Annotated in this window: 433 protein-coding genes, 9 pseudogenes and 1 other annotated feature (1 of these 443 running past the window's edge); of the genes and pseudogenes, 232 read left to right on the top strand and 210 right to left on the bottom strand. The window is 59.0% G+C overall.

Annotated elements, in window-relative coordinates; all coding sequences use genetic code 11:
* Window positions 1–333: 333 nt before the first annotated feature.
* From ACR809_RS15230 to ACR809_RS15205, 6 genes are read right to left on the bottom strand one after another with little or no spacing between them, the layout of a single operon-like run.
* Window positions 334–807 (bottom strand): phage tail protein, encoded by a 474-nt coding sequence (locus ACR809_RS15230; protein ID WP_040181415.1) that lies wholly within the window; start codon window positions 805–807, stop codon window positions 334–336.
* Window positions 808–822: 15 nt separating this feature from the next.
* Window positions 823–3,798, bottom strand: a complete 2,976-nt coding sequence (locus ACR809_RS15225; protein WP_122051406.1) for a phage tail tape measure protein — start codon at window positions 3,796–3,798, stop codon at window positions 823–825.
* Window positions 3,785–3,943 carry a GpE family phage tail protein gene (locus ACR809_RS15220; protein ID WP_075604421.1) on the bottom strand — a complete coding sequence of 53 codons (159 nt, stop codon included), beginning with the start codon at window positions 3,941–3,943 and terminating at the stop codon, window positions 3,785–3,787. Before ACR809_RS15220 ends, ACR809_RS15225 begins: the two co-directional genes overlap by 14 nt.
* Window positions 3,943–4,260: a hypothetical protein gene (locus ACR809_RS15215; RefSeq protein WP_004131585.1), complete on the bottom strand. Its 318-nt coding sequence runs from the start codon at window positions 4,258–4,260 to the stop codon at window positions 3,943–3,945. Before ACR809_RS15215 ends, ACR809_RS15220 begins: the two co-directional genes overlap by 1 nt.
* Before the next feature lie 45 nt (window positions 4,261–4,305).
* Entirely contained in the window at window positions 4,306–4,821 is a 516-nt protein-coding gene (locus ACR809_RS15210) for a phage major tail tube protein (protein WP_004216461.1), read from the bottom strand.
* The gene (locus tag ACR809_RS15205; protein ID WP_040181409.1) at window positions 4,821–5,993 is read right to left on the bottom strand and encodes a phage tail sheath subtilisin-like domain-containing protein; all 1,173 of its coding nucleotides are present in this window, start codon (window positions 5,991–5,993) and stop codon (window positions 4,821–4,823) included. Before ACR809_RS15205 ends, ACR809_RS15210 begins: the two co-directional genes overlap by 1 nt.
* 154 nt (window positions 5,994–6,147) lie before the next feature.
* On the opposite strand from ACR809_RS15205, the gene ACR809_RS15200 reads away from it, so the two are divergent.
* From ACR809_RS15200 to ACR809_RS15190, 3 genes are all read left to right on the top strand, one after another.
* The gene (locus tag ACR809_RS15200; RefSeq protein ID WP_040181406.1) at window positions 6,148–7,287 is read left to right on the top strand and encodes a phage late control D family protein; all 1,140 of its coding nucleotides are present in this window, start codon (window positions 6,148–6,150) and stop codon (window positions 7,285–7,287) included.
* Between the two features lie 43 nt (window positions 7,288–7,330).
* The gene (locus tag ACR809_RS15195) at window positions 7,331–7,582 is read left to right on the top strand and encodes an ogr/Delta-like zinc finger family protein (protein WP_004213128.1); all 252 of its coding nucleotides are present in this window, start codon (window positions 7,331–7,333) and stop codon (window positions 7,580–7,582) included.
* A gap of 265 nt (window positions 7,583–7,847) precedes the next feature.
* Entirely contained in the window at window positions 7,848–8,087 is a 240-nt protein-coding gene (locus ACR809_RS15190) for a putative hemolysin (protein WP_004179368.1), read from the top strand.
* On the opposite strand, the gene ACR809_RS15185 is transcribed toward ACR809_RS15190, so the two are convergent.
* Window positions 8,077–8,433, bottom strand: coding sequence for a DUF488 domain-containing protein (locus ACR809_RS15185; protein ID WP_004150779.1), 357 nt, complete (start codon window positions 8,431–8,433; stop codon window positions 8,077–8,079). The genes ACR809_RS15190 and ACR809_RS15185 overlap by 11 nt on opposite strands.
* Window positions 8,420–8,929 (bottom strand): DUF523 domain-containing protein, encoded by a 510-nt coding sequence (locus ACR809_RS15180; RefSeq protein WP_004176547.1) that lies wholly within the window; start codon window positions 8,927–8,929, stop codon window positions 8,420–8,422. The genes ACR809_RS15185 and ACR809_RS15180 overlap by 14 nt, the downstream gene beginning before the upstream one ends.
* A 145-nt stretch (window positions 8,930–9,074) precedes the next feature.
* Between ACR809_RS15180 and ACR809_RS15175 the strand changes: the two genes are divergently transcribed.
* Window positions 9,075–9,767 (top strand): CTP synthase C-terminal region-related (seleno)protein, encoded by a 693-nt coding sequence (locus ACR809_RS15175; protein ID WP_004140471.1) that lies wholly within the window; start codon window positions 9,075–9,077, stop codon window positions 9,765–9,767.
* Window positions 9,768–9,798: 31 nt separating this feature from the next.
* On the opposite strand, the gene ACR809_RS15170 is transcribed toward ACR809_RS15175, so the two are convergent.
* On the bottom strand, window positions 9,799–10,974 hold the full coding sequence (locus ACR809_RS15170; RefSeq protein ID WP_020324105.1) for a CynX/NimT family MFS transporter: 1,176 nt from the start codon (window positions 10,972–10,974) through the stop codon (window positions 9,799–9,801).
* A 107-nt stretch (window positions 10,975–11,081) separates the two neighbouring features.
* Here ACR809_RS15170 and ACR809_RS15165 point away from each other — a divergent pair, with 107 nt between their 5' ends.
* Entirely contained in the window at window positions 11,082–11,876 is a 795-nt protein-coding gene (locus ACR809_RS15165; protein WP_162992552.1) for an AraC family transcriptional regulator, read from the top strand.
* On the opposite strand, the gene ACR809_RS15160 is transcribed toward ACR809_RS15165, so the two are convergent.
* The 3 genes and pseudogenes from ACR809_RS15160 to ACR809_RS15150 all read right to left on the bottom strand — a co-directional run bounded on the left by ACR809_RS15160 (window position 11,860) and on the right by ACR809_RS15150 (window position 13,176).
* On the bottom strand, window positions 11,860–12,306 hold the full coding sequence (locus ACR809_RS15160; protein WP_002901080.1) for a DUF441 domain-containing protein: 447 nt from the start codon (window positions 12,304–12,306) through the stop codon (window positions 11,860–11,862). The two genes, ACR809_RS15165 and ACR809_RS15160, sit on opposite strands and share 17 nt — an antisense overlap.
* A 117-nt stretch (window positions 12,307–12,423) precedes the next feature.
* A complete protein-coding gene (locus ACR809_RS15155) occupies window positions 12,424–12,924 on the bottom strand; it encodes a YbaK/prolyl-tRNA synthetase associated domain-containing protein (protein ID WP_122051405.1) in 501 nt (166 codons plus the stop codon).
* 95 nt (window positions 12,925–13,019) lie between these two features.
* A pseudogene (locus ACR809_RS15150) lies at window positions 13,020–13,176 on the bottom strand (hypothetical protein).
* Between ACR809_RS15150 and ACR809_RS15145 the strand changes: the two are divergent.
* Window positions 13,171–14,307 (top strand): glycosyltransferase family 9 protein, encoded by a 1,137-nt coding sequence (locus ACR809_RS15145; protein WP_014907796.1) that lies wholly within the window; start codon window positions 13,171–13,173, stop codon window positions 14,305–14,307. The pseudogene ACR809_RS15150 and the gene ACR809_RS15145 sit on opposite strands and share 6 nt — an antisense overlap.
* Window positions 14,308–14,477: 170 nt before the next feature.
* Here the strand turns inward: ACR809_RS15145 and ACR809_RS15140 are convergent, their stop codons facing one another.
* A complete protein-coding gene (locus ACR809_RS15140) occupies window positions 14,478–14,720 on the bottom strand; it encodes a DinI family protein (RefSeq protein ID WP_002901096.1) in 243 nt (80 codons plus the stop codon).
* A 270-nt stretch (window positions 14,721–14,990) separates the two neighbouring features.
* On the opposite strand from ACR809_RS15140, the gene ACR809_RS15135 reads away from it, so the two are divergent.
* Window positions 14,991–15,410: a translesion error-prone DNA polymerase V autoproteolytic subunit gene (locus ACR809_RS15135; RefSeq protein ID WP_002901192.1), complete on the top strand. Its 420-nt coding sequence runs from the start codon at window positions 14,991–14,993 to the stop codon at window positions 15,408–15,410.
* 2 nt (window positions 15,411–15,412) lie between these two features.
* The gene (locus ACR809_RS15130) at window positions 15,413–16,678 is read left to right on the top strand and encodes a Y-family DNA polymerase (RefSeq protein WP_122051404.1); all 1,266 of its coding nucleotides are present in this window, start codon (window positions 15,413–15,415) and stop codon (window positions 16,676–16,678) included.
* Window positions 16,679–16,684: 6 nt separating this feature from the next.
* On the opposite strand, the gene ACR809_RS15125 is transcribed toward ACR809_RS15130, so the two are convergent.
* Window positions 16,685–17,590 carry a LysR family transcriptional regulator gene (locus ACR809_RS15125; protein ID WP_004140447.1) on the bottom strand — a complete coding sequence of 302 codons (906 nt, stop codon included), beginning with the start codon at window positions 17,588–17,590 and terminating at the stop codon, window positions 16,685–16,687.
* A gap of 166 nt (window positions 17,591–17,756) precedes the next feature.
* On the opposite strand from ACR809_RS15125, the gene ACR809_RS15120 reads away from it, so the two are divergent.
* Entirely contained in the window at window positions 17,757–18,506 is a 750-nt protein-coding gene (locus tag ACR809_RS15120; RefSeq protein WP_002901225.1) for an SDR family oxidoreductase, read from the top strand.
* Here ACR809_RS15120 and ACR809_RS15115 read toward each other — a convergent pair.
* Window positions 18,503–19,720, bottom strand: coding sequence for an MFS transporter (locus ACR809_RS15115; protein WP_023284999.1), 1,218 nt, complete (start codon window positions 19,718–19,720; stop codon window positions 18,503–18,505). The genes ACR809_RS15120 and ACR809_RS15115 overlap by 4 nt on opposite strands.
* 175 nt (window positions 19,721–19,895) lie before the next feature.
* On the opposite strand from ACR809_RS15115, the gene ACR809_RS15110 reads away from it, so the two are divergent.
* Complete coding sequence (locus ACR809_RS15110; RefSeq protein WP_040174341.1) at window positions 19,896–20,777, top strand: LysR family transcriptional regulator; 882 nt, start codon at window positions 19,896–19,898, stop codon at window positions 20,775–20,777.
* Window positions 20,778–20,847: 70 nt separating this feature from the next.
* Here ACR809_RS15110 and ACR809_RS15105 read toward each other — a convergent pair whose 3' ends face one another.
* Entirely contained in the window at window positions 20,848–20,967 is a 120-nt protein-coding gene (locus ACR809_RS15105; RefSeq protein ID WP_004140436.1) for a hypothetical protein, read from the bottom strand.
* Window positions 20,968–21,034: 67 nt separating this feature from the next.
* On the opposite strand from ACR809_RS15105, the gene ACR809_RS15100 reads away from it, so the two are divergent.
* The 3 genes from ACR809_RS15100 (at window position 21,035) to ACR809_RS15090 (ending at window position 22,571) form a co-directional block, all read left to right on the top strand.
* Complete coding sequence (locus ACR809_RS15100) at window positions 21,035–21,346, top strand: hypothetical protein (protein WP_122051403.1); 312 nt, start codon at window positions 21,035–21,037, stop codon at window positions 21,344–21,346.
* A 291-nt stretch (window positions 21,347–21,637) separates the two neighbouring features.
* Complete coding sequence (locus ACR809_RS15095; protein WP_095221630.1) at window positions 21,638–22,186, top strand: AAA family ATPase; 549 nt, start codon at window positions 21,638–21,640, stop codon at window positions 22,184–22,186.
* 13 nt (window positions 22,187–22,199) lie between these two features.
* Window positions 22,200–22,571, top strand: coding sequence for a hypothetical protein (locus ACR809_RS15090; protein ID WP_129111253.1), 372 nt, complete (start codon window positions 22,200–22,202; stop codon window positions 22,569–22,571).
* Here ACR809_RS15090 and ACR809_RS15085 read toward each other — a convergent pair.
* Together ACR809_RS15085 and yeaG are read right to left on the bottom strand one after the other, a co-directional pair.
* A complete protein-coding gene (locus ACR809_RS15085) occupies window positions 22,568–23,851 on the bottom strand; it encodes a YeaH/YhbH family protein (protein WP_004140429.1) in 1,284 nt (427 codons plus the stop codon). The two genes, ACR809_RS15090 and ACR809_RS15085, sit on opposite strands and share 4 nt — an antisense overlap.
* An 85-nt stretch (window positions 23,852–23,936) precedes the next feature.
* Window positions 23,937–25,871: a protein kinase YeaG gene (gene yeaG / locus ACR809_RS15080; RefSeq protein ID WP_002901234.1), complete on the bottom strand. Its 1,935-nt coding sequence runs from the start codon at window positions 25,869–25,871 to the stop codon at window positions 23,937–23,939.
* Window positions 25,872–26,287: 416 nt separating this feature from the next.
* On the opposite strand from yeaG, the gene ACR809_RS15075 reads away from it, so the two are divergent.
* On the top strand, window positions 26,288–27,034 hold the full coding sequence (locus ACR809_RS15075; protein ID WP_002901236.1) for a MipA/OmpV family protein: 747 nt from the start codon (window positions 26,288–26,290) through the stop codon (window positions 27,032–27,034).
* Window positions 27,035–27,125: 91 nt separating this feature from the next.
* Entirely contained in the window at window positions 27,126–27,980 is an 855-nt protein-coding gene (locus tag ACR809_RS15070; RefSeq protein ID WP_122051402.1) for an aldo/keto reductase, read from the top strand.
* Between the two features lie 56 nt (window positions 27,981–28,036).
* Here ACR809_RS15070 and ACR809_RS15065 read toward each other — a convergent pair whose 3' ends face one another.
* Together ACR809_RS15065 and gapA are read right to left on the bottom strand one after the other, a co-directional pair.
* Window positions 28,037–28,921, bottom strand: a complete 885-nt coding sequence (locus ACR809_RS15065) for a D-hexose-6-phosphate mutarotase (protein ID WP_002901240.1) — start codon at window positions 28,919–28,921, stop codon at window positions 28,037–28,039.
* A gap of 74 nt (window positions 28,922–28,995) precedes the next feature.
* Complete coding sequence (gapA, locus tag ACR809_RS15060) at window positions 28,996–29,991, bottom strand: glyceraldehyde-3-phosphate dehydrogenase (RefSeq protein WP_002901243.1); 996 nt, start codon at window positions 29,989–29,991, stop codon at window positions 28,996–28,998.
* Between the two features lie 338 nt (window positions 29,992–30,329).
* Here gapA and msrB point away from each other — a divergent pair, with 338 nt between their 5' ends.
* Together msrB and ACR809_RS15050 are read left to right on the top strand one after the other, a co-directional pair.
* A complete protein-coding gene (gene msrB, locus ACR809_RS15055; RefSeq protein ID WP_002901246.1) occupies window positions 30,330–30,743 on the top strand; it encodes a peptide-methionine (R)-S-oxide reductase MsrB in 414 nt (137 codons plus the stop codon).
* A gap of 43 nt (window positions 30,744–30,786) precedes the next feature.
* On the top strand, window positions 30,787–31,065 hold the full coding sequence (locus ACR809_RS15050) for a YeaC family protein (protein WP_002901249.1): 279 nt from the start codon (window positions 30,787–30,789) through the stop codon (window positions 31,063–31,065).
* Between the two features lie 94 nt (window positions 31,066–31,159).
* Here the strand turns inward: ACR809_RS15050 and yajD are convergent, their stop codons facing one another.
* The 5 genes from yajD to sppA all read right to left on the bottom strand — a co-directional run bounded on the left by yajD (window position 31,160) and on the right by sppA (window position 36,751).
* Window positions 31,160–31,504: an HNH nuclease YajD gene (gene yajD / locus ACR809_RS15045; protein WP_002901254.1), complete on the bottom strand. Its 345-nt coding sequence runs from the start codon at window positions 31,502–31,504 to the stop codon at window positions 31,160–31,162.
* 160 nt (window positions 31,505–31,664) lie between these two features.
* Complete coding sequence (locus ACR809_RS15040; protein ID WP_122051401.1) at window positions 31,665–32,918, bottom strand: glycoside hydrolase family 18 protein; 1,254 nt, start codon at window positions 32,916–32,918, stop codon at window positions 31,665–31,667.
* A gap of 170 nt (window positions 32,919–33,088) precedes the next feature.
* Window positions 33,089–33,730, bottom strand: coding sequence for a bifunctional nicotinamidase/pyrazinamidase (gene pncA, locus ACR809_RS15035; protein WP_023312962.1), 642 nt, complete (start codon window positions 33,728–33,730; stop codon window positions 33,089–33,091).
* 9 nt (window positions 33,731–33,739) lie between these two features.
* A complete protein-coding gene (gene ansA, locus ACR809_RS15030; RefSeq protein WP_004176535.1) occupies window positions 33,740–34,759 on the bottom strand; it encodes an asparaginase in 1,020 nt (339 codons plus the stop codon).
* A 138-nt stretch (window positions 34,760–34,897) separates the two neighbouring features.
* The gene (gene sppA / locus ACR809_RS15025; protein WP_004140411.1) at window positions 34,898–36,751 is read right to left on the bottom strand and encodes a signal peptide peptidase SppA; all 1,854 of its coding nucleotides are present in this window, start codon (window positions 36,749–36,751) and stop codon (window positions 34,898–34,900) included.
* Between the two features lie 165 nt (window positions 36,752–36,916).
* Here sppA and ACR809_RS15020 point away from each other — a divergent pair, with 165 nt between their 5' ends.
* On the top strand, window positions 36,917–37,468 hold the full coding sequence (locus ACR809_RS15020; RefSeq protein WP_004176531.1) for an NAD(P)H nitroreductase: 552 nt from the start codon (window positions 36,917–36,919) through the stop codon (window positions 37,466–37,468).
* 736 nt (window positions 37,469–38,204) lie between these two features.
* On the opposite strand, the gene phoC is transcribed toward ACR809_RS15020, so the two are convergent.
* Entirely contained in the window at window positions 38,205–38,951 is a 747-nt protein-coding gene (phoC, locus tag ACR809_RS15015; protein ID WP_122051400.1) for an acid phosphatase PhoC, read from the bottom strand.
* 225 nt (window positions 38,952–39,176) lie between these two features.
* Between phoC and selD the strand changes: the two genes are divergently transcribed.
* The 3 genes from selD to ACR809_RS15000 all read left to right on the top strand — a co-directional run bounded on the left by selD (window position 39,177) and on the right by ACR809_RS15000 (window position 43,331).
* Complete coding sequence (gene selD, locus ACR809_RS15010) at window positions 39,177–40,220, top strand: selenide, water dikinase SelD (RefSeq protein ID WP_004176528.1); 1,044 nt, start codon at window positions 39,177–39,179, stop codon at window positions 40,218–40,220.
* A 4-nt stretch (window positions 40,221–40,224) separates the two neighbouring features.
* Window positions 40,225–42,171, top strand: coding sequence for a DNA topoisomerase III (locus ACR809_RS15005; protein ID WP_032414799.1), 1,947 nt, complete (start codon window positions 40,225–40,227; stop codon window positions 42,169–42,171).
* Window positions 42,172–42,350: 179 nt separating this feature from the next.
* Window positions 42,351–43,331: an NAD(P)H-quinone oxidoreductase gene (locus tag ACR809_RS15000; RefSeq protein WP_032419856.1), complete on the top strand. Its 981-nt coding sequence runs from the start codon at window positions 42,351–42,353 to the stop codon at window positions 43,329–43,331.
* Between the two features lie 43 nt (window positions 43,332–43,374).
* Here ACR809_RS15000 and gdhA read toward each other — a convergent pair whose 3' ends face one another.
* The gene (gene gdhA, locus ACR809_RS14995) at window positions 43,375–44,718 is read right to left on the bottom strand and encodes an NADP-specific glutamate dehydrogenase (protein WP_004176526.1); all 1,344 of its coding nucleotides are present in this window, start codon (window positions 44,716–44,718) and stop codon (window positions 43,375–43,377) included.
* 182 nt (window positions 44,719–44,900) lie between these two features.
* On the bottom strand, window positions 44,901–45,311 hold the full coding sequence (locus ACR809_RS14990; protein WP_004176525.1) for a pyrimidine (deoxy)nucleoside triphosphate diphosphatase: 411 nt from the start codon (window positions 45,309–45,311) through the stop codon (window positions 44,901–44,903).
* A gap of 86 nt (window positions 45,312–45,397) precedes the next feature.
* On the opposite strand from ACR809_RS14990, the gene ACR809_RS14985 reads away from it, so the two are divergent.
* Window positions 45,398–46,021: a CDP-alcohol phosphatidyltransferase family protein gene (locus ACR809_RS14985; RefSeq protein ID WP_002901398.1), complete on the top strand. Its 624-nt coding sequence runs from the start codon at window positions 45,398–45,400 to the stop codon at window positions 46,019–46,021.
* Window positions 46,022–46,072: 51 nt separating this feature from the next.
* Here the strand turns inward: ACR809_RS14985 and ACR809_RS14980 are convergent, their stop codons facing one another.
* The 8 genes from ACR809_RS14980 to xthA form a co-directional block, all read right to left on the bottom strand.
* A complete protein-coding gene (locus tag ACR809_RS14980) occupies window positions 46,073–47,380 on the bottom strand; it encodes a sulfurtransferase (RefSeq protein WP_032439875.1) in 1,308 nt (435 codons plus the stop codon).
* A 93-nt stretch (window positions 47,381–47,473) separates the two neighbouring features.
* A complete protein-coding gene (locus ACR809_RS14975; protein ID WP_122051399.1) occupies window positions 47,474–48,106 on the bottom strand; it encodes an ATP-binding cassette domain-containing protein in 633 nt (210 codons plus the stop codon).
* Window positions 48,106–49,641 (bottom strand): ABC transporter permease subunit, encoded by a 1,536-nt coding sequence (locus ACR809_RS14970; protein ID WP_071068002.1) that lies wholly within the window; start codon window positions 49,639–49,641, stop codon window positions 48,106–48,108. Before ACR809_RS14970 ends, ACR809_RS14975 begins: the two co-directional genes overlap by 1 nt.
* Complete coding sequence (locus tag ACR809_RS14965; RefSeq protein ID WP_032419074.1) at window positions 49,614–50,792, bottom strand: ABC transporter substrate-binding protein; 1,179 nt, start codon at window positions 50,790–50,792, stop codon at window positions 49,614–49,616. Before ACR809_RS14965 ends, ACR809_RS14970 begins: the two co-directional genes overlap by 28 nt.
* Before the next feature lie 2 nt (window positions 50,793–50,794).
* Window positions 50,795–51,355: a carboxymuconolactone decarboxylase family protein gene (locus ACR809_RS14960; protein ID WP_004176519.1), complete on the bottom strand. Its 561-nt coding sequence runs from the start codon at window positions 51,353–51,355 to the stop codon at window positions 50,795–50,797.
* Complete coding sequence (locus ACR809_RS14955) at window positions 51,352–52,062, bottom strand: TVP38/TMEM64 family protein (RefSeq protein ID WP_004151923.1); 711 nt, start codon at window positions 52,060–52,062, stop codon at window positions 51,352–51,354. Before ACR809_RS14955 ends, ACR809_RS14960 begins: the two co-directional genes overlap by 4 nt.
* Complete coding sequence (locus ACR809_RS14950) at window positions 52,049–52,705, bottom strand: TVP38/TMEM64 family protein (protein WP_021441584.1); 657 nt, start codon at window positions 52,703–52,705, stop codon at window positions 52,049–52,051. Before ACR809_RS14950 ends, ACR809_RS14955 begins: the two co-directional genes overlap by 14 nt.
* Window positions 52,706–52,918: 213 nt before the next feature.
* Window positions 52,919–53,725: an exodeoxyribonuclease III gene (xthA, locus tag ACR809_RS14945; RefSeq protein WP_002901486.1), complete on the bottom strand. Its 807-nt coding sequence runs from the start codon at window positions 53,723–53,725 to the stop codon at window positions 52,919–52,921.
* Window positions 53,726–54,163: 438 nt separating this feature from the next.
* Here xthA and astC point away from each other — a divergent pair, with 438 nt between their 5' ends.
* The 6 genes from astC to spy all read left to right on the top strand — a co-directional run bounded on the left by astC (window position 54,164) and on the right by spy (window position 61,016).
* Window positions 54,164–55,384 (top strand): succinylornithine/acetylornithine transaminase, encoded by a 1,221-nt coding sequence (gene astC / locus ACR809_RS14940; RefSeq protein WP_122051398.1) that lies wholly within the window; start codon window positions 54,164–54,166, stop codon window positions 55,382–55,384.
* Complete coding sequence (gene astA, locus ACR809_RS14935) at window positions 55,381–56,415, top strand: arginine N-succinyltransferase (RefSeq protein WP_002901491.1); 1,035 nt, start codon at window positions 55,381–55,383, stop codon at window positions 56,413–56,415. Before astC ends, astA (ACR809_RS14935) begins: the two co-directional genes overlap by 4 nt.
* Window positions 56,412–57,890, top strand: coding sequence for a succinylglutamate-semialdehyde dehydrogenase (gene astD / locus ACR809_RS14930; protein ID WP_064159128.1), 1,479 nt, complete (start codon window positions 56,412–56,414; stop codon window positions 57,888–57,890). Before astA (ACR809_RS14935) ends, astD (ACR809_RS14930) begins: the two co-directional genes overlap by 4 nt.
* Window positions 57,887–59,212: an N-succinylarginine dihydrolase gene (astB, locus tag ACR809_RS14925; protein WP_122051397.1), complete on the top strand. Its 1,326-nt coding sequence runs from the start codon at window positions 57,887–57,889 to the stop codon at window positions 59,210–59,212. Before astD (ACR809_RS14930) ends, astB (ACR809_RS14925) begins: the two co-directional genes overlap by 4 nt.
* 9 nt (window positions 59,213–59,221) lie before the next feature.
* Window positions 59,222–60,187, top strand: coding sequence for a succinylglutamate desuccinylase (gene astE / locus ACR809_RS14920; RefSeq protein ID WP_004224242.1), 966 nt, complete (start codon window positions 59,222–59,224; stop codon window positions 60,185–60,187).
* Between the two features lie 343 nt (window positions 60,188–60,530).
* Window positions 60,531–61,016 (top strand): ATP-independent periplasmic protein-refolding chaperone Spy, encoded by a 486-nt coding sequence (gene spy, locus ACR809_RS14915; RefSeq protein ID WP_004217130.1) that lies wholly within the window; start codon window positions 60,531–60,533, stop codon window positions 61,014–61,016.
* 87 nt (window positions 61,017–61,103) lie between these two features.
* On the opposite strand, the gene cho is transcribed toward spy, so the two are convergent.
* The gene (gene cho / locus ACR809_RS14910; protein WP_122051396.1) at window positions 61,104–61,967 is read right to left on the bottom strand and encodes an excinuclease Cho; all 864 of its coding nucleotides are present in this window, start codon (window positions 61,965–61,967) and stop codon (window positions 61,104–61,106) included.
* A 100-nt stretch (window positions 61,968–62,067) separates the two neighbouring features.
* Window positions 62,068–62,895, bottom strand: coding sequence for an ammonia-dependent NAD(+) synthetase (gene nadE, locus ACR809_RS14905; RefSeq protein WP_004151921.1), 828 nt, complete (start codon window positions 62,893–62,895; stop codon window positions 62,068–62,070).
* 282 nt (window positions 62,896–63,177) lie between these two features.
* Here nadE and osmE point away from each other — a divergent pair, with 282 nt between their 5' ends.
* From osmE to chbG, 8 genes are all read left to right on the top strand, one after another.
* The gene (osmE, locus tag ACR809_RS14900) at window positions 63,178–63,516 is read left to right on the top strand and encodes an osmotically-inducible lipoprotein OsmE (protein WP_002901544.1); all 339 of its coding nucleotides are present in this window, start codon (window positions 63,178–63,180) and stop codon (window positions 63,514–63,516) included.
* A gap of 278 nt (window positions 63,517–63,794) precedes the next feature.
* A complete protein-coding gene (chbB, locus tag ACR809_RS14895; RefSeq protein WP_002901547.1) occupies window positions 63,795–64,115 on the top strand; it encodes a PTS N,N'-diacetylchitobiose transporter subunit IIB in 321 nt (106 codons plus the stop codon).
* A 19-nt stretch (window positions 64,116–64,134) separates the two neighbouring features.
* Window positions 64,135–64,251, top strand: a complete 117-nt coding sequence (locus ACR809_RS14890; RefSeq protein WP_014907779.1) for a hypothetical protein — start codon at window positions 64,135–64,137, stop codon at window positions 64,249–64,251.
* A gap of 11 nt (window positions 64,252–64,262) precedes the next feature.
* On the top strand, window positions 64,263–65,621 hold the full coding sequence (gene chbC, locus ACR809_RS14885; protein ID WP_004148091.1) for a PTS N,N'-diacetylchitobiose transporter subunit IIC: 1,359 nt from the start codon (window positions 64,263–64,265) through the stop codon (window positions 65,619–65,621).
* Between the two features lie 53 nt (window positions 65,622–65,674).
* Window positions 65,675–66,022 (top strand): PTS N,N'-diacetylchitobiose transporter subunit IIA, encoded by a 348-nt coding sequence (gene chbA, locus ACR809_RS14880; protein WP_004140356.1) that lies wholly within the window; start codon window positions 65,675–65,677, stop codon window positions 66,020–66,022.
* Window positions 66,023–66,049: 27 nt separating this feature from the next.
* Window positions 66,050–66,874: a transcriptional regulator ChbR gene (chbR, locus tag ACR809_RS14875; RefSeq protein WP_002901552.1), complete on the top strand. Its 825-nt coding sequence runs from the start codon at window positions 66,050–66,052 to the stop codon at window positions 66,872–66,874.
* Window positions 66,875–66,984: 110 nt separating this feature from the next.
* A complete protein-coding gene (locus ACR809_RS14870) occupies window positions 66,985–68,331 on the top strand; it encodes a 6-phospho-beta-glucosidase (RefSeq protein WP_004148093.1) in 1,347 nt (448 codons plus the stop codon).
* Window positions 68,332–68,343: 12 nt separating this feature from the next.
* The gene (gene chbG / locus ACR809_RS14865; RefSeq protein ID WP_004183684.1) at window positions 68,344–69,102 is read left to right on the top strand and encodes a chitin disaccharide deacetylase; all 759 of its coding nucleotides are present in this window, start codon (window positions 68,344–68,346) and stop codon (window positions 69,100–69,102) included.
* Window positions 69,103–69,159: 57 nt separating this feature from the next.
* Here the strand turns inward: chbG and katE are convergent, their stop codons facing one another.
* On the bottom strand, window positions 69,160–71,418 hold the full coding sequence (gene katE / locus ACR809_RS14860; RefSeq protein ID WP_004140344.1) for a catalase HPII: 2,259 nt from the start codon (window positions 71,416–71,418) through the stop codon (window positions 69,160–69,162).
* A gap of 190 nt (window positions 71,419–71,608) precedes the next feature.
* Between katE and cedA the strand changes: the two genes are divergently transcribed.
* Window positions 71,609–71,863, top strand: coding sequence for a cell division activator CedA (cedA, locus tag ACR809_RS14855; protein ID WP_008807754.1), 255 nt, complete (start codon window positions 71,609–71,611; stop codon window positions 71,861–71,863).
* 58 nt (window positions 71,864–71,921) lie between these two features.
* On the opposite strand, the gene ACR809_RS14850 is transcribed toward cedA, so the two are convergent.
* The 4 genes from ACR809_RS14850 to hxpB form a co-directional block, all read right to left on the bottom strand.
* Window positions 71,922–73,313 carry an L-cystine transporter gene (locus ACR809_RS14850; protein WP_004151918.1) on the bottom strand — a complete coding sequence of 464 codons (1,392 nt, stop codon included), beginning with the start codon at window positions 73,311–73,313 and terminating at the stop codon, window positions 71,922–71,924.
* Window positions 73,314–73,448: 135 nt separating this feature from the next.
* Window positions 73,449–74,039, bottom strand: a complete 591-nt coding sequence (locus ACR809_RS14845) for a metal-dependent hydrolase (RefSeq protein WP_002901611.1) — start codon at window positions 74,037–74,039, stop codon at window positions 73,449–73,451.
* 91 nt (window positions 74,040–74,130) lie between these two features.
* Window positions 74,131–74,892, bottom strand: coding sequence for a 2-dehydro-3-deoxy-D-gluconate 5-dehydrogenase KduD (gene kduD, locus ACR809_RS14840; protein WP_004176511.1), 762 nt, complete (start codon window positions 74,890–74,892; stop codon window positions 74,131–74,133).
* A gap of 149 nt (window positions 74,893–75,041) precedes the next feature.
* Entirely contained in the window at window positions 75,042–75,710 is a 669-nt protein-coding gene (hxpB, locus tag ACR809_RS14835; RefSeq protein WP_004140335.1) for a hexitol phosphatase HxpB, read from the bottom strand.
* Window positions 75,711–75,898: 188 nt separating this feature from the next.
* On the opposite strand from hxpB, the gene ACR809_RS14830 reads away from it, so the two are divergent.
* On the top strand, window positions 75,899–76,435 hold the full coding sequence (locus ACR809_RS14830) for a YniB family protein (protein ID WP_002901627.1): 537 nt from the start codon (window positions 75,899–75,901) through the stop codon (window positions 76,433–76,435).
* Between the two features lie 29 nt (window positions 76,436–76,464).
* Here ACR809_RS14830 and yciA read toward each other — a convergent pair whose 3' ends face one another.
* The 5 genes from yciA to ACR809_RS14805 all read right to left on the bottom strand — a co-directional run bounded on the left by yciA (window position 76,465) and on the right by ACR809_RS14805 (window position 81,195).
* Window positions 76,465–76,863: an acyl-CoA thioester hydrolase YciA gene (gene yciA, locus ACR809_RS14825; RefSeq protein ID WP_002901629.1), complete on the bottom strand. Its 399-nt coding sequence runs from the start codon at window positions 76,861–76,863 to the stop codon at window positions 76,465–76,467.
* A gap of 99 nt (window positions 76,864–76,962) precedes the next feature.
* A complete protein-coding gene (locus ACR809_RS14820; protein WP_023283572.1) occupies window positions 76,963–79,146 on the bottom strand; it encodes a TonB-dependent siderophore receptor in 2,184 nt (727 codons plus the stop codon).
* 272 nt (window positions 79,147–79,418) lie between these two features.
* Window positions 79,419–79,958 (bottom strand): septation protein A, encoded by a 540-nt coding sequence (locus tag ACR809_RS14815; RefSeq protein ID WP_002901631.1) that lies wholly within the window; start codon window positions 79,956–79,958, stop codon window positions 79,419–79,421.
* A 54-nt stretch (window positions 79,959–80,012) separates the two neighbouring features.
* On the bottom strand, window positions 80,013–80,756 hold the full coding sequence (locus ACR809_RS14810) for a YciC family protein (RefSeq protein WP_002901632.1): 744 nt from the start codon (window positions 80,754–80,756) through the stop codon (window positions 80,013–80,015).
* A 25-nt stretch (window positions 80,757–80,781) separates the two neighbouring features.
* Complete coding sequence (locus tag ACR809_RS14805) at window positions 80,782–81,195, bottom strand: YkgJ family cysteine cluster protein (protein WP_122051395.1); 414 nt, start codon at window positions 81,193–81,195, stop codon at window positions 80,782–80,784.
* Window positions 81,196–81,464: 269 nt separating this feature from the next.
* Here ACR809_RS14805 and ompW point away from each other — a divergent pair, with 269 nt between their 5' ends.
* Window positions 81,465–82,103, top strand: a complete 639-nt coding sequence (gene ompW, locus ACR809_RS14800) for an outer membrane protein OmpW (protein WP_002901634.1) — start codon at window positions 81,465–81,467, stop codon at window positions 82,101–82,103.
* 84 nt (window positions 82,104–82,187) lie between these two features.
* Here the strand turns inward: ompW and ybiX are convergent, their stop codons facing one another.
* The 3 genes from ybiX to ACR809_RS14785 form a co-directional block, all read right to left on the bottom strand.
* Complete coding sequence (gene ybiX / locus ACR809_RS14795) at window positions 82,188–82,865, bottom strand: PKHD-type hydroxylase YbiX (protein WP_004140326.1); 678 nt, start codon at window positions 82,863–82,865, stop codon at window positions 82,188–82,190.
* A 48-nt stretch (window positions 82,866–82,913) separates the two neighbouring features.
* Complete coding sequence (locus ACR809_RS14790; protein WP_004176501.1) at window positions 82,914–85,199, bottom strand: catecholate siderophore receptor Fiu; 2,286 nt, start codon at window positions 85,197–85,199, stop codon at window positions 82,914–82,916.
* Between the two features lie 309 nt (window positions 85,200–85,508).
* Entirely contained in the window at window positions 85,509–86,216 is a 708-nt protein-coding gene (locus ACR809_RS14785) for an SDR family NAD(P)-dependent oxidoreductase (RefSeq protein WP_004183694.1), read from the bottom strand.
* Window positions 86,217–86,334: 118 nt separating this feature from the next.
* Between ACR809_RS14785 and ACR809_RS14780 the strand changes: the two genes are divergently transcribed.
* On the top strand, window positions 86,335–86,535 hold the full coding sequence (locus ACR809_RS14780) for a hypothetical protein (RefSeq protein ID WP_122051394.1): 201 nt from the start codon (window positions 86,335–86,337) through the stop codon (window positions 86,533–86,535).
* A 108-nt stretch (window positions 86,536–86,643) separates the two neighbouring features.
* Here the strand turns inward: ACR809_RS14780 and ACR809_RS14775 are convergent, their stop codons facing one another.
* Entirely contained in the window at window positions 86,644–87,591 is a 948-nt protein-coding gene (locus ACR809_RS14775; protein ID WP_122051393.1) for a quinone oxidoreductase family protein, read from the bottom strand.
* A gap of 74 nt (window positions 87,592–87,665) precedes the next feature.
* Between ACR809_RS14775 and ACR809_RS14770 the strand changes: the two genes are divergently transcribed.
* Window positions 87,666–88,148, top strand: a complete 483-nt coding sequence (locus tag ACR809_RS14770) for a MarR family winged helix-turn-helix transcriptional regulator (RefSeq protein WP_023279917.1) — start codon at window positions 87,666–87,668, stop codon at window positions 88,146–88,148.
* A gap of 3 nt (window positions 88,149–88,151) precedes the next feature.
* Here the strand turns inward: ACR809_RS14770 and trpA are convergent, their stop codons facing one another.
* The 5 genes from trpA to ACR809_RS14745 are packed head-to-tail and all read right to left on the bottom strand — an operon-like array spanning window position 88,152 to window position 94,683.
* On the bottom strand, window positions 88,152–88,961 hold the full coding sequence (gene trpA, locus ACR809_RS14765) for a tryptophan synthase subunit alpha (RefSeq protein ID WP_114271196.1): 810 nt from the start codon (window positions 88,959–88,961) through the stop codon (window positions 88,152–88,154).
* Window positions 88,961–90,154, bottom strand: a complete 1,194-nt coding sequence (gene trpB, locus ACR809_RS14760) for a tryptophan synthase subunit beta (protein WP_002901730.1) — start codon at window positions 90,152–90,154, stop codon at window positions 88,961–88,963. The genes trpA and trpB overlap by 1 nt, the downstream gene beginning before the upstream one ends.
* A gap of 9 nt (window positions 90,155–90,163) precedes the next feature.
* Entirely contained in the window at window positions 90,164–91,522 is a 1,359-nt protein-coding gene (gene trpCF / locus ACR809_RS14755; RefSeq protein ID WP_082229238.1) for a bifunctional indole-3-glycerol-phosphate synthase TrpC/phosphoribosylanthranilate isomerase TrpF, read from the bottom strand.
* 3 nt (window positions 91,523–91,525) lie between these two features.
* Complete coding sequence (trpD, locus tag ACR809_RS14750) at window positions 91,526–93,121, bottom strand: bifunctional anthranilate synthase glutamate amidotransferase component TrpG/anthranilate phosphoribosyltransferase TrpD (RefSeq protein ID WP_004148109.1); 1,596 nt, start codon at window positions 93,119–93,121, stop codon at window positions 91,526–91,528.
* A complete protein-coding gene (locus tag ACR809_RS14745; RefSeq protein WP_101970386.1) occupies window positions 93,121–94,683 on the bottom strand; it encodes an anthranilate synthase component 1 in 1,563 nt (520 codons plus the stop codon). The genes trpD and ACR809_RS14745 overlap by 1 nt, the downstream gene beginning before the upstream one ends.
* Before the next feature lie 33 nt (window positions 94,684–94,716).
* Window positions 94,717–94,812 (bottom strand) — a sequence feature (Trp leader region).
* 159 nt (window positions 94,813–94,971) lie between these two features.
* On the opposite strand from ACR809_RS14745, the gene rnm reads away from it, so the two are divergent.
* Together rnm and ACR809_RS14735 are read left to right on the top strand one after the other, a co-directional pair.
* Window positions 94,972–95,835, top strand: a complete 864-nt coding sequence (gene rnm / locus ACR809_RS14740) for an RNase RNM (protein WP_002901735.1) — start codon at window positions 94,972–94,974, stop codon at window positions 95,833–95,835.
* A 16-nt stretch (window positions 95,836–95,851) separates the two neighbouring features.
* Window positions 95,852–96,472, top strand: coding sequence for an L-threonylcarbamoyladenylate synthase (locus ACR809_RS14735; RefSeq protein ID WP_002901738.1), 621 nt, complete (start codon window positions 95,852–95,854; stop codon window positions 96,470–96,472).
* Between the two features lie 21 nt (window positions 96,473–96,493).
* On the opposite strand, the gene ACR809_RS14730 is transcribed toward ACR809_RS14735, so the two are convergent.
* The gene (locus ACR809_RS14730) at window positions 96,494–97,402 is read right to left on the bottom strand and encodes a DMT family transporter (RefSeq protein WP_004179459.1); all 909 of its coding nucleotides are present in this window, start codon (window positions 97,400–97,402) and stop codon (window positions 96,494–96,496) included.
* Window positions 97,403–97,513: 111 nt separating this feature from the next.
* Here ACR809_RS14730 and gcvA point away from each other — a divergent pair, with 111 nt between their 5' ends.
* Window positions 97,514–98,410, top strand: coding sequence for a transcriptional regulator GcvA (gcvA, locus tag ACR809_RS14725; RefSeq protein WP_032411355.1), 897 nt, complete (start codon window positions 97,514–97,516; stop codon window positions 98,408–98,410).
* A gap of 280 nt (window positions 98,411–98,690) precedes the next feature.
* Window positions 98,691–99,593 (top strand): 23S rRNA pseudouridine(2605) synthase RluB, encoded by a 903-nt coding sequence (gene rluB / locus ACR809_RS14720; protein ID WP_002901746.1) that lies wholly within the window; start codon window positions 98,691–98,693, stop codon window positions 99,591–99,593.
* 60 nt (window positions 99,594–99,653) lie between these two features.
* On the opposite strand, the gene cobO is transcribed toward rluB, so the two are convergent.
* Together cobO and ACR809_RS14710 are read right to left on the bottom strand one after the other, a co-directional pair.
* Window positions 99,654–100,244, bottom strand: a complete 591-nt coding sequence (gene cobO / locus ACR809_RS14715) for a cob(I)yrinic acid a,c-diamide adenosyltransferase (RefSeq protein ID WP_002901749.1) — start codon at window positions 100,242–100,244, stop codon at window positions 99,654–99,656.
* Window positions 100,241–101,002: a YciK family oxidoreductase gene (locus tag ACR809_RS14710; protein WP_004196459.1), complete on the bottom strand. Its 762-nt coding sequence runs from the start codon at window positions 101,000–101,002 to the stop codon at window positions 100,241–100,243. Before ACR809_RS14710 ends, cobO begins: the two co-directional genes overlap by 4 nt.
* Between ACR809_RS14710 and ACR809_RS14705 the strand changes: the two genes are divergently transcribed.
* On the top strand, window positions 100,997–101,212 hold the full coding sequence (locus ACR809_RS14705) for a hypothetical protein (RefSeq protein WP_004148112.1): 216 nt from the start codon (window positions 100,997–100,999) through the stop codon (window positions 101,210–101,212). The two genes, ACR809_RS14710 and ACR809_RS14705, sit on opposite strands and share 6 nt — an antisense overlap.
* A 44-nt stretch (window positions 101,213–101,256) precedes the next feature.
* On the top strand, window positions 101,257–102,303 hold the full coding sequence (gene sohB / locus ACR809_RS14700; protein ID WP_032419875.1) for a protease SohB: 1,047 nt from the start codon (window positions 101,257–101,259) through the stop codon (window positions 102,301–102,303).
* A 47-nt stretch (window positions 102,304–102,350) separates the two neighbouring features.
* Here sohB and ACR809_RS14695 read toward each other — a convergent pair whose 3' ends face one another.
* Window positions 102,351–102,602 (bottom strand): YciN family protein, encoded by a 252-nt coding sequence (locus tag ACR809_RS14695; RefSeq protein WP_002901761.1) that lies wholly within the window; start codon window positions 102,600–102,602, stop codon window positions 102,351–102,353.
* A gap of 406 nt (window positions 102,603–103,008) precedes the next feature.
* On the opposite strand from ACR809_RS14695, the gene topA reads away from it, so the two are divergent.
* The 4 genes from topA (at window position 103,009) to acnA (ending at window position 110,400) form a co-directional block, all read left to right on the top strand.
* Window positions 103,009–105,606, top strand: coding sequence for a type I DNA topoisomerase (gene topA / locus ACR809_RS14690; protein ID WP_122051392.1), 2,598 nt, complete (start codon window positions 103,009–103,011; stop codon window positions 105,604–105,606).
* A gap of 345 nt (window positions 105,607–105,951) precedes the next feature.
* Window positions 105,952–106,926: an HTH-type transcriptional regulator CysB gene (gene cysB / locus ACR809_RS14685; protein WP_002901772.1), complete on the top strand. Its 975-nt coding sequence runs from the start codon at window positions 105,952–105,954 to the stop codon at window positions 106,924–106,926.
* A gap of 245 nt (window positions 106,927–107,171) precedes the next feature.
* Window positions 107,172–107,339 carry a YmiA family putative membrane protein gene (locus tag ACR809_RS14680; RefSeq protein WP_002901776.1) on the top strand — a complete coding sequence of 56 codons (168 nt, stop codon included), beginning with the start codon at window positions 107,172–107,174 and terminating at the stop codon, window positions 107,337–107,339.
* 388 nt (window positions 107,340–107,727) lie between these two features.
* Window positions 107,728–110,400, top strand: coding sequence for an aconitate hydratase AcnA (acnA, locus tag ACR809_RS14675; RefSeq protein WP_122051391.1), 2,673 nt, complete (start codon window positions 107,728–107,730; stop codon window positions 110,398–110,400).
* A gap of 46 nt (window positions 110,401–110,446) precedes the next feature.
* On the opposite strand, the gene ribA is transcribed toward acnA, so the two are convergent.
* A complete protein-coding gene (ribA, locus tag ACR809_RS14670; protein WP_002901778.1) occupies window positions 110,447–111,049 on the bottom strand; it encodes a GTP cyclohydrolase II in 603 nt (200 codons plus the stop codon).
* A gap of 163 nt (window positions 111,050–111,212) precedes the next feature.
* Between ribA and pgpB the strand changes: the two genes are divergently transcribed.
* The 5 genes from pgpB to yciH all read left to right on the top strand — a co-directional run bounded on the left by pgpB (window position 111,213) and on the right by yciH (window position 114,855).
* Window positions 111,213–111,980, top strand: coding sequence for a phosphatidylglycerophosphatase B (pgpB, locus tag ACR809_RS14665; protein ID WP_002901779.1), 768 nt, complete (start codon window positions 111,213–111,215; stop codon window positions 111,978–111,980).
* 135 nt (window positions 111,981–112,115) lie between these two features.
* Complete coding sequence (locus ACR809_RS14660) at window positions 112,116–112,424, top strand: LapA family protein (protein WP_002901780.1); 309 nt, start codon at window positions 112,116–112,118, stop codon at window positions 112,422–112,424.
* A 6-nt stretch (window positions 112,425–112,430) separates the two neighbouring features.
* Window positions 112,431–113,600: a lipopolysaccharide assembly protein LapB gene (gene lapB / locus ACR809_RS14655; RefSeq protein ID WP_004140292.1), complete on the top strand. Its 1,170-nt coding sequence runs from the start codon at window positions 112,431–112,433 to the stop codon at window positions 113,598–113,600.
* A 191-nt stretch (window positions 113,601–113,791) separates the two neighbouring features.
* Entirely contained in the window at window positions 113,792–114,529 is a 738-nt protein-coding gene (gene pyrF, locus ACR809_RS14650) for an orotidine-5'-phosphate decarboxylase (protein ID WP_004151907.1), read from the top strand.
* Window positions 114,529–114,855 (top strand): stress response translation initiation inhibitor YciH, encoded by a 327-nt coding sequence (gene yciH / locus ACR809_RS14645; protein ID WP_004190739.1) that lies wholly within the window; start codon window positions 114,529–114,531, stop codon window positions 114,853–114,855. Before pyrF ends, yciH begins: the two co-directional genes overlap by 1 nt.
* A 131-nt stretch (window positions 114,856–114,986) precedes the next feature.
* Here the strand turns inward: yciH and osmB are convergent, their stop codons facing one another.
* The 7 genes from osmB to ACR809_RS14610 form a co-directional block, all read right to left on the bottom strand.
* Window positions 114,987–115,205, bottom strand: coding sequence for an osmotically-inducible lipoprotein OsmB (osmB, locus tag ACR809_RS14640; protein WP_002901783.1), 219 nt, complete (start codon window positions 115,203–115,205; stop codon window positions 114,987–114,989).
* Window positions 115,206–115,480: 275 nt separating this feature from the next.
* Complete coding sequence (gene yciT, locus ACR809_RS14635) at window positions 115,481–116,230, bottom strand: DNA-binding transcriptional regulator YciT (protein ID WP_002901785.1); 750 nt, start codon at window positions 116,228–116,230, stop codon at window positions 115,481–115,483.
* 71 nt (window positions 116,231–116,301) lie between these two features.
* Complete coding sequence (locus tag ACR809_RS14630; RefSeq protein WP_002901786.1) at window positions 116,302–116,481, bottom strand: YciZ family protein; 180 nt, start codon at window positions 116,479–116,481, stop codon at window positions 116,302–116,304.
* A 158-nt stretch (window positions 116,482–116,639) separates the two neighbouring features.
* The gene (locus tag ACR809_RS14625; protein ID WP_002901787.1) at window positions 116,640–118,574 is read right to left on the bottom strand and encodes an exoribonuclease II; all 1,935 of its coding nucleotides are present in this window, start codon (window positions 118,572–118,574) and stop codon (window positions 116,640–116,642) included.
* An 81-nt stretch (window positions 118,575–118,655) separates the two neighbouring features.
* Window positions 118,656–119,813 carry a CMD domain-containing protein gene (locus ACR809_RS14620; protein WP_122051390.1) on the bottom strand — a complete coding sequence of 386 codons (1,158 nt, stop codon included), beginning with the start codon at window positions 119,811–119,813 and terminating at the stop codon, window positions 118,656–118,658.
* Between the two features lie 190 nt (window positions 119,814–120,003).
* A complete protein-coding gene (gene fabI, locus ACR809_RS14615; RefSeq protein ID WP_004140277.1) occupies window positions 120,004–120,792 on the bottom strand; it encodes an enoyl-ACP reductase FabI in 789 nt (262 codons plus the stop codon).
* A gap of 198 nt (window positions 120,793–120,990) precedes the next feature.
* Window positions 120,991–121,533, bottom strand: coding sequence for a HutD/Ves family protein (locus ACR809_RS14610; RefSeq protein ID WP_014907760.1), 543 nt, complete (start codon window positions 121,531–121,533; stop codon window positions 120,991–120,993).
* 247 nt (window positions 121,534–121,780) lie between these two features.
* On the opposite strand from ACR809_RS14610, the gene ACR809_RS14605 reads away from it, so the two are divergent.
* The gene (locus tag ACR809_RS14605; protein ID WP_162992551.1) at window positions 121,781–123,160 is read left to right on the top strand and encodes a purine-cytosine permease family protein; all 1,380 of its coding nucleotides are present in this window, start codon (window positions 121,781–121,783) and stop codon (window positions 123,158–123,160) included.
* A gap of 44 nt (window positions 123,161–123,204) precedes the next feature.
* On the opposite strand, the gene sapF is transcribed toward ACR809_RS14605, so the two are convergent.
* The 6 genes from sapF to ACR809_RS14575 all read right to left on the bottom strand — a co-directional run bounded on the left by sapF (window position 123,205) and on the right by ACR809_RS14575 (window position 129,732).
* Window positions 123,205–124,014, bottom strand: a complete 810-nt coding sequence (gene sapF / locus ACR809_RS14600) for a putrescine export ABC transporter ATP-binding protein SapF (RefSeq protein WP_004140269.1) — start codon at window positions 124,012–124,014, stop codon at window positions 123,205–123,207.
* A gap of 1 nt (window position 124,015) precedes the next feature.
* Window positions 124,016–125,008 (bottom strand): putrescine export ABC transporter ATP-binding protein SapD, encoded by a 993-nt coding sequence (gene sapD, locus ACR809_RS14595; RefSeq protein ID WP_004140266.1) that lies wholly within the window; start codon window positions 125,006–125,008, stop codon window positions 124,016–124,018.
* Window positions 125,008–125,898 carry a putrescine export ABC transporter permease SapC gene (sapC, locus tag ACR809_RS14590; RefSeq protein ID WP_004151901.1) on the bottom strand — a complete coding sequence of 297 codons (891 nt, stop codon included), beginning with the start codon at window positions 125,896–125,898 and terminating at the stop codon, window positions 125,008–125,010. Before sapC ends, sapD begins: the two co-directional genes overlap by 1 nt.
* Entirely contained in the window at window positions 125,885–126,850 is a 966-nt protein-coding gene (gene sapB, locus ACR809_RS14585) for a putrescine export ABC transporter permease SapB (protein WP_122051388.1), read from the bottom strand. The genes sapC and sapB overlap by 14 nt, the downstream gene beginning before the upstream one ends.
* Window positions 126,847–128,490: an ABC transporter substrate-binding protein SapA gene (gene sapA / locus ACR809_RS14580; RefSeq protein ID WP_002901817.1), complete on the bottom strand. Its 1,644-nt coding sequence runs from the start codon at window positions 128,488–128,490 to the stop codon at window positions 126,847–126,849. The genes sapB and sapA overlap by 4 nt, the downstream gene beginning before the upstream one ends.
* Before the next feature lie 333 nt (window positions 128,491–128,823).
* Window positions 128,824–129,732: an SDR family oxidoreductase gene (locus ACR809_RS14575; protein WP_162992550.1), complete on the bottom strand. Its 909-nt coding sequence runs from the start codon at window positions 129,730–129,732 to the stop codon at window positions 128,824–128,826.
* A 107-nt stretch (window positions 129,733–129,839) separates the two neighbouring features.
* Here ACR809_RS14575 and ACR809_RS14570 point away from each other — a divergent pair, with 107 nt between their 5' ends.
* Window positions 129,840–130,670: a helix-turn-helix transcriptional regulator gene (locus ACR809_RS14570; RefSeq protein ID WP_122051386.1), complete on the top strand. Its 831-nt coding sequence runs from the start codon at window positions 129,840–129,842 to the stop codon at window positions 130,668–130,670.
* On the opposite strand, the pseudogene ACR809_RS14565 reads toward ACR809_RS14570, so the two are convergent.
* Window positions 130,649–132,958, bottom strand: a pseudogene (locus ACR809_RS14565) (helix-turn-helix domain-containing protein). The gene ACR809_RS14570 and the pseudogene ACR809_RS14565 overlap by 22 nt on opposite strands.
* 171 nt (window positions 132,959–133,129) lie before the next feature.
* On the opposite strand from ACR809_RS14565, the gene ACR809_RS14560 reads away from it, so the two are divergent.
* Both ACR809_RS14560 and ACR809_RS14555 read left to right on the top strand, forming a co-directional pair.
* Window positions 133,130–134,299: a M20 aminoacylase family protein gene (locus tag ACR809_RS14560; RefSeq protein WP_122051385.1), complete on the top strand. Its 1,170-nt coding sequence runs from the start codon at window positions 133,130–133,132 to the stop codon at window positions 134,297–134,299.
* Window positions 134,300–134,324: 25 nt separating this feature from the next.
* Window positions 134,325–135,716, top strand: a complete 1,392-nt coding sequence (locus ACR809_RS14555; RefSeq protein WP_020324879.1) for an MFS transporter — start codon at window positions 134,325–134,327, stop codon at window positions 135,714–135,716.
* On the opposite strand, the gene pspF is transcribed toward ACR809_RS14555, so the two are convergent.
* Complete coding sequence (gene pspF / locus ACR809_RS14550) at window positions 135,707–136,696, bottom strand: phage shock protein operon transcriptional activator (protein WP_004148137.1); 990 nt, start codon at window positions 136,694–136,696, stop codon at window positions 135,707–135,709. The two genes, ACR809_RS14555 and pspF, sit on opposite strands and share 10 nt — an antisense overlap.
* Before the next feature lie 152 nt (window positions 136,697–136,848).
* Here pspF and pspA point away from each other — a divergent pair, with 152 nt between their 5' ends.
* The 6 genes from pspA (at window position 136,849) to ACR809_RS14520 (ending at window position 140,961) form a co-directional block, all read left to right on the top strand.
* Window positions 136,849–137,517, top strand: coding sequence for a phage shock protein PspA (pspA, locus tag ACR809_RS14545; protein ID WP_002901908.1), 669 nt, complete (start codon window positions 136,849–136,851; stop codon window positions 137,515–137,517).
* 55 nt (window positions 137,518–137,572) lie between these two features.
* The gene (gene pspB / locus ACR809_RS14540) at window positions 137,573–137,797 is read left to right on the top strand and encodes an envelope stress response membrane protein PspB (protein WP_002901911.1); all 225 of its coding nucleotides are present in this window, start codon (window positions 137,573–137,575) and stop codon (window positions 137,795–137,797) included.
* Window positions 137,797–138,156 carry an envelope stress response membrane protein PspC gene (pspC, locus tag ACR809_RS14535; protein WP_002901913.1) on the top strand — a complete coding sequence of 120 codons (360 nt, stop codon included), beginning with the start codon at window positions 137,797–137,799 and terminating at the stop codon, window positions 138,154–138,156. Before pspB ends, pspC begins: the two co-directional genes overlap by 1 nt.
* Before the next feature lie 28 nt (window positions 138,157–138,184).
* A complete protein-coding gene (pspD, locus tag ACR809_RS14530; protein ID WP_002901915.1) occupies window positions 138,185–138,403 on the top strand; it encodes a phage shock protein PspD in 219 nt (72 codons plus the stop codon).
* A 102-nt stretch (window positions 138,404–138,505) separates the two neighbouring features.
* Window positions 138,506–139,903, top strand: a complete 1,398-nt coding sequence (locus tag ACR809_RS14525) for a YcjX family protein (protein ID WP_002901917.1) — start codon at window positions 138,506–138,508, stop codon at window positions 139,901–139,903.
* On the top strand, window positions 139,900–140,961 hold the full coding sequence (locus tag ACR809_RS14520; RefSeq protein ID WP_014907753.1) for a TIGR01620 family protein: 1,062 nt from the start codon (window positions 139,900–139,902) through the stop codon (window positions 140,959–140,961). Before ACR809_RS14525 ends, ACR809_RS14520 begins: the two co-directional genes overlap by 4 nt.
* An 89-nt stretch (window positions 140,962–141,050) precedes the next feature.
* On the opposite strand, the gene ACR809_RS14515 is transcribed toward ACR809_RS14520, so the two are convergent.
* On the bottom strand, window positions 141,051–141,920 hold the full coding sequence (locus ACR809_RS14515; RefSeq protein WP_223174612.1) for a LysR substrate-binding domain-containing protein: 870 nt from the start codon (window positions 141,918–141,920) through the stop codon (window positions 141,051–141,053).
* 143 nt (window positions 141,921–142,063) lie between these two features.
* On the opposite strand from ACR809_RS14515, the gene ACR809_RS14510 reads away from it, so the two are divergent.
* The 3 genes from ACR809_RS14510 to ACR809_RS14500 all read left to right on the top strand — a co-directional run bounded on the left by ACR809_RS14510 (window position 142,064) and on the right by ACR809_RS14500 (window position 146,245).
* The gene (locus ACR809_RS14510) at window positions 142,064–143,377 is read left to right on the top strand and encodes a 6-phospho-beta-glucosidase (RefSeq protein ID WP_002901977.1); all 1,314 of its coding nucleotides are present in this window, start codon (window positions 142,064–142,066) and stop codon (window positions 143,375–143,377) included.
* A gap of 172 nt (window positions 143,378–143,549) precedes the next feature.
* Window positions 143,550–145,091, top strand: coding sequence for a transcriptional regulator TyrR (gene tyrR / locus ACR809_RS14505; RefSeq protein WP_002901979.1), 1,542 nt, complete (start codon window positions 143,550–143,552; stop codon window positions 145,089–145,091).
* A gap of 101 nt (window positions 145,092–145,192) precedes the next feature.
* Window positions 145,193–146,245 (top strand): AbrB family transcriptional regulator, encoded by a 1,053-nt coding sequence (locus ACR809_RS14500; protein ID WP_004183734.1) that lies wholly within the window; start codon window positions 145,193–145,195, stop codon window positions 146,243–146,245.
* Window positions 146,246–146,315: 70 nt separating this feature from the next.
* On the opposite strand, the gene tpx is transcribed toward ACR809_RS14500, so the two are convergent.
* Complete coding sequence (gene tpx / locus ACR809_RS14495) at window positions 146,316–146,822, bottom strand: thiol peroxidase (RefSeq protein ID WP_004152131.1); 507 nt, start codon at window positions 146,820–146,822, stop codon at window positions 146,316–146,318.
* A 102-nt stretch (window positions 146,823–146,924) separates the two neighbouring features.
* On the opposite strand from tpx, the gene ycjG reads away from it, so the two are divergent.
* Window positions 146,925–147,890: an L-Ala-D/L-Glu epimerase gene (gene ycjG / locus ACR809_RS14490; RefSeq protein ID WP_023279944.1), complete on the top strand. Its 966-nt coding sequence runs from the start codon at window positions 146,925–146,927 to the stop codon at window positions 147,888–147,890.
* On the opposite strand, the gene mpaA is transcribed toward ycjG, so the two are convergent.
* A complete protein-coding gene (gene mpaA, locus ACR809_RS14485; protein ID WP_004152134.1) occupies window positions 147,887–148,594 on the bottom strand; it encodes a murein tripeptide amidase MpaA in 708 nt (235 codons plus the stop codon). The genes ycjG and mpaA overlap by 4 nt on opposite strands.
* A gap of 72 nt (window positions 148,595–148,666) precedes the next feature.
* Here mpaA and ACR809_RS14480 point away from each other — a divergent pair, with 72 nt between their 5' ends.
* On the top strand, window positions 148,667–148,783 hold the full coding sequence (locus tag ACR809_RS14480; protein ID WP_004148146.1) for a hypothetical protein: 117 nt from the start codon (window positions 148,667–148,669) through the stop codon (window positions 148,781–148,783).
* Complete coding sequence (locus tag ACR809_RS14475) at window positions 148,780–150,396, top strand: peptide ABC transporter substrate-binding protein (protein WP_004176446.1); 1,617 nt, start codon at window positions 148,780–148,782, stop codon at window positions 150,394–150,396. The genes ACR809_RS14480 and ACR809_RS14475 overlap by 4 nt, the downstream gene beginning before the upstream one ends.
* A 167-nt stretch (window positions 150,397–150,563) precedes the next feature.
* Here ACR809_RS14475 and ACR809_RS14470 read toward each other — a convergent pair whose 3' ends face one another.
* On the bottom strand, window positions 150,564–150,950 hold the full coding sequence (locus ACR809_RS14470; RefSeq protein WP_040244216.1) for a VOC family protein: 387 nt from the start codon (window positions 150,948–150,950) through the stop codon (window positions 150,564–150,566).
* 230 nt (window positions 150,951–151,180) lie between these two features.
* Here ACR809_RS14470 and ACR809_RS14465 point away from each other — a divergent pair, with 230 nt between their 5' ends.
* Entirely contained in the window at window positions 151,181–152,014 is an 834-nt protein-coding gene (locus ACR809_RS14465) for a DUF6216 family protein (protein WP_101970403.1), read from the top strand.
* Window positions 152,015–152,138: 124 nt separating this feature from the next.
* Here the strand turns inward: ACR809_RS14465 and ACR809_RS14460 are convergent, their stop codons facing one another.
* Window positions 152,139–153,023, bottom strand: coding sequence for a LysR family transcriptional regulator (locus ACR809_RS14460; protein ID WP_048333592.1), 885 nt, complete (start codon window positions 153,021–153,023; stop codon window positions 152,139–152,141).
* 172 nt (window positions 153,024–153,195) lie between these two features.
* On the opposite strand from ACR809_RS14460, the gene ACR809_RS14455 reads away from it, so the two are divergent.
* The 3 genes from ACR809_RS14455 to ACR809_RS14445 all read left to right on the top strand — a co-directional run bounded on the left by ACR809_RS14455 (window position 153,196) and on the right by ACR809_RS14445 (window position 156,555).
* Complete coding sequence (locus ACR809_RS14455; RefSeq protein WP_122051383.1) at window positions 153,196–154,332, top strand: alpha/beta hydrolase; 1,137 nt, start codon at window positions 153,196–153,198, stop codon at window positions 154,330–154,332.
* Window positions 154,333–154,404: 72 nt separating this feature from the next.
* Window positions 154,405–155,607 (top strand): MFS transporter, encoded by a 1,203-nt coding sequence (locus ACR809_RS14450; protein WP_122051382.1) that lies wholly within the window; start codon window positions 154,405–154,407, stop codon window positions 155,605–155,607.
* 78 nt (window positions 155,608–155,685) lie between these two features.
* On the top strand, window positions 155,686–156,555 hold the full coding sequence (locus ACR809_RS14445; RefSeq protein WP_004152141.1) for an aldo/keto reductase: 870 nt from the start codon (window positions 155,686–155,688) through the stop codon (window positions 156,553–156,555).
* Between the two features lie 24 nt (window positions 156,556–156,579).
* Here ACR809_RS14445 and ACR809_RS14440 read toward each other — a convergent pair whose 3' ends face one another.
* The 7 genes from ACR809_RS14440 to ACR809_RS14410 are packed head-to-tail and all read right to left on the bottom strand — an operon-like array spanning window position 156,580 to window position 167,960.
* Window positions 156,580–158,778, bottom strand: a complete 2,199-nt coding sequence (locus ACR809_RS14440) for a glycoside hydrolase family 2 protein (RefSeq protein ID WP_032445940.1) — start codon at window positions 158,776–158,778, stop codon at window positions 156,580–156,582.
* Window positions 158,768–161,458: a hybrid sensor histidine kinase/response regulator gene (locus ACR809_RS14435; protein WP_122051381.1), complete on the bottom strand. Its 2,691-nt coding sequence runs from the start codon at window positions 161,456–161,458 to the stop codon at window positions 158,768–158,770. The genes ACR809_RS14440 and ACR809_RS14435 overlap by 11 nt, the downstream gene beginning before the upstream one ends.
* Window positions 161,459–161,460: 2 nt before the next feature.
* Window positions 161,461–161,895, bottom strand: coding sequence for a globin (locus ACR809_RS14430; protein WP_117047065.1), 435 nt, complete (start codon window positions 161,893–161,895; stop codon window positions 161,461–161,463).
* Complete coding sequence (locus ACR809_RS14425; protein WP_117607340.1) at window positions 161,892–163,286, bottom strand: DUF3131 domain-containing protein; 1,395 nt, start codon at window positions 163,284–163,286, stop codon at window positions 161,892–161,894. Before ACR809_RS14425 ends, ACR809_RS14430 begins: the two co-directional genes overlap by 4 nt.
* A complete protein-coding gene (locus ACR809_RS14420) occupies window positions 163,271–164,818 on the bottom strand; it encodes a DUF3131 domain-containing protein (protein WP_117607339.1) in 1,548 nt (515 codons plus the stop codon). Before ACR809_RS14420 ends, ACR809_RS14425 begins: the two co-directional genes overlap by 16 nt.
* A complete protein-coding gene (locus ACR809_RS14415) occupies window positions 164,815–166,146 on the bottom strand; it encodes a DUF3131 domain-containing protein (protein WP_032445944.1) in 1,332 nt (443 codons plus the stop codon). The genes ACR809_RS14420 and ACR809_RS14415 overlap by 4 nt, the downstream gene beginning before the upstream one ends.
* Window positions 166,143–167,960, bottom strand: coding sequence for a glycosyltransferase (locus ACR809_RS14410; RefSeq protein ID WP_004179513.1), 1,818 nt, complete (start codon window positions 167,958–167,960; stop codon window positions 166,143–166,145). The genes ACR809_RS14415 and ACR809_RS14410 overlap by 4 nt, the downstream gene beginning before the upstream one ends.
* 276 nt (window positions 167,961–168,236) lie before the next feature.
* Between ACR809_RS14410 and opgC the strand changes: the two genes are divergently transcribed.
* From opgC to ACR809_RS14385, 5 genes are read left to right on the top strand one after another with little or no spacing between them, the layout of a single operon-like run.
* Window positions 168,237–169,454: an OpgC domain-containing protein gene (gene opgC, locus ACR809_RS14405; protein WP_117607337.1), complete on the top strand. Its 1,218-nt coding sequence runs from the start codon at window positions 168,237–168,239 to the stop codon at window positions 169,452–169,454.
* A gap of 10 nt (window positions 169,455–169,464) precedes the next feature.
* Window positions 169,465–170,364 (top strand): hypothetical protein, encoded by a 900-nt coding sequence (locus ACR809_RS14400; protein ID WP_004892665.1) that lies wholly within the window; start codon window positions 169,465–169,467, stop codon window positions 170,362–170,364.
* A gap of 8 nt (window positions 170,365–170,372) precedes the next feature.
* Entirely contained in the window at window positions 170,373–171,587 is a 1,215-nt protein-coding gene (locus ACR809_RS14395) for a PP2C family protein-serine/threonine phosphatase (RefSeq protein WP_004179521.1), read from the top strand.
* Entirely contained in the window at window positions 171,577–171,915 is a 339-nt protein-coding gene (locus ACR809_RS14390; RefSeq protein WP_004179523.1) for an STAS domain-containing protein, read from the top strand. The genes ACR809_RS14395 and ACR809_RS14390 overlap by 11 nt, the downstream gene beginning before the upstream one ends.
* Entirely contained in the window at window positions 171,908–172,378 is a 471-nt protein-coding gene (locus tag ACR809_RS14385) for an ATP-binding protein (protein ID WP_017880145.1), read from the top strand. The genes ACR809_RS14390 and ACR809_RS14385 overlap by 8 nt, the downstream gene beginning before the upstream one ends.
* Before the next feature lie 53 nt (window positions 172,379–172,431).
* Here the strand turns inward: ACR809_RS14385 and ymcF are convergent, their stop codons facing one another.
* Both ymcF and ACR809_RS14375 read right to left on the bottom strand, forming a co-directional pair.
* Complete coding sequence (gene ymcF / locus ACR809_RS14380) at window positions 172,432–172,620, bottom strand: cold shock small protein YmcF (protein ID WP_117076657.1); 189 nt, start codon at window positions 172,618–172,620, stop codon at window positions 172,432–172,434.
* 302 nt (window positions 172,621–172,922) lie between these two features.
* A complete protein-coding gene (locus ACR809_RS14375; protein ID WP_122051380.1) occupies window positions 172,923–173,837 on the bottom strand; it encodes a LysR family transcriptional regulator in 915 nt (304 codons plus the stop codon).
* A 108-nt stretch (window positions 173,838–173,945) separates the two neighbouring features.
* Between ACR809_RS14375 and ACR809_RS14370 the strand changes: the two genes are divergently transcribed.
* Together ACR809_RS14370 and ACR809_RS14365 are read left to right on the top strand one after the other, a co-directional pair.
* The gene (locus ACR809_RS14370) at window positions 173,946–174,707 is read left to right on the top strand and encodes an SDR family NAD(P)-dependent oxidoreductase (protein WP_004176437.1); all 762 of its coding nucleotides are present in this window, start codon (window positions 173,946–173,948) and stop codon (window positions 174,705–174,707) included.
* A 216-nt stretch (window positions 174,708–174,923) separates the two neighbouring features.
* Window positions 174,924–176,456 (top strand): HD domain-containing protein, encoded by a 1,533-nt coding sequence (locus tag ACR809_RS14365; RefSeq protein ID WP_004224331.1) that lies wholly within the window; start codon window positions 174,924–174,926, stop codon window positions 176,454–176,456.
* 198 nt (window positions 176,457–176,654) lie between these two features.
* On the opposite strand, the gene ACR809_RS14360 is transcribed toward ACR809_RS14365, so the two are convergent.
* Window positions 176,655–177,221 carry a DJ-1/PfpI family protein gene (locus ACR809_RS14360; protein ID WP_004179538.1) on the bottom strand — a complete coding sequence of 189 codons (567 nt, stop codon included), beginning with the start codon at window positions 177,219–177,221 and terminating at the stop codon, window positions 176,655–176,657.
* A gap of 640 nt (window positions 177,222–177,861) precedes the next feature.
* Here ACR809_RS14360 and tssB point away from each other — a divergent pair.
* The 30 genes from tssB (at window position 177,862) to ACR809_RS14210 (ending at window position 212,089) form a co-directional block, all read left to right on the top strand.
* Window positions 177,862–178,353 carry a type VI secretion system contractile sheath small subunit gene (tssB, locus tag ACR809_RS14355; protein WP_004176434.1) on the top strand — a complete coding sequence of 164 codons (492 nt, stop codon included), beginning with the start codon at window positions 177,862–177,864 and terminating at the stop codon, window positions 178,351–178,353.
* Window positions 178,354–178,395: 42 nt separating this feature from the next.
* On the top strand, window positions 178,396–179,940 hold the full coding sequence (tssC, locus tag ACR809_RS14350) for a type VI secretion system contractile sheath large subunit (protein WP_004892641.1): 1,545 nt from the start codon (window positions 178,396–178,398) through the stop codon (window positions 179,938–179,940).
* 9 nt (window positions 179,941–179,949) lie between these two features.
* The gene (gene tssK / locus ACR809_RS14345) at window positions 179,950–181,293 is read left to right on the top strand and encodes a type VI secretion system baseplate subunit TssK (RefSeq protein WP_004179544.1); all 1,344 of its coding nucleotides are present in this window, start codon (window positions 179,950–179,952) and stop codon (window positions 181,291–181,293) included.
* Entirely contained in the window at window positions 181,290–181,979 is a 690-nt protein-coding gene (gene tssL, locus ACR809_RS14340) for a type VI secretion system protein TssL, short form (protein ID WP_122051379.1), read from the top strand. Before tssK ends, tssL begins: the two co-directional genes overlap by 4 nt.
* The gene (locus ACR809_RS14335; RefSeq protein ID WP_122051378.1) at window positions 181,976–183,682 is read left to right on the top strand and encodes an OmpA family protein; all 1,707 of its coding nucleotides are present in this window, start codon (window positions 181,976–181,978) and stop codon (window positions 183,680–183,682) included. Before tssL ends, ACR809_RS14335 begins: the two co-directional genes overlap by 4 nt.
* A gap of 4 nt (window positions 183,683–183,686) precedes the next feature.
* Window positions 183,687–184,178 (top strand): type VI secretion system effector Hcp, encoded by a 492-nt coding sequence (gene hcp / locus ACR809_RS14330; protein WP_002902160.1) that lies wholly within the window; start codon window positions 183,687–183,689, stop codon window positions 184,176–184,178.
* 264 nt (window positions 184,179–184,442) lie between these two features.
* Window positions 184,443–187,097: a type VI secretion system ATPase TssH gene (tssH, locus tag ACR809_RS14325; RefSeq protein WP_122051377.1), complete on the top strand. Its 2,655-nt coding sequence runs from the start codon at window positions 184,443–184,445 to the stop codon at window positions 187,095–187,097.
* A 1-nt stretch (window position 187,098) separates the two neighbouring features.
* The gene (locus ACR809_RS14320) at window positions 187,099–189,468 is read left to right on the top strand and encodes a type VI secretion system Vgr family protein (RefSeq protein ID WP_162992582.1); all 2,370 of its coding nucleotides are present in this window, start codon (window positions 187,099–187,101) and stop codon (window positions 189,466–189,468) included.
* A complete protein-coding gene (locus tag ACR809_RS14315; RefSeq protein ID WP_023341394.1) occupies window positions 189,469–190,248 on the top strand; it encodes a DUF4123 domain-containing protein in 780 nt (259 codons plus the stop codon).
* Between the two features lie 63 nt (window positions 190,249–190,311).
* Window positions 190,312–190,842: a T6SS immunity phospholipase A1-binding lipoprotein Tli1-KP gene (gene tli1 / locus ACR809_RS14310; protein WP_440310703.1), complete on the top strand. Its 531-nt coding sequence runs from the start codon at window positions 190,312–190,314 to the stop codon at window positions 190,840–190,842.
* 68 nt (window positions 190,843–190,910) lie between these two features.
* Window positions 190,911–191,432 (top strand): T6SS immunity phospholipase A1-binding lipoprotein Tli1-KP, encoded by a 522-nt coding sequence (gene tli1 / locus ACR809_RS14305; protein ID WP_122051372.1) that lies wholly within the window; start codon window positions 190,911–190,913, stop codon window positions 191,430–191,432.
* A gap of 68 nt (window positions 191,433–191,500) precedes the next feature.
* Window positions 191,501–192,031, top strand: coding sequence for a T6SS immunity phospholipase A1-binding lipoprotein Tli1-KP (gene tli1 / locus ACR809_RS14300; RefSeq protein WP_122051375.1), 531 nt, complete (start codon window positions 191,501–191,503; stop codon window positions 192,029–192,031).
* Complete coding sequence (locus ACR809_RS14295) at window positions 192,019–194,460, top strand: T6SS phospholipase effector Tle1-like catalytic domain-containing protein (protein WP_122051374.1); 2,442 nt, start codon at window positions 192,019–192,021, stop codon at window positions 194,458–194,460. Before tli1 (ACR809_RS14300) ends, ACR809_RS14295 begins: the two co-directional genes overlap by 13 nt.
* A gap of 38 nt (window positions 194,461–194,498) precedes the next feature.
* Window positions 194,499–195,029, top strand: coding sequence for a T6SS immunity phospholipase A1-binding lipoprotein Tli1-KP (tli1, locus tag ACR809_RS14290; protein WP_122051373.1), 531 nt, complete (start codon window positions 194,499–194,501; stop codon window positions 195,027–195,029).
* A 68-nt stretch (window positions 195,030–195,097) separates the two neighbouring features.
* Complete coding sequence (gene tli1, locus ACR809_RS14285; RefSeq protein WP_122051372.1) at window positions 195,098–195,619, top strand: T6SS immunity phospholipase A1-binding lipoprotein Tli1-KP; 522 nt, start codon at window positions 195,098–195,100, stop codon at window positions 195,617–195,619.
* A 68-nt stretch (window positions 195,620–195,687) separates the two neighbouring features.
* Entirely contained in the window at window positions 195,688–196,218 is a 531-nt protein-coding gene (gene tli1 / locus ACR809_RS14280) for a T6SS immunity phospholipase A1-binding lipoprotein Tli1-KP (RefSeq protein ID WP_122051371.1), read from the top strand.
* A gap of 68 nt (window positions 196,219–196,286) precedes the next feature.
* Window positions 196,287–196,817 (top strand): T6SS immunity phospholipase A1-binding lipoprotein Tli1-KP, encoded by a 531-nt coding sequence (gene tli1, locus ACR809_RS14275; RefSeq protein WP_122051370.1) that lies wholly within the window; start codon window positions 196,287–196,289, stop codon window positions 196,815–196,817.
* Between the two features lie 67 nt (window positions 196,818–196,884).
* The gene (gene tli1 / locus ACR809_RS14270; protein WP_122051369.1) at window positions 196,885–197,421 is read left to right on the top strand and encodes a T6SS immunity phospholipase A1-binding lipoprotein Tli1-KP; all 537 of its coding nucleotides are present in this window, start codon (window positions 196,885–196,887) and stop codon (window positions 197,419–197,421) included.
* A gap of 68 nt (window positions 197,422–197,489) precedes the next feature.
* Window positions 197,490–198,017, top strand: coding sequence for a T6SS immunity phospholipase A1-binding lipoprotein Tli1-KP (tli1, locus tag ACR809_RS14265; RefSeq protein ID WP_122051368.1), 528 nt, complete (start codon window positions 197,490–197,492; stop codon window positions 198,015–198,017).
* A 67-nt stretch (window positions 198,018–198,084) separates the two neighbouring features.
* Window positions 198,085–198,615 carry a T6SS immunity phospholipase A1-binding lipoprotein Tli1-KP gene (gene tli1, locus ACR809_RS14260; protein WP_117108301.1) on the top strand — a complete coding sequence of 177 codons (531 nt, stop codon included), beginning with the start codon at window positions 198,085–198,087 and terminating at the stop codon, window positions 198,613–198,615.
* A gap of 68 nt (window positions 198,616–198,683) precedes the next feature.
* A complete protein-coding gene (tli1, locus tag ACR809_RS14255; RefSeq protein ID WP_025862318.1) occupies window positions 198,684–199,208 on the top strand; it encodes a T6SS immunity phospholipase A1-binding lipoprotein Tli1-KP in 525 nt (174 codons plus the stop codon).
* Window positions 199,196–201,649, top strand: coding sequence for a T6SS phospholipase effector Tle1-like catalytic domain-containing protein (locus ACR809_RS14250; RefSeq protein ID WP_122051367.1), 2,454 nt, complete (start codon window positions 199,196–199,198; stop codon window positions 201,647–201,649). The genes tli1 (ACR809_RS14255) and ACR809_RS14250 overlap by 13 nt, the downstream gene beginning before the upstream one ends.
* A gap of 20 nt (window positions 201,650–201,669) precedes the next feature.
* Window positions 201,670–201,927: a PAAR domain-containing protein gene (locus ACR809_RS14245; RefSeq protein WP_002902252.1), complete on the top strand. Its 258-nt coding sequence runs from the start codon at window positions 201,670–201,672 to the stop codon at window positions 201,925–201,927.
* Window positions 201,924–203,063, top strand: coding sequence for a hypothetical protein (locus ACR809_RS14240; RefSeq protein WP_122051366.1), 1,140 nt, complete (start codon window positions 201,924–201,926; stop codon window positions 203,061–203,063). Before ACR809_RS14245 ends, ACR809_RS14240 begins: the two co-directional genes overlap by 4 nt.
* Window positions 203,047–206,475 (top strand): ImcF-related family protein, encoded by a 3,429-nt coding sequence (locus ACR809_RS14235; RefSeq protein ID WP_122051365.1) that lies wholly within the window; start codon window positions 203,047–203,049, stop codon window positions 206,473–206,475. The genes ACR809_RS14240 and ACR809_RS14235 overlap by 17 nt, the downstream gene beginning before the upstream one ends.
* The gene (gene tssA, locus ACR809_RS14230; RefSeq protein ID WP_122051364.1) at window positions 206,472–208,064 is read left to right on the top strand and encodes a type VI secretion system protein TssA; all 1,593 of its coding nucleotides are present in this window, start codon (window positions 206,472–206,474) and stop codon (window positions 208,062–208,064) included. The genes ACR809_RS14235 and tssA overlap by 4 nt, the downstream gene beginning before the upstream one ends.
* Window positions 208,065–208,143: 79 nt before the next feature.
* Window positions 208,144–209,898, top strand: a complete 1,755-nt coding sequence (gene tssF / locus ACR809_RS14225; RefSeq protein ID WP_122051363.1) for a type VI secretion system baseplate subunit TssF — start codon at window positions 208,144–208,146, stop codon at window positions 209,896–209,898.
* Window positions 209,862–210,947: a type VI secretion system baseplate subunit TssG gene (tssG, locus tag ACR809_RS14220; RefSeq protein WP_023283613.1), complete on the top strand. Its 1,086-nt coding sequence runs from the start codon at window positions 209,862–209,864 to the stop codon at window positions 210,945–210,947. Before tssF ends, tssG begins: the two co-directional genes overlap by 37 nt.
* Window positions 210,925–211,467 (top strand): type VI secretion system lipoprotein TssJ, encoded by a 543-nt coding sequence (gene tssJ, locus ACR809_RS14215; RefSeq protein ID WP_004176417.1) that lies wholly within the window; start codon window positions 210,925–210,927, stop codon window positions 211,465–211,467. Before tssG ends, tssJ begins: the two co-directional genes overlap by 23 nt.
* A gap of 127 nt (window positions 211,468–211,594) precedes the next feature.
* Complete coding sequence (locus ACR809_RS14210; protein ID WP_004179572.1) at window positions 211,595–212,089, top strand: hypothetical protein; 495 nt, start codon at window positions 211,595–211,597, stop codon at window positions 212,087–212,089.
* A 66-nt stretch (window positions 212,090–212,155) separates the two neighbouring features.
* Here the strand turns inward: ACR809_RS14210 and bdcA are convergent, their stop codons facing one another.
* Window positions 212,156–212,869, bottom strand: coding sequence for an SDR family oxidoreductase (gene bdcA / locus ACR809_RS14205; RefSeq protein WP_048265466.1), 714 nt, complete (start codon window positions 212,867–212,869; stop codon window positions 212,156–212,158).
* 73 nt (window positions 212,870–212,942) lie between these two features.
* Here bdcA and ACR809_RS14200 point away from each other — a divergent pair, with 73 nt between their 5' ends.
* On the top strand, window positions 212,943–213,536 hold the full coding sequence (locus tag ACR809_RS14200; RefSeq protein WP_032419042.1) for a TetR/AcrR family transcriptional regulator: 594 nt from the start codon (window positions 212,943–212,945) through the stop codon (window positions 213,534–213,536).
* A gap of 4 nt (window positions 213,537–213,540) precedes the next feature.
* On the opposite strand, the gene ACR809_RS14195 is transcribed toward ACR809_RS14200, so the two are convergent.
* Window positions 213,541–214,296, bottom strand: a complete 756-nt coding sequence (locus ACR809_RS14195) for an SDR family NAD(P)-dependent oxidoreductase (protein ID WP_004151596.1) — start codon at window positions 214,294–214,296, stop codon at window positions 213,541–213,543.
* Window positions 214,297–214,454: 158 nt separating this feature from the next.
* On the opposite strand from ACR809_RS14195, the gene ACR809_RS14190 reads away from it, so the two are divergent.
* Complete coding sequence (locus tag ACR809_RS14190; protein ID WP_032102814.1) at window positions 214,455–215,333, top strand: AraC family transcriptional regulator; 879 nt, start codon at window positions 214,455–214,457, stop codon at window positions 215,331–215,333.
* A gap of 50 nt (window positions 215,334–215,383) precedes the next feature.
* On the opposite strand, the gene ACR809_RS14185 is transcribed toward ACR809_RS14190, so the two are convergent.
* On the bottom strand, window positions 215,384–215,590 hold the full coding sequence (locus ACR809_RS14185) for a YdgH/BhsA/McbA-like domain containing protein (protein ID WP_004176413.1): 207 nt from the start codon (window positions 215,588–215,590) through the stop codon (window positions 215,384–215,386).
* Window positions 215,591–215,615: 25 nt separating this feature from the next.
* Window positions 215,616–216,545 (bottom strand): aromatic alcohol reductase, encoded by a 930-nt coding sequence (locus ACR809_RS14180; protein ID WP_004179577.1) that lies wholly within the window; start codon window positions 216,543–216,545, stop codon window positions 215,616–215,618.
* Between the two features lie 139 nt (window positions 216,546–216,684).
* Here ACR809_RS14180 and ACR809_RS14175 point away from each other — a divergent pair, with 139 nt between their 5' ends.
* Window positions 216,685–217,590, top strand: coding sequence for a LysR family transcriptional regulator (locus ACR809_RS14175; RefSeq protein ID WP_004190483.1), 906 nt, complete (start codon window positions 216,685–216,687; stop codon window positions 217,588–217,590).
* Between the two features lie 19 nt (window positions 217,591–217,609).
* Here ACR809_RS14175 and ACR809_RS14170 read toward each other — a convergent pair whose 3' ends face one another.
* Window positions 217,610–218,533, bottom strand: coding sequence for a LysR family transcriptional regulator (locus tag ACR809_RS14170; protein WP_102096347.1), 924 nt, complete (start codon window positions 218,531–218,533; stop codon window positions 217,610–217,612).
* A gap of 87 nt (window positions 218,534–218,620) precedes the next feature.
* Here ACR809_RS14170 and ACR809_RS14165 point away from each other — a divergent pair, with 87 nt between their 5' ends.
* Together ACR809_RS14165 and ACR809_RS14160 are read left to right on the top strand one after the other, a co-directional pair.
* Window positions 218,621–219,490 carry an MBL fold metallo-hydrolase gene (locus ACR809_RS14165; protein ID WP_020324664.1) on the top strand — a complete coding sequence of 290 codons (870 nt, stop codon included), beginning with the start codon at window positions 218,621–218,623 and terminating at the stop codon, window positions 219,488–219,490.
* Entirely contained in the window at window positions 219,483–220,394 is a 912-nt protein-coding gene (locus tag ACR809_RS14160; RefSeq protein WP_032417074.1) for an NmrA/HSCARG family protein, read from the top strand. The genes ACR809_RS14165 and ACR809_RS14160 overlap by 8 nt, the downstream gene beginning before the upstream one ends.
* Window positions 220,395–220,450: 56 nt before the next feature.
* Here ACR809_RS14160 and ACR809_RS14155 read toward each other — a convergent pair whose 3' ends face one another.
* Complete coding sequence (locus ACR809_RS14155) at window positions 220,451–220,999, bottom strand: TetR/AcrR family transcriptional regulator (RefSeq protein ID WP_100111671.1); 549 nt, start codon at window positions 220,997–220,999, stop codon at window positions 220,451–220,453.
* A gap of 88 nt (window positions 221,000–221,087) precedes the next feature.
* On the opposite strand from ACR809_RS14155, the gene ACR809_RS14150 reads away from it, so the two are divergent.
* Window positions 221,088–222,122 carry an NADP-dependent oxidoreductase gene (locus ACR809_RS14150; protein WP_122051362.1) on the top strand — a complete coding sequence of 345 codons (1,035 nt, stop codon included), beginning with the start codon at window positions 221,088–221,090 and terminating at the stop codon, window positions 222,120–222,122.
* 44 nt (window positions 222,123–222,166) lie between these two features.
* Here ACR809_RS14150 and ACR809_RS14145 read toward each other — a convergent pair whose 3' ends face one another.
* Window positions 222,167–223,342 (bottom strand): aminotransferase class I/II-fold pyridoxal phosphate-dependent enzyme, encoded by a 1,176-nt coding sequence (locus ACR809_RS14145; protein WP_016532114.1) that lies wholly within the window; start codon window positions 223,340–223,342, stop codon window positions 222,167–222,169.
* A 220-nt stretch (window positions 223,343–223,562) separates the two neighbouring features.
* Here ACR809_RS14145 and ACR809_RS14140 point away from each other — a divergent pair, with 220 nt between their 5' ends.
* The 4 genes from ACR809_RS14140 (at window position 223,563) to ACR809_RS14125 (ending at window position 227,089) form a co-directional block, all read left to right on the top strand.
* On the top strand, window positions 223,563–224,369 hold the full coding sequence (locus tag ACR809_RS14140) for a MetQ/NlpA family ABC transporter substrate-binding protein (protein ID WP_002902393.1): 807 nt from the start codon (window positions 223,563–223,565) through the stop codon (window positions 224,367–224,369).
* A gap of 8 nt (window positions 224,370–224,377) precedes the next feature.
* Window positions 224,378–225,391 carry a methionine ABC transporter ATP-binding protein gene (locus ACR809_RS14135; RefSeq protein WP_122051361.1) on the top strand — a complete coding sequence of 338 codons (1,014 nt, stop codon included), beginning with the start codon at window positions 224,378–224,380 and terminating at the stop codon, window positions 225,389–225,391.
* Entirely contained in the window at window positions 225,384–226,052 is a 669-nt protein-coding gene (locus ACR809_RS14130; RefSeq protein WP_064177255.1) for a methionine ABC transporter permease, read from the top strand. Before ACR809_RS14135 ends, ACR809_RS14130 begins: the two co-directional genes overlap by 8 nt.
* Before the next feature lie 290 nt (window positions 226,053–226,342).
* Window positions 226,343–227,089 carry a hypothetical protein gene (locus ACR809_RS14125; RefSeq protein WP_014907697.1) on the top strand — a complete coding sequence of 249 codons (747 nt, stop codon included), beginning with the start codon at window positions 226,343–226,345 and terminating at the stop codon, window positions 227,087–227,089.
* 111 nt (window positions 227,090–227,200) lie between these two features.
* Here ACR809_RS14125 and ACR809_RS14120 read toward each other — a convergent pair whose 3' ends face one another.
* From ACR809_RS14120 to ACR809_RS14110, 3 genes are all read right to left on the bottom strand, one after another.
* On the bottom strand, window positions 227,201–227,395 hold the full coding sequence (locus ACR809_RS14120; RefSeq protein ID WP_004176404.1) for a hypothetical protein: 195 nt from the start codon (window positions 227,393–227,395) through the stop codon (window positions 227,201–227,203).
* A gap of 236 nt (window positions 227,396–227,631) precedes the next feature.
* Window positions 227,632–228,750, bottom strand: a complete 1,119-nt coding sequence (locus ACR809_RS14115; protein WP_004176403.1) for an oxidoreductase — start codon at window positions 228,748–228,750, stop codon at window positions 227,632–227,634.
* A complete protein-coding gene (locus ACR809_RS14110) occupies window positions 228,713–229,456 on the bottom strand; it encodes a DeoR/GlpR family DNA-binding transcription regulator (protein WP_038433330.1) in 744 nt (247 codons plus the stop codon). Before ACR809_RS14110 ends, ACR809_RS14115 begins: the two co-directional genes overlap by 38 nt.
* 279 nt (window positions 229,457–229,735) lie before the next feature.
* On the opposite strand from ACR809_RS14110, the gene zntB reads away from it, so the two are divergent.
* From zntB to dbpA, 3 genes are all read left to right on the top strand, one after another.
* On the top strand, window positions 229,736–230,719 hold the full coding sequence (zntB, locus tag ACR809_RS14105) for a zinc transporter ZntB (protein WP_004148192.1): 984 nt from the start codon (window positions 229,736–229,738) through the stop codon (window positions 230,717–230,719).
* Between the two features lie 315 nt (window positions 230,720–231,034).
* The gene (ynaL, locus tag ACR809_RS14100; RefSeq protein ID WP_049245346.1) at window positions 231,035–231,229 is read left to right on the top strand and encodes a proline-rich small protein YnaL; all 195 of its coding nucleotides are present in this window, start codon (window positions 231,035–231,037) and stop codon (window positions 231,227–231,229) included.
* 14 nt (window positions 231,230–231,243) lie between these two features.
* On the top strand, window positions 231,244–232,617 hold the full coding sequence (gene dbpA / locus ACR809_RS14095) for an ATP-dependent RNA helicase DbpA (protein ID WP_004151591.1): 1,374 nt from the start codon (window positions 231,244–231,246) through the stop codon (window positions 232,615–232,617).
* A 45-nt stretch (window positions 232,618–232,662) separates the two neighbouring features.
* Here dbpA and ttcA read toward each other — a convergent pair whose 3' ends face one another.
* The 5 genes from ttcA to nifJ form a co-directional block, all read right to left on the bottom strand.
* The gene (gene ttcA / locus ACR809_RS14090; protein WP_032414841.1) at window positions 232,663–233,598 is read right to left on the bottom strand and encodes a tRNA 2-thiocytidine(32) synthetase TtcA; all 936 of its coding nucleotides are present in this window, start codon (window positions 233,596–233,598) and stop codon (window positions 232,663–232,665) included.
* A 233-nt stretch (window positions 233,599–233,831) separates the two neighbouring features.
* Window positions 233,832–234,266, bottom strand: coding sequence for a universal stress protein UspF (gene uspF / locus ACR809_RS14085; protein ID WP_004140161.1), 435 nt, complete (start codon window positions 234,264–234,266; stop codon window positions 233,832–233,834).
* Between the two features lie 81 nt (window positions 234,267–234,347).
* Window positions 234,348–234,560 (bottom strand): KTSC domain-containing protein, encoded by a 213-nt coding sequence (locus tag ACR809_RS14080; protein WP_002902432.1) that lies wholly within the window; start codon window positions 234,558–234,560, stop codon window positions 234,348–234,350.
* Between the two features lie 143 nt (window positions 234,561–234,703).
* Entirely contained in the window at window positions 234,704–235,828 is a 1,125-nt protein-coding gene (gene ompK37 / locus ACR809_RS14075) for a porin OmpK37 (RefSeq protein ID WP_004176397.1), read from the bottom strand.
* 356 nt (window positions 235,829–236,184) lie between these two features.
* Entirely contained in the window at window positions 236,185–239,712 is a 3,528-nt protein-coding gene (gene nifJ, locus ACR809_RS14070) for a pyruvate:ferredoxin (flavodoxin) oxidoreductase (RefSeq protein WP_020324683.1), read from the bottom strand.
* Between the two features lie 362 nt (window positions 239,713–240,074).
* Here nifJ and ACR809_RS14065 point away from each other — a divergent pair, with 362 nt between their 5' ends.
* Entirely contained in the window at window positions 240,075–240,338 is a 264-nt protein-coding gene (locus ACR809_RS14065) for a putative hemolysin (protein WP_004140155.1), read from the top strand.
* A gap of 45 nt (window positions 240,339–240,383) precedes the next feature.
* Here ACR809_RS14065 and hslJ read toward each other — a convergent pair whose 3' ends face one another.
* The 3 genes from hslJ to ACR809_RS14050 form a co-directional block, all read right to left on the bottom strand.
* Window positions 240,384–240,824, bottom strand: coding sequence for a heat shock protein HslJ (hslJ, locus tag ACR809_RS14060; protein ID WP_002902513.1), 441 nt, complete (start codon window positions 240,822–240,824; stop codon window positions 240,384–240,386).
* A gap of 122 nt (window positions 240,825–240,946) precedes the next feature.
* Window positions 240,947–241,936 (bottom strand): 2-hydroxyacid dehydrogenase, encoded by a 990-nt coding sequence (locus ACR809_RS14055; protein WP_002902515.1) that lies wholly within the window; start codon window positions 241,934–241,936, stop codon window positions 240,947–240,949.
* Window positions 241,937–242,083: 147 nt separating this feature from the next.
* Window positions 242,084–242,584 (bottom strand): DedA family protein, encoded by a 501-nt coding sequence (locus ACR809_RS14050; RefSeq protein WP_002902516.1) that lies wholly within the window; start codon window positions 242,582–242,584, stop codon window positions 242,084–242,086.
* Window positions 242,585–242,790: 206 nt separating this feature from the next.
* Between ACR809_RS14050 and ACR809_RS14045 the strand changes: the two genes are divergently transcribed.
* The 3 genes from ACR809_RS14045 to ACR809_RS14035 are packed head-to-tail and all read left to right on the top strand — an operon-like array spanning window position 242,791 to window position 245,943.
* Complete coding sequence (locus tag ACR809_RS14045) at window positions 242,791–245,430, top strand: YdbH family protein (protein WP_122051360.1); 2,640 nt, start codon at window positions 242,791–242,793, stop codon at window positions 245,428–245,430.
* Window positions 245,427–245,612, top strand: a complete 186-nt coding sequence (locus ACR809_RS14040) for a YnbE family lipoprotein (RefSeq protein WP_004140145.1) — start codon at window positions 245,427–245,429, stop codon at window positions 245,610–245,612. The genes ACR809_RS14045 and ACR809_RS14040 overlap by 4 nt, the downstream gene beginning before the upstream one ends.
* A gap of 7 nt (window positions 245,613–245,619) precedes the next feature.
* Window positions 245,620–245,943, top strand: a complete 324-nt coding sequence (locus tag ACR809_RS14035) for a YdbL family protein (RefSeq protein WP_002902522.1) — start codon at window positions 245,620–245,622, stop codon at window positions 245,941–245,943.
* Here the strand turns inward: ACR809_RS14035 and feaR are convergent, their stop codons facing one another.
* Window positions 245,944–246,846, bottom strand: coding sequence for a transcriptional regulator FeaR (gene feaR / locus ACR809_RS14030; protein WP_038431747.1), 903 nt, complete (start codon window positions 246,844–246,846; stop codon window positions 245,944–245,946).
* Window positions 246,847–247,081: 235 nt separating this feature from the next.
* On the opposite strand from feaR, the gene ACR809_RS14025 reads away from it, so the two are divergent.
* The 3 genes from ACR809_RS14025 (at window position 247,082) to ACR809_RS14015 (ending at window position 250,621) form a co-directional block, all read left to right on the top strand.
* Window positions 247,082–248,581: an aldehyde dehydrogenase family protein gene (locus ACR809_RS14025; RefSeq protein WP_004140136.1), complete on the top strand. Its 1,500-nt coding sequence runs from the start codon at window positions 247,082–247,084 to the stop codon at window positions 248,579–248,581.
* Between the two features lie 122 nt (window positions 248,582–248,703).
* Window positions 248,704–249,594: an oxidoreductase gene (locus ACR809_RS14020; RefSeq protein ID WP_122051654.1), complete on the top strand. Its 891-nt coding sequence runs from the start codon at window positions 248,704–248,706 to the stop codon at window positions 249,592–249,594.
* A gap of 43 nt (window positions 249,595–249,637) precedes the next feature.
* Complete coding sequence (locus ACR809_RS14015; RefSeq protein WP_073557828.1) at window positions 249,638–250,621, top strand: zinc-dependent alcohol dehydrogenase family protein; 984 nt, start codon at window positions 249,638–249,640, stop codon at window positions 250,619–250,621.
* Window positions 250,622–250,623: 2 nt separating this feature from the next.
* Here the strand turns inward: ACR809_RS14015 and tynA are convergent, their stop codons facing one another.
* Together tynA and paaZ are read right to left on the bottom strand one after the other, a co-directional pair.
* Complete coding sequence (tynA, locus tag ACR809_RS14010) at window positions 250,624–252,891, bottom strand: primary-amine oxidase (protein WP_122051359.1); 2,268 nt, start codon at window positions 252,889–252,891, stop codon at window positions 250,624–250,626.
* A gap of 183 nt (window positions 252,892–253,074) precedes the next feature.
* The gene (gene paaZ / locus ACR809_RS14005) at window positions 253,075–255,120 is read right to left on the bottom strand and encodes a phenylacetic acid degradation bifunctional protein PaaZ (protein ID WP_122051358.1); all 2,046 of its coding nucleotides are present in this window, start codon (window positions 255,118–255,120) and stop codon (window positions 253,075–253,077) included.
* Window positions 255,121–255,406: 286 nt separating this feature from the next.
* Between paaZ and paaA the strand changes: the two genes are divergently transcribed.
* The 14 genes from paaA (at window position 255,407) to ACR809_RS13935 (ending at window position 266,995) form a co-directional block, all read left to right on the top strand.
* The gene (gene paaA / locus ACR809_RS14000; protein WP_004176377.1) at window positions 255,407–256,336 is read left to right on the top strand and encodes a 1,2-phenylacetyl-CoA epoxidase subunit PaaA; all 930 of its coding nucleotides are present in this window, start codon (window positions 255,407–255,409) and stop codon (window positions 256,334–256,336) included.
* An 11-nt stretch (window positions 256,337–256,347) separates the two neighbouring features.
* The gene (gene paaB, locus ACR809_RS13995; RefSeq protein ID WP_122051357.1) at window positions 256,348–256,635 is read left to right on the top strand and encodes a 1,2-phenylacetyl-CoA epoxidase subunit PaaB; all 288 of its coding nucleotides are present in this window, start codon (window positions 256,348–256,350) and stop codon (window positions 256,633–256,635) included.
* Window positions 256,636–256,642: 7 nt separating this feature from the next.
* Window positions 256,643–257,398, top strand: a complete 756-nt coding sequence (gene paaC / locus ACR809_RS13990; RefSeq protein WP_122051356.1) for a 1,2-phenylacetyl-CoA epoxidase subunit PaaC — start codon at window positions 256,643–256,645, stop codon at window positions 257,396–257,398.
* Between the two features lie 11 nt (window positions 257,399–257,409).
* Window positions 257,410–257,907, top strand: coding sequence for a 1,2-phenylacetyl-CoA epoxidase subunit PaaD (gene paaD / locus ACR809_RS13985; protein ID WP_004892417.1), 498 nt, complete (start codon window positions 257,410–257,412; stop codon window positions 257,905–257,907).
* 7 nt (window positions 257,908–257,914) lie between these two features.
* The gene (gene paaE / locus ACR809_RS13980; RefSeq protein WP_122051355.1) at window positions 257,915–258,985 is read left to right on the top strand and encodes a 1,2-phenylacetyl-CoA epoxidase subunit PaaE; all 1,071 of its coding nucleotides are present in this window, start codon (window positions 257,915–257,917) and stop codon (window positions 258,983–258,985) included.
* Window positions 258,982–259,749, top strand: coding sequence for a 2,3-dehydroadipyl-CoA hydratase PaaF (gene paaF, locus ACR809_RS13975; protein WP_122051354.1), 768 nt, complete (start codon window positions 258,982–258,984; stop codon window positions 259,747–259,749). Before paaE ends, paaF begins: the two co-directional genes overlap by 4 nt.
* A gap of 2 nt (window positions 259,750–259,751) precedes the next feature.
* Entirely contained in the window at window positions 259,752–260,540 is a 789-nt protein-coding gene (gene paaG, locus ACR809_RS13970) for a 2-(1,2-epoxy-1,2-dihydrophenyl)acetyl-CoA isomerase PaaG (protein ID WP_122051353.1), read from the top strand.
* Window positions 260,541–261,965 carry a 3-hydroxyacyl-CoA dehydrogenase PaaH gene (gene paaH / locus ACR809_RS13965; protein WP_162992548.1) on the top strand — a complete coding sequence of 475 codons (1,425 nt, stop codon included), beginning with the start codon at window positions 260,541–260,543 and terminating at the stop codon, window positions 261,963–261,965.
* Window positions 261,955–262,377 (top strand): hydroxyphenylacetyl-CoA thioesterase PaaI, encoded by a 423-nt coding sequence (paaI, locus tag ACR809_RS13960; RefSeq protein ID WP_002902876.1) that lies wholly within the window; start codon window positions 261,955–261,957, stop codon window positions 262,375–262,377. Before paaH ends, paaI begins: the two co-directional genes overlap by 11 nt.
* Window positions 262,377–263,582, top strand: a complete 1,206-nt coding sequence (gene pcaF / locus ACR809_RS13955) for a 3-oxoadipyl-CoA thiolase (protein WP_023286359.1) — start codon at window positions 262,377–262,379, stop codon at window positions 263,580–263,582. The genes paaI and pcaF (ACR809_RS13955) overlap by 1 nt, the downstream gene beginning before the upstream one ends.
* Before the next feature lie 26 nt (window positions 263,583–263,608).
* On the top strand, window positions 263,609–264,925 hold the full coding sequence (paaK, locus tag ACR809_RS13950; protein ID WP_004148224.1) for a phenylacetate--CoA ligase PaaK: 1,317 nt from the start codon (window positions 263,609–263,611) through the stop codon (window positions 264,923–264,925).
* Between the two features lie 118 nt (window positions 264,926–265,043).
* Window positions 265,044–265,970, top strand: a complete 927-nt coding sequence (gene paaX / locus ACR809_RS13945; protein WP_004194367.1) for a phenylacetic acid degradation operon negative regulatory protein PaaX — start codon at window positions 265,044–265,046, stop codon at window positions 265,968–265,970.
* Between the two features lie 9 nt (window positions 265,971–265,979).
* The gene (gene paaY, locus ACR809_RS13940) at window positions 265,980–266,576 is read left to right on the top strand and encodes a phenylacetic acid degradation protein PaaY (protein WP_002902883.1); all 597 of its coding nucleotides are present in this window, start codon (window positions 265,980–265,982) and stop codon (window positions 266,574–266,576) included.
* A gap of 8 nt (window positions 266,577–266,584) precedes the next feature.
* Window positions 266,585–266,995 carry a GFA family protein gene (locus ACR809_RS13935; protein ID WP_024940864.1) on the top strand — a complete coding sequence of 137 codons (411 nt, stop codon included), beginning with the start codon at window positions 266,585–266,587 and terminating at the stop codon, window positions 266,993–266,995.
* A gap of 36 nt (window positions 266,996–267,031) precedes the next feature.
* Here ACR809_RS13935 and azoR read toward each other — a convergent pair whose 3' ends face one another.
* Window positions 267,032–267,637: an FMN-dependent NADH-azoreductase gene (azoR, locus tag ACR809_RS13930; RefSeq protein ID WP_002902889.1), complete on the bottom strand. Its 606-nt coding sequence runs from the start codon at window positions 267,635–267,637 to the stop codon at window positions 267,032–267,034.
* Between the two features lie 204 nt (window positions 267,638–267,841).
* Here azoR and hrpA point away from each other — a divergent pair, with 204 nt between their 5' ends.
* Window positions 267,842–271,744 (top strand): ATP-dependent RNA helicase HrpA, encoded by a 3,903-nt coding sequence (gene hrpA / locus ACR809_RS13925; protein ID WP_021469856.1) that lies wholly within the window; start codon window positions 267,842–267,844, stop codon window positions 271,742–271,744.
* Window positions 271,745–271,804: 60 nt separating this feature from the next.
* On the opposite strand, the gene ACR809_RS13920 is transcribed toward hrpA, so the two are convergent.
* The 6 genes and pseudogenes from ACR809_RS13920 to ACR809_RS13895 form a co-directional block, all read right to left on the bottom strand.
* Window positions 271,805–272,479, bottom strand: coding sequence for an O-methyltransferase (locus tag ACR809_RS13920; RefSeq protein ID WP_020324670.1), 675 nt, complete (start codon window positions 272,477–272,479; stop codon window positions 271,805–271,807).
* Complete coding sequence (locus tag ACR809_RS13915) at window positions 272,480–273,859, bottom strand: efflux transporter outer membrane subunit (RefSeq protein ID WP_023279991.1); 1,380 nt, start codon at window positions 273,857–273,859, stop codon at window positions 272,480–272,482. It lies immediately after the preceding gene.
* Window positions 273,856–274,941, bottom strand: coding sequence for an HlyD family secretion protein (locus tag ACR809_RS13910; RefSeq protein WP_122051352.1), 1,086 nt, complete (start codon window positions 274,939–274,941; stop codon window positions 273,856–273,858). The genes ACR809_RS13915 and ACR809_RS13910 overlap by 4 nt, the downstream gene beginning before the upstream one ends.
* 28 nt (window positions 274,942–274,969) lie before the next feature.
* Window positions 274,970–276,622, bottom strand: a pseudogene (locus tag ACR809_RS13905) (MFS transporter).
* Window positions 276,622–277,053: a MarR family winged helix-turn-helix transcriptional regulator gene (locus tag ACR809_RS13900; RefSeq protein WP_002902969.1), complete on the bottom strand. Its 432-nt coding sequence runs from the start codon at window positions 277,051–277,053 to the stop codon at window positions 276,622–276,624. Before ACR809_RS13900 ends, ACR809_RS13905 begins: the two are co-directional and overlap by 1 nt.
* Before the next feature lie 107 nt (window positions 277,054–277,160).
* Window positions 277,161–278,109 (bottom strand): annotated as a pseudogene (locus ACR809_RS13895) (LysR family transcriptional regulator).
* Between the two features lie 100 nt (window positions 278,110–278,209).
* On the opposite strand from ACR809_RS13895, the gene ACR809_RS13890 reads away from it, so the two are divergent.
* Window positions 278,210–279,208 (top strand): aldo/keto reductase, encoded by a 999-nt coding sequence (locus ACR809_RS13890; protein WP_122051351.1) that lies wholly within the window; start codon window positions 278,210–278,212, stop codon window positions 279,206–279,208.
* Between the two features lie 155 nt (window positions 279,209–279,363).
* Here ACR809_RS13890 and ACR809_RS13885 read toward each other — a convergent pair whose 3' ends face one another.
* Together ACR809_RS13885 and ACR809_RS13880 are read right to left on the bottom strand one after the other, a co-directional pair.
* On the bottom strand, window positions 279,364–280,638 hold the full coding sequence (locus ACR809_RS13885; RefSeq protein WP_004151574.1) for a Glu/Leu/Phe/Val family dehydrogenase: 1,275 nt from the start codon (window positions 280,636–280,638) through the stop codon (window positions 279,364–279,366).
* Between the two features lie 212 nt (window positions 280,639–280,850).
* Complete coding sequence (locus ACR809_RS13880) at window positions 280,851–280,997, bottom strand: hypothetical protein (protein WP_004224524.1); 147 nt, start codon at window positions 280,995–280,997, stop codon at window positions 280,851–280,853.
* A gap of 169 nt (window positions 280,998–281,166) precedes the next feature.
* On the opposite strand from ACR809_RS13880, the gene ACR809_RS13875 reads away from it, so the two are divergent.
* Genes ACR809_RS13875 through ACR809_RS13850 form a run of 6 tightly spaced genes read left to right on the top strand, consistent with a single transcriptional unit; the run spans window position 281,167 to window position 288,678 of the window.
* Complete coding sequence (locus tag ACR809_RS13875) at window positions 281,167–282,372, top strand: aspartate aminotransferase family protein (protein ID WP_004176366.1); 1,206 nt, start codon at window positions 281,167–281,169, stop codon at window positions 282,370–282,372.
* A gap of 18 nt (window positions 282,373–282,390) precedes the next feature.
* Entirely contained in the window at window positions 282,391–283,413 is a 1,023-nt protein-coding gene (gene astA / locus ACR809_RS13870; RefSeq protein ID WP_004140076.1) for an arginine N-succinyltransferase, read from the top strand.
* Window positions 283,404–284,870 carry a succinylglutamate-semialdehyde dehydrogenase gene (gene astD, locus ACR809_RS13865; protein WP_004210329.1) on the top strand — a complete coding sequence of 489 codons (1,467 nt, stop codon included), beginning with the start codon at window positions 283,404–283,406 and terminating at the stop codon, window positions 284,868–284,870. The genes astA (ACR809_RS13870) and astD (ACR809_RS13865) overlap by 10 nt, the downstream gene beginning before the upstream one ends.
* A gap of 21 nt (window positions 284,871–284,891) precedes the next feature.
* Window positions 284,892–286,232, top strand: a complete 1,341-nt coding sequence (gene astB, locus ACR809_RS13860) for an N-succinylarginine dihydrolase (RefSeq protein WP_004148240.1) — start codon at window positions 284,892–284,894, stop codon at window positions 286,230–286,232.
* Window positions 286,233–286,242: 10 nt separating this feature from the next.
* On the top strand, window positions 286,243–287,238 hold the full coding sequence (astE, locus tag ACR809_RS13855; RefSeq protein ID WP_004176358.1) for a succinylglutamate desuccinylase: 996 nt from the start codon (window positions 286,243–286,245) through the stop codon (window positions 287,236–287,238).
* 9 nt (window positions 287,239–287,247) lie between these two features.
* Entirely contained in the window at window positions 287,248–288,678 is a 1,431-nt protein-coding gene (locus tag ACR809_RS13850) for an amino acid permease (protein ID WP_122051350.1), read from the top strand.
* A gap of 208 nt (window positions 288,679–288,886) precedes the next feature.
* On the opposite strand, the gene ACR809_RS13845 is transcribed toward ACR809_RS13850, so the two are convergent.
* Window positions 288,887–290,212, bottom strand: a complete 1,326-nt coding sequence (locus tag ACR809_RS13845; protein WP_122051349.1) for an MFS transporter — start codon at window positions 290,210–290,212, stop codon at window positions 288,887–288,889.
* A gap of 380 nt (window positions 290,213–290,592) precedes the next feature.
* Between ACR809_RS13845 and ACR809_RS13840 the strand changes: the two genes are divergently transcribed.
* Window positions 290,593–291,393, top strand: coding sequence for a YdcF family protein (locus tag ACR809_RS13840; protein WP_004210336.1), 801 nt, complete (start codon window positions 290,593–290,595; stop codon window positions 291,391–291,393).
* Between the two features lie 61 nt (window positions 291,394–291,454).
* Here ACR809_RS13840 and ACR809_RS13835 read toward each other — a convergent pair whose 3' ends face one another.
* Window positions 291,455–291,592: a hypothetical protein gene (locus ACR809_RS13835; RefSeq protein WP_004140057.1), complete on the bottom strand. Its 138-nt coding sequence runs from the start codon at window positions 291,590–291,592 to the stop codon at window positions 291,455–291,457.
* Between ACR809_RS13835 and aldA the strand changes: the two genes are divergently transcribed.
* On the top strand, window positions 291,591–293,030 hold the full coding sequence (gene aldA / locus ACR809_RS13830; protein WP_004151568.1) for an aldehyde dehydrogenase: 1,440 nt from the start codon (window positions 291,591–291,593) through the stop codon (window positions 293,028–293,030). The two genes, ACR809_RS13835 and aldA, sit on opposite strands and share 2 nt — an antisense overlap.
* A gap of 48 nt (window positions 293,031–293,078) precedes the next feature.
* Here aldA and gap read toward each other — a convergent pair whose 3' ends face one another.
* Window positions 293,079–294,077 carry a type I glyceraldehyde-3-phosphate dehydrogenase gene (gene gap, locus ACR809_RS13825; protein ID WP_040242139.1) on the bottom strand — a complete coding sequence of 333 codons (999 nt, stop codon included), beginning with the start codon at window positions 294,075–294,077 and terminating at the stop codon, window positions 293,079–293,081.
* 282 nt (window positions 294,078–294,359) lie between these two features.
* Here gap and ACR809_RS13820 point away from each other — a divergent pair, with 282 nt between their 5' ends.
* Window positions 294,360–294,518 (top strand): YqaE/Pmp3 family membrane protein, encoded by a 159-nt coding sequence (locus tag ACR809_RS13820; protein ID WP_002903230.1) that lies wholly within the window; start codon window positions 294,360–294,362, stop codon window positions 294,516–294,518.
* A 34-nt stretch (window positions 294,519–294,552) separates the two neighbouring features.
* Here the strand turns inward: ACR809_RS13820 and ACR809_RS13815 are convergent, their stop codons facing one another.
* From ACR809_RS13815 to ACR809_RS13800, 4 genes are all read right to left on the bottom strand, one after another.
* On the bottom strand, window positions 294,553–294,945 hold the full coding sequence (locus ACR809_RS13815) for a DUF1398 domain-containing protein (protein ID WP_002903231.1): 393 nt from the start codon (window positions 294,943–294,945) through the stop codon (window positions 294,553–294,555).
* Between the two features lie 250 nt (window positions 294,946–295,195).
* On the bottom strand, window positions 295,196–295,429 hold the full coding sequence (gene yedF, locus ACR809_RS13810; RefSeq protein WP_122051348.1) for a sulfurtransferase-like selenium metabolism protein YedF: 234 nt from the start codon (window positions 295,427–295,429) through the stop codon (window positions 295,196–295,198).
* Entirely contained in the window at window positions 295,426–296,634 is a 1,209-nt protein-coding gene (gene yedE, locus ACR809_RS13805; protein WP_015958353.1) for a selenium metabolism membrane protein YedE/FdhT, read from the bottom strand. Before yedE ends, yedF begins: the two co-directional genes overlap by 4 nt.
* Before the next feature lie 103 nt (window positions 296,635–296,737).
* Window positions 296,738–297,091 (bottom strand): DUF1304 domain-containing protein, encoded by a 354-nt coding sequence (locus tag ACR809_RS13800; RefSeq protein ID WP_004179665.1) that lies wholly within the window; start codon window positions 297,089–297,091, stop codon window positions 296,738–296,740.
* 236 nt (window positions 297,092–297,327) lie between these two features.
* Between ACR809_RS13800 and ACR809_RS13795 the strand changes: the two genes are divergently transcribed.
* On the top strand, window positions 297,328–297,807 hold the full coding sequence (locus ACR809_RS13795) for a hypothetical protein (RefSeq protein WP_004151567.1): 480 nt from the start codon (window positions 297,328–297,330) through the stop codon (window positions 297,805–297,807).
* A gap of 69 nt (window positions 297,808–297,876) precedes the next feature.
* Here ACR809_RS13795 and ydfZ read toward each other — a convergent pair whose 3' ends face one another.
* Entirely contained in the window at window positions 297,877–298,080 is a 204-nt protein-coding gene (gene ydfZ, locus ACR809_RS13790; RefSeq protein ID WP_004151566.1) for a putative selenium delivery protein YdfZ, read from the bottom strand.
* A gap of 311 nt (window positions 298,081–298,391) precedes the next feature.
* Between ydfZ and ACR809_RS13785 the strand changes: the two genes are divergently transcribed.
* Window positions 298,392–299,420, top strand: coding sequence for a CorA family divalent cation transporter (locus tag ACR809_RS13785; RefSeq protein WP_004179669.1), 1,029 nt, complete (start codon window positions 298,392–298,394; stop codon window positions 299,418–299,420).
* Between the two features lie 13 nt (window positions 299,421–299,433).
* On the opposite strand, the gene ACR809_RS13780 is transcribed toward ACR809_RS13785, so the two are convergent.
* Both ACR809_RS13780 and malX read right to left on the bottom strand, forming a co-directional pair.
* On the bottom strand, window positions 299,434–300,606 hold the full coding sequence (locus tag ACR809_RS13780; protein ID WP_122051347.1) for a MalY/PatB family protein: 1,173 nt from the start codon (window positions 300,604–300,606) through the stop codon (window positions 299,434–299,436).
* Between the two features lie 51 nt (window positions 300,607–300,657).
* Entirely contained in the window at window positions 300,658–302,250 is a 1,593-nt protein-coding gene (gene malX / locus ACR809_RS13775; RefSeq protein WP_122051346.1) for a maltose/glucose-specific PTS transporter subunit IIBC, read from the bottom strand.
* 172 nt (window positions 302,251–302,422) lie between these two features.
* On the opposite strand from malX, the gene ACR809_RS13770 reads away from it, so the two are divergent.
* A complete protein-coding gene (locus tag ACR809_RS13770) occupies window positions 302,423–303,451 on the top strand; it encodes a Mal regulon transcriptional regulator MalI (protein ID WP_122051345.1) in 1,029 nt (342 codons plus the stop codon).
* 39 nt (window positions 303,452–303,490) lie between these two features.
* Here ACR809_RS13770 and ACR809_RS13765 read toward each other — a convergent pair whose 3' ends face one another.
* Complete coding sequence (locus ACR809_RS13765; protein WP_046043190.1) at window positions 303,491–305,068, bottom strand: YdgA family protein; 1,578 nt, start codon at window positions 305,066–305,068, stop codon at window positions 303,491–303,493.
* A gap of 86 nt (window positions 305,069–305,154) precedes the next feature.
* Window positions 305,155–306,333 (bottom strand): mannose-6-phosphate isomerase, encoded by a 1,179-nt coding sequence (gene manA / locus ACR809_RS13760; RefSeq protein WP_040248830.1) that lies wholly within the window; start codon window positions 306,331–306,333, stop codon window positions 305,155–305,157.
* A 201-nt stretch (window positions 306,334–306,534) separates the two neighbouring features.
* Here manA and fumA (ACR809_RS13755) point away from each other — a divergent pair, with 201 nt between their 5' ends.
* Entirely contained in the window at window positions 306,535–308,181 is a 1,647-nt protein-coding gene (gene fumA / locus ACR809_RS13755) for a class I fumarate hydratase FumA (protein WP_002903313.1), read from the top strand.
* Between the two features lie 339 nt (window positions 308,182–308,520).
* Window positions 308,521–309,921 carry a class II fumarate hydratase gene (fumC, locus tag ACR809_RS13750; protein ID WP_002903315.1) on the top strand — a complete coding sequence of 467 codons (1,401 nt, stop codon included), beginning with the start codon at window positions 308,521–308,523 and terminating at the stop codon, window positions 309,919–309,921.
* On the opposite strand, the gene tus is transcribed toward fumC, so the two are convergent.
* The 4 genes from tus to rstA form a co-directional block, all read right to left on the bottom strand.
* Window positions 309,911–310,843 carry a DNA replication terminus site-binding protein gene (tus, locus tag ACR809_RS13745; RefSeq protein ID WP_004183886.1) on the bottom strand — a complete coding sequence of 311 codons (933 nt, stop codon included), beginning with the start codon at window positions 310,841–310,843 and terminating at the stop codon, window positions 309,911–309,913. The two genes, fumC and tus, sit on opposite strands and share 11 nt — an antisense overlap.
* Window positions 310,844–310,918: 75 nt before the next feature.
* Entirely contained in the window at window positions 310,919–312,220 is a 1,302-nt protein-coding gene (rstB, locus tag ACR809_RS13740; protein WP_110229001.1) for a two-component system sensor histidine kinase RstB, read from the bottom strand.
* Between the two features lie 256 nt (window positions 312,221–312,476).
* A complete protein-coding gene (locus ACR809_RS13735) occupies window positions 312,477–312,839 on the bottom strand; it encodes a hypothetical protein (RefSeq protein ID WP_002903374.1) in 363 nt (120 codons plus the stop codon).
* Window positions 312,840–313,081: 242 nt separating this feature from the next.
* Window positions 313,082–313,801 carry a two-component system response regulator RstA gene (gene rstA, locus ACR809_RS13730; protein WP_002903377.1) on the bottom strand — a complete coding sequence of 240 codons (720 nt, stop codon included), beginning with the start codon at window positions 313,799–313,801 and terminating at the stop codon, window positions 313,082–313,084.
* 128 nt (window positions 313,802–313,929) lie between these two features.
* Between rstA and ACR809_RS13725 the strand changes: the two genes are divergently transcribed.
* Window positions 313,930–314,265 (top strand): GlpM family protein, encoded by a 336-nt coding sequence (locus ACR809_RS13725; RefSeq protein ID WP_002903379.1) that lies wholly within the window; start codon window positions 313,930–313,932, stop codon window positions 314,263–314,265.
* Here the strand turns inward: ACR809_RS13725 and folM are convergent.
* The 3 genes from folM to ydgH all read right to left on the bottom strand — a co-directional run bounded on the left by folM (window position 314,262) and on the right by ydgH (window position 317,531).
* Window positions 314,262–314,984: a dihydromonapterin reductase gene (gene folM / locus ACR809_RS13720; protein ID WP_004140019.1), complete on the bottom strand. Its 723-nt coding sequence runs from the start codon at window positions 314,982–314,984 to the stop codon at window positions 314,262–314,264. The genes ACR809_RS13725 and folM overlap by 4 nt on opposite strands.
* A gap of 36 nt (window positions 314,985–315,020) precedes the next feature.
* The gene (locus ACR809_RS13715) at window positions 315,021–316,403 is read right to left on the bottom strand and encodes an amino acid permease (RefSeq protein WP_004183892.1); all 1,383 of its coding nucleotides are present in this window, start codon (window positions 316,401–316,403) and stop codon (window positions 315,021–315,023) included.
* Window positions 316,404–316,580: 177 nt separating this feature from the next.
* Complete coding sequence (gene ydgH / locus ACR809_RS13710) at window positions 316,581–317,531, bottom strand: DUF1471 family protein YdgH (protein WP_002903384.1); 951 nt, start codon at window positions 317,529–317,531, stop codon at window positions 316,581–316,583.
* A 521-nt stretch (window positions 317,532–318,052) separates the two neighbouring features.
* On the opposite strand from ydgH, the gene pntA reads away from it, so the two are divergent.
* From pntA to ACR809_RS13695, 3 genes are all read left to right on the top strand, one after another.
* A complete protein-coding gene (pntA, locus tag ACR809_RS13705; RefSeq protein ID WP_004148265.1) occupies window positions 318,053–319,582 on the top strand; it encodes a Re/Si-specific NAD(P)(+) transhydrogenase subunit alpha in 1,530 nt (509 codons plus the stop codon).
* Window positions 319,583–319,592: 10 nt separating this feature from the next.
* Window positions 319,593–320,981, top strand: coding sequence for a Re/Si-specific NAD(P)(+) transhydrogenase subunit beta (gene pntB / locus ACR809_RS13700; RefSeq protein WP_002903386.1), 1,389 nt, complete (start codon window positions 319,593–319,595; stop codon window positions 320,979–320,981).
* A 148-nt stretch (window positions 320,982–321,129) separates the two neighbouring features.
* Entirely contained in the window at window positions 321,130–321,318 is a 189-nt protein-coding gene (locus tag ACR809_RS13695) for a YdiH family protein (protein WP_004887037.1), read from the top strand.
* A 109-nt stretch (window positions 321,319–321,427) separates the two neighbouring features.
* Here the strand turns inward: ACR809_RS13695 and uspE are convergent, their stop codons facing one another.
* The 3 genes from uspE to ogt all read right to left on the bottom strand — a co-directional run bounded on the left by uspE (window position 321,428) and on the right by ogt (window position 323,979).
* Window positions 321,428–322,378 carry a universal stress protein UspE gene (gene uspE, locus ACR809_RS13690; RefSeq protein WP_002903391.1) on the bottom strand — a complete coding sequence of 317 codons (951 nt, stop codon included), beginning with the start codon at window positions 322,376–322,378 and terminating at the stop codon, window positions 321,428–321,430.
* A gap of 138 nt (window positions 322,379–322,516) precedes the next feature.
* Complete coding sequence (fnr, locus tag ACR809_RS13685; protein WP_002903394.1) at window positions 322,517–323,269, bottom strand: fumarate/nitrate reduction transcriptional regulator Fnr; 753 nt, start codon at window positions 323,267–323,269, stop codon at window positions 322,517–322,519.
* Window positions 323,270–323,463: 194 nt separating this feature from the next.
* Complete coding sequence (ogt, locus tag ACR809_RS13680) at window positions 323,464–323,979, bottom strand: methylated-DNA--[protein]-cysteine S-methyltransferase (protein WP_004224598.1); 516 nt, start codon at window positions 323,977–323,979, stop codon at window positions 323,464–323,466.
* A gap of 292 nt (window positions 323,980–324,271) precedes the next feature.
* Between ogt and ACR809_RS13675 the strand changes: the two genes are divergently transcribed.
* Complete coding sequence (locus tag ACR809_RS13675) at window positions 324,272–324,430, top strand: hypothetical protein (RefSeq protein WP_002903398.1); 159 nt, start codon at window positions 324,272–324,274, stop codon at window positions 324,428–324,430.
* Between the two features lie 32 nt (window positions 324,431–324,462).
* On the opposite strand, the gene abgT is transcribed toward ACR809_RS13675, so the two are convergent.
* From abgT to ACR809_RS13660, 3 genes are all read right to left on the bottom strand, one after another.
* Complete coding sequence (abgT, locus tag ACR809_RS13670) at window positions 324,463–325,989, bottom strand: p-aminobenzoyl-glutamate transporter (protein WP_122051344.1); 1,527 nt, start codon at window positions 325,987–325,989, stop codon at window positions 324,463–324,465.
* A 119-nt stretch (window positions 325,990–326,108) separates the two neighbouring features.
* The gene (locus ACR809_RS13665; RefSeq protein ID WP_004176321.1) at window positions 326,109–327,554 is read right to left on the bottom strand and encodes a M20 family metallopeptidase; all 1,446 of its coding nucleotides are present in this window, start codon (window positions 327,552–327,554) and stop codon (window positions 326,109–326,111) included.
* Window positions 327,554–328,864, bottom strand: coding sequence for a M20 family metallo-hydrolase (locus tag ACR809_RS13660; protein WP_009760675.1), 1,311 nt, complete (start codon window positions 328,862–328,864; stop codon window positions 327,554–327,556). Before ACR809_RS13660 ends, ACR809_RS13665 begins: the two co-directional genes overlap by 1 nt.
* 166 nt (window positions 328,865–329,030) lie before the next feature.
* On the opposite strand from ACR809_RS13660, the gene ACR809_RS13655 reads away from it, so the two are divergent.
* A complete protein-coding gene (locus ACR809_RS13655) occupies window positions 329,031–329,939 on the top strand; it encodes a LysR family transcriptional regulator (protein WP_004148273.1) in 909 nt (302 codons plus the stop codon).
* A 101-nt stretch (window positions 329,940–330,040) separates the two neighbouring features.
* On the top strand, window positions 330,041–330,604 hold the full coding sequence (gene smrA / locus ACR809_RS13650) for a DNA endonuclease SmrA (RefSeq protein ID WP_004143055.1): 564 nt from the start codon (window positions 330,041–330,043) through the stop codon (window positions 330,602–330,604).
* Here smrA and ACR809_RS13645 read toward each other — a convergent pair.
* Window positions 330,601–331,407, bottom strand: coding sequence for an IclR family transcriptional regulator domain-containing protein (locus ACR809_RS13645; RefSeq protein ID WP_122051343.1), 807 nt, complete (start codon window positions 331,405–331,407; stop codon window positions 330,601–330,603). The genes smrA and ACR809_RS13645 overlap by 4 nt on opposite strands.
* Before the next feature lie 169 nt (window positions 331,408–331,576).
* Between ACR809_RS13645 and ACR809_RS13640 the strand changes: the two genes are divergently transcribed.
* The 6 genes from ACR809_RS13640 to pcaC are packed head-to-tail and all read left to right on the top strand — an operon-like array spanning window position 331,577 to window position 336,641.
* Window positions 331,577–332,263: a 3-oxoacid CoA-transferase subunit A gene (locus ACR809_RS13640; protein WP_002903522.1), complete on the top strand. Its 687-nt coding sequence runs from the start codon at window positions 331,577–331,579 to the stop codon at window positions 332,261–332,263.
* A 10-nt stretch (window positions 332,264–332,273) separates the two neighbouring features.
* A complete protein-coding gene (locus ACR809_RS13635; protein WP_004151559.1) occupies window positions 332,274–332,930 on the top strand; it encodes a 3-oxoacid CoA-transferase subunit B in 657 nt (218 codons plus the stop codon).
* A 10-nt stretch (window positions 332,931–332,940) separates the two neighbouring features.
* Entirely contained in the window at window positions 332,941–334,143 is a 1,203-nt protein-coding gene (pcaF, locus tag ACR809_RS13630; protein ID WP_004179693.1) for a 3-oxoadipyl-CoA thiolase, read from the top strand.
* Between the two features lie 9 nt (window positions 334,144–334,152).
* Window positions 334,153–335,505 (top strand): 3-carboxy-cis,cis-muconate cycloisomerase, encoded by a 1,353-nt coding sequence (locus ACR809_RS13625; RefSeq protein ID WP_019705898.1) that lies wholly within the window; start codon window positions 334,153–334,155, stop codon window positions 335,503–335,505.
* Window positions 335,495–336,259: a 3-oxoadipate enol-lactonase gene (pcaD, locus tag ACR809_RS13620; RefSeq protein WP_122051342.1), complete on the top strand. Its 765-nt coding sequence runs from the start codon at window positions 335,495–335,497 to the stop codon at window positions 336,257–336,259. Before ACR809_RS13625 ends, pcaD begins: the two co-directional genes overlap by 11 nt.
* Window positions 336,252–336,641 carry a 4-carboxymuconolactone decarboxylase gene (gene pcaC, locus ACR809_RS13615; protein WP_004143067.1) on the top strand — a complete coding sequence of 130 codons (390 nt, stop codon included), beginning with the start codon at window positions 336,252–336,254 and terminating at the stop codon, window positions 336,639–336,641. Before pcaD ends, pcaC begins: the two co-directional genes overlap by 8 nt.
* 1,141 nt (window positions 336,642–337,782) lie before the next feature.
* Here the strand turns inward: pcaC and ACR809_RS13610 are convergent.
* From ACR809_RS13610 to ACR809_RS13600, 3 genes are all read right to left on the bottom strand, one after another.
* On the bottom strand, window positions 337,783–339,399 hold the full coding sequence (locus ACR809_RS13610; protein ID WP_064176760.1) for a mechanosensitive ion channel family protein: 1,617 nt from the start codon (window positions 339,397–339,399) through the stop codon (window positions 337,783–337,785).
* Between the two features lie 163 nt (window positions 339,400–339,562).
* Window positions 339,563–341,215, bottom strand: a complete 1,653-nt coding sequence (fumA, locus tag ACR809_RS13605) for a class I fumarate hydratase FumA (protein ID WP_004152246.1) — start codon at window positions 341,213–341,215, stop codon at window positions 339,563–339,565.
* A gap of 54 nt (window positions 341,216–341,269) precedes the next feature.
* A complete protein-coding gene (locus ACR809_RS13600; RefSeq protein WP_004148278.1) occupies window positions 341,270–342,781 on the bottom strand; it encodes an anion permease in 1,512 nt (503 codons plus the stop codon).
* A gap of 642 nt (window positions 342,782–343,423) precedes the next feature.
* On the opposite strand from ACR809_RS13600, the gene ACR809_RS13595 reads away from it, so the two are divergent.
* On the top strand, window positions 343,424–346,201 hold the full coding sequence (locus ACR809_RS13595) for a flavocytochrome c (RefSeq protein WP_086519560.1): 2,778 nt from the start codon (window positions 343,424–343,426) through the stop codon (window positions 346,199–346,201).
* Window positions 346,202–346,268: 67 nt separating this feature from the next.
* Window positions 346,269–347,219 (top strand): FAD:protein FMN transferase, encoded by a 951-nt coding sequence (locus ACR809_RS13590; RefSeq protein ID WP_040225942.1) that lies wholly within the window; start codon window positions 346,269–346,271, stop codon window positions 347,217–347,219.
* Here ACR809_RS13590 and dcuR read toward each other — a convergent pair.
* Window positions 347,200–347,919 (bottom strand): two-component system response regulator DcuR, encoded by a 720-nt coding sequence (gene dcuR, locus ACR809_RS13585; protein WP_122051341.1) that lies wholly within the window; start codon window positions 347,917–347,919, stop codon window positions 347,200–347,202. The genes ACR809_RS13590 and dcuR overlap by 20 nt on opposite strands.
* Window positions 347,916–349,532 carry a sensor histidine kinase gene (locus tag ACR809_RS13580; protein WP_004183910.1) on the bottom strand — a complete coding sequence of 539 codons (1,617 nt, stop codon included), beginning with the start codon at window positions 349,530–349,532 and terminating at the stop codon, window positions 347,916–347,918. Before ACR809_RS13580 ends, dcuR begins: the two co-directional genes overlap by 4 nt.
* Window positions 349,533–349,687: 155 nt before the next feature.
* Between ACR809_RS13580 and ACR809_RS13575 the strand changes: the two genes are divergently transcribed.
* From ACR809_RS13575 to ACR809_RS13560, 4 genes are all read left to right on the top strand, one after another.
* Window positions 349,688–350,044 (top strand): hypothetical protein, encoded by a 357-nt coding sequence (locus ACR809_RS13575; RefSeq protein WP_004176301.1) that lies wholly within the window; start codon window positions 349,688–349,690, stop codon window positions 350,042–350,044.
* Between the two features lie 163 nt (window positions 350,045–350,207).
* Entirely contained in the window at window positions 350,208–351,128 is a 921-nt protein-coding gene (locus ACR809_RS13570; RefSeq protein ID WP_021469324.1) for an N-acetylmuramic acid 6-phosphate etherase, read from the top strand.
* A gap of 309 nt (window positions 351,129–351,437) precedes the next feature.
* Window positions 351,438–353,048, top strand: a complete 1,611-nt coding sequence (gene mqo, locus ACR809_RS13565; protein WP_076750587.1) for a malate dehydrogenase (quinone) — start codon at window positions 351,438–351,440, stop codon at window positions 353,046–353,048.
* Window positions 353,049–353,205: 157 nt separating this feature from the next.
* Window positions 353,206–354,132 (top strand): LysR family transcriptional regulator, encoded by a 927-nt coding sequence (locus ACR809_RS13560; RefSeq protein ID WP_002903632.1) that lies wholly within the window; start codon window positions 353,206–353,208, stop codon window positions 354,130–354,132.
* On the opposite strand, the gene mdcH is transcribed toward ACR809_RS13560, so the two are convergent.
* The 9 genes from mdcH to ACR809_RS13515 form a co-directional block, all read right to left on the bottom strand.
* Window positions 354,122–355,024: a malonate decarboxylase subunit epsilon gene (mdcH, locus tag ACR809_RS13555; RefSeq protein ID WP_122051340.1), complete on the bottom strand. Its 903-nt coding sequence runs from the start codon at window positions 355,022–355,024 to the stop codon at window positions 354,122–354,124. The genes ACR809_RS13560 and mdcH overlap by 11 nt on opposite strands.
* Window positions 355,024–355,641 (bottom strand): malonate decarboxylase holo-ACP synthase, encoded by a 618-nt coding sequence (locus ACR809_RS13550; RefSeq protein WP_117076967.1) that lies wholly within the window; start codon window positions 355,639–355,641, stop codon window positions 355,024–355,026. Before ACR809_RS13550 ends, mdcH begins: the two co-directional genes overlap by 1 nt.
* A 3-nt stretch (window positions 355,642–355,644) precedes the next feature.
* Window positions 355,645–356,604 carry an AEC family transporter gene (locus ACR809_RS13545; RefSeq protein WP_004148291.1) on the bottom strand — a complete coding sequence of 320 codons (960 nt, stop codon included), beginning with the start codon at window positions 356,602–356,604 and terminating at the stop codon, window positions 355,645–355,647.
* Window positions 356,605–356,740: 136 nt separating this feature from the next.
* On the bottom strand, window positions 356,741–357,541 hold the full coding sequence (gene mdcE, locus ACR809_RS13540) for a biotin-independent malonate decarboxylase subunit gamma (protein ID WP_020317020.1): 801 nt from the start codon (window positions 357,539–357,541) through the stop codon (window positions 356,741–356,743).
* On the bottom strand, window positions 357,541–358,374 hold the full coding sequence (locus ACR809_RS13535; RefSeq protein ID WP_004143105.1) for a biotin-independent malonate decarboxylase subunit beta: 834 nt from the start codon (window positions 358,372–358,374) through the stop codon (window positions 357,541–357,543). Before ACR809_RS13535 ends, mdcE begins: the two co-directional genes overlap by 1 nt.
* Window positions 358,367–358,666 carry a malonate decarboxylase acyl carrier protein gene (mdcC, locus tag ACR809_RS13530; RefSeq protein WP_004143106.1) on the bottom strand — a complete coding sequence of 100 codons (300 nt, stop codon included), beginning with the start codon at window positions 358,664–358,666 and terminating at the stop codon, window positions 358,367–358,369. The genes ACR809_RS13535 and mdcC overlap by 8 nt, the downstream gene beginning before the upstream one ends.
* 17 nt (window positions 358,667–358,683) lie before the next feature.
* Window positions 358,684–359,526, bottom strand: coding sequence for a triphosphoribosyl-dephospho-CoA synthase (locus ACR809_RS13525; RefSeq protein ID WP_009486289.1), 843 nt, complete (start codon window positions 359,524–359,526; stop codon window positions 358,684–358,686).
* Complete coding sequence (gene mdcA / locus ACR809_RS13520; protein ID WP_004176297.1) at window positions 359,526–361,181, bottom strand: malonate decarboxylase subunit alpha; 1,656 nt, start codon at window positions 361,179–361,181, stop codon at window positions 359,526–359,528. Before mdcA ends, ACR809_RS13525 begins: the two co-directional genes overlap by 1 nt.
* Window positions 361,182–361,405: 224 nt before the next feature.
* Window positions 361,406–362,440, bottom strand: coding sequence for an AI-2E family transporter (locus ACR809_RS13515; RefSeq protein ID WP_002903679.1), 1,035 nt, complete (start codon window positions 362,438–362,440; stop codon window positions 361,406–361,408).
* A gap of 442 nt (window positions 362,441–362,882) precedes the next feature.
* Between ACR809_RS13515 and kpnE the strand changes: the two genes are divergently transcribed.
* Together kpnE and kpnF are read left to right on the top strand one after the other, a co-directional pair.
* Window positions 362,883–363,245, top strand: coding sequence for a multidrug efflux SMR transporter subunit KpnE (gene kpnE, locus ACR809_RS13510; RefSeq protein ID WP_002903681.1), 363 nt, complete (start codon window positions 362,883–362,885; stop codon window positions 363,243–363,245).
* On the top strand, window positions 363,232–363,561 hold the full coding sequence (gene kpnF, locus ACR809_RS13505; RefSeq protein ID WP_002903683.1) for a multidrug efflux SMR transporter subunit KpnF: 330 nt from the start codon (window positions 363,232–363,234) through the stop codon (window positions 363,559–363,561). Before kpnE ends, kpnF begins: the two co-directional genes overlap by 14 nt.
* Before the next feature lie 43 nt (window positions 363,562–363,604).
* On the opposite strand, the gene ACR809_RS13500 is transcribed toward kpnF, so the two are convergent.
* The 4 genes from ACR809_RS13500 to ACR809_RS13485 all read right to left on the bottom strand — a co-directional run bounded on the left by ACR809_RS13500 (window position 363,605) and on the right by ACR809_RS13485 (window position 367,503).
* Window positions 363,605–363,721: a hypothetical protein gene (locus tag ACR809_RS13500; RefSeq protein ID WP_002903685.1), complete on the bottom strand. Its 117-nt coding sequence runs from the start codon at window positions 363,719–363,721 to the stop codon at window positions 363,605–363,607.
* Between the two features lie 13 nt (window positions 363,722–363,734).
* Entirely contained in the window at window positions 363,735–364,547 is an 813-nt protein-coding gene (locus tag ACR809_RS13495) for a trypsin-like serine peptidase (protein ID WP_002903687.1), read from the bottom strand.
* 938 nt (window positions 364,548–365,485) lie between these two features.
* Complete coding sequence (gene asr, locus ACR809_RS13490; protein ID WP_122051339.1) at window positions 365,486–365,851, bottom strand: acid resistance repetitive basic protein Asr; 366 nt, start codon at window positions 365,849–365,851, stop codon at window positions 365,486–365,488.
* 164 nt (window positions 365,852–366,015) lie between these two features.
* Complete coding sequence (locus ACR809_RS13485) at window positions 366,016–367,503, bottom strand: carboxypeptidase M32 (protein ID WP_122051338.1); 1,488 nt, start codon at window positions 367,501–367,503, stop codon at window positions 366,016–366,018.
* 216 nt (window positions 367,504–367,719) lie between these two features.
* Between ACR809_RS13485 and ACR809_RS13480 the strand changes: the two genes are divergently transcribed.
* Complete coding sequence (locus tag ACR809_RS13480) at window positions 367,720–367,812, top strand: KPN_01571 family protein (protein ID WP_004206050.1); 93 nt, start codon at window positions 367,720–367,722, stop codon at window positions 367,810–367,812.
* Window positions 367,813–367,842: 30 nt separating this feature from the next.
* On the opposite strand, the gene ACR809_RS13475 is transcribed toward ACR809_RS13480, so the two are convergent.
* The gene (locus tag ACR809_RS13475; protein ID WP_002903698.1) at window positions 367,843–369,093 is read right to left on the bottom strand and encodes an MFS transporter; all 1,251 of its coding nucleotides are present in this window, start codon (window positions 369,091–369,093) and stop codon (window positions 367,843–367,845) included.
* Between the two features lie 130 nt (window positions 369,094–369,223).
* Between ACR809_RS13475 and ACR809_RS13470 the strand changes: the two genes are divergently transcribed.
* From ACR809_RS13470 to bioD, 3 genes are all read left to right on the top strand, one after another.
* Window positions 369,224–370,126, top strand: coding sequence for a LysR family transcriptional regulator (locus tag ACR809_RS13470; protein ID WP_002903700.1), 903 nt, complete (start codon window positions 369,224–369,226; stop codon window positions 370,124–370,126).
* Window positions 370,127–370,249: 123 nt separating this feature from the next.
* The gene (gene mlc, locus ACR809_RS13465; RefSeq protein ID WP_032433865.1) at window positions 370,250–371,470 is read left to right on the top strand and encodes a sugar metabolism global transcriptional regulator Mlc; all 1,221 of its coding nucleotides are present in this window, start codon (window positions 370,250–370,252) and stop codon (window positions 371,468–371,470) included.
* A 127-nt stretch (window positions 371,471–371,597) separates the two neighbouring features.
* Window positions 371,598–372,293 carry a dethiobiotin synthase gene (gene bioD / locus ACR809_RS13460; protein WP_002903703.1) on the top strand — a complete coding sequence of 232 codons (696 nt, stop codon included), beginning with the start codon at window positions 371,598–371,600 and terminating at the stop codon, window positions 372,291–372,293.
* Here the strand turns inward: bioD and clcB are convergent.
* The 6 genes from clcB to ACR809_RS13430 form a co-directional block, all read right to left on the bottom strand.
* Window positions 372,246–373,541, bottom strand: coding sequence for a voltage-gated ClC-type chloride channel ClcB (gene clcB, locus ACR809_RS13455; protein WP_122051337.1), 1,296 nt, complete (start codon window positions 373,539–373,541; stop codon window positions 372,246–372,248). The two genes, bioD and clcB, sit on opposite strands and share 48 nt — an antisense overlap.
* 133 nt (window positions 373,542–373,674) lie before the next feature.
* A complete protein-coding gene (dmsD, locus tag ACR809_RS13450) occupies window positions 373,675–374,283 on the bottom strand; it encodes a Tat proofreading chaperone DmsD (protein ID WP_040188183.1) in 609 nt (202 codons plus the stop codon).
* A 41-nt stretch (window positions 374,284–374,324) separates the two neighbouring features.
* The gene (locus tag ACR809_RS13445) at window positions 374,325–375,182 is read right to left on the bottom strand and encodes a DmsC/YnfH family molybdoenzyme membrane anchor subunit (RefSeq protein ID WP_002903710.1); all 858 of its coding nucleotides are present in this window, start codon (window positions 375,180–375,182) and stop codon (window positions 374,325–374,327) included.
* A 1-nt stretch (window position 375,183) separates the two neighbouring features.
* On the bottom strand, window positions 375,184–375,801 hold the full coding sequence (locus tag ACR809_RS13440) for a DMSO/selenate family reductase complex B subunit (RefSeq protein WP_004152235.1): 618 nt from the start codon (window positions 375,799–375,801) through the stop codon (window positions 375,184–375,186).
* A 10-nt stretch (window positions 375,802–375,811) separates the two neighbouring features.
* A complete protein-coding gene (gene ynfE / locus ACR809_RS13435; protein WP_122051336.1) occupies window positions 375,812–378,247 on the bottom strand; it encodes a selenate/tellurate reductase subunit YnfE in 2,436 nt (811 codons plus the stop codon).
* A 150-nt stretch (window positions 378,248–378,397) separates the two neighbouring features.
* Entirely contained in the window at window positions 378,398–378,667 is a 270-nt protein-coding gene (locus ACR809_RS13430; RefSeq protein ID WP_002903714.1) for a DUF1161 domain-containing protein, read from the bottom strand.
* A 101-nt stretch (window positions 378,668–378,768) separates the two neighbouring features.
* On the opposite strand from ACR809_RS13430, the gene ACR809_RS13425 reads away from it, so the two are divergent.
* Window positions 378,769–379,479 (top strand): YnfC family lipoprotein, encoded by a 711-nt coding sequence (locus ACR809_RS13425; RefSeq protein ID WP_014907649.1) that lies wholly within the window; start codon window positions 378,769–378,771, stop codon window positions 379,477–379,479.
* Here ACR809_RS13425 and speG read toward each other — a convergent pair.
* Together speG and ACR809_RS13415 are read right to left on the bottom strand one after the other, a co-directional pair.
* Complete coding sequence (speG, locus tag ACR809_RS13420; protein WP_004179730.1) at window positions 379,473–380,033, bottom strand: spermidine N1-acetyltransferase; 561 nt, start codon at window positions 380,031–380,033, stop codon at window positions 379,473–379,475. The genes ACR809_RS13425 and speG overlap by 7 nt on opposite strands.
* 78 nt (window positions 380,034–380,111) lie before the next feature.
* On the bottom strand, window positions 380,112–380,453 hold the full coding sequence (locus ACR809_RS13415) for a DUF1283 family protein (RefSeq protein ID WP_002903720.1): 342 nt from the start codon (window positions 380,451–380,453) through the stop codon (window positions 380,112–380,114).
* A 108-nt stretch (window positions 380,454–380,561) separates the two neighbouring features.
* On the opposite strand from ACR809_RS13415, the gene ACR809_RS13410 reads away from it, so the two are divergent.
* The 4 genes from ACR809_RS13410 (at window position 380,562) to ACR809_RS13395 (ending at window position 384,743) form a co-directional block, all read left to right on the top strand.
* Window positions 380,562–380,924, top strand: coding sequence for a YnfA family protein (locus tag ACR809_RS13410; protein ID WP_072143281.1), 363 nt, complete (start codon window positions 380,562–380,564; stop codon window positions 380,922–380,924).
* A gap of 112 nt (window positions 380,925–381,036) precedes the next feature.
* A complete protein-coding gene (locus ACR809_RS13405; protein WP_002903724.1) occupies window positions 381,037–382,320 on the top strand; it encodes an MFS transporter in 1,284 nt (427 codons plus the stop codon).
* 263 nt (window positions 382,321–382,583) lie between these two features.
* Window positions 382,584–384,047, top strand: coding sequence for a mannitol dehydrogenase family protein (locus tag ACR809_RS13400; RefSeq protein ID WP_122051335.1), 1,464 nt, complete (start codon window positions 382,584–382,586; stop codon window positions 384,045–384,047).
* Between the two features lie 264 nt (window positions 384,048–384,311).
* Window positions 384,312–384,743, top strand: a complete 432-nt coding sequence (locus ACR809_RS13395) for a universal stress protein (RefSeq protein WP_002903728.1) — start codon at window positions 384,312–384,314, stop codon at window positions 384,741–384,743.
* 50 nt (window positions 384,744–384,793) lie between these two features.
* Here the strand turns inward: ACR809_RS13395 and ACR809_RS13390 are convergent, their stop codons facing one another.
* The gene (locus ACR809_RS13390) at window positions 384,794–385,480 is read right to left on the bottom strand and encodes a GntR family transcriptional regulator (protein WP_002903730.1); all 687 of its coding nucleotides are present in this window, start codon (window positions 385,478–385,480) and stop codon (window positions 384,794–384,796) included.
* A gap of 91 nt (window positions 385,481–385,571) precedes the next feature.
* The gene (gene ydfG / locus ACR809_RS13385; RefSeq protein ID WP_002903733.1) at window positions 385,572–386,321 is read right to left on the bottom strand and encodes a bifunctional NADP-dependent 3-hydroxy acid dehydrogenase/3-hydroxypropionate dehydrogenase YdfG; all 750 of its coding nucleotides are present in this window, start codon (window positions 386,319–386,321) and stop codon (window positions 385,572–385,574) included.
* A 130-nt stretch (window positions 386,322–386,451) separates the two neighbouring features.
* On the opposite strand from ydfG, the gene dcp reads away from it, so the two are divergent.
* Entirely contained in the window at window positions 386,452–388,497 is a 2,046-nt protein-coding gene (gene dcp, locus ACR809_RS13380) for a peptidyl-dipeptidase Dcp (protein WP_122051334.1), read from the top strand.
* A gap of 77 nt (window positions 388,498–388,574) precedes the next feature.
* Here the strand turns inward: dcp and ACR809_RS13375 are convergent, their stop codons facing one another.
* Complete coding sequence (locus ACR809_RS13375) at window positions 388,575–388,961, bottom strand: nuclear transport factor 2 family protein (protein WP_002903735.1); 387 nt, start codon at window positions 388,959–388,961, stop codon at window positions 388,575–388,577.
* A 27-nt stretch (window positions 388,962–388,988) separates the two neighbouring features.
* Here ACR809_RS13375 and ACR809_RS13370 point away from each other — a divergent pair.
* A pseudogene (locus ACR809_RS13370) lies at window positions 388,989–389,830 on the top strand (AraC family transcriptional regulator).
* 50 nt (window positions 389,831–389,880) lie between these two features.
* Here ACR809_RS13370 and ACR809_RS13365 read toward each other — a convergent pair.
* Window positions 389,881–390,555, bottom strand: a complete 675-nt coding sequence (locus ACR809_RS13365) for an SOS response-associated peptidase (RefSeq protein WP_032419006.1) — start codon at window positions 390,553–390,555, stop codon at window positions 389,881–389,883.
* Window positions 390,556–390,726: 171 nt separating this feature from the next.
* Between ACR809_RS13365 and ACR809_RS13360 the strand changes: the two genes are divergently transcribed.
* Window positions 390,727–390,855 carry a hypothetical protein gene (locus tag ACR809_RS13360; RefSeq protein ID WP_162992547.1) on the top strand — a complete coding sequence of 43 codons (129 nt, stop codon included), beginning with the start codon at window positions 390,727–390,729 and terminating at the stop codon, window positions 390,853–390,855.
* Between the two features lie 54 nt (window positions 390,856–390,909).
* Window positions 390,910–391,032, top strand: coding sequence for a small membrane protein (locus ACR809_RS13355; RefSeq protein ID WP_004143611.1), 123 nt, complete (start codon window positions 390,910–390,912; stop codon window positions 391,030–391,032).
* On the opposite strand, the gene ACR809_RS13350 is transcribed toward ACR809_RS13355, so the two are convergent.
* From ACR809_RS13350 to ACR809_RS13340, 3 genes are all read right to left on the bottom strand, one after another.
* Window positions 391,029–391,664, bottom strand: a complete 636-nt coding sequence (locus ACR809_RS13350; RefSeq protein ID WP_042937503.1) for a helix-turn-helix transcriptional regulator — start codon at window positions 391,662–391,664, stop codon at window positions 391,029–391,031. The two genes, ACR809_RS13355 and ACR809_RS13350, sit on opposite strands and share 4 nt — an antisense overlap.
* 67 nt (window positions 391,665–391,731) lie before the next feature.
* Window positions 391,732–391,854 carry a hypothetical protein gene (locus ACR809_RS13345; protein ID WP_004225117.1) on the bottom strand — a complete coding sequence of 41 codons (123 nt, stop codon included), beginning with the start codon at window positions 391,852–391,854 and terminating at the stop codon, window positions 391,732–391,734.
* Window positions 391,855–392,073: 219 nt separating this feature from the next.
* A complete protein-coding gene (locus tag ACR809_RS13340) occupies window positions 392,074–392,169 on the bottom strand; it encodes a YnaM/YnfT family protein (protein ID WP_271229884.1) in 96 nt (31 codons plus the stop codon).
* On the opposite strand from ACR809_RS13340, the gene ACR809_RS13335 reads away from it, so the two are divergent.
* The 3 genes from ACR809_RS13335 (at window position 392,129) to ACR809_RS13325 (ending at window position 393,827) form a co-directional block, all read left to right on the top strand.
* A complete protein-coding gene (locus ACR809_RS13335) occupies window positions 392,129–392,230 on the top strand; it encodes a hypothetical protein (protein ID WP_223174880.1) in 102 nt (33 codons plus the stop codon). The two genes, ACR809_RS13340 and ACR809_RS13335, sit on opposite strands and share 41 nt — an antisense overlap.
* Before the next feature lie 445 nt (window positions 392,231–392,675).
* Window positions 392,676–393,149: an Hsp20 family protein gene (locus tag ACR809_RS13330; protein WP_004183942.1), complete on the top strand. Its 474-nt coding sequence runs from the start codon at window positions 392,676–392,678 to the stop codon at window positions 393,147–393,149.
* 165 nt (window positions 393,150–393,314) lie between these two features.
* The gene (locus tag ACR809_RS13325) at window positions 393,315–393,827 is read left to right on the top strand and encodes a 2-oxo-tetronate isomerase (RefSeq protein WP_002903810.1); all 513 of its coding nucleotides are present in this window, start codon (window positions 393,315–393,317) and stop codon (window positions 393,825–393,827) included.
* 20 nt (window positions 393,828–393,847) lie between these two features.
* On the opposite strand, the gene ACR809_RS13320 is transcribed toward ACR809_RS13325, so the two are convergent.
* Window positions 393,848–395,065 carry a diguanylate phosphodiesterase gene (locus ACR809_RS13320; protein WP_004143607.1) on the bottom strand — a complete coding sequence of 406 codons (1,218 nt, stop codon included), beginning with the start codon at window positions 395,063–395,065 and terminating at the stop codon, window positions 393,848–393,850.
* A 401-nt stretch (window positions 395,066–395,466) separates the two neighbouring features.
* Between ACR809_RS13320 and ACR809_RS13315 the strand changes: the two genes are divergently transcribed.
* A complete protein-coding gene (locus tag ACR809_RS13315) occupies window positions 395,467–395,586 on the top strand; it encodes a small membrane protein (RefSeq protein ID WP_004195995.1) in 120 nt (39 codons plus the stop codon).
* Between the two features lie 30 nt (window positions 395,587–395,616).
* On the opposite strand, the gene kbvR is transcribed toward ACR809_RS13315, so the two are convergent.
* The gene (gene kbvR, locus ACR809_RS13310) at window positions 395,617–396,228 is read right to left on the bottom strand and encodes a LuxR family transcriptional regulator KbvR (RefSeq protein ID WP_002903816.1); all 612 of its coding nucleotides are present in this window, start codon (window positions 396,226–396,228) and stop codon (window positions 395,617–395,619) included.
* A gap of 310 nt (window positions 396,229–396,538) precedes the next feature.
* Between kbvR and ACR809_RS13305 the strand changes: the two genes are divergently transcribed.
* Window positions 396,539–397,465, top strand: coding sequence for a helix-turn-helix domain-containing protein (locus ACR809_RS13305; protein ID WP_032103266.1), 927 nt, complete (start codon window positions 396,539–396,541; stop codon window positions 397,463–397,465).
* A 26-nt stretch (window positions 397,466–397,491) separates the two neighbouring features.
* Here ACR809_RS13305 and ACR809_RS13300 read toward each other — a convergent pair whose 3' ends face one another.
* The 5 genes from ACR809_RS13300 to ltnD are packed head-to-tail and all read right to left on the bottom strand — an operon-like array spanning window position 397,492 to window position 402,493.
* Window positions 397,492–398,856 (bottom strand): GntP family transporter, encoded by a 1,365-nt coding sequence (locus tag ACR809_RS13300; protein ID WP_002903916.1) that lies wholly within the window; start codon window positions 398,854–398,856, stop codon window positions 397,492–397,494.
* Between the two features lie 57 nt (window positions 398,857–398,913).
* Complete coding sequence (locus ACR809_RS13295) at window positions 398,914–399,696, bottom strand: HPr family phosphocarrier protein (protein ID WP_004183945.1); 783 nt, start codon at window positions 399,694–399,696, stop codon at window positions 398,914–398,916.
* A gap of 4 nt (window positions 399,697–399,700) precedes the next feature.
* Window positions 399,701–400,321: a 3-oxo-tetronate 4-phosphate decarboxylase gene (gene otnC, locus ACR809_RS13290; RefSeq protein ID WP_002210516.1), complete on the bottom strand. Its 621-nt coding sequence runs from the start codon at window positions 400,319–400,321 to the stop codon at window positions 399,701–399,703.
* On the bottom strand, window positions 400,314–401,579 hold the full coding sequence (otnK, locus tag ACR809_RS13285) for a 3-oxo-tetronate kinase (RefSeq protein WP_004190239.1): 1,266 nt from the start codon (window positions 401,577–401,579) through the stop codon (window positions 400,314–400,316). Before otnK ends, otnC begins: the two co-directional genes overlap by 8 nt.
* 11 nt (window positions 401,580–401,590) lie before the next feature.
* The gene (gene ltnD / locus ACR809_RS13280) at window positions 401,591–402,493 is read right to left on the bottom strand and encodes an L-threonate dehydrogenase (protein WP_002903955.1); all 903 of its coding nucleotides are present in this window, start codon (window positions 402,491–402,493) and stop codon (window positions 401,591–401,593) included.
* A 260-nt stretch (window positions 402,494–402,753) separates the two neighbouring features.
* Here ltnD and ACR809_RS13275 point away from each other — a divergent pair, with 260 nt between their 5' ends.
* Window positions 402,754–403,515 carry a DeoR/GlpR family DNA-binding transcription regulator gene (locus tag ACR809_RS13275; protein ID WP_002210513.1) on the top strand — a complete coding sequence of 254 codons (762 nt, stop codon included), beginning with the start codon at window positions 402,754–402,756 and terminating at the stop codon, window positions 403,513–403,515.
* A 20-nt stretch (window positions 403,516–403,535) separates the two neighbouring features.
* On the opposite strand, the gene ACR809_RS13270 is transcribed toward ACR809_RS13275, so the two are convergent.
* Window positions 403,536–404,396, bottom strand: coding sequence for a broad-spectrum class A beta-lactamase SHV-1 (locus ACR809_RS13270; protein WP_001620095.1), 861 nt, complete (start codon window positions 404,394–404,396; stop codon window positions 403,536–403,538).
* Window positions 404,397–404,693: 297 nt separating this feature from the next.
* Here ACR809_RS13270 and ACR809_RS13265 point away from each other — a divergent pair, with 297 nt between their 5' ends.
* Window positions 404,694–404,954: a hypothetical protein gene (locus tag ACR809_RS13265; RefSeq protein WP_004176262.1), complete on the top strand. Its 261-nt coding sequence runs from the start codon at window positions 404,694–404,696 to the stop codon at window positions 404,952–404,954.
* A gap of 86 nt (window positions 404,955–405,040) precedes the next feature.
* On the top strand, window positions 405,041–406,129 hold the full coding sequence (locus ACR809_RS13260) for an AAA family ATPase (protein WP_112089310.1): 1,089 nt from the start codon (window positions 405,041–405,043) through the stop codon (window positions 406,127–406,129).
* A gap of 30 nt (window positions 406,130–406,159) precedes the next feature.
* Here ACR809_RS13260 and ACR809_RS13255 read toward each other — a convergent pair whose 3' ends face one another.
* Both ACR809_RS13255 and ACR809_RS13250 read right to left on the bottom strand, forming a co-directional pair.
* Window positions 406,160–407,425: an MFS transporter gene (locus tag ACR809_RS13255; protein WP_004176258.1), complete on the bottom strand. Its 1,266-nt coding sequence runs from the start codon at window positions 407,423–407,425 to the stop codon at window positions 406,160–406,162.
* Between the two features lie 54 nt (window positions 407,426–407,479).
* A complete protein-coding gene (locus ACR809_RS13250; protein ID WP_122051332.1) occupies window positions 407,480–410,587 on the bottom strand; it encodes a beta-galactosidase in 3,108 nt (1,035 codons plus the stop codon).
* A gap of 196 nt (window positions 410,588–410,783) precedes the next feature.
* Between ACR809_RS13250 and ACR809_RS13245 the strand changes: the two genes are divergently transcribed.
* Entirely contained in the window at window positions 410,784–411,848 is a 1,065-nt protein-coding gene (locus ACR809_RS13245; protein WP_004183956.1) for a LacI family DNA-binding transcriptional regulator, read from the top strand.
* Window positions 411,849–412,102: 254 nt separating this feature from the next.
* A complete protein-coding gene (locus tag ACR809_RS13240; protein ID WP_004176252.1) occupies window positions 412,103–412,543 on the top strand; it encodes a GNAT family N-acetyltransferase in 441 nt (146 codons plus the stop codon).
* A gap of 52 nt (window positions 412,544–412,595) precedes the next feature.
* On the opposite strand, the gene ACR809_RS13235 is transcribed toward ACR809_RS13240, so the two are convergent.
* Together ACR809_RS13235 and ftrA are read right to left on the bottom strand one after the other, a co-directional pair.
* Window positions 412,596–412,811: a DUF4177 domain-containing protein gene (locus tag ACR809_RS13235; RefSeq protein ID WP_004205985.1), complete on the bottom strand. Its 216-nt coding sequence runs from the start codon at window positions 412,809–412,811 to the stop codon at window positions 412,596–412,598.
* Complete coding sequence (gene ftrA / locus ACR809_RS13230) at window positions 412,780–413,877, bottom strand: transcriptional regulator FtrA (RefSeq protein WP_040225970.1); 1,098 nt, start codon at window positions 413,875–413,877, stop codon at window positions 412,780–412,782. Before ftrA ends, ACR809_RS13235 begins: the two co-directional genes overlap by 32 nt.
* A 67-nt stretch (window positions 413,878–413,944) precedes the next feature.
* Between ftrA and ACR809_RS13225 the strand changes: the two genes are divergently transcribed.
* The 7 genes from ACR809_RS13225 to urtE all read left to right on the top strand — a co-directional run bounded on the left by ACR809_RS13225 (window position 413,945) and on the right by urtE (window position 421,252).
* Window positions 413,945–414,343, top strand: coding sequence for a rhodanese-like domain-containing protein (locus tag ACR809_RS13225; protein ID WP_122051331.1), 399 nt, complete (start codon window positions 413,945–413,947; stop codon window positions 414,341–414,343).
* Between the two features lie 148 nt (window positions 414,344–414,491).
* The gene (locus tag ACR809_RS13220) at window positions 414,492–415,595 is read left to right on the top strand and encodes a cobalamin-independent methionine synthase II family protein (protein WP_002904248.1); all 1,104 of its coding nucleotides are present in this window, start codon (window positions 414,492–414,494) and stop codon (window positions 415,593–415,595) included.
* A 171-nt stretch (window positions 415,596–415,766) separates the two neighbouring features.
* Entirely contained in the window at window positions 415,767–417,038 is a 1,272-nt protein-coding gene (gene urtA / locus ACR809_RS13215) for an urea ABC transporter substrate-binding protein (protein ID WP_004224704.1), read from the top strand.
* A 61-nt stretch (window positions 417,039–417,099) separates the two neighbouring features.
* On the top strand, window positions 417,100–418,674 hold the full coding sequence (gene urtB / locus ACR809_RS13210) for an urea ABC transporter permease subunit UrtB (protein ID WP_048969034.1): 1,575 nt from the start codon (window positions 417,100–417,102) through the stop codon (window positions 418,672–418,674).
* Window positions 418,674–419,747 (top strand): urea ABC transporter permease subunit UrtC, encoded by a 1,074-nt coding sequence (gene urtC / locus ACR809_RS13205; protein WP_004151617.1) that lies wholly within the window; start codon window positions 418,674–418,676, stop codon window positions 419,745–419,747. The genes urtB and urtC overlap by 1 nt, the downstream gene beginning before the upstream one ends.
* Window positions 419,747–420,544, top strand: a complete 798-nt coding sequence (urtD, locus tag ACR809_RS13200; RefSeq protein ID WP_004190223.1) for an urea ABC transporter ATP-binding protein UrtD — start codon at window positions 419,747–419,749, stop codon at window positions 420,542–420,544. The genes urtC and urtD overlap by 1 nt, the downstream gene beginning before the upstream one ends.
* 9 nt (window positions 420,545–420,553) lie before the next feature.
* The gene (gene urtE / locus ACR809_RS13195; protein WP_004176246.1) at window positions 420,554–421,252 is read left to right on the top strand and encodes an urea ABC transporter ATP-binding subunit UrtE; all 699 of its coding nucleotides are present in this window, start codon (window positions 420,554–420,556) and stop codon (window positions 421,250–421,252) included.
* 35 nt (window positions 421,253–421,287) lie between these two features.
* On the opposite strand, the gene ACR809_RS13190 is transcribed toward urtE, so the two are convergent.
* Window positions 421,288–421,770: a helix-turn-helix domain-containing protein gene (locus tag ACR809_RS13190; RefSeq protein ID WP_025368136.1), complete on the bottom strand. Its 483-nt coding sequence runs from the start codon at window positions 421,768–421,770 to the stop codon at window positions 421,288–421,290.
* A gap of 118 nt (window positions 421,771–421,888) precedes the next feature.
* A complete protein-coding gene (gene ydeE / locus ACR809_RS13185; protein ID WP_004176243.1) occupies window positions 421,889–423,085 on the bottom strand; it encodes an efflux MFS transporter YdeE in 1,197 nt (398 codons plus the stop codon).
* 195 nt (window positions 423,086–423,280) lie between these two features.
* Between ydeE and eamA the strand changes: the two genes are divergently transcribed.
* Window positions 423,281–424,180 (top strand): O-acetylserine/cysteine exporter, encoded by a 900-nt coding sequence (gene eamA / locus ACR809_RS13180; RefSeq protein WP_004143566.1) that lies wholly within the window; start codon window positions 423,281–423,283, stop codon window positions 424,178–424,180.
* Between the two features lie 48 nt (window positions 424,181–424,228).
* Here the strand turns inward: eamA and marB are convergent, their stop codons facing one another.
* From marB to marR, 3 genes are read right to left on the bottom strand one after another with little or no spacing between them, the layout of a single operon-like run.
* Window positions 424,229–424,447, bottom strand: a complete 219-nt coding sequence (gene marB / locus ACR809_RS13175; RefSeq protein ID WP_002904394.1) for a multiple antibiotic resistance protein MarB — start codon at window positions 424,445–424,447, stop codon at window positions 424,229–424,231.
* 40 nt (window positions 424,448–424,487) lie between these two features.
* A complete protein-coding gene (gene marA / locus ACR809_RS13170) occupies window positions 424,488–424,862 on the bottom strand; it encodes an MDR efflux pump AcrAB transcriptional activator MarA (RefSeq protein ID WP_002904397.1) in 375 nt (124 codons plus the stop codon).
* A 20-nt stretch (window positions 424,863–424,882) separates the two neighbouring features.
* Complete coding sequence (gene marR / locus ACR809_RS13165; RefSeq protein WP_004143563.1) at window positions 424,883–425,317, bottom strand: multiple antibiotic resistance transcriptional regulator MarR; 435 nt, start codon at window positions 425,315–425,317, stop codon at window positions 424,883–424,885.
* Window positions 425,318–425,406: 89 nt separating this feature from the next.
* On the opposite strand from marR, the gene ACR809_RS13160 reads away from it, so the two are divergent.
* Window positions 425,407–425,535, top strand: coding sequence for a hypothetical protein (locus ACR809_RS13160; RefSeq protein ID WP_004217987.1), 129 nt, complete (start codon window positions 425,407–425,409; stop codon window positions 425,533–425,535).
* A gap of 43 nt (window positions 425,536–425,578) precedes the next feature.
* Window positions 425,579–426,247 carry a MarC family NAAT transporter gene (locus ACR809_RS13155; RefSeq protein WP_002904403.1) on the top strand — a complete coding sequence of 223 codons (669 nt, stop codon included), beginning with the start codon at window positions 425,579–425,581 and terminating at the stop codon, window positions 426,245–426,247.
* 68 nt (window positions 426,248–426,315) lie between these two features.
* Here the strand turns inward: ACR809_RS13155 and ACR809_RS13150 are convergent, their stop codons facing one another.
* Window positions 426,316–427,515: a sugar transporter gene (locus tag ACR809_RS13150; protein ID WP_122051330.1), complete on the bottom strand. Its 1,200-nt coding sequence runs from the start codon at window positions 427,513–427,515 to the stop codon at window positions 426,316–426,318.
* Between the two features lie 201 nt (window positions 427,516–427,716).
* On the opposite strand from ACR809_RS13150, the gene ACR809_RS13145 reads away from it, so the two are divergent.
* The gene (locus ACR809_RS13145) at window positions 427,717–428,511 is read left to right on the top strand and encodes a PhzF family phenazine biosynthesis protein (RefSeq protein WP_023280050.1); all 795 of its coding nucleotides are present in this window, start codon (window positions 427,717–427,719) and stop codon (window positions 428,509–428,511) included.
* 45 nt (window positions 428,512–428,556) lie between these two features.
* Here the strand turns inward: ACR809_RS13145 and ACR809_RS13140 are convergent, their stop codons facing one another.
* The 4 genes from ACR809_RS13140 to ACR809_RS13125 all read right to left on the bottom strand — a co-directional run bounded on the left by ACR809_RS13140 (window position 428,557) and on the right by ACR809_RS13125 (window position 433,023).
* Window positions 428,557–429,876: an MFS transporter gene (locus ACR809_RS13140; RefSeq protein ID WP_122051329.1), complete on the bottom strand. Its 1,320-nt coding sequence runs from the start codon at window positions 429,874–429,876 to the stop codon at window positions 428,557–428,559.
* A 63-nt stretch (window positions 429,877–429,939) separates the two neighbouring features.
* The gene (locus ACR809_RS13135) at window positions 429,940–430,890 is read right to left on the bottom strand and encodes a phosphoglycerate dehydrogenase (RefSeq protein WP_020802418.1); all 951 of its coding nucleotides are present in this window, start codon (window positions 430,888–430,890) and stop codon (window positions 429,940–429,942) included.
* A gap of 85 nt (window positions 430,891–430,975) precedes the next feature.
* Window positions 430,976–431,860, bottom strand: coding sequence for a dihydrodipicolinate synthase family protein (locus ACR809_RS13130; RefSeq protein ID WP_004179772.1), 885 nt, complete (start codon window positions 431,858–431,860; stop codon window positions 430,976–430,978).
* Between the two features lie 14 nt (window positions 431,861–431,874).
* Window positions 431,875–433,023 carry an iron-containing alcohol dehydrogenase gene (locus tag ACR809_RS13125; protein ID WP_064151573.1) on the bottom strand — a complete coding sequence of 383 codons (1,149 nt, stop codon included), beginning with the start codon at window positions 433,021–433,023 and terminating at the stop codon, window positions 431,875–431,877.
* A 174-nt stretch (window positions 433,024–433,197) separates the two neighbouring features.
* On the opposite strand from ACR809_RS13125, the gene dtnK reads away from it, so the two are divergent.
* Genes dtnK through ACR809_RS13110 form a run of 3 tightly spaced genes read left to right on the top strand, consistent with a single transcriptional unit; the run spans window position 433,198 to window position 436,175 of the window.
* A complete protein-coding gene (dtnK, locus tag ACR809_RS13120) occupies window positions 433,198–434,433 on the top strand; it encodes a D-threonate kinase (protein WP_064162072.1) in 1,236 nt (411 codons plus the stop codon).
* Entirely contained in the window at window positions 434,426–435,412 is a 987-nt protein-coding gene (locus ACR809_RS13115; RefSeq protein ID WP_004151623.1) for a D-threonate 4-phosphate dehydrogenase, read from the top strand. Before dtnK ends, ACR809_RS13115 begins: the two co-directional genes overlap by 8 nt.
* 1 nt (window position 435,413) lies before the next feature.
* The gene (locus ACR809_RS13110; RefSeq protein WP_002904489.1) at window positions 435,414–436,175 is read left to right on the top strand and encodes a DeoR/GlpR family DNA-binding transcription regulator; all 762 of its coding nucleotides are present in this window, start codon (window positions 435,414–435,416) and stop codon (window positions 436,173–436,175) included.
* A 14-nt stretch (window positions 436,176–436,189) separates the two neighbouring features.
* On the opposite strand, the gene ACR809_RS13105 is transcribed toward ACR809_RS13110, so the two are convergent.
* Complete coding sequence (locus ACR809_RS13105) at window positions 436,190–437,134, bottom strand: L-lactate dehydrogenase (protein ID WP_122051328.1); 945 nt, start codon at window positions 437,132–437,134, stop codon at window positions 436,190–436,192.
* A gap of 144 nt (window positions 437,135–437,278) precedes the next feature.
* Here ACR809_RS13105 and ACR809_RS13100 point away from each other — a divergent pair, with 144 nt between their 5' ends.
* Window positions 437,279–437,761: a GNAT family N-acetyltransferase gene (locus ACR809_RS13100; protein ID WP_002904493.1), complete on the top strand. Its 483-nt coding sequence runs from the start codon at window positions 437,279–437,281 to the stop codon at window positions 437,759–437,761.
* Here the strand turns inward: ACR809_RS13100 and ptrR are convergent.
* Window positions 437,715–438,593 carry a putrescine utilization regulator PtrR gene (gene ptrR, locus ACR809_RS13095; protein ID WP_002904495.1) on the bottom strand — a complete coding sequence of 293 codons (879 nt, stop codon included), beginning with the start codon at window positions 438,591–438,593 and terminating at the stop codon, window positions 437,715–437,717. The genes ACR809_RS13100 and ptrR overlap by 47 nt on opposite strands.
* A 101-nt stretch (window positions 438,594–438,694) precedes the next feature.
* Here ptrR and sad point away from each other — a divergent pair, with 101 nt between their 5' ends.
* The 7 genes and pseudogenes from sad to ACR809_RS13060 all read left to right on the top strand — a co-directional run bounded on the left by sad (window position 438,695) and on the right by ACR809_RS13060 (window position 445,869).
* Window positions 438,695–440,083 (top strand): succinate-semialdehyde dehydrogenase, encoded by a 1,389-nt coding sequence (gene sad, locus ACR809_RS13090; protein WP_162992545.1) that lies wholly within the window; start codon window positions 438,695–438,697, stop codon window positions 440,081–440,083.
* An 80-nt stretch (window positions 440,084–440,163) separates the two neighbouring features.
* Entirely contained in the window at window positions 440,164–441,090 is a 927-nt protein-coding gene (gene glsB / locus ACR809_RS13085; RefSeq protein WP_004179782.1) for a glutaminase B, read from the top strand.
* Window positions 441,090–441,457: pseudogene (locus ACR809_RS13080) on the top strand (DUF4186 domain-containing protein). Before glsB ends, ACR809_RS13080 begins: the two are co-directional and overlap by 1 nt.
* Before the next feature lie 114 nt (window positions 441,458–441,571).
* Complete coding sequence (locus tag ACR809_RS13075; protein WP_004148352.1) at window positions 441,572–442,996, top strand: GGDEF domain-containing protein; 1,425 nt, start codon at window positions 441,572–441,574, stop codon at window positions 442,994–442,996.
* 77 nt (window positions 442,997–443,073) lie between these two features.
* Complete coding sequence (locus tag ACR809_RS13070) at window positions 443,074–443,604, top strand: GNAT family N-acetyltransferase (protein WP_122051327.1); 531 nt, start codon at window positions 443,074–443,076, stop codon at window positions 443,602–443,604.
* Window positions 443,605–443,717: 113 nt separating this feature from the next.
* The gene (locus tag ACR809_RS13065) at window positions 443,718–445,169 is read left to right on the top strand and encodes a tagaturonate reductase (RefSeq protein ID WP_117076627.1); all 1,452 of its coding nucleotides are present in this window, start codon (window positions 443,718–443,720) and stop codon (window positions 445,167–445,169) included.
* 253 nt (window positions 445,170–445,422) lie between these two features.
* The gene (locus ACR809_RS13060) at window positions 445,423–445,869 is read left to right on the top strand and encodes a GNAT family N-acetyltransferase (RefSeq protein ID WP_064838922.1); all 447 of its coding nucleotides are present in this window, start codon (window positions 445,423–445,425) and stop codon (window positions 445,867–445,869) included.
* Window positions 445,870–446,079: 210 nt separating this feature from the next.
* On the opposite strand, the pseudogene ACR809_RS13055 reads toward ACR809_RS13060, so the two are convergent.
* Window positions 446,080–446,265, bottom strand: a pseudogene (locus ACR809_RS13055) (tautomerase family protein); the annotation flags it as partial.
* Between the two features lie 158 nt (window positions 446,266–446,423).
* On the opposite strand from ACR809_RS13055, the pseudogene ACR809_RS13050 reads away from it, so the two are divergent.
* The 3 genes and pseudogenes from ACR809_RS13050 to ACR809_RS13040 form a co-directional block, all read left to right on the top strand.
* Window positions 446,424–446,507 (top strand): annotated as a pseudogene (locus ACR809_RS13050) (hypothetical protein); the annotation flags it as partial.
* A 4-nt stretch (window positions 446,508–446,511) separates the two neighbouring features.
* A complete protein-coding gene (locus ACR809_RS13045) occupies window positions 446,512–446,706 on the top strand; it encodes a hypothetical protein (protein ID WP_117076626.1) in 195 nt (64 codons plus the stop codon).
* An 18-nt stretch (window positions 446,707–446,724) separates the two neighbouring features.
* Window positions 446,725–447,207, top strand: a pseudogene (locus ACR809_RS13040) (Hcp family type VI secretion system effector).
* 48 nt (window positions 447,208–447,255) lie between these two features.
* Here ACR809_RS13040 and ACR809_RS13035 read toward each other — a convergent pair.
* The 3 genes from ACR809_RS13035 to tam form a co-directional block, all read right to left on the bottom strand.
* Complete coding sequence (locus ACR809_RS13035) at window positions 447,256–447,636, bottom strand: tautomerase family protein (protein ID WP_002904617.1); 381 nt, start codon at window positions 447,634–447,636, stop codon at window positions 447,256–447,258.
* Window positions 447,627–447,947 (bottom strand): carboxymuconolactone decarboxylase family protein, encoded by a 321-nt coding sequence (locus ACR809_RS13030; RefSeq protein WP_065908363.1) that lies wholly within the window; start codon window positions 447,945–447,947, stop codon window positions 447,627–447,629. The genes ACR809_RS13035 and ACR809_RS13030 overlap by 10 nt, the downstream gene beginning before the upstream one ends.
* A gap of 160 nt (window positions 447,948–448,107) precedes the next feature.
* Window positions 448,108–448,607, bottom strand: the 3' portion of a protein-coding gene (gene tam / locus ACR809_RS13025; RefSeq protein ID WP_122051326.1) for a trans-aconitate 2-methyltransferase. Its footprint extends 262 nt past the window's final position; only the last 500 of its 762 coding nucleotides appear in the window; the start codon falls outside the window, past its right edge — the gene reads right to left on this strand; the stop codon is at window positions 448,108–448,110.

Raw genomic sequence — 448,607 nt, 5'->3', positions numbered from 1 at the left:
ATTTGGCAGAGTTCTTCGAAGTAAATATATAGACTATGCATGATTTGTCTTTTGGTTGCTGGATATATCTCACTTTATTTGTAAGTTTTTTTTGCTAACCTTAATTATGGGGTGGTGTGATTTTTGTTGACCGATGTGTAAAAATGTTTGTGTTTTTAGAAGCTGTGGTAATTGTAAGTATTCAGTGTTTGCAGATTATTGGATTCTATCTATTTGGAGTGGGAATAATCTCTATGGTCAGGTCTGAGCTTATGTGAAATACGTTCAGTAATGACTGTTTTTGTCTATGTCTAGTACCATAATAATTATTTTCTGCATTGAATATGAGGTCACCTAGCGTATTTTAGTTACATCTGATACCGTTTTGGCTCCATCCTTCAGTATTGCCATCATGTCGCTGACGGAAGAACTATGCAACCTCTCCCTGATATCCTCATCAACCCGCTGCAACGAGAGTGTGAACTCTATTTTTTTAGCTTTACCGTAACGATCCAACTCCTGATGCGTCTCCTGTAAACCCGTGATGACATACATCCCGTAAATCGAGCCAACCCCATCAATCAACGGCCAGGCAAGCCCGGTGTAAGCCATTGTCGAGACCGCACCCAAAGACAGGTTGTCTCCAGTGATTTCAGGGTACAGCAGCCCACCCAACGTCAACTGGTTCTCGCCGGCGCCAACGTACTGCCATTTTGCGCTCCGGCCCACCCGGTCATTCTTAACGTGCCGCCAGTTACGTGACAGCTGCAATTGCTGATAGGGCAGCGTCCTGAGTTCAAATACAAAGAGACCGAATACCATCATCATAGTTATTACTCCTAATTAATCGTTATCCCGGAACGAACCCCGGGCAGCGCGTTGCTTTTTATCAATTTCCGCGCGGACAGCCTCGCCAACAAGTCGCGCCAGTTCGCGCGGATTGCTGCTCTGAATGCCGTGCAGATGGACGTGAATATCACCGGGAAAACTACCACCTGAAGCTGTAGCCGCCGTGTGGGTGCTTTGATTTCGGCGTACCGGTTGCCATGCCTGCGTCTGTTTTATCGATGGCTCGCCAGCGGCAATAACCGGGCGAGCGCTGACAGACTGGCGGACAAGCTTCGACTCCTGCCATTCACCACGTACTGCAAGGGCTGGAGGGAGATTTTTAAATACAATGTCACCCGGCCCGATACGTTTGCGTTTTTCCTCATCTAAAAGGCCTTTGGTGTTATCCGCGATTTGGCCCAGCCGCCGCTCTGTTCCAGAGTTGCCCCCGAGCACATTGGGCGGCGGGGCGCTGCCTTTGCTTGCAGGCTTTTCAGATGACCATTGCCACTCCCTTTTAACCATGCGCCCGGATTTTTCATCCCATTCCCACATAACCGGAATAGCCCTGAGTCTGGCCGCTTCCAACCTGGCTCTTTCAATGCCATCGGGGATGAGATCGAGCTTCTCCAGTAACCAGCCGACGCCTTCCATTAACTTCTGAAGCGGCCAAAGCAGAACGCTAAGTGCGGTCCCCAGGACTTCGCCAAAAGTCTGCCCGGCGCTGGCGCATTTGTTTAGCGCCTCGCGACTCTCCTCAACGGGCGTTAATACTTTTTTAAACCAGTTCCAGACGTTTTTGACGCCATCCCCAATGACCCCGAAAACGGGCGCCAGCCGGGAAAATGCGTTATAAACTGGCGCTAACCCCTGGATGACGCCTGTAAAAAAACCGCTAAAGAAGGCCTTAATTGGTCCCCAGTATTTCCAGATCAGTACTCCCGCAGCTACAAACGCAGCACCCACTAAACCGATTGGGCTCAAGAGCATTGATAATCCGCCGCCCAGTGCAGCAATACCGCCTTTTACAATGCCGAAGAGAGCAGGGATCCCGGTTAGCTGCAATGCCAGCCCGCCAATGCTTTTTGACAGGGCGCTGATAGCAGTCCCCAGAGAGGTAAAGGCACCAAGTAACGCACCGCGCAGGGGTACCATCATTCTGGTTAATACGCCGATGCGTCCTGCCAGGCCGCTGAGTAAAGCACGCCATCCGCTAATTTTTACCAGTGAGCTACCGCCCGCAGCACTCAACATGCGGAACGCTGATACCGTACCTCCGATTCCGCTCCCGCCGGACAGCAGCGCAAACCCCAGTCTGAGCTTCGCCAGCGGACCTATCAGCAGACCAGCAGCTAATGACATACCGCCAATTACTGCGGTCAGTGCCAGTACAGTCCCGCCGGCGAGTAACAACGTTTGTGAAAGTCTGGGGTTTTCTTCTACCCAGCTTTGAACAGTGCCAATAACCCGGCTAAGCCCCTGTGTCAGTCTGCGCAATGGGCCGTCCACTGTCTCAGCTACAGAAATGCGGAACGCCTCCCACGCGCTGTCCAGCTCCTTCAAATCGCCGCCAAGGTTGTCTTTTTTCTTGTTAGCGACGGCGAAGGCCTCCTGATTTTTATGCGCTTCAGCAATTTGTCCATAGAGTGACTGGAGGTAGCCATCACCTGCGCCGTTGACCAAAGACTGGAGACTCGTAAAACCCTCTTCTCCGGCGATATCTTTGAAAAATGAAACCTGATCCACCTCGCCAAAGCGGGAAACGCGTTTTTGTAGATCGAGAAGAATATCGAACGGACGTCGCATTTTTCCGCTCGCGTCGGCAGTTTCCACTCCCAGCTCTTTGAGTGCCTTTTTGGCTGCCGTAGTAGGGGAGGCCAGGCGGGAGAGGGAGCGACGCATTGCAGTACCGGCCTCGCTACCGCGAATACCCACGCGCGCCAGCGTGCCGGTCATCGCTGCGGCTTCTTCCAGGCTAATCCCTAGTCCCGCGGCTACCGGTCCGACAACTTTCATTGTCTCGCCGAGGCTGCTAAGCGTGGTGTTGGTACGGGTAAATGTACCTGTCAGCACATCGCTGACGCGGTCCATTTCCCCGGCATCGAGGGCGAACTGTGAAAGAATATTTGAGCCGATGTCTGCCGTTTCACCCAATTCCATACTGCCCGCTAGTGCCATATTGAGTACGCCGGGCAGTGCGGCACGGATAGCATCTGGCGTGAAGCCCGCCATTGCCAGAAAGGCCTGGCCGCTGGCGGCGTCACGTGTGGTGAAGGCGGTTTCAGCACCGAGTTTTTTTGCCTGAGTGCGCAAGGCGGCCAGCTGCGAATCGCTTTTATCGAGTCGCGTCAGCGCCTGGACGTTTGACATTTCCTCATCAAAACCAACCGCAGGCGACAGGAAGCGTCCGGCGCCATACCCGGTAGCGGTTGCTGTACCTAATGCTATGGCACCACCAGAGCGCAACTTCCCGGCCATCTGCTGTGCACCCTCGTAACGTTTACGAGCTTGAGTGACCGCAGCAAGTTGCCGTTTTTCCCGTTCAAGGGATTGGTTGTATTGTTCTGTGCGGCGTATCGCGTTACCGATGGTGGCGCTACTACCGGAAAGCATGACGCCATGCTGGCGCAGGGCTGATGCACTCTCACGGAGGCGGGCCACTTCCGTCACGCGTTTTGCGGTCAACCGATCAAGCCGCTCACCCAATCGGGACATCAGTATTTGCTGTTTTTCCGTCAGAGTTCCGTTTTTACGTTGCGCTTCTGACAAGCCATCAAAGCGGGCACGGGCACGTGAGATGGAACGGTCGGTTTTGCCGACGGCCGCGGTCATTCGCTGAAAAGTGGCACTGCTCTTATCGAGTCCTTTCAGGGTGGATTGTGTTTTTCTGAGGGAGTCGGATAGGCCGCCCGCACTCTGGCGGGCAGCATTAACGGGGCGGGTAAATCTGTTGATCGCGCTGAAAGCAACGCGGATATCAAGGCTCTTCATCACTGGCACCACTTCGAAGCGCCGCCCGCTTGCGCCAGGCTATCACCTCGCCAAGATCCATGCCGAAAACTTCAGAGGGCGGCCAGTTAAAAATAACGGCAATATCAGCAACCAGATCGTCTATCTGGTCAAACGCAACGGTGATTACTCGCTCTCCGTCTCCGCCACGTTCGACGCTCCAGGCTCCGGCGGATTCAAGAAAGGGACCAGAAGCTCTGCCAGCCCGATAAAGTCCAGGGTGTGCATTTCGTTGATTTCTTTTTGTGTCAGCGCAGGCGCGGTGACTCGCGTCAACAGCGTGGCAATTGAGTCTGCATCCATATTGGCAACGCGGATAAGATTCAGGCCGCGCAACGATCCGGCCTGACTGATGGCGCCAGTGATTTCCACCTGACCGATCTCACTGTCTTTACGAACTACCGGCTGCATCAGCGTGAACAGGTTTTTAGTTTTTTTAGCCATGTTTAAAATCTCCGGGCGGCATCGTTGCCACCCTCTTAAAGGTTATCAATTGCCCATGCCAAGGGCAGAGGTGATGCGGTCCGGGAACATGTTCTGACCGTTCTTTTTGTAGATGAAATTCAGCAGATCGATTTCGATAATGGGCTGATCATCTATGGAGAATTTGTAGTAGGTGGATTTAAAGGTGTAGCTTTCCTCGGTGTCTTCTCCCTGTTTTGAATCTCCACCGTCGAGTTCAGTAAATCGCCCGCGCAGCTCCACCTCGACAAGCTGGCTTTCGCCATCAGTGAAATATTCACCCGCAAAGCGCAGCCGCGTGCCGTCAATTTCTGCTCCGTATTCGAGAAACAGAGCCTTAATGACGCCGCCAAAAACAATGGTGGAATCCAGCGCGCCAGCCTCAAGGCCGAGATCAACACCGACCGCACCCAGCATGCCACCGCCCTGATAGTCCTCTACCTTTCGTGACAGTTTGGGGCGAGTGAAAGAGGTCACTTTTCCCAGATAGTTGTCGCCGTTAACAAAGCAGCTAAAAAGCCGCAGTTTGTGAGGAATAGCCATTATTCACCCCCGAGCGACGCGAACGCCGGTTCGTAAAAATCATCAGTAAAGGTCTGGTATAGCGTCAGATCTTCAAGCGGTGGGACCGGGCTGTAGCTATAGCGCACAATCAGTTTTCCCTGGCGCAAATCCGTGGTGCCGTTATCCAGCGTGTCATACCAGCAGTCAGCGCCGATAAGCTGGCCGGCAGTGACTTTTTTGCTGAGAGCAGAGCGGATGCCGCTTACCACATCTTTCACGTTGGCCGGAGTGAGCGGGCTGTCAACAGAGGTAAATTGCGCCTCCGCAATACTGTCCGCCAGGATCTGCGCGGTACGGGTAAACACCTCAAAAGTGTAGGTTTCGGTGTCCGTGGTGCGGTTACCCCAGAAGCGGAAACCGTCACGCTTGATAAGCGTCGTGATTTCGTTGTTGTTCAGCTCGTTAGCGTCGCTGTCTTCTGCCTGCAATGCCCAGAACACATCTTTCGAAATACCCAGAACGTTATTCACCACAACATTCGACAGCGATTTGTGCCAGCCCTGGCTGTTATCGATAGCGGCGCGCAGGCCGCAGGCGTAAGCCGGGGCAGGAAACGTTTCGTTATCATCCGTCAGGGGGTTGTAAGCGATGAAGTCCGGCCAGATCAGCATCAGCTCGCGGTAAGCGAAGGTTTTGCGATAAGCAATAGCCTCCGCCATGGTCGCGCAGCCGTTACAACCGGCATAAACAAAAGCCCGAAGATTCTGGGCAATCACGCAAAGCTGTGACGTTACCTCCTCGGTGTCGTAGTCCGGTACCGCCAGGATGCGCGGACGATAGCCGGTTTTGGCTTCCGCCGTCAGCAGGGCATACATTCCCGTATAGCTGTCGCCATCTGTTCCACCAATAACGGCCTGGGACTGGCTGGCACCGTTACCGGAAGCCTCTTTCACCCGGACAATTACAACGCGCGAGCTGCACTGATCGGAAATGGCTTTGAGAGCTTTGTAAAGTGACCCGGTTTTACCTGCCTTGCCGAGGACGTTACGCACCCGAGTCAGCAGAACCGGCGTATTGAGCGGGAAGGTTTCCGGATCGGCGTCATCAGCAACCGCGACAATACCGATCACGCTGGAATCAATGTCATTGATTGCCTGCTGTAGGTCGGTATTTTCGCGAGAGCGGACGCCGTGAAAACGAGTTTCAGACATAAGTTCACCATCATGTTGCTCTTTGAGTTCAGGGCCATATTCAACGTTAAGTCTGCTGGCGTCGCCTGGTTGCCGGTCTGCCCGTTCGCTGACAACAAAAAGGGATTCAGCCCCGCGCGCGGGCATGGAATCATCAGCAAAAAACGGGGGAGTTATGTCGATAGCAGACACGCTAACAACAGCAGCCGAAGGGTATTTAGAAAAATTAAGTGAGGTCGTAAAGACACCGGATTTTAGTATCACGTTGGGTGGGGTCGCCCTGACTGAACTGGCCGACCGCATCACCTCGCTATCTGTTACAGATAACAACGGTTTTGATGCTGATCAGCTAACTTTGTCAGTAGATGACTCCGACGGAGTAACGGATTTACCCCCACGCGGTGCGGAGCTGGCGGTGTCCATCGGCTGGCTGGGTGAGGCGTTGATCTACAAAGGTCTCTACACCGTTGACGAGGTGGGGCATAGCGGGCCGCCGGATGTAATCGACATCACCGCGCACAGCGCTGATTTTCGCGAAGAGATGAACGTCAGGCGGGAGGTGTCCTGGCATGATGTGACGGTAGAGCGGGTGGTATCGGCCATAGCCCGGCGTTATGACCTGAAGCCGATGATTAGCGAGGCCCTGATCGACATTGAGATCGACCATGCGGATCAGACCGAAGAGAGCGACATGTCGTTTTTAACGCGCATGGCGGAGATGTTGGGGGCCATTGCCACCGTGAAAAATGGCTGTCTGCTGTTTATCCTGCCTGGGGGCGGCGTCAGTGCATCCGGTAGGGCGCTGCCATCGGCTGAGATAACCCGTGCCAGCGGAGATCGTCACAGGTTCCGCATTGCCGATCGTGATGCTTACACTGGTGTGCGGGCGTACTGGCTGGATCTTAATTTCGGCAAGAAAAAACCGGTCAAGGTCACTAAGCGCAAAACAAATACTGCCAGAAAAAAGGCTGAGGAGAAAAGCAGCCGGCCGGAGGGGGATTACTTGGAAGGCGCTGAAGGTAACGTGTATGTTTTGCGTAAAACCTATCAGAACGAAACGGCGGCCAGGCGCGCAGCTGCGGCAAAATGGATACAACTCCAGAAAGGCGCAGCACAGTTTTCGATAACCCTGGCGCGCGGCCGCGCCGATTTATACCCGGGTATGCATCTGACCGTGTCGGGCTTTAAGCCTGAAATCGATACTCAGGATTGGATCATTGCCAGAGCGGAACATGTAATCGGTGATAACGGATTTACCACGAAAATGGAGCTTGAAGCGAAAATAAGCGACTGGATTGCAGAAACTGAACAGTAGCGGCCATAATAGCCGTGAGTTCAACTCCCTATGGGAGATCATCATGTTTGTTTGTCCCTACTGCGGCGCAAACGCCCGCACCCGCACCAGCCGCCGGTTAAGCGAGTTCACCATCCGGCAATATCATCAATGCCAGAATCTTGAATGCAGCGAGTCATTCACGACACTTAACACCGTAGAGCGCAGAGTAACGAAGCGCTCAACCAGCGCAGATCCTTTGCCGCCAGGATTTATCCCCGGCGATGCTTTCCCGGCTTCTCATTACGGGAACAGTCAACTTAGTCTTGCAGTATAAAAATAGCCCCCTGGAAAGGGGGCTATTCTTGTCAATGTGGTCGATATGTGGACATTTTTGAAATAAATCCTTTTATTTCAATTTATTAAATCCCAAAAAAAAGCCCCGTCGGGGGCGACGGGGAAAAACTCATTGATTATGGAATGATCTGTTCTCTGGTCAGTTCGAGAACAGGGGCTACTCTACGGGGGAAAAGTGCAGGCAAGATGGAGAAAACGTGGAGATTCAGGCTAAAATCCCCGGGCATTCAGGAAAGGGAGGAACAATGAAAAAGCTACTGGCTATTCTGCCACTGTTATTAGCCGGCTGTGCCCAGCCGCAGCCCACAGCGCCGACAAAAACCATCGGCATGCCCAACCCCGCGGCGGTATACTGTCAGCAATCCGGCGGCACCCGGGTGCCGGTGCAAACGCCGCAGGGCGTCAGCACTCAGTGCAAACTACCCAGCGGCGAAACCCTCGACGAGTGGGCGCTGTGGCGCCGGGATCATCCGGCTAAATCGTAACCGGCAGGGCCGCCAGCCAGGCGGCCAGCACCCGGGCATGATTCTGCTCGGTGTTCTTCGCGGCGTACAGCAGCGTCAGCGGCTGGCGTTGCGCCAGCGCCGCCAGCCGCAGGCCCGTTTCGCGATGGGCGTCGAGCTCCTGACGATAGCGCTGGCTGAAGTGGGCGAAATCGATCGCCTCGCCGTGAAAGGCTTTGCGCAGCTCAGCGGAAGGCGTTAACTCCTTACACCACTCATCACAGGCCAGCGCCTCTTTTTTAATCCCCCGCGGCCAGAGACGGTCGACCAGCACCCGATAGCCGTCGCTGCTTTCCTGCGGGTCATACACCCGTTTACACTGAATCATCATCCTGCTCCTTCTGTGCCATCCAGGCGAGCAACTGCGGGATTTGCCCGTCGGAAAATACCGTGATGCCGTGGGCGCGGAGTAGGTCGGCGGCCACGCCGGCGCCCGCTTTGCGCCGTCCGCGAAAGGAACCGTCATAGACAAACTGGCTGCCGCAGGTAGGGCTGCCGTCGGTGAGTAACGCTGCCTGACAGCCCGCTTCCCGGGCGGCGCTGAGCGCCAGCCAGGCGGCCAGCTGATAATGTCCGGTGACGTCGCGGCCGTCGCTTTCCACGATCCGCGCCCGTCCGGCAAGCACATCGCCGCCCGTGCCGCCGAGGATCTCCGCCGGCAGTCGGGGCGTAGGCAGACCGGCAGCCAGCTCCGGGCAGTGGATCACCAGCCGCCCCGCCTGCTGCCAGCGGGACAGCGTCGCCGCCAGCTGTGCCTTCTCGCTACCGTTATACCGCACCTGGAATCCCATCAGGCAGGCGCTGACCAAAAGCTTATTTTTCATTCTCTCTCCCTTACGCGCTTTTTCCAGTATACCTCACCCGTCGGCCACGGCGGTGGGGTGAAAATAAGGATTGTGTTCCACAGGTGGGATCGCTATTCTGACGTGCCTTGTGCTGTCCGTCTCGTCCAGACATAAGGAACCTGCTATGAAAACTCCTTTACGCCTCGCCCTTGTCGGCGATTATCACCCCGATATTGTTGCCCATCAGGCCATTCCCCTGGCGATAGACGATGCCGCCGCCGTGCTGGAGCAGCCGGTGAAATATGACTGGCTCGCCACCCCGTCGATCGCCTCCGGCGAGGCGCTGGCGGAGTACGATGCCATCTGGGTCGTTCCCGGCAGCCCGTATCGTCACCCGGAAGGCGCGTTTACCGCGATCCGCTATGCCCGGGAAAACAGCATTCCTTTCCTCGGCACCTGCGGCGGCTTTCAGCACGCGGTGATTGAATACGCCCGCAACGTGCTCGGCTGGCAGGACGCCGGACATGCGGAAACCGACAGCGAAGGGCGGATGGTGATCGCTCCCCTCAGCTGCTCGCTGGTGGAGACCTCTGCCGTCGTCGAGCTGCGGGCGAATACGCTGATTGCCCGCGCCTATGGCCGGGAGAGCATTGAAGAGGGCTACCACTGCCGGTACGGCGTGAGCAGCGCGTTTGCGGCGGAGCTGGAGCAGGGCGATCTGCGCGTCACCGGCTGGGATGAAGAGGGTGAGATCCGCGCCGTCGAGCTGGTGACGCACCCGTTTTTTGTCGCCACCTTGTTCCAGCATGAGCGTCACGCGCTGGACGGGCGTCCCGCGCCGCTGGTGCAGGCGTTTCTCCGCGCCGCGGCACAATAATTCCACCGGCAGCGGGCGCTGCCGGTCATCTTCAGGGGTGAATTTCCCGGTCACGTCCGGCGAGCGCGCCGCAGACCGCCATCACCAGCGAAATCAGCGCCACCGCCAGCAGCGGAATATGCCAGTCGCCATTGGCATCATGGATCCTGCCCATCAGCGGCGGCCCGCAGGCGGCCAGCAGATAGCCGACGCTCTGCGCCATCCCTGACAGCGCCGCGGCCTGATGCGCCGAGCTGGCGCGCAGGCCGATAAACGTCAGGCCGAGGATCATAGTGGCTCCGGAGCCAAAGCCGAACAGCAGCGTCCAGCCGATCGCCAGCTCAGGCAACAGCCACAGCCCGGCGGCGCTGATGGCGCACATCAGGGCGACCAGCACCGCGATCCCGCGCTGGTCGCGCAGCCGATGCAGGATCAGCGGTATCGCCAGGCCGGGCGCGGCGGTCGCCAGCTGCAGCAGGCCATGCAGCGAGCCGGCCTGCGCTTCGCTATAGCCCATACTCTGCAGAATCGACGGCAGCCAGCCGATAATCACGTAATAGACCAGCGAGTTGATGCCGAGGAACAGCGTCACCTGCCAGGCCAGCGCCGACCGCCAGATCCCCCGGTTATGCATAGCGCCTGAGCCGGTCAATGGCGTCTCCGCCCGGCGCCGGGACTGCGGCAGCCAGCTGAGGAGCGCCAATAGCGGGAAGACCATCAGCAGCAGCAGCGCCCCGCGCCAGCCGAATCCGGCCATCGCCACGGGGACCACCAGCGCCGAACCAAGCGCCGCCGCGCCGCCCATCGTCAGGGAATAGGCGCCGGTCATCCGCGCGACATGTTGCGAGAAATCCCGTTTAATCAGCCCGGGCAGCAGCACGTTACCCAGCGCAATGCCGCAGCCGATTACCGCCGTGCCGATAAACAGCAGCGCAGCGGAGGGCAGGGAGCGCAGGGCAATGCCGGCGCAGATCAGCAGCATCGCCAGCAGCAGGCTGCGTTCCATGCCGAACCGGCGGGCAACCCCTGCCGCCAGCGGCGAGACAAGGCCAAAGGCCAGCAGCGGCAGGGTAGTGAGCAGCCCGGTCTGCGCGGTGGTCAGGCCATAGTCGCTACGAATCGCGTCCAGCAGCGGCGCCGCGCCGGTGAAGACCACGCGCAGGGTGGTGGCGATGAGCAGGATACCGGCAATCAGCAGCGCGGGGCGGCGGCCGGTAGAGGAGATCACAGAAGACATATCATTCTCAAGGTAACTAACGAGGGGAGTTACGATAGCGGCTTTGTCCCTCGTTTAAATCAAGCTAAAATGACAGATTATCGCTAATATCGGACAATATGATGATTGGACTGGGGCTGGATGGCTATGAACCGGACAGTGGCCACGAATCGGCCATTGCCTTTCGTATCCGGGTGGTGGAGGCGGAGCAGTATATTCCGGCGCATTCCCACCGTAAGGGGCAGCTGATCCTTGCCCTGCACGGCGCCTTGACCTGCGAGGTGGAGAACGCAATGTGGATGGTGCCGCCGCAGTATGCGGTGTGGGTTCCGGGGCAGCTGTCCCACAGTAACCGCGCTACCCCCGGCGCCCAGGTATGCTTCCTGTTCATCGAGCCGGGCGCCGCGCCGATGCCGGATCGCTGCTGTACGCTAAAGATTTCCCCGCTGGTGCGAGAGCTGATCCTTACTCTGGCGGAGCGCGGCGGAGAGTCCCTGGCCGCCCCCGCCACGGCCCGGCTGGTGCAGGTTCTGTTTGATGAGCTGCCCCGCCAGCCGCAGGAGCACCTGCAGCTGCCGGTATCAAACCACCCGAAAATTCGTCAAATGGTGACGATGATGGCTGAGTATCCGGCGCGCTGGCAGACCCTGAGCCAGTGGGCGGCGGTGTTTGCGATGAGCGAGCGGAATCTGGCCCGCCTGGTAGTGCGCGAAACGGGGCTGAGCTTTCGCCGCTGGCGCCATCAGCTGCAGCTGATCCTCGCGCTGCAGCTGCTGATCCGCGGGCAGACGGTGCAGCAGACGGCTCAGGCGCTGGGCTACGATTCCACCACCGCCTTCATCACCATGTTTAAAAAAGGGCTCGGGCAGACACCGGGCCGCTATCACGGTAGCCTGGCTACGACTTCCCAATAAACAATGAGATGATCCCGGCGGCAATCAGCGGCCCGACCGGGACGCCGCGAAACAGGGCGACGCCGAGTACTGTACCGACCAGCAGCCCGGCCACCAGATGCGGCTGGGAGCCCATCAGGGAGACGCCGCGCCCGCCGAGCCACGAAACAAACACCCCGACCGCTATCGCCAGCAGCGATTTCCAGTTCATAAAGGAGTGGATCAGCGTCGAGGGCGGCAGCGTGCCGCTGGCGATAGGCGCCATCACGCCGATGGTCAGAATAATGATCCCGACGGTCAGTCCCTGTTTCTCAACCCAGGGAAAGAAGGCGTTCAGCGGCGTGACGCGCACGATAATCAGCACGAGGATGGAGATCGCCACGGTGGTGTTATGACTGATAAAGCCGAGCGCCGCCAGACCCAGCAGGATCAACAGGGTGGTATCAAACATGTACAGAGGTCCTTGCCAAAATAAGAATGCCAAAAAATATCCCGCTTACTCTACGCATCGTGGCGTGAATAAACAGGATTTTTACGCCATGCGGCGGAAATCTGGGCGGATGCCCGGTTAGCTAAGACGGCGAAAGGTCGCGATCTCTGGTCGGGCGATATGTAAATAGTCTTCGGTGTCGAGAATGATCGACCGGTCCAGGCGCCCGGCGTTAAAGGCGATTTGTGGAAAGCGTTCAAACAGCAGCGGGTCCGCCACCAGCCGCAGCGCCGGATGGAAACTGAAGGGGGGAATGGCACCGAACACGCAGGCGGTGAGGGCCTCCACCTCCGCCGGGCTGGCCAGCGAGGCTTTGCTGCCGCCGATATGCCGGGCCAGGCTGGCGAGATCGGCCTGCCGATCGGCGGTGAGGATCGCCAGCACATGCTGGTTGACGCCGTTTCCTTTCACTTTACAGACTAACGCTTTCGCGCCCTGGCCAAGCGCGGTGCCGCGGATTGCCGAGACGGCTTCGCACTGACCGACCGCCTCGTGCGCCATCACCCGGTAGCGGGCCCGGTGCTCGTCGAGCAGCGCGCACAGCCGCTGGTGGATATTACCTTCTACTGCTTCAAGCATAGCGTCCTCCTGACATCATAAAGCAGCCAGCTTAGCGCTGTTGCGCCGGCCTGCCAACGGTGGGCCGGGAAATTCACCATTCGCTCATTATTACTTCACAGTGCTGTGGTGCAATCCCGCAGGCGCAGATGAGTTTTGTAAATAAAAAAAAGAATGATTTTCATTTTCAATCGAACTTTTTTTATTTCGCTCAGTCTCTATCGGACGACACAGAATATTAATAATTGCCGTAATGAGGTTAGGATGATGCACGATGCAACCATGCAGGGTTCCCCACGCAAGAAATTTAATAAAATAAGGGAGCTCAACAGACGGCGGAATTACTTTACTAAGAAAGTACGTAATGCCCTGCGGGTGGGGGTGGCGAAAGCGCTCTGGGATCGCCGACGCCGTCAGCCGGTAGATTTGTCGTCTGCGAAAACCGTCCTGTTGATGCGCAATGAGGGGGCGGTCGGCGATGTAGTGGTGGATTCCGCGCTGGTGAAATGCCTGCATCAGTCAGGCTATATCGTTGATTTTTTGCTGACGACCTCTAACAGCCAGGTGATGCGTTATAACCCGCGGATCCGCCATATTTATGAAGCTGACCCGGTCACGTCCGCCGATTTTTTGCGTAAATTTAATCATAACGTTCCTCGCGACGTTATTAATGAACTGGCTAATAATAAGTACGATATTATTATTGATCCTTCGCTGTTCGATATTCCCGTGCATCGCCTGCGGCTTTTCCGACAAATAAAAGCCAAATCAGTGCTCGGGTTTAATAAATGGCCATCGATTAAGCACTACTCCCACTCTTTTGATTTTGACTGCCAGCGCTGGCACGTGACGAAAACGTTCGAGCTGATCGCCGATTATCTCCAACTGGACACCCGCGGGCTGGACGCTTACGACCTGGCGGTGCCCGGGCCGATTATGCAGGAGGTGGCGCAGTATCTGGCGTCGCTAAGCGGAAAAGCGGTGGTGATTAATATTTTTGCCGGCCATGCCGACCGCAGTCTCTCGCAGACGCAGCTGGCGGAACTGCTCGACAAACTGCTGGCCCGCCACCCGGGGAGCGCGGTTATTCTGCTCGATCACCGGCGCGAGATCCGCATCCCGCTGCCGCCGGAGGTGGTGATTAACCCATTTAACACGTTACACCATGCGATGGCGCTGATCGCCCAGGCGGAGCTGATTATCTCCCCGGACACCTCGGTGGTGCACATGGCGGCGGCGTGGAACAAACCGCTGATCGCGGTCTATAAGGACGTTCTGCTTAATAACCGGCTGTGGGCCCCGGGCTATGACAACGCCAGGCAGATCATTGTTAAATGCGGGAAGGTCCATCAGCATCGCGGGCTAGTGGATAGAATTATAGCGGCGCTACCGGAGACGCTGTGAGGCGATGAGGGGAGACAGGTAGGGCTCACCTGCTGGCCGTATGCAAGAGCCAGCAGGTGAGCGAAGGTTGCATTGCCAGTCTGCAACCGCCGCTATTGTACTGTTGCCCGCGGCTCTGCCACATCCGGGAAAGCTCTTAAAGAGGTGGTCGCCGCGACTGACGGGCGGGATCACTCTTCAGTGAGCCACATATCCGCCTCTTCAAACATCTCCTGCACCGTGCGGCTGATCAGCTCTTTTTCATGCTTGCTGGCGTCGGTGTTGATCGCCGGCAGCGTCATCATCGGCTTCACCCGCACTTCCGCCTCCGGGAAAATGCGCTGCATGCGTTTGGTCAGCTCGTTAAGAATGGCCTCTCTGGCGCCCGGCAGCCCGGCAAAATTGCGCTTGTCATAAATCAGTTCCACAAACATCTTCTGTCCTCTGTATGCTGATCGCGGGCGATAGTTTTACTGTATTAATGTACAGTGTCAAGCGAATGCCGCGGCGCTGCGCATCTACCACCTCGCGCGGCGGGCGGGCTGCGCGCAAAAGCAGCAAACGGTTCGCTGGTGCTGAAGAAGACCCCTATTGACATCAAGGAGTTATTTCAGTGCTGGCGATTGATAGCTGGAGCCGATATTGACCGGTAAAATTGGCAAAACTACTGTATATATATTCAGTATTGTGTGGTGGGTTGAAAAATGAACGTTTACACGCCGGTTGAGCTACGTCAGATTGTCTCCTTTCCCTTTTTTGCCGACCTGGTGCAGTGCGGCTTTCCCAGCCCGGCTCAGGACTATGTTGAGAAGCGAATCGACCTCAACGAGCTGCTGGTGCAGCATCCCAGCGCGACCTATTTTGTCAAAGCCGCTGGCGACAGCATGATCGATGCCGGCATTGACGAAGGCGATTTGCTGGTGGTGGACAGCGCGCGTAAAGCGGAGCATGGCGATATCGTGATTGCCGCCGTCGGCGGCGAGTTTACGGTAAAGAAGCTGCAGCTTCTGCCGCGGGTGCAGCTTAACCCGATGAACCCGGCCTATTCGCCCATCGTGGTCGGCCGCGAGGAGACGCTCGATATTTTCGGCGTCGTAACCTACATCATCAAGGCGGCGGGCTGATCATGTTCGCGCATTGTGATGTGAACGCCTTCTATGCCAGCTGTCAGACCGCCTTCCGGCCAGACCTGAAGGGGCGGCCGGTGGTGGTGCTGTCGAACAACGACGGCTGCGTGATCGCCCGCTCGGCGGAGGCGAAGCCGTTTGTGAAAATGGGCGAACCCTACTTTAAGCAGAAGGCTGCGTTTCTTCGCTACGGCGTCGTGGCGTTTAGCAGTAATTATGAGCTGTATGCCGACATGTCCAGCCGGGTGATGGCCACCCTGGAAGAGCTCACCCCGCGCTGCGAAATTTACAGTATCGATGAGGCCTTTTGCGATGTCAGCGGTGTGCGTCATTGCAGAGATCTGACCGATTTTGGCCGCGAAATCCGTGCCACGGTGCTGCAGCGTACCCATCTGACGCTGGGCGTTGGCATCGCCCCGACCAAAACCCTGGCGAAGCTGGCCAACCACGCGGCGAAGCAGTGGCCGCGGCAGACGGGCGGGGTAGTGGACTTGTCCTGCCCGCAGCGGCAGCGAAAGCTGATGGCGCTGCTGCCGGTGAGCGAGGTCTGGGGCATCGGGCGGCGGATCGGCAAAAAGCTTGAAGCGATGGGGATCGGCACGGTACTCCAGCTGGCGGAGAGCGATATCCGCTTTATCCGCAAGCACTTCACGGTGGTGCTCGAACGAACGGTACGGGAGCTGCGCGGCGAGCCTTGCCTGGCGCTGGAGGAGTTTGCCCCCGCTAAGCAGGAAATTATCTGCAGCCGCTCGTTCGGGAATCGGATTACGGCCTATGAGGATATGCGCCAGGCGATCTGCAGCTATGCCGCGCGGGCAGCAGAAAAGCTGCGCGGTGAGCATCAGTACTGCCGGTTCGTCTCCGCCTTTGTCAAAACCAGCCCCTTCGCGCTGAATGAACCCTATTACGGCAACAGCGCCTCGCTAAAGCTGCTGACGCCGACCCAGGACTCCCGGGATATTATCGCCGCGGCGACGAGCTGTCTGGATGCCATCTGGAAAGCGGGGCATCGCTATCAGAAGGCCGGCGTGATGCTCGGCGATTTCTACAGCCAGGGCGTCGCCCAGCTGAATCTGTTCGACGAGCTTGCTCCGCGGCAAAACAGCGCCAGACTGATGCAGGTTCTCGATCAGCTGAATGCGAAAAACGGCAGGGGGGCGCTCTATTTTGCCGGCCAGGGGATCCAGCAGCAGTGGCAGATGAAGCGAGAGATGCTCTCGCCGCGCTACACCACGCGATACGGCGACCTGCTCCGCGTCAGATAACGCGCGCTATCCCTGCACCGCGGCCGGAAAAACCGCCGCCAGCCAGTCAATAAAGACGCGGAGCCGGGGCGGGACGTGCCGGTGCCGGGCATAGACAACGTGAAAAGGATAGGGGGCCGGGCGCCAGGCGCTGAGGATCTCCACCAGTTCGCCGCTCGCCAGCGCCGGTTTCAGCGAATAGGTAAAGGTCTGCACAATGCCTAAGCCCGCCTCGCCGGCGGCAATATGCGCGTTGCTCTCATTGATGCCGAGATGGGGCTCTGTCTTCAGCTCGGTGCTGACGCCGTGACGCGTAAAGCGAAACGGAAACGCTCTGCCGCTGGCCGGCGACAGATAGCTGATGAGCCGGTGGCCATGATGTAGTTCATCCGGCGAGGCGGGGGTGCCGTAGCGCTGAAGATAGCCAGGGGTGGCGCAGGTGACCAGCGTCGCCTCGCCGATTTTACGGGCGATCAGCGTCGAGTCTTCCATCGGACCGCCGCGGATGGCGCAGTCAATATTGCCGCTGATGAGGTCCGCGGGCTTATCGGCCACCTGCAAATCGATACGGATATCCGGCCAGGAGGTCATAAAGTCCGCCAGCAGCGGGATCAGCACATCGCACGCGGTCGACCCGCCGATGGCGATCCGTAGATGGCCCTTCGGCTTATTGCGGGCGGTATTGAAAGACGCGTCGATCTCTTCCAGGTCTTCCAGCAGACAGCGGGCTTTTTCATAGTACTCCCGTCCTTCCGGCGTCACGGTAATACGCCGCGTGGTGCGCTGCAGGAGGGAAACCCCAAGATGCGCTTCCAGTTGCTGAATGGTTTTGCTGAGGGTGGCGTTGGGCATATTCAGCGAGTCCGCGGCGCGGGTAAAGCTGCCGGCTTCGACAACGCGAGTGAAGGCTTTGAGAGCTGAAAACCGGTCCATTATTCGCTTTATCCTGGTTACTGGAGGTCATTATCCACCGAGGGGAAGAGTGTTTTTCAGATTAGGCCATTTTTCCGCCTCGCCGGGACGATTACAGTGCTTTCCATACCCGGCGGGGCGCGTTCGCGTGCCTGGCCTGTTTATACTCTAACCAAGGAAATGCACCATGAGCAAAAAACTTGCGGATAAAGTGGCGTTAGTCACCGGCGGCAGCGCCGGGATTGGCCTGGCGTCGGCGAAAGCACTGGCGGAGCAGGGCGCGAAGGTGTACATCACCGGCCGCCGTCAGGAGGAGCTGGATGCGGCGGTAAGATTCATCGGGCCCGCCGCCCGCGGGATCCGCGCCGACGCCGCCGTGTTAAGCGACCTTGACGCGGTATTTGCGACCATTGCCGAAGAGTCCGGCCGGCTGGATGTGCTGTTCGCCAATGCCGGCGGCGGAGACATGCTGCCGCTGAGCGCCATCACCGAAGCACACGTCGACCGGATTTTCGCCACCAACGTGCGCGGGGTGGTGTTCACCGTGCAAAAAGCGCTGCCGCTGCTCGCCGATGGCGCCTCGGTGATTTTGACCGGCTCTACGGCGGCGGTAAAAGGGACGGCTAACTTCAGCATCTATAGCGCCAGTAAGGCCGCGGTACGCAGCCTGGCGCGCTCCTGGGCGCTGGAGGTTAGCGACCGCGGGATCCGCATCAATGTGGTCAGCCCGGGGCCGGTACGTACCCCGGGTCTGGGAGGGCTGGTGGCGGAGGCGGACCGCCAGGGCTTGTTCGATGCTCTGGCGGCCGGCGTACCACTCGGGCGGCTGGGCGAGCCGGAGGAGATTGGCCGGACGGTGGTATTTTTAGCGTCGGATGAGTCGAGCTTTATTAACGCCGCGGAGATCTATGTCGACGGCGGGCTGGCGCAAATCTAAGCGCCTGCCGTCGCCGCACTGACCTGACCGGGCAGAGGCGCTTTCAGCAGGGCGATCAGCAGCGTACTGCCCACCATGATCCCCGCCGCCAGCCACACCATTCCCGACAGGCCAGCTGAGGCGATCAGCTGGCCGCCGACAAACGCCCCGGTGCCGATGGCGGCATTAAAAATGGCCACATAAATGGCTGACGCCGGCTGGGCGACAGCGCCCGCGCTGCGCAGCAGCCAGGTCTGTAAGCCTACGAACACAATCGCGATGCCGGCGCCCCACAGGGCTAACAGTAGCCCGCTAAAACAGAACGGCAGTGGCGCAAGACGGGCGGCGCCAAGGAGCGCCAGCGCGCCCCCGCTCAGCAGCAGCGCAGCGAAAATCAGCCCCTTCAGATGACGATCGATAAGCTTACCCGCGATAACGTTACCCAGCAGCCCGGAAACCCCTGACAGCAGCAGCAGGCCGGAGAGGGCGGTCGCCGGGACTCCCTGCAGATTTATCAGCAGCGGTTCAATGTAGGTGAAGGCGGCAAAGTGAGCGGTAATGATGCAGGCCGTGGCGCCATACAGGCCACCGAGCAGCGGATTGCGGAAGATATCGCGATAAACACGCAGCCTGACGGGGGCAGGGGCGGCCAGCGGGGGCAGCGTCGAGCACAGCACCGCAGCGGCGGCTAGTGACAACAGGGCCATCGACATAAACGCGAGCCGCCAGCCCGCCAGGGTGGCGATAAAGCTCGCCAGCGGCACCCCCACTACGCTTGCCGCTGACACGCCGCCAAAAATGATCGCCGTGGCCAGCCCCAGCCGGTGCGGCGGCACCAGCTGCGCGGCGACAATGCCAATTAAGGCCCAGAAGGCGCCATGCGCCAGGGCGCCAATCATGCGGGCGCTCATCAGGGCGAACATCGAATAAGACCGGGTTGCGGCGAGGCAGGAAAGCGCGAGGATCAGCATCAGCCCGACCAGCAGCGCCTTGCGGGAAATACGCGCCGGCATTGCGCCGGAAAGCAGAGCCGCCAGGGCGCCTACCCAGCCATAGGCGGTGACGGCGAGGCCCACGCCGGATTCCGTCTGGTGAAAATCCGCCGCCAGGGCGCTGAGCATGCCCACCGGCGCCAGTTCGCTGGTGACGATCGAAAAGGCGCAGATCCCGAGCGCAACGACGGCAATCCAGACGCGCGCCGGCGCCGGGTGGAGGGGTAAAGCAATCTCTTTCATATCAGGCGTATCCTTAGGAAAGGAGCGTTCCGCGCGGTGCACGGACGTTCAGGTGAGGAGAGAGCAGGCGACCGGATGGCCTGGTTGTCTCCGCGAATGGCGTGCAGTATCATCTCTGCGAAACTGATAAAAAAGAGCGGAAAACGGAGAGTCGTTTTCCATATATGGAAAATAGATGACCGCAGAATTTCACTGGGATGATGCTCGCATATTCCTCGCCATCGCCCGGGCGGGAACGCTGAGCGGCGCCGCCGACAAGATGAACATGGGAATTGCCACCGTGTCCCGCCGGCTGGATCGGCTGGAGCAGGCGTTGAACGTTCCGCTCTTCAGCCGCCATCAGAGCGGCTACCGCCTGACCGACGATGGCGAAGCCCTGTTCGCGCGGGCGGAGGCGCTGGAATACGCTGGCCTGGCGTTCGGCGAAGCGGCGCAACTGCAGGGGCATGTCGCCGGGCTTGTCCGTCTGGCCACCTCGGATAACCTGGCCACGCATTTTATTCTGCCCTCCCTGAAAGGGCTCCTGGACCATTATCCCGAGCTGCGGGTGGAGGTGCTGAGCGGCGTGCAGCCGGTGAACCTGCACCGTCGGGATGCCGATCTGGCGATCCGCATGGTCAAGCCTGAGGCCGGGCATCTGACGTTAAAGCGGCTGGGGACGGTGGGGTTTGGCGTCTATGGCGCCGCCGACTGTCTGGTCGGCGCGGACGGCCTGTCGCTGAGCGAGGCGGACTTTGTGGGGTGGCCGGAAACTCACCAGCACCTGCCGGCCGCCCAATGGATCACGCGCACCCTGCGCGGCCGGCCGTGTAAAGTCGAAGCCAATACGCTCGTGGCCCAGGTTTCCGCAGTATCCGCGGGCCTCGGATTGGGCGTCCTGCCGCACTTTATGGCGCGGGCCAGCGGCCTGCAGTGCCTGCAGCCGGAGATCGGCGCGGATCAGACCCTCTGGCTGGTGATGCATTCTGACCTGGCCGGATCCAGACGCGTGCGGGTTCTCGCCGACCATCTCATCGCTCTCTTTGCGGACCATCAAGATCGGCTGGCGATGCCCTGAAGGGGCGCGGCTTGGGCGTGTATCGATAAGACTGCCCGAGGCTGACGAGCCACGATTTTTTCCGCGCCAGCTAACAGTGATACTCGCCGCGCAATATTCGGCCCAATGCTGCCCCGCAGTCGAAAATACTGCAGAGTGAGAGGATATCCCCGTCCGGCAAAATAATTTTGTGTTGTGGCCAGCGCGGCATTGTTGCGCTCCCCCAGAAATGCCTGTCGATGTTAGGGTGAGACGTTTATCACCACAGGAGAACGCAAATGATTGTCAGGACCTGGCACGGCTGTGTGCCATTGCAACATGCTGAGGGGTTTGTCCGCCATCTCGAGCGGACCGGCGTGGAACACGCTCAGAGCATCGCCGGCAACCGGGGGGCGCTGGTGCGCCAGGAAAACCAGGGCGAATGGGCGCATTTCTTTCTTGCCACCTACTGGCAGGATCTCGCGGCGGTCAAAGCCTTCGCTGGCGAAGACTATCACGTCGCGGTCACCTATCCGGACGACGAAGCATTCGAACTCCTCTCCGACCCCTATGTGTTTCAGCATGAAGTCGAGGCCGTGTCGCCGCTGTAGGCTGATGACCGGGCAGGTGGAAGATTGGCCAGCAGCAGGCGGTTGCTGGCTGCGCGAGATCTACTGAGGTCGCGTGTTAATTAACCAGGAACAGATCAACTGCGCCAGCGTTAGCAGGGCGGCCTATGCCGGAGCCGCCGGCGCTGCCCCAACTTTTATATTGCCTATCTGCGCGATCCTGACGGAAATAAGCCGGCATGCGTTTGTCAGCATTATTCTCCCGCTGCAGATAGGTGCGTAACCAGAAACAGGCGCTTCGCTTGTCGCATCTTACATGTCCAGGAGGATTTAATGTCTGTATCTTTTCAACACCGTTTTATTCTTACAGGTGGCCCAGGGTCAGGCAAAAGCGCGATAATTGATTCGATGATAAAACGAGGTTTTTGGTGTTCTAAAGAGGCTGGAAGAGGCGTTATTCAAGATCAGGTAAACATCGACGGTGATGCACTACCATGGGCCAATCAGCGTGCATTTGCAGAGCTTATGCTATCCTGGGAAATGCGCTCGTGGCACGAAGCGGAGGGGCAAAAATCACTATGCTTCTTCGACCGTGGCGTTCCTGATGTTTTAGGTTATTTACGTCTTTCTGAACTTACCATACCGAGGCATCTGGAAAACGCTATCGCGAAATTTCGCTATAACCGAACCGTATTTATTGCACCGCCCTGGCGTGAGATATATGTACAGGATGCCGAGCGCAAACAATCTTATGATGTTGCCGTTGCGACATATCATGCAATGGTGAAAACGTACCGTCTGTATGACTATCAGTTGATTGAATTGCCATGCGTTTCAGTTGAAGAACGTGTGGATTTTATTCTTTCCAGAGTCGTACTTTGATAAAACAGCAACTATGCGTAATGGTGAATCACCATACCTGAATCTCACGTATTCTGGTGAACATACCACACCCGTTTCTACCACCTTGCGGGCGTCGTCAGCGCTATCATTTTTTGAAAGTCTCAGTCCATTGCGCGGCCCAATGCTTCACTGGTCATCGCTACATTCAAACCAGACTCCTTTGCGTTCAGCAACGTTAACGCAAACAGGAGTTGATGCAGGATTTGAATATAAAAACCAACGGGCAAGTGGCGTGTTGCGAAGAAGCCGTTTTGTCTTCCCTAAAATGAAATTTAATACATTGAGTATCGCGCAAATAAAGCGTTTACAAAGGCAGGAAAATCAGCCAGGAAGTCATGCTAACTGGCTGATTTTATTTAATTAGGCTTCGTTTTTAGATGACTGCTTATGAAACAGTTCGCGGAATACCGGGTAGATATCCTCCTGGTCGCGAATATGCTGCATGGCGAAATTATCAAAGGTCGCCTGCAGGTGTTCATACTCGCGCCACAGGGTCTGATGCGCCCGGCGGGTAATTTCGATATAGCTGTAATAACGCACCACCGGCAGAATTTTCTTCGCCAGCAGTTCGTGGCACAGCGGGGAGTCATCGGCCCAGTTGTCGCCATCCGACGCCTGGGCGGCGTAGATGTTCCACTGCGCCGGATCATAGCGGGCCTGCACTACTTCATCCATCAGCTTCAGGGCGCTGGAGACAATGGTGCCGCCGGTTTCCTGAGAATAGAAGAATTCGTGCTCATCCACCTCTTTTGCCTGGGTATGGTGGCGGATATAGACCACGTCGACGTTTTTATAAGTCCGGCTGAGGAACAGATACAGCAGGATATAAAAGCGCTTGGCCATGTCTTTGGTGGCCTGGTCCATCGAGCCTGAGACGTCCATCAGACAGAACATCACCGCCTGGCTGGAAGGCTCCGGCCGTTTTTCGTAATTTTTGTAGCGTAAATCAAAGGTGTCGATAAACGGCACCCGCTCTATTTTAGCCCGCAGTTCGGCAATCTCTTTGCGCAGGCGCTCCTCCTCCAGCAGTTGCACCGGTTCGCTGCGGCTGATGGCTTCCAGATCCTCCTCCAGGGCGCGCAGTTCACGACGCTTGCCGGCGGTCATCGCCGTACGGCGGGCCAGCGAGTTCTGCAGTGAACGTACCACGCTGATGTTGGCTGGCACCCCATTGGAGGTAAAACCCGCGCGATGGGTTTTAAACTCATTCAGCTGCCGGTGCTGGTTTTTCTTCAGGTTCGGCAGGGCCAGATCTTCAAATAACAGATCCAGGTATTCATCTTTCGAGATCTGGAAGACAAACTCATCCTTTCCTTCACCATCGGCGCTGGCTTGCCCCTGACCGCTACCGCCGCCGCCGCCACCGCCCTGCGGGCGCTCAATGCGGTCGTTTTGCACAAAATGGTCGTTGCCCGGGTGGACGCGGTTGCGCAGGCCGCCGCGACCCTGATGAAACATCGGCTCGTTGATATCGTCCGTCGGGATCGAGACGGATTCTCCGCTCTCAATATCGGTCACCGAGCGCTTGTTGATGGCCTCGGAGATCGACTGTTTAATCTGCGCCTTATAACGGCGCAAAAAGCGCTGGCGGTTGACGGCGCTTTTGTTTTTCCCGTTCAGGCGTCGGTCTATGAACCAGGTCATATGCCCTCCTGTACTGCATTAGCCAACTTTACTTATCATCATTCAGCTGCAGTTGACCCGGCGGCGTGCCGCCGGGTTGGACGCATCAGGACGATTTACGAACCCGCAGGTACCACTCGCACAGCAGGCGAACCTGTTTGCGGGTGTAGCCTTTCTCCATCATGCGGTCGACAAAGTCGTCGTGTTTTTTCTGCTCATCGGTTGAGGTTTTGGCATTAAACGAAATGACCGGCAACAGCTCTTCGGTATTGGAGAACATTTTCTTCTCAATAACCGTGCGCAGTTTCTCATAGCTGGTCCAGTTCGGATTACGTCCGCTGTTGTTGGCTCTGGCGCGCAGCACAAAGTTGACGATTTCGTTACGGAAGTCTTTCGGGTTGCTAATCCCGGCTGGCTTCTCAATTTTCTCCAGCTCGGCATTCAACGATTCACGGTCAAACAGCTGCCCGGTGTCCGGATCGCGGTATTCCTGATCCTGGATCCAGAAGTCAGCGTAGGTGACATAGCGATCGAAAATGTTCTGTCCATACTCGGAGTAGGATTCCAGATAAGCGGTCTGGATCTCTTTGCCGATAAACTCGGCGTATTTCGGGATCAGATAGCCTTTGAGGAATTCCAGATAGCGCTCGGCCTGCTCCTGTGGGAACTGTTCACGCTCAATCTGCTGCTCCAGCACATAGAACAAATGCACCGGGTTAGCGGCCACCTCGACGTGGTCGAAGTTAAATACCCGAGACAGGATCTTAAAGGCAAAGCGGGTGGAGAGCCCGTTCATCCCTTCATCAACCCCGGCGTAATCGCGATACTCCTGATAGGACTTCGCTTTCGGGTCGGTATCTTTCAGACTTTCGCCGTCATAGACCCGCATCTTCGAGTAGATGCTCGAGTTCTCCGGCTCTTTCAGGCGCGACAGAATCGAAAAGCGCGCCAGGGTTTCCAGGGTGCCCGGGGCGCAGGGCGCATGGGTCAGCTCACTGTTGTTGAGCAGTTTTTCATAGATGCGGATCTCTTCGGAGATACGCAGGCAATAAGGCACCTTGACGATATAGACGCGGTCGAGGAAGGCCTCATTGTTCTTGTTATTACGGAAGGTCACCCATTCCGATTCGTTGGAGTGAGCAAGGATGATCCCGTTAAACGGCAGGGCGGAGATCCCTTCGGTGCCGTTATAGTTACCTTCCTGGGTGGCGGTCAGCAGCGGATGCAGCACCTTAATCGGCGCTTTAAACATCTCGACGAACTCCATAATCCCCTGGTTGGCGCGGCACAGCGCACCGGAGTAGCCGTAGGCGTCCGGGTCGTTCTGCGCATAGTGTTCCAGCTTACGGATATCCACCTTACCGACCAGCGCTGAAATATCCTGGTTGTTTTCATCACCCGGTTCGGTTTTGGCGATGGCAACCTGCTCGAGAATCGATGGCCAGACTTTAACCACGCGGAATTTAGTGATATCGCCGCCAAACTCGTGCAGGCGCTTGGCCGCCCACGGCGACATAATGGTGCCGAGATAGCGGGTCGGGATGCCATACTCTTTCTGGAGGATCTGCGCATCTTCCTGCGGATTGAACAGGCACAGCGGGTGATCGTTGACCGGACTGCGTTCGCCGTTGGCGCTCAGCACATAGATGGGCACGCGCTGCATCAGCGCTTTCAGCCGTTCAGCCAGCGACGATTTACCACCGCCCACCGGCCCCAGCAGATAGAGGATCTGTTTCTTCTCTTCCAGCCCCTGGGCGGCATGCTTGAGGTAGGAAACGATCTGCTCAATGGCGTCTTCCATACCGTAAAACTCTTCAAATGCCGGATAGCGTGCGATAACCCGGTTTGAAAAGAGACGGGATAGCCGCGGCTCGAGAGCCGTATCAACCATGACGGGTTCACCAATGGCCATCAACAGACGTTCTGCCGCATTGGCATAGGCACTGCGATCTTGCCGGCAGATGGTAAGAAACTCCTGCAGTGTGAACTCTTCGTCCTTGGCAGCTTCGTAGCGCTGGCGATAGTGATCGAATATATTCATGGCATGCCGTCCTTTCGTTTTTTAGCACAGGTTGAGAGCCGTTCATATGAATAGTGGGGGCCCCCGGAAGACATAAGCTGAACATCGCTCTCCTGGTATCCAGCAACCCTTATGCCAGGTTGCGGGTGGGGTAGCGTGAATGTGCCCGGCAATTACACCTTCTAAATTTAAGCGTAGATGCATTTAGAAATCTTGCATGGCGCAGAAAATCAATTTCAATGACATATCAATAACTCATCCTGAACATGACGCTTTTTGATTCGTTGGGACGCAAATTTGTCATCGGGCTGTCACCGGATGGTAAGAGAAGGGTGGCAAAGTGAACGATTTGTGTCATATCGGGTAAAGAATTTGAGGCATGAGACCTACGACGGTACACTGCACGGGCTGATTATTTGACAACGGGAATATGGATTGTGACTAAAATCAAACTTCTGGCACTCGGCGTGCTGATAGCGACGTCCGCCAGCGCGGCGCATGCCGACGGGAAGTTCACTCTTGGGGCTGGCGTAGGGGTCGTTGAGCATCCGTATAAGCAATATGATGCGGATGTCTATCCGGTGCCGGTCATTAGTTATGAGAGCGAAAACTTCTGGTTCCACGGTCTGGGCGGGGGTTACTACCTGTGGAATGACACCAACGATAAACTGTCGATTACGGCCTACTGGTCGCCAATGTACTTCAAGCCGGGCGACAGCGACAGCGAGCAGATGCGTCGACTGGATAAACGTAAATCGACCGTGATGGCCGGTCTTTCTTATGTCCACAACACGCCCTATGGCTTCCTGCGCACGACGATTGCCGGCGATACGCTGGATAACAGCAACGGTATTAACTGGGATCTCGCCTGGCTGTACCGTTACACCAACGGTAACCTGACGCTGACGCCGGGTATTGGCGTGGAGTGGAACAGCGACAATCAGAACGAATACTACTATGGTGTCTCCCGGCACGAGTCGCGCCGCAGCGGCATGCGCAGCTATGACCCGGACAGTAGCTGGAACCCATATCTGGAACTGTCGGCTAACTATCGCTTCCTCGGTGACTGGAGCGTTTACGGCGTGGCGCGCTACACGCGTCTGTCGGATGAAATTACCGACAGTCCGATGGTGGATAAATCCTGGAGCGGTCTGATCTCCACCGGGATCACCTACACCTTCTGATTGTGCATTCTTACAGTGCGCTTCATGCATCAAAACAGGGCCTTGCGCCCTGTTTTGCTTTATGGTGGTGCATACGTTTAAGGAGGAGAAGATGGTGAAAAAAACAGTACGCTTCGGCGAGCAGGCGGCAGTGCCGGCCATCGGGCTGGGCACCTGGTATATGGGCGAACTTGCGGCGCAGCGTCAGCAGGAAGTGGCTGCACTGCGTGCGGGCATCGACCATGGACTGACGGTGATCGATACGGCGGAAATGTACGCCGACGGCGGGGCGGAGGAAGTGGTGGGCCAGGCGATCCGCGGTCTGCGCGACCGGGTAGTGCTGGTCTCCAAAGTCTATCCCTGGCATGCCGGCAAAGCGGCGATGCACCGCGCCTGTGAAAACAGCCTGCGCCGGCTGCAGACCGACTATCTCGATATGTATCTCCTGCACTGGCGCGGGGATATCCCGCTGCAGGAGACGGTTGAGGCGATGGAAAGGCTGGTGGCCGAGGGCAAGATCCGCCGCTGGGGCGTCTCTAATCTGGACACCGAGGATATGCAGGCGCTGTGGCGGACGGCGGATGGCGAGCACTGTGCAACCAACCAGGTGCTCTACCATCTCGCATCGCGGGGCATTGAATACGATCTCCTGCCCTGGTGCCAGCAGCACAGTCTGCCGGTGATGGCCTACTGCCCGCTGGCGCAGGCGGGGCGCTTACGCGATGGACTTTTTCAGCATAGCGATATCATTAATATGGCTAACGCGCGGGGGATTACGGTAGCGCAACTGCTGCTCGCTTGGGTGATTCGTCATCCGGGAGTGCTGGCGATCCCGAAAGCGGCCAGTATTGAGCATGTGGTGCAGAATGCCGCAGCGCTCGACATCGTCCTTAGTGGGGAAGAGCTCGCGCACCTGGACCGCCTCTATCCGCCGCCGCAGCGAAAAACCCGGCTGGATATGGTTTAACCCATCGTTCACGGCAAAGAAAAACAAAAGCCCCGTTACCAACGGGGCTTTTGCTATTAGCGTTTTTTCACGCTGATGGTTTGCGCCAGGCGAGAGGGCGTCTCTTCGCTGGCTTTCTGCGGCTGGGTTACGCAGCAGGTTTCGACGCAAACGAAGGTTTTGTAGCCATCGTCCGGCATATCGCCCATGCTGACGGACAGCGCCGGGCCCGGGTTCCAGGCCACCACATTGTGCTGATGATGATGCACCACGTCGATAGTGCGGTTTAGCGCGTCGTCATGGATCACGCTGCAGCTGTCGGCGTTGAGATAGACGCGATCGGTGCGGTCAGGGAAGGTCTGCACGCCGTTGCTCAGAACGCCTTCTTCGGCATTGTTCACTTTATCGATATAGCGCTCGCCAAGACCGCTCACCTTCACCGCCGCGATATCGCCGACGTTGAAATAGCTGTGCAGGGCAGAGGTGGTCTCGAATTCACCGTGGGCTTCCAGCTCGATTTCACAGGTCTTACCCAGCTTAAAGCGGGCATAGAGGGTGAACTCGTGCGGCCAGAGCTTCATGGTTTCAGCGCTGTGCTGGAGCGCAAAGGTCAACATTACGCCGCTGTCGTCTTCGTCATGACCTTCCAGGGTCCATGGCAGATTGCGGGCAAAGCCGTGCGACGGCAGACCTTGCTGCGCAGAAGGACCAAACCAGGGCCAGCAAATCGGCACGCCGCCGCGCAGGGCGACGCCCTGTTTAAACGGGGTGTTGTTGCTCAGCCACAGAACTTCTTCTTCACCGGCGGGTTTCCAGGAGAGCAGGTGCGCCCCCTGCAGCGCCACAGAGGCTTTCACCTGCGGATGGTCGATGACAATCAGCTCCAGGTCGTCCAGCTGGCGACGGGAGATCACGGGAGAAATGGTTTCATTCACCGGGAGAGCAAAAATTTTATTTATCATTGTGCAATCCTATCTCTGCAGACAAAAAAAAGAGCGACCGAAGTCGCTCTTACAGATTACTTTTTCATCTCAACTTATTTGGAGATGTGGGCAATCAGATCCAGAACTTTGTTGGAGTAGCCGGTTTCGTTGTCGTACCAGGAAACCAGTTTCACGAAGTTGTCGTTCAGTGCGATACCCGCTTTAGCATCGAACACGGAAGTGCAAACTTCGCCGTTGAAGTCGGTAGAAACAACGTCGTCTTCGGTGTAACCCAGAACGCCTTTCATAGCGCCTTCAGAAGCGGCTTTGATGGCTTTCTTGATTTCTTCGTAGGACGCAGCTTTTTCCAGACGAACGGTCAGGTCAACAACAGATACGTTCGGAGTCGGAACGCGGAACGCCATACCGGTCAGTTTGCCGTTCAGTTCTGGCAGTACTTTACCTACTGCTTTAGCAGCGCCGGTAGAGGACGGGATGATGTTCTGAGCTGCGCCGCGGCCGCCGCGCCAGTCTTTGTGAGACGGGCCATCAACGGTTTTCTGAGTAGCGGTGGTAGCGTGAACGGTGGTCATCAGGCCTTCAACGATACCGAAGTTGTCGTTGATAACTTTAGCCAGCGGCGCCAGGCAGTTGGTGGTGCAGGAAGCGTTGGAAACGATGTCCTGGCCAGCGTAAGCGTCGAAGTTAGCGCCGCGAACGAACATCGGAGTGTTGTCTTTGGACGGGCCAGTCAGAACGACTTTTTTCGCGCCAGCGGTGATGTGTTTACGAGCGGTTTCGTCGGTCAGGAAGATACCGGTTGCTTCAGCAACAACGTCAACACCAACTTCGTCCCACTTCAGGTTAGCCGGGTCACGTTCAGCGGTAACACGGATTTTTTTACCGTTAACGACCAGATGACCGTCTTTCACTTCAACGGTACCGTCGAAACGACCGTGAGTGGAGTCATACTTCAGCATGTAAGCCATGTACTCTGCGTCTAACAGGTCGTTGATTGCAACGATCTCGATGTCAGAACGTTTCTGAGCAGCACGGAAAACAATGCGACCGATACGGCCAAAACCGTTGATACCTACTTTGATAGTCATATATTCCACCAGCTATTTGTTAGTGAATAAAAGGTTGCCTGTAAAATTACAAAAACCTTACGCAGCGTCAAGCGGAATCGTGTCAATCATTGCGACAAATCAATCCTGAGCAGACCTTTGCGCGATTGATTTGCCTCACTTTCCCTTTGAGCCCAATTCCATATGGGGGCTGCGCGCGGAATTTTAAAGGGCATTTAAGATAAAAACGTGATTTAAGTCACAATTATCTGGCTGCCTGTGGGCACCGGATAAGTTTAGAACAAAAGTGTACGCTTCATTGTTAATGTTTTGTTAGAATTGGAGCGAAAGTAGTCCATTGCAAAGCGAGATGTAAGCCCATGGCGAATAAACCCACCCCGGAAGAGCTGAAAAATGGCTTGAGCGAAATGCAGTTTTACGTGACGCAGCATCATGGCACCGAACCGCCTTTCACCGGACGGCTGTTGCACAACAAGAAAAATGGCGTGTACCACTGCCTGGTGTGCGATGCGCCGCTGTTTAACTCCCAGACTAAATACGACTCCGGCTGCGGCTGGCCGAGCTTCTACGAGCCGGTAAGCGCGGAGGCCATTCGCTATCTGACCGACAATTCGCACGGCATGCAGCGCATTGAGATCCGTTGCGGAAACTGTGATGCCCATCTCGGCCACGTGTTTCCGGATGGTCCGCAGCCGACCGGCGAGCGCTATTGTGTCAACTCGGCATCGCTGAGCTTCACCGATGAGCAAAATGGCGAGCAAATCAAGGGTTGAAGAAACGATTCAGCAAATTATTCCAGGCGGAGGTGAGCGGAAGATGGATATTGAGCAAATTATCGACAGTATGACGCCGGAAGTGTATCAGCGTCTGGCGACGGCGGTAGAGCTGGGAAAATGGCCGGATGGCGTCGCGCTGACGCCGGAGCAGAAGGAAAATAGCCTGCAGCTGGTGATGCTCTGGCAGGCCCGGTATAACACCGACGCCCAGCACATGACCATCGACACCAGCGGGCAGATGGTAATGAAGAGCAAACAGCAGCTGAAAGAGGATTTTGGCATCGTGCCGAAGCCGATCGCCACCGTTAAACTGCAATAAACCGCCGGCCGGCGGTGAGACGTTCCGGCGTCGGGTAACCGCGCGCCGGATGGCGTCATGTTGAATGACCGCGTCCGGCGGTCAGCCGCTTCGCTTACTTTTTGTTCATCATCGCTTTCAGATCGGCAAACGGGTTGTAAGTGGCCTCGCCGACGCTCTTTTGCGCATCTTCCCCTGCCACCACCGTGGAGCCATACTGATCGGCTTCGGTGTACTTGGAATGTTCGTGATCGTGACAGTACAGGCACAACATCTCCCAGTTGCTGCCATCTTCCGGGTTATTGGAGTGGTCGTGATCGATGTGGTGCACCGTCAGCTCGCGCAGATTGGAGTAGACAAACTCCCGTGAGCAGCGTCCGCACACCCAGGGAAAAAGCTTGAGCGCCTTTTCGCGGTAACCCACTTCCAGACGTGCGTAATTTTTGGGGATATAGGCCATGGCCCCCTGCCTCCTGTCAAACGGTTAAGCTGCGCCAGCCCCTGGCGCAGCGGATAACAGGCATCATAACCTATCCCGGGCGGCGCGATATACCTGCATTGCAGGCGATGCTGCCTGCGTCACGCCTCCCGGTGCCGACGATGCGGCGGAACAGCCATGATTAGTGTTTGATCCCCAGCGATTCCGCCAGCTGACGGGCCAGCTGATTCTGGTCATCGGCGCCATATTCCCAGAACATGGCCCCGGCGAGGCCCTTCGCCTTGATATAGTCCGCCTTAATGGCTACCGAGCGCGGGTTCTCATAGGAGAGGGCGAACAGCGACTTACCCTCCGCGGACTGCACCGACAGCCACGGAACCTTCGCCTCATCGTCCCAGTGCTCGGTAAAACGCTTTTGCGGATCGTTGAGCAGTTTGCCCACGATATCATTGTATTTCACGTAGGTGTCTTTGCTCAGGTCATAGCCCAGCGAGGCAAACAGCGCGATCTGTTGTGGCCCAAAATAGGGCTGGGTGACCGGATTGTTTTGCGCATCCGCTTTCGTCCAGTCAATCCCCGGCTCGACCGCCCGTTTCGGTACCCGGCCATAAAAACCAATCCCGAGGTTCATCTGGCTGGGTTTAAGCCCGGCGGCCAGGTAATTGTTGACCACAAAATCGGCGCTGTATTTATCCGCTGCGGCGACCGTCGGCCAGTGGCTGGAGTCATACAGATTCGAGTTGAAGTACTGCGTGCCGTAGGCCATGTCGTAGGTCATCAGGTTGATGTAGTTCAGCACTAGGGCCACCGCTTTGACGTCCACCCAGCTTTTCGGGCTCTCGGCATTGGCGCCTACGGCGATAGTCACCAGCTTTTGCTCACCGACTGCCTCACGCAGCGATTTCAGCAGGGCAGTGAAGTTGTCGCGGTCAGCCGGCTGGCTGGCCACCAGTCCCCAGGCGCCGTTGACCGGAAACTCCCAGTCGAGGTCAATGCCGTCCAGACCATATTGCTGGATGATTTTCTGCGCGGAACGAATAAAGACGGCGCGACTTTCTGCGGTCGCCGCCGCGCCGGAGAAACCACGCGCGCCCCAGCCGCCGACCGACAGCAGGACTTTGAGGTCCGGATTCTGTTTACGCAGGGCGGGGAGCTTTTGCAGATCCGCCTGCACCTTCGGCGACAGCCAGATCTCGTGCAGATGAGCAGGATCCTTCAGGGCCGCATTGGTCTCGTCTTTTTCATCGTTATAGATAAGGCCAAACGAGTAGTTGAGATGGGTGATCTGCCGGACGTCCAGCTTATCGATATCACCGCCCGGCCCGGCGGTGACGTCGCCGCCGCCGTTAAAATAGCCGACGGACATCAGCGGTTGGGCAGAGAGCGCGGAAGCGCAAAGCAAGGGCAAGGCTGCCAGCAAGGGCAAACGTTTCATAGTGGTTCCTCTTTGACATAAAAATAACCACGCCACGGAAATGGCGTGGCGAAAAAACAGCCTTGCCAGACTAGCAGCAATAACCTGTTGAAACTGCGAGAGAGTTCAATTTATGGACAATAGCGAGGCGGCAGAAGAAGACCCGGCGCGGGGGCGCCGGGGGGGAGGGATCAGGCCTGAGTTTCCCGCCAGTCGTCGAGGGTATAGAGCGTGGCGCCCGCGGCGGCCATCTCCATAAACGCCTGGCTGCTGTCCTGCGGCTGTAGATTTACGCCGCGACAGCCGTCGGTGATGACGTTGACCGCGTAGCCCAGCGCCAGGGCATCCAGCACGGTGAACTTAACGCAGTAATCGGTGGCGAGGCCGAGAACGGTCAGCTCCACGATCCCCTGACCACGCAGCCAGCCGTCCAGTTCGGTTTTCTGCCGGTGACCGTTGTCAAAGAAAGCGCTATAGCTGTCGATGCTCCGGCTTTGCCCTTTGTGGAACACAGCGGCGATCGCCTGCTGCTTGAGCAGCGGATGCAGCGCCGCGCCTTCGCTGTGCTGCACGCAGTGATCCGGCCAGAAAGTTTGCGCCAGGCCGTCCAGCTCGCCCTCGGTGTAGGGTTCCACCTGGTGCTGGCTGGCGAAACTGCCGTGATCCGCCGGATGCCAGTCCTGGCTGGCGACGATGGGCTCGCCGCGCGCCAGGCTCCAGTCGATAAGCGCATTGGCTACGTCGACGGTACTGTCGCCTTCAGGAACCGCCAGCGCGCCGCCGGCGCAAAAGTCGTTCTGCAAATCAACCAGTAACAGCGCTCGATGTGCCATACGTCCTCCTTAAGCCTCGTCGGGGGTGAGTTCGCCACGCAGATTTTGCTGCATCGCCGCGCGAATGGCGTCAACGTCCAGCTGCTGGCTAAGCAGATAGTGTAGCTTGGTCAGCGTCGCTTCCACCGTCATATCGAAACCACTGATGACCCCCGCCTGGGCGAGGGCGTTGCCGGTGGCATAGCCGCCCATGTTCACCTTTCCAGACATGCACTGCGTCAGATTGACCACCACAATACCGCGCTGGCTGGCTTCCGCCAGCACCTGAATAAACTCGCCATTCTGTGGGGCATTGCCGACGCCATAGGAGCGGAGGATCAGCGCTTTCACCGGTTGGCGCAGAAAATTACGCACCACGTCGGCGGAGATGCCGGGGTAAATCGTCACCACGCCAATCGGCTGCGGAGTGATGGGGTGCACGATAAGCTCTCCGCTGCCCTGCGGCGCCGGCGGAGTTCCGAGACGGCGAATATGGATCCCGGCCTCCAGCAGCGGGGCAAGGTTTGGCGAGGCGAAAGCGTCGAAGCCGTCGGCATGGGCTTTGGTGGTGCGGTTGCCGCGGAACAGTCGATTGTTGAAGAACAGTGCCACTTCGTTAATCGGATAGTTGGCGGCGACGTACAGGGCGTTGAGCAGGTTAATCTGACCATCGGAACGCAGCTCGGCCAGCGGAATTTGTGACCCTGTCACAATGACCGGCTTGCCAAGGTTTTCCAGCATGAACGACAGCGCCGAGGCGGTAAACGCCATGGTGTCGGTTCCGTGGAGGATCACAAAGCCATCATACTCCTCATAATGGCTGCGGATATCGTCGGCGATGTGCTGCCAGTCCTCGGGGGTCATATCGGATGAATCCATCAGCGGATGGTATTCATGGATCGTGAAGTCCGGCATCTCCGGACGATGGAACTCCGGCATCAGCGCCAGCTGACGCTGCAGATGGCCGGAAACGGGTACATAGCCGTGTTCAGAGCGCTGCATACCGATGGTCCCACCGGTGTAGGCAACGTAAATCGATTTTTTTTGCATAGCATCGCTTAGGTTGGTCGTAGACAGGCGCAGTATAAAGAGACGCAGGAAAAAATACAGCGTCGGTCGCGGGCTTTGTGGCAGTGTTGGCAGGAGAGGGAAAAAGGCTGCCCCGGGAGACGGGGCAGCCGCTGCGTATTAACGGATGTTAGCGCAGGTCAGGCAGAAGGCATAGCGATTCTGCGGGTCGTTAAACGCCGCCAGCTTGTCGCTCTCCGCTTTCACCGTCTCGGCCGCCGCGGCGACCGGCGCAGGCAGCCAGGCCTGAATGGCCGCCGGCAGCGAGGCGCGTACCGAGCCGGTCAGGCTGTCCAGCACCATCGAGAAGAAGGTCGGCTCTTCCTGATAGTAGTTGAGGTGCCAGGTTTTCAGCTTCGCCAGCTCGGCGGCTTTGGCCACCGCGTCGTCGAAGTCGCCGAGGCTGTCGACCAGGCCGTTGGCTTTAGCATCTTCCCCGGTCCAGACGTGGCCCTGGGCGATCTGGTCGATTTTCTCCGGCGTGCTCTTACGGGCGTTAGCCACCAGGGTGATAAAGCGCTGATAGCCATTCTCAATGCTCAACTGCATCAGCTGCTGCACTTCCGGCGGCAGCGCTTTGGTGCTGGAGACATCCGCCAGCGGCGACGTGGCGACGCCGTCGGTGTGGACGCCAATCGACCCGAGGGTATTTTCCACGGTGTTGATCACCCCAAAGATGCCAATGGAGCCGGTGAGGGTGCTTGGGTTCGCCACGATGTAATCCGCTGGGGTGGAGATCCAGTAGCCGCCGGACGCCGCCATGCCGCCCATCGAGACCACTACCGGTTTACCGGCGGCTTTGGCTGCCGCCAGCTCTTCACGAATGATTTCCGAAGCGGTTACGCTGCCGCCCGGGCTGTTTACGCGCAGAACGATGGCCTTAATTTTCGGATCGAGGCGCGCATCGCGAATTTGCGCTGCGGTGGTGTCGCCGCCGACGTTGCCCGGGGTCTCTTCACCGTCCATGATGGCGCCGTTGGCGAAGATTACCGCGATGGCGGAACCCTGGTCAGACGGCGTCTTCACGTTGTAGTCGTAATAGCTGATTGCCCGGTAATTGTTATCCGCTTTGCTCCAGCCAAACTGTTTGGTCAGCGCCTTTTCCACTTCCGTGGAGGTCGCCAGCTCATCCACCAGCTTATTGTCCAGCGCATATTTCGCCGTATCGCCGCCCACCTTACGCAGGCCATCGATAATGCCCTGGGCGCCCGGGAAGAGCTGCTGGGCGGTGATCTGGCGGTTGGCGGCAATGGTGTTGAGGTAGTTCTGCCACAGTTCGCCAATCCAGCGGCTATCCGCTTCGCGGGCGGCAGGGGACATATCATCGCGGATGAATGGTTCGACGGCGGATTTATAGGTGCCGACGCGGAAGACATGGGTGGAGACCTTCAGCTTATCCAGCAGCGATTTGTAATATAGCCCGTTGGTAGCGAAGCCGTGCAGGTCTACCTCGCCCTGCGGCGAGAGCCAGATTTTGTTGGCGAAGCTCGCCAGGTAGTACTGGCCCTGGCTGTAGCTGCTGCCGACGGCATACACCGGTTTGCCGCTATCGCGGAATTCGCGCAGCGCTTTGCCGATGTACTGCATGGATGGCTGGTCGCCGCCGACGAAGTTTTTCAAATCCAGCACAATACCGGTGATATTGCGGTCATCCTTCGCCTGGCGAATGGTCTGCACGATATCGAACAGGGAATTCTCCTGCAGACGGTCCGAGCTGGCGCCAAACAGCTGGCGGCCAATCACGCCGAGCTTGCTGCTGGCGGATGGTTTATCCACCACCACGCCGGTAATATCCAGCAACAGCGCGCCGCGCGCGGCATGTTCGCTGGTGGTACTGCTGAACTGGCTCCAGATGCCGATACACACCAGCACCAGCACCAGGAAGATCGCATTGAGGGCCAGTTTGCGAATAAAGTTGAGTATCCGCCACGTCCATTTAAAAAAGCTGGCAATCAGTCGCCAAAGGGTTCGCATGTCTTCTCCCTAACGTTATCTAAAAAGGGCAGGCCGCAGGGGCCGCCGCGTCTGGCTATCCTAAAGAGTGAGCCGTCGGTTGTCAGCAGGAATCACCGACCGCGCTGTAACAAAATCCTTGTGCATGTTAATTTTATGAAAAATGACATCACAGGAGTTATACAGATGGATGCTCTCGATCTACTGCTTAATCGCCGGAGCGCTTCCCGCCTGGCGGAACCTGCCCCGGCGGGCGAACAGCTGGAAAACATTCTGCGCGCCGGGCTGCGCGCCCCGGATCATGGCACCCTGCAGCCGTGGCGCTTCTTTATTATCGCCGATGACGGCCGCGAGCGCTTCAGCCAGTTGCTGGAAAAAGGGGCCAGAGAGGCCGGCCAGGATGAGAAGGGAATTGAGAAAGCCCGCAATGCGCCGTTCCGCGCGCCGCTGATTATTACCGTGGTCGCGCGCTGTGAAGACCACCCTAAGGTGCCGCGCTGGGAGCAGGAAATGTCCGCTGGCTGCGCGGTGATGGCGATGCAGATGGCGGCCCTGGCTCAGGGATTCAACGGTATCTGGCGCAGCGGAGCATTGACCGAGAGTCCGGTGGTGCGGGCCGGCTTCGAGTGCCGCGAACAGGATAAAATTGTCGGCTTCCTCTATCTGGGGACGCCGCAGCTAAAAGCCTCAACCACCATTGCCCTGCCGGATACCGCGCCGTTTGTGACGCGATTCTGAGTCCGCGTGTGTTATGCCGGGTGGCGGCTTATGCCTTACCCGGCCAACGCATCCGGCTCTGATTGTCTGTAGGCCCGCGCAAGCGCAGCGCCGCCGGGCAAGGACAGCGGGCACAGAGCCGATTTTGTGCCGGGTGGCGGCTGTCGCCTTACCCGGCCTACGTTCGTACGACCTGTCGTTAATTTATTCACTTTTCTTGCTGAAACTGCCGGTGCTGACGGCCTCAAAATCGCTGAGACGTTCCCGGCAGGCCGGGGCAGCCCGCATGGATGCGGGCTGAGGGCCGTGTTTTGCACGGACGCTGCCTCGGCCCGACCCGAAGCCTGCAGGGATAAGTCGAAGGGACCGCGCAGCGGCGATTTTGCTGGCCGGAGCCCGGGGGTACAGGGGGCGGCGGCGACTGGCCGCCCCCTATGCGCTCCCGGCGCCATGAGTGATATAACGCAGACGATTAACCGGGAGCGCAAACTACGCTGAAGCCACAGATAACATAAACAACCACACTGCAGTGCTTCCCCTCACCCTGGCCCTCTCCCGGAGGGAGAGGGAACCGTCCGGCTGGCCGCGCAAGCGCAGCGCCGCCGGGCGATGGCAGCAGGCTCGGAGCCGCATCTATGCCGGGTGGCGGCTCGCGCCTTACCCGGCCTACACCCCCTACCATTCGAATCAATCGCGGTTTTTGTAGCCCGGACAAAGCGCGCCAGGCGCCGCATCCGGGAATGCAACGGCGATGACGTTACTTCTGCCTTTTCGCGAATTCATCTTTGGCTTTCTGCAACTGCTGCTGGAAGGCCGGGTTGGTGTGCAGCGTAGCGACCACCGCGGAGCCGACGATGCGCGCCGCATCGACATCGCTCTGCCAGTGATAGCCGCAGATCACCCGGCTCTCGCCGAGCTCATAGCCGCGCTTCAAAATTTCGTTTTGCCGCTGCGGGTTGATCTCCGCCAGCACCAGGGCGGTGGCCCAGCCGATAGAGGTATGCCCGGACGGGTAAGAGCCGTTTTTCGCCAGCTTGTCCTGTTCGGTGGTGTTGCAGGTGGAGACGCCATAGAACGCAAACGGGCGAATGCGCATGTATTTCTCTTTCGCGCTGCGGGTCGCCAGGTCGCCGGCGTCTTCAATCATATTGGTCAGCAGTTTGTGAAGCTGCGGCGCGTCTTTCTCGGTGATCGGCGAACCAAAGGCGCTGGAGAAGGCGTTGGCTACGCCGCCCGCGCTGAGGTTGGCATCCTCTGCCGCCAGCTTCCCGCGCTCGGTATTGCGCAGCAGACGTCCTTGCTCATACATCGCCTGATCGTTTAAAAATGCGATACTGCCCACCGCCGGCGGTGGTGGCAACAGCGCCAGGCTGTCGATGGCCTGGGCATTGGTCAGATAGTAGAGATCGGGCTTGGTGGTGACATCGTTCCCGGGGGGAACCAGAGCAAAGGCGTCAACGGAGAAGAAACTGGCCAGGCAAAGGGCAAGAACACGCTTTTTCATTAGAATTTCCTTACGTCATAATCATTCCAGAGAAGACAGTCCTGTGCTGTCACATTTCTGTCATCTTTAAGTAAAAGTGAAAATGGTCGGGAAAAAATTGCCGTGTCTCGCAAAAACGGCTTTTTGTCTGCTTAATGAGCAACCATACGCGATTTCAGACTGTCGTACTTACCACCCTGGCGTTTGGGCGCTAACATAGCGGGATTGCAATGACAGGAGATGTCCATGAGCGAGCAAGCCATTCGTTTAACGCAATACAGCCACGGAGCCGGTTGTGGTTGTAAAATTTCCCCGAAAGTGCTGGAAACTATCCTGCATAGCGAGCAGGCGAAGTTTGTCGACCCAAACCTGCTTGTCGGCAACGAAACCAGCGATGATGCCGCCGTTTACGATCTCGGTAATGGCACCTCGATCGTCAGCACCACCGATTTCTTTATGCCGATTGTCGATAACCCGTTCGACTTTGGCCGCATCGCCGCCACCAACGCCATCAGCGATATTTTCGCTATGGGCGGGAAACCGATTATGGCGATTGCCATCCTCGGCTGGCCGATCAACACCCTGGCGCCGGAAATCGCCCGCGAAGTGGTGGAGGGCGGGCGCTTTGCCTGCCAGCAGGCGGGGATCGCGCTGGCGGGCGGCCACTCCATTGACGCCCCGGAGCCGATCTTCGGTCTGGCGGTCACCGGCGTGGTGCCCACCGAGCGCATCAAGAAAAACAGCACCGCCCAGGCGGGTTGCAAACTGTATCTTACTAAACCGCTGGGGATCGGCGTACTGACCACTGCAGAGAAAAAATCGCTGCTCAAGCCAGAGCATCAGGGACTGGCGACGGAGACCATGTGCCAGATGAACCTCGCCGGCGCCGCGTTTGCCGCCATCGACGGGGTGAAGGCGATGACCGACGTCACCGGCTTTGGCCTGCTCGGCCATCTCAGCGAGGTGTGCCGCGGGGCCGGCGTGCAGGCGCAGCTGCGCTATGCCGATATCCCAAAACTGCCGGGGGTGGAGGACTATATCGCCGCCGGCGCGGTGCCGGGCGGCACCGGGCGCAACTTTGCCAGCTACGGCCATCTCATGGGCGAGATGCCGACGGAGTGGCGGGATCTGCTGTGCGATCCGCAGACCTCCGGCGGTCTGCTGCTGGCGGTGACCCCGGAGGCGGAGGCGGAAGTTCAGGCCGCCGCGGCGGAGTTCGGCATTAAGCTGGCCGCCATCGGCGAGCTGGTGACCGCCCGCGGCGGGCGACCCATGATCGAGATCCGTTGATTCGATGCGGTTGTTTATTGCAGAAAAACCGAGTCTCGGTCGGGCTATCGCCGATGTGTTGCCTAAACCGCACCGCAAAGGCGATGGCTATATTGAGTGCGGCAACGGGCAGGTGGTCACCTGGTGTATCGGCCACCTGCTGGAGCAGGCGCAGCCGGACATCTACGACAGCCGCTATGCCCGGTGGAATCTCAACGATCTGCCGATTGTGCCGGAGAAATGGCAGCTGCAGCCAAAGCCCTCGGTCACCAAACAGCTGAATGTCATCAAGCGCCTGCTCGGCGACGCCGAGGAGGTTATCCACGCCGGCGACCCGGACAGAGAAGGGCAGCTGCTGGTGGACGAAGTACTCGACTACCTGCAGCTGGCGCCGGAGAAGCGTCAGCAGGTGCAGCGCTGTCTGATTAACGATCTCAACCCGCAGGCGGTGGAGCGGGCGATCAACCGTCTGCGCGCCAACAGCGAGTTCGTGCCGCTCTGCGTGTCGGCGCTGGCGCGGGCCCGCGCCGACTGGCTGTACGGCATCAATATGACCCGCGCCTACACCCTGCTGGGGCGCAACGCCGGCTATCAGGGGGTGCTCTCGGTGGGGCGGGTGCAGACCCCGGTACTTGGCCTGGTGGTCCGTCGCGATGAAGAGATTGAAAATTTCGTCGCCAAAGATTTCTTCGACGTGAAGGCGCATATCGTCACGCCGCAGGAGGAGCGTTTTGTCGCCACCTGGGTGCCGAGCGAAGCCTGCGAACCTTACCAGGATGAAGAAGGGCGCCTGCTGCATCGTCCGCTGGCCGAGCATGTGGTTAAGCGCATCGAAGGCCAGCCGGCAAGCGTCACCGGCTATAACGATAAGCGCGATTCCGAACCCGCGCCGCTGCCGTTCTCGCTGTCGGCGCTGCAGATTGAGGCGGCCAAACGTTTCGGCTTCAGCGCGCAGAACGTGCTGGATATCTGCCAGAAGCTGTACGAAACCCACAAACTCATCACCTATCCGCGTTCGGACAGCCGCTATCTGCCGGAAGAGCACTTCGCTGGCCGCCATGCGGTGTTGAATGCGATTGCCGTCCATGCGGCGGACCTGCTGCCGCAGCCGGTAGTGGATCCGGAGATCCGCAACCGCTGCTGGGATGATAAAAAGGTCGACGCGCACCATGCGATTATCCCAACCGCCCGCAGCAGCCAGGTGAAGCTCACCGATAACGAAGCGAAGGTGTACACCCTGATCGCCCGCCAGTATCTGATGCAGTTCTGCCCTGACGCAGTGTTCCGCAAATGCCAGATTGATCTTGAGATCGCCAACGGCAAGTTTGTCGCCAAGGCGCGTTTTCTGGCCGAGGCGGGCTGGCGGACGCTGCTTGGCAGCAAAGAGCGCGATGAAGAGAACGACGGCACGCCGCTGCCGGTGGTGGCCAAAGGCGATGAACTGCTGTGCGAGAGGGGCGAGGTGGTGGAGCGTCAGACCCAGCCGCCGCGCCACTTTACCGACGCCACGCTGCTGTCGGCGATGACCGGGATTGCCCGCTTCGTGCAGGATAAAGATTTGAAGAAGATCCTCCGCGCCACCGACGGCCTCGGCACGGAAGCGACCCGCGCAGGGATTATCGAGCTGCTGTTCAAGCGTGGTTTCCTGAGCAAAAAGGGGCGCTATATCCACTCTTCGGAGGCCGGCAGGGCGCTCATTCATTCCCTGCCGGAGATGGCCGGGCGACCGGACATGACCGCCCACTGGGAGTCGGTGTTGACGCAGATCAGCGAGAAACAGTGCCGCTATCAGGACTTTATGCAGCCGCTGGTGGGGACGCTGTATCAACTGATCGATCAGGCGCGCAGCACGCCGGTGCGTCAGTTCCGCGGCCTGGTGGCGCCGGGCGGGGCGAAGAAGTCGTTCAGCAAAGGTAAAGGGAAGCCGAAAGGCAAAAAAGCGGCAGACGATACCGCGCCGCCGCCGCAGTAACCCGCCGGTGGTCGCGAGGATGCGTTATCCCGCGGCCACCGCTTCTCCGCCAGTCAGGCCAATGGTCTACACTAAACAGCCGGGAAGAGCCTGGACGCGGGGCCCCTGAGCAGGGGATGCCCGCTGCGCTTTTCCTGAGGCCGATGCCCCATTTCTCTCACAGGCGATAAGGAGGACCCGTGAAATATATTGCTATCAGCCAACCGGGCGGCCCGGAGGTATTGCAGATCCGCGAAGGGGAGATTCCCACCATCGGGGAGCATGAGGTGCTCATTGAGGTGAAGGCGGCGGGCGTCAACCGGCCGGATATTCTGCAGCGCCAGGGTCTGTATCCCATGCCTGAGGGCGTCACCCCCGTGCCCGGCCTCGAGGTGGCGGGCGTGGTTGTTAAGGTCGGCGCGCAGGTCACAGCGTTTACGCCCGGCGATCGCGTTTGCGCGCTGACCAACGGCGGCGGCTATGCCGAATACTGCGCCGTGCCGGCAGGCCAGACGTTGCCGATCCCGGCGGGCCTCAGCTTTAGCGAAGCGGCCGCCATTCCGGAAACCTTCTTCACCGTCTGGGCGAACGTCTTCCAGCTGGGTAAGCTGCAGCCTGGCGAAAGCATTCTGGTCCACGGCGGCGCCAGCGGGATTGGCACCACCGCGGTCCAGCTGTGCCACGCGCTGGGGATGACCGTCTATGCCACCGTCGGCCAGGACGAAAAAATTGCTGCGCTACGTCCCTATGCTACGGCGATTAACTACAAAACCGATGATTTTGCCGAGAAAATCGGCCAGCTGACCAACGATGAAGGGGTGGACGTCATTCTGGATATTGTTGGCGGCCCTTACTTTAACCGCAACCTTGGGCTACTGAAAAAGGATGGACGACTGGTCATCATCGGCTTTATGGGCGGGCGAATCGCTCATGAGGTTGATATTCAGACTCTGATGCTCAAGCGAGCCACCGTCACCGGCTCGACCATGCGCGGCCGGACGGCGGCGGAGAAACAACAGATTGCCGAGGCGCTGCGCCGCCACGTCTGGCCGCTGCTAGAGGCAGGGAAATGCAAGCCGCTGATCTACGCCAGCTACCCGATGGCGGAGATTGCCGAGGCCCATGCCTGTCTGGACAGTGGTCAGCATCTGGGGAAAGTGGTGATCACGATGACGTCGTGAGACGCATCCCGGCGGGCTGCCGCCGGGATGGAGTTAGGGGTGGTTAAATCACGCCCTGGGCCAGCATGGCATCTGCAACCTTCACGAAACCGGCGATATTCGCGCCGCGCACGTAGTTGGTCTGCTTCGCTTCGCCGCCGTACTGCACGCAAGCGTGGTGGATATCCAGCATGATGTGATGCAGGCGGGCATCCACTTTTTCCGCTTTCCAGCCCATGCGCGCGGCGTTCTGCGCCATCTCCAGACCGGAAGTCGCCACGCCGCCGGCGTTGGCCGCTTTGCCCGGGGCAAACAGCACGCCAGCTTCCAGGAACAGGTCGGTTGCGGCGATGGTGGTCGGCATGTTGGCGCCTTCCGCCACGGCCTTGACGCCATTGGCAATCAGCTGGCGGGCGGCATCGACGTCCAGTTCGTTCTGGGTCGCGCAAGGCAGGGCAATATCCACCGGCACTGACCACGGCTGCTGGCCTTCAAGATAGGTGAGGCCAAATTCGCGGGCGTAATCGGCCACGCGGCCGTGGGCACGCTCTTTAATGTCGATCAGGCGGGCCAGTTTTTCTTTGGTGAAGCCCGCTTCGTCAACGACGGTGCCGTTGGAGTCGGAGGCCGTCACCACCCGCGCGCCAAGCTCCATCGCTTTCTCAATGGCGTATTGCGCGACGTTGCCGGAGCCGGAGACCGCCACGCGAGCGCCTTCGAAGCCGAGGCCGTGACGTTTGAGCATCGCTTCGGTGAAGTAGATCAGGCCGTAACCAGTGGCTTCCGGACGGATCAAGCTGCCGCCAAAGGAGAGTCCTTTACCGGTGAAGACGCAGGCGCTGTTGTTGGAGAGCTTGCGCATCATTCCGGCCATAAAGCCGACTTCGCGACCGCCGACGCCGATATCGCCCGCCGGTACGTCGGTATCCGGGCCAAGGTGGCGATAGAGTTCGGTCATCAGCGCCTGGCAGAAACGCATCACTTCGCCATCGCTCTTGCCTTTAGGATCGAAATCGCTGCCGCCTTTCCCGCCGCCCATCGGCAGAGTGGTCAGGGCGTTTTTGAAGGTCTGCTCGAAGCCAAGGAATTTGAGAATCGACAGGTTAACCGACGGGTGAAAACGCATCCCGCCTTTATACGGGCCGATGGCCGAGTTGAACTGCACGCGCCACGCGCGGTTGACCTGGACCTGATTGCGGTCGTCCACCCACACCACGCGGAACTGGATCACGCGCTCCGGTTCCACCAGACGTTCCAGCAAAGCAAGCTGACGATAGCGCGGATTTTCCTCAAGGAAAGGCCACAGGGTGGTCATCACCTCCCGGACGGCTTGAGCAAATTCGGTTTGATGAGGATCGCGCTGTTGAACGCGGGTGAGAAAGCCTTCCAGAGTGCACGTCTGATCCATAGATATCAGTTCCCCTTATGGTTGTGGTTGCATGTATTTATTATGATTCGGTCCTTGAAAAAACCGATTTTCCGACTATAACACCGCTAATCCTTAGGCAAGCAAGGAAAAATTGAGCCGACAACAAAATTTATAATTGCCCGCTCGTCATAACTAAAAGCGATGACGAGGCGGCGGGCGGATCAGCGGACGGAAAGGGTAGGGCGCTGGGCGATAAAGGCGTGCAGCAGAGGAATATCGGCCGGGGCGAGATCGAGGGCCAGCGCTTCTGTGGGAAGGCACCAGCGCAGCTGAGTGTGATAGTGGGCCAGCGGCGTGCCCTGAAAGTGCGGCACCCACCAGGCGTGCAGATGGATCCGGCGGCCGGAGACCTCCCGCTGATGACTGGCGATATAGCAAGCCGGGCGGGCGATGATGCCCATCTCCTCCTGCAGTTCGCGGGCCAGCGCCTGCGGCTGGCTTTCACCCGGCTCCACTTTGCCGCCGGCGAACTCCCACATCCCCGGCTGGTCGGCGTGGGGCGGACGCTGCGCCAGCAGAATCTGGCCATCCTGTTCAATAATGGCGGCGACAACATCAATCATTTTTAGCATAAGCATCAAGGTTAATAAGACGAATATGGCCTATTATCACCGCCATAGACCGTAACTGACAACCGCCAACCCTGCTGGAGACCTTCGTGCTTGATAGCCACCTGCATCCGCGCCTTAAACCCCTGCTAAACGCTGTCGCCGGCGCCCTTGACCGCCCCGGCATCTCACCGGACGGGCTGACGCTGGTCGGTTTTGCCATCGGCGTGCTGGCTCTGCCCTTTCTGGCTCTGGGGTGGTATGGCGCGGCGCTGGCGGCCATTCTCCTTAACCGCCTGCTGGATGGCCTGGACGGCGCTCTGGCGCGGCGGCGCGGGCTCACGGACGCGGGCGGCTTTCTCGATATTGCGCTGGATTTTCTCTTTTACGCCCTGGTGCCGTTCGGCTTTATTCTGGCGGATCCGCTGAACAATGCCCTGGCGGGCGGCTGGCTGCTGTTTGCCTTTATCGGCACCGGCAGCAGCTTTCTCGCTTTTGCCGCCCTGGCGGCCAGGCACCAGATCGCTAATCCCGGCTACGCCCATAAATCGCTGTACTATCTCGGGGGACTGACGGAGGGGACGGAGACCATCCTGTTGTTTGTCCTCGGCTGCCTGTTTCCGGCGCATTTCGCCTGGCTGGCGTGGCTGTTTGGCGCGCTGTGCTGGCTGACGACGGCGACGCGCATCTGCAGTGGCTACCAGACCTTAAAGCGGGTAACGACCACAGCGTAAACGGGGTATCGCGCGTCGCCGACAAAGGGCGACGCGCTGAGGCGGGGCGAGTTACTGACTGCTTTCCGGGCCGCGCTCTCCGCGGGCCACCGGATTGTGCGGGTTGCTGCTCCATTCGTACCAGCCGCCGTCGTACACCGCGACGTGCGGCCAGCCCATGGCGCGGGCATACATAAAGGTTTCCGAGGCCCGCCAGCCGGTCCCGCAATAGAACGCCACTTGCTGGCTCGGCAGAATGTTCCACTGGCGCCACAGGGCAGCGATATCGTCGGCGCTGCGCATGGTGCCATCCGGGTTATGGAAATCCTCCATGTGCGTGGAGTCGCTCCCGGCGTGGCCCCAGCGGGCGCCAGCGATGTCGCCCTTCGGCTTGATATAGCTGTAGCCGCTGGTGGTGCCGATAAACTCCGGCCATGAGCGGACGCTGACCAGCGAGGCGTCCTGACGATGCAGCAGCCCGCGGGCTTGTTCGGTATCCAGCATCAGCTGCGGCTGGCCGGGGATCGGCGCGCCGAAATCAGGCGCCGGCTGCTGCGCCGGCGGCATGCCGCGCTCTACCGGCAGCCCGGCGTCGGACCAGGTCTGCCAGCCGCCGTCAAGCAGGCGCACGTCTTTGACCCCGGCGTACAGCATGATCTGCGCCACCCGCGCTGCGGCGTAGACGTCGCGACCATAGAGGATCACCGTGGTGTCATGCCGGATGCCGTGCTTCGCCAGCATCGCCTTCAGCTGCGCGTCGGACACTTTATTCCACAGCGGTTCGCTCTCCACCTCATTGGTATCGATATAGCCCGCGCCAGGGATATGGCTCAGCAGATAGAGCTTCGGCGCTCCCCAGGCGGCTTCAAACACTTTCCAGTCGCCTGCCGGGGCGGCGGCGACCGCTTTCCCTTGCTGTAGGTCGTGCAGCCACTGGGGGTAGACCAACTGTTCAAAGTGCGGCAGCTTTTGCAGACGGTCGGTCTGGCTCAGCGCATCGCTCAGGGTGCTGAGCCGGGTGAAACCCGTTTGTTTCAGCCGCGCCGCGACGCGGACGTTATCCTCCGGGCTGCCGTACAGCGCGATGGGGGTATCGGACTGGAGCTGGTGCTGCTTAGCCCAGGCGCGCAGCTGATCGTCGCTCATGGCGCCGAGCCAGCGGGCGGAAAGATTGAGGGCCTGCGGCTCATGGCCTTCCGGGCCGTTGGCGCGCTGCGGCCAGCCGTTGTAATAAGCGCTCAGCCGGGTGTCGATGGCCACGCCGTGCTGCTGTTGCAGGTGGGAGAGAGTGAGCGCTGGCATGGTTTCAGCGGCGCAGGTAGTGGAAGCAGCAAGCCCCATGAGCAGGGCGAGTGCGGTCAATTGAGAAACACGTTTCATCGAAATGCCCGACGGTAAAAAGTGGAGGGCGTATTCTCCGCTCGCCAGGCGCCGATTTCTTTGCGGTAACGCAGGTTTGCACGCTATTGTCCTTCATTGCCAGCGCTCCATCGCCAGGCAGCGCCCCGTCGGCGGGCAGTCCTCGCGATCGTGGGTCACCAGGATCGCCGGAATGGCCTGGCGGGCCAGTTCTTCAAAGACCCAGCGGCGGAACCCGGCGCGCAGGCTGGCATCCAGGCGGCTGAAGGGTTCATCGAGCAGCAGCGCCTCGGGGCGCGCCAGCAGGGCGCGCAGCAGGCTCACCCGCGCCCGCTGCCCGCCGGAGAGCGTGGCCGGATCGCGCGGGGCGAAGCCCGCCAGCCCGGCGCGGCTAAGCGCTTCCTCCACCGCGGCTTTTCGCGCCTCGCCGCGCACGTTCTCCGGCAGCGCCAGCTGTAAATTTTGCCCGACGCTGAAATGGTCGAACAGTAACGGGTCCTGAAACAGAATGCCGATGCGCCGATGCTCTGTCGGCAGCGTATCGCAACGCCGTTCGTTGAGCCACAGCTCGCCTCGGGCGCGAAAATCGCCGGCCAGGGCGCCAATCATCCAGGCAAACAGCGTCGATTTTCCGCTACCGGAGGGGCCCATCAGCGTCAGCACCTCCCCCGGGGCTACCGAAAAGGCGACCTCCCGCAGCAGCGGCTGGCGTCTCACGCTCAGGGTCAGATGGTTTACGGTTAGCACTAGCGAAGTCCTCGTCGATAGCGGCCTGCCAGCCAGGCCAGCAGAGCCGTCAGGGTAAAGCATACCGCCGGCAGCAGTAATTGCCACAGCGCCTGAGCGGCGAGCGTCTGCGCCTCGCCGCCGCTGCTGAGCGCCACCGCCTGGCTGGTGAGCGTCGGAATTCGGCCAGCCCCCAGCCATAGCGTTGGCAGATACTGCGCGATGCTCACTGAGAAGCCCACCGCCAGGGCGGTCAGCAGCGGGCGGGTCAGCGAGGGCAGGGTCAGCAACCAGAAAATACGCGTGGATCCCCAGCCGAGCGTGCGGGCGACAACCGTCAGCCGCGGATCGCGCTGGCGCCAGGCCGGGCGCAAAATAAACAGCATCCATGGCACCACCCACAGCAGATGGCCCCACAGGACGGTCCACCATTCGCCGTCAAGCCAGGCGTACAGCACCAACCGGTACTGGCCGTCGGCCAGCGGCAGGGCAGGCAGGACCAGCGGTAGCCAGACCCAGCCATCGCCTCGCGCCGGGCCGCAGGCCAGCCACAGCAGGCAGACAGCCGCGCCGAGGGCGCAGGCCGCCAGCGCCAGCCCAAGGCTGTTGCCGAGGGCATCCATCTGCGGCGGCGCCGAGCGCGCCAGCCCCGCCAGCAATAGCGCGCCCAGCAGACCGCTCAGCGGCAGCAGCGCCGCCAGCAGGCGGCCGGGCAGGGCATGAGGATGCGGGTGACGAACACCGCGCAGATCGGGCTGGTACTGGCGCTGTAGCCGCCATCCGCCCCAGGCGACCAGCGCCAGCCCGCCGAGGATCGCCATCAGCAGCAGGCTGGCCAGCGCCCCTTTGGCCTGCTGCAGCTCATCGCCCTGGCTTAACCATTGCCACGCCAGCACGGCGAGGGTGGGCGGATTGCCGGGCCCCAGCACCAGGGCGACGTCTACCGCCGACAGGCTCCAGGCGGTGGTGGCCAGCAGCACCATGCCGAGGGCGGGCAGCAGGGCGGGCAGCACCAGCCAGCGCAGGCACTGCCAGCGGCCGTAGCCGAGGCTCTTCAGGGCGGTCGCCTGGTCGGCGAGGCGTTTCTCTCCCAGCAGGCCATAGATCACCCACAGCACAAAGGCGCTCTCTTTCAGGGCCATCGTCAGGCCAAGCCCGATGCCGTACCGGTCAACCGGCGGCGTCAGAAACGGCAACTGCTGCCAGAGCCAGCCCCCTTCGGCGAACAGCAGCAGCGCCGCCGTCGCCAGGGCGAGATGGGGCACCGCCAGCAGCAGCGGCAGACGGGAAGCCAGCCGCCGCCAGCGGGCCGAAGGCCAGAGGGCGGCGACGATGGTCAGGGCGATCAGCAGCGCGCCGCCGACGGATAACAGCGTGGAGACGAGCGTGGCGGCCAGCGCCTGGCCCAGCTGCGGGTCGGCGAACAGTGCCCGCCAGTGGGCCGGGAAGCGCGCAGCGCCCACCAGTTCTCCGGCGGCGGGGAGCAGCGGCAGATAGATCGCCGCCATCGCCCCCCAGGCCAGCAGGATCAGTGGGTACCGTAGCGGCGCAGCCATTCCTGCTCCAGCGCGTCAACCCATGCCGCGTGAGGCTCGGCAAGCACCGGCGGCAGATCCTGCGGCAGGGCTGCCGCCAGCGCCTGGCGCTGGCCGTCAGGCAGACGCTGCGGATCCAGTACGCTCGGATCGCCCCAGACGGCGGCATCGGCCTTGCGCAATTGCGCCTCAGGGGAGAGCAGGAAATTGGCCACTACTTTGGCGCCAGCGATAGCGCGGGCGTTAGCCGGGATGGTAACGAAATGGACGTTGCCGAGGGTCCCCACGGTAAAGCCGAAGCTGTAGCTGTCCGTCGGTAATTCGCCGCTGGCGGCTTTCTGCCGGGCGTGCAGCGGGTTAAACGTCAGCGACAGGCGGAGGGTGCCCTGGTTGAGCATGGCGTCCATCCGCGCCGGCGACGCCGGGAAATCCTTGCCCGCCCGCCACAGGGCCGGGTGCAGCGCATCGAGATAGCGCCACAGCGGGGCGGTGACCGCCGCGAAGGTCGCCGGCTGCGGCGGCTGGCGCAGGGCGGCTGGCTGGTCGGTGAGCGCGATCAGCAGTTGCTCCAGCAGGGCGGTACCGGTGAAGTCCGGCGGCCGCGGGTAGGTTACGCTGCCCGGATGGGCTCTGGCGAAGGCCAGCAGCGCCTGCGGGCTGGTGGGCGGCTGCGGCGTTTGTCCGCGGCGGGCGATAAACGTCAGCTGGGCGCTGCCCCACGGCGACTCCGCGCCCTCGGTGGCGACTGAAAAATCTTCCCGTACCGGCTTTTGCAGATCGACATAGCGCCAGTTGGGCAGCGATTCGGCCCAGCCGGTGAGCAGCAGGTTGGCCTGTTTAAGCGTGCGAAAGTTTTCGCCGTTGATCCACAGCAGATCCACTGACCCGCCCTGGCGACGACCGGCCTGCGCCTCGGTCTGGATGCGTTTCACTGCGTCGGCGGCGTCGGCGACAGGCACAATACGCAGGTCGATTGCGTAATAGCGTTTGACCTCTTCGCTGACCCACGCCAGATAGCGATTGACGGCCGGATCGCCGCCCCAGGCGTTAAACCAGACGGTCTGTCCGCGAGCTTCCGTCTGAATCTGCCGCCAGCTGTCGTCGGCATTAACCGCCAGCGGCCAGAGCAGCAGCAGGCACAGACAGAGGCTGTAATCACGCAAACGGCGCATCGTTACTCCTTATTCTGCGAGGAAGAGGTGGGTATCTGGCACAACCCCTGAGCCGGGATCGCCATCGCGGCATTGAACCGCGCTGATAAATTTTGCAGGCCGATCAGGGCGGTCAGCTCGGTGAGCGCCCGGGCGTCAAAATGCGCGGCCATCGCGCTACGCAGGGCATCATCCACCGCCGGCGGCGTCTGGGTGGCGGCTTCGGCATAGGCCAGCGCCAGGCGCTCTTTTTCGCTGAACAGCGTACTGCTGCGCCAGTCGGCGACCGCCAGCAGCTTGTCCTGGCTCCCGCTCCGCGCCGCGAGGGTCATGCTGGTGATATCGATACAGAATTCGCAGTGGCACAGCTGGGCGATGCGGGCGCTGACCAGCGAGCGCAGCACCGGATCCAGCGGCGAGCGGCGGCGTTCAATATAGCCCACGAACAGCGAAACCAGGTAAAACAGCCACGGGATCCGACCCCACCAGCGAATGGGGCTCAGCACCTGGCCGTAATGCCGGCGGTGCAGCCAGGCCTGCGGACGAAGGATCAGGGGGACAGAATCCAGCGGGGGTAAGCTCATGGCGACGATCTCTTATGACGTTCACGGTAAATATTTTTGGCGATAGAGATGACCACCGCCAGGGCAAAAAGCAGCGAAAGCCCGGTGGCCAGCCAGAAGGTGCCCCCGGTGAGCAGACTCCCGGCCCAGGAATAAACGATAGTCGCCGGGAGCTGGCCCACGCCGGTGGCCAGCATAAAGGGCCAGAAGCGCAGCGAGGTTAGTCCGGCGGCATAGCTGACCGGGTCAAACGGGACAAACGGCAGCAGGCGGCAGACCAGGATCGTCTGCGGCCCAAAGCGGGTGAAATAGCCGTCGGCACTGCGCAGCACCGCGCGGCCGGTGAGTTTCTCCACCACTTCGCGCCCCAGCGCTCTGGCGATGCAGAAGCAGAGCCCGGCCCCGACCATGGCGCTGAACCACGACAGCGCCCCGCCCCAGAAGGCGCCGAACAGGGCGGCGTTCGCCAGGGTAATCAGGAAAGCCGGCAGCGGAGCGACGATCGCCTGGAGGATCATCAGCGCAAATGAGACCAGCGCGGCCTGCGGCCCCCAGGCGGCGATAAACCCTCTGACCTGCTGCGGATCCAGGGAGGCTAACGCCGTCAGACTCTGCTGCAGAAAGGTACGCCCGCCAGGGAACCACAGCCAGGCGGCCAGAGCGGCGGCGACCACGACGGCAAGGGCCAGCCGGGCGCGGCGCAGGTGACGGCGATCAGGTTGGGTCATGGCGCACCTCCTCACTGCACGCCGCCACGCGACGGGCGCGGGCAAACCGTTTACCTATCTGCACCAGGGCAAACAGCAGCCCGCCGGCGAGACTCAGTTTGAGCGCGAAGGCGAGGGTTACCCCCTCGCGGGCCAGTTCGCTGGCCATTACCGAATAGATGACCAGACCCGGCAGGGTGGTCACGGCCGAGATCAGGGTAAAGGGCCAGAAGCGGATCGCCGTCAGGCCGTAGGCGTAATTCTGAATATTGTAGGGAAAGAGCGGCACCAGGCGGGTGAGGATCAGGAAATCGCAGCCGCTGTGGGCGATACCGCGCTCAATCGCCTGAAAGACGGTGGTATGGCCCACATAGCGCTGCAGCAGATCGCGTCCAAGCCAGCGGGCGATTAAAAACGACAGCGAAGAGGCGAGGGTGGCGGCGGTAAACGAGAGCAAGGAGCCTGTTAGCGGGCCGAAGAGCATCCCGCCGGCGATCACCAGCAGGCTGCCGGGGATCAGACACAGGGTGGCAATGATAAACAGCGCAGCATAGACCAGATATCCCCAGGCGCCCTGATGGCGGAGGGTGTCCTGAAGCAGATGCAGGTGAGTCAGCAGATCGTGGAGACCGACGCGGTGGCTGATAACGGCCAGCGTGGCCACCAGCGCGAGAAGTCCCAGCCCTTTACCAATGGCCGGATGACGGCTTCTTTTGCATGAGAGGTGCTCCTGTACAGTCTGGACGCGGTGGACATCAAAAAGTGCGCGCGACAGTATCCTGTTCCGACAACGGTCACAATCCTTTACCGTCGCTTTGTTGATTTTGCTCAGGAAATTCTGCCCCCCGCACAGCGGGAGGCGAGAGAAGGGCGTGAATTATGGCCGGAAGGTGGCCCACACCGGCGCGTGGTCGGACGGTTTTTCCATCCCGCGGATCTCGTAATCGATCCCGGTTTCCACGCAGCGCTGCGCCAGAGGCTGGCTGGCCAGCAGCAGATCGATGCGCAGCCCACGGTTATCGTCGAAGCCTTTGGAGCGGTAATCAAACCACGAGAAATGCTCATGATTGTCGGGGTTAGCCTGACGCCAGGTATCCACCAGGCCCCAGCCCAGCAGGCGGTCCATCCATTCCCGTTCTTCCGGCAGGAAGGAACATTTGCCGGTGCGCAGCCAGCGTTTGCGGTTCTCTTCACCGATACCGATGTCCAGATCGGTAGGACTGATGTTCATATCGCCCATGATCAGCACCGGATTCTCTTTGTTGAGCTCGGTCTCCAGATAGTTCTGCAGATTCTGATAGAACGCCGCTTTGGCCGGGAATTTGGTTTCATGATCGCGGCTTTCACCCTGCGGGAAATAGCCGTTAATCACTGTGACGTTGCCGAAGGGCGACGGGATCTCCGCCATGATGATGCGGCGCTGAGCCTCTTCGCCATCGTCCGGGAAACCGCGGCGGACGGCAATCGGCGTCTCTTTGGTCAGCAGCGCGACGCCATAATGGCCTTTCTGCCCGTGATAAAAGACGTTATAGCCGAGCCTGGCGACCTCTTCGAGAGGGAACATGTCGTCGTGAACTTTGGTTTCCTGCAGGCCAATCACGTCCGGCTGGTGTTTTTCGACGATGGCGGCCAGTTGGTGTGGGCGGGCACGCAGGCCGTTGATATTAAAAGAGACGAATTTCATAGTCGCTGCCACTGTGCAAGGTGAATAGTGCAGGGATGGTAGCAGAAATTCGCCAGGCTGGCTGCCACCGGATGCGTCATTCTGCCAATCGCTGCGCATGAGCGTGCCGTGGGTGCCCCTTTTGCGGGCATGCCGCGCCAAAAAAGGGCAAATAGCTACGATAAATTTCGCAGAGGATCACAATTACAGAATTATATCTTACCATTGCATAATTTATCTTCTTTAATCACTGTTTATCCCCCTTTGTCGGATGCTTATTCACTAAATATGCATTTTATGTGAATAGCGTTCGGCTGTAACTCATTGATTCTGCGTTATCTCATCCGATTTATGCATTTTTATCGCTGGCTGGCACGAACCGTGCAATCTACATTTACAGCGTAATAACTCATATTTATTAACATTGTTGCTACTTTTAATTTACCGGAAGAGGTCGATATGTCTCAGTCAATTACGCGTAACCACTTTGATGAATGGATGATGCCGGTCTACGCGCCAGCGGCGTTTATTCCGGTGCGGGGCGCCGGGTCACGGCTGTGGGATCAGCAGGGCAAAGAGTATATCGATTTTGCCGGCGGCATCGCCGTGAACGCGCTGGGGCATGCCCATCCGCGTCTGGTGCAAGCCCTGACCGACCAGGCCGGCAAGTTCTGGCATACCGGCAACGGCTACACCAATGAGCCGATCCTGCGTCTGGCCAAAATGCTTATCGATGCTACCTTCGCCGACCGGGTCTTCTTCTGTAATTCCGGCGCCGAGGCCAATGAGGCAGCGCTCAAGCTGGCGCGTAAATATGCCCACGATCGCTTTGGCAGCGAGAAAAGTGGCATCGTCGCCTTTCAGAACGCTTTCCACGGGCGGACGCTGTTCACCGTCTCGGCGGGCGGTCAGCCGGCCTATTCCCGGGATTTCGCCCCGCTGCCGCCGCAGATCCAGCATGCCGTATTTAACGATCTCGAGTCGGCAAAGGCCTTAATCAATGACCAGACCTGCGCGGTGATCGTCGAGCCGGTGCAGGGCGAAGGGGGCGTGGTGCCGGCCAGCGTCGAGTTTTTACGCGGCCTGCATCAGCTTTGCGACCAGCACAACGCCCTGCTGATTTTCGATGAAGTGCAGACCGGGGTCGGGCGCACCGGCGAGCTGTATGCCTATATGCACTACGGCGTGACGCCCGATGTGCTGACCACCGCCAAAGCGCTGGGCGGTGGTTTCCCTATTGGCGCGCTGCTGGCGACAGAGGCCTGCGCCAGCGTGATGACCGTCGGCACCCACGGCACCACCTACGGCGGTAACCCGCTGGCCGGGGCGGTGGCCGGCGAACTGCTGTCGATCGTCAACACCCCGGAAGTGCTCTCCGGCGTCAGACAGCGCCATCAGTGGTTTTGTGAACGCCTGCAGGCAATTAACGCCCGCTATGGCCTGTTCAAGGAGATCCGCGGCCTGGGACTGCTGCTCGGCTGCGTGCTAAACGACGCCTGGGCCGGGAAGGCGAAAACCCTCAGTAACCTGGCGGCGGAAGAGGGGGTGATGATTCTGATCGCCGGCGCCAACGTGGTGCGTTTCGCGCCGGCGCTGAACGTCAGTGAAGAAGAGGTGAACAGCGGGCTGGATCGCGTCGAGCGGGCCTGCGCGCGTTTCGTGGCAGGAGTCTCATCATGATGGTTATTCGACCGGTGGAGCCGGGCGATTTGCCCGGGCTGCTGAAGCTGGCAGCGGAGACCGGCGGCGGGCTGACCTCGCTGCCGGTGGATGAAGCGACCCTCGCGGCGCGGATCGCCCGCTCGCAGCAGACCTGGCGCGGCGAGCTACCGAAAAGCGAGCAGGGCTATGTCTTTGTGCTGGAGGAGAGCGAAAGCGGCGCGGTGGTGGGCATCTGCGCGATCGAGGTGGCGGTGGGGCTCAACGATCCCTGGTATAACTACCGGGTCGGCACCCAGGTCCATGCCTCGAAGGAGCTCAACGTCTATCAGGCGCTGCCGACGCTGTTTCTCAGCAACGATCATACCGGCAGCAGCGAGCTGTGTACCCTGTTCCTCGACCCGCAGTGGCGCAAAGAGGGCAATGGCTATCTGCTGTCGAAATCACGCTTCTTATTTATGGCCGCCTTTCGCGAGCGCTTCAATGAGAAGGTGGTCGCCGAGATGCGCGGGGTGATTGACGAGCAGGGCTACTCGCCGTTCTGGGAGAGCCTGGGCAAACGCTTTTTCGCCATGGAGTTTTCCCGTGCCGACTACCTGTGCGGCACCGGACAGAAGGCTTTCATTGCCGCCCTGATGCCCAAGCATCCGCTGTATATCGATTTCCTTTCCCCTGAGGCACAGGCGGTGATCGGCAAGGTTCATCCGCAGACCGCCCCGGCCCGGACGGTGCTGGAGAAAGAGGGGTTCCGCTACCTGAACTACATCGATATTTTCGACGGCGGCCCGACTCTGGAGTGCGACATCGACCGGGTGCGGGCGATCCGCAAAAGCCGTCTGGTGACCACCGAGGCCGGCGAAACCCCGCCCGGTGACTGGCCGCTGTGCCTGGTGGCGAATGAACAGTATCACCAGTTCCGCGCTCTGCTGGTGCATGCCGATCCGGATGGCGACACCCTGACCCTCAGCGCCCGCGAACTGGATATGCTGAAGTGTCATGCCGGCGACCAGGTGCGCATGGTGCGCCTGATCCCTGAGGAGAAAACTGCATGAGTCTGTGGATTAACGGCGAGTGGCGGCCCGGCCGTGGGCCAGGTTTCAGTAAACAGGATCCGGTTAACCTGAAGGTTGTCTGGCAGGGCGAGGCGGCGGATGCCGGGCAGGTTGCCGAGGCGGTGGCGGCTGCCCGCCAGGCGTTCCCGTCCTGGGCGCGGCTGCCGTTTGCCGCCCGTCAGGCGATCGTTGAAAAGTTTGCCGCTCTGCTGGAAGCCAGTAAGGCGGAGCTGACGGCGGTTATCGGCGCCGAGACCGGAAAGCCGCGCTGGGAGGCGGCCGGGGAAGTGACGGCGATGATCAACAAGGTGGCGATCTCGGTGAAGGCCTACCACGTCCGCACCGGCGAACAGCACAGCGACCTGCCCGACGGCGCCGCCACGCTGCGTCACCGGCCGCACGGCGTACTGGCGGTGTTTGGCCCCTATAACTTTCCCGGCCATCTGCCGAACGGGCACATCGTGCCGGCGCTGCTGGCGGGCAATACCGTGGTCTTTAAACCCAGCGAACTCACCCCGCGCAGCGGCGAAGCGGTGGTGAAACTATGGCAGCAGGCCGGCCTGCCCGCCGGGGTGCTCAACCTGGTGCAGGGCGGTCGGGAAACCGGCGAGGCGCTCAGCGGCCAGGCGGATATCGACGGACTGCTGTTTACCGGCAGCTCAACCACCGGTTTTCATCTGCATCGCCAGCTGGCCGGGCAGCCGCAGAAGATCCTCGCGCTGGAGATGGGCGGCAATAACCCGCTGATCGTCGACGATCCGCGGGACGTGGATGCCGCGGTGCATCTGACCATCCAGTCCGCCTTTATTACCGCCGGCCAGCGCTGCACCTGCGCCCGCCGTCTGCTGGTCCGGCGCGGCGAGGCGGGCGATGCCTTCCTCTCCCGGCTGGTGACGGTGAGCCAACGGCTGATCCCGGCGGCGTGGGACGCCGAGCCGCAGCCGTTTCTCGGCGGGCTTATCTCTGAACAAGCCGCGCAGAAAGTGCATCAGGCCTGGCTGCAGCGGGTCGCCGCTGGCGCGGTCACGCTGCTGGAGCCACGTTTATTGCAGGCCGGAACGTCGCTGCTAACGCCGGGGATTGTCGACATGAGCGACATGGCCAATGTTGAAGATGAAGAGGTGTTTGGCCCGCTGCTTGGCGTCTGGCGCTACGACACGTTCGAGGAGGCGATTGCCTTAGCCAACGCCACCCGCTTCGGCCTCTCCTGTGGGTTAATCTCTCCGGAACGGGAGAAGTTTGATCGACTGCTGCTCGAGGCGCGGGCAGGGATAGTTAACTGGAACAAACCGCTGACCGGGGCGGCGAGTACCGCGCCGTTCGGCGGCACCGGGGCGTCCGGTAACCATCGTCCGGGGGCCTGGTATGCCGCCGATTATTGCGCCTGGCCGATGGCCAGCCTTGAATCGCCGACCCTGACGCTGCCCGCCAGCCTGAACCCGGGGCTCGACTTTCTGGCCGGGGAGGCGTCATGACCGCCCGCGAAGTCAACTTTGACGGTCTGCCCGGGCTGACCCATCACTACGCCGGGCTCTCCTTTGGCAACGAGGCTTCCACCCGGCACCGCCACCGGGTGTCGAACCCGCAGCTGGCGGCAAAGCAGGGGCTGAAAAAAATGAAAGTCCTCGCCGACGCCGGCTACCCGCAGGCAGTGATCCCGCCTCAGGAGCGGCCCAATGTGCCACTCCTGAGGCAGCTGGGCTTTAGCGGCAGCGATGAGCAGGTGGTGGCCCGGGCGGCGCAGCAGGATCCGGATCTGCTGTCGGCGGTGAGTTCGGCCTCGGCAATGTGGGTGGCGAACGCGGCGACGGTCTGTCCCTCCGCCGATTCGCTGGATGGCCTGGTGCATCTGACGGTGGCGAATCTGCAGGATAAATTCCACCGCGCCAGCGAAGCACCGACTACAGAGGCGCTGCTGCAGGCGATTTTCCCCGACCGTACGCGATTTGCTATCCACCCGGCGCTGCCCGCCTCGGCCTGGTTTGGCGACGAAGGGGCGGCGAACCATAATCGTCTCGGCGGCGAGTATGGCGCTCCCGGCGTCCAGCTCTTTGTCTATGGCCGCCGCCGGGGGAGCGAGGAGGCGCCGCGTCGCTATCCGGCGCGGCAAACCCTTGAGGCCAGCCAGGCGGTAGCGCGCCTCAATCAGGTCAATCCCCGCCAGCTGATCTTCGCCCGCCAGCATCCGGCGGCGATCGACACGGGGGTTTTTCATAACGACGTCATCGCGGTGAGCAACCGTCAGGTCCTGTTCTGCCATGAGCAGGCCTTTGCCGACCAGACCGCGCTTCTCCAGCAGCTGGCGCAGCGGGTGCCGGGTTTTACGCCGCTGGTGGTTCCCGCCAGCCGGGTCTCGGTGGCAGAGGCGGTTGCCACCTATCTGTTCAACAGCCAGCTGGTGAGCCGGGCGGATGGCAGCATGGCGCTTATCCTGCCTCAGGAAGCGCAGGAGCATGCCGGCGTCTGGGAATACCTCAATGAGCTGCTGGCCGGGGATAACCCTATCGCCGACCTGCGGGTGTTCGATCTGCGCGAGAGCATGGCCAACGGCGGCGGTCCGGCGTGCCTGCGCCTGCGGGTGGTGTTGACGGCCGAGGAGTATCAGGCGGTCAATCCGCACGTCCTGATGAACGATACGCTGTTTGCCACCCTCAATGACTGGGTGGATCGCTACTATCGCGATCGTCTCACCCAGGCCGACCTCGCCGACCCGCAGCTGCTGCGGGAAGGGCGCGACGCGCTGGATCGGTTGACCCAGATCCTGCAGCTCGGTTCGGTTTATCCATTTCAGCAATAAGGGGGCGCGGTGGAACATTTTCTGGCATTAACCCTGGCGGGGCGATTGCCCCACCATTTTCACGGCGAGACGGCCCATTTCCGCTGGCACTGGCTCGGGGAAGGGATCCTTGAGCTGACGCCGCATGCGCGCTGCGAGCGCGGGCTGGTACTTTCCTGCGCCATTCATGGCAACGAAACGGCGCCGGTGGAGATAGTCGACCAGCTGGTGCAGCGACTGGTCCGAGAGGCGCTCCCGCTGCGCTGGCGGCTGCTGGTGATCGTCGGCAATCCACCAGCGCTGCGGGCGAATAAGCGCTATCTGCACAGCGATATGAACCGCATGTTTGGCGAGCGCTGGCGGCAGTTTCCGCTCAGTGAGGAGACGCAGCGGGCGCAGCGGCTGGAGCAGGCGGTGGCCCGCTTTTATCGCGACCACGATGGTCCGCGCTGGCACCTCGATCTGCATACCGCGATCCGCGGGTCGCTACATCCGCGCTTCGGCGTGCTCCCGGCCCGCGATACGCCGTGGGAGGAGGATTTTCTTCACTGGCTGGGCGGCGCCGGGCTGGAGGCGCTGGTGTTTCATCGCCAGCCCGGCGGGACCTTCACCCACTTCAGCTGCGAACGGTTCGCGGCGCTGGCCTGCACCCTTGAGCTGGGCAAAGCGCTGCCGTTGGGGGAAAACGATCTGACGCAGTTTGCCGCCGTCCAGCGGGCGCTCTCCCGGCTGCTGGTGGGGGATCTAGCCATTGCCGACGCCCCAGCGCCGCTGCGCTACCGGGTGGTACAGCAGCTAACCCGCCATAGCGATGATTTCCGCTTGCATATGGCGGATCAGACGCTGAACTTCACCCCCTTCGAACCCGGCACGCTGCTGGCGGAGGAGGGCGAGACGCGGTATGTGGTGGGGCCTGAGACGGAGTATGTTCTGTTTCCTAACCCGACGGTGGCGAAAGGACTGCGCGCCGGCCTGATGCTGGAGAAATTATCCTGAGGGCAAGCCGTCCGCCGGGCGGCCTGCTTTATTGCGCGCGTCTTTTTTCGCCATCTTATTTTTTCGTGCTCCAGTGTAAATTTGCAGATTATTCCTGGTAAAATGCTTTGTTTTTAATCTCCCCTACTTTATACTCTCCATAATTTCTCTGCAAAACAGTAAGTTATTTATTTTTTATTGCAATTCTTCGGCTAAATTCCTTATTTTCTCCATAATTGGCGAGAAACTGTTTTTTACACTTTCATTATTTTACTCTTGCTCTGACTAATTGACGATTAACGTCGTAAAGTTAATCTCGTCAACACGGCAACGCGCCGTAAGAATAACGTAAAGTAAGGATTGAATGATGAAGAAACTCACTGCACTGTTTGTTGCCTCTACTCTGGCTCTGGGCGCGGCTAACCTGGCACACGCCGCCGATACCACCACCGCGCCGAGCGACAGCAAGCCGATGATGATGCATCATAAAGGCGGCCCGGGTCAGCATGACATGATGTTTAAAGGCCTGAACCTGACCGATGCGCAGAAGCAGCAGATCCGCGACATCATGAAGAGCCAGCGCGAAAATATGAAACGTCCGTCCCTTGAAGAACGCCGCGCGATGCACGATCTGATCGCCAGCGACACCTTCGATAAGGCGAAGGCGGAAGCGCAGATCGATAAGATGGAAGCGCAGCATAAAGCGATGGCGCTGTCCCGCCTGGAAACGCAGAACAAGATCTACAACATTCTGACCCCAGAGCAGAAAAAACAGTTCAATGCTAATTTTGAGAAGCATCTGACAGAACGCAACGCGCCGGCAGGTAAAATGCCTGCACCTGCTGAATAATGTAGCGCACTGAATCAAGACCGCCGGTCTTGCCCAATAATGCCATCAGGCGTTGGGCAGGGCCGGCGGTTTTTTATTGGTGGCTTCTCAGCCAAGCGGATGCAGCGGATAGTATCCGCTGAGCAAAGGCTTACAGAGGATCTTGTAACCATCCTGGTCAAATCCGGCGGGCAGACGGGTCAACTCCGCCGCCTGGTCGAGCGATTCAACGGCGCCCAGCCACAGCCAGTTATGAATGACGTGATACTGCGTCATGTCCGGGCCGCGCTCCTCCAGCGCCACGGGCCCCGCCCACGGCCAGCACACCAGCTGCAGTCTGCTCATCTGCGCCAGCAGGCGCTCTCTGTGCGCCTCCACGCTCTCCTTTCCACAGCAGGCCCCGGCGCAGCGGCCCAGCGCGGAGCGAAAGCAGGCGCGGCCGCGGCTGAGCGGTTCCAGACCAAGCAGGCCATAACAGAGGCGCTGTTCGTCAGCGAGGTTCTGCAGCATCTGCAGCGCCGCCCGCCGGTTGGCGAACAGGCCATAGAGATGCTGCTGGTGCGAGAAATCAACCTCACGGGCATAGACAATCTGCGGCCGGTCGTCCGCAAGTAGCCAGGCGCAGAGCTGCTTGTTACGCCGTAGCCGCTTGTTAAACAGCGGCTGCTGCTCTTTAATCAACCGCGCCTCCAGCAGCAGCGCTCCCAGCTCGCCAGCGGTGCGCTGCCAGGTGATACGCCGCGACTGACGCAGCATCGCGGCCTCTTCAGGGGTGCGCAGGTGGGATAACACCCGGCTGCGGAGGTTGACGCTCTTACCGATATAGAGCGGCATCGTGTCGCTGTCGCCGTGAAACTGATAGACGCCCGGCAGCTTCGGCAGCGCCTCCAGCCACGGGCGAAGATGTTCGGGATATTCATAGATCGCCGCCGCCTCAAACTCGAGACGCGGGGCTGATTGCTTTCTGGCCACAATAACTCCTGATACTGTCTATCCATCCAGTATAGCAGGCCATTTTTGCGGCGAAAAGGGCAAAAAATAACCCCGGCGCAGGCCGGGGCGGGGGGAGAGACTATTTTTTCCAGAAATCGTCAAAGACGGTGATCGGCGGCCGGCGCTTGTGTTCGGTTTTCAGATACCAGCCCTCGATCGTTTTGGCGATGCTCGGGTCCAGCGTTTTGCCTTCCAGATAATCGTCGATGTTCTCGTAGGTGACACCCAGGGCCACTTCATCCGGCAGGGAGGGGCGATCGTCTTCCAGGTCGGCGGTGGGCAGCTTCTTATACAGATGTTCCGGGCAGCCGAGATGGGCCAGCAGCTGTTTGCCCTGACGTTTGTTCAGGCGGAAAATTGGGTTGATGTCGGTGCCGCCGTCGCCATATTTGGTGAAAAAGCCGGTAATCGCTTCCGCCGCATGGTCGGTACCGACCACAACTCCTTTGGTCATTCCGGCGATGCTGTACTGGGCCTTCATTCGCTCACGGGCTTTTTCATTTCCGCGAACGAAGTCGCTCAGTTCGATGCCTGCTTCGCGCAGCGCCTGTTCGCTGGCCAGCACCGCAGCTTTAATATTGACTGTCAACACCCGGTCAGGCTGGATAAATGCGATGGCGTCCTGGCAGTCCTGCTCATCAGCCTGCACGCCATAGGGTAAACGGACGGCGATAAACTGCAGGCTACTGTCGCCGGTTTCGGCACGCAGTTCGTTAATCGCTATCTGGCACAGTTTTCCCGTCAGGGTGGAGTCCTGACCGCCGCTGATACCCAGCACCAGCGATTTAATAAACGGGTAGGTCTGCAGGTATGACTTCAGGAAATCGACGCTGCGGCGGATCTCGCCTGCGACATCAATCTGCGGCTTTGCGCCCAGCGCCTGAATAATCTCTTGTTGTAGCGTCATCGCGCCCTCCGAAAGTGAATCTGTTTGGCAAGCTGTTGGCTTAAAGCTACCTCTTTGCCGCTGAAACGACAAGGACCGGGGTTTTGACTGCCGGAAAAGAAGGCAATCAATGACATAGGTTTTCATTATAGATGCTGTACCGCGCATTGCGCCGCCGTCCGACTTCGGCAGAACAATCCTGTTTACGCAATAACATAACCTGACATGATTTCGCTGTTCGGCTTGAAAAATAACACTATTTATTCCAGGCTTATCGTTACACAGTAGAAAAGAGGAACCAAAATGAACAAAAGCTTAGCAGGAATACTGGGCGTCACCGTCGCGTTAACCTTACTGGCGGGCTGTACCGCTTACGATCGTACCAAAGACCAGTTTACCCAGCCGGTGGTGAAAGATGTGAAGAAAGGGATGTCGCGTCAGCAGGTGATGCAGATCGCCGGCAAACCTTCAACGGAAGTCACCATGGTCCATGCCCGCGGCACCTGCCAGACCTATATCCTCGGTCAACGAGATGGTAAAGTTGAAACCTACTTTGTGGCCCTCGACGAAACGGGTCACGTCATGAACTCCGGCTACCAGACCTGCGCCGAGTATGATACCGACCCGCGCAACGCCAGGTAAGCTTCCTACTGTTTACTGACTTCTACGTAAGCCCGACCACTGGTCGGGCTTTTTTGTGAGTCATGATGCTTATTTAATTGCGCGAATTATTTGGATGAAAATGTGAGGGTAGTCAAAACCGGAGGTCAATGAGAGACAATTCTGTTCAACAGCGAATTATCCTGGCGGCTCAGCTTGCCGTATACTCAACTCATAAACAGAATTAACCGGATGTTACCAGTCTTACCGGCTCTCAGCGGTTACTGAAGGCCCTGGTCTCACACATTGAGGAAGCGTTCATGGAAAAGAAACACATTTATCTCTTCTGCTCGGCAGGCATGTCCACGTCACTGCTGGTCTCCAAAATGCGGGCGCAGGCGGAAAAATATGAAGTCCCGGTCATTATTGAAGCCTATCCCGAAACCCTCGCGGGCGAAAAAGGGCCGGAAGCCGACGTAGTATTATTAGGGCCACAAATTGCGTATATGTTACCGGAAATTCAGCGCCTGCTGCCGAATAAACCGGTTGAAGTTATCGACTCCCTTCTCTATGGCAAAGTTGATGGTTTAGGGGTATTGAAAGCCGCCGTCGCGGCTATTAAGAAAGCTGCAGCACAATAATTTTAACTTTTAAAACTCGATGTATTTTGACGCCTGGCGGCTGCCTGTTGCCGGACGTCAAAAAATAATGAGTTTATTTTCCCGTCAAAGAGTAATTTCATACATCATCGCCGTAATAGTTTATTGCGGCTTTTAAGGGTATTGACTATGAGTAAAGTGATCGATTCGCTTGAAAAGGTACTCCTTCCTTTTGCAGTGAAAATAGGAAAGCAGCCGCATATTAATGCAATAAAAAATGGATTTATTAAATTAATGCCGTTGACCCTCGCCGGGGCCATGTTTGTGTTAATTAACAACGTTTTTCTGAGCTTCGGCGAAGGCTCTTTCTTTTATTCCATGGGCATTCGCCTGGATGCCTCCACCATTGAAACCTTAAACGGCTTTAAGGCTATCGGTGGAAACGTCTATAACGGCACCCTCGGGATTATGTCGCTAATGGCGCCGTTCTTTATCGGCTCCGCGCTGGCGGAAGAGCGCAAAGTTGACCCGATGGCAGCTGGCCTGCTGGCGGTGGCGGCCTTCATGACCGTGACCCCGTATAGCGTGGGCGAAGCCTATGCGGTGGGCGCCAACTGGTTGGGCGGGCAGAACATCATCTCCGGGATGATTATCGGTCTGGTCGTTGCGGAACTGTTCACCTTCGTGATCCGTCGCAACTGGGTGATTAGACTGCCGGACAGCGTGCCGGGGTCGGTATCACGCTCTTTCTCAGCGCTGATCCCGGGCTTCTTGATCCTCTCCATCTTCGGCATTATTTCGTGGGCCCTGGCGAGCTATGGCAGCAACTTCCACCAGATCATCATGGACTCTATCTCGACGCCGCTGGCGGCGATGGGCAGCGTGGTTGGCTGGGCATACGTTATCTTTAACTCTCTGCTGTGGTTCTTCGGTGTGCACGGTTCTCTGGCGCTTACCGCCCTGGATAACGGCATCATGACGCCGTGGGCGCTGGAAAACATCGCGCTGTACAACCAGTACGGCTCTGTTGATGCGGCCATCGAAGCGGGCAAACAGTTCCACTTCTGGGCTAAACCGATGCTCGACTCCTACATCCTGCTGGGTGGCTCCGGGGCGACGCTGGGTCTGATTATCGCCATCTTTATCGCTTCTCGCCGCGCTGACCATCGTCAGGTTGCTAAGCTGGCGCTGCCGTCAGGCATCTTCCAGATTAACGAACCGATTCTGTTTGGTCTACCGATCATCATGAACCCGGTGATGTTCATCCCGTTCGTGCTGGTTCAGCCGATTCTGGCGGCCATTACGCTGGCGGCCTACAGCCTGGGGATTATCCCACCGGTGACCAACCTGGCGCCGTGGACTATGCCGACCGGTTTGGGAGCGTTCTTTAACAGTAACGGCAGCGTTGCCGCCCTGCTGGTGGCCCTGTTCAACCTTGGCGTCGCTACCCTGGTCTACCTGCCGTTTGTGGTGCTGTCGAATAAAGCACAGACCGTTATCGAGCAGGAAGAGAGCGAAGAAGACATCGCTAACGCACTTAAATTCTGATACCGCGCGGTACGGGCAGCGTCCCGTACCGCCTGATAAATGAGGGAAATATTATGTTTGATCTGGACAACATCGACGCGGTAGAGACCCCGGAAAATGACCTCGAAGAGGTAGTGATGGGGCTGATTATCAACTCCGGACAAGCCCGTAGCCTGGCCTATGGCGCGCTGAAGCAGGCGAAGCAGGGCGACTTTGCCGCAGCGAAAGCGATGATGGAGCAGTCGCGCCAGGCGCTGAGCGAGGCGCATCGCGTGCAGACCCAGCTTATCGAAAGCGACGAGGGCGAAGGGAAAATGAAGGTCAGCCTGGTGCTGGTGCATGCCCAGGACCATCTGATGACCTCCATGCTGGCTCGTGAGCTGGTGGCCGAATTGATTGAGCTGCACGAGAAGGTACAATAGGCCATCGCGACGATGAGGCAGCCCAGAATGATGACCACCGAGATCAGTACCGCCAGAGAACAACAGCTGTTCAACGGGAAGAACTTTCATGTGGTCATCTATAACAAAACGGAAAGCGTGAGCGGGCTTCACCAGCATGATTACTACGAATTTACCGTGGTGTTAACCGGGCGCTATTACCAGGAGATCAATGGCAAACGGGTGCTGCTGGAGCGCGGGGATTTCGTCTTTATCCCGATGGGCTCGCACCACCAGAGCTTTTACGAGTTCGGGGCGACGCGCATCCTTAACGTCGGCATCAGCAGACGCTTCTTTGAGAAACACTACCTGCCGCTGCTGCCGTTTGGTCTGGTGGCTTCGCAAGTCTACGCCGTGCAGAGCGCTTTTCTCGGCTACGTTGAGTCGGTCATCGCCTCACTCAATTTTCGCGAAACGGAATTTGACGAATTTATCGAGCTGGTCTCTTTTTATGTCATTAACCGTTTACGCCACTATCGTGAAGAGCCGGTTGCCGACGTGACGCCGCAATGGTTAAAAAATACCGTGGAAGCCATGCATGATAAGCTGAAATTCGGTGAAGGCGCTCTCGAAAATATGGTTCGCTTATCCGGAAAAACGCAGGAATATTTAACCCGGGCGACCCAGCGCTATTATGGTAAAACGCCGATGCAGATAATTAATGATATCCGTATCAACTTTGCCAAAAAACAGCTGGAAATTACCAATTATTCGGTGACGGATATTGCGTATGAATCAGGTTACAGCAGCCCGAGCTTGTTTATTAAAACCTTTAAAAAACTGACGTCGTTTACGCCGAGCAGTTATCGCAAACATTTGACCAGTATTAATTAAACCCGCGCGGCGTTCGCCGCCAGGTTTATACCGAAAATCATTCAAGTTAACTGTCCGCATTGTTGCGGAGAGCGGCCTGCGTCCAGGCGCAGCGCCTAAGGGAGAAAAAGATGAGCCAGAAATTAAAAGTAGTCACTATTGGCGGCGGCAGCAGCTATACCCCGGAATTACTGGAAGGATTTCTGAAACGTTATCATGAACTGCCGGTAAGCGAACTATGGTTGGTAGACGTCGAAGAGGGCCAGGAGAAGCTCGATATTATCCACGCGCTGTGCCAGCGGATGGTGGAAAAAGCCGGCGTGCCGATGAAAGTCTATAAAACGCTGGATCGCCGCGCAGCGCTGCAGGGCGCAGATTTCGTCACCACTCAGCTGCGCGTGGGCCAGCTGAAGGCGCGTGAAAAAGATGAGCGCATCCCGCTGAGTCACGGCTACCTGGGTCAGGAGACCAACGGGGCGGGCGGGTTGTTTAAAGGACTGCGCACCATCCCGGTGATTTTCGATATCGTGAAAGATGTGCAGGAAATTTGCCCCGACGCATGGATCATCAACTTCACCAACCCGGCGGGCATGGTCACCGAGGCGGTCTATCGCCACACCAATTTCAAACGCTTTATCGGCGTGTGCAACATTCCTATCGGCATGAAGATGTTCATCACCGACGTGCTGCAGCTGAGCCCGAGCGATGAGCTGAATATCGACCTGTTTGGTCTCAACCACCTGGTGTTCGTCCGCGACGTGCTGGTTAACGGCGTCTCGCGCTTCGATGAACTGCTGGACGGCGTGGCCTCCGGCCGTCTGACCGCGAACTCGGTGAAAAACATCTTCGACCTGCCGTTTAGCGAAGGGCTGATCCGCTCCCTGCGCCTGATCCCATGCTCTTACCTGCTCTACTACTTTAAGCCAAAAGAGATGCTGGCGATTGAGATGGGCGAGTACTACAAAGGCGGTGCGCGCGCCCAGGTGGTGCAGAAGGTGGAGAAACAGCTGTTCGAGCTGTATAAAAACCCGGATCTTAACGTTAAGCCGAAGGAGCTGGAGCAGCGCGGCGGGGCCTATTACTCTGATGCCGCTTGCGAAGTAATCAATGCCATCTATAACGACAAGCAGACTGAGCACTATGTGAATATCCCGCATCATGGTCATGTCGATAATATCCCGGCGGACTGGGCGGTAGAGATGAGCTGCACCTTAGGCCGCGACGGCGCGAAGCCGACGCCGCGCATTACTCATTTCGATGAGAAGGTGTTAGGGCTTATCTACACCATCAAGGGGTTCGAAGTGGCGGCCAGCCAGGCGGCGATCAGCGGTGAGCTGAACGATGTCCTGTTGGCGCTGAACTTAAGCCCGCTGATCCATTCCGATCGTGACGCCGAACAGCTGGCGCGGGAGATGATTCTGGCGCATGAAAAATGGCTGCCGAACTTTGCGGCGACGATCGAAAAACTAAAATCGTAACGGGAGTAGCAAATGGAACGCGTATTGATCGTCAATGCCGACGACTTCGGCCTCAGTAAAGGGCAGAACTACGGCATTATCGAGGCCTGTCGCAACGGCGTGGTGACATCGACCACCGCGCTGGTCAACGGCGCGGCCATTGACCACGCCGCCCAGCTGAGCCGCAGTACTCCGGAGCTGGCGGTCGGTATGCACTTTGTACTGACGCTGGGCGAGCCGCTGTCGGCCATGCCGGGATTAACCCGCGATGGCCGGCTGGGCAAATGGATCTGGCAGCAGGCGGAAGAAGATAGCCTGCCGCTGGAAGAGATCGCCCACGAGCTGGCGTGTCAGTACCATCGTTTTGTCGAACTCTTCGGCCATGAGCCGACGCATATCGACAGCCATCACCATGTTCATATGTTCGCCCAGATTTATCCCATCGTCGCGGCCTTTGCCCGCGAGAAGGGCATTGCGTTACGCATTGACCGCCAGGTGGCGGCGCAGAGTGGGCTCGACCAGCAGGCGGCGCGCAGCAGCGCCGGCTTCAGCAGCGAGTTTTACGGCGAAGCGGTCTCTGAGGAACTGTTTCTGCAGACGCTGGATGCCTCCATCGCCCGCGGGGAGCGCTCCCTGGAGGTGATGTGTCATCCGGCTTATGTCGATCGGATCATTATGGGCAGCGCCTACTGCTATCCGCGACTGGATGAGCTTGATGTGCTGACATCTGCTTCACTGAAAGCGGCGGTGGCCGACCGGGGTTATCGTCTGGGAACCTACCGCGACGTGTAAGCCCGACGGGGGAAAGGGAAAGTGAATCAAGCCCGGCACAGCGTGCCGGGCTTTTTACTACGCCGGAATAGCGGCGATTTTCGGGCTTCTCGACCACACGCGGTGGGCCGTCATCAGGGCGAGCAGTTTGTCCGCCGCTGGCGTGTCGAGCGCATCGGTGACGATGACCCCCTCTTCACCTTGGGTCGGGACTTGCAGAACGGACGTCAGCTGCCGCGCATCCCCTGCCAGCAGGATCGGCTTCAGATGTTTATAGGCTTCCAGCAGGTAATAGCGCGCGTCACCGCTCTGACTCAGGGCGCTGAGGTCGCCGCCGGGCACCACCACCGCATCCACCGTCAGCGACGGGGAGCCGGCGAAGGTGCCGGCGATCGGCAGCGGAGAACCATCGTCGGCAATGACTTCGCCCATTCGCGAGTAGAGCAGCTTGCTGTGCACGCCCTGGGCCTGCAGCGCCTGCAGGAGCTGAACCAGATCCTGCGCTGAGGTGCGTTCGTTGAGCAGGACTGCCACCACGCGACCTTTCACATCTCCTTCGGCGTCGGCGTAGAGGCTGAGGCTGGGGTCTTTCTCCACGCCATTGACCGGGGCGGGCAGGGTAATGTTGCGCTGATCGTCGCTCAGTTCGATGCCTAAGTTCGCCCCAACCGCTTCCGCAAGCTTAGTATCAATGTGGGCCAGATGATCGACCACCCGCTCGCGGATCCAGGTGCGGACCACTTTGCTGAGTTCGAAGCTGAAACCATCGATAATATGCTGCTGTTCAATCGGCGTCTGGCTCAGCCAGAACAGGCGCGGCTGGGCGTAATATTCGCCGAACGAAGGGCTGCGCTGGCGGATTTTTTCGCCGTCGACGCGCTCGGCGAGGGACTCAAAGCCACCGCGTTTGGCGGCAGGCGGCGTCTCGCGCGGCCAGTTGTCGTTAATCGAGTTGGGCTCGTAGTTGGCCGGATTGGTGTCAATGTCCATCCGGTGCATCCCGTCACGCTGGAAATTATGATACGGGCAGGTCGGACGGTTGATGGGGATTTCATGGAAGTTCGGCCCACCCAGGCGGCTAATTTGCGTATCGGTGTAAGAGAAGAGACGCCCCTGCAGCAGCGGATCGTTGCTGAAATCAATGCCCGGGACGATATGTCCGGGATGGAAGGCCGCCTGTTCATTTTCGGCAAAGAAGTTATCCGGGTTGCGGTTGAGGACCATTCTGCCAACCCGCTGCACCGGCACCAGCGCCTCGGGGATCAGCTTGGTGGGATCGAGCAGGTCGAAGTCAAAAGCAAATTCATTCTCTTCGGGGATCAATTGCAGGCCAAGCTCAAATTCCGGGTAGTCCCCGGCTTCGATGGCCTCCCATAGATCGCGGCGATGAAAATCGGGGTCGCGGCCGGTCAGCTTCTGCGCTTCATCCCACACCAGCGAGGCCTTGCCGGCGACCGGTTTCCAGTGAAAGCGAACGAAGGTGGCTTTGCCCTCGGCATTAATCAGACGGAAGGTGTGGATCCCGAAGCCTTCCATGGTGCGATAGCTGCGCGGGATGCCGCGATCCGACATCGCCCACATCACGTTGTGCAGCGTTTCCGGCTGCAGGGAAACATAGTCCCAGAAAGTATCGTGGGCGCTCTGCCCTTGTGGGATGGCCCAGTGGGGTTCAGGCTTCACGGCGTGGACAAAGTCGGGGAACTTCATCGCGTCCTGGATGAAGAAGACCGGTGTGTTGTTGCCCACCAGGTCAAAAATCCCTTCGTCAGTGTAAAACTTGGTAGCGAAGCCGCGAATATCACGGACGGTGTCCGCCGACCCCGCGCCGCCCTGCACGGTGGAAAAGCGTACAAACACCGGGGTGATTTTATCGGCTGACGAAAGAAAATCGGCTTTAGTCAACGCAGCCAGGCTTTTGTAGGGCTGGAAGTAGCCGTGGGCGGCAGAGCCGCGGGCATGAACGATACGCTCCGGAATACGCTCGTGGTCAAAGTGGGTGATCTTCTCCCGCAGGATAAAATCTTCCAGCAGCGTTGGGCCGCGGCTACCGGCGCGCAGCGAATTCTGATCGTCAGCAATGCGCACGCCCTGGTTGGTGGTCAGCGGAAAATCTTCCCCCCCTTTGCGTTGCGCCTCCAGGGAATCCAGTTTGCTGTTATGAGTATCGGGCGCTTTCAGGCTGCCTGGGGCGGTGGGTTCGACGCCCGGAGCGGTAGGTTTCGGCGTGGGGCGCCACTCCCGATCGTCCGGCGCCAGCGAATCGAGACCCGGTTGCGCTTCCTCGCTGTCGTGGACCGGTGCCTGCTGTTGGTGAGGGTTCGGGTGCTTATCAGACATTACTCGTCTCCTGCTTTCATTGCTAAAAGTGGTCGTTGATAGACCAAAACCCTTCTAACTATAGAACATTACGCTGTCTGCGCCCGGCGAGGGGGCAGGGAGTTATCCTAAAATGCGCATCGGCGGCGAAGGGGCGACGAACGGGGCCACAATCGGCTATGATAGAGGTTTCTGTTTCCCGCTATGTTTAGTGAATCCATTTGTTATGAAACCATTGCGCCAACAAAATCGCCCTGTCATTAGCTACGTGCCGCGCGTGGAGCCTGCGCCTCCGGAACATGCCGTGAAAATGGACCATTTTCGCGATGTCTGGATTTTGCGCGGGAAGTATGTCGCTTTTCTGCTGATGGGGGAGCATTTCCGTCGCTCACCGGCATTCAGCGTGCCGGAGTCGGCGCAGCGCTGGGCTAACCAGGTGCGTCAGGAAGGTGAGATTGAAGCCTGAGTCGGCTGCAGAAATAAAAAAACCGCTGAATGATCAGCGGTTTTTTTGTGCTTGCCGTTTAGCGATGCGCCAGTTCGGCTTCTTCCTCACTATCGAAGATCGACTTGTCGGTCTGGCGCAGCCACTGGCTGGTCAGCGTCCCGGCGGTCATTGAGCCGTTAACGTTCAGCGCGGTACGCCCCATATCGATCAGCGGTTCGACGGAGATGAGCAGGGCTACCAGGGTCACCGGCAGGCCCATCGCCGGCAGAACGATCAGCGCGGCGAAGGTCGCGCCGCCGCCCACCCCGGCGACGCCCGCCGAGCTGACGGTGACGATGCCCACGAGGGTGGCAATCCACATCGGATCCAGCGGGTTGATGCCCACGGTCGGCGCGACCATCACCGCCAACATTGCCGGATAGATACCGGCGCAGCCGTTCTGGCCGATGGTGGCGCCAAAGGAGGCGGAGAAGCTGGCAATCGACTCCGGTACGCCGAGACGACGGGTTTGCGCCTCAACGTTCAGCGGAATGGAGGCGGCGCTGGAGCGGCTGGTAAAGGCGAAGGTGATCACCGGCCAGACTTTACGGAAGTACTTCAGCGGGCTGACGCCGTTAATCGCCAGCAGCAGGCCGTGGACGACAAACATAATACCCAGCGCAATGTACGAGGCTACCACGAAGCCGCCAAGCTTGATGATGTCCTGCAAATTCGACCCGGCAACCACTTTGGTCATCAGGGCCAGCACACCGTAAGGGGTCAGCTGCATGACCAGACGAACCAGCTTCATTACCCAGCCCTGCAGGGTATCGATCGCGGTCAGCACGCGCTGGCCTTTTTCCACATCCTCTTTCAGCAACTTAAGCGCTGCGACGCCGAGGAACGCCGAGAAAATGACGATGCTGATGATGGAGGTTGGGTTAGCCCCGGTCAGGTCAGCAAACGGGTTCTTCGGCACGAAGGAAAGGATCAGCTGCGGGACGCTGAGATCCGCTACTTTCCCTACATAGTTGCTCTGGATGGCGTTCAGACGGGCGGTCTCCGCGCTGCCCTGGACCAGACCCTCGGCGGTGAGGCCGAACATATTGGTCACCAGCACGCCAACCAGGGCGGCGATCAGGGTGGTGAACAACAGAGTACCGATGCTCAGGAAGCTAATTTTCCCCAGCTGCGAGGCATTGTGCAGGCGGGCCACCGCGCTAAGGATAGAGGCGAAGACCAGCGGCATAACAATCATTTGCAGCAGCTGGACGTAACCGTTGCCGACGATATTGAACCACTGGATGGAATCCTTCAGCACCTGGCTGTCAGACCCGTAGATCAGCTGCAGCGCCAGACCAAAGACCACGCCAGTCGCCAGACCGACCAGCACTTTTCTGGCCAGGCTCCACTGTTTATGGCGTGTTTGCCCCAGCGCAAACAGTAATACGGCGAACACGACTACGTTCGCTATTAATGGAAAGTTCATCCCCGTTCTCCTGATATTTTTATAACCTGGGCTGGTGGATAACCAGCTCTTATGACGGCAAGGTTAGCAGAAGGCGTTATCAAGGACTTATATTCAAATGGAATGGGTTATAACCAAATGGCGTTTTCCGCCGCTTTATCGCCCACTCTGGTGACTTATAAAGCGATTGAAGGTGATCTGCAGGGAATTGATCACCCCGGATGACCAGCGTATCGCGCTGTTGTCCGCCAGCGTCTGCGGCATCCAGACGGCATAGACGAACAGCGCCATACACAAGGCGCGTTCGAGCTGATTGCCCTTGCGCGGCGCAAGGATCGGCAGCCGGAAGCGCCAGCGACAGGGCCACAGCAGCGGCACACCGGCGGGGGTGAGCATATCGGCGAGAATGTGGCTGAGATAGCCCAGCACCAGGCCCTGGAGAGCGTCTGCCGGGACAATCCAGCTGTCAGGCACTTTCAGATAGAACAGCGTCAGCGCGCCAAAGACGGCCAGCAGGCTGTGGGTGAAGCCGCGGTGGCCAAAGGCCCGCGCCACGGGCTTTGAGATCCAGCTCAGCCGTTGGCCAAGAAACGACTTTGGGTGATCGATGTCCGGCAGCAGGCAGGTCAATACCGCCGAGGGCACAATATGCCACCAGTCGCCCTGCGCCAGCACCGGCGTTAACTCTGCGTTTTTGGCAAATACTGCGCAGGCGATTGAAAAGAAGAGATGGCCTTCCGCCGTCATGATAACACACCCTAAACTGTCGATTCATACAGTATAGGGTTTTTATACAGTGTACGGAAGAGGTGACGGTGTAACTCTTTGTCACAAACTCTCAGCGCGCCAGCCATCCGCCATCGACGGCCAGCGTATAGCCGTTAATATAGTCGGCCGCTGATGAGGCGAGAAACACCACCGGCCCCTGCAGGTCTTTCGGCGCTCCCCAGCGACCAGCGGGAATGCGCTCGAGGATCGCCTGGTTACGCTCTTCATCTTCGCGCAGCGCCTGGGTGTTATTGGTGGCCATATACCCGGGCGCTATGGCGTTGACGTTGATACCCTGGCCAGCCCATTCGTTGGCCAGCAGACGGGTCAAACCCAGCACGCCGCTTTTCGAGGCGGTGTAGGAGGGGACGCGGATCCCGCCCTGAAACGAGAGCATCGAGGCGATGTTAATGATTTTCCCGCCTTCCCCCTGGCGAATGAACTGCCTGGCGACCGCCTGGCTGAGAAAGAAAACCGCTTTGAGATTCAGGTCGATCACCGCGTCCCAGTCGCTTTCCGTGAAGGTCAGGGCATCATGGCGGCGGATAATTCCGGCGTTGTTGACCAGAATATCGACCCGGCCCATCGCCGCCACCGCCTGGTCGACCAGACCGCTCATATCATTCTCTTGGCTGAGATCCGCCTGAATGGCGTGAAAGCGGCGGCCCAGCGCCAGCACCTGGGCGGCCGTATCATGGGGAATTTTACGGTTGATGCCGACGATATCGCACCCGGCCTGCGCCAGGCCCAGCGTCATTCCCTGTCCCAGGCCGGTATCGCAACCGGTCACGATGGCGACCTTACCCGTCAGGTCGAAGGCGTTCAGTACCATATTCACCTCTGTCAGCTGATCTACTGGCGTACGATGACGCCACCTGTGACCAGCATAGAGGGAGGAAAACAAAATTACAATTAAAATGAAACAATGTTTTGATTTTGTTGCTGGCGGCGTGACAGCGATTGTTGCACCCGCCAGCGGTCTTAGCCGAGCAAGTTCTCAGCAGTGAGTGCCAGCAGTGACGGAAGCTTGACGTCCGCCAGCGCAAAGCGCGGGTCGCGGCTGTTCTCCGCTTCCGGCACCACGATAGACCGCATGCGCGCGGCTTTGCTGGCGATCATGCCGTTGACCGAATCCTCCAGCGCGACGCAGCGCTGCGGGTCGACTCCCAGGGCAGCGGCGCAGTTGAGGTAGACCTGCGGGTGCGGTTTGCTCCAGGGTAAATGCTCCGCGGAGGCGAGAGCATCAAACTGGTCGCGCAGTTCAAACATATCGAGCACTTTCTCCAGCATCATCAGCGGCGAGGCCGAGGCCAGGCCCACCTTTAAGCCCTGAGCTTTACACAGGGCCACTGCCTCGCGTACGCCCGGCAGCAGCGGGCGTGAGGCTTCCACCAGCTCAATGGCGCGACGAATAATGCGCGCGGTAGCTTCCGCCCGGTCTACGCCGTGCCACGGCTGCTGCGCGTACCACAGATCCACCACCAGGTCGATTCGCAGACCGAGCAGGTCGGGCAGTTCATCGCGGCGACGGGTATCCACTCCCAGGCTCTCCATGACCTCGACCTCCGCCTGATCCCAGAGCGGCTCCGAGTCAATCAGCAACCCGTCCATATCAAATATCGCGGCCTCAATGCGGCGCTTCGCTGACATATGTCCTTCTCCTGTTGCGTAATCAGATAAACGAATCGGCAATCATGGTATATCATACCGCGCATTATTGGGCGAAATTCGCCGTGGCAGATAGACTTATACCCGACATACTCGGGGGAGCGAGGGAAGCCAGCGCCACGCAACAGGCAGCAGGCGAACCACCAACGCGTCTTTAACAAGGGGAACTCATGACGTACCAACAAGCTGGACGCATAGCGGTTATCAAACGCATTTTAGGATGGGTTATCTTTATTCCCGCCGTGCTGTCGACGCTGATTTCTGTGCTCAAATTTATGTATGAGCACAGTGAAAAGAAACCCGGCATTGATGCGGTAATGATGGATTTTGCGCACGTGATGATTGAGATGATGCGCTTTAACACGCCGTTCCTGAACTTTTTCTGGTACAACTCGCCGCTGCCGGATTTTCACCATAGCCTGAACATCGGCTTCTGGATCATCTTCATTCTGGTGTTCGTCGGCATGGCCCTGCAGGCTTCCGGCGCGCGAATGGCGCGGCAGGCGAAATTTCTCCGCGAGGGGATTGAGGATCAGCTGATCCTCGAACAGGCCAAAGGCGCAGATGGGTTAACCCGCGAGCAGCTTGCTGAACGCATTGTGGTACCGCGCCATACTATCCTGGTGCAGTATTTCCCACTGTACGTGCTGCCGGTGATCGTGATTGTCATCGGTTACTTTTTCTTTTCGCTGCTGGGCTTTCTGTAAGTCAGGTGCCCGGCAAGCCGGGCACCTTCTTATTCCGCTGGCAGAGGACGTGGTTTTCCCTGATTATCAACGGCAACGTAGATAAACAGCGCTTCCGTCGCCTTGTAGCGCTGGCCAATCGGTTCTGAAGAAACTTTTTTCACCCACACTTCGATATTGATTGTCACCGAGGTGTTGCCGCGCTTCACGCAGCGGGCGTAGCAGCACACCACGTCGCCAACGGCGACCGGACGTAAAAAGGTCATCCCATCCACCCGCACGGTCACCACGCGACCCTGGGCGATCTCTTTGGCCATAATGGCGCCGCCAATATCCATCTGCGACATCAGCCAGCCGCCAAAAATATCCCCGTTGGCATTGGTATCCGCCGGCATTGCCAGGGTGCGTAAAACCATTTCGCCCTTTGGGGCGAGATCTGTTGTTGTCATGCTCTACTCTGTTGTGGTCAAAGACGATCAGCGGGATGCTACTATGAAAATAGCGCAGTGAGAATAGGGGAATACGCCCGCTGGCGCGGGCGCGGTGGTTCAGAAGGAGAGGGTAACGCCGGCGTAATACGCGCGGCCAGGCTCATTGTAGGTCGAGGCGCCGGCATTTTCGCGATACAGTTGTTTATCAAATAGATTACTTATTCCGGCATTCAGGCGAATATCCCGGTTTAGCTGATACTGAGTACCAATACCCACGATGGAATAGGCGCCAACCTCGGTGGTGGCAAGGGTCCCGGTTTCGTTGCGGATCTCCGCATACTGACGCGGCTTCTGACGGCCATAAAGCGTCCAGTTCACATTCGCAGACAGGGCGTCGTTTACCTGCCAGTCGAGCATCGTGTTAACGGTATATTTCGGGATAACCGACAGCGGGTTGCCAGTCTCTTTACTTTCAGATTTGAGCATCCAGGTGGCATTGGTCCGCCAGCTGAGGACATCTCTCAGCACCGGGATCAGCAGATTTCCTTCCAGCCCCTCGACCACGGCTTTGCCGCCGTTCTGCCATTGCAAAATATTATTGCCGCTGGAGGTATAGCCCAGTACCTCTGTTCCGGAGACGATTTTGTTTTTGTAATCGTTGCGAAACCAGGTGACTCCGGCAGCGTAACCATTAAGGTTAAATTCGATACCGATCTCTTTGTTGATACTGATCTCCGGGTCGAGGTCAGGGTTACCCAGCAGGTAGCAGCTGCCTTCAGCGATCGTGTTTGGACAACCGTTGCCGCGGGTGGAGAGCAAATAGCCTTTACTGGATTGATAGAGGTTTGGCGCTTTAAACACGCGCGCGATACCGGCCTTCAGCGTGACCATATCGCCGAGCTCCTGGGACAGATTGAGGCTGGGGCTCCAGTTACTGCCAAACTGATTATGATAATCGAAGCGAATGCCGGGGATCAGGTTGGTGCCGGGCACGGCTTCGATATTATCTTCCAGATAGATACCGGTGAGGGTGGCGCTGTTTTTGGTACTGCGTTGCGTAGGGTCGCCCGAGGTCCCAGGGATAGTCTCGCCGTTGCTGTTAGTGGCCTGCATCGATGCCGGGTCGTCGAGCTGATCATGGTTCCATTCCATTCCCAGCGTCAGCGTCTGGTCCGCCAGCCAGAAGAAAGGCACATTGAATTCCGAGGTAGTACGCCAGGATTCCAGACGGCTGGTGGCATAATCTTCACTGTTGATCATGCCTTCGACGCGGCCGGTAGAGCCTTCCTGCAGGCGGGTATTGTTGGTTTTCTCGTAGTAAACACCGGCTTTGGACTGGCCCCAATCCCATAGACCGTTGTAGGTCAGTCCCCAGGACTGGCGATAGAGGCGATTAGTTTCGTGGCCGTACAGGGAGTCCACCAGCCCGTTCGGGCTAAGATTGCCGTTGCTGTACTGGGTATCACCCGCATAGATATTCCCCTGACGGCTATAGGCGTAGCTGAAATCGAGGATCTGTTGCGGGGTCATTTTCCATGACAGTAGCGCGTTAATGTCTTTATTGCGGACCCCTTCGCGCCCCGCAGCGTAAGAGCCGTTTTGCGCATGGTTAATATCCCAGGCGTCGGGTTCCGTTTTATTGATATTGCCATACAGGCGCATCGTCAGCGCCTCGCCGGCCAGTGGGCCGCTGAGATTGAAGTTAGCGCGATTGGTCGTGCCTTCTTTGTTGTTTTCCGGCTGGTTGGTGAAGAAAGACAGCGAACCGTGCCAGGTGTTGGTCGGACGTTTGGTAATGATATTGACCACTCCGCCCGCCGCGCCGGAACCATAGCGCGCGGCTGCCGGACCGCGGAGAACTTCAATCCGTTCGACCATTTCGGCAGGTACCCAGTTGCTGTCGCCCCGGGTATCGCGTTCGCCGCGCCAGCTATAGCGAACCGCGTTACGTGACGTGACCGGTACCCCATCTATCAGGATCAGGGTGTTCTCCGGCCCCATGCCGCGGATGTCAATCTGGCGGTTGTTGCCCCGACTGCCGCTGGCGCTGTTGCCGGTCAAGTTCACCCCGGGCATTTTACGGATGATGTCTGAGAGATCGTTGACCGGCGGCTGCTTAGCAATATCCTCAGCCGTGATAATCGACACCCCGGGCTGTTGCTTAAGCGCCTCTTCCGCCGTACTGCGCACAATCATCGTTTCGGTATCTTGTTCTGATTCTTCAGCAAAGGCGTTAGGGGCGAGGAGACTGGATATGACCAGCGCCAGGGTCGTGGGCACAGAATATTGCGGCGATCTCATGTAAATATCCTTTTCAAAACAATGCAAAATGAGATCGAGAATATTAATGATAACAATTATCATTACAATGTAACGAGATGAATCTCCATAAAATCCTCACAATTACCGCAACTTTTTATGCAGTTGAGAGAAATCGTGAAGAGAGCCTACACAGTGTGGCCGGGAAGCTGTCAGCGTATGCGCTGAGGTTGTGTGGTTGCAGGGAATGTTTGCCAGTGCAGTAAGCTTATAGGGGGGCGAGCGCGGCGCGCGATGGCGCGCCGGCGGAGGGGTTAGTGGTGGTCGTCCTGCGGCATATGACGGTAGATGTAGATCCCGCTCAGCAAGGTAAAGACCAGCGTGAGGGCGGTTAAACCAAAGACCTTAAAGTTTACCCAGATATTCTGCGGCAGCCAGAAGGCGATATAGATATTGGCCAGCCCGCAGAGAATAAAGAACACCGCCCAGGCCAGGTTAAGTCGCGACCAGACCTGCTGCGGCAGGCTCAGCTCTTTACCCAGCATGCGCTGGATCAGCGGCTTTTTCATCACCCACTGGCTGAACAGCAGCGCGCCGGCGAACAGGGCATAGATCACCGTCACCTTCCATTTAATAAACTCATCATTATGGAAGAAGATGGTTAACCCGCCGAAGACGGCCACCAGCACGAAGGTGATCAGCGCCATTTTTTCCACTTTCCGGTAGCGCACCCAGCTGTAGATCAGCACGACGGCGGTCGCCACAATCAGCGCCGTGGTGGCGGCGTAGATATCGTAAAGCTTATAAAAGGCAAAGAAGACCACCAGCGGTAAAAAATCCAGAAACTGCTTCATACATCGATCCCGTCTTTCAGGACGGACCGGGGAAGGCCCCGGTCCTGGTTAAAATTAGCTGCGGATAAGCATATACACGCGGAATAAATAGATCAGCAACAGGGCGGAAATCAGGTTGCTGATGGTATTAATCACCACCGCGCCGACGTTTGGCGTCAGGGCGGCAAAGCTGGAAGCAAACAGTAACAGCAGGGTTTTCGCCACCAGCCAACCGATAATAGCCGGCGCCACCAGCCGCAGATTGGCCCACGCCAGGCGCATGCTGCTGCGCATGGCGCCGAGGATGCCCATTTTGTCCTGTACCAGCATGATCGGCGCAAAGGCCAGCACGATGGCCAGCAGCACGCCGGGCACCAGCACCAGCATCATCCCCATCTGCACCAGGAAGGTGGTGAACAGGATCAGCAGCAGCAGCTTGGGCAGCACCGGCGCCGAGGCGCCGATGGCGCGCAGGGCGCTAACGCGATGACCGGCGGAGACCAGCTGGATCAGCAGCAGGACGCCGCCGACGAGGATCGCATTACCTACCAGACCCGAGAAGGTTGATGCCGCCGAGGCGCGCAGCAGAACCTGCTGCTGCTCCGGCGTCATGTTCTGCACCAGCTCGAACAGCCCGGCGCTACCGGCGAGGTTATCGCCTTCGCTGAGTATCGACAGCTGCTCGTCGCTGGGTGAAAAGGCATGGCCAAGTACTACCGTAATAAACGCGCACAACAGCGCAATCAGTAAAATAGTAATGAACTGATTACGAAAAAAATTCCCGGTGTCACGGTAGACGGACTTCGCCGTGATAGACATGCATTCTCCTTGAGTGTCGCAGGTGTTAACTAGCCGGCGATTGTACCGCAAATCGTTCCGTCGTAGCACTCTCTGCGCCGGTCAGGGCAGGTATATCTTTGTAAAGAGGCCGCAATGGTGGCAGGCCGTAGCGCGCCCGCGCCCGGTTGCAGGCATCGTTTTCCTCGCCATTTTCCCCGGACATGGCGAATTCGCGACACGGCGAAGTCCGGTTTTCATAAATAGTGCAGTGAACGGCGTCGCCGATATCGCCAGACAGGGCCGCGCAGCGGCTCTGGCGCTGATTGGTGCCGCTCATGCAGCGCAGGAAAGGGGTCAGCGGTTCGGTCAGCGCGGAGGGCACCAGGCCGCCCGCATCGTCGGCTTCCGCCCAGTAGAAAGAGACTCGAAAATACGCACAACAGGCACCGCACGTCATGCACGGGTTGATTTCACTCATAATTACACCTGAAAAAAACGCATCAACACAGATTGTCGGCAGTTAACTTATCCAGCCGCCTCAGCGACGGCAAGAGGGGCAGAAATAAATTTTTGCGCGAAAAGTGAAAATTGATGTGCGAACAATTCAAGGCATTGCGATCGGTAGCAAAAATTAATCTGGATCAATAAATGTTAAATCTGAGGACTTAGTGTGATCTAAAACAGATCAAACGTAACTCGTTATAGGTATATTTGGCCGCGCTGAAAAACCATAATGAGGAAGTGGATATGAAGAAGTTAGCAGCGGCGGCATTGATTCTTGGCACGCTTTCTACCGGCAGCGTCTGGGCGCATGAAGCGGGTGAGTTTTTCATTCGTGCCGGGACCGCCACCGTCCGACCGACGGAGGGCTCTGACAATGTGTTAGGCAGCCTTGGCAGTTTCAACGTCAGTAACAATACCCAGCTGGGTTTAACCTTTACCTATATGGCGACCGATAACATTGGCGTGGAGTTGCTTGCCGCGACGCCGTTCCGCCATAAGGTCGGCACCGGGCCAACCGGGACTATCGCCACCGTCCATCAGCTGCCGCCCACCCTGATGGCGCAGTGGTACTTTGGCGATGCGCAAAGCAAGGTGCGCCCGTACGTGGGGGCCGGTATCAACTACACCACCTTCTTTAATGAAGACTTTAACGATACCGGCAAGGCGGCCGGGCTTTCCGATCTGAGCCTGAAGGACTCCTGGGGCGCGGCGGGGCAGGTCGGCCTAGATTATCTGATTAACCGCGACTGGCTGCTGAATATGTCGGTGTGGTACATGGATATCGATACCGATGTGAAATTCAAAGCCGGCGGCGTGGACCAGAAAGTCAGCACCCGTCTGGATCCGTGGGTGTTTATGTTCTCCGCAGGCTATCGGTTCTAAATTCTTCTGTAAACTGGCCAACGGATGGCCAGTTCATTGTCTCGTCACACCTGTCTGCCGCAAGCCTCTGTCATCAACAGCGGATCACACTTCCGTCCACTGGCGCAGCAGGTTGTGATACATGTTGAGCAGGGAGAGGACCTCTTCTCCGTCGCCAAAGCGGGCCTTCAGAGACTGGATGGTGCGGTCCAGGTCGTAAAGCATCGCACGCTGCTTATCGTCGCGGACCATCGACTGGATCCACAGGAAAGAGGCCTGGCGGACGCCGCGGGTGACCGGGGTGACGCAGTGCAGGCTGCTGGCGGGATAGAGCACCAGATGCCCGGCCGGGAGCTTCACCCGATGTTGGCCATAGGTGTCTTCAATCACCAGTTCGCCACCCTCATAGCTCTCCGGATCGCATAGGAACAGCGTCGCTGACAGATCAGTGCGCATCCAGCCCGCCTCGCCGTTCTGGCGAACGGCGCCATCGACGTGAAAACCATAGGTCTCCCCTGGCCCATAGCGGTTAAACAACGGCGCGGAAATCGTCCGCGGCAGCGCGGCGGAAAAAAACTGCGGATGGCCGCGCAGCATATCGAGCACAGCGGCCTGCAGGCGGGCATACAGCGGCGTTCGGGTATCGATCTGCTGGTTCTGTTTGACGGCCGCCCCCTGGCTACCCACCGTAACCCGCCCGTCGACCCACTCGGCCTGCGCCAGCTGCCGGGTAAATTCCGCCACCTGGTCTGTCGATAGCACGTCAGGAATGTGATACATCATCGCGGTGTTCTCTCTAAAAGGTGGGGCGCAACGGCCCCACGCGCAGACTCAGAAATGGACGTTCGCCGTCAGCATAAAGGTCCGGGGTTCGCCCGGATGATAGCGATAGCCGCTCTTGTTGATGGAGGCCACGTAATCGGTATCAAACAGGTTATACATATTGAGCTGCAGATCGAGGTTGCTGTTGACCCGATAGCCCAGTTTGGCGTCGGCAACCCAGTAGCCCTCGGTGTGATCCGGGGTACCGACTGCACCATCGCTGCCCCGGCGCAGGCTTCCGACATAGCGCACACCGCCGCCGACGGACAGATCGCTGGTGGCCTGATACTGCGTCCACAGCGTAAAGGCATGTTTCGGGGTGTAGGCCAGGGCGGAAGATCCATCCTGTGCAACGTTCTGTCCCTCCGTCACTGTCGCATGCTGCTGAGTGTAGCCGGCGATAATCGTCCAGTCCGGGGTCAGGTTTCCGGTCGCGGAGAGTTCATACCCCTCCACGCGCTTTTTGCCGTACTGCGACCAGGTTCCGTCATCGTTGGCGGCCACTTCGTTTTCAATATCGGTGCGGAATAACGCCGCGCTGAGCAACAGACGGTTGTCGAAGATTTGCCACTTGGTGCCCAGCTCGCTGGATTTCGCCTTCTGCGGCTTAAAGTCGGTCCGGTTAGCGCTGTTGCCGCTGCCGCTGGCGGCCAGGGCGAAGCTGCTGCCTCCCGGCGGCTGCTGTGAGATGGCGTAGTTGACGTAGACATTGCCCTGCTCGGTTAAGCGGTACAGCGCCCCGGCTTTCCAGTTAACCAGATTGCCGGATTTAGCGGTATCGACAGTGGTGACCGGGCTGCCGGTCGACTGTCCGGGCGGGCAGGCGATAGCCCCGCGTCCGCTGCCGCCGCAGGCGGTGGCGCTGTCATATTTGGTATGGTAATTGTCGAGACGCAGCCCGCCGTTGATCTCAATCCGCTCGGTCAGCGTCAGCGTATCGAAGGCATAAATCCCGAAGGTATCGGTCTGGCCGTTGGCGTTCGCCCCGTTTCTGTCCAGCCCGCCAATCGACAGGTTGCTCACCGGATGGTAGAGATTCACCGCCGGCGCGGTCCTGGCGTTAACGCCATAGTTGGTCTGGTTTTCCCGGGTAAACTCCACGCCGGCGCTGACGTCATGGCCTATCGAGCCAGTATTGAAAGTCGAGGTGATATTGGTCTGGTTGGTCAGAATGCGGTTGCTGACATCTTTGGTATTAACCAGACGCGACCAGCTCCAGGTGTTGACGTCATTGATATCGGGGGCGGTGATATTGTTCGCGCCGCCCATCACCGCGGTCAAAAGATACTCCTGTTTCACTCGCGACCAGCGGGTGGTATTGCGCACGGTGGTATTCTCCGTCAGATCGTGTTCGAAGCGCAGGGTACCGCTGTCGGTAGTAGATTTATCGTAATCGGAGTCGGTGCCATAGAAATTGCTGGTATCGACCTTCCCGGCGGAGTTGAGTGCGGCATACTTCGGCGAAGGCGCCGAATAGCCCGGCAGGCCGACGGTAGGGATCCCGCCATCCGGGGTGTTGTTCTGCCGGACGTGCAGATAGTTCAGATACAGACGAGTTGGGGTATCAAGGCCGAAGGCCAGCGACGGTGCGATGCCATAGCGTTCGTTTTCAATGCGGTCCCGACCAGCGTCATGGGTTTTTTCCCCCATCAGGTTCAGACGGAACGCAGCGTTGTCGCTAAACGCCTGGTTCAGGTCGAGAGTGCCCCGGCGCGACCAGGCGCTGCCGATGCTGGCCGAGCCGTCGATCCCGGAGTCAAGGCGCGGCTGCTTGCTGATCATATTGATCGAGCCGGAGGGCGCGCTGCGGCCATAGTCCGTGCCGGCGGGCCCTTTGATGACTTCCACCTGCTGGGTATTGAAGGTATCGCGCGTCACGCTGCCGATGTCGCGAATGCCGTCCACATAGATGCTGTTAGAGGTATCCACGCCGCGCATAAAGATGGCATCCCCGGTGGTTGAGCTGCCATTCTCCCCGGCATAAAACGCCCCCACGCCGGGAACGTTTTTGAGGGCGTCAGTCAGGTTGGTGACGCCCTGATCTTTAATCACCTGTTCCGGGATCACGGTGATGGTGCGGGTGGTATCGACCAGCGGTTTATTGAACTTGGGATCGGCGGAAGCGCCGGGGGAGTATAGTGAAGGCGGAGCGGCTTCCACTACCAGCGTCTCTTCACTATTTTTGACCGAATTTTCCGCTGCGATGCCTGCTGCCGGCGAGGCTCCCAGACACAGACCTGTAAACAATGCCAATGAGTTGAAACTGCCGAAAGGCAGAGAAGCGTTTTTTTCCATGATAAATGCAGGCTTATTTTTTGTTATGAGCACATATCACACCGCGCAAAAGCGACGTTATTCGTCGTCTGGCTTGCGCTGACCCGGTGTGATTCTATAAATGATAAAAAGAATAGTTATCATTTGCCTTAATATTTACATAGAAAAGTTGACCTTAAAACAACTTTCTTCACTTCGATTTACATAATTCACATTTTTTGAACGATAATGCGGGAATATAGGGAAGGTGCTGCAGAATAAGGTCGGTAGCAAGCCGCGCCGGGCGGGGTTAACTTCCGGGCGGCCATATGATGGTTGTTCCGGCACGGATTACCAGGGCACGGTACGGCCCTGGTAATCGAGATACTCCAGTCCCGGACGTTGCCGTTTGTCGAGCAGGACGTTCACCAGGCGTGGGATCGTCTCTTCGATGGTCAGCGGGGCATCTGCCCCGCCGAGCTCGGTGCGGATCCATCCCGGGGCCATCACCACCAGCGGATGGGAGGCCGAGGAGGGGCGAGCGGCGAAGCTGCGCATGAACATATTCAGCGCAGCTTTACTCCCGCGATAGAGTTCCCGCTGGCCGGTAAGGTTATTGGTCAGACTCCCCTGGCCGGAGGACATCACGCCGAGCAGCCCCTGCGGTTTAACCGCCTGCTGCAGGCGCTCGATAACCCGCATCGGCGCCAGGGCGTTTGTGAGCATCACCTGGTAAAACTCCTCGGTGGAGACGTCGCCAATGGTCTGCGATGGGTCACGATTGGTGGTACCGGCGTTGACAAACAGCATATCGAGGCTTGCCGGGGGAAGCGTCGCCTGCAGCGCGGCCAGCTGGGCTTCATCGCGGATGTCGAGCGTCGCCAGGCGTAGCCGCAGGGGATGCGTCTTGGCCAGGTCGTGGAGCGGCGTGTGGGATGATAAATCGCGCACGGTGCCGATGACCTCCCAGCCGTGCTGCAGGAACGTCGCCGCCATAGCATGGCCAAGGCCGCGCGAGGCGCCGACGATGAGGATAGTGTTGTGCTGATCGGATTTCATGATGTTTCTCGCTGCAGAAAGGAGGTCTTCACTATAATCAGGCCCGAGATCGGGCGGAAGACGCCGCCAGTGCACTCATATCTTGCAGCAAACGCCCTGTCTGGCGACTGGAGCGATAATGAACGATCCCGATTTTAATTTGCTGGCGGCCCTCGATCCGCTGCCGGTCAGTACCGAGGTGATTACGGTTTCGCAGGCGTGGCATCCGCGTCTGGAGCAGGCCCCGGCCACCGCTGACTGCGGCAGCGGGTGCGTGAGGTGTGTCGCGAGTAAAAAAAAGCCCGCACAAGTGCGGGCAAAAATACTGGAAGCAATGTGAGCAATGTCGTACTGAATACCCGAGTGATTTACTCAACTATTCAGTGATGAGAAAGATAATATTTCTCATTTAAGATATCAACCCCATCTTTTGTGCGGAAGCGATTTTTTATCCGAGGGTGAAAACCGTGCGCTTTTGGCTGTCGTCCTGCGGCCAGGCCGCCGCGATCTCCTGCAGTGGCCGCGGGGGGGTGGCGATGGTCAATTTCCCCGGCACCGCCGCCTGCAGCATTTCACCGGTCGCCGCCAGCAGTTGCGATACCGACAGGCTACCGATCCCGCTGCCCATCAGCAGGAGCGGGGCGGAACGCAGCACTGCGCCATTTAACGCGATATCGGCGCCAGCCAGGGAACCCACCTGCACATAGCGCACCGGACTGCCGGCAGGGGTATATTTCGCCAGTGCCGGCAATAATAATTCCGCGCTGTGTCCCCACAGGTAATCGATGACCACATCGATCTGCGCGGCGCTGACCGCTGAAAATTGCCCGCTCAAGGTTTTATCATCAGCGGTTAACTGAATACACTCATCGGCGTCCAGCGCCGCGAGCGACTGCGCATTGCGCCCGGTTGCAATGATTTTTTTCGCCCCCAGATAGCGGGCAATCTGCACCGCCAACTGACCGGCGCTGCCGGTGGCGCCGTTAATCAGCACCGTTTCGCCGGCCTGAAGCTGGGCGCGTGTCACCAGCGATGCCCACGCGGACATACCGGGGTTGGCCATCGCCGCCGCCTGGATATCATCCAGCGCATCCGGCAGCGGCAGACAATTCTGCAGGGCGACCGGCGCCCGCTGCGCCATACTGCCGAAGGGGGCGGTGGGGAAGGCGAAGTAGACGCGCTGGCCCTGAGGTGTGGTGCCGACGCCATCGATACCGGGCACAAAGGGCAGATTGCCGTCGAAGCTGTAATGGCGTCCGGATGCGCGGGCCTTAACCACATGGCTCAGCGCGGCGGCGCGGACGTCAATGAGCGTCTGGCCGGGCGCGGGCTGCGGGTTGATAAAATCGGCCCAAACCGGGCCTTCTGCGAGATCAAAAACCACGGCTGCTTTCATAAATTATCTCCTGTCGGGAATTATGTGTAAAATACACATATTGTTTTACAGCACTATACGCGGAAAATTAATACATGCAAGATGCACATAATGACTACGACATTACCGACTTTCACGGCGCGCTGCTGGATATCATCAGCGTAATGAACCAGCCGCTGCGCGATGAGCAGATCCTGCAGGCGGCCGGCGTCCAGCTGGAACAGATGCTGTTTCCGCTGCTTGTGGCGGTAGGGCGCCATGGCCCGGTGGGGGTGGTTGAACTGGCGGATCATTTAGGGCGCGATTACACCACCGTCAGCCGCCAGGTGAAAAAACTGGAAGCCCAGGGACTCGCCTGTAAGCAACCGAACCGTCATGATCGACGGATCAGCGAAGTGACGCTTAGCGCCAGCGGACAACAGATGATCGACAGTATTGCGGTAGCGCGGCGGCGGTTAATGAATCAGGTGCTGGCGCAGTGGCCGGAAGATGAAGTGCAGGCGCTGTTTCGCTTAACGCGCAAATACGCCGACAGTTTGCAGAAATCATCGCCGCCTGGCGCGATGCCAGGCGGCTGATGGTCAGGCGGTTTTGGTCGCTGCCTTCAGGCTCTGGACGAAGGCTTTCAGCTCGTCGAGCATGGTCTGCTGCTCATCGAGGTGGCGTTCGATGATTTTGACGATGGCGGAACCGGAGATAGCCCCGGCGGCTCCGGCGTCAATGGCGGCGCTCACCTGCTCCGGCGCGGAGATACCAAAGCCCTGCAGCGGCGGCGCGGCGTGATATTCCGCCAGCTTCTCCACCAGGTGGTGCAGCGGAAGCGCGGCGCGATTTTCCGCACCCGTCACTCCGGCGCGCGACAGCAGATAGGTGTAGCCGCGGCCATAAGAGGCAATCTGGCGCAGTAAATCGTCATCCGCATTGGGCGGGCAGATGAAAATCGGCGCGATGTTATGGCGCATCGCCGCCTGGCGGAACGGGGCGGACTCTTCCACCGGCACGTCGGCCACCAGCACCGAGTCGACGCCGACGCGGGCGCACTGGGCATAGAACGCATCGATGCCCGGGCTGAAGACGAGGTTGGCATACATCAGCAGGCCGATTGGGATGGTCGGATGCTTCTGGCGGATCGCCGCCAGCATCTCAAAGCACTGCGCCGGGGTCACTCCCGCGGCGAAGGCGCGCAGGGCCGCGCCCTGGATGGTCGGGCCGTCCGCCAGCGGGTCGGAGAAAGGGATCCCCAGTTCAAGGGCATCGGCGCCGCCTTCGATCAGCGCATCGATAATTTTCAGCGACTGCTCCGGTCCCGGATCGCCAAGGGTGACAAAGGGGACGAAGGCGCCTTCCTGGCGATTTTTCAGTTGGGCAAACAGCGTCTCATAGCGTTCCATCAGATTTCCCCTCGCGCTTTCAGGATGTCATGTACGGTGAAAATGTCTTTGTCGCCGCGGCCGGAGAGATTAACCACCAGCAGCTGCTCTTTTTCCGGGTTCTCGCGCATCATCTTCAGCGCGTGGGCCAGAGCGTGAGAGGACTCCAGCGCCGGGATAATCCCTTCGTGGCGGGAAAGCGCTTTAAACGCGTCCAGCGCTTCGTCGTCGGTGATCGACACATAGTCAGCGCGACCGGTGCTGTTCAGAAACGCGTGCTGCGGCCCAACGGACGGGAAGTCCAGCCCGGCGGAAATGGAGTAAGACTCTTCGATCTGGCCGTCGGCGGTCTGCATCATCGGCGACTTCATACCGAAGTAGATCCCAACGCGGCCATGCTTCAGCGGCGCGCCGTGCTCGCCGCTCTCGATACCGTGTCCGGCGGGCTCCACGCCGATCAGGCCGACGTTGGTTTCCTCGATAAAATCAGCGAACATGCCGATGGCGTTTGATCCGCCGCCGACGCAGGCGATCACCGCGTCCGGCAGGCGGCCCTCTTTTTCAAGGATCTGCGCTTTGGTCTCTTCGCCAATCATGCGCTGGAATTCACGCACAATCGTCGGGAACGGGTGCGGACCGGCGGCGGTGCCCAGCATATAGTGCGCCTTTTCGTAGCTGCCGGACCAGTCGCGCAGCGCCTCGTTACAGGCATCTTTCAGCGTGGCGGAGCCGCTGTGCACCGGGATCACCTCGGCGCCCATCAGGCGCATACGGAACACGTTCGGCGACTGGCGCTCGACGTCCTTGGCGCCCATGTAGATACGGCATTTCAGGCCGAGCAGGGCGCTGGCCAGCGCTGAGGCGACGCCGTGCTGGCCGGCGCCGGTCTCGGCGATAATTTCTGTTTTACCCATCCGTTTGGCCAGCAGGGCCTGGCCCAGCACCTGGTTGGTTTTGTGCGCGCCGCCGTGCAGCAGATCTTCGCGTTTCAGGTACAGGGTGGTGCGGGTGCCTTCGGTCAGATTCCGGCATTTGGTCAGGGCCGTCGGACGACCGGCGTAGTTTTTCAGCAGGTCGGTGAATTCCGCCTGAAAGGCCGGGTCCTTCTGCGCGCTGACAAAGGCTTCTTCCAGCTGGCGCAGGGCGGGCATCAGGATCTGCGGCACATACATGCCGCCGAATTCGCCGAAGTAGGGGTTCAGTAAAGTGCTCATTATTGCTCCTTAATATGCGCGCAGCGTCTGGAATACGGAGGCCAGCTTGCTGGCGTCTTTAATCCCGGGTTGCGACTCTACGCCTGAATTGAAATCGAGTCCGGCACAGCCGCTTTTGGCCGCTTCCACACAGTTATCGGCGCCGAGGCCGCCCGCCAGCATGACGTTGCGCAGATCCTGGCCCTGTAGCAGGCTCCAGTCAAAGCGCTGGCCGCTGCCGCCCTGGCCGTTGTCGAGCAGGTACTTGTCGACATGGTGGAGCGTACGGGCCGGGAAGGTTTCGCCGACGCTCAGCGCTTTCCAGATGCGGACGTTGTCCGCGAGGGCGTCGCGCAGCGCGTCGATATAGGCCTGGTCTTCATCACCGTGCAGCTGCACGGCGGCCAGCCCCAGAGCCTGCGCGCGGGCGACTACCTCCTTCAGCGGCGCATTGCGGAAGACGCCGACGTACTGCAGCGGCGCAGCGGCGATCACCGCTTTGGCCTGGGCGTCATTCACCGCCCGCGGCGAGGTCGGGACGAAGATCAGCCCACCGTAAATGGCGCCGGACTCCCAGGCCACCTGGGCATCCTGCGGGCGCGTCAGGCCGCACACTTTGTTCTCGCCGAGCAGCACGCGTTTAACCGCCGCTTCCAGATCCGCCTGCTCCATCAGGGCGGAGCCGATCAGGAAGCCGTTGGCGAAGTGGCTCAGCTCGCGCACTTCGGCATAGGTATGGATGCCGGATTCGCTGATCACCGTGACATCCGGGCCGAGACGCGACGCCAGCTGACGGGTGCGGTTAAGGTCAATCGACATATCGCGCAGGTCGCGGTTGTTAATGCCCACCACCTTCGCCTTCAGGGCGATGGCGCGCTCCAGTTCCTCTTCATTGCTGACTTCGGTGAGCACGCCCATATTCAGGCTGTGAGCCACCGCCGAGAGCTGACGATACTGTTCATCGTCGAGCACCGAGAGCATCAGCAGGCAGGCGTCGGCCTGATAGTAGCGCGCCAGGTAGATCTGGTAAGGGTCGATGGTGAAGTCCTTACACAGGATCGGCTGCGGCGCGACCTGGCTGACGATCGGCAGGAAATCGAAGCTGCCCTGGAAATATTTCTCATCACACAGCACCGAGATCGCCGAGGCGTAGTGCTTGTAGATGCTGGCGATCGCTGCCGGATCGAAATCCTCGCGAATCAACCCCTTCGACGGTGAGGCCTTCTTGCACTCGAGAATAAACGCGGTGCGGGTGCCGGCCAGCGCGTCATAGAAATTGCGCTGCGTCGGAACGATCTCATTTTGAAAACTGGCTAACGGTTGTTGTTGTTTGCGGGCTTCCACCCAAATCGCTTTGTCGGCAACGATTTTTGCTAAAACGGTTTGCATTCTTTACCCTCTTGCCGCTAAGGCGGTCACTCTGTCATAGGCCGCGCCGCTGTGCAGCACATCCAGTACCTGCTGAGCGTTAGCTTTCAGATCTTCATGCCCGTGTAAACGCATCAACATGGCGACGTTGGCGGCGACGGCGGCTTCGTGAGCGGCTTCACCTTTACCTTGTAGCAAGCGCGTCAGAATGTCACGGTTTTCTTCCGGGGTGCCGCCCGCCAGCTGCGCCTGATGGTAAGGCGTCAGGCCGAAGTCGTCGGCGGTCAGCTGATAGCTTTTAATTTCTCCATTATGCAGTTCGGCCACCACCGTAGGCGCATGCAGTGAAACTTCATCCATCCCACCGCTGTGCACCACCGCCGCGCGCTGATAACCCAGCACGCGCAGGGTCTCGGCGATCGGCAGCACCAGTTCCGGGCTGTAGACGCCAATCAGCGCCAGCGGCGGATGCGCCGGGTTGATCAGCGGCCCCAGCACGTTGAACAGGGTGCGGGTCTTCAGCTGCTGACGGACCGGCATCGCGTGGCGGAAACCGGTGTGGTACTTCGGCGCGAACAGGAAGCAGACGCCCAGCTCATCAAGCGCGGCGCGGGATTTATCGGCGTTCATATCGAGATTAATGCCGAAGGCCGCCAGCAGGTCAGAAGAGCCTGATTTACTGGAGACGCTGCGGTTGCCGTGTTTCGCCACTTTTAACCCGCAGGCCGCAGCGACAAAGGCGCTGGCGGTGGAGATATTGATGCTGTTGCTGCCGTCGCCACCGGTGCCAACGATGTCGGCAAACAGGTAGTCCGGGCGCGGGAACGGCGCGGCGTTTTCCAGCAGCGCGGTAGCGGCGCCGGCAATTTCCTGCGGCTGCTCGCCGCGCACTTTCATGCTGACCAGCGCGGCGGCCAGTTGCTCAGGCTTCACTTCGCCGCGCACGACGGCGGAGAACAGCTGGTGGCTCTCCTGCTGGCTCAGGGTTTCCGCCTGGTACAGTTTCTCAAGGATCGGCTGGAGGGTGTTGGTATGCTCCAGCTTCTGCAGCGCCCAGGCCAGGGTCTGCTCCAGCAGTCGCGCGCCCTGGGTGGTGAGGATCGATTCCGGGTGGAACTGGAAGCCGCACACCCGATCCGCATCGTGACGCACCGCCATCACCATACCGTTGAAATTGGCGTTAATCGTCAGCCCGGCGGGAATATTGCTGCCGACCAGCGAGTGGTAGCGCGCCACCGGCAGCGGGTTAGCCAGACCGGCAAACATCGCCTGGCCGTCGTGCTCAATGCTGGAGGCTTTGCCATGGAGGATCTCCCCCGCCTGGCCGACATAGCCGCCGTAGGCTTCGACAATGGCCTGGTGGCCGAGGCAGATGCCGATGATCGGCAGCTTGCCGCGCATACGGGTCAGCAGCTCCGGCATGCAGCCGGCTTCGCTTGGCGTACCCGGGCCCGGGGAGAGCATCAGCACCGGGTTGTCCATGGTGCCCAGACGCTCAATCAGCGCCTGCGCCGGAACGGAGTTGCGATAAATCACTACGTTATGGCCGTTGGCGCGCAGCTGGTCTGCCAGGTTATAGGTAAAGGAATCGATATTATCGAGCAGCAGAATGTCAGCCATCAGAAAATCTCCTTCGCGTGATGGGCCTGGGCAATGGCGCGCAGCACCGCGCGGGCTTTATTTCGGGTCTCATCCGCTTCCGACTGGGGAACCGAGTCGAGCACAATGCCGGCTCCGGCCTGGACGGTAGCGATACCTTCCTGCACGTAGGCGGAACGGATGACGATGCAGGTGTCGAGGTCGCCGTGGGCGGTGAAATAGCCCACCGCGCCGCCGTAGCTGCCGCGGCGTTTACCTTCGGCGGCGGCAATCAGCTGCATGGCGCGGACCTTCGGCGCGCCGCTGAGGGTGCCCATATTCATGCAGGCGCGATAGGCGTGGAGGACGTCGAGATCCTGACGCAATTCGCCTACTACACGGGAGACCAGATGCATCACGAAGGAGTAGCGGTCAACCTTGGTTAAATCAGCGACATAGCGGCTGCCCGGGGTGCAGATGCGCGCCAGGTCATTACGCGCCAGGTCCACCAGCATCAGGTGTTCGGAAAGCTCTTTATGATCGGTGCGCATTTCCAGCTCGATGCGGCTGTCGAGGTCGCGATCCAGCGAGCCGTCGGCGCGGCGGCCGCGTGGCCGGGTGCCGGCGATGGGGTAGATCTCAATCTGACGGCTGACGGCATCATACTTCAGCGAGCTTTCCGGCGAGGCGCCGAACAGGGTGAAATCATTGTCCTGCATAAAGAACATGTACGGGCTGGGGTTGCTCTTCTTCAGCACATCATAAGCGGCCAGCGGCGATGGGCAGGGCAGCGAGAAGCGGCGGGAAGGAACCACCTGGAAGATTTCCCCGGCGCGGATCGCGCGCTGCATTTTGCGCACCACCGCGCCGTACTCTTCATCGCTCTGGTCAACGTCGCAGCGCATTTCGGCCACGGTGGTAACCGGTAGCGGCGCCGGCGGCTCGTTCAGCTGCTGACGCAGCTGGCTCAGGCGCTGCTCCAGGCGCTGTTTTTCACTCTCCAGCGGGGTGAACAGGCTGGCCTGAATGCGGGTATGCTTGGTCTGATGGTCGATGACCAGCAGGGTTTCCGCCAGATAGAAGCAGTAGTCCGGGCAGGTGGTGTCGCTTTGCAACTGGGGAAGATCTTCAAAACCGGCCACCAGGTCATAGGCGAACAGGCCGCCGAAGAACATCGCTTCGCGCTCGTTGTCCGGAACGCTCACCAGCTCCTGCAGGAGACGGAAGGCGTCAAACACCGACAGTGAGCAGAGACGGGCGTCTTCATCGAGCAGGGCGCTGACGACCGGGAAGGTCAGGATGCGGCCGTTGGGCTGGCGCTGATTGTTGATCCCGGAGGGCAGCGCGCCGTCCAGTAGTTCCAGCAGCGCCGCGCCGTTGGCGGAGAGGGCCTGAATAGTGACAGTGTCACCAAGGGCCGTAATGCGCAGCGCGCTATCGACCAGCAGCAGGCTTTTTAAGTCATCTTTGCTGTCGATGTCAGCGGATTCCAGCAGCAGCGTCGCCGGACGGGCGCCGCACAGTTGGTGGAATAACGCCGTCGGGTTCTCCCGGTAGATGGCGTCGCTGGTGAGAAGCTCGAGTGCCGGTTTGGATGTTTGCATTATTGTTCTCGCCTGTTCGTATTATTTTTGTCCAATAAAAAGCCCGCTCATTGGCGGGCCGGGTATCTGTATGCTGAATGCAAAACGCGATCACGCCGCCCGTCGTCAGGAGGTGCGCCACCAGCTGTGCAGAGTGATAAAGTGCATTTTCATCGTGATACCCCTTCATGTGAACTTGCGTACTAGTTAACTAGTTCAATGGAATAAAGTCAACCCTTGTTTGCAGATTTTCTCTGCCTGTCGGTATGATAATGCGCTTATTTACGTTGATGTCCAGCAGGAGTCCTTTTGAGCGACAGCCAATACGCAGTGATTTACGATCTGCACAGCCATACCACCGCCTCTGACGGGCGGCTGACTCCGCAGGAACTGGTCCATCGCGCCCATGAGATGCGCGTCGGCACCCTGGCGATCACCGACCATGACAGCGTGGCGGCGATCCCGGCGGCCCGGGAGGAGATCGCCCGCGCCGGATTACCCTTGACCCTGGTGAACGGCGTCGAGATTTCCACCCTCTGGGAGAATCACGAGATTCATATTGTGGGTCTGAATATTGATATTGCGCACCCAACGATGACCGCCCTGCTGGAGGAGCAGAAAGCGCGGCGCCAGCAGCGCGGTCAGATGATTGCCGAGCGCCTGGAGAAGGCGCGGATCCCCGGCGCCTGGGAAGGGGCGCTGCGACTGGCGGACGGTGGCGCCGTCACCCGCGGCCATTTTGCCCGTTTTCTGGTGGAGGCCGGCCATGCGAAAAACATGGCGGAAGTCTTCAAAAAATACCTTGCCCGCGGGAAAACCGGTTACGTGCCGCCGCAGTGGTGTACAATAAAACAAGCGATTGATGTGATTCATCATTCTGGCGGCAAGGCGGTGATTGCCCATCCCGGGCGCTACGATCTCTCCGCCAAGTGGTTGAAGCGGCTGTTGGCCCACTTTAGCGAGCAGGGCGGTGATGCCATGGAAGTGGCCCAGTGTCAGCAGGCGCCCCATGAACGCGCCCAGCTGGCCACCCTGGCCGTGCAGTTTGGTCTTCTGGCGTCGCAGGGATCCGATTTTCATCAGCCCTGCGCGTGGATCGAACTTGGCCGTAAGCTCTGGCTTCCTGCCGGCGTGGAAGGCGTCTGGCACAGTTGGGAAGCGGCCGCCGAATAAAAATTGAGAGGGAAGTATGAGCCAGTTTTTTTATATCCATCCGGATAACCCGCAGGCGCGGTTGATTAACCAGGCGGTGGAGATTGTGCGTAAGGGCGGGGTGATCGTTTATCCTACCGACTCCGGCTACGCGCTGGGCTGCAAAATTGAAGACAAGGGGGCGATGGAGCGGATCTGCCGCATTCGTCAGCTGCCGGACGGCCACAACTTTACCCTGATGTGCCGCGATCTGTCCGAGCTGTCAACCTACGCTTTTGTGGATAATGTGGCGTTTCGCCTGATGAAAAACAACACGCCGGGCAACTATACCTTTATCCTTAAGGGGACCAAAGAGGTGCCGCGTCGGCTGCTGCAGGAGAAGCGTAAAACCATAGGCATGCGCGTCCCGTCTAACCCCATCGCTCAGGCGTTGCTCGAGACCTTAGGCGAGCCGATGCTCTCCACGTCGCTGATGCTGCCCGGCAGCGACTTTACCGAATCCGACCCGGAAGAGATCAAAGATCGTCTGGAGAAAGTGGTGGACCTCATCATTCACGGCGGTTTCCTTGGGCAGCAGCCGACCACGGTTATCGATCTCACTGAAGACACCCCGGTGGTGCTGCGCGAAGGCGTCGGCGACGTGAGGCCGTTTCTCTAAGGCTATCTGCCGGGCGGTGCATCATGCGCCGTCCGGTACCCCGCGTTTTCGCCCCGACGGCACGATAATCATCCATAGCGCTACACAAACCAGCAGCGCGCCGAGAATCAATCCTTCCTCCACTGTCTCTCCGAGGCAGAGATAGCCCCACAGCGCCGCAAAAGGTGGGATCAAAAAGGTCACCGACAGCGAACGCAGCGGCCCTATATCTGCAATCAAGCGGAAGTAGAGAATATACCCTGCCGCCGTGCAGACCACGCCCAGCATGACTATCGCTATCCACGGCAGACTCTGCCGCCAGTCTACGGCTGGCCCATGCCAGCAGGACCAGAGAAAGAAAGGAAACAGAAACAGCGTGGCGCCGACCTGGCTACCCAGCGCGACGCGTTCAGCCTCGAGGCCGCCTCGCTGCTGGATCCAGCGGCGGGTCAGAAAGCCGGCCAGACCGTAACAGGCGGTCGCGGTCAGGCAGGCGCCAATCCCCGGCAGCAGCAGGGCGGCGCTAAGGCCAGATGTCGGGCGCGCGATCACCGCCACGCCAATGGCGCCCAGTATCGCGCCGCCGCCTTTGCGCAGGGTTAACGGTTCTGCAAAGCATAACGCGCCGATCAGCACCCCCATCATCGGCGCCGTGGCGTTAAGCGTGGCGGAGTACCCTGCCGGCAGCCATTGCGCGGCAAGGCAGTACATGAGAAAAGGAAGGCCTGAATTAATGACCCCCAGCTGCAGAGTGGATGTGAATTTTCCCTGATACCCGCTCCATTTACCCTGCACGCCGAGTAACAGACCGAGCGCGATAGCGGCGAACAGTACGCGAAGAAAAGCGCTGTTCAACGCCCCGAAGGCCGGGGTGGTGATGCGCATAAACAAAAAGCTGGCGCCCCAGAGGGCGGCGAGCAGCAGCAGGCGGCCATAGTCGATAACACGCATGATTGACTCCTTGTAGTCACGAAGGAAGTCAACTGTAGAACCCACGTGCAGCGTGCGACAAACGCGTTATGCTTACATGATTAAGTTTTTCTTAACTAAGGTTCCATACCCATGAAACTCCCGCCGCTGAATGCGTTGCGCTGCTTTGAGGCGGCGGCGCGGCTGCTTAGCCTGAAACTGGCCGCCAGTGAGCTTTGCGTCACGCCCAGCGCCGTCAGCCAGCAGATTGCCCGCCTTGAGGAGACGCTGAATGTCCCGCTATTTATCCGTACTCCGCGACGGTTACAGTTAACGGCGGTGGGAGAGATCTACCTGCGGGCCATTCAGCCGGCGTTTCATCAGATAGCCGCCGCCACCCAGCGCCTGCAGGTGCCCCCGGGACCAGAAAAGGTAGCTATCAGCTGTACCAGCGGCTTCGCCATTCAGTGGCTGCTGCCGCGGCTGGCTGATTTTGAACGACGCTATCCGCAGATAGAGATCCAGATCGGCACCACCAACCGGCGAGTAGATTTGCTGAGCGAAGGGATCGATTTTGCCGTGCGTCATGGTGTCGGCGGCTGGCCGGAACTGCAGGCTTACCGCCTGCTGGATGACGACCTGATGCCGGTCTGCAGCCCGCAGCTGATCGCTCCGCGCCGGACGCTCACCGATGCGAGCGATCTACTGCAGTATCCGCTGCTGCACGATGAACATCGTGAAGACTGGGCGCTGTGGTGTGAGGCCGTGGGGCTGGCGCCGCACTTCGCGCGGCGTGGGCCGGTGTTCACTGATTCCAACGGCGTGACGGAGGCGGCGTTCGCCGGTATGGGGATGGCATTGCTGCGACGCTCATTCATAGCGCCTGCGCTGACGCAGGGGCGGCTGGTTAATCCTCTGGCGCAGCCCATCGCCTGTCCGCTGGCCTATCATCTGGTTTACCACGAGACCGCGCTGCTGGCGCCTGCCAACCGCTGTTTTCGCGACTGGCTGCTTGGCCAGCGCCCGGCCGTTGCTGAGGAGCGCGCGTAGTGAGGGGGCGCTGTCCGATAAAGATCCGTATGCGTGAATGGGCACAGGAGAATGAGGAAAATCTGTTCCATACTAAAGACGGGGCGCGGCGAACAGAAGCTTTCCCGACGAAGTTAGTGTAGTATGTTCGGCCACGAATACGGGCTCGCGGTGGATATCCTGATCGCGCCGACGAGACTTTACGTTAAAAGTATATACGTAACAATGAGTTGTGCTTATGGCCTCATTGTTTCATAAAGCATACCAGACGCCTGGGAAGGCGACACCTTAAGGAAGCTCAATGAGCGAGAAACTGCAAAAAGTGCTGGCCCGCGCCGGCCACGGCTCCCGCCGTGAAATTGAAGCGAAAATCGAAGCTGGCCGCGTCAGCGTCGACGGCAAAATCGCTACCCTCGGCGATCGTGTGGAAATTGTCCCTGGTTTAAAAATTCGTATCGATGGTCATCTGATCTCGGTGAAAGAGTCTGCCGAGCAGATCTGCCGCGTGCTGGCTTACTATAAGCCGGAAGGCGAGCTGTGCACCCGTAACGATCCGGAAGGACGCCCGACGGTGTTTGATCGTCTGCCTAAACTGCGCGGCGCGCGCTGGATTGCCGTTGGTCGTCTGGACGTGAATACCTGCGGCCTGCTGCTGTTCACCACCGATGGCGAACTGGCCAACCGCCTGATGCACCCGAGCCGTGAAGTCGAGCGTGAGTACGCCGTTCGCGTTTTCGGCCAGGTGGATGATGATAAGCTGCGCCAGCTGTCGCGCGGCGTACAGTTAGAAGATGGTCCGGCAGCGTTTAAAACCATCAAATTCACCGGCGGCGAAGGGATTAACCAGTGGTATAACGTTACCCTGACCGAAGGGCGTAACCGCGAAGTGCGTCGCCTGTGGGAAGCGGTCGGCGTGCAGGTCAGCCGTCTGATCCGCGTGCGCTACGGCGATATTCTGCTGCCGAAAGGCCTGCCGCGCGGCGGCTATACCGAGCTGGACCTGGCGCAGACCAACTACCTGCGCGAGCTGGTGGAGCTCACGCCGGAAACCAGCTCTAAGGTTGCCGTCGAGAAAGACCGTCGGCGGTTGAAAGCCAATCAGATCCGTCGGGCGGTGAAGCGTCACAGCCAGACCAGCGCTAATCCGCGCCAGGGTAACAACAGCAACCGTCGTTCCAGTACTCGCAATAAGACTAACGGTTAATGTTATGCGTTCCGGTGACTTGCCGCCGGAACGCGTACTTCCTTCCGCGCTATCAGGCCCTTAGTAGTCAATCCCCATCTGAGCTTTAATCCCGGCATCAAATGCATGCTTGACCGGACGCAGTTCGCTGACGGTATCGGCCAGTTCAATAATATCGCGATGACAGCCGCGGCCGGTGATGATCACCGACTGATGGGCAGGGCGCTCACGCAGGGCGCTCAGCACCGACTCCAGCGGCAGGTAATCATACGCCACCATGTAGGTCAGCTCGTCCAGCAGCACCAGATCGAGCTGGTCGTCAGCGAGCATACGGCGGGCATGCTCCCAGACCGCCAGGCAGGCGGCGGTGTCGCTGTCGCGATCCTGGGTGTTCCAGGTGAAACCTGTGGCCATCACCTGAAATTCGACGCCGTGAGGCTCCAGCAGATTACGCTCGCCGTTAGGCCAGGTCCCCTTGATAAACTGGATCACGCCGACTTTTTTGCCATGGCCGACGGCGCGGGTCGCGGTGCCAAAGGCGGCGGTGGTTTTGCCTTTGCCGTTGCCGGTAAAGACCATCACAATGCCGCGCTCGTCCTGGGCCGCCGCCACCCGGGCGTCAACTTTATCTTTCAGCCGCTGCTGGCGTTCGCGGTAGCGTTCATCACTCATTGGGCAATTCCTGGTTTACGTCCCGGTTGGGCGTCGAAGGTCATTCCCGTCTTGCGACGACTGTCGTCACCCATCAGCCACAGATAGACGGGCATAATGTCAGCGGGGGTTTTCAGTTTCAGCGGATCTTCCGTCGGGAACGCGCTGGCGCGCATTCCGGTGCGAGTGCCGCCGGGGTTGATACAGTTTACCCGCAGGTGGCGGCTTTGATACTCGTCGGCCAGCACCTGCATCATCCCTTCGGTGGCGAATTTGGAAACGGCATAGGCGCCCCAGTTGGCGCGGCCCTGACGACCGACGCTGGATGAGGTGAAGACCAGCGAGCCCGATTCCGAACGGAGTAATAAAGGAAGAAGCGCCTGGGTCAGCATAAAGGTGCCATTAACGTTCACCTGCATCACCTGCTGCCAGACCTCCGGCTTCTGCTCTTCCATTGGGCAGATGTCGCCGAGCAGGCCGGCGTTATGCAGCACGCCGTCAAGGCGGGGATAGTGCATGCTGATCTGCTGCGCCAGCTGCTGGCACGCCTGGGGCGTACAGGTGAGCAGGTCGAGGGTAAACCAGCGAGGGGGAATACCACCCTCACGCTCAATCTCCTGGGCGACGGTGCGCAGTTTGTCGTCGTTGCGACCCAGCAGGATAACGCTGGCGCTATAGCGCGCGTAGGTCAGGGCCGCTTCACGACCAATCCCGTCGCTGGCCCCGGTGACCAGGATGATGCGATCTTTCAGCAAGTGACGTTGTGGTTGATAATGCACGGCAACTCCTTGGGCGATCGGTTCCCGATCGCGCTTCATCTTTGGTATCTCACTTTTGCGCTGTTATGCCTGAAAGCGCCCGCCATTGCAATCGGCGAAGCGGAAAGTATTCACAAAATTAATATCTTGCAACGATTTCAGCCGCGCGAAAAAAAACGGAATCCGCTGCGCAGAGAACACAAAGCACAAAGACTTCTCGCCAGCGGCTGAGGTACACTGTGCAGCAACGTCAGTGCTTTACACAAGGTGAAAACGTGGAATTACTTGCTCAGTACGGCTTATTTTTAGCCAAGATCGCGACGGTTGTCGTCGCCATCGCGGTGATTGCCGCTATTATCGTCAACCTCGCTCAGCGCAAGAAGCAGCGCGGCGAGCTGCGGGTGACCAATCTTAGCGAGCATTATAAAGAGATGAAGGAATCGCTGGCGGTGGCGCTGCTGGACGGCCCGCAGCAGAAGCAGTGGCATAAGGCGCAGAAGAAAAAGCAAAAACAAGAGGCGAAGGCGGCCAAAGCGCGGGCGAAGCTGGGTAATGCCGAGCCGGAAGGCAAGCCGCGCGCCTGGGTGCTGGATTTCAAAGGCAGTATGGATGCTCATGAGGTCAATAGCCTGCGGGAAGAGATCACCGCGATACTGGCGGCGGCGAAAGCGCGCGATCAGGTGGTGATTCGCCTGGAAAGCCCCGGCGGGGTGGTGCACGGCTACGGTCTGGCCGCCTCTCAGCTGCAGCGTTTGCGCGACAAGCAGATCCCGCTGACGGTGGCGGTCGACAAAGTGGCGGCCAGCGGCGGCTATATGATGGCCTGCGTGGCGAACAAAATTGTCTCGGCGCCGTTTGCAATCCTCGGATCTATTGGTGTGGTGGCGCAGATCCCGAACCTGCACCGCTTCCTGAAGAATAAAGATATCGATATCGAACTGCACACTGCCGGGCAGTACAAACGAACGCTCACCATGCTGGGCGAAAATACCGAGGAAGGGCGGCGCAAGTTCCGCGAGGATCTCAATGAGACACATCATTTGTTCAAGGATTTCGTCCACCGGATGCGTCCGGGACTTGATATTGAGCAGGTGGCCACCGGCGAACACTGGTACGGGGTGCAGGCGCTGGAAAAAGGTCTGGTGGATGCGGTTGAAACCAGCGATGAGCTGCTGCTGGGGCTGATGGAGAGCCACGAGGTGATCGGGGTGCGTTATCAACAGCGTAAGAAGATGCTCGACCGCTTTACCGGTAGCGCGGCGGAGAGCGCCGATCGGCTTCTGCTGCGCTGGTGGCAGCGCGGTCAGAAACCGCTGATGTAAATAACATAACGCGAGGCCTGGGCCTCGCGTTATTGTTTTCACCGGTCTTAATCGACCAGGTGGTACTTGTCCGACAGCTCGTGAGCAAGATACTTAAACATGTTAAATACCGCTGTACTCTTCGGCGTCGGTAGTCCCTGCTCATCAAGGTAAAACTCACCGCTAAACACCAGGACATTGTTGCGCTGAACGACGTCGGTGGCTTCGATACCGGCTAACGTATCCTCATGTTCGCGAATAAGTTTGTTGGCTTTTTCGAGCAGCGTCTGGCGATCGATTGGTTGGGTTGTACCTTGCATAACGGACTCCTCTTTTTCTCCGCGCGTAGTTTACGCCGCGCGGCGGCGTGGGGCAAATTTTCCATGCATAAATCAGGGGTAATGGTAACCAGTGGAGAAACAGCCGTTTACTGGCGGGATTTGCTTTTGCATGCTAATAAAGTTGCGTAACGAATTTTATCAGGTACAGTGTGACGCTTTCGGCGATCTGGCAACAGATTTGCTTGACATTCGGCCAAAAATTCTTCGTGCTATGTCACCTGACGAGAAAAAGTCAGCAAACTCAAGCGCCTGGTTTTACGGAGATGAAACGGGTGTTCAGGGTTGATATTCACCGACGGTGCCGCAACATATGAGGCAGTCGCCAGTGGAGGGTGTATGAATGTGCGATGTATTCCTGGATGAATCAAATTAGGTAAAGGTGAATATGGGTAAAGCTCTCGTTATCGTTGAGTCCCCGGCAAAAGCCAAAACGATCAATAAGTATCTGGGTAATGACTACGTGGTGAAATCCAGCGTCGGTCATATCCGCGATTTGCCGACCAGTGGATCAGCTTCCAAAAAGAGCGCCGACTCTACCGCCACCAAAGGGGCTAAAAAGCCTAAAAAGGACGAACGTAGTGCTCTGGTTAACCGTATGGGCGTGGACCCATGGCATGACTGGAATGCGCACTATGAAGTACTTCCGGGTAAAGAAAAGGTAGTTTCAGAACTCAAACAGTTGGCGGAAAAAGCTGACCACATCTATCTCGCAACCGACCTTGACCGCGAAGGGGAAGCCATTGCCTGGCACCTGCGGGAAGTCATCGGCGGCGATGAACAGCGTTACAGTCGCGTGGTGTTCAATGAGATCACCAAAAACGCTATTCGTCAGGCCTTTGAAAAGCCGGGCGAACTGAATATCGATCGGGTTAACGCCCAGCAGGCGCGTCGTTTTATGGACCGCGTGGTGGGCTATATGGTTTCGCCGCTGCTGTGGAAAAAAATCGCCCGTGGTCTTTCTGCCGGGCGCGTACAGTCCGTCGCGGTCCGCCTGGTGGTGGAGCGTGAACGTGAAATTAAAGCGTTCGTCCCGGAAGAGTACTGGGAAGTCGACGCCAGCACCACCACGCCGGGCGGTGACGCCCTGCCGCTGCAGGTGACCCATAAGGACGATAAGCCGTTCCGTCCGGTCAGCCGCGATGAGACCATGGCGGCGGTATCGCTGCTGGAAAAAGCCAGCTACAGCGTACTGGAGCGTGAAGATAAGCCGACCAGCAGCAAGCCGGGCGCGCCGTTCATCACCTCCACCCTGCAGCAGGCGGCCAGCACCCGTCTGGGCTTCGGCGTGAAAAAGACCATGATGATGGCTCAGCGACTCTATGAGGCAGGGCACATCACCTATATGCGTACCGACTCCACCAACCTGAGTCAGGACGCGCTGAACATGGTTCGCGGCTACATCAGCGACAAATTTGGCAAAAAATATCTGCCGGATAGCGCGAACCAGTACGCCAGCAAAGAAAACTCGCAGGAAGCGCACGAAGCGATTCGTCCGTCTGATGTGAACGTGCTGGCGGAAACGCTGAAAGATATGGAAGCGGATGCGCAGAAGCTTTATCAGCTGATCTGGCGCCAGTTTGTCGCCTGTCAGATGACGCCGGCGCAGTACGACTCCACCACGCTGACCGTGGCTGCGGGTGATTTCAAACTGAAAGCGCGCGGTCGCACTTTACGTTTCGACGGCTGGACAAAAGTCATGCCGGCGCTGCGCAAGGGCGATGAAGACCGGACGCTGCCGCTGGTCAAACAGGGCGACCGCCTGAGCCTGGTGGAGCTGACGCCTGCGCAGCACTTTACCAAGCCGCCGGCGCGTTTCAGCGAGGCCTCGCTGGTGAAAGAGCTGGAAAAACGCGGGATTGGCCGTCCGTCGACCTACGCGTCGATCATTTCGACCATTCAGGATCGCGGCTACGTGCGGGTGGAAAATCGTCGTTTTTACGCCGAAAAAATGGGCGAGATCGTTACCGACCGGCTGGAAGAAAACTTCCGCGATCTGATGAACTACGATTTTACCGCGCAGATGGAGGATCGCCTCGACCAGGTTGCGAACCACCAGGCCGAGTGGAAAGAGGTGCTGAACCACTTCTTCGGCGATTTTACCACCCAGCTGGCGACGGCAGAGAAAGATCCGGAAGAGGGCGGCATGCAGCCGAACCCGATGGTGCTCACCAGCATCGACTGCCCGACCTGCGGCCGTAAAATGGGGATCCGTACCGCCAGCACCGGCGTTTTCCTCGGCTGTTCGGGCTATGCCTTGCCGCCGAAAGAGCGGTGCAAAACCACCATCAACCTGGTGCCGGAGAACGAAGTCCTCAACGTGCTGGAAGGCGATGACGCGGAAACCAACGCGCTGCGCGCCAAACGTCGCTGCCAGAAGTGTGGGACGGCGATGGACAGCTACCTTATCGATCCTAAGCGTAAGCTGCACGTCTGTGGTAATAACCCGACCTGCGACGGCTACGAGATTGAAGAGGGCGAATTCCGCATCAAGGGCTATGACGGCCCGGTGGTGGAGTGCGAGAAGTGCGGGTCTGAAATGCACCTGAAAATGGGGCGTTTCGGTAAATACATGGCCTGTACCAACGACGAGTGTAAGAACACGCGTAAGATCCTGCGCAATGGCGAAGTGGCTCCGCCGAAGGAAGATCCGGTGCCGCTGCCGGAGCTGCCGTGTGAGAAGTCTGACGCCTACTTTGTGCTGCGCGACGGGGCGGCGGGCGTCTTCCTGGCGGCCAACACCTTCCCGAAATCACGGGAAACGCGTGCGCCGCTGGTGGAGGAGCTGTACCGCTTCCGCGATCGTCTGCCGGAAAAACTGCGTTATCTCGCCGATGCGCCGCAGCAGGATCCGGAAGGCAATAAAACGCTGGTACGCTTTAGCCGTAAAACCAAGCAGCAGTACGTGGCGTCCGAAAAAGAGGGCAAAGCGACCGGCTGGTCAGTTTTCTTTATCGACGGTAAGTGGACGGAAGCCAAAAAGTAATGGCGTTCGTTCGGGCAGGAAAAGCGCGCTTTTCCTGCTCAGGCGACCGGCAGAGAGAGTGCATTTCTCTGCCGTGTCGTCTTCCCCTCTTTGCGTTAATTTCCTCCCCTTATAACCACCTATATTATTTTTCGTTAGCGTCTATACAGTGTTGATATAAATGATATAGTGGTTATAGTTAATGCCTTTTTTATTATTAAAACGTCTTATACATCATCGCTTTCAGGATGCATTGCGGCGCCACTATGGCCAACTGCCGGGAGCCCAGGGCCTTCATCGGCGACAAGTTGCCTGAACGTAAAGTGTATTAAGCGGCTTCATTTTACGCGCAAACGGATATCAGCCATGAAACTACAACAGCTTCGCTACATCGTTGAGGTGGTTAACCATAACCTGAATGTTTCATCCACCGCCGAAGGGCTCTATACCTCCCAGCCGGGTATCAGTAAGCAGGTCCGCATGCTGGAGGATGAGCTGGGCATTCAGATCTTTGCCCGCAGCGGTAAACACTTAACCCAGGTGACGCCGGCCGGGCAGGAGATCATCCGCATCGCCCGCGAAGTGCTGTCGAAAGTCGATGCCATCAAATCTGTCGCCGGAGAGCATACCTGGCCTGACAAAGGGTCTCTTTACGTCGCCACCACCCATACCCAGGCGCGCTATGCGTTACCGGGAGTGATCAAGGGGTTTATTGAACGCTACCCGCGGGTGTCGCTGCATATGCATCAGGGCTCGCCGACTCAGATTGCGGAGGCTGTGTCGAAAGGCAATGCCGATTTCGCCATCGCCACCGAGGCGCTGCATCTGTATGACGATCTGGTGATGCTGCCATGCTATCACTGGAACCGGTCGATTGTAGTGACCCCCGAGCATCCTCTGGCCACCAAGGGCTCGGTGTCCATAGAGGAACTGGCCCAGTATCCATTGGTAACCTATACCTTTGGTTTTACCGGCCGCTCCGAACTGGATACCGCGTTTAACCGTGCGGGCCTGACGCCGCGCATTGTTTTTACCGCCACCGATGCCGACGTCATCAAAACCTATGTTCGCCTGGGGCTGGGGGTAGGGGTAATCGCCAGCATGGCGGTGGATCCGGTCTCTGACCCGGATCTGGTGAAGCTGGATGCGAACGGTATTTTCAGCCACAGCACCACTAAGATAGGTTTCCGCCGTAGCACCTTCTTACGAAGCTACATGTATGATTTTATTCAACGTTTTGCTCCCCATTTGACCAGGGACGTGGTAGATACCGCGGTGGCTTTACGCTCGAATGAAGATATTGAAGCGATGTTCAAAGATATAAAACTTCCGGAAAAATAACCCTGAAAATAATAATGGCACTCCCTGCGAGGAGTGCCATTAACTATGATGGACTGTATTTAACAACTTAAACCTCGAACCAATCACAAAATTAATAATTTTTGGCAACACGTTTTTCATTATGCCCGCCGCGATCAAATAACCGGTTAAATATATTCCATCAGGCCTAAATTCACTGGATTAATCTTTTATCCATAATTAAGATTTATCTGTACCTGATGATTTGAGCAATTGGTGGTGACAATATGATAAGTAATATCGATTACATGAAACTGGCGATGTCATACGAGAATGACAAAACCGAAATCGATCCCGTTCTGCGTAGTCGCGTATGGGGCGTAGTGTTGGTAGGGTTAGCGATGTTCTGGAGCATCATCGCGCTCACCATCTGCAACATCTGGATTGTCAGCTAAAGCTGTAGGTCATCGTTGTAGATACATGTCATTTTTATGACAGTGAAAGGAAACTGTAATATAAAATCAGTGACCGGCAATACAGGGAGAATATATTTTGCCGCTGGATTCATCCAACCTGAAATCACTCACCAGAGCTAATCACTGCCAGCTGGCCGATTAGCTCTTTTTTTGTCCTCGTGTACTAATACAATATCGGCATACGCCCTCTTTGCACTATTTTGGTGCTATTTCGCCTGCTCTCGGATAATTCCCGTTTCCTCTCTCTCTGTCTCATCGTATTTAGCAATTTGGGTTGTTATCAAAGTGTTATGCTCAGTATGTGTTATCTTTAATGGAGACCCTGAGGAGAATCAGGGTATGCCATCCCTGAGATAAAGGAGGAGCTATGTCGTCAACCCTACGAGAAGCCAGTAAGGACACGCTGCAGGTCAACGATAAAACCTGGCATTACTACAGTCTGCCGTTGGCGGAGAAGCAGCTGGGCGAGATCAGTCGACTGCCTAAGTCGCTGAAGGTGCTGATGGAGAACCTGCTGCGCTGGCAGGACGGTGACTCGGTAACTGAAGAAGATATTCGCGCCCTGGCCGGCTGGCTGCAACAGGCCCATGCCGACCGGGAAATCGCCTACCGTCCGGCACGCGTCCTGATGCAGGACTTTACCGGCGTGCCGGCGGTAGTGGATCTGGCCGCCATGCGCGAGGCGGTGAAACGCCTTGGCGGCGATACGGCGAAGGTTAATCCGCTATCGCCGGTTGACCTGGTTATCGACCACTCGGTGACCGTTGACCGCTTCGGCGACGACGAGGCCTTCGAAGACAACGTCCGCCTGGAAATGGAGCGGAACCACGAACGCTACGCTTTTCTGCGCTGGGGGCAGCAGGCCTTCAGCCGCTTCAGCGTGGTGCCGCCGGGCACCGGTATTTGCCACCAGGTGAACCTGGAATACCTTGGCCGGGCGGTCTGGAGCGAGGAGGTGAACGGCCAGTGGATGGCGTGGCCGGATACGCTGGTGGGCACCGACTCCCATACCACCATGATTAATGGTCTTGGCGTGCTGGGCTGGGGCGTGGGCGGGATTGAAGCGGAAGCCGCTATGCTGGGCCAGCCGGTGTCAATGCTGATCCCCGATGTTGTGGGCTTTAAGCTCAGCGGCAAACTGCGCGAAGGCATCACCGCCACTGACCTGGTACTGACGGTTACCCAAATGCTGCGTCAGCATGGCGTCGTCGGCAAGTTTGTTGAATTCTACGGTGACGGCCTGGATACCTTACCCCTTGCCGACAGGGCGACCATCGCCAATATGGCGCCGGAGTATGGCGCCACCTGTGGCTTTTTCCCTATCGATGACGTAACGCTCAGCTATATGCGTCTCAGCGGCCGTAGCGAAGAACAGGTCGCGCTGGTGGAAGCCTACGCTAAAGCCCAGGGCATGTGGCGCCAGCCTGGCGATGAGCCGGTCTTTACCAGTACCCTGGCGCTGGATATGAGCAGCGTCGAAGCGAGCCTCGCCGGGCCGAAGCGACCGCAGGATCGCGTGGCGCTGGGCGATGTTCCGAAAGCCTTCGCCGCCAGCGGCGAGCTGGAGGTTAACCACCTTCAGCGTCAGCGTCAGCCGGTTGACTATACGCTGAACGGGCATCACTATTCGCTACCGGATGGCGCGGTGGCTATTGCAGCGATTACCTCCTGCACCAATACCTCTAACCCCAGCGTGTTGATGGCCGCCGGCCTGCTGGCGAAAAAAGCCGTCGAACGCGGCCTGCAGCCGCAGCCGTGGGTGAAAGCTTCCCTGGCCCCAGGCTCGAAAGTGGTGTCGGATTATCTGGCCCATGCCGACCTGACGCCTTACCTCGACCAGCTCGGCTTCAATCTGGTGGGATATGGTTGCACCACCTGTATCGGTAACTCCGGTCCATTGCCTGAACCTATCGAAGAAGCGATCAAAAAAGGCGATCTGACCGTCGGGGCAGTGCTCTCCGGTAACCGTAACTTCGAAGGGCGTATTCATCCGCTGGTGAAAACCAACTGGCTGGCCTCGCCGCCGTTGGTGGTCGCCTATGCGCTGGCGGGGAACATGAATATCGACCTCACCCGCGAGCCGTTGGGACAGGGCAAGAATGGCGAGCCGGTCTATCTGAAAGATATCTGGCCGAGCGGGGAGGAGATTGCCCGCGCGGTGGAACAGGTCTCCACCGAGATGTTCCGCAAAGAGTACGCGGAAGTGTTTTCCGGCACTGAGGAGTGGAAGGCGATCAAGGTGGAGGCGTCAGATACCTACGACTGGCAGGAGGACTCGACCTATATTCGCTTGTCGCCGTTCTTTGACGAGATGGGCGCCGAGCCGCTGCCGGTAGAGGATATTCGCGGCGCGCGGATCCTCGCCATGCTGGGCGACTCAGTCACCACGGACCACATTTCGCCTGCGGGGAGCATTAAAGCCGATAGTCCGGCAGGCCGCTATCTGCAGGAGCATGGGGTTGCCCGGCGCGACTTTAACTCCTATGGTTCCCGTCGCGGTAACCATGAGGTGATGATGCGTGGCACCTTCGCCAATATCCGCATCCGTAACGAAATGGTCCCAGGGATGGAAGGGGGCATGACCCGCCATCTGCCGGATCCTGAACCGATGGCGATTTACGATGCGGCGATGCTGTACAAGGCTGAGGGCACACCGCTGGCGGTGATTGCCGGTAAGGAGTATGGCTCAGGTTCCAGCCGTGACTGGGCGGCGAAGGGGCCGCGCCTGCTGGGGATTCGGGTAGTGATCGCCGAGTCCTTCGAGCGTATCCATCGTTCCAACCTGATCGGAATGGGCATTTTGCCGCTGGAGTTCCCGCAGGGCGTCACCCGCAAAACGCTGCGGTTGACCGGGGAAGAGCGGATTGATATCAGTAATCTGCAGTCGCTTCAGCCTGGCGCTACGGTGCCGGTGACCCTGACTCGCGCTGACGGCTCGCAGGAAGCGATCCCTTGTCGGTGCCGTATCGACACGGCGACCGAACTCACCTACTACCGCAACGACGGCATCCTGCACTACGTTATTCGTAATATGCTGTGAAACAAAGGGCCAGCATCGCTGGCCCTTTTTCGGTTATTCCACCGGTTTATTCTGTCGGCTTGCTGTTCAGCAGATGGCCCATCTTGGCGGCTTTGGTGTCCAGATAGTGAGCGTTTTTCGGGTTACGCCCGACGATCAGCGGCACCCGCTCCACAATGTTGATCCCGGCTTCGGTAAGAATTTCCACTTTTTTCGGGTTATTGGTTAATAACCGCACCTGCTCAACGTTGAGCAATTTGAACATGTCGGCGCACAAGGTGAAATCGCGCTCATCGGCGGCGAAGCCAAGCTGATGGTTCGCTTCGACAGTGTCGTAGCCCTGATCCTGCAGCGCGTAGGCGCGGATCTTATTCAATAAACCAATGTTGCGTCCTTCCTGGCGGTGATAGAGCAGGATCCCCCGACCTTCTTCAGCGATATGCGACAGAGCCGCTTCCAGTTGAAAGCCGCAATCACAGCGCAGGCTAAACAGGGCATCGCCCGTCAAACACTCTGAATGTACGCGGGCGAGGACCGGCGACTGCCCTGATATATCGCCATACACCAGCGCGACATGATCCTGTCCGGTTGCCAGTTCTTCAAAACCCACCATCAGGAAATCGCCCCAGGGGGTTGGCAGTTTGGCTTCTGCCACACGTTTAAGCTGCATGTGATTCTCCAGATTCTGTCAGCACCTGACTGTGCTTTCTGTTTCCCGCTATTTTGCCACAACGCCTGGACGTTCTCCTAATCGCGAACGGTTAGCCGTGTGGAAAGCGCACAAACGATCTACTTTCCGCTATGATGTTCATCTACAAGGAGAAGGAGAGAAAATGCTGTTGATAGCCCGACGAACTGCTCTCGCGGCGGCGCTGCTGCTGGTTATGCCCCTCACGGTCTGGCTTTCCGGGTGGCTGTGGCAGCCTGGACTGCCGGTTGCCATGTTGAAAAGCCTGTGGTGGGTGACGGAAACGGTGACCCAGCCGTGGGGAATTATCACTCATGTCGTGCTTTGCGGCTGGTTCCTCTGGTGTCTGCGCTTTCGCCTGCGCGCGGCGTTGATCCTGTTCCTTATCCTTGCCGCCGCTATCCTGGCGGGACAGGGGGCGAAATCCTGGGTCAAGGCGCGGGTCCAGGAGCCGAGACCGTTCGTCATCTGGCTGGAAAACACAAGGCAGGTGCCGGTGACGCAATTCTACGCGTTAAAGCGTAAAGAACGCGCTAAACTGGTGCATGAACAGCTGGCGCAGGCGCAGGACATTCCGTCATTTTTACGCAAACACTGGCAGAAGGAGACGGGGTTTGCTTTCCCGTCAGGTCACACCATGTTTGCCGCCAGCTGGGCGTTACTCGCTGCGGGGCTGCTGTGGCCGCGTCGCCGCTGGGGCACAATCGCGGTGCTGCTGGTGTGGGCGACGGCGGTGATGGGCAGTCGCCTGGCGCTGGGCATGCACTGGCCGCTGGATCTGATCGTCGCCACGCTGATCTCCTGGCTGCTGGTCACGGTGGCCTGCTGGCTGACGCAGCGCCTTTGTGGGCCGCTCTCGCCGCCCGGAGAAGAGGCGCAGGATATTAAAAAACGGATGCCTGAAGCGGAATAATGTTGATTTTAGCGGCATCCGACCGCATATCCTGAAGAGTTGCCATGCTTTTTCATTCCACCGCTGCGGCGAAAATGATACTTTATAGGGCTGAAAGCGGGCTTTTTTCGCGCAACCCACATAACGGGAAGTCATGTGAAATATTTACTCATTTTCTTACTGGTGTTAGCAATCTTCGTCATTTCAGTGACGCTGGGGGCGCAGAATGACCAACAGGTCACTTTCAACTATTTACTCGCTCAGGGTGAATTCCGCATATCGACGCTGCTGGCGGTGCTGTTTGCCGCGGGCTTTGCCATTGGCTGGCTGATCTGCGGCCTGTTCTGGCTGCGGGTGCGTGTCTCACTGGCGCGCGCGGAGCGGAAAATTAAGCGTCTTGAGCATCAGATTGCCCCCGTCAGCCCGGCGGCTGTCGACGCAGGCGTGCCTGCGGTGAAGGAATAACCTCTTATGCTGGAGTTGTTGTTTCTGCTTTTACCCGTTGCCGCCGCTTACGGCTGGTACATGGGGCGCAGAAGTGCACAACAGTCCAAACAGGACGATGCGAGCCGCCTGTCGCGAGATTACGTGGCGGGGGTTAACTTCCTGCTCAGCAACCAGCAGGATAAAGCCGTCGACCTGTTCCTTGATATGCTGAAAGAGGATACCGGTACCGTTGAGGCGCACCTGACGCTCGGTAATTTGTTCCGTTCGCGCGGCGAAGTCGACCGCGCGATCCGAATTCACCAGAGCCTGATGGAAAGCGCGTCGTTAACCTACGATCAGCGCCTGTTGGCGGTGCAGCAGCTGGGACGGGATTATATGGCCGCCGGACTGTATGACCGCGCGGAAGACATGTTCAAACAGCTGGTGGATGAGACCGATTTCCGCCTCGGCGCGCTGCAGCAACTGCTGCAGATTTACCAGGCGACTAGCGACTGGCAGTCGGCTATTGAAGTGGCTGAACGGCTGGTGAAACTGGGGAAAGAGAAACATCGTGGCGAAATCGCCAACTTCTGGTGCGAACTGGCCCTGCAGCAGATGGCAGCCAACGATCTGGATAAAGCGATGGCGTTGTTGAGAAAAGGCGCAGCCGCGGACCGCAACAGCGCCCGGGTATCGATCATGATGGGCCGGGTGTGGATGGAAAAGGGCGACTACGCCAAAGCGGTGGAGAGCCTCGAGCGGGTTATCGATCAGGATAAAGAGCTGGTGGGTGAAACGCTGGAGATGCTGCAGACCTGCTACCAGCAGCTCGGCAAAACCGATGAATGGGAAGTTTTTCTGCGCCGCTGCGTGGAGGAGAACGCCGGGGCGACCGCCGAACTGATGCTGGCGCAGATCCTTGAGCAGCGGGAAGGCGTCGAAGCGGCGCAAAACTACGTCACCCGGCAGCTGGAACGCCACCCGACCATGCGCGTCTTCCATAAGCTGATGGACTACCATCTCAACGAAGCGGAAGAAGGGCGGGCGAAAGAAAGCCTTGGGGTGCTGCGAAACATGGTTGGTGAGCAGGTGCGCAGCAAACCACGCTATCGCTGCCAGAAATGCGGGTTTACCGCTCATACACTCTACTGGCATTGTCCGTCCTGCCGCTCGTGGGCGACCATTAAACCCATTCGCGGTCTCGACGGCCAGTAAAGCCAAAAAAAAGGCCTCCGTTAGTTACAACATACTTATGGCTTCACTCCTCTCCAGGCGCGGCCCCGGCAGCGCCATCGTCCGGTCAGGGCAGGTACGGCAGTCTGTTATTTTGTTCGCTTCACAGGTAGAATGCTGCCCGTTTACCTTTTTTGCGCCACCCCGGCGCCCATCAACACTAAGGTCTGGTCATGACGTCTACAGCTATCCCATCTTCCCGCGCTGTCACATCCTCTCCCGTTGTGGTTGCGCTCGACTATGATAATCGCGATAAAGCGCTGGCATTTGTCGACCGCATCGACCCGCGCGACTGCCGCCTGAAGGTGGGCAAAGAGATGTTCACCCTGCTGGGCCCGCAGTTTGTCCGCGATCTGCATCAGCGTGGGTTTGAGGTGTTCCTGGACCTTAAGTTTCACGATATTCCCAACACCACCGCCCGCGCGGTGGCCGCAGCGGCTGAGCTGGGCGTATGGATGGTGAATGTCCATGCTTCCGGCGGCGCGCGAATGATGACCGCCGCGCGCGAAGCGCTGCTGCCGTTTGGCAAAGATGCGCCGCTGCTGATCGCTGTCACGGTACTCACCAGCATGGAGTCCAGCGATCTACAGGATCTGGGCATTACCTTATCTCCGGCTGACTACGCGGCGAAGCTGGCGGCGCTGACCCAACGCTGCGGCCTTGATGGGGTGGTGTGTTCAGCCCAGGAGGCTGTGCGCTTTAAGCATGAGCTGGGGCAGGCGTTTAAGCTGGTGACCCCGGGGATTCGTCCGCAGGGCAGCGACGCTGGCGATCAGCGGCGAATTATGACTCCTGAGCAGGCTCAGGAAGCTGGGGTAGACTATATGGTGATTGGTCGCCCGGTTACTCAGTCGGCGGATCCAGCCGCGACGCTGCGGGCGATCAACGATTCTCTGCGCAAGGGGGCATAATGAGCGATTCCAACAGCCGTCTGGTCTACTCCACCGAAACCGGGCGTATCGACGAGGCGAAACCGGCGCCGTTGCGCCCGAAAGGCGACGGCATTGTGCGGATCCAGCGCCAGACCAGCGGCCGCAAGGGCAAAGGCGTCTGTCTGATTAGCGGGATTGATGCCGATGATGCTGCGCTAACCGCTCTGGCGGCAGAGTTGAAAAAAAAGTGCGGCTGCGGCGGCGCGGTGAAAGATGGCGTGATCGAGATCCAGGGCGATAAGCGGGATTTACTCAAGTCGCTGCTTGAGGCGAAAGGGATGAAGGTCAAGTTAGCCGGTGGCTGATCGCTATTTTCCCTCTGCTCCAATGGTCTGGTTGAAATAACAAGGCCGCGGTAAATGCCGCGGCCTTGAATGATTTAACGTGCGTAAGTCAATTCGTGTGAATTATTCTTTTATTTCGTCAGATAATTAAATTATTTTCCGACCTGGTGACCAATAATACCACCGACTGCTGCGCCACCCAGGGTACCGAGCGCGCTACCGTCAGTTAACACCGCACCACCGATAGCGCCGGCGCCAGCACCGATAGCCGTGTTACGATCGCGTTTAGACATGTTAGAGCAAGCGCTCAGAGACATTGCTACAGTGACAGCCAGAACGACAGCAGCCATTTTTTTGCTCGTTGAAGTCATCATTTTTTTTCTCCTGAATAATCTATTCATGGATTACAGCGCTCCTCTAAGCATAGCCTGATAAAGCAGCTTTAGGGCAATTCCATGAAGTTAAGGTGCGCAGGTGTCACGAAAATCACGCAGGTGATAGTCACTTCCTGTTATATCGCTAATAATAATTTTACTTTTTTTAAAATTTATCGTCAGGTAAAAAGTCTTAATTAGCGGCTCGGAATACTCTCAGAGCGATAAAGCGCCCCTTCCGGCGCTTTGGCAGGAGATGGGGCGGCGGAGGATCAGATGTAGGGCACGATATCGACGGTCAGGCCGCTGCGGAGCAATTGTTCGCGACAGGCGTCCGGTAAGCGATCGTCGGTAATAACGCGATTAAAGCGGCCGGCGGGACCGAGCGGATAGGGATGTACCGCGCTGAATTTTGAACTGTCGCTAAGAATAATTGCCTCACAATGCTTCTCCAGCACGGCGTTCACCACGTCCGCACGCATCATATCGCGGCCGGTAAAGCCGGTTTCCGCCTGCCAACCGTCGATCCCGATGAAGGCTTTGCTGAAATGCACCTGCTGGATGAACTGACGGGTTAGCGGACCGACCATACTCTCACTGCGTTTCTGATAAATTCCGCCCAGCAGGATCACCTCTCCTGGCGTCTCTTTCAGCAGATGGGCGATATAGCTGCTGACGGTAATGATGGTGATATCGCCGCGCTCGGCCAGCGTACGCGCCAGCAGGGCATTGCTGCTGCCGTTTTCGATAAATACCGTTTCACCGGTATTCACTAGCGCCGCAGCCCGGCTGGCCAGCTCACGCTTAATGGCGAAATGGGTCATCATGCGGGTTTCGACATCTTCGCTGTCCAGCGGTACGGCATAGCCATGAGTACGGCGCAAATAGCTCTGCTTTTCCAGCAAATTCAAATCCTGACGAATAGTAACCTCAGAGACACCGGTCATCTTCGCCAGATCGGCGACGCTCATGCGGCCTTTATCGATGACCACTTGCAAAATACTTTGTTGTCGGGCGTTCATAGCAACATCACTGTTAGGGGGCTATATGGCGAGCAACCGGTCCATATGGCCGGCTGCGGCATGGCTGATATTCAGATTTCCCAGGGCGCCTTGGGTTGGTTTTGTTGTTCAGCATCGTCCGCCGCCAGCGCCAGCAGCTCCGCTTTGAGGATCTCCAGATTATGGATCGCAGAATGGTAATCACCGGCAACCAGAATATCCAGCACGGTATCGATACGTTGAGCGAGCAGGTGGGCATTCACATCTGACATGGCATTATCCTGGTAACAAAAACGAATGAAATCAATGATGCTAAAAATGAATGAAAAAGAGAAGCGAAAAAAACGCACAACCTTAATCGGTGCGACGGAAATGGCTGGATAGAGAGGAAAGAAGCAGCGGTTCCCGCAGGAACCGCTGTGAAGGGGCGTCAGACCGCCGGACGCGCAATAATGCTGCGGGTTTCCATGCGAACTTCAGCGATAGTGACATCGATAACGTCAGTCACTTTATAGACTACTTCACCTTTGATCTGCACGGTACCGTTCTCCTGGCTGCACACCAGTTCGTCGCGCACGGCGTGGAGGAACGGGGCCGGAATAAAGGCGACCGCGCCATTGTCCACCAGACGCACGCGCATCCCGCCGCGGCTGACGTCGATGATCTCCGCCGCGAAGCGGGTATCGGTCCCGGCTTTATCGTTGAGGAAACGGGCGTACAGCCAGTCGGCGACGTCGCGCTCGGCCATCCGGTTGAGACGACGGCGCTCCGCCATCTGCACGGTGGCTTCATCCTGGGGACGCGCAATGGTCTCGCCTTTAATGATGGCTTTCAGCAGACGGTGGTTGATCATGTCGCCATACTTACGGATCGGCGAGGTCCAGGTGGCATAGGCTTCAAGCCCAAGACCAAAGTGCGGGCCCGGCTCGGTGCTGATTTCCGCAAACGACTGGAAGCGGCGAATGCGGCTGTCGAGGAAACCGGTCGGCTGAGCGTCCAGTTCCCGGCGCAGCTTGCAGAACCCTTCCAGGGTGAGCACTTCCGTCGGGTCGACGTGCACATCATGGGTTTTCAGCAGGGCGGCCAACTGCTCGGTATTCGCCGGGTCGAAACCGGTATGAACGTTATAAACGCCGAAGCCGAGCTTGTCGCGCAGAACGCGGGCGGCACAGATGTTGGCGGCGATCATCGACTCTTCGACAATGCGGTTGGCAATGCGACGCGGTTCCGCGACGATATCCAGCACTTCGCCTTTTTCGCCGAGAACAAAACGGTAGTCCGGACGGTCTTTGAACACCAGCGCATGGGTCTGACGCCATTCGCTACGACGCTGGCACACGTCCTTCAGCAGCGTAATTTGCTGCGCGATCGCCTCGCTGTCCGGCTGCCAGCTGCCGCGGCCTTCCAGCCAGTCAGAGACGTCGTCATAGGCCAGCTTGGCTTTCGATTCGATGGTGGCGGCAAAGAACTCGATATTGTCTTCGATGGTGCCATCGGCCGCCAGAGTCATCCGGCAGGCCAGCACCGGGCGCACTTCGTTAGCGCGCAGGGAGCAGAGGTCGTCCGACAGCTCGCGCGGCAGCATTGGAATGTTGAAGCCCGGCAGATAGTTGGTAAAGGCGCGCACTTTTGCGGCGTTATCCAGCTTGCTGCCTTCGGCAATCCAGGCGGTCGGGTCGGCAATGGCGACCGTCAGCAGCAGTTTGCCATCAGCAGTGGACTCGGCATACAACGCATCGTCCATATCTTCGGTGCTGGCGCTGTCAATGGTGACGAAGTCGAGGGCGGTTAGGTCGCGGCGCGTCAGCCCCTCGTCGAGCATCTCGGTGGCGACGCCGTCCGGTGCCTCTTTCTCAAGATTATGGCGCGCCAGGGTTACCCACCATGGGACGAAGTGGTCGTCGCTAAAAGTGATGAACTGGGTCAACTCGGCGTAAAATCCGCGGTCGCCTTTTAATGGATGACGGCGCATCTCGGCGACGGCCCAGTCACCCTGTTTAAAATCGTGCTCAACGCCGCGGGCGGCGCGGCAGGGAATGGCGTCTTTCAGCAGCGGATGGTCAGGAACGATAGCGAGGCGATCGTCTTTCTTCTGGACTTTACCGACAAAACGAGTCAGGAAGGGCTCAACCAGCGATTCCGGCTCGGCGCTTTCGCGTTCTTTTTCAGAATGGATCACCGCGACGATACGGTCGCCATGCATCACTTTTTTCATCTGCGGCGGCGGAATGAAGTAGCTCTTCTGAGCGTCCACTTCGAGGAAGCCAAAGCCCTTTTCCGTGCCCTTAACGACCCCTTCCGCGCGCGGCGTCTGGGAATGCAGTTGCTGTTTAAGCTGCGCTAGCAGCGGGTTATCCTGAAACATAATTAGGTATTTTCGTGGCTAAAAGAGCGGCTGACATTTTTACGCGAATATGCCTGCCGCAGCAAGCGCTGTTTCAGCAATTTACGTCTGCTGACGCACATTGCCGAGGGCGATTTTCAGACGATTCATCCATCCGCACAGCCCGCTCCAGATCAACAGATCGATTGCTTGTTGCTCAGAGAGTCGATATTCCGCGAGGGGCGTTAACTGGGCGGCGCTAAACCGGTCAGGCGAGCGGGTTAACAGCTGCACCGCGGTCACGAGAGACCGGGCCTGAGGATGCTGCTGGAGCCAGTGATGGAGGGCCTGGTCGCCCTCCCGCAGATGGCTGGCGAACTCCTCTTCACCCTGCCAGTGGGGGAGCCAGGCGTCAAAACAGGTGGGGCTGCCATTGGTGCGCGCCGTGAGTAAGGCGACCTGCGGGCCAAAGGTATCATCCGTGCTGAGCTGGCGGATCAAGGTCTTCAGAGGCGCGAATAACTGTGGGTCGCAGGCCAGCAGCGGCGCCAGCTCGCCCAGACCGGGCAGCGACTGCCAGCCGGCGATGCGCCGCTGACGCTCATCATCGGCATACTGCAGGTCGGGATCCGCAATGTCTACCTGCCATGCTCCCGGCGGCGGGGCGAACAGTTCCGCGGGTGCCTCCTCTTGCTGGGGCATACCGGGGATCCAGCGCACCGGAAAGCCCTGGGCCGCCTGCAGGACGGCAATCGCCCGCGCCTGGAAGCCGACGAATCCGATAATCTGGTTGAACAGAATAATGTCCCGACTGGTTAAGCCCACTTCGTCCAGCTGGCTACGGGAGAGAGCGTTAATAACCGAGGGCGAACCGGCAAGCTGACGAGCATATTGCGTGATTTGCGCCAGACGACGGTTGCTCTCGCGCGAGGAATCGGGGCCTGGCAGGGGAGCAAGGCGGGCGGCGTAGTGGTTACACAGCCGCTGGACGCCGTAGACCTGGGCGACGGTGAGCGCGGTGCTGAGTCGATCGTAAGCGGTAAAGGTCTGCAGGCGACTCACCGCCACCTGGTCGGGAAACAGCAGTTCGGCCAGCTGGCGTGCGGGGTGTAGCCAGTCAGCGTGGGCACGTAGCCAGGCGGCCGGCAGCGTCAGGTCCAGCAAAAAGCGGTCTTCAACATGGGCGGCTTCAGGGACGAGCGGCAGGACATCCACCGGGCAGATTGTTGACTGGGTTTCGTGATACCAGTGATTTTTGCCATTCACGCGGCGTGGCTCCATGGGCTTTCCTTGTTCGGTATGTGGCGAACCGCCGTTCCGCGGATCGTTTATGCAGAACTATCCTGGCGTAACCCGGAAGCAGGAGAAAATATTGATACGTGCTAACAAATAGCCGATTGGAATAACAGGTGGGGCGTAAGGCGTGGGGGAGGGAAGAACCCTCCTCACCGGGGCGAGGAGGGGAAGGAACTTATTTCAGTTCCAGCTCGTTCATGGCGGCGATATTGAACCCGCCGTCAACGTGAACGACTTCACCGGAGATCCCCGCAGACAGGTTGGAGCACAGGAAGGCTGCGCTGTTACCCACATCTTCAATGGTGACGGTGCGACGGATCGGGGTGACCGCTTCGCAGTGCGCCAGCATTTTACGGAAATCTTTAATACCGGACGCGGCCAGCGTACGGATAGGACCGGCAGAGATGGCATTGACGCGAACGCCTTCCGGACCCATGGCGTTAGCCATATAGCGGACGTTAGCTTCCAGAGAGGCTTTGGCCAGACCCATCACGTTATAGTTCGGGATCGCGCGCTCTGCGCCCAGGTAGGAGAGCGTCAGCAGAGCCGAACCCGGGTTCAGCATGCCGCGGCAGGCTTTGGCCATTGCCACGAAGCTGTAAGCGCTGATGTCGTGCGCGATTTTAAAGCCGTCGCGAGTGACAACGTCAACGTAGTCGCCGTCTAACTGGTCAGCCGGGGCAAAACCGATTGAGTGGACGAAACCATCGAATTTTGGCCAGACTTTTTCCAGCTCGGTGAACAGCGCGGTGATGCTCTCATCTTCAGCAACGTCGCACGGCAGCACAATGTCAGAACCCAGCGCGGCAGCAAACTCTTCTACGCGACCTTTCAGTTTCTCATTCTGATAGGTGAATGCCAGTTCCGCGCCTTCGCGGTGCATTGCCTGCGCGATGCCGTAGGCGATGGACAGTTTGCTGGCGACGCCAGTGATCAAAATGCGCTTACCGGAAAGAAAACCCATAGCTTTAATCCTTATCGTTATTGCTTATTTTTACTTTAACAATCATAACGTTAACATTGTTATTTCAAAATAACTCAAATTTAGCCGGGAATTATATCCCACTGACGACCCCTTGTGTCACGATATTTTTCAGCCGGTCCGCGCCGCGCGGGGCAAAAGTACATCGCGATAGCTGCAGTATATCATCTCTCCTGACGATTATTTGAGCGCGATCTCCGCCAGCAGCAGGCGTCCATTGCTGCCCAGGGGACGCAGATTCCGCGGGGATCCACCGCGCCAGCAGAGGCCGCTGCCGGCCGCGCAGCGTCGCCCGGCCAGATCCCACTCGCCTTGTAGAACATAAGCTACCCCCTCGCTGGCAGGGCATTGCAGGTCGCTAACGACCTGAACTGTCGCCGACGCGCGCCCGCGCTGAGTCATGATATTGAAGTCCAGCCCTGGCGCAACGATCCCGACGCTGGACAGCGCCCATTCGCCGGGGAAAGCCCACGGCTGCCAGAGCGCCAGCGGTTGGTCGATATTCTCGCCACACAGCCGTAGCGGCTGCCCCGCCAGCAGAGTAATGACCCGGTCGACGCCAGGAAAGGGGGAGAAAGGGCCATCCGCCTGCAGGGTGGCAATACTCGCTCGCCAGAGAAAAGGGGCATCTGGAGCGGGTACGCAGATGATTTCGCGCGTCTCTCCGCCACCGTTTTTCCACGGCGTGACGGGGAGCGTCGAAAGTTGAAAAGGGACCATCATGGGCAGCATACCTTAGTTAATCGCTTCCGGCGTCAACAATAAGCACCGCCTTGAGCTAGTTTAGTAACTTTCTGCAATACAAATATTTTACATATTCGTCACAAAATGAGAGTGCATGCAAGGCGCTGAGTTGTCAATGCTTGTATATACAAGAACGATTGAGTGAGGTGATATTAATAACTTGAGTGAGGAACCTATGTCTTCGTTTTCGTCTACAGACGGGCAGTCAAAGAGCAATTATGCTGGAATGAGTGAAAGGCGGTCGATTGATTACATCCCGGAAAGCGAACGGCATGGACACCCTTTTAGCCAGTTCACCCTTTGGTTTGGCGGCAATCTGCAAATTACGGCGATTGTCACTGGCGCTTTAGCCGTTGTGCTGGGCGGCGATGTAGTGTGGTCTCTGGTCGGGCTTCTGGTCGGTCAGATGCTGGGGGCGGCGGTGATGTCTCTGCATGCGCTGCAGGGACCGCGACTGGGACTTCCGCAAATGATCCTTAGCCGCGCCCAGTTTGGGGTTTTTGGCGCGGTGGTGCCGCTGGTGCTGGTTTGCGTCATGTATATCGGTTTTTCTGCCAGCGGCACCGTATTGGCCGGGCAGGCAATGGCCAAACTACTGAATATCAGCCACGTAGCCGGGATGCTGATATTCAGTGCGATTATTATCGTTATCGCCGTCCTCGGTTATAAGGTGATCCACAAGCTGGGCAAACTGGCGAGTATCGTCGGAATTCTCGCCTTCGTTTATATGTTCATCACGCTGCTACTTTCGGCCGATCTCAGTGCGCTCGCGCACAATAACCATTTTTCGCTGCCGACGTTTTTATTAGCCGTATCGCTCTCCTCATCGTGGCAGATCGCTTTTTGTCCCTATGTATCCGACTATTCGCGCTACCTGCCACGCGATGTTTCCGCCACGAAAACGTGGTGCTCAGTGTTTTTCGGCACCGTATTGGGTACCCAAACGTCGATGACGCTCGGGGTTCTGACAGCGGCCATTGCCGGCAGCGCGTTCCCTGGTCATGAGGTGAGCTATCTGGTGGGATTAGGTAAGAGTCAGGCGATGGCCATGGTTATCTATTTCGCCATCTGTTTTGGTAAAATTACCTTCACTACCCTCAATGCGTACGGCAGCTTTATGTCGCTGACCACCATTGTTTCCGCCTTCAGCCGGCAAACCGTGCTGTCGCAAAAGTGTCGCATTGCATTCGTGGTGCTGATGGTGACGGCTTCCTGCATTATCGCGTTGCTTAGCGAACCCGCTTTCTTAAAGCATTTCACGCATTTTCTTCTGTTTCTGCTGGCGTTCTTCGTGCCGTGGAGCGCCATCTGTCTGACGGATTATTATCTTATCTCGAAGGGCGCCATCGATATTCCGGCGCTAAGCGACCCGCAGCAACGCTACGGGTTCTGGAACCTGTACGCGATCACCCTGTATATCGTCGGTGTGCTTATCCAGTTGCCGTTCATTGAGAACCCGTTGTTCCATGGTTCGCTCACGTGGATCTTCGCCGGTAACGATGTCTCATGGATAATAGGTTGGTTTGGCACCGGGGTTCTTTACTACGCGCTGCGCCGCTTTGACCGCCGGTCGCTGCCAGCGCAGAGTCTTTTCCCTTCTACCTGAATGACAAGGGCGGCGTGAGGGCCGCCCCTGCCGTTGCCTGCCAGCTATTTCCCGTCTTTGCGCCAGGCGTCGGCGGTGAGGGCTTCCCCGAAGTGGCCGGCGATCAGGCGCCGGGTCAGGTCGTGCAGCGGCGAGGCCAGCACATCGGCAGTGCTGCCGCGCTCGACCACTTCGCCGTTATGCATCACCAGCACCTGATCGCTGATGTGTTTCATCATTCCCAGGTGCTGAGTGACATAGATATAGGAGATGCCCTGTTTCTCCTGCAGCTCCAGCATCAGGTTGATAAGCTGGGAGCGCATCGACATATCCAGCGAGGCCAGCGCCTCATCGCAGACGATAACCTTCGGGCGCAGGATCAGCGCCCTGGCGAGGCCGAGACGCTGCTTCTGACCGGGCGCCAGCATATGGGGGTAGTAGCTGACGTGGTCCGGCAGCAGACCAACCATGCGCAGGGTGTCGATTATCTGCTTCTGCCGCGCCTCGGCGTCGAGATCGGTATTCAATCGCAGCGGAAAATCGAGGATCTGCGAGATGCGCTGGCGCGGGTTCAGCGAGGTCGACGGATCCTGAAAGATCATGCGAATCTTCTGGCTGCGGTAGGAGTAATCCCCAAAAGTCAGCGGATGATCGTCAATCAGCAGTTCGCCGCTGGTGGGTTCCACCATGCCCGCCAGCATCTTCGCGAGGGTCGATTTCCCGGAGCCGTTCTCGCCGATAATCGCCAGCGTCTGCCGTTCACGCAGGGTAAAACTCAGCGGCTTAACCGCCTCAACCGTCTGACGGTGAAACCAGCCGGTGCGGTAGCGAAAGGTCTTACTGAGTTGGCGAACTTCCAGCAATGTTTCGACCATTTCACTCTTTCTCCATGTTCAACGGGAAATGACAGGCGTACAGATGGTTGCGCGCCCCGGTAAGACGCGGCGTTTCGATACACTCGCGCTGGGCGTACGGGCAGCGCGGCCCCAGCCGACAGCCGATAGGCAACTGCTCCAGTAGTGGGATCGCTCCAGGCAGGGTGTTGAGGCGACTTTTATGCGGCATGGCGCTACCGAAATCCGGGATCGCGCGGATTAACGCCTGGGTGTAGGGGTGATGTGGGAGGGTGATCAGCTCTTCGCTGGGCCCACTCTCCACCGTCTGCCCGCAGTACATGACGTTGATTTTATCCGCCCATTTGCTGAGCATTTGCAGGTCATGGCTGATCAGCAAGATGGTGGTGTTGTTGTTCTGGTTGAGCCGCGTCAGCAGGCGAATAATCTGCGCCTGGGTGGTCGGCTCCATGGCGTTGGTCGGCTCGTCGGCAATCAGCAGACGCGGCTGGTTGGCCAGGGCGATGGCGATCATCACCTTCTGGCACTCGCCCTCGGTCAGCTGATAGGGGAAGCTGCGCATGGCATCTTTGTGATCTTTAATGCCGACGCGGTGCAACAGCTCGATGGCCCGGCGCTTGCGCCAGCCCAGCCGTTGCCACCAGCGGCCCTTGTAGGTCCAGCCGGGGATACTCTGAATCAGCTGCTGGCCGATGCGCTCAGAGGGATCGAGGCACGACTGGGGCTCCTGAAAAATCATCGACACGTTATGGCCGATCAGCTTCCGGCGCTCGCGGTTCGACAGTCGCAGCAGGTCAATGTCATCGAAGCGCATGCGGTCGGCAGTGACCCGCCAGTTGTCTTTGGTCACGCCGCAGATAGCTTTGGCAATAAGGCTTTTCCCGGAGCCGGATTCCCCCACCAGGCCGCGGATTTCGCCTTCGGTCAGCGTCAGGCTGACGCGATCGACGGCTTTTACCCAGCCTTCGCTGGTTTTAAATTCAATGGTTAAGTGACGAATATCGAGTAACGGCATTATTCTACCCCGGCAATGATCGCCCGGCGAATACCGTCGCCCAGCAGGTTGACCAGCAGTACGCTGAGCATAATCGCCGCCCCGGGGAGCATCACGGTCCACGGCGCCACATAGATAAGCTCCAGCGCATCGCCCAGCATGGCTCCCCATTCCGGCGAAGGCAGCTGGGCGCCGAGATCAAGAAAGCCCAGCGCGGCAATATCCAGAATGGCCATCGACAGGGCGCGAGTGATCTCGGTCACCAGGCCGGAGGCGATATTGGGCAGGATGGCGAACAGCAGAATATTCAGCGTCGAGGCGCCATCGAGGCGGGCGGCGATGATGTACTCTTTCTCCAGCTCATCGTGGACCATGCTGTAGACGGAGCGCACCATGCGCGGCAGCAGCGCCAGCCAGACGGCGAACATCGCATGGCTCAGATGCGGCCCGGCAAAGGCGACGACGATAATCGCCAGCAGCAGCGAGGGGATGGAGAGCAGGGTGTCGAGGATATGGTTCATCACCGCCGAGCGCAGGCCGTGGGTCGATCCGGCAATCACACCCAGCACCAGACCAAACAGCGTGGCGCCGAGGGTGACGACAAAAGCGCCGCCGACGGTGGGCGCCGCGCCGCTCAGCAGTCGGCTCAGCACATCGCGGCCGAGGTCATCGGTTCCCAGAAAGAAGGAGACTTCGCCATAGCGCGACCACGACGGCGGCAACAGCTGGTAGCCGAGGAACTGCTGGTCGATGCCGTAGGGAGCGAACCAGCCGCCGAAGACGCAGAGCAGCAGCAGGCCCGCGCAGCCGTACAGACCGATCATCGCCGTGGTGTCGCCATAGAACTTACGCCATACGGTGCGCAGCGCGCCGGGCGGACGCTTTTCCAGATAAACGCTATCGTAGGGCATACCATTCCTTATGTTTCAGTGGGTTAGCCATGGCACCGAGAATATCGGAAATCACGTTGACAATAATCACCAGCGCGCCAATCACCATCACTCCGGCGGAGATCGCCGCGTAGTCCTGCTGGCGAATGGCGTTGATCAGCCAGCGGCCCAGTCCAGGCCAGCTGAACACCATCTCAGTGATCATCGCCAGGGTGAGCATGGTGGAAAACTGCAGGCCGAGACGCGGGATCACCGGCGGCAGGGCGTTGTGCAGCACATGGCGCAGTAGAATTTTGCGTCGCGACACGCCGCGGGTGGCGGCCGCTTTTACATAGTTAGTGTCATACACCTCGCTGGTGCTAATGCGCATCAGGCGGATCACTTCAGTGGTGGGGGCGACCGCCAGGGTCAATACCGGCAGCACCATATGCCGGGCGGCGCTGACGATCATCTCATGGCGCCACGGCGAGTCCGAAAGCCAGGCGTCGATCAGCGCGAAACCGGTGACGTTTTTCACCTCATACAGCAGATCGAAGCGACCGGAGACCGGAAGCCAGCCGAGGTTCAGGGAAAAGAAGAGGGTCAGGAGCAGCGCCAGCCAGAAGACCGGGATCGAGAAACCGACCAGCGCGACGGCGCTGATCAGGGTATCGGGCCATTTATTGCGCATTACGCCGGCGATCATCCCCACCGGAATGCCTATCAGCAGGGCAAAGCCGAAGGCGAGGATGCACAGCTCCATGGTCGCCGGGAAAACCTCGCGCAACTGCTCAGAAATCAGCTGGCCGTTAATGCTGGATACGCCGAAATCCCAGTGCAGCACCCCTTCAAACCAGAACAGCCACGCATTCCACAGGGAAGCGCCCTGCAGTGGGGCATGAGGGGTGAAATAGCTCAGGCTGAAACCGACAAAGGTCAGAAAAAAGAGAGTGATTAGCAGCAGCAGCAGACGGCGCAGGGTAAAAATAATCATGGCTTCTTCACCTCTTCGGTATTTTCCCGCGATACGCCAGCGAACGAAGCGTTACCGAAAGGGCTGAGCACCAGGCCTTTCATATCATAGCGGTAGGCCTGCAGCCGCAGCGACGAGGCCAGCGGCAGGACCGGCAGTTCGCGGGCGAGGATCCGCTGCGCCTCTTTGTAAGCGTCCATCCGCGAGGAGAGCTGCTGCGAGAGCAGCGCTTTTTGCAGCACGTCGTCAAACTCCCGGTTACACCAGTGGGCAAAGTTGGTTTGCGAGGCGATGGCCGCGCAGCTCAGCAGCGGTCGGAAGAAACTGTCCGGATCGTTACTGTCCGTCGCCCAGCCGGAGAGCGTCAGGTCGTGGCTCATGTCCATCAGGCGCGCCTCCTGGAAACGTCCCTCTACTGGCACAATAATCACCTTAACGCCAATCTGCGCCATATCCGCCTGGATAAGCTCCGCCGTTTTCAGCGGGCTGGGATTCCACGCCTGCGAGCTGGTGGGCACCCACAGCTTGAGGGTCAGGTTTTCCAGCCCCAGGGCTTTCAGGCGGGCGCGGGCCTCCTGCGGATTATATTCGGTAATTTTAGCGTCATTATCGTAGGCCCACGAGGCCCGCGGCAGCATGGACGCCGCCGTCTCCGCGGTGCCATAGTAGATGGACTGCATCAGGCGCTGGTTGTTAATCGCCAGCGCCAGGGCATGGCGCACCTCAGGATTATCCAGCGGCGGCTTGGCGGTGTTGAAGGCCAGCCAGGCGATGTTCATTCCCGGGCGCAGCGTCAGGCGCAGGCGCGGGTCGTCACGCAGGATCGTCAACTGGCTGGCGGCCGGCCAGGCCAGCACGTCGCATTCTCCGGTCAGCAGTTTCGACAGGCGGCCGGTGCCGCCGGAGCCAAGGTCGACCACCACCTGGGGCATCAACGGTTTGCCGCGCCAGTAGCCGGGGTGGCGCTGCAGGCGAACATATTGTCCGGAGCGGTAATCGGATAGCTGGAACGGGCCGGTGCCAACCGGCTGGCGATCCAGTTGCTCCTGGCGGTCGTCCTGCGTTAAGCGGGCGGCATATTCGGCAGAGGTAATTGACGCATAGTGGGTGGCCAGATGCCAGAGGAACGAGGCGTCCGGCCGCTTGAGGCGAAACTCCACGGTCTGATTATCCAGCTTGCGGACGCTCTCCACGCTGTCAGCAAACTGCAGACTGTCGAAGTAGGGAAAACTGCTGCCGTTGACGTTGTGCCACGGATGGTCGCGGTTAAAAATACGGCCAAAGGTAAAAATGACGTCATCGGCATTAAAGTCCCGCGTCGGGGTAAACCACGCCGTGCGTTGAAACGGGACGTGGCGGCGCAGGTGAAAGCGGTAGGTGGCGCCGTTATCGAGAACTTCCCAGCTCTCCGCCAGCTCGGGGACCAGCCGGTAGGTATAGGGATCGACGTCAAGCAGACGATCGTAGATCTGAGCGGCCAGCGTATCGACAATCAGGCCGCTGCTGACTTTCTGCGGGTTAAAGGTATTAACCTGGCCGCTGACGCAATAGACGAAACCGCTATCGCGGATATCGGCGCGGTCGGGGAGCGCAGGGGCGGCAAAAGCTGGCCCACACAGCAGGGAAACGGCTGCCAGGAGAGATGACAATTTCAGGCGCATATTTTCTGTTTGATTATAGAGCTGAACTCTATCTTATTAAGATTAATAGACATTCACCACCGCCTTCAACAAGCCTGAGGGATAATGCGGTTACCGGGTGCGTATAGTATTCAGTCAATTGATTAAAATAGTCGCGGAACCGAGTCTGTATAGTGAAACATGGTAACTTTTTATCGCCGATATCGCCAGTCAGCTCTGTTTGGCCGCGGTTGACCAAACGGCGACGACGTGCGGACGCTAGAGAATAGACTCAGTATAGCGGGGAGAAAGCCGATGACCCGACGGGCGACTAGCCATACCCGTCGGGTGTGATACAGGGGGAGCGTGTTTCGATTATTGTGACAGTGTCACTTTATGATAGTCCATATTCTGCAGGTCCTCCAGCAGCCCGGGGCCAACCGGCTGCCACTGCAAGCGCTCGCGGGTCCATGCCGAGCTGGCGCGCAGGTCAAGGGCGGTAAACGGCGCAAACCAGCCGAACCAGGCGTCGACCTGCGACTCATCCAGGTGGGTCAGCGGCAGGTTTAATCCGTGGGCAATTACCGCGGCAATATCGCGTAACGCGATCCCCTCTTCGGCCACCGCATGATAGCGCTCGCCGGCCGCGCCCTGAAGCAGCGCGCTGACATACAGACGTGCGACGTCATCGACATGGGCGGCTGACCAGCGGTTGCTTCCCTCGCCGCGCAGGGCTACCGCCCCGTTGGCGACCGCGCGTTCGATATAGCAGGTCAGCAGTCCCTGACGCACAGTGTCATGCACCTGCGGTAAGCGGACCAACCTGACATCCACTCCCGCCTCCAGCAACTGCTGGCCGGCGAGCTCTGAGGCGGTGCGCGGGCTGGGGTGCGCTGAGTTGAAGAACGACTCCCGGGCCGGGGCGCCGCTCCCGTCGTCGCCCATCAGCGTGCCGGAGGTGATCACCAGCGGCCGCGTGCTGCCTCGCAGCGCCTGGCCCAGGGCCAGGATCGCCTGGCGGTCTTTCTCGCAGTTAGCGGCAAAGCGGCTGAAGTCGTGGTCGAAGGCGGTATGGATCACCGCGTCGGCGTTCCCGACGCCAGCCAGCAGCGACTCCGGGGCATCCAGCGTGCCGCGATGCACCTCGGCGCCGGCCGCCTTCAGGGCCTGTGCGGTGCTCTCGCTGCGCGCGAGGCCGATAACCTGATGGCCCGACGCCTGCAGCGCCGGAAGAATACGTGAGCCGATAAATCCGCTCGCGCCGGTAAGAAATATACGCATCATGGATCTCCTGAATGGGTTTCAGGCGTATCCTACCTGCGATGTCATACTATAAAAGTAGAGACATTATCGGGGTATAAATTCTAACAGGCAGAACCCACAGGCAGATGATGAACACTTCTGACAACCATGCTTTAGGCGATTTTCTCCGCGCCCGCCGCCAGCGTCTCGATCCGGCAACGTTTGGCTTCCCGGCGGGACGCCGGCGCACCCCGGGGCTGCGCCGCGAAGAGGTCGCGCAACTCGCCAGCATCAGCCCGACCTGGTATACCTGGCTTGAACAGGGGCGCGGCGGGGCGCCTTCCCGCGAGGTGCTGGAGCGGATCGCCCGCGGTCTGCGGCTGACCACCCCGGAGCGCGAGCATCTGTTTATTCTCGCCTTTGGCCATCCGCCGCAGACGCGTCTGACGGTGACGGATGATATGACGCCGCGGCTGCAGCGGGTGCTTGACGCTTTCACCATTCCGGCGATTATCCGCACCGCCAGCTGGGACGTCATCGCCTGGAACGCGCCGGCGGCCAGGGTGCTGACCGACTACAGCCAACTGCCGCTGGCGGAGCGCAACGTGCTGCGCCGCCTGTTTACCCGGCCGGAGGCCCGCTGCACTCTGGAGGACTGGCAGAGGGTGGGGCAGCTTATCGTCAACGCCTTCCGCGCCAACGTCACGCGGATGGGCGCCACGAAAGAAACTGACCAGTTGATCGCGGAGCTCAGCCAGCAGAGCGTCGAGTTCGCCCGTTTTTGGCAAAGCCATGACGTCGCCGGTCATGGAGAAGGCTATAAGCGCATTAACCACCCGCAGATGGGTCCGCTCGATCTGGAATTTACCTCCTTTGCCGTGGAGGGCCGTCCCGATCTTTCCCTGCTGGTCTTTAATCCGGCAACGACGGAGAGCCAGCGGAAAATTCACGGTTTACTTCAGGGGGCTGTGGGCGACTGAGGGGTAAACTCGTACAGCGCCAGCGCGTTGCTCTGCAGCGAGTCGATCCGCAGCCAATAGCCATCGAGCCTGGCTTCATCCACGCTGAGCGCCGGACGGGCCTGATGCATCAGCCACTGATAATCCTCGGCGTCAGGGCCGCTGCGGCTGCGAAAGGCGTCCACCAGCGGGAACAATGCGCCGTGGTGCTGATCGAACAGGTGCTGTTTGATGCGCCAGCTGCCATCCAGGCCCTGCAGCCGCACGCTGTAGGGCTGGCTGAAGCGCTGGATAAAGGCCGCTTCGCTGGAGAGCCAGGGATTGTAGACCACCGTATTGCGCAGCAGCAGCTGGTAGTGACCCTGGTGGTGGAGCAGCAGCAGGTTTTTATCGTGAACCAGGATCTCGCCGCGCAGCCGCCGCCAGAGCCAGAGTACCCAGTAAACCGGGCGCGGCAGGCCGTGCAGATAGTGCAGCGCCAGGCTGGAGGTATCGAGCTTGCCGTTGGCGCGAGCTTCGCCCTGGAGGCCTGAATTTAACCAGAAGCCCGCCAGCCAGACCTGGTCCGCCACCCCCAGCAGATTATCCATCAGCAGCGCGCCGCGAAAAAAGCGGCCGTTGGTATCCCGCGTATCGCCGGTCAGCGTATTCCAGGAGAGCAGCCACAGCGGCAGGTTGAGCTGACGCTGGCGCAGGGCGCTGTGGATCTGCCGCAACTTGTGCAGCGGATAATGTTCACTGGAGGCCAGGCGGCTGCTGTCAACCTGGGCCAGATCCAGCTGTTCGTTGGCATCTGCCTGGCAGGCGAGAAAATCCGCCTCTGCCAGCAGCGGCGAGTGGAACAGCGGATCGTTCCCGGGATCGCTGGGAGCAAAGCGGTGCCAGATCCCCAGCTGCGGCTGCGGCAGCAGGCGATGAAGGACCCCGCGCTGCTGCCGCCAGGCGGCCTGGCGCGCAGCTTCGCTGGCCTGCGGCGACCAGTGCCAGACAAAGCGCCAGCTGTTGAGCGTGGCTGGCGGAAAATGGTTGGCGGCGAGCTGCAGGAAGCGCTGCAGCAGGTCACTGCGGGTGGTGACGCCGGTGTGCAGGATCACCTGCCAGCCCATCGCCGCCAGCCAGCTAAAAATCTGCTGCAGGTTGTACCAGCAGGCGTAGCCGGCCATCTGCGGATCGTCCCAGCCGGTACCGAACAGCCGACTGCTGAGAAAGGGATCGTTGATATCGATGGCATACACCGGCAGGGCGTGGTGCAGCTGTTCGAGTTCCCGGCGCACATCTTCGCGCAGCAGATCGTCCAGTTCGCGCACGGTCACCACCATCCGGGTATGGCGCAGCGCTGCGGGGCGCGCTGGACGATCGCGCAGATTGATCTCCCGGGTCTGCGGTGGGTTGATCGGCAGGGGGGGACTTTCCCGGTCGCGTGGTTCCGGCTCATTGAGTCGCGCATACAGCCGGTCGGCCGCCACCGGCTGCCAGCGATCGGCCTGCGGCGGGCGCGGTCGGGCAAGCTCCAGAGGATGCTGTTCACGATACTGGCGCGGCGTCACGCCGTGCTGGCGCTTAAACAAATCGCTCATCATTCGCGTACTGGCGAATCCCTGTTCGCGGGCGATTTGCTGGACGGTTTTGCGGGTGGTTAATAGCTGGTCGGCGGCGTGGCGCAGGCGCAGCGCGGTGAGGTACTGGACAAAACTAACCCCGACCTCTTTGCGAAATAAGCGTGACAGCTAGGCCTCGGAGACAAATTCCGCGGCCGCCACCTCCTGCAACGAGAGGCGACGCTGATAGTTAGCGTCGATCCGCGCCACCACGCTGGCTATTCTCCGGCTCCATTTTTCGGTATCGCGCCGGGGCGTGGAGGCGATGGGCTGGCTAAAGCGCGTGGCCAGCAGCAGCGCTATCTCACTCAGCCAGCGGTTGGCCTCCAGTCGGTAATGGCCTGGATGATTGACCAGGCCGCTCACCAGCAGCTGGCGCATCAGGCGGCGCAGGCCGTCATCGGCATCCCGGGTGCGCGGCGTTATCTGGTAATCGACGGCAAAAAAGGCATTATCGAGGCGGGCCAGCCAGCTGGCGGAGAGGGTGAGGATCATCACGGCGTTGGCCCCGGCGCTGCGCAGGCTCCAGCGACGGTTGCGGTTAACGATCGCCAGCCCGTCGGCGGCGAGCGGCTGCGACGCACCTTCCGCCACCACCAGATTTACGCTTCCCTCCAGCACCCACAGCAGCGTCAGCAGATCGCTTTCCGGCTGGGTCAGCTGACGCACATCGCGTACGGTGACGCTAAAGTCGCCTGAATGGTGCTCCACATGGCTCTCCTCTGTAGACAAAAAACAACCGGTTGTTTTTTGTCATAACCGATATGTATGAAAAACACTCATTGATTTTTCGTCAATATAAAACAAAAAAGCGCGCCTGCAAGCTGAGGCACCCGCATAAACTCGAAAGTGTCGTGCAAACACAACACAGGAATAACAAAAATGACACATCCGTTGCTTGAAGCATTGCAGGTTAACGAGGCGCAATTTATTGCTCTGCGTCGTCGGTTCCACCAGCAGCCGGAGATCGGCTTTGAAGAGCACCAGACCAGCAGCGAGGTCGCCCGACTGCTTGGCGAGTGGGGATACGAGGTTCACCGCGGCCTGGCGGGCACCGGAGTGGTGGGCACGCTGCGCGTCGGCGAGGGGAAAAAACGCCTTGGCCTGCGGGCGGATATGGATGCCCTGCCGATGCAGGAGCGGAGCGGTAAGCCGTGGGCAAGCCAGGTTGAAGGGCGCTTTCACGGCTGCGGCCATGACGGGCACACCACCACGCTGCTCTACGCAGCTGAATATCTGGCGCGCACCCGGCAGTTTACCGGCACGCTGCAGCTGATTTTCCAGCCCGCGGAAGAGTTGCTGTACGGCGGGCGGGTAATGGTCGAGGACGGTCTGTTTGATCAGTTCCCCTGCGACGCCATCTTCGGCCTGCACAATATGCCGGGTCAGCCGTTGGGCAAGATCGGCCTGCGCGACGGGGCGATGATGGCCTCCTCCGATACGCTGCATATTGAAGTGAAGGGCGTTGGCGGCCACGGCGCGGTGCCGGAGCATACGGTGGATGCCACGCTGGTGGCCTGCCATATTACCCTTGCGCTACAGTCCATTGTCTCGCGCAATATCACCCCGTTTGAGCCGGCGGTGGTGACCGTCGGCAGCATCCAGGCCGGTCATGCGCCCAATATCATTAACGATCACGTGCTGATGAAGCTCACGGTGCGCACCCTCAATGAGCAGGTGCGCGAGACCGTGCTGCAGCGGATCCATGATATCGCCGTGGCCCAGGCGGAGAGCTTCAATGCCACCGCCGCGCTGACCCACGTCAACGGCAGTCCGGTGTTGCGTAACGATCCGGCGACGAACGCCATGGTGCGGGAGGTGGCGACAGCGCTGTTTGGCGCAGAGCAGGTGGGCGAGGTGAAGCCGTTTATGGGCAGTGAAGATTTTGCCTTCATGCTGGAGCAGCACCCGCATGGCAGCTATTTCACCATCGGCGCCGGCGATGAGCCGGATCGCTGCATGGTGCATAACCCGGGGTATGACTTCAACGACGCGCTGTTGCTGACCGGCGCGGCGCTGTGGTGCGGCCTGACGGAACGCTATCTGCGCTAATCACGAGAAACGGGAGGGCCATGCGATGAGCACTGTCACAATAAGCGACACCCCGTTTGTCGGCAACGATCGCCTGCTGGTGGGGATTGTGTTAAGCGTTTTAACCTTCTGGCTGTTCGCCCAGTCGGTGATTAACGTGGTGCCGGCGATGAAAAGCAGCCTTGATATCTCTCTTGAAACCTTAACTCTGGCCGTCAGTCTCAGCGCGCTGTTCAGCGGCTGCTTCGTGGTCGCCAGCGGCGGCCTGGCGGACAAGTTTGGCCGGATGCGGATGACCACCCTCGGGCTGGGGCTGAGCATCGTCGGCAGCGCCATGCTGGTGGTCGCTCAGGGACCGGGGCTGTTCCTGGCCGGCCGGGTGCTGCAGGGGCTGTCGGCAGCCTGCATTATGCCGGCGACGCTGGCGCTGATTAAGACCTGGTATGAGGGGCGTGCGCGGCAGCGGGCGGTCAGCTTCTGGGTCATCGGCTCGTGGGGCGGCAGCGGTCTCTGTTCCTTCGTCGGCGGGGCTATCGCCACCGGTCTGGGCTGGCGCTGGATCTTCGTCTTCTCGATCGCCGTTGCCCTGCTGGCGCTGTTTTTGCTGCGCGGCACGCCGGAGAGCCGCAGCGCCAGCGCCAGCCAGCATAAGCTGGACGTCGGCGGTCTGCTGAGCCTGATTGTTGCGCTGGTGCTGGTGAATCTGTTTATCAGCAAGGGCCACGGCTGGGGCTGGAGCAGCCCGCTGTCGTTGACCATGCTGGCCGGGGCGCTGGCGGCGGGGACGATATTTATCCGCAACGGCATGCGCAAAGGCGAGGCGGCGCTGATTGATTTTGCGCTGTTTAGTAACCGGGCCTACGGTGCGGCAGTGCTGTCGAACTTTCTGCTCAATGGAGCGATTGGCACCATGATGATTGCCAGCATCTGGCTGCAGCAGGGGCACCACCTGACGCCGCTGGAGAGCGGGATGATGACCCTCGGCTATCTGGTGACCGTCCTGGCGATGATCCGGGTCGGCGAGAAGCTGCTGCAGCGCTATGGCGCCCGGCTGCCGATGATGGCCGGTCCGGTGTTGACCGCTATCGCCATCGCGCTGATATCCTGCACCTTTCTCGAAAAGGCGCTGTATATCGGGGTGGTGTTCGCCAGCAACGTGCTGTTTGGCCTCGGGCTGGGCTGCTACGCCACGCCATCGACGGATACCGCGGTGGCCAATGCCCCGGAGAACAAAATCGGCGTCGCCTCGGGGATCTATAAGATGGGCAGCTCGCTGGGCGGGGCGATGGGTATCGCCGTGACAGCGTCACTTTTCGCGCTGTTTTTACCGCTGGGCATGGCCCATGCCGCCCAGTATGCCCTGTGGTTTAACGCCGTCTTATGTCTGGGGGCGATGGCGGTGAGCGCGCTGCTGCTGCCGCGCGCCTCTCACAGCTGATGCTTTTTCAGCAGCGCGCGGAGCTGGTGATAGGTTAATCCCAGCAGCTCCGCCGCCTGCTTCTGATGATACTTCGCCTGCTCCAGACTCCGCTGCAGCAGGCGTTTTTCCTGCTGGAGCTGGAAATCGCGCAGATCCAGCGGTAGCGCGGGCAGCTCATCGCCGGGCGCGGCTTCCGGCGGAGAGCCGGGGGACTGACGAAAAGGGTTAATAATAATCGCGTCCAGCTCATGTTCGCTGTCGCCGTGGCGATACACCGAGCGCTCAACCACGTTCTTCAGTTCGCGAATATTCCCCGGCCAGCGGTAGCCGAGCAGCGTCGCGGTCGCTCGTTCGCTAAAGCCGGGAAACAGCGGCAGACCGAGTTCGCGGCACATCTGGATGGCAAACTGGTTGGCGAGCAGCATGATGTCGCTCTGCCGGTCGCGCAGCGGGGGGAGCTGTACCACGTCGAAGGCCAGGCGGTCGAGCAGGTCGGCGCGAAAATGACCTTCCTCGACCATCTGCGGCAGGTCAGCGTTGGTGGCGCACACCAGCCGGACGTTAACCTGCAGCGGCTGGCTGCCGCCCACGCGCTCCAGCTCGCCATATTCAATCACTCTTAACAGCTTCTCCTGCACCAGCATTGGGGCTGTCGCCAGCTCATCGAGAAACAGCGTCCCGCCGTCGGCGCGCTCGAAGCGCCCGGGATGGCGCTTGCTGGCCCCGGTGAAGGCCCCGGCTTCGTGGCCGAACAGCTCCGAGTCGAGCAGATTATCGTTCAGCGCCGCGCAGTTCAGCGAGATAAACGGCCCCTGCCAGCGGCTGGAGAGGTAGTGGAGACGGTTAGCGATAAGCTCTTTCCCGGTGCCGCGCTCGCCGATGACCAGCACCGGTTTATCCAGCGGGGCCAGCCGGGAAACCTGTTCCAGCACCTCGAGAAAGCTGTTGGCCTCGCCCAGCAGATTATCCTTGTACTGCGCCATGATGAATTTCGCCATTAAGTAGTGTAATTAACCAGGTGACTGTAGCAATGCCCAGCACGTTTCGCAACCACCCTGTTTAAAATCAATAAGATAAAAAGTTGGCACGCCATTTGTATTAGCTAAGCCACAGGTGAATGCCTGAAACCAGAACTATGAGGATTGAAATTATGGGTATTTTTTCTCGTTTTGCCGACATCGTGAACGCCAACATCAACTCCCTGCTGGAGAAAGCGGAGGACCCGCAAAAGCTGGTGCGTCTGATGATCCAGGAGATGGAAGACACGCTGGTTGAGGTGCGTTCGACATCGGCCCGCGCGCTGGCGGAAAAGAAACAGCTGTCCCGTCGTATTGAGCAGGCGGTCGCCCAGCAGGCGGAATGGCAGGAAAAAGCCGAGCTGGCCCTGCGCAAAGAGAAAGAAGATCTGGCCCGGGCGGCGCTGATCGAAAAACAAAAGCTGACCGACCTTATCGCTCAACTGGATCATGAAGTGCAGCTGGTGGATGAAACCCTGGCGCGCATGAAGAAAGAGATTGGCGAGCTGGAGAACAAACTCAGCGAAACCCGCGCCCGTCAGCAGGCGCTGGCGCTGCGCCATCAGGCGGCGAGTTCGTCCCGCGATGTGCGTCGCCAGCTGGACAGCGGTAAACTGGATGAGGCGATGGCGCGCTTTGAATCCTTTGAGCGTCGCATCGATCAGATGGAAGCGGAAGCGGAGAGCCACCGCTTTGGCAAGCAGCAGACGCTGGATCAGCAGTTTGCCGAACTGAAAGCGGACGATGAAATCAGCGAGCAGCTGGCGGCGTTGAAAGCCAAAATGAATCAGTCCAACCAGTAAGTATGATTGCGCGGCGCGGCGTTGCGCCGCGGCTCACCCCCTGTAAGGAGTACACATGAGCATGCTTTTTCTCGCCATTCCGCTGACGCTGTTTGTGCTGTTTGTTCTGCCGGTCTGGCTGTGGCTGCACTACAACAATCGCGGCGCCAACGGCAGTCTGACGCAAAATGAGCAGCAACGGCTGCTGCAGTTGACCGATGACGCGAAGCGGATGCGTGAACGCATTCAGGCGCTGGAAGCGATCCTGGACGCCGAACATCCGAACTGGAGGGACAAATAATGGCCGGGCTGGATCTGAATAAAAAACTGTGGCGTATCCCGCAGCGCGGGATGGTAAAGGGCGTCTGCGCGGGCATTGCTCAGCATCTTGATGTCCCGGTGAAGCTGGTGCGCCTGATTACCGTGCTGGCGATGATTTTCGGCCTCTTTTTCTTTGTCCTGGTGGCCTACATCATTTTGACTTTTGCTCTGGATCCGATACCGGACAGCGAGCTGTACGGTCATAAAGCGCCGAGCAATGGCGATCTGCTGGCCGCCGTGGATGCCGAACTGGCCTCCGGTGAACAGCGTCTGCGTGAAATGGAGCGGTATGTGACCTCCGACACCTTTACGCTGCGCAGCCGCTTTCGCCAGCTGTAAACCCTGTTTTTAACGAATGAGGCAACGCATGAATAGCAAATGGCAACGCGCCGGGCAGCAGGTGAAGCCCGGTCTGAAAATCGTCGGTAAGCTGGCGCTGCTGACCGCGCTGCGTTATGGCCCGGCGGGCGTTGCCGGCTGGGCGGTTAAATCGGTCGCGCGTCGGCCGCTGAAAATGCTGCTGGCGGTGGCGCTGGAGCCGCTGCTCAGCCGGCTGGCCAACCGCGTCACGCGCGGGATGAAATAATGCCGCCGTGGGGAAGGCGCAAAAGGATTAACGTTGTCCTGCTTATCCCCGGCAGATCGCTTATGATGACGAGACATACCTTCAGGGCATAACGGACTGGCGATGAAGCGACTGAAAACTGAACTGAATGCGCTGGTCAACCGCGGGGTTGACCGGCATTTACGTCTGGCGGTGACCGGCCTGAGCCGGAGCGGTAAAACGGCGTTTATCACCGCGCTGGTCAACCAGCTGTTGAATATCCACACCGGCGCCCGCCTGCCGCTGCTGAGCGCCGCACGCGAAGAGCGGCTGCTCGGCGTCAAGCGCGTGCCGCAGCGGGACTTTGGCATTCCCCGATTCACCTACGACGAAGGGCTGGCCCAGCTGTACGGCCAGCCCCCCATGTGGCCAACCCCGACGCGCGGGGTGAGCGAGATCCGTCTCGCGCTGCGCTACCGTTCGAATGACTCCCTGCTGCGCCATTTTAAAGATACCTCCACGCTGTATCTGGAGATTGTCGACTATCCGGGCGAGTGGCTGCTCGACCTGCCGATGCTGGCGCAGGATTATCTGAGCTGGTCGCGACAGATGACCGGGCTCCTGCAGGGACAGCGTGCGGAGTGGTCGGCCCGCTGGCGGCAGCTGTGCGCCGGGCTGGATCCGCTAGCCCCTGCCGACGAGGCTCGGCTGGCGGATATCGCTGCCGCCTGGACGGACTATCTCCACGCCTGTAAGCGTGAAGGGCTGCACTTTATCCAACCCGGGCGCTTTGTCCTGCCCGGAGAAATGGCGGGCGCGCCGGCGCTGCAGTTTTTCCCGTGGCCCGACGTCGACGCCGTCGGCGAAGCCAAGCTGGCGCAGGCCGATAAACACAGCAACGCCGGCATGCTGCGCGAACGTTACAAATACTATTGCGAAAGGGTGGTGAAGGGGTTCTACAAAGAGCACTTCCTGCGCTTCGACCGGCAGATTGTGCTGGTGGACTGCCTGCAGCCGCTCAACAGCGGGCCGCAGGCGTTTAACGATATGCGTCTGGCATTGACCCAGCTGATGCAAAGTTTCCATTACGGGCAGCGCACCTTGTTTCGCCGGTTGTTCTCGCCCGTCATCGACAAGCTGCTGTTTGCCGCCACCAAAGCCGATCACGTCACGATCGATCAGCACAGCAATATGGTGTCGCTCCTGCAGCAACTGATTCAGGACGCGTGGCAGAACGCCGCCTTTGAAGGGATCAGTATGGATTGCCTGGGGCTGGCGTCCATTCAGGCGACCCAGAGCGGGCTGATTGAGGTGAATGGCGAGAAAATTCCCGCCCTGCGCGGCAATCGCCTGAGCGACGGCCAGCCGTTGACCATCTATCCCGGTGAGGTGCCGGCGCGCCTGCCGGGCCAGGCCTTCTGGCAGCAGCAGGGATTTCAGTTTGAAAACTTTCGTCCGCAGGTCATGGATGTCGATCGGCCTTTGCCGCACATTCGTCTCGACGCGGCGCTGGAATTTTTGATTGGAGATAAACTGCGATGAGCGAACCGTTAAAACCGCGGATTGATTTTGATGGGCCGCTGCAAGCGGAGAAAATTCCGCCGCTGAAAGGCGCTCGCGCCTTCGACACCCTGGAGGCGGACAACTTCGCGCCAGCGCGGCTGGTGACCGGCGAAGAGGAAGAGGGGGCGGCGGAAGCGGTGGTGGAGTCGGTCCTGCGACCCAAACGCAGCCTGTGGCGGCGGATGGTCAGCGCCGGACTGGCGATCTTCGGCGTCAGCGTCGTGGCGCAAGGCGTGCAATGGACGGCTAACGCCTGGCAGACCCAGGACTGGATTGCGCTGGGCGGCTGCGTCGCCGGGGCGCTGATCGTCGGGGCCGGCGTCGGATCTGTGGCCACCGAGTGGCGCCGTCTGTGGCGACTGCGCCAGCGCGCCCACGAACGCGATGAAGCGCGCGATATGCTGCACAGTCACGCGGTCGGTAAAGCGAAAGCGTTTTGTGAGAAGCTGGCGCAGCAGGCCGGGCTGGATCAATCGCATCCGGCGCTGCAGCGCTGGTATGCCGCGATCCACGAAACGCAAAGCGATCGCGAAGTGGTGAGCCTTTATGCGCAGCTGGTGCAGCCGGTGCTCGATGCCCAGGCGCGGCGGGAAATCAGCCGTTCGGCGGCGGAGTCGACGCTGATGATTGCCGTCAGTCCGCTGGCGCTGGTGGATATGGCGTTTATCGCCTGGCGGAACCTGCGGCTGATCAACCGAATCGCCACGTTGTACGGCATTGAGCTCGGGTATTACAGCCGTCTGCGACTGTTTCGCCTGGTGTTGCTTAATATCGCTTTCGCTGGCGCCAGCGAACTGGTGCGCGAGGTGGGCATGGACTGGATGTCGCAGGATCTGGCGGCCCGGCTGTCGGCGCGCGCCGCGCAGGGCATTGGCGCCGGCCTGCTGACCGCCCGTCTCGGGATCAAGGCGATGGAGCTGTGCCGCCCGCTGCCGTGGATCGCCGATGATAAACCGCGACTCGGCGATTTTCGGCGCGAGCTGATTGGGCAGTTGAAAGAGACCCTGCAGAAAAGCAAAACCCGCCCGGAGAAGTAACCTCCGCTCAGAGACATTGCCGGGCGGCGGCTTCGCCTTGCCCGGCCTACGACGTCAAGCTCTGGCACGCGCACCCTGGCAATATTCGATTAGGCGCATTCCGCCGCCAGCCACTCGCTGAAGGCGCGAAAGCGCGGGCGGGAACGGTTCTCCTGCGGACAGATCAGGTCATAGCCAAAGGGCGAGGGCGCTTCATTTTCAGACAAGGCCACCAGCCTGCCGGCGTCGAGCAGCGGCTGGATCAGCGTTTTACGCCCCATCACCACGCCGAGTCCATTGAGCGCCATCTCGATGGCCAGCGAGTGGTTATTCACCGCGTAATACCGGCCGTCAAAAGGTAACGCCTGTCCGCTGTGCTGGCACCACAGGCGCCATTCCGCAAATTGATCCTGTACGTCGGTGGATTCGCACGCATGGATCCAGACGAGCGCCGCCGGGTCGCCGCCGCTCAGCGGACGATACTGCTGGCGATAACGCGGGGAGCAGACCGGGAGCAAACTTTCCGCCATCAGCCGCTGTTGATAAAGATCGGGGTAGCGCGTGGCGCCGTAGTAAATTGCCAGATCCACCCGCTCCTCGTTAAAATCCATCACCCCGGCGCGCACGCGAAACTGCAGATTCAGTCCCGGCCATTGCGTCTGAAAGCGCGGCAGACGCGGCATTAGCCACAGATGGGCCAGCGTCGGCGCAATACCAATATGCAGCGTGCCGCGCAGATCCTGATCGCGAATATCCTCAATTTCATCGTTAATCGCCCGCAGCGAATGGCTTAACGTCGCCAGCAGCCGCTTACCTTCCTCTGTCAGCGCCAGTTTACGCGTCATGCGGATAAACAGGCGAAACCCGATGTGCATCTCCAGCCTGCGGATCCGATGGCTGACCGCTCCCTGGGTAAGGTTCATTTCATGCGCGGCAAGGGTAAAGCTCAGGTGGCGGGCGGTCACCTCAAAGGTCTGCAGCAGCGCAAGGATGCTTTGTCGCTCAAGCACAGATTGTCTCCCTTATGCATTAATTGAGTTCATGCATAGGCCGATTTAATTCGTTTGTTAGGCCAGTTTTGCCGGTTTTAAATAGTTATATCGTAACTAAACCGAGGTATACCATGTCAGGACTCAAAATTGTGGTGATTGGCGGTGGCTCCAGCTACACCCCGGAATTGATTGAAGGTTTGCTCAACCGCTATCACGAAATGCCGGTCGCTTCGCTATGGCTGGTGGACATTGAAGAGGGCAAAGAGAAAGTCGAGATTATCGCCGGACTGGCGCGGCGAATGATCGCCAAAGCCGGGCTGACTATTGAAGTGGTGGCCACCCTTGACCGGGAAAGCGCGCTGCGCGATGCCGATTTCGTCTGCTCGCAGTTTCGCGCCGGCTGCCTTGACGCCCGCATCAGCGATGAACGTATCTCCCTCAAGTATGGCTTGATCGGCCAGGAGACCAATGGCCTCGGCGGCTTCGCCAACGCCTGTCGCACCATTCCCATCGCCCTGGAGATCGCTGCCGATATGGAGCGACTGTGTCCCGACGCCTGGCTGCTGAACTTTACCAACCCGTCGGGGATGGTGACCGAAGCGATCCTGCGCCACAGCCGCATCAAAGCCGTCGGCCTGTGTAACGTGCCGGTGATTATGCAAAAAGGGATAACCACTCTGCTGCAATGCGCTGACGAAAAAGAGGTGGTGATGCAGGTCGCCGGCCTGAACCACTTTATCTTCGTGCGCCAGATCCTGCACAAAGGTAAAGAATGGCTGCCGGAGGTGATAGCCGAGATCAACGCCGGTCGGGATCCGCTGGTGCCGCGCAACATTCCGCCGTTCCGTTGGCCGTCGCATCTGCTGCAGGGCTTAGGCATGATCCCCTGCGCCTATCTGCGTTATTACTACATGAAAGACGATCTGCTGCGCCAGGAGCTGGCGGAGGCGGGCGGCGAAGGAACCCGCGGGGAAGTGGTTAAGCAGCTGGAAAAAATCTTGTTTGACCAGTACCGCGACCCGCACCTGGCAGTCAAACCGAAGGCGCTGGAAGGGCGCGGCGGCCAGTACTATTCCGAGGCGGCCTGCGAGCTGATGAATGCCATCTACAACGACAAGCGGATTATCATGCACGTCAATACGCGTAATAACGGCGCCATCAATGGCCTGCCGGATGACTGCGCGGTAGAAGTCAGCTCGCTGATTACCGCTTCTGGTCCGCTACCTCTCAATGTGGCGCCGTTCCCGGAAGATACCCTGCGTTTGCTGCAGCTGATGAAATCATTTGAACGGCTGACTATCGAGGCCGCGCTCACCGGCAACCGCCATACCGCATGGCGTGCTCTGATGCTGAATCCGCTGATCGTCAGCGGCGAGAAGCTCGAACTGGCGTTGGATGAGGTGATCGCTGAGAACCGTCAGTGGCTGCCTGCTTTCCACGCCTGACCCAAGACTCACCGGCCGCCTGGCCGGTGATTTAACCACTGACCGTCTGACTTTACGCCACAGCGCCCATTTTTCCGCCACACTGTCAATAATTGTTGACAGTTAGCTTCCCGAAAACCCATTCCTGGCCTATTATTCTCCCGTCATTGGCACTTTTAGGGTGAACACTCCCATGCGTCTTGAAGTCTTTTGTGAAGACCGTCTCGGTCTGACTCGTGAATTGCTCGATTTGCTGGTGCTGCGTGGTATTGACCTGCGCGGTATCGATATTGACCCTATTGGCCGAATTTACCTCAATTTCGCCGAACTGGAATTCGCCACGTTCAGCAGCCTGATGGCTGAGATCCGCCGTATCGCCGGCGTGACGGACGTGCGCACCGTGCCGTGGATGCCGTCTGAACGTGAACACCTGGCGCTCAGCGCGCTGCTGGTAGCGATGCCGGAGCCGGTGCTGTCGCTGGATACCAAAGGTCGGGTGGAACTGGCGAACCCCGCCAGCTGCCTGCTGTTTGGCCAAAGCCAGGCGAAGCTGCGTAACCACCCGGTGGCCCAGCTGATCGCCGATTTTAACGTTCAGCGCTGGCTGGAGAGCAGCCCGCAGGAGACGCATGCGGAGCATGTGGTGGTGAATGGGCAGAACTACCTGCTGGAAGTGACTCCGGTCTATCTGGAAGGCGAGCATAACGAGCGAGTGCTGACCGGCGCCGTGGCGATGTTGCGCTCAACCGTGCGCATGGGACGCCAGCTGCAGACCATGACCAGCCAGGATACCAGCGCTTTCAGTCAGATCCTCGCGGTGGGGCCGAAAATGCGCCACGTGGTGGAGCAAGCGCGCAAGCTGGCGATGCTCAGCGCGCCGCTGCTGATTGTCGGCGACACCGGCACCGGTAAAGATCTGCTGGCCCATGCCTGCCATCTGGCCAGTCCGCGGGCGGGCAAACCCTATCTGGCGCTCAACTGCGGCTCCATTCCCGAGGACGCGGTCGAGAGCGAGCTGTTTGGCGACGCGCTGCAGGGCAAGAAGGGCTTCTTCGAGCAAGCCAACGGCGGCTCGGTGCTGCTGGATGAAATTGGTGAGATGTCGCCGCGGATGCAGACTAAGCTGCTGCGCTTTCTCAACGACGGCACCTTCCGCCGCGTTGGCGAGGATCATGAAGTGCACGTCGATGTGCGGGTGATCTGCGCGACGCAGAAAAACCTGATCGAGCTGGTGCAGAAAGGGCTTTTCCGCGAAGATCTCTACTATCGCCTCAACGTCCTGACGCTGTATCTGCCGCCGCTGCGCGATTGCCCGCAGGACATCATGCCGCTGACGGAGCTGTTCGTGGCCCGCTTTGCCGACGAGCAGGGGATCCCGCGGCCGAAGCTCTCTGCCGATCTCAGTACGGTGCTTACCCGCTACAGCTGGCCCGGCAACGTCCGCCAGCTGAAGAATGCCGTCTATCGCGCACTGACCCAGCTGGAAGGATTTGAGCTGCGTCCACAGGACATTCTTCTGCCGGACCATGACGTCGCCTCGCTGCCGGTGGGCGAGGAGGCCATGGAAGGGTCGCTGGACGACATCACCCGCCGCTTTGAGCGCTCGGTGCTGACCCAGCTCTATCGCAGCTACCCCAGCACACGTAAGCTGGCGAAGCGGCTGGGGGTGTCGCATACCGCCATCGCCAATAAACTGCGTGAATATGGTCTGAGTCAGAAAAAGGGCGACGAATAATCCCGCCAGGCCGGCGACTCACGTCGCCGGCATCCCGGCCTGCAAAGCGGGCCAAACCTGTATATACTGGTTTTTTAATCCTTTTTCCGGGGTGGTGCATCTTGGCGTCGCGTCGCGCGATCGGGCACTGGCTGATATTGCTGCTGCTCTCTGTTCTCTTTTCCTCGCTGCTGTTACGAATACACCTGCCGGCAGCGCTGCTGCTGGGGCCGCTGATCGCCGGTCTCATTTTGAGCCTGCGCGGGGTGAAGCTGAGCATCCCTCGCCCCTGTTATCTGGCGGCGCAGGCCATTGTCGGCTGCATGATCGCCCGGGCGATTAATCCCTCTGTTTTTGGCGTGCTGTTCAACAACTGGGCGCTGGTGCTGGCGATCCTGTTGACCACCCTGGCGATAAGCGGCCTTACCGGCTGGCTGCTGGTCCGCTACAGCGCGTTGCCGGGCGCCACTGGCGCCTGGGGAAGCTCTCCCGGCGGCGCGTCGGCAATGGTGGTGATGGCCCAGGAGTACGGGGCCGATGTGCGGCTGGTGGCGCTGATGCAGTATCTGCGGGTGCTGTTTGTCGTCGGCGCGGCGGCGCTGGTGGTGCGCTATGCCCTGGGCAATGAAGCACAGGAAATGACTCAGGATATTGTCTGGTTTCCATCGTTGACCCTGAATTTCCCTTTCACGCTGCTGCTGACGGCGGTGGCCTGTTGGCTGGGCATGCGGCTGCGCATCCCCTCCGGGGCCATGCTGCTGCCGATGCTGCTTGGCGCGCTGGCCCAGGGCGGCGGCTGGCTGATGCTGGAGCTGCCGGAGTGGCTGCTGGCGATGGCCTATGCGGTGCTGGGCTGGACGGTGGGGCTCCAGTTTAATAAAGCCATTTTTCTGCTGGCGCTCAAGACGCTGCCGCAGATTATCGCCTCCATCATCGGACTGATCCTGATGTGCGCCCTGATGGCCCTTGCCCTGACCCACATTCTGCAGATGGACTTTATGACCGCCTATCTGGCCACCAGCCCCGGCGGCCTGGACACGGTGGCGATTATCGCCGCCGGCACCCGGGCGGACATGTCGTTTATTATGGCGCTACAGACGCTGCGGCTGTTTACCATTTTGCTGACCGGCCCGGCGATGGCGCGGGCTATCTCCCGCTATGCGCCGCGGCAATAAAAAGCCCTCGCAGAGCGAGGGCTGGGCAGATCGAATGTCCGCGAGCGCGACGCGCCCGGGCAATCTGTTATCAGGCTTTCAGGGCGGCCAGCGCGGCGTCGTAGTCCGGCTCTTCGGTGATTTCGTTCACCAGCTGGCTGTAGACGACCTGATCGTTTTCATCGATTACGACCACCGCACGCGCAGCCAGGCCAGCCAGCGGACCGGTGGCGATGGCGACGCCGTAGTCAGCGAGGAAGGACGCGCCGCGCAGCGTGGACAGGGTGACCACATTGCTCAGGCCTTCCGCGCCGCAGAAGCGGGACTGGGCGAACGGTAGGTCAGCGGAAATGCACAGCACTACGGTGTTGTCCAGTTCAGCGGCCAGCTGGTTGAATTTACGCACTGATGCGGCACACACGCCGGTATCAATGCTCGGGAAAATATTCAGTACTTTACGTTTGCCGGCGTACTGGCTCAGCGCGACGTCAGAGAGATCTTTGGCGACCAGCGTAAACGGCTGCGCTTTAGCGCCTGCCTGCGGAATGGTGCCCTGAACAGAAACGGGGTTGCCCTGGAAATGCACGGTTTGTGACATGGTTATCTTCCTGTTTACATATAGTTAACGTCGCGAGTAGTGTATGACATCCGCCAGCTACACGGCAAACCCTATTTAACATTTACCAGAGAGGACAAGGGAATGCGTAACGTGCGAGTGTATGAGGAAGCCTGGCCGCTCCATACCCCTTTTGTGATCGCCCGCGGTAGCCGCAGCGAGGCGAAAGTGGTGGTAGTGGAACTGGAAGAGGACGGCGTGAAAGGGGTAGGCGAATGCACACCCTATCCCCGCTATGGCGAGAGCATCGCCTCGGTCATGGCCCAGGTGATGGCGATCGGCGAGCAACTGGAGGCGGGGCTTACCCGCGAACAGCTGCAGCGGCTGCTGCCGGCAGGCGCCGCGCGCAATGCCATTGACTGCGCGCTATGGGATCTGCAGGCCCGGCGCGAAGGCAAAACCTTGGCCCAGCTGTTGGGCGTGGCGTTGCCTGACCGGGTGATTACCGCCCAGACGGTGGTCATTGGCACGCCGGATCAGATGGCGGCCAGCGCCGCGGCGCTGTGGCAGGCAGGGGCCCAGCTGTTGAAGGTGAAGCTCGACGATCGACTGATCAGTGAGCGGCTAATCGCTATCCGCCAGGCGGCGCCGGAGGCTACGCTGATTGTTGACGCCAATGAGTCCTGGCACAGCGAGGGGCTGGCGGCGCGCTGTCAGCTGCTGGCGGACCTCGGTGTGGCGATGCTTGAGCAGCCGCTCCCCGCCGACGACGACTCGGCGCTGGAAAACTTCGTTCATCCGCTGCCGATTTGCGCCGACGAGAGCTGCCACACCCGGGAGAGCCTGCCGCGGCTGCGCGGGCGCTATGAGATGGTCAATATCAAACTGGATAAAACGGGCGGCCTGACCGAAGCGCTGGCTCTGGCCGGGGAGGCGGAACGGCAGGGATTTGAACGGATGCTGGGCTGTATGCTTTGCACCTCGCGCGGGATCGCCGCCGCGCTCCCTCTGGCGCCGCTGGCGCGCTTCGCTGACCTCGACGGCCCGACATGGCTGGCGGTGGACGTTGAGCCGGCGCTGCGGTTCAGCACCGGCGTGCTTCATCTTTAAGCCTGCCAGCGCAGCAGATCGGTCATCGCCGGCAGGTAACGCTCCGTTGCCTCGTCGGCGGAGACCGGCGGGAACTCGGCGGTGATGCAGGGGAGTCCGATATCGGCGCACCAGCTGCCAAAGGAGCCCGGCGTGTCGTAGCCCACGCTGCCCACCAGCGGCAGGGAGAAGGCGTCGGCCAGCCAGCGACCCAGCGGGCTGTGGCCCGGATCTTCGATGCAGGCCAGCGGATCGTGAAAGGAGACCACCCACGCCGGATGAATCTGATGGATCAACTGACACAGGGCCTCGGTCTCCCGTTCCGAACCCGGCTGCTCGCCGGTCAACAGCACCACGTCGCGCTCCGCCGCCGCGCTATTCCAGCGGTAAACCGTTTCCCCTTGCTTCCAGTTGGCTGCCGGAAAGTTACGGTTGAGGTCAACGCCGCGGGCATTGGCGCGCAGCCCGAGCTGACAGCCGTCAGGATTGACCGTCAGCACCACGTGGTGGCGGCGCAGCTCGGGTTTCAGGGTGCGCAGGGCGCAGGAGAGGGTCACAATCGACGAATTCTCATCACCGTGGGTACCGGCAATAATCAGCCCGCTACGGCTGTCGGCCTGCGGCGCAGGAAACCACAGCAGCGGCGCGCCCAGTTCCGAGCTGCCATACTGCCGGGTTCCCGGCGGAAAGTCGCCGCGCTGCGGGCGAGGACGTGAAATAGACATAGGGCTTCCTGTGTGTCGTTATTATTTAGTGTTGGCGAAAAGCGTATCGGGATCAAACCCATTCCCTGAGGCGTGAAATCCGACGGCACATCAATTTTCTATCATATGTCGTTTGCAATTTCAGGTGATGAAACAAATAATTATCGCTCTGTTGGCGGTATTTTTTTCATTTTAAAGGGGATCTTATGAAGTATCCTGTCGCTTTGACATGCGGCGCGCTGTGGTTAGCCAGCGTATCTTCTCTGGCCTGGGCGGCTGACGTACCGCCGGGCACGGTACTGGCGGAAAAACAGCTGTTAGTGCGCCATATCAAAGATGAACCCGCCTCGTTAGATCCCGCCAAAGCGGTGGGCCTGCCGGAAATCCAGGTGATCCGCGATCTGTTTGAAGGTTTAGTCAATCAGGATGCGAAAGGCAACCTGGTTCCAGGCGTAGCGACCCGCTGGCAGAGCAACGATAACCGCGTCTGGACCTTTACCCTGCGTGATAACGCCCGCTGGTCCGACGGCACGCCGGTTACTGCCGAAGATTTCGTCTATAGCTGGCAGCGTCTGGTGGATCCGAAAACCACTTCGCCGTTCGCCTGGTTCGCGGCGCTGGCGGGGATCGCTAACGCGCAGAACATTATTGACGGCAAAGCCGCGCCGGAGACCCTGGGAGTCACCGCCGTCGACGCCCACACCCTGCGGGTGCAGCTGGATAAACCACTGCCGTGGTTCAGCAACCTGACCGCCAGCTTTGCCTTCTATCCGGTGCAAAAGGCGAATGTCGACAGCGGGGCGAACTGGACGCGGCCCGGCAGCCTGGTGGGCAACGGCGCCTATGTTCTGAAAGACCGTGTGGTCAATGAGAAGCTGGTGGTGGTGCCGAACACGCACTACTGGGATAACGCCAAAACGGTGATCCAGCAGGTCACCTTTGTGCCGATTAACCAGGAATCCGCCGCCACCAAGCGCTATCTTGCAGGGGATATCGATATCACCGAGTCTTTCCCGAAAAATATGTACCAGAAACTGCTGAAGGATATTCCGGGGCAGGTGTATACCCCGCCGCAGCTGGGTACCTACTATTACGCTTTCAATACCCAAAAGGGGCCGACGGCGGATGAGCGGGTACGCCTGGCGCTGAGCATGACCATCGATCGCCGGGTGATGGCGGAGAAAGTACTGGGGACCGGGGAAAAACCGGCCTGGCGCTTCACGCCGGACGTGACGGCGGGCTTCACCCCCCAGCCGTCACAGTTTGAGAGCATGAGTCAGGCTGAGCTTAATGCCCAGGCGAAAGCCCTGCTGGCTGCCGCTGGCTATGGCCCGAATCGACCGCTGAAGCTGACGCTGCTGTATAACACCTCTGAGAACCACCAGAAGATTGCCATCGCGGTGGCGTCGATGTGGAAGAAAAACCTCGGCGTGGAAGTGAAGCTGCAGAACCAGGAGTGGAAAACCTATATCGACAGCCGTAACACCGGCAATTTCGACGTGATCCGCGCCTCGTGGGTGGGGGATTACAACGAGCCGTCCACCTTCCTGTCGCTACTGACCTCCACCCACAGCGGAAATATCTCGCGCTTTAACGATCCGGCGTACGATAAAATCCTCGCCCAGGCGGCGGTAGAGAATTCGGCCAAAGCGCGTAACGACGATTACAACGCGGCGGAAAAGATCATTATGGTCAAAGCGCCGATCGCGCCGATCTACCAGTACACTAACGGCCGATTGATTAAGCCGTGGCTGAAAGGCTACCCGATCACCAACCCGGAAGATGTGGCCTACAGCCGTACCATGTATATCGTGAAGCACTAACCGATCGTGGTTGCCTGAAGATGTCAGGCAACCATCGCTGAACTCCGAGCTGGCGCGGCTTGCCGCGCCAGTTTTTCCTGCTCTCCTTCTCGCGCCACAGTAGAAAGTCTCACTTTTCTGGCAGTATGGCCGACTGATGCCAGGTTCTACCATCTGGTCGCGAAGCATCAGAAGATCTCATCCGCCGGGTTTTTATCATGATGCTCAACGTATTCGGCAATCATGCCATCCGGATGCCGAACCAGCATGTTCCAGCCGGTGGGCACGGCCTTCACCGGGTTGATAATCGTTGCCCCGGTGGAAGGCAGATGTTTCTCCCAGGCGGTAATGTCGTTGACCAGGAAAGTGGCCTCGGTGGCGCGAAACGGAGCCAGGCTTTGCTCGGTTCCGCCAATTAAAAGCACGGAACCCACCTGCGCCAGTTTGAGATCGTATTCGGGATAGTCAAAACGTAACCTTGCCTTTTGCGAAATGAGATGTTCATAAAACGAAACGGTTTCTTCAAAGCGGGCAATCAGCACGCATCGACGGATCAGGATACTGAGGACTTTCATTATATCTCCTTCGCCATTTTCTCAGAGATAGCGTAGCAGCACTGAGGTGGAATGTAAGGCTCAAGTAGCAGAAGAACGTGACGTATAGTTGTGGCCTGCGTATAAGAAGATATCGGCAATGACCTTGTGCGCTGGATAAGAAAAGTTGCAGTTAAAAAATATTTATTTTGTAATGATGCTGTGGTGTGATTGCTGAGCATACGATTAGCGGGATGATTAAGAGGGGCTAGATGGAAAGTTTAATTTCTTCGATATGGAATTTTGATGGACTGATAAATAGCGCGTTAATTTTTGTTACTTTTGGTTTATTAGGAGTGTTTATCTGGAAACGGGCAGGATCCGCATATTCTTTATTGAACCGGCTATGGGAGTTCTGCCTGGGAGGGAAAACGTTTCACGACGGTAAAATAAATGCATATTTCAATGAGAGAAATGATGTTGAACGTTTTAATGTTTTATTTAATGTCGGCGCAAGAAATAAAGAAGAGATCAAGTCACTGATTAACTGGACGAAAAAGAAAAATATAGATATTCGTCATGTCACAGCCGCGAAAGGATGGTTTGAAATATCAACGCTTAAGGCAATAAAACCATTATTTATCGCTAATGTTGGTGTATTTTTCTCTTGTGTGTTAACTATGCTGCTATTATCAAATTTTATGTTGCTGGCATTGAAGCCATCCGCACTAGTACGATTAGGCGACGACAAGTCATGGGTTTGGATTAATGATCATATTGCTGAGAGTTCGATCTGGACCAATAATTACCTTCCCCTGAACTGGACTGAGTGGAAGCTCGATAAAAAACAGTGTGAAAGTGAAGATTTCGATAAAACGGTTTTCTCAGAAATAGCGGGGATAAGTGTGCGCTCGGTTGACAGGATTTGTGAGAACTTTTCAAGTGGTTCGTTGAGTGATACTATAAATAATATTATTAAAAATCAAAAATTGGCATGGGTTTTGGCTATTTACCCCTTCATTTTTACGATTATTTGCTTTTTTAGCTTGTTACGCAGAGGTGCTGCTTCTAAACTTTATAATGAAGTACATAACTCACAAAATTAATATTTATATAAATTCATTTACGTCTGGCATTACTGTTTGCATCGATCGGAATTAAATGACAGGTCCGAGTACAGAAGCTGTCACCGGCCGCTACCGGTTGCCTGCTGCCTGCAGGCAACCTCTGCTACATTCGCAATGTATCAATGACCGCTCTCAGCGCGGGCGACACATTGCGGTGCGGGTAATAGAGATATGAACCTTCCAGACGCTGGCTATAACGCTGGAGCACCCGGATAAGTGTGCCCTGGGCTAGATCGTCGGTAATCAGCTCTTCCGGGACATAGGCCAGCCCCAGACCGAGCCTCGCCGCTTTGGCCTCCATATAGCTATCGGCGAAAGCCCACTGTCCCTGAGGTGGGTGGGTGATTTTTTTGCCATCCACATTAAGTTCCCAGGCGTAAAGGCTGCCGTCGCCGAACTGATAAGCGATGCAGGGGTGGGCGACTAAATCGGCGGGCGTTTGTGGAAAGCCGTAGCGGCGAAAATGTTCCGGGGTACCCACCACCGCCATCTCCATATCGGGCGAAATGCGTACCGCAATCATGCCACTCCCGACTTCCGGGCCCAGACGCACGCCCGCATCGAATCGCTGCGCAATAATATCGACAAACCGGCTTTCGCTGATCAGTTCCAGTCTGATATCGGGATAGCGGTGTTTAAATACTGCCAGCTTCGGCAGCAGGACTTTATCAATGGCATGCTGGCTGGCATTGATGCGTACCGTACCGGAGGGCGTTTGACGATAGTGGGCCAGCGTGGCGAGTCCCATATCTAAGGCGTCGAAACCGGATTCGACATTGTGATAGAGCTGCTCACCCGCCTGAGTGAGCGACAATCGGCGGGTGGTGCGCACCAGAAGCTGAACGCCCAGCCGCTCTTCAAGTTCACGAACCGCACGGCTTACACCGGACTGCGCCAGGCCAAGTCGTTGCGCTGCGGCGGTAAAACTGCCTTCCCGCACCACCTGCATAAACAGATAGAGGTCATTATAGTTTTCCCGTTTCGCCATTCTCCCGCCTCGTCATCCGCATGCCATTTAGAACAATATGGTATTAATCTTAGCATTTTTCGCCCCCTAATAAGAACCATTACTGCTGGCTACACTAAGCGCACGACAATAAAGCAAAGCTGCATTGTCTACTGGAGACTTGCATTGATCACGTTTATTTAGGGGAATTTTGATGACGGTTTTCACCAAAAAACTGACAGCCGCGATACCCGCCATGCTGCTTTGCGCCTCATTAACTGGAGTCACAACGATGAGCTCTGCTGAGACAACTAACCCGAATGCGCCTGTTTCACTGATTGAACAATGGGATAAAACGTTTGCTGAGAGTTTGAAAGTGGATCACCGTAAGGTGACCTTCCAGAACCGCTACGGGATAACCTTAGTTGGCGATCTCTACCTGCCGAAGGATCGCGGTGAACGCAAACTGGCAGCTATTGCCGTGAGCGGTCCCTTCGGCGCGGTAAAAGAGCAGTCCAGCGGCCTGTATGCCCAGACGCTGGCCGAACAGGGGTTTGTCACCCTGGCGTTTGACCCATCCTATACGGGCGAAAGCGGTGGCTACCCACGCAACGTAGCCTCACCGGATATCAATACCGAGGATTTCAGTGCCGCGGTGGACTTTCTGGGCCTGCAAAAAGAGGTGGATCGCAACCGTATCGGTTTGCTCGGCATTTGCGGCTGGGGCGGTATGGCCCTGAACGACGCGGCGATGGACACCCGCGTCAAAGCGGTGGCGACCAGCGTCATGTATGACATGAGCCGCGCGATGGGGCATGGAGTGGGCGATGGCAAAGACCGCTATACCACTGCCGATCGTCGCGCCGTACTGCGCTATCTGAACGTGCAGCGCTGGAAAGATGCGGCAAACGGCACCTTCGTCCCCGGTGGGCATGACATTTATGTTGATGATAAGGGCAACGTCAGCGCTGCCGATCGTATTTTGCCGGAAACCTTGCCCGCCAACCCCAATCCGGTCCTGAAAGAGTTCTTCGATTATTACCGTATGCCGCGTGGTTTCCATGCGCGTTCGGTTAATTCAACCGGGGCATGGAATGCGACGATGCCGCTGTCGTTTATGAATATGCCGCTGCTGAGTTACGCCAGTGAAGTGACTATTCCGACGCTTATCGTGACCGGCGAACAAGCCCATTCACGCTATTTTGCCGAAGATGCCTTTAAGGCCATCGGCAGTAAAGAGAAAGCGCTGGTGATTGTCCCAGGCGCAAACCACGTCGATCTCTATGACAACGTCGCGGGCAAAATTCCCTTTGCGACGTTCGCGCAATTTTTTAAAACCAACCTGAAATAGATCTCCTGTGCCGGAGACATCCCCAAAGCCGCCACGCGCCTGCGGGCGGCTTTGTCTTGTCGGAGAGAAATAATGTCTGCATTAGGTCACACCCGGGCACACTGGAGCGGCGTCCTGGCGATGACGCTCTGCGTATTTGTGCTCATTGCTTCAGAATTTATGCCGGTCAGTCTGTTGACACCCATCGCGGGTGATTTACACATTACCGAGGGATTAGCCGGTCAGGGCATTGCGCTTTCTGGCGCGCTGGCGGTACTGACCAGCCTGACGATATCCCGTCTTACCGGATCGCTGGACCGTAAATGGCTGCTGCTGGGGCTCACGGCGTTGATGGCAGCCTCTGGGGTGATTATTGCCCTGGCGTCCAGTTTCCCGGTTTATATGCTGGGCAGAGCGCTCATTGGGATCGTCATCGGCGGCTTCTGGTCGATGTCGGCGGCAATGGCCATTCGGCTTGTGCCGCAACGCCAGGTCTCCCGCGCACTGGCCATCTTTAACGGTGGTAACGCGCTGGCCACCGTTGTGGCAGCGCCGCTGGGCGGCTACCTGGGGGCCACCGTCGGCTGGCGCGGCGCCTTTTTATGTCTTGTCCCGCTGGCGGTGCTGGCCTTCGTCTGGCAATGCATTAGCCTGCCGTCGATGAAAAGTCCGCGCGCACCACAGCGGCAGGGATCGGTGCTGCGTCTGTTCCGTCTTTCTACGCTATCCCTGGGATTGCTGGCCTGCGGACTGTTCTTTATGGGACAGTTTACCTTATTTACCTATGTGCGACCGTTTCTGGAGACGGTGACCCAGGTCAGTCCTTCTGGTCTGTCCCTGATATTGCTGACAATGGGTATCGCCGGTTTTATCGGCACGCTGCTTATTACGACCGTTCTGAATGCCCGATTTTATCCGACGCTGGTGGCTATCCCGTTGTTAATGGCCGCAATTGCCGGAACGCTTCTGCTGGCCGGACACCACACGGGATCGGTCGCCGTACTGTTAAGCCTGTGGGGGCTGCTGGCGACGGCGGCGCCCACCGGCTGGTGGACATGGATTGCGCGGACGCTGCCCGAGGATGCGGAGACGGGCGGCGGGCTGATGGTCGCCGTGATCCAGCTATCGATAGCCCTCGGGTCAACGGTAGGCGGCCTGGTGTTTGATAGTCTGGGATGGCACAGCACTTTTGCACTGAGCGGTCTGTTACTGCTGGGCGCGGCAGGGGTGACTTTTCTGCTCTCTGTCAAAATCAGATCATCTCAGCGCACTGCGATTAATGAATTGAATGCATAAGTCAAATCAGGAATGACAGGCTAATCGTGACCGCGTTCCTGTCTTACCATGGTGTTTTAACAAGAGGGGAGCTTCACCGTGGAATATTCAGTATTAAGTAACGCTCGCAAAATGCCGATGCTGGGTTTCGGCGTTTTCAAGGTGACCGATAAAGCGGAGTGTAAGCAGGCGGTGTTGAACGCCATTCGCACCGGTTATCGCCTCATCGATACCGCTGCCGTCTACGATAATGAAGATGCGGTGGGTGAGGCCGTGCGCGAAGCCATCGCCGAAGGTCTGTGTACCCGCGAGGCGCTGTTTATTACCTCCAAACTGTGGGTCCAGGACATGGCCAACACCGGGATGGCGAAAGCCGGGATTGCCGCGTCATTAAAAAAATCGGGCCTGGAATACTTTGATCTTTATTTGCTACATCAGGCGATGGGCGATTATTTCAGCGCCTGGCGTGCGCTGGAAGAGGCCTATGAGGCCGGTACCCTGAAAGCGATCGGCGTCTCCAATTTTTACCCCCATGTGTTAGCTAACTTCTGCGAAACTGTCAGAATTAAACCAATGGTGAACCAGGTTGAACTGCATCCTTATTTCGCGCAGCCCGCGGCGCTGGAAGCCATGAAGCATTATCACGTTCAGCCTGAAGCGTGGGCGCCGTTAGGCGGTGGCAGACATAATCCGTATCAAGATGCATTGCTTCGGGGGATCGCCGATGCGCACCAGAAAACCATTGCGCAGGTTGTTCTGCGCTGGAACGTGCAGCGTGGCGTCACGGTGATCCCTAAATCCACCCGCCAGGAGCGCATTGAAGAAAATTTTGCTATCTGGGATTTCGTATTAACAGACAACGAAATGGCGCAAATCAGCGCCCTGGATTTAGGCTATGTTGGCGAAGCGGTAAAACACTTCAACCCTGAGTTCGTTCGCGGATGTCTGGGGGTGAAAATCCACGACTGACCGCGGCACCGATTGGCTCCATCTTCATCTCCCCGCCTGCGCCGCGGCGACGGGCTCGGTATGCTGGTTAGCACCCACGTGTTTGCCGCGACGGTTGTCAATGCGGTAGACGATCGTCACGGGCTGCGGGCCGGCGGGGGTGACGGTCAACTCCCTGACCATTTGGCCAGCGTCGGGCGGCAGGGTCAGCGAGGTTTCCCCCTGAGCGAGCATCTGGCCATTTTGCCTGACCTGCCAGGTCAGGCGGCAATCCTCGCAGGCTGCCCAGGTATCGTTAATCGCCCACAGGCGCACCGTCGCCGGGCTTCCCTGACGCCAGCTGGCGGTCACCGGCTCGATGGACGGCAGGATCGGCTGATAGGCGCGCTGCAGGGCATAGTAACCGGCCTTCGGCTGGCGCAGATAATCCACCACCCCCCAGTTGATGGAGGGCCATGTCTCGACAAACATAAAGTGGAACAGGGCGGTCACCGGCTGATAACGCTGACGGCGATAGCTCTCCGCCGCCAGCGCCACCAGCCGGGCCTGATATGCTTGGGTGTTTTCAATCATCTCCTGAATATTGTTGCCTCGTGGAATACCGGCAAATTTAAAGGTCTGGAAAGGCTGAAAATTATGGTACTTCCATCGCACCCAGCCGGGGTCGTCGGCAGCGGTGGTTTTCGGCCACAGCAGACGGGCCGGGATAATGGTCTTCAGGGTGGAGAGCCGGGGCAGCGCCTGGGCGCCAAACTCGGTAATAATCCCGGTTTTCGCCGGGGCGAGCAGGTCGCGCAGGGTGCCGAAATACCAGCCTGCCCAGTAGTGCTCTTCGACAGCGGAAAAGCGATGCACGATGCGGGAGGTATCTTCCGCAAGCGCATCGCCCACCCGCTGCGTCAGGGTCTGATTTAAGGTTTTACGCCAGTCAGGGAAGCGTTTTTCCATCCACGGCGAGTTCCACGGCGGCTCGTTGTGGCCGCCCCAGACAATAATCGCCGGCGAATTGCCGAACTGGTCCATCATCGTCCGGGTCTGGCGCACAGCGTTCTCGGCGAAGGCGGCGCTGTCATCGTAACCCCATTGCAGGGGGACATCCTGCCAGATCATCAGTCCCATCTCATCGGCCACCTCATACAGCGCGCGGCCCGCCACGTGGCCGTGAACGCGGATGGCGTTGGCGTTCATCGCCGTGACAAGCCTGAAATCCCGACGGTACTTTTTCCGCGTCATGGTGCTTAGCCATGGGGAGCCAATATAGTTGCTGCCCTTAATGAACAGCCGTCTGTCGTTGATGCGCCAGCCCTGATTGTCCGCCAGCGCTTCCACCTTACGTAATCCGGTGCGGGTGACGGCGGTATCCATCATCCCCCGGTCATCCGTTAGGGTGGCGCGCACCCGGTAGAGGTTCGGCTTGCCTGCGCCCACGGGCCACCAGAGCTTCGCGGACGGCATGGGCAGCGAGACGTGCAGGACGCCTGCGGTTTTCTCCAGAGTGACCGCGAAGGCCTGGTGAAAACGTGGGCCGGAAAAATTGTCCGGGGTAGCCGTCAGGCGTAGCGTGACGGGGCCGGGCGTCACAGCCCGATAGCGGATTTCGGCACGCAGCATGGGCTGCTCCAGCCCCTGTTGCCAGTCCGGGCGCAGGATCACCTCGTCGATGGTGACGCCGCGGCTCAGATGGAGCCTCACCGGCGCCCAGATCCCCCCGGAGTTGGCATCCTGCCCCTGAACCGACCAGGCGCCGCCCGGGCGGGTGTCGTGCTGATTCAGGATCCCTTTCATCAGCGTTTTGTGCAGCGGCCAGATCTTTTGCGGGTCTTCATAGGGGCTATCGACCCGCACGGCGAGCTGATTATGGCGGCGTATGGCCCCGCTGATGTCCACCGGGAAGCGCTGAAAATAGCCCTCGTGTCGGGCCAGCGTCTTGCCGTTGAGCGCCACCTCGGCAAAGTAATCGACGCCGTCAAACACCAGGGTAGCCATGGCATCCGGCGACAGGCCATGCAGGGTAAACTGATGGCGATACCACAGGGCGCCCTGATGATCGTATCCAGCGCTGTACCAGTTTGCCGGTACTCGCAGCGTGCGCCAGTCGCCATCCGAAGCCTGCGCGCCGTCGAAGGCGCTGTCGTTGGCGTCATGCACCCGCCATTGCCCGGCCAAGGACCAGGTCACCGGCGCAGAACCGGCGTGCGCCAGCGGCAGACAAACCACCAGCAGCAGAAGGCGTCTATGGAGCACGGGGAACCTCCTGCGATCTGCGATGTAGCCACCGGTGGCAGCCTGTGGTTGCCTCGGCCAGCGCGTCGCGCAGGTCATCTGGGACGGTCCGGTCGGGCGACGTCGCCTGGCTCTCCAGCTGCTGGAGCACCCCGGCAAGGCGTTGAAAGCCGAGGGTGACCGCCTCGCCGCGCAGCTTGTGGGCGGTACGGCGCAGCGTCTCCCGGTCATTGGCGTCAATGGCGTGGGTAAGGGCCGACGTTGCGGCGTCAAGCCCTTCAGCGAAGAGTCCCAGCAGCTCCTCGACCAGCTCAGGATCGTCGGCGCACTGTTTTAGCAGGTGGGCCTCGTCCGGCAGGCCTTTCTCTTCCTCCAAACCGCTATCTTCCGCTGCGCCGACGCGGGCGATGGCTTCCCGTAGCGCCTCAAGACTCACTGGTTTGGCGATATAGCCGTCGAAGCCCATCGCCAGACAGCGCTCTCTATCGCCCTGCATGGCATGGGCGGTCATGGCCATCGCGGGCTGATGTTGCCTGCCCAGCGCCGGCGTCTCTTCGCGCAGCAGACGGATGGCGGTTTCACCGTCCATCTCCGGCATTTGCAGATCGATCAGCAGGAGATCCCAGCAGGCTGCGCGCCAGCGCTCCAGCGCCTCCCGGCCGTTGCTCACCACCTCGCAGCGGTGACCCAACTGCTCCAGCAGCCGTCTGGCGACCTTTTGATTAACCAGGTTGTCCTCAGCCAGCAGGATATGCAGCCCGGTCTGGTCCCTGACCGGTTCCGCAACGGGGGCTGGCGCTGTCGCCACCACCGGCGTGGGAAGGAGAATACCGGCGATAACCTGATGCAGTTCGCGCTGCGCCACCGGTTTATGCAGATAGTGGGCGATACCGATGCGCTTAAGCATATTGGCGTCAAAATGGCGGCTCATGGAGCTGAGCATAATGATCTGGCTCTGCCGGGCCTCGGGCAGGGCGGAGAGCTCCAGCGCCAGCGATACGCCGTCCATATCCGGCATCTGCGCGTCGAGCAGGATCAGCGGCCAGGGCGGCCCTTCGGCGGCCCGGCGTAGTGCCTCGCCGGCGTTGTCCACGCAGCTTGGCATCAGCCCCATCTGGCGAAGCATGGTGTCGAGCAGGCGCAGGTTGGTGCTGTTGTCGTCAACCACCAGCACCCGCTCATTGTTGAAGCGGCCCGGCGGGGCGTTAGCGGAGGCGGTGTGCAGACCTGCCAGCGGCAGGGTGAAGGCAAATTCACTGCCCGTCCCGGGCTGGCTCTCCACCGTCAGCTCGCCGCCCATCAGGCTGACCAGGCGGGCCGAAATGGTTAATCCCAGCCCGGTGCCGCCGTAGCGGCGGGTGGTGGAGCTATCGGCCTGGCTGAAGGCCTCGAAGATTGCCTTTTGCTTTTCCGGGGCGATGCCAATCCCGGTATCGCGAATGCGAAAGCGCCAGCGGCTTTCGTCGTCGGCCGGCGCTATTGCCAGCAGAACTTCCCCCTGATGAGTGAACTTCAGCGCATTACCCAACAGGTTAGTCAGGATTTGCCGCAGCCGGGGGCCATCGACGATCAGCACCTCCGGTACCGCAGGGGAGATATCCACCAGCAGCTCAATACCCTTTTCGCTGGCGGCGGGCATATGCGGGCGGATCAGCGACTGGATAAAGGGGTGGATCTCCAGCGGCTCTTCGTCCACCTGCATCTTGCCCGACTCAATGCGTGAGAAATCAAGAATGTCGTTAATAATGTGCAGCAGCGACTGGGCTGAACTCATCACCAGCGAAAGGTACTCCCGCTGCTCCGCGGTCAGCGGCGTGTCGAGGCACAGCTGCGTCATGCCGAGAATGCCGTTCATCGGGGTGCGGATTTCGTGGCTCATATTGGCGAGGAAGGCGCTTTTCGCTTCGTTCGCCTCGCGGGCCTCCTTCGCTGCCTCAATGGCCAGCAGCTCTGCGGCTTTGCGCCGGGTAATATCCTGCAACGTGCCGCTCACCCGCTCTGCCTGCTGCTGCATATTGAGGGTGACAATCTGCCCGGAGAGCAGCATCCAGCGCCAGCCCTGCGTCGGGTGCTGGACGCGAAGTTCACATTCAAAAACCGGCATATGCTCGTTTTGCGAGGCGATCATCGCCTGCTGCAGGGTAGCGCGATCGTCCTCGTGGACCAGATTGAGCATAAAACGCAGCGGATAGCGCCACTGTGCCCGCGACTGGCCGACCATCGCCAGCAGGGTGTCATTCACCTGCAGGTTGTCGTGGGAGACCTGCCAGTCCCAGATACCGATCTGGATCGACTCCGCAGTGAATAAAAAATCGTCGTGAAGCTGGTGACGTGCGCGTCGGGCCTCGTCAAGCTCGGTGATGTCGGTATGCAGACTGACAATTCCACCATCCGCCAGCCGCTGATGCTGAACGTAAATCCGGCGGTTGCCCGACTGGCGGACTTCGCAATGGTTCGCCTGGCGGCAGTTGCGGATAATCGTCTCGCGTAGCGTCTGTTGCCGGCCAGGGTCAATGTTATAACCGGCATCGATAAACTTCTCCGCCAGGCTCTCAAGAGAAGCGCCGACGGCGAGCCAGGGCGCGATCGTTGGATAAAACAGCGCCACCTTATCATTCCAGGCCTGCAGTCGTTCGCGCTCATCGTAGATCATCACCGCCGAAGGCAGGACGTTGAGGTCGGCACGGTTAGCGGCATGCATGATCAGTGACCTGCGGTCTGATAGTGGAGCTCCGCCTGGCGGCGCAGATACTCAAGCCCGGGGGCGATGGCCATTGCCCATGCAGTGAGGATCTCTTCATCGCACAGCGGATCGCTGGCGCGGACGGTTTTGAGCATGGCTTCTCGCCACAGCGCAAAAAAACGCGGCGGCAGGCGCAGGCCTTCCTCGCTCTGCTCGCGTGCCAGCCGTTCCAGAAAATCAGGTACGAAGAGGTCGCCGTTGACCGCCAGCATGGCGAAAAAGCTTTTAAAGATCATCTGCTGGCCTTCCTCGCCGGAGCGTTGGGTGAAGTGCTGCTCGGTTTCCGGAGACATATGGATAAAGGTGCTGTAAAAGGCCTGAAAGAAGCGCTGTTTGTCGTGATCCGGAACGACGCGATTCAGGCTGGCCTCAAAGAGATCGCGATAAAACTTCATGGTGCGCTCCTCATAACCCGCTCGCCCGGCAGGCAGCGGCGGGGCGGGTTAAATTCGTCCGTCGCGCGGCGGGCAAAATAGCTGTTGTCATCCGCGAGGCCGTTTTTGAACAACGGCCCGGCGTTGTGTTTGTAAAACAGCGCCTCCAGCACCATGGCGTTAGTGGAGAGGGTGAGGGTGGCGTTGACGTCGCCGGTGGCCTCGACCCGCCCTTCAAACCAGCCGCGCTGCGGGTCGTTAAGATGGGTAGTGACCGCCATCAGCGCATCGGTATACTCGGTTTCCCACAGCGTCCACAGGACAAAGACCGCCTTGGTGGTCACCTGCGCCAGCCGGGGGTAGTACTTCCCGTCGTCCCCGAGCGTATTCCAGGCGTAGCCATTCCCCCAGACGGTATCTTCCACGTGCCAGGGCGCCTGGGTAAGCGAAAAATCGGCCCGGGCGGTAAGCACCTTATCCTGCGTCCAGCGCGTTTTCTGGCTGAGCCATATCCCTTCCGCCCGCTCGCGCATGGCTTTTTGCGCCATCTCCGGCACGCCGGGCGGCTGCCAGCCGAACTCCAGTCCAGGCAGCATGGCGGGCAGTGTAGAGAGCACCACGGGTTGCCAGGTGGCTCGCGGGTCGCGGTCGTCAACGGCGAGGCGGCGCTGATAAATAATCACATGGCGCGCCGGGGGGGAGAGGGCCTTGCCGGCCGGAAATCCCCACAGGCGAAACGCGCTGGCGGCGTATTCACTGTCTCCCAGCCGAAGCTCCTCGCGGATCGTCCGCTGGCCGTTCTGCAGTGAGGCGGACCACAGCTCTCCGTCTTTATCGATCACCGGACAGAAGTTCCAGCGCAGGATAATTTTATCAATGTACTCGCCGTACTGCGGCGCGCGTTCGGCGGTGAGCCGCAGGGCGAGCATGAGTCGGGCCATATCTTTTGCTGACCAGCCGCTGGCCGTCGGTTTGCCGCTAAAGTCGACAGGGGTCGCCGTCTGAGTGGAGTATAGCCTGCCCGGCGAGCCATCGTCGGTCAGCGTCAAGCGATTGAGGGTGCCGAGCAGGGGCGTCAGGCGGGCGTCGAATTCCGCTTCCTTTACCAACCCCAGCTCTCTGGCGGCGAGCAGGGCGATAAGGGTGTCGCCCATCTGCCACAGCGTCGCGCGCGGCTGTTTGTCGCTGCCGTTGACCAGGCCGGTTTGCGGCTGGGTATTGTTCTCGACGTACCGCCAGGCGATCTGCGCCCACGTCCGCTCCTGCGGCGTCAGGCTGCTGATACGGGCGGTGGTGTGCCAGCCGCCTTTGGTCAGCCAGCGCCACCACGCGCCTTCGCGACTGAACAGCGCCAGGGCGATAAGCAGCAGGAGGATGGCGACGGTCAGCCAGCGAGCTAGGGTTTTAAGCATTGCGCGGTCACCGGCGGAAGTTTAACGGGCTCGTCAGCCTTGCAGGCGGCGCACTGGCAGGCCTGGCAGGCGGGTTGGGTGCGCTGCGTGGTTCCGGTCTGTTCGCACCATGTCTTGACGGCAGGGGTATTGCTCAGGAAGGGGCGGTTGCGCGGGCCGTTATTGGGCTCAAAGAGATCCACCAGCTTTTTGTCCCACAGCGACGGCGCGAAATCGCGGTTTTTCGGATTGTCGCTGGAAAACTGCAGCAGTTTGCCTTCTTTTTTAAACAGCAGCGCTTCCAGCATGATGCCGTTATTGTTGGCGGTGAACTCATTGATTGGCCCGTCGCCGTTTTCATACAGTCCCTCGTAATAGCCTTTTCCCGCTTCGTTCGCATTTTCAATGGCGTCCAGCAAACGATCGGTATAGGGCGAGTTCCACAGCACCCACATCCCCATCGCCGCTTTGAGCGACACGGCGGCGCTATTCGGTACGAACTGGCCTTTGTCGGTTATGGTGTTCCAGTTAAAGCCGTCGCTGAACACGGTGTCATAGACAAAGTACGGGGATTTATCGAGCTGATGCTCGGAGCGGGCGGTGAGGATCCCGGTGATGGCGTAGCGATTCTCCTGGGCCTGGTAGACCCGGTCTGCGAAGTTTTTCATCCAGGGATGGGAGTACTCACGCGGGCTGTTGTTCCGGTCACCAGGGTTATCAAAGCCAAACTCCATGCCATACAGCACGTAGGATTCACTGACCACATAGTTATGCTGGCTGGTTTGCCGTGGGTCGCGCGAATCATAGGGGACCAGCACGCAGTAAATCTCCGCCAGCTCGTAGGGCTGCGGCCGGCTGGCCTGACAGGTGTTAAATCCCCACAGCTGAAAGCCCGCCGCGCCGTACTCCTCGTATCCCAGACGGCCTTCCTGAACGTATTTGGGCTGGCCGTTTTCCAGATACGCCCCGTACAGCGTGCCGCAGGGGTCGACAACATGGCTAAAATCCCACCCCAGCACCACATTATCGATGCTGTTGCTGTATTCCGGATAGCGCTCCTTGATCACCTTCAGCCAGATCAGCATTCTGCCGATATCCAGCGCCGAAAAGCCGATTTCACCCGGCTTGTTCTGGTAGTTAACCTTTTGTCCGCTTATCGTGTTATAGGCTTTGTTGGGTAGTTCGTTACGGAATAAATCGAGCTTATTCAACGTGGCGAGAAACTTCAGCATCCGACGGTCAAACTCCGCCTTATCAATAATCCCCAACTCACGGGCTGCGGTCATGGCGGCCAGATAGGAGGCGCTGTCCCACATGGTGGTGGAGGGGTATTTGTTTACCGCATTCACCAGCCCGGTGGTGGGCTGAAAGTTGGCGACGAAGTATTGCCAGGCGTTTCTGGCGATAGTCATCTCCCTCGGCGTCAGCTCCCCGCTACGCGGGGCGTATTCCGCAGCCGGCAGACCGGTCGCGGCCTGCGCGCCGGAGAGTGAGAGCCACAGCGCCATGAGTCCGGCCAGCAGAGGAAAACGGGAAAAATAGGTCAGCTTCATGGCGTTGCTCCTGCTGAGGACGAGGGTAGAGGGGCAGGGCTCAGGCAGGCCAGACACAGCATCTGCCCCCGGGAAATGTAGGCCAGGCTTTCCAGCACGATCGCGTTGGTATCGCCGTCAACAACGTCGTTGACGCTGCGGTTGAGATTTAACCCACGCTGCCAGCCCTTGCCCGGGACCTGCAGCGTCTGGACCTGCTGGCGAAGCGCTTCGCTCCAGCTATTGCGGAACAGGGCGTACCAGGCAAAGGCGGTGCGGGTAGAGGTGATCGCCGTTTGCTCCGGGGTGGCACTGCGCGGGGCGAAGGCGCTCTGCGGCTGCCGGTCCGCCAGCGCGCTGGCATAATCCGGCGCGGGCTCGGCGTAGTCGGTGCTGATCGGCGGCTTGCTGACCCTCAGGCTATGACGGCGCTGCTGGATTTGCATGATGCGCCAGGCGATCTCCGCACTCTGCGCGTCAAAGCCCAGCTCAAGCCCGGTGAGCAGGTACGGCAGGCTGATCAGCGAAGGTTGCCGCCCCCAGGGCGTGCGCAGCCCCTCGTCGGGCACCATGATGCCGTCGATATCGATCATCTGCTGCCCCTGCGGCGGGTTGGTCACCGCCAGCCCCGCCGCGCTGTCGATCAACCGCAGCGTATGGCTGGCGTACAGCCGGTAGCCAAAGCTGTCCCGCGGTTCATCCGCCGCCAGCGCCCAGTGGTGCAGCGGCGCCGCGGCCTGGCTGGCGGGGCTGTTGCTGATGAGCGCGCCGACCCGCCACTGATTAAACAGATCCCGCACCGCGGCGGCGTGCTGAGGATAGCGCCAGAGCAGGGTTTGCAGGGCGGTGAGCAGGCGTCCCATACCGATGGCGGAGGAGTCCGGGTTGCCGAGGATCTGCAGCGTGTCGGCATGGTACTGAGCGGCGGGCAATCCCTGGGCGTTGAGGGGCAGTTGACCGAGGGTAAACAGGGCGGCGGCAATGCGCTCATCACCTTCGGCGGCGGTCACAATATGCAGCTGCTCTGCGGCGACCACGGCGAAAAGATAGCTGCCGACGCTCCACAGGCTGAGCCAGGGTTCGCCATCGTGCGCGTTGGCCAGGCCGTTTGGCTGGGTATTGTTGACATAATACTGCCAGGCCACCCGCGCCCAGATCGCCTCGTCAAAGGTCAGCTCGCGCGGGGGAGGGAGCGGCGGAAAATCCTGGCTCAACGTCATCCCGCCGCTGCTCTCGACGCGCGCGGGCATTTGTTTTTCCACCCACACGACAATCGCAAAACCCAGCAGGAAGCCAATGAGGATAGTGAGATAGCTGCGCGCGGATAGCAGGGCGTCGCGGATCCTCATCGGCTCGCCTCCTGCTCTTCGGGGGGCGTCCACATGGCGGCAAAGATAAGCGGCAGCATGGCGGCAATATTCACCGCGCCCCAGAAAATGTTGATGACGTACCCGGAGGGGTCGTCAACCTCACCGCGCGCCACCTGAATGCCGCCCCATATCAGCCCCGTCAGGGTGAGCAAAACGATGGCAATTTGCGGCTTGACGAGATAGAGAAAACGGCCCGTCTGTCGCTCTTTCGGCGTAACGTGAAATTTAATCTGCTCCCCGCGCAAAACGGTGTCCAGCGCCCGCAGATTCATCGAGAAAAAGGAGAGGTAAGAGGCCCGGCCGTCCCAGGCAGAAATGCCCCAGGTGCCGAACATAAAGGCCAGTTCGGAGACAATAAAAAAGGGTAAAAAGTGCAGATAGAAAGGGGTAGACCACGCCGACACTGGGGGAATGCCGGTGAAGAGATAGATAACAGGCGAGATCAGGAACACGGTGTTCCACACGCAGGCCAGATAGGACCAGAAGGTGGTCGCGTACATCAGCGTTTGCGGCAGCGAGAGTTTAAAGCGGCGTCGGCTGAAGATGTTGTCATGGAACAGGATATCCAGCGATCCGGCGGCATACTTAAAGCGCTGGATCATCCACGTCAGCATATCCTGCGGAGAGAGCATTTTGGACTCGATCCGCGGGTGCATTACTGAGCGCCAGCGGCGAGCAGCGTCGCCGTGCAGCAGGATGGAGGTATAAATATCTTCTGAGACGTGGAACTTATAGGGCGTCAGTTCAGTATCAAAGGCCACGTGGGGGCGCATGGCGTCCTGCAGCGCTTCCCGCGTTACCGGGTCGCGAATATCCCGCGTATGACGGTCGATCTCGGCATCAACGCTCCAGACGTAGCTGCGCAGTGCCGCCTGCATCACTGCTTCCCGTCGGTGAACGGAGGCGGCGCCACAGCAGAACGCGGCGTTAGCCCAGTTACGGCGCCGTAAAATCACGTCGTAGAACATGCGCGGATCGTTGAAAAACGGATCGCGACCGATGGTCACCGGACCGACGATTTTCTGCGCCAGCCAGCCCACGCCATAGCCTGCGCCGCCAGCTTTACGCCGCAGCCAGCATGCCAGATCCTCCCCCTCAGGGAGATCGAAAAACCACTGCGGGGTCTGCACCCAGGCGACGTCCGGATCGCGAAAGTAGCCGAGCGTGTGGCTCAGCAGGGTTGGGAAAACGCGGGTATCGGCATCACAGATGATCAGAAAGTCGCCATCGGTATGTTCCAGCCCGTTGCGCAGGTTACCGGCTTTATAGCCGATATTACTCTGACGGGTGATGTAGTTCGCCCCCTCCTGCTCGCAGACCGCCTTCATTTCCGGGCGACGCCCGTCGTCAAGGACATGCACCTTATAGTCGAGCGGACCGGGATAGGTCATCTGCATGGCGTCACGGATCGACAGCCTGACCAGTTCCACGTCTTCGGAATAGGTGGCGATAAACAGATCGACTTTAATCGGCCTCGACTCCACCGCTTCATCCGCTCGCAGACAGTCGTTGATCTCCGTCGGGGGGACGCCTGGCGGAGGATCTTTTTCCTGCCATAAATTAATGGTGAACAGAACTGTGCCAATCCACGCCAGGGTTTCCGCCAGCACCAGAGGGATTGCATACCACAGTGCGTCAGTGTTTAAGGACGCGGTCCAGCGCCAGTAAATATAATTGGCACCAAGAACCAGGGCGGCCACAGCGAATACCTGCCAGATCATTCTTACCCAGCTCGGAGTGCTGAGCGGCTCAGGCGGTCGACGATGTTCAAAACGGGAAAAATAAAAATCCATAGCAAGGATATCCTGATTCCGCGCTGAGTTTGAGTGACAGGTCTGTTATCGATTGGGGGCGTTCTGCAGAACGCACAGGGGCTTATAAATAACAGTAAAGTGAGTGTAGATGGTGGCGCAAAAATTTCAACAGCGCGAACTGATAGTCACCGGGATGACTTAACATAGTGTGATGCACGCCGGAGAAATTTATAAAACGAACATTGCAAGATAGCCCATTCTACACTATCTAAATAATTTGTAATAAATGTTGCAGGGTAGACGACAGGATCCTCCATGAGCCAGGTTGCCTCAGCGATTTCGAAAAAAGAAACTTATAAATCAATGGCCTGGCGTTATTCTCTGGCGGGTGAACGCGACCTGCGTATCGACTTTATGCGCGGCATTGCTCTCGTTATGATGGTGGTGGCGCATACGGAAGTGATGTCGATATTTAATATTTTCAGCTGGGAGCGTTTTGGTTTGACCACTGGCGCCGAGGGTTTTGTGATCCTGTCGGGCTTTATGTTAGGGATGCTAAATCGTGCCAGATTACAAAAAGCTGTATTACTGACGGTGGGCTGGGGACTTTATCTTCGCGCATGGAAAATATATCAGGTTAATATTATTATTATTGTCACTTTTCTTTTGCTGAGATATTTTCCGTTTATTAATGCCTTTGAAGTCACTCACTTTACCGATCGTTTTTCCGGGACCAGCTGGTCGCTCTATCCACTCACCCCGCAAATAAAAGAGACGTGGTTTAACATTATCCTCTATCTGCAGATTGGCCCACACCAAACGCAGATCCTCGGTCTCTATATTTTTCTGTTGTTGCTCAGCCCGTTGTTTCTGGGAATGCTGCAAAAGGGTCACGTCTACCCCTTACTGGGCGTCTCGCTGCTGATCTACGGCTGCTGGCAACGCTGGCCGGTACGGGTGACGCCCTGCGAATTTGAATTCGCCTTTCCCCTGCTGGCCTGGCAATTTATCTTTGTGCTGGGAATGTGCTGCGGCTGGTACAAAGCGGAACTGATCTCTTTCGCCCGCACGCCACCCGGCAAAGTCGCCGTCGTGGCGCTGGTGTTCATCGCGCTTATCCTTGCGTTTGTCGCCCAGAACCATACCAATCCTTTTATGCCGCCCGCGCTACTGATGCACGTGATCCCTCCGGCGGAGTTTAACGCCTTTTATCATACCTGGGCGGCGAAAAACGGCCTCGGGCCGGTACGGATCCTCAATGATATCAGTCTTATGGTCACTATTTATCTGTTATTGACCTGGTGTTGGCGTCCCCTGAACTGGCTGGCTGGCTGGTTCCTGATCCCGCTCGGGCAGCGTTCGCTCTACACCTTCATTTTGCATGTTTATATCGTGCTCGCCGTAAGCCAGTTGGTCACCTTCGATCTGTGGCGCCAGGCGTGGATAGTGAACACCTTGATCCATGCCGCCGCGCTGGGCGTACTGTGGCTGATGGCCAAATACCGCGTCGCCGCACGCTGGATACCTAACTAAGGAAGGGCAAATGCGGGAGAAGTATATGCTGGCCTGCGCGCTATGGTGCGCCATCGCAAGTGCGGAAGGAGCAGAGAAGAACGACGCACAACCGCTGCGTGATAAAAATGGTGAACCGGTGCAGGCCGGCGTGTTTACCAGCCGCTGGGGACGGCTTTTTTCCGGGAATGACAAGGTGTTTTCGGGAGCGCTGAGCTTTAGTTCGGGTTTAAAAGAGCAGTGGATGACCGTCCCCAACAGCTCAGACAGCGCAGAACAGAAGAAAAAATATAATCAGACGCTGAACCTCAGCCTGCAATACTCGCCTTACAGCTTCTGGTTCGCCAACGTGACATCCCGTTTACCGGTGACTGATACCAGCCGCTATACCGCCGATTTTCGCTATAGTTTTGGCTACGACGACTGGCATGCCAATACCGTCAGCCTGGTTTACAGTAACTATGGCGATAACCACTTCTGGACCTCAGGCAGCAAGCGTCACACCTATTTTGAGCAGGGAGCCATCACTCTGGCATATAAATTTTCCCTGCCGAAGCCCATGGAGAATACGCTGCTTATCAACAAAGGCGACGCCATCATGTGCCAGGTGGGCTACAGTTGGGTGCCGCGTTATTACGATCTGGCGAGTGACGATATACGCAAAAACAAAAACGTACTGCTCGGGGGGTGCGGATATACCTTTAAGCAACATTTCTTTATCCGTGCGACGGCGTTCTGGTACCCCGACAGCAGCCAGCAGCAACCGTGGAATGGCGACTACAGCTACAGCTTCGGTTACGCGGGCTATACGCCAGGATCGTTCTCTGTGCAGTATGCCAACTATGCCGGTACCCGCTATCCGGGGCACGACAGCGGCAGCGGCAAGTTTCGTGAAGGTACGATCAGCCTTATCTGGTTCTTGCCGATTTAGGAGGCGCGATGTCGGCACAGCACGTCCTGATTGTTGAAGATTCGCTGGTTTATCGTCGGTTGCTAAGCCGGATGTTGACGCAGTGGGGCTATATCGTCAGTGAGGCGGAAAACGGCGTCGCCGCGCTGGCGATCCTGGAGAACCAGCCCGTCAGCCTGGTGATTAGCGACTGGGAAATGCCGGAGATGAATGGCCTGATGCTGTGCCGGGAAGTTCGCCGTCGCCAGTTTGGTCACTACGTTTACCTGATATTGCTCACCGCTCGCGAAGATCCGGGCGATTTAACGCAAGGGTTTGCGGCAGGGGCCGATGATTTTCTCAGTAAGCCGGTGGAGCAGAGTGAACTGCGGGCGCGACTGCACGCCGGGGCGCGGATCCTCTCCCTTGAAGCCGACCTCGCCGCGCGCAATACGCGGCTAAGTGAAGCGCTGCGGCAGATTGAACAGGATCTGGAGCTGGCGGCGCGCATTCAGCAATCGGTTCTCCCGGCTCATCAGCTGTGCTATCAGGGTTTTTTCTCCGACTGGATTTTCCTGCCGTCGGCCTGGGTATCGGGGGATATTTTTAATGTGTTCCCGCTGGGGGAGCATCTCGGATTTTACTGCGTGGATGTCTCCGGGCACGGCGTGGGGGCGGCGATGATGTCGCTTGCCGTCGCCCGCCAGTTTCTACATGGCAGGGCGGTTGAGCGTTTTCTTTTCTCTGCTGATAACCAGCCGGCATCACCTGCCGAGGTAGTGCAGATCCTGAATGGTCGTTTTTGTAGCGACGAGGCAGAGATTGTCAGCTATTTCACCCTGATCTATGGCGTCATCGACCTCACAACCGGTGAGGGGAAACTGTGTCAGGCCGGGCATCCCACGCCGTTTATCGTCACCGTGGATGGAGGTGTGCGCTCGGTCGGCAGCGGTGGGGCGCCGGTGGGGTTGATAAACCATCTCTCATGGGCAGATGTCAGTTTCTCGCTGGCGCCGGGAGAGCGGCTTTGCCTGTTCAGCGACGGTATCACCGAATGTGAAAACCGGAGCGGTGAACAGTTTGGCGAAGTCCGTTTACAAGCGTGGCTGCAGGACAGTGTGACGCAGCCGCTGCCCGCGCTGCTGCCGCGGTTTGCCCGGCACTTGATCCACTGGCGCAATGGCGACGCGCAGGAGACCCAGTCGATGGCCGATGATGTTTCACTCTTGATTATTGAACGTACAGGGGACAGTGATGAAAATTGAAACCGAACGGCAGGCCTCGGTGACGATCCTGACGCCGGCGGTGCGTCGGCTGGATGCTTCCGTCGCAGTAGCCTTTAAATCGGCAATCGCCCAGGAGATAGGCGAAGCGCCCGGCGATCTGATTGTTGATTTCAGCGAAATTGATTTTATCGACAGTAGCGGTCTGGGAACCCTGGTTTCTCTGATGAAGATGATGAACGGGAGAGGGGAGATGACGCTGTGCGCGCTGAATCCTGGCATCCGCAATATGTTCACGCTGACCCGTATGGATCGTATTTTCCGCATTTGCGAGGATCGCACCTCGGCACTTGCGCAGTTAAATGAGTGACGTGCCCGTGAATAGCAACATGATGTTTCCTGCCGAACTCACCTCGCTTTCACCGCTGGCGGAGTGGCTTGCCCAGCAAATGGCTTCGCTGCCTGTTGCGGACGAGTGGCGTTTCGCGCTCGATCTCGCCGCCTGTGAAACGGCAACGAATATTATTCGCTATGCGCTGCATGAGGATCGGGAAAGTCGTTTTGGTGTGGAATTTAGGGTCGCGGACCGACGGGTGACGCTGCGCTTTACCGACGCGGGGGAAACCTTTCCCGCCGAGCGCCTGGCGATGGCGCGTGGTGATGAGCATTTCGATGTCGATCCGTTAGCGGAAAACGGTAGAGGCTTGCGGCTTATTCTGCGTGCGGTGGACTTTTTTGACGTTGAAATGAATGCAGGGAAAAATATTACCACCCTGATGAAAGCGTTGCCTGATCCCGCTGTTAATTATTCAACCGACAAAAACGGAGGTTGAGAAAAAGACGTCATCCGCCTGGCGGATAACAGGCATGCTTTACCCGCGTATACTTATTGTTGTGCCTGCGCAGTAGACTGCACGCCCAGGTGATGAGGACGGATGGTATCTAATATCATCATGGCCGATTTGCAGAAAATGCATTTCGCACCAAAGGGATTTTTTTCCGTCACGTCAAACTGGGACGTTCTGTACTGGGAGCCATGGCAGCATGGGCATCTAAAATGGATATGTTCGATCATAATGTAAACCTTGTATGGGTAATGTTCTGTTGAAAAGACAATGGTCGTTTTCAGGGAAATTAACGCGGCTGATTTTTGTTAGGAGTAAGCCGGGTATTGGGTCAGTCGGAGGGCTTGTTTAACGAGCCAACAGGGGGCTGACAGGGCCTGTTTACAGAAAAAGCAAAATACTAACGGGACTGCTCAAAGGAAGGTGGTATCAGGGATAACGCCTGGAGATGAGAACACGTACTTAGATAATAACTTTTCGTCTGGTAAATCGACTTAACGATTAACGCACGAGCCGCAAATAATAGCAAACATTATTTTAGCCTTCCGGATGCCTGCTGCGCCAGGGGCGCCTTCATCAGCGCCGTCACCCAGTCGATAAATACCTGTACCCGGGCAGAGAGCTGCCGGCTGCTGGGGTAGAGCAGGGAGAGCGGCAGCGGCGCAGGGCGAAAATCAGCCAGCACCTCCGTTAATACTCCGGATGCCAGATCGGCCTCAAGGCGGGATAAGGGTGCCTGATACAGGCCAAAGCCAAGCCTTGCCGCTTCGGCGCCGACGTCGGCATCGGAAGTCAGCAACCGACAGGGCAAACTGACCTCGCTCTGACGGCCATCCTGGGTAAAGCTCAGCGGCAAGGTACGTTGCGTGCGCGATGAAACAAACCCGATCATCACGTGGCCCGTCAGTCCTTCAATCGTATGCGGGGTGCTGTACCGGGCGAGATAGGTCGGGCTGGCGCAGGTGATCTCCTGCAACCCGGCGAGCGGCCGGCAGATCATCTCGCTGTCGGGGAGATGGCCGCCGCGAATGACGCAGTCGACTCCCTCGCGAACCAGATCGACGTCACGCTCGCTTTCCCCGATCTGCAGCGTAATGTCCGGGTAGCGGGCGAGAAACTGCGGCAGCGCGGGCAGCAGCAGGGTCCGCGCCAGGTTGCCCGCCACGTCTACCCGAATGGTGCCGGAGATGCTCCCCCCGGCGCTGCGGTTGGCCTCCTCAAGGGCCGCCAGAATGGACACGCAGCGCTGATAATACAGCGAGCCTTCTGCCGTCGGCCGTACGTGCCGGGTGGTACGATGTAGCAGCCGCGCCCCGAGACTGACCTCCAACGCTTTAATAGCCGCGGTCGCTACTGGCCGGGAAACCCCCAGATCCGCGGCGGCGGCACTGAATGAGCCCCGTTCGACGATGCGCACAAACAAGGTCAGAGTATCCAGTTTATCCATGACATTGTTCCAGCTGGCAAAACTATCCTGTCGCCCAACGCGGTCTTATCGTCGGCATTCAGGGGCTTATAATCGCTCATGTTTTCAGCAGAGAGAAAAGGAGAAAACATGAACAATAGCGCAAAAATCGCCCTGGTGACAGGCGGCAGCCGCGGCCTGGGACGCGCGACCGTCGAAGCGCTGGCACAGCGCGGCGTAAATGTAGTACTGACCTACAAAACGCGTCTTGCCGAGGCGAACGAGGTGGTTACACGGGTTGAAGCACTGGGCGCCCGGGCGATCGCGTTGCCTTTCAGCGCCGGCGAAATCGACACCTTTGACGCATTTGTTAGCGCTTTTCAGGGCGCGCTGACGGAGCTGGGCGCCGATAAATTTGATTATCTGGTCAATAATGCCGGCAACGCCAGCGGCATGGGATTTCTTAACGCCACGGAAGCGGAATTCGATGCGCTGTATCGCATCCACGTGAAGAGCGTTTTTTTCCTCAGCCAAAAACTATTGCCGCTGCTGGCCGATGGCGGGCGAATAGTGAATGTTTCGTCTGGCCTCACCCGCATCGTGATGGCGAACCGGGCGCCCTATGCGATCATGAAATCCGCGGTGGAAACCCTGACTCGCTATATGGCGTTTGAGCTGGGCAGTCGCGGGATCACGGTGAACTGCGTGGCGCCCGGCGCCATCGCCACCGATTTCAGCGGCGGGGTGGTGCGGGATAACCCGCAGGTCGCTCAGGCGGTGGCGAATATGACGGCGCTGGGCCGACCTGGCCTGCCAGAGGATATCGGGCCGATGATCGCCTCGCTGTTATCCGATGATCATCGCTGGGTGAATGCCCAGCGAATTGAAGTGTCCGGTGGAATGCGCATCTGAGCGAAGAAAACCGGGGCTGTTTTCATCCGTAGTCAATCGATATGTCAGTGGATGCCGATATAGCGCGACCCTGTGCAGAGATAAGGAAATAAAGATCTGCCGCATTGCTCGTTAAATATTAGTGATTGACCTTATTGCCTGAATGCGCAAGATTATTGTTGAATAAACAGTCAATATGCTAAATATATTTAATGCACGTATGAAAGGATTTAAGATATGGATTTTGAAAATGAATTGACCAGTAAGATCCTTGATCCCATTCACGGCACTATTCGTTTGACGACACTCGAGATTGCCTTTATCAATCACCCCCTGTTCCAGCGCTTACGCAACATTAAACAGAACTCTTTTTTATATAAGGTGTTTCCCTCTGCGGTGCACAGCCGCTTCGAACACTCTCTCGGGGTGCTGCATTTATCAAGTGAAATACTCAATAATTTACGCCTGAATGCGATACGGTATCAAAAGAAATATGATGATGGCCATGTGTTTGGTCATATCGATCAGATACCAAAACACAACATTCAGGAGTTGAGACTCGCTGCCCTGATGCATGACATCGGGCACGGGCCGGTATCCCACCAGTTTGAGAGTTTTATGCCTGGTAAGCACGAATTCTCCGATGTTCTCCCCACAGCCTACCATTCAATCATTGATGTATTAAGCAAGCCAGAACAGAAAGTTGAACATGAACAGCTTTCGCTGTTGTTCAGCCTGATGATTTATCATGATCTGAGAAAACAAGGTAAGGTCGATGACGAAATAAATATCGAAAATGTGTTAAAAATCATCGAAAAAAGATACGGTGACCAACAGATCATTGAGGAAATTAATGGAAAGGCAACAGATATCCTGCCGTTAATGACCTCGATCATCTCTTCCTGTCCGATCGATGCCGACCGGATGGATTACTTGCTCAGAGATGGCTATTTCTCCGGCGTCAAGTGTGGCATCTACGATTACAATCGCTTGTTTATGTCAATTGTCCCGGTCGAGGAACAGGGAAAATTGTACCTTGCTTACAAAGAGAGTGGGATTGATTCGATCGCTGAGTTTATTGGGGCGCGCTCCAGCCTTTTCTCGCAGGTGTATTACCATAAAACAAACCGCGCCTTTGCGACGATGTTGAGCACATTATGTGAGATTATGCAAAGCAAGGATCCACAAAATGTCATTATCGCTGACGTTACCGACCGTATCGTTGACCATAGCGATGAAAGCTTCATCGACGCGCTGAAGGATTTTTATCTGGCGTGCAGTGATGATTATTTTTTGAATGACAAGGTTGGTGAATGGATAGATATCAGCGATACCGAGGCGGTTAATAAAAAAATACTTGATGACATTATTAACCGACACCCATGGTCGAAGGTCTATGAGGCCAAACACTCTGTGTATAAAGCTAACATCGCTGACAAGGAAAATAAGGCGTGGAAGAGTCAACTCACCGGGTTATTGACTTCTGTATTACAGCCTCATTTCAAACCACATGAATTTGCCGTTGATATTGTCTCCGACTGCGCCTTTAAAGACCTGGATAAAACCGAAGTTAAGCTTTTGGTGAAAGATCTTAAGAACCGCTACGAAATAAAACCGTTAATTGAATGTGGTGATAAGTTAAATCAGTATCAAATCATCAAATATTGCATTCGGGTATTTGTTGACCGCGATATCAAAGAACGCGTAACTCCTGAAATAATCTATAAAATCAATGAAATAGTGGTCAAGCAGATCGCGTTGCTGAATTGATGATGCCCGTCAGGGCAGCGATAAATCTTTCAGGGGCTGGTTTTTTAACCGGCCCCTGAAGATAAGCGGTAAATCGTGGCGCATCCCCGGCATCGGTATAACTTACAACAGCGCGTTTCCCCGAGACTAAACACCGCGCTGAGGCATAGATTCCCGCAGGGCGGCGGGTGGCTCAATAAAAACGCCGGCTCAGTATGGTTATTCCGCCAGCAGGGCGGCGAATTTCGCCAGCCACTGTGGATGAGCCGGCCAGGCGGGGGCGGTAACCAGGTTACCGTCCACATGCGCCTGGTCGATACCTATATCCGCATAGTGCCCACCGCTCAGGCGCACTTCCGGAGCGCAGGCGGGATAGGCGCTGCAGGTCCGTCCCTGCAGAATACCGGCGGCGGCCAGCAGCTGTGGGCCATGGCAGACGGCGGCGATAGGTTTACGCGCGGCGTCGAATGCCTGTACCAGTTTAATAACCTCCTCGTACAGGCGCAGATACTCCGGCGCCCGGCCGCCGGGGATCACTAGCGCATCGTAGTTCTCGGCCTTTACTGCGGCGAAGTCAGCGTTCAGCGTGAAGCGATGGCCCGGCTTTTCGCTATAAGTCTGGGCGCCGTCAAAGTCATGGATTGCGGTCATGACATAGTCGCCAGCGGTTTTATCCGGGCAGACGGCATCGACCTGGTGGCCAATCATCTGCAGCGCCTGAAAAGGAACCATCGTTTCGTAATCTTCGGCATAATCGCCGACCAGCATTAGGATTTTCTTGCTCATCTTTGTGTCTCGTTGTGGGCGAAAGGTGTCTTAGATATAGCCTGGCGACTTGCAGAATGCGAACCGTTCAGGATGCCGACGACGGTGTCATGTGCGTCTTGTAACCGGGCTCATGTTTTTTTGCTAACGACAACTTTGTCCGACATCGCGCTGTGGCTCGTTATCCGCAAAAAATCGGTTTGTGGGGAGTAAGGGGAGCAGAAGAATATTGTTACCGTTTAGATTTCGCGCCTGCACTATTAAGCGTCCGCCGCGAAGGGGCAATCGGATGGAAGCCAGATATTATCCCTCTGAGTAATTTATTGCGTTGTTACGCTAAATTTGCATAATGAGCGAATTATATTGCCCCGGTCGTCTCTATGGTTTCCTTTATTCATCCGCTTAATGTTTTAGCACGCCTTATAGTATCCATTGCAAACATTCCTTTGGTGCATTATTTATTGAATTTATCATTGGCTGTTGTTACACATTTCAAATATTGATATTCATGGTGCTTTTATTTTCGTGGTGAAAGGGGGTGTTTATGAATAAATATAATTATTAGGTGGTTAAGTTGATCGGTAATCCATTTTTGCTTTATCATCGTCACGTTTCACATCAATATATCTTCAATAATTATTCCTTAAGGAAAGGAACTGCTATGGCTGATACGTTCCAGAATGAAGTCCCCAGGGCGCGCATTAATCTCAAATTATCTCTTCATACCGGCGGCGCGCAAAAGAAGGTCGAACTGCCGCTGAAGCTGCTTACCATTGGCGATTTTAGTCATGGTAAGGAAAACCGGCCTTTATCGGAAAGAGAAAAAATCAACGTCAATAAAAATAATTTTAACAGCGTACTTTCGGAATTTAGCCCGGAAGTTAACCTCTCGGTGCCGAATACGCTGGCCGGCAATGGCGAAGAGGAGAACGTCAGACTGCGTTTTACCGACATCAAAGATTTTGAACCGGAGCAGGTTGCCCGGCAAATTCCGCAACTCCGTGCCATGCTGGCGATGCGTAATTTATTACGCGATCTCAAATCCAATCTGCTCGATAACGCCACTTTCAGAAAAGAGCTTGAGGCAATCCTGAAAGATCCGGCGCTGTCCCAGGAATTACGCGACGAAATGAGTGCGCTTGCCCCGAAATAAGTGCGGGGCAAGTCTGTTAATGGATTAACCGGGAAAATGCTAATGTCTGTTACCACAGAAAACGCCCCTGTTCAGGGGCAAACCACGCTGCAGGAAAACAGGGCGGGCGAGGGCGTTTACGCCTCGCTGTTTGAAAAAATTAATCTCACCCCGGCGTCTCGGCTCGGGGATATCAACGACTTTCTGGACGATGCCGCGCTCTCCGAGGCGCCGGCGGCGGAGCGTCTCACCGCGGCGATGCAGGTGTTTATGGAACGCATCCGTCAGTCCGGCCAGCGGGTGGAAAAGCTCGACAAAACGCTGATCGACCACCATATCGCCGAGCTGGATTTCCAGATAAGCCGTCAGCTGGACGCGGTGATGCACCATCAGGAGTTTCAGCAGGTCGAATCCCTGTGGCGCGGCCTCAAACAGCTGGTGGACAACACCGACTATCGGCAGAACGTCAAAACGGAGATCCTCGACGTCGCCAAAGACGATCTGCGCCAGGACTTTGAGGACGCGCCGGAGCTTATCCAGAGCGGCCTCTACTGGCACACCTATACCGCGGAGTATGACACTCCCGGCGGCGAGCCGATCGGCTCGGTGATCTCGGCCTATGAGTTCGACGCCAGCCCGCAGGATGTGGCGCTGCTGCGCAATATCTCCCGCGTCTCTGCGGCCGCCCATATGCCGTTTATCGGCGCCGTCGGCCCGGCCTTCTTCCTGAAAGAGACCATGGAAGAGGTGGCTGCCATTAAGGATATCGGCAACTACTTCGATCGTGCGGAATATATCCGCTGGAAGGCGTTTCGCGAAACTGACGATGCCCGCTACATCGGCCTGGTGATGCCGCGCGTGCTGGGTCGTTTGCCGTACGGTCCGGACACCGTGCCGGTGCGCAGCTTCAACTATGTCGAGCAGGTGAAAGGTCCGGACCACGAAAAGTATCTCTGGACCAGCGCGGCGTTCTCCTTCGCATCCAATATGGTGAAGAGCTTTGTCAATAACGGCTGGTGCGTGCAAATTCGCGGTCCGCAGGCGGGCGGCGCGGTGAAAGATTTGCCTATCCATCTGTACGATCTGGGCACCGGCAACCAGGTGAAGATCCCTTCCGAGGTGATGATCCCGGAAACGCGGGAGTTTGAGTTCGCCAGCCTGGGCTTTATCCCGCTGTCGTACTACAAAAATCGCGATTACGCCTGCTTCTTCTCGGCCAACTCCGCGCAGAAACCGGCGCTGTACGATACCGCCGACGCCACCGCCAACAGCCGTATCAACGCGCGTCTGCCTTATATCTTCCTGCTGTCGCGCATCGCGCACTACCTGAAGATGATCCAGCGCGAGAATATCGGCACCACCAAGGACCGGCGTCTGCTGGAGCTGGAGCTGAACACCTGGGTGCGGAGCCTGGTGACCGAAATGACCGACCCCGGCGACGAGCTGCAGGCCTCCCATCCGCTGCGCGATGCCAGCGTGGTGGTGGAAGATATCGAGGATAACCCGGGCTTCTTCCGAGTGAAGCTGTACGCGGTGCCGCACTTCCAGGTCGAGGGGATGGACGTCAATCTGTCGCTGGTTAGCCAGATGCCAAAGGCGAAGGCGTAGGTTCGGACGATGATGAAAACGGAACGTCCGTTGTGGGGCCGGGGCATTATGGTGTCGCCTCAGCATTTTCAACAGCAGGCTGCGTATGCAGCCTGGACTGCGGAAGTGATTGCCCGGATGGGTCTTAACCACCCCTGGGGAGTGGTTGAGGCGACCTTCGAACCAGAGATGCTCAAACTGGGCCGCCTGCAGGCTCACAGGCTGCAGGTCCGGTTCCAGGATGGCACGATGATTGATACGGACAATGCCGATGCGCTGCCGTCCGCGCTGTCGCTGGACGGCGCGTCCGGCGAGGCGGTGATCGTGCTGGCGCTGCCCCTGATGCAGGCGAATGGCGGCAACTGTCTGAAGCCGGAGGAGGTGGCCGAAAGGCCGGCGCGCTTCCGGCAGCGCTGGCGCGATGTCCGTAACCAGTTTGGGGATGATACCCGGCAGATTGCCGTCATACAGCCGGAGCTGACCCTCCGCTTCGCCCACCAGGACAACAGCGATTACCTGACCTGTCCGCTTGTTCGCCTGCAGCGGGACTCGCAGGGGGCCTGGCTTATCGACGAGACGTTTCTCCCGCCGCTGCTGCAGATCCAGGGCAGCCGCTGGCTGGCGACGCAGCTTGAACAGCTGCTCGTCCAGCTCCGGGCTCGTCTGACGCGCCTGATGGCCATGCGTCGCGAAAGCAATGAACGGATGGCTGATTTTGCCGTAGCCGATGTCTCTCTGTTCTGGTTGCTGAATGCGCTGAACAGCGCCGAACCGGTGCTGGGGTACTTTCTGCGTTACCGACAAAGCCCGCCGGAACGCCTCTACCCGGAGCTGGCGCGCCTGGCTGGTAGCCTGCTGACCTTTTCGCTCACCCATCAGGCGAATGCCGTCCCGATCTATCAGCATGACCAGCTGAACGCGGTTTTTCCGCCGCTGTTTGATTTACTGAGCGACCTGCTGGAGGCGAGCCTGCCATCGCGGGTGGTGGCGATTGCGCTGGAGCATGATGTCCGGCTGCACTTCTGGCAGGCGCGTCTGCACGATGCCCGGCTGCGGGAAGGGGCTGATTACTACCTGTCGGTTCGTTCGTCGGTACCGGTCGCCCAACTGCAGGAGCAGTTTCCGCGCCAGTGCAAAGTGGGCAGTCCGGATCATGTCAAAGCCATCGTCAACTCCTCGCGGACAGGGGTGCCCCTCACGCCATTGCGTCATGTGCCGGCGGCGATCCCGCTGCGTCTGGAAAATCAGTATTTCAGCCTCGATGTGTCCCACCCTCTGGCAACGGAAATGCTGCAGAGCGGCACCTGTATGTTTTACGTCCCGGGGATGCTCGGTGAGCCTGAACTTGAACTTTTTGCGGTACTACGAACGTGAATGAGCCTAAACGCGGCAACGCCGCGTCCATTGATATTGATGCGCTGCTGCAGAACACCTGGCTGCAGGTTATCAGCCTGCGCCACGGCCCGCAGTTCCGCGATGAGGAAGGGTACACGCTATGGCAGCGCTGTATTGCTGATGTCGAGCGCGTGCAACATGAGCTGAAGGCGAGCGGGCTTGATGATGCCAGCTGTCAGCATATTCTCACCGCCCAGTGCGCGCTGCTCGATGAAGCCGTGAAAGGGCGCGGCGTGGAGGATGAGGCCTGCCTGCAGTGGTATGACATTCCGCTGCAGGGGCACTTCCTCGGCACCATGGACGCCGGCGACACCCTGTGCGAGCGGATGCGTGATGTGTTGCGTGAACCGGCGTCCAACCTGGCCGTGGTCACCTGTTTTCAGCGGGTGATGCTGCTGGGTTTTATTGGCAGCTTTCGCTCCCTCCACGACCCCGAGCGCCTGAAGCTGGTCAACGCGCTCGGTGAGCGTGTTCCTCCTTTTCAGTGCCCGGCTACCGCTCCCGTACTGGTAGAGAGTCGCGCCGGTCTGGGGATAAGCGGCTGCCTGGCCCCATGGCCGGTACGTATTGGCCTGAGCGTGGTGGTGGTACTCGCCCTGTGGTGGGGACTCAACCACTGGCTCGATCACCTGCTGCTGACCTTGTTACCGGGGGAGGTGAAATGAGCCCCGCGCAGCAGCGTGGGCTGGCGCTGTGGGCCAGTCTGCTGAGTGCGCTGGTGTGCCTGCTATTTTTGCCGGTTCCCCGCTGGGGGGCGTGGCTCATTCTGCTGGTCACGCTGGCCCTGATCATCAGGATCTGGCGCATCGCCAGTCGTCGTACCGGACGTAACGTCGCATCAACCCTGGACCCTCTCCCGGAGGGCGCTTATCGCCAGCCGGTGGTCCTCGTTTGCGGCGACCTGCCGTGTGTCTGGCCGCCAGCGTCACCGGTGCGAGTGGTCAAACAGGGCTGCTGGATCCGCGTGGAAAAGACGGAGGAGCTGCAGCAGGTCGCGCGCCAGGTATTGAGCCAGCGGCCGGAATGGGGGCCTCAGCTGTCGGTGCTGCTCTGCGTCTGCCCGCAGCGGCATGCGCAAAGCGATGCGCTGACCAGCGCTCTGCTGGCCCTGCGCTGGCAACTCAGCCAGCTGCGCCAGCAGACGGGGTATGCCGTACCGCTGGCGCTGCAGGGGCAGGTGGGCAGCGCGATGAGTCGCGACCTGTTGTGGCAGGCGGCGATACCGGGTGAAGCGGTGAAAGTCTGGCAGCCCTCCTGCGCCCCCTGTTTCGTACCGGCCTGGGTACGCGCCGGCGGGGCGGCCGCGCTGGAGCAGCAGGTGCTGATGAACAGCCTGATGGGCTGGTCTGAACAGCACGTCCATGCCGTGTTGACGGAAGAGAATACCGACCTGCCACCTCTGCCCCCTGCGGCCGTGCTGTGGGGCCTCGGGCCCTCGCTGCCTGGAAGTCTGGCATCGTCGGCCTGGACGACGTGGTTATCCCGACATAGCGGCCTGTCGCGGGTAGCTGGCTGGCAGCCTGGCGAGAGCGACACCGGGGACGCTTCAGCTTTGCCGGAATTCATCCTGCCGCAGTTACCGGCGGGACGGGGACTCACGCCACGAGGCTGGGCCTGGCGCGCGGCGCTCGCGATTTTCACCCTCGCGGCTGTCGCCGCGCTGCTCAGCAGTGGCTGGAACAATCGACAACTGCTGCAGCGCGTGGGCGTCGATATTGCCCGTTATGAGCGGATTGCGATGGATGATTATCGACCAAAAGCCAGCGCTGTCAGGGTGCTGCGTGAAGATGCCGCGCTGCTCGATAGCTGGGCGCGTAACGGCGTCCCGCTGCGCCTGAGTCTGGGCTTGTATCACGGGGAGCAGATTCGCCTGCCGTTGCTGGAGGCGATTCGCGGTTACGTGCCGCCTCCGCCTCCGCCCAGGCCGGTGCAGCACGTCGCGCCGAACGTCATCCGCCTTGACAGCATGTCGCTATTCGATACCGGGAAATGGGTACTGAAGCCTGGTTCGACAAAGCGGCTGGTCAGCTCGCTGATGGACATTAAGGCCAGGCCCGGGTGGCTGATCGTGGTGGCGGGTCACACCGACAGCGTGGGTGAGGAAAAAGCCAACCAGCTATTGTCGCTGAAACGTGCGGAATCGGTCCGCGACTGGATGCGCGATACCGGCGACGTGCCGGACAGCTGCTTTGCCGTACAGGGCTATGGCGAAAGCCGACCAATTGCAACAAACGATACGCCGGAAGGCCGTGCGCTGAACCGTCGTGTCGAAATCAGTCTGGTGCCGCAGGTAGACGCCTGCCGGTTACCGGACCAACCCTCTGCGTCATCCCAGGATGATGGCGCTTCACTACACAATGGAGAGTAATTCCATGGCAATTCCTGTTTATCTTTGGCTGAAAGACGACGGCGGCGCGGACATTAAAGGGTCTGTCGACGTTCAGGATCGTGAAGGCAGTATCGAAGTGGTGGCTCAGGAGCATAACCTGTACATCCCGACCGATAACAACACTGGCAAACTGACCGGCACGCGTATTCATACGCCGTTCCTGTTCACCAAGGAGATCGACTCCTCCAGCCCCTACCTGTACAAGGCAGTGACCACTGGCCAGACCCTGAAATCCGCTGAGTTCAAGTGGTACCGAATCAACGATGCCGGCCAGGAAGTGGAGTATTTCAATACCAAACTTGAGAACGTCAAGGTGGTGAAAGTGAATCCCCTGATGCACGACATCAAAAACCCCGCCTACGAGAAGCACAACCATCTGGAACAGATTGAGCTGCGCTACGAGAAGATCACCTGGACCTATAAAGACGGCAACATCATTCACTCCGATAGCTGGAACGAACGCGCCACCGCGTAATTGCCCGTCATATTTCGCGCCGCTGGCGCGCAGGCGACGTTCGCTCATCCCGGCCGCATCGTTATCTCTGCGGCCGGGGATTATTGCGGGCGATCGCCTGATGCGGGCAGCGTTTCTCTGCCCGCCGTTTTTTGCTGAGCGCCTGAGATACGGGTTCTCAGCAAAGAAAAACACAATCTGTCTGCCTGACCTTGTGCGCTTGGGGTTCCTGTTCGGGAACAGCGACGGGCGGTAGCGTGTCCGGAACCAATAAGAGAGGATCTCATGGAAAATCCAGCCAGCCTGTTACGCCGTCTTAATCCCTGCTGTGCCCGCGCAATGGAGGGGGCGGCCTCCCTGTGCCAGACCCGGGCGCATGCCGAGATCCTGCCCGAGCACTGGCTGCTTAAGCTGCTGGAACAGGGGGAAGGCGATCTGACGGTGCTGGCGCGGCGCTATGAATGGGATATGGATGCGCTGTGGCAGGATCTGCTGAACTGGCTGGATAAACAGCCGCGCTCGGTACGTCATCGTCCCCAGCTCTCTGACCATACCCTGAGGCTGATGCAGGAGGCCTGGCTGATTGCCTCGCTCAGCGGCGAAGCGCAGATCCGCAGTGTTCACCTGCTGATGGCGCTGGTTGAAAAACAGAATCTGATCCAGTGCGATGGCCTGTGGCCGCTGTTAACGCTGGGCCAGCGTCAGCTGGAACGCCTGCGCTCCTTGCTGGATGCCCAGTCCGACGAACGTCCGCCAGCGCAGCAGGAAGCGGCGCTGGCGCAGCCCCATGGCGGGGACGTGGAATTTGTGGGGCGTCCTGCGGGCAGCGAACTGAATGCGGATGGGCTCAACCCGGCGCTGCAGAACGCGCTGGACAAATTCACTCTCGACGTCACCGCCAAAGCCAGAGACGGCCAGATTGACCCGGTGTTCGGACGCGACACGGAAATCCGCCAGATGGTGGATATTCTCTCCCGTCGGCGAAAAAACAACCCAATCCTCGTCGGTGAGCCGGGCGTGGGCAAGACCGCTCTGGTGGAAGGCCTGGCGCTGCGCATTGCCGAAGGCAACGTCCCCGACGCGCTGAAGCCAGTGTCGGTGCGCACCCTTGACCTCGGTCTGCTGCAGGCCGGCGCCGGGGTCAAAGGCGAGTTCGAGCAGCGGCTGAAAAATATCATTGAGGCGGTACAGCAGTCGCCTTCGCCGGTGCTACTGTTTATCGACGAGGCGCACACGATCATCGGCGCGGGTAATCAGGCGGGCGGCGCGGATGCCGCCAACCTGCTGAAGCCGGCGCTGGCCCGGGGCGAACTGCGGACTATCGCCGCCACCACCTGGAGTGAATACAAGCAGTACTTCGAGCGCGACGCCGCGCTGGAGCGCCGCTTTCAGATGGTCAAGGTGGATGAGCCGGACGACGACACCGCCTGCCTGATGCTGCGCGGCCTGAAGTCCCGCTATGCCGACCACCACGGCGTGCATATCACGGATGATGCGGTGCGCGCCGCCGTGACGCTGTCACGACGCTATCTCACCGGTCGCCAGCTGCCGGACAAGGCAGTGGATTTACTCGACACCGCCTCCGCCCGCCTGCGTATGAGTTTGGATACCGTGCCTCAGCCGCTGACCCGCATGAAGGCGCAGCTCACCGCGCTGGCGATGGAGAAGCAGGCGCTGCTGGAAGATATTGCGCTGGGCAACAGCGCCCGCGGCGATCGGCTGGCGGCCATTGAGCAGGAGGAGATCCGCCTTATTCTGGCGCTGGATACCCTTGAAACTCAGTATGGTCAGGAGCTGCAGCTGACGGAAGCGCTGCTCGCCTGTCGCCGCGATATCTCCCGCCAGGCGGAAATTAGCGATCTACAAACCGCGCTTATCGCCGTCCAGCAGGGCAATCCGCTGCTCGGGCTGGACGTCGACGTCCGCACCGTGGCGACGGTGATTGCCGACTGGACCGGCGTGCCGCTCTCCTCGCTAATGAAAGATGAGCAGACGGAGCTGCTGAGTCTGGAAGAGAGTCTCGGCAAACGGGAGGTTGGCCAGGAGGCGGCCCTGAGCGCTATTGCCCGGCGCCTGCGCGCCGCGAAAACCGGCCTGACGCCGGAGAACGGTCCGCAAGGGGTGTTCCTGCTGGTCGGGCCGAGCGGCACCGGCAAAACGGAAACGGCGCTCGCCCTGGCCGATGCGCTGTTCGGCGGCGAGAAAGCGCTGATCACCATCAATCTCTCCGAGTACCAGGAGCCGCACACCGTCAGCCAGCTGAAGGGTTCTCCGCCCGGCTACGTCGGCTACGGCCAGGGCGGGATCCTGACCGAGGCGGTGCGCAAACGCCCCTACAGCGTGGTGCTGCTCGATGAGGTGGAAAAGGCCCATCGCGATGTGATGAACCTGTTCTACCAGGTCTTCGACCGGGGGGTAATGCGCGACGGCGAGGGGCGTGAAATCGACTTTCGCAACACCGTGATCCTGATGACCGCCAACCTCGGAAGCGACCTCCTGATGCAGTTGCTGGATGAACAGCCGGAGGCCAGCGAATCAGACCTGCACGAGCTGCTGCGCCCGGTACTGCGCGGCCACTTCCAGCCGGCGCTGCTGGCCCGCTTCCAGACGGTGATTTACCGTCCGCTGCCGGCGGGAGCGCTGCGCGCCATTGTCGGCATGAAGCTCGGGCAGGTAAGTCAGCGTCTGGCTTGCCATTACGGAATCACCACCACCCTCAGCGAGAGCCTGTTCGACGCGCTGACCGAGGCCTGCCTGCTGCCGGATACCGGCGCCCGTAACGTCGACAGTCTGCTCAATCAGCAGATCCTGCCGGCACTGAGTCAGCAGCTATTGAGCCATATGGCGGCGGGGCAGAAACCGCGCCAGGTGACGCTGGGGTATCACGAAGAGGAAGGCGTCGTGATGGCGTTTGACGAGGGGACAATATCCGATGAGTAGCGTGAAATCGTTGTTGTTCAGCCATAACCACCACCTGCTTTCGGTGAAGGGATGTGAAGCCGGGCTTGATGTGCTGGCCTTCGAGGGCGATGAAGCCCTGAGCCAGCCGTTCCGCTACCGTATTGAATTCACCAGCGCAGACCATGCCATCAGCAAAGAGATGATGCTGATGAAGGCAGCCTCCCTGACGCTGCAGGCGTCGGTGGCTCAGGGCTTCGGCATCAATGTTCAGCAACCCGTGCGGGTGATCCAGGGCGTGGTGACGGGGTTTGAACGGCTCAGTACCTCCAGGGATGAAACGCACTACGCGCTGACGCTTCAGCCGCGCCTGGCGCTGCTTAACCGCTCGCACCAGAACGCCATTTACCAGGACCAGTCCGTTCCGCAGATTGTGGAAAAAATCCTCCGCGAGCGCCACGGCCTGCGTGGTCAGGATTTTCTGTTCTCGCTGACAAAAACGTATCCGCGACGCGAGCAGGTGATGCAGTACGGCGAGGATGACCTGCGCTTTATCACCCGGCTGCTGGGTGAGGTGGGGATCTGGTTTCGGTTTACCGCCGACACGCGGCTGCACATCGACGTCGCTGAGTTCTGCGACAGTCAGCAGGGCTATGAGAAGGGGCTGACGTTGCCTTCGGTCCCGCCGTCAGGGCAGCAGTCGGCCGGGGTGGACGCGGTGTGGGAGATGGCATGCCGCCACCGCGTCGTGGAGCAGCAGGTCAGTACCCGCGACTACAACTACCGCGAGGCGACGGCGGACATGAACGCGCAGGTGGATGTCACCCGCGGGGAGACCACCACCTTTGGTGAGGCTTACCACTGGGGAGATAACTACCTGACCGCCGGGAATGTCCATGACCGCCATCCGGCGCCGGAGTCCGGGGCGTTTTACGCCCGGCTTCGCCATGAGCGTTATCTTAACGGCCAGACCCGGATGCAGGCCACCACCAGCTGCCCGACGCTCTGCCCGGGACAGGTGTTGAAGGTCACCGGCGGAGAGGAGGTGGCCGGGGAGTTTGCTGATGGCGTGCTCGTCACGGCGATGCACAGCCACGCCCGGCGCGATGCCGACTTTGCGGTGGAGTTTGCCGGCATACCGGACAGCCCGGACGTCGGCTACAGGCCTGAGCCCGGCGCGCGTCCGGTGATGGCCGGGACGCTGCCGGCCCGCGTGACCAGCACCCGGGAAAACGACACCTACGGGCATATCGACAAACACGGGCGCTACCGGGTGAATATGCTGTTTGACCGGGCGCGCTGGGAAACCGGGTTCGAGAGCCTGTGGGTCCGCCAGTCGCGGCCGTATGCCGGAGACACCTACGGTCTGCACCTGCCGCTGCTGGCCGGGACGGAGGTGGCGATTGGCTTTGAGGATGGTAACCCTGACCGGCCGTATATCGCGGGCGTGCTGCACGACTCGGCGCACGGCGACCACGTCACCATCCGCAATGACAAACGTAACGTCCTGCGCACCCCGGCCAACAACAAAATCCGCCTCGACGATGAGCGCGGGAAAGAACATATCAAGGTCAGCACGGAGTACGGCGGTAAAAGCCAGCTGAACCTGGGGCACCTGGTGGACAGTGACAGGCAGCCGCGCGGCGAAGGCTTTGAGCTGAGAACCGACAGCTGGGGAGCTATCCGGGCACAGAAAGGGATATTTATCAGCGCGGACGGACAGGTGCAGGCTCAGGGGCAGGTGCTGGCGATGGAGCCGGCGGTCAGTTTGCTGAAAGGTGCGGTGAATCAGGTCACGGAATGGGGAAGCATTACGCAAACCCATCATAATGTTATCCCAGACACCGGCCCATTAAGCGCACTGACCACAGGCGCCAGCGATCTTAAACAGCCGACATTGCTGATGTCGGCCCCGCAGGGGATTGCCGCAGTCACGCCGGAAACAACCCTCCTGCACAGCGGTAACGGGCTGTATCTGCAGAGCCTGGGAGAGGTCAACATCACCACGGCACAGCGCTGTTCTCTGAATGCCAGCCAGGCTATTTCACTGCTGGCGCAACAGGAGGGGATGAGGCTGGTCTCCGCCAAAGGTCCGCTGCAAGTAGAGTCGCACGGCGATATTCTATCGCTGACCGCGCTAAAAGATATCACCGTCCAGTCAACCCAGGGGCATCTGCAGTTGACGGCTAAAAATGGCATCACCCTGGGTTGCGGCGGCGCATATATCCGTCTTACCCCGCAGGGAGAGGTACAGATCCACGGACCGGGGGTGATTAGCCTTAAGGGGCAGCATGATTTGCAGGGGCCGGTCAGCGAGGCGTTTCCCTTGCCTGAGCTACCGGCATCGGTGTGTAAAGAGTGCCTTAAAAAAGCCCAGGCGCTGGCGCAGGGCTTCGTGCCGCGGGAGGCATAGATGACCAGACAATGGATTGAGGAGGTCGCCGGAACCTGTCGGGCTTTCGGAACGGATTATCTGCATGTCATTATCGATCAGGCGGGGGTGGATTTTTCCGTTATTCCGGCGCTGAATTCGCTGTCAGTTGAGTGGCAGTCGCTTTTTCATGGACTTCCGGAAGCATTTATTGTCGATGATGCTCCGCTGGTGGCGCGCTTTACGCTTGATGATCTTGAGCAAATGCGCTGGTTACAGGATATCAGCCAGCAACTTGCCATCCAGGCGCCGCTGCTCCTGTTCTGCACATATTGGCCCTTTTCGGCGCTAGCGAACTGGCTCACGCAGTGTATGGATATTCTGCAGGAAGGGCGCAGCGGAATTTTACGCTTTTACGATACCCGGGTATTTCCGCTGTTGTTTACGCACATTCTCAGTGACGAGCAGCAAGAGCCATTGATGCGTCCGGCCCTGTTTTGGGCGTGGCAGGATCTTGACGGCCAGGCGAAAGGCATCAAGGGCAGTGGTCTCCCGCCGGAACGCGATGAAAAGGCGCCAAAAATAGAACTCAGCGATCGCCAGCTTGAGCATCTGATGTGTATCAGCGATGTCATCGTCATGTTGTCGCACTGTGCTCCGCCTGCGGGCATGTTTGACTCAAGACAGTCACTGTTTTCGGCCTGTTACCAGGGCATGGTGGAGGCGACACGCCAGGGTCTTCTTCTGGATGACGCTCGTGAAGACTGGGTAATGAAGAAGTGGCTTGCCGACGTAAAAACCAGTGAGAGACCTTCAGAATGAAAAGCCTGGTCTGGCTGAGTACACCCCTCTCTTCATTACCCTCAAACCGACAGGGAGAGTCCGATGAAATCTGCATTAATCAGCCCGCTGCTGGCGGGGCTGCTGCTGTTAACCGGCTGCGCACAGCCTGCCGCACAGGCCGGAGGCGGCGGTGGCGGAACAATAAAAGCCATCAACCACACCAAATGGGCGATCAACCACTTCAGTGTCAACGGCCAGTCGGGCATCGATTCAATAGGCCCGTTTCAGGGGGGCGGAGGCGGCTGCTGCTTCAGCGTGCCCGCCCGCTGGACGCCGGGTATGACGGTGCGTGTTGACTGGGAAACCGGGCAGGGTTCATCCGCGGGTTTCCCGGGGTTTGCTGATGAGGCGAAATACCTTGCCTGGAAAAAAGGGATTGATGCCCAAAAGAGGCAGCACAGTAAGACCGTCCTGCTGCCCGACTATAACGGCCAGGATGTATGCGGCATTACGGTGCACTTTTTACCCTGCGATGACGTGAAGGTGACCACCAGCTGCTGGTCACCGAGAAATGCGAACTATCCGATAAAAGAGCCCGTCAGGATGAAGGAGCCGGCCGTCTGTCCGGAGTAGCATGCCTCCGTTTCCCCTGGATTGCGTCACCCTCACTTAATTACCCTCAACCCGACAGGGAGAGTCCGATGAAATCTGCATTAATCAGCCCGCTGCTGGCGGGTCTGCTGCTGTTAACCGGTTGCGCACAGCCTGCCGCACAGGCCGGAGGCGGGACAATAAAAGCCATCAACCACACAAAATGGGCGATCAACCACTTCAGTATCAACGGTCAGTCGGGCATCGACATTATAGGTCCGTTTCAGGGGGGCGGTGGCGGCTGCTGCTTCAGCGTGCCCGCCCGCTGGACGCCGGGTATGACGGTGCGCGTTGACTGGGAAACCGGGGTGGGTGATACAGAAGGTTCCCCTGGCTTTGGTAATGATGAAAAGTACCTTGCCTGGGTTAAGAAAATGAAGGCTCAGAACCGTCAGCACAGCAAAACCGTTCCGCTGCCTGACTATAACAGCCAGGATGTGTGCGGCATTACAGTGCACTTTTTACCCTGCGATGACGTGAAGGTGACCACCAGCTGCTGGTCACCGAGAAATGCGAACTACCCGATAAAAGAGCCCGTCAGGATGAAGGAGCCCGCCGTCTGTCCGAAGTAGCCCGCCTTCGTTTATTCAGGATGGCATCACCTTCACTTAATCACCCTCAAACCGACAGGGAGAGTCCGATGAAATCTGCATTAATCAGCCCGCTGCTGGCGGGTCTGCTGCTGTTAACCGGCTGCGCACAGCCTGCCGCACAGGCCGGAGGCGGCGGTGGCGGAACAATAAAAGCCATCAACCACACCAAATGGGCGATCAACCACTTCAGTGTCAACGGCCAGTCGGGGATCGACATTATAGGCCCGTTTCAGGGCGGCGGTGGCGGCTGCTGCTTCAGCGTGCCCGCCCGCTGGACGCCGGGTATGACGGTGCGCGTTGACTGGGAAAGTGGTGAGGCATCGACTGAAGGTTTTCCTGGATTTGCTGATTCAAAAAAATACAGAGAGTGGAGAGATAATTTAAAACAAAACAACCGTCAGCACAGTAAATCCGTCCCGTTGCCCGACTATAACGGCCAGGATGTGTGCGGCATTACGGTACACTTTTTACCCTGCGATGACGTGAAGGTGACCACCAGCTGCTGGTCACCGAGAAATGCGAACTATCCGATAAAAGAGCCCGTCAGGATGAAGGAGCCCGCCGTATGTCCGAAATAACCGAAACCCATGCCGCCTGGGTCCCGCCGCCGTTTCCGCCGCAGGGACGTCTGCCGGGCCGGGCGCTGCAGGTTGGGCAGAACTGCCATCAGCAGAACAGCGACGAGCGACGCTATCACCAGGAACTGTGCCTGGCTGCCGGACGGCGCGTGGAGACGCCGTGCTGCAAGACGCTGCACATCAGCCTGTTTTTCGACGGTACCGGCAATAACTTAAATCATGACTTTTTTATCGCGAAGCCGAAACATCCGACCAATATCGCCCGGCTGTTTCGGGCAACTATTGGAACGGGAACGGCTGGCGGGGTGCCGTCTGACGATCAGAGCAAGCTGTTTGATGATGACGCCGAGGGGGACGGGAAATATTTTAAATTCTATATGCCCGGCGTGGGCACCCCCTTCCCGGAAGTGAATGACCCGGACTATTCCACCATGGGTCTGGTGGGGGCAGTTAAGGGTGAGGATCGGATTAACTGGGCGCTGCTGCGCATAATCGATGTGCTGATGTTTAGTGCCACCGAAAAATGGCTGACCACCACAGAGAGTCGTCGTTCACTGAAAGAAATGAGCACCAGCTGGAACCGGCTGTGGTTTGGCGGCAGCCATAACCGCTATGAAGAGTTCACTCGCTTGCTGAATGGTCTTGCCCCGAAACTGATGCCGATGCTGATTCAGCCTGAGCCGGGCAAGCCGAAACTGACAGGCATCAAGCTGTATGTCTATGGTTTTTCCCGCGGCGCGGCAGCGGCGCGCACCTTTGTGCGCTGGCTGAGCGAACTGCTGCCCCCTCCGGCGGTGGAGGGTGAAAAACCGCCGCAGTGCCTGCAGACAGGCGGGATGCAGCTGCCCGTCAGCGTGGAGTTTCTCGGACTGCTGGATACGGTGGCCTCCGTCGGGGTGGCGCATGTGGTGCCGGTTGCCGACGGGCATATGTCCTGGGCAGACGGCACGATGGAGCTGCCGGATGATGAAACCTATGGCGGGCTGATAAAAAAATGTGTTCACCTGGTCTCCGGGCATGAGCAGCGTCTCTGCTTTCCGCTGGACTCGGTGCGGCGGGCAAACGGCAAATACCCGCCCTGTGCCAGAGAGGTGGTTTACCCGGGAATGCACTCGGATATTGGTGGAGGGTATCCGCCGGGGGATCAAGGGAAAGCGAATGGTAAAGATGATGCATTATTGCTGTCGCAGATTCCTTTGAACGATATATATACCGCTGCTTTTAGCGCAGGGGCTCCATTAAAAGTACCACAGGATACGCTGCCAGAGTTTTTTAAAAATGATGCCTGGAGAAAAATGCCATTAGATTTGTTAGATGCGTTTTTTGTTGATGAGGCTCTGGTCAACCGCTTCAATGCCTGGCGTGAACTCACCCTGGGCCAAACCACGCCTAAAACGTTCGATCCCGATGCAGCCTCTCACTACGAACCACTTGCCGCCGGCGGCAGTCTGGAAACCGTCATTGCTGAGCAGATGGCCTGGATCACCGCCTGGCGCATCGACCGCTATGCCAGAGGCTCGATGCTGAAAACGCCCTTCTATCAGCGCGCCAAGAATACCGACGCGCTGCCTGCCGCGCGTAAGGCGGCAGAAGAGGTTCGTGATGAAAAACAGGCGGCGGTGCTCAGGGCTCGCCAGAACCAGATAGCAAACCAGCCTCCTGACAGGATGGATGAGCTGGTTCTGCAGCCGGGCGTGAAGGATTTTGACCCAAAGATGGATCAAACCCAGCTGTTCGACGCGGCGAAGGAGTTCGGAAAGGATTACCACGACGGTTACCGTATCCCGGATAACCTGGCGCAGCTGGTGCTGGATACCGTGCTGCAGCCGGTGATTTTCATTCTGAATACCGATGATGAAGCGCAGGAATACCGGCGCATGAAGCGTGACGGAGAGGCCCGGGTGGCCGTCCTCTTTCCCGATGCCGGGGAGGCCAGCAACGCGGAGCAGCCTGCCGGGCTGGTGAGGGCGCTGTTTGATGATCAGGTGCATGACTCACGCGCCTGGTTTATGTATGCCGCGCTCGGCACGCGCGAGATGTGGACCGGCTACTTCCGCTACCGGATGATTTACTTCAGCGAGCGCTGCAGTAAACCGCTCTCGCCGCTGGTGCTCGCCGGAGACCTGGTGGGTTTTGCGACCGTGACCGCGGGTGTCGTGCTCAGTTTCCGGCAAAAGCGCCTGACCGGCAAGCTGGCCGGGCTGGCTGCGACAGGCGCCGTGCGCTCGCTGGAGGTGGCGGTGCTGGACAAGATAACCGGGGAAGCGCTGCCGGAGCTGCCCGGAGGGGCGCAGCTGCGGGCATTTACCCACGAGCCGGGAACCGTTGTCGCACAGCAAAAGGTGCGGAAAGCGGAAGAGCAGCTGGCGCGGGGGCAAGCCGCGCTGCCGGCCAGCTGGCTGGAGGACGTTCTGACGACAACGGTCTGAACGCGGAAAAAGAGGAGCCGATGGACAGGGAGAGTCCGATGAAATCTGCATTAATCAGCCCGCTGCTGGCGGGTCTGCTGCTGTTAACCGGCTGCGCACAGCCTGCCGCACAGGCCGGAGGCGGCGGTGGCGGAACAATAAAAGCCATCAACCACACAAAATGGGCAATCAACCACTTCAGTATCAACGGCCAGTCGGGCATCGATTCAATAGGCCCGTTTCAGGGGGGCGGAGGCGGCTGCTGCTTCAGCGTGCCCGCCCGCTGGACGCCGGGTATGACGGTGCGTGTTGACTGGGAAACCGGGCAGGGTTCATCCGCGGGTTTCCCGGGGTTTGCTGATGAGGCGAAATACCTTGCCTGGAAAAAAGGGATTGATGCCCAAAAGAGGCAGCACAGTAAGACCGTCCTGCTGCCCGACTATAACGGCCAGGATGTATGCGGCATTACGGTGCACTTTTTACCCTGCGATGACGTGAAGGTGACCACCAGCTGCTGGTCACCGAGAAATGCGAACTATCCGATAAAAGAGCCCGTCAGGATGAAGGAGCCGGCCGTCTGTCCGGAGTAGCATGCCTCCGTTTCCCCTGGATTGCGTCACCCTCACTTAATTACCCTCAACCCGACAGGGAGAGTCCGATGAAATCTGCATTAATCAGCCCGCTGCTGGCGGGTCTGCTGCTGTTAACCGGTTGCGCACAGCCTGCCGCACAGGCCGGAGGCGGGACAATAAAAGCCATCAACCACACAAAATGGGCGATCAACCACTTCAGTATCAACGGTCAGTCGGGCATCGACATTATAGGTCCGTTTCAGGGGGGCGGTGGCGGCTGCTGCTTCAGCGTGCCCGCCCGCTGGACGCCGGGTATGACGGTGCGCGTTGACTGGGAAACCGGGGTGGGTGATACAGAAGGTTCCCCTGGCTTTGGTAATGATGAAAAGTACCTTGCCTGGGTTAAGAAAATGAAGGCTCAGAACCGTCAGCACAGCAAAACCGTTCCGCTGCCTGACTATAACAGCCAGGATGTGTGCGGCATTACAGTGCACTTTTTACCCTGCGATGACGTGAAGGTGACCACCAGCTGCTGGTCACCGAGAAATGCGAACTACCCGATAAAAGAGCCCGTCAGGATGAAGGAGCCTGCCGTATGTCCGAAGTAGCCCGCCTTCGTTTATTCAGGATGGCATCACCATCCCTTCATTACCCTCAAACCGACAGGGAGAGTCCAATGAAATCTGCATTAATCAGCCCGCTGCTGGCGGGGCTGCTGCTGTTAACCGGCTGCGCGCAGCCTGCCGCACAGGTCGGAGGCGGCGGTGGCGGCACCATTGACGCCATCAACCACACCAAATGGGCAATTAACCACTTCAGTATCAATGGCCAGTCGGGGATCGACATTATAGGTCCGTTTCAGGGCGGCGGTGGCGGCTGCTGCTTCAGCGTGCCCGCCCGCTGGACGCCGGGTATGACGGTGCGCGTTGACTGGGAAAGTGGTGAGGCATCGACTGAAGGTTTTCCTGGATTTGCTGATTACGAAAAATATAAAGCCTGGGAGAAAAAAATGAGCTCTCAGAATCGGCAGCACAGCAAAACTGTCCCGCTGCCCGACTATAACGGCCAGGATGTGTGCGGCATTACGGTACACTTTTTACCCTGCGATGACGTGAAGGTGACCACCAGCTGTTACACCTACGGCAGTCCGTCGTACCCGATAAAAGAGCCCGTCAGAATGAAGGAGCCGGCCGTCTGTCCGAAGTAGCTCGCCTCCGTTTATTCAGGCTGGCATCACCCTCACTTAATCACCCTCAAACCGACAGGGAGAGTCCGATGAAATCTGCATTAATCAGCCCGCTGCTGGCGGGGTTGCTGCTGTTAACCGGCTGCGCACAGCCTGCCGCACAGGCCGGAGGCGGCGGTGGCGGCACCATTGACGCCATCAACCACACCAAATGGGCAATTAACCACTTCAGTATCAATGGCCAGTCAGGTATCGATTCAATAGGCCCGTTTCAGGGCGGCGGTGGCGGCTGCTGCTTCAGCGTGCCCGCCCGCTGGACGCCGGGTATGACGGTGCGCGTTGACTGGGAAACCGGGCAGGGTTCATCCGCGGGTTTCCCGGGGTTTGCCGACAGGGCTAAATATAAAGCCTGGATAGCAGACATTGATGCCCAAAAACGCCAGCACAGTAAAACCGTCCCGTTGCCCGACTATAACGGCCAGGATGTGTGCGGCATTACGGTGCACTTTTTACCCTGCGATGACGTGAAGGTGACCACCAGCTGCTGGTCACCGAGAAATGTGAACTATCCGATAAAAGAGCCCGTCAGGATGAAGGAGCCGACCGTCTGTCCGAAGTAGCTCACCTCCGTTTCCCAGGATGGCATCACCCTCACTTAATCACCCTCAAACCGACAGGGAGAGTCCGATGAAATCTGCATTAATCAGCCCGCTGCTGTCGGGTCTGCTGCTCTTAACCGGCTGCGCACAGCCAGCCGCACAGGCCGGAGGCGGCGGTGGCGGTGGCGGAACAATAAAAGCCATCAACCACACAAAATGGGCGATCAACCACTTCAGTGTCAACGGCCAGTCGGGGATCGACATTATAGGCCCGTTTCAGGGAGGCGGTGGCGGCTGCTGCTTCAGCGTGCCCGCCCGCTGGACGCCGGGTTTGACGGTGCGCGTTGACTGGGAAACCGGGGTGGGTTCATCTGCGGGTTTCCCGGGATATGAAGATGAGAAGAAGTTTTTAGAGTGGGCAAGGAATATTAAAGCTCAGAACCGTCAGCACAGCAAAACCGTCCCGTTGCCCGACTATAACGGCCAGGATGTGTGCGGCATTACGGTGCACTTTTTACCCTGCGATGACGTGAAGGTGACCACCAGCTGTTACACCTACGGCAGTCCGTCCTACCCGATAAAAGAGCCCGTCAGAATGAAGGAGCCCGCCGTCTGTCCGAAGTAGCCCGCCTTCGTTTATTCAGGATGGCATCACCTTCACTTAATCACCCTCAAACCGACAGGGAGAGTCCGATGAAATCTGCATTAATCAGCCCGCTGCTGGCGGGTCTGCTGCTGTTAACCGGCTGCGCGCAGTCAGCCGCACAGGCCGGAGGCGGCGGTGGCACCATTGACGCCATCAACCACACAAAATGGGCAATTAACCACTTCAGTGTCAATGGCCAGTCGGGGATCGACATTATAGGCCCGTTTCAGGGGGGCGGAGGCGGCTGCTGTTTCAGCGTGCCCGCCCGCTGGACGCCGGGTATGACGGTGCGCGTTGACTGGGAAAGTGGGGAAGCTTCAACTGATGATTTCCCGGGATATGAACACTGGAATAAATATCTTGAATGGGAAAAGAAAATAAAAGCCAGTCATCGGCAGCACAGCAAAACTGTCCCGCTGCCCGACTATAACGGCCAGGATGTGTGCGGCATTACGGTGCACTTTTTACCCTGCGATGACGTGAAGGTGACCACCAGCTGTTACACCTACGGCAGTCCGTCGTACCCGATAAAAGAGCCCGTCAGGATGAAGGAGCCCGCCGTATGTCCGAAGTAGCACGCCTTCGTTTCCCCGGGGTGACATCACCATCCCTTCATTACCCTCACCCGACAGGGAGAGTCCGATGAAATCTGCATTAATCAGCCCGCTGCTGGCGGGGCTGCTGCTGTTAACCGGCTGCGCGCAGCCTGCCGCACAGGCCGGAGGCGGCGGTGGTGGAACAATAAAAGCCATCAACCACACAAAATGGGCAATCAACCACTTCAGTATCAACGGCCAGTCGGGCATCGATTCAATAGGCCCGTTTCAGGGGGGCGGAGGCGGCTGCTGCTTCAGCGTGCCCGCCCGCTGGACGCCGGGTATGACGGTGCGCGTTGAATGGGAAACCGGGCAGGGTTCATCCGCGGGTTTCCCGGGGTTTGCTGATGAGGCGAAATACCTTGCCTGGAAAAAAGGGATTGATGCCCAAAAGAGGCAGCACAGCCAAACCGTTCCGCTGCCCGACTATAACGGCCAGGATGTGTGCGGCATTACGGTGCACTTTTTACCCTGCGATGACGTGAAGGTGACCACCAGCTGCTGGTCACCGAGAAATGCGAACTATCCGATAAAAGAGCCCGTCAGGATGAAGGAGCCTGCCGTATGTCCGAAGTAGCCCGCCTTCGTTTATTCAGGATGGCATCACCATCCCTTCATTACCCTCAAACCGACAGGGAGAGTCCGATGAAATCTGCATTAATCAGCCCGCTGCTGGCGGGTCTGCTGCTGTTAACCGGCTGTGCACAGCCTGCCGCACAGGCCGGAGGCGGCGGCACCATTGACGCCATCAACCACACCAAATGGGCAATTAACCACTTCAGTATCAATGGCCAGTCGGGTATCGATTCAATAGGCCCGTTTCAGGGGGGCGGAGGCGGCTGCTGCTTCAGCGTGCCCGCCCGCTGGACGCCGGGTATGACGGTGCGCGTTGACTGGGAAACCGGGCAGGGTTCATCTGCGGGTTTCCCGGGGTTTGCTGACAGGGCTAAATATAAAGCCTGGATAGCAGACATTGATGCCCAAAAACGCCAGCACAGCCAAACCGTTCCGCTGCCCGACTATAACGGCCAGGATGTGTGCGGCATTACGGTGCACTTTTTACCCTGCGATGACGTGAAGGTGACCACCAGCTGTTACACCTACGGCAGTCCGTCGTACCCGATAAAAGAGCCCGTCAGGATGAAGGAGCCCGCCGTATGTCCGAAATAACCGAAACCCATGCCGCCTGGGTCCCGCCGCCGTTTCCGCCGCAGGGACGTCTGCCGGGCCGGGCGCTGCAGGTTGGGCAGAACTGCCATCAGCAGAACAGCGACGAGCGGCGCTATCACCAGGAACTGTGTCTGGCTGCCGGACGGCGCGTGGAGCCGCCGTGCTGCAAGACGCTGCACATCAGCCTGTTTTTCGACGGTACGGGTAATAACCTGAACAATGACCTGCTGCTGTCTGACCCGAAGCACCCGACCAATATCGCGCGTTTGTTTCGTGCCACCATTGGCGACGGCACCGCCGGCGGCGTCACTGATACCAAAAAGATGCCACTGGATGCGGTAAAAGACAGTGGCGGAAAATACTTCAAGTTTTATATTCCCGGCGTGGGCACCCCGTTCCCGGAAGTGAATGACCCGGACTATTCCACCATGGGTCTGGTGGGGGCAGCAAAGGGTGAGGAGCGGATTAACTGGGCGCTGCTGCGGATTATTGATGTGCTAATGCGCCTGAGTAAGGACAAGGAAAACAACAGCATAAAGCTGTCCGAAGGAGCCAGCCGTGAATCCCTCAAAAAAATGGGTACCAGCTGGAACCGGCTGTGGTTTGGCGGCAGCCATAACCGCTATGAAGAGTTCACTCGTTTGCTGAATGATTTGGCCTCTGATTTGAAGCCCCTGATTATTCAGCCTGAGCCGGGCAAGCCGAAACTGACAGGCATCAAGCTGTATGTCTATGGTTTTTCCCGCGGCGCGGCAGCGGCGCGCACCTTTGTGCGCTGGCTGAGCGAACTGCTGCCCCCGCCGGCGGCGGAAGGTGAAAAACCGCCGCAGTGCCTGCAGACAGGCGGGATGCAGCTGCCCGTCAGCGTGGAGTTTCTCGGGCTGCTGGATACGGTGGCCTCCGTTGGGGTGGCGCATGTGGTGCCGGTTGCCGACGGGCATATGTCCTGGGCAGACGGCACGATGGAGCTGCCGGATGATGAAACCTATGGCGGGCTGATAAAAAAATGTGTTCACCTGGTCTCCGGGCATGAGCAGCGTCTCTGCTTTCCGCTGGACTCTGTGCGCCGGGCAAACGGCAAATACCCGCCCTGTGCCACTGAGGTGGTTTACCCGGGAATGCACTCGGATATTGGTGGAGGGTATCCACCGGGGGATCAGGGGAAGGCGAATGCTAAACATGATGGCTATCTGTTGTCACAAATAGTGTTGCATGACCTGTATTCAAGCGCTTTTTCTGCTGGCGCGCCACTGAAAGTCAATAAATTTAGTTTACCGGAGAGTTTAAGAAAGGATAGTTGGCGCGCTCTTGATGCTGAGCAAATTAGAGATTTTGTCGCTGCACCGGAATTAATATCACGCTTCAACGCCTGGCGCGAACTTACCCTGGGCCAAACCACGCCGAAAACGTTCGATCCCGATGCAGCCTCTCACTACGAACCACCTGCCGCCGGCGGCAGTCTGGAAACCGTCATTGCTGAGCAGATGGCCTGGATCACCGCCTGGCGCATCGACCGCTATGCCAGAGGCTCGATGCTGAAAACGCCCTTCTATCAGCGCGCCACGAATACCGAAGCGCTGCCTGCCGCGCGGAAGGCGGCAGAAGTGATTCGTGATAAAGAACAGGAGAAGGTGCTCAGTGCTCGCCAGAACCAGATAGCAAACCAGCCTCCTGACAGGATGGATGAGCTGGTTCTGCAGCCGGGCGTGAAGGATTTTGACCCAAAGATGGATCAAACCCAGCTGTTCGACGCGGCGAAGGAGTTCGGAAAGGATTACCACGACGGTTACCGTATCCCGGATAACCTGGCGCAGCTGGTGCTGGATACCGTGCTGCAGCCGGTGATTTTCATTCTGAATACCGATGATGAAGCGCAGGAATACCGGCGCATGAAGCGTGACGGAGAGGCCCGGGTGGCCGTCCTCTTTCCCGATGCCGGGGAGGCCAGCAACGCGGAGCAGCCTGCCGGGCTGGTGAGGGCGCTGTTTGATGATCAGGTGCATGACTCACGCGCCTGGTTTATGTATGCCGCGCTCGGCACGCGCGAGATGTGGACCGGCTACTTCCGCTACCGGATGATTTACTTCAGCGAGCGCTGCAGTAAACCGCTCTCGCCGCTGGTGCTCGCCGGAGACCTGGTGGGTTTTGCGACCGTGACCGCGGGCGTCGTGCTCAGTTTCCGGCAAAAGCGCCTGACCGGCAAGCTGGCCGGGCTGGCTGCGACAGGCGCCGTGCGCTCGCTGGAGGTGGCGGTGCTGGACAAGATAACCGGGGAAGCGCTGCCGGAGCTGCCCGGAGGGGCGCAGCTGCGGGCATTTACCCACGAGCCGGGAACCGTTGTCGCACAGCAAAAGGCGCGGAAAGCGGACGAGCAGCTGGCGCGGGGGCAAGCCGCGCTGCCGGCCAGCTGGCTGGAGGACGTTCTGACGACAACGGTCTGAACGCGGATAAGGAGGATCCAATGAATAAAGTCATTCGCAAAGGCGATACCCTGCGGGAGTATGGGGGCAGGGTGCTGATGGGGCATTATCAGTGTTTTGGTCTGGGGTTCGCCTGCAAGGGCGACCCGGTCAAGTGTAACAAACACGGTATGACGACCATTGCTGAAGGCAGCGCACGAACAACGATTGATGGCCAGCCGGTTGCGCTGCACGGTCATCGCTGCGCCTGCGGCTGCACGCTGGTCAGCTCTAACCCAGACTGCGGGGTTGATCAGTGAGGCCGGTACCGGAGTATCCCCCGTACGGAGACGCGCGACCGCCTGGTACGGCCAGGTGGCTATCGGCTTCGGCCCTGCTGGTCCTGCTTAGCGGCGGGGTCAGCGCTTTACTTGCCTCGTCAGAAGGGAAAAGCGCCCTGGCCGCCACCGGGATCCTGTTGGCTCTGGTGCTGGCAGGTACCGGCTGGTTGATCCGGCTGCTGTACTACCGCATGAGCGTGCATAACGCCAGGTTCTATGACCAACTGGTGGCATACGAACAACAGCAATGGTGGGCGGAGCATCGGCAGCCGATCGGGTTACAGGAAGGTCTGTTACTGGGGCCCATGGGCAAAACGACCACTGACTGGCTGCGGGTGCTAAGCCGTCACCAGCGTCCGCCAGAGGAAGAGAACGAGGGCGGCGGCAGGGCGCTGCGAGCGCCATACCTTTCAGTTTCTGAGGCTATCGCCCGCGAAAAACGGCTGGCGGAACTACTGGTGATGGAATGGCAACGACAGCGCAGTGAAAGAACGCTTACGCCGCCGCTGCGTTGCTACTGGCAGGGAACGGAGCTCGCCTGGCAGGCGTTTCGTGCACAGATGACCCTCACTGTTGCGCAGATGACACTACCCTCACGCCCGGATGCCTGGCGTGGGGAGGCCAGCCTCGCGGAGATAGCACACGCTCTGGCGGAAGCTGACCCCCATGACACTGTGCTTATCGCCGGATGTCAGGTGGTTGTCGCCCAGCCGGGGGCCGTGCAACCCGCCGGAGAGTCTGCGGTACTGTGGCTCGCCGGACGGGGCGGTCCGGTGCACCTGACCAGGGGGGAAACCTATTGCGCAGAAAAAGGGGAGGCCCTGACTGCTGTAGCCGCTCGTGTGCTGGTGCAGAACGAACTGAGCGGCCCCCCGGAAGCCTGTGCGCTGTTTTTTCAGCCGGGACTGGAAGCGCTGGCGCACAGCGGTTGGGATATCAACCTGTATCGCCAGGATGCCTGTTGGGGAGACATCGGCGAGATGGAAGGCTTGACCGTTCTGTCGCTGGCGGCGTTCTACGCCGCGCACTACCAACAACCGTGTGGCTGGCTAGCCCGCGATCCCTTGAATACCCTCGCAATTGGAATTGTAAAACCTGATGGACAACGTCAATAAACCTGCAGCTATCTCTGTGGCGGCTACGGTTATCGTCTGTATTGCTGCGGTCACGCTTCTGGTGCTCCTGGGCGGGCTGGCATGGTGGCTATGGGCGATGGATCGTGCTACGCAGTGGGAAACGCTGCGCCCGCTTATCGCCACGGGCTTTATTATCTGGGGGATGGCACTCAGCCTGCTGGTACTGGGGTTTATGGCCTTTCGACTGCTGATAAAAGATAAGGTTAAGCCTTCAGCAGCGCCTGTGCGGCAACCCACCAGGCCCGCCGGGCGCGAAGCCCTTTATGCCCCGCTGAAAAAGCACCTTCACGCACGTTACCGCCTGCGCTGGCGCCGCAAAGTCCGCCTGCTTTTAGTCACCGGGGACGATGCAGCAATCGAACACCTGGTACCTGGTCTGCGCCAGCAGCGCTGGCTGGAGGGCCAGCGTACCGTTCTGATTTACGGCGGCAGTCTGCTCTCCGAGCCCGACAGTGAGCAATATGCCGCGCTGCGCAAGCTGCGCCGTGGCCGTCCTCTGGACGGGATTGTGCGGGTGATGCCGTCGTCTCTCACCCTGACGCCGCAGATAAGCGAGAGCGACCTGCACGGGCTGGAAAAAATCAGCGAACTGCTGGGCTATGCCGCCCCGGTCTGGTTATGGAAACTGTGCGACAGTGAGTGGCCGCAGGCTGACCGCGCGGTGCAGGCGGTAGGGGTTAGCTTCCCGTTGCGCGCCACTGAGGAAGATGTCGCCCGTCAGCTTGCGCAGATGTTGCCGACGCTACGGGAGCAGGGGATGCACCAGATCGCAGCAGATACCCGCCACGACTTCCTGCTGCGTCTGGGGCAGCAGCTTATCGACGGGGAGATCGCACAATGGCGCCGGCAGCTGGCGCCGTGGCTGACCGCCTCGCGGCAGCGGCTTGCGCTGCGAGGCCTGATGTTTAGCCTGCCAGAGCCTCGTACCGTAGATCCGTATCAGGAAGCTGATGCCCTGCCTACGAGCCAGCCTCACCTCCTGACGCTGCCCGCCACCTGGCAGGGGATCGTCGATGACTGCCGCCGTTTACGCGGGCATCACGTGGGAATGGCATGGGAGCGGGGCCTGGTGTGCGGTCTGCTGGCCATCTTCGGCCTGTGGGCGGCGGGACTGCTGCTCTCCTTTGCCCTCAATTACAGTCAGATTGCTTCGGTAGCGGGAAAAGCCCGCGACCTGGTGGCCCACCCCTCCGTTTCTGACTATCAACTGACGGCCCTCCATGCCCTGCGCAATGAGGCCGGCCGTCTCGTGCACGATGGGCAGAAGGGAGCGCCCTGGTATCGGCGCTTTGGTCTGGACCATCATCAGCAACTATTAAACGCCGTCCTGCCCTGGTACGGTGTGGCAAATCATCGCCTGATACGTGACCCGGCCAATGCCGCGTTGCAGCAGGCGCTCAGCGCGCTGGTCAACTCCGCCCCCAATAGCGACCAACGAGCCAGGCTGGCGAAACCGGGCTATGACCAGCTGAAAGCCTGGCTGATGATGGCTCGTCCGGATAAAGCCGATGGCGCATTTTTCGCGCAGACCATGAAAACGGTCCAGCCGACGCGAATGGGGATCTCGACCGGTCTGTGGCAAAGTCTGGCGCCGGATTTGTGGGCCTTTTATCTCTCCCTGCTGCCCGAGCGGCCAGAGTGGAAGATCATCCCGGATGCGCAACGGGTGAGTCAGAGCCGTCAGGTTCTGTTGCAGCAGCTAGGTCGCCGCAATGCCGAAAGCACCTTATATGAGAACATGCTCAAATCCGTGCGTCGTAATTTTGCCGATGTGTCGCTGGAAGACATGACCAGTGGCACCGACGCGCGCCGCCTGTTTACCACCGATGAAGTGGTCCCGGGGATGTTTACCCGCCAGGCATGGGAAGGCGGCATTCAGCAGGCCATTGATAAGGCAGCCAGCTCGCGCCGGGAGGAAATCGACTGGGTGCTGAGCGATTCGCGCAAAACGATGTCGACAGACCTGTCGCCGGAGGCGCTGAAAGCGCGTCTGACCCGACGCTACTTCACCGATTTCGCCGGCAGCTGGCTGAATTTTCTCAACAGTCTGCGACTTAATCCGGCGACCACCATTGCCGATGTTACCGACCAGCTCACGCTGATAAGCGATGTCCGCCAGTCGCCGCTGATTGCCCTGATGAATACCCTTGCCTGGCAGGGGCAGGCGGGGCAACAAAGGGAGGGGCTGTCGGACAGCCTTATTAAATCGGCCAAAGATCTGGTGGGCGGGAAAGACAAGCCGGTCATCGACCAGTCGGCAGCCGGCCCGCAGGGGCCTCTGGATGACACGTTCGGCCCACTGCTCCAGCTGATGGGGAAAAACACGGGCAGCAACGTCATGTCGGCCGATAGCACCCTGAGCCTGCAAACCTATCTGACCCGTATCACCCGCGTGCGCCTGCGCCTGCAGCAGGTTGCGAATGCTTCCGATCCGCAGGAAATGATGCAGGTCCTGGCGCAGACCGTCTTCCAGGGGAAAAGCGTCGACCTGACCGACACGCAACAGTACGGTAGCCTGATTTCGGCAAGCCTTGGCGAAGAGTGGAGTGGCTTCGGCAACACTCTGTTTGTGCAACCGCTGACCCAGGCATGGGAAACCGTGCTTCTGCCGTCGGCGGCCAGTCTGAATGATAAATGGCGCCGCTCGGTGGTCGCCAACTGGCACACCGCCTTTGACGGACGCTTTCCGTTTGCCGCCAGCAAAAGCGACGCCTCCCTGCCGATGCTGGCTGAGTTTGTGCGCAAAGACAGCGGGCGAATCGAACGTTTTCTCACGACGGAGCTGAACGGTGTCCTGCATAAAGAAGGCAGTCAGTGGGTGCCGGATAAGGTCAACAGTCACGGCCTGGTCTTTAATCCGGCCTTTCTGCGCGCGATCAACCAGCTAAGCCAGCTGTCCGACATTCTTTTCACCGACGGCAGCCAGGGGATCAGCTTTGAGTTACAGGCCAGGCCTGCCCCGGAGGTTGTCGAGACACAGCTGACGATAGACGGCCAAAAGTTGCGTTATTTCAATCAGATGGCCGACTGGCAGACTTTCCGCTGGCCGGGGGAGACGTATAAACCCGGCACTCTGCTGACCTGGACCACCGTCAATGCGGGCACGCGTCTGTTCGGTGACTACAGCGGTACCTGGGGCTTTATTCGCTGGCTGGAGCAGGGTAAACGCCATCCGCTGGATCGCAGCCAGTGGATGATGAGCTTCTCCGCTCCGGATGGCCGCACCCTGCAGTGGGTATTGCGCTCCCAGCTTGGGAGCGGCCCGCTGGTGCTTCTGACGCTGCGCGGATTGACCCTGCCGGATCAGATTTTCACTGTCGATGCGGCTGAGAGCGCACAGGACCTGACGACGGGGGTAGGGAATAGTGACATGGATGAGATGGAATTATGAGCATTTTACAAAATTTGGTTGCCGCCAGTCAGTTGGATGAAAGCGTACTGCAACAGCAGGCCCGGTCACGTCAGGCGCAGTGGCAGTCCTGGCTTGCGCCAATCAGTGACGCCCAACCAACCGGGGACGATCCGGGCTATGACGATGATTTTCAGCGTATCCGCGATGAGGTCAATAAGATCTCCGGTGTCGATACCGAACTGATTTGCCAGCTGGCAGAAAAACTGCTGACTCAGACCTGCAAGGATCTGCGCGTGATCACCTTTTACGTGTGGGCGCGTCTGCAGCGGGATGGCGAAACCGGTCTGGCGGAGGGCATTACGCTGCTGGCGGCAATGCTTGAGCGGTTTGGGGCTATGCTCCATCCCCAGCGTGAACGTAGCTGTAAATCAGCGCTGGAATGGCTTGGCAGTCGCCGGATGTCGGACAGTCTGTCTCTTTATCCGGAAGTCGACATGACCACTATGCAGGTCATTATCGGGGCGTTATTGCTGGCGGAAGCCACTTTTTCCGGCTTGGCTGAAGCATCTCGCCCCGATCTTTCCGGGCTATATCAGATACTGGAGAACCGCCTGGTGCAAAGCGGCGGAGCCCACAGTCTGGTGCCGCAGACCAGCCGCGAAGAACACGATCTGCTACCCCAACATACGGACACCGCACCGGTAATGCATACCGTCACGTCAGGTCGTGATTTGCTCGATCAGGCTAAGGTGCTGGCGAAATATCTGCGCGAGTGTCCCGGCGGATGGCTGGCAGGTCATCATCTGATGAAGAGTGTGCGTTGGGATACGTTAACGGAGTTACCGCCGCTGGATGCCTCCGGCCGGACACGGCTATTGCCTCCCAAGCCTGAGAGTAAAGCCCATCTTAAGCGGTTGTATTTACAGAAAAGCTGGTCGGAACTGCTGGAGCATACGGACACGCTGTTGGCGCAAGGCGTCAACCATCTATGGCTGGATGTGCAGTGGTACGCCTGGCAGGCGTTGCTGAAACTGGATGCTGACAGTGTACGGGCCGATATCCTGTGCCGGGATATGAAAGGGCTGCTGGCTCGTCTGCCGGGGCTGGAAACCCTGGCGTTTAACGATGGTACGCCATTCGCCGATGAAGTGACGCTCAACTGGCTTAACGAACGTGTCCTGGATGAGATGGCCGGATGGCAAGATGAGCCGGTAATGGCGGCGACCACCGCTGATGAGGTGCTGTCGCTGGAGCCAGAAGTGCTCACCCGCGCGGACGATGAAGGTATTGAGTCGGCGCTGAACTGGTTACAGGCGCAGCCGGGCTATACCACCAGCCGCAATCGGTGGCTGATGCGCTTACTGATGGCGCGGGTCAGCGAGCAGTACGGAAAAAATGAAATGGCGCTGCATCTGCTGGCGGAACTCGACAGCCGAGCCCGGGAAATGACGCTCGAACAATGGAAGCCGGAGCTTATCTTTGAGGTCAAAGCCCGCCGACTCCGGCTGCTCAGAGGCAAGGCCGGGCGCAGTGAGGCAGAAAAAAATCGCTTGCTGCCAGAAATGGAGTCATTGCTTGCCGGGCTCATCGCTCTGGATCCTGCTCGCGCCGCGGTGCTGTGCGCATAATTCACGCATCATTCACATTGCACTCCCTGCACCTGCGGTTCTCTGCATATCTGAAAGCTATTACTCATTCTGGTGATTTATGGACGATTTAACCCTGCGTTATTACGACGCTGAAATGCGCTACCTGCTGGAAGCGGGTGAAGAGTTTGCCCGCGCTCATCCTGAGCAGGCGGCAATGCTCAATCTCGACAAAGCGGGCGCTCGCGACCCCTTTGTCGAGCGCCTGTTTGAAGGTTTTGCCTTCCTGATGGGCCGCATGCGCGAGAAACTCGATGACGATCTGCCTGAGCTGACCGAAGGCGTGGTCAGTCTGCTGTGGCCACATTATTTACGTACCATTCCCTCGATGTCGGTCGTGGAGTTCACCCCCGACTGGCCGGAAATGAAAGAATCGATGACGATAGGCAAAGGTTTTGAAGTGCTTTCCCGGCCGATCGGTGAAAAGGGCACGCGCTGCCGGTACACCACCACCAAAGCGATCGCTCTGCAGCCGTTATCCCTGGAACGCGTCCAGCTGGCCACCGATACGGATGGCCGGTCGGTGATCACGCTGCGCTTTACCTGCAGCCAGCTGACGGACTGGCGCCGGGTCGATCTCAGTCATATCCCGCTGTACTGCAACGCCGATGCGCCGCTGGCCTGCGCCATGCACGAGGCCTTTACCCTCAATGTGGCCCGGATGTGGCTGCGCATCCCCGATGAGGTGGACAGAAGGCCGCTGGACGGGTATTTCAGCGCGCTGGGATTTGGCGAGGATGACGGCCTCTGGCCTGAAGATGGCCGCAGTTTTCGCGGTTACCAGCTGCTGCTGGAGTATTTTACCTTCCGCGAAAAGTTCATGTTCATCGATCTGCGCGGGCTGGAGACGGTGGTTTTTCCGGCCGGACTGGCGTGGTTTGAAATCGACGTCGTGCTGGCGGAACGCTGGGAACATGACTTCCGCTTCAGCGAAAAGCACCTGCGCCTGCACTGCGTGCCAGTGATCAACCTGTTTCCGCTGGAGTCCGATCCGCTGACCATCAATTCCCTGCAGACCGAATACCCGCTGCGCCCGATGCGCGTGCAGGACGGCCACACCGAAATTTACACCGTCGATTCCGTGATCTCCTCACACCAGCAGGTTTACGCGCCGTTCTCAAGTTTTCGCCACAAAGGCGGCATGATGCGTCATGACGCGGCGGACTATTACTATCATACCCGGGTGCGCCGTGGCCCCTCCGGGCTGTACAACACCTGGCTTATCGTCGGCGGAGAAGCCTTTGATAATCATACCGTACCGGAAGATGAAAGCCTGTCGCTGACCCTCACCGGAACCAACGGCCAGCTGCCGCGTCGCGCGCTGCAGAGCACCGTGCTCGATACGGTGATGAAAACCACTTCCGCCAGTATTGCAGTGCGTAACCTCTGCGCGCCGACGCTGCCGTGCTATCCCCCCGCCCAGGACCGTTTTCACTGGCGGGTGCTGAGCCATCTGGGCAGCAGTTTTCTTTCCCTGATGGATAACGCGGAGGTCCTGCGCGGCACCCTGGCGCTGTATGAATGGACCGACAGCGAGATGAATCGTCGGCGTCTGGAAGCCATCCTCGACGTGAAGCACCGCGCAACAGAGCGCTTTGCACAGGGCCATCTGGTGCGCGGCGTGCAGATTGAAGTCACCCTCGACTGTCACGGCTTTGCCGGACGAGGCGATATATGCCTGTTTGGCGAGATGCTTAGCCGCTTCTTCGCGCTCTACACCGATATCTACTTGTTCAACCGCCTGATTATCATTCTGCAACCAACCGGAGAACGACTGGAATGGGAAGAGAAGCACAGCCGCCGCATTCCCGGCTAACCCCGCGACTGGAGGCCGACCTGCCGCGGATCAATTTTTACCGCTTCTGCCAGCTTCTGGAAAAACGGCGTCCCGGCCAACCGCTGATGGGGGGAACCAGCCATCCGGCTGACGATCCGGTGCGTTTTTACCCGCATCCGGGAATGGGATTTCCCGCCAGCGAACTGAAAGCCGTGGAATACGATGAGGCCGATGACAGCAGGCCGCCGGTCATTCGCACCACCTTTATGGGGTTGTACGGTGTCGATTCGCCGCTCCCGACGGCATATCTCGATGATATCGCCCAGCACAGGGAAGGGCATGAAGCGCTGCAGGGCTTACTGGATATCTTCAGCCACCGGATCATGACGCAGTTTTACCGCATCTGGCGGAAATACTCCTGGCCCGCCACCTTTGAGCCCGGCGGCACCGATCGTCTCTCGCAGTCGCTACTGGGCCTGGCGGGGCTGGGCATCCCCGGCACGACGCAGCATATCGCCTCGCCGGCGTCGCGCTTTCTGGCGCTCACCGGCGTGCTGCGTCAGCCGGGCAAAACCCAGCAGGGGATCCAGGCGCTGGTCACCCTGCTGGCCCCGGAGACCACCGTCAGGGTGAGCCCGTACAGCCTGCGTCCGGTGGCGATCAGCCAGCCGCTGGGGTTTTACGGCGATGACGACTTCTTCCTGGACGGCAATACGCCGCTGGGTGACGAAGCGATGGATGCCAGCAGCCAGCTCCTCGTCGCCCTTACCACCGACAATCCCGCGGAGGCGCAGGGCTGGAAGCCTGACGGCCCGCTGTTTCGGGACTTTCTCATCCTGCTGCGGGTATACCTCGGCTGGCGATTCCGGGCCAACATCACCCTGACCGTGCCGACCCGACTGCTGGCTGTCCCGCCGCTGGGGGACGAGCCGTTCTGGCTCGGTATGAACGGCGTGCTGGGCGTGGGTGAGGGCGAGAGTGAGGACGATATTCCTCAGACCTTTACCACCGAGCTGGGTACCTATACGGGCCTGCAGCCTGCCACCTTTCTACAAGGAAACCGACGTGTTACGTATAAGTTTGACTAAAACCGCCTGTCTGCTGCCCCTGCTTGCGCTTTGCCTGAGCGGATGCGGACTCACCCAGCGCGTCTCGGAGGGAACAAAGTCTGCCTTCAACGCCGTTTTTTATAAGAAAATTAATACGCTGCATCTGGACTTTACCGCGCGCGAAGCGCTCAACACCGATGCCAGAGAGAATCACTCGCTCTCTGAACCGGTGGTGGTGCGCATCTATCAGCTTAAAGATCGCCAGACCTTTGACCGGCTGGTTTACCAGCAGCTGCTGGAGGAGGGGGATATTCTGCTCGCCGCCGATCTCCTCGCCAGTCGCGATGTGGTGATCGGTCCCGGAGGGGACGCCAGTCTGAATATGCCGCTGGAAGCGGAGGCGACGTTCGTGGCGGTTGTCGGCCTGTTCCGCCATCCGGACACACAAAGAAATACCTGGAAGCAGGTGCTGGCGCGTGAGGAATTGGATCCGGACAAGCCGCGCATTTTCACCGCCGAACACAACCAGCTACGGCTCAGGCCTGAAGCGGCGAAGTAACGTAAAAAAAACAAACATTTGCGGCGGGGCCATCGCGCCAGCCCGCCCTCAATCTTCGTAACCAGCGAACGGGCGATAACCATCTTGATCCAGCCCCAGCGGCTTCACCACAGCACAGGGAGATAACGTGACAGCGAGGGAACGTTTTTTTAAGAAACTGCAGCAACAGCAAAATCCGCGGCGGACAGCGGCCCTCGACGGGTCGGCCGCCGCGGATATCGCCAGGTTTCGTCAGCAGATGGCGGCGCTGGCTCAGCAGATAAGTCAGTGGTTTGATGGAACCGGTATTGAGGTGGTGATTTCGACCCGCCATCTCCACGACCTGAGTACCCTTGGCTACAGCCTCAACAGCGGCATCTGCCGCTACGATATCCCGGCCATTCGTCTGCAAAACGGCGAGCGCAGCGTCAATATCGTGCCGCAGCAGCTGTTGGATGGCGTGGAAAAGGGGATCGTGACCCTGAGTCTTGAGGCGCCCGACGGCGCGGGATCCCGGGAGGTGTTTTATCTGAGCCTGGCCCCGGAGGAGGGCTGGATGATCCGCAAGGCGCACCAGTCCCCGGAAGCGCGGCTTATGCTTACCGAAGATCGCTTTTTTATGGCGGTCGATAGCCTGGCCTGATGATCCCTGACAGGCGATGACGTTCCCGCGGCGGCGGTGCAAAGCGCGCATCGCCGCCCTGAGGTATCAGGCGCCAAACGCTCCGTCGATGGTGTGCATGGCGCCAGTGACAAACGACGCCTCCGGACCGGCCAGCCACGCCACCATTCCCGCCACCTCTTCCGGACGGCCATGGCGCTTAATGGCCATAAAGTTGTGCATCAGCTCTTTCATCGGGCCGTTCTCCGGGTTGGCGTCGGTATCAATTGGGCCGGGCTGGACGACGTTGACCGTGATGCCGCGCGGGCCAAAATCCCGCGCCAGGCCGCGCGCCAGCCCCTGCAGGGCCGATTTGCTGAGCGCATAGGCCGCCATTCCCGGCAACGGCATGCGATCGCCATTGACTGAGCCGATGACAATAATGCGCCCGCCTTCCGGCATGCGGCGCGCCGCTTCGACGGAGGCATGGTAGGGGGCGTGAATATTGATGCGGAACAGGCGATCGATGGCATCGCTGTCCTGCTCGAGAGCGTCACCGAAAAGCGCGATCCCGGCATTGACCACTAACACGTCCAGCGGGCCGCTGTCGCGGACCAGGCTTATCACCGCATCGCGATCGGCGCTGTCCGCCTGCACCGCCGTGCTGCCGGTCTCTGCCGCCAGCCGCTCGGCCGCTTGCGGCGAACCGGAATAGCTAAACACCACAGACGCGCCATCGGCGACAAAACGCCTGACGATCGCCGCGCCAATTCCCCGACTCCCGCCTAAAACCAGCACTGATTTGTTGTGAAACGCTGTCATATCCCACACCTCATGATATTGTAGTGATGATTACAATATGCTGCGGCAAAACAGGCTGTCAAGGATTAATATAGTGACCACTACAAAACCAGGGCGCACTCCGGGACGTCCCCGCCAGTTTGATGCGGAACAGGCCATTGAAACGGCGCAACGCCTCTTCCACGCGCGAGGCTACGACGCGGTGAGCGTGGCCGATCTGACCCAGGCTTTCGGCATCAACCCCCCGAGCTTTTATGCTGCTTTCGGCAACAAGCTCGGGCTGTATACCCGCGTCCTGCAGCGCTACAGCCAGACCGGGGCCATTCCCATCGATGCCCTGCTGCGAGACGACCAGCCGGTGGCGGCGTCGCTCATCGCCGTACTGCAGGAGGCGGCTCGCCGCTATGTGGCCGATCCGGCCGCCGCCGGCTGCCTGGTACTGGAGGGGGTACATTGTCAGGATGCTGATGCCCGGGTGGCGGCAGGCGAATGGCATGCTGCGGCAAGAGCCAAAATCCAGCAGTATATCGCCCGCCATCGCCCGCAGGACGCGCTGCGGGTGACTGACTATATGGATACGCTGATGCTTGGCCTGTCGGCGAAAGCGCGGGAAGGGGATAGTCTGCCGCGTCTTCTGGAGACCGTGCGGCTGGCAGGCCTGGCGCTGGAGCGCATCCTGCCAGCCTGAGTCGTCAGATGGTTTGTCCGCCCGACACCTCGATCCGCTGGGCGGTCACCCAGCGGTTATCGTCGCGTAGCAGGCTGGCGATCATCGGCCCAATATCCTCGGGAACGCCCACCCGTCCCAGCGCCGTCATGGCGGCAAACTGCGCGTTTACCTCTGCGTCGTCCCGCACCAGCCCACCGCCAAAATCGGTGGCGATAGCGCCGGGGGCGATGGTATTGACGGTGATGCCGCGCCCGCCCAGCTCGCGGGCCATGTACACGCTCAGCATCTCCACAGCCGCTTTGGCGGCGGCGTAGGCGGAGAAGCCAGGATAGGAGACGCGGGTCAGCCCGGAGGAAAAGTTAACGATCCGCCCGCCGTCTGCCAGCAGCGGCAGCAGGGTTTGTACGAGGAAAAATACCCCCTTAACGTGGACGTTAAACAGCCCGTCGAACTGCGCTTCGCGCGTTTCGGCCAGCGGGGCGAATTCGCCGTGCCCTGCGTTATTGATCAGGTGGTCGAAAGTGGCCCGCCCCCAGACGCTGGCCAGCGCGCTGCCGAGGCTGTCGGCGAAGGCCGGGAAGCTGGCGGTTTGCGCCATATCCAGCGGTAGGGCGATGGCCTTGCGGCCCAGGGCGCGGATGTCGGCGACCACCGCTTCCGCCTGTTCGAGACTGCCGCGGTAGGTGACGATGACATCCCCACCCTGGCGGGCGATATCCAGTGCAGTCTGACGGCCAAGGCCGCGGTTGGCGCCGGTAATAAGTGCAATCTTAGTCATGTTCGGTCCTCTCTGGTGTGTGGAGTCCTTACAATAGGGGAGGCTCACCGGGCCGGGTTGCCCAATCCTTGTTATTTTTTGCCCATTTCTCTCCGTTCACTCCCTTTTCCCGGGAAATAGCGCATACTCAGGCTTTAAAACTTGCCTGAAAGGAACTTATGCGCGACGCCCTGTTCGATCTCTGCCGCCGGTTTGCCGATGCTCATGTCGATAGCAGCGGGGTGGCGGTTACCCCGGTTCCCGGCATCACCCTGGTGCGGGCCCTGCATCCTGGTGACCTGCAGGCGGCTATCGCCAGGCCGCTGGTGGCCATGCTGCTCCAGGGGCGTAAGAGCGTGACCACCGGTCTGGCGAGCTTTGACTATGGCCCGGGCGAGGCGATGGTGATTGCCGCGGATGTTCCCACCACCAGCCAGATCACCGAGGCCAGTCAGCGTTTTCCCTATTACGCGCTGGTGCTGGAGCTGGACCTGGCTATCCTGCGCGAGCTGCAGGAGGCCGGGCCGTCAGGGCCGGATGAGGCGCCCCGCGTTGGTATCGAACCGATGAACGCTGATGTGACGGATGCCGCTTACCGGCTGGCAAGGCTGTTTGATCAACCGGGGGCGCTGGCGGTGCTGGGGGAAGGTCTGCGGCGGGAACTGCATTACTGGCTGTTGCAGAGTGTCCATGGGCCGGCCATCCGGGCGCTGGGCGCCGTAGACAGCCATTCGGCGCGGATCCGCCGGGCGGTGGCGATGCTGCGCCGGGATTTTATGCAGCCAGTCAGCGTCGACGCGCTAGCCGACGCCGCCGGGATGAGCGTCTCTGTCTTTCACCGTCATTTCCGCGCCATGACCACGCTGTCGCCGCTGCAGTTTCAGAAGCAGTTACGCCTGATCCACGCCCGCCGCCTGATGCTGGCGGAAGGGATTAGTATTGCGCAGGCTGCCGGGGAGGTGGGCTATATCAGCGTGTCGCAGTTCACCCGGGAATACGCTCGCCTGTATGGCGCGCCGCCGGGCCGCGATCGTCGACGGGAAAAAATGAGCGCCTGACCTGGCGCGCGGGCTGCCGGCAGCTCATCCCTGAGCCTGACGCCGGTGCTTTAGTCCGCGATTTTCGCCGTGATATGCACTTTGTTGCCCATTCGCGCTTCAGTGATGCGATAGGTAGTCACGCCCTCGCGGGCGGCCTGCTGGCGGATTTTGCTCTCCGCATGGTCCAGGGTATCGCCGGTGGCGGTGATGGTTCTGGCATTTGCCGCCAGGGGCAGCAGACAACTCAATACGATCAGTGGAATTAACTTGTTCATCGTCATTCTGTCCTGTGAGAGAAAATCAGCGCGCGGTCTGCAGCCAGCCGGCAATGTCCTGGGTCGGCAGCTGGTGGCGGGCATTCCAGGTGTCGCCCATCGGCCACCACACGCCATCCCCCCGGGCGAAGGCGGCGCGATAGCGCAGCATGGCGTCATCCGGGTCTGTCCGCAGCTGCTCCAGCAGGGCGGGCAGGGTGTGGACGGCTTTGCTGAACGTCTGCTGCGTTACGCGCTCCACGGTATCCGCCAACTGCCGGTAAGAGGTCGTTTCGCCGGCAACAAACACCACCTCGTTGACGATCCGCGGCTGATGCAGATAAATCGCCGTGGTCAGGCGGCCAATATCCGCCGGTGAGGTGACGGTCACCTGGGTATCCCAGCTGCCAAGGGCGTGAAGGGTTCGGTTGGATAAATTCACTACATCGAAGTCTGGTTCGAAGAGAAAGCTGGTAAACATCCCGGTGGAGACAATGACCCACTCCGTGGCCCGCTGCGCGCGCAGCAGGGTCCGGACATCGTACTGCTCGTCCCAGACCGGCTGACCGCTGCCTTTGCCTACCACATCGTAATTGACGCCAAACTGCCAGGGAAAATAGCGGGGTACCCCGGCCGCCAGCACCGCGCGGGTAATTTTCAGCTGTGTCCCCGGACCGGCGACAAACCCCATGCAGTTAATCACGGTGGTGAATCCGCGAAACTGATCGGCCAGCGTCTCCATGGCGCTACCGGCGATGTCGACGGCGAGGAAGGTGGCTCCGGCGTCGGCCAGCGCCTGATGGTTTGACGACCGCAGCTGGCCGGCTTCATCCCAGGCCGCCGGCGAGACGATGACCGAGACCGTGCCCTGGCGCTCGATTACCGCAGGCACCAGCGCATCGAGAACGGCGGCGCCCAGTTGTCCCGCTCCCAGCACCAATACCTTTTCCGCATGATTAAAATTATCAGTTTTCATTTTAACTCCTTGCTCAGTTAAGCCTTGTGTTGACGGGCTACAGGCTCAGTGTAGGGGGACGGTCGTCATTCGATAAGTACAGCGTTTCGGGTTAGACTGTTCGTAATAATGGGATAATGAACGCCGGGGGGGTAACGAAATGGACAAACTGGATGCCATGCAGGTCTATGTTGCGGTCGTGGATGCCCACAGCTTCGCCCGCGCGGCGGAGGTGCTCGGGCAGCCGCGCTCCACGGTATCGCGGGTGGTGAAGGAGCTGGAAGCCTGGCTCGGGGCGCAGCTTCTCCAGCGCACCACCCGCAAGCTCAGCGTGACGGCGGAGGGTCGCCGGTATTATGAGGAGTGTAAAAGGCTGCTGGCCGAGATGGCGGCGATGGAAGCCTCCTTTCCCGGGCGCTCGGCTCAGCCCGCCGGGCGGTTCAAGGTAGGGATGCCGCAATCCCTTGCCCGCCACTGCATTCTGCCGAGGATCGGCGAGTTTTTGCAGCAGTATCCCGATCTGGAGCTGATCCTCTGCTCAAGCGACAACGTGGAAGATATTATTCAGGAGGGATTCGACTGCGTGATCCGTACCGGGCGGATCGAAGATTCCACCACCCTGGTGGCGCGTCCTCTGGCCCGCTACCGCTGGATGGTCCTCGCCTCGCCGGCCTGGCTCGCGGCCCACGGCCGGCCGCAGAGCATCGACGAACTGCACCAGCATCGGGCGGTGGGCTACCTGAATCACCGTACCGGGCGGACCATCGACTGGCTTTTCTCCCTCGATGAAGGCGACTGCGCGATCCGCATGCGGGAGACGCTGGTGGTCGACGATACCGATGCCTACATTCAGGCTGGCATTCAGGGGCTGGGCCTGATCCGCGTCGCCAGCTATCTGGCGCAACCTTATCTGCAGAGCGGGGCGCTGGTCGCCTGTCTGGAGCAGGCCGCTTCTGATCTTCCCTTGTCGCTGGTCTATCCGCAAAACCGCTATCTGCCGCCGGCGGTGCGCGCGTTTTATGACTGGAGCAGGCGTGTGCTGCAACCCCCGCACAGCGAGGCCTGATGCCGGGGCATCGGCCCGGTTATTGGCCGCGCATGGCCTGTTTTAACATCGTCACCAGCCAGTTCAGCGCCGGATCCTGCGCCCGCCGTTTGTGCCGCAAAATGCACAGCGTAAATTCCGGATACGCTACCGGCGGGGCGTCTGCACGCAACGCGTGCTGCGCCTGCCAGCGCTGCGCCAGCCCCTGCGGGACGGTGGCGAACAGCGGCAGGGTGGTCAGCAGCAGGGGAAAGGTGGAGAAATTCTGCGTGGCAAAGCGCACGCGCCGCGCGAGTCCCTGGCTGGCGAGCTGGCGGTCTATTTCCCCGTGGCCGGTTTCACGATAGGCCACCATCACATGTTCCCAGGCGACAAAGTCGCTCACCGACAGCGGCCCGCGACAGGGGATCTGCTGCGGCGACCACAGAGTGGTGACTCCCATGGTCATCACTGGCTCGCTGACCACCTCCCCGCGGCTCTGTTTGTTGACAGACACCGCGACATCAATGCGCTCCTCCTCCAGCAACTGGCGAACCTGGAAGGGGTCGGTGGCTATCGACTGCAGTGACACTCCGGGCGCCTCCTGCATCAGCCCGGGTAACAGCGGGGGCATCAGCCAGTGTTCGCTCCAGTCGCTGAGGCCGATGCGAAAAAGCTGCTGCGCGCGCGCCGGGACGAACTCTCCGGCGCCAAACATCGCCGAATGCAGGTTTTCCATCAGCGGCTGCAGGTCGGTCATCAGCGCTTGCGCCCGCGGTGTCGGCAGCATGCCTCTGGCGCTGCGGACGAACAGCGGGTCGTCAAACATCTCGCGCAGCCGTTTCAGCGCCCCGCTGATAGCCGGCTGGCCAAGATGGAGCACCTCTGCGGTGCGGGTGACGCTCCCTTCGCGGTACAGCACCATCAAGACTGTCAACAGATTCAGATCGATACGACTAAAATCATTTTCAATGATTTTGTTCATTATGATAATCAATTTGAATGTGGGTTATCCCGGCAGCATAGTGAATATCACCCCGATAAATCAACCAGCGCAATGCGCGCGGAGGGAGTGATGCAAACTTACCAGACAGGCGATAGCCTGATTTTCAAAGTGCCGGAGCGCGAGATTTCCCTGCAGCCGGCAGCGCTCTATCCAGAGGCGTTCCCGGTAGCGGAGGCGGAGGCCGTTATTCAGCCGATTGCGCTGTCAATCCACAGCTGGGTGGTGCAGACCCCCCACGATCTGATTGTTATCGATACCGCCACCGGCAATGGTCGGGAGCGCGGCGGCAATCCGCTCTATCATCAACTTAACACGCCGTATCTGGAGAATCTCCGCGCCGCGGGGGTGAACCCGGAGGACGTGACCCTGGTGCTACTGACTCACCTGCATACCGACCATGTCGGATGGAATACCGTCTGGCAGGACGATCGCTGGGTGCCGCTGTTTCCCAACGCCCGCTATCTGTGCTCGGCAAAAGAGCTGTCGCGGGTGAAAAACAGCGAACGCTACCGGGCGCTGTGGCTTGACAGCCTGCTGCCGGTGATTGAGGCCGGCCAGCTGGAGACCGTCGATGTGGCGACCCGGCCGCGGGTCGGCGGACGGATCGACTTTATTCCCACCCCCGGCCACAGTCCGGACCATGCCGCGCTGGTCCTCGCCGCCGGAGATGACTACGCCTGTTTCTCCGGCGATCTTCTGCATTCCCCGATCCAGTTTGCCCATCCGCAGTGGAATTCAGCGTTCTGCGGCGATCCCCGGCAGGCGGAAGTCTCGCGACGGGAGATGATGGCGTGGGGGGCAAGCCATCATGCTCAATGGTTCACCGGGCATTTTGCCGGGCCTTCCTGCGGCTGGCTGGAGAAGGATAAGCAAGGTGACTATCGCTGGCGAGAGGCCGGGAAACAGGCTGCAGATAAGGGGAACAGTGATGAATAATGCGCAAACCGTGTTGGTTTTTGGCGCCACCGGTCAGCAGGGCGGCTCGGTGGCGCGGGCGCTGCTGCACCGCGGCTGGCGGGTTCGGGCGCTGGTCAGGGATCCTTTCTCCGCCGGGGCCGCTGCGCTGGCGGCGCGGGGAGCCGAGCTGGTCGTGGGTACCTTTGAAGACCGGGCGGCAATGCGGTCGGCGATGGCCGGGGTCGACGGCGTCTTCAGCGTCCAGCCCAGTTCGCCGGGAGGGACGGTGACCGATGAGCAGGAGGTACGCTACGGGATAACCATCGCCGATCTCGCCGTCGAGTGCGGGGTGAAGCATCTGGTGTACAGCTCCGGCAGCGCGACGGGGGAGACGCCGACCGGCGTAGCGCATTATGACACCAAAGCGGAAATTGAACGGCATATTCGCCGCCTGCCGCTGGCGGCGACCATCGTGCGGCCCGCCACCTTTATGGAGCTGCTGGTGATGCCTGGTTTTGGCCTTGATGAAGGTCGTTTTCAATTTTTTATGTTGCCGGAGGGGAGAATGCAGGTGCTGGCGGTGGAGGATATCGGCCATCTTGTCGCGGCGGTTTTTGCCGCGCCGGCGCGGTTTGCCGGCAAGACGTTCGAGATCGCCAGCGACAGCGTGACCGGCCGTCAGCTGGAGGGGTTATTCTCCGCGGCGGCGGGACGGCCGATCCCCTATTCGCGATTTTCCGACGAGGTGCTGGCCGCCAGTCCTTTTCTGCACAAGCTGACCGGGCTGGTGGACGACGGGCGGCTGGCCGGGCACGCCGACCTCGACGCCCTGCGCCAGCTGCACCCGCAGCTGCACACCTTCGCCGGCTGGCTGGCAGGCCCCGGCCGTCCCGCCTTCGAGCGGGCGCTGACCAGCGGGGCTCGCTGGGCGTTTGATCGTTAAAGGCTGGTGTTCTGGTTACCCGCCAGGCGCGCTGTCTCGTCGGTGACCGGCCGCCGCTAGCCGGCAGTCAGGATCGCGTCGGCCAGCACCGCTAAAATCCGCTCTGCGCGCGGGGCATGGGACGGTTGCTCCCGCAGCCAGGCAAGCGCGGCGATCAGATCGAACAGCTCCTCTCCGCTGAGATCTGGCCGTGCCAGCCCGGCCTGCTGCGCGCGGGTAAGCAGCGACGTACCGGCGGCGCGCAGGGCAACGCAGGCGCTGTGCAGGGCGGACTCAGGATCGTCGACGGCGCTCATCAGCGGGGCGATGATCCCGCGATGCTGATGGGTAAACGCCACGCTCTCGGCCAGCCACTCCAGCAGCGCCGCGGCAGGATCGGCGGCGAGCAGAAGCGACTCAGCCCGGGCGGTTAGCGCCGCAAAGCGGCTGCGGAGCAGGGCTTCCAGCAGGCTGTCGCGGTTGGGAAAGTGGCGATAGAGGGTTCCCATTCCGACGCCCGCCCGGCGGGCGATATCGCGCAGCGAGGCCTCAGCGCCTTGCTCCACAAAGACGTCCCGGGCCACCTCGATCAACAGGTCATAATTTTTTCTGGCATCAGCTCTCATTGGCGTTCCTTGACAATCGGAGCACTGCTCCATATATTCGGAACAGTGCTCCGTTAAATATAACGCATTTCCATATGAGGAGAAAGCGATGTCGACGCAGATGATGAAGGCTGTTCAACAGCACGCCTTTGGCGGGCCGGAAGTCCTGAGCTATGAGGATGCGCCCATGCCGGTCCTGCAGGCCGGTGAAGTACTGGTACAGGTGCACGCGGTGGGCGTGAACCCGCCGGACAGCTATCTGCGCGATGGCTATCAACAGCTGCCCCCGGAGTGGCGGCCCGAGGTCCGCTTTCCCTTGATCCTCGGGACCGATCTCTCCGGGGTGGTGGTGGTGCGGGCGGATGACGTCCGGGAGGTGGCGGTCGGCGACGAAGTGTATGCTATGGCGCGTTTTCCCGAAGGGGCGGCAGGGGGCAGCCGCGCTTACGCCGAGTACGTTAGCGTGCCGGTCAGCGACCTGGCCCGCAAACCCCTAACCCTGAGCCATCAGCAGGCTGCCGCGGTGCCGATGTCGCTCCTCACCGCCTGGCAGTTCATGATCGATCCCGGGCATGAGGTGGCGAATCCGCTGCAGCCGGGGCCGCATCGGCCGGTGCCGCTGGCGGGTAAACGCGTCCTGGTCAACGGCGCGGCAGGGGGAGTCGGTCATTTCGCCGTGCAGTTGGCAAAGTGGCAGGGCGCCGAGGTGATTGCCGCCGCCGCGGGCCGCCATGAAGCCTTTTTACGTCAGCTCGGCGCGGATAGCGTTATCGACTATACAACCACCGCAGTGGAAGAGACGGTGCGTGACCTGGACCTGGTCATTGATGCGCCGGGCGGGCCGGCCAGCGGCCGTTTTTTGCGTACCCTGCGACCCGGCGGCGCGCTGTACCCGATCTTTCCGCTCGGCTTTGCCGGGGCGGAAGAGGCGCGACAGCGCGGAGTGACGGTCTCCACCACCCAGGTACGCTCCAGCGGCGCGCAGCTCGCCCGGCTTGCCGACCTGCTGGACGCCGGGGTCATCCAGGTTGCAATTGACAGCGTTTTCCCCCTTGCGCAGGCGCAGATGGCGCATGAGCGAGCAGCGCAGGGGCATCTTGAGGGCAAAATCGTGCTGTCGGTGATGGACTCGTCAGCCGGGTAATCCCCGACGGCCAGGGTTGCGTTTTTGCTTCTCCCGGCGGCGGACTAAAACAGCGCCAGCCGGGCAAGACGGTCCAGCGCGTTGCTCAGCGCCTCGTCCCCTGCGGTCAGGCTGATGCGAATAAATCCTTCCCCCCCTGCGCCAAAACCCGTGCCCGGCGCCACCAGAATATGCGCTTCCTGCAGCAGCAGACGGGCAAACTCCTGCGAACGGTAGCCGGGCGGCACGCCGAGCCAGAGGAAGAAAGTGCCTTGTGCGTCACGCGCCGGCCAGCGCAGCGCGGCTAGTCGACGCAGAACCCACTCCCGACGTTGATGATAGACCGCCGTTAGCTGCGCAATCCGTTCGGCCGGCAGGTTGAGCGCGGCGATCGCCGCATCCTGAATCGCGCCAAACACCGTGCTGTAGCTATGGGTGTGCAGCTTTTTAAACGCCCGGATAATCGAGGCGTTGCCGACCGCGAAGCCGAAGCGCCAGCCGGCCATATTAAAGGTCTTGGAAAAAGTATAGGTTTCCACTCCCCATGCTTTGGCGTCGGGCTGGGAGAAGAGGCTCAGCGGCGCATCGCTGGCCGCGCTGCCGATGGCCGCATAGGCAAAATCATGGAGGATCGGCACCTGGTGACGACGAGCAAACTGCAGCGCGCTGGCGAACAGCGCCGGCGTGGCGAGGGCGCCGGTTGGATTATGCGGATAGTTAAGCACCACCAGCCCGGCCTTGTCAGCGACTTCCCGGGGAAGATCGTTAAAATCCGGCAGGAAATGGTTCTCCGCCCTGAGCGGCAGGCCATAAAACGCCGCCTGGGACTGCAGCGCCGCCGAGCGGTAAATCGGATAGCAGGGATCGGTGGAGATGAGGTATTGCCCGGGGCTGAGCAGCGCCCGCGGGATGCCGCCTATACCGATATGCGAACCCTGAAACACGGCGATTTCGCTGTGCGGATCGAGTTCCACATCATACTGCCGGCGATAGAACCGGGCGATCGCCTCGCGGACCTGTGGTTTGCCCCAGAACGACGGGTAGCCATGGTTTTCACGACGATGAATAGCGCTCTGCAGCGAGTCGATTACTTCCGGCGGGGTGGGTTGATCCGGACTGCCGCTGGAAAGATCGATCAGCGGCAGCGCTTCGGTGTTGACCTCCGCGGCCAGTTTTTCCAGCAGGCTGAACAAATTCTCTTCCAGGGCGTCCACCAGCGGCGAAGCAGTAAAATCAGGCATAACATTCCCGGTTTAAATCACGAATAATTGACCATCTTTAAGGGATTTATAGCGGCTGGCTAAATAACAATATACGCAAAAGATTCTTGTTTTTAAGATATGTCGGTATAGCAAAAGTTAATGAGGAATTAGCAAAAGGAAATTCGGCGTTCTGGCTTACAACCCACAATCGGCTGTGATTTAATCGTTCAATATCGCCAACCCTCCAGGAAAATACCTTATGAACAAGTCAGTTGCGCGCGGGATCGCTCTCGCCCTGTTGTCGGCCACCTCTTTTTATGCCGCCGCCGACGCTCATCTTATCCGCGTCGGCTTTAACCCCGGGCCGTATAAAGAACAATTTGAGAAAGGCGTCGCGCCCTATTTATTGAGTAAAGGGTATAAAATCGAATATAAGGATTTCAGCGACGGTATTCAGGTGAATGACGCGGTAGCCCGCGGCGATATCGAAGCGAATATTATGCAGCATCCGGTATATCTGAAAGCAATTAATGAGCGGCTGGGGATCGATAACGTGGGCATTGTGCAGGTCCCCACGCCGCCGATGGGGCTGTATGGTGGGAAACTGACCACCCTGGGGACCCCGGCGGCGGGCACCGTCGTGTCGGTACCAAACCAGCCGTCAAATGAATATCGCGCGGTACTGGTGCTGGAGAGCCTTGGCTGGGTGAAAATTAAACCAGACAGCGATCCGGCCACTTTTTCGCAGCGTAACATCGTAGATAATCCTTACAAAATAGTCCTAAAAGAGATGGATAATGCCCAACAGGTTCGCGCTCTGCCGGACGTCGACTATGGCCTGATTCAGGGCAATTTTGCCGTCTCCAGCGGTATGTCCCTGACCTCGGCATTAAAACTGGAAGCAGCCACCAGCCATTTTATTAATGTCGTGACCGTCGCCGGCAAAAATCAGAAGGCGCAGTTTGCCAAAGATATTATCGATGGCTACCACTCGGCCGAGTTCAAAAAATATATTCTCAGCCATCCGCAGTATGATGGTTACTTGCTGCCTGACTATTTAAAATGAATAACGCGATGATAGAATTTCGCCACGTCAGTAAAAGCTTTTCCAGGAAAGGACATCCGGTTCTGGCCTTGCAGGATATTAATCTCAGCATTGAGCGAGGCGATATTTTTGGCATTATTGGCTACAGCGGGGCAGGAAAAAGCACCTTATTACGGCTGATTAATCGTCTGGAAACGCCTGGCGAGGGCGAGGTACTGTTAAACGGCGAGCCGCTACAGGCCTGCAGCGGCCAGCGCCTGCAGGCCTTCAAAAAAGATATCGGCATGATTTTTCAGAATTTTAATCTGCTGAATTCGAAAACCGTTTTCCATAACATCGCCATCCCGCTGATTTTACAGGGCCGCGACAAGGCCTTTATCCAGGCGCGGGTGGCGGAACTGCTGGCGTTCGTCGATCTGAGCGACAAAATCCACAGCTACCCTAATGAGCTGTCGGGCGGACAAAAGCAGCGGGTCGGTATTGCCCGGGCGCTGGCCACCAACCCGTCGGTCCTTCTGTGCGATGAAGCCACCTCGGCGCTCGACCCCCACACTACGGTGCAGATCTTACTGCTTTTGCAGGAGATTAATCGTCGGTATGGCATCACCATCGTACTGATCACCCATGAGATGTCGGTGATCCAGAAAATCTGTCACAAGGTGGCGGTGATGCAGGCGGGCCGTATCGTTGAACAGGGGGCGGTTTTTGATCTCTTTGCTCAGCCGCAGCATCCGGTCACTGCCAGTTTCGTGCAGTCGGTGGTGCACGACCGCCTGCCGCAGCGGGTGGCGTCGTTCCTGCAGCGCGATAACGGCGCCCGGGCTTTACGCCTCGAATTTGTCGGCGCGACGGCGCAGCAGCCGATCATTAACCACCTGATCCGCGAGTATGCTGTCGAGGTGAATATCCTGTTTGCCAGCATGTCTGAAGTTCAGGGCCGGATTCTGGGATTTATGATTGTGCAGCTCCTCGGCGAGCCTGACGAAACCGACCGCGCCATCACCCATCTGGTCGATGCAGGAGTGAAAATCACCCATGTTTGATCTTATTGATACCGCCATCACCGGCGATCAGTTCCTGCTGGCGCTGCGTGACACCCTGATTATGGTCACCGTCTCGCTGGGCTTTGGCGCGCTGATCGGCGTCCCGCTGGGGATTGTGCTGGTGGTTTGCCGTCCCGGCGGCATCGTGGCCAACCCGGTGGTGCATCAGGCGCTGAATCCGCTGATTAACGTGCTGCGCTCGCTGCCGTTTATCATTTTGCTGATTGTGATCCTGCCCTTTACCAGACTGCTGGTGGGCACCACTATCGGCACCGCGGGAGCCATCGTGCCGCTGATCGTCTTTGTCGCCCCCTACATTGCCCGATTAGTGGAGAGCTCGTTGCTGGAGGTGGATGAGGGGATCCTCGAGGCCGCGGACGCCATGGGCGCAACCCCGCTGCAGACTGTCTGGCACTTTATGCTGCCGGAGGCGGCGGCATCGCTGATTCTGGCCCTCACCACGGCGACCATCGGTCTGCTCGGCGCCACCGCCATGGCGGGTACAGTGGGCGGCGGGGGGATCGGGGATCTGGCTATTACCTATGGCTATCAGCGCTTCGACGCTTTCGCCACCCTCACTACCGCCCTGGTGCTGATTGTGATTGTCCAGCTTATCCAGACGCTGGGCACCCGACTGGCTCGCCGACTGCGCCGTGAATAACTGCCAATTCGCACCGGGATCCGCGCAATAAAGGTAAGACGATCTCCAACGCCCTCCAGAATGGCAGGGCGATATTAATGCGGCGTAAAGAAATTCTGAGAATATATATAATGGATTATATAATCACGATGTATGCTAATTGCTTATATCAATCTGAAAATAACTAAAGGAGAGGGGGTGACACGCTTTTTGATTGATCTTGCCAACGGCTTTGTTACTATCCGGGCGGCATTCGATTTTATTTAATAATGTCTGATAATGGAATAGCAAAATACATAATGGAGTATGAAATGAAGCATGTTCACAAGCTGGCCTGGATTGGCCTGTTCGTTAATATTATTATCTGTTTTGTCGCGCGTAATTTATTACTCGATGAAGGACAACTGAATTTCCATCGTGGGGTGGACAGCATGTGGTCCTGGCTGGTGCTGGCCCTGTTTATCGCCGTGGTGGTTCAGGCGATCAGCATAATGCTGTCAGGCCGCTACCCTTATCTGGCCATCGTCCTGGCGTTTGTTGGCGGCATCGTGATGGTGCCCGCCAGCGTGATCTTTCTGGTGGGTAGTCTGTTCAGCTTGCAAACGCGGATTAACGCCGGATTTACGCCCTGGCGATCAACCACGGCAGTGGGCGAGGCTGATAACCAGCAGCTATTAACCTTTAATGCCTCAGGCTTTTATCCCCAAGGGGCGCTGGCGCTCATCGCCGGGATCATTATTTTAATGATTGGCATGGGGATAGGCGGAGTATTTATTGCCGCCGGTATTGTTGCGCTGTGCAATGGCTATCGTCTGCAAAATCGGGTGGTGATTGGCGTGAGCGGCGAGTCGATGATATTTACGCCGGGGCTCTATGCCGATACCTACGTTATTCCCTTGCGGGATGTTGCCGTAGTTGAACGCAGCAATAATGATGCGAAAGTCCGGCTGCTGATCCGTTCCAGCGGCAGAAGCTTCACGTTGCGTAAAAAACTGCTCGCCGGCGATAAGGTTAATGACGCCTTCGCCGCCATTCTGGCAAAACTGACTACCGTTTAACGCTGGCAGAATAGAGAAGCCGCCAGGCGGCGCGAGGCGTCCTGGCGGTGAAAGGTGGGTTAGCCTGCGCGGCTACCGCACCAGCTTGTCTCTTACGAACAGCACTGCCTGTTAATCCACGTTAGTAAAATAATCGCGCGCGGCGGTCTCGACGCGTTTCGCATCCAGCCCGGTCTTCTCAGTGATCTGTTCGATAAACGATTTAAATTTTTCGCTCATCACGTTACCCCCTTCCCAGTGGGCGACGTAAAATTTGCACTGATAGCGATAAAAATGGAGAGTGGTATCTCCTAACGTGTAATACATGCGCTTCTCCTGTCCGGTAGTACGGTTGCCGCGTCCACAGCGTCAGCAACCTCTTTCTCATTACGATCGATCTGCATTCTATCCTCCTCCCAATTGGCTGAAATTTCCAGCGGTGCTTTGCGCCATGGAGCAGGATAAAGCAATGTTAATCTGCGGATAGATAGTGATTTTTTCTAAGGTGGCGCAAAAGAAGCGGTTACCTGCGGGCCGCGCAGGTAACCGGAGAACAGGGCGGATTAGCGCAGCGTGTTGCGCTCGTCGTCGGACAGGTCCAGGGTCTGCACCATACCACTTTCAGCAGAGCGCACCGCCGCTTCCAGAACGGCCATCACCGCCAGCGCTTCCACCGGCGGCACCGGATTGGCGATCTGGCCCTTCAGCGCATCGCGGATCAGCATATAGTACTGGCGCTGATCGCCCTGCGGGGTAGCCTGCGCGTGGGCCTGCAGCGAGGCATCATAGATAACCAGCGGGTCGTCATCCTGGCCCCAGCCGGCGCTGCCCGGTACCACGCCCGCCAGCAGCTGGCTCTCCTGTTGGTCGGCCCGCGCTTTGATAACGCTACCTTTATCGCCGTGCACGGTGAAGCGCGACGAGCCGCCCGCGACCAGCATGCTGCAGTGCAGGATCACTTTATGCGCCGGGTAGTTTAATACCACATGCGCCCAGTCGTTGATCTCCGCGCCGTCGCGCAGGGTGGCTATGTTACCTTGCACCGACTGCGGCAAACCAAATAGCTGCAGCGCCTGGTCGATAAGGTGCGGCCCCAGGTCGAACCACAAGCCGCTGCCCGGGACGTTCTGCTCGCGCCAGCGCACGCGGACTTCCGGGCGGAAGCGGTCGAAATGCGACTCGAAGTGTTTCACCGCGCCGAGGGTGCCTTGCTCAATCATCTGACGGATCCCGAGATAGTCGCTGTCCCAGCGGCGGTTATGGAAGACGGAGAGCAGACGCTGTTTCTCCTCCGCCAGGGCGATCAGCTCCCGGGCCTCCTGCATATCGAGGGTAAAGGGCTTATCCACCACCACATGTTTGCCGGCGTTCAGCGCCAGGCGGGCCAGCGGGGCGTGCGTGGCGTTAGGGGAGGCGATGACCACCAGGTCAACGTCCGGATGCTGGACCGCTGCTTCCGGGGAGGCGATCACCGTGACGTCCGGCAGATCGCGTTTGACCTTCTCTTCATCGCGGGAAGCGACGAACGCCAGGTTCAGCCCCGGCACCGAACGGATAAGCGGCGCGTGGAAGGTCTTACCGACGAATCCGTAGCCAATCAGGGCGATATTTATCGTATTGTTACTCATCAGGTTCTCCACGTTGTTAAGCGTCAGCAATATGTACAGAGAGGGCGGGGTCATCCCCCAGCTCAGCCCAGGGACGATCAAGAAAAAGATGGTGAATGTCGCTGAGTCCGGCCACCCGCCACGGTTCGCAGCGGTTGAGTTTGGTACGGTCCGCCACCAGCCAGTGCTCGGCGCTGGCGGCCAGCATGGCGCGTTTAACGTCGGCATCAGCTTCCTGGCTGGCGCTCAGCCCCAGCCCGGCATGGAGCGCGCAGGCGCCGAGAATGGCGATATCGGCCCGGTAGCGGGTGACCAGCGACAGGGTGGCGCTGCCGGCGAACAGTCGTTGTTTACTATCCCACTGACCGCCAAGCAGGATCAGCTGGATATCGGCACGGTCGCTGAACAGCTGAGCGATATCCAGAGAAGCCGTGATCACGGTCAACGGCCCTTTCAGCTGGGCTGCCACCGCCAGCAGCGTGCTTCCGGCGTCGAGAAACAGCGTCGAGCCAGAGGGAATGCGCGCGGCGACCTGCTGACCCAGGCGCTGCTTGGTCTGGGTGAGAAGAGCGTTTCTGCCCTGGCGCGTCATGGCCGGGACGTTAAGGGCGATGGCCCCGCCGTGGCTTTTCTGCAGCACGCCCTGTTGTTCCAGGTCGCTCAGATCGCGGCGAATGGTATCGGCCGACACCTGCAGCTCTGCAACCAGTTCGCTGATGCTCAGCTGACCGGTTTCGCTAAGCCTGTCGAGAATATGTTTTTGCCTGGCGAGCTTATGCATGGCCATTGACTCCGCAAATTAACGCAATAAACAGCATAATACAGCAAGAAGTTGCAAAATAAACGGCAAAACGTCGCTCTGTATGTGTTGAATCGTGAAGAACTTGATTTCACTAAGTTTTAACGTTAAATGAGGGGAGCGCCGCGACCGGGGGCGAAAGCGCTTTTCAATGAAGCGACTAGGCCTGTATTTCCGGGTCATTAAAAGCAAGAATGCGCGCTTTCGCGTACCTTATAGAGAAGGCGCGTAATTTAGCAGATATGGATTAACGGAGGTTGAGTGGACGCGATTAAAGGCTCGGAGTTGCAGATACCGGACGCGATCTTCGCGTGGGTGCTCGACGGGCAGGGGGGCGTTAAGCCGCTCGCCGATGACGATATTATCGACAAAGACAAGCCTTGCTGGCTGCATCTCAACTATACCCATAGCGACAGCGCCGACTGGCTGGCGGCCACCCCGTTGCTGCCCAATAACGTACGCGATGCCCTGGCGGGAGAGAGCACCCGGCCGCGGGTGACGCGGATCGGTGACGGGGCGCTGATCACCCTGCGCTGTATCAACGGCAGTACCGATGAGCGGCCCGACCAGCTGGTGGCGATGCGCCTGTATATGGATGAGCGGCTGATCGTCTCCACTCGTCAGCGCAAAGTGCTGGCGCTGGACGATGTGCTGGGCGACCTGAAGGAAGGTAATGGCCCGACGGACGGCGGCAGCTGGCTGGTGGAGGTCTGCGATGCGTTGACCGATCATGCCAGCGAGTTTATCGAACAACTGCACGATCGCATTATCGACCTGGAAGACGACCTGCTCGATCAGCAGGTGCCGCCGCGCGGATTTCTCGCGCTGCTGCGTAAGCAGCTGATTGTGATGCGCCGCTATATGGCGCCGCAGCGCGATGTTTATGCCCGGCTGGCCAGCGAGCGGCTGCCGTGGATGAGTGACGATCAGCGGCGGCGAATGCAGGATATCGCCGAGCGGCTGGGGCGCGGTCTGGATGAGATCGACAGCTGTATCGCGCGGACGGCGATCATGAGCGACGAGATCGCCCAGATTATGCAGGAGTCGCTGGCGCGGCGGACCTATACCATGTCATTGATGGCGATGGTGTTTCTACCCAGCACCTTTTTAACCGGCCTGTTCGGCGTCAACCTCGGCGGGATCCCTGGCAACAGCTGGCATCTGGGGTTTAGCCTTTTCTGCTTGATGTTAGTCGTTGTCATCGGTGGTGTTGCGTGGTGGTTACATCGCAGTAAATGGCTGTAAAGAATCGCCTTTTAGCGGCTGTAGTGCCGGGAAAACCCGGCAATGTTTGAGCGAAATCAATAAACCATCTACCCATTCAGGGCAATATCTCTCTCGCAGGTGAATGCAACGTCAAGCGATGGGCGTTGCGCTCCATATTGTCTTACTTCCTTTTTTGAATTACTGCATAGCACAATTGATTCGTACGACGCCGGCTTTGTTGAGTCGGCTTTTTTTTGCGCTCTCCGGACCAGCTTCTACCCTTACTAAGACACCCGACGGTTTCTGGCCGTTGACGCCTGCGGGTACGCCCGTATCACTCTCCGGGAGGCCTCTATGTATTACGCTTCAGAGCTGACAGCCCAGTCTATCCCTATCTCGCCCGAGCCGAACGATCCGGCTCCTTTACCCGATCCACGACCGCGTCCGCAGCCCCAGCCCGATCCGCCGCCTGACGAAGAGCCGATTAAATTGTCGCATCAGGCGCGGAGATCTGCGAGGATACGCGCCTGCAGATTGTCTGCCTTTTAATACGAGAATACATTGTGACCGCTTTTTCTACCCTGACTGTTTTACCTGCCGCCCAATTAGCCAACCTTAACGAGCTGGGTTATCTGTCGATGACCCCGGTTCAGGCCGCCGCCCTGCCGGCGATCCTCGCGGGGAAAGATGTGCGCGTGCAGGCAAAAACCGGCAGCGGAAAAACGGCCGCATTTGGGCTGGGTCTGCTGCAGCATATCGATCCGGCGCGCTTCGAGACCCAGTCGCTGGTGTTGTGCCCGACCCGCGAGCTGGCCGATCAGGTCGCCGGCGAGCTGCGCCGCCTGGCGCGCTGCCTGCCGAACATCAAGATTCTGATGCTCTGCGGCGGGCAGCCCTTTGGCGCCCAGCGAGATTCCCTGCAGCATGCCCCGCATATTATCGTCGCCACCCCGGGCCGTCTGCTCGATCATCTGCAGAAGGGAACGGTCTCCCTTGACGCGCTGCAGACCCTGGTGATGGACGAAGCGGACCGCATGCTCGATATGGGCTTTAGCGATGCCATTGATGAGGTGATCCGCTTCGCACCGGCTGACCGGCAGACGCTGCTGTTTTCTGCTACCTGGCCGGCGGCAATCGCGGCGATCAGCGGCCGGGTGCAGCGCAATCCGCAGACCATTGAGATCGACACTGTCGATGCGCTCCCGGCGATTGAGCAGCAGTTCTTTGAAGTTTCCCGCCACGGTAAGATTGCCCTGCTGCAGCGCCTGCTCAGCCAGCATCAGCCGGCATCCTGCGTGGTGTTCTGCAATACCAAACGCGATTGCCAGGCGGTCTGCGATGCGCTCAACGCCGCCGGGCAGAGCGCCTTGTCGCTGCATGGTGACCTTGAGCAGCGCGATCGCGATCAGACGCTGGTGCGCTTCGCTAACGGCAGCGTCCGGGTTCTGGTGGCGACCGACGTCGCTGCCCGCGGTCTGGACATCAAATCCCTGGCGCTGGTGGTGAATTTCGAGCTGGCCTGGGATCCGGAGGTGCATGTTCACCGCATCGGCCGTACCGCCCGCGCCGGTGAACAAGGGCTGGCCATCAGCTTCTGTGCGCCGGAAGAGGCGCAGCGCGCCACTATTCTGGCCGACATGCTGCAGCTTTCCCTGAACTGGCTGCCGGCGCCGACGGGCAACACCATCGCGCCGCTGACGGCGGAGATGGCGACGCTGTGTATCGACGGCGGGAAAAAGGCGAAAATGCGCCCGGGAGATGTGCTGGGAGCCCTGACCGGGGATATGGGCTTTGATGGTGCCGATATCGGCAAAATTACCGTCCACCCGGCCCACGTCTATGTGGCGATCCGCCAGAATATGGCGCAGAAGGCGTATAAGCAGTTACAAAATGGCAAGATCAAAGGTAAATCCTGCCGCGTACGACTGCTGAAGTAAGGGCAGGAGAGTGCGTCTCAGGCGGCTGCCTGAGACGCGTGAGGGTTATTTCACTTCCACTACGTTCAGACGCAGCTCATCGAGACGGGCGTCTTCTTCTTCCGGCTGCCAGCCGGCGGGCTGCAGGGGAATATCTTCCCGGTCAAACGCCAGATCGCCACCATCCACCACCTCTGAGCCGTGGGTGATACCTTTAAAATCAAACAGATTGACGTCGCTCAGGTGCGAAGGCACCACGTTCTGCATCGCGCTGAACATGGTTTCAATGCGCCCAGGATAACGCTTGTCCCAGTCGCGGAGCATATCGGCGATCACCTGGCGCTGCAGGTTTGGCTGCGAACCGCACAGGTTGCACGGAATAATCGGGAAGCCTTTGGCCTGGGAGAAGCGCTCGATGTCCTTTTCCCGGCAGTAGGCCAGCGGGCGGATGACGATGTGTTTGCCGTCGTCGCTCATCAGCTTCGGCGGCATCCCTTTCATTTTGCCGCCGTAGAACATATTCAAAAACAGCGTCTGCAGGATATCGTCGCGATGATGGCCGAGGGCGATCTTGGTCGCCCCGAGCTCGGTGGCGGTACGATAGAGGATGCCGCGACGCAGGCGAGAGCACAGCGAGCAGGTGGTTTTTCCTTCCGGGATCTTCTCTTTGACGATGCCGTAGGTGTTCTCTTCGACAATCTTGTATTCAACCCCCAGCTGCTCCAGATACTCCGGCAGAATATGCTCCGGGAACCCTGGCTGCTTCTGATCGAGGTTCACCGCCACCAGCGAGAAGGAGATGGGCGCGCTTTTCTGCAGATTGCGCAGGATCTCCAGCATGGTATAGCTGTCCTTGCCGCCTGAAAGACAAACCATAATGCGGTCGCCCTCTTCAATCATATTGAAGTCGGCAATCGCCTCACCGACGTTGCGGCGCAGACGTTTCTGCAGCTTATCGATGTTGTACTTTTCTTTTTTACTGATTTCTTGGTTTTGCAGCATGTAATAGTGGCTCAATTCATAGTGTGGCATCAGAAGAGCACGCATTCTGCCAGCCGCTGAACAACGTGGCGCTGGCGCGTAGCAATTATTGAGGTTTGACAGGCAACCGTGGCGTGTATGGTACGGATTCAGGGGCGGAATGTCAGCATCTTTCCGGCACTTTCGGCAGCGAGCAGCCAGGCGGGGGCGGCTGATGCGGAAATAAAAAGCCCGCCGGGCGGCGGGCTGCGGCGTTAGCGGACCACCAGTACCGAGCACTCGGCGTGACGAACCACCGCGGCGGCGTTGGAGCCCAGCAGATAAGTTGTGATATCCGGTCGGTGCGAAGCGATGATCACCAGGTCGGCTGGCAGCGACTTGGCCAGCGCAAGGATTTTATCTTTTGGCGATCCTTCCGCGACGTGAAAATGCATCCGGTCTTCCGGGATGGAGAACTGCTTCGCGATCTCTTTCAATTGCGTTTCAGAACCCTCACGCAGCTCATCCATGCCGGGAAGCTCAGCGGTATAGGCCATTCCCAGTGAGGCATAATAGGGCAGAGAAGGGATCACGGTGAGGAAATGCACCTCGGCGTCGTCAATCCGCGCTTCCGATTCAACGTGACTGATAATGCGTTCAGTAAATTCTTTATCAGAGATATCGATAGGGACAAGAATCATTCTGCTCATAAAACCTCCTGTTTAAGTATCCCTTCATATTGTACGGTATTAGGGCACGTTTTGTATCATGACCGCAGTCACACTTTGACATTAACGTAGCTTGCGTTCGGGAAATTTTCCTTTGATCACCCCATCATAATACCGGCCTTTTGACACCACCTGTAAAAAATCATGAAAAATACGCGGTGGGACCCCGGTATATTGTAATGGCGGCTGGTGATAGAAATAGATTTCCAGTGTGGCGGAGGCGTCATCGTAGGCGACGGAGATAATTCGGGAAGATTTAACCGGATGGTGGTGCATGATGGACGTCCTCGGGCAAGCACTGACTGGCCATGACTATATCATTAAACGGACGGCTATTTTAGTCCGCGAGATATAGCGTTTTGTTTTATCTGCAGCGAGGCGGGTGGGGGAAAGCCCGCCGGAACCGGCGGGCAGGCGCATCAGAACTGGTAAACCAGGCCCAGGGCGACGATGTTATCGGTAGAGATACCGTTGTCTTCGTAGAATTTGTCGTTACCATCCAGCAGGTTGATTTTGTAATCAACATAGGTGGACATATTACGGTTGAAGTAATAGGTCGCGCCAACGTCCATATATTTGACCAGATCTTTATCGGCATAGCGGCCGTTATTGTACAGATCTTTGCCTTTGGACTGCAGGTAGGAGATGGCCGGACGCAGGCCGAAGTCGAACTGATACTGCGCGGTGACTTCGAAGTTTTGCGTTTTATTGGCCACGCCGTCATTGCCGTACGGGGTCATATTGCGGGTTTCAGAGTACATGGTCGCCAGGTAGATATCGTTGGCGTCGTACTTCAGGCCGGCGGTCCAGGCTTCCGCTTTATCGCCGCGCGCGTTGGTCTGGGTCATCTGATCGTTAGTACGGTCAGACGAGGTGTAAGCTGCCGCCGCGCTGATGCCCATGCCGAAGTCGTAGGAAGTGGAGAGGCCGAAACCATCGCCATTGTCGAAGCGAACATCGCTGTCGCTGCTGCGGTTATTGGTGCCGACGTTGATATCCTGCGCGTTCTGGCCTTCGTTTTTGCCCTGATACTGCAGGGCGAAGTTCAGACCCTCCACCAGACCGAAGAAATCGCTGTTACGGTAGGTTGCGACGCCGTTGGCGCGGCCTGCCATAAAGTTATCCGCATAGGTGTAGGAGTCGCCGCCGAACTCCGGCAGCATATCGGTCCAGCCTTCAACGTCGTACAGCACGCCGTAGTTACGACCGTAGTCGAAGGAGCCATAATCGCCCACTTTGATACCGGCGAATGCCAGACGGGTCCACGCCTGATCGCTGGAGGTCTCGGTGTTGTTGGCCTGAACGTTATATTCCCACTGGCCATAGCCGGTAAGCATATCGTTGATCTGGGTTTCGCCTTTAAAGCCAAAACGTAAATAAGTTTGATCGCCGTCTTTTTTCGAGTCGCTGGAGAAATAATGCAGACCATCTACCTTGCCATAGAGATCTAATTTATTCCCGTCTTTATTATAAATTTCCGCCGCATGCGCGGCACCGGCGGCTAATAAAGCCGGAATAACGAGGGCCAGTACTTTTCTTTTCATGAAGAAATTCCTTTAACTGTTTTTATGTTTTAACTTCCGGGTGGGAAGTGAACTCATGCTAAAGGAGCGGTCTGAGATCCGGTAAGACTCAATTGTTACGATATAAGTAAAATCTAAAATAAATAATACCAATGAAATGGTGATAATTATGCTGAATGCATTTATAGATAATATACAAAATAAAAATTATACATGCCCGGGCTAATCACGTATTATTTGCGCGTTATATGCCTTTATTGTCATGCCAATAATTTATTGTTGCCGTCTCATTCTGCGGAATGATGTTGTTTATCGGTAAAACGACAAGCCCGAACGTTGTGTTCGGGCTTTTTTTATGGACAAAGGTGACGGGGCGGTTAACCTTCGCTTGGCGATTTCTCCGCTTTGCCAGCCAGCTGGGCGAGGAAGTCATAGCGCTTCTGCAGATCGGCGGCGGCGTCTTTCCATAGCTGCTCCGCCACTTCAGGCTGCTGGGCGTTCAGGCGGCGGAAACGTTGCTCGTTAAGCAGCGTCTCGGCCAGCGCGTCTGATGGCGGACGGGAATCTAGCGCCAGCGGGATCTTGCCTTCATCTGCCCGACGCGGGTCGAAGCGGTAGAGCGGCCAGAAGCCGGTGGCGGTCAGCTGACGCATCTGGTCGTGGCTGAGCGCCAGATCGTAGCCATGCTCTTCGCAAGGGCTATAGGCGATGATCAGCGATGGCCCCGGATAGGCTTCCGCTTCCTGAATCGCTTTTACCGTCTGGTTCAGCTGCGCGCCCAGCGAAATTTGCGCCACATAAACATGCCCGTACATCATCATGCTGACGCCCAGATCTTTACGCGCCTTGCGTTTGCCGTGCTCGCCAAACTTAGTCACTGCTCCCAGCGGGGTGGCTTTTGACGCCTGCCCGCCGGTGTTGGAGTAACACTGAGTGTCCAGCACCAGAATATTGACGTTTTCCGTCAGGCTCAGTACATGGTCCAGGCCGCCGAAGCCGATATCGTAAGCCCAGCCGTCGCCGCCGATCAGCCAGACGGATTTCTCCACCAGTGCGTCGGCATCGGTCAGCAGCTCTTCAGCTCCCGCCACGCCGGCCAGCGCCTGACGCAGGGCCGCCACCTGTTCGCGGCGAACTTCCGGCGTCGCCTCGGCGTGCAGCGCCGCGTTCAGCTCTGCCGGCAGCTTGTCGGCGAATTCGCTCAGCAGGCGCATCACGCGCTGGCGATGCTGGTCGACGGTCAAGCGGAAGCCGAGCCCGAATTCGGCGTTATCCTCAAACAGCGAGTTGGCCCACGCCGGGCCGCGGCCGTTGGCGTCGGTAGTGTACGGTGTCGAGGGCAGGTTGCCGCCGTAAATGGAGGAGCAGCCGGTGGCGTTGGCAATCAGCATTCGGTCGCCGTACAGCTGGGTCAGCAGTTTGATATACGGCGTTTCGCCACAGCCCGAGCAGGCGCCGGAGTATTCAAACAGCGGGCTGATCAGCTGCGAGGTGCGAATATCAATGCGCTCAAGTTTGCTGCGGTCGATTTCCGGCAGGTTGAGGAAGTACTCGTAATTGACCTTCTCCTCTTCCACATGCTCCAGGCGGGACATCATATTGATGGCCTTGATCTCCGGGTTCTGGCGGTCTTTCGCCGGACACACTTCGACGCACAGGTTGCAGCCGGTGCAGTCTTCCGGGGCGACCTGCAGAACGTATTTCTGCCCGCGCATATCGCGGGATTTCACATCCAGCGAATGCAGGCTGGCAGGGGCGTTCTCCATCTCTTCCGGGGCGACCACTTTGGCGCGGATCGCCGAGTGCGGGCAGGCGGCGACGCAGTGGTTGCATTGAGTACACAGCGCTTCCTTCCAGATGGGGATCTCTTCGGCGATGTTGCGTTTCTCCCAGCGGGTGGTGCCCATGGGCCAGGTGCCGTCCGGCGGCAGGGCAGAGACCGGCAGCGCATCGCCGAGGCCGGCCAGCATCGCGGCGGTGACCGTTTTGACGAAATCCGGCGCGGCGTCGGAGACCACCGGCGGGCGGTTCGGACTGCTGGCGTTCACCGGCTGGAGCGGTACTTCCGCCAGTGATTCACGGGCCAGGGCCAGCGCCTGCCAGTTGCGCTCCACCAGCTCCTGACCTTTGCTGCTGTAGCTTTTGGCGATGGCTGCCTGCAGTTCCGCCAGCGCGCTATCACCCGGCAGGATCTGGGTTAAATGGAAAAAGGCCATCTGCATCACGGTATTAATGCGCGCCCCGAGGCTGCATTCGCGGGCGATCTTTGCCGCGTTGACCACGTAAAAACGCGCTTTTTTCTGATTCAGGGTGGCCTGGACTTCCTGGGGCAGGCGGGACCAGACCTCATCGGCGCTGTACGGCGTGTTGAGCAGGAAAATGCCGCCGGGCTTCAGCCGCTCGGCCATCTGGTATTTATCGATAAACTGCAGCTGGTGGCAGCCGACGAAATCAGCCTGCGAAATCAGATACGATGAACGAATCGGTTTTTCGCTGACCCGCAGATGCGAGACGGTGAGGCCGCCCGCTTTCTTCGAGTCATAGACAAAATAGCCCTGGGAGAACCATGGGGTCGAGTTGCCGATGATTTTGATGTTGTTTTTGGTGGCTGACACGCTGCCGTCGCTGCCGAGGCCGTAGAACAGGGCCTCGAGCTTGGCCTCTGCCGGCAGGGTATTTTCGCCCAACGGCAGCGACAGGTTGGTCACGTCATCATAGATCCCGACGGTAAAGCGCGGCTTCGGCTGGGCGGCCTGCAGTTCACTGAATATCGCCAGCACGCATTCCGGACCAAACTCCTTGGAGGAGAGACCGTAGCGGCCGCCGATAGTGCGCGGTAGCGTCTCGCGCTCGCCGCGGTTAAAGGCTTCCGCCAGGGCGGTCATCACGTCGAGGTAAAGCGGTTCGGCAAGCGCGCCGGGTTCTTTGGTGCGATCCAGTACGGCAACCGCGCGGGCGCTCTCCGGCAGCGCCGCCAGCAGGTGGGCGGCGGAGAACGGGCGATAGAGGCGGACTTTTAGCACGCCGACTTTCTCGCCGCGACTCAGCAACTCATCGACCACCTCTTCGCAGGTGCCGATGGCCGAGCCCATAATGACGATCACGCGCTCTGCCTGCGGGTGGCCGTAAAACTCAAACGGTTTGTACTGACGGCCGGTGGCGGCAGCGAAATCGTCCATCGCTTTCTCGACATGGTCATACACCGCGTCGTACCACGGATTGGTGGCCTCCCGGGACTGGAAATAAGTGTCGGGGTTGGCCGAGGTTCCGCGGATCACCGGGTGTTCCGGGTTGAGCGCGCGCTGGCGATGCTCAGCGATCTTATCCTGCGGCAGCAGGGCGCGAATAGTGTCATCCGCCAGCGGGGCGATTTTGTTGATTTCGTGCGAAGTACGGAAACCATCAAAGAAATGAATAAACGGCACCCGGCTTTGCAGGGTGGCGATATGCGAGATGAGCGCGAAATCCTGCGCTTCCTGAACGCTGCTGGCGCACAGCATGGCGCACCCGGTCTGGCGGACGGCCATGACATCGGAATGGTCGCCGAAGATCGACAACGCATGGGTAGCGACAGTGCGGGCGGCGACGTGCAGCACAAACGGCATCAGCTGGCCGGCCAGTTTGTACAGGGTGGGGATCATCAGCAGCAGGCCCTGCGATGAGGTAAAGGAGGTGGAGAGGGCGCCGGTCTGCAGCGCGCCATGTACGGCGCCAATGGCGCCCGCCTCCGACTGCATTTCGACCACGCGGGGAACATCGCCCCAGACGTTTTTCAGCCCATTGCCGGCCCAGGCGTCAGCCTGTTCCGCCATCGTTGAACTGGGCGTGATCGGGTAGATGGCGATAACTTCACTGGTGCGAAACGCGACGGAAGCGACCGCGCCATTACCATCAATCGTAATCATATGAAGACACCCTTACATTGCGCAAAAGAATGGACGCGTGAAACCGCGACGCGCCCTGTAATTATATAAGGGGTAGTTTAGCAAACCGCTGACCCCGCCATTTTTGCATTTGTGTCCTCAATGCGCCGGGTACCCGTGACCAGATCAATATTTTGCGTGGTTCGCGGAGAAAATGGCTGCCTGCCGGGAGAGGAACCACCTGCGCCGGGCGACATGGCCGAGGCAGATCAAGCTTTAGGCGAAAATTTGCTAGAAAATGTTAATGAGGCGCATAAATACGTACTTCCCCTCTCGACGCCGCCCGCCACGCTGCCTATTATTCTGGGGTTTGCTTTTTTAAGACGTTTCCGAGGGGAGAGAGAATGCGAGCTGCGATGTTAGTAGGATGTGCGGCGCTGTTGCTGTCCGCGTGCAGTAGTGAACCCGTTCAGCAGGCCACGGCGGCGCACGTCACGCCGGGAATGCGGGCGGCGATGAGCGACGCCGGTCAGGCCAACTGCGCCATGATAGGCGGCTCGTTATCGGTGGCTCGTCAGCTCGATGGTTCGGCGATTGGCATGTGCGCGCTGCCGAACGGCAAACGCTGCAGCGAGCAGGCGCTGGCGGGCGGCAGCTGCGGCTACTAACAGCGGCCCCGTCGCGGGGCAGCGTCAGCGGCACCTCAACGCCGGCTAGTGCATCAGGTCGGCGAGCTTATAGACCAGCGTCTGGTCGGCGGTCGCCAGCGTCAACTGGTTTTCCGTCAGATCGACCTGCGCACCCTCGCGCAGCATCTTGTCGATCGTCGCATCCAGGGTATTGAGCTGGGCGTCGTGGCACAGCATCCGGGTCATCGCCAGCGATTTGACCTTCAGCTCGCCGTCCGACACTTTACCTTCCCCGCTAAAGCCGTTGCACATATTGCCGGATACATACATCTTGCCCGTAATAGCCATCTTCTCACCGAAGCTCAGCTCCAGCGGCCGGTCGCTGGCGTTGACCGCCTGGCCGTTGACGCTGGTCAGCACGAAACGATGATGCTGCAGCTGTTCCGCACCGGTGGACACTTTACTGTTATAGACACAGCCGGACAGCAGCATACCTGCCGCCAGAAGCGCCGCAAATTTGTTCATTTTCACTCCAAAACATTCACATAACTAATAAAACCAAGCCAGTGTAACGGTATCGCAGCGGGGATCTGTGGGGATTATCTGAATGTGCTCCCCCCGGGAGAGGAGCACAAAAGGGAAAGGCATTAGACGATGGCGTTCGGACAGGTTTCGCCGTTGGCGACCTGCTGCAGGTTACCCAGAGTGGTCTCCGAAATGCTGATCAGCGCCTCGGCGGTGAGGAACGCCTGGTGGCCGGTAAACAGCACGTTATGGCAGGCGGAGAGGCGGCGGAAGACATCGTCCTGGATCACGTCGTTGGATTTGTCTTCAAAGAACAGATCGCGTTCGTTCTCATAAACGTCCAGCCCAAGCGCGCCAATTTTCTGGTGCTTCAGGGCGTCGATGGCCGCCTGGGAGTCGATCAGGGCGCCGCGGCTGGTGTTGATCACCATCACCCCGTCTTTCATCTGATCGAAGGCTTCGCGATTGAGCAGGTGGTAGTTTTCGTCGGTCAGCGGACAGTGCAGGGAGATCACGTCCGATTCCTTGTACAGCGTGGCGAGGTCAACATATTCTACCCCCAGCTCCAGCGCGGCGGCGCTTGGGTACGGGTCGAACGCCAGCAGGCGCATGCCGAAGCCTTTAAGGATCCGCAACATCGCTACGCCAATTTTCCCGGTGCCGATCACCCCGGCGGTTTTGCCGTACATGGTGAAGCCGGTGAGGCCTTCGAGGGAGAAATTGGCATCACGGGTACGCTGGTAAGCGCGGTGGATGCGGCGGTTGAGCGACATCATCATACCGATCGCATGCTCAGCGACCGCTTCCGGAGAGTAAGCTGGAACGCGCACGACGCGCAGGCCAAGCTCCTTTGCCGCCTCAAGGTCGACGTTGTTAAACCCGGCGCAGCGCAGGGCGATATATTTCACCCCGTGGGCCTTCAGCTCTTCCAGCACCGGGCGGCTGCCGTCGTCATTGACGAAGATACATACCGCTTCGCAACCGTTGGCGGTTTTGGCAGTCTTCGCTGTCAGCAGGAAATCGAAGAATTCCAGTTCAAAGCCGTATGCATCATTAACGTGCTGCAGGTACTTTTTATCGTACTGCTTCGTACTATAAACCGCGATTTTCATAAGACTTTTCTCCAGTGATTATACCGTCACGGTAGCATATTTAAAATAATCGTACAATTATTAAAAAATAGTTTAATGAGAGGGTGCTAATCCTAATTCTAGAGCATATCGCGGACTTGCGGAATCTCTTTGAAAGACAAAGTTTTTTCACCACAAACTGAGGCTGAAAGCGCCGGGGGCGAGCAGCAGAAGCGGCCACAGCAGACCGGAGCTGACGTTAGCCAGCTGAAACGACCACAGCGGCAGACTGCTGGCGCCGCTAACGAAGGGCAGCGTAGCCCTCAGGGGAGAGAGAAAGCGGCTGAAAAAGATAGCCCACGGGCCATAGCGCTGAAAGAAGAGGCGGCTGCGGGCCAGACGCTCGGCGGTCAGCCAGCGTAGATGGGTGAGGCGATGACGGTAGCGAATGCCCAGCCGCCACGATAGCCAGAATCCGCCGATGGCGCCGAGGCTGGCGCTGGACCACATTAACAGGAAATGTCCGAGGCTGGCGGAAGCGAATGTTCCCAGCAGCAGCAGGCCGGAGGTGCCGGGGATTGCCAGCGAGACCAATGCGCAGGATTTAGTGAAGGTAAGCAGAAAAACAATCAGCAATACCCATGGATAGTGGTCCTGTGCGCTCTCTATGAGCGAGATAATTAACGACACCGCCTCTCCCGCAAGCTATTCCCGTCTGGCTGGAGTGTGGCAGGGGCGACTTAAACAACAGTTAAATGATAATGGCCGAACGTCGCGCCGCGAGTCCGGCTGGCAACTATGCTTTAACAGGCCGTAAACTTTCACTCACTGGTCGAACGTGTCACAATGGACGCCTTTCGGCTTTTACTTATGTTGAATCAGGATATTAACTGCCCATGAAGGGTAAATATAAAGCCGCCATCGCGCTGGTGTTAGTTCTGGTGTTATTGCCGCTAACCCTGCTGTTGACGCTAACCCACTGGGTGCCGACGCTGGCGGGCATCTGGCTGCCCGTGGGCACGCGTATCTCTTTGCAGGAGAGCCCGCGCCTGACGCGGTCGGCCCTGCTGATCCCCGATCTGCGTTATCTGGTGGGCGACTGTGAAATCGCCCGGGTGACCGATGCCCGTCTCTCGCGTCCCAGCCGCTGGCGGCTGCATATTGGCCAGCTGGAGATCAACAGCGCCTGCCTGAGCAAACTGCCGGCCAGCGATCCCTCTCCCGGTTCACCGCGCACGCTTGCCGAATGGCAATCGATGTTGCCCTATAGCTGGTTAACCATTGACAATCTGCGGCTGTCGCCGTGGGAGAAATGGCAGGGGCGGCTGGTAATGTCATTAACGCCTGCGCAGCAGGATATCGGCTTTGCCGGGAAGGAACTGAGTCTGCAGGCGCGCCTGCGCGGCCAGGCGCTCACCGTCAGCCAGTTCAGCGCCCGGCTGACTGACGATCAGCCGCCGGTGAAGTTGGTGGGGACCTTGCATCTGCCGCTGGTGCCGGATGGTCTGCCGGTCGACGGCCAGATGCAGGGCACCTTCGAATTCCCGCAGACTGCGGAATGGATCGATGCTGAGCTCGAGTGGCAGCACAATCGCGGCCAGCTGCTGGTCACCCCGCGGGGTGAGGTAGAGCCTATTCTGGACCTGCCGTGGGAGATCACCCCGGAGCGGATCACTATCAGCGACGGCCGTTGGCGCACCCGTTACGAGGCGTATCCGCTGCGCGGGCGGGTGGCGCTGTCGGTGGGTAACTGGCAGCAGGGCACCGAACAGATGATCGTCAGCGGTCGCCTGAATGTTCTCACCGAGGGGCATGCCGGGAAGGGCAATGCGGTACTGAATATTGGTCCGGGCAAGCTGAGCATGGATAACAGCGATCTGCCGCTGCGGCTCACCGGTGAGGCCAAGCTGGGGGAGATGATACTATACGCGGCGCTGCCGGCTCAGCTCAGCGGGCCGCTGATCAGCCCGCAGCTGGCTTTTCACCCCGGTGCGTTGCTGCGCTCGCGCGGGCGGGTGATCGACGCGCTGAATATTGACGAAATCCGCTGGCCGCTGGCCGGGGTTAAGGTCACTCAGCAGGGCGTCGATGGCCGCCTGCAGGCGATCCTTCGCGCCCATGAGCAGCAGATGGGCGACTTTACGCTGCATCTGGACGGTCAGGCGAGCGATTTTCTGCCCGACAGCGGCCGCTGGCAGTGGCGCTACTGGGGCGAGGGACATTTTACCCCGATGCAGGCGCGCTGGGATGTGAAGGGCAGCGGGGAGTGGCGCGACAATGCTATTACCCTGAGCAGCCTTTCCACCGGCTTCGATAAGCTTGAGTACGGCACAATGCGGGTCAGCACCCCGCGTCTGACCCTCGAGCAGCCGATCCGCTGGCTGCGCGATGCTGAGCATCCGCGGTTGACCGGCGCGCTGTCGCTGGACGCCGCCAAAACCACCTTCTCCGGCGGCAGCTATCTCCCGGCCTCAACGCTGAAATTCGCTCTCGACGGTCGGGACCCGACGTGGTTCCAGTTCACCGGCGCCCTGCATGCCGAGGCTATCGGTCCGGTGCGTCTGTCCGGGCGCTGGGATGGCGAACGGCTGCGCGGCCAGGCGTGGTGGCCAAAACAGTCGCTAACGGTGTTCCAGCCGCTGGTGCCGCCGGACTGGAAGATGAACCTGCGCGAAGGCAGTCTCTACGCGCAGGTGGCCTTCTCGGCGGCAGCCGGGCAGGGATTTGAGGCGGGCGGCCATGGCGTCCTGAAGGGCGGCAGCGCCTGGATGCCGGATAACCAGATCAACGGCGTCGATTTCGTCCTGCCGTTCCGCTTCAGCGACGGTCACTGGCAGCTGGGCATCCGCCGCCCGGTCTCCCTGCGCATTGGCGAAATCGTCAACCAGGTCACCGCGCGTAATCTGACGGCGGACCTGCAGGGCACCTGGCCGTGGAGCGAGGCCAATCCGCTGCAGCTCAGCGACGTCAGCGTCGATCTGTTAGGCGGGAAACTGACGTTGCTGCAGCTGCGTATGCCGCAGCGCGACCCGGCGTTGATCCGCCTGCAGCATATCTCCAGCAGCGAACTGACCAGCGCCGTCAAGGTGAAACAGTTCGCCATGTCCGGCGCGGTGAGCGGCGCGCTGCCGCTGTGGCTGGAGAATAATCAATGGATCATCCACGACGGCTGGCTGCGCAATGACGGACCGATGACCCTGCGGCTGGATAAAGACACCGCCGATGCGCTGGTGGCGGATAACGTCTCCGCCGGGGCGGCGATTAACTGGCTGCGCTATATGGAAATCTCCCGCTCGTGGACGCAGATTAACCTCGATAATCTGGGCGTGTTGACGCTTAAGGCCAGCATCAACGGCACCAGCCGGGTGGAAGGGAAAAGTAGTACCGTGCATTTAAACTACGCTCATGAAGAGAATATTTTCGACCTGTGGCGCAGTTTGCGCTTCGGCGACAATTTACAGGCGTGGCTCGAGCAGAATGCTACGCTGCCCGTACGGCGCTGTACGGACGGTAAGACATGTAAGGAACCTAAATGAAGAAGCTGTTACTGGCCATGGTGGCGTCGATGCTGCTCGCCGGCTGTACGCCGCGCATCGAAATCGCGGCGTCGAAAGAGCCCATCACCATCAATATGAATGTCAAAATTGAGCATGAGATCCATATCAAGGTCGATAAGGATGTGGAAAACCTGCTCAAATCCCGCAGCGATTTGTTCTGAGGCGACGATGAGAAAACGACTGTTAACCGCGGCGCTGACGCTGGCTTTACTCAGCGCGCCCGCGCTGGCGTTGACCCTGAGCGAAGCGCGCCAGCAGGGACGAGTGGGGGAGACGCTGAACGGCTATCTCGCGCCGCTGCGTCAGGATAAAGAGACGCTGGCGCTGGTAAAGCAGATTAACGCCGCGCGCAGCGAAAGCTACCAGCAGCTGGCGGATGACAACAATCTGCCGGTGGATGAAGTGGCGAAAATGGCCGGGCAGAAGCTGGTGGCCCGCGCGCAGCCCGGGGAGTACGTCCAGGGATTGAACGGCCAGTGGCTGCGCAAATAATTAGCGACAGCGCTTGCGGTATTCCCCCGGGGTGACGCCAAAGCGCTGCTTAAAGGCGGTGGAGAAATGGCTGTGGTCGCTGAAGCCCCAGCGGTAGCCGATCCCCGCCAGCTTTTCATCGTCATGAACATTCTGTAACGCCTGGGCACACAGATCCAACCGCCGGTTCTTAATATACTGCGCCACCACCAGCCCCTGATCGGCAAACAGCCGGTACAGGCTGCGTACCGACATGCCCGTCTCGCTGGCCAGCCACTCCGGACGCAGATGCTCCGACTGAATGGACGCATCGATTAACGCAATAATCTTCTGAAACTGCTTTTCCCGCCGGGAAGGGGCAGGATCGCGCTGATGCAGCACCGGGCGCAACAGGCAGGCGATCGCCTCCAGCGCGGCTTCGCTCTCGCTGGCGGAGAGCGTCGTGCCGCCCATGCTTTCCAGCAGCAGTCGCTGGCTGAGCTGGACCATTGGCAGAGATTTGTCCAGCCGGCAGGCGGTAGTGATGTTCCCTGTGGGCGCCACCCGCTGGCGCGGCAGCAGCAGCGAGGCCTGACGCGAAGTCTGCTGCCAGACGATGGAGCATGGGCGGGCGGCGTCGATTAACGTGATATCGCCTGCCGCCAGCGTCACCTGGCGATCGTCCTGTTCGATGATGGCTTCGCCGGCGAGCTGAAACACGGTATAGAACCAGGCGTCGTTATCGCGTTTTATCTCATTGCGCGTGCGGTAGAGATTGACGCCGGCGGCGGTGACGGTACTGACCTTGAGGCTGCCGGCGTAGCGGGCGTCAATCTCGCCGTGGAAACTCTCCTCCAACGGCCGGGCGGCGAAATGGCCGCAGACCTGATTGATCGTCGCCAGCCAGCGCTGATACGCCAGCCCCCCCTCTGCCGTGGTCATCATTCGCCCTTCTCCTGTAATAACAATGTTTCCGCATTGTTGCATTTGTGTCGCCTCAGGCAAGGGCGCGATGGCGGGTATATGAAAGAACTATTACCCGCGGCACATTTCTGCGAGGGCAGACGACGGAATTGCGGCGACTGTCACAGCGGCGCAAACGAATGTCACAGAGAAAAAAGCGCCAACCGCCAACCAGACATAGACTGAAAGCACTATCCGCGAAGAATAAGGAAAGGGTATGTCCACCTCACAGATAGCGCTGCTTGCCAGCGTCCAGCAGTTTTTAGACCGTCAGCATGGCCTGTATATCGACGGCGCCCCCTGCGCCGCGCAGAGCGAAAACCGGTTAACCGTCTGGGATCCGGCCACCGGGCAGGCGATTGCCACCACCGCCGACGCCAGCCCGGCGGATGTCGACCGGGCGGTGATGTCCGCCTGGCGCGCTTTTGTCGATCGCCGCTGGGCCGGGCGCACCCCGGCTGACCGTGAACGCATCCTGCTGCGTTTTGCCGATCTGGTGGAGCAGCACGGCGAAGAGCTGGCGCAACTGGAAACCCTCGAGCAGGGGAAATCCATTGCCATCTCCCGCGCCTTTGAGGTCGGCTGCACCCTGAACTGGATGCGCTACACCGCGGGGCTGACCACCAAGATCAGCGGCCGGACGCTGGACGTTTCGATCCCGTTCCCGCAAGGGGCGCGTTACCAGGCGTGGACCAAAAAAGAGCCGGTCGGGGTGGTGGCGGGCATCGTTCCGTGGAATTTCCCGCTGATGATCGGCATGTGGAAGGTCATGCCGGCCCTGGCGGCGGGCTGTTCGATCGTCATCAAACCCTCGGAAACCACCCCGCTGACCCTGCTGCGGGTGGCGGAGCTGGCGACCCAGGCGGGCATTCCTGACGGGGTGTTCAACGTGGTCACCGGCAGCGGCGCCGGCTGCGGCGCGGCGCTGACCGCCCATCCGCAGGTGGCGAAGGTTAGCTTTACCGGCTCGACGGCGACCGGGAAACAGATTGCCCGCGTGGCTGCCGACCGCCTGACCCGCGTGACGCTGGAGCTGGGTGGCAAGAATCCGGCGATTGTGCTCAAAGACGCCGACCCCCAGTGGGTTATTGAGGGGCTGATGACCGGAAGCTTCCTCAATCAGGGGCAGGTCTGCGCCGCCAGCTCACGGATCTACATCGAAGCGCCGCTGTTTGACACCCTGGTCAGCGGCTTCGAGCAGGCGGTGAAATCGCTGCAGGTGGGGCCGGGGATGCAGGAGACGGCGCAGATCAACCCGGTGGTCTCCCGGGCCCACTGCGACAAGGTGGCGGCCTACCTCGAAGAGGCTCGCCAGCAGAAGGCAGAGCTTATCAGCGGCAGCGCCGGACCAGACGCGGGAGGGTACTATATTCCGCCAACGCTGGTGGTAAACCCCGACGCCGGACTGCGTCTCAGCCGTGAGGAGGTTTTTGGCCCGGTGGTGAACCTGGTGCGAGTGGCCGATGGCGAGGAGGCGCTGCGCCTGGCCAACGACAGCGATTTTGGTCTGACCGCCAGCGTCTGGACCCGCGATCTGACCCAGGCCCTGAACTACACCGACCGTCTGCAGGCGGGAACGGTATGGGTCAACAGCCATACCCTGATTGACGCCAACCTGCCTTTCGGCGGCATGAAGCAGTCTGGTACCGGCCGCGATTTCGGCCCTGACTGGCTCGACGGCTGGTGCGAAACCAAATCCGTCTGCGTGCGCTACTAGCCCTCCGTCGGGGAAGGCGAAAGGCTTTCCCGACGCGCCCCTTGCCGACTTCCGGTCTTTCTCGCTACTGTGGAGGGCAATCTTTGCCTAATCTGGCGGTGAATCATCAGGAGGTCTTCGGCATGACAGCATTTCCTAAGGTTGCGCTAATTGGTCCCGGCGCCATCGGCACCACGATTGCCGCCGCCCTGTTTGAGAGGGGGAGGGCGCCGATGGTCTGCGGGCGTACCGCCCATTCGGCGCTGGTGCTGCGCACTGACGAAGGTGAGATCGTGGTGCCCGGCCCGGTGCACACCGACCCGATGGCGATAGCCGCCCCCTTCGACCTGGTCTTTGTCGCGGTGAAAACCACCCAGACGGAGGCCATCGCCCCCTGGCTGACGGCCCTTTGTTCCCCTGACACCGTGGTGTGCGTGCTGCAAAACGGCGTTGAGCAGCGCCAGCAGTTTGCCCCCTTGACCGGCGGCGCGACGGTGCTGCCGTCGGTGGTCTGGTTCCCGGCGCAGCGCGATGCCGATGCCTCTGTCTGGTTGCGCGCCACGCCGCGCCTGACGCTGCCGGATCTGCCGGGGGCAGAGCGAGTGCAGCAGGCGCTGGCGGGAACCCGCTGCGCGGTGGACCTGGCGGCTGATTTTACCACCGTTGCCTGGCGCAAACTGTTGCAGAACGCGGTTGCCGGACTGATGGTGCTGACCGGACGACGCGCCGGGATGTTCGCCCGGGAGGACATCACTGCCCTCGGACTGGCTTATCTGCGCGAATGCCTGCAGGTGGCGCGGGCGGAAGGGGCCGCCCTGAGCGACAGCGTGTCGGAGGAGATTATCGCCGGCTTTCATCGGGCGCCTGCCGACTTAAGCACCTCTATTCTGATCGATCGCCTCAATGGCCGACCGCTGGAGTGGGATATTCGTAACGGCGTGGTGCAGCGTCGCGGGCGTCAGCACGGCATTCCGACGCCGCTCAGCGATATCATCGTGCCGCTGCTGGCGGCGGCCAGCGACGGCCCGGGCTGACCCGGGCTGGCGCGGGTGCGAGCCACTGGAAGCGGGATCTGCTATGATCCCGACTTTCGTTGTCTGGAGCCAGTCGATGTTCAACGACGCCATTGTTTATGACCGCTACGGGCCGCCGTCCGCGGTGCTAACGCTGAAACGCCTGCCGCTGGCGCCGCTGGCGGGCGGACGGGTGCGGGTCAGGATGCGCTTTGCCCCGGTGAATCCTTCGGATCTGATCCCCGTGACCGGCGCCTATCGCCATCGCACCCGACTGCCGGCCGTCGCCGGCTATGAAGGCCTTGGCGAGGTGGTCGCCGCGCCATACGGCAGCCTGCTGGCCGCGGGCCAGCGGGTGCTGCCCCTGCGCGGGGGCGGCACCTGGCAGCGGTTTATCGATCTGGATGAGACCTGGCTGGTGCCGGTGCCGCCGGCGGTTGACGATCTGCTGGCCGCCCGCGGGTATATCAATCCGCTGACCGCGATGCTGATGCTCAAGCGCTGGCCGGTTGCCGGAAAACACCTTGTGCTGACCGCGGCATCGTCCTCCTGCGCCAGTCTGCTGGGACAGTGGGCGCTGGCGATGGGCGCCCGCTCGGTGAGCGGGATTATTCGCTCGCCGCAGCACCGGGCGCGCCTGGAACAGGCCGGGATCTATCCGATCCTCGATACCGACCGGGCGCTGATGGAGAAGGTCAGCCAGCACAGCGATCTGGTGTTTGACGCGGTGGGCGGCGAACTGGCGAACACGCTGCTGTCGGTGCTGCCCGGGGCGTCGACCCTGATCTCCTATGGGCTGTTATCCGGGCGGCCGCTGACCCAGACGCGCGGTAGCGCGACGGTGCGCAAGTTTCATCTGCGGGAGGCGCTGCCGACACTCAGCGTAGCGGCGTGGCGGGCAGCGTTCGACGAAATCTGGCAGCGCCTGCCGACGACCTCCCAGCCGCCGGCCCAGCGTATAGCGTTGAACGACTGGCGGGAGGCGATTGCCGCCGCCGGCCAGCCGGGAAGAGGCGGTAAGATCCTGCTGGATTTCACCGCTGGTTAAGATTACTTTTTCTTTTCGCCCAGAGTAGGGGTTTCGTCAAAGAAGTTCCACGGCTTGAGCAGCGCGTGCGCCCACTCGGTCGGCATGATCGGCCACTCTTCGGCGCGCGCCACGTGGGTGGTGCCGGTGGTGATCCACACGACGTCATCGTGGTTAGTCAGCGACTCATCATCCTTCGCGTACTGGCCCAGGCCGGTATCGTGGGCGGAACGGTTCGGGTATTTCCCTTCCGGATATCGCTCTGTCGGGTGGTAGCGCGTCACCCACAGCTGTTTATCCATAAAGCTCAGGCGATGATATATCCACTCGTCCGGGGCGAATTTGGCACCGGTCGCCGCCGGGTGCGTGCCGCCGGCGTAAGGGATAATCTGGTATGAGACCGGGTTGCCCATGCGGTTCTCTTTGCTGGTGTTGCTCAGCAGGCGGATAGTGCCCGGGTCGAATTTCTGCGCCGCTTTTTGCTCGCTGTCAATCGTGTACTGATTCACCTGCATAGTACTGGTGCGCGGGCCGCCGGCGGTGTTGGGCTTCACTTCCGGGTCCATCGCCACCAGGGTGTTGTTCTCGCCGTCCACATCGAGGTCGAGGCGGAAGTTATAGATGTGCTGGTGGGTGGTGCCGACAATATTATGGTCGATCAGCGTTCCGTAGCGGGTATCCTCTTTGGCGCTGGGATCATGCATGGTCTTCGCCAGCACGCCTTTCACCGCTTCAATCCCGGTGGCGCCGGCATCGATACCGATGGTGCCGTTGTCGTGGAACACCCAGTCAAAGATATAGTCGTAGTTGCCGACGGTGCTGATCCAGCGCACCACCAGTTCCCGGCGTTCGGTGCTGACGTTGGGTTTGCCCATCTCCAGGTGCTTATACTCAGGCCCGGCATAGCGTTCGAATATGGCCACCGCGCCTGGAATAGTGGTTGGTTTGCCGGTGTAATCGGCGATAGTTTCGTCCAGCAGTACCGCATTCGATGGCGCGTCCTTGCCGCGTACAATCGGCGAGGTCAGGGTGCCCATGCCGTAATCGCCGGAGTCCAGATAGGCTTTGAAATACCAGCCGACGTCCGGGTCGCCGTAGGGGACGATCATCCCGCCCAGGGAACCTTCATACATCACCTGGCGTTTTGTGCCGTTATCGTTGTAGGTCACCGTTGACAGAATTGGTCCGACGCGCGAGTTAAGACGCAGGTGGAAATCCCAGTTCTGCCAGTGAATGGTATCGCCGGTAATGGTGTAGTTTTTGCCTTCCGGTTCGGTTATCTCCAGCGGTTTCACCGCCGGGGCGTTGCGGTCGCGACCATCATACGGACGGGGCTCCATTGGGACCGGGATCACCGGACCTTCTTCGATTTTGATGATTTTCTTCGCTTCAAGGTCGACCACCGCCACCAGGTTTTCAATCGGGTGCGCCCAGTAGTTGCCGTCGCCGGTATCCAGATAACTGACCACCTTCAGCAGACGCGCATCCTGCTGCAGGCCATCTTTGCCATCAAAAAAGCCAACGGTGAGCGGGGTGGTGACCACTTTGCCAGGATCGATAATACCGTGCTTTTTCAGCACCTCAGCGAATTCGCTGCTGGCATTGATGATGTTCTGCACGCTGACAAAATCATCGAGCAGCACCATCCCGTGGGCGCCTTTGATCGGCGTCCAGGAGAGGATTTTTTTGTTTTGCAGATCGACCACGGCTTCAATGACGTGTTTGCCATCGAGCATCACCACATCGGCAGTGCGGGGAGCATCGACCGGCGTTCCCTGCAGGGCAAAGGCCCATACCGCCGCCTTGTCCGGCTCGTGTAAGGAAATCTCAGTAAAGCGGGTATTCGGCTGAAACTCCGGCGCGGCTTTGACAATGGTCACTGCTTCACTGATTTCCGCCGCCGAGAGCGAGTTTAACGGGTGCGGGCGCTTTTCCACCTGGAAGGTCTGATCGAGACCGGACTGGAACACATCGTTGATAAAGGTATCGGAAACCCAGGCTTTACCTTCCTTCATTACCACAGGCACCGGTAGGTCAAGGGATTTACCGTTGACGATCGCCGTTTTGGCGCCGGGCTTTACTTTGACGTAAGCGCCGTCTTTTATCAGGGTGAACATTTGCGCGTAGTCATCCCACTGCACATCGGCGCCGAATTCCTGCAGCGTTTTATCCAGCGGTACCATGTGGGCTTCGCTACCGTGAGCGAAGACCGGTGATTGCCAGGCGCAAACCACCGCCACGGCCAGCGCCAGCGCGGTTTTACGAGGAGAAAATTTCAAGCCGTTTGCCATTGTGACCTCATCTTATTGTTGTGTTGTTGTTGCCGCTGCGAATGTCGGCTTTGTTACGCTTACCCTAGCAGTCTGCCGCCCGGGAACGTTTGTTTGCTTTTGCCAGCTTGTTTGTCAGTTTTGCCAGACGGACGTAAAAAATGCCTCCGTAGAGGCATTAAGCGCGTGGGTGGTGCGTGTTGACTACGCCGGGAAGTCTCCCTGCTGGCGCGCCACCAGGGTTAGAATGGAATACAGCGCCACCGCCTGCTGGTGCTGGTTGAAAATCTCGACAGCCCATTCCACCACGCCGGTGGCTTTCTCATCGGCGCTGCGCTGACGTTTGACCGTTTTCCGCTTACAGGTCAGGCGAACCTGAATGGTGTCTCCCGGTTTGACCGGCTCAATAAAGCGCAGGTTTTCCATGCCGTAGTTGGCGATAACCGGCCCGACGCCGGCATCGACGAACAGCCCGGCCGCAGCGGAGATCAGGAAATAACCGTGGACCACCCGCTCGCCGAAAATCGACTCAGCGGCGGCGATTTTGTCCATATGCGCGTAGAAATGATCGCCGCTCAGGCAGGCGAAATTAACGATATCCGCTTCGGTCAGCGTTCGGCGCGGGGTTAATAAGCTATCGCCAGGCTGGATCTCTTCGAAGTATTTACGGAACGGGTGAATGCGGTCTTCATTCACCTGAGCGCCGCGCACCCACTGCTGGCTTATGGTCGCCAGCATCGTTGGGCTGCCCTGAATCGCGGTACGCTGCATATAGTGTTTCACCGAACGCAGTCCGCCGAGCTCCTCTCCGCCGCCAGCGCGGCCGGGGCCGCCGTGCACCAGCTGCGGCAGCGGCGAGCCGTGGCCGGTTGACTCAACCGAGGACGCCTCGTTCAATATCTGAATACGGCCATGGGCGCGGGCGGCGCCGAGGATAAACTCGCGCGCCAGCTCGCCGCTGGCGGTGACCAACGTCCCCGCCAGACTGCCGCCGCCGGCGCGCGCCAGCGTCAGCGCATGCTGGCGGTCGCGATACGGCATCAGCGTCGCCACCGGACCAAAAGCTTCAATGGCGTGAACCGCCGGCGTTTCATCCGGCTGTGAGCAGTACAACAGGGTCGGCGGGAAAAATGCGCCGGCCGCGCTGAGATCCGCCTCTCCACCGAGCAGTACTTCGCAGCCAGCGGCTATCAGCTTATTGACGCTCTCCTGTACGTCCTGACGCTGTTCGCTATTAACCAGGGCCCCCATCTTAACGCCCTCCTGCGCAGGGTCACCGACGGTTACTTTATGCAGGCGGGAGATCAGTGCATCGCTAACCGCATTAATCTGAGCCAGTGGCACAATGATTCTGCGGATAGCGGTACATTTTTGCCCGGCTTTCGCCGTCATCTCGCGGACCACTTCCCGAATAAACAGCGCGAATTCCGGTTGCTCCGGAGTGACGTCTTCGCCTAACACGCAGCAGTTGAGTGAATCTGCTTCCATGGTAAAGGGAATGGATTTGGCTACCAGGTTAGGGTGCGCCCGTAGCTGCTGGCCGGTGGCGGCTGACCCGGTAAAGGTCACCACGTCCTGGCTATCGAGGTGGTCGAGCAGATCGCCCGCGCCGCCGCAAATCAGGCTGATGGCGCCCTCCGGCACCAGGCCGCTGTCGACAATCGCTTTCACCATTGCCTGGGTGAGCTGGGCGGTAGCGGTTGCCGGTTTAATGATCGCCGGCATACCGGCAAGCCACGTGGGCGCCAGTTTTTCCAGCATTCCCCAGCAGGGGAAGTTGAAGGCGTTGATATGGACGGCGACGCCTGATTTCGAGGTTAGCACATGACGCGCGGCAAAACCGCCCTGTTTGGAGAGCGGGATGAGCTCGTCTTCCGGCCACAGGATATCGTCCGGTAATTCTCGACTACCGAGCCCGGCATAGGTGAAAAGGGTACCGATACCGCCTTCAATATCCACCCAACTGTCGGCGCGAGTGGCGCCGGTTTGCGCGGAGATGGCGTAGAACTGGTCTTTCTGCTCCAGCAGGTGTTTCGCCACCGCTTTCAGCATCGCGCTGCGTTCAATAAAGGTCATCGCCTGCAGGGCTTTGCCACCGCGCTCAATCGCGAAGCGGCGCGCCTGCGCCATATCCAGGCCTTCACTGGTCACCTCCCAAAGCGCCGCGCCGGTGATGGCGTGATGGATAGTACGGGCGCGGCCCCGGCCGGTCTGCCAGGCGCCGGATAAGTAGCTGGCTAACTGCTGCATCGCAAATCTCCAAATATGTTACGTGTGATATCTATAAATAGTTCTTTTATGAATCATAAAATGCAAGCTCGTATTTAATAAATTATTAACATTGTGATCGCGATGGCGTTACGCATTATGCTTAACTTACTGTATTTATTGTGGTTTACAAAAGGTTTTGCGGAGATTATCACAAAAAGAGCAAACAAAATTTGTGGTTTTATTTAACCAATATGTAACCTTCAATAAACAAAGTGATTCACATAAATGCTTTTGTTGTGAATATCGGAATCATAAAGGTGATGACGTGACAGAAGAACAACGCTTTGACCAGCGCATCGCGCAGGAAACGGCCATCGAACCGCAGGACTGGATGCCGGATGCCTACCGTAAGACCTTGATTCGGCAGATAGGCCAGCACGCGCACTCGGAGATCGTCGGCATGCTGCCGGAAGGCAACTGGATCACCCGCGCGCCGACGCTGCGCCGCAAAGCGATCCTGTTGGCTAAGGTACAGGATGAGGCTGGACACGGGCTGTATCTCTATAGCGCCGCGGAAACCCTTGGCTGCGCCCGGGAAGACCTGTATCAGAAGATGCTCGACGGGCAGATGAAATACTCCTCCATTTTTAACTACCCGACCCTCAGCTGGGCGGATATCGGCGTGATCGGCTGGCTGGTCGATGGCGCGGCCATCGTCAACCAGGTGGCGCTGTGCCGGACCTCCTACGGCCCCTATGCCCGGGCGATGGTCAAAATCTGCAAAGAAGAGAGCTTTCACCAGCGTCAGGGTTTTGAAGCCTGCATGGCGCTGGCGCAGGGCAATGACGCGCAGCGGCAGATGCTGCAGGACGCTATTAACCGCTTCTGGTGGCCGGCGCTGATGATGTTTGGCCCCAACGATGACAACTCGCCGAACAGCGCCCGCAGCATGGCTTGGAAAATCAAACTGCACTCCAACGACGAGCTACGTCAGCGCTTCGTCGACAATACCGTGCCGCAGGTAGAGATCCTCGGTATGACCGTCCCGGACCCGGATTTGCAGTTTGATGAAGCCAGCGGCCACTACCGCTTCGGCGAAATCGACTGGCAGGAATTTAACGAGGTGATTAGCGGCCGTGGCATTTGCAATCACGAGCGGTTGGCCGCCAAGCGTAAGGCCTGGGAAGAGGGCGAATGGGTGCGCGAAGCCGCGCTGGCCCATGCGCAAAAACAGCAGGCCCGCAGCGCGGCATGAGGAGAGACAACATGAGCAAAGTTTACTGGCCGTTATATGAAGTGTTCGTTCGCAGCAAACAGGGGTTATCCCACCGTCACGTCGGCAGTCTGCACGCTTCCGATGATCAAATGGCGCTGGAGAATGCCCGCGATGCCTACACCCGCCGCAGCGAAGGCTGCTCAATTTGGGTGGTGAAGGCCAGCGAAATCGTTGCTTCGCAGCCGGAAGATCGCGGCGAATTCTTCGACCCGGCGGAAAGCAAAGTCTACCGTCATCCGACTTTCTATACCGTGCCGGACGGCATGGAACATATGTGAGGCGGCGATGAATAACCCTAACCCCGTAGCCACCTACGCCCTGCGGCTTGGCGACAATGGTCTGGTTCTGGCCCAGCGTTTAGGCGCCTGGTGCGGACATGCTCCCGAGCTCGAGATCGATCTTGCGCTGGCCAACATCGGCCTCGACTTGCTCGGCCAGGCGCGCAATTTTTTAAGCTATGCCGCCGAGCTTAACGGCTGCGGCGACGAAGATACGCTGGCTTTTGGCCGCGATGAGCGCCAGTTCAGCAACCTGCTGCTGGTGGAGCAGCAAAACGGCAATTTTGCCGACACTATCGCCCGCCAGTTCTTTATCGACGTCTGGCATGTCGCCCTGTTCAGCCGGCTGGTGAACAGCCGCGACGCGCAGCTGGCGGCCATTGCCGCTAAAGGGCTGAAAGAGGTGCGTTACCACCAGCGCTTTAGCCGCGGCTGGCTGGAGCGTCTCGGTAACGGCACCGAATTATCAAATCGCAAAATGCAGCAGGCGGTCGACAATCTGTGGCGCTTCACCGGCGAATTGTTCCTGGCTGATGAAGTGGAGCTCAGCCTGGTTGAGCAGGGCATTGCGGTTGATCCGCGTGAACTGCAGGCCGAATGGCAAAGCGCGGTACACACGGCGCTTCTCGACTCCGGCTTACAGATCCCGCAGGAAGCGGCCTTCCGCAGCGGCGGCAAACAGGGGCTGCACAGTGAACATCTCGGCCCGCTGCTGGCGGAGATGCAGTATCTGCAGCGTTCGCATCCCGGACTGCAGTGGTAAGTGAGGTGACTATGCAACGTCTTGCCGATATCGCTCCTGCAGAGGTTCGCACCATCTGGGGATTATTAAGCGCGATCCCGGATCCGGAAGTGCCAGTACTCACCATCACCGACCTTGGTATGGTGCGCAGCGTCGCGCGCCATGGCGACGGCTGGGTGATTGGCTTTACCCCGACCTATTCGGGCTGTCCGGCGACGGAGCATCTGCTGGGGGAGATCCGCACGGTCATGAGCGAGCATGGCTTTCAGCCGGTACATATCGTCCTGCAGCTGGATCCGCCGTGGACCACCGACTGGATGAGTCAGGATGCCCGCGAGCGCCTGCGCCAGTACGGCATCAGCCCGCCCCAGGGGCACGCCTGCCATGCGGATATGCCCGCTGAGGTGAGCTGTCCGCGCTGCGGCAGCACCCATACCTCGCTGATTAGCGAATTCGGTTCCACGGCCTGCAAAGCGCTCTATCGCTGCGACAGCTGCCGGGAACCTTTTGATTACTTTAAATGTATTTGAGGTTGCCATGACGACGTTCTATTCGCTTAAGGTGGCGAGAGTCGAGCCGGAAACCCGCGATGCGGTGACCATCACTTTTGCGATCCCGCAAGCCCTGCAGGCGGAATACTGTTTTCGCCCGGGCCAGCATCTGACGCTAAAAGCCCGTCTGGGCGGCGAAGAACTGCGCCGCTGTTACTCCATTTGTCACAGCCGCACGCCAGGCGAAATTAGCGTCGCGGTCAAAGCCATCGACGGCGGACGCTTCTCGCGCTACGCCCAGCACGATATCCAGCAGGGTATGGAGCTGGAGGTGATGGTGCCGCAGGGGCATTTCGGTTATCAACCGCAGGCCGAACGGCAGGGAGAATATCTGGCGATTGCCGCCGGCTCCGGGATCACGCCGATGATGGCGATCATTAGCGCGACGCTAGCGACCGAGCCGCAAAGCCGCTTTACGCTGATCTACGGCAACCGCAGCAGCCATAGCATGATGTTCCGCCAGGCGCTGGCCGATTTAAAAGACCGCTATCCGCAGCGCCTGCAGGTGATCCACCTGTTTAGCCAGGAGTCGATGGACAGCGATCTGCTACAGGGGCGCATTGACGGCGACAAACTGCGCCAGCTCGCTGACCATCTGCTGGATTTCAGCCGTTTCGACGAGGCCTTTATCTGCGGTCCGGCGGCGATGATGGACGAGGCGGAAGCGACGTTACGTGAACTTGGCGTAGCGGAGAAATCGATTCATCTCGAACGCTTTAATACCCCAGGCGGCAATGTGAAGCGGGCCGCTGGAGTGCAGGCGGAAGGGCGCACGGTGACCATCCGCCAGGATGGGCGCGATCGGCTTATCGTCCTCAGCGCCGAAGACGACAGCATCCTGGATGCCGCATTGCGTCAGGGCGCCGATCTGCCGTTCGCCTGTAAGGGCGGGGTATGCGCCACCTGTAAATGCAAAGTGCTACGCGGTGAAGTGGCGATGGCCGCCAATTATAGCCTGGAAGCGGATGAGCTGGCGGCGGGCTACGTGCTGAGCTGCCAGTCATTGCCGACCAGCGGCGATGTGGTGGTCGACTTTGACGCGCGGGGGATAGCATGAGCGACCTGCTGATCCACCGTCATGGCCGGGCGCTTCAGTTGACGCTGAACCGCCCGCAGGCCCGCAACGCGCTGAACAATGCCTTATTAACCCAGATTGCCGAGGTGCTGGAGGCCGCGGCAGTTGATGACAGCGTCGGCGTCTGCGTTATTCGCGGTAACGCGCGTTTTTTCGCCGCCGGGGCTGACCTCAATGAAATGGCGGAAAAAGATCTTCCTGCCACCCTGGATGATATTCGCCCACGGTTATGGGCGCGAATCGATGCTTTTACTAAGCCGCTCATCGCCTCGGTCAACGGCTACGCCCTCGGCGCCGGCTGCGAGCTGGCCCTGCTGTGCGACCTGATTGTCGCCGGGGACAATGCCCGCTTTGGCCTGCCGGAGATTACCCTCGGCATAATGCCGGGCGCGGGCGGCACCCAGCGGCTGATCCGCAGCGTTGGCAAGGCGCTGGCCAGCCGGATGGTGCTGAGCGGCGAGAGTATTGACGCCCGCCAGGCGCAGCAGGCCGGGCTGGTCAGTGATATCCATCCGGCGGCGTTAACCGATGAGTATGCCCTGAAACTGGCAACCACCATTGCCCGCCATTCGCCGCTGGCGCTACGGGCGGCAAAACAGTCGCTACGCCTGGCGCAGGAAGTCAGCCTGCAGGCCGGTCTACAACAGGAGCGCCAGCTGTTTAGCCTGCTGAGCGCCACCGAGGACCGCCGCGAAGGCATCGACGCCTTCTTACAAAAACGTACCCCGGAATTTAAAGGACGCTAATCGTGGAAGCTTTCATTCTCAGCGCAGTGGAACAGGGCGTCATGACCATTACCCTCAATCGCCCGGACCGCCTTAACAGTTTTAACGATCTGATGCATCACCAGCTGGCGGAATGTCTGAAGCAGGCCGAGCGCGATGATGGCGTGCGCTGCCTGCTGATCACCGGCGCCGGCCGCGGTTTTTGCGCCGGCCAGGATTTGAACGACCGCAATGTCGACCCCAGCGGCCCGCCGCCGGATCTCGGCATGTCGGTAGAACGCTTTTACAACCCGCTGGTACGCCGTCTGGCGGCGCTGCCGAAGCCGGTTATCTGCGCGGTTAACGGCGTGGCCGCCGGCGCGGGCGCTACCCTGGCGCTGGGCTGCGATATCGTGCTGGCCGCGCGTTCGGCCAAATTTGTGATGGCGTTCAGCAAGCTCGGCCTGGTGCCGGACTGCGGCGGCAGCTGGTTCCTGCCGCGGGTGGCCGGCCGTGCGCGCGCGATGGGGCTGGCGCTGCTGGGCGACAGCCTCAGCGCGGAACAGGCCGCGCAGTGGGGGATTATCTGGCAACTGGTGGACGATTCAGAACTGGCGGATACCAGTCTGCAACTGGCGCGCCATCTGGCGGCGCAACCGACGTTTGGTCTTGGGCTGATTAAAAAGGTGCTGCTGGCCTCTGAAACCAACAGTCTCGACGCGCAGCTGGACCTGGAGCGCGATTATCAGCGTCTGGCCGGGCGAAGCGATGATTACCGCGAAGGGGTCAGCGCGTTTCTGGCCAAACGGCCACCACAGTTCAGCGGGAAATAGATGATGACGACATCCTTAGCCACCGTGGCGGTGATCGGCAGCGGCACCATGGGGGCCGGCATCGCCGAAGTGGCTGCCGCCGCCGGGCATCCGGTGCGTATTTTTGATATTAACCCTAAGGCTGTAGACCTGGCGATAGAGGGTATCGCCGGGCGTCTGGCGTCACGCGTTGCGCGGGGCAAACTGGCGTCAGAGCAGGCTGATGCGCTGCTGGCGCGCCTGCATCCGGCCCACGATTTAGCCGCACTTGCCGATGCAGATTTAGTGATCGAAGCGGCCTCTGAACGGTTGGAGGTCAAAACGGCGCTGTTCGCGCAGCTGGCGGCGATCTGCGCGCCGTCAACGCTGTTGACCAGTAATACCTCGTCTATTTCGATTACCGCTATCGCCGCCGGGGTCAAAAACCCGGAGCGGGTGGCCGGACTGCACTTTTTTAATCCGGCGCCGGTGATGAAGCTGGTCGAGGTGGTGAGTGGTCTTGCGACCTCCACAGAAGTGGTGGAGCAGCTGTGCCAGTGCGTAAGCGGCTGGGGGAAACAGCCGGTGCGCTGCCGCTCAACGCCCGGTTTTATCGTTAACCGCGTAGCGCGTCCGTTCTACGCTGAGGCCTGGCGCGCGCTGGAAGAGCAGGTCGCCGCCCCGGAGGTTATCGATGCCGCTTTGCGTGACGGCGGCGGCTTCCCGATGGGACCGCTGGCGTTGACGGACCTGATTGGCCAGGACGTCAACTTCGCCGTGACCTGTTCGGTGTTTAACGCCTTCTGGCAGGACCGCCGCTACCTGCCATCGCTCCTCCAGCAAGAGCTGGCGCTGGCCGGGCGGCTAGGTAAAAAGAGCGGCCACGGCGTCTATCGCTGGCCCGCTGAGATACTGCCGGACGCGGCGCTGCCGCCGGTAATGATGGGTGCTGAATCCGTTACCGTCAGAAGTGACAACGTCACTGAATTAGACGATGTCTTGCTGCTGGAGACTGAAGGCGAGACCGCCCTGGCGCTGAGTATTAAGCATCACCGCCCGGTGGTGGTGTATGACCTGTGCGCCAGCGATACGGTGGTGCTGGCCGCAGCGGCGACCAACGCGCCTGCGGCCACTGATAAGGCCGTGCATTACTTCCAGCAGCAGGGCAAGAAAGTGCTGCGTATTGCCGATTATCCCGGCCTGCTGGTGTGGCGCACGGTGGCGATGCTGATTAACGAAGCGCTGGATGCGGTGCAAAAAGGCGTCGCCAGCCCGCAGGATGTCGATACCGCGATGCGCCTTGGCGTCAACTATCCGCATGGCCCGCTGGCATGGGGAGAACGCCTTGGCTGGCGGCGGGTGCTGCAACTGCTGGAGAACCTGCAACACCATTATGGCGAGGAGCGCTATCGCCCCAGTTCCCTGCTGCGCCAGAAGGCGCTGATGGAGAAGCACCATGAGCAATGATCCGTGGCGCAACGCGCGCGTGATGTACGAAAAAGATACCTGCGCCAGAAAGATGGGGATCGAACTTATCGAAATGGACGACGGTTTTGCGCAGATGAGTATGACCGTCTCGGCGGACATGCTTAACGGCCATCAAACCTGTCACGGTGGTCAGCTATTTACGCTTGCCGATACCGCTTTCGCCTACGCCTGTAACAGCCAGGGGCTGGCGGCGGTGGCCTCGGCGGCAAGTATTGATTTTCTTCGTCCGGCGTTTGCCGGCGACCGGCTGGTCGCCACCGCCAGAGTCAAACAGCAGGGCAAGCTGACCGGCGTCTACGACATCGAAATTGTTAATCAACAGCAAAAGATTGTGGCCCTGTTCCGCGGCAAATCGCACCGCATCGGCGGCACAATCACGGGAGACGTGTAATGCGCGACGCCTTTATTTGTGACGGGATCCGTACGCCGATTGGCCGCTACGGCGGCGCGCTGGCCAGTGTGCGCGCCGACGACCTGGCGGCGATCCCGCTGCGTGAGCTCCTGAGTCGTAATCCCGGGCTCGACCCGGCAGCAATTGATGATGTGATTTTCGGCTGTGCGAATCAGGCCGGGGAAGATAACCGCAACGTGGCGCACATGGCGACGCTGTTGGCAGGTTACCCGCATACCGTGCCGGGCACCACGATTAACCGCCTGTGCGGATCGGGTCTGGATGCCATCGGCTTTGCCGCCAGGGCGATCAAAGCCGGCGATGCCGATCTGCTGATTGCCGGCGGCGTGGAATCGATGTCGCGTGCGCCTTTCGTGATGGGAAAAGCCAGCGCGCCGTACCAGCGTCAGGCGGAACTCTTTGATACCACGATTGGCTGGCGTTTTGTGAACCCGCTCATGGCGCAACACTTCGGAACTGACAGCATGCCGGAAACGGCCGAGAATGTAGCTGAATTGTTAAATATCAGCCGAGCCGATCAGGACGCTTTCGCCTGGCGCAGCCAGCAGCGCGCGGCGCAGGCCCAGCGCGACGGCATTCTGGCGCAGGAGATTGTGCCGGTGCAGATTGTCGTCCGGAAAGGGGCGGTTAGCGACGTGCGCGAGGACGAGCATCCGCGCCCGGAAACCACGCTTGAGCAGCTGGCGAAACTGAAAGCGCCGTTCCGCCAGGGCGGCGTCATTACTGCGGGCAATGCTTCAGGCGTCAACGATGGCGCCGCGGCGCTGATCATCGCCAGCGAACAGCAGGCCGCTATCCAGGGGCTCACGCCGCGGGCGCGTATCGTGGCGATGGCGACGGCGGGTGTCGAACCGCGCCTGATGGGACTGGGGCCGGTACCGGCGGTGCGTAAAGTGCTGGAGCGGGCGGGACTCAATATTAACGATATGGATCTGATTGAGCTGAATGAGGCCTTCGCCGCCCAGGCGCTGGGGGTGCTCAGACAGCTCGGCGTGCCGGACGATGCGGCGCACGTGAATCCCAACGGCGGCGCCATCGCGTTAGGCCATCCGCTGGGCATGAGCGGCGCGCGGTTAGCGCTGAGCGCCAGCCTCGAGCTGCAACGCCGGGGCGGGCGCTATGCGCTGTGTACGATGTGTATTGGCGTGGGTCAGGGCATTGCCATGATCCTCGAGCGAGTGTGAGCTAATTTACCTGCGAGTACCCTACAATGATAACTACTACAAAATTAGATCCGATTGAAACCGCATCGCGTGACGAACTGCAGGCCCTGCAAACCCAGCGCCTGAAATGGACGCTGAAGCATGCGTACGAAAATGTGCCGATGTATCGCCGCAAATTCGACGCCGCCGGCGTGCACCCTGACGACTTTCGGGAATTAAACGATCTACAAAAATTCCCCTGCACCACCAAACAGGATCTCCGCGACAACTATCCCTTCGATACCTTCGCGGTGCCGATGGAGCAGGTGGTGCGCATTCACGCCTCTTCCGGCACCACCGGCAAACCGACGGTGGTGGGGTATACGCAAAACGATATTGATAACTGGGCAAATATTGTCGCCCGTTCGCTGCGCGCGGCCGGTGGTTCAGCAAAAGATAAAATTCACGTCGCCTACGGCTATGGCCTGTTTACCGGCGGCCTTGGCGCGCACTACGGCGCGGAACGTTTGGGCGCGACGGTGATCCCGATGTCCGGCGGACAGACCGAAAAACAGGCGCAGCTGATCCGCGATTTCCAGCCGGATATGATCATGGTGACGCCGTCCTACTGTCTGAATCTGATTGAAGAGCTGGAGCGCCAGATGGGCGGCGATGCCCGCGGCTGTTCATTGCGGGTCGGCGTCTTTGGCGCTGAGCCGTGGACGCTGGCGATGCGCGCGGAAATCGAGCGCCGGCTGGGGATCACCGCCCTGGATATTTACGGTTTGTCGGAAGTCATGGGACCGGGCGTAGCGATGGAGTGTCTGGAAACCGTTGACGGCCCGACTATCTGGGAAGACCACTTCTTCCCGGAAATCGTCAACCCGGACGACGGTACGCCGCTGGAAGATGGCGAGCATGGTGAGCTGCTGTTTACCACCCTGACCAAAGAAGCGCTGCCGGTGATCCGCTATCGTACCCGCGATCTGACGCGCCTGCTGCCGGGAACCGCGCGGACCATGCGCCGCATGGATCGCATCAGCGGACGCAGCGACGATATGCTGATTATCCGCGGGGTTAACGTCTTCCCCTCGCAGCTGGAAGAGGAGATCCTCAAGTTTGAACACCTGGCGCCACACTACCAGTTAGAGGTCAATCGCCGCGGTCATCTGGATTCGCTGGCGGTGCGCGTTGAGCTGAAAGAGAGCGGGCTGGCGCTGAGTCATGAACAACGCTGCCAGATTTGCCATCAGTTGCGTCACCGCATTAAGTCGATGGTCGGGATCTCCACCGATATTACTATCGTCAACTGCGGCAGCATTCCGCGCTCGGAAGGGAAAGCCTGTCGGGTATTCGACCTGCGAAAAGCGGTGGTTAGCGGTTAATCCTCTCTCCGGCTGCGTGGCTGCGCGGCAGGCACCCGGCTGAAGCGTTTGCGCCGTAAGCCGGGAATTTCCTGTGCTATGATTCATAAAGGAAAAATATAACAACAGAATGAATCAGATGAGTAAACTCGACGCCTTTATTCAACAAGCGGTGACGGCGATGCCCATCAGCGGCACGTCATTAATTGCCTCGCTGTATGGCGACGCTTTATTACAACGCGGTGGGGAAGTGTGGCTGGGCAGCGTCGCGGCGCTGCTGGAAGGATTAGGCTTCGGCGAGCGCTTCGTACGCACCGCGCTGTTTCGCCTCAATAAAGAAGAGTGGCTTGATGTTGTCCGCATCGGCCGGCGCAGCTTCTATCGCCTGAGTGATAAAGGGTTGCGCCTGACCCGGCGCGCGGAGCATAAAATTTATCGCGCCAGTGCCCCGGAATGGGACGGTACCTGGCTGCTGCTGCTTTCGGAAGGCCTGGAGAAAAATGTGCTCGCCGACGTTAAAAAGCAGCTGCTGTGGCAGGGGTTTGGCGCGCTGGCGCCGAGCCTGCTGGCCTCGCCGTCGCAAAAGCTGGCGGACGTCCAGTCTCTGCTCCACGAAGCGGGCGTCGCCGAAAACGTCATCTGTTTTGAAGCCCATTCGCCGCTGGCGCTCTCCAGAGCGGCCCTGCGCAGCCGGGTGGAGGAGTGCTGGCATCTCACCGAACAAAATGAGATGTACGAGGCGTTTATCGCCTTGTTCCGACCTCTACTGCCGCTGCTGCGCGACTGCGACCCGTCAGAGTTGACGCCGGATCGCTGTTTCCAGATCCAACTGCTCCTTATCCATTTCTATCGCCGGGTGGTGCTCAAAGACCCGCTGCTGCCGGAAGAGCTCCTGCCGGCGCATTGGGCAGGGCAAACCGCCCGCCAGCTGTGTATCAATATTTATCAACGCGTGAGTCCCGGCGCGCTGGCGTTCGTCAGCGAGAAAGGTGAGAGCTCGGTGGGCGAGCTCCCGGTGCCGGGTCCGCTCTATTATCAGCGCTTTGGCGGTTTGCCGGGCGCATAAGGAGGTTGCATGCCGATATATCAGATTGATGGACTGACGCCGGTGGTGCCGGAGGAGAGTTACGTTCACCCGACCGCGGTGTTGATTGGCGACGTGATCCTCGGCAAAGGGGTCTATGTTGGGCCCAACGCCAGCCTGCGCGGCGACTTCGGGCGCATCGTGGTCAAAGACGGCGCCAATATTCAGGATAACTGCGTGATGCATGGCTTCCCCGGCCAGGATACGGTGGTGGAAGAGGAGGGCCATATCGGCCACGGCGCTATTCTGCACGGCTGCGTGATTGGCCGCAACGCGCTGGTGGGCATGAGTGCGGTGATTATCGACGGGGCGGTCATTGGCGAAAACAGCATTGTCGGCGCTTCGGCCTTTGTCAAAGCCAACGCCGAGATGCCCGCCAACCATCTGATTATCGGCAGCCCGGCAAAAGCGATTCGCACCCTGAGCGAACAGGAGCTGGCGTGGAAAAAACAAGGCACCCGTGAATACCAGGCGCTGGTGGAACGCTGTAAGCAGACGCTGCACCAGGTGGAGCCATTACGGGAAGTCGAAGCAGGGCGTAAGCGGCTGGCGTTTGATGAAAACCTGCGGCCAAAAGCCGCCACCTGAGGGGTAAAATTATGGCAGAGAAATTATCCGCTCACTGTCACTGCGGTGCGGTGGCGTTTACCGTGGAACTCAGCGACGGCTTCAACACCGTTCGGCGCTGTAACTGCTCATATTGTCGCATGCGTGGGGCGGTCGCGGTCTCTTCGCCGCGTTCAGGAATAGAGGTGGTACGCGGAGGGGATAAGCTCACAGAGTATCGCTTTAATACAGGGGAAGCCGTGCACTTTTTCTGCTCGGTATGCGGGATCTACACCTTTCATCAACGGCGATCAAACCCACAGCAGTATGGGGTGAATGTGGCCTGCATTGACGGCGTTTCGCCTTTCGATTTCCCTTGCGTGGAGGTCAACGACGGCGTGAATCATCCAAAAGATGGCGGCGGAGGCGTGGTGGGGTATTTACGCTACGAGAAAAAGTAAAACTCTCCTCCCGCAGGAAGCGAGAGGAGTGAAATATTAGGCTGCAACCACGCTGTCGATGGCCGCTTTCGCGTCAGACTGCGCTTTGGCCGCGACTTCCGGGCCGTAAGCGATACCTTCGGCGAACACAAAGTTCACGTCGGTGATGCCGATGAAGCCGAGGAAGGTGGACAGGTACGGGGTGACCAGGTCGGTCGGAGTATCTTTATGGATACCGCCGCGGCTGGTAACGACGACCGCGCGTTTACCGGTTACCAGACCTTCCGGCCCTTTCTCGGTGTAGCGGAAGGTGACGCCGGCGCGAGCCACCAGGTCGAAATAGTTTTTCAACTGCGTCGGGATGTTGAAGTTGTACATCGGCGCAGCGATAACAATCACATCGTTGCCTTTCAGTTCGGCGATCAGCTCGTCGGAAAGGGCCAGCGCTTCCTGCTGACGCGGAGTCAGCGGCGCGTCGCTCGGACGCAGGGCGCCAACCAGTTCGCCATCCAGAACCGGGATCGGATTGGCGGCCAGGTCACGCACGGTGATCTCATCGCCAGGGTGTTTTTCCTGCCATTGTTCAACAAAATAGTCGGAAAGCTGACCAGATTGTGAGTACCCTGCCAGAATACTGGATTTCAGAACTAATACTTTGCTCATGGGTGTTTCCTTTTTTTAATGTGATTGACGGGTCAATGCCCTGGTGCTTGTTGACACTGTATTCACAATCGCGCCACAGAGATAGCGCAATATATCGAATCCTATGTTCAGATTTTTTGAACAAGGCACGAATGACACAGATGTGGTACTCTAAGGCAATACTTCAAAAGAGATTTTCCCGGCAGAGCTCTGCCCGATAACGCTATGACAGAACAACAAAAAATCACCTTCCCCCAGCTTTATCAACAGCTCGACGGCCTGATGCTGCGCGACAAAACGCGCTTTGCCCGCCGTCTGCACGGCGTGAAGAAGGTTAAAAATCCTGAATCGCAACAGGCCATTCTGCAGGAGATGGCGCTGGAGATAAGCCAGGCAGCCGGTAAAGTCCTGCTGCGCGAAGCGGCGCGTCCGGCCATCACCTATCCGGAAAACCTGCCGGTTAGCCAGAAAAAACAAGAAATTCTCGAGGCGGTACGCGATCACCAGGTGGTGATCGTCGCCGGGGAGACCGGTTCGGGTAAAACCACCCAGCTGCCCAAAATCTGCATGGAACTGGGGCGCGGGCTGAAAGGACTCATCGGCCATACCCAGCCGCGTCGCCTGGCGGCGCGGACCGTCGCCAATCGTATTGCCGAAGAGCTGCAGAGCGAGCCGGGCGGCTGCATCGGCTATAAAGTCCGCTTCAGCGACCACGTCAGCGAAAACACCATGGTTAAGCTGATGACCGACGGTATCCTGCTGGCGGAGATCCAGCAGGATCGTCTGTTGATGCAGTACGACACCATCATTATCGATGAGGCGCACGAGCGCAGCCTGAATATTGACTTTCTGCTCGGCTATCTGAAAGAGCTCCTGCCGCGCCGCCCGGACCTGAAAATCATCATTACCTCGGCGACCATCGACCCGGAACGTTTCTCAAAGCATTTCAATAATGCGCCGATTATCGAAGTCTCCGGGCGGACTTACCCGGTGGAAGTGCGCTATCGGCCGATAGTGGAAGAGGCGGACGATACCGAGCGCGATCAGTTACAGGCGATCTTTGATGCGGTTGACGAACTGGGGCGCGAAGGGCCCGGCGATATTCTGATCTTTATGAGCGGTGAGCGGGAAATTCGCGATACCGCCGATGCGCTGAATAAGCTGGATCTGCGCCATACCGAAGTGCTGCCGCTGTACGCCCGCCTGTCCAACAGCGAGCAGAACCGCGTCTTCCAGCCGCACAGCGGACGACGCATCGTGCTGGCGACCAACGTGGCGGAAACCTCGCTGACCGTGCCGGGCATTAAATACGTTATCGATCCCGGTACTGCGCGTATCAGCCGTTACAGCTACCGCACCAAGGTGCAGCGCCTGCCGATCGAGCCGGTTTCCCAGGCGTCCGCCAACCAGCGTAAGGGCCGCTGCGGCCGCGTTTCGGAAGGGATCTGTATTCGTCTTTATTCAGAAGACGATTTCCTGTCGCGCCCGGAATTTACCGACCCGGAGATTCTGCGCACCAACCTGGCGTCGGTCATCCTGCAGATGACCGCCCTGGGCTTAGGCGATATCGCCGCCTTCCCGTTTGTCGAAGCGCCGGATAAGCGCAATATCCAGGACGGCGTACGCCTGCTGGAAGAGCTGGGCGCCATCACCACCGATGCGCAGGCAACGGCTTATAAGCTAACCCCGCTGGGCCGCCAGCTCAGCCAGCTACCGGTGGATCCGCGTCTGGCGCGCATGGTGCTGGAGGCGCAGAAGCACGGCTGCGTGCGGGAAGCGATGATCATCACCTCCGCGCTGTCGATCCAGGACCCGCGCGAGCGGCCGATGGACAAACAGCAGGCCTCTGACGAAAAACATCGCCGCTTCCACGATAAAGAGTCCGATTTCCTCGCCTTCGTCAATCTGTGGAACTACCTCGGCGAGCAGCAGAAGGCGCTGTCGTCGAATCAGTTCCGCCGCCAGTGCCGGGTCGATTTTCTTAACTATCTGCGCGTGCGCGAGTGGCAGGACATCTACACCCAGCTGCGCCAGGTGGTGAAAGAGCTTGGCCTGCCGATCAACAGTGAGCCGGCGGAATATCGCGAGATCCATACTGCGTTGCTGACCGGTCTGCTGTCGCACATCGGCATGAAGGATGCCGATAAACAGGAGTATACCGGCGCCCGTAATGCGCGGTTCTCTATTTTCCCGGGTTCCGGCCTGTTTAAAAAGCCGCCAAAGTGGACGATGGTGGCCGAGCTGGTGGAGACCAGCCGGCTGTGGGGGCGTATTGCCGCCCGCATTGAGCCGGAGTGGGTGGAGCCGGTAGCGCAGCACCTGATCAAGCGCTCATACAGTGAGCCGCACTGGGAGCGGGCGCAGGGCGCGGTGATGGCGACGGAAAAGGTCACCGTTTACGGCCTGCCGATCGTCGCCGCGCGTAAGGTCAACTACAGCCAGATCGACCCGGCGCTGTGCCGCGAACTGTTTATCCGCCATGCGCTGGTGGAGGGCGACTGGCAGACGCGTCACGCCTTCTTCCGCGATAACCTGAAGCTGCGCGCGGAAATCGAAGAGCTGGAGCATAAGTCGCGCCGCCGCGACATCCTGGTGGATGACGAGACGCTGTTCGAGTTCTACGACCAGCGCATCAGCCACGACGTCATCTCCGCCCGCCACTTCGATAGCTGGTGGAAGCGGGCCAGCCGTGAAACCCCGGATCTGCTCAATTTTGAAAAGAGCATGCTGATTAAAGAGGGGGCGGAGCAGGTCAGCAAGCTGGACTACCCGAACTTCTGGCATCAGGGCAACCTCAAGCTGCGGCTTAGCTACCAGTTTGAACCGGGCGCTGACGCCGACGGCGTGACGGTGCATATTCCGCTGCCGCTGCTCAACCAGGTGGAGGAGGCCGGATTTGAATGGCAGATCCCTGGTCTGCGTCGCGAGCTGATTATCGCGCTGATAAAATCGCTGCCGAAGCCGGTACGGCGCAATTTCGTCCCGGCTCCCAACTATGCGGAAGCGTTTCTTGGCCGGGCGACGCCGCTTGAGCTGCCGCTGCTCGATTCGCTGGAGCGCGAGCTGCGTAAGATGACCGGCGTGACCATCGACCGCGAAGCCTGGCAGTGGGATCAGGTGCCCGATCACCTGAAAATCACTTTCCGGGTGGTGGATGATAAAAACAAGAAGCTGCAGGAAGGGCGCTCGCTGCAGGCGTTGAAAGACGCCCTGAAGGGCAAAGTGCAGGAGACGCTGTCGGCGGTCGCTGATGACGGTATTGAGCAGAGCGGGCTGCATATCTGGAGCTTTGGCACCCTGGCGGAGAGTTACGAACAGAAGCGCGGTAACTATAAGGTGAAAGCCTGGCCGGCGCTGGTGGACGAGCGCGACAGCGTGGCCATCAAACTGTTTGATAATCCACAGGAACAGCAGCAGGCCATGTGGCGCGGTCTGCGTCGCCTGCTGCTGCTCAACATCCCGTCGCCGATTAAGTATCTGCACGAGAAACTGCCGAATAAAGCCAAGCTTGGTCTCTACTTTAACCCGTACGGCAAAGTGCTGGATCTGATTGACGATTGCATCTCCTGCGGCGTTGATAAGCTTATCGACGAAGCGGGCGGTCCGGTGTGGACGGAAGAGGGCTTTAGTCAGCTGCACGATAAAGTGCGAGCCGAGCTCAACGACACGGTGGTGGAGATCGCTAAACAGGTCGAGCAGATCCTCACCGCGGTGTTCAATATCAACAAACGGCTGAAAGGCCGGGTGGATATGACCATGGCGCTGGGGCTGTCGGATATCAAAGCGCAGATGGCGGGTCTGGTGTATCGCGGCTTTGTCACCGGCAACGGTTTCCGCCGTCTTGGCGATACGCTGCGCTATCTGCAGGCGATTGAAAAGCGTCTGGAGAAGATGGCTATCGATCCGCACCGCGATCGGGCGCAGATGCTTAAGGTGGAGAGCGTGCAGCAGGCGTGGCAGCAGTGGCTGAATAAGCTACCGCCGAACCGCCGTGAGGACGACGATGTCCGGGAGATCCGCTGGATGATCGAGGAGCTGCGGGTCAGCTTCTTCGCCCAGCAGCTGGGCACCCCGTATCCTATCTCGGACAAGCGAGTGTTACAGGCGATGGAGCAAATTACCCCATAGCCTGGCTGGTTGTCCCCGGTGGCGCTGCGCTTACCGGGGCTACTGGTCAGGCGTCCACGCTTAAGCGTTTACCCACGCCAGAGTAAAGCCGTCCCAGCCTTTAGTGCCCACGGTCTGCAGCGCCGTTGCCGTCAACCGTGGCTCGGCGCCCATCATCTCAATGAACTGACGCACGCCCTGAACGCGCTCGTCGGCGCTCTGTGGGTTGACCACTTCGCCGTCGCGTACCACGTTATCGCCAATAATTAAGGTTCCTGGGCGGGAATAACGTAGCGCCCAGCGCAGATAATGGGGGTTATTCGGCTTATCGGCATCGATGAAGATCAGGTCGAAAGCGGGACATTCGCCAAGCGCCTCCAGGGACTGTAGCGCGGGTCCCTCCCGTAGCGTGACCCGCTGGTCAACGCCCGCCAGCTGCAGATTCTCCCGCGCCACCTGGGCATGATGCGCGTCGGCCTCCAGGGTGAGGAGTTGGCCGTCGGCAGGAAGCTCGCGCGCCATCCAGATGGTGCTATAGCCGCCGAGGGTGCCGATCTCCAGTATCCGCTTAGCCTGGGTTAGCCGTACCAGCAGGGCGAGAAACTGACCCTGATTGGCGGCGACATCGTGTGCCGGGAGCCCGGCACGATGGTTGTTTTCCAGTACCCGATCGAGCACAGGATCGCCGGGAATTAAGGCCTTAATCAAATAATTGTCTACTGCCGACCACTGTTGTTGCATATGACGCTTCCCCATTTAGCTCCCTGATGAGTCAGACCAGCCGCCTCCCAGCGCCCGGTACAGATCGATCTGCGCCAGCAGCAGGTTGTTCTTCACCTGCACCACGCTAAGCTGGGTGGAGAACAGCGTTCGCTGGGCATCAAGCACATCCAGATAAGAAGAGTAGCCGTTACGGTAGCGGTTTTGTGCAATACGTAAGGTTTCCTGGGCAACGGTCTCTTGTTCCTGAAGCTCGGATAACTGTTCGCCATAGCGACTGATGGCGTCCAGGCTGTCATTGACCTCTTTGAACGCGCTGCGCACCGTTTTCTCATAGCTATAGAGCGCCTGGTTGCGCTGGGCCATGGAGACGTCCACCTGGGCATTTAACGCCTGGCGGTTTAGCAGCGGCGCCAGAATACTGCCGCCAAGACTCCACAGCCGCAGCGGGTTGTCCAGCAGATCCGGCAGCGTCCGGTCCTGCAGGCTGCCGGTAGCGGTCAGGTTAATAGAGGGCAGCAGCTGCGCCTGCGACGAGGCCAGCGTGGCGTCGGCGGCCACCAGCTGGCGCTCGGCCTGAGCGATGTCCGGACGGCGGTTGAGCAAGGTGGACGGCAGCTGCGACGGCAGACGCAGCGGGGTAAGCTGGGCGAACTCGCCGCGTTTTACCGCGCCAGGGTTATCGCCGAGCAGCACGCTGAGCGCATTTTCCTGCTGCGCAATCTGGTGCTGTAGCGGCGGGATCTGCGCCCGCGTTGACCGCAGCTCCGAATCCGCCTGCATTAGCTCAAGGCGTGAAGTATACCCGGTTTCAAACTGACGTTTGGCCAGGCGCCACGCGTCTTCCCTTGATGTTAGCGTCTGCTGGGTCACCCGCAGCTGCTCATCCAGCGACAGCAGCGTGACGTAGCCAACGGCCACCGAGCTGGCGACGCTCAAATTGGCGGCGGCGGCGGCGGCTTTCTGCGCCTCAAGGCTGGCCCCGGCGGCGTTGGCCGCGCTGCGGTTCGCTCCCCAGATATCGACATCATAGCTGGCGGTCAGGCCGCCCTTATACAGTGTGCTGTGGATCGGCAGGCCGGTGGCGGCGGACTGCGTCCGGGCGCGGGTGCCGGTGAGGCTGGCGTCCAGTGACGGAAACAGGCTGCTGTCGGCGGCGTAAGCGCGCGCCTGATACTCATTCACCCGCTCGCGGGCGATCAGCACATCGCTGTTATAGCGCAGCGCCTGGTCGACATACTGATTGAGGGTACTGTCATGAAAATTGCGCCACCATACGCCCTCCACCGGGCTGGCCGGGCCAACGTCGGCCCGCCAGGCGGCAGGAATGGTCAGGGTCGGCTGCGCGCGCTGCACATCGGCGGATTGACAGCCGACCAGCGCCAGAACGATAGCAAGGGCGACCGGGCGGATCATGGTTGTTTCTCCGCACGGGTATCAATAGTCACCTGCACCGACATCCCCGGCCGCAGGCGTTCGCTGTTGTTTTGCCCGTCGTTGACCGTAATACGCACCGGGATGCGCTGGGCGATCTTGACGAAATTGCCGGTGGCGTTGTCCGGAGAGATGGCGCTGAACTCCACCCCGGTCGCCGGGGAGATACTCTGCACCTTGCCGTGGAAGGTCTCGCCGTTGAGCGCGTCTACGGTGAAGGTGACCGGCTGGCCAACGCGTACTTCGGCCAGCTGGGTCTCTTTGAGGTTGGCAATCACCCAGTGCTGCGGCGGAACCAGCGAGGTCAGATGGGTTCCGGCGCTGACATAGGCGCCAAGACGCACCGAGATCTGCCCCAGCTGGCCGCCGGTGGGGGCGATAATCTGGGTATTCTGCAGGTCGATCTGCGCCAGCTCAAGCGCCGCTTTGGCGCCGGCCACGTCGGCCTCCAGCGAATCGCGATTGACGATGGTCGATTCACGGTCCTGGCGCGACATCTCCAGCGCCGCTTTCGCCTGCTCAATATCCGCCGCCCCTTGCGCCGCGCTGGCCCGCGCCGAATCACGTTCGCGGATCGACAGCGAACCGTCGGCGGTTAACTGCTGGATGCGTTTTAAATCGGCCTGGATTTTCAGATTCTGCGCGCGGGCGTTTTGCAGCGCGGCTTCATTCTTGGCGATCGTCGCCTCGGCGCTTTTGCGCTGTTGCAGGTTATTGCGCAGCGCGGCCTCTTTCATCGCCAGGGTAGCCTGGGCCTGATGCACCCGCTGTTTATAGATGCGATCGTCTATCTGGAACAGCACCTCGCCCGGCTGGACAATCGCGAAATCTTTGACGTTGACGGCGGTGATATAGCCGTTGACCTGCGGGCTAATAAAGGTGGTCTGCCCGCGCACATAGGCGTTGTCGGTAAACTGGCTATGACGAGTGAACGGCGGCAGTTGCCAGGCGTAGAGGATCACCAGCACGCCGACGAGGCCTATCGCCGCGGCGGTAAAAATGGAAACCACGCGAATATTATTCCGGGTGTTGGCCTGTTGTTTGGCCGCATCCTGCTGACTCATAACGACTCCAGAGATGAAATGATGATAATTATTTGCTGCCGGTAGCGCGTTGCAACGCGATACGGGCAGTCAGTCGTAAGCGAATTAAGCGCCAGAAAACCCACACTAGTGTCCCGGCGGAGATCGCCGCCGTCAGCAGATAGGTATCATTCCAGGCGAGAATATTGGCCTGCAGCGTCGCGGCGTTTTGCAGCAGGGTGGTGGCCTGAACGTTGAGTAGCGTACTGTCGCCAATCTGGCTCTGATACATCTGGCTGTACTGCTGCAGCCGCTCGACGATCAGCGGGTTCAGGGTGGTTATCTGGTCCGCCAGCTGGCTGGAGTGGAATTTCTCACGCCAGGTCTGGAAGGTGCCGAGGATCGCCGAGCCGAGCAGCCCGCCAATGTTCTGGCTCATGCCGAACAGCACCGAGAAGCTGACCAGGTTGCGCGGGTCGGCAAACACGCCGCCAATCCCGGCGAGCATCGCCGGGGCCAGAAAGAAGGCGCTGCCGAAGCCGAGTAAAAACTGGCTGAACATTAATTGTTCCGGACGGGTGAGGGCGTTGGACTGGCTGTCGAGCAGCGAGGCTATCATGATCAGCGCCAGCGCGGTGGCGGTCGGCCAGTAGAGCTTCTGCGGGTTGAGCGTCAGACAGCTGGCAATGATCCCGCACAGAATACCGGCGAAAATCGACCACGCGAGGTTAGTCATCTGTTCGTTTTGCAGGCCAACGTACTGCAGCCAGCCGATGACCCCGGTGTTCTGCTCCGCCAGCACGATGCGGATCAACAGCATAATCAGGCCCAGACGCACGATGCTGCCGCTGGAGAGCCATTTGGTATTGAGCAGGGGGTTGCTGCGGTTATGCTCGAAGGTAATCGCAGCGACGATCAGTATTACCGCCGCCGCCAGCGCCCAGCCGATCCACGGCGCTTCAAACCACCACTCGAGCCGCCCCAGCGACAGCACGGCGCACACCAGCGCCATGCCGGGCGCCAGCAGAAAGAAGGTAATGAAATCCTTTTTTTCGAACACTTTTTTACGATCGCTTGGCGGCAGTTTTAGCGCGATGACGCAGGCCAGCGACACCAGCGCCAGGCCCAGCTCAAAGAAGTAGAGACCGCGCCATTCATCGGTCTGCAGCAGTTCGGTGGAAAAGAGGCGCGCCAGGGGAATGGCCAGTGACGAGCCGGTGATGCCGATAGTTAGCCCTTTCAGGCGATGGCGCGCAGGCCAGGCCTGTACCTGGTAGTAAATCCCCAGCGAGCTGAGCGCCGCGGCCACCATGCCGTGGGCGGCGCGAACCATCATCGCTGAGCTGAGATCGTTGACGAAGAGGTGGAAAAAGGTGACCAGCACATAGAGCACCAAAAAGCCTTCGGTGAAAGCGCGCAGGCCAAACTGCTGGCGGAATTTCACCAGCAGCAGGTTGATGGAGACGTTGGTCATCACGTATACCGCCGGCAGCCAGGCGATTTCTGTCGACCAGGCGGCGAAGGTACCCTGCAGCAGCTGCAGGTTGGCGGTGACCACTGCGTTGCCCAGCGCGCCGGTGAGACATACCAGCAGACCGACCACGCCGTAGGCAAGGCGTTTCGCCGGACTGTGCAGCGGCGTCGACGGCGAACCGAGCAGAGCCGGTTTTTCATGCGGCGCCCAGTCATGCGGGGCGTAGGGGTTATCCTGGCGACGGGGCATTATTTCTTCTCCACTTCGCGCAACAGCTTTTCCAGCACCCGCTGGGTTTGCTCCTGCTCCTGTGGGGTAATCGCCGTCAGGATCTCTTCGCGCAGATCGTCAGCCACCGTTTTGACCTGTTCATAGAGGGCCTTCCCTTTGTCGGTGACCACCAGCAGTCGCTTACGTTTGTCGCTGGCGGTGGTGATGCGCTCAACCAGTCCGAGGGCGACCAGACGATGGATCAACGGCACAATGGTCGGGCTCTCCACCCCCAGCTCCTGCGCCAGTTCGCTTTGCGACAGCGGCTGCTGGTGGCGGGCGATGGACGCTACCGCCACCCAGCTGGCCTGGCTGAGACCGAGATTTTTCAGCCGACGATTGACCGCCAGCCGCCAGTGGTGCGCGGTGAGGTATAAAAGATGGGAGAAGGTAAGCTGTCGATTGTCCATAGGTCGTCTGTCAATATCGTTAGAGCTCTAACGATTTTATGCCGGATAACCGCCGGAGTTCAAGATGAAAGATAGAAATTGGTTAACGGTATGTACGTTAATTGTAGTTAATCTTCCGGCCGCGATCCGTGTCGTGCGGTCTGCTGACCGAGGATATTTTTATTCTGCGCCATCACCCAGGCGATAAAGGCCCGCAGGGGGGGCGGGAATATGTTTCCGGCTTGGGTAGTAGACGCAGAAATGGTCGGCAGGATAGCGGTAGTCGGGTAACAAATGGACCAGGCTGCCCGCGCTCAGCTGCTGCGTCACCAGCGACTGATAGACAAAGGCGATGCCTAATCCGCTCTCCGCGGCCTGGATCATTGCGCTATCGGCATCGACGACCAGATCGCCTTTAACCGCGACCTCGCTAAGCTCGCCGCTGGGGCCAATAAACTCCCAGCGGTACTTCTCACCACCAGGAAAACAGCGGTTAATGCAGCGGAAATTAACTAATGACTGCGGGGTGTCGGGCTCTCCGGCTTCGCGTATATAGTCCGGGCTGGCCACCGGGATCAGCGATAGTTTCTCGCCAAAGGGGATGGCAATCATCTCTTTGGGCACATCCTGCGAATAGCGAATGCCGGCGTCAAAACCGGACTCGATAATATTGACTTTCCGATCGGTGGCATACAGTTCGAGCGTCACATTGGGACAGGCGTTTTTAAAGGCGATAAAATAGTCTTGAAAAAACAGGTCAATAACAATGCGCGGTAAATTAACTTTCACCACGCCTTCCGGAGTCAGACGGTGATAATTCAGACTGTCCACCACCCGGCGATAATCATTGACCACCGGCGTTATATTATTAAGAAATTCCTCACCCACTGCGGTTAATGACAAACTGCGCGTTGAGCGATTTAGCAGGCGCACGCCTAACTTTTCTTCCAGATGATTAATAGCGACGGTAAGGGCCGGTGGGGAAAGGTTTAACGCTTTAGCGGCCTGACGAAAACTGCCATGTTTCACTATAAGTATTAATATTTCTATTTGTTGCAGATCGGGCAAAGTTTTCATTGTTAATTTCCAGCTAACACCGCGTTCGGAATAGATTAATTGTTATCAATATGAAAGGGAAGTATATATTTAATGCCATTCAGCAATTAAGGAAAATAAGATGAAAACACGTTATCTTGGAAAAGAGAAGTTTCAGGTTTCTGCATTAGGTCTCGGATGTATGGGGATGAGTTTTGCCTATGGCGGCGCTGAAACGTCGCAGGCGATAAATACGATCCATGCCGCCATGGACATGGGCGTGACCTTCCTGGATACCGCCGAAGTATATGGTCCTTTCGATAATGAAGTTCTGGTCGGAAAAGCGATTAAAGGTTTTCGCGATAAGGTGCAGATTGCCACCAAATTTGGATTTCGTATTTTGCCGACCGGCCAGGGTCTGGAGCGGATGGCCGGCGTTGACAGCCGTCCGGCACGTATTCGCGAATCAGTGGAAGGGTCGCTGAAGCGACTGAATGTCGAGACCATCGATCTGCTCTATCAGCACCGCGTCGATCCCGCGGTACCGGTGGAAGAGGTGGTGGGCACTATGGCCGATCTGGTTAAAGAGGGTAAAATTCGCCATATCGGTCTGTCGGAAGTATCTGCTCAGACGCTGCGCCGGGCCTGCAAGGTACATCCGATCGCTGCCGTGCAGACGGAATATTCGCTATGGAGCCGCGAGCCGGAGGCCGGTATTCTCCACACCTGCCGCGAGCTGGGGGTCGGCTTTGTGCCATACAGCCCGCTTGGCCGCGGCTTCCTGACGGGGACAATTACCGATCCCGGCGTTTTGGCAGCGGATGATTTCCGCCGCCATCTGCCGCGCTTCCAGGCCGAAACCATGCGCAAAAACCAGCTGCTGCTTGAGCGCCTTCAGCAGGTGGCCACCCGCTATGACGCGACCCTTGCGCAGATTGCCCTTGCCTGGGTGATGAGCAAAGGCGAGGATATCGTGCCTATCCCGGGGGCGAGGAAAATTGCTCACCTGCGCGACAATGCCGGCGCCGCGAATATTACCCTCGCGGCGGAGGACATCCTCACCATCGAACATATTTTCACTGCCGACAACATCACTGGCTTACGCTATACCCAGGGCGACTTTGATTTAATCGAAAAATAATCCCCTACGGGCAGCGGATGGTTATTACTTGCGTGACGTTGTCACCTTTGCCGAACAACTCCTCGTCAGATAGCGCACATCCTCGGCGGTTAACGGCGCGGCAAAGAAAAAAAGGGGCGGCGCAAGGCCACCCCTGATGCGGTTGCTGATGGGGATCAGCCCGGGTAGATGCCGCGGTCTTTACGCGCCATCAGGATGCGCTCGCAGGCCACGATATAGGCGGCGGTGCGCAGCGTACACTCTTTCTCGGCGGCTTTATCCCAGACGTGCACGATAGCGTCGGTCATAATGCGGTCCATCTTGGCGTTGATCTCCTCTTCGCTCCAGAAGAAGCTGGCCATGTCCTGTACCCACTCAAAGTAGCTGACGGTCACCCCGCCGGCGTTGCAGATAACGTCCGGCACCACGATCACGCCGCGCTCGGCCAGCACGTCGTCCGCTTCCGGATAGGTTGGGCCGTTGGCCCCTTCCAGCACCAGTTTGCAGGTCAGCTTCTCCGCGCGCTCGCGGGTGATTTGCCCTTCCAGCGCCGCCGGGATCAGGATGTCCATCGGGGTGGTCCAGAAGGCGTCTTTATCGATCTCCTGGGCGCCCGGGAAACCGGCAATCTGCTTTTTCTCCGCCTGCCAGGCGGTGAGGGCGGCCATATCGATTCCGCCTTCGTTATACAGGGTCGCGGTATGATCCTGAATAACCACGATACGAGCGCCGACGCCGGCGAACAGGCGGGCCGCTTCGCTACCGACGTTACCAAAGCCCTGCAGCGCCACTTTGGCGCCTTCAATTTCGATACCGGCGCGACGGGCAACTTCCCGGCCGGTGACAAACACGCCGCGTCCGGTGGCTTTTTCACGACCGAGGGAGCCGCCGAGGTGGATCGGTTTGCCGGTGACCACGCCGGTGATGGTGGTGCCATGGTTCATGGAGTAAGTGTCCATCATCCATGCCATCACTTTGCCATTGGTGCCGACGTCCGGCGCCGGAATATCTTTCTGCGGCCCGATAATAATGCCGATTTCGCTGGTGTAGCGGCGGGTCAGACGCTCCAGTTCACCTTCCGACAAGGAGAAGGGGTCGACGCGGATGCCGCCTTTGGCCCCGCCGTAAGGAATATTGACCGCGGCGCACTTAATGGTCATCCAGGCAGAAAGTGCCATGACTTCGTTAAGATCGACATCCGGATGGTAGCGAACACCACCTTTACCCGGTCCGCGCGACAGATTGTGCTGAACGCGATAGCCCTCGAAGTGGCGGATGGTGCCGTCGTCCATTTGCACAGGAATGTCGACGATCAGCGCGCGCTTCGGATGGCGCAGGGTTTCCACCCAGTAGGCAAGATCGCCGAGATAAGGCGCGACGCGGTCGATCTGGCGCAGGTAGGTGGTCCATGGAGATGTACTACTTTCAGATGCGTAAGATAACTTTTCCATAAGAGTCCTGTTTCTCAGTGTTATTTATGTCGTGTAAAACCGTGGAATAGCTACAGCAGTAAACTCTGTGCAATGAATGGTATCACCAATTTTATAAAGCGGTATTTGACGGCAATTCCGATTTTTAAATTTTTGTTAGATTTTTTATTTTTTAAGTGAATAACTACGCACGTCAACCACCCGCAATCTGTGCATTTTAATTCACTTTTTATTCACTTAAGTGCATAAGAAAATATTTTTTCTATGTTTTTCATTATCTTGATGATCTTCAAAAAGTGAATAAATTGCTTTTGCCCGTATTGACAATCTTGTTGTTCACAGGCCAGCATTAGCCCACACAACAACATGGCATTAACCATGAATTAACAATTACCCGTAAAAAGAATAGGGCTTTATTTTTCTGTGGTGAATATTTTTACCATCGCAGCGGGCGCGCTCGTGCCCAAAATAAGCCGAGGGGCAGGGTTAATGTCGATTGTCCAACGCGACGGGAGCGTTTTCCGTCGTCTTACGTTCCGGAGATAAATTATGTCAGGCAGTATGACTCGCGAAGATTTTGACGCTTACCTGGTTCCCTGTTTTGCCCCCGCGCCGTTTATTCCGGTCAGAGCGGCGGGCTCCCGCGTCTGGGACCAGCAGGGGAAAGAGTATATCGATATGGCGGGCGGCATCGCAGTGAACGCCCTGGGCCATGCTCACCCGGCGCTGGCTCAGGCCCTGCAGGATCAACTGGCGAAACTGTGGCATATCGGCAATGGCTATACCAACGAGCCGGTGCTGCAGCTGGCAAAAACCCTCGTGCAGTCGACCTTTGCCGACAAGGTGTTTTTCTGCAACTCCGGCGCCGAAGCCAACGAGGCGGCCCTTAAGCTGGCGCGGAAATATGCCCACGATAAGTTTGGCGGTGAAAAAAGCGAAATCATCGCCTTCAACCACGCCTTCCACGGCCGCACGCTGTTCACCGTCTCCGTTGGCGGCCAGCCGAAATATTCCAGCGATTATGCTCCGCTGCCGCAGGGCATTACCCATCTGCCCTATAACGATATCGAGGCGGTCACCGCGGCGATCTCCTCGCGCACCTGCGCGGTGATCGTCGAGCCGATTATCGGCGAAGGCGGGGTGATCCCGGCGGACCCGGCGTTCCTGCAGGCGCTGCGTACCCTCTGCGATCGCCATCATGCCACCCTGATATTCGATGAGGTGCAGACCGGCGCCGGGCGTACCGGCCATCTCTACGCCTACCAGCATTACAACGTCGTCCCGGACATTCTCACCAGCGCCAAAGGGCTGGGGGGCGGCTTCCCGATCGGCGCGATGCTGGCGAAAGAGGCCTGGGCGCAGGTCTTCCAGCCAGGCACCCATGGCACCACCTTCGGCGGCAACCCGCTGGCGGCAACCGTCGCTAACGCCGTGCTGGCCCATCTCGATGCGCCGCTGCTGGCGGGCGTTGGCGAGCGCCATGCGCTGATCGTTGACCAGTTGAATGCGATCTCTGCCCGTTACGATGCGTTCAGCGCCGTGCGCGGCACCGGTCTGCTGATCGGCGCTGAGCTGGCGGGGCCGCTGCGCGGCAAGGCCAAAACGTTGACCAACCTGGCGGCGGAAGAGGGGCTGATCGCCCTGATTGCCGGCCCGGACGTGCTGCGCTTCGCGCCGGCGCTCAATATCCCGCTGGCGGATATTGCGGAAGCCTTCGTGCGCCTTGATCGCGCCGTTGCCCGCTTAACCCGCTAACCGGGAGGACGGCCTGTGATGCTATTTCGTCCCGTACGGGAAAACGATCTCGACGACATCGTCCGCCTCGCCGCGCGGGCGGGGGTCGGCATGACCTCTTTACCGCATGACGTCGGGCGCCTGGCGGCCCGGATCCGGCGCAGTATCGAGACCTTCGCCGGCGAACTGCCGCGCAGCCAGCAGGGTTTCCTGTTTGTGCTGGAGGACACCGCGCTGGCGCGGGTGGTGGGGGTGAGCGCCATTGAGGTCGCGGTGGGCCTGGATGAGCCATTTTACAATTTTCGCATTCAGAAAACGGTGCGCGCCTCGAAAGCGCTGGGAGTCTATAAGCCCCAGGAGCTGCTTAATCTCAGCTATGACCACACCGGGCACAGCGAACTGTGTACGCTGTTTCTCGACCCGGCGTATCAGCGCAACCGCAATGGTCTGCTGCTCTCCAAGGCGCGCTTTTTATTTATCGCCGCCTTTCGCGAGTGGTTCTCCCCGCATCTGTTTGCCGAACTGCGCGGCTGCAGCGATGAGCAGGGACAGTCGCCGTTCTGGGATGCGCTGGGCCATCATTTCTTTGACATCCCGTTCGCCGATGCCGACCGGCTGACCGGCACCGGCATGAAAACCTTTATTGCCGAACTGATGCCGGCGTACCCGATCTATATCTCACTGCTGCCGGAAGCGGCCCGCGGGGTCATCGGTCAGGTGCATCCCAATACCGCCCCGGCGCGGGCGATCCTCGAGAAAGAGGGTTTCAGCTGGCGCGGCTCGGTGGATATTTTCGATGCCGGTCCGGTGCTGGAGGCGGACACCGATCAGATCCGCGCCGTGCGCGACAGCCAGCGCCTGCCTGTCCGGCAGCTGATGGGCGACCTGCCGGCGCCGACCCTCGTCGCCAACGGTCAATTCGACAACTTTCGGGCGCTGCTGGTGGCCCACGAAGAGCAGGTCTCGCTTGACAGCGCCGCGCTGGACGCGCTGCAGGTCAGTGAAACCGACCGCGTTTATACGGTAACCCTGAATCCAGAGGACAACAGATCATGGCGGTAAAAGCACAGTTTATAGCCGGGCAGTGGCTGCCAGGCAGCGGCGCAACGATGAGCAAACTGGCCCCGGAGGATCAGTCGCTGCTGTGGCAGGCGGCCAGCGCGGGGGCTGACGACGTCCAGGCGGCCTGCGCCGCGGCGCGCGCGGCGTTTTATCCCTGGTCGCACCGGCCGCTGGCCGAGCGTATTGACGTCGTACAGCGTTTTGCCGCGCTGCTGGAGACGCATAAAGAGGCGCTGGCGACCCTGATTTCCCGCGAGACCAGCAAGCCGCTGTGGGAGACCCGCACCGAAGTGCAGGCGATGATCGGCAAGGCCGCGATCTCCATCGAAGCCTATCACCAGCGGACGGGCTTTCATGAGTCGACGCTGCCGGACGGTAAAGCGCTGCTGCGCCACAAACCGCACGGCGTGATGGCGGTCTTTGGCCCCTACAACTTCCCGGGCCACCTGCCCAACGGACATATCATTCCGGCGCTGATCGCCGGGAACACCATTGTGTTTAAACCCAGCGAGCTGACGCCGGCTACCGCTGAAATGACCGTCCAGCTGTGGCAGCAGGCGGGCATCCCCGACGGGGCGATCAACCTGCTGCAGGGCGGAAAAGCCACCGGCCAGGCGCTGCTGGAAAATCGTGATATCGACGGCGTGCTGTTCACCGGCAGCGCGGCGGCCGGTTTCCACTTCCATCGCTACTTCGGCGGCCAGCCGGAGAAGATGCTGGCCCTCGAGATGGGCGGCAACAACGCACTGATCGTCGCCGACGTGGCCGATATCGATGCGGCGCTGCATGTGATTATCCAGTCGGCGTTTATCTCTGCCGGGCAGCGCTGCACCTGCGCGCGCCGGCTGATCGTGCCGCGCGGCGAGCAGGGGGATGCGCTGCTGCAGCGGCTGGTAGAGGCCAGCGCGCAGATCCGCGCCGGCAAGTGGGATGATCAGCCGGCGCCGTTTATGGGCGGGGTGATCTCTCTCGACGCTGCGCAGAACATGCTGGCGGCGCAGCAAAAACTGGAGGGGCTCGGCGGCAAGGTGCTGCTGCGCATGCGCCAGCCTGACCCGCGCTCCACGGTGCTGACCCCGGGGATCGTCGACGTCACCGGTATTGAGGTGCCGGATGAAGAGTACTTTGGCCCGCTGCTGACGATTATCCGTTACGACGGCTTCCCGGAGGCGATTCGCCTCGCCAATCAGACCCGCTATGGCCTGGCCGTCGGGCTGATCTCCAGCGATGCGGCGCAGTTTGATCAGCTGGCGGACGAGGCGCGAGCCGGGATCGTCAACTGGAACAAGCCGCTGACCGGCGCATCGAGTAAAGCGCCGTTTGGCGGGGTGGGCGCCTCCGGCAACCATCGCGCGGCAGCGTGGTATGCCGCCGACTACTGTGCCTGGCCGATGGCCTCTCTGGTCAGCGATACGCTGACGCTTCCGGCGACGGTATCGCCGGGCCTGCCATTCTGATAACGGATCCTGTGAGGACATATGTCTGGTTTTGAAGCAAACTTTGATGGCCTGGTCGGCCCGACGCACCACTACGCCGGACTCTCCGTCGGCAATGAAGCCTCGCAAAATAACCGCGATGGTCTCTCTAACCCTAAAAAGGCGGCGCTGCAGGGGCTGTATAAAATGAAAGCCCTGGCCGATCGCGGCTTCGTGCAGGGCATTCTGCCGCCGCAGCCGCGGCCGAATCTGCGTCTGCTGCGTGAAGTGGGTTTCCAGGGCAGCGATGAGCAGGTTATCCGGCAGGCGGCCCACGCGGCGCCGCAGCTGCTCTCCGCCTTCAGCTCCGCCTCGTCGATGTGGACCGCCAACGCGGCGACCGTCTCACCGTCGGCGGACAGCGCCGATGGCAAAGTCCATTTCACCGTCGCCAACCTGAACAATAAGCTGCACCGTATGCAGGAGGCGCCCACCACCTCGGCGATCCTTGGCGCCACGTTCGCCGATCCGCGCTACTTTGCCCACCATGCGGCGCTGCCGCAGCATGGCGACCTCGGCGATGAAGGGGCGGCCAACCATAACCGCTTCTGCCGGGAATATGACCGGCAGGGGGTGCAGTTTTTCGTCTATGGTCGACGCGCCAGCGGCGGTATCGCCCCGGTGAAGTATCCGGCGCGGCAGACCCTCGAGGCCAGCGAAGCGGTGGCCCGCCTGCATCAGCTGGATCCGCGCTACACGGTGTTTGCCCAGCAGGCGCCGCAGGCTATCGATCGCGGCGTGTTTCATAACGACGTCATCGCGGTCAGCAATCGCCATGTGCTGTTCCACCATCAGCAGGCGTTTGTCGATCAGGCGACAGTGCTGGCCACGCTGCGGGCTAAAAGCGACAGTCTGGATATCCCGTTCACCAGCGTGGAAGTGCCGGACGAGCGGGTTTCGCTCGACGACGCCGTAGCCTCTTACCTGTTCAACAGCCAGCTGCTGAGCAAACCAGACGGCAAGATGCTGATCGTGGTGCCGGAGGAGTGCCGCCAGCGGGAAAACGTCTGGCGCTATCTCAGCGATCTCGCCGCCGATAGCGCATCGCCGATCGATGAAGTGGCGGTCTTTGACCTGCGGGAAAGCATGCGCAACGGCGGCGGCCCGGCCTGTCTGCGGCTGCGGGTGGTGCTCAACGAGGCGGAGCGCCAGGCGGTCAACGCCCATAGCCTGATGAACGACGAACGTTATCAGCAGCTGACGGCATGGGTGGAAAAACACTATCGCGACCGGCTGCATGCCCGCGATCTGGCGGACCCGCAGCTGCTGCGCGAGGTTTATCAGGCGCTGGATGAGCTGACGCAGATCCTGCGCCTGGGCGCGGTCTATGATTTTCAGCGTTAAGGAGCGGCAGATGGAGCACCTGGTTAACGATTTACTGCACTGCCGCCTGCAGGCGTGGACCTTTCCGGCGGGCATCGAGGCCCGCTGGCTGGGCGAGGGCATTTTACAGCTGCTGCCGACGGCGCCGTGGCGCCAGGCGACGATCCTCTCCGCCGGCGTGCATGGCAATGAGACCGCGCCGATTGAACTGCTGCTGCAGCTAACCCACGATCTGAGCCAGGGGCGGCAGCCGCTCACGCAGGCGCTGCTGATCGTCTTTGGTAATCTGCCGGCGATCCGCGCCGCGCGCCGCTATCTGCATAACGACCTGAATCGCCTGTTCGGCGGCCGCCATCTGGCGGTCACCCCGGGAAATGAGTCGCGGCGGGCTTTTGCGCTGGAGCAGGCGGTGCAGGCTTTTTATCGCGCCGCCGATGCGGCGGGGCCGGTCAACCGTGGTCATCTCGATATGCACACCGCCATTCGCGGATCGCTGTATCGCCAGTTTGCGCTGCTCCCGGCCCACGCCGGGGATTTTTCGCCCGATTTCTATCAGCTGCTGCAGGCCAGCGGGATGGACGCCGTCGTGCGCCATACCGAAGCGGGCGGCACCTTCACCCATTTCACCTGCGAAAAGTTCGCCGCGCAAAGCGCCACCCTGGAGCTGGGGAAAGTGATGCCGTTCGGCGCCAACGATCTCAGCCTGTTCGCCGCCGCCGACGCGGCGATCCGGGCCTGGATCGCTGACGCGCCGCTGCCGCCGCGCGACAAAGCGCCGGTGGACTACTTCCTGGTCGAGGAGAGCATCATCAAGCGCGAGGGGGAATTTACGCTTAATCTCGCGGCAGACGTTGAAAACTTCACCGCGCTCCCGGCAGGGTATGAGATCGCCCGCCAGGCAGAGAAACGTTGGGTGGTGCAGGCCCGGGCCCCCTATATCCTCTTTCCCAACGCCGGGGTCGCCACCGGCCAGCGCGCCGGGCTGTTGCTCCGCGCCGCTGCCCTTCGTCTCCCGCAACCAGCCTGAGGAAACACCATGACTGAACATCAACATCAGGCGTCACCTGCCGCCGGAGGTGAAGGCGCGTCACAGCTTAAGCGCGGGCTCAGCGCCCGCCATATCCAGATGATTGCCCTCGGGGGCGCCATCGGCACCGGACTGTTTATGGGGGCGGGGCGCAACATCGCCGTCGCCGGCACCTCGATCCTGGTTATCTATGTGCTGGTCGGGTTCTTTACCTATATGGTGATGCGGGCGATGGGCGAGCTGCTGCTCACCCGCCATGACTACCGCTCGTTTGCCGACTTTGTCGGCGAGTATCTCGGGCCGCAGGCCAGCTTTTACCTCGGCTGGACCTACTGGCTAAGCTGGGTGGTGACCTGTATCGCCGACGTAGTGGTCTGCGGGAGCTATATGCAGTACTGGTTCCCGGAACTGTCGGCGTGGATGCCGGCCCTCAGCATGCTGGCGATTCTGTTCCTGCTTAACCTGCTGTCGGTGAAAATGTTCGGTGAGGCGGAGTTCTGGTTCGCCCTGATCAAGGTGATCACCATTATCGCCCTGATCGGCACCGGCGGCTGGATGATTGCCACCGGCTGGACCTCCCCGGACGGCGTGACGGCCTCCCTCAGCCATCTCACCGACCCGACGGCCTTTATGCCCCACGGCATCACCGGCTTTTTCGCCGGCTTCCAGATAGCGATCTTCTCCTTTACCGGCATTGAGCTGCTGGGCACCATGACGGCGGAGACCCGCGATCCGCAGCGCATTTTGCCCAAGGCGATCAATGCTCTGCCGCTGCGGATTATCATCTTCTATCTGCTGTCGATGGTGGTGATCATCGCTGTCGCCTCGTGGCCGGGGGTGTCGGCGGAGACCAGCCCCTTCGTGACGCTGTTCGCCAAGGCCGGGCTGCCTGCCGCCGCGGCGGTGATTAACTTTGTGGCGCTGACCTCGGCGATGTCCTCGGCCAACAGCGGGGTCTTCTCCAGCACCCGCATGCTGTACGGCCTGTCGGTGGAGAAGCATGCGCACTGGCAGTTTCGTATCCTGTCGCGCAGTACCCGCATTCCGGTGCGCAGCCTGCTGTTCTCCTGCTTCTGCATGCTGATCGGCACGCTGTTGCTGTTTCTGGTGCCGAACGTGATGACCCTGTTCACCATCGTCTCGACCCTGGCGGCGATTATGGTGGTGTTCAGCTGGGGGATGATCCTCGTGGCCTATCTGGTTTACCGCCGTCAGCGTCCGGACCTGCACGCCGGGTCGATCTTTAAGATGCCCGCCGGGGTAGTGATGAGCTGGGTGAGCCTGCTGTTCTTCGCGTTCGCTATCTTCATCATGATCTTTGACCCGGACACGCTGCTGGCGCTGTTGGCTTCTCCGCTGTGGTTTATCGCGCTGTGGGGCTTCTGGAAGCTGAAGCAGCGGCGCGAGGGGCAGCTTCAGCTGGGCAACCAGAGCGCCTGACACCCGCCGGCCCTGGCGGCCGGCTAAGCAGGGGGGAAGACTTGACGCCTGTTTCGGCCCGGTGGCGGCTGGCGCCTTACCGGGCCTACATGCTTACCGGACCTGGAATAAGCGGTTTCCCCCGCGGCGCGATCTCCCCGTAGGCCCGCGCAAGCGCAGCGCCGCCGGGCGGGATAGTCGGCGCCGTAGTAGCCCTGGCGGGCGGCGGTCAGGCGCTTTCCGCCCGGGAGGGGGCCGTGCTCAGCGCGGACTTCATCCGGCTGGCGCAGAATATCGCCAGGAGCGAAATCGCCACCGTAACGCCCAGATAAACGGCCACCGGCCGCCAGTCCCCGTCATATTTTGCCAGCAGACCGGTGGCGATAAGCGGCGCGGTGCCCCCGGCCAGCGCGGCGCCCAACTGGTAGCCGAGGGTGATCCCGGTATAGCGCACATTGGCGCTGAAAATCTCAGAGCACAGGGTGCCGAGCACCGCGGTTACCGGCGCCCACAGGATGCCGAAGGCAACGATCGTCGCCAGCATGATGCCCCAGCCGGTGCCGGTGTCGAGCAGCAGGAACCACGGGACGATAAACAGCCCCAGCAGCACCACGCTCAGGGTGTACATCTTTTGCCGACCCACCTTGTCTGACAGCAGCCCCATCAGCGGGATCATCACGGTGGCCACCAGCGCGCCCAGGGTCACGGATTCCAGCGCCTGCGACTTCTGATAGCTCAGGGTGGTGGTGGCGTAGCTGACTACAAAGGTGGAGAAGATATAGAAGGGGGCGGTCTCCACCACTTTCAGGCCGGCGGCGATCAGCACTTCCCGCCAGTGGTGCTTGAGCGTATCGCGCAGCGGGGCCTTCGCCACCTGGCCGGATTTTTTCACCTGCTTAAAGGCGGGCGTTTCGTCGATATCTTTGCGGATCCACAGGCCGAGAAAAACGAGGACGGAGCTGAGCAGGAACGGTATGCGCCAGCCCCAGGCGAGAAACTGCGCCTCATCGAACAGCGTCATCAGCGAGACGATAAATGTCGCCATCAACATGCCGATGGTCACCCCGGCCTGGGGAATGCTGCCGAAAAAGCCTTTCCGCTTTTCCGGCGCGTATTCATAGGCCAGCAGCAGCGCGCCGCCCCATTCGCCGCCGATACCCATGCCCTGAATAATGCGCAGGATAATCAGCAGGGCCGGCGCCCAGAGGCCCACCATCTCGTAGGTGGGCAGCAGTCCGATCGCCACCGTGGCGCTCCCCATCAGCGACAGGGTCAGCACCAGCGTCTTCTTGCGGCCGATGCGATCGCCGATATGGGCGAAAATCACGCCGCCGATGGGGCGGATAAAAAACGTCAGCGAGAAGGAGAGCCAGGAGAGGATCAGGCCGATAACCGGGTCGACCATCGGAAAGAAGATTTTGTTGAACACCAGCGCGGCGGCGGTGCCATAGAGAAAATAATCGAACCATTCGATGGCGCTGCCTGTCAGGCTCGCGATCAGTACCTTCTTGTTTTTCTGCAGAATGGATGCAGTGTTGTCTTGTGGATTGCTCATTACGAAACGTTCTCCCGCCACGGTAGATAGGTCAGGTGTCACTCTGTACGAGCAGGGTGCAACCTGATGTGAAAAGGTTGTGTAATTGTTAAGCAACTTAGGGTTGAAGGTTACAATTGGCAAGTTTATCGCTGGCAAACTGGGCGTTATGGCGCGCTTTGAACTGGTATAACCGCGACGCTATTTTTTATTTTCCACCTGATTTTGCTGTTTTTTGTTATTTTCATAGTGAGTTGTTCAGGTGCAACCCGCCTGTTTTTAGATGTTTCTTGTTATTTCAAAATGGTTACAAATCGACGCCGCTATGCCTTCCGGCAGGCGGCGTTTATGATAGCGAAAGCATCTTCTCCGCTCGGCTGAGAGAGGATTAAGGAGACAGAATGGCAGAACAATTTCCTCCGCTGTCGGCAGCGACGCTGGCGGCGGCTAACCAGGTCGGCGCCTGGCTGGCGCAGGACGATCTGGCGACGCTGCCCGCGCTGCCGCAGGTGGACGTGGTAGTGCTGGCCGGCAACGCCGTGATCCCAACCATCGACGCCGCCTGCCGTCTGGCGGCGGCGCAGGCGGTCCCGCTGCTGATCAGCGGCGGCGTGGGACATTCTACGGGCTATCTCTACGAGGCGGTGCGCCAGGATCCCCGTTACCGTACGTTGCCGGTGGATGGCCGCCCGGAAGCGCATGTTCTGGCCGACATTGCTCATGACTACTGGCACATCCCCCATTCGCGGCTGGTGGTGGAGGACCAGTCAACCAACTGCGGTGAGAACGCCCGTTTTACCCGGACCACGCTGGAGAGCCGGGGGCTTGCCCATCGTCGCGGGATCGTCATTCAGGACCCGACTATGCAGCGGCGAACCATGGCTACCTTCGCCCGCGTCTGGCAGGGGGCGACGACGCCGCCGCAGTGGTTGAGCTTTCCCGGCTGCTCGCCGGTGCTGGAGCAGACCGATGGCCAACTGGGGTTCGCGGGCGGCGGAGCGGGGCTCTGGCCGGTCACCCGCTACCTGGCGCTGCTGCTGGGCGAGCTGCCGCGCCTGCAGGATACCCCTGAAGGGTACGGTCCGCGGGGAAAAGACTTCATCAGCCATGTCACCTTCCCGCCGGAGATCCTCGACGCCTGGCGACAGCTGCGGGAGGACGCCCAGCTTGCCGGGGCGCTGCAGGCCCGCACCCTCGGCTGAAAAATGCCCGTTTACGGCAGATTCGTCGCAAACGGGCAATTTGTGTTATTAAAATGTAACCTCAAGCGGGCATTTTTGGCCCGTTTTTATGAATCAGCTCACAGAACTGCGTCAATGTGCTGCCGAACAGCGGCTTATCCGCCCGATATTTAACAAAAAAATCACCTGTTAAATACAAATGCACCACAGGAGCAGCCATGACAGCACCCGTTCAACACCCGATGTATATTGATGGCCAGTTCGTTTCCGGTCGCGGCGACGGCTGGATCGACGTGCTTAACCCGGCGACCGAAGCGCTGCTGTCGCGGATCCCGGACGGGACTGCCGAAGAGGCACGGCTGGCGATTGACGCCGCCGAGCGCGCCCAGCCCGGCTGGGAAGCGCTGCCGGCCATTGAGCGTGCGGGCTGGCTGCGCAAAATTGCCGCCGGTATCCGTCAGCGTGCCGACGAGATCGCCGGGCTGATTGTCGCTGAAGGCGGCAAGATCCAGCAGCTGGCGGCGGTGGAGGTTGCGTTCACCGCGGACTATCTCGACTATATGGCAGAATGGGCGCGCCGTTACGAAGGTGAGATCGTCCAGAGCGATCGCCCGGGGGAGAATATCCTTGTCTTTAAACGCGCGCTGGGGGTGACCACCGGGATCCTGCCGTGGAACTTCCCGTTCTTTCTTATCGCCCGCAAGCTGGCGCCGGCCCTGATCACTGGAAATACCATCGTCATTAAGCCCAGCGAATTTACGCCCAATAATGCCATCGCCTTTGCCGAGATTGTCCATCAGGTTGGGTTGCCGAAAGGGGTCTTTAACCTTGTGCTCGGCCGTGGGGAAACCGTCGGCCAGGAGCTGGCCGGCAATCCGAAGGTGGCGATGGTCAGCATGACCGGCAGCGTGGCGGCGGGAGAAAAAATTATGGCCGCTGCGGCGAAAAATATCACCAAAGTGTGCCTCGAGCTCGGCGGCAAAGCGCCTGCCATTGTAATGGACGATGCGGATCTGGAGCTGGCGGTGAAAGCGGTAGTGGACTCGCGGGTGATTAACACCGGGCAGGTGTGTAACTGCGTCGAGCGGGTCTATGTTCAGCAGGGAATATACGACCGCTTCGTCAACCGCCTCGGTGAGGCGATGAAGGCCGTCCAGTTTGGCGACCCGGCGACGCGGGATGACATCGCGATGGGGCCGCTGATCAACGCGGCGGCGCGGGACCAGGTGGCGGGCAAAGTGGCGAAGGCAGTGGCGCAGGGGGCGCGGGTGGCGCTGGGCGGTCAGCCGCTGGAGGGCAAAGGCTATTTTTATCCGCCGACCCTGCTGCTGGATGTACGTCAGGAGATGGACATTATCCATGAGGAAACCTTCGGTCCGGTGCTGCCGGTGGTGGCCTTTTCGACCCTCGATGAGGCGCTGGCGATGGCCAATGACAGCGATTATGGCCTGACCTCCTCAATCTATACCCGCGATCTGAACGTGGCGATGAAAGCGATTAAGGGACTGAAGTTTGGCGAAACCTATATCAACCGTGAGAACTTTGAGGCGATGCAGGGGTTCCACGCCGGCTGGCGTAAGTCGGGGATCGGCGGCGCAGATGGCCGCCACGGCCTGAATGAGTACCTGCAGACCCAGGTGGTCTATCTGCAGGCCTGAGGCACTCCACACAGAACCGGCGGACAGCGCAGGCTGTCCGCCGTTCACTTAGCGGGCAAATTTCTCCAGCACGCGGATCAGTTGGGTGACAAAGCCGTATTCGTTATCGTACCAGGCGACGGTTTTCACCAGCTGTACGTCGCCGGCCTCCACAATCTCCAACTGGGTAGCATCGTAGATCGAACCGAAATGGCTGCCGATGATATCGGAAGAGACGATCTCCTCTTCGGTGTAACCAAAGGATTCATTGCCCTCAGCCGCCTGCCTCATCGCCTGATTGACCTCATCCGCAGTCACCTTTTTCTCCAGCACCGATACCAGCTCCGTCACTGAGCCTGTTTTGGTCGGTACGCGCTGGGCATGGCCTTTCAGCTTACCGCTCAGGGCAGGGATCACCAGTCCAATGGCTTTTGCCGCGCCGGTAGTGTGCGGGATAACGTTTTCCGCCGCCGCCCTGGAGGCGCGCAGATCTTTTCCGCGCGGCCCGTCCACCAGCGACTGGGTGCCGGTATAGGCGTGGATGGTGGTCATGGTGCCTACGGTGATGCCGAAGGCATCCTGCAGAACTTTGGCCATCGGCGCCAGGCAGTTGGTGGTGCAGGAGGCCACGGAGATGATGGTGTCATCCGGGGTCAGGGTGTCATCGTTGACGTTGTAGACGATGGTTTTCATCTCGCCGGCGGGGGCGGAAATCAGCACTTTGCGCGCGCCTGCCTGGAGATGGGCTTGCGATTTCTCGGCCGAGGTGTAGAACCCGGTACACTCCACAATCACCTCGGCGCCTGCCGCCTGCCATGGAATATGCTGCGCCTCTTTTTCGGCATACACCGTAATGGTTTTGCCGTTGACGATCAGCGCATCTTCGGTAAAGTCGACGCTCCACGGGAAGGGGCCGTAGTTTGAATCATGCTTCAACAGGTAGGCCAGCACCTTTGGCGAAGTGAGGTCGTTGATAGCCACCACTTCCAGGCTGCTGTCGACTTCTAATAAACGACGTAACACCAGACGTCCGATACGACCAAATCCATTAATCCCAAGTTTACTCATGGATATTCTCCGGTTGGTAAAACGACTCGATGTGATGAAACTCCTCCAGGCTTAGCCCTGTCCCCCTGATTGGTCAACTGACAATCTGTGCGCTTTGCCAGGGCCTGCGGGCCGGAGAGGGGAAAAGTGAATGTTTTCCCGGTCTTTTTTGCCCGTGACGGCAGGGAATGATTTTTGTTACCAGAGATGAGGGGGCTGCCTGCTGGCGAAACGACGAAAAGCGTCTATGCTTAACTATTGAATAGCTTAGTAAAAAATTGACGTTAGACGAAGGGAGAGGTTATGGGATTCTGGAGAATCGTTTTCACTATCATTCTGCCGCCGCTGGGTGTGCTGCTGGGAAAAGGCTTCGGCTGGGCGTTTATTCTCAATATCATTTTGACCCTGCTGGGCTATATTCCTGGCCTGATCCACGCCTTTTGGGTGCAGACCCGCGATTAAAGGCTGACCCTCGCCGCCTCCCCCTGAGACCGGTTCAGGGGGGCATCAGGCACTCTTTATATAACAGCGTATTATCCTTCGACCAGTAGTGCCGGGTCTCCTCTTCCAGATCGACGATCCATTTAAACACCCCGGCGCTGGCGAGATCCCGGCAGTACTGTTCAAAGTTAATGGCCCGGGCAAAGTGGCGGATAACGGCGGCCCTGGTCAGACAATGGCTGGCCTCAGCGCGAACGCGCAGCAGCCCGCGGGCGCTTTTTACCGAGACCACCTCGTCGTTTGCCATTACGAAATTCATATTGCCGGTGGAAACAAAATAGATGTAGTAGGAGACCTTATGCCGACGCAGTTCATTGGCGAAGGTGGCATAGTCGGCGTCAGAACGCGCTTGCTCAAAAAAATGACCCAGCCTGACCAGCAGTTCCATTTCGATCCTTATCGTGTCGCTGTGTGCGGCTTTGGCCGATAGCGGCAGAAACCATTCACTAAATAACTTATTCGCATTTTAATAATATAGGCGCGTTATATTAATGGTTATTGCGTAACTGGAACACGGTTTCAAGTGTTACAATCTATTGCAATCGTTTGGCTACCTGGTCAGCGATGCGTAAGCGAACGGCGAGGCGGGAACGAGAAGACAAGCGCCGGCGGGGAAGGCCGCCGGCGGGAAAACGGCGCTACTTCTGGATCAAATAGCGAATGGTTGGGCCATCCTGTTGAATATCCAGCATCGTGTAGCCGTGGTTCTTTGCATCAAGCGGAATGTTATTGATTGACTGCGGACAGTCGCTGACCACTTCGAGGATCTCGCCTTTTTGCAGGGAAGGCATTGCCTCCAGGGTAGCGACCGCCGGATACGGGCAGGGTTCGCCGACCATATCCAGGCGATAATCAGGGATGATGTTTTTCATGCGCTCTCCTTCACGGTCCGGACCGCCGCCTGGCGGCGGAAAAAATGTCTCTCCCAGGCGATCACCAGCAGCAGGGCGATCAGCAGCAGTAGATAGGTGGCCAGTAGTCCGCCAAAGGGACCGAAGGCGTTCAGCAGGTTGACTTTCTGCCAGTGGGTGGCGAGCGGGGCGGCGATATCGTCCCAGCACCAGGCGAGCAGCGTTGAGCCGATGACGTTGCCCAGCCCAACCCACCAGTAGTGAACCTGGCCCTCCACCGCCCGGTACATCCAGCCGGTCTCACAGCCGCCGGCCAGCACGATGCCAAAGCCAAATAGTAGCCCGCCAATCGCCGCATTAGGACCGGCCCACATAATTTTCGGCGCCATCCCCAATTGCACATAGCTGAAGATACCGATGGCGCTCGCCGCCATGCCGAAGATAATCGCCTTCGCCATCACCGTCCGGCCGGTGATCCACATATCGCGAAAGGCGGAGGTAAAGCAGATCTGCGCGCGCTCAATAAGCAGGCCAAAGGCAATGCCAAACAGCATCGCCAGGCCGAGCGCCGGGTGGTCTGCGGCGGTGAGCAGGCCCCAGCCGATCATGGCGAAAAAGACCACCATCCCCAGGCGGAAACGGCGGCGCGCCTGCTGCGGTTTTTGGGTTAACGGCGAGGCGGTGGACACCTTTTGTATTTTTACCGGGATGCGAAAAAGGGGCAGTAGCGTGAAGCGGGCGCCAAACCAGGAGCCGATGGCGGTGGCGATGGCAAACAGCCAGGCGTGCAGGGAGAACTGCGGAATGCCGGTGAAGAAGGCCGCCAGGTTGCAGCCCATCGCCAGCCGTGCGCCGAACCCGGCGATGATGCCGCCCGCCACGGCCTGCGCAATGCGGATCCGGCTGCGTGGCAGGCGCAGTTTGACGTTATTCGCCCACAGCGCGGCGGCCAGGCAGCCGCCGAACATGCCGATGATCATCCTGCCATCGATGCGGGTCAGCGGCGACCCTTCGAGATGTATCAGCTGGTAATAGCCCCACTGTTCGCTGTGGACGCCCAGCAGCTGCAGCAGCTGACCACCCCAGCGGGTGAATTCGCCGGTCACCGCCCAGAAGGTGCCGGTGATGCCAAAATAGTAGGTAGAGAGAATGCCCGCGGCAATGACCGCCGGGACAGGAGACCAGAACCGGATAAGCCAGGCCTGTTTGAAGGATTGCCATGTCATAAAAATGCCTCTGAACTCAGAAGGTATTAACGGTCGATGACCGACCAAAGGGGGCAAATAGTACCCGCCTTAGCGCCTGCTTTCTCTGTTTTGGATCAAGGCCCTACGCTTGCGTCAGCACGGCAACCAGCGCCAGCAGCGCGGGCAGCGCCTGAATATAGAGAATTTTGCGGCTGGCGGTCAGCGCGCCGAAAATCCCGGCGGCCAGCACGCAGGCCAGGAAAAAGATAACCACCTGCACCCCCGGCGCCCCCAGCCACAGCCCCCATGCCAGGCCGGCGGCCAGAAAGCCGTTATACAAGCCCTGGTTGGCTGCCAGCACCCGGGTCTGCCGGGCGAAATCGGCGCTGAGGTTAAAGGCCCGGCGCCCGGCGGAGCCTTCCCAGAGAAACATCTCCAGCACCAGGATGGCGAGATGAATAATAGCGACCAGCGCAACGAGGAGAGTGGCTAACACAGCGGTCCTTAACGATTACGGGAATGTTTCTCCAGTATAACCGCAGGCGCTCACCAGGCGAGAGGGCGACTGCTATAGTGCAGATAGCGTCATATTTTCCCGCCGCGAAGAGCGTCGGTTTATCTGATTGCCCTTTGGTTTAGCTAAGCGGTGCTAGCATGCCGGGTTCTTTTTACGGGTATGGCATAGGTTACTGAATGGTAAATAAATTATGGATTTTGTTATCAGCGCTACTAATGGTTGCCATGCCGTCGGCGCAGGCCGGGGAATTAAGCCTCTATTCGATGAATACCGGCTCCTATGTCTATCATATGACGGGTAACCACGGACAATATAACGAACATTTCAATAACAACTTTTTCTCGGTGGAGCGCAAGTTTTCTCAGGATTCAAAATACAGCGTGCTGGTCGGAACGATGAAAAACAGCTTTGACGATCGCTGCCTGACTCTCGGCGTGCGCCGCGACTGGCTGAAAAACGATACCGGCTGGGTACTGAAAGGGGTGTATGCCTATACCGGGGAATTTTTCTTTGATGCCTTCAGCCACTGTGGGGATTCCGGCACCTACCGCACCGCCAAAAAAATCACCGGCATCGGTTTTTCGCCCTACCTCTATCATGGCCTGCAATATAATTTCACCGATTATTTCGGTGTGGAAGGCGGGATTATTGTGCCGGCGATCTTTGTGATGAGTGTTCAGTGGAGCTTTCGCTAGACGCTTTATTTCCCGGGAAAAGAGCAGGCCACCACAGGTGGCCTGATACTAACGACCTGGCGGCAGGAATTAATGGAAGCCGAGACGGATCAGATCCAACGGGCAGAAGCGGCCCTCGCAGCCGTCGATTTCAACGCAGTCCGCCCGGCGCAACTGCTCAGCGGTTTTCCCCTCGCCATGGATAGCTTTAATCACGCCCGTCGTCCCGTTACCGGCGATCATTACCATGCTGCCGGTAGCAATAGCGTTACGATTACGGTCATAGGTTTTCATGGTCTCCTCCTCAATAAACCTGGGTGAAAGCAATGATTAAGCGCGCAAATTAATACCGCTTTCTGCCTAAAAAAGTTTTGAGGATAATCAAATTTATTTTAATAACCACCTGAGCATAAAGGCAAGAAGACCTTCTGTTCGCCTCCATCGCATCGCCTGCGCGGCGAGGGGATGAAGCGTGATACTGGCCGTCATATGTCAGCCAGGTTACTGTTTTATGACCAGATTATTAACCTTGCCAGCCCGCGGAAAATAGCGAAAGATGGCACTATTCGGGCATCAACGGTGCCAGTGCCTGTCCTGAGGGAGCCATGAGTCAAGACGTCACCGCGAAGATGTTAAAGCCCGATTTTGATAGTGAAGTTTCCGGCCTGGTGCATGGCTATTTGTTTCATGAACAGCGCCCCCCGCAGCCGATCGCCTCTGGCGAGGTCTGCGCCCGCTATCAGGCGCTCGCCGATGACAAGGCGTTTATCTGGTTACACCTGAATCTTAATCATGCCACCGCCGAGAAATGGTTAACCAGCCACTTTCCGGTGGCCGATTTTTTCTTCGAGGAGATCCGCAGCGGCTCGCACACCACCCGCATTGAGCGACAGGGGGAAAATCTGTTCGCTGTGCTTAACGATGTGCTGTTTCGTCCGCAGGATACCAGCGCGGAAACCGCCACGCTGTGGCTCTACTGTAGCCCCAGGCTGGTGGTGACGGCGCGTTTCAAACCGTTGCGGTTTATCGAATGGATGCTGCCGCGCTTGCAGACGCTCAGGGTGAACACGTCTACTGAGCTGCTGGCCTTTCTGCTGGAGGAGCAGGAGGAGGTGCTGGAGCAGGTCGTCCGCCAGGCCAGCCGCCATGTTGACCTTATTGAAGAGCGTCTTCTGAGCAATCACGTGCAGCGCAACCGGGCCGATCTGGCGCGGCTACGGCGGATGCTTTTACGCTTCCAGCGGCTGCTGGCGCCGGAGCCGGCGGCGATGTTCCGGCTGCTTAACCGGCCGCCGGCGTGGATGGATCGCGCGGTGGTGCAGGCGTTTCGTCAGTTCACCGAAGAGTTTAGCGTGGTGCTTAACGATCTGTCGGGCCTGATCGAGCGCATCAGTCTGCTGCAGGAGGAGATTGGCGCCCGCCAGCTGGAGCAGAGCAATCGCACCCTCTATACCCTGACGGTGATCACCGTCCTCGCGCTGCCGATTAACATCGTCGCCGGTTTCTTCGGCATGAACGTCGGTGGGATCCCGCTGGCAAGCAACCACCACGGGTTTATCCTGCTGGTGGTGATTGTCGCTGTCTTTACCCTCGGCGCCGGTTACCTGGCGTTTCGCCGGCGCGATGACCTGTAGATTGCGCGTCGAATCAGCTGAGGCTGCGCAGGGCGGCAATCAGTCCTTCGACACCGCGTTCCAGCTTCTCGCGCGGGCAGCCGACGTTGAGTCGCAGAAAGCCGTTGCCCTCAGGACCATAGGTATAACCCGGCATAATCGCCACCTTCTGTTCGGCGATCAGCGCCTGCTGTAGCGCGCGATCGTCAACGTTGAGCGGGCGCAGGTCGATCCATGCCAGGTAGGTGGCCTCCGGCGGCTGCCAGCCGAGCGCGGGGAAGGTGTTGTTGAGCGTGTCGGCGACATAGCGCATATTCGCCTGCAGGTAGTCGCGCAGGGCATCGAGCCAGGGAGCCCCGTCGCGGTAGGCGGCGATATGGGCGACCAGCGCCGGCACGGAAGGGGAAGAGAGCCCGTCGCGACCCTTTAGCGCCTGCAGGTAGCTGTCGCGCTCGTTCTCTTCGGGGATAAAGCCGTAGGCCCCGGTAAAGGCCGGAATATTGAAGCTCTTCGAACCGGAGGTGAACAGCGCCCATGGTCCCTGAGCGACCTCGCTCCACGGGATATGGCGGTGTTCGCTCCAGGTCATGTCCATATGAATTTCGTCGCTAATCACCCTGACGCCATGTTTTTGACACAGGGCCGCCATGGTCTCCAGCTCCTCGCGACGCCAGACTTTCCCCGTTGGGTTGTGCGGGCTGCACAGCAGCAGCAGGGTATTCTTTGGCTCCGCCAGCGCCGCCTCCAGGCGCTCCATATCGCAGCGCCACCGATTATCCTTCAGGATCAATGGCACCGGGGCAATCCGCCGCCGGTTAGCGGTGATGGTGTTATAGAACGCATCGTAGGCAGGGGTGTGGACCACGATGCCGTCGCCTTCTTTCGACCACTGGCGGATGGTTTCCGCCACCATATAGATAACCGACGGTCCGTAGACCACAGATTGCGGATCGATGTCGCTGTTAAAGCGGCTGGCGTACCAGTGGGCAATCGCCCCGAGAAACGCCTCGTTGCGCCAGCGGCTGTAGCCGAACACCCCGTGGGCCAGCCGCTGGCTGACGGCGTCGAGAATACAGGGCGCGGTGGCGAAATCCATATCGGAAATAGTGAACGGCAGCAGATCGGCGGCGCCAAACCGGTCGGCGACATAGTCCCATTGCGTGCACCAGGTGCCGTGGCGATCGATAGGGGTGGCAAAATCAAACATTGGAGCTTCCTTAGCGAGCGCCCCCTCCGTAGCGGAGGGGGACTAGTGGGATCAGGCCTGCACGGTATTCATCAGCGTGGCCATCTCATCTTTTACCGACTGTACCTGCGGGCCAATAACCACCTGCAGATTATGCTGGTTGAGCTGTACCACCCCGATGGCGCGATGGGCTTTCAGCGCGGCGGCGTCCACTTTGCTCATATCGTGCACCGACAGGCGCAGACGGGTAATGCAGTTATCCAGCGAAACAATGTTCTCTGCGCCGCCGAGCGCCGCCAGAATCGCCGGTACGTTATACCCGGATTTGCCGATGGTACCGGCGACGGCTTTCTCCACGCTGGCGGCAGTGTCGATGTCGCGGCCCGGCGTTTTCAGATTGAAGCGAGTGATGGCGAAGCGGAAGATGGCATAGTAGACCGCGAACCAGATAGCCGCCACCACCGGCACCAGATACCACTTGGTGGCCAGGCCATGCAGAATGCCAAACACCACGAAGTCGATGATATTGCCGTCGGTGTTGCCGATGGTTACCCCGAGCACCGCCATGATGGTAAAGCCGAGACCGGTCAGCAGCGCGTGGATGACATACAGGACCGGCGCGACAAACAAGAACAAGAACTCCAGCGGCTCGGTGGTGCCGCCGACCACGCAGGCGATGACCCCGGAGATCAGCAGGCCTTTAATTTTATGTCGGTTTTCCGGACGGGCGCAGTGGTACATCGCCAGCGCGGCTCCCGGCAGGCCGCCGAGGAATGCCGGCATTTTACCCTGCGACAGGAAACGGGTGGCGCTTTCGGCGAAGCCGTGGGTCGTCGGACAGCTCAGCTGCGCCTGGAAGATGGTCAGCGCGCCGCTGACGCTGTGGCCGCAGACGTCGAGGGTGCCGCCGGCTTCGGTAAAGCGGATCAGCGCCACCAGAATATGGTGCAGGCCAAACGGCAGCAGCAGTCGCTCGCCGGTGCCGAAGATCATCGGCCCAAAATCCCCGGCGCTGTTGATCATCTTCCCGAGGGCGTTGATCCCCATGGCGAAGACTGGCCACACCAGCGGGATCGCCAGCCCGACCAGCCCCAGCACCACGGTGGTGACGATCGGCACGAAGCGGGTGCCGCCGAAGAAGGCCAGGGCGTCCGGCAGGCGAATGTTATGGAAGCGTTCATGCAGCAGCCAGACGATAATCCCGGCGATCACCGCCCCGAGGATCCCGGTATCGATTGACGGAATGCCGATAATGTTCTGGATATTGTTGGCCTTCAGGATCGCGGCGTCGGTGGTGGGCAGAATACCCTTCGCGGTCAGCCAGAAGTTGACCGCCAGGTTCATGACCGCGTAGCCAACGAAGCCGGCGAAGGCGGCGACGCCTTTGTTCTCTCGCGCCAGACCCAGCGGGATGGCGATACAAAACATGACCGGCAGGAAGCTGAAGGCAAAGGAGCCGACCTTGCTCATCCAGATAAAGATGGCCTGCAGCAGCGGCATATCCAGCCACGGCAGCAGATTCAAAACATCGTGACTGCTTAGCGAGCTGCCGATCCCCAACATGATCCCGCAAAACGAGAGCAACGCTACGGGCAGCATGAAGGTTTTTCCCAGCTGCTGGAAAAATTCCCATAAGGTGATTTTTGGTGCTGTTTTCGCCGTCATAGCACGGTTCCTGATTCATAAGTGGTCGGGAGAACTAACGCCACGGCAAGATAAAACGTTTTATCACTTTTTAGTGCGATAAAAATCACATATTCAAGCGATAATAAGGTTTATAAAGATCGCACAATGATAAAACGATTTATCGACAGGCAAGGGAGTCAGCCAGCAGGTTATGGCTATCGCAAAAAAGATCACCATCAATGATGTGGCGCTGGCTGCCGGCGTCTCCGTGAGTACCGTTTCACTGGTACTGAGCGGCAAAGGGCGCATCTCCAGCGCCACCGGCGAGCGGGTTAATCAGGCTATCGAACAGCTGGGATTTGTGCGCAATCGTCAGGCGGCCTCGCTGCGCGGTGGGCAGAGCGGCGTGATTGGCCTTATCGTCAGCGACCTGTCAAAACCGTTTTATGCTGAATTAACCGCCGGCCTCACCGATGCCCTGGATAGGCAGGGGAAAATGGTATTTCTCACCCAGGGAGGCCGCAGCGGCGAAAAGATGGCCCAGCGGTTTGATACGCTGGCGGCGCAGGGGGTGGACGGGGTGATTATCGCCGGGGCGATCGACCGCGTGAGCGAGCTGCGCGAGCGTGCGGCGGAGGCGGGGGTGCCGCTGGTGTTTGCTTCCCGCGCCAGCTATCTTGACGATGTCGACCTGATCCGCCCGGACAACATGCAGGCGGCGCAGCTGGTGACGGAGCATCTTATCCGCCGCGGCCATCAGCGGATCGCCTGGCTCGGCGGGCAGAGTGCTTCGCTGACGCGCGCCGAGCGGGTCGGCGGCTATTGCGCCACCTTGCTGAAATACGGCCTGCCGTTTCACAGCGAATGGGTGCTGGAGTGCGAGTCCAGTCAGAAGCAGGCGGCGGAGGCGATGACCGGCCTGCTGCGCCAGAATCCGACCATCACCGCGGTGCTGTGCTACAACAACGTGGTAGCCACCGGCGCGTGGTTCGGTCTGTTACGGGCTGGAAGACAGAGCGGGGAAGATGGCGTCGAGAGCTACTTTGAGCAGCGGGTGGCGCTGGCGGCGTTTGCCGACGTGCCGGAGGCCGCCCTCGACGACCTGCCTCTCACCTGGGTGACCACCCCGGCGCGGGAGATGGGGAAAAGCCTGGCGGATTCGATGCTGCGGCGGCTGGAAGAGGGGACTGGCGAGACGCGAAACCAGATTATGCCCCCGCGGCTGGTGACGCGAAAATGAGGGAGACGGCGCGCGCTGGCCGTCTCCTGTACCGATAAGTTACGGCTGCGGGGCGGCGTCGTCCTGCTGAGGAGCGGCGTCATCCTGCTGCGGCTGGCCTTCCTGCTGCGGCTGGCCTTCCTGCGGCGCGCTGTCCGGCAGCGAAGGCGCTTCCAGACCAAACATCGCGGCAAAGTCTTGCAGCGGCATTTTCTGTCCGTTCAGCGTCACCTGGCCGTTCGCGTACTGCAGACTGCTGCTGATGGCGTTATCTTCCATGGTGGTAATGCGGAACATCTGGCCCATCGCCGCCAGGCCTTTGACCTGCTGATCGGCAAGCTTGGCGGCATCGGCCGGCTGATAGCCTTCCAGACCGGCGATCTTAGTCATAAACTCCGTCGCCATATCCACCGGGATCACCACTTTGCCGTCCAGGGACTGCACCACGCGATCCAGGCTGTCCGCCAGGGTCTGCGGCGGAGCGGTCACCTGGGCCGGATCTTTCAGCAGAACCGAGAGGTTGAGGGTGCTTTCGCCTTTGGCATTGCGCCAGCTCAGCGGAGAGATGGTCACCGACGGGTTGCCTTTGAGCAGGATCGGCAGCGCATTGAACAGCGTTTCGGTGAGGGCCTGCTGATACAGCTCCGGATTCTGCGCCAGCTCCGGTTTCGCCAGCAGCGCCTGAGACTGCGCGCTGTACTGCTGACTGAACTGGTGCCACGCCTGACCGTCGACGTTATCCACTTTCAGCGTGAGTTTGCCGCTGCCCATATTCTGCCCCTGCAGCTTGAGGCTGTTGACGGTGTAGTTCACCTGGCTGTTCACGCCTTTGCCGTCCTGGGTCAGCGTCGAGCCGCCGTCCAGCGCCATGCCGTCGATCAGCGCCAGCTCTTTGCCTTCCACGCTGATGGCCAGTTTATCGAGGGTCATTTTTTGCTGGCCGATACGTTCGTTGAAGCTGGCCAGCTCGGTGGCGCCGTCGGTGGTCAGGTTGACGAAGCGCAGCTGTACCTTCTGATTATATTCGTTGAGCGCATCGATCTGCCCGCTGCCGGCCTGGCCCTTCAGGCTGATGTTTTTGCCGTCGCGGTCGGCGTCGAGCTGGAACTGACCGCCGCTGAAGGTAACTTTCTCATCGCCTTTAGCGTAGTCGAGGGCGTTAAGGACGATAGCCGACTGGCTGTCGCCGCTGTAGGCAATGCGCGTATCGACGGTAAAGGGGGTGTCGCCTTTGGCTATCTCGAACAGCGCCTGGCTGGCGTCGTTTTTCACCAGCGTGGTGTGGACGGACGCCATTGCCGGCGCCAGATTAAAGGCTTTTAACGAGGCCAGCGGGAAGGGGCCATGATCGACCACTTCGTCAAGCACCACGCTCTGCCCGGCGGCCAGCCAGCCGTTAGCCTGACCGGCGATCGGCTTCACCACCAGCTGCAGATGGCTGCTGAACAGCCCGCGCTGGTAGTCCTGATAGCTCAGCTCCAGACCTGACTCCGGCGCGCTGCTGCGCAGCTGGGCGTTTGCCTGCTGCACCATATCGGCGATCCGGCCTTCCAGCTGTTTACCGGTGAACCAGGCGCCGCCTGTCCATACCACGCCCAGCGCCACGATGACTCCTGCTGCGACCAGCGATTTTTTCATAGCATTTATCCATAAATGAAGCCAGGCGGAGAGACCGCCTGGCTGAGTTATCACCAACAGTAAGCGCGACCTGAAGGGTCAGTCGCTTACTGGAGCTTATTGAAAACGCGCGCCACGCGGCCGCGGCCGCTGACCTGCACCGGCGATTCACTGGCGGCCACGAAGGCCGACTCGCCCGGCTTGAGGGTCAGGCTCTGGTCGCCTTTGCGCAGTACGGCTTCACCGTCGACGCAGAACACGATCGCCGCGCTTGCCTGGGCCAGATCGCTGGCCTCGGCGGAGAGGTCATGCAGGGAGAAGGCAAAATCTTCCACCGGGATCGGGAAGTCGAGTTCCGCGCCGTGACGCTGCGGCTGGGTCAACAGCTCACCCGCCGGTTTAGCCTCGAACTTGACGTTAGCAACCAGCTCAGGAATATCAATGTATTTCGGCGTCAGGCCGGCGCGCAGTACGTTATCCGAGTTGGCCATCACCTCCAGCGCCACCCCCTGCAGATAGGCGTGCGGCGTTTCAGCAAACAGGAACATCGCTTCGCCTGGGTTCAGCTTCACTACGTTCAGCAGCAGCGGGGAGAAGAGGCCGCTGTCGTCCGGATAGAATTCCGCGATCAGGCGGATTGTCTGCCACGGTTCGCCTTGTTCACGGGCCAGTACGTCGCGCAGCACCTGCAGCGCCTTGGCCTTTTCCTCACCCTGCATATTTAGCAGGCTGGCAAACAGCTGGCTCAGGTGAGTCGCGTCCGGCTGCTGCAGGAAGGCGCCGATTGCCGGATGCGCGCTAGCCACCGGCTGCAGCAGGGTGACAATCTCGCTGAACTCGCGAAATGCATTCATCGCCAGGAACGGCGTCAGGGCAAAAACCAGCTCCGGTTTGTGGTTCGGATCTTTGTAGTTACGCTCGGCGGCGGAGAGCGGGATACCGGCGGCGTTCTCGCGGGCGAAACCTTCTTCCGAGGCCTGCTTGTTGGGATGCACCTGAATTGAGAGTGGCTGAGCGGCGCACAGTACCTTAAACAGGAACGGCAGTTCACCAAAGCGGGCGGCAACCTTGTCGCCGAGCAGAGCGGCTTTTTCCGCGTCAATCACCTCGCGCAGTGAACGCGGCTGGCCGTCGGCCGCCAGGATCTGCGAGCTGCTCTTCGGATGCGCCCCCATCCACAGCTCTGCCATCGGCAGATTGTCCGGGTTGGCGATGCCATACAGTTCGGTTAAGGCGGTGTGGCTTCCCCATGCATAGTTCTGCACGGCGTTAATCAGCTTTTGCATTCTCAATCCCTGTTTCAAACAAAGTAAATTTTATCGCCCTATTAAACCAGCAAACGGTGGAGAAGCAACTGCTGAAAGAAAAAGTCGTCCTTGTCTCAGTTTTTGTTAAAAAATTGTGTAAGATTGTTCGACTCGCTTTTCTACAGGCACATGGAGTCCCTGCCTGAAACATAATCAGCCAAAGCAGTAAGTGAGAGTACAATGTCGAATAAACCGTTTGTTTACCAGGATCCTTTTCCGCTCAAAAAGGATGACACCGAGTATTATCTCCTCAGCAGTGATTACGTCTCCGTCGCCGAATTCGCCGGCCAGGAAGTGCTAAAAGTTGACCCTCAGGCGCTGACCCTTCTGGCGCAGCATGCTTTCCACGACGCCTCCTTTATGCTTCGCCCTGCGCATCAGCAGCAGGTGGCGGATATCCTTAACGATCCGGAAGCCAGCGAAAACGATAAATACGTCGCGCTGCAGTTCCTGCGCAACTCGGATATCGCCGCCAAAGGTATTCTGCCCACCTGCCAGGACACCGGCACCGCGATCATCATGGGTAAAAAAGGCCAGCGCGTGTGGACCGGCGGCGGCGATGAAGCCGCCCTGGCGCAGGGGGTGTATAACACCTATATCCAGGACAACCTGCGCTACTCGCAGAACGCGCCGCTGGATATGTATAAAGAGGTTAACACTGGCACCAACCTGCCGGCGCAGATCGATCTCTATGCTACCGATGGCGATGAGTACAAATTCCTCTGCATCGCCAAGGGCGGCGGCTCGGCGAACAAAACCTATCTGTACCAGGAAACCAAAGCGCTGATCACCCCGGCGAAGCTGAAAAATTACCTCGTCGAGAAGATGCGCACCCTCGGTACTGCCGCCTGTCCACCGTACCATATCGCCTTCGTGATCGGCGGTACCTCGGCGGAAGCGACGCTGAAGACCGTGAAGCTGGCGTCCACCAAATACTACGATGGCCTGCCGACCGAAGGTAACGAGCACGGCCAGGCGTTCCGCGACGTGCAACTGGAGCAGGAGCTGCTGCTGGAGGCGCAGAACCTTGGTCTCGGCGCGCAGTTCGGCGGCAAATACTTTGCCCACGATATCCGCGTGATCCGTCTGCCGCGTCACGGCGCTTCCTGCCCGGTAGGGATGGGGGTTTCCTGTTCCGCCGACCGCAACATCAAAGCCAAAATTAACCGCGACGGCATCTGGATCGAGAAGCTGGAGAGCAACCCGGGGAAATATATCCCTGAGCATCTGCGCCAGGCCGGGGAAGGCGAAGCGGTGAAGGTAAATCTTAACCAGCCGATGAGCGAGATCCTGGCTCAGCTGTCGCAGTATCCGGTGTCCACCCGCCTGTCGCTGAGCGGGACTATCATCGTCGCCCGCGATATCGCCCACGCTAAGCTGAAGGAGCTTATCGACAACGGCGAGGCGCTGCCGCAGTACGTCAAAGATCACCCGATCTACTACGCAGGTCCGGCCAAGACGCCGGACGGTTACGCCTCCGGCTCTCTGGGGCCGACCACTGCAGGCCGCATGGACTCTTACGTTGATCTGCTGCAGTCCCATGGGGCGAGCAAGATCATGCTGGCGAAAGGCAACCGCAGCCAGCAGGTCACCGACGCCTGCCACAAACACGGCGGCTTCTACCTCGGCAGTATCGGCGGCCCGGCGGCAGTGCTGGCCCAGCAGAGCATCAAGAGCCTCGAGTGCGTGGCCTATCCGGAGCTGGGTATGGAGGCTATCTGGAAAATTGAAGTGGAGGATTTCCCGGCCTTTATCCTCGTTGATGATAAAGGCAATGACTTCTTCCAGCAGATCCAGACCTCGCAGTGCGCCCGCTGCGTGAAGTAACCCACGCCGCCCTTCGGGGCGGCGCTGGTCGATGACAAACCTGTTTTCGTTAGGGTGAGCGCCTTTCTGCCGTGCGGCGGCTTTCGCCTTACCTGGTCTACGAAAAACAGCAATATCAATAAGTTATGCAGTTCTCTGTAGGCCCGCGCAAGCGCAGCGCCGCCGGGCAATCCCGACGATTGCATTTTGTCAGCGGTCTGGGCCGCCCCTCGGGGCGGCTTTTTTTATGTCGCTTCGCGGCACGAACCACCAAAACAACTTATCAATCTGGCCAATACTTAGTCTTTTAAGCAGGTGAGCTTTGTCGCTATGACGCACTTTTCATCCAAGGAGAAAGTAATGACAACGCATCGCAGTGAAAAAGACTCGATGGGCGCCATCGAGGTCCCGGCCGATAAACTCTGGGGCGCCCAGACCCAGCGCTCGCTGGAGCATTTCCGCATCTCGACCGAAAAAATGCCCGGGGAGCTGATATACGCCCTGGCGCTGACCAAGCGGGCGGCGGCGAAGGTTAACCAGGATCTCGGACTGTTGACGGCGGAGAAAGCCGGGGCGATCGTCGCCGCCGCTGACGAAGTGCTGGCCGGAAAGCACGCGCAGGAGTTCCCCCTGGCTATCTGGCAGACCGGCTCCGGCACCCAAAGCAATATGAATATGAACGAGGTGCTGGCCAACCGCGCCAGTGAACTGCTCGGCGGAGAACGGGGGATGGCGCGAAAAATTCATCCCAATGACGATGTGAATAAGAGCCAAAGCTCAAATGATGTATTCCCCACCGCCATGCACGTCGCGGCGCTGATTGCCCTGCGGGAAAAAGTGATCCCGTCGCTGCAGGCGCTGCGGGCGACGCTCAATGAAAAAGCAGTGGCCTTCAGGGATATCGTCAAGATCGGCCGCACCCATCTGCAGGACGCCACGCCGCTCACCTTAGGCCAGGAGATCTCCGGCTGGGTGGCGATGCTGGACCATAGCCTGAAGCACATTGAAGCCAGTCAGCCGCATCTTGCCGAGCTGGCGCTGGGCGGGACGGCGGTAGGAACCGGGCTGAATACCCATCCGGAATATGCCGTACGGGTGGCGGCCGAGCTGGCGTCGCTCAGCGGACAGCCATTTGTCACCGCGCCGAACAAATTCGAAGCGCTGGCCACTGTGGATGCCCTGGTCCATGCCCACGGCGCGCTGAAAGGCCTGGCGGCCTCGCTGATGAAAATCGCTAACGATGTCCGCTGGCTGGCCTCCGGCCCCCGCTGCGGCATTGGTGAAATCGCCATCCCGGAAAACGAGCCAGGGTCATCGATTATGCCGGGCAAGGTTAACCCAACCCAGTGCGAAGCTCTGACCATGGTCTGCTGCCAGGTGATGGGCAACGACGTGGCAGTGAATATCGGCGGTGCTTCCGGCAACTTTGAGCTTAACGTCTATCGCCCGATGGTCATCCACAACTTCCTGCAGTCGGTGCGTCTGCTGGCGGACGGTATGGCGAGCTTTAACGAGCACTGTGCGGTGGGTATTGAACCGAATCGCGAGCGGATCAGTCAGTTGCTCAATGAGTCGCTGATGCTGGTTACTGCGCTGAATACCCATATCGGCTACGACAAGGCGGCGGAAATCGCTAAAAAAGCGCACCATGAGGGGCTGACTCTCAAAGCCTCGGCGCTGGCGCTGGGCTACCTGACGGAAGCCGAATTCGACAGCTGGGTGCGCCCGGAAGAGATGGTCGGCAGCCTGGCTATTCGCTAGCCAGCCAGAGGTGCAGGCGCGGGATAAGCAATCTCAGCGACTGCGCCTCCGGTTTGTAGCGATACTGCACATTGTCGGCATCATAGTTCAGCAGCTCGCCAATATCCGGTACGCTGACCCCCCGGCTGCCGGACATCAGGGCGATCAGCGGGCTGGGGCAGGCGTACTGTACCTGTTTCTGCTCGCCGGCGTACCAGACGCGGGCGATCGGCTGGACTTTCACCGGTCGTTTTATTTTCAGCCGCGCCCGCTGCGGCAGGGCGGCGATATCCTGATACTCCCTTTCCAGTTTGCTCTGCCACTGCTCCCTGGTCCACGGCGGCACCGCCCGCGGCGCTTGCAGGCTTTTCTCCAGCATCATCAACACCTGGTCGCGGGTCAGATTCTTGATGACGTGCTTATTGGCCCAGCCGAAGCGGATGGTGCTCGGGTCGACGAGGGGCGTCAGCGTGCGGTAGGCGCTTAGGGTGATCAACCCCGGCAAATGACGGTGTACCCACTCAAAACGGGCGGTGGGGGGCAGGCCGGAGTCGACGGTGACGATCTTCTCGAAGGTGGCCTTCAGGGCATTGATATGCTGAATACGCGCCAGCAGATCCTGCTGCTCCGCGGCGGTAACCTGCAGGCAGATAGCCCCCGGCAGGCGTACGGCGGCCTTGCTGCTGCGGTTTTCCGATTGCTGCTGGATAAACAGATGGCTGTAGTGGCGCAGGGCGTGCGCCAGGGCCGTCTTGCCGATGTGCTGCACCACCGGAATAGTGGCCAGCGGATCGTGCTCGGCATCCTTACCGATCGCCGGCAGTTCAAATACCCGGCCCGCCAGCAGACGGCAGTCACTTAATGCCTGCTGGAGCGCCTGCAGCTCCAGCTCGATCTGGCGAAAGGTATTATTCAGACGTTCAACGAGGTCGTAGCTGGCCATTATTACCACCTTAGTTACAACATACTATTAGATTTTTGCAGCATACCCAGCCCGCGGCTTCTGCGCAAGTTTTATTCAGACAGAGGTGAAATCAGGCAGCTGATGATAGACCGGCCAGCTAAAGCAGAAGCGGGCGCCGCCGAGAGGGCTGGCCTCGCAGCGCACCTCGCCGCCCATCGCCTGGGCGATACTGTGGACAATCGCCAGGCCGAGGCCGCAGCCTCCTGTCGCCCGGTCCCGGCTGGGGTCAAGGCGGACAAAGGGCTCAAACACCCGCTCGCGCTCCTCGGGGGCGATTCCCGGGCCGTCATCCTCAACCAGCAACGATGCGCGCGAACCCTGCAGCGTCAGGCTGACCGCCACCCGCTGGCTGCTGTAGCGCAGGGCGTTGTTGACCAAATTATCCAGCACCCGCTCCATCAGTCGCATATCCAGCGCGCCGTAGTTACCGTGGGTCAGCGTCGCCAGGGCGACCTCGCGCTGTGGGTTAACCATCTGAATATCCTCGACGTGATCGCTGATCCAGGCGGGAAAATCGGGAGTCGTCAGGCTGAGCTCCGTCTGCGGGCGGTCGAGGCGGGCGTAGGTCAGGAGCTCTTCAATCAGCGCCTCCAGCTGACCGATATCGCGGTTCAGCGCCTGCGATTCCGCCTCGGTGAGATTCTCGCTCATCTCCAGACGGTAGCGCAGGCGTACCAGCGGTGTCCTGAGTTCATGGGCGATGCCGTCAATCAGCTGCTTTTTGCTGGCAATAAGCGCATTAATGTTATCGGCCATTTGGTTAAAGGCCACCCCGAGCCGCTCGAAGCTGGACATACTGTCGAAGTGAATGCGCTCGCTGAGGTGACCTTCGCCAAAGCGCTGGGCGGCCGTCTCAATGCGCAGCATGTCCTGCCAGTGCGGGCGCATCCAGATAAACACCGGAAAGGCCAGCGAGATAGCAATAAACGCCATCAGCGCCACGTCCAGCAGGCGCATCTCATGCAGAAAATAGAGATAGGGCACCGGGCCCACCGACAGCACATAGTGGCTGCGGGGAATGCGCTGAATAAAGGTGTACTGATCGTCGAGGGCGACGATATCGCCGGCGCGCAGGTGCTGCATCGAGCTTTCCGACAGCTTAAATTTGCTGATCGGCTCGATGTGCAGATCAAACGATAAATTCAGGTCCAGCTCTTTAAGGGTCTTACTCCAGTCGCGCGGCGGTATCTCCCGCAGCTCGCTGCGCATCAGATACAGCGAGCTTTTCATCAAATCGTCAAGCGACTGCCGTCCGGCGCGCTCCGCGGTAAATTTATAGACCAGACCGACCAGCATGGTCATCACCAGAAAGCAGACGAAGAGCAGAAGATAGAACTGCACGAACAGCTTTTTCATTACATTACCGCGTATTCAAGAGAAACCTGTCTGGCGCCCCAGGGGCATCTTCTGCGCGTCGGGGAGTCAATGTTATCGATATCCCCGGGCGAGGCGCGGGGATATCATCGATACGCTATCAAAGCAGGGTTTATGCCCCCTGACAATAGCCAGCCTGGAGACAGAATGGTGAAAAGGTGACAGTGTCACTCGATGCGGTGATTTCTTCACCCTCGGGGGGAGCAGGGCAATCGTATTTTGTGCGTCGATGGATACGCTACTCACGATAATAAGGAATGTCTACCGGATAGGTGGTCGTCAGACTCAGCAGCCGACAGCGCACCAGTTTTTCCGTTTCGGCATACCAGTAAGCAAACTCGCCGGTGGTCTGGTGGTAAATCATCTGATCGAGGTTGGCAAACGGGATCACCAGCAGCGGCCCCTGGCGAACGTGGCCGCCGCCGGTTTCAAAGTGATGCTGCCCCCAGGATTGCTGGGTATGTTCATAGCGATGAAGGATCACCTCGATTTGCCCGCGCTGCGGACAGAGGAGTCGAATATCGGCGTTGTCGAGGGAAAAAGCCCAGCCAGAGAGAGAAGTGAACAGTGAGAGTGCCAAAAGTACAACGTATTTCATCATGCAAAAGTCCTGTGTTTTCAGGCTTTATGCCACTCTGACAGCGGTAAGTCCTTGAGCACAATCATATTGAGGAGTTATGTGATGGGGTTCTGTACGGCTAATTCTATTGATTTAGTCAATATGACAAGTTCCGGTGATGAATGTGCGCGCCAGGGACGAACGCAGCAGGCAGCAAACGTGATAACTTTGCCGCCGGCGAGCGCGCGATGAGCGGGCCCCTCGCAGGGCCGCAGAAGGGCCGCTTAGTTATCCCAGGCGTGAGGGGCGAACAGGTAGCCTTTGTTGCGAACGGTCTTAATACGATAGGGCTCCGTGGCGTTGTCGAGCAGTTTTTTGCGCAGGCGGGAGATAGCCACGTCGACGCTGCGATCCATCCCGTCATAGGTAACGCCGCGTAAATTTTTCAGCAGTGCGTCGCGGTCCATAATCTGCCCGGCGTGGGTGGCCAACTCCCACAGCAGATCGAAATCGGCGGTCGACAGGGCGACGTTTTCTCCGCCAAGCAGCACCTGGCGGTTGACCGGGTCAATGGTCAGCGAGCCGAAGGAGATGGTTTTATGTGGCGTGAGCGTTGAGGAGGCGGATCCGGCGCCTGCCGGAGCAATATGCTGGCGCAAATGCAGACGCAGTCGCGCCAGCAGGACCGCTGGTGGGGTGGTTTTCAGAATATAATCGCTGGCGCCCATCTCCAGGGAGAGGATATGGTTCATATCGCTGTCGAGCGAAGTCAGCAGGACAATCGGCCCTTGCCATTGCCCGCGCAGATCGCGACAGAGCGTCATTCCGTCCTTGCCGGGCAGCATAATGTCCAGCAGCACCAGATCCGGTTTCTCCCGCGCGATCACCTCCTCAGCGCGGTCGCCGCGAGGCTCGACCACCACATCCATATCATGCTTGCCGAGATAGGCGGCGATCAGCGTGCCTACCTCAGGGTCATCCTCAACAAAAACGATTTTATTCATGTCTATTGCACATTAGTAAAAGAAGTAACATACACCGCACTTATTTTACCCGCCATTACTCTTTTATAAACAGCGTTAAATCCGCTATGCTGCCCTAACTTATTGATTCACTGTTAAGGCATACGGGCATGGGGCTGTTAATCAAAGGGCTGTTGGGAGCGCTGGTGGTGGTGCTGATTGGCGTGCTGGCGAAAACCAAAAACTACGCTATCGCTGGCCTGGTCCCGCTGTTTCCCACCTTTGCGCTCATCGCCCATTATATTGTCGCCAGCGAGCGGGGGATCGAAGCCCTGCGCGCGACCATCGTATTCGGCATGTGGTCGATTCTTCCCTATTTTATCTATCTGCTGTCACTGTGGTATTTCACCGGGATCATGCGCCTGCCGTTGGCGCTGGCAGGCGCAGTGGGATGCTGGGGGCTGTGCGCCTGGCTGTTAATCCTCGGCTGGAGCCGTTTCCACTAGCGCAGCGGGCGGCCGCCGTCGACAGCGAATGAGCGGCCGGTAACGTAGCGGCTGGTAAACAGGTAATCGATGAGATCGCTAATCTCTTTTTCGCCAGGGGCGATTTTCATCAGCGATTTATCCAGCGCCTGCTGACGATAGGCCTCGTCGTCACCCTCATTAAACATGATTAGCGACGGCGCGATGGCGTTGACCTTAACCTCTGGCGCCAGCTTGCGAGCGAAGGAGCGGGTCATGTTATCCAGGGCGGCTTTGCTGGCGGCATAGGCGATATGTTTGTCGCTCCCGCGCTCCACCACGTAATCGGTGATATGGATAATGTCGCTGGCGGCATGGCCATGGCCGCGCAGCAACGCCTCCAGCGCATGGTTGAGCAGATAGGGGGCGTGGACGTGGATCTGCATCATGCGGTTGATGACGGTGCTCAGCGGGACGCCCGGCTTTTCCGCCATCCAGTCGCTGGCGTTATGGATGATGGCGCGCAGACCGTTGGTGTGTGATTTGACCGCTTCAGCGAAGGTCAGAATGCCGTCATCGCTGCTAAAATCGGCCTGCAGGCAGAGCGCGCCCGCTTCGCGCAGGCCGTCAATCGCCGGATAGGGCGTACGATAGCTGACGATGACCGGTTGGCGCTGTTGCAGAAAATGGTGTGCCAGAGCGAGGCCGATGCGGCGGCCTGCTCCTGTGATCAGAATCGGGCGGGGCTGTTGTTCAGCCATGGGTATCTCCTATGCGTTCTGCGGCAGGGCGACCGCTTACCCCACCAGCATCCACGTTGCCGGCACAGCGGCAACCAGCAATAAACCAATTAGCGCCACTTCGCGGCGTTTGAGCGAACGATCGTGCTGGTGCGTACGTCGGGCGTACAAAAAGACCAGAAGACCCGGAGCGTAAAGTACCACCGACAACAGCAAATGCACAGGCCCCGACGCGTATAATAACCATATGCCATAAATACAGGCGCCGATAGCCACCGCTTTATGCAGCGGGCGAGTGGCGATTTTCAGCAGAAAGGCGCCGACCAGCAGATAGGGCACGAGAATCATCTCGGAGGCAATGGTCAGCAGCGTGCCGTAGTCCGATCCGGTCAGCCAGATCAGCACCAGCGATACCTGAACGCTGATATTGGTCAACCACAATGAGGCGGAGGGGGCGTTGTTGCTATTCTGACGGGCAAACAGGCGCGGGAAGGCTTTATGAGTGGCGGCGAGGAAAGGCACCTCCGCGGCCATGATGGTCCAGCTGAGATAAGCGCCGCACACCGACACGATCAGCCCGGCGGCAATGACGATCTCCCCCCACGACCCCATCAGCCTGACCATCAGTCCCGCCATCGACGGGTTGCGCATTTCGGCCAGTTCGCTGCGCGGCACAACGCCCAGCGACAGCAGGGTGACCAGCAGATACACCGCGAGGGCTGACAGCACCGCCAGCAGCGTCGCGCGGCCAACGTCGCGCTTGTGTCGCGCCCGCGCGGACACGACTACCGCCCCCTCCACGCCGATAAACACCCACAGGGTGATCAGCATGGTGTTTTTGACCTGTTCCCATACCGGCACGCCCAGCGCCAGGCCGCTAAAATCGAGGCGGAACGTATCCAGCTGAAAGGCCAGGGCGGCGAGCGCGACAAAGGCGCCCAGCGGCAGAAGCTTGGCGAGGGTGGCCACCAGGTTAATCCCCGCTGCCGTCTGGACACCGCGCAGGACCAGAAAGTGGACGACCCACAGCAGAACCGACGCGCCAACGATAGACTGCCAGGTATTACCATCGCCAAACAGGCGCAGCTCAGGGGTATCGGTGAAAAAACTGAGCGCCGAAAAGACGATAACCAGATAGGAGACATTGGCGATCACCGCGCACAGCCAGTATCCCCAGGCGGAGCAGAAGCCGATCAGTTCGCCGAATCCTTCGCGAGCGTAGGTGAAGATCCCGCCGTCGAGGTCGGGACGAATACGGGTCAACAGCAGCATGGCGAAAGCGAGAAACAGGATCCCGACGCCGGTGATGGCCCAGCCAATGAGCAGAGCGGAGGGGCTGGCCACGGCAGCCATATTTTGCGGCAAACTGAATACGCCAGCGCCGAGCATTGAGCTAAGGACCAGGGCGGTCAGGGCGCTCAGGCCCAGTTTCTTTTCCATTGCATTCCCGAGGTGAAAATGGCTGTTCCAGAATATTTATTTTGCGAAATCGCATAAAAATGGAGGATTGCGCTAAGGCGCGGGATTTTACGGAGTGTCCGGGGGCCATGCAATGGCGGGGGATGAAAAAAAATGAAAAGGCGGCAATGCGCCGCCTTTTTAGCCAGCCAGCAGCGATTATTTGTACAAATCGGCGCTGATGGTGATGTTGCCGCCGCGTTCCTGCCACTGGCGGGTGATGTGGTAGTACTTCGCCCCTTTCTTCGCCGCGCGTTTCGCCGTCTGATAGGAGATTTCGGTCATGTTGCCGTAGTTGCCGGTGAACTGGATGTTATCGAACGGCACCATTTGCGCCGCAGTCACTTTGTTCACTTCTTCGACCTTAGTGCCGTTCGGCAGAGTGACAGTGTAACGTCCACCTTTCGAAGATTGAGTCTCAAAGAAACGCCCGACGCCGGTACCCGAACCCACCGCAGCGGTGGTGGCAACGCCCGGAATTTCAACGTTCTTCGCCGCTTCGCCGCCTTTGGCCAGCGCTGCGCGGCCAGCTTCAGAGTCAGCCGGGATCGCGTCCGGGCTCTGCAGCACGCGTTTTTCAGCATCTTTTTTGTAGATATAAGCGGTAATGCGCTGGTTGCCGCCCTGGTTGGCGTCAACCTGGCGGACGATAAAGAACGCATAGGCGCCTTTTGCTTTCGCCGCTTTGGTGATGGCGTCGTTGACTTCCGGCTGGCTGCGATAGAAGCCCTGAACGGTGACGGTGTCGTAAGGCATCAGCTCAACGGCCTGATCTTTCGGCAACTCCATCACGCCGTTGATAATGCGATTCTTCGGCGCATCCGCTTTCGGCGCGTCTTCTTTATAAAGGTCAGCCGTGACGCGCCAGTTGCCGCCATTGCCGTAGTCCGACGTGTCGACAACATAGAATGAGGCCGCGCCGTCTTTGTCGGCTTTGCGCGATACTGCCTGTACCGCATCGCCAATGGCATTAAACCGGCCGGTGACGACAACGCGATCGTAGGGCTTCAGCGCAGCCGCCTGCTCCGGGGTCAACTCGGTCGCTGCATGGGCAGACAACGTGGCGGTTGTCAGGAGAGCAGACGCCAGGAGGGTGTTTTTAAGCTTCATAAAAATAATCCTTTGCCTTGCGCAAACCATATACTGGTGTTGTTGTTGACTGAAAACGTTTGATTATTGCATTTAATCGCCGTGACTGTCTGCGTCAATTTTTGCTTGCCGCCCGAATCGTATACTACGGAAAGATAACATTTTTCGATATGTTGAAAAAACAGGCGCTTGACCAGCAAAAACGATAATCAATACCACTTTTATTAGTTAATGTAATGTTAACACAATGATCTCAATGGCGATAAATGGCGTTTTATACCGCAGGATAAGCGGATTATCAGGCCTGAGCGGCAAATTCAGGTAAATATTGCTGCCCGGACCCATCTGAGCTGACAATAAGCAATAAAATCAAAATTTGTGTTTTATCGTAGTAGATCACAATCGGTATTTTCAGTAGGTTATAAAAAGTTTGTTACTGTTTCATTTTGTAGACAGCGAAAGATGGCGAGGAAGATTTTGCCGTCCTGGCGTTGTTGGGCAGAAAAGTAAACCATCATCAAAAACCGATGGAAGGGAAAACTATGCGTATTGGTGTACCACAAGAAAGGCTAGCCCAGGAGACCCGGGCCGCCGCCACGCCGAAGACCGTTGAGCAATTGCTCAAACTCGGCTTTAGCGTCGCGGTAGAAAGCGGCGCCGGGAAGCTGGCCAGCTTTGACGATGAGGCCTTTGCCGAGGCAGGAGCTGAAATCGTGACCGGCGACGAGGTATGGCAGTCTGATGTCATCCTTAAGGTCAATGCTCCGAATGACGATGAAATTGCCCTGCTGAATCCGGGGACCACGCTGATTAGTTTTATCTGGCCGGCGCAAAACCCGCAGCTGATGGAAAAACTGGCGGCCCGTAATATCAACGTAATGGCGATGGATTCCGTGCCGCGTATTTCCCGCGCCCAGTCGCTGGATGCGCTCAGCTCAATGGCCAACATCGCCGGGTACCGCGCTATCGTTGAAGCGGCGCATGAATTTGGTCGATTCTTTACCGGGCAGATTACGGCGGCAGGCAAGGTTCCGCCCGCCAAGGTGATGGTCATTGGCGCCGGGGTAGCCGGTCTGGCGGCGATTGGCGCCGCCAACAGCCTGGGCGCTATTGTTCGCGCCTTCGATACCCGTCCGGAAGTGAAGGAGCAGGTGCAGAGTATGGGCGCCGAGTTCCTCGAGCTGGACTTTAAAGAGGAAGCGGGCAGCGGCGATGGCTACGCCAAGGTGATGTCTGAGGCCTTTATTAAGGCTGAAATGGCGCTGTTCGCCGCGCAGGCGAAAGAGGTCGATATCATTGTCACCACGGCGTTAATCCCGGGCAAACCGGCGCCGAAGCTGATCACCCGCGAAATGGTCGACTCCATGAAATCGGGCAGCGTGGTGGTCGATCTGGCCTCGCAAAACGGCGGCAACTGTGAGTACACCGTACCGGGCGAAGTGGTGACCACCGCCAACGGCGTGAAAATCATCGGTTACACCGATCTTCCTGGCCGTCTGCCGACCCAGTCCTCCCAGCTCTACGGCACCAACCTGGTGAACCTGCTGAAGCTGCTGTGCAAAGAGAAAGACGGCAATATCGTTATCGATTTCGATGACGTGGTAGTGCGCGGCGTGACCGTTGTTCGCGAAGGTGAAATCACCTGGCCGGCGCCGCCGATTCAGGTCTCCGCTCAGCCGCAGGCCGCGGCGAAAAAAGTGGAAGCGCCGAAAGAAGCGGTGAAACCGGCGTCGCCGTGGCGCAAATATGCGCTGATGGCGCTGGCGATTATTCTCTTCGGCTGGCTGGCCAACGTGGCGCCAAAAGAGTTCCTCGGCCATTTCACCGTCTTCGCGCTGGCCTGCGTGGTGGGTTACTACGTGGTGTGGAACGTCTCCCATGCGCTGCATACGCCGCTGATGTCGGTGACCAATGCCATTTCGGGCATTATCGTGGTTGGCGCGTTGTTGCAGATAGGCCACGGCGGCTGGGTCAGCTTCCTGAGCTTTATCGCGGTGCTGATCGCCAGCATTAATATTTTCGGTGGTTTTACCGTGACTCAGCGCATGCTGAAAATGTTTCGCAAAGGATAAGGGGTAGCACATGTCTGGTGGATTAGTAACGGCTGCATACATTGTTGCTGCAATCCTGTTTATTTTCAGCCTGGCGGGCCTGTCGAAACACGAAACGTCGCAGCAGGGCAACTATTTCGGCATCGCCGGGATGGCCATTGCCCTGATCGCTACCATCCTGGGGCCGGACGCCGGCAACGTCGGCTGGATTATTCTTGCGATGGTGATCGGCGGGGCGATCGGTATTCGTCTGGCGAAGAAGGTCGAGATGACCGAAATGCCGGAGCTGGTGGCTATCCTGCACAGCTTCGTGGGTCTGGCAGCGGTGCTGGTGGGTTTCAACAGCTACCTGCAGCATGAAACCGGTATGGAGCAAATTCTGGTCAATATTCATTTGACCGAAGTGTTCCTCGGGATCTTCATCGGCGCGGTGACCTTCACCGGTTCGGTGGTGGCGTTTGGTAAACTGCGCGGCAAAATTTCCTCCAGGCCGCTGATGCTGCCCAATCGCCATAAGCTGAACCTGGCGGCGCTGGTGGTTTCCTTCATCCTGATGGTGATTTTTGTTCGCTCTGACAGCACCGGCACCCAGGTCCTGTGCCTGCTGGTGATGACCGCGATCGCGCTGGCCTTTGGCTGGCACTTGGTGGCCTCTATCGGCGGTGCGGACATGCCGGTGGTGGTCTCGATGCTCAACTCCTACTCGGGCTGGGCGGCAGCGGCGGCGGGCTTTATGCTGAGTAATGACCTGCTGATCGTCACCGGCGCGCTGGTGGGCTCTTCCGGCGCCATCCTCTCTTACATTATGTGTAAGGCGATGAACCGCTCCTTTATCAGCGTGATCGCCGGGGGCTTCGGCACCGATGGTTCCTCCAGCGGCGGCGATGAAGAAGTGGGCGAGCATCGCGAGATTAGTGCCGAAGAGACGGCGGAGATGCTGAAAAACTCGCACTCGGTGATCATCACCCCGGGCTACGGTATGGCGGTGGCTCAGGCGCAGTATCCGGTAGCAGAAATTACCGAGAAGCTGCGGGCGCGGGGTATAAAAGTACGCTTTGGTATTCATCCGGTGGCCGGGCGCCTGCCGGGGCATATGAACGTCCTGCTGGCGGAAGCCAAAGTGCCTTACGACATCGTGCTGGAGATGGATGAGATCAACGACGATTTCAGCGACACCGACACCGTGCTGGTGATCGGCGCCAACGATACCGTCAACCCGGCGGCGCAGGACGATCCGAAGAGCCCGATCGCCGGCATGCCGGTGCTCGAGGTGTGGAAAGCGCAGAATGTGGTGGTCTTTAAGCGTTCAATGAACACCGGTTACGCCGGCGTACAGAACCCGCTGTTCTTTAAAGAGAACACTCATATGCTGTTTGGCGATGCTAAAGCCAGCGTCGATGCGATCCTGAAAGCGCTGTAATGTAACATAATTGTTTTACAACGTTTGTTTATAAGCCGTCTCCTGTGAGACGGCTTTTTTATATGCAGGGGGATGCCTGGAATTGTTCATAAAATAAGCGGCAAGAGGTGATATAATGTTCCGGTTCTTACATCAGACAGAGGATATTATGGATACCGAGTTAACCCCAACGCAGATGGCCATCGAATTCTTACGCCGCGACACTACCGTCATGACCCCAGCGCAGTATCTGAAAAAACTTAAACTGCTGGAGCTGGAGTTTGCTGACCTGATGGCGCTCTCCTCGCTGGAGCTGAAAGAAGAGATCGATCTGGCCTGGCGTCTGGGTATCCACTAAGCCATTCTCGCTGGACAGCGACAGGGGCCGCCAACGGCCCTTTTTTTGTGCCTGGCTGGCAGCAAGCAAAAAAATCCCCCGCGAGGCGGGGGAAGATGAGCGGTGGCGGTTAATCGTCGTCGTCGTCGTCCAGTTCCACCGGCGTCTGGTAGGCCTCCGGTTTCAGCACCAGCAGGTCACAGCGCAGGTGGTCGACAACCTGTTCCGCGGTATTGCCGAGGAACGCCGCCGACAGGCCGGTACGTCCGACCGTTCCCAGCACCACGATCCCCGCCTGCAGATGCTCGGCGAGGTCCGGGATCACCTCTTCAGGCAGTCCTTTTTCGACGTGGGTGAATTTTTCATCGATGCCAAACTTCTGCCGCAGCGCTTTCATCGCCAGCAGATGCTGGCCGCGGATCGCGTCGTTGTAGACGCTGGGATCAAAATCCGGCAGTTCTATCGCGATATTGATCGGCGTCACCGGGTAGGCACCGATCAGGTGCACTTCAGTGTGGTTGACTTCTTCCGCCAGCGACAGCGTCTCGCGAACCAGCTTCTCGTTAAGGGTGTTGTGATAATTTTCTTCACTGGCGAGATTGACGGCGACCAGCGCTTTGCCGCCTTCCGGCCACGGCTGGTCTTTGACCATCCACACCGGGCAAGGGCATTTACGCAGCAGATGCCAGTCCGTCGGGGTAAAGATCACCGCCTCCAGTTTGTCGTGCTGGTGGGCCATCTTCAGCAGCAGATCGTGTTTCTCACTGACCACCTCCTGAATAATCGCTTCGAAGGGGCGGTTGTGCCACACCACTTTCACGTCAATCGGCACGCCCGATTCCAGGTAGAATTTCGCCTGCTCGCGGATCCAGGCCGTTCGTTGGGCAATGACGCCCTGGCGCATTGCCGTCCGCTCGTCCGGCGACAGCAGGGTGGTCATTTCATAGGAAAAATCATAGATCGGCAAAAAGGCTTTGATGCGTCCACCAATCCGTTGGTGCAGGTACACCGCTCGCCTTAGCGCCGGCTGGTCGTCCTGGTTAGGATCGATTACTACCAGCATGCTCTGATACTTCGCCATACAGGGTCTCCTTACAACTGCAGCTACCGTCAGTTATTAAAAAGATAACCTATATGGATGAATTGAAACAGGGGAGGAGCCTGGTCAGATCAACAAATCTGAAAAAATTGCCGATCGTGACCAGGTATTGCGCAGAGATTAAGCGACGTTGCGCGCCTGCCCGGCCAGCTGGGCCAGCAGATCGCTGTTTTCAATAGTGATATATTTGCCTTTCACCGCCAGCATGCCGCTTTTCTGAAAACGGCCCAGCAGACGGCTGATGGTTTCGACGGTGAGGCCGAGATAGTTGCCAATATCGCCGCGGGTCATGGTCAGCCGGAACTCACGTGGTGAGAAGCCGCGCTGGGCGAAACGACGAGAAAGGTTATAGATAAACGCGGCCAGGCGCTCTTCGGCATTCTTTTTGGAAAGCAACAGGATCATATCCTGGTCGCCTTTAATCTCACCGCTCATCAGGCGCATCATCTGCTGACGCAGATTGGGCATTTTTCCGGAAAGATCGTCAAGGGTTTCGAAGGGGATCTCGCAGACCATCGAGGTTTCCAGCGCCTGCGCAAAGCTCGGGTGCAGACCGGTGCCGATGGCGTCAAAGCCCACCAGGTCGCCCGCCAGATGGAAGCCAGTGATCTGCTCATCACCTTGCTCGGTGATGGTATAGCTTTTGATGGTCCCGGAGCGAATAGCGTACAACGACTTCAGCTCATCACCGGCTTTGAACAAGGTTTGACCTTTCTGGATAGGCTTTTTCCGCTCGATAATATTATCCAGCTGATCAAGCTCATGCTCGTTCAGAGTAAAGGGGATGCAGAGCTGGCTAATGCTGCAATCCTGACAATGGATTGCACAACCGCCAGACTGAATGCGTCGAATAATTCGCTTCTCAGGGATCATATGTCTGCTCAGGCCTTAATTGATATTGGTCAATTTTAACATCTTTTTGATCAGCAGGTAAGTCTTCAGGCCCGGAAACACGTAATATCAGCAGGGTAAATCAAATCGCCTGCGTATCTGTTTGATTAAAAACAGATTATTACGCCGCTTTTGATTGTAAAATTACCTGAAAATTCCAGAAAAGGCATTTTCAGTCAAAGCAACAGATAGCCCTCATGACGCAAAAGCCACTCTTTACGCTGTACGCCGCCGGCATAGCCGGTCATGGTGCCGTTGCGCCCGATGACCCGATGGCAGGGCACCACGATACTCACCGGATTGGCGCCATTGGCGGCGCCCACTGCGCGCGCGGCGCCGGGACGACCCAGCGCCTCGGCCAGTTGGCCGTAGTGCATCACCTGGCCACAGGGGATATCGCGTAACGCCTGCCAGACCTGGCGCTGAAAAGGGGTGCCGGCGGTGGCGGTAGGCAGAGTCTCGATAATGGCTAAATCGCCGGCAAAATAGTCGCTCAGCTTACTGCTGAGACCGCCGGGATTGCGGCAGTCGACGCGCTGATAGCCTTCCCGGCGATAGTGAACGTCGAGCAGCGTTTCCATCCGATCGCGGTGCTCGTCCCACTCGACGGCGCGCAAATTAAACTGTTCGTCGCAAAGCACCCACAACGGCCCCAGCGGGGTATCCATTTTATCCTGCAGCAAGGTCAACATCGTTTCTGTCATCCACCATCGTACATGAGAGGCACACGATACCACGCGCTGACGGCAGTCAACTATACTCCCAAAAGGTAAAACCGCATCGCCAGATAGCACGGCGGGCTATCCGCCGTGGAGGCATTCTGCGATCGCCACGATGATTTATTTTTGGATCGATCCTGGCGGGTTACCGGACAGGGTTTTTGCTACTTTTAAGCTGACGACGTCGGTCCTCCGCGCCGCTGTGCGCGCTCGGGAAAGTGCTACCGCGTCGGCGCGGCGCGGTTAATAACTCAGAGGTGGAGCTATGCAATATATACTGACTGGCGTAATCGTACTGATCTTCAGCGGTCTGGTTATTCACGGTATGTCGCTGTTGCTTGAGCGAGGGTATCGCGCGCTTTTCGGCATATTCGCCGGAGCCGGGGAAGCGACCCGTAAGTTCAAAGTGAAGATATCGCGTTAAGCTAAGGCGGCCGTCCCTGGCGCATCGGTGGGTTAAGACAGCCGCGGATAGATGCCAGGGCCGATCGGCAGTCCCACCAGATACCAGCCCACCAGCAACAGCAGCCAGACGGCGAGAAAAATCAGCGGGTAAGGGAGCACCAGCGAGTAGTAGGTGCCGAGGCGGGCATCCGGCCGGTAGCGCTGTAGAAAGCCGAGAAACAACGGCACAAACGGTGACACCGGCGCCAGCGGCAGCACCGATGAATCAGCGATACGAAACAGGATCTGCGCAAACGCCGGGTGAAAGCCCAACAGCATAAACATTGGCACGAAGATCGGCGCCAGAATCGACCAGATGGCCGAGCCGCTGGCGATAAACATACACAGAAAAGCCGACAGCAGCGCAAGGCCGACAAACGCCGGAACACCGTTCATGCCTGAACTCTCCAGCAGATCCGTCAGCCCGACGGCCATAAACCTGCCCATGTTGCTCCAGTTGAACATCGCCACGAACTGCGCCAGCGGGAAGACCATCACGATAAACCCGGCCATCTCTTTCATCGGCTCAATCATCAACTGCGGCAGGTCGGCCTGGCGGCGAATTTTGCCGGTGGCGATGCCGTATGCCAGCGACACGACAAAGAAGAAAAAGATAATTAGCGGCACGATGCCTTTGATAAACGGCGAGGGCATGACCGTATGCTGAACCGGATCGCGAAGAATACCGTTTTCGGGGACCACCATCAGGGCGATGACCGCCACGAATACCAGCGTCGCCACGCCGGCGATGCGCAGGCCGAACCGCTCCCCGGGCGTCAGCGTCTGCAGCTTTTCATCACGACTGCCTTGCCACTGGCCCAGCCGCGGCTCGACCAGCTTATCGGTGATCAGTCCGCCGACGAGCGTCAGAACGATCACCGAGGTCGCCATAAAGTACCAGTTGTCGATCACGCTGACGTGCAAAGAGGCATCGATGGACTTTGCCGCCTCGGTGCTGATCCCGGAGAGCAGCACGTCGGTGGTGACAATCAGTAGATTGGCGGTAAAGCCGCAGCCCACGCCGGCTATCGCCGCCAGCAGACCAGCGACAGGATGCCGACCGACGGCAAGAAACATCAGCGCTCCCAGCGGCGGCATAATCACCAGCGCCGCATCGGAAGAGATATGGTTGAAAAAGGCGATAAACAGCACCATATAGCTGGCATAGCGGGCGCTGACGTGCGAGGCCATCTTGACCATCAACGCCGGTAACAGGCCCACCCGCTCGGCAAAGCCGGCGCCCAGCACCAGGGCGAGGATCGCCCCCAGCGGCGCGAAACCGCTGAAGTTTTTAATCACGTTCGGCAAAAACCAGTGCAATCCTTCCACGCTGAGCAGGTTTTTGACCACCACCCGCGAACCGTCAGTTGGGTTTTGTACCCCAACGTTGAGGGCGGAGAGGATTGCCGTGGCAGCGATCAGCACGGCGATGAGATAGATAAACAGCAAAAACGGGTGCGGGACCTTGTTACCGATCTTCTCTACCCAGCCATAGCGCTTTCCGCCGGGGGAAGATGACGGTATGGATGACATACTCATGGGCATTCCTCTGTTGTCGTTGTTGTGTTGGGCAGGCCTGCTCCCGTACTGCCGGCGGTTATTATGGGCGGTGCGTGCCGCGATCCGGTCAGCGTTGGCCAGGAGTAGCCTCTAAGTGGTTATCGTAAAACGGACGGACTCACCTCCGCCGGGATCGGGCAACGATAGGGGCGTTCGGCCAGTACCTGCCTGAGCTCTTGCTGGCTGGCCTCCAGCAGGGCGCTGTCGCTGAATAAACGGATGGCGGTCGCCGCGAGCACTTTCCCCGCCAGCAACATCCCTTTATGGGCAATGGAGGTTCTGCCCTGGCTCACCAGCTGCCAGCTGTGCAGCGGGGTACCCACCGCGAAGCACGGGCTGAAGCACTGGGCCACCGGCGCTTTCCAGCTAACATCGCCGACGTCGGTGGATCCGGCGAGGACGTTATCCGTGGCCGCCCAGGGCGCCACCTCATCAATCAGCAAGGTGTCGCGGTGGCGACGAGCGAACGTTTTGCCTTCCTCGCCACTGGTGCCGGCAATATTGTTCAGGCTGTTGTTAATATCATTGGCGCTGAGAGTGGCGCGGATCGCCGCGGCAAAAGCGCGTTCCTCGTCGCTCCAGGCGGGGGTACCGTAATGACAGACCGCCTGATACATCGCCGCCTCAAGCGTGCGGTTGGGCAGATAGCTGGAGCAGGCTTTTTCAAAGCGGCAGCTGACCTGGGTCTCGGTCATCAGCGCGGCCCCCTGGGCAATCTTCTCTATGCGGGCGAAGATTTGCTCAGCGTCGGCCATCTCCGGCGCGCGGATCAAATACAGCACTTCCGCCTGCGCCTGCACCACGTTGGGCGAGACGCCGCCGGTATCGGTAATGGCGTAATGGACGCGCGCCTTCTCGATGATATGTTCATTGAGGAAATTGCTGCCGGTGGTCATCAGGGTGACTGCATCCAGCGCGCTCCGGCCCAGGTGCGGCGAATTAGCGGCGTGGGCCGCGGTGCCGGTAAATCGCCATGCCGCCTGAATGTTGGCGAGGGTGCGGGTGCTGAACATCCCGGCCCAGGCTTCCGGATGCCAGGTCAGCGCCGCATCGACATCATCAAACAACCCTTCGCGCACCATAAAGGTTTTTCCCGAACCGCCTTCCTCGCCGGGACAACCGTAGAAGCGCAGAGTGCCGCTGTCGCCGTGCTGCTGCAGCCAGCCTTTGGCGGCGACCGCCGCGGCGAATGCCGCGGTGCCGAGCAGATTGTGCCCACAGCCGTGGCCGTTGGCTCCCGGTGTCAAGGGCGTCGGTTCCGCGCTGTGGGCCTGCTGGCTGAGTCCCGCCAGGGCGTCAAATTCGCCGAGCAGGGCAATGACCGGTTGGCCCTCACCGACGCTGGCGATAAAGGCATTCGGGATCCCGCCGGCATCGCGGGTGAGCTGAAAACCTTCCGCCTCCAGGGCGTCGGCCAGCCGTTGGGCTGACCAGAACTCCTCAAAGCGGGTCTCCGGGTGGTCCCAGATGTCGTCGGCGATGGCGCAGTAAGTGTCGCGTTGTGCCTCAACCACCTCGTCCACAAACTGAAAAATGGCTTCCATTACACCCCCCGCTGCCAGGGAAAGTTAAGCGCGACGCGCGCCAGGGTTTCGACCGCTACCGCCATCACGCTCTCGTCGAAGTCAAACTTTTCGTTGTGGTGACCGGCGCTGAGTTCAGTGCCGAAAATCATGTACGAGGCGAGGCCGCCGCGCGCCTGGACCCGGGCCATCATCAGGGTGGCGTCTTCCGAGCCCGCCGGGGCGGCGATGCGATCCACCGCCTGTTGCACGCCGGGCACCCGGGCGGCCTGTTCGCGCAGATAGTCCACCCACGCCGGCGACGGTGCGCTGGCGGTCGCCGCGCCCATCATGCGCAGTTCGTAGCGGGCTTCGTACATCGCCGCAGCCCCGGCGACGACGTGCTGCGCCCGCTCGAACACGTACTGATTAATGGCTTCGCTTTCGCCGCGGGTTTCCACTTTTAACAGCGCGGAAGAGGGCACCACGTTGCGCCCGGTACCGGCCTGCATCACCCCGACGTTGACCCGCGAGGCGCCGGCGCTGTGCGGCGGGATGGCGTGCAGGCCAAGGGCGGCCTGGGCGGCGGCCAGCAGCGCGTTGCGCCCGTCCTCGGGCTTGCCGCCGGCGTGGGCAGCCACGCCGCTGAACTGCACGTCGAATTTGGTGGTGGCCATAAAGTTGTCTCCACCGCAGACGACGGTACCTGCCGGGACGCCGGTCCCGATATGGATCGCCGTGAAATAATCCACGTCATCAACCACGCCGGCGGCCACCATCGCGCGGGCGCCGCGGGTACCCTCTTCAGCAGGCTGGAAAATCAGTTTAATGACGCCATTGAGCTGGGCGGCATACTGCTTGAGCACATGCGCCAGCCCCAGCCCGATGGCGGTATGGCCGTCATGGCCGCAGGCGTGCATCATGCCGGCGTTGCAGGAGGCGAAATGATCGCGATGGGGGCGGTGGCTATCGTCATGCTGTTCGTTGAGATCGAGGGCATCCATATCGACGCGAAAGGCCAGGGTTGGCCCGGGCCGCCCGGTGTCGAGCGTGGCCACCACGCCGGCGAAACCGCCTTCAAACGCCGGCAGCCAGCGCTCCGGCGCGCCCTGTTCGCGGGCGCGTTCGAAAGCCTGGGCCAGGGTCTCCTCGTCCGGCAGCCCCATCCGGCTGTCGGCATCGATGACGTCGCGGCCTAGCGCCAGCTGATAGCCTAGCCCGTCAAGAATATCCGCGACCTTACTGGCGGTGCGAAACTCCAGCCAGCCGGATTCAGCGTGCAGGTGAAAATCACGGCGCCATTGGGTCATGGAGGGCGCCAGCTGGCGGAGGTATTCATCAAGTTGCGGCATAGCTTATCCTGTCATAAGTAAAAAATGTGACGGCGTTCACGATGTGATAGCTTTTGTTTATCACTGACGCGCTACAGGCCTTAACACCCTTAACCTGCCACAGCCTGATGGATTACAGTAGATGTCATTTTCTTCTGTCTGATAAGCAACGGTTATCACTAAAAGCATGGCATTTCAGATTAAATTTCATCAAATTCGCGCCTTCGTCGAAGTAGCCCGGGAAGGCAGTATCCGTGGCGCCAGCCGGGCGCTGGCGGTCTCGCAGCCGGCGCTGACCAAAGCGATTAAAGAGCTGGAGGAGGGGCTTTCCGCCCAGCTGTTCGTCCGCCGCAGCCAGGGGGTGGCGTTAACCGACAATGGCGAAAGTTTTTATCAACATGCGAGCCTGATCCTTGAGGAGCTGCGGGCGGCGCAGGATGAACTGCTGCAGCGCCAGGGGGAACAGGCCGGGCAAATTAATATTGGCCTTGGCGCCAGCGTCGCCCGGTCGCTGATGCCGTCGGTGATCTGCCGCTTTCATCAGCAGCATCCGCAGGTGAAGGTGCGGATCATGGAGGGTCAGCTGCTGGCGATGATTAATGAGCTGCGCCAGGGGGAGCTGGATTTCACCATTAATACCTATTACCCCGGGCCGTACGACCATGAGTTCAGCTTTGAGAAACTGTTTGAGAAACCGTTCGCGGTGTTCGCCCGCGCGGGCCATCCGGCGGCGCAGGCCACCTCGCTGGGGGAGTTGATGGATCACCACTGGACCATGCCGACGCCGCGCGGCAGCTACTTCAAGCAGCTGCAGGAGCGCTTCGAACAGCTGGGACGGGAGCCAAAGGTGGGGATCGTCTGCGAAACGTTCTCATCCTGCATCAGCCTGGTGGTGAAAAGTGATTTTCTCAGCATCCTGCCGGTGGAGCTGGGCAACGACCCGCTGATGGCCGACAAACTGGTGATGATCCCCATCCGTGAAGTGTTACCCACCGCCACCTATTATCTGATCCAGCGGCGCGATACCCGGCAGACGCCGCTCACGGCGTCGTTAATCACCCTGTTCCGCCGCCAGAGCCGACAATTGTTTCCTTAATCGTTCGTCACGCTCACTTTGCCAGCGAACGCGGCTAAACGCGTTGAGAGGGGAGCGCGAGGCGGCTATAGTAGCTGGCGACAGCCGCTGGAGGAGAGCCCATGAACCTTGATGACAAATCCCTGTTTCTTGACGCCATGGAAGATGTCCAGCCTCTGAAACGTAATAATGACGTGCACTGGCATCCCGGGCGTAACAGCCGGGCCCCGCAACGCGTCGATACCCTGCAGCTGGATAATTTTCTCACCACCGGCTATCTCGATATCGTGCCGCTCGCCACGCCGCTGGAGTTTAAGCGAGAAGGGCTGCAGAGCGGCGTGCTGGATAAGCTGCGGCGGGGGAAATACAGCCAGCAGGCGAGCCTCTCCCTGCTGCGCCAGCCGGTGGAACAGTGCCGGCAGATGCTCTTCGCCTTTATGGTACAGGCGCAGAAAGAGGGGTTACGCAATGTGCTGATCGTTCACGGCAAAGGCCGCGACGACCAGTCCCACGCCAATATTATCCGCAGCTATCTGGCGCGCTGGCTGGAAGAGCTGCCGGAGGTGCAGGCCTTCTGCGCCGCGCTTCCGCATCATGGAGGCAGCGGCGCCTGCTATGTCGCGCTGCGTAAATCGGCGCAGGCGAAGCAGGAGACCTGGGAGCAGCACGCCAAGCGCAGTCGTTAGCGCAGAAGCAGCGTCAGCTCGCGGGCGGCTTTTTGCAGCTCCGGCAGCACGCGCTCGATCATCTCGCGGGCCGTCATCTGGCCCGCATGCACCCCGACGTTGAGCGCCGCCTGGACCTGCCCCTGAGCGTTAAACAGCGGGACCGCGAGGGAGCGCAGCCCCATCTCCAGCTCCTGATCGTTGAGGGCATACCCCTGCTGATGCACCCGTTTCAGTTCGGCGCGCAGCTTCGCCACCGAATCCACCGTCTGTGGGGTATAGCGGATCATGGTCACCCGGCCCAGCATATCGTTGAGCTTCTCCTCCGGCTGATGGCTCAGCAGCACCCGGCCCATCGAGGTCGCCCACGCCGGAAGGCGACTGCCGATATCCAGGTCGATGGTCATAATCCGCGAGCTGGAGGCGCGGGCGATATACAGGATATCGTCGCCGTCGAGGGTCGCGATGGAGCAGGACTCATTGAGCATTTCGCTCAGATGCCGCAGCACCGGCTGCGCCGAACGCGCCAGCGGCGTCGAGGCCAGCCAGGCGTGGCCCAGCGCCAGGATCCGCGGCCGCAGCTGGAAATTCTTACCGTCTTCGGCATACACGAACCCCAGCTTGCTCAGGGTATACAGGCAGCGGCGCACCGCGGCGCGCGGGATGCCGGTCTTCTGACTGATCTGTGAGATAGACAGCAGGGGCCGCTGCGGCGTGAACGCCTTAATCACCTCCAGACCCCGCGCCAGGGAGGCCATAAAGTTAGGATCGCCTTTAAACGGATCGCCGTCGCCGGTCAGTAAATCGTCTGGATGCTTGTCCATTTCTGTTCCCCATATTTGCCATCGATCACATTCTTTCGCTAAAGATAACCGATGTTCGATTATCGCACCATATTTCGATTATCGCCCTTGACCGACATCGTTAAGCGGGTCACATTTTGTGCGAACAACGAATAAAAGTGCGATTACCGCACATCACTGGAGCGACCTGATGATTGATAAAAGCGTATCGACGCTGAGCGAGGCCATCGCCGGGATCCACGATGGGGCGACTATTATGATCGGCGGCTTTGGCCCCGCCGGCCAGCCGACCTTTCTGATTGACGCCCTGATTGACCAGGGCGCTCGCGACCTGACCATCATAAATAACAACGCCGGCAACGGGGAAGTGGGTCTCGCTGCGCTGCTCAAGGCGGGCCGGGTGCGCAAAATGATCTGCTCCTTTCCGCGCCAGGTGGATTCGCAGATTTTCGATGATCTCTACCGTCGCGGCAAAGTGGAGCTGGAGCTGGTGCCGCAGGGCAACCTCGCGGCGCGGATCCAGGCGGCCGGCGCCGGGCTGGGGGCGGTATTTACCCCCACCGGCTACGGCACGCCGCTGGCGGAAGGCAAGGAGACACGGGAAATCGACGGTCGCCACTACGTGCTGGAGTACCCGATCAAAGCCGATTTCGCGCTGATTAAAGCTCACCAGGGCGACCGCTGGGGCAACCTGGTCTATCGCAAGGCGGCGCGCAACTTTGGCCCGATCATGGCGACAGCGGCGAAAACCACCATCGTAGAGGTCTCGCAGCTGGTGGCGCTGGGCGACCTCGATCCGGAAAACATCATCACCCCCGGCATTTTCGTCCAGCGCGTCTTCTCGCTGGAAAACCTGACTGCCGCACAACGCGCCTGAGGAGCCCGACATGCAAAAACTGACCCGTGACGAAATGGCCCAGCGCGTGGCCCGCGATATTCCCGAAGGCGCTTACGTCAACCTCGGCATCGGCCTGCCGACCCGCATCGCCAATTACCTGCCCGCTGACAAAGAGGTGTTCCTACACAGCGAAAACGGCCTGCTGGGGATGGGGCCGAAACCGCAGCCCGGGGAAGAAGATCCCGAGCTGATCAATGCCGGTAAAGAGTATGTCACCCTCCTGCAGGGGGGCTGCTATTTCCACCACGGCGACTCCTTCGCCATGATGCGCGGCGGTCATCTCGATATCTGCGTGCTGGGGGCCTATCAGGTTTCCGCCAGCGGCGACCTCGCCAACTGGAGCACCGGTGCGCCGGATGCGATCCCGGCCGTTGGCGGGGCGATGGATCTGGCCATCGGCGCCCGCCAGGTGTTTGTGATGATGGACCACCTGACCCGTGACGGCGAGTGCAAGCTGGTGGCGCAGTGCAGCTACCCGCTGACCGGCGTCGGCTGCGTCAGCCGGATCTATACCGACCTGGCGGTGATCGACATCACCGACCGCGGCCCGGTGGTGCGGGAAATCTTTAACGGCCTCTCTTTTGAAGAGCTGCAGCGTATCACTCCGGTGGCGCTGACCTTTCAACAACTGGCGGAAAGCGCGTAAGGAACCTATGATGAATCAGGCATTTATCTGTGATGCGGTGCGTACACCCTTTGGCCGTTTCGGCGGTGCCCTGGCGACGATGCGCGCTGACGACCTGGCGGCGCTGCCGCTGAAAGCGCTGCTGGCGCGGAACCCGGGACTGGATCCCTCGCGCATTGACGATGTGATCTTTGGCTGCGCCAACCAGGCCGGGGAAGATAACCGCAACGTGGCGCGGATGGCGCTGCTGCTGGCCGGCCTGCCGGAGAGCGTGCCCGGGAGCACCATCAACCGCCTGTGCGGTTCCAGCCTTGACGCGATCGGCGTCGCGGCGCGGGCGATTAAAAGCGGGGAGACGCAGCTGATGATCGCCGGCGGGGTGGAGAGCATGTCCCGCGCGCCGTTTGTGATGGGGAAAGCGGAGAGCGCCTTTAGCCGCAGCATGCAGATGGAGGATACCACCATCGGCTGGCGCTTTATTAACCCGCAGATGAAAGCCCTGTACGGCGTGCATTCCATGCCGGAGACGGCGGAAAACGTCGCCGATGAATTTGCCATCTCCCGTGCCGATCAGGACGCGTTCGCCTTACGCAGTCAGTTGCGTACCGCCGCGGCGCAAGAGGCGGGGCGTTTCGCCGATGAGCTGATCGCCGTCCAGGTGCCGCAGCGCAAAGGCGAGCCGCTGCTGTTTAGCCGCGATGAGCACCCGCGCAGCACCTCGCTGGAGGCGCTGGCTAAACTGCGCGGCGTGGTGCGCGCCGACGGCAGCGTTACCGCCGGTAACGCCTCCGGGGTTAACGACGGCGCCTGCGCGCTGTTGCTGGCCAGCGAGACGGCGCTGTCGGCTAACGATCTTCAGCCGCTGGCCCGGGTGGTCGGCGTGGCGACGGCGGGCGTTGCGCCGCGGATCATGGGGTTTGGCCCGGCGCCGGCGGTGCGCAAGGTGCTGGCGCAGACCGGCCTGACATTAGGCCAGATGGATGTCATTGAGCTGAATGAAGCCTTCGCCGCGCAGGCGCTGGCGGTGACCCGTGATTTGGGCTTACCGGACGATGCCGCCCACGTGAACCCTAACGGCGGGGCGATTGCGCTGGGCCACCCGCTCGGCGCCTCCGGCGGCCGGCTGGCGATGACCGCGGCTTATCAGCTGAAACGGACCGGCGGTCGTTACGCCCTGTGCACCATGTGCATCGGCGTCGGACAGGGGATCGCCCTGATTATTGAACGTGTTTAAGGAGCCAGAATGAGTTTGTTGACCCCGATGCTGCGCAGCAGTCCGCTAACCGACTGGTTCAGCGACGCGCAGCGGGTGCAGGGCATGCTGGATTTTGAAGCGGCGCTGGCGCAAGCGCAGGCCGCCTGCGGGATGGTGCCGCCGGAAGCGGTCGGGCCAATTGTGGCGGCCTGCCGCCACGAAGCCATCGATTTTGCCGCGCTGGGCGAGGCGGCAGTGGGAGCCGGTAACCTGGCCATCCCGCTGGTGAAACAGCTGACGGCCCAGGTAAAAGCGCGAGATCCCGAGGCTGCGCGCTACGTTCACTGGGGCGCTACCAGCCAGGACGCCATCGACACCGGACTGGTGCTCCAGCTGCGCGGGGCGCTGGATGCCGCTGAGACTCTGCTTGAGCAGCTGTTGGCGGCCCTGGCACTCCAGGCGGATCGTTATCGCGATACCGTGATGCCGGGACGGACCTGGATGCAGCACGCGCTGCCGGTGACCTTTGGCCTGAAGCTGGCGGGCACCCTCGACGCGCTCCTGCGCTGGCAGCAGCGGCTGCGCGAGATGCGTCCGCGGCTGCTGGTGCTGCAGTTCGGCGGCGCCGCGGGCACTCTGGACGCGCTAAAAGAGAAAGGGCCGGCGGTTGGCCTGGCGCTGGCGCAGATCCTCGGTCTGTCGCTGCCGGATACTCCGTGGCACAGCCAGCGCGATCGGCTGCTGGAGGCGGGCGCCTGGTTTGCCGGCGTCTGCGGCACGCTGGGGAAATTCGCTAACGACTTTTCCCTGCTGATGCAGACCGAAGTGGCTGAGGTGGGCGAGCCGGTGGCGGAAGGTCGCGGCGGTTCGTCGACGATGCCGCATAAGCGCAATCCGGTGGCCTGCGCGGCGATCCTGACCGCCGCCCAGCGTACGCCGGGGCTGATGGCGACGCTCTACGCCAGCCAACTCCAGCAGCATGAGCGGGCGCTGGGCGGCTGGCAGGCGGAGTGGGAGACCCTGCCGGAGCTAATTACCCTGGTGGGCGGGGCGTTGGCGCAAAGCGAGGCGCTGGTGCGCGACATGCAGGTTTTCCCGCAGAAAATGCGCGCCGATCTCGATATCACCCATGGGCTGATTATGGCTGAGGCGGTGACTCTGGCGCTGGCGGAATTCATTGGCAAAGCCGAGGCGCATCATCATATCGAGGCGCTGTGCCGCCAGGCGCTGGACCGTCACTGCCCGCTGGTCGATCTGCTCGCGGCTGACCCACAGGTCAGTCAGTATCTCTCTCGTGAACGCTTAACCACGCTGCTGGACCCGGCAACGGCGACCGGCAGCGCCGAACGCTTTGTGCGCCAGGTGCTGGCGCGTTATCAGGAGCAACGTGATGAATCTTGATTATCAACTCGACGGGCCGGATGGCGCGCCGGTTATCGTCCTCTCCAACTCACTGGGCACCACCCGGGCGATGTGGCAGCCGCAGATCGAGGCGTTAACCGCCCATTTCCGGGTGCTGCGCTACGACACGCACGGCCACGGTAAAACGACAAAAAATGGCAAAGTAACCCTCGCCCAGTTGGGGGAGGATGTGATTGCGCTGCTCGATCACCTGAATATCGACCGCGCCTGGTTCTGCGGGATCTCGATGGGCGGTCTGATCGGCCTGTGGCTGGGACGCTTTGCGCCGGAGCGTTTTCATGGTCTGGCGGTCGCCAACACCGCGGCGCGCATTGGCGATCAGGCCAGCTGGCTGTCGCGGGCGCGGGCCGTACGTCAGGAGGGGATGGCGGTGGTGGCCGCCGGAGCGGCAGACCGCTGGTTTACCCACGCGTTTCGCCAGAAGGCGCCGGAGGTGGTCGAGGCGCTTTGTCACCAGCTGACCCATACCGATGCTGAAGGCTATGCCGCCTGCTGTGAGGCGCTGGCCGCCGCCGACCTGCGGGGCGAAGTGGGGCAGATCCCGCTGCCGACGCTAATCATCGCCGGGGAAAGTGACCCTGTCACCACGGTCGGTGACGCTCATTTCCTGCAGCAGCAGATCCCCGCCTCCGAGGTGGTGGTTCTGGCGGCATCGCATCTGTCTAACATTGAGGCGCCGAAAAGCTTTACTTCGGCGCTGCTGAGCTTTTTCCAGGGGGAACGCCATGGATGATAAACAGCGCTATCAGGACGGGATGGCGGTACGGCGCAAAGTATTGGGCGACGCCCACGTCGACCGTACGCTGCAGCATCTGACGCCGTTGAATGATGAGTTTCAGGACTTTATTACCCGCTATGCCTGGGGCGAGACCTGGACGCGTCCGGGGCTCGATCACCATACCCGCAGCATGATCACTATTGCCATGCTGATCGCTCTCAATCGCGAGGCGGAGCTGAAGATGCATCTGCGCGCGTCGTTTAACAACGGGGTGACCCGCGATGAGCTGAAAGAGCTGATCATGCACTCTGCGCTGTACTGCGGGCTGCCGGCGGCCAACGCCACGATGCATCTGGCGCAGCAGGTGTTTGACGACATCGACGCCGCGCAGGGTTGAGTCGTCGTCCGAGTCGGATTGCCCGGCAGTCGTTGTAGGCCGGGTACGGCGCCGATAGATTGCCCTCCGGCACAGCGCTTGCCGGGCCTGGGAAGCGAAGATCGCCTGTAGACCCCGTAGGCCGGGTAAGGCGCAGCCGCCACCCGGCGAAATGGCGGGTATGGCGCCGATAGATTGCCCTCCGGCGCAGCGCTTGCCGGGCCTGGGAAGCGAAGATCGCCTGTAGACCCCGTAGGCCGGGTAAGGCGTAGCCGCCACCCGGCGAAATAAAGGCACAACCGGAAATGTCCCTGTTCGCACTATGTTTGGCAGGACTACAACTTCTATGTTAATTCCGGGCAGATTGCGCTCCCGGTTGATCTTCTGCGTTCTGTCTCGTATGGCGCAGGGAGCGCACAGGGGGCGGCCAGTCGCCGCCGCCCCCTGTACCCCCGGGCTCCGGCCAGCAAAATCGCCGCTGCGCGGTCCCTTCGACTTATCCCTGCAGGCTGCGGGTCGGGCCGAGGCAGCGTCCCTGCAAAACACGGCCCTCAGCCCGCATCCATGCGGGCTGCCCCGGCCTTCCGGGAACGTCTCAGCGATTTTGAGGCCGCCAGCACCGGCAGTTTCAGTCGCGCAAGTGGGTAAATGAGTGACAGGCCGCACGAACCCCTGGCCGGGTAAGGCGCAGCCGCCACCCGGCGAAATAACGGCACAACCGGAAATGTCCCTGTTCGCACTATGTTTGGCAGGGCCACAACGTTTGGCAGGGCTACAACTTCTATGTTAATTCCGGGCAGATTGCGCTCCCGGTTGATCTTCTGCGTTCTGTCTCGTATGGCGCAGGGAGCGCACAGGGGGCGGCCAGTCGCCGCCGCCCCCTGTACCCCCGGGCTCCGGCCAGCAAAATCGCCGCTGCGTGGTACCTTCGACTTATCCCTGCAGGCTGCGGGTCGGGCCGAGGCAGCGTCCCTGCAAAACACGGCCCTCAGCCCGCATCCATGCGGGCTGCCCCGGCCTTCCGGGAACGTCTCAGCGATTTTGAGGCCGCCAGCACCGGCAGTTTCAGTCGCGCAAATGGGTAAATGAGTGACAGGCCGCACGAACCCCTGGCCGGGTAAGGCGTAGCCGCCACCCGGCGGAAATGCCGCTACGTTAACCTTTATTTCTCAGGCTCCTGCGGCGCGACGGCCGGGGCGGCGTACCAGGCTTCCTGCGGTACCACTACCGCCGCCTTTGGCTGCATCACAAAGTTCGGCGACATAATCTGCACGCCGAATTCGTTAAACACATCAATAATGCTGCTATGCAATGCGTTGCGGCCATCCGGCAGCTTGGTTGTGGGGAGTAAGCGCACCTGCAGCTCATACGAGGTATACCAGTCGAGCAATCCCAGCTTACGCACCACCGGCGCAATTTGCTGATCGATCCCCGGGGTGCGTCTCGCCGCCAGCTCCAGCATCGCATGGACCTGACGCCACGGCGTATCGTAGCCGATGGTGACGCTGGTGGTGAGGTTGACTCCACCGTCGGCGCTTTCGGCGCTGAGATTAATAATTTTCCCGCTCACCACCACCGCGTTCGGGACGGTAACGATGTAATTTTCGCGGGTGAGAATTTTGGTTGCCAGTACGCCAATCTCGCTGACCTGACCCTCATTATCGGCGAGGCGGATCCAATCCCCTTTGCGCAGCGCCCGAGAGTAGATCAGCACCAGGCCGCTCATCGCATGGGTCATCACTCCGGTTGACCCGAGGGTCAGCATCAGGCCGAAGAACACGCTAATGCCTTTGAAGGCGAGAGAGTTGGCGCCGGGAAGGAACGGGTAGGCGGCGGAGAGGGCAAACAACCAGATGACCACCGAGATAAGTCGACGGGTGGCGCTAACGGTCTCCGGATGAATGCCGGGAACCTGAATGCGGCCGGCGGCGACCTGGTCGAGAACCACCTTCACCAGGCGAATGATAAGCCAGGTGAGAAGGAAAATAAGCACCACGATCATCAGCCCCGGCAGGGAGGCGACAATCGACAGAGAGAGGTCGCGGATCACCCCCAGCGACCAGTCGCCCAGCGATTCGCTCCACACCCGCGTCCAGGGAAACAGGCTGAAGGCCCAGCTCAGCCAGAGATAACAGGCCAGCATGCCGAGAAAGATGACCAGCACAGCATAGAGTCGAACTTCAATATTGCCGAGATAGCGCCGCCAGTGCTGCGGTATGGCGCTACGTTTTTCGAGGATCCGCAGCAGGAAAAAGCGTCGCACTCGCCGCCAGGCGCGGAAGGCGCCGTAGTAAAACAGCGCCAGCAGCAGCGCCCCGGCCAGGGCTTTACCGGCGGAGATGAATAGATAGCGGTTGTTGAACTGCTCCTGGAGGCTAGTGCGCTGGGCTTCCATACGCGCCAGCACCCGCTGGGCTGCCTGGTCGAGGGTTAAATCATCGCCCTCGTCGAGATCCGCCTGGCTCAGCAGCAGCACCGGTTTGCCGTTCATCAGAAACAGTCTGCCTGGCTGACCATAGCGGATAACCGGCACGACCCGCAGCGGCTGGCGAATATCATCTTCGGTGAAGGCGCGCAGGGCGCTGCGGGTGCGCAAAACGCGCTCTTCGGGCGTGGTCTGGCCAAAGGTGGCCTGCAACATGACGACAGGTTGGTGGAAAATCGTGACCGTGCGTGCCTGCTCGCGCGCGGTTGGCTGCTGTCGCGGTTCGGCGGCCAGCGCCGGCTGGAGCACCAGCAGCGCCAGCGCCCAGAGGATAACGATGCTTATCCTGTTCATTGAGGCACCTGAGATAACAATTATTGTTATTTTTCAGCAAAAAACGGAGGGCTTGTAGTTGAGCATAGCCTGGTGCGAAGTGAATTCAAGCTGGGGAAATGCGGACATAAAAAAAGCCGTCGCCCAAACGGCGACGGCCTGATATCAGCGTCATAGGATAGCGTTAGCCGTGCTGTTTACAGCCCGCGCACTGCTTATTCTGGATCTGCTGGAAGAAGTCGTTGCCTTTATCATCGACGAGGATAAACGCCGGAAAATCTTCCACTTCGATTTTCCAGATAGCTTCCATCCCCAGTTCCGGATAGGCCACGCACTCGAGGCTCTTGATACTCTGCTGGGCGAGCACTGCCGCCGGGCCGCCGATGCTTCCAAGGTAGAAGCCGCCGTGTTTATGGCAGGCATCGGTCACCTGCTGGCTGCGGTTGCCTTTCGCCAGCATCACCATGCTCGCGCCGTGGGACTGCAGCAGATCAACGTAAGAGTCCATGCGGCCGGCAGTGGTTGGGCCGAGGGAGCCGGAAGCGTAACCGGCTGGCGTTTTTGCCGGGCCCGCGTAGTAGATCGGGTGATCTTTGACGTACTGCGGCAGCGCCTCGCCGTTGTCGATAAGCTCCTTCAGCTTGGCGTGGGCGATGTCGCGGGCCACGATAATGGTGCCGTTAAGGCTCAGGCGGGTGGAGACCGGATGTGCCGATAGCTGCGCCAGGATCTCGCTCATCGGCTGATTCAGGTTGATGCTTACCACTTCGCCTTCGCCGGCCTGACGCAGATGTTCAGGAATATATTTTCCCGGATTGCTCTCCAGCTTCTCGATCCAGATACCGTCGCGGTTAATTTTGGCTTTGATGTTGCGGTCGGCGGAGCAGGAGACACCCATGCCGATCGGGCAGGAGGCGCCGTGGCGCGGCAGACGGATCACCCGGATATCGTGGGCGAAGTATTTCCCGCCGAACTGCGCGCCGAGGCCGAGGTTCTGCGCTTCCTGCAGCAATTCCTGCTCCAGCTGCACGTCGCGGAACGCCTGACCGTGTTCGTTACCTTCGGTCGGCAGACCGTCGTAATAGCGGGTCGAGGCCAGTTTGACGGTCTTCAGCGTCGCTTCCGCCGAGGTGCCGCCGATCACAAACGCGATGTGGTACGGCGGGCAGGCGGCGGTGCCGAGAGTGCGCATCTTCTCAACGAGGTAGTTTTTCAGCTTCGCCGGGGTGATCAGGGCCTTGGTTTCCTGGTACAGATAGGTTTTGTTGGCGGAACCGCCACCTTTCGCCATGCACAGGAACTTATATTCTTCACCGTCGACGCTGTAGAGATCGATCTGCGCCGGCAGGTTGGTGCCGGTGTTAACCTCTTTATACATATCCAGCGGCGCGTTCTGTGAGTAGCGCAGGTTATCTTCGGTATAGGTGTTGTAAACGCCCTGCGCCAGGGCGGCTTCATCGCCGCCGCCAGTCCAGACGCGCTGGCCTTTTTTCCCCATGATAATCGCGGTGCCGGTATCCTGGCAGGTCGGCAGCACGCCCTTGGCGGCAATTTCCGAGTTGCGCAGGAACTGCAGGGCGACATATTTATCGTTATCGCTGGCTTCCGGGTCGAGCAAAATCGAGGCGACCTGTTGCTGATGGGAGACGCGCAGCATAAAGGCGGCGTCGTGGAAGGCCTGCTGAGCGAGCAGGGTCAGCGCCTGCGGCTCTACTTTCAGGACCTGCTGGCCGTCAAATTCGGCGACGGAGACGTGCTCTTTGCTGAGCAGATAGTATTCCGTATCGTCGTGCGCCAGCGGAAACGGATCCTGATAAACAAACGGTTTAGTCGACATAGTCACTTACTCCATAAAGATAAAAACCGCCGGGGTAGTCCCGGCGGTTATGAATCAGAACATCATGGACATCCACGGATAGCCAATCAGCAGCAGGGCGGCCAGGAAGATGGCGCCAAAGATGGTGCCGAGGCGCCAGTAATCTTTGGTCGGCAGGTAGCCGCTGCCGTAGTAGATTGGGCTTGGGCCAGTACCGTACGGGGTGATGATCCCCATCACGCCCAGCGAGGTGACCATCAGCAGGACAAACACTTCCATATTCATTCCCGGGATAGTCGAGGCAATGGTCAGCATGGCCGGCAGCAGCGCGGTGGTGTGCGCGGTGGTGCTGGCAAACAGATAGTGCAGCAGGTAGAACGCCAGCAGCAGGACGATGGTTGCCATCCCCGGGGAGATGCCGCTCATCAGCGCGCCGCCCTCTTTACCCAGCCAGGCGATAAAGCCGGTGGAGGAGAGGCCGTCGGCCAGTGCCACCAGGGTGGCGAACCAGACAAAGGTGTTCCATGCCGCTTTGTTGTTGGTGATATCGCTCCAGGAGAGCACGCCGGTCCACAGCATCAGCACGATAACCAGCAGGGCAGCCAGCGCCGGTTCGATCCAGTCGGCGGCGAAGATCCACATCATCAGCGCGAAGCAGACGAATACCAGCAGCAGAATTTCATTGCGCGACAGTTTGCCCAGTTTTTCCAGTTCACGCGCGGCCCACAGTGGCACTTCGTTATTGACTTTCACTTCCGGCGGGTAGAACCAGTAGGCCAGCAGCGGCATGGCCAGAATCAGCAGGATACCCAGCGGCAGGAAGGCGATGAACCAGGTGCCCCAGGAGATATTGATGCCAACAATGCTTTTGACCAGCGCCAGGGCCAGCAGGTTCGGGGCCAGAGCCGACAGGAACATCGAGCTGGTAATACAGGCGGCGGTGATCGCTACCCACATCAGATAGGAACCGATTTTACGTGCGCTCGGATCGTTTGGCTTTGAACCGTACAGCGGCGGCAGGTTAGCGATAATCGGGTAGATAGTCCCCCCGCTGCGTGCGGTGTTAGACGGCGTAAACGGCGCCAGCAGCAGATCCGCGAAGGTGATGGCGTAGCCGAGCGTCAGGCTGCGACGGCCAAGATATTTCACCAGAATCAGCGCCAGGCGGCGGCCGAACTGCGTTTTATCGTAGCCGGCGGCGAACATGAACGCGCCGAAGATAAGCCACACGGTGGAGTTGCCGAAGCCGCTCACCGCCCACTTAAAGGAGGCGCCAGCCATTTTGAAGCCTGGCGCGGCCATCTGATCCGGGCTGAACAGCAGCCACTGGCTGCACAAGGCAATAACTACCACGCCGGTGATACCAATAACGGCGCCGGGCAGCGGTTCAAAAATCAACCCGACGATCACCCCGACAAAGATAGCGAAGTAGTGCCAGGCGTACGGCGGCAGGCCTTCGGGGACCGGGACGAACAATAACAGCACGGCAACGATAATCGGCAGCGCCATCATCAGGAGAGGTTTTTTATTCGCAGTCGTTGGCTTGACTGCACCGGCAGGCGGTATGGTTGTCTTTTTCTCTTTCATAATGAGTATCTGCAAGTTGTTGAAAATAACGTTTACGCCAGCGTCATGCTCAGAGGTTTTTTTAATTACAAAAGTTTCTTTAGTTTTTATTTTGCGTTTCTGAGTATCGGCAGGGCGCTTATTTAACGCGTTTTATGAGGCGTTAAATTAAATTTGTTGGTTATTTATATATTGCGCTTTCAATGGCCATTGCAATTGATCAAGATCAAGAAAAGCCGGTGATTTCACTATTTTTTTTATTATCAGTATAACCCTATATGATGAGGTGTTATTTTGGCGAAAATATCGATAGATGTTAAAAGAAAAATGAACAATAAATGCTGAAATTATTTTCCGTTTTAGTATCTTTATGATTTTATTGTATTTTTTGTTGTTTTATTATCATTGTTTATGTTAACAAAAGTATCCTAATTGTTATCACGCATTTGTATTATGTAAATGCTATTTATTATTTTAATAATACAATAGAGGTAGCGATGTTATTGCTGGGGTTAAATAGTTTTATAACTAACGTAATTGGTTTAGTAATTAAAAAAGGCGCTATATTATTGGCATGACAACAGGAATTAAAAAACCAAAACCATTAATGATTCCGTCACCCCATTCTGAGCTTTTAATATTTTAAAATCTGGAGCGTAACTTATGACCAGTAACGAACGTATTTTGCAGCCATTTACTTTACCAAATGGTACCGAGCTGAAAAACCGTTTGCTCATGGCGCCAATGACCACCTGCACCGGTTATTTCGATGGCACCGTCACCAGCGAGTTGGTGGAGTACTACCGCGCGCGCGCCGGAAGCATCGGTACCATTATTGTCGAGTGCTGCTTTATTGATGACTACGGTCTGGCCTTCCCGGGAGCGATCGGCATCGATAATGATGAAAAAATTGCCGGCCTGGCGAAAATCGCTGAGGCGATCAAAGCCGAAGGTTCAAAAGCGATTCTGCAGATCTACCACGGCGGCCGTATGGTCGACCCGCAGCTGATCGGGGGGCGCCAGCCGGTGGCGCCGAGCGCTATTGCCGCGCCGCGTGAGGGCGCCGCCATGCCGCGGGCGCTGAGCGGAGAAGAAGTGGAAGGGATGATCGCCAAGTTTGGCGACGGCGTTCGTCGCGCCATTCTCGCCGGTTTCGACGGGGTCGAAATTCACGGCGCCAACACCTATCTCATTCAGCAGTTCTATTCGCCGAACTCCAACCAGCGCGATGACGAGTGGGGCGGTAGCCGCGACAACCGCGCCCGTTTCCCACTGGCGGTGCTGGATATTACCCACAAAATGGCCCGCCAGTATGCTGACGATGCCTTTATCATCGGCTATCGCTTCTCGCCGGAGGAGATGGAGGTCCCGGGGATCCGCTTTGACGACACCATGTATCTGCTGGAAAAGCTGGCCGCCCGCGGTGTCGATTATCTGCACTTCTCGGTGGGGGCCACCCTGCGTCCGTCTATCGTCGATACCAGCGATCCGACGCCGCTGATCGAGAAATACTGCGCGATGCGCTCTGACACCCTCGCCCAGGTGCCGGTGATGGGCGTCGGCGGGGTAGTCAACGCCGCCGATGCCGAGCAGGGCCTCGATCACGGCTATGACCTGATTGCGGTAGGCCGCGCCTGCATCGCCTATCCGGACTGGGCGTCACGTATCGCCGCCGGCGAAGAGCTGGAGCTGTTTATCGACAGCACCCAGCGTGAAGCGCTGCACATTCCGGAACCGTTATGGCGTTTCTCGCTGGTGGAAGCGATGATCCGCGACATGAGCATGGGCGACGCCAAATTTAAACCGGGGATGTTTGTTGAGACCGTCCACGATGACGCCAACGAGCTGGTGATCAACGTCAGCCTCGAAAATGACCATATTGCCGATATCGAACTGGCGGCGAGCCCGGTCCAGACCGTGGAATTCACCACCAGCTTCGAAGAGATCCGCGAACGTATTCTCACCGCCAATACCCCGCACGTCGATGCCATTTCCGGGGCCACCAGCCAGAGCGAGGCGGTGAAAAAAGCGGTCGCCAAAGCGATGCTGAAATCGAGTAAAGCGCTGGCGGCGGAAGAGGGCGGCAATGACGTCGCGCCGAAAAGCTATGATGTAGTGGTAGTCGGCAGCGGCGGCGCCGGTCTGGCGGCAGCCATTCAGGCCCACGACGAAGGGGCCAGCGTGCTGATCGTTGAAAAAATGCCAACCATCGGCGGGAACACCATCAAGGCTTCCGCCGGGATGAACGCCGCGGAAACCCGCTTCCAGCGCGTGAAAGGTATCGAAGACAGTAAGGAGTTGTTCTATCAGGAAACCCTGAAGGGCGGCCACAACAAAAACAACCCGCAGCTGCTGCGCCGTTTCGTTGAAAACGCGCCGCAAGCCATTGAGTGGCTGGCGGACCGGGGCATTATGCTCAACGACATTACCACCACCGGTGGGATGAGCATTGACCGTACCCACCGCCCGCGCGACGGGTCAGCGGTCGGCGGCTATCTGATTAGCGGCCTGGTGCGCAACATCACCAAACGCGGTATTGACGTCCTGCTGGATACCTCGGTGGAAGAGATCCTGATGCGCGGGGATGAGGTTAGCGGTGTACGTCTGATCAACGACGAAAAAGAGGTCATTGAAGTACAGACCAAAAGCATCGTAGTGGCCACCGGCGGCTTCAGCGCTAACAGCGCGATGGTCGTGAAGTATCGTCCTGACCTTGAAGGCTTCGTCACCACTAACCACAAAGGGGCTACCGGGAGCGGTATCGCGTTGCTGGAACGCATCGGCGCCGGCACCGTGGACATGGGCGAAATTCAGATTCACCCGACCGTCGAGCAGCAGACCTCGTATCTGATTTCCGAATCGATTCGCGGCGGCGGCGCTATTCTCGTTGACCAGCAGGGGAACCGCTTCTTCAACGAGATGGAGACCCGCGATAAAGTCTCGGCGGCGATTATCGCTCTGCCGGAACACTATGCTTACATCGTCTTCGACGAGCATGTGCGGGCGAAAAACAAAGCTGCCGACGAGTACATCGCCAAAGGCTTCGTCACCAGCGCCAGCTCACCGCGGGAACTGGCGGAGAAACTGGGGATGGATTACCATGCCTTCCTCGCCACCCTCGAGTGCTATAACGGGGCGGTGGAAAAACAGCATGATGAACAGTTTGGCCGGACCACCGCGCTACGCGCGCCGATTAACGAAGGCCCGTTCCACGCCATTCGCATCGCCCCCGGCGTGCACCACACCATGGGCGGCGTGACCATTAATACCGATGGCGAAGTGCTGAATGTGGCGCAGCAGCCGATTCGCGGCGCCTACGCCGCCGGTGAAGTGGTGGGCGGGATCCACGGCGGCAACCGTATCGGCGGTAACGCGGTGGCGGATATCATCATCTTCGGTACCCTCGCGGGCCATCAGGCGGCGAAACGTGCCAGAGGATAACCTGTAACCTTGCTCCTGCCGGGTTGGCGCTTTCACCGCCCGGCTTGCCCCTTCTAAGGAGAGCCCGATGTCCGATAACCGCGTCTATAGCTACTCCGCCGTGTTGATGGGCTCGCCCATCCTGCTCAAACTCTGTTCCCACGATGAGGCGATGGCCTCCCGCGTTTTCCAGCTTATCAAGCGCTACGAAGACCTGCTTACCGTTAACCGCGCCGAGTCGCAGGTGATGGATATCAACCATGCCGCCGGGCGTCATCCGGTCACCGTCAGCCGACCGGTCTTTCAGCTGATCCAGTGCGCCAAAGCCGCCAGCATGGTGCGCGACAGCGCCTTTAACCTCGCCATCGGCCCGCTGGTGAAGCTGTGGCGAATTGGTTTTCACGGGCACAGCGTGCCTGACGCGGCTGAGATCAGAGCCCGACTGGCGCTGACCCGCCCACAGGAGGTGATCCTCGATGAGGTAACCTGCAGCGTGTTTCTCCAACAGCCGGGGATGGAGCTGGATCTCGGGGCGATTGCCAAAGGTTATATCGCTGACCGCGTGCGCGATTATCTCCGTCAGCAGCAGGTGGAGAAGGCGCTGATCAACCTCGGCGGCAATGTGCATACCCTCGGCGAATGGGCCATTGGCCTGAAAAAACCATTTGCCGACGCGCAGGCGCTGATCGGTTCCCTGACGGTCAACGGGCAATCGGTAGTCACCTCCGGGACCTACGAGCGCTATTTCGAACAGGATGGCAAACGCTGGCACCATATTCTCGACCCGCGCAGCGGTTATCCGCTGGACAACGAACTCGACAGCGTGACGGTCATTTCCGCGGATTCTTTAGACGGCGACATCTGGACCACGCTGCTGTTCGGCCTCGGCGTGGAGAAGGGCTGCGCAGCGTTGCGTCAGCGGCAGGATATCGACGCGATTTTCGTTACCAAAAATCGCGACATTATTCTCTCATCGCCGCAGCGGCTGCGTTTTGCGCCGCTGGACAGCGGCTATCGGGTTATTGACTGTACTGCTTAAGCAAACTGTACTGTTCGGCGACCAGGCGGTAGCGATAGACCGGCCGCCCGGTAGCGCCGTAGTGGATAGTGGTATAGAGAATATTGATCTGCGCCAGCCAAATCAGATATTTGCGGCAGGAAACGCGGGAGATATTCACCGCCGCCGCCAGCTCATCGGTAGAGAATTCGACATCCGGATGGGCGTCAATCCACTGGCAGAGTGTGCGCAGCGTTTGCGCGGTTAACCCTTTAGGCAGCTTGCGCGCGTCGCTGGCCTCCGGCGCGCCGCCGTGCAGCAGGCGGTCGACATCGGCCTGTTCGTAATAGGCCTGGCCGGTTATTAGCTTGCGCTTCTCCCGCCAGGTGGTGAGCGCCTCTTCAAAGCGCGGAAACTGGAAGGGTTTGATCAGGTAATCGACCACCCCGTAATGCATCGCGGTCTGTACCGTGGCGGCATCCGCCGCCGAGGTAATCATGATAACGTCGATGGCGCGACCCGACTCGCGGATGGTCGGCAGGAGATCGAGCCCGCTGTCCTGCTGCATGTAGACATCCAGCAGCACCAGATCGATCTCCTGCTGCGGATCGTTAATCATCTCCTGGGCCTGACTGAGCGTCGAAGCGCTCCCGCTGCAACGAAAGCCGGGAACCCTTGCCACGTACAGGCGATTCAGTTCGGCCACCATGGCATCATCGTCAACAATTAAAACATTTATCACGCAGGTTTCCTTTTACTATCCCAGGGGAGATGAACAAAAAATTGGGTAAATACGCCGGGTTCCGATTCGACGGCGAGGGTGCCGCCGAGCTCGCGCAACTGCTGGTTGGCAAGAAACAGCCCGACGCCGCGATTCTCGCCTTTGGTGGAGAAGCCTTTGTTAAAGATAGCGTCGATGTTGTTCTCCGGGATCCCCGGCCCATCGTCGCTCACTTCACCGCTTAGCCAGCCGTCCTGGTAGTGCAGCAGCAGGCCGATCTCACCCTCCGCCTGGCCGCTCATGGCGTCCAGCGCGTTCTCAATAAGGTTGCCCAGCACCGTCACCAGCACCGTGACCTGTTTCTCGTTTGGACAATCCGGCACCAGGCTCTCCTCCGCCAGCGTCAGGGTAAAGCCGCACTCTGTGGCGCGCTGAATTTTACTTATCAGGAAGCCGGCCACCACCGGGGATTTAATGCGGTGCTGAATGTCGCCGATGTCCGCCTGGTAGCGGTGGGCGGTCTGCAGCACGTATTCCTCGAGTTTGCCGTAGCTTTTCATATTCAGCAGACCGAGGATCACGTGCAATTTATTCATAAACTCATGGGAGGTGGTGCGCAGGGCATCCACATAGCTCATCATGCCGTCCAGTCGCTGCAGCAATTGGCTGACCTCAGTTTTATCGCGGAAGGTACAGATGGCGCCGACCACCGCACCCTGGCTGCGAATGGGCACTGTATTGCCGATCAGCAGCAGACCATTGCACCCCAGTTCGCGGTCGTACATTGGCTCGCCGCTCTGCAGTACGGTCTGCAGATCGTCGAGCAGGGGGCTGTGAACGAGAGTCTTATCCGGGCCGGAAAAGAGGATCTCTTCCGCCGCGGGGTTGATGAGATTTACCTCGCCATGGGCATCGACCGCTACCACCCCCTCCTTGAGGGCGTGAAGCATGGCCTGACGCTGCTGAAACTGGGTGGATATTTCGTGCGGCTCCAGCCCCAGCAGCACGCGCTTCAGGCCGCGAACCAGGCTCCAGGTGCCCAGCGCGCAGACCAGCGCGCTGAACAGGATGGTCAGCAGCACGTCCCAACGGCTGTTGGCGATCTGTTCGTCCACTTTACTCAGTGAAATGCCGACCACCACCACGCCGATTTGCTGATGCCGTTCGTTGAACACCGGCGTAAACACCCGTAGCGCCGGGGCCAGCACCCCGTGGTTGATGGCGACATTCTCTTTTCCCTGCAGCGTTGGCTGAATATCGTGGCCGATGAACGGTTTGCCGATGATTGAGCTGTCCGGATGCGAATAGCGAATACCCTGCATATCGGTGACGATAGCGTACAACAGGTCGTTGCGTCGGGTAATGGCCTGCGCCAGCGGCTGAATGATCTGCTGCTGCGGGGGCGCCTCCAGTCCGCGCTTCACCTGCGGCATATCGGCCATGGTGCGCGCCACCGCCAGCGCGGTCTCTTTCAGACCGTCGCGGGTGGCGTTGCTGATCTGCATATACCACAAGGCATACACCAGCAGCAGCACGGCGCCGATGACGCTGCCGATCATCAAGGACACGGCGGTGCTCAGCTTTAACGGTAAGGCGCGTTGGCGAACGCGAGGCGGGTGCTCTGAAGCCTTCATGACGACCCCGGGTAGATTCAGTGAAAGATTATTATCGCCGATAGCGCGGCATACATAAAGCCGTGTAATCAAAGCAAAAGGCCGCTTTTGCTACGGCAGACTCCTCCAGCGCGCGGTACACTGCGGCTTTTCGCCACAGGCTTAAGGGAGACACTATGGAACTGGCTTCTCTGGTCCGGGATATCCTCCGGCAGCGGCACGTTGAACGTCTGGCGCAGCATCGTGAACAGGATAATGAAGCGGAAGCAGAGTGGGAGATCGCCCGCTGGCGGCATCGCAGCGGGGTGGTGATCCAGCGCCGCTATGAGCTCGAGATCGCGCAGCAGGATAGCGCATCCTGCCCGGAGTGCTGGATTGACTGGCAGGTTATCGACGCCGCCGGCCAGGAGATCAACCCGATGCGCAAACAGTTTTATAACCTTTGCCAGCAATCCTTCTGGCTGGCTATGCAGGCGGGTGGTGAAGATGAGACCTCAGACAGAATTGCTCAGATAACCGACAATCACCCGTAAACGCGCGTTGGGGACGGTAAACTGTGACCCCGACGGCGGTAAAGCGCAGAACATTCCACTTATAGTGGCGGCAGAGGTTAAATAGTCCTGATGAATATAAGGATATGCATCAGGCCGCTGATTTTGCCGAGATGCGCTTTTTCTGTCGTAAATGGAGGTTGTTATGAGCAGTTCGCTAACCGCGTCAATGCAGGCTCGTCGTCACCCGGAGACCACCCACATCGATCGCCTCGCCACCGCCGATATGCTGGCGATGCTGCATCAGGATGATAAGCAGATATCGGAGGCGGTCGGCGCCTGTCTGCCGGATATCGCCCGGCTGATTGATATCGCCACCGCGACGATAAGCCGGGGAGGGCGCCTGGTCATTATTGGCGCCGGCGCTTCGGGCCGGACGGCCATTGAGGCGGTCAGCGACTATTCGCCGGAAGGTAAACACGCGCTGGTGGGGCTGATTGCCGGTGGGCAGACGACGGCGATGGCCGAGCGGGAGACTGAGGCGAATAATTATGACCTGGGCGCCTTTGAGCTGCAGTCGCTGGACTTCAGCAACCGCGATATGCTGCTGGCGCTGACCGTCAGCGGCAAGACGCCATGGGTGTGGGGGGCGATGCGCCACGCCTGGTCGCTGGGCGCCCCGATAGCGGTCATCACCCAGCAGCCGACCAGCGAGGCGGCGCAGCTGGCGGATATCATTATTGCTCCGCAGACCGGGCCGGAGGCGGTGGCGGGGTTAGCCAATCCGAAGGCTCAGTTGGCCCAGAGGCAGATCGTCAATATGCTGACGACCGGACTCGCCATCCGTGACGGTCGGGTGTACAGCAATTTGCGGGTGGACGTGCAGGCTGACAATTCGCACTGGGCGGAGCGGCAGATAGCGATTGTGATGGCGGCCACCGATTGCACGCGCAGTGAAGCAAAGGCCGCCCTGGCCAGCTGTCATCAGCACTGCCGCACCGCGATCCTGATGCTGCTCAGCGGGCTTGACGCCTGGCACGCGCGGGAGCTGCTAACCAAACATCACGATCATCTGCGTCTCGCCCTGCGTGAAGCCCAGCGTAGCGCTGTCACTCCCGCCCAGTAATCCCTTCTCTGCCAGGCGCGCGATGAGCATGCGCGCCTGGACTTTTGTAATTAAAGAAATTCTTATCTTTTATTTTACCCGGCAATAGATATTGAATTTTCGACCTTATTTCTTTATCCGTCTTCGCTCTGTTTTTAAAATTGATTTTTTAAGTTAAATAACTGTTTGGTTTAAAACGCGAGAGTGTAAATGATATTTTAAAATAAAGTAAAAGTGCGTTAATATGCTGCCTCTTATGACCGTGTGCTACGTGATAATTCTATTATGCCTGCAATGAAAAAAACGATTATTTCCTTAACCGCATTAGCGATGTTCGTCAGCGCGGCGACGCATGCTGAAGCGGATACCTCGAAAAAAACCGACTTCCTGCTGATTGGCGGCGGGATCATGAGCGCCTCGCTCGGCACCTGGCTGCAGGCGCTGCAGCCGGACTGGGATCTGACCATGGTGGAGAAACTGGACGGCGTGGCGCTGGAGTCTTCCAACGGCTGGAATAATGCCGGTACTGGCCACTCGGCGAATATGGAGCTGAACTATACGCCGGAGCGGGCGGACGGGTCGATTGACGTCAGCAAAGCGCTCGATATTAACGAGCAATTTATGATTTCCCGTCAGTTCTGGTCGGCACAGGTGAAACGCGGTATTTTGCACGATCCGCACTCGTTTATTAATTCCACGCCGCATATGAGCTTCGTCTGGGGTGATAATGTGGATTATCTGCAGAAGCGTTATAACGCGCTGCAGCAGACCACCTTATTCCAGGGGATGAAATTCTCCACCGATCACGCGCAAATTAAACAGTGGGCGCCGCTGGTGATGGAAGGCCGCGATCCGCAGCAGAAAGTGGCAGCCACCTGGACGCCGGTGGGTACCGATGTCAACTACGGCGAAATCACTCGCCAGCTGATCGGCAGCCTGAAGAAAAATAACCACTTCACCCTGCAGACCTCCTCTGAGGTAACGGATTTCAAACGTAATGCCGACAACTCCTGGCACGTAACGATTAAGAATGTGCAGAGCGGGGAAGCGCAGACTATTGACGCCAAATACGTCTTTATCGGCGCCGGCGGCGGCGCGTTGAAGCTGCTGCAAAAAACCGGTATTCCGGAAGCGGACAACTATGCCGGCTTCCCGGTGGGCGGCTCGTTCCTGATGACCGAGAACCCGGCGGTCACCGCGCAGCATCTGGAGAAAGTGTATGGCCAGGCTTCAGTCGGCGCGCCGCCGATGTCGGTGCCGCACCTTGATGCACGTTACCTCGACGGCAAGCGCGTGGTGCTGTTCGGGCCATTCGCCACCTTCTCGACCAAGTTCCTGAAAAATGGTTCGTTCTTCGATCTGCTCAGCACTACCACCACCAATAACGTGCTGCCGATGACCCACGTCGGTCTCGACAACTTCGATCTGGTGAAATACCTGGTTAGCCAGGTGATGCTCAGCGATGATGACCGTTTCGCTGCGCTGAAAGAGTACTACCCGGACGCGCGTAAAGAAGACTGGAAACTGATCCAGGCCGGCCAGCGCGTACAGATCATCAAGAAAGACGCAGAGAAGGGCGGCGTGCTGAAGCTCGGTACCGAAGTGGTGGTCGATCAGCAGAAAACCATTTCCGCGCTGCTCGGCGCTTCGCCGGGGGCTTCCACCGCCGCGCCGATCACCCTGAACGTGCTCAAGCAGATGTTCCCGCAGCAGTTTAACTCGCCGGAGTGGCAGAGCCGCATTCACGCTATTGTGCCGAGCTACGGCCAGAAGCTGAACGGTAACGTGGCGCTGACCCAGCAGGTTTGGGATGACACCGCTGCGACCCTGCAGCTGACGAAACCGCCGGTGATCCAGATGCCAGCGGCTGCGCCTACCGCGACCGCCAAGCCGGCAGAGACACCGCGCGAGGCCTCGCCGCAGCACGATATGGCGCTGTAAAAGCAAACTCGACAGTGAACAAAAGGGAAGACCATGGTCTTCCCTTTTTTGCGTTATTTACCGGCTGAGGCCGCGCGCTGCCTGCAACTTTGGCGTCATAAAAGATATACTGGTTTGAATTGAAATAAGAAAATTAAACCAGGAGTGTGGAAGGGCCATGCAAGAGGATATTAACCAGGAGATCACCTTCCGCAAGCTGTCGGTCTTTATGATGTTTATGGCGAAAGGTAATATCGCCAGAACCGCCGAAGCGATGAAACTCAGCAGCGTCAGCGTTCACCGCGCGCTGCATACCCTGGAAGAGGGGGTGGGCTGCCCGCTGTTTGTCCACAAAGGGCGCAACCTGCTGCCGCTGCAGGCGGCGTGGACGCTGCTTGAATACTGCCAGGATGTGATAAGTCTGATGAACCGCGGGCTCGAGGCGACGCGCAAGGTTGCAGGCGTCGGTCAGGGGCGGTTGCGCATCGGTACCCTCTATTCTCTGACCCTGGAAACCGTTCCGCGCATCATTATGGGGATGAAGCTGCGTCGCCCGGAGCTGGAGCTGGACCTGACGATGGGTTCAAATCAGATGCTGCTGGATATGCTGGAAGACGATGCCCTCGATGCCATCCTGATCGCCACCAACGAAGGGGAGTTCAATAATACCGCTTTCGACGTGGTGCCGCTGTTTGAGGACGATATTTTTCTCGCCGCCCCGGCGACCGAACGGCTGGATGCCTCACGGCTCGCCGATCTACGCGATTACGCCGACCGCAAGTTTGTTTCGCTGGCGGAGGGGTTCGCCACCTATGCCGGATTCCGGGAAGCATTCCACATCGCCGGCTTCGAGCCGGAGATCGTCACCCGGGTGAATGATATTTTCTCGATGATTAGCCTGGTGCAGGCTGGCGTCGGTTTTGCCCTGCTGCCGGGGCGGATGAAGAAAGTGTATGAGAAGGATGTACAGCTGCTAAAGCTGGCGGAACCCTACCAGATGCGCCAGCTGATCTCTATCGTCTATTCGCACCATCGCGAACGCGATGCCGACCTGCTGGCGCTGGCGGCGGAAGGACGGATGTACGCCCGCAGTATTAATCGCTAAGCCGCTGCGCCAGATGGCGGGCGACGTCCAGGCCGCTGCGCTCCAGCGCAATGGTCTCCCCGCGCCAGCCCGCCTGGCGGGTCAGGCAGGTGAGCACCCCCCCGGGGGGCATCTCAATGGCTAAGCGCGCATCGCGCTCATCGGCGGCGACCATCGCCTCCTGCCAGTGGACCGGGCGCGCCATGTTCATCGCCAGATCGTCGGCGATCCGCTGCGGATCCCACAGCACGCGCGCCGTCGAGCCGCTTAAATAGGCGCGCTGAGGGCGCCTTAAGCTGGCGCCGGCAAAAGCTTTCGCCAGCTCAGCGGCGGGTTTATCCAGCAGCGCGCAGTGCGACGGGACGCTGACCGCCAGCCGCTGGGCTTTACTGGCGCCAGCCCGCAGCGCCAGCTGCGCCACCTCGGCCATTGCCTCATCACGGCCCGCAATCACGAACTGCGTTTCGGCGTTCAGGTTGGCGAGATAAACCTCGTGGCCCTGCATCAGCGCCTCAACCCGCGGGCGGGTCAGGCCCATAATCGCCGTCAGTCCGTAACCTTCAGGATACGCCTGTTCCATTAAGTCCCCGCGCAGGGCCACCAGCCGCAACGCGCTGGCGAAATCGAGCGCGCCGGCAATCACCGCGGCCGGAAACGCGCCGATAGAGAGGCCGCTGACCATCTGCGGATCCACGCCCTGACGCTGTAGCTCGCGCGCCCAGGCGACACCGGCGATCAGCAGACAGAGCTGGACCGCACGGGTGTGTTGTAGCGCATCGGCGCTATCGAGGGTAGCGACTTCATCCCCCAGCACGGCGCGCGCCTGGGTGAGGATTGCCTCGCGATCGGGGATCATCGCCAGCATGCCGGGACGCTGGCCGCCCTGACCGGGAAAGGTAAATAAAATCTTCATTATTCCTCCCTGTGCCACGGCGTCGCGGTTAAGCGCGCGCCGCGGGACGTTTTCAGCAGCGCGCGCCCGTCGCGCAGCCATTCATTAAGGGCGAAGGCGCCGTACGGCGTTTCGACCTGGGTATCAGCGCGGCATGGGAGTTGGGCCACCCGGGTCTGCCATTCCAGCAGCGCCTCGCGGTCCAACGGTTGTGGCGCGCGGATCAGCAGATCCAGATCGCTGGCCGCATGCAGCACCGGGATCTCGGTTGCCAGCGCGTAGCCGGTACTGCCGGTGACGCCCCAGCCCCAGGGCCAGCGGTGTAAGGTGAGGGCGATAGCCCCCTGGACCGGCGGCTGCGAGACAAACGGCGAGCAGAGTAATGCTTCGCGCTCGACAAGCATCTCCGGGGTGACGCTGCGCACGATATTGCGCGCCTTTACCCAGCCGGCGGCGCGCTGCTCGCGCTTCATGCCCCGCACCCCAACCGGGACGCGGGCCTGGTCGTCAACGTCGCGCCTCACCACCACCGGCAGCGCGGCTCGCCACTGCTGAGCCACCCACGGCTCGGCAATGTCTTCCAGGGCGCTGGCGTGGTTTAACCAAACTAAATCGTGGGGACGCGGCGTTGCTGACATGGTTTACAGTCCTGAAGTCAAAGAGATAAACAGCGGTAGCGACAGGATACACAGAACCGAGCTCAACAGCAGCACGGCTTCAGCATCCGGAGACTGGACGCCGAAGCGGTTGCCGAAGACCACGCCGAAGAAGCCGGCGGCCAGGGCTATCATCAGGATCGCGGTAATGGCAATGGAACCGTGCAACCCAAGTAACATCACCAGACCCCAGGCAATAAACGGCTGCACCAGCAGTTTCACGATGGTTGATGTAGCGATCAGCGCATTGAGCTGCAGTTTACGCGCCGACAGGATCACCCCGGTGAGGAACAGCGCGGCGGCGGTGGCAGCCAGGCCCAGCGGTTTGATCGACGCCAGCAGCAGGTCCGGCATTTTAATGCCGATCGCGGAAAGCACCACCCCAAGCAGCGGGCCCCAGACGATCGGTTTTTTCACCGAACGCCACATCAGCACCGGCAGCATTGCCAGCGTAGAACCGCTGTTTTCACCCGCGGCGCGGGCTTTTTCACGCTCCAGAATCAGCAGGCAGAACGGGGTCATCAGTACCGAGCCGCAGGCGATAGAGACCGCCACCGACAGCGAGGTTGACGCGCCTTCACCCAGCACGCTGCCGAGGATCGGCAGACCTAGCGCGGCATAGTTTGGCAGGGCGACGGTGAGGGTCAGCACCGCGGCATCCTGCGGCGTGCGTTTGAACACGCTGGTGGCGAGGAAGTAGATCGCGGCATAGGTGATCCACATCGCGCCGGTCAACACCAGCACCAGCGGCGACTGGGCGACGATCCCGGCCCACGGCGTTTGTACCGTGGCGCTAAACAGCGTGGCGGGTAAGGCAAAATCCATTACAAAAATATTAAGCAGCGAGACGTTTTTGTTATCTACCATCCCGGCCTTACCGGCCCAGAAGCCCAGCAGCATGATAACGAAAATCGGGGCAAGAGCATGAATAATCACATAAGTCATAAATCACCTGTAAATAAGATAGAGTACTGGCGCGATTGTTATTTTTTCTAAAAGCCGTCCCTACCCGGCGCGGTTATTACGCGCTCCGGGGGACGGCTTCCGGCAGGTTTTCTTCTACTACTTACGTACGAACGTCTTACCAGCTGGCGCGCATGCGATCGCGAACCAGTTGCGAGCTGCGGCGGTTTTCCGCGCCCAGGCGGCACTTCAGTGAGGTATCGGTGCGCGCGTCAGCGATGGCGTCGCGCAGCGTGTTGCTGACCAACGACAGATCGTGGTCGTCAGGGGCATCCGGATTATTAATATCCAGAAGGGCGGAGAGCAGGCCGAGCGTCGCATAGTTGCTGACGTCGTAGGCCATTGGCGGAATGGTAGCCGCCAGTTTCTCCAGCGCCTCTACGGTACGCAGCGTAATGCGCGCCGCCGACGCTTTACCCATCGCGTGGACCAGCACGCCGCTATCGTTAAAGGCGATCAGGCGGTTGGCCTGGTAGCCGTGGGCCAGAAACGCCCCGGACATCGCTTTGCCGACGATCAGGCCAATTACCGGGTGGCCGGCCAAACGGGCTTTGGCGTAGGCGCCAGCCGCCCCGGCCAGCGCCTGGTGAATGCCGAAAGCTTCTTCGCGGCGGCCATAGGCCTGGCTTGGCACATCGATCACGGCGACGATCGGCCGTTTGACTGGCTGGTCGGCGTCGGCGGCAATGGTTTCATTAACCACTTTCGCCAGCGTCCAGCCTTCCAGCAGGCCGACTTCGCCGCCGGCGGCGCGCGGGTAGTGGTTGTTAGCATCCGGGACCACGGCGATAAAACGCACGTTTTCGCCATTAATCTGACCGTCTGCCACCTGGACGGAAGGGCACAGGCCGCTCATCAGCGGCGCGTCGGGCGCCAGTTTGTTCAGCCACAGCGCGGCGCGGTTTGGGAACTGACTCATTATTTATCCTCCCGGGCAAAAAGCTGTTTAATCTGCGCGGTATCCGCCTGCTGGCGGGTGTCGAACTGGCTCAAGCGACGCAGATAATCGTCATAGTTGTCGCTGCGGTGCTGTACCGGTACGCCTTTGGCGATCGCCTCATTCATTGCGGTTTTAACGGCGTTAACGCCATCGTTAACCAGCGCGTCGACCAGTCCGCTGGCGGCGCGAATTTCGCCGCCGGTCATGCTCCAGATAAACGGCCGGTTGCGGGAGTCGTACTCTTCAATGCCGGCTTCCTGCTCGATAACCTGCGGGCCGTTGAGGCCGAGACGGGCTTCACGAGTGACAATGAGATAGCTGCACAGCGCGGCGGCGATAGACATACCGCCAAAGCAGCCGACGGTGCCGGCGATGATGCCGACTACCGGCGTGTAGCGGCGCAGATCGACAATCGCCGCGTGAATATCAGCGATGGCGGCCAGACCGAGGTTGGCCTCCTGCAGACGTACGCCGCCGGTTTCGAGGCACAGCACCGCCTGCGTCGGGATACCGTTGCGGTTATCTTCCGCCGCCAGCTCCAGCGCGGCGGCCATTTTGGCGCCGGACACTTCGCCCATACTGCCTCCCTGGAAGGTGCCCTCGATGGCAATCACCACCGCAGGCTGGCCGTTGATCGTGCCTTTGGCGACCACCATACCGTCATCGGATTGCGGGACGATGCCCTGGGCGCCGAGCCACGGCGACATAATACCGTCAAACGGATCCAGCAGTTCGCGGTAGCTGCCGTCGTCCAGCAGGGCGTGGGCGCGTTCGCGAGCGCGCAGTTCGATAAAGCTGCGATCGTTACGCATGAGCGGCCTCCTCAAAAACCTGTTCAATACGAATACGGGCGACGCCCGGCGTGGCGCCGAAGTCGTGGATAATCAACTGCCCGGCGGGCAGGCCGTTGATCAGGTTCAACCTGTCGAACAGCGCCTGCCAGCGCGCCTGGCTGTTATCCACTGAGGTGGTGATCTGTACGTTGAGCGTGGCGCTCTGTGCGGCGGTATAAAGTACTTCCATATCGCCTGAACCCACGACTCCTGCCAGCGCTCGGCCGCTCAGGGCGCGGCTGGCAGGAAATGACAATGTAATCTGTTCCATAACATCCTCTGAATGCGTTAGCCGGCAACTCTGTCGAGAAACAGGGTGGCGGCAAGGAGATCGGCGGCGCCTCCCGGCGAGGCGTTTTGCGCCAGCATGATTGCGTCCAGGCGGGCCAGGGCGGCGCGCCCGGCGAAACTGGCGCAACCGCCAGCCGCCAGCACCTCACAAGCGCCTTGCTGCATGGCCTGCAGCCCGGCCATACCGGCGCGCGACAGCACGCAGGTATCGCTCAGCGAGGTCATGATGGCCATCAGCGCATCAAGCTGCGCCTGCGGCTCACTGGCGCCTCGCGCCCGGCTGTGCTGCAGTTGCGGCAGCGCCAGGCGGGTGATATGCGGGAAACCACACTGCGCTTCCTCGCGGGCGCCTGGCACCTGCCAGCGGCGGCTGGCGCGAAGCCCTTTACTAAAGCTTTTCGGCGCGAAGCCGTCGGGCAGGCGGGCGAGGGCGGCGGCGGCGTCGGCGATCGCCTGTGACTGACCCTCTCCACCCAACATCGCCACCGCGCTGACCAGCAGGCCTAGCGCCCAGATAGCGCCGCGGTGGGTGTTAACCCCACCCGTCGCCAGCATCATCTGCGCTTCGCCTTCGCGGCCAAGGCGGCCGACGGTTTCGCGCAGGGCGATGTCCGCCGGGCGACGCCAGCTTTGCTCGGCCAGCGCGTGAAAGGTCGGCTGCAGGCTGCGGGCGGAGCGCTCCATCAGCGCCAGATTCAGGTCCTGATGCGCGCCGTTGCCGCGGCTATCCACCAGACCCGGTTTCGGGCTCAGACGGGCTTCGTCAATCAGACAGGCGCTGGCGGTATGCGCCAGCCAGCTGACGCGGCTTTCTGCGTGCAGGGGGGAGAGATTTTTCATTACCAGCTCCGGAATTTTGCCGGTGGGTTGTACAGTCCGTCGGACCACTCCACCAGGTCGGCGACGCTGCCGGCGGCCAGCAGGGAGCGGGTGGCATCGCTGCGGCGAATCCCGAGATCTTCCGGGTAGACCACTTTGCCGCTCTGACGCAGCGCGGCGACGCGTTTGGCGTCCACACCAAGGCCGATATCGGTGATCCCGGCCACCGCGGCGACCATCGCCCGGCGCTCTTCAAGGCTCTCCGCACGGTACAGGTAGGCGATACCCTCTTCGGTCAGGACGTGGGTGACGTCATCACCATAAATCATCACCGGCGCCAGCGGCATGCCGGAGGTTTTCGCCACCTCAACTGCATCCAGCGTCTCAACGAAGGTTGGTTTCACGCCGGCCTGGAAGGTTTCGACCATCTGCACCACCAGCTTTTTACCGCGCTGCATCGGGTCCGGCTCGGTGATCATATTGAGCCATGCCGGGGTGGCGTGGCGGCGACCGTGCGGGTCGTGGCCCATGTTCGGCGCGCCGCCGAAGCCGGAAAGACGGCCGCGGGTGACGGTCGAGGAGTTAGCCAGACCATCCACCTGCAGGGTTGAACCAATGAACATATCTACCGCGTACTGGCCCGCCAGCTGGCAGAAGGCGCGGTTAGAGCGCATCGAGCCATCCGGGCCGGTAAAGAAGATATCCGGGCGGGCGCGGATGTACTCTTCCATCCCCAGTTCGCCGCCGAAGCAGTGCACGCTCTCCACCCAGCCGCTCTCGATGGCCGGGATTAAGGTTGGATGCGGATTCAGGGTCCAGTGTTTACAGATTTTGCCTTTCAGGCCGAGCTGCTCGCCATAGGTCGGCAACAGCAACTCGATGGCGGCGGTATTAAAGCCGATACCGTGGTTAAGCGACTGCACCTGATGTTCCGCATAGATGCCCTTGATCGCCATCATCGCCATCAGTATGTGTTCTTGCTTAATCAGGCGCGGATCGCGGGTGAAGAGCGGTTCGATAAAGAACGGCTTGTCGGCAACCACCACGTAATCGATCCACGAGCCGGGAATATCGACGCGCGGCAGATCGCATTCGTCGTCCACCAGTTCGTTGACCTGGGCTATCACAATGCCGTCGTGGAAGGCGGCGGCTTCCACCAGCGCCGGGGTATCTTCGGTACTCGGTCCGGTATACAGGTTGCCTTTGCGGTCAGCTTTATAGCCGGCAATCAGCGCGACGTTTGGCGACAGATCGACGTACAGGCGCGAGTAGAGTTCGATATAGGTGTGGATGGCGCCGATTTCGAGCAGGCCATCTTCCAGTAGTTGCGAAATGCGCAGGCTCTGGGTGCCGGAGAAAGAGAAATCCAGCTTGCGGGCAATACCTTTTTCAAACAGGTCCAGATGCTCGCTGCGCCCGACGCTGGGCATAATCATATGCAGGTCGTGGATTTTTTGCGGATTAACTTCCGCCAGCATGCGCGAGAGGAAATCGGCCTGTTTCTGGTTGTTGCCTTCCAGCACAACCCGGTCGCCGGGGGCGAGCAGGTTTTCCAGTACGCTGACCAACTGGTCAGTCGGGATGACCTTACCTGGCATGTTCGCCTCGGCCAGCCGCCGCTGTTTTTCCGTTCGGCGACGGTTCCAGACCCGCCCCGTCGTTTGTTCGGCATTCATTAATAACCTCCTGATTCGACAAATCGTTTTGTTTGTCCTGGTGGAGATTAGTGTGCGACGCGAGGCTATGAGCATCAATTAAGCGCGGTGGCCGATCGTTAGCATCAGAGTAACGATTCCGCCGCAACGTTTGTGATGCGGATCAATAATACATAAGGCGTAGTGGTCTACGGAGAGAGTGTAGGGCAGGGAGCAGGCCGGCGAAGCGCCGGCCTGCGGAAGGACTACTGTTTACTGACATCGCTTAATAAGAAAGCGATACTCTGCCCGCCGCTGGTCTGCTCGAGGGCAATTTTGACGATAATCGTCAACGGCACCGAGAGCAGCATGCCAACCGGACCCAGCAACCATCCCCAGAAGATTAAGGACAGGAATACCACCAGCGTCGAGAGGCCCAGCCCGCGCCCCATGATACGAGGTTCGAGAATATTGCCGAATACCAGGTTGACGATCAGGTAGCCGGCCAGCACTACCAGCGCCTCGTACAGACCACCGAATACCAGCACCTGCAGGATCGGCGGAATGGCCGCCAGCACGGAACCGATATTGGGAATATAGTTAAGCGCGAAGGCCAGTAGCCCCCACATAAAGGCGAAGCGCACATCCAGCAGCACCAGCATGCCCCAGACCACCAGGCCGGTGATCAGGCTTATCGCAGTTTTCAGCACCAGATAATGCGATACGCTGTCGATGGCCCGCTGGATGGCGCCCATGCCTTCTACTGGTCTGGACATTAACTGCTGCAGCTTAGCGGGAAGCTGCGGCACCTCCAGCAGCATAAACACCACCGTCAGCAGCAGCAGAAAAATAGAAGACATGGCATTCGACAGCTGAGTGAGCAGGCTGGTGACCAGGGTCATTACGGCGTTAGGGTCGATGTACTTATTGAGCTCGACCACCGAAACGGTGAATCCCATACGCTGCAGCCAGGGCGCGATGGTTTGCATCGGCTCATAGAGATAGTTGCGATACTGCGGCAGGGTGCGCGCCAGCTCGTTGAGCGAGGTCCCCAGCGAGGCCAGCAGCACAATGGCTAACATAACAATCAGGCCAATCAGTAGCGAGATCGCCAGCACGCGCGGCACCCGGCAGCGGACCAGTAGCTGGACCAGAGGATTGATGATCACCGCCAGAAAAAGCGCCAGGATAAACGGGACGATTATGTCCGCCGCAAAGCGAATGCCGGTAAGGATGATCACCAGCATACCCAACATGATGACCATCTTTAATCCGTTAAGTGTAATAATGGGTTTAGCCATAGGATCCCGACCTCAAACTTCCTTGCCTATTAACAGGTTGCGTTACATTAGCATAATGACGCTTTTTTGCAGAAAAAACGCATTGAACAAAAACCGCGGCGTAAAGAATTGCAAAGTCTTTGAATTAAATGTAGCACTATGCTACAAATCTACCTGTGTTTAACTACTGAGGACAATTTTCATCCGCACCGGACGAGAAGCAACACCGCGGATAATTGTAATTTTATGGACAATCAGTTCAGGATGTATATTTTAAATCACCCCGCAGTATCCCTCACTTTTTCCCGTTTTGCCGGCGAACAGCACTGGCATTCGGCGCTATAGTCACCTTCTTTCTGCCTGAGCTGGCGCCAAGCGCACAGCGATATCTACGTCAGAAATTTTCCTGTTTACGTCTCGCGTAAACGGTAATGGATTATATTCTCAAGCAGGAGAAGGGATCATGTTTTATTGGATTTTATTAGCTTTAGCAATTATTGCTGAAATTACCGGCACCTTGTCTATGAAATGGGCAAGCGTGAGCGGCGGGCACACCGGCTTTATTTTAATGCTGGCCATGATTGCCCTGTCATATATTTTTCTTGCCTTTGCGGTTAAAAAGATTGCCCTCGGTGTGGCCTATGCGTTGTGGGAAGGGATCGGTATTTTACTGATTACCCTGTTCAGCGTGCTGCTGTTTGATGAGAGTCTGTCCCTGCTGAAAATAGCCGGCTTGACCACCCTGGTGATAGGGATCGTCTTAATTAAGTCCGGCACCCAGAAAAAAGCGTCTTCCAAGCAGGAGGTGGCCCATGCAGCAGTTTGAGTGGATCCACGCCGCCTGGCTGGCAATCGCCATTGTGCTGGAAATTATTGCCAACGTCTTTTTGAAGTTTTCCGACGGCTTCCGCCGCAAGATCTACGGCATCCTGTCCCTGGCGGCAGTATTGGGCGCGTTCAGCGCCCTGTCGCAGGCGGTTAAAGGGATCGATCTCTCGGTCGCCTATGCGCTGTGGGGCGGCTTCGGTATCGCGGCGACCATCGCCGCCGGCTGGGTGCTGTTTGGTCAGCGTCTGAATAACAAAGGCTGGGCGGGGGTTATCCTGCTGGTAGCCGGCATGGTGTTAATTAAACTCGCCTGACGTCTCGCCGCCTGCAAAGCCAGGCGGCAAATGGAAACTTCCTTCACGCCTGGCCCCGCTGTAATTGTGTCAGGTGACGCTGAGGGCTGCGCAGGTTCACTGCTTTCGGCTGGCGGAAAATCATTTCCGCCAGGACGATGTCAATAATGATATTCTTCACCGGCCTCGGTCCATTACTCACCGGCAAGCGCCTCCAGCTTATCGCGAAAGCCAGTCACCGCAATGGCGCGATTGTCCGCCCGCCAGCGATCCTGCGGGCCGGGGGCCGAACTCTGCACGGCGATCACCTGCCAGCCGTCCTCCGTTTTCAGCAGCAGCGGCGAGCCGCTGTCGCCAGGCAGGGTGTCACACTGATGCGACAGTACGCTGGTTTGCGCCCACCCTGTCACGATGCAATCCTGGTGGCTGTAAAGATTATCGAGATGATCTTCAGGATAGCCAGACTGGGTAACTTTACGGTCCGCCGCCTTCAGCGCGGCGGTGAGATCGGCCTTGCTGCCCGGAAAGAGCGGGATCGGCGTAATGCCAGACGGAGCATAGCGCAGCACGATCAGGCCAAAATCGGACGGCGCCGCAGCGGAAGGGACAATCCAGCCGTCGCCATCGGCTTTCAGGCGTCTGCCTAAGCTGGGATCGACTCGCCCGTCAATGCCGTGGATCTCATAGACCCAGTTGCCCTTGCGGGAAATAAAGCGCAGGGCGACCGCTTTGTCCGGCTTGCCGCGCGGGGGCGTTAACAGACAGTGGCCCGCGGTCAGCGCCAGATGCGGAGAGATGAGCGTCGCCGTACACAGATTGCCGCTGGCGGTTTCCAGCTGGCCAATCGCGTCCCACGGACTCTCCTCGGGGCGGTTCACCGCTTTGCGGTCATCGTGACCGAAAAACAACGTCTTAATATCTTTGGCGCTCAGTCCGCTATCATCGGCATGTGCGCCCAGAGGTAACAGATAAAATGAACACAGTAATAACAGAACGTCTCTACGCATATCACTCTCTGGGGAGGCTATGATGTCTATTGACAGTAGCAGGAGATTTAAGTTTTTGAAAGTAAACAATAATTCTAAACAGGCCAAACCGTATACCACATCAGCGCGCGGTGGGGGCTGGCGCTGGTAAAACCTCCTGATTTCAAGCGGTTAATACCAGTGTTCTGCTTGTGCTATTTCCGCAGAAAGTGGCGTCTTGCGCAACAAAATTCATGTATCAGAACGTACTGAATTCGGTTAATAATGCAGCAATTCATCCGTGGGATTATTCCTGGTTTGTCAGCATAATGCCCAAAAATAATACTTTTACCCACCAGAACTTCACCGGAATTCGCACTTCTTTACGCCTCTCGTAATTATTTTCAATGCGAAACATTTTCTCACCGAAAACGTTGTTACCGTCGCCCTGCCGTTGAGTAAATAGAGAGGTAGTACCGGCGATGATAGCCTGAACTCTATTTCCCCTGCGTTCGGAGGGCTTATGTCTAAAAAAGGTATTCGCGCACTGGTTTATGTTTCCCTGGTCTCAGTCGCTATCTGGGGCGCGACCGGCTATCTGGTGATGGAAGCCGTGCGTGCATTGTGATGGGCGCGCCACCCGGCAAGGGCCAGGCGTGCGACATATTACGACTAACATGTCTGGCGTCTTCTGGCGCCGGACATTTTTTTGCGCCGCAGAGAGTCACAGGATAATGGGAAGCGGGGAGCGGGTCAGCGATAGCCGCACGGTATTCATTTTAATGAAAAGCTGGTAGAAGCAGCAAAATGCGAGCGCGGGATAAATAATTAAGAGAGGAAAAAACGGGTTGCAACCACTGCGCATATAATTAGCAGGATCAGGATGAGCTCAAAACGATAGCGCCGCAGCATAGTGCTCTCCAGAAAAAACGGCGCTGAAACAGCGCCGATTATTAAGAAGGTTGGTTCACCGGGAGGAATTATGCTGCCGGCTGTGCAGTCGGTTTAGCGGCCTGGTGTTTAGTGGTTTTGTGGTGTTTTTTCGCCGCCTGAGCTTTCTGCGGAGCAGCTGGTTTAGCTGCTACTTTTTTGTGTTTTTTAGCGGCCTGGGCTTTCTGAGCAGCGGCTGGTTTAGCTTCTGCTTTTTTGTGTTTTTTGGCAGCCTGAGCTTTCTGCTCTGCAGCCGGTTTTGCCGCGGCTTTGTGGTGTTTTTTGTGATGGGTGGTCTTGGCAGCCGTGCTGTGGGTGGCAGCCGGTGCCTGAGTGGTGCTTACTGCGTCAGCAGCGAAAGCGGCGGAAGAGAGACCCATAGCAGCGGCAACGACCAGAGCTAATACTTTTTTCATTCTGATATCCTCGAAAAGTTTTCTTAATTTCAACCCCACTGCGGGGCCGGTGAAATCACTATATGCTTGTCTTTTCGAGCTTTCCGTGAGTGTTTGGTATCGGCGTGTAACCGAATGTACAAGGCAGGAACGACAGGACGCGCCGGGTAGCCCGGCGCGTATGATTACAGGTAGCGAGTGGTCAGGTGCTCGCGGAAGTAGCGGCTATTAAGATCCTCACCGGTGGCCTGCTGAATCAACTGCGAGGTGGTGAAGCGGCTGCCATGCTGCCAGATATTCTGCCGCAGCCAGTCGAACAGGGCGCTGAAATCGCCTTCCTCAATATCGCGATCTAATGTCGGCAGCGCGCGGCGGGCCGCGGCCATCAACTGCGCGGCATACATCGCACCCAGGGTATAGGAAGGGAAATAGCCGAATCCGCCGTCGGTCCAGTGAATATCCTGCATGCAACCATCCCGATAGTTGCCGGTGGTCGACAGCCCCAGCCAGTGCTGCATTTTCTCGTCCCACAGCGACGGGATATCATCTACCTCAATCTCGCCGTCGATCAGCGCACGTTCAATTTCATAACGCAGGATGACATGCGCCGGGTAGCTCACCTCATCGGCATCGACGCGAATAAAGCCGGGTTTCACCTGCTGATTCCAGGCGACAAAATTCTCCTGGCTAAAGGCCGGCCGATCGCCAAACCGCTCGCGCACCGCCGGTAACAGGCGGTTAAGAAACCGCTCGCTGCGTCCCAGCTGCATTTCAAAAAACAGGCTCTGCGACTCGTGGATAGCGGTGGAGCGGGCGAGTCCTACGGGCTGGTCGACCCACGGGCGAGGTAGATTCTGCTCGTAGCGGGCGTGGCCGGTTTCGTGGATCACGCCGAACAGAGCGCTGAGCAGGTCGTTTTCGTTGTAGCGGGTGGTGATGCGCACATCCTGGGGTACGCCGCCGCAGAACGGGTGGGCGCTGATGTCGAGGCGCCCGCCGTCGAAGTCAAAGCCAAGGATACGCATCGCCTGCAGGCCCAGCTCCCGTTGTTCAGCAATGGGGAAAGGCCCCTGCGGGGCGATTAGCGTCTGCTTCGCCTGCTTCTCCACCGCCTGGCTAAGCAGGGAAGGTAGCCACGATTTGAGATCGGCGAACAGGCTGTCCAGCCGCGCGCTGGTCATATCCGGTTCGAAAATATCCAGCAGCGCGTCGTAGCGTGAGCCGCCCCTGGCATCGGCGCGGATCTGCGCTTCCTGACGGCTCAGTCTGACCACCTCGCGTAGGTTGTCGGCAAAGCCCGTCCAGTCATTGGCGGGACGCTGGCTGCGCCAGGCATGTTCGCAGCGGCTGCCGGCCAGCGATTTTGCTTCCACCAGGCTCTCCGGCAGCAGCGCCGCCTGATCGTACTGACGCTGCATTTCCCGCAGGTTGGCCTGTTCAACATCATTAAGATCCTGCTGGCGGGCCTCCTGTAACCATTGTCCCACTTTTTTATCGGTCAGGATTTGATGCTGCAGCACGCCGAGCTCGGCCAGCGCTTCGCCGCGGGCGACGCTCCCGCCCGGGGGCATCATCGCGAACATATCCCAGCCGGCGATGGCGGCGAGATGCGAAAAGCGCGACAGGCGCTGAAAGGTACGGGTAAGCTGCTGATAAGGCGTATTTTCAGTCATAGTGGCGTTCGGTCCGTGACAGGTGAATAAAGAGATTATCGCTTTGCCTCTACACTATCCTGATACGCCCGGCGGGTCGAGCGTTGCGCACAGGGGAAGGGAAAGACACATGGCGGGAGAATAAGCTCACCTCTGTGATCGGTGTGACAGAAAACGGTAACATATCGGTACTAAACTGTGATCGATTACACAGGTCTGGAGGTTCGGGGGTGGTTTATGAATCCGTTCACCTGGCTGTTTATTGCACTACTGTCCGTTGATGCCGTCAGAGAGCTGATGGGCTTGTCTTCCATAATGGGCATGTGGTGAAACGTGGCCCGCAGGCCACGTCACACGCGACTATTTCAGTCGCTGATGTAAGCAGGTGCCGGTCAACAGCGCGGCAAGGAGCAGCAGCGCGATAAACCCACCGACGCCGTTCCAGCCGTAGTGATGCCAGAATACCCCGCCTAACGTCCCGGCAAGACTTGAACCCAAATAATAGCTGAACAAATACAGCGATGACGCCTGACCGCGGGCGCGGCGGGCGCGTGGGCCAATCCAGCTGCTGGCGACGGAATGCGCGGCGAAGAAGCCAGCGGAAAACAGCAGCATGCCGATGAAAATAAGCCACAGGGAAGAAAAGAGCGTCAGCAGCAGGCCGCAGAGCATCACCGCTGTAAAGCCAAGCATCACCGGCCCGCGGCCAAAGCGTACGGTCATGGCCCCTGCCTTCGGTGAACTCCAGGTCCCGGTGAGATAAGCTACCGACAGCAGGCCTACCACCGCCTGGCTTAACGACCACGGCGACATCATCAGCCGGTAGCCAATATAGTTAAACAGGGTGACAAAAGCGCCCATCAGCAGAAAACCTTCGATGAACAGCAGCGGCAGGCCACGGTCGCGCCAGTGCAGACGGAAGTTAATCAGCAGCGTTTTCGGTCGCAGCGAGGTCGGGCGGAAATGGCGCGACTCGGGCAGGATACGCCAGAACATAATCGCCGCGGCCAGCGCAAAGCCGCTGATCGCCGCCAGCGCCACGCGCCAGCCGAAGAAATCGGTAAAGACCCCGGTCAGCAAGCGGCCGCTCATGCCGCCGATGGAGTTGCCGCTGATATATAACCCCATCGAAAAGGCGACGAAACTGGGGTGGATCTCCTCGCTCAGATAGGTCATGCCGACCGCCGCTACGCCGCTCAGCGACAGGCCGATGAGCGCGCGCATAATCAGGATGCCGTGCCAGCTGGTCATCATAGTCGACAACAGTGAACAGCAGGCGGCCAGCAGCAGGGCGGTGACCATCACCGGCTTGCGGCCTATAGCGTCCGACAGCGGGCCGGTAAACAGCAGGCCCACCGCCAACATCGCCGTGGAAATTGAAAGCGAAATACTGCTGCTGGCCGGCGACACGCCAAACTCGTTCGACAGCACCGGCAGGATCGGCTGCACACAGTAGAGCAGGGCAAAGGTGGCCAGACCGGCGGAGAACAGCGCGAGAGTGACGCGCATAAACTGCGGGGTGCCACGCTTAATAAACGGATCCGGACGGGATGCACCAGCGACGCTGACCTCGCCCGCCGGCACGGTGTCAACGGTTGTTGTACGACTCACAGAGAATTCCTTGCGTAGAAGTTGCTGCTTACCAACAGAGTGTTGTGACCATTCAGCTCACATTTTTAGGGTATGAAAATGTAAATATTCTGTCTAATATATTAATAATCTCAAATAAGACGTTTTAAATATGAATATCGAGTTGCGTCATTTGCGCTACTTTGTCGCCGTCGCCGAGGAGCTACATTTTGGCCGCGCCGCGGCGCGACTAAACATCTCTCAACCACCGCTAAGCCAGCAGATTCAGATCCTTGAGCAGCAGACCGGCGCTCGCCTGTTTGCCCGTACCAACCGCAGCGTCAGCCTGACGGCGGCCGGAAAGCAGTTTCTCGCCGATAGCCGACAAATCCTCGCCCAGGTGGATGAGGCGGCAGCTCGCGCCGCCCGTCTACACCATGGCGAAACGGGTGAGCTGCGCATCGGCTTTACCTCCTCAGCCCCTTTTATTAAGGCCGTCTCCGATACGCTATCGATGTTTCGCCAACGCCTTCCGGATGTGCATATTCTCACCCGCGAGACTAACACCCGCGAACAGATAGTGCCCCTGAGCGAGGGGGCTCTGGATTTGGGGCTGCTGCGCAATACTCAACTGCCGGACACCCTGGCGTGGGAGCGGGTTCTGCGCGAGCCGCTGTTGGCGATGGTCCCGGCGAATCACCCGCTGGCCCGCCAGCCCTCGGTCAGCCTGGCGGCGCTGGCGCGCGAGCCCTTCGTCTTTTTCGACCCGCACGTCGGCACTGGCCTGTATGACGACATCCTCGGCTTGCTGCGCCGCTACGGCCACACGCCGAAGATTGCCCAGGAGGTGGGGGAGGCAATGACGATTATTGGTCTGGTGGCCGCCGGCCTGGGGGTATCGATCCTCCCGGCCTCCTTTCAGCGCGTCCAGCTCAGTGAAATGCGCTGGCTGCCGATCGACGAACAGGATGCGGTATCGGAGATGTGGCTGGTGTGGTCTAAACACCATGAGCAAGGGGCACTGGCAAAACGCTTTCGTGAGGCGCTGCTCTCCTGGAAAAGCGAGCATAATTGAGGCGAAAAGGGGCTGGAAATGTGCGGTAAATCACAAGGCTAAGTAAAAATTTGACGTTCACCGTCGAAGTGCTTCACCATAGCCGAAAGTTTATTTCGAAGCGCGAAAATAAGGGAGTCAATGGTGGTAGCGGATAGTCAACCAGGCCATATCGATCAAATAAAGCAGACCAATGCGGGCGCCGTGTATCGCCTGATTGATCAGCTCGGCCCGGTATCGCGTATCGACCTTTCCCGATTTGCGCAACTGGCGCCGGCCAGCATCACCAAAATCGTCCGCGAAATGCTGGAAGCGCATCTGGTTCAGGAGACCGAGATCCAGGAGCCCGGCAGCCGCGGCCGCTCGGCGGTGGGGCTGATGGTGGAGACCGAGGCATGGCACTATCTGGCGGTGCGCATCAGCCGCGGTGAGATCCATCTTTCGCTGCGTGATTTAAGCAGTCAGCTGGTGGTGGAGGATCAGCTGGAGCTGGCGCTCACCGACAGCACGCCGTTTCTGACGCGCGTTATCGACCATATTGATCGCTTCTTTATTCGCCATCAAAAGAAGCTGGAACGCCTTACCTCCATCGCTATGACGATGCCCGGTATTATCGATACCGAAAATGGCATTATTCATCGCATGCCGTTTTATGAGGATGTTAAAGATGTCCCGCTCGGCGAAGCGCTGGCCAATCATACCGGGGTGCCAGTCTATATTCAGCATGACATCAGCGCCTGGACTATGGCGGAATCTTTGTTTGGCGCCTCGCGCGGCGCCCGGGACGTCATTCAGGTGGTCATCGATCATAACGTCGGCGCCGGGGTGATCACCGATGGGCGCCTGCTGCACGCCGGCAGCAGCAGCCTGGTGGAGATTGGCCATACCCAGGTCGATCCCTACGGCAAACGCTGTTACTGCGGCAACCATGGTTGCCTGGAGACAATTGCCAGCGTAGAAAGCGTGCTGGAGCTGGCGCAGATGCGCATGGCGCAGTCGATGAGCTCGCTGCTGCACCAGCGTCCGCTGAGCGTGGAGTGGCTTTGTCAGGCGGCGCTGCAGGGCGATTTGTTAGCCCGGGACATCATCAGCGGCGTGGGTAATCACGTTGGGCGGATTCTGGCGATCATGGTCAATCTGTTTAATCCGCAGAAAATTCTGATTGGCTCGCCGTTCAATCTGGCGGCAGAAATTCTTTTTCCGGCAATTTCCAGCTGTATTCGGCAACAATCTCTCCCAGCCTATAGCCGGCATATTACCGTTGAAAGTACTCAGTTCTCCAACCGCGGAACGATGGCTGGCGCGGCGCTGGTCAAAGATGCGCTCTATAACGGATCCTTACTCATACGACTGTTACAGGGTTAACATTTTTTCATAGTCACACCAAAAATTGCGCTATCTCAAGCTGACCTCAGACGGCTTCACGTAGACTTTGCCCACCGTTGATTATTTCTCTCCCGTATATTTCATCGACAAAACTGTGGGGTTAGTGATGTTTAAGCGTTTCTTTATTACAGGTACAGACACCTCTGTCGGGAAGACAGTGGTTTCCCGTGCGCTGTTGCAGGCACTTGCTGCCAGAGGCAAAAGCGTGGCCGGGTATAAGCCTGTGGCGAAGGGCAGCAAAGAGACGCCGGACGGTTTACGTAACAAAGATGCGCTGGTGTTGCAGAGCGTCTCCACGCTGGCGTTACCCTATGAGGCTGTCAACCCCATCGCCTTAAGCGAAGACGAGAGCAGCGTGGCGCATAGCTGCCCGATCAACTACGGTCTGCTGTCCGATGGTTTGCAGCGTCTGGCCGCGCAGGTCGAACACGTGGTGGTTGAAGGCACCGGCGGCTGGCGCAGCCTGATGAACGACCTGCGGCCGCTCTCCGAGTGGGTGGTTCAGGAGCAGCTCCCAGTGCTGATGGTGGTGGGGATCCAGGAGGGGTGCATCAACCATGCGCTACTGACAGCCCAGGCGATCGCCAATGACGGTTTACCGCTGATTGGCTGGGTGGCCAATCGGATCAACCCCGGTCTGGCGCACTACGCCGAAATCATCGATGTCCTCAGCAAAAAGCTGCCGGCGCCGCTGATCGGCGAGCTGCCTTATCTACCGCGCGCCGAACAGCGTGAGCTGAGCCGCTACGTCGACTTAGACATGCTCGGCAACGTGATGGCGATAGATCGAATCCCGGCGTAACGTCCGCGACAGCACAGACGACACGACGCAGGTTATCAGCAGACCGGGCAGCAGCGTATACTGCCCGGTCATCTCGCAAATCATCAGGGTTGACATGATCGGCGCATGGGTCGTGGCGGCCAGAAACGCCGCCATGCCGGTCAGACCCATCATGATGGCCATTTCTTCACTTCCCGGCAGCCACAGCCTGCTGAAGCAGGCAAACAGCATGCCCAACGCCAGGCCGACAAACAGCGTCGGGGTAAAGACCCCGCCAGGCGCGCCGGAGCCGCTGCTGGCCAGCACCGCCAGCAGTTTGCAGATAAATACGCCCACCAGCAGCGCACCGGACGGCGGCAGCAGCAAATAGCTTTGCACTACGCTGTAGCCGTTGCCCCATACTGCCGGGGTGATGAGCGATAAGCCGCCGACAATTAGCCCGCCCAGCGCCAGCTGCCACGGCGGCGCCAGCTTCAGTTTAACGAACCCGCGGTGGCTGTAGTCCATCAGCCAGATAAACAGCGGCCCGCACAGCCCGGCCAGCAGGCCAGTCGCTAGCATTAAGCCATAGTGCAGGGCGCTGAGGTTCTGCTGTAACACGACGTGATACAGCGGCGCGGCGCCGCCATTAAGAAACTGCGTCAACAGCAGGGCGATCACCGCCGAGATCACCACCGGCCCAAGCGAGGCCAGCATCAGCGTGCCAAAGAGAATTTCAGCAATAAACAGGCTGCCGGCCAGCGGGGCATGATAGGCGCTGGCCATCCCGGCAGCCGCGCCGCAGGCGACCCATAGCTTCCATTCACTCTGCGGCGTGAAGCGACGGGCAAACAGCGAGGCCGCCAGCGCGGCCAGCAGGATCATGGCGCCTTCCCGGCCAATCGCGCTGCCGGTCACCACGACCAGCAATGACGCCAGTGATTTCACCAGGCTTGCCGGCGTATCGAAACAGCCGTCGCCGGTCTCCAGGGCTTCCATATAATCGGTGGCGGCATGTGGACGCGCGACGCTGCGTCGTTGCCAGAGCCAGAGTAAGGTTCCCGCCGTCAGGCCGCCCAGCGCGGGGGTAACCAGCCGACGCCACGCCGGCAGCGACTGTGCGGCGTTGACCAGGCTCCCGCTGTCATTACTGAGCAACAGCGTTTCCAGCACCACCATAGCGTGGCGAAACAGCGCCACCGCCAGGGCGGCGAGAAGGCCAATCAGGGTGGCGATCAGCAGGCGGCGAAACATCACCTGCACATCAGGATAGGGATGAAGACGATGCATTAGTCACGGCGAGGTTCGGAAAACATTGGCTTATTGTGATAGGGAATAACCTTAGATGCAAAAGCGATAAGTGCGGGTGAAAGGCTGGGAAGCGGCAAAATAAAACCGCGCCGGATATCGGCGCGGCGAAGGGTTAACGATAGAGCGGTTTTTGCGCCACGGCGATCGGCAGATTCTCCTGCCACTGCGCCAGAGTCGCCTGCGCCAGCTGACCCAGCGCCTGATAGAAGGGGTGGGCGGCATGGTCGACAAAGACGCTCAGGAAACGCCCGGACCACGGCAGCAGGTGCCAGGCCAGCAGCTGAGCGAACAACGCATCCTGCTCCGTTTCGCACAACCATGCCGCCAGGAGTAGCACGGTGCCGAAATGATCTTCCGGTTCGTTGCCATCGGCCTTCAGCGCGATACCGTTCTCGCGCATCCACTGGCGCAGAGCCAGCGTGGAATCGCCAAACAGCACAGACTCTTTATCCAGCCAGACAGAGCCCCAGGGCGGCGCCGGCAGGGCCCATGGCCCGATAAACAGGCGCTGCCAGGCTTCCGGCAACGTTTCTTCAGCCGATGCGGCAAACCCTGACGCCAGCGGGGCTGCGACCGGGAAGGGCCACTGCTGCTGCCAGCTCCCGTCCTGGAAGGCGGCGACCAGCGGCGCAATTTCCGCACTATTCGGCGCATAAGAGAACAGCGCGCCCAGGGTGCGGGCGCTTAACGCGACGGCGTCGCGATTTGGGATCGGCATCATCACTTATTCCTTTCTGCGGCGCGCGCCTGCGCGCCGTCTCATTAACCGGCAACCGCCATACCGACGGTCATATGCAGACCATAAAACAGGCCGCGGCCAATACATTCGGCGATCAAGACCAGCAGCAGGCCGATCAGCAGCCCCGTAGCGCGCGGCGGCTGGCGGCGGATCAGCGGACATAGCCAGCAGCCGAGGCCCAGCGCCAGCAGTACCAGGCGTAGCGCCTGGAGTTTGCCGTAATCTGGCAGCAGGGTGGCCGCCTGCTGAACCGAGCTGTGAAGGGTACTGAGCCCGGCGCTTTGCATAATGATAACTGCGGCGCTGATGACCAGCGCGGCCACGCTCAGTCCGGCAAAAAACCAGCCGTTAAAGTCGACTTTCGCCAGCCGCAGCAGCAGGGCGGCAAACAGCGGCCCGCTGAGGAGCACCGTCAGAAAGAACGCGCTGGTGGTGTAGCCATTGTACCATGTTGGCACGGTATTGATTTGGTAAACCCGGGTCATTGCGAGGACAAACAGCAGCCCTAACAGCATGGCGATCGCCAGCCAGACTTTACCCAGCGTCGCCGGCATTTTTTCCAGCACCGCCAGCAGCCACCAGAATCCGCCCACGGCGAAGAACAGAGCGCCGCTGGCGATTTCGTTGCTCAGCGCCGAGGCGCCGATGCGGTTCAGCGAGTTAAACGCGCGCAGCGGTGAACCGAGATGCATCACCGAAGCAAGAAAACCAATGCCCATCAGCAGCCAGATAAAAAACATATTGCGCACCAGCCGCCGCCGGGCTTCCCGTTGGTCCCCCAGCGCCAGCCAGCCAAGACCGCTGACGATGGTCGCGCCGACCACGCACTGACCCAGCACCGTAAACAGCACCAGCGGCCATTCATGCCATCCGTTTCCCATCTCACACCTCCTTCGGGTTCGCCAGGTAACCGGTGGTATCGCCACACGGCCGGGCATTGGCGTTAGGTTTGATAACGATACTCGGCCGGGTAAAGTGCGCCGACGGCAGCGGCGCTACCGCGGCCAGCTGGCCGTGCTTAGCGCGCAGTTCGGCAATTGGCCCGAAATCCAACGCCCGCAGCGGGCAGGACTCGACGCAGATCGGCTTTTTCCCCTCGGCGACGCGCTCGTGACAGCCATCGCACTTGGTCATATGGCCTTTGTCGGCGTTGTACTGCGGGGCGCCGTACGGGCAGGCCATATGGCAGTAGCGGCAGCCAATGCATACCTCTTCGTTGACCACCACAAAACCGTCTTCGCGCTTATGCATTGCGCCGCTCGGACAGACCTTGGTGCAGGCCGGATCTTCACAGTGGTTACAGGCGATGGAGAGGTAATAGGCAAACACGTTCTGCTGCCAGACGCCGTTGTCCTCCTGCCAGTCGCCGCCGGCATATTCATAGATTCGGCGGAAGCTGACCTCCGGAGTCAGGTTCTTGTAGTCCTTACAGGCCAGCTCGCAGGTTTTGCATCCGGTACAGCGAGCGGAGTCGATAAAGAATCCATATTGCGTGCTCATGGTTTACTCCCTAAACCTTCTCGATATCGACCAGGTTGGTATGCTGTGGATTCCCCTTCGCCAGCGGCGACGGGCGGTGGGTGGTCAGGGTATTCATGCAGGCGCCATGGTCGATCCGATCTCCGGTCATATTGGCGTCGTGCCAGGCGCCCTGGCCCATCGCCGAGACCCCCGGCATGATGCGTGGCGTCACTTTCGCCGGAAGACGGACTTCGCCGCGCTGATTAAAAACGCGCACCATATCGCCGTTTTTAATCCCGCGTTTTTCCGCGTCAAGCGGATTGATCCATACTTCCTGGCGACAGGCCGCTTGTAATACATCAACGTTGCCGTAGCTGGAATGGGTGCGCGCTTTATAGTGGAAACCAAACAGCTGCAGCGGATACTGGCTACGCAGCGGATCGTCCCAGCCTTCAAATGTGGAGGCGTAGACCGGCAGCGGGCTGATAACTTCGTCTTTCTCCAGCTGCCAGCGGGCGGCAATCTCTGCGAGTCGGCTGGAGTAGATTTCAATTTTGCCGGACGGGGTTTTGAGCGGATGCGCTTCAGGATCGCGCCGGAAGTCGCGATAGGCGACGAAGTGACCGTTCGGGTCTTTGCGCTTGTAGATGCCCATTCGCTTCAGATCCTCGTAGGCCGGCAGCGCCGGATCTTTCGCCACCATTTTGGCGTACAGATACTGCAGCCACTGTTCCTGGGTACGTCCCTCGGTAAAACGTTGATGTACGTCGTCGCCGAGTCGTTTCGCCACTTCGCTTAGGATCCAGTAAATCGGTTTGCGTTCGAACTTCGCTGAGGTGGCGGGCTGAATAAAAATCAGATAGCCCATATTGCCGGCGTAATCGTTAGGAATGATATCCTCCTGCTCAACGGTCATCAGGTCGGGCAGCAGCAGGTCGGCGTATTTCGCCGACGAGGTCATAAAGTTGTCGATAACCACAATGGTTTCGCACTTGCTTTCATCCTGCAGAATTTCGTGGGTCTTATTGATGTCGGAGTGCTGGTTGATGATGGTGTTGCCCGCGTAGTTCCACAGGAACTTGATCGGCACATCCAGCTTCTCTTTTCCGCGTACGCCATCGCGGCTGGCGGTCATCTCTGGACCGCGCGCGATGGCGTCGGTCCAGGTAAAGCAGGAGATGGCGGTCTTCACCGGGTTTTCCAGCACCGGCAGGCGCTCAATGGTGATGGTGTAGGTTGATTCGCGGGCGCCGCTATTGCCGCCGTTGATGCCGACGTTGCCGGTTAAGATCGGCAGCATGGCGATCGCCCGGGCGGTGAGTTCGCCGTTGGCCTGGCGCTGGGGCCCCCAGCCCTGGCAAATGTAGGCCGGCTTGCTCATGCCGATTTCGCGCGCCAGCTTAATGATGCGATCGGTGGGGATACCGGTAATACGCGAGGCCCACTCCGGCGTTTTAGCGATCCCGTCGTCGCCCTCGCCGAGGATATAGGCTTTGTAATGACCATTCGCCGGCACCCCGGCCGGGAGCGTTTTCTCGTCGTAGCCAACGCAGTATTTATCAAGGAAAGGCTGGTCCACCAGATCTTCGTTAATCAACACCCAGGCGATACCGGCCACCAGCGCGGCGTCGGTGCCGGGGCGAATGGGGATCCACTCATCTTCCCGACCGGCGGCGGTATCGGTGTAGCGCGGATCGATGACGATCATTCGCGCGTTAGAGCGCTCGCGGGCCTGCTCCAGATACCAGGTAATACCGCCGCCGCTCATCCGGGTCTCCGCCGGATTGTTGCCGAACATCACCACCAGCTTGCTGTTTTCAATATCCGAGGTGCTGTTGCCGTCGTTACTGCCGTAGGTGTAGGGCATGGCGCAGGCAATCTGCGCAGTACTGTAGGTACCGTACTGGTTAAGCGAGCCGCCGTAGCAGTTCATTAAACGCGCCACCGGCGACGCGGAAGGCGACGAACGGGTGATGTTGCCGCCGACGATCCCTGAAGAGTAGTTAATGTATACGGCTTCGTTGCCATACTGCGCAACCACGCTCTTCAGGCGGTCGGCGAGGGTATCCAGCGCCTCCTGCCAGCTGATGCGGACAAATTTGCCTTCTCCGCGCTTGCCGACGCGCTTCATGGGATAGTTAAGGCGATCCGGATGATTGATGCGCCGGCGAATCGAACGCCCGCGCAGGCAGGCGCGGACCTGATGGTCGCCGTAGCGGTCGTCGCCGGTGTTATCCGTTTCGACGTAAACCACTTCATCATCACGCACGTGCAGCCGCAGGGCGCAGCGGCTGCCGCAGTTAACCGAGCAGGCGCCCCAGACAATGCGGGTTGTGTCGCCTGTAGCCTGCTGAACTGCCGCCGCGGCGCGGCGCAGCGTAAAGGGCAGGGTCAGCCCGCCGGCGGCCAGCGCCAGGGAGCCGAGGGCTGTAGATTTTAGTAGCGCGCGTCGGCTGACGCCGCCGGGAGATTCCTGATTCGACATTGCTCACTCCATGATAGTTATGCTGTGCGGAGAAGGACCGCCACGTCATTAACAGACGCAGGGGTGAGCGATAATACGTTATGGGTAGCCAGTAGACCTTATCCCTGGTCAATGCAGGGATAAGATCTTTCATTTGAAACCGAAGAGGGCTTACTGAGCGTCGTTTTCGGCGGGACTGTCGCTGTTACGCGTATAGGTGATTTTGAAGGTGTCGTTGGCGCAATGACCGACCACCTGAACCCCGGGCTGGTCTGCCTGATCGTTTGGCACAATGGCCAGGCTGAAGGCGGTTTCCGGTACGCCATTGTTGATGATCTTCTGCTGGATGTCGCTTTTGACCCGTTCACAGGAGTCGGGAGCCGCCAGTACGGCCGTGGAGCACAGCAGTAGCGCAGCGCCGGTGCAGAGGGATAGTTTCATCTTACGCTCCTTATCGATGTTATCCAGATTTAAGCATAGCAGAACTGGTGTAAACAATTGTATTTGCTAATATGATCGGATGTACACAAAAGGAATCGTCTGTGAAAAGATTGTATTGGCTGATCCCGGCAGCGCTGCTGCTGACGGCATGCGACCGTAAAAGCGCCCCGGACGCCTTCACCCCGGAGATGGCGAGTTTTTCCAATGAGTTTGAGTTTGATCCCCTGCGCGGGCCGGTGAAAGATTTTAGCCAGACGCTGCTGGATGAACACGATGTGGTGGTCAAGAAGGTGAGCGCTCAGCTCTCCAGGGAAGGGTGTTTCGATCTGCTGACCCTGGAAGATGTGGAGAACAAAACCGGCGCCACGCTGCTGCTGGACGCCAACTATTACGTCGACGGGCGCACCCACGAGAAGCGGCTGCGCCTGCAGGGCAAGTGTCAGCTGGCGGAGATGCCTGCCGCCGGGGTGAATTGGGAGACGGATGACAACGGTTTTATTATCAGCGCACGCGGCAAAGAGACCACCGCCACCTACCGCTATGACAGCGATGGCTATCCGCTGGGAAAAACCACCACCGCCAAAGAGGAGCGATTTACCGTCGCCTCAACGCCGTCAAAGGATCCGCGTAAGAAATTGGACTATACCGCCATCAGCACCTTCAACGATCGCACGCTGGGCACGGTGCGTCAGACCTGCGACTACGACGATCACGACAATCCGCTGAGCTGTGAGCTGCAGGTGATCGATGAAAGCGTCCAGCCGCCGCTGACCCGCCACTACACCATTAAAAACCGTATCGATTATTACTGAGCCGTCGGCTTCAGCAGGGACGGCCCGGACGTTTTGTGCTCGGCCAGATACTGGTGCTGGAACAGGCACATGCGGATGGTGTTGCGGTACTCGCCGTTAATGAAAAACTCATGGATCAGTTCACCCTCGACCATAAAGCCAAGCTTACGGTAAATATGGATCGCTTTTTCATTCTCTTTATCAACGATTAAATACAGCTTATACAGATTGAGCACGGTAAAGCCATAGTCCATCGCCAGGCGTGCGGCGCGGGTGGCGAGACCTTTTCCCTGGAAGTCGGGGGAGATGATGATCTGGAACTCGGCCCGGCGGTGCACATGGTTGATTTCAACCAGCTCCACCAGTCCGGCTTTATCGCCATTGCATTCGATGACAAAGCGGCGCTCGCTTTGATCGTGAATATGTTTGTCGTACAGATCGGAGAGCTCAACGAAGGCCTCGTACGGCTCTTCAAACCAGTAGCGCATGACGCTGGCGTTGTTATCGAGCTGGTGGACGAAGCGCAAATCTTCGCGCTCAAGCGGGCGGAGTTTGACGTGTAGCGCGTCGGTCATGGAGATTCCTGTGGTCAAAACGGAAAAGGGATTACAGAAAGGCGGCGCCCGCAGGCGCCAGCGTGGTCAGGGAGCGGCTCAGGGATTGATCGCGCGGCCGGTGCGACGGTCAAGACAGCGCAGGGTGTTTGGCTCCCAGTAGGCATTAACGTTGGCGCTCTTCTGGCAGTTATCCTGCGCGTCGAAAGCGACATCGGCTTTATCCCACTCTTTTTCCGCCCGTTTGTTCACCTTCTGGCGCAGGCTGCGGGTGTCGTTCCATTGCTCTTTTTCCATCGACGCCTGCTGACGGCTCTGCGCGCTGTCGCCAGATTCAATCACCAGCCGGTCGGTGGCGGCATAGGAGCTGGAGGTGTAGACCACAGCGCTTAACGCCAGAATGGCGGTCAGGCACCAGCGTTTGTTCAGTGTCATGTTCATCACGATTTCCTTTAAGTGATGGGTTAACCCTCAGATTCAGTTTACTACAGCTCTTTTGTCGGGCATAGCCGGCAAAACAGCGTGGGGCAGAAGCTATTATCGCGTAGAATGGTTCAACGCTTTGTCTCTTTTACGAATCTTTTAATGCTCAAAACAACGCTGCTGTTCTTTGCTACCGCTCTGTGTGAAATCGTCGGCTGTTATCTACCGTGGCTATGGCTCAAGCGCGGGGCAACGCCGCTGCTGCTGATCCCCACCGCCCTGGCGCTGGCGCTATTCGTCTGGCTCCTGACGCTCCATCCGGCCGCCAGCGGGCGGGTATATGCCGCCTACGGTGGGGTGTACGTTTGTACCGCATTGCTCTGGCTGCGGGTCGTTGATGGGGTCAAATTAACCCATTATGACTGGGCGGGCGCGGCCGTCGCCCTGTGCGGCATGCTAATCATCGTGGCGGGGTGGGGACGGGCCTAAGCTCGTCATGTGTGATCCCTGCCGCTTTTTCAACCCTAATTCTTGTATGGTAGTCGACCTGTTGCCTTACTTATCAGACATCCTATTTCATATGACTCTGTAAGGAACAACGATGGCTATCGAGACTCTTGCCGCCCGGACCGGGGCGACGCCGTTACGCATCCGTCGGGTGCAGAAGATCACCCTGACGCTGCTGTTTATCGCCGGTATCGTCAACTTTCTTGACCGCTCTTCGCTGAGCGTCGCCGGGGAGGCGATACGCGCCGACCTGGGCCTTAGCGCCACCGAGTTTGGGGTGCTGCTCTCCGCCTTTTCGCTCTCCTACGGCTTCGCGCAACTGCCCTCCGGTATTTTGTTGGATCGCCTGGGACCACGGATTGTGCTGGGCGCCGGGCTGATTTTCTGGTCCGCGATGCAGGCCCTGACCGGGATGGTCAATTCGTTCTCGCATTTTATTCTGCTGCGCATTGGCCTCGGGATCGGCGAAGCGCCGTTTATGCCAGCCGGCGTGAAATCGATCAACGACTGGTATGCGCAAAGAGAGCGCGGCACGGCGGTGGGAATATTCAACTCCTCGACGGTGCTGGGCCAGGCTATCGCCCCGCCGGCCCTGGTCATCATGCAGTTGGCCTGGGGTTGGCGAACGATGTTTGTGGTGATTGGTTTAGCCGGGATCGTGGTCGGCCTGTGCTGGTATGTGGGCTACCGTAACCGTCGGCAGTTTACCCTGCAGGAGGAGGAGCAGCAGTATCTGGCCAGTGAGGAGGCGGCCCGCCCGGCGCTGAAGTTTAGCGAATGGCTGGCTCTGTTTAAACGGCGGACTACCTGGGGGATGATCCTCGGCTTTTCCGGTGTGAACTACACCGGCTGGCTGTATATCGCCTGGTTACCCGGCTATTTGCAGGCGCAGCAGGGGTTAAGCCTGGCCCGTACCGGCTGGGTGGCGGCGATCCCGTTTCTTGCCGCGGCGGTGGGGATGTGGGTCAACGGCCTGGTGGTCGATGCCCTGGCGCGCAGAGGCTACGATCAGGCGAAAACCCGCAAAACGGCGATTGTTATCGGTCTGGTGCTGTCGGCGCTGGGCACCTTGCTGGTGGTGCAATCGTCCACGCCAGCCCAGGCGGTGGCTTTTATCTCCATGGCGCTGTTTTGCGTTCATTTTGCCGGGACGTCCGCCTGGGGGCTGGTGCAGGTAATGGTGGCGGAGCATAAAGTGGCTTCGGTGGCGGCGATCCAGAACTTCGGCAGCTTTGTGTTTGCCTCTTTCGCGCCGATCGTGACCGGCTGGGTAGTGGATACGACTCACTCTTTCAATCTGGCGCTGGTGATCGCCGCCGGGGTGACCTTTGCCGGGGCGCTGTGCTACTTCTTTATCGTCAAAACTCGCATCGATTAGCAACGCTCGGCGATTCGTCAACAGCAGGCCCGCAGGGACGCGCGGCCGCCATGTTCTTCTCCTCCCGTTACCTGCGCTATCCTGTCACTGCGGCGATTGCAGCCTCGTGCCCCGTGCTTTATCACGCAAGATCTTCTTGTATGGTAGTTGACAGAAATCAAAGATGTTATACCAATTGCGTGAGATGGTTGAGGCACAAAGGCATTCTCCTCGAGAGTTCTCCCCGAGAATGGTTGATGGGCTACATAACAACGAGAGTCATCATGGAAAACACCCTCTTAACCGCTAACGCCACGCTGTCGACCTACGATCGCAGCGCACTGATCCCCCGTATCGTTCATCTTGGTTTTGGCGCGTTTCATCGCGCTCATCAGGCTGTGTATGCCGATATACTGGCCAGCGAGCACGGCAGCGACTGGGGCTACACCGAAGTTAATCTGATTGGCGGCGAGCAGCAGATCGCCGATCTCCAGCAGCAGGATCTGCTGTATACCGTCGCCGAAATGTCCGCCGACGCCTGGACCGCGCGCGTGGTTGGTGTGGTGAAGCAGGCGCTGCACGCCGGGGTTGATGGTCTCGAAGCGGTGCTGGCGGCGATGTGCCAGCCACAGGTGGCCATTGTCTCCCTGACGATTACTGAGAAAGGCTATTGCCATTCGCCAGCCAGCGGCGAACTGCAGCTCGATCACCCGCTGATCGCCGCCGATCTGCATAACCCGCACCAGCCAAAATCGGCGGCGGGGGTAGTGGTGGAGGCCTTATCTCGCCGCCGGGCGGCCGGCCTGCCTGCTTTTACCGTGATGTCCTGCGATAACATGCCGGAAAATGGTCACGTGATGCGCAACGTCGTCTGCGCCTACGCCCGGGCTTTAGACGAGGATCTTGCCGCATGGATAGAGCAGAATGTCACCTTTCCGTCGACGATGGTGGACCGGATTGTCCCGGCGGTGACTGCCGAAACCCTCGATAAAATTACCCAGCTGACCGGGGTGCGCGACCCGGCCGGGGTGGCCTGCGAACCTTTCCGTCAGTGGGTGATTGAGGATAACTTTGTTGCCGGACGTCCGCAGTGGGAGAAAGCGGGAGCGGAACTGGTCGCCGACGTGGTGCCTTTCGAAGAGATGAAGCTGAGAATGCTCAATGGTAGCCATTCGTTCCTCGCTTATCTCGGCTATCTGGCCGGTTATCAGCATATCAACGACTGTATGCAGGACGATAACTACCGTCGCGCGGCGCTGTCGTTGATGCTGGACGAACAGGCACCAACGCTGAAGGTGCAGGGGGTGGATCTGTCACGCTATGCCAGTTTGCTGATTGACCGTTACTGCAATCCGGCGCTGAAGCACCGCACCTGGCAGATAGCCATGGACGGCAGCCAGAAGTTGCCCCAGCGCATGCTGGACTCAATACGCTGGCATCTGGTGCATCAGCGTGATTTTACACTGCTGGCGCTGGGCGTGGCAGGGTGGATGCGCTACGTTGGCGGCGTTGACGATGCGGGCCAGGCAATCGAGATATGCGACCCGTTGTTGCCGGTTATCCAGCAAGCGGTGGCTGCCAGCGCCGATGGCGAAGCGCGAGTCAAAGCGCTGCTGGGTATTGAGGCGATTTTCGGCGTCGAACTGCCGCAGGAGTCACGCTTTGTCACGGCGGTGACCCGCGCCTACTTAGCGCTGCAGCGGCAGGGGGCTAAAGCTACCGTCGCCGCGTGGGCCGCCGCGCAATAATCTTTTTCCGGTGTCGGTCCCGGGGTCGACACCGGCTCTTCAGTTATTTTTACGATACTCCGCTGATGTCTATTTTTTGCAAGCGATCGGTTTTAGCAGACGCAGAATATGATCGAACGCAATGTCTATACATAACTCTATATTTCCCTGATTTACTAAAGATAATTAGCTGTTATTTTTCCGAACCATGGCTGGTATTTCACCGCAATAATGGCATAGTTAAGTTATTGAAAAAGAACTTTCTCTGCAAAAGGAGTACGGGCCATGTATAAAAAAATTTTATTGCCTGTTGATGTCTTTGAAATGGATTTAAGCGATAAAGCGGTGCGTCACGCGGAATTTCTCGCTTCGGCCGAAAATGGCGAGATCACCTTGCTCAACGTTCTGCCGAACAGCAGCCGTTCGCTATTGCGCGGTTTTACGGCGGATATTCGTAAGTTTGAAGCCTATATGAAAGAAGAGTCGGAGAAAAAAATGCGCGAGGTGGCGCGACTGTTCGCCATCCCCATGACGCGGATCCATACCCGCGTAGTCTTTGGCAACGTGCGTGACGAAATTCTGGCTATCAGTAACAACGAAGAGTTCGATGTCATTGTGATTGGTTCCCGCAAACCGGGGATCTCCACCCATCTGCTGGGCTCCAACGCCGAGTCAATTCTGCGCTACGCCAAAACGCCGGTATTGGTCGTTAGATAATCCCTTCAATGAGGACGGCTGCGTCGGCCATGCCGGCAGCCGTCTGACTCTTATTCTTCACTAAACCAGTCGCGGTTCTCCTGGCGAATCAGCAGTACGGATTCGCTGATTTCATGCAAATGGATACTCATGGCTTTTTCTACCGCCTCGGCATCGCGTTTTTCCAGCGCGGTGAAAATCTCATGATGCTGGCGCAGAAGCATCTCAGGAGAGGTGACATGGTCCAGACTCATATAGCGGACGCGATCGATGGCGGCTTTAATATTTTCCACTGTCTCCCAGGCCAGCTGACAGTCGGCGATAATCGACAGCTTCTGGTGAAATTCATCATCGAGCAGGAAAAAGTCGTTTAACTGCTGCCGATCAACGGCAATACGCTGCTGGTGAAGATTCTGTTCCAGCTGATAAAGTTGCTCTTCGTTAATCATGCCGGCGGCACGGCGAACCACCGCGCACTCAATCGCCTGGCGGACGAAGCAACCATTACGCACCTGCGACAATGAGATTTTATTGACGTAGCTACCGCGCTGGGGACGAATCTGGATAAGTCCGTTTTCCGCCAGCTTAATGAAGGCTTCGCGCACCGGCTGACGAGACACCGCAAAACGCACGGAGACTTCTTTCTCCGACAGCGGTGTACCAGGCGGGATCAAGCAGTGAACGATATCCCGGCGGAGGATGCGATAAATTTGCTGATTGACGGGTTGCGTCGGATTCAGTTGCGATTCTGCGGCCATTGATGGTTACTTTTTAGGGGGTTATGCGCACTATTTTACGCGTTTTTTGCGTTTCCGCCCATACCCGGCCCGCAGGCCGGGTGGCTGACGGTTAGCCCTGACGGTGAACGCTGAGTCCGGCAAAGCTCTGACTCACCGGCATCATCTCCAGGGTGTTGATGTTGACATGTTTCGGCAGGGTGGCGACCCACCAGACCGCCTCGGTCACATCTTCCGGCGTTAGCGCTTGGGTATTTTCGTAAGCTTTTTCGGCTTTAGCGTCATCGCCCTTAAAGCGGACGTTAGAAAACTCGGTGCCGCCCACCAGACCCGGCTCGATGTCGGTCACGCGCACCGCGGTGCCGTGCAGGTCGGTACGAAGATTGAGGCTAAACTGACGGACAAAGGCTTTGGTCGCCCCATAGACGTTTCCGCCGGCGTAAGGCCAGCTGCCTGCCGTAGAGCCGATATTGATGATATGGCCGCGATTGCGCTCAACCATCCCCGGCAGCACGGCGCGGGTCATGTACACCAGCCCTTTATTATTGGTGTCGATCATATCTTCCCAGTCTTCCACACTGGCGCGGTGCGCCGGCTCCAGACCAAGCGCCAGGCCGGCGTTGTTCACCAGCACATCGATAGCCTGCCACTCGGCGGGCAGGTCAGCAATCAGCGTCTCAATGGCGGCGCGGTTGCGGACGTCAAGTTGCGCGATATAAAGGTTATCGCCCAGCTCGTCTTTCAGCGTCTTCAGGCGCTCTTCACGACGACCGGTGGCAATCACTTTATGACCGTTAGCGATAAAACGGCGAGTAATACTTTCACCAAAACCGGCGGTGGCGCCGGTGACCATGATAATCATCTTACTGTTCCTCAACGCTTTTTGTGTTTTCATACCATAGCACGCACAGGCGGCGACCGGTAACGGAAATCATTGCGACCCCTTAAGGAGAGGCCTAATCTTACAGCATTAGCCTGTACAGGAGAGAAAGATGTCCGAACGAAACCCCTTTTTTAGCGTCAGTACGTTGCCTTACCAGGCGCCGCCGTTCGATGTGATTGACGACAGCCACTATCGCCCGGCGTTTGATGAGGGCATCCGGCAGCAGCGGGCCGAAATTCGCGCTATTATCGACAATCCGCAGCCGGCCAGTTTCGCCAACACGCTCGAGGCGCTGGAGCAGAGTGGTCAGCTGCTGGCGCGGGTGACGCGGGTCTTTTTCGCCATGGCTGGCGCCCATACCAATCCTTATATTCAATCACTGGATGAACAATTTTCCGCCGAACTCGCCGAGCTGGGGAATGACATCTGGCTTAATGCGGCCTTGTTTCAGCGCGTGAACAGCGTCTACGAGCAGCGCGACGCGCTGGCGCTGGACAGCGAGTCCTATCGTCTCCTGACCCTGACGTGGCAACGTTTTGTTCACGCCGGGGCGACGCTGGCTCCCGAGCAGCAGGCGGCGCTGCGCACACTGAACACCGAAGCGGCTACGCTGCAAAGTCAGTTCCAGCAGCGACTGCTGGGAGCGGCAAAAAGCGGCGGACTGGTGGTTGATTACCGGCATCAACTGGCTGGCCTGAGCGATGAGGAGATAGCGGCGGCGGCTGACGCAGCGCGTGAAAGAGGGCTTAGCGACCGCTGGTTGCTGACGCTGACCAATACCACCCAGCAGCCGCAGCTGCTTGCGCTGCGCGACCGGCAAACGCGGGAGAATCTCTTCGCCGCCGGCTGGACCCGTAATCAGCAGGGCGATGAGCATGATACGCGTGACCTGGTACTGCGGCTGGCGGCGATCCGCGCGCAGCAGGCTGAGCTGTTGGGAGCCGCTGATTACGCCAGCTGGGCGCTGACCGATCAAATGGCGGCTTCCCCGGCGGAGGCATTGGGCTTTATGCGTCAGATCGCGCCGGCGGCGCGGGCGAGGGCGGAACGTGAGCTGGCGGACATCCAGCAGGTGATCGACAACGAAGGCGGGGGTTTTCGCGCGACGGCATGGGACTGGCTTTACTACAGCGAGCAGGTGCGGCGGGCTGCCTATGCCATTGATGACGCGCAGCTCAAACCCTATTTTGCCCTCGAGCGGGTGCTGCAAGACGGTGTATTCTGGACGGCCTCGCAGCTCTTTGGTCTGCGCTTTGTTGAGCGCTTCGATATACCGGTCTATCACCCGGATGTGCGGGTCTGGGAGATCTTCGATCACAACGGCGAAGGGATGGCGCTGTTTTACGGTGACTACTACGCTCGTGACTCAAAGAGCGGCGGCGCATGGATGGATGTGTTTGTCGAACAGTCGACTCTGCGCGCGCAGCGCCCGGTTATCTACAATGTCTGCAACTACGTCCGCCCGCAGGCAGGGCAGAGCGCGCTGCTGTCGTGGGATGAGGTGATCACCCTGTTTCATGAGTTCGGCCATACCCTGCATGGGCTGTTCGCCAGCCAGCGCTACGCCAGTCTCTCGGGGACCAATACGCCGCGCGATTTTGTCGAATTTCCTTCGCAGATCTTCGAACACTGGGCCAGCCAGCCGCAGGTGTTTGCCCACTACGCGAAGCACTACCAGTCCGGGGAGCCGATGCCGCAGGCGCTACGCGACAATATGTTGCGTGCGGCAACCTTCAATAAAGGGTACGACATGAGCGAGCTGTTGGCTGCTGCGTTACTCGATATGCGGTGGCATAGCCTGTCGACCTCGGCATTACCGGAGGAGGTGGACGCGTTTGAGCAGCTGGTGCTTCGGGAAGAGAACCTGGATCTGGCGGCGGTCCCCCCGCGCTATCGCAGCAGCTATTTCTCCCATATCTTCGGCGGCGGCTATGCGGCAGGCTATTACGCCTATCTGTGGACCCAGATGCTGGCCGACGACGGCTATCAATGGTTCGTGGAGCAGGGCGGTTTGACCCGTGAGAACGGTCAGCGTTTCCGTGAGGCGATTTTATCACGCGGGAACAGCACTGATTTAGCTGAACTGTATCGCCAGTGGCGCGGACACGATCCGCAGATTGAGCCGATGCTGAAAAATCGCGGGTTGAGTGCGTAGGGCAATTTTAGTCTGACAAGATAACCGGGCGCGCTGCCCGGTTTTTTGTCTGATCTAGTCGTAACCTTATATTTCTTTTACCTCACGCTGCCTAAATCTCTATCGCTCTCTCTCCCTTTAAGCATTAGCGTGGCTTCTTCGATACGAATGAAGCGCCCGGAATCATCTATTTCAGCGAACATATAAACTTCCATGTCCACCTCTTCTCCGCTGCGCCTGGTGCACAGAACGCGATGCCTTGTGGCATAAAGATTCCCGTTACGAAGTTCGTCATGTAACTCAATTTTAGCGAAGGCGATAATTTCCCGGAGTCTACGCGCATGCTGAGCAAAGCCATCTAATCCTTCCCACTTGTTATCAGTACGCTGCCGATAACCGGGACTAAAATAGCGACTGAGTATCCGATCCAGTGGTATCTGTTGGTGGTTGATAATGTCATCCAATACCCTAGTAATAGTAATCATTTTGATGGTTAGTCCTCTGTGAAAGTGATGAATACTTTACAATCGACTAACTGGCTTCAGTACGGTATAAAAGACATTAAACACCTCAAACACGCCAATATGCACGATCCATTGATTCCATTCGAACCGGTGTTTTCACCCCAGGGACCCACTTTACTCGTCGCGGTACGTCAGTCTGAGGTAATACGGGAGACTCCACGCCACCATCACAGCTGTGGGCAGTTAATCGGTGCCATACGTGGGCTACTTACGGTCGATGGCGGTGATTGTCGCTGGGTGGTACCGGCAACACATGCCGTCTGGATACCGCCAGGTGTTCCGCACGGCCTGCGCTCGCACGGTCCATATTCAGGATGGAGTGTTTATGTTTCTGCCAAAGCCTGTGGCGAGCTACCTGATAAGCCATCTGTTCTCTCAATGACAAATCTGCTGCGTGAAGCGATAACGCGAGCGGCTGCATGGCAAGGTGTAGAGCTTACTGCGTCCCAAAAACGTTTAGCTGGCGTTATTCTTGATGAAATTGGTTCCCTTCCCAGGGTTAATCTTGGGCTTCCAATGCCGCAAGATAGCCGATTGCTCAGAATCGCGCAGGCGCTGTCAGCAAACCCGGACGACGGGCGCAGGTTGGAAGAGGGGCAGCCTGGGCCGGCATGTCATCACGCACGCTCACGCGACGATTCCGAGCCGAAACGGGTTTTAGCTTCAATGAATGGCGACAGCGGATACGCTTACTCAGGGCTCTTGAGCTTCTGGCTGCCGGCAAGCCAGTGACGGCGATAGCGCTGGATCTGGGATATGACAATGTGAGTGCCTTCATAGCCTTGTTCCGTCGGATGTTCGGCACTACTCCAGGGCGGTATAAAATTTAATTATCTCTTCGCTGAACATGATGCGTTATCCGCCGCTTTGATTACGTTTGTCATGGGCTGAGAGGGGCAAGTAATTCGGGCCCCTGATTTTTCACATTGCCGACCGCCCGCGTTACCGGGTGCCAGGTAAAATCGTCGGCGGAAACGGCTCCGTCGCTGGCTATCTCCGCCGCTTCCGCGCCGGTGACATCCTGCCTCATCCATTCCCGGGCGGCTTCAGGCGCCAGGACCAACGGCCGACGGTCATGAATATCGACAAGACCGCGATCGGCGGCGGCCGTCACGATCAAGAATCCTTCGGCATGGTCCCCACGTTCGAACGGAGTCCGACCAATCGCGGCCATAAAAATTGGCTGGCCATCCTTACGCTGGATAAAGTATGGCTGCTTTGTATTTCCTTCCTTTTTCCACTCAAACCAGCCGTCGGCGAAGCAGATCGCCCGTCCGTGCTCCCACAGCGGCTTGAACATCCTGCTGGAGGCTGCAGTCTCAACCCGGGCATTAATCAGCGGCGGTTTATCCCACCATCCTGGCGCATAGCCCCAGTAAACGGCATCGAGATGGAGTTGCTCATCGCGTTCATTGAGGAGTAAAACTTTTGTCCCGGGCGCGACGTTATAGCGCCCGATAGGCGCCGGGTCCCAGGCAATATCTCGTTCGGCCGCTTCAACGAGATGCGCCAGGTATTCCTCCCGGCTTTGCGCTTGCGCAAAACGTCCGCACATAGCCACCTCCAGCGTGATGTCTGACTAACAGTATAGATCAGCTGCAAAACGGTGTTTTCACCTGCCCAAATACCACGCTCCTTCCACGTTAGTAGACCATTATTTCTTGCCGTCATCTTGCCTGACGTCGCGACAGTACACGCTGGGCGTTAGGCCTGGCATTGTCCGTTTATGCTTCATCGTTATTACCCTAACGCCTGTCTGATAAAGGAAATCGTTATTACTCTTTTTATTATCTTTCAGAATTATCGCACAGAGTTTTACCTTTGTCTGAAATGGTTGTCGCTGGGTTGTATTTGAAAATATCCACCCCTTATTATTTAAAAAATCATCTTTATCTTTCAAAAGGTTGTTATGAGTAACTTACTATTATTAGTCCTGGCGGTGGTGTTATTGTTTACATCTTTGTTTTTTGGCCTGTCCTATGTTAGAGAAAGAAGAAAAATGAAGATGCGCTTTAATAAATTCCGACGTTAACCGATCCTTCCTGCGGAAAGCGCAAGAGCAACAGATGAGAATCTCGTTAACTCTTGTTTGGTAGCTATTTGGAATTTTTTCATAATATTGATTTTGTGAGAGAAGATCGTCTTATGACTGATGCCCAGTTTTTGCGCTATCTGCTGATTGTTCATTCCCGTTCTGATCGCATCGATAATATAAAGTTGTGATTTGGTCAAGGTTAACCGAGGGCATTTGACACAGCGTCTGCTGTCTTTTTCCAGCCCACCGCAACTCGATGTTGTCGACTCCGTCAGACGTTTTGCAATCTGATTTTTTACGCGGCGCAAGTCGCTGTTCATGCTGATAAAAGTGGAATCGCGTAGACAAAGTGGTAACTGTTCAACCTGCAAAGCGCTGTCGGTGGCGACGAAAATAAAAATAGACGTGTGCGGGGGGAGTTTTTTGAAAAACGGGTGGCATAGATAATGTTCACCAGCGGCCATTTCTGTGAACAGCATATCAATCGGACCTAATATATCTGTGAAATAGTCCACAACGGAATACGGTTCACGGATGTGTTCTTCCTTCGCGATCTCGCTAAGCAGTTCGCAAATTCCGCGATTAAGAAATATGTTTTCAGTGTTAATTAAAATATCAGGCATAGTCATGGCGATCGTGAAAGTTGTCATGCATTTAAAGTGGAGAACATTAAATGCGTATGCCTTTAGGATATTTCTAATAATCAACAAATGCAATAAGTCTAATTTTGGACTTTGAGCTGGCGAGTAAAATTAATGGTATATTAATCAATGGCTTATTTTTTAGCGTTGCGCGGGCATGACCGCTAATTTGGCACAAACTGCTTAAATTGTTTATATTGCATGCGTTAATTCTGGTCTCAAATATATTAATCAGAGTTACTTATTCACTGTATGAATTGCTTTTTCAAAAATACCTTTTGCAGGCGCGGGTCCTTAAGGAGATTGCGCCTGAGCGAAACCTGGGGTGGTCATTGATAAAAAGGGGCGGGGTAGACCCGCCGCTGCGGAGGGTGAACAGCAACGGCGTACAACAGAATCAGTTATCAGGATTGTTGGAAATGCTTTTCCACACCATTCCCAGGCCGATCAACATCGACGCGAAGAGGGCGAACAGGGTGGTTGAGATAAAAATGCTGGTCATGGCGGTGCCTCAGAAAGTGCGTATGCAGATCATTAGGCACGGTGTCGGATGAAAGGTTCCTTACCCGGCCGGGTATATTTTCACCAGCGGCGTCCGGTTGACGGCAACAAGGCGAATGCCACGTCGAAGCGCCGCTGTTGGCAAGGGGATCCTGACAGGCAGCCGTGTTGCTAAACGCACTGTTCATGGGGAGAATACACGACGGCAAAGGGGGAGCGATTCGGACGTTGACATCCCCTTAAACAAGTTATATATACATGTCGCTTCTGTTTATTGAATGTTAAACAGCATCAGTTATGGGACTCAGAAGCGCCACAGCCCCCGCCGTCGGGCGGGGGTAACTTCGCCACCGGCATGCTTATTTTTCACTGAGGCTGGCGAAGAAAAATTTTTTATTTCGGGTCTTGAAAAACGCGCCTTAGATATTATTTTATATAGCGGACAAGCAATGCTTGCCTTTATGTTGAGCTTTTGAATGGATATTCAGGAGGTTAATTATGGCACTCAAAACCTTGTCAGCACTCCCGGTATTTGCTGATTCTCTTTTTGCCGATCGCTTTAATCGTATTGACCGTCTTTTCAGCCAGTTAACGGGCGATACGCCGGTGGGCACTTTACCGGCTTATGATTTACAGAAAGTCGACGACAGCAATTTCCTGCTCAGCGTCAGCGTGCCTGGCTGGAAAGATGATGAGCTGGAAATAGAAACCGTAGGGGGGAATCTGCATATTTCCGGGAAACGCCAGGAAACCGATTCCTCGACAGACAGCGGTGAACGCTGGATTTATAAAGGTATCCGCCGCGCTAATTTCCAGCTCAGTTTCTCTCTTCCTGAACACGCCCAAATTAATCAGGCGCAGCTGGATAGCGGCATCTTAAAAATAGCCATCCACCAGGAAATCCCGGAGAGCGAAAAACCGCGTAAAATTGCGATCGAGAATCAGGGGCGCGTGATAGAACATAAAGTTTGATTCACCGTTGTTCCGAGGATGTTACCTTAAAGGCCCGCCCTGCGGGCCTTTATCCTTTCCCCCTGAAAATATAAATGGCCCCCCGACGACAAAGAAATCGATATGCTATTCTGTTAACAGACGCAGTGAGTCTGCTATTTCTTTCAATTTCGGCGAGGAGGAAGAATGACTGACGAGATCGATAGCGACGCAAACAATACGCATGAACTAACCGCTGAAGTGGCTCGGGCGCTGATCGCGCGCGGTTGGCGACTGACCACGGCGGAGTCCTGCACCGGAGGGAATCTGGCGGCAGCGCTCTGTGCCCAGGCGGATACCGCGGCATTTTATGATACCGGCGTAGTGACCTTCAGCGATGAAGCCAAGCGCAACGTGCTGCAGGTTCGCGCGGAAACCCTGGCGGTACACAGCGCCGTCAGCGAAGCCTGCGTTCAGGAGATGTCCTCTGGTATTCTGGCGCTCGCCGGGGCTGATATCGCCATCGCCGTCAGCGGCTACGCCGGACCGGAGGGCGGGGAAGATGGTACCCCCGCCGGCACGGTATGGTTTGCCTGGAATTTTCGCGGACAGACTGAAACCAAACGGATGTGCTTTGCCGGCGACTGTGAGACCGTGGTGGCGAAAGCGGTACGATATGCCCTGGCGGCGCTGAGCGAAAAGCTTGCCCACTGGCAGTGACGATGCCCGGGGGCGCGGCCTTACAGGTCCATTGCCTGGCGCGCTACCGGCCAGCAAATCTCCCCGATGCCGTTAAGGCAGGGTCGGGAAAAGAGAAAGCCCTGAAACAGGCGTATGCCCACCGACTGCAGCCAGCACCACTCCTCCAGGGTTTCGACACCTTCAGCCACCACCGTAATGCCAAGATCCTCGCAGCAGCGGACGACCGAGGCGACAATCGCCTGTTTGGTGCCGCTAATATGGATATCGCGTACCAGTTCCGCATCCACTTTGATTTTATCAGGCTGAAAACGGGTCAGTAACGACAGGCCGGAATAACCTGCGCCAAAGTCGTCGATGGCCAGCTTCATGCCCGCGACGCGCAGGGCTTTGAGCACCTTGCGGAACTGGTCGAAGCAGGTGATCACTTCTGTCTCGGTGACCTCGATCAGTACCTGATCCGGTCTGAGGCCGGCCGCCAGCAGGCTGTCCATCAGCCAGCCTACGGCGTCAGGGTGGTGATACAGCGATCCGGGCAACAGGTTAATCGCCAGCTGATGTTTCCCGAGCGGCAGCTGGCCGGCGAGAGCGAATGCATACGCTTTGCTTTCAAGATCAAAACGGTAGCGATCCTCCGCCGCAATGGCGGCAAACATTTCCACGGGAGAGCCGCCGGTTGGGCTGCGGATCAGAGCCTCAAAGGAAGAAACTCGCTTTTTAGCCGGCTCGACAATAGCCTGCAGAGCAAACTGGCAAGGTTGACCGGGCAGGTGCTGCGGCGCGGCCGTACCTGACGCGGGCATCATCATCCAGCGAGAGGGCTGCAGCGGCTCGGGCAGGCAATAGCGGCCGCCGTCGGCAATGAAGGCGCTAAGCAGCCGGAACATCCGGTCGTTGACCGGTTCGGTGACCCCAAACGTGCTAAAGCGCAGAATTTCCTCCAGCGCGCCATCGGTTTCAAACAGCCGGAGATCCAGTATGCGCATTCCGGTGCCGTGAAAACGTCGGTAGGCTGAGTAATCGCGCATCAGCTCCACTACGTCGCGATGACGCGGGTCGCTTTGGATTTCGCTGAACAGCGACTCAAGTGCCTCCTCAGTCCCTTCCAGGACCTGGAAAAACTGCAGGCCGTTAAACAGCAGAATGCCGGTGATGCCAAGGGGCAAATTTTTACTGCTGGCGCGATGGACTAAAGCGTCGAGATCGACGGGCGGGCGGTCAGGATGAACCTGGCTGCGGTAAATCAGGGTGGTTAGCATAGTTGTTACGATCGCTCCCGCGGCGTAAGAACATCCGCGCTCAGCATGCAAGATGAGTATGACCTGACCCTAAAGGAGGGCGAGGCTGATATGTACAAACATTCAACCAACCGTGATGTCCGCTACGCGGAACGCGAGCTTCACTTTGTGATTCCCTTCACTGTACAGGGAATTACACATTTGGCTATCTTTTTCTCATCCTCAATGCAAAAAGACGCTAACAGGCCTCTCATTCCCTCCTCAGACACTGGCGCTGCGTCTTATTTTACCTGTTAATATTCGCTACCAGGAATTATCCTACCATTCTATTTCCCCACTCTCAAAAATGAGGCGCTGGTCTTGCCTGAATATAATCGAGTGAATATTATCACTCTAAATTAAATTCTTTTGTCAGGTTTGATATGAGCGACTTCTTTATTATTTTGTGTCTGATTTTATGTCCCATCATTTCTTTATGGAGTGGCTTTTCCTATATTCAGGAAAGGCGCAAGAGACGGTATGTTTTCCGTTCCAGAAGATGATTGTTTGACAGAATAAAATGACGAGTTGTATCAGCGTTTGGCGAGCAGTTGCACAAGGTTGTTAAACTGCTGACGGCTATTCAAATTAAATTTACTCATAATATTCTTTTTATGTGAATGAATCGTTTTGGGACTAATATTTAGCGCAGCGGCGACTTCATGCGGGCTCAGGCCAATACTGAACGCGTAAATGACTTTGGTTTGCGCGTCGCTGACTGACCTGCAGGCGCAATTAATGCAACGCCGCAGACGATTGAACGGCGGGTCTTGCCGCGGTAGCAGCGGACGCTCAATGGCGTTAGCTATCTCATCTTTCAGCCGCTGAACGCGAGCGTGAGGCGGCATAAATACCGCATGCTGCAGACAATTCGGTAAACCCTCATCTACGGTAGCGTGTTCATTGTCCGGGAAAATAAAAAGCGTATATTGTTCCGGGGCATGCTGAAAAAGATCCTGGCACAAGTACCACTCCCCCGCGACCATTTCCGTGAATATCACATCAGCTTGCGCCATCGATCCTGCATCCCATTGTTGAGAAAACTGATAGTGTGGCCGCCCGGCGGCCTTCATCGCTTCATCAACCAGTTCAGCAATAGCGACTCGCAAATAGTGATTTTTTATATTGAACAAAAAATTAGTCATATAACTTCCCTGTGGGCATTAAAAAACATATCTGGATAAATTAAAGAATATAATGATGATGCAGGTACTATTTTTAGCCGTGGTAATCTAAGGGATGTTTTCCATTAATGCAATATCTGGTGGGGAAAGTGAGATAACGGTATATTGATATGCGAAAGTTCCTAATAAACAAAACCTTAAGCATATATTTGTAACTATTTAAAGCCGTTTGCTGTTTTTTTATTTTTGCGATGCATAAAAAGCTTAGTGATAGCCGCGCTCTGTTGTTAAAATTAGCGGAGGACAAGAATACAGGATGTATGCCGTACTCATGAAGCAGATGCTCTATTTGAAAATGCTGGCGTGGCTGGAGGATAATATCTATTGTAACCCGGCGATCGATGACCTGGCGCAGTATATGGGCTATTCGCGTCGGTTTGTGTACGACGTGTTTTACCAGTATGGCCAGTTACCTATCGGGCAGTATATTCGTCTACGGCGGTTGACCATCGCAGCGGTCAGTCTGCGCTTAACACGACAACCGATCGCCGCTATTGCCTGGCAGTTAAGCTATGACTCGCCGCAGACCTTTTCCCGGGAGTTTAAGAAGCGCTTTTCGCTCTCGCCACGTGAATACCGTTGCGCGGCGCACTGGGACACGGCAAAGCTGTTGAAAAAGTTTCACCCGGACGGAGAGAGCCTACCTCTGGCTCGTTTTTTTTCTCTGCCGGAACAGGTCTATTACGGCTATCCGATGAAGTATGAACTGCGCCTGTCGGATTTGGTGTTGCAAAGCACCGCTAAGACGAGCATCAGACAAAAGGTTGACCGTTTTTTCACCGCTGGCGGAGGCTCGCTTTCCGTACTTTCCGACTACGCCGCGGCGAGTAAAAATGAGCTTAACGTCGAGGTTAACGCTTTTGTCGGCTGTCATGAGGCGGGAAAGCTGCCCCCCGCGCTGGCCATGAACAGCTCGCTGACCACCCGGTCAGGGCTTTATGTCGGGGTTGAATTCTACGGCAGCTGGTCACGTTATGCTCGTTTATCCAGCGATCTGTATATGGAGCTGCTGCCATCCCTGGGGGTAAGTCGTCGGGACGGCTATGACATTGAATGTTTTATAACCCGCCATGCGGAAGGCGAAGAGGCAGGGGACAGGCGCTATCGCGTACGCTATTTTATCCCGGTGACGCTGTCGGCAGCGGGTCTGCGGTCTGACAGCGGTAGTGGGTCAGGGCCTGTGCCGGGGCGAAGTTAAGGTGGCCGGAGCCACCCAGGTTAACATCAAAGCGCAAACCACAGCAGCCAGGTGATGAGAAAGCCCGTCACCCCCATGATGGTTGTCAAGACGGTCCAGGTTTTGAGTCCATCCGGCACCGAGAGTCCGAGATAGCGCGTGACGACCCAGAATCCGGCGTCGTTGACGTGCGACAGCCCGAGCGAGCCGAAGCAGGTCGCCAGCGTCACCAGCACCAGCTGCAGCGGCTCCAGACCGACAACCGCCTGCGACAGCAGACCGGAGGTGGTGAGGATCGCCACGGTGGCCGAACCCTGCGAGGCTCTGAGCACCAGCGATAGCAGAAAAGCGGCGGGCATCAGCGGCAGATGTATTGTCTCCAGCGCCTCGGCTAAGGCATTACCGATGCCGGAAGCGACCAGTACGCCGCCAAAGGCGCCGCCGGCGCCGGCGACGAGGATCACGTCCGCCGACGAGGGGATCGCGCTGCCGGTGACTTCGCCCAGCTTTTTCAGGCTCATCCGCCGACGGATGCCCAGCGTCCAGCTGGCCAGGCCCAGGGAGATCAGCAGGGCGACCGGCGGGGTACCAATGACGGTCATCAGCTGGCGAACCGCGTTTTCCGGCAGCAGAAGCGCCTGACACAGCGTCCCGGAAACAATCAGCATGATGGGCACCACGATCAGCCCACCGATAACCAGCGCATTCGGCGGCGGCAGACGGGTCTGCTGCGCGTTAACCGAGAGATCCGGTACTTCCGCCGTTTGTTGCTGCTCCAGCACGTTAATCGACAGATGATAATGGCGCCGATTGATAAACCGGGCGACAAAATAGCCCACGATACCGACGACCACCGACACCCCAATCCCCGCCAGCATCAGCCAACCGACATCGCTATGCAGAATGCCTGCCGCAGCCGCTGCGCCAGGATGGGTGGGCAGCGCCACGTGGACGGTTAACATCACGCCGGCCATCGGCAGGCCAAACTTCAGCGGCGACACGTGGGCGACTTTGCTGAAGCCGTAGATTAACGGAATGATGATGATAAAGCCGACTTCAAAAAAGACCGGGGTGCCGAGAATAAAAGCCACAATGGTTAAGGCGGCAATGGTTCGTTTTGCACCCAGTACGCCGGTCAACGTTTTCGCCAGCGATTCGGCGCCGCCGGACATTTCAATCAGCACCCCCAGCATTGAGCCCAGAATAATAATGCTGGCGATGTGGCCAAGCAGGCCGCCCATGCCTTTTTCAATGGTGGTTATAATTTTATCTGCCGGAATGCCGGTGGCGAATGCCACCAGCAGACTGACGATCAGGAGCGCCACAAAAGGATGTGCTTTCGCTTTGATCACTAACAGGAGCAACAGCACTACGCTGGCTAACGCAATAAGTAACAGCGCCGATGTCGACATAGGTTTGCCTCGGGTATTAACAGGTGTACAGAGAGTTATTTTTTTAGAAAACGGCGTTTATTTTTTCCGGTAGGGCGAGAACCACCCCAGCCCGGAAAGCGTGTCTGTCCGGGGGATATATTCGCAGCCGATCCAGCCGTCATAACCGGTTTTATCCAGTAGCGCATAGAGCCACGGATAGTTTATTTCGCCCTCATCCGGTTCATGACGGTCGGGCAGGGAGGCAATCTGAATATGGCGATACTGGCCGGCATATTCGGTAATAAGATGGCTTAAATTGCCGTCCACCTTCTGCGCGTGAAACAGATCTAACTGCACCGCCAGGTTCGGCCTGTCGACCCGTTTCACCATCGCCAGCGTCTGATATTGACTGTGGTAGAGATAGCCCGGTTTGGTCTGCGGATTCAGCGCTTCGATGAGTATCCGCTTGTCGTGGCGGGCAAAGCACTCCGCGGCGTAGCGCAGATTATCGATAAGCACGGCCTCGCAGGCTGCGCGATCCGCTCCCGGCGGCACCACGCCGGCCATGATATGCACCTGCGGGCAACCGAGCTGGCAGGCATACTCCAGCGCCAGCTCAATATCGCGTCGGGCCTCCGCGCTTCTCCCGGGGATGGCGGCGAGCCCCCATTCTCCGGCGTTGACGTCGCCGGGTGGGGTATTGAACAGCACCAGCTGCAGCTGGTTCTCCTGCAGGCGCTGTCTGATTTCCCCGGCGGCATACTCATAGGGAAAAAGAAACTCAACGGCTTCAAATCCCGCCCGGGCAGCGGCGGCAAAGCGTTCCAGGAACGGCAGTTCGGTAAACAGCATGGATAAATTTGCAGCGAATTTTGGCATGGTTTTATCTCAGTTCTTTCACTTCGTCAGCGGTCAGGTAGCGGATCTCGCGGTTGCCGAGGGTAAATATCAGCCGAGCGGTCTCTTCCAGTTCCTCGGTATTGTTGGTGGCTTCGCGCAGCGATGAGCCAGTAACCACCGGTCCGTGGTTGGCCAGTAAAAAGGCGTTATAGCGGGGCGCCAGCCCGGCCAGCGCCTGGGCAATACGGTCATCGCCCGGCCGGTAGTAGGGAACCACCGGGACGTCGCCGACGCGCATCACCACATAGGGGGTAAAGGGGCGGATACAGTTGTGCGGATCGAGCCCCTGCAGGCAGGAGAGCGCGGTCAGATAGTGGCTGTGCAAGTGGACGATCGCCTTGCAGGCCGGGTTGTGCAAATAGACCGCCCGGTGAAAAGTGACCTCTTTCGACGGTTTGTCGCCGGAGATCCATTCCCCTTGCAGCGTCACCACCGACAACCGCTGAGCCTGCAGTTCGCCGAGGCAGGCGCCGGTCGGCGTCGCCAGCAGGTTGCCGTCCGGCAGCAGCAGCGATAGATTGCCAGCGGAGCCGGTGGCATAGCCGCGGCTAAACAACGAGGCGCCAATCTGCACCATTTCCTCTCGCAGTTGTTGCTCAGTCATGACGAAACTCCTGCTGGGCACGGGCAAAGAACTGGATATCGCCGAAGTTACCTGACTTCAGCGCCAGGGAGAGCGGCTGGCGGGTGTCACGCACCCAGGGCACGCCAGGGGAGATGGTCGGCCCAATATGGAACGCCTCAACCCCCAGGGTCTGCGCCACAATGCTCGACGTTTCCCCTCCGGCCACAATAAAGCGGGTAAATCCTTTCGCCTTCAGGGCGGCGGCAAGGGCGGCAAACAGCTGTTCCACCCGTTCGCTGCTGGCCTTGTCGCCATACTGCGCCTGGATCCGCTGCAGCGTTTGCGGCTCGGTGGTGGCATAGATCATCGGCGCCAGCGGCGCATCGCGCTGCGCGTCCACCCAGTCAGTCAGCGTCCTGACGTAGCTCTCCAGATCGGTAAAGCAGGCGCTTAAGTCGACGGCGCGGGCGGGGGCCTGTTGACGATAGGCCGCCACCTGGCTGTTGGTCATCACCGAGCAGGAGCCCGAGAGCACCACCGCCGGGCCGGCCAGCGGCATGCCGGCCTGAGCGCTTTCACCCCGGGCGCCATGGCGCTGCGCCCAGTCGCGGGCGAGGCCGATGGCGAGGCCGGAACCGCCGGAGACCAGCTTCATCTCCCGCAGCGCCACGCCCTGGGTGAGCAGATCCTGTTCACTGAGGGCGTCGAGCACCACATAGCGCACCGCCGGATCGTTGACTGCCGCCAGCGCGGCGGCGACCGCCTCCGGCCCCCGGGCGACAATCGGCCAGGCAATCAGCGCGGCTTTTCCGCGCCCCTGGCGCTCAATTAAGCGGCCCAGGTGCGCATCCTCCATCGGCGTCACCGGATGGTGGCGCATCCCGGACTCATTCAGCAGTTGCTCGCCGACGAACAGATATCCCTGATAAACCGTGCGGCCGTTAACCGGCAGCGCCGGGGAAATCACCGTCCGCGTCTCACCCAGCTCGGCCAGCAGGGCATCCAGCACCGGGCCAATGTTGCCCTGCGCGGTGCTGTCGAAAGTGGAACAGTACTTGAAATAAAACTGCTGACAGCCCTGGGCCTGCAGCCAGCGCAGGGCCGCCAGCGACTGGCTGACGGCCATTTCCGCCGGGCAGGAGCGGGTTTTCAGGCTGATGACCACCGCCTCGCTGGTCAGCGGAAGATCGCGGGTCGGCACGCCATTCAGTTGCACCGTCGGCATGCCGTTGCGCACGAGGAAGCTGGCAATATCCGTGGCGCCGGTGAAGTCATCGGCAATGACACCAAGCTGCATGTTGTCTCTCCTCACTGTTTATGGCCCGGCAGGGTGATGCCGTTGAAAATCTTGATCACCGCGCTGTCATCTTCCCGACCGAATCCGGCATTACTGGCGGAGGTGAACATATTCAGCGCGGTGGTAGCGAGCGGCAGCGGGAAGGTCAGCGCCCGGGCAGTGTCATTCACCAGCCCGAGATCTTTGACAAAAATATCGACAGCGGATTTTGGCGAGTAATCGCCATCCAGGACGTGCTGCATGCGATTCTCAAACATCCAGGAATTACCCGCCGCGTGGGTGACCACGTCATACATCGTCTCCAGTGGGATCCCGGCGCGGGCGGCAAGCGCCATCGCTTCGGCGGCAACGGCGATGTGCACCCCGGCCAGCAGCTGATGGATAATTTTTACCGTCGAGCCAAGACCAATGTCGCTCCCGATGCGGTAGACTTTGCCGGCCACGGCGTCCAGCACCGGCGCGAGGCGGGCAAAGGCGGCATCGCTCCCGGAGGCCATCACCGTCATGTCGCCGGCGGCCGCTTTCACGGCGCCGCCCGATACCGGCGCGTCGAGCATCAATAGCTGGTACTCCGCCAGCGCCTCGGCAATGGCCTGAGCATCGGCGGAGGCGATGGTGGACGACACCATCACGACGGTGCCCGGCTTCAGATGGGCGGCGAGGCCGCTCTCGCCGAACAGGATCCCCCGCACCTGGGCGGCATTGACCACCAGCAGCACAACTGCATCCAGTTCCGCGGCGAACGGCACCGCGCTGGGGCCCGCGCCTTTGGCGCCCGCCGCCAGCAGTGCGCGACAGTTGTCGGGATTGATGTCAACGCCCCAGGTGTTCAGGCCCGCCTGCAGGCAGGCGCGGGCGGCGCCCATGCCCATTGAACCCAGTCCAATCACGCAGACGTTAGTGTGTGCAGCCATGCTGGTCTCCTTGTGAACATTAGTTAATTAATGTGATTTAATGATAGAATAAAGCGTTATCATGTGAATTTATGTGAGAGTTATCACGAATAACCCACATGAATATAAAAAATTCACAGGCGGAAAGAGGCTGCACAACGGCGATTCTTGCACTAAAATAGCCTAAAAACAGCGGCAAAGCGCGATAACAACAGAGGGTGTCGCCAGGGCCGTAGCCTGGGTGGTGACGCCTGGTGTGAAAAAATGGTAAGGGGAGAGCGGTGATTCCAATAGAACGACATCAGCGTATTTTAGCCCTGGTGGAGCAGCGCGGGGCGGTAAGCATTAACGAGCTGACGGAGATCCTCGGCGTGTCCCATATGACCATCCGTCGGGACGTTAGTAAACTGGAGGAGCAGGGGCTGCTGGTCAGCGTCTCGGGCGGCGTACGCGCCGTCAGCCGGCTGGCCGCGGAACCCAGTCATCTGGTGAAAAGCACGCTGCAGAGTGAGGAGAAACAGGCGATCGGCGCGCTGGCGGCGAGTCATATCGCCAAAAACAGTTGCATCTATCTGGATGCCGGGACTACCACCCTGGCGCTGGCGCGGGCGATCCTCGACCGGAACGATCTCCAGGTGGTCACCAATGATTTTGAGATAACCCAGCTGCTGATCGATGCCAGCCAGTGCGGCGTGATCCACACCGGCGGCACTCTGTGCCGGGAGAACCGCTCCTGCGTGGGCGAATCGGCGGCGCGTACGTTACGCCACCTGGCTATCGATACGGCCTTTATCTCCGCCAGCGGCTGGGACAGTCGCGGGATATTCACCCCTGATGAGAACAAGGTTACCGTCAAGGAGACCGTCAGCCAGGTCAGCGCGAGAAGCATCCTGCTGTGCGACAGTTCGAAATACAATCAGGTGGCCACGTTCATGGCGTTACCTTTGACCCGGTTCACCACCATCATTACCGACCGGCATCTCTCCGATGCCGCCGCCAGTCATATCGCCCGGCACGCCTGCGAGGTGCTGCGGGCCGGATAACGCGCGCGGCCACCGCCGGGTTAGCGTTGCCAGTGCTCGATCAGCGCCGCGCCGATCCCGGCGATTTGCTGATTTCGCTCGGCCATGCTCGCCGGGGTATCCCGCAGATAAATCACCACGATGCGCTCTGCTTTGTTATTCGGGCCAAGCAGGGCGACAATCCCGCGCGCACCCCGTTCGCCAGCTCCGGTCTTATCGGCGATAAACCAGCCCGCCGGCAGCACGGAGCGGATCAACGGTCCGGCGACTCGATCGTCCACCATCCACTGCAGCAGCTGCCGTTGCGAACGGGCGCTCAGACGCTGGCTGGTCAGCAGCTTGCGCAGGGTCGCGGCCATGCTGGCCGGGGTAGTGGTGTCGCGGGCGTCGCCGGGAAGCGCCTCATTCAGTTCCGTTTCCCAGCGGTCAAGGCGGGTGACGTTGTCGCCGATCTGGCGCAAAAAGGCAGTCAATCCTGCGGGGCCGCCGACGGTGGCCAGCAGCAGATTGGCGGCGCTGTTATCGCTCATGGTAATGGCGGCGGCGCAGAGTTCGCCGACCGTCATGCCGTCGGCAAGATGTTTTTCGCTGACCGGCGAGTAGTCCACCAGATCCTGCTGGCGATAGTGGATCTTTCGCTCCAGCTGTTCGTCACCGGCATCCACCCGCGCTAGCACTGCGCCGCAGAGCACTACTTTAAAGGTGCTCATCATGGGAAAGCGTTCATCGGCGCGCCAGGCGGTCAGCGTGCGGCCGCTGGCCAGATCCATTTCTATCATGCCTACGCGGCCCGACAGCTGGCTTTCGCTTAGTTTAATTTGCTCAAGCGGCTGCGGGCTGGCGTGTACCGCCAGCGGCAGGGTGGCTAACAGGGAGATAATACACAGGCGAATATAACGCATAACCACAATACATCCTTGAGTGAGGGCCGATAAAGGCGAGTAAAGAAGCGACAAATAAGAATAACCCGGCGTTTTGCTGATTCACAATTCCTCTTTTTTCCTTCATCATTTGTCATCTTTTATTTCGAATAATCAATATCTAGCCCTGCCTAAGCACGCTATTTTTTGACTCAAGGCCGTGATGAACTATAAGAAAGTACTAAATACCGCACTCTGTCGGGCGTCGCTGTTTGCCGATCATCACGCCCGCCGGTCCCTGCGGTTCGCCAACGCTATATGCCATCCCGGGAGGAACTGGTGCACCCGATAATTAAGGTCATGCTGGTGGGCGGTAAGGCGGACGGGCTGTTGGTCAGCGTCGCCGATGACGCGACCGAGGTCTCGGTGACGCCTGCGCAGTACGGTGCGCTATCCGGGCAACCGTTGAGCTACCGAATTGTTAGCCAAACCATTGACGATGAACGCTATTTTTTTGGCGTTTTCAGCGACGCCCATCAGGATAGCGATAAGCTGACGCGGGTCGCCCTGACCCGTGGAATGAAAAAAATGTTCTGTTAAACCCTACCCGAAAGGGGGCGTAAGAGGGTATGCCGGGCGCCGCTGTGCTACTGTGGCAGCCTTCTATTTCCAGGGCCGGACGCATAATGATTCAGTACATTCGTATTCAAAATTTTCGCTCAGTGAAGGATATCGCGCTGGAGCTCGGGCCGCTGAACATTGTCTTCGGCCCTAACGGCTGCGGTAAATCCAATATTTATAACGCCATCCACCTGCTGACCGCTGCCGCTGAGGGCAGGCTTTCGGGGTTTATCAGCGAAGAGGGCGGTCTGGAGAATATGATGTGGTCCGGGGAGCGTTCGCCCCTCGATCGTCACCCCCGCCGGCTGCAAATCGCCTGCCGGACCGACAGCTTCGATTATGAGCTGCAGATAGGCTTCCCTGAAAAATTGCCCTATCCGACGCAATTCATGCTCGATCCTATCGTTAAAGAAGAGAATATCTGGCTGGCCGGCTACTCCCGCCGGCCTTCCTCCCGCGTACTGCAGCGCAAGAATCAGGCGGCGTTTCTCGTCGATGTCACCGGGGAGAAAAGTACTTTCACCGAGAGTATTTATGAAAATGAGTCGGTGTTCGGTCAGCTTGGCGAGCCGCACCGTTTTCCCGAAGTGTCGCGAGTGCGGGAGACCCTGCGCCGTTGGCGGTTTTATCATGAATTCGCGATTGGCCGTCATTCGCCGCTGCGTCAGCCGGCCGTGGGTTACCGTTCGCCAGTCCTCGACAGCGATGGCCAGAATCTCGCCGCCGCCTTTCAGACCATTGTCGAGATCGGCGCGGAGGAGATTTTGCATGAAATCCTTGCCGACGCCTTTCCCGGCTGCCAGTTTTATTGTGAAAACGAGCACTCGCGTTTCGCTCTGAAAATGCGTCGCGTAGGGATCCGCCGCCCGCTGCTGGCGGCGGAGATGTCCGACGGTACGCTGCGCTTTTTGTGCCTCGCCGTCGCGCTGCTCAGTCCGCGCCCGCCGGCGTTTCTGGCGATCAATGAACCAGAGAACAGCCTACATCGCGACATGTTGCCCGCGCTGGCCCGGCTGATTATCGAGGCCTCGCGCTACAGCCAGATCTGGCTGACCAGCCACTCGGCGGAGCTGGCGGAGCTTATCGCCGCCGGGGCGCCTTGTCAGCGCTATGCGCTGGAGAATCGCGGCGGGGAGACGCGGATTGTCGAGTGAAGCCCGTCATCCCTGACGGGGGCGCTGGAGTCAGGCGGGGCTCTGCGTCTCTGCGGTCGGCAGCAGACGGTTGCCGCCGCGTAGGGTGACGAACGAGAGCAGGGTGAAGCTCAGGGTTATGCAGCCGAGGATCAGATAGGCCTGATGGAAGCCGACGGTGTCGTACATCCGGCCCACCCAGGCGGAAAGCACCACCCCGGACAGCTGTTTTGACAGATTAAAACCGATCAGGAACAGGGTGGCCGAGAGGCGCGGGTTAAAGGCGGAAGAGATATATTTAAAAGTTCCCACCAGCAGGAAGGGGATCTCAAACATATGCAGCATCTTGAGGATCACCACCTCGACTGCCGATGAGGCGAAGGACGACCCGAGAATACGTACCGACATGATCATCCCCGCGGTCAGCAGGGCGTTTTTGGCGCCGATGCGGTTAACGATGGCCGGCGCGCAGAACATGATCAGCGCGTTGAGCAACTCGCCGCCGGTGGTGACGAAGCCAAACACTTCGGTACCGCGCTGCGGACTGGCGAAAAAGCTTTTGAAAAAGTTGGCGAACTGCTGGTCAAACACGTCGTAGACGCTGGCGACACCCACCACATAGACGATAAAGCCCCAGAAGCGCGGCATACGCAGCAGCTCTGCCGCCGTACGCAGCGAAAAGGCCTGGCGATTGGCGCCCAGCGCCTCGATAACCTGGGCGCTGTTGCTGCTTTCCGGCCGCGACAGCCAGAGCAGCAGACCGAGCACCAGCGCAAAGCCGGAGGCGATCCAGAAGGTGATATTGGGATCGATGCCGAACAGCACGCCGGTTATCGAGGCGCATAGCGCCCAGCCGACGCAGCCTGCGACCCGCACTTTGCCATATTCAAAGCGATTGGCCCGGCTGACGCGTTCGATATAAGCTTCCACCGCCCCGGAGCCGCTGGAGAAAACAATCCCCAGGTAGATCCCGCCTACCAGCGAACCAGCGATAATATTCATCTGCAGCAGCGGAGAGAAAACGAAAATAAAGAATGGCGCGAACAGAATTAACAGTACCGTAATGGTCCACAGCAGATGTTTGCGCAGGCCGAGCTTATCCGACATCAGGCCGAACACCGGCTGAAAAATAATGGCGAATAACGAGATAGACGAGAAAACGATCCCGGTTTCCGTTTTAGTTAAATGGTTAACGTCCGCCAGCCACACCGGAAAAAACGGGAAGTAGGCCGACATAATGAAATAGTAAAAGAAAAAGAACAGCAGGAAATAGACGAAATTATGCCGTTCTCGTGGCGCCAGTTCTGAGAATTTCATCACCATGATCCCTTGTTATTCTGTTTGTGGGGTGGGGGCTGTCGCCCCCACGGATTAAAAGCAACGCAATGAGACCTCGTACTGCCAGCGCGTTTGGCTCAGGAGCCACTGCGGCAGCACGCTGGGGGTCCAGGAGTCATCGCCTCCCACCCCCATATGCAGGCCGTCGAGGGTGATCCACACGCCGTCTTCGGCCTGCATCTTGTGCCAGTGGTCGGTCTCCATCAGCTGACGGGTGCTCCATGGCTGAACGGAGAAGTGGAAATGACCGCTGATGTGCCAGCGCCCCCAGTCCAGCGCCTGGGTATCACAGCGCAGGCCGTTTTCCGTCGGGAAGATATAGGGGGTGGTCATCGCCGCCAGCGGCTGCTCCCAGCGGGCGAAGCAGGCGCTGCTCCGCCGGTCGGGGTAGTTCTCATGCGGCCCCAGACCCAGCCAGCTCACCGGCGCCTGCTGATCCGCCACCTGGAAGTGCAGCCCGACCCGCGGCAGCGGCGGCAGGGTTTCCGCCCGTTCGCCGTCCACCGCCAACCGCAGGGTTCCGTCAGCAGTGAAGTGCATGCGCCAGTGGCTGACAATCACTACCTCTTCGCCGCGCAGGTAGTGCCAGCGGCAGTCGACGAGGGTTTCATTTGCCAGGCGCTGCGCATCGCACTGGACGCAGTGCGCCTCAAGATCGTACAGGCCGGCGCTTTTCCAGCGCTCCACCCAGGCGTTGGGGTCGATACGCTCTACTTCGCTGACCCCGATGTCGTTGTCGAGCGGCGCGCGAATAAACTGGTCACGCAGGGGGGTCAACAGCTGCTTCTGACCGCCAACCGACCAGCGGCTCAGCAGACCCGTCCGGCGATCGATGGTCCAGCATTGCGAACCGGCGCGGATCTGCCAGACCTCATCGCTGACGATAAGATCCGGAGCGCCGGCAGACACGGTGGGCGCCGGCAGCGCCAGCGGGGCGGGCAGGGGAAACTGTTGCCAGGCGACGCGGTGCTCCGCTTCTGACCAGGCGGTCGCCTGGGGCTGGGTCACCTCCAGCGTCAGCCACACCGCGCGGGCGCCTTCAGGCAGGATCAGGCTATCGAGCAGCGTTATCTCGTCGCTGCCCTCAGGGGGCAGCGCCAGGGTCAGGTCGCCGTGATACAGGGGTTCACCGGCCGCCTGCACCTGCCAGCGCAGCACTTCGTTATCGGTTGGGCGGAACAGGTATTCGCTGATGATGCGCACCCGCAGCGGCGAGGTCGACAGCAGCGTGAACTGAAAATACTGCTGGGCGTGCTTCGCCTCCACCAGCGACGGATGCGGCGTGCGATCGGGAAACACCAGACCGTTCATACAGAACTGGCGATCGTTAGGCTTATCACCAAAGTCGCCGCCATAGGCCCAGCCGACGCTGCCGTCGGCAAAGGTTTTGCGGATCGCCTGGTCGGCCCAGTCCCAGATAAACCCGCCCTGCAGCCGCGGGTACTCGCGAAAGGCCTGCCAGTAATCGGCGAAGTTGCCGAGGCTGTTGCCCATCGCGTGGGCGTACTCGCAAAGGATCAGCGGCCTCTGCTCACCGGGCAGGCTGATCCATTTTTTGATCCCCCATTTGGGGACCGCCGGGATCGGCTGGTCGCGTTCGACGCGGGCGTACATCGGACAGATAATATCGGTGGCGGTGGTATCCGCGCCGCCGCCCTCGTACTGCACCGGACGGCTCGGATCGTTGCGTTTCAGCCAGTGGTACAGCGCTTCGTGGTTGCCGCCGCCGCCGGACTCGTTGCCCAGCGACCAGATGATAATGCACGGATGGTTGCGGTTGTTCTGTACCATCCGGGTGACGCGGGCGCTGAAGGCTGGCAGCCACGCCGGATCGTCGGACAGCCGATTCATCGGCACCATCCCGTGGGTTTCAATATTGGCTTCATCGACCACGTACAGACCGTAGCGGTTGCAGAGTTCATACCAGCGCGGCGCGTTGGGATAGTGCGAGCAGCGCACGGCGTTAAAGTTGTTCTGCTTCATCAACAGAATGTCCTGCACCATATCCGCCTCGGTGACCACCTGCCCGCGCAAATGATGATGCTCATGGCGGTTAACGCCGCGGATCAGCAGCGGTTTACCGTTGAGACGCAGCAGGCCATCGGCAATCTCGATGCGGCGAAAACCGATGTCCCACGCTTCGGCCTCCAGCAGTTCGTCGCCGCGCCACAGGGTGACCACGGCGCGATAACAGTTCGGGGTTTCCGCGCTCCAGTGCGCCGGCGTCGCCACCGCCAGGGAGAAATCGACCCGTTCCGCGTAGTGGCCGCGCTCATCCACCGTCGGGGTACCTAACGGCTGCCGCCCGGCGGCGATCTGCTCCTCGCCGCGCCACAGGCTAACCCCGACGCTGAGCCCGGCAAGCGCCGCCTCAGTCGCTTCGATGGTCGCCTGGACCTGCAGAGTGCCGTCGCGATAGAGGGCGTCAAGGGCTGGCGTCAACTGCACGTCGCATAGCCGTTGCTGCGGCTTATTCAGCAGCCATACCGAGCGGAAAATGCCGCTCATCCGCCACATATCCTGGTCTTCCAGCCAGCTGCCGGCGCTCCAGCGCATGACCATCACGCACAGGCGGTTGTCGCCCGGACGCAGGAAGGGGCTGAGATCGAACGCCGCCGGCAGGCGACTGTCCTGCGAATAGCCGACCCATACGCCATTGCACCACAGATGAAACGCCGAGTTGACGCCATCGAAAATAATCTGCGTTTGCCCGTTCTCGCGCCATGTGTCCTCAACCGTAAAGTGCAGGGAGTAGCAGCCGGTCGGGTTATCCTCCGGCACCCGCGGTGGGGTGGTGTCGATGGGATAGCGGACGTTGGTGTAGATCGGCGCGTCATAGCCCTCCATCTGCCAGTTGGAAGGCACAGGCGTGCCGCGGCAGTCCGGTAGATCCTGCGTCAACCACTGCGCATCGACGGCAAACGGGCTGCGGGCGTAAGAGAACTGCCACTCGCCGTCCAGTTGACGGCGGCGGGATGAAGGTAGGTTATCGCGGGCGGCAAGCTCATCGCGCCAGCTGGCGAAAACGGGATGCGCTGGCAGGCGGTTAAGGTGGGTAATGCTCTGGTTCTGCCAGTCTTCACGGGCGAGGACGGCGTGAAAGTCAGGAGTGTGGCTGCGGCCGGTATCGCTAATTTGCATATTAAACCCCGGTAAGTCAGAAATTGTCGTTCGCTAAACAGGATGATTAACGTTATCGGGTAATTTGTTTTGTCCAGCAATCTCGGGGGAATCGAAATTAACAGACGATCACGAAAGCGGGGGCGAAGCGCTGTTTTTTGTCGCGCGTTAAACATAAAATGTTAGCGCACGACATTGTTATTGCTGAGGAGAAAAGATGCCGCGTCGTACCGCAACCCTGGAGGATGTCGCCCGCGCCGCGGGCGTGTCCCAGCAGACGGTCTCCCGGGTGCTGAACCGTCCTGAGGTGGTGTCAGCCCGCACCCGCGAGCAGGTGATCCGCGCGATGCAGGCGCTGCACTATGTGCCTAACCGCTCGGCGCAGCTGCTTGCCGGCAAAGCGGCGCCCTCCATCGGGCTGATTACCGCCTCGCTGACGCTGCACGCCCCCTCGCAGATCGCCGCCGCGATAAAGAGCCATGCCAGCCTGCATCAGCTGGAAGTGGCGATAGCGATGCCGGCGCAGGCTGATTTTGTCGCGCTGCAGGCCCGGCTGGACGAGCTGCGCGCTCAGCATATTCGCGGGGTGATCGTCAGTCTGCCGCTGGAGAGCGCCACTGCCGAGCGGCTGGTGCAAGACAATCCGGATATGGCCTGCCTGTTTCTCGATGTCTCCCCGGAGGCCGATGTCTGCTGCGTGCGCTTCGACCATCGCGACGGCTGCGGGGCCTGCGTGCGCCACCTGTGGGAGCTGGGGCATCGCGAATTTGGTCTGCTGGCGGGACCGGAAAGTTCGGTTTCCGCCCGTCTGCGTCTCGCCAGCTGGCGCGAGGCGTTGCACAGTCTGAATATTGCCCGCTCTACTACGGTGTTTGGCGACTGGAGCGCCGCCAGCGGCTGGCAGAAAACTTTCGAGCTCCTCCACCTGCAGCCGCGGATCAGCGCCATAGTGGTGGCAAACGATCAGATGGCGCTCGGCGTGCTCAGTGCGCTGGCCCAGCTCAATCGCAGCGGCAGCCAGGCGGTATCGGTGACCGGCTACGATGACACCGCCGACAGCCTTTACTTCCAGCCGCCGCTCACCACGGTGGCGCAGGACTTCGATCTGTTGGGCAAAAGGGCGGTGGAGCGGCTGATTGCCCTGATGGCGGCCCCGCAGCTGCGGATCCGCGAGCTGCTGCCGACCCGGCTCATCGTGCGCCAGTCGGCCTGGCCTGTCGCCGCCGCGGAGGACCGGCAGCAGACCCTGGCGCAGCTGAAAGCGCTGGTGGAGAAGCTTTAGCTGCTGGTCGTTGAGGCTTTATTGAAGTTGAGCATGCTAACTTCGGCAGCAAACGTAGAGAGGTAAAGCTTATCTGTCTGCGAAAAATGCAAAACACAATCTATCCATGCAAGCATTGATTTACCGCCAGTCATATGGCGGTTTTTTTTTGCCCCTTCCACCCTGTACCGACTGCTTCAGTCCGGCTTTCCATCTGGCATATCCTGCCGCGGCATGCTAGATCTTGCTTCCGGGAGACGACGGGAGACAAGGTCATGATGGTGATTGAGGGTAAAGAGGCGATCGCGCGGGTGGACTGGCAGCGAGTGCGAACGATCATCGCCGAGGCCGGGCTGAATGAGCGTGATGTTCAGCAACTGGAGCAGGCGTTCCGCCAGAGTACCTTCTGCTGGTTTGGCTATGAGAACGGTCAGCTGATTGCCGTGGCGCGAGCCATCAGCGACTGCACCTGGAGCAGCTATCTGGCGGATGTGGCGATCGTCCCCGCTCGTCAGGGACAGGGCTACGGGCAACAGCTGATGCTGGCCATCCGGGAGCAACTCCTGCCCTTTGGCAAAATATTTATCTATGCGGTGGCCGATAAAATTACGTTTTATCAGCGTTTTGGATTTGCCATGTTGACTACCGGCATGGTCTGCGCCAGCGAGGAAGGCATGCAGAAAATGCAGGAGCAGGGCTATATCCGTCAGCCCTGAAAGCTGACGCTTAGAAACGCCTGGCTTAAACGTGTAAACCAGGCGCAGGCTGTCAGAGGGGGCGTTCGAGCACGAAAAGATACGCTTCCCGCGACCAGAACAGGGCGGTACGGCGGCGCTCCACCGACATGGTTTTCACTTCCCATCCCTCACGAGTATAGCTGCTGAGAAACTGGCTCATTTTGTCAGGGTCGGCCTTGGCTTCGCCAAAAAACAGACTGCCCAGCAGCCCCTCTTTATAGATCACTACCCGACACTCTTTCTTCATCATCGACCCTCCTGGCGACCGGTTTACTGTGGCCGTCTATTGTCCGTGGCTGCGACGATTTTGCAATCGGAGAAGGCGTAAACTGTTTACGGTACTGCAGCGGGCTGAGCGCGAAGTGCTGGCGAAAATGGTGGCGCAGGGTGCCGGCGCTGGCAAACCCGCAGCGCTCAGCGATCTGATCGATGCCCATCGTGCTCTCCGTCAGGTGCTGGCGGGCGCGCAGCAGTCGTTCCTCCAGCAGCCAGCGGGCGGGCGTTTTACCGGTGGCCTCCTCAAAGCGGCGCAAAAAGGTGCGCGTCCCCATGCCGGCGCGCTGGGCGAGGGAAGCGACGGTATGGCTGGCGGCAAGATGCTGGTGCAGATAGTCAAACAGCTGACCGAGGCGCAGGCTCTCCCGGCTGCGGGCTACCGGGCGCAGGACCTGCTGCGCCTGACCGCCGTCGCGATGGGGTGAGACGACCAGGCGGCGGGCGACGACGTTGGCGGCTTCGCTGCCGAAATCTTCGCGCACCAGATGCAGACAAAGGTCGATCCCCGCCGCACTGCCGGCGGAAGTCATCAGCAAAGCATCGCCCACGTAAAGGACGTCCTCCACCACCTGGATCTGCGGAAAACGGGACTGCAGCGCCGCGGTGTAGCGCCAGTGGGTTGTCGCCTGGCGGCCATTGAGCAGCCCGGCGGCGGCGAGAACGAACACCCCGGAACAGATAGAAATAATCCGACATCCGCGGGCGTGGGCGGAAGCCAGCGCGGCGCACAGCGCCTCGGGGACCGGGGCGTCGACGCCGCGCCAGCCGGGGACCACGATCGTATCCGCCTGGGCGAGAAGTTCAGGACCGCCGTCGGTCATCAGGCGGATGCCGCCGGTAGCGCACAGGGGACCTTCATCGATCGCGGCGACGGCGAACTGGTACCAGTTGTTGCCCATTTCCGGGCGCGGCAGGCCGAAGATCTCCACGGCTACGCCAAACTCAAAGGTGCACAGGCCATCGTAGGCGAGGGCGACCACCTGATGACGTGACGGTGTCACAGAAGGGGTTGTCAGGATGTTAGCGTTTTCTGTCATGGTTGTCGGCAGATCAGGGTGATGGGCGTCAGTAAAGTAGTGTTATCACAGACAAGGAGAAGACGCCATGAGTGTAGTAACCCAATTTCCCCCCGCCACCTCCGCTGAGGCTATCCGCTGGTTCAGCCATAAGCTGCATCTTGAGACCGACTGCGTCGATGTGCACAGCGCCCAGCGTGCCGGCGAGGTCGACTTTGTCCTGCTGCACGTGGTCGGCAGCGAGGAAGCCTTCGCCAGACGTCACCTGCCAGGCGCGCAGCATCTCCCGCACAGCCAGATCACCGCCGAGCGAATGGCGGCCTGGCCGGCGGAGACCCTCTTTGTGGTCTACTGCGCCGGGCCGCACTGCAACGGCGCTGACGTTGCCGCGCTGAAGCTGGCCGAGCTGGGGCGGCCGGTGAAAATGATGCTCGGCGGACTCACCGGCTGGGAAGATGAGGGCTATGCGTTTGTTTCCGGTAAATGAAAATTTTTCATGTACCATGAAATATTCTCGTTTGCGACCCACCACTCTGCATGCCAGTATCTGGACATATAGCCATCCAGAAGTCTAAAAATTCAAATAATGAACTATCACGGTGGGCAACTAACGCGCCCACCGCTAAGGAGACAGCATGCAACGTCAACAGGCCCCGTTCCGCGCAGACATCGTCGGCAGTTTTTTGCGCCCGGACAGCATTAAACAGGCGCGTCAGCAGCTGGCTGAGGGGATTATCGACGCCGCTCAGCTACGCGAGATTGAGAATAACGCGATCCGTCATCTGGTTCAGCAGCAATGTGACTGCGGCCTGCATGTGGTCACCGACGGTGAGTTTCGTCGCGCATGGTGGCATTTCGATTTCTTCGATGGCCTGCAGGGCGTTGAACGTTACGATGCCGAGCAGGGGATCCAGTTCAACGGCGTGCAGACCAAAGCGCACGGCGTTCGCGTCACCGGCAAGCTGGCGTTTGGCGACCACCCGATGCTGGAGGATTTCCGCTATCTGAAAAGCATCAGCGGCGACGCGCAGCCGAAGATGACCATTCCCAGCCCGAGCGTGCTGCACTTCCGCGGCGGGCGGAAAGATATCGATGCCACGGTCTACCCGGATCTTAGCGACTACTTCGACGATCTGGCCACCACCTGGCGCGACGCCATCCGCGCGTTTTATGACGCCGGCTGCCGCTATCTGCAGCTGGACGATACCGTGTGGGCCTATCTGTGCTCCGATGCCCAGCGCCAGCAGGTACGCGAGCGCGGCGAGGATCCGGATGCGCTGGCGCGTATTTATGCCCGGGTGCTGAACCAGGCGCTGGAGGGTAAGCCGGCCGATCTGACGGTGGGCCTGCACGTCTGCCGGGGTAACTTCCGTTCAACCTGGATCTCGGAAGGCGGTTACGAGCCGGTTGCCGAGGTGCTGTTTGGCGGCGTTAATGTCGATGCCTTCTTCCTGGAGTACGACAACGACCGCTCCGGGGATTTCGCGCCGCTGCGCTTTATTCGTCCCGGCCACCAGCAGGTGGTCCTCGGGCTGATCACCACCAAAAACGGCGAGCTGGAGAATCCGCAAGGGGTAAAAGCGCGTCTCGCCGAGGCCGCGCAGTACGTGCCGCTCGAGCAGATCTGCCTCAGCCCGCAGTGCGGTTTCGCCTCCACTGAAGAGGGGAATGCCCTCAGCGAAGACCAGCAATGGCAAAAGGTCCGTCTGGTGACCTCCATCGCCGCCGACGTCTGGTAATTGCTTTCTTAGCGCAGCGTTGCACCGTGATGAGGCAACGCTGCCATCCTCTTCGCCACTATCGCCCACCTGCGCCGCATCCTGCTGTTTTCACAACCTGGCACCTTTTTTGCCTTATCACCTCTGGTTAGCTGTTAATTCTTTATTTTTTGCGCTACTCAGGAGTGAATCATGCAACGTAGAACGTTATTAAAAGCTTTTGCACTCTCCGCCTCTGTTATGGCTATGGGTCTCTCCTTTCAGGCCTATGCCGCCGACACCATCAAAGTCGGGATCATGCATTCGCTCTCCGGGACGATGGCGATTTCCGAAACGCCGCTGAAAGACGTCGCGCTGATGGCCATCGACGACATCAACGCCAAAGGCGGGGTGCTGGGCAAGAAACTGGAGCCGGTGGTGGTCGACCCGGCCTCCAACTGGCCGCTGTTTGCCGAGAAGGCGCGCCAGCTGCTGGCCCAGGATAAAGTGGCGGTGGTGTTTGGCTGCTGGACGTCGGTCTCGCGTAAATCGGTCCTGCCGGTGTTTGAGGAGCTGAACGGCCTGCTGTTCTACCCGGTGCAGTACGAAGGGGAAGAGATGTCCCCCAACGTCTTCTATACCGGCGCGGCGCCTAACCAGCAGGCTATCCCGGCGGTGGAATACCTGCTGAGCGAGGACGGCGGCGGCGCTAAACGTTTCTTCCTGCTGGGGACGGACTACGTCTATCCACGCACTACCAACAAGATCCTCCGCGCCTTCCTGCATGCCAAAGGGATCCAGGACAAAGATATCGAGGAGGTCTACACCCCGTTCGGCTACAGCGATTACCAGACCATCGTCGCCAATATCAAAAAATTCGCCGCCGGTGGCAAAACGGCAGTGGTCTCCACCATCAATGGCGATTCCAACGTACCGTTCTACAAAGAGCTGGCTAACCAGGGTCTGAAAGCGACCGATGTACCGGTGGTGGCCTTCTCGGTGGGGGAAGAGGAGCTGCGCGGCATCGATACCAAACCGCTGGTCGGCAACCTCGCGGCATGGAACTACTTTGAGTCCGTCGATAATCCGACCAACAAAGCCTTTGTCGCCGATTATCGTGCGTATGCCAAAGCGCACAAGCTGCCGAATGCCGATACGGTGGTGACCAACGATCCGATGGAAGCGACCTGGGTGGGCCTGCATATGTGGGCGCAGGCGGTGACCAAAGCGGGCACCACCGATGTTGACAAAGTACGCGAGGCGATGGCCGGGCAGACCTTCAACGCGCCGTCCGGATTTACCCTGACCATGGATGCCACCAACCACCATCTGCATAAGCCGGTGATGATCGGTGAAATTGAAGGCAACGGCCAGTTCAACGTGGTCTGGCAGACCGATGAGCCCGTTCGCGCGCAGCCGTGGAGTCCGTGGATCCCCGGTAATGATAAGAAACCTGACCATCCGGTGAAAACCGTCAGCCAGTAAGCGCCACGGCCGACGGGGCGGGAGCGTCGCGCCCGTCGGCCGCTGACCAGAGGAGAACGACATGAACGCATTGCGTCTCATGAGTGTGTTGGCGCTATTGCTGACCTTGCTGCCATGGCGGGCGCAGGCCGCGGAGGCGGACGACTTCGTTGCCGCCAGTCGCAGCCAGCAGGCGCAGCTGTTGACCCAGTGGGCGGCAGCGCCGCAGGCGGATCGTCTGCCGCTGCTGCGGGCGTTGACCACCGAGAGCCTGGTGATGGACGACGGAAAACATGCTTTCCGCACCCGACAGGGCGGATTACAGCCATTGGGCGCTGTCGCCGCGCCGCAGGGTGAAACCCGGCCGGTCCGTCTGACCAACCGGCTGCGCAATCTGGCTGCCGGCGCGCTGGCCAGCCACCTTATTTTAAGTGACAACGTCACGGAGAGAGCTTCCGCCGCACGAACGCTACAGCGGGAAGCGACTCCGGCCGTGGCCGCGCTGCTGCAACAGCGGCTGCAGGCGGAAACCGATGATAATGTGCGGGGTCTGCTGGAGGTGGCGCTGGCGCGCCTGCAGCTCGCTCAGCCTGAGGCCAGCGCGCGGCTGGCCGCCGTGACGCTGCTCGGCCATTCCGCGGACCCGGAAACCCAGGCGCTGCTGATCCCCTTTACCGATGCCCAGCATGAGCCGGATGCGGCGGTGCGCGAGGCGGCCAGCGATAGCCTGCAAAAGATCAAACATCGTCTGCTGCTCGGCGATCTGCTGGGCCAGGCCTTTATGGGGCTGTCGCTGGGCTCGGTGCTGCTGCTGGCCGCGCTGGGGCTGGCGATCACCTATGGCCTGCTGGGGGTGATTAACATGGCCCATGGCGAGATGTTAATGATCGGCGCCTACAGCTGCTGGCTGGTACAGCAGGCGCTGGCGCAGCTCGCGCCGCAATGGCTGGCCTTTTATCCGCTGGTCGCGCTGCCGGTGGCGTTTCTGGTGACCGCCGGGATCGGCATGGCGCTGGAGCGCACCATTATTCGTCATCTGTATGGTCGGCCGCTGGAAACGCTGCTCGCCACCTGGGGGATCAGCCTGATGCTTATCCAACTGGTGAGGATGTTGTTTGGCGCGCAGAACGTGGAGGTGGCAAACCCGGCCTGGCTCTCCGGCGGCGTGCAGGTCCTGCCGAACCTGATCCTGCCGTGGAACCGGCTGGCGGTACTGGCGTTCGTCCTGCTGGTGCTGTGCTTTACCTGGCTCATCCTGAACCGCACCCGTCTGGGGATGAACGTCCGCGCCGTGACGCAGAACCGGGCGATGGCCGCCTGCTGCGGCGTGCCTACCGGGCGGGTGGATATGCTGGCCTTTGGCCTCGGCTCCGGTATTGCCGGGCTGGGCGGCGTGGCGCTGTCGCAGCTTGGCAACGTCGGGCCTGAACTGGGTCAGGGATACATCATCGACTCGTTTCTGGTGGTGGTGCTGGGCGGCGTCGGCCAACTGGCCGGCAGCGTGGCGGCGGCCTTTGGGCTGGGCATTTTCAACAAAATTCTCGAACCGCAAATGGGCGCGGTGCTGGGCAAAATCCTGATCCTGGTGATGATTATTCTGTTTATTCAGAAACGCCCGCAGGGTCTGTTCGCGCTGAAAGGGAGGGTTATTGACTAATGAGCCAACCAATCACCTTAACGCTGGCGCAGCGCGCGCCGCGGCCTCTGCGCTGGCTGGGGATCCTGCTGGTGCTGGGGCTGCTGTGTATGCCATTCCTGGCGCTGCTGCCAGCCTCGCATCCGCTGGCGGTGCCGAGCTGGCTGCTGACGCTGAGCGGCAAAATCCTCTGCTACGCCATTGTGGCGGTGGCGCTGGATCTGGTCTGGGGCTATGCGGGCATGCTGTCGCTGGGGCACGGGATCTTCTTTGCCCTCGGCGGGTACGCCATGGGGATGTACCTGATGCGCCAGGCGGCGGGCGACGGTCTGCCGGCGTTTATGTCTTTTCTCTCCTGGAGCGAGCTGCCCTGGTTCTGGTGGGGCACGCAGCATTTCGCCTGGGCGATGGCGCTGGTGGTGCTGGTTCCCGGTCTGCTGGCCCTGGTTTTCGGCTGGTTTGCCTTTCGCTCGAAGATCAAAGGGGTCTATTTCTCGATCATGACCCAGGCCCTGACCTATGCCGGTATGCTGCTGTTCTTTCGCAACGAGACCGGGTTTGGCGGGAATAACGGCTTCACCGGTTTTACCACGCTGCTGGGTTTTCCGGTCACCGCCACCGGCACCCGCGCTAGCCTGTTTATGGCCACGGTTTTGCTGCTGTTGCTGACCCTGTGGCTGGGCGCGGCGCTGGCGCAGAGTAAGTTTGGCCGGATCCTCACCGCGGTACGTGACGCCGAAAACCGGCTGATGTTCTGCGGGTACGACCCGCGCGGCTTCAAGCTGCTGGTGTGGACGCTGTCGGCGGTGCTCTGCGGTCTGGCGGGGGCGTTATATGTCCCGCAGGTCGGGATCATCAACCCCAGCGAAATGTCGCCGACCAACTCCATCGAGGCCGCCATCTGGGTGGCGCTCGGCGGGCGCGGCACCCTGATTGGCCCGGTGCTTGGCGCCGGGTTGGTCAACGGTGCGAAAAGCATTTTCACCGTGGCGATGCCAGAGTACTGGCAGCTGTTTCTCGGCCTCATCTTCATCATTGTGACCCTGTTTTTACCCCGCGGGGTGATGGGCCTGCTGCGTCGAGGAGACCGCTAATGCAACCGGATGAAGGACTGTTTACCCGCCAGCTGCCCGGCGATCGCTTTCGCGAACAAACCGATCCGGTGCTGCAGCTGGAGAACATCAACGTCAGCTTTGACGGTTTCCGGGCGCTGACGGATCTGTCGCTGGCGATAGGCGTCGGCGAACTGCGCTGCGTGATCGGCCCCAACGGGGCGGGCAAGACCACCCTGATGGACGTGATCACCGGCAAGACCCGGCCGCAGAGCGGCAAAGCGCTCTATGACCAGTCGGTGGATCTGACCACTCTTGACCCGGTGGCCATCGCCCGCCAGGGCATCGGGCGCAAGTTTCAGAAGCCGACGGTCTTCGAAGCGCTGACGGTGGCGGAAAATCTCGCCCTGGCGATGAAGGGGGATAAATCGGTGTGGGCCAGCCTGCGCGCCCGGATGAGCAGCGAACAGGACGATCGGCTGAATGAGGTGCTGCGCCTGTTGCGTCTTGACGGCGAGCGCTACCGCCAGGCCGGTCTGCTGTCCCATGGTCAGAAACAGTTTCTTGAGATCGGCATGCTGCTGGTGCAGGAGCCGCATCTGCTGCTGCTTGATGAGCCGGCGGCCGGCATGACCGATGCGGAAACGGAGTATACGGCGGAGCTGTTTCGCACGCTGGCCGGACAGCACTCCCTGATGGTGGTGGAGCACGACATGGGATTTGTCGAGACCATCGCCGACCGGGTGACGGTCCTGCATCAGGGCCAGGTGCTGGCGGAGGGATCGCTGCGGGAGGTGCAGGCCAATGAGCAGGTCATTGAAGTTTATCTGGGACGTTAAGGAGCGCCAATGTTACAGGTGAGTCAGCTACATCAATACTACGGCGGCAGCCATATTTTACGCGGGGTGGATTTTTCCGCCCGCCAGGGCGAAGTCACCTGCCTGCTGGGGCGCAATGGCGTCGGTAAGACCACGCTGCTGAAATGCCTGATGGGGCTGATCCCGGCGCGCAGCGGTGAGGTACGCTGGCAGGATCAGAACATCACCCATCGCAAACCGCACCAGCGGGTGCAGGCTGGGGTCGCCTACGTCCCCCAGGGGCGCGAGATATTTCCGCGCCTGACGGTGGAAGAAAACCTGCTGATGGGGCTGTCGCGCTTTCCCGCCCGCGAAGCGCAGCAGGTGCCGGAGGAGATCTACCAGCTTTTCCCGGTGCTCAGGACCATGAAGCAGCGGCGAGGCGGTGACTTATCCGGCGGCCAGCAGCAGCAGCTGGCGATCGGCCGCGCGCTGGCCAGCCGCCCACAGCTGCTGATCCTTGATGAACCCACCGAGGGGATCCAGCCCTCGGTCATCAAAGAGATTGGCGAAGTGATCCGCCAGCTGGCCAGCCGCGGAGACATGGCGATCCTGCTGGTGGAGCAGTTCTATGACTTTGCCGCCGGGCTGGCGGACCACTACCTGGTGATGTCGCGCGGCGCCATCGTCCAGCAAGGCAAGGGTGGTGATATGGAGAGCGACGGCGTGCGCGCCATGGTGACCATCTGACCAGGCCGGCGGCGGTCGCGCCGCCGGTTTGCGGCCTATTTGCGCAGTAGCCGCTGCAGGCGCGCCTGGCGCCAGTTTTTAATCCATTCGCCGAACACGAACAGGCGTAATCCTCTCACCACCAGCAGGGCGCCCCAGATCAGGGCGACCCAGCCGGACCAGTAGTACTGTGGATTAGTGAAGCGGTTAAGCACCGCCAGCAGCACGCAAACCACCAGCGCCACCGACAGCGAACGGAAAAAGCGGCTCTCCTGATGCACCCGCGCTTTGGCTTCCTCTATGCGCAGATCCAGTGAGGCTTCCTGGCCCGGCGCGTCTTCCCGCCGGGCTTTGCCGCCGATCTCGGCCACCGTCACTTCAAAGACCGCGGCGAGGGCGCTGAGGGTCTCCAGCCCCGGGCGTTCGCCATTCTCAATGCGCTGGATCGTGCGGACGCTGAGACCCGCCATTTCGGCCAACTGCTCCTGGGACCAGGCGCGCTGCAGCCGTAATTGTTTGACCTGATTGTTGCTGTTCATATTCGTATGCTCCATAACGTTCTGCGGATGTAAACCTGTGATGGAGTATGGTGAACCGGGCCGCCAGCCACCACGACAGCGACCCGACAGCAACCTGACAGCCGCATGCCAGCTGGCGTCAGGCGTTGGCCAGCGGAGAATCCGGTTGCCAGGGGCGGGCATTGATCCCGCGGAAAATCATCAGCCAGGCGGCGACAATCGCCACGATAAGAATGACAAAAAGCGACCAGTGCGGCAGATGGGTGAGGATCAACCCCGTCAGCATCGGGTTGAATGCCGCCCCAAGCCACCCCAGCGACTGGGCGGAGAAGTAGCTGGCCTTCATCCCCGGCGGGGCAATATGGTCAATCAGCATATACTCCCCGGGGGCATAAATCACTTCCCCGAGGGTGAAGATCGCCGCCGAGATCCCCCACGCCCACAGGCTGGCGCCAGAGAACATAAAGCCCACAAGGCCGATCACAAAGCAGACGGTGCCGAAGGTCATTAGCGGGCGGATATTTCTCGCGCTCAGCCGCCGGCCAACCGCGTACTGCAGAGCAACCACCACCGCGGCGTTGACCGGCAGCACCACGGCTACCACTTTCTCGGCGAAATCGCTGCTGGCGACCACCAGCACATACTGCGAGAGACAGGAGGCGAAGGCGCCGCCGACGAAGGAGGCCAGCAGCCCGGAGCAGGTAAACCACAGCAGCGCCCGGTCGCGCAGCAACACCGAAGGCGACCAGGGCGCGGCGCCCGGCTGGGCCGCGGCGGCGCCATCCCGCTGAAGAAACAGCTGAATAAACACCAGCGGAAAGGCGGCGCAGGCGGCCGCCAGCCAGAACGGCAAATTGATACTGTGCATTACCAGCAGGGTGCCGATGGGCGGCCCAACGGTCCAGCCGATGTTGAGGATGGTGTAGTTCAGCGAGAAGATGCGCGCTTTTTTCTCTGCCGTCAGCCGATCGGCGAACCAGGCTTTCAGGACGGTGGAAAAGACCGAGTAGGCGCAGTTGATCAGCGCAAAGAAGATCACCACCAGGAGGGCGTTATTGACCAGCGGTATTGCGCTGAAGCCGAGAATAAACACCAGCACTGACCACACCATATAGCGCTTTTTATCGAACCTGTCAGCGAGGATGCCAAAACCCATGCTGAACAACACCCCAACCACCAGCGCCAGCGACAGGGCATAGCCAATCACATCCACCTCCAGCTGAAAGCGTCGGGTGAGATAGATGGTCATAAACGGCAGTGTGGCCCCGCGGCCGATAGTCAACAGTAACGACGATGCCAGCAGCGCGATGGTGGAGCGCCGGAGAGTGGTGATCATGATTTCCTTGCCTGTCATGTTGTTATAATTTTATGTCTTCGATCACAAATAACACGGTCATTACGCCTTGTACAGGTCATCGCGGTCGACGGGCGCACTTCCGGGCCTGCCAAAAATAATGATCTATCCCGGCGGCCGCTTTTTCGCTACTTTGATTTTGTTCACAAAAATTCCAATAACGACAGAGGCAGGGGTATGACGAGGAAAGATGGACTACTGGCGCTGCTGGTAGTGGTGGTGTGGGGGCTTAACTTTGTGGTGATTAAGCTGGGGTTGCACAATATGCCGCCGCTGATGCTGGCGGGGCTGCGCTTTATGCTGGTCGCCTTCCCGGCGCTGCTGTTTGTCGCCCGGCCAGCTATTCCGCTGCGCCTGCTGCTGGGCTATGGCCTGACCATAAGTTTCGGTCAGTTCGCCTTTCTGTTCTGCGCTATCGGCCTGGGTATGCCGGCCGGGCTGGCCTCCCTTGTGCTGCAGGCGCAAGCCTTCTTCACCATCATCCTTGGCGCCTTCGTATTTGGCGAACGTCTGCAGGGCAAGCAGCTGGCGGGGATCGCCCTGGCGATCTTTGGCGTGCTGGTGCTGGTGGAGGGCAGCCTTGGCGGGGAGCATGTGCCGCTGGTGGGCTTTATGCTGACCCTCGCGGCGGCGCTCAGCTGGGCCTGCGGCAATATTTTCAACAAGAAAATAATGTCCCAGGCGAGCCGGCCGCCAATCATGTCGCTGGTGGTCTGGAGCGCGCTGATCCCGGTGCTGCCGTTTATGCTGGCCTCATTGTTGATCGATGGCCCGCAGACCATGCTGGCGAGTCTGCAACACATCGATCTGCTAACGATACTGTCGCTGCTTTATCTGGCGTTTATCGCCACTATCGTCGGCTATGGCATCTGGGGATCGCTGCTGGGGCGGTATGAAACCTGGCGGGTGGCGCCGCTGTCGCTGCTGGTGCCGGTGGTGGGAATGGCCAGCGCTGCGCTGCTGCTCGGGGAGACGCTGAGCGGACTGCAGCTCACCGGGGCGGTGCTGATTATGGCCGGGCTCTACATTAATGTCTTTGGCTTACGTTTGGTGCGGCCTGGCATGGCGCGCGGATAAAAAAAAGCCCCGGAGACGGGGCTATACACAATTATGCGTGTAATGGCATCACAGGTCGTGCTGCTGGTAGTACGGCACGCCAAGTTCGTCAGATTTATCATTACCAGCCGCCATATGATTGAAATCAAACGGCGAATCATTATGTTCGGAAGGGATAATCATTGTATCACGCTGGTTTTGACGCACCGGCGTGGTGTTTTGCTCCGCATAGCTGAGGCTGGAGGCCAGCGACAAGAGTACGATAGCTGCGGCAGCGAATAGTTTCATGATTTCCTCAATACGTCTTTTATAGTGCAGGCGATTAACATCAGTTATTTAGCGGATGTAGATAGCGGGATTCGCCAGGTACATTCGTTATGCGATACTTGTGGGGCGGAACATCGAAATAGTTCTTGAACGTTCGCGTCAGGGTCTGCTGCGACTCGAAACCATAGCGTTCCGCCAGGTACAGGATTGGCTCATTACTCTGCTTGAGCTTCTGCGCAATCTCCGTCAGCTTGCGGCTGCGGATGTACTGGCCGAGGGAATGGCCGGTCTCTTTCTTAAACATACGTTGCAGGTGCCACTTAGAGTAACCGGAGCGCTCAGACACTTTTTCCAGCGACAGGGGCGATTCCAGGTTATCCTCGATCCACGACAAAATACTATGGATAGTGATGGCGTCATTATTACGTCTGGACATCATCTTACCTCTTCTTATTTTTACGGCAGGACCTTCTTGAGCAGTTGCTCAAGCATGGCGACTTCGTCCGCCGACAGATTTTTCGTTAACTCCTGGTGTAACTTCTGACCCACAACCTGATGACACTGCTCGCAAAGGGCTGCGCCGTCCGGCGTCAACTGCACCAGCACGCCGCGCTTGTCAGCGGGGTTGGGTAACCGTTCAATCCAGCCTTTGCACGCCAGGCGGTCGAGCATGCGCGTCATCGCGCCCGGGTCGACGGAAAGCACGGTTTTCAGCTCAACGGGGGTAATACATACTTCGCAACGAATGGAGCAGAGCACGCGAAACTGGGTCGCGGTAATATCCATAGGTGAGAGGTAGTCATTGAGCAGGCGATCTTTTTTCTGGTTAACCATCTGGATCAAGCGGCCCAGCGGGATCATTTCATTAAACAGGTCGCTGGTACTTTTCATAATGGTTGCCCAGGCAAGTAATTAGTTGCAAGTGATACTATTGCCCAGGCAATCATAAGTCAACATTATGAATTGGCCGATGCCACGATTTGCTAAAATGGAAAAGTACGATGTGGGTCACTCTTTATGATTTTTCTAACGCTTGTTATTTTTTTGCAGAAGTGATTTATCAGCAGGCTGGCGTCAAATTTGTTGAAGCCGATATACTCACGGAATGAAACCATTCTTAAAAAATGAATATTAACGGGACTTTAATTAACTATGTTCGATTTGTTTAAAGCAATAGGGCTCGGCCTGGCGGTGCTTTTACCGCTGGCGAATCCACTCACAACCGTGGCGCTGTTCCTTGGCCTGGCCGGTAATATGAACAACGCCGAGCGTAATAAACAGGCGTTAATGGCATCGGTGTATGTCTTCGCCATCCTGATGGTGTCGTGGTATGCCGGTCAGGTGGTGATGAATACATTCGGCATATCAATACCTGGGCTACGTATCGCCGGCGGATTGATTGTGGCCTTTATCGGTTTCCGCATGCTGTTTCCCCAGCAAAAAGCCCACGATTCGATGGAAGCGAAGATCAAATCGGAAGAACTGCAGGATGAACCGACCGCCAATATCGCCTTTGTGCCGCTGGCGATGCCAAGCACCGCCGGTCCGGGCACCATCGCGATGATTATTAGCTCCGCCTCGACCGTTAAGCACGGCGTGGACTTCCCGGAGTGGGTGGTGCTGGCGGCGCCGCCGATCATCTTTTTGCTGTTAGGGGTGATTCTGTGGGCTTGTCTGCGCAGTTCCGGCGCGATTATGCGTCTGGTTGGCAAAGGCGGCATCGAGGCCATCTCGCGACTGATGGGCTTTCTGCTGGTCTGCATGGGCGTGCAGTTTATTATTAACGGCGTGCTGGAGATCATTTCGACCTGGCATCCCTGACCGCCCGCGATGCGCAGAGAAAAAAAGCCCGCCGGCGCGATACCGGCGGGCTTTTTTGTGCGACGGAATCAGGAGTGGTGCGGCTGATGGTCTTCCAGCGATACCGGCCAGCGACGGAATATCATCAGCGACCAGACCAGCGCGACCAGCGCCGGAATGGCGCCGACGTAGCCGACGGAGGCCATGGAAAGATGCAGACTCACCTGGCTGCCGACCAGCGCCCCGGCGCCTATGCCGATATTAAAGATACCCGAGAACAGAGACATGGCGACGTCGGTGGCATCCGGAGCGGAGGCCAGCACTTTCACCTGCATGCCGAGACCGATAATCATGATCGCCACCCCCCAGAAGATGCTGAGCAGCATCAGGTGCTGCGGGTTATGCGAGGCCGGCAGCAGCAGCAGCAGGCAGGCGAGCAGCAGGGCAATCGCCAGGCTTATCAGCCCCGACGCGTGCTGGTTACCGAGCTTACCGAACAGAATGCTGCCGATAATACCGGCCCCGCCAAGGATCAGCAGCAGTACGGTGGCAAAGTTGCCGCTCAGGCCCGCTACCGTCTGGACAAAGGGCTCGATATAGCTGTAGGCGGTATAATGAGCGGTCACCACCACCACGGTCAGAATGTACACGCTGACCAGCGCCGGGCGGCGGAACAGCACCGGCAAGCTTTTCAGCGAGCCAGAATGTTCGCTCGGCAGGGTCGGCAGCAGTTTTACGAGGCAGGCCAGGGTGGCTAACGCGCCGAGGCCGATCGCCAGGAAGGTCATCCGCCAGCCAAAGTACTGGCCGATAATGCGCCCGATCGGAATACCAAACACCATCGCCAGCGCGGTACCGGTGGCGATCAGGCTCAGCGCCTGCGCCCGTTTGCCCGGCGGGGCCATGCGGATGGCCAGTGCCGACGTTATCGACCAGAAAACCGCATGCGCAAAGGCGATACCAATGCGGCTAATCACCAGCACGTCAAAATTCCAGGCAAAAAACGACAGGACGTGGCTGGCGATAAACAGAATAAACAGGCCGATAAGCAGGCACCGGCGCTCCACTTTGCTGGTCAGCAGCATAAACGGCAGCGACATTAACGCCACCACCCATGCGTAGATGGTCAGCATCATGCCCACCTGGGCGGTTTCCATGCCGAAGCTGTCGGCAATATCCGACAACAGACCGACCGGGGCAAACTCTGTGGTGTTAAAAATAAACGCGGCGATGGCCAACGTCACGACACGTAGCCACGCTACCTTGCGTGAGACCGTATTCGTAGTCATAAGCTCTGGACTGGTGATTCAGGGAAAGATGTGACGCTGATCTTAAAACGATTGTTGGCGAAAAGACAATCATTTTGTGATCTGCGTCTCATTTCATCGCAAGGGGCTGGCCGCGGTTAAGCGATTAATTTTGCTATGGATAGTGTCAAGGGGACGCTTTTATGTCATGTTGAAGGAAAGTAAAAAAAGTAAGGACAGGGTATGCAGGAAATTCAATTTTATCTGGTCGATGCTTTCAGCGATAAAAACTTTGGCGGCAATGCCGCGGCCGTCTGCCCGCTCAGCGAGTGGTTAGCCGACGATGTGCTCCTGAAAATGGCCCAGCAGCATAATCAATCCGAAACGGCTTTCTTTGTCCGTACCGACGAGGGCTATGAGCTGCGCTGGTTTACCACACTCGCTGAGATCAATCTCTGCGGTCACGCGACCCTCGCCGCTGCGCACGTTATTTTCGAATATCTCGACCATCCTTCGGCGACGATTCTCTTTAGCACCCGTTTTGTTGGTGAGCTGCGGGTCACCCGTAATGGCGACTGGCTGACGCTCGATTTTCCGGCGTGGTCGACCTCCCCGGTGGAAAACCCGCCGGCGGATCTGCTGACCGGGTTGGGACTCGAGGCCGCCGTTGAAGTTCGGGAAGGGCGCGATTATCTGGTGGTGCTGGCGGATCGCCAGCAGGTTGAAGCGGTGCGACCGGATATGGCGCGGCTGCGAACGCTTGGCAAAATGATCTGCGTCAGCGCGCCGGATGAAGAGTATGACTTTGTCAGCCGCTTCTTCTGCCCGGGAGAAGGGGTGCCGGAAGATCCGGTCACCGGCTCCGCCCATAGCATGCTGATCCCCTGGTGGGGCGAAAAGCTGGGGAAAACCACCATGATGGCGCGCCAGATCTCCGCTCGCGGCGGCGACCTGCGCTGCCAGTGGCAGGGCGACCGTGTGCTGATTAGCGGCCAGGCCACCACCTATATGCGCGGAACGGTTTACCTGCGAGGTTAACGATGTGTTTACGCCCGGTGGCGTCCTCTACCGGGCGGATTGGACTTAATGTTGTTCTGCGGCGTTAAGGACGGGTGATTTTCCACCTTTGTCATTGATAGGTTCAATTTTACCCATCAGGAACAGGTAGTTGATTATCCCGATAACGACAAGAATGGCCGAGAAAATCAGTGCCCAGTTGAATGAGCCTGTCGCAGCAACGATCGCACCCGTAATGATAGGACCGACTGCGCCTCCCATATTCGAAACCGTATTTTGCAGCCCAGCGACAATTGAGACGCTATTTTTGGGTGCAACATCACCCGGTAAGGCCCAAACCTGCGATGCGGCGACCGTCGTGCCTGATTTTGCGACACACAAGAGAAAGACGGTCATAAACACAGAGTCGGTAAATGGTGCAAAGCCGATACAAAGTGCCATAAGCAAGCCGATAGTCAAAAACAGTTTACGGGTAGCCGTAAGAGACAGTACTTTCTTATGTACCAGACGATCCGAGGCCCAGCCAGCAAAAACTTCAATCACCATCCCGCATAATAAAGGCAGAGCGGCTACCATTCCCATTTTAATAAAATCCATACCTTTTTCTTTTACCAGGTAAGTAGGGAGCCAGGTAATAAAAAAATAGGAGGTATAATTGATGGTAAAAAAGCCGATGCACATTGCCCAAATGTTACGATAACGCAAGAGCTTATACCATTTCATGGGCAATACAGCTTTGTCGCCGTGATGTTGTTTTTGGCCATCACGAATAATACGCACTTCTGAAGGACTGATGCGTTTGTGTTCTTCCGGGTTTTCAGCATAGATAAAATACCAGGCGATAACCCATAAAATGCCCACACTGCCGATAATCAAAAAGGTCAGTCGCCAGTCAAAGGTGTAGATCATCCAGACGATAAGCGGCATGGCAATCGCCCCGCCAAATTTTGACGCACTATCGAAGAGTCCGGATACGGTGGCACGTTCTTTATCCGGAAACCAGCGTGCGGCGATCCCTGCGTTGCTGGGGTAGGCGGCGGCCTCGCCAACACCTAAAGCCAGACGCAGTGCCAGAAGTGATTTAAAACCCGTGGCAACACCCATCATCGAGGTGGCAATTGACCACCAGGCGACGGCTAAACCAAGACCTTTTTTCTGACCAAAACGATCGGCGAACCACCCGGCGGGGATCTGTAATAACGAGTATGACCAAAAAAAAGCCGCCATGATAAACCCCATCATTTCGGGGTCGAGTTTCAGTTCATCGATTAAATGTGGGGCTGCGGCAGATAATACTGTCCGGTCGATATAGTTGATGGCAATAGCCAACCACATTAACCCGGCTATCCACCAGCGAATACGAGTAGTGTTAGCTGTCGTGTTCATATATTCGGCTCTAAGTAGATGTTCGTTATATTGGTGGGAATGGCATGCTTCCCACCTCGTTATTTACAGCGAATTCATAATGTTTTCAGGTCGTTCACCACGACAGACGCAGGTAATAATATTGTTGACGCAGCGCGCGCTAATATTGCTAATTGCGCCATCCGTATATCCAGCAATATGAGATGTTGGCGCAAAATTCGCCAGGGTAAATAAAGGGTGCGTAGCGCAAGGTTCCTCGAGAAAAACGTCAGCTGCGGCTCCGGCGAGGTGTCCTGATTTTAGTGCTTCATACAACGCTTGTTCATCAACAATACCGCCTCTGGAAACATTGATCAGGAATGCCCCTGATTTCATCTGCTGTAGCCGGGCGGCATTAAACATATTTTCAGTTTCCGGGGTTAAAGGGGTATGCAGGCTAATAAAATCACTTTGCGCCGTCAGGGTATCCAGTGAGACATATTCAATCTGGTGTTGTTGTGCAAATTCTCTGTCTGGCCAGGCGTCGGTGGCGAGCACTCGCATATTGAATCCGCGCGCACGTCGCGCCACTTCCTTACCGATATGGCCTAAACCGACGATCCCCAGGGTTTTGCCATATACATCAGTGGCAAAAATACGAGGCCAGTTGCCTGCTTTCGTTTCACTGATTGCCTGATAAATCTGGCGGGCAGTATTGAGAATTAAGCCAAAAGCAAAATCGGCCACCGCATGCTTGTTGGCATCAGGAACGTTAGTGACAAAAATTTTGCGCTGACGTGTAGCGTTAAGATCGATGTTATCCACACCAACGCCGTGTTTGCAGACAATTTTTAGCCTCGGGGCCTTTGCCAGCAGCGATTCATTGATGTCGGTGAAGGCGACAATCATCGCTATGGCATCAGGCAGATGCTGAGCCAGCATCTCTATAGAGGCATCGGCAGGCAACATGACCAGTTCAAGATCGGCCTCTTTCAGTGCCAAAATGGGCGCATCGTCGTATTTGGCGAATGAGGGCGAGGTGCAAATTACTTTCATAACCGTTTCCTGTTTACTGGCGACAATGAGCGTCGCAAATACAAGACCTTGCCCCAGCCAGTGATGGCCGGGGCGGATACGTAAATTAGTGAAGGTAGGTGTTAATGATATTTTTAATCTGCTGCAGCTGGTGGTCACTAAACTGCACCGCGTAGCGGCTGTCGCCCACCTCGTGACCCATTAGCTGCAGGGCTTTCTTCACCGCCGCAGGCGAGAACGCCACTTTATACAGATCGGTGCGCAGGCCCGTTACCTGCTCCTGGGCCTGGCGCGATCCGGCGATATCCCCGGCGTGAAAGCGCGACCAGATGGCGTTAATTTCAGCGGGGGCGACGTTGGCAAGCCCCGAGATGCAGGCCGAGCAGCCGTCGACAAATCCCTGATGGATAAGCGAGTCCGGCCCGTTCAGAACGTCGAAACCGTCGATATCGCGCACCGCGTCGAGAAAGCCTTTCAGGCTGTCGTAGCTGCCGGCGCTATCCTTAATGCCGACGATATTCTCGTGGCGGGCCAGCTGGCGCGCGGTCTCCGGGGCAATAGTGTTCCCGGTGCGGGCGGGAATGTTGTAAAGAAAGAGCGGGACGCTCAGCGCGTCGGCGATCGCCGTATAGTGGTTAATCAGCTCTTCCTGCTTCAAGGGCACGAACCACGGGGTAATGGCCGATACCGCGTCAACTCCGAGGCGGGCGATCTGCTGGCCCAGCCGGCGCGTCTCCCGGGTGGAAACCTCCCCAATATGGGCCACCACCGGCGCGCGACCGGCCGCCTCTTCCACGCAGGTTCTGGCGACGGCGATCTTCTCTTCCTCATTGAGGACAAAAAACTCGCCGTTGGTGCCGCCGCAGAAAATACCGTTGCCTGCGGCGAGCTGCCGCTGCACCTGCTGGCGTAGCGCCGGCAGGTTAAGCGCTCCCTCGGCGGTAAAGGGAGTGACAATGGCGGTGAGTACGCCGCTAATAGCTTTCCTCATTTAACTTTCTCCTGTTAGGTATGTTCTGGATACAGCGTTTGGTAGATGGCCGCGATCTCTTCGCGGCTGACGCTGCATGGGGCATTGTTCATCAGGCGTTTGACGTTTTGCGCCGCTGCGCTGAGGGCGGAAATACTCTCCTGAGGCACGCCTAGCGCGGCCAGGTTGTCCGGCAGCGGCAGTCGTTTGACCAGCGCCGCCAGCCATGCGACCAGCGCATGGGATTTCTCTTCCGCGCTGAGCGTGCGATCTGCATCGGGGATCAGGTCCCAGACTTGAGCGAACTTCGCCACCGCGTAAGGGCGGACCACCCGCATGCAGGGCGCCAGCAGAATGGCGTTGGCCACCCCGTGCGGCAGGTGCCAGGTACCGCCAAGCGGATAGGAGAGCGCATGCACCAGGTGAGTGCCGGCATAGTTGATCGCTGCGCCGCCGTACCACGAGGCCCAGAGCATCTCCAGCTTCGCCGTCAGATCCTGCGGCTGATTTACCGAACGCTCGATATGGCGTACCAGCTTGTGTAAACCGATTAACGCCGCGTTATCGCTCACCGGGTTGGCGACGGTGGAGGTAAAGCACTCCAGCAGATGACACAGAGCATCGATTCCGGTCGACGCCGCGATGCTGGGCGGCATGCTGGTGGTCAGCTCCGGCAGCAGGGCGACATAGTCCGGAAGCAGCACCGGGGAGATGATCCCCACCTTCGTCTGCTGCTCGGGGATCGCCAGAATGGCGTTCGGCGTCGCTTCGGATCCGGTGCCCGCGGTGGCCGGGATTAACAATGAGCAAATTCGTCGTTGCGGCTGCTCGCCTGCCAGCAGGGACGTCAGCGAGGGCGCCTCAGGGTGCAGAAGTACTGACAGCAGTTTTGCTACATCCAGTACGCTCCCCCCGCCGATACCAACGACCATCTGCGGCTGGCTGGCGCCCAGCTGGCTGACGATCTGCGTAACATCGTGATGGTTGGGCTCAGCTGGCACGCTGTCAATGACCTCAACTTCACGCCCTTCAGCCGCCAGCAGGCGATGAATCGCCTGGGTTGCCTCCAGCGCCCCGACGTTCTTGTCGGTCACCAGCAGGATTGAGGTTTTACCGGCCAGCAGCGGGAGCAGGGCCGATGAGGCGCCAGCCCCGCTGATGATTGTGCTGTGTATCGTCGCCACGCGTTTCTCCTTGGTAGTAATTGATTGAATTCAATCATTCATAAATCTTGCTACTCATCTGATGGGGAAAAGTTATAATTTATACGGCAACTTAATAACTTGAGCTTGCTCACATTTAATCAAATATGATTGAATATAATCAATTTAAGATTTTATCGACTACAAGGCAGGACAATGAACGACGGCAATAACAGAGTGCTGGTGCTGGCGGATGACTTTACCGGGGCCAATGACGCCGGGGTCAGCCTGGCGGAGGCGGGTATGTCGGTGGAAGTGGCCTTCACCGCCGGACAACCATCAACCGCCCGGGCATTAATTCTCAACAGCGACAGCCGGGCGATGACCGCCGCGGCGGCGGCTGACAAGGTCGCCGCTCTGCTGCGCGGCGCGGCGACATTCGTCCCGCACTGGCAGGTAAAGAAGATTGACTCCACGCTGCGCGGTAATCCCGGCGGCGAACTGGAGGCAATGATGGCGGCGCAAGGCTGCCGGATGGCGGTGGTGGCCCCGGCTTATCCGGCAGCCGGGCGGCATACCCGGGACGGGCGCTGCTATGTGCATGGTGTGCCCCTCGATCAGACCGAATTTGCCAGCGATCCGAAAACGCCGGTGAGCCGGGCGGAGATTAGCGAAATTATCGCCATGCAGAGCCGTCTTCCCTGTCTGACCCTGAACGCTGGCCAGCTTCCGGCGGCATTAGCGACGGCGGGCGAGGAAAAGCGAGTGTTGATTGTCGACGCCTGGGAAGACAGCCATCTGGACCAGGTGATCGACGCCGTTGCGCCCCATGCGCGGGAGACCCTGCTGGTCGGCTCGGCGGGTCTCTGCGAGGCGCTGGCTCGCCGCCTGCGCCGCAGCGAGCAGGGCCCGCTGCTGGCGGTGGTCGGTTCGATGAGCGAGATGGCGCAGCGTCAGGTTGCTGCGCTGCAGGTCCATTCCCGAGTACGGGTGATTGAAATTGATGTCGAACAGGCCTTTAGCGGATCGCCGAAGGAGGAAGCTTCACGGATCGCCGGGGCGCTGCGTGAGGGCCAGCACTGCGTGGTGACCACCCGCCCGAATCACGCCGCCCGGCACGGGATTGAAGCCCGGTGCCGTGAACGCGGTCTCAGCCGCGCCGCCTACGGGGAGCACATCTGCGCCTGGCTTGCCGACGTCACGGCACTGGTGGTGGCGCTGTGCCCACCGGGCGCCCTGTACCTCTCTGGCGGCGATGTAGCCATCGCCGTCGCGCACGCGCTCGGCGCCACAGGGTTTCAGATCCGCGGCCGGGTGGCGGAGTGCGTTCCATACGGGCATTTTCTCGGCGGCCGCTGGTCGCGGCCGGTGATGACCAAAGCCGGAGGATTCGGCACCGACACCACGCTGTTACATGTTGTGAATTTTATTGAGGAGAAACTGAGTGTCTAAGATGATTGCAGTGACAATGGGCGACCCGGCAGGGATTGGTCCGGAGATTATTATCAAATCCCTCGCCGAGGGGGCGCTGAGCGGCGCGCCGGTGGTGGTGGTGGGCTGCGCGCAGACGCTGCGGCGGATCCTGGCGCTAAATATCACGCCGCGTGCGGAGCTGCGCATTATTGACCATCCCGCCGAGGCGAGTTTTTCCCCAGCGACCATCAACGTCATTGATGAACCACTCAGCGACCCGCAGGGGCTGCGCCCTGGCGAAGTCCAGGCCCAGGCAGGGGATCTCGCGTTTCGCTGCATCAGGCGGGCGACCGCGCTGGCGCTGGAGGGCGCGGTCGCGGCCATCGCTACCGCGCCGCTGAATAAAGAGGCGCTGCATCTCGCCGGGCACGCTTATCCCGGCCATACCGAACTGCTGGCCCACCTGACGCAGACTACCGATTACGCCATGGTGCTCTATACCGAGAAGCTTAAGGTTATCCATATCACTACCCATATTTCCTTGCGCCAGTTCCTCGATACCCTAAACCAGCCGCGGATTGAGACGGTGATTGGCGTGGCGGATCGCTTTCTGCGCCGCGTCGGCTATCCGCGTCCGCGCATCGCGGTCGCCGGCGTTAACCCGCACGCCGGGGAGAACGGCCTGTTTGGCGATGAAGAGATCCGTATCGTCGCCCCGGCGGTCGCCGCCATGCGGGCGAAGGGAGTGGAGGTGACCGGCCCCTGTCCGCCGGACACGGTGTTTATGCAGTGTCACGAAGGCATGTACGACATGGTAGTGGCGATGTATCACGACCAGGGGCATATTCCGCTGAAGCTGCTGGGATTCTATGACGGGGTGAATATTACCGCCGGGCTGCCGTTTATCCGTACCTCCGCGGATCATGGCACTGCGTTTGATATTGCCTGGACAGGTAAAGCGAAGTCTGAGAGCATGGCAACCTCCATTGAGCTCGCCATGCACATCGCGCAGGAATAACATGAAGGGATATAACCGGTTAGAGCAGATTATGGACTTCCTGAAAAGCCATAATCTGGTGACAGTCGACCAGCTGGTGGCGGCGACCAACGCCTCGCCGGCCACCATTCGCCGCGACCTGATCAAACTCGATCAGGAAGGGGTGATCAGCCGAACGCACGGCGGGGTGACGCTGAACCGGTTTATTCCTTCCCAGCCGACGACGCTGGAGAAAGCCCAGCGCAGTCCGCTTGAGAAGCAGGCTATCGCCAGTGCGGCGGCAGCGCTGGTGAAAGCCGGCGACGCCATTGTGCTTGACGCCGGCACCACCATGATTGAGCTGGCGCGGCAGATCACCCATCTGCCGCTGCGGGTGATCACCAGCGATTTACATATCGCGCTGTTCCTATCGGAATTTAAGCAGATCGAAGTGACGATTATCGGCGGGCGCATCGATGACAGCAGCCAGTCGTGCATCGGCGATCACGGCCGCCGCCTGCTGCAGACCATCTGGCCCGATCTCGCCTTCGTCAGCTGCAACGGCTGGGACCTTGAGAAGGGGATCACCGCCCCGACGGAGGAAAAGGCCGCCCTGAAGCGCGATCTGATGGCCAATGCCCGGCGGCGTATCCTGCTGGCGGACAGCTCCAAATACGGCGCCTGGTCACTGTTCAACATCGCTCCGCTGGCGTCGTTGACCGATATCGTCACCGACGCCCACCTGCCGGATAAAACCCGCGAGGCGCTGGAGACCCTTTCCCCGCAGCTGATCATTGCCGACTGACTCGCAGGCTGCCGTCAGGGCAGACGGGCGATATTGGCCTTGATCACCGCGATCGACTGGCTGAACTTCGCCTGCTCTTCGCCGGCCAGCTGCAGTTCAATGATCTGCTTCACGCCACCCTGGGCCAGCACCGCCGGCACCCCAGCCGCCGCGCCGCTGACCTCGTACTCGCCGTCAAGAATGCAGGAGACCGCCAGCGCGCGGTGGCTGCCGGTGAAGATATTGCGGCAGATCTCGGCGATGGTCCCTGCCACGCCATATTCGGTGCAGCCTTTACCCGCGTAGATCTCAAATCCCAGCTTGCGCACTTTGTCAGCCATCGCCTCGCGATCGAGCGGCAGGCCGGTGCGCTGCTGGTAGAGGTCGGCGATTGGCGTGCCATATACCGAGGAGTGCGACCACACCGGAAACTGGGTATCGCCATGCTCGCCGAGGATAAAGGCGTCGATGCTCTGGGCGCCAATCTCCAGTTCCTGCGCCAGCAGGCGACGCAGGCGGGTGGTATCCAGCCAGACGCCGGTGCCCAGCACCTGGCTGCGCGGCAGGCCGGAAAGCTGCCATACCTGCCAGGTGATGATGTCGCAGGGGTTGGTGGCCACCAGAAAGATGCCGTTAAATCCGTTGGCCATCATCGTCGGCACAATGCTCTTCACAATCTTCGCGGTGGAGGTCAGTTCATCCAGCCGGCTCTGGCCGGGGCGCAGCGCGCCGCCGGAGACGGTGATCACCGCGATATCGACATCGGCGCAGTCGCTGGCCTCGCGGGTGGAGATGGTCATCATCCCCGGCAGGTAGGCCGCGGCGTCGCTCAGGTCCTGAGCGTGGGCCTCAGCGCGCTGTTGGTTAAGGTCGACGAGGATCAGCTCCTCGCAAATGCTCTGGTTGAGCAGGGCGTAGGCCGCCGACGCGCCGACATTGCCGGCGCCAATAATCATCACTTTACGGGCTTTGGTGTGCATATTCAGATCTCAAGTACGAACGGCAGGTGATAAAATTACTGTGTTTCAGTGGGTTAGCGCAATAGGTGGGCGGCAATATAAGTTAATGCTATGTCGGGAAAAGCCGCCGGCCGCGCTACAGTGGGGTAAAAAAGGAGCTCACCTATGTACACCATCACCGACATCGCCCCTACCGACGCCGAATTTATCGCCCTGATTGCCGCCCTCGACGCCTGGCAGGAGACCCTCTACCCGGCGGAGAGCAACCACCTGCTGGACCTTAGCCAGCTGCCTCCGCAGACGGTCATCGCCCTGGCGATCCGCAGCCCGCAGGGCGAGGCCGTTGGCTGCGGGGCTATTGTCCTCAGTGAGGAAGGCTTTGGCGAGATGAAGCGGGTCTATATCGATCCCCAGCACCGCGGCCAGCAGCTGGGAGAAAAGCTGCTGGCGGCGCTGGAAGCGAAAGCGCGTCAGCGCGACTGCCATACCCTGCGCCTGGAGACCGGTATCCATCAGCATGCGGCCATCGCCCTCTACACGCGCAACGGCTACCAGACCCGCTGCGCGTTTGCGCCGTATCAACCCGATCCGCTCAGCGTGTTTATGGAGAAACCACTGTTTGCCGATCTTCGTTCAGCAGCGCTATAAACGCCTCCAGCTGGCGGGTTTTGGCGCCCCGGCGCCACACCAGCCAGGTGGTGAGCCAGCGCCATTCTTCGGCCAGCGGCCAGGCGGAAACCTGCTGATGGCCGGGCATACTCTCCAGCATGCTGCGCGGGATCAACGCCAGGCCGGCGCCGGCGATGACGCAGGCCAGCATCCCGTGGTAAGACTCCATCTCGTGGATCCTGCCCGGGGTCGCTCTGTCGGCATGAAACCAGCTCTCAAAATGCCGGCGATAGGAACAGTTGGCGCGAAAGGCGTAGACGTTGGCCCCGTTCACTTCGCTGGCGCGGGTGATGGGTGCGTGGCCGTAGGGGGCGACGATCATCATCTCTTCAGGGAACACCGGCAGCCCCTCCAGGCCCGGATGCACCAGCGGGCCGTCGACAAACGCGGCGCTCAGGGCGCCTTCCAGTACGCCGTCGATCATCGTCCCGGAAGGGCCGGTTGAGAGCGCCAGATGAATTTTCGGGTAGCGCTGATTAAAGTGGGCCAGAGTGCTGGGGATCCGTACCGCCGCGGTGCTCTCCAGCGAACCAAGTGAAAACAGCCCCTGGGGTTCGTCGCCCGCCACCACCATTCGCGCCTCGTCCACCAGGGCGAGGATCTGCTGGCTATAGCGCAAAAAGCTGTGTCCCGCAGGCGACAGGCGCAGGCGCTGGTTCTCGCGGATAAACAGCTCAACGCCGAGGTCGGCCTCCAGCTGGCGGATGCGGGTGGTGAGGTTGGACGGCACGCGATGTACTTTCTGCGCCGCCTGGGTAATGCTGCCGGTGCTGGCGACAGCGTTAAACATCTCTAGCTGAGTCAGGTCCATGATATTCTTCTTTTGTGAATGTGTTGCTTAATATTATTCATTTTCAATGAATGGAAAGGTAAGCCAGAATACGGACACTTCGCAAGCAACGAGAGAGAATAATGATGAATTTATCTGCAACGCACGCCGTCTCCGTCAATCCGACTACCGGTGAGGTGGTCTCCTCGCTGCCGTGGGCCAGCGAACGCGAGGTCGACGCGGCGATCGCGCTCGCCGCGGCGGGCTATCGCCAGTGGCGTCAGACGCCGCTTGCCGACCGCGCCGATGCCCTGCGCCGCATCGGGGCCGCGCTGCGCGCCCGCGGTGAAGAGGTGGCCCAGATGATCACCCTTGAGATGGGCAAGCCGATCGCTCAGGCGCGCGGCGAGGTGGCGAAATCGGCCAACCTCTGCGACTGGTACGCTGAACACGGCCCGGCGATGCTGGCGACGGAAGCTACCCTGGTGGAAAATAACCAGGCGGTAATTGAGTATCGTCCACTGGGCGCCATACTGGCGGTGATGCCGTGGAACTTCCCGGTCTGGCAGGTGATGCGCGGCGCGGTGCCGATCCTGCTGGCCGGCAACAGCTATCTGCTGAAGCATGCCCCGAACGTGATGGGCAGCGCCCGTCTGCTGGGCGAAATTTTTGCCGCCGCCGGCCTGCCGGATGGTGTATTTGGTTGGGTGAACGCCACCAATGACGGCGTTTCACAGATTATCAATGACGACCGCATCGCGGCGGTGACCGTCACCGGCAGCGTCCGCGCCGGGAAGGCGATTGGCGCCCAGGCGGGCGCGGCGCTGAAGAAATGCGTGCTTGAGCTGGGAGGATCCGATCCCTTTATCGTGCTCAACGATGCCGATCTCGATGAAGCGGTAAAAGCCGCCGTCACCGGCCGCTATCAGAACAGCGGCCAGGTGTGTGCGGCGTCGAAACGCTTTATTCTCGAAGCCGGCATTGCCGAGGCCTTCACCGGCAAATTTGTCGACGCCGTGGCAGCGCTGAAGATGGGCGACCCGCGCGATGAGCAAAACTACGTCGGACCGATGGCGCGGTTCGATTTACGCGATGAACTGCACCAGCAGGTAACGGCGACCCTTGATGAAGGGGCGACTCTGCTGCTGGGCGCGGAAAAAATCGAAGGGGCGGGCAACTACTATGCGCCAACGGTGCTGGGCAACGTCACCGCCGGGATGACCGGCTTTCGTCAGGAGCTGTTTGGTCCGGTAGCAACCCTGACCACCGCTCGCGACGCAGACCATGCACTGGCCCTCGCCAACGACAGCGAGTTTGGCCTGTCCGCCACGGTCTATACCACCGACGAGGCGCAGGCCCAGCGCTTTGCCCGCGAGCTGGAGTGCGGCGGCGTCTTCCTCAATGGCTACTGCGCCAGCGACGCCCGCGTGGCCTTCGGCGGCGTAAAGAAGAGCGGTTTTGGCCGCGAGCTGTCGCATTTTGGCCTGCACGAGTTCTGTAATGCGCAGACCGTCTGGAAAGACCGTCGCTAATCAACGTTAGCCCCTGACGACCGTCGTCCACGTCTGCTATACTCGCCCACCGAATTTTGATGGTGGGCAAGGAGCCGCGTGTGGCGACGGTTATCAATAATGCAATGCTGGAAGCCATTCTGGCAGAAATCAGGCCGCTGATTGGCCGCGGAAAAGTGGCGGATTATATTCCGGCGCTGGCCAGCGTCAGCGGCGACAAGCTTGGTATCGCGATCAGTACGGTGGACGGTCAGCACTTTGCCGCTGGCGATGCCCATGAACGTTTTTCCATCCAGTCAATCTCCAAGGTATTGAGCCTGGTGGTGGCCATGAACCACTATCAGGAGGAGGAGATCTGGCAGCGGGTGGGGAAAGATCCTTCCGGCCAGCCCTTTAACTCGCTTCTGCAGCTGGAGATCGAGCAGGGCAAACCGCGCAACCCGTTTATCAACGCCGGGGCACTGGTGGTCTGCGACATGCTGCAGAGCCGGCTCAGCGCCCCGCGTCAGCGGATGCTGGAGATTGTCCGCCGTCTGAGCGGCGTGGCCGATATCGCCTACGATCCGGTGGTGGCTCGCTCAGAGTTTGAGCATTCGGCGCGCAACGCCGCCATCGCCTGGCTGATGAAATCCTTTGGTAACTTCCATAACGACGTCGCCACCGTGCTGCAGAACTATTTCCACTATTGTTCTCTGGAGATGAGCTGTGTTGAGCTGGCGCGAACCTTTCTGTTTCTCGCCGACCGCGGCATTGCCCCGCATCTCGACGCGCCGGTTATTGCGCCCATCCAGTCCCGCCAGGTGAATGCCCTGATGATGACCAGCGGCATGTACCAGAACGCCGGTGAATTCGCCTGGCGCGTTGGCCTGCCGGCGAAATCGGGCGTCGGCGGCGGGATCGTGGCGATTGTCCCGCAGGAGATGGCGATCGCCGTGTGGAGCCCGGAGCTTGACGACGCCGGGAACTCGCTGGCCGGCGTGGCGATGCTGGAAAAACTGACTCAGCGGATGGGGAGGTCGGTGTTCTGATGGTCGATCAGGATCGCTTGTTTGCGCGCCTGGCGCGCTCGACGTTTCGCTCACGCTTCCGTCTGGGGGGAAAGAGCGGCAATATTGTCTCGATAAGGGACCGGAGGTCATTGATCGGCATGCCGCAGACTTTATTCGCCAGCGGCTGGCGCCCGCTGCGCCGATCAATGATGGCAAGCAGACGCCGATGCGCGGTCACCCGGTGTTTATCGCCCAGCACGCGACCGCTACCTGCTGTCGCGGCTGCCTGGTAAAATGGCATGCCATTCCCCACGGCCGCGCGCTGAGCGAGCCGGAGCAGGACTATATCGTGCAGGTCATCCACCGCTGGCTGGTGCTACAAATGAATGCGCCGTCTGTGCGCTAATTTGCATTTGATCGGCGCCGGAGTATGCCTGATAAATATTCTCATGTTATGATAATCCGCTAACTAACTATTAACATAATAATTTCCTGAAACAATTAGACGGATAATTACTGAATGTCTTCACTGTCGATTCGGTCATTTACGCTGTTTCGTGAAGAACAACCCGTGCGCGATGCATTGGTCTTATTTACGTTAACGCTACTGCTGCATTTTCTTGGCGCTATGCTGCGTCTGGTGCAGGAGCTCTCTTTCTTCTGGCCGCTCAATGCAGTGATGGCCGGGATTTTTGCACGCTATGTATGGCTTAACCGCAGCTATTTTTATGCCGTCTGTTTTGCGGCAATGCTGGTCTATGACGGATTAACCTCGCGCTGGGGAATGGGCTTTGCCTCATTGCTGATTAACTTTTCCAATATTGTCTTTATTGTGACGCTGGCGCAGCTGGTGCTGTGGGATAAACGTCGCGCCGACTCCATGCCGGGCCCGATAAACGCGCTTAATTTATTCTGTTTCTGCCTGTTAGCCGCCTTACTGTGCGCAGCGGTCGGCGCGCTGGGGTCGGTGGATGTTGAACGCGCCACCTTCGTTCCCCAGCTGGCGGACTGGTTTAGCGAACAGTTCTCGACGGCGGTATTAATCCTGCCCTTTATTCTGACCCTGACGCTGCCTTCGGCATTAAGCGGTTTTCGCTTTCGCCAGCTGCTGCCGGTGCTGGCGCTGGTCCTGTCAATTGCGCTTGGCGTGGCGGTAGGCGGCGCGGGCAGCATTACCTTCCCGTTACCGGCTTTGATCTGGTGCGCTGTACGCTATCCGCTGCCGCTGACCTGTCTGCTGACTTTTCTCACTGGCATCGGCGAAATACTGCTGGTCGCTAATTCGTTAATTCACTTTTCGCCAGATGCGCGAATGCAGCCGTGGCAGCTGTTCTCCACCCGCCTCGGAATTGCCGCCATGCTGATTAGCCCGGTGATTGTCGCATCCAGTGTCGAAGCGATTAACACGCTGGTGAAGCAGCTGGCCCTGCGCGCCGATTTTGACTTTCAGACCCGCGTCTATTCCCGTTCCGGACTGAGCGAAGCGTTGAAGCGTCAGACGCTGCCGGCGGATAAGCTGCTGACGGTGATGGTGCTGGATATCGATGGCTTCAAACGGGTGAATGATGCTCTGGGCCATGAAGGCGGCGATTGCGTGCTGACCCAGTTTGCCCAGCAGGTTCGACAGCTGGTGGGTGAGCAGGGGATGGTGGCCCGTATCGGCGGCGAAGAGTTTGCGGTGGCCGCCGTCGTCGACAGCGCCCAGCAGGGCTATTTGCTGGCGGAAAAGATCCGTCACGGGGTGGAGTCGCAGCCTTTCGGCCTGGGCCAGAACCCGATCCACCTGACCATCAGTCTGGGACTGGAGACGCGCGAGGTAGGCCACGCCCGCATCACCGAGCTGTTTAACCAGCTGCTGTTGGCGGCGGACGATGAGATGGTGAAAGCCAAACAGAGCGGTCGTAACCAAATTTGTATGCCGACGCTGACCGAAAGCGCGCCATAAGAAAATCCTATCGGGATCCTACTTGTGCTAATTTTTGGTTAAAAACATAGTGATGTGGTCGATAACAGGGAGCTTTTATGACCACATCCTTTTCACTGCGCACGCTCTCGCGTGACGATATTCTCCATCACCTCCCGGCATTAAGCGAGATCCTGGCAAGCTGCGTCAACGGCGGCGCCTCGGTGAGCTTTATGTTGCCTTTCGCGCCGCAAACGGCGATAACGTTCTGGCAACGCACTGCCGACAGCGTGGCGGCCGGGGAGCGCATTGTGCTGGCCGCCTTCGACGCGGAAGAACGTCCCGTTGGCACCGTGCAACTTATCACCAGTCAACCGGAAAACCAGCCCCATCGAGCGGATGTCGCCAAATTATTGGTTCACCAAAATGTCTGCCGCCAGGGGATCGCCCAGGCGTTGATGAGCGAGCTGGAGCGCATTGCCCGGCGGGAAAGGAAGACGGTGCTGGTGCTGGACACGGCGACCGGCAGCGGGGCGGAACAGTTCTATGCCCGCTGCGGCTGGGAAAAAGTGGGGGAAATTCCGCGCTATGCGCTGATGCCCGACGGCGAAATGACTGCCACCTCACTATTCTATAAGTTTCTGCCCTGACGGCCGCTAATGCAGATTGCTTTGATCAAAACAGGGTTTCACTGGTAGCAAAACCTGATAACTTATTGGACCAATTACTCAGGTTGTATGACTACTATTAGAGGGAACCCATTGTGAAAACTTTAAACCGTCGTGATTTCCCCGGCGCGCAGTACCCTGACCGTATCATCCAGTTTGGGGAAGGTAACTTCCTGCGCGCATTCGTTGACTGGCAGATCGACCTGCTCAACGAGCATACCGACCTGAATGCGGGCATCGTGGTCGTGCGGCCTATCGCCACAGATTTTCCGCCTTCGCTGAACACCCAGGATGGCCTGTACACGACTATTATTCGCGGCCTGAACGAGCAGGGCGAAGCGGTCAGCGATGCGCGTCTTATCCGCTCGGTCAACCGGGAGATCAGCGCTTACGCAGACTTCGACGCTTTTTTACGCCTGGCGCATAACCCGGAGATGCGGTTTGTCTTCTCCAACACCACCGAGGCGGGCATCAGCTACCATGCCGGGGATCGGTTTGACGACGCGCCGCCGGTCAGTTATCCGGCGAAACTGACCCGTCTGTTGTTTGAGCGTTACCAGCATTTCGCCGGTGCGGCCGACAAGGGATGGGTGATTATTCCCTGCGAGCTGATCGATTATAACGGCGAGGCGCTGCAGGCGCTGGTGCTGCGCTATGCTAGCGAATGGGAACTGCCGCAGGCATTTATCACCTGGCTGACCTCAGCGAATACCTTCTGTTCGACGCTGGTGGATCGCATTGTGACCGGCTATCCGCGTGATGAAGTGGCGGCTCTCGAGGCGCAGACCGGCTATAAAGATGCTTTCCTTGATACCGCCGAGCATTTCTACCTGTTTGTGATCCAGGGGCCTGCCTCGCTGGCGGCCGAGCTGCGTCTCGATAAACTGCCGCTGAATGTGCGCATTGTGGACGATATTAAGCCGTATAAAGAGCGCAAAGTGGCGATCCTCAACGGGGCGCACACCGCGCTGGTGCCGGTGGCCTTCCAGGCCGGGATCGACACCGTGGGTGAGGCGATGAACGATGCGGAGATTTGCGCGTTTGTCGAAAAAGCGATTTATGACGAGATTATTCCGGTGCTGGATCTGCCGCGCGATGAGCTGGTGTCATTCGCCAGCGCCGTGACAGGGCGCTTCCGTAATCCCTATATTAAACATCAGCTGCTCTCGATTGCGCTCAACGGCATGACCAAGTACCGCACCCGTATTCTGCCGCAGCTGCTGGCGGGGCTGAAAGCGCATGGCGCGCTGCCGCCGCGTCTGACCTTTGCCCTGGCGGCGCTGATCGCCTTTTACCGGGGAGAGCGGGATGGTGAGAGCTATCCAGTACAGGATGACGCCGACTGGATATCGCGCTATCAAACGCTGTGGGCCCGCCATCGCGATGGCCAGATGAGCACTCGCGAGCTGGTCACCGCCGTGCTCAGCGTGGCGGATCACTGGCAGCAGGATCTGAGCCAGATCCCGGGGCTGGTGGAGCTGGTGACTGCCGACCTTGACGCTATCCTGACCTGCGGTATGCGCGACGCCGTCAAACCTCTTTGCTGATAGTCCATCTATACACCCGGCTGCGGCCGGGTTGTGCAGGATTTTTATTAGTTACAACATACTATTATACTAACCTGTAACAGCCGGTCAGTGGCTCCTCTGCATACGGCTTTTTAGTGCCAAATCGTTCCGAACAGCAGGAGAATTATGGCCGAAGCGCTTGAACAAATATCTGCGCAGGAAAATAATGACCTCAACTCATATCTCCTGCCAATATTCGCAGGCTAATGCATTCATCTGTAAGGAAACTCTCATGGTCATCGATATCCGGGAAGTACGGCCCCACGACAAAGCCGAATGGCTTCAGCTTTGGCATGGCTACACTCGTTTTTACGGTAGCCCGCAGCCGGAAGAGGTGACCGAATGCACCTGGCAGCGGATGCTGGATGTAAACTCGTCTGTATTGGGTAGAGTCGCGGTGGTGGATGATGCGGTGGTCGGCTTCGCTATCTGTGTTCTTCATGAGGGAACCTGGGTTACCACGCCGATCTGCTATCTGGAGGATCTGTTTGTCGATCCCGCCTTCCGTGGACAGGGTATTGCCAGAACCATGATTAAGTCGCTGCAAAGCGAAGGGGCGGACAAAGGCTGGTCGCGGCTGTACTGGCATACGCGCCGTGATAATCCCGCCCGTCATCTGTATGATGAGTTTACCCCGGCTGACGATTACGTACGCTACAGGATCACGCTTGAGTCCTGAAGCGGTAAGAGGTTGTTAAGCTTTTCCCGCTATAACAGGGGAAACAGGCTCAGGAGCAGCAACGATGGAAAAACGTCTTGAAACAGTGGTCAATGTGATTATGTTTCTTTCGCTATTGGCAACGGCCTGGGATCTCTCGCTGGTGCATCATCTCGCGTGGTAGTAAATTATATCATCTGAAACGCGGCGCCTCTTGCGGCGCCGCCTGTCTCATTCATCCGCCATCTTCCCTGCGCTAAAACTCCAGTCCTCCAGTTGGTTAAACTGGATAACCACCATCACGTCCTGCGGGCTGACCGCCATCTCATCGTCTAACCGCGCGCAGAGCCGACGATAGAGTCCCTGTTTCTGCGCCCGGCTGCGCGGTTTTCCGGCGAAAATATGAAATAATACGAAGTAATAGCTAACCGAGATATTTTAAACCGGGCAGGGGGCGAGGGAATATAAACAAAAGAGTAGAGTCAATATTACTATCAAGGCCATCGTTTTATAAGTATATTGAAAGGCCAGATGAACATAAGAAATATGTGCCGGAACAATGAATGATCTAATCTGTCATCACAGGCGTTCCTTATTTAAATCCGATGATTATTTCTGATGATGAACTTGCTGAATTACTTATTAAATTAATGAGGTGAATGGATGGATTTCTTGAAAAGATGGTTAAAAGAAGAATTCATTCTTTTTTTATGGGGATGGAGTATTGTATTATTAATCATTATATTTAGCATGATTGCAGTCTCTCTTTTTCCTGACATTGCCATTAACTTAATAGGATTTTTTGTTTTATTAATCATTGGGTTTCACGTTGTCGTTTGGTTTAAAGTTAAAAACTGATATGAAAGAGGAGGGGTAATGTCAAATCCAGCATGTTTATGGTTAACTGATGAGAATGATTCGCCTATTATAGGTTCTTGCCTGATGCCCACACGCACGGGTTCCATCGAATTGCGCGCAGTGAATCATCATGTTTGATTACCTACCGATAATAATACAGGAAAGCTGACGGGAACCCGTCTTCATACACCGGTTAAAATTCAAAAAGAGTTTGACAGAACAACACCTTTGTTATTCAGGGCTCTTTGTGAAGGTCGAACATTAAGATCGGCAACGCTAAAAATGTACAGAATAAATGAGGCGGGACTGGAAGTTGAATATTTTAACATAGCGATGGTGAATATTAAGATTACGGCAATCACACCAAATTTACATCCGGCCGGAATGACAAGTACTCACCTTGAAGATATTGATTTCCGTTATGAGACGATCACCTGGATATACACAGAAGGGAACATCATGTATCGTGATTCATGGAACGATCGCTGTTGTGCATGGTAGCAAATGATATAGTGCTGAAACGCGGCGCCTCATGCAGCGCCGCCTGTCTCATTCATCCGCCATCTTCCCTGCGCTAAAACTCCAGTCCTCCAGTTGGTTAAACTGGATAACCACCATCACGTCCTGCGGGCTGACCGCCATCTCATCGTCTAACCGCGCGCAGAGCCGACGATAGAGTCCCTGTTTCTGCGCCCGGCTGCGCGGTTTTCCGGCGAAAATATGAAACAGCACGAAGCGGGCGCTGCGTCCTTCGCTGAGGTAGTGCGGGTCGTAAATGCGCTGCTCATCGGCGGCCCGTTCGATAAACTGAAATCTATCTGCTGACGGAACGTCGAACTCCGCCACCAGACACTCATGAAAGAGCGCCGACAATTGAGCAAACTCCGCGGGACGCCAGGCGGTGCCAAGCGAAATTCGGGTCAGGGGCATGACGCCTCCTGCGCATTCAGGCAGGTCAGGGCGCAGGCCGCCGCCGGCCAACCGGCATAGAACGCCAGATGGGTAAACAATTCGACAATTTCTTCCCGGCTCAGGCCATTCTGATAGCCGAACGCGATGTGCCACGGCAGCTGTTCAGTTTTGCCCTGCGCCGTCAGGGCGGAAAGGGTGATCAGGCTGCGTTCGCGGGGCGACAGCTCGCTCCGCGCCCAGATATCGCCAAACAGCACCGTTTCGGTAAGCTCGGCTAGCTTTGGCGCGATAGCAGCCAGCGTTCGGCGATCGACAGGAGGAGTACTCATAGTGATTCTCTTTGCAGGTTAAAGGAGTCATCACTGTCGCACGCTGACTAAGATATTGAATATCGCAACGTTCGGGATTATCAATCCTGAAAATCAGGATGGTATAGCCGATCCTTTACACCTTTCATCACTCCGCTTTTCTGCCCACCTATCCCAACGGTCAGGCGGCGATCTTTCGCGCCACGATAAACAGCCGTGGGAAACGCAGGAGCACCTTCCCGTTAAACTGTAACGGATAGTGTGCGGCCAGCAATGCGAGATAGCGTGTGAGAAACGCGCTTCCGGCCTGCTCGTCGAGGCCTGCCAGATAGGGGCGTAACCCGGTGCCCTGCAGCCAGTCGACAATCGCCTGATGAGAAGCAAGGGGATGAAAATAGGTGGTGCGCCAGATATCAACTTCGCAACCCTGGCGGCTGAGCAGATCGTACCAGGCGGCGGGCGGGAGTAACGGCTGGCGTCCACGGTCCGGCAACCCCATCTCGCTGGCAACCTGACGCATCAGGGTATGGGAAGGTTCCTGCCAGTTATCCGGCATCTGCACTGCCAGCGTTCCGTTGTCCGCCAGCTGGTTTACCAGATGGGGGAAAAGCGTCTCATGATCCGTCAGCCACTGCAGAGAGGCGTTGGCATAGATCACATCTGGCGGTTGCGCAGGCCGCC

The organism is Klebsiella sp. CD33 (genome assembly GCF_051992865.1).
Lineage (GTDB): Bacteria > Pseudomonadota > Gammaproteobacteria > Enterobacterales > Enterobacteriaceae > Klebsiella > Klebsiella pneumoniae.
Note: the sequence above shows the minus strand (reverse complement) of the source record. Positions and strands in the feature narration are given on the sequence as shown.

What these genes read in the sequence shown, in the direction of transcription:
- yciA (WP_002901629.1), bottom strand. Translation starts at nt 76,863, where the DNA reads ATGACAACAACAGATCTCGCCCCAAAGGGCGAAATGGTTTTACGCACC.
- ACR809_RS14730 (WP_004179459.1), bottom strand. Translation starts at nt 97,402, where the DNA reads ATGCGTGTTATCGACTATGGCCGCCTGCTGCTGCTCGCCGCCCTCTGG.
- ACR809_RS13725 (WP_002903379.1), top strand. Translation starts at nt 313,930, where the DNA reads ATGGGGCTGTTAATCAAAGGGCTGTTGGGAGCGCTGGTGGTGGTGCTG.
- marR (WP_004143563.1), bottom strand. Translation starts at nt 425,317, where the DNA reads ATGAAAAGTACCAGCGACCTGTTTAATGAAATGATCCCGCTGGGCCGC.
- ACR809_RS14970 (WP_071068002.1), bottom strand. Translation starts at nt 49,641, where the DNA reads ATGGCTGCGCCGCTACGGTACCCACTGATCCTGCTGGCCTGGGGGGCG.
- tli1 (WP_440310703.1), top strand. Translation starts at nt 190,312, where the DNA reads ATGAAATCTGCATTAATCAGCCCGCTGCTGGCGGGGCTGCTGCTGTTA.
- sapD (WP_004140266.1), bottom strand. Translation starts at nt 125,008, where the DNA reads ATGCCGTTACTCGATATTCGTCACTTAACCATTGAATTTAAAACCAGC.
- astA (WP_004140076.1), top strand. Translation starts at nt 282,391, where the DNA reads ATGCTATTTCGTCCCGTACGGGAAAACGATCTCGACGACATCGTCCGC.
- ACR809_RS14625 (WP_002901787.1), bottom strand. Translation starts at nt 118,574, where the DNA reads ATGTTTCAGGATAACCCGCTGCTAGCGCAGCTTAAACAGCAACTGCAT.
- ACR809_RS14045 (WP_122051360.1), top strand. Translation starts at nt 242,791, where the DNA reads ATGAAGGGTAAATATAAAGCCGCCATCGCGCTGGTGTTAGTTCTGGTG.
- ACR809_RS14610 (WP_014907760.1), bottom strand. Translation starts at nt 121,533, where the DNA reads ATGATGGTCCCTTTTCAACTTTCGACGCTCCCCGTCACGCCGTGGAAA.
- ACR809_RS13580 (WP_004183910.1), bottom strand. Translation starts at nt 349,532, where the DNA reads ATGAAGGCTTCAGAGCACCCGCCTCGCGTTCGCCAACGCGCCTTACCG.
- ACR809_RS15100 (WP_122051403.1), top strand. Translation starts at nt 21,035, where the DNA reads ATGATTGTCAGGACCTGGCACGGCTGTGTGCCATTGCAACATGCTGAG.
- ACR809_RS14850 (WP_004151918.1), bottom strand. Translation starts at nt 73,313, where the DNA reads ATGAACTTTCCATTAATAGCGAACGTAGTCGTGTTCGCCGTATTACTG.
- ACR809_RS15180 (WP_004176547.1), bottom strand. Translation starts at nt 8,929, where the DNA reads ATGAAAAATAAGCTTTTGGTCAGCGCCTGCCTGATGGGATTCCAGGTG.
- ACR809_RS15050 (WP_002901249.1), top strand. Translation starts at nt 30,787, where the DNA reads ATGGATATTGAGCAAATTATCGACAGTATGACGCCGGAAGTGTATCAG.
- ACR809_RS14370 (WP_004176437.1), top strand. Translation starts at nt 173,946, where the DNA reads ATGAACAATAGCGCAAAAATCGCCCTGGTGACAGGCGGCAGCCGCGGC.
- tus (WP_004183886.1), bottom strand. Translation starts at nt 310,843, where the DNA reads ATGGCCAGCTACGACCTCGTTGAACGTCTGAATAATACCTTTCGCCAG.
- manA (WP_040248830.1), bottom strand. Translation starts at nt 306,333, where the DNA reads ATGCAAAAGCTGATTAACGCCGTGCAGAACTATGCATGGGGAAGCCAC.
- ACR809_RS13440 (WP_004152235.1), bottom strand. Translation starts at nt 375,801, where the DNA reads ATGAGCACGCAATATGGATTCTTTATCGACTCCGCTCGCTGTACCGGA.
- ACR809_RS13515 (WP_002903679.1), bottom strand. Translation starts at nt 362,440, where the DNA reads ATGGCTAAACCCATTATTACACTTAACGGATTAAAGATGGTCATCATG.
- pntB (WP_002903386.1), top strand. Translation starts at nt 319,593, where the DNA reads ATGTCTGGTGGATTAGTAACGGCTGCATACATTGTTGCTGCAATCCTG.
- astD (WP_004210329.1), top strand. Translation starts at nt 283,404, where the DNA reads ATGGCGGTAAAAGCACAGTTTATAGCCGGGCAGTGGCTGCCAGGCAGC.
- ACR809_RS14775 (WP_122051393.1), bottom strand. Translation starts at nt 87,591, where the DNA reads ATGAAAGCAGCCGTGGTTTTTGATCTCGCAGAAGGCCCGGTTTGGGCC.
- ACR809_RS15155 (WP_122051405.1), bottom strand. Translation starts at nt 12,924, where the DNA reads ATGCTTGAAGCAGTAGAAGGTAATATCCACCAGCGGCTGTGCGCGCTG.
- ACR809_RS14455 (WP_122051383.1), top strand. Translation starts at nt 153,196, where the DNA reads ATGACGGTTTTCACCAAAAAACTGACAGCCGCGATACCCGCCATGCTG.
- ACR809_RS13575 (WP_004176301.1), top strand. Translation starts at nt 349,688, where the DNA reads ATGGAACTGGCTTCTCTGGTCCGGGATATCCTCCGGCAGCGGCACGTT.
- ACR809_RS14450 (WP_122051382.1), top strand. Translation starts at nt 154,405, where the DNA reads ATGTCTGCATTAGGTCACACCCGGGCACACTGGAGCGGCGTCCTGGCG.
- acnA (WP_122051391.1), top strand. Translation starts at nt 107,728, where the DNA reads ATGTCGTCAACCCTACGAGAAGCCAGTAAGGACACGCTGCAGGTCAAC.
- ACR809_RS14830 (WP_002901627.1), top strand. Translation starts at nt 75,899, where the DNA reads ATGACGTACCAACAAGCTGGACGCATAGCGGTTATCAAACGCATTTTA.
- ACR809_RS14525 (WP_002901917.1), top strand. Translation starts at nt 138,506, where the DNA reads ATGAAGCGACTGAAAACTGAACTGAATGCGCTGGTCAACCGCGGGGTT.
- ACR809_RS14155 (WP_100111671.1), bottom strand. Translation starts at nt 220,999, where the DNA reads ATGAGAGCTGATGCCAGAAAAAATTATGACCTGTTGATCGAGGTGGCC.
- ACR809_RS15190 (WP_004179368.1), top strand. Translation starts at nt 7,848, where the DNA reads ATGAAAAAGCTACTGGCTATTCTGCCACTGTTATTAGCCGGCTGTGCC.
- ACR809_RS15205 (WP_040181409.1), bottom strand. Translation starts at nt 5,993, where the DNA reads ATGTCTGAAACTCGTTTTCACGGCGTCCGCTCTCGCGAAAATACCGAC.
- ACR809_RS15070 (WP_122051402.1), top strand. Translation starts at nt 27,126, where the DNA reads ATGGTGAAAAAAACAGTACGCTTCGGCGAGCAGGCGGCAGTGCCGGCC.
- ltnD (WP_002903955.1), bottom strand. Translation starts at nt 402,493, where the DNA reads ATGGCTGCACACACTAACGTCTGCGTGATTGGACTGGGTTCAATGGGC.
- ACR809_RS15135 (WP_002901192.1), top strand. Translation starts at nt 14,991, where the DNA reads ATGAACGTTTACACGCCGGTTGAGCTACGTCAGATTGTCTCCTTTCCC.
- ACR809_RS13390 (WP_002903730.1), bottom strand. Translation starts at nt 385,480, where the DNA reads ATGGCCGCAGAATCGCAACTGAATCCGACGCAACCCGTCAATCAGCAA.
- ACR809_RS13360 (WP_162992547.1), top strand. Translation starts at nt 390,727, where the DNA reads ATGCTTCATCGTTATTACCCTAACGCCTGTCTGATAAAGGAAATCGTT.
- marB (WP_002904394.1), bottom strand. Translation starts at nt 424,447, where the DNA reads ATGAAACTATTCGCTGCCGCAGCTATCGTACTCTTGTCGCTGGCCTCC.
- ACR809_RS14365 (WP_004224331.1), top strand. Translation starts at nt 174,924, where the DNA reads ATGGATTTTGAAAATGAATTGACCAGTAAGATCCTTGATCCCATTCAC.
- katE (WP_004140344.1), bottom strand. Translation starts at nt 71,418, where the DNA reads ATGTCTGATAAGCACCCGAACCCTCACCAACAGCAGGCACCGGTCCAC.
- ACR809_RS14335 (WP_122051378.1), top strand. Translation starts at nt 181,976, where the DNA reads ATGAGCCCCGCGCAGCAGCGTGGGCTGGCGCTGTGGGCCAGTCTGCTG.
- ACR809_RS14235 (WP_122051365.1), top strand. Translation starts at nt 203,047, where the DNA reads ATGGACAACGTCAATAAACCTGCAGCTATCTCTGTGGCGGCTACGGTT.
- fumA (WP_002903313.1), top strand. Translation starts at nt 306,535, where the DNA reads ATGTCGAATAAACCGTTTGTTTACCAGGATCCTTTTCCGCTCAAAAAG.
- hxpB (WP_004140335.1), bottom strand. Translation starts at nt 75,710, where the DNA reads ATGTCAGCGAAGCGCCGCATTGAGGCCGCGATATTTGATATGGACGGG.
- ACR809_RS13305 (WP_032103266.1), top strand. Translation starts at nt 396,539, where the DNA reads ATGAAGCAGATGCTCTATTTGAAAATGCTGGCGTGGCTGGAGGATAAT.
- ACR809_RS13030 (WP_065908363.1), bottom strand. Translation starts at nt 447,947, where the DNA reads ATGAGTACTCCTCCTGTCGATCGCCGAACGCTGGCTGCTATCGCGCCA.
- pspC (WP_002901913.1), top strand. Translation starts at nt 137,797, where the DNA reads ATGGCCGGGCTGGATCTGAATAAAAAACTGTGGCGTATCCCGCAGCGC.
- ompW (WP_002901634.1), top strand. Translation starts at nt 81,465, where the DNA reads ATGAAGAAGTTAGCAGCGGCGGCATTGATTCTTGGCACGCTTTCTACC.
- ACR809_RS15110 (WP_040174341.1), top strand. Translation starts at nt 19,896, where the DNA reads ATGACCGCAGAATTTCACTGGGATGATGCTCGCATATTCCTCGCCATC.
- ACR809_RS13875 (WP_004176366.1), top strand. Translation starts at nt 281,167, where the DNA reads ATGTCAGGCAGTATGACTCGCGAAGATTTTGACGCTTACCTGGTTCCC.
- fabI (WP_004140277.1), bottom strand. Translation starts at nt 120,792, where the DNA reads ATGGGTTTTCTTTCCGGTAAGCGCATTTTGATCACTGGCGTCGCCAGC.
- mdcA (WP_004176297.1), bottom strand. Translation starts at nt 361,181, where the DNA reads ATGAATGCCGAACAAACGACGGGGCGGGTCTGGAACCGTCGCCGAACG.
- pspA (WP_002901908.1), top strand. Translation starts at nt 136,849, where the DNA reads ATGGGTATTTTTTCTCGTTTTGCCGACATCGTGAACGCCAACATCAAC.
- tli1 (WP_122051373.1), top strand. Translation starts at nt 194,499, where the DNA reads ATGAAATCTGCATTAATCAGCCCGCTGCTGGCGGGTCTGCTGCTGTTA.
- ACR809_RS14040 (WP_004140145.1), top strand. Translation starts at nt 245,427, where the DNA reads ATGAAGAAGCTGTTACTGGCCATGGTGGCGTCGATGCTGCTCGCCGGC.
- ACR809_RS14065 (WP_004140155.1), top strand. Translation starts at nt 240,075, where the DNA reads ATGCGAGCTGCGATGTTAGTAGGATGTGCGGCGCTGTTGCTGTCCGCG.
- ACR809_RS13900 (WP_002902969.1), bottom strand. Translation starts at nt 277,053, where the DNA reads ATGGACAATCGACAGCTTACCTTCTCCCATCTTTTATACCTCACCGCG.
- trpD (WP_004148109.1), bottom strand. Translation starts at nt 93,121, where the DNA reads ATGGCTGACATTCTGCTGCTCGATAATATCGATTCCTTTACCTATAAC.
- ACR809_RS14470 (WP_040244216.1), bottom strand. Translation starts at nt 150,950, where the DNA reads ATGAAAGTCCTCAGTATCCTGATCCGTCGATGCGTGCTGATTGCCCGC.
- kpnF (WP_002903683.1), top strand. Translation starts at nt 363,232, where the DNA reads ATGCAGCAGTTTGAGTGGATCCACGCCGCCTGGCTGGCAATCGCCATT.
- ACR809_RS13075 (WP_004148352.1), top strand. Translation starts at nt 441,572, where the DNA reads ATGTCTTCACTGTCGATTCGGTCATTTACGCTGTTTCGTGAAGAACAA.
- ACR809_RS13150 (WP_122051330.1), bottom strand. Translation starts at nt 427,515, where the DNA reads ATGACTACGAATACGGTCTCACGCAAGGTAGCGTGGCTACGTGTCGTG.
- chbA (WP_004140356.1), top strand. Translation starts at nt 65,675, where the DNA reads ATGTTTGATCTGGACAACATCGACGCGGTAGAGACCCCGGAAAATGAC.
- ogt (WP_004224598.1), bottom strand. Translation starts at nt 323,979, where the DNA reads ATGTTGACCTTGCTGCAGGATAAAATGGATACCCCGCTGGGGCCGTTG.
- ACR809_RS13270 (WP_001620095.1), bottom strand. Translation starts at nt 404,396, where the DNA reads ATGCGTTATATTCGCCTGTGTATTATCTCCCTGTTAGCCACCCTGCCG.
- ACR809_RS14960 (WP_004176519.1), bottom strand. Translation starts at nt 51,355, where the DNA reads ATGAGCTTACCCCCGCTGGATTCTGTCCCCCTGATCCTTCGTCCGCAG.
- ACR809_RS15095 (WP_095221630.1), top strand. Translation starts at nt 21,638, where the DNA reads ATGTCTGTATCTTTTCAACACCGTTTTATTCTTACAGGTGGCCCAGGG.
- ACR809_RS13375 (WP_002903735.1), bottom strand. Translation starts at nt 388,961, where the DNA reads ATGATTACTATTACTAGGGTATTGGATGACATTATCAACCACCAACAG.
- ACR809_RS13130 (WP_004179772.1), bottom strand. Translation starts at nt 431,860, where the DNA reads ATGAGGAAAGCTATTAGCGGCGTACTCACCGCCATTGTCACTCCCTTT.
- ACR809_RS13260 (WP_112089310.1), top strand. Translation starts at nt 405,041, where the DNA reads ATGATTCAGTACATTCGTATTCAAAATTTTCGCTCAGTGAAGGATATC.
- ACR809_RS14190 (WP_032102814.1), top strand. Translation starts at nt 214,455, where the DNA reads ATGCGCGACGCCCTGTTCGATCTCTGCCGCCGGTTTGCCGATGCTCAT.
- ACR809_RS13570 (WP_021469324.1), top strand. Translation starts at nt 350,208, where the DNA reads ATGAGCAGTTCGCTAACCGCGTCAATGCAGGCTCGTCGTCACCCGGAG.
- bioD (WP_002903703.1), top strand. Translation starts at nt 371,598, where the DNA reads ATGTTTAAGCGTTTCTTTATTACAGGTACAGACACCTCTGTCGGGAAG.
- ACR809_RS14965 (WP_032419074.1), bottom strand. Translation starts at nt 50,792, where the DNA reads ATGCGCCGTTTGCGTGATTACAGCCTCTGTCTGTGCCTGCTGCTGCTC.
- ACR809_RS13245 (WP_004183956.1), top strand. Translation starts at nt 410,784, where the DNA reads ATGCCGCGTCGTACCGCAACCCTGGAGGATGTCGCCCGCGCCGCGGGC.
- kduD (WP_004176511.1), bottom strand. Translation starts at nt 74,892, where the DNA reads ATGGTACTGAACGCCTTCGACCTGACGGGTAAGGTCGCCATCGTGACC.
- trpB (WP_002901730.1), bottom strand. Translation starts at nt 90,154, where the DNA reads ATGAGCACTTTACTGAACCCCTACTTCGGCGAATTCGGCGGCATGTAT.
- ACR809_RS14420 (WP_117607339.1), bottom strand. Translation starts at nt 164,818, where the DNA reads ATGAAGCTGACCTATTTTTCCCGTTTTCCTCTGCTGGCCGGACTCATG.
- ACR809_RS13470 (WP_002903700.1), top strand. Translation starts at nt 369,224, where the DNA reads ATGAATATCGAGTTGCGTCATTTGCGCTACTTTGTCGCCGTCGCCGAG.
- ACR809_RS13910 (WP_122051352.1), bottom strand. Translation starts at nt 274,941, where the DNA reads ATGAGTCAGCAGGATGCGGCCAAACAACAGGCCAACACCCGGAATAAT.
- yedE (WP_015958353.1), bottom strand. Translation starts at nt 296,634, where the DNA reads ATGACATGGCAATCCTTCAAACAGGCCTGGCTTATCCGGTTCTGGTCT.
- lapB (WP_004140292.1), top strand. Translation starts at nt 112,431, where the DNA reads ATGCTGGAGTTGTTGTTTCTGCTTTTACCCGTTGCCGCCGCTTACGGC.
- ACR809_RS13035 (WP_002904617.1), bottom strand. Translation starts at nt 447,636, where the DNA reads ATGCCCCTGACCCGAATTTCGCTTGGCACCGCCTGGCGTCCCGCGGAG.
- pcaD (WP_122051342.1), top strand. Translation starts at nt 335,495, where the DNA reads ATGAATCTTGATTATCAACTCGACGGGCCGGATGGCGCGCCGGTTATC.
- ACR809_RS13795 (WP_004151567.1), top strand. Translation starts at nt 297,328, where the DNA reads ATGGTTGCCATGCCGTCGGCGCAGGCCGGGGAATTAAGCCTCTATTCG.
- ACR809_RS13410 (WP_072143281.1), top strand. Translation starts at nt 380,562, where the DNA reads ATGGTTCAACGCTTTGTCTCTTTTACGAATCTTTTAATGCTCAAAACA.
- ACR809_RS14385 (WP_017880145.1), top strand. Translation starts at nt 171,908, where the DNA reads ATGAGTGACGTGCCCGTGAATAGCAACATGATGTTTCCTGCCGAACTC.
- ACR809_RS13315 (WP_004195995.1), top strand. Translation starts at nt 395,467, where the DNA reads ATGAGCGACTTCTTTATTATTTTGTGTCTGATTTTATGTCCCATCATT.
- kbvR (WP_002903816.1), bottom strand. Translation starts at nt 396,228, where the DNA reads ATGACTAATTTTTTGTTCAATATAAAAAATCACTATTTGCGAGTCGCT.
- ACR809_RS15160 (WP_002901080.1), bottom strand. Translation starts at nt 12,306, where the DNA reads ATGTTTGATACCACCCTGTTGATCCTGCTGGGTCTGGCGGCGCTCGGC.
- gapA (WP_002901243.1), bottom strand. Translation starts at nt 29,991, where the DNA reads ATGACTATCAAAGTAGGTATCAACGGTTTTGGCCGTATCGGTCGCATT.
- spy (WP_004217130.1), top strand. Translation starts at nt 60,531, where the DNA reads ATGATGAAGAAACTCACTGCACTGTTTGTTGCCTCTACTCTGGCTCTG.
- ACR809_RS13665 (WP_004176321.1), bottom strand. Translation starts at nt 327,554, where the DNA reads ATGGAAGCCATTTTTCAGTTTGTGGACGAGGTGGTTGAGGCACAACGC.
- cobO (WP_002901749.1), bottom strand. Translation starts at nt 100,244, where the DNA reads ATGAGTGATGAACGCTACCGCGAACGCCAGCAGCGGCTGAAAGATAAA.
- tli1 (WP_122051368.1), top strand. Translation starts at nt 197,490, where the DNA reads ATGAAATCTGCATTAATCAGCCCGCTGCTGGCGGGTCTGCTGCTGTTA.
- tssG (WP_023283613.1), top strand. Translation starts at nt 209,862, where the DNA reads ATGGGAAGAGAAGCACAGCCGCCGCATTCCCGGCTAACCCCGCGACTG.
- tssF (WP_122051363.1), top strand. Translation starts at nt 208,144, where the DNA reads ATGGACGATTTAACCCTGCGTTATTACGACGCTGAAATGCGCTACCTG.
- xthA (WP_002901486.1), bottom strand. Translation starts at nt 53,725, where the DNA reads ATGAAATTCGTCTCTTTTAATATCAACGGCCTGCGTGCCCGCCCACAC.
- yciT (WP_002901785.1), bottom strand. Translation starts at nt 116,230, where the DNA reads ATGAACGCCCGACAACAAAGTATTTTGCAAGTGGTCATCGATAAAGGC.
- ACR809_RS14315 (WP_023341394.1), top strand. Translation starts at nt 189,469, where the DNA reads ATGACCAGACAATGGATTGAGGAGGTCGCCGGAACCTGTCGGGCTTTC.
- ACR809_RS14745 (WP_101970386.1), bottom strand. Translation starts at nt 94,683, where the DNA reads ATGCAAACATCCAAACCGGCACTCGAGCTTCTCACCAGCGACGCCATC.
- hcp (WP_002902160.1), top strand. Translation starts at nt 183,687, where the DNA reads ATGGCAATTCCTGTTTATCTTTGGCTGAAAGACGACGGCGGCGCGGAC.
- ACR809_RS14410 (WP_004179513.1), bottom strand. Translation starts at nt 167,960, where the DNA reads ATGGATTTTTATTTTTCCCGTTTTGAACATCGTCGACCGCCTGAGCCG.
- ACR809_RS14815 (WP_002901631.1), bottom strand. Translation starts at nt 79,958, where the DNA reads ATGAAGCAGTTTCTGGATTTTTTACCGCTGGTGGTCTTCTTTGCCTTT.
- ACR809_RS15130 (WP_122051404.1), top strand. Translation starts at nt 15,413, where the DNA reads ATGTTCGCGCATTGTGATGTGAACGCCTTCTATGCCAGCTGTCAGACC.
- ydgH (WP_002903384.1), bottom strand. Translation starts at nt 317,531, where the DNA reads ATGAAGCTTAAAAACACCCTCCTGGCGTCTGCTCTCCTGACAACCGCC.
- ACR809_RS13355 (WP_004143611.1), top strand. Translation starts at nt 390,910, where the DNA reads ATGAGTAACTTACTATTATTAGTCCTGGCGGTGGTGTTATTGTTTACA.
- cysB (WP_002901772.1), top strand. Translation starts at nt 105,952, where the DNA reads ATGAAACTACAACAGCTTCGCTACATCGTTGAGGTGGTTAACCATAAC.
- rstB (WP_110229001.1), bottom strand. Translation starts at nt 312,220, where the DNA reads ATGAAAAAGCTGTTCGTGCAGTTCTATCTTCTGCTCTTCGTCTGCTTT.
- urtD (WP_004190223.1), top strand. Translation starts at nt 419,747, where the DNA reads ATGCAACCGGATGAAGGACTGTTTACCCGCCAGCTGCCCGGCGATCGC.
- ptrR (WP_002904495.1), bottom strand. Translation starts at nt 438,593, where the DNA reads ATGGACCTGACTCAGCTAGAGATGTTTAACGCTGTCGCCAGCACCGGC.
- ACR809_RS13655 (WP_004148273.1), top strand. Translation starts at nt 329,031, where the DNA reads ATGGCATTTCAGATTAAATTTCATCAAATTCGCGCCTTCGTCGAAGTA.
- ydfG (WP_002903733.1), bottom strand. Translation starts at nt 386,321, where the DNA reads ATGATTATCATGGTCACCGGCGCCACCGCCGGTTTTGGTGAAAGTATT.
- ACR809_RS13495 (WP_002903687.1), bottom strand. Translation starts at nt 364,547, where the DNA reads ATGCGTAGAGACGTTCTGTTATTACTGTGTTCATTTTATCTGTTACCT.
- ACR809_RS13560 (WP_002903632.1), top strand. Translation starts at nt 353,206, where the DNA reads ATGCAAGAGGATATTAACCAGGAGATCACCTTCCGCAAGCTGTCGGTC.
- ACR809_RS13525 (WP_009486289.1), bottom strand. Translation starts at nt 359,526, where the DNA reads ATGAAAAATCTCTCCCCCCTGCACGCAGAAAGCCGCGTCAGCTGGCTG.
- tynA (WP_122051359.1), bottom strand. Translation starts at nt 252,891, where the DNA reads ATGGCAAACGGCTTGAAATTTTCTCCTCGTAAAACCGCGCTGGCGCTG.
- ACR809_RS13915 (WP_023279991.1), bottom strand. Translation starts at nt 273,859, where the DNA reads ATGATCCGCCCGGTCGCCCTTGCTATCGTTCTGGCGCTGGTCGGCTGT.
- speG (WP_004179730.1), bottom strand. Translation starts at nt 380,033, where the DNA reads ATGACCGACGCGCTACACGTCAAACTCCGCCCGCTTGAGCGCGAAGAT.
- ACR809_RS14560 (WP_122051385.1), top strand. Translation starts at nt 133,130, where the DNA reads ATGACACATCCGTTGCTTGAAGCATTGCAGGTTAACGAGGCGCAATTT.
- ACR809_RS13600 (WP_004148278.1), bottom strand. Translation starts at nt 342,781, where the DNA reads ATGAAAGAGAAAAAGACAACCATACCGCCTGCCGGTGCAGTCAAGCCA.
- ACR809_RS13695 (WP_004887037.1), top strand. Translation starts at nt 321,130, where the DNA reads ATGGATACCGAGTTAACCCCAACGCAGATGGCCATCGAATTCTTACGC.
- ACR809_RS14025 (WP_004140136.1), top strand. Translation starts at nt 247,082, where the DNA reads ATGTCCACCTCACAGATAGCGCTGCTTGCCAGCGTCCAGCAGTTTTTA.
- ACR809_RS14360 (WP_004179538.1), bottom strand. Translation starts at nt 177,221, where the DNA reads ATGAGCAAGAAAATCCTAATGCTGGTCGGCGATTATGCCGAAGATTAC.
- dcp (WP_122051334.1), top strand. Translation starts at nt 386,452, where the DNA reads ATGTCCGAACGAAACCCCTTTTTTAGCGTCAGTACGTTGCCTTACCAG.
- ACR809_RS14035 (WP_002902522.1), top strand. Translation starts at nt 245,620, where the DNA reads ATGAGAAAACGACTGTTAACCGCGGCGCTGACGCTGGCTTTACTCAGC.
- ACR809_RS13140 (WP_122051329.1), bottom strand. Translation starts at nt 429,876, where the DNA reads ATGAACACGACAGCTAACACTACTCGTATTCGCTGGTGGATAGCCGGG.
- dtnK (WP_064162072.1), top strand. Translation starts at nt 433,198, where the DNA reads ATGAACGACGGCAATAACAGAGTGCTGGTGCTGGCGGATGACTTTACC.
- ACR809_RS13590 (WP_040225942.1), top strand. Translation starts at nt 346,269, where the DNA reads ATGTCCGATAACCGCGTCTATAGCTACTCCGCCGTGTTGATGGGCTCG.
- ydeE (WP_004176243.1), bottom strand. Translation starts at nt 423,085, where the DNA reads ATGATCACCACTCTCCGGCGCTCCACCATCGCGCTGCTGGCATCGTCG.
- smrA (WP_004143055.1), top strand. Translation starts at nt 330,041, where the DNA reads ATGAACCTTGATGACAAATCCCTGTTTCTTGACGCCATGGAAGATGTC.
- pntA (WP_004148265.1), top strand. Translation starts at nt 318,053, where the DNA reads ATGCGTATTGGTGTACCACAAGAAAGGCTAGCCCAGGAGACCCGGGCC.
- trpCF (WP_082229238.1), bottom strand. Translation starts at nt 91,522, where the DNA reads ATGCAAACCGTTTTAGCAAAAATCGTTGCCGACAAAGCGATTTGGGTG.
- hrpA (WP_021469856.1), top strand. Translation starts at nt 267,842, where the DNA reads ATGACAGAACAACAAAAAATCACCTTCCCCCAGCTTTATCAACAGCTC.
- tli1 (WP_122051370.1), top strand. Translation starts at nt 196,287, where the DNA reads ATGAAATCTGCATTAATCAGCCCGCTGCTGGCGGGGTTGCTGCTGTTA.
- ACR809_RS13785 (WP_004179669.1), top strand. Translation starts at nt 298,392, where the DNA reads ATGAGTCAAGACGTCACCGCGAAGATGTTAAAGCCCGATTTTGATAGT.
- osmB (WP_002901783.1), bottom strand. Translation starts at nt 115,205, where the DNA reads ATGACTTCAACGAGCAAAAAAATGGCTGCTGTCGTTCTGGCTGTCACT.
- azoR (WP_002902889.1), bottom strand. Translation starts at nt 267,637, where the DNA reads ATGAGCAAAGTATTAGTTCTGAAATCCAGTATTCTGGCAGGGTACTCA.
- topA (WP_122051392.1), top strand. Translation starts at nt 103,009, where the DNA reads ATGGGTAAAGCTCTCGTTATCGTTGAGTCCCCGGCAAAAGCCAAAACG.
- mdcH (WP_122051340.1), bottom strand. Translation starts at nt 355,024, where the DNA reads ATGAAGATTTTATTTACCTTTCCCGGTCAGGGCGGCCAGCGTCCCGGC.
- ACR809_RS14135 (WP_122051361.1), top strand. Translation starts at nt 224,378, where the DNA reads ATGATAGAATTTCGCCACGTCAGTAAAAGCTTTTCCAGGAAAGGACAT.
- ACR809_RS15120 (WP_002901225.1), top strand. Translation starts at nt 17,757, where the DNA reads ATGAGCAAAAAACTTGCGGATAAAGTGGCGTTAGTCACCGGCGGCAGC.
- ACR809_RS15225 (WP_122051406.1), bottom strand. Translation starts at nt 3,798, where the DNA reads ATGAAGAGCCTTGATATCCGCGTTGCTTTCAGCGCGATCAACAGATTT.
- sad (WP_162992545.1), top strand. Translation starts at nt 438,695, where the DNA reads ATGATGAATTTATCTGCAACGCACGCCGTCTCCGTCAATCCGACTACC.
- astD (WP_064159128.1), top strand. Translation starts at nt 56,412, where the DNA reads ATGAGTCTGTGGATTAACGGCGAGTGGCGGCCCGGCCGTGGGCCAGGT.
- tpx (WP_004152131.1), bottom strand. Translation starts at nt 146,822, where the DNA reads ATGTCACAAACCGTGCATTTCCAGGGCAACCCCGTTTCTGTTCAGGGC.
- paaD (WP_004892417.1), top strand. Translation starts at nt 257,410, where the DNA reads ATGCAACGTCTTGCCGATATCGCTCCTGCAGAGGTTCGCACCATCTGG.
- ACR809_RS14430 (WP_117047065.1), bottom strand. Translation starts at nt 161,895, where the DNA reads ATGAAGTTTTATCGCGATCTCTTTGAGGCCAGCCTGAATCGCGTCGTT.
- ACR809_RS13400 (WP_122051335.1), top strand. Translation starts at nt 382,584, where the DNA reads ATGGAAAACACCCTCTTAACCGCTAACGCCACGCTGTCGACCTACGAT.
- pyrF (WP_004151907.1), top strand. Translation starts at nt 113,792, where the DNA reads ATGACGTCTACAGCTATCCCATCTTCCCGCGCTGTCACATCCTCTCCC.
- tssC (WP_004892641.1), top strand. Translation starts at nt 178,396, where the DNA reads ATGTCTGTTACCACAGAAAACGCCCCTGTTCAGGGGCAAACCACGCTG.
- ACR809_RS14250 (WP_122051367.1), top strand. Translation starts at nt 199,196, where the DNA reads ATGTCCGAAATAACCGAAACCCATGCCGCCTGGGTCCCGCCGCCGTTT.
- rluB (WP_002901746.1), top strand. Translation starts at nt 98,691, where the DNA reads ATGAGCGAGAAACTGCAAAAAGTGCTGGCCCGCGCCGGCCACGGCTCC.
- ACR809_RS13350 (WP_042937503.1), bottom strand. Translation starts at nt 391,664, where the DNA reads ATGACTATGCCTGATATTTTAATTAACACTGAAAACATATTTCTTAAT.
- tssA (WP_122051364.1), top strand. Translation starts at nt 206,472, where the DNA reads ATGAGCATTTTACAAAATTTGGTTGCCGCCAGTCAGTTGGATGAAAGC.
- ACR809_RS14175 (WP_004190483.1), top strand. Translation starts at nt 216,685, where the DNA reads ATGGACAAACTGGATGCCATGCAGGTCTATGTTGCGGTCGTGGATGCC.
- ACR809_RS14150 (WP_122051362.1), top strand. Translation starts at nt 221,088, where the DNA reads ATGTCGACGCAGATGATGAAGGCTGTTCAACAGCACGCCTTTGGCGGG.
- ACR809_RS13820 (WP_002903230.1), top strand. Translation starts at nt 294,360, where the DNA reads ATGGGATTCTGGAGAATCGTTTTCACTATCATTCTGCCGCCGCTGGGT.
- trpA (WP_114271196.1), bottom strand. Translation starts at nt 88,961, where the DNA reads ATGGAACGCTATGAGACGCTGTTTGCCCAACTGAAAAATCGCCAGGAA.
- ACR809_RS14520 (WP_014907753.1), top strand. Translation starts at nt 139,900, where the DNA reads ATGAGCGAACCGTTAAAACCGCGGATTGATTTTGATGGGCCGCTGCAA.
- ACR809_RS13850 (WP_122051350.1), top strand. Translation starts at nt 287,248, where the DNA reads ATGACTGAACATCAACATCAGGCGTCACCTGCCGCCGGAGGTGAAGGC.
- ACR809_RS13735 (WP_002903374.1), bottom strand. Translation starts at nt 312,839, where the DNA reads ATGATGAAATACGTTGTACTTTTGGCACTCTCACTGTTCACTTCTCTC.
- ACR809_RS14630 (WP_002901786.1), bottom strand. Translation starts at nt 116,481, where the DNA reads ATGTCAGATGTGAATGCCCACCTGCTCGCTCAACGTATCGATACCGTG.
- bdcA (WP_048265466.1), bottom strand. Translation starts at nt 212,869, where the DNA reads ATGACAGCGTTTCACAACAAATCAGTGCTGGTTTTAGGCGGGAGTCGG.
- sapB (WP_122051388.1), bottom strand. Translation starts at nt 126,850, where the DNA reads ATGATTATTTTTACCCTGCGCCGTCTGCTGCTGCTGCTAATCACTCTC.
- ttcA (WP_032414841.1), bottom strand. Translation starts at nt 233,598, where the DNA reads ATGCTGCAAAACCAAGAAATCAGTAAAAAAGAAAAGTACAACATCGAT.
- ftrA (WP_040225970.1), bottom strand. Translation starts at nt 413,877, where the DNA reads ATGACAGAAAACGCTAACATCCTGACAACCCCTTCTGTGACACCGTCA.
- ynfE (WP_122051336.1), bottom strand. Translation starts at nt 378,247, where the DNA reads ATGTCGAATCAGGAATCTCCCGGCGGCGTCAGCCGACGCGCGCTACTA.
- uspF (WP_004140161.1), bottom strand. Translation starts at nt 234,266, where the DNA reads ATGAGCAGAATGATTCTTGTCCCTATCGATATCTCTGATAAAGAATTT.
- ACR809_RS13100 (WP_002904493.1), top strand. Translation starts at nt 437,279, where the DNA reads ATGTACACCATCACCGACATCGCCCCTACCGACGCCGAATTTATCGCC.
- ACR809_RS13250 (WP_122051332.1), bottom strand. Translation starts at nt 410,587, where the DNA reads ATGCAAATTAGCGATACCGGCCGCAGCCACACTCCTGACTTTCACGCC.
- ACR809_RS14735 (WP_002901738.1), top strand. Translation starts at nt 95,852, where the DNA reads ATGAGCCAGTTTTTTTATATCCATCCGGATAACCCGCAGGCGCGGTTG.
- paaC (WP_122051356.1), top strand. Translation starts at nt 256,643, where the DNA reads ATGAATAACCCTAACCCCGTAGCCACCTACGCCCTGCGGCTTGGCGAC.
- ACR809_RS13535 (WP_004143105.1), bottom strand. Translation starts at nt 358,374, where the DNA reads ATGCGTAACGATCGCAGCTTTATCGAACTGCGCGCTCGCGAACGCGCC.
- ACR809_RS14390 (WP_004179523.1), top strand. Translation starts at nt 171,577, where the DNA reads ATGAAAATTGAAACCGAACGGCAGGCCTCGGTGACGATCCTGACGCCG.
- ACR809_RS13715 (WP_004183892.1), bottom strand. Translation starts at nt 316,403, where the DNA reads ATGGAAAAGAAACTGGGCCTGAGCGCCCTGACCGCCCTGGTCCTTAGC.
- ACR809_RS14415 (WP_032445944.1), bottom strand. Translation starts at nt 166,146, where the DNA reads ATGAGGATCCGCGACGCCCTGCTATCCGCGCGCAGCTATCTCACTATC.
- mdcC (WP_004143106.1), bottom strand. Translation starts at nt 358,666, where the DNA reads ATGGAACAGATTACATTGTCATTTCCTGCCAGCCGCGCCCTGAGCGGC.
- ACR809_RS14570 (WP_122051386.1), top strand. Translation starts at nt 129,840, where the DNA reads ATGAACACTTCTGACAACCATGCTTTAGGCGATTTTCTCCGCGCCCGC.
- ACR809_RS14185 (WP_004176413.1), bottom strand. Translation starts at nt 215,590, where the DNA reads ATGAACAAGTTAATTCCACTGATCGTATTGAGTTGTCTGCTGCCCCTG.
- chbC (WP_004148091.1), top strand. Translation starts at nt 64,263, where the DNA reads ATGAGTAAAGTGATCGATTCGCTTGAAAAGGTACTCCTTCCTTTTGCA.
- urtB (WP_048969034.1), top strand. Translation starts at nt 417,100, where the DNA reads ATGAACGCATTGCGTCTCATGAGTGTGTTGGCGCTATTGCTGACCTTG.
- folM (WP_004140019.1), bottom strand. Translation starts at nt 314,984, where the DNA reads ATGGCTGAACAACAGCCCCGCCCGATTCTGATCACAGGAGCAGGCCGC.
- ACR809_RS13845 (WP_122051349.1), bottom strand. Translation starts at nt 290,212, where the DNA reads ATGAGCAATCCACAAGACAACACTGCATCCATTCTGCAGAAAAACAAG.
- chbB (WP_002901547.1), top strand. Translation starts at nt 63,795, where the DNA reads ATGGAAAAGAAACACATTTATCTCTTCTGCTCGGCAGGCATGTCCACG.
- astE (WP_004176358.1), top strand. Translation starts at nt 286,243, where the DNA reads ATGGAGCACCTGGTTAACGATTTACTGCACTGCCGCCTGCAGGCGTGG.
- ACR809_RS14125 (WP_014907697.1), top strand. Translation starts at nt 226,343, where the DNA reads ATGAAGCATGTTCACAAGCTGGCCTGGATTGGCCTGTTCGTTAATATT.
- ACR809_RS14870 (WP_004148093.1), top strand. Translation starts at nt 66,985, where the DNA reads ATGAGCCAGAAATTAAAAGTAGTCACTATTGGCGGCGGCAGCAGCTAT.
- ACR809_RS15105 (WP_004140436.1), bottom strand. Translation starts at nt 20,967, where the DNA reads ATGCCGCGCTGGCCACAACACAAAATTATTTTGCCGGACGGGGATATC.
- ACR809_RS14475 (WP_004176446.1), top strand. Translation starts at nt 148,780, where the DNA reads ATGAAGTATCCTGTCGCTTTGACATGCGGCGCGCTGTGGTTAGCCAGC.
- ACR809_RS14120 (WP_004176404.1), bottom strand. Translation starts at nt 227,395, where the DNA reads ATGTATTACACGTTAGGAGATACCACTCTCCATTTTTATCGCTATCAG.
- astB (WP_122051397.1), top strand. Translation starts at nt 57,887, where the DNA reads ATGACCGCCCGCGAAGTCAACTTTGACGGTCTGCCCGGGCTGACCCAT.
- paaF (WP_122051354.1), top strand. Translation starts at nt 258,982, where the DNA reads ATGAGCGACCTGCTGATCCACCGTCATGGCCGGGCGCTTCAGTTGACG.
- pspB (WP_002901911.1), top strand. Translation starts at nt 137,573, where the DNA reads ATGAGCATGCTTTTTCTCGCCATTCCGCTGACGCTGTTTGTGCTGTTT.
- hslJ (WP_002902513.1), bottom strand. Translation starts at nt 240,824, where the DNA reads ATGAACAAATTTGCGGCGCTTCTGGCGGCAGGTATGCTGCTGTCCGGC.
- ACR809_RS13255 (WP_004176258.1), bottom strand. Translation starts at nt 407,425, where the DNA reads ATGAAATTCTCAGAACTGGCGCCACGAGAACGGCATAATTTCGTCTAT.
- ACR809_RS15040 (WP_122051401.1), bottom strand. Translation starts at nt 32,918, where the DNA reads ATGAAACGTTTGCCCTTGCTGGCAGCCTTGCCCTTGCTTTGCGCTTCC.
- ACR809_RS13765 (WP_046043190.1), bottom strand. Translation starts at nt 305,068, where the DNA reads ATGAAAAAATCGCTGGTCGCAGCAGGAGTCATCGTGGCGCTGGGCGTG.
- osmE (WP_002901544.1), top strand. Translation starts at nt 63,178, where the DNA reads ATGAACAAAAGCTTAGCAGGAATACTGGGCGTCACCGTCGCGTTAACC.
- pspD (WP_002901915.1), top strand. Translation starts at nt 138,185, where the DNA reads ATGAATAGCAAATGGCAACGCGCCGGGCAGCAGGTGAAGCCCGGTCTG.
- ynaL (WP_049245346.1), top strand. Translation starts at nt 231,035, where the DNA reads ATGTATTACGCTTCAGAGCTGACAGCCCAGTCTATCCCTATCTCGCCC.
- ACR809_RS14460 (WP_048333592.1), bottom strand. Translation starts at nt 153,023, where the DNA reads ATGGCGAAACGGGAAAACTATAATGACCTCTATCTGTTTATGCAGGTG.
- ACR809_RS13070 (WP_122051327.1), top strand. Translation starts at nt 443,074, where the DNA reads ATGACCACATCCTTTTCACTGCGCACGCTCTCGCGTGACGATATTCTC.
- ACR809_RS14605 (WP_162992551.1), top strand. Translation starts at nt 121,781, where the DNA reads ATGAGTGAAAGGCGGTCGATTGATTACATCCCGGAAAGCGAACGGCAT.
- tli1 (WP_122051369.1), top strand. Translation starts at nt 196,885, where the DNA reads ATGAAATCTGCATTAATCAGCCCGCTGCTGTCGGGTCTGCTGCTCTTA.
- ACR809_RS14195 (WP_004151596.1), bottom strand. Translation starts at nt 214,296, where the DNA reads ATGACTAAGATTGCACTTATTACCGGCGCCAACCGCGGCCTTGGCCGT.
- ACR809_RS13105 (WP_122051328.1), bottom strand. Translation starts at nt 437,134, where the DNA reads ATGCACACCAAAGCCCGTAAAGTGATGATTATTGGCGCCGGCAATGTC.
- marA (WP_002904397.1), bottom strand. Translation starts at nt 424,862, where the DNA reads ATGTCCAGACGTAATAATGACGCCATCACTATCCATAGTATTTTGTCG.
- ACR809_RS15090 (WP_129111253.1), top strand. Translation starts at nt 22,200, where the DNA reads ATGCGTAATGGTGAATCACCATACCTGAATCTCACGTATTCTGGTGAA.
- ACR809_RS14845 (WP_002901611.1), bottom strand. Translation starts at nt 74,039, where the DNA reads ATGACGGCGGAAGGCCATCTCTTCTTTTCAATCGCCTGCGCAGTATTT.
- asr (WP_122051339.1), bottom strand. Translation starts at nt 365,851, where the DNA reads ATGAAAAAAGTATTAGCTCTGGTCGTTGCCGCTGCTATGGGTCTCTCT.
- ACR809_RS15175 (WP_004140471.1), top strand. Translation starts at nt 9,075, where the DNA reads ATGAAAACTCCTTTACGCCTCGCCCTTGTCGGCGATTATCACCCCGAT.
- feaR (WP_038431747.1), bottom strand. Translation starts at nt 246,846, where the DNA reads ATGATGACCACGGCAGAGGGGGGGCTGGCGTATCAGCGCTGGCTGGCG.
- yedF (WP_122051348.1), bottom strand. Translation starts at nt 295,429, where the DNA reads ATGAAAAACATCATCCCTGATTATCGCCTGGATATGGTCGGCGAACCC.
- ACR809_RS13405 (WP_002903724.1), top strand. Translation starts at nt 381,037, where the DNA reads ATGGCTATCGAGACTCTTGCCGCCCGGACCGGGGCGACGCCGTTACGC.
- ansA (WP_004176535.1), bottom strand. Translation starts at nt 34,759, where the DNA reads ATGCAAAAAAAATCGATTTACGTTGCCTACACCGGTGGGACCATCGGT.
- ACR809_RS15125 (WP_004140447.1), bottom strand. Translation starts at nt 17,590, where the DNA reads ATGGACCGGTTTTCAGCTCTCAAAGCCTTCACTCGCGTTGTCGAAGCC.
- ACR809_RS15115 (WP_023284999.1), bottom strand. Translation starts at nt 19,720, where the DNA reads ATGAAAGAGATTGCTTTACCCCTCCACCCGGCGCCGGCGCGCGTCTGG.
- otnC (WP_002210516.1), bottom strand. Translation starts at nt 400,321, where the DNA reads ATGACTGAGCAACAACTGCGAGAGGAAATGGTGCAGATTGGCGCCTCG.
- ACR809_RS13135 (WP_020802418.1), bottom strand. Translation starts at nt 430,890, where the DNA reads ATGAAAGTAATTTGCACCTCGCCCTCATTCGCCAAATACGACGATGCG.
- ACR809_RS15065 (WP_002901240.1), bottom strand. Translation starts at nt 28,921, where the DNA reads ATGATAAATAAAATTTTTGCTCTCCCGGTGAATGAAACCATTTCTCCC.
- ACR809_RS13835 (WP_004140057.1), bottom strand. Translation starts at nt 291,592, where the DNA reads ATGGCTGCTCCTGTGGTGCATTTGTATTTAACAGGTGATTTTTTTGTT.
- ACR809_RS13880 (WP_004224524.1), bottom strand. Translation starts at nt 280,997, where the DNA reads ATGGTTAATGCCATGTTGTTGTGTGGGCTAATGCTGGCCTGTGAACAA.
- ACR809_RS13610 (WP_064176760.1), bottom strand. Translation starts at nt 339,399, where the DNA reads ATGAACAGGATAAGCATCGTTATCCTCTGGGCGCTGGCGCTGCTGGTG.
- ACR809_RS15005 (WP_032414799.1), top strand. Translation starts at nt 40,225, where the DNA reads ATGCGGTTGTTTATTGCAGAAAAACCGAGTCTCGGTCGGGCTATCGCC.
- ACR809_RS15185 (WP_004150779.1), bottom strand. Translation starts at nt 8,433, where the DNA reads ATGATTCAGTGTAAACGGGTGTATGACCCGCAGGAAAGCAGCGACGGC.
- ACR809_RS13770 (WP_122051345.1), top strand. Translation starts at nt 302,423, where the DNA reads ATGGCTATCGCAAAAAAGATCACCATCAATGATGTGGCGCTGGCTGCC.
- ACR809_RS14680 (WP_002901776.1), top strand. Translation starts at nt 107,172, where the DNA reads ATGATAAGTAATATCGATTACATGAAACTGGCGATGTCATACGAGAAT.
- ACR809_RS13445 (WP_002903710.1), bottom strand. Translation starts at nt 375,182, where the DNA reads ATGGGAAACGGATGGCATGAATGGCCGCTGGTGCTGTTTACGGTGCTG.
- kpnE (WP_002903681.1), top strand. Translation starts at nt 362,883, where the DNA reads ATGTTTTATTGGATTTTATTAGCTTTAGCAATTATTGCTGAAATTACC.
- ACR809_RS14145 (WP_016532114.1), bottom strand. Translation starts at nt 223,342, where the DNA reads ATGCCTGATTTTACTGCTTCGCCGCTGGTGGACGCCCTGGAAGAGAAT.
- pgpB (WP_002901779.1), top strand. Translation starts at nt 111,213, where the DNA reads ATGCTGTTGATAGCCCGACGAACTGCTCTCGCGGCGGCGCTGCTGCTG.
- ACR809_RS13045 (WP_117076626.1), top strand. Translation starts at nt 446,512, where the DNA reads ATGGATTTCTTGAAAAGATGGTTAAAAGAAGAATTCATTCTTTTTTTA.
- ACR809_RS14510 (WP_002901977.1), top strand. Translation starts at nt 142,064, where the DNA reads ATGTCAGGACTCAAAATTGTGGTGATTGGCGGTGGCTCCAGCTACACC.
- mdcE (WP_020317020.1), bottom strand. Translation starts at nt 357,541, where the DNA reads ATGAGTCAGTTCCCAAACCGCGCCGCGCTGTGGCTGAACAAACTGGCG.
- tssB (WP_004176434.1), top strand. Translation starts at nt 177,862, where the DNA reads ATGGCTGATACGTTCCAGAATGAAGTCCCCAGGGCGCGCATTAATCTC.
- ACR809_RS13240 (WP_004176252.1), top strand. Translation starts at nt 412,103, where the DNA reads ATGATGGTGATTGAGGGTAAAGAGGCGATCGCGCGGGTGGACTGGCAG.
- msrB (WP_002901246.1), top strand. Translation starts at nt 30,330, where the DNA reads ATGGCGAATAAACCCACCCCGGAAGAGCTGAAAAATGGCTTGAGCGAA.
- ACR809_RS14295 (WP_122051374.1), top strand. Translation starts at nt 192,019, where the DNA reads ATGTCCGAAATAACCGAAACCCATGCCGCCTGGGTCCCGCCGCCGTTT.
- ACR809_RS14130 (WP_064177255.1), top strand. Translation starts at nt 225,384, where the DNA reads ATGTTTGATCTTATTGATACCGCCATCACCGGCGATCAGTTCCTGCTG.
- urtA (WP_004224704.1), top strand. Translation starts at nt 415,767, where the DNA reads ATGCAACGTAGAACGTTATTAAAAGCTTTTGCACTCTCCGCCTCTGTT.
- paaZ (WP_122051358.1), bottom strand. Translation starts at nt 255,120, where the DNA reads ATGCAGCAGTTAGCCAGCTACTTATCCGGCGCCTGGCAGACCGGCCGG.
- ACR809_RS15200 (WP_040181406.1), top strand. Translation starts at nt 6,148, where the DNA reads ATGTCGATAGCAGACACGCTAACAACAGCAGCCGAAGGGTATTTAGAA.
- urtC (WP_004151617.1), top strand. Translation starts at nt 418,674, where the DNA reads ATGAGCCAACCAATCACCTTAACGCTGGCGCAGCGCGCGCCGCGGCCT.
- ACR809_RS14955 (WP_004151923.1), bottom strand. Translation starts at nt 52,062, where the DNA reads ATGACCCAACCTGATCGCCGTCACCTGCGCCGCGCCCGGCTGGCCCTT.
- mqo (WP_076750587.1), top strand. Translation starts at nt 351,438, where the DNA reads ATGTTCGTCAGCGCGGCGACGCATGCTGAAGCGGATACCTCGAAAAAA.
- selD (WP_004176528.1), top strand. Translation starts at nt 39,177, where the DNA reads ATGAGCGAGCAAGCCATTCGTTTAACGCAATACAGCCACGGAGCCGGT.
- ACR809_RS14980 (WP_032439875.1), bottom strand. Translation starts at nt 47,380, where the DNA reads ATGAAACGTGTTTCTCAATTGACCGCACTCGCCCTGCTCATGGGGCTT.
- yciH (WP_004190739.1), top strand. Translation starts at nt 114,529, where the DNA reads ATGAGCGATTCCAACAGCCGTCTGGTCTACTCCACCGAAACCGGGCGT.
- yeaG (WP_002901234.1), bottom strand. Translation starts at nt 25,871, where the DNA reads ATGAATATATTCGATCACTATCGCCAGCGCTACGAAGCTGCCAAGGAC.
- ACR809_RS13815 (WP_002903231.1), bottom strand. Translation starts at nt 294,945, where the DNA reads ATGGAACTGCTGGTCAGGCTGGGTCATTTTTTTGAGCAAGCGCGTTCT.
- ACR809_RS13320 (WP_004143607.1), bottom strand. Translation starts at nt 395,065, where the DNA reads ATGCTAACCACCCTGATTTACCGCAGCCAGGTTCATCCTGACCGCCCG.
- chbG (WP_004183684.1), top strand. Translation starts at nt 68,344, where the DNA reads ATGGAACGCGTATTGATCGTCAATGCCGACGACTTCGGCCTCAGTAAA.
- ompK37 (WP_004176397.1), bottom strand. Translation starts at nt 235,828, where the DNA reads ATGAAAAGAAAAGTACTGGCCCTCGTTATTCCGGCTTTATTAGCCGCC.
- ACR809_RS13545 (WP_004148291.1), bottom strand. Translation starts at nt 356,604, where the DNA reads ATGACTTATGTGATTATTCATGCTCTTGCCCCGATTTTCGTTATCATG.
- tli1 (WP_122051375.1), top strand. Translation starts at nt 191,501, where the DNA reads ATGAAATCTGCATTAATCAGCCCGCTGCTGGCGGGTCTGCTGCTGTTA.
- mpaA (WP_004152134.1), bottom strand. Translation starts at nt 148,594, where the DNA reads ATGTCTATTTCACGTCCTCGCCCGCAGCGCGGCGACTTTCCGCCGGGA.
- paaB (WP_122051357.1), top strand. Translation starts at nt 256,348, where the DNA reads ATGAGCAAAGTTTACTGGCCGTTATATGAAGTGTTCGTTCGCAGCAAA.
- ACR809_RS13060 (WP_064838922.1), top strand. Translation starts at nt 445,423, where the DNA reads ATGGTCATCGATATCCGGGAAGTACGGCCCCACGACAAAGCCGAATGG.
- paaI (WP_002902876.1), top strand. Translation starts at nt 261,955, where the DNA reads ATGAGCAATGATCCGTGGCGCAACGCGCGCGTGATGTACGAAAAAGAT.
- clcB (WP_122051337.1), bottom strand. Translation starts at nt 373,541, where the DNA reads ATGCATCGTCTTCATCCCTATCCTGATGTGCAGGTGATGTTTCGCCGC.
- ACR809_RS14180 (WP_004179577.1), bottom strand. Translation starts at nt 216,545, where the DNA reads ATGAAAACTGATAATTTTAATCATGCGGAAAAGGTATTGGTGCTGGGA.
- aldA (WP_004151568.1), top strand. Translation starts at nt 291,591, where the DNA reads ATGACAGCACCCGTTCAACACCCGATGTATATTGATGGCCAGTTCGTT.
- gap (WP_040242139.1), bottom strand. Translation starts at nt 294,077, where the DNA reads ATGAGTAAACTTGGGATTAATGGATTTGGTCGTATCGGACGTCTGGTG.
- sapF (WP_004140269.1), bottom strand. Translation starts at nt 124,014, where the DNA reads ATGGTCGAAACATTGCTGGAAGTTCGCCAACTCAGTAAGACCTTTCGC.
- ACR809_RS14160 (WP_032417074.1), top strand. Translation starts at nt 219,483, where the DNA reads ATGAATAATGCGCAAACCGTGTTGGTTTTTGGCGCCACCGGTCAGCAG.
- ACR809_RS14115 (WP_004176403.1), bottom strand. Translation starts at nt 228,750, where the DNA reads ATGACCCCGCCCTCTCTGTACATATTGCTGACGCTTAACAACGTGGAG.
- ACR809_RS14080 (WP_002902432.1), bottom strand. Translation starts at nt 234,560, where the DNA reads ATGCACCACCATCCGGTTAAATCTTCCCGAATTATCTCCGTCGCCTAC.
- ACR809_RS13920 (WP_020324670.1), bottom strand. Translation starts at nt 272,479, where the DNA reads ATGGGGAAGCGTCATATGCAACAACAGTGGTCGGCAGTAGACAATTAT.
- ACR809_RS13145 (WP_023280050.1), top strand. Translation starts at nt 427,717, where the DNA reads ATGCAGGAAATTCAATTTTATCTGGTCGATGCTTTCAGCGATAAAAAC.
- ACR809_RS15215 (WP_004131585.1), bottom strand. Translation starts at nt 4,260, where the DNA reads ATGGCTAAAAAAACTAAAAACCTGTTCACGCTGATGCAGCCGGTAGTT.
- ACR809_RS13155 (WP_002904403.1), top strand. Translation starts at nt 425,579, where the DNA reads ATGTTCGATTTGTTTAAAGCAATAGGGCTCGGCCTGGCGGTGCTTTTA.
- tli1 (WP_122051371.1), top strand. Translation starts at nt 195,688, where the DNA reads ATGAAATCTGCATTAATCAGCCCGCTGCTGGCGGGGCTGCTGCTGTTA.
- ACR809_RS13645 (WP_122051343.1), bottom strand. Translation starts at nt 331,407, where the DNA reads ATGGACAAGCATCCAGACGATTTACTGACCGGCGACGGCGATCCGTTT.
- ACR809_RS13430 (WP_002903714.1), bottom strand. Translation starts at nt 378,667, where the DNA reads ATGAAACTATCCCTCTGCACCGGCGCTGCGCTACTGCTGTGCTCCACG.
- pncA (WP_023312962.1), bottom strand. Translation starts at nt 33,730, where the DNA reads ATGGCACATCGAGCGCTGTTACTGGTTGATTTGCAGAACGACTTTTGC.
- ACR809_RS13595 (WP_086519560.1), top strand. Translation starts at nt 343,424, where the DNA reads ATGACCAGTAACGAACGTATTTTGCAGCCATTTACTTTACCAAATGGT.
- fumA (WP_004152246.1), bottom strand. Translation starts at nt 341,215, where the DNA reads ATGTCGACTAAACCGTTTGTTTATCAGGATCCGTTTCCGCTGGCGCAC.
- ACR809_RS14110 (WP_038433330.1), bottom strand. Translation starts at nt 229,456, where the DNA reads ATGCATAAGCTCGCCAGGCAAAAACATATTCTCGACAGGCTTAGCGAA.
- paaK (WP_004148224.1), top strand. Translation starts at nt 263,609, where the DNA reads ATGATAACTACTACAAAATTAGATCCGATTGAAACCGCATCGCGTGAC.
- ACR809_RS13840 (WP_004210336.1), top strand. Translation starts at nt 290,593, where the DNA reads ATGGCAGAACAATTTCCTCCGCTGTCGGCAGCGACGCTGGCGGCGGCT.
- tli1 (WP_025862318.1), top strand. Translation starts at nt 198,684, where the DNA reads ATGAAATCTGCATTAATCAGCCCGCTGCTGGCGGGTCTGCTGCTGTTA.
- ACR809_RS14555 (WP_020324879.1), top strand. Translation starts at nt 134,325, where the DNA reads ATGAGCACTGTCACAATAAGCGACACCCCGTTTGTCGGCAACGATCGC.
- opgC (WP_117607337.1), top strand. Translation starts at nt 168,237, where the DNA reads ATGAGCCAGGTTGCCTCAGCGATTTCGAAAAAAGAAACTTATAAATCA.
- uspE (WP_002903391.1), bottom strand. Translation starts at nt 322,378, where the DNA reads ATGGCGAAGTATCAGAGCATGCTGGTAGTAATCGATCCTAACCAGGAC.
- ACR809_RS14805 (WP_122051395.1), bottom strand. Translation starts at nt 81,195, where the DNA reads ATGAGTGAAATCAACCCGTGCATGACGTGCGGTGCCTGTTGTGCGTAT.
- astA (WP_002901491.1), top strand. Translation starts at nt 55,381, where the DNA reads ATGATGGTTATTCGACCGGTGGAGCCGGGCGATTTGCCCGGGCTGCTG.
- ACR809_RS13635 (WP_004151559.1), top strand. Translation starts at nt 332,274, where the DNA reads ATGCAAAAACTGACCCGTGACGAAATGGCCCAGCGCGTGGCCCGCGAT.
- ACR809_RS14575 (WP_162992550.1), bottom strand. Translation starts at nt 129,732, where the DNA reads ATGATGCGTATATTTCTTACCGGCGCGAGCGGATTTATCGGCTCACGT.
- ACR809_RS13625 (WP_019705898.1), top strand. Translation starts at nt 334,153, where the DNA reads ATGAGTTTGTTGACCCCGATGCTGCGCAGCAGTCCGCTAACCGACTGG.
- urtE (WP_004176246.1), top strand. Translation starts at nt 420,554, where the DNA reads ATGTTACAGGTGAGTCAGCTACATCAATACTACGGCGGCAGCCATATT.
- ACR809_RS14435 (WP_122051381.1), bottom strand. Translation starts at nt 161,458, where the DNA reads ATGCATGCCGCTAACCGTGCCGACCTCAACGTCCTGCCTTCGGCGGTG.
- otnK (WP_004190239.1), bottom strand. Translation starts at nt 401,579, where the DNA reads ATGCAGCTTGGTGTCATTGCCGATGACTTCACCGGCGCCACGGATATT.
- ACR809_RS13675 (WP_002903398.1), top strand. Translation starts at nt 324,272, where the DNA reads ATGCAATATATACTGACTGGCGTAATCGTACTGATCTTCAGCGGTCTG.
- ACR809_RS13890 (WP_122051351.1), top strand. Translation starts at nt 278,210, where the DNA reads ATGAAAACACGTTATCTTGGAAAAGAGAAGTTTCAGGTTTCTGCATTA.
- tli1 (WP_117108301.1), top strand. Translation starts at nt 198,085, where the DNA reads ATGAAATCTGCATTAATCAGCCCGCTGCTGGCGGGGCTGCTGCTGTTA.
- ACR809_RS13365 (WP_032419006.1), bottom strand. Translation starts at nt 390,555, where the DNA reads ATGTGCGGACGTTTTGCGCAAGCGCAAAGCCGGGAGGAATACCTGGCG.
- ACR809_RS14770 (WP_023279917.1), top strand. Translation starts at nt 87,666, where the DNA reads ATGCAAGATGCACATAATGACTACGACATTACCGACTTTCACGGCGCG.
- sapA (WP_002901817.1), bottom strand. Translation starts at nt 128,490, where the DNA reads ATGCGCCTGAAATTGTCATCTCTCCTGGCAGCCGTTTCCCTGCTGTGT.
- yajD (WP_002901254.1), bottom strand. Translation starts at nt 31,504, where the DNA reads ATGGCCTATATCCCCAAAAATTACGCACGTCTGGAAGTGGGTTACCGC.
- ymcF (WP_117076657.1), bottom strand. Translation starts at nt 172,620, where the DNA reads ATGATCGAACATATCCATTTTAGATGCCCATGCTGCCATGGCTCCCAG.
- ACR809_RS13325 (WP_002903810.1), top strand. Translation starts at nt 393,315, where the DNA reads ATGACTGACGAGATCGATAGCGACGCAAACAATACGCATGAACTAACC.
- abgT (WP_122051344.1), bottom strand. Translation starts at nt 325,989, where the DNA reads ATGAGTATGTCATCCATACCGTCATCTTCCCCCGGCGGAAAGCGCTAT.
- ACR809_RS14375 (WP_122051380.1), bottom strand. Translation starts at nt 173,837, where the DNA reads ATGGATAAACTGGATACTCTGACCTTGTTTGTGCGCATCGTCGAACGG.
- chbR (WP_002901552.1), top strand. Translation starts at nt 66,050, where the DNA reads ATGATGACCACCGAGATCAGTACCGCCAGAGAACAACAGCTGTTCAAC.
- eamA (WP_004143566.1), top strand. Translation starts at nt 423,281, where the DNA reads ATGACGAGGAAAGATGGACTACTGGCGCTGCTGGTAGTGGTGGTGTGG.
- ACR809_RS14140 (WP_002902393.1), top strand. Translation starts at nt 223,563, where the DNA reads ATGAACAAGTCAGTTGCGCGCGGGATCGCTCTCGCCCTGTTGTCGGCC.
- ACR809_RS15165 (WP_162992552.1), top strand. Translation starts at nt 11,082, where the DNA reads ATGATGATTGGACTGGGGCTGGATGGCTATGAACCGGACAGTGGCCAC.
- ycjG (WP_023279944.1), top strand. Translation starts at nt 146,925, where the DNA reads ATGCGTAACGTGCGAGTGTATGAGGAAGCCTGGCCGCTCCATACCCCT.
- ACR809_RS14425 (WP_117607340.1), bottom strand. Translation starts at nt 163,286, where the DNA reads ATGCTTAAAACCCTAGCTCGCTGGCTGACCGTCGCCATCCTCCTGCTG.
- fnr (WP_002903394.1), bottom strand. Translation starts at nt 323,269, where the DNA reads ATGATCCCTGAGAAGCGAATTATTCGACGCATTCAGTCTGGCGGTTGT.
- ACR809_RS13295 (WP_004183945.1), bottom strand. Translation starts at nt 399,696, where the DNA reads ATGCCAAAATTCGCTGCAAATTTATCCATGCTGTTTACCGAACTGCCG.
- fumC (WP_002903315.1), top strand. Translation starts at nt 308,521, where the DNA reads ATGACAACGCATCGCAGTGAAAAAGACTCGATGGGCGCCATCGAGGTC.
- paaY (WP_002902883.1), top strand. Translation starts at nt 265,980, where the DNA reads ATGCCGATATATCAGATTGATGGACTGACGCCGGTGGTGCCGGAGGAG.
- ACR809_RS15145 (WP_014907796.1), top strand. Translation starts at nt 13,171, where the DNA reads ATGCACGATGCAACCATGCAGGGTTCCCCACGCAAGAAATTTAATAAA.
- tssH (WP_122051377.1), top strand. Translation starts at nt 184,443, where the DNA reads ATGGAAAATCCAGCCAGCCTGTTACGCCGTCTTAATCCCTGCTGTGCC.
- ACR809_RS14620 (WP_122051390.1), bottom strand. Translation starts at nt 119,813, where the DNA reads ATGGAGCCACGCCGCGTGAATGGCAAAAATCACTGGTATCACGAAACC.
- ACR809_RS14820 (WP_023283572.1), bottom strand. Translation starts at nt 79,146, where the DNA reads ATGAGATCGCCGCAATATTCTGTGCCCACGACCCTGGCGCTGGTCATA.
- rstA (WP_002903377.1), bottom strand. Translation starts at nt 313,801, where the DNA reads ATGAATAAAATCGTTTTTGTTGAGGATGACCCTGAGGTAGGCACGCTG.
- ACR809_RS14245 (WP_002902252.1), top strand. Translation starts at nt 201,670, where the DNA reads ATGAATAAAGTCATTCGCAAAGGCGATACCCTGCGGGAGTATGGGGGC.
- malX (WP_122051346.1), bottom strand. Translation starts at nt 302,250, where the DNA reads ATGACGGCGAAAACAGCACCAAAAATCACCTTATGGGAATTTTTCCAG.
- gcvA (WP_032411355.1), top strand. Translation starts at nt 97,514, where the DNA reads ATGAAACTCCCGCCGCTGAATGCGTTGCGCTGCTTTGAGGCGGCGGCG.
- ACR809_RS15195 (WP_004213128.1), top strand. Translation starts at nt 7,331, where the DNA reads ATGTTTGTTTGTCCCTACTGCGGCGCAAACGCCCGCACCCGCACCAGC.
- ACR809_RS14990 (WP_004176525.1), bottom strand. Translation starts at nt 45,311, where the DNA reads ATGCTAAAAATGATTGATGTTGTCGCCGCCATTATTGAACAGGATGGC.
- paaX (WP_004194367.1), top strand. Translation starts at nt 265,044, where the DNA reads ATGAGTAAACTCGACGCCTTTATTCAACAAGCGGTGACGGCGATGCCC.
- nadE (WP_004151921.1), bottom strand. Translation starts at nt 62,895, where the DNA reads ATGACGCTACAACAAGAGATTATTCAGGCGCTGGGCGCAAAGCCGCAG.
- phoC (WP_122051400.1), bottom strand. Translation starts at nt 38,951, where the DNA reads ATGAAAAAGCGTGTTCTTGCCCTTTGCCTGGCCAGTTTCTTCTCCGTT.
- ACR809_RS13190 (WP_025368136.1), bottom strand. Translation starts at nt 421,770, where the DNA reads ATGAACAGCAACAATCAGGTCAAACAATTACGGCTGCAGCGCGCCTGG.
- ybiX (WP_004140326.1), bottom strand. Translation starts at nt 82,865, where the DNA reads ATGATGTATCACATTCCTGACGTGCTATCGACAGACCAGGTGGCGGAA.
- ACR809_RS13110 (WP_002904489.1), top strand. Translation starts at nt 435,414, where the DNA reads ATGAAGGGATATAACCGGTTAGAGCAGATTATGGACTTCCTGAAAAGC.
- pcaF (WP_023286359.1), top strand. Translation starts at nt 262,377, where the DNA reads ATGCGCGACGCCTTTATTTGTGACGGGATCCGTACGCCGATTGGCCGC.
- ACR809_RS15210 (WP_004216461.1), bottom strand. Translation starts at nt 4,821, where the DNA reads ATGGCTATTCCTCACAAACTGCGGCTTTTTAGCTGCTTTGTTAACGGC.
- ACR809_RS13220 (WP_002904248.1), top strand. Translation starts at nt 414,492, where the DNA reads ATGCAACGTCAACAGGCCCCGTTCCGCGCAGACATCGTCGGCAGTTTT.
- ACR809_RS14785 (WP_004183694.1), bottom strand. Translation starts at nt 86,216, where the DNA reads ATGAAATCCGATCAGCACAACACTATCCTCATCGTCGGCGCCTCGCGC.
- ACR809_RS14020 (WP_122051654.1), top strand. Translation starts at nt 248,704, where the DNA reads ATGACAGCATTTCCTAAGGTTGCGCTAATTGGTCCCGGCGCCATCGGC.
- ACR809_RS13485 (WP_122051338.1), bottom strand. Translation starts at nt 367,503, where the DNA reads ATGACTGAAAATACGCCTTATCAGCAGCTTACCCGTACCTTTCAGCGC.
- ACR809_RS13415 (WP_002903720.1), bottom strand. Translation starts at nt 380,453, where the DNA reads ATGAACATGACACTGAACAAACGCTGGTGCCTGACCGCCATTCTGGCG.
- tli1 (WP_122051372.1), top strand. Translation starts at nt 190,911, where the DNA reads ATGAAATCTGCATTAATCAGCCCGCTGCTGGCGGGTCTGCTGCTGTTA.
- ACR809_RS14780 (WP_122051394.1), top strand. Translation starts at nt 86,335, where the DNA reads ATGAACGATCCCGATTTTAATTTGCTGGCGGCCCTCGATCCGCTGCCG.
- pspF (WP_004148137.1), bottom strand. Translation starts at nt 136,696, where the DNA reads ATGGCGAAATTCATCATGGCGCAGTACAAGGATAATCTGCTGGGCGAG.
- paaE (WP_122051355.1), top strand. Translation starts at nt 257,915, where the DNA reads ATGACGACGTTCTATTCGCTTAAGGTGGCGAGAGTCGAGCCGGAAACC.
- sppA (WP_004140411.1), bottom strand. Translation starts at nt 36,751, where the DNA reads ATGCGAACCCTTTGGCGACTGATTGCCAGCTTTTTTAAATGGACGTGG.
- astB (WP_004148240.1), top strand. Translation starts at nt 284,892, where the DNA reads ATGTCTGGTTTTGAAGCAAACTTTGATGGCCTGGTCGGCCCGACGCAC.
- ACR809_RS14465 (WP_101970403.1), top strand. Translation starts at nt 151,181, where the DNA reads ATGGAAAGTTTAATTTCTTCGATATGGAATTTTGATGGACTGATAAAT.
- ACR809_RS13660 (WP_009760675.1), bottom strand. Translation starts at nt 328,864, where the DNA reads ATGCCGCAACTTGATGAATACCTCCGCCAGCTGGCGCCCTCCATGACC.
- pcaC (WP_004143067.1), top strand. Translation starts at nt 336,252, where the DNA reads ATGGATGATAAACAGCGCTATCAGGACGGGATGGCGGTACGGCGCAAA.
- ACR809_RS13480 (WP_004206050.1), top strand. Translation starts at nt 367,720, where the DNA reads ATGAATCCGTTCACCTGGCTGTTTATTGCACTACTGTCCGTTGATGCC.
- ACR809_RS14015 (WP_073557828.1), top strand. Translation starts at nt 249,638, where the DNA reads ATGATCCCGACTTTCGTTGTCTGGAGCCAGTCGATGTTCAACGACGCC.
- ACR809_RS14890 (WP_014907779.1), top strand. Translation starts at nt 64,135, where the DNA reads ATGTATTTTGACGCCTGGCGGCTGCCTGTTGCCGGACGTCAAAAAATA.
- ribA (WP_002901778.1), bottom strand. Translation starts at nt 111,049, where the DNA reads ATGCAGCTTAAACGTGTGGCAGAAGCCAAACTGCCAACCCCCTGGGGC.
- tssK (WP_004179544.1), top strand. Translation starts at nt 179,950, where the DNA reads ATGATGAAAACGGAACGTCCGTTGTGGGGCCGGGGCATTATGGTGTCG.
- ACR809_RS14705 (WP_004148112.1), top strand. Translation starts at nt 100,997, where the DNA reads ATGCACGGCAACTCCTTGGGCGATCGGTTCCCGATCGCGCTTCATCTT.
- ACR809_RS13550 (WP_117076967.1), bottom strand. Translation starts at nt 355,641, where the DNA reads ATGTCAGCAACGCCGCGTCCCCACGATTTAGTTTGGTTAAACCACGCC.
- ACR809_RS13640 (WP_002903522.1), top strand. Translation starts at nt 331,577, where the DNA reads ATGATTGATAAAAGCGTATCGACGCTGAGCGAGGCCATCGCCGGGATC.
- ACR809_RS13885 (WP_004151574.1), bottom strand. Translation starts at nt 280,638, where the DNA reads ATGGAAAAGTTATCTTACGCATCTGAAAGTAGTACATCTCCATGGACC.
- tyrR (WP_002901979.1), top strand. Translation starts at nt 143,550, where the DNA reads ATGCGTCTTGAAGTCTTTTGTGAAGACCGTCTCGGTCTGACTCGTGAA.
- ACR809_RS14400 (WP_004892665.1), top strand. Translation starts at nt 169,465, where the DNA reads ATGCGGGAGAAGTATATGCTGGCCTGCGCGCTATGGTGCGCCATCGCA.
- ACR809_RS14170 (WP_102096347.1), bottom strand. Translation starts at nt 218,533, where the DNA reads ATGAACAAAATCATTGAAAATGATTTTAGTCGTATCGATCTGAATCTG.
- ACR809_RS15085 (WP_004140429.1), bottom strand. Translation starts at nt 23,851, where the DNA reads ATGACCTGGTTCATAGACCGACGCCTGAACGGGAAAAACAAAAGCGCC.
- ACR809_RS13780 (WP_122051347.1), bottom strand. Translation starts at nt 300,606, where the DNA reads ATGTTTGATTTTGCCACCCCTATCGATCGCCACGGCACCTGGTGCACG.
- ydfZ (WP_004151566.1), bottom strand. Translation starts at nt 298,080, where the DNA reads ATGAAAACCTATGACCGTAATCGTAACGCTATTGCTACCGGCAGCATG.
- ACR809_RS13300 (WP_002903916.1), bottom strand. Translation starts at nt 398,856, where the DNA reads ATGTCGACATCGGCGCTGTTACTTATTGCGTTAGCCAGCGTAGTGCTG.
- ACR809_RS15020 (WP_004176531.1), top strand. Translation starts at nt 36,917, where the DNA reads ATGGATGCTCTCGATCTACTGCTTAATCGCCGGAGCGCTTCCCGCCTG.
- paaH (WP_162992548.1), top strand. Translation starts at nt 260,541, where the DNA reads ATGATGACGACATCCTTAGCCACCGTGGCGGTGATCGGCAGCGGCACC.
- ACR809_RS15230 (WP_040181415.1), bottom strand. Translation starts at nt 807, where the DNA reads ATGATGATGGTATTCGGTCTCTTTGTATTTGAACTCAGGACGCTGCCC.
- ACR809_RS14695 (WP_002901761.1), bottom strand. Translation starts at nt 102,602, where the DNA reads ATGCAAGGTACAACCCAACCAATCGATCGCCAGACGCTGCTCGAAAAA.
- ACR809_RS14810 (WP_002901632.1), bottom strand. Translation starts at nt 80,756, where the DNA reads ATGTCTATCACGGCGAAGTCCGTCTACCGTGACACCGGGAATTTTTTT.
- ACR809_RS14790 (WP_004176501.1), bottom strand. Translation starts at nt 85,199, where the DNA reads ATGGAAAAAAACGCTTCTCTGCCTTTCGGCAGTTTCAACTCATTGGCA.
- ACR809_RS13225 (WP_122051331.1), top strand. Translation starts at nt 413,945, where the DNA reads ATGAGTGTAGTAACCCAATTTCCCCCCGCCACCTCCGCTGAGGCTATC.
- ACR809_RS13235 (WP_004205985.1), bottom strand. Translation starts at nt 412,811, where the DNA reads ATGAAGAAAGAGTGTCGGGTAGTGATCTATAAAGAGGGGCTGCTGGGC.
- gdhA (WP_004176526.1), bottom strand. Translation starts at nt 44,718, where the DNA reads ATGGATCAGACGTGCACTCTGGAAGGCTTTCTCACCCGCGTTCAACAG.
- ACR809_RS13395 (WP_002903728.1), top strand. Translation starts at nt 384,312, where the DNA reads ATGTATAAAAAAATTTTATTGCCTGTTGATGTCTTTGAAATGGATTTA.
- sapC (WP_004151901.1), bottom strand. Translation starts at nt 125,898, where the DNA reads ATGCCCTACGATAGCGTTTATCTGGAAAAGCGTCCGCCCGGCGCGCTG.
- ACR809_RS13330 (WP_004183942.1), top strand. Translation starts at nt 392,676, where the DNA reads ATGGCACTCAAAACCTTGTCAGCACTCCCGGTATTTGCTGATTCTCTT.
- ACR809_RS14055 (WP_002902515.1), bottom strand. Translation starts at nt 241,936, where the DNA reads ATGAAAATCGCGGTTTATAGTACGAAGCAGTACGATAAAAAGTACCTG.
- astC (WP_122051398.1), top strand. Translation starts at nt 54,164, where the DNA reads ATGTCTCAGTCAATTACGCGTAACCACTTTGATGAATGGATGATGCCG.
- dmsD (WP_040188183.1), bottom strand. Translation starts at nt 374,283, where the DNA reads ATGATGCCGATCCCAAATCGCGACGCCGTCGCGTTAAGCGCCCGCACC.
- tli1 (WP_122051372.1), top strand. Translation starts at nt 195,098, where the DNA reads ATGAAATCTGCATTAATCAGCCCGCTGCTGGCGGGTCTGCTGCTGTTA.
- nifJ (WP_020324683.1), bottom strand. Translation starts at nt 239,712, where the DNA reads ATGATTACGATTGATGGTAATGGCGCGGTCGCTTCCGTCGCGTTTCGC.
- ACR809_RS14395 (WP_004179521.1), top strand. Translation starts at nt 170,373, where the DNA reads ATGTCGGCACAGCACGTCCTGATTGTTGAAGATTCGCTGGTTTATCGT.
- ACR809_RS15140 (WP_002901096.1), bottom strand. Translation starts at nt 14,720, where the DNA reads ATGTTTGTGGAACTGATTTATGACAAGCGCAATTTTGCCGGGCTGCCG.
- pcaF (WP_004179693.1), top strand. Translation starts at nt 332,941, where the DNA reads ATGAATCAGGCATTTATCTGTGATGCGGTGCGTACACCCTTTGGCCGT.